Below are 395643 nucleotides of genomic sequence, written 5' to 3' on the forward strand. Positions count from 1 at the left end.
CATATTTTTTACCACTTTGAATACGTGCTACAAGTTCATTTTCATAGGTTACGATGGCATCGCCCACACCTTTGTCGAAGGTTGTCAGGGAATCAGCGCCACTCTTATCTAATACTTTAATATTTTTATAAACTTTAGTGAGCAAATCCTTCGCTTGAGCAGGATCCTTTTTGCCAGCGGCTTCAGAGGCTTTTAACCCAGCGCCATAGATGGCGTTAATGTCCCATTTCGCTCCGCCGGATGTGCTTGGGTTCGGAATCAGCACCTCAATGCCTGGTTTGGTTAAATCAGCAAAGTCTTTAATTCCTTTAGGGTTGCCTTCACGAACCCCAATTGCAGCGATGGAAGAGGTAATATTGCCGCTATGTGGCTTGCTTTTCCAATCATTCGTGATTAAACCTTTTTCTACGATTTTTTGAATATCTCCTTCTAGGGAAAGAGGTGCAATGTCCGCTTCGAATCCTTGAATTATTGCGGTTGCTTGGGAACCTGAGGCTTGATAAGATTCTTGGAATTCAACCGTTTGACCTGTTTTCTTTTTCCACTCTTCTTTGAACTTAGGTAGAATTTGATCGAAGGAATCTTTGAGAATTGAGTATGCGCCGATCGTAATGGTTACCTTACCGCCTGCGGCAGCCTTTGGTGTCGCGGATGCCGCAGTGGTCGCCGCTGTGCTTGCTGCAGGCGCAGGTGAATTAGCTGGTTTACTAGCCGTCCCGCAAGCTGTAAGTGTCATACTTGCTGTGATTAAAGTTGCCGTGAGTATGCCTAACGTTTTTTTGTTTTTCATCATTAACTCCCCTTCATATGTGTATAAAGTGATTATATAAAAACAGGCATAGGATCCTTTTTAGCCTGATTTTCAATGATCTTGTTATCAGCTGCTGTAAATACGGAAATCTGATGGATCAAAATGTTGACTTCATCGCCTGGTTGATACAATCGCTCTTTTACGGATTGATAAGCGAATAGCTTAATTGGACCTGTCTCAATTTCCAAATACCATGAATCTCCTCGAAAATGAACATGTGATACTTTGCCTGATTCGCCTGCAGTTGCAAGATTTGTTGTATCGTGCGGACGAACTTCAATTGACTCAGGACGAATAAGCACATTTACATCAGGCAGCCATTTTCCCTCATTTTGGATTTCTGCAAGGTAAGGGAAGCCGTGAAATGGCACATATTGGGCGATAACATTGGATTCTCCGATAAAAGAGGCGACGAACGACGACGTAGGCTTTGTGTAAATTTCCCAGGGACTGCCTTGCTGCTCGATTCTACCTTGTTGGACGATAATAATCTCATCGGCAACTTCGATAGCTTCATCTTGATCATGGGTAACAAACAGGGTAGTTACTTTAAATTCGTCAATGAGATTACGCAGCCACAGGCGAAGCTCTTTGCGAATCTTTGCATCAATTGCGGCGAAAGGCTCATCAAGCAGCAGCAGCTGGGGCTCTGGAGCAAGTGCTCTGGCAAAGGCGACACGCTGCCTTTGACCACCAGAGAGTTGGTGCGGATATTTACGTTCACTGCCCGCCAAGCCCATTAATCCAAGTAAGTATGTAACTCGTTCTTGGATAAACTCTTTTGACTTCTTCAATACTTTTAATCCGTATGCGACGTTATCATAAACGGTCATATGCTTGAACAACGCATAGTTTTGGAATACAAAGCCAATTCCTCTTTCTTGTACGGAAAGATTAGTAGCTTGCTTGCCATCGAAGTAAATGTCACCAGTAGTGGGACTTTCTAATCCAGATAACATCCGTAGGATGGAGGTTTTGCCGCCTCCGCTAGGCCCGATTAAACCTACAAGATGACCTTTGGTTATGCTGAAATTAACGTCTTTTATGGCGTGAAATTGTCCGAAATGTTTGTTTAAGTTTTTAACTTCAATATGCATCGGTTGTTCCTCCTAAGCGTTTCCTTTGGGAAAACTTTATTCTTAAGTGTCTGCTATGGTTCATCTATAGGAAAACTATTTTCGTTAGCACTGACTTAAGCAAACTAACTGCGCAACCGTTCGCTGCGATGTTTCATCCATTCCAAAATTAATAAAATAGCAATTGACACAACACCAAGCACGAAGGCAAGGCTGTTAGCCGCAACGGAATTGAAGTTTTCTGCATCCTGATAAACAAGCGTTGTAGCTGTTTGTGTTTTGCCAATAATATTACCGGAAACAACGAGGATAGATCCAAACTCTCCAAGCGATCTAGCGATCGTAAGAATCAGCCCGTAGAGAACCCCCCAGCGAATAGAAGGCCAAGTAATTTGCGTGAAGGTCCTCCAAGGACTCGCGCCGAGAGTTGCAGAGGCTTCTTCAGATTGTGTGCCAATCTCTTCCAGAAGAGGAACAACTTCACGAACCATCAAAGGAAAAGTAATAAACATGGTTGCTAGGATCATTCCTGGCAACGCGTAAACAATTTTGATATCATGCGCTTCAAAGAATGTACCAAGCGCTGTATTTGGACCGAATATAAGAATAACCATCAGCCCGACAATGATTGGCGACACGGCAAAAGGAAGGTCGATTAAGGCATTGATGAGCGGCTTGAGCCAACGTGAGATCCAAGACCCGCGAACGATTTCCATAGAAACATAGACACCAACTATTGCATTAAGTAAAGTAACTACGACTACAATAAGGAGCGAAATATACATAGCGTGAATGGCTTCGGGACGAACGAGAGCTTCAAAGAAAGGACCAATCCCTTCTTGAAATGCGCCTACGGATATACCAAGAAAAGGAAGGATGATAAGAAGGAAGATGACGAGAAAGGAAAAACCGATAAGGAGTTTTCTCATGCTAGCCGCCCCTTTCCGCGTGTCAGCACGTTAATGATCCAAAGAATTAAAAGTGATAACGTCAGCAGAACGACCGATATAGCAGCTGCGCCCTCTGGATTGTAATTCTGTGTTTCGCCGTATATATAAACCGATGCAACCATTGTTTTACCAGGCAAATTACCCGAGATGAGGGAAATGGCGCCAAACTCGGCCAGTGATCTTGAGAATGCAAGCATACTTCCTGCTAGGATACCGGGAAATATGGCTGGAAAGATAATTTTCCAGAACGTATAAAATCTACCCGCTCCAAGTGTAAAACTAGCCTGTTCTTCACCAGGATCTAGCTGTTCTAACAGCGGTTGTACCGTCCTGATGACAAACGGAAAAGTAACAAAGACGAGTCCAATAACGATTGCGGTTTGGTTGTAAAGTAAAGTTATGCCCATATGATCGAGCCAGATACCGAGTGGACTCTTCGGTCCCAATAAAGTCAAGAACATCAGCCCTGCTACAGAGGTCGGAAGAGAAAAAGGAAGGTCGACCATGCTGTTTAGAATACTTTTACCGCGGAACGTATACCGCACGAGTACATAAGCGATGATGGTGCCAACCACAGCCTCTATCAAGGTAGATATGATGCTGAGCTTTACAGTCAGTAAAATGGATTTCCAGGCTAAGGGACCCGTTACTTCTTGTAAGAAAGGCTGCCATCCCAAAGAAAACCCTTTGACATAGATGGAACCGATTGGCAGCAGCAGAAGAACGATCAAATAGCCAATAAGCACAGAACGAACCGTAGCCTTAAACACGTTATTGCCCACGTTACACCACCTAATAATATTAATCACAGTGAATTACTCGGAATAATACAATGAATATACCAGTCGCTTGGTTCTTTTGTCAATCATGAATTGCATTTTTTTATACATAATTTTAAAAAATTCATAGAAAAAGGCAGCACCCCTTTACGAAGGCTGCTGCCAATTCGAGTATCGACACTCTTTATCCTTTAAGGCGTTAATTTAGGAAGCGTTGGTATAGTTGCATTGCAATTTCCAGACAACGGCAAGTTACTGCAAACGTATTGCCCAGCGCTATTCTCTGTGGCTGCGCCAGCAGGTGCCGGTTGGTTAACACGCTGTTTCCAAAGCTGCCAGAGCATGAAGCCATCGAATGATTGACCCTTGTTCTTAATGTAATTAACGAGCGTCTCAACGTTGTAGTATTGGGAGGCGTTGTTGTTGAGACCGTTAAGCATTTCGGCATCGTATACTGCACCAGCTACAGCGTTAAGCTTAAGAACCGCGCCTCCAGCGCCTTCAGGAGCGATTTCCATACCTACGTTGATCGGTCCAGCATAAATGGCTCGATACGCTTCATAGCCTTCACGAGGGTCATAGTATTCGCCGCCATCGTAGGACATTAGATTAATGAAGTCGATTTTGCTGCCTTGATCCTTCACAACCCGGTACATGGTTCCGCCAAATGGAGAGCCCCACTGTACTTTTCCTTCTTCAAATGGGGTGTTTTTCACGTAATATGCACCAGTTGACCAACCGGCGATGGAAATTTTCAAATTCGCGTTACGCGAATGAATTTCGTTATACAAGCTGGTAATGATAGAAGAAATTTGGGCGTCTTTGGAGCAACTAAACTGTTCCGAGGTTAATTTGTTACAGCTGCTTCCGCTAGATTCCCAGTCAATATCAACGCCTGAAGCTCCCAAGTCAAGCGCCAAATTAACAACGTGAGGAGCGCTGAATGAAGCCCATTGATTTCCTTGACTGTAAGACCAGCCGCCGATGGAAACCCATGATTCTGTACCACGTGCTTTTAGTGCTGCAATATTGCTGCGCAAATCTTGGGCTTGCTGCGCGGTGAACTTCTTTTGACCATTATTCGTTGCAGCGCCTTCAAAGAATTCGAAGCCTGCTACGGCTTGATCGAACGCATATGAACCTAATTGATAATTAGTATCCGGTTTGGCAAAAGCAAGATTGATACTAGTGATATAATTCGGTATGTTTTCTAATTTCAGATCGTAAATGCTTGTATTCCATGTACTTGCATAGGTCACGTATTTACGGGTTGAAGGTTGTGGGTTGCCAGGTTGAGTTGTAGCACTGATTTGATTGCTCGCGCTGGAAATATTTCCGGCCGCATCCTTGGCTTTTACTGTAAACGTGTAGGCTGTGCTAGGCAGCAATCCGTTTATAGTTGCGGTTGTGCCTGTTACGTTGGAAGCAAGAGCAGCCCCGTTGTAAACGTCGTAACCTGTTACGCCTACATTGTCAGTAGAAGCTCCCCATGTAAGGGTCACACTGTAAGCTGTAGTTCCGGCAGCTGCGAGTGAACTTGGCGCAGAGGGTGCTTGTGTATCGGCAGGTGTCGCCGGATTCGTCGTTATTATTAGCGCATTGCTTGCGCCTGAAATATTGCCAGCCGCATCCTTGGCTTTTACTGTGAACGTATAAGCTGTATTTGCTGCTAAACCGCTTACAATTGCGGATGTGCTAGTTGCCGTAGCGGCGAGTGTCGAGCCGTTATAGATGTTGTATCCAGTAACAGCGATATTATCGGTGGAAATGCTCCACGACAAGGCTACGCTTGTCTGCGTTTTGCTTGTTGAAACGAGGTTGGCAGGTATACTTGGCGCTTGCGTATCCGTATTACCCCCACCGGCAATTTCACTCCATAGTGCAGGGACATTCGAAGGCTCCCAACCTTGCAAAGCTGTATGCGGTTGCATACATTGATACGTTTTGGCCGCATAGGTGACTTGATCCCCCGCTTTGTAAGTGGTGTTAGCTTGCCAATCAGATGTCGCACCCGAGGATGTGGAGGCAAATGACGGGAATAAGGAAAAACATAAGAGGGCGATAATAAGGAAAATGATAGGTTTACGTTTGAATAATGGATGGGTTAACATGAATACACTCCTTTGGTTTGTTAACTATTTAGTGGCTATTGCTTGTGAATCCTGAGGAAAATCCCCCTTTCTATAAGAGGTTGGTAAAGTGAGAGATAGCAAATATCGCTATATTTATTTTTTTACATTTCATGCTTAGGAACAAGGGGAAATATGACAAATTCGGGGTTATAATTAAACTATTCCTTATTAAAAAGAACATGGAAAACAAGAAAAATGTAAAATGAAATAATCGTTGACGCCAAGAAAGCACGGTGCTACGATTAAATCACATATTAATCCCAAGTATTTAAGTGTGAATTAGTGCGAATAAGAGCAAATACATATAAATAAATTAGTCAACCAGATGACTGGAGACTTCCTTTCTCGCTTCTCCCTATGAAGTAGAATAGGAAGTTTTTTTGTAGGGAGAAACGTAGTATTGGGGGGGAATCGTAATGAGCAGTAGTGTTGGAGGGGTTCAGCTTCATGTTCGTAATGTGAACAAAACGTTCGGGGCCGGATCGGTACTTTCTGGAATCGATCTGAACATTAAAGAAGGAGAACTCGTTGACTATTTCGAGACAACGATTTGAGATCGATTGCTGGTGAAGCAAGCGTATGAATTTGAAGATCAGGAGAGGGATACTCCATCTAACCAACGTGAGAAATCCTCAGATACGACTATAAGAACTAAAGGTTGGGTACAATCAGGAGGGAGGCTGTGGCTTGAAGGAATTACCACTTACTTACGTGAAGGCTAATCAAGCTTTAGGTTGGGTTGTTATTGGGTATGTTTTTACTGGATTCTTACTGTTGGCTGCGGGAGCTGCCTTGTTAGGTTATTGCATAGGATGTAAGATATATTATCCGTATAAGATTTTCTTGAATAAACAGCGTTCGCGACGCAGTTGAAAGTAAGGCTCCCCCTTCTAAGGCGGGAGTCTTTTCTACTTAAAATCGGGGGGAGCTAGGTGATGTTTGAAAGAGGTAAGATCAGTTGGATCTTTTTTGATGTGGGAGATACTTTAGTGGATGAGGCTGCCCCTTATGAAAGCATCATTGATCAGTTCGTCCACTATGCGAATGAGCGGGGGTATAGCATCGACAAAGCTTCTGTCTATGCAGGAATTCAAGAAGGTTTCGAAGCACTACATCCATCCCCTATGAAGTTGTTCATGGAGACACAGATTACTTCTGATGAAGATCTGGTATACATTCGTAAAAGCATGAAGTATGAGAAGCATCTAGAACGCCCCTTTGCAGAAGCAGTAGCTGTACTTGCCAAGCTTGCGGAACGTTATCAGATTGGGATTATCGCTAATCAGAGTGCGGGAACAGCAGCACGACTTGAGCAGTATGGGTTGCTGCCGCACATTTCTGTCGTATGCTCATCGGCTGAAGTTGGGGTTTCTAAGCCTGACCTGAAGTTTTTTCAAATGGCTTTGGATGAAGCGGGCTGCTCACCTGAGCAAGCTATTATGGTCGGTGATCGTATCGACAATGATATTTTACCGGCTCATGCTCTGGGTATGGGAACAATTTGGGTCAGACAGGGGCTTGCTCGCAAGCAGCCTGTTCCATGGGCAGGCGTCTCTCCAGATGTAATCGTGGAGCATTTGGCAGAGATAGGGCCTATTTTGCTTGACTAATAAATAATGAGCGTAAGTATTTTTTCTACGTACCCAAGGAGTAGGATTTGATGAGCAACTGTCGAATGAAAGTAGTTAGGAAAGCAACAGCGAAGAGGAGCTTGGCCGAGATAAGTCGGTTACGGCTTCTTTTTTCTATTGGATGAGTCTTGAAAGAGACGTACGCTTTGGATGCAGGCTGTTTTTTACAGAAAACGCATAGGAGGTTGTAAGCAGCGATGAAGAGAGGAGTACAATGGTTTCTTGCTAGTTGCATCTATGTTGCTTTTGCACAAATAGCTAATGCGCAAACAGAAGATTTGGGGATGAAGCTCAAAATATGTCAGGAAACGTATCAGGCAGCAGTCATTGGCGATGAGGTGGATGAATACCCCAAATGGTCGATGGACGAACTCAAGGTCAGTATGGATGCAGCCCAATCTTTACAAAACAACCCGCAGGCAAATTCCCATGAAAATGAGGTTGTAATGGCCCAACTAACTAAAGCAATGAATGATTTAACGGCTTCTAAGATAACTAAAATCGTAAGTATGCCGGAAAAACCGGTTCTTATTCACGATAATACGACCGGGGATACGAGCTACAATATGTGGTGGGGGAATAATGGGACGGAATGGAAGCTATATGAAAAAGTAGATCAGCAGGATTTCCACCCTATAGAGCAAGGTAACGCTCAAGATTTAACGCCTAATCCACAAAAATTCAAGGTAGCTTTAAAAAATAAGGATTATAACACCTACACGTATTATGCCGAACTATCAAATAGCTATGGCGTAACGAAAAGCGCCCCCCTTACAATTACGCTAAAAGAACCTAACAATATAAAACCGGGAAAACTGGATTTACGGTACAGTCCGAATCAAAATGACGGGTACGAAGTGGCCATGAATATGTGGCAAGGAAGCAATGGAACTTCGTGGAAATTATACGAAAAGAAGGGGGAAGGGAAGTTTGAGCTTTTTCAGTCGGGTAATTTGATAGATCGCACGCCAGAAGCGCAAACAATTACGCAGACTTTTCGTGACAAAGCCTATGGGACCTATTTCTATTATGCTGAATTAAGCAATAAATATGGAGTTTCTCAAAGCGACATTATTAAGGTAGAGCACGCTGCTCCTTGGTGGCTGACAGGTTGGGCTAAGACACTTTTCATTCTTATTCTCGCGGCAGTCACCTATATGGTCTTTTCGATGCGATTAAGGGGTCAACGATTGAAATTAGACACGCAAGAGCGAGAATTGCAGTGGCAATATGAGTTTAATCGCCAACTGCAGCAATTAAATGCCCGTAAGGATGAATTTCTGACCAGAACCTCGCACGAACTGAGAACGCCTTTGCACGGTATGATCGGAATAGCTGAATCTATTGTAGATAGAGTTAACGGTGATCCAAAAGCGATTCGTAAAGATCTACAACTCATTATCAGCAGCGGCCAAAGGTTATCTCGTTTAGTTAATGACATCCTTGATTTTCATCAATTAAAACATAATGAATTAGACCTTTCACGTAAATCTGTTGATATGCAAAAGTTAGTTGATGTCGTGTTCCAACAACTTTATGTGCTTACGCGTGGAAAAGATGTCGAACTGGAAAATCGATTAGAAGCTGATTTATCTTTCGCTTATGTGGATGAAGACCGTATGTTTCAAGTGATGCATAATATAATTGGAAACGCTATCAAATTTACACCCTCAGGAAGCATAGTTGTTTCCGGCAAATTTAATCGTCATGAGCTAGAGATTACGATCGAAGATACAGGGATTGGAATACCTGAAGATCAACTGGACGTCATCTTTATGCCGTTTGAACAAGGTGTGCATCCGCAGACGGGACGTTACGAAGGCACAGGGCTTGGTTTATCGATTACAAAGCAGTTGATTGAACTGCATGGAGGTCGATTGACGGTACAATCGCAGAAAGGACAGGGAAGCCGATTTGTATTCAACATGCCAATAGATGAAGTGAATAACGCCGTTGCACCAAGATCTTGTAGGCCAGAAAGAACAGATGAGCAGGTTCAGATAAGGCTTGAAATACCTCTAATCCTAGATGAACCAGGGATAAGCGACGTGGAGGGAGGCTGTTTTTGCGCTAGTGAAAACAAGTCTTTTCGAATCTTAGTTGTCGATGATGATGCAGTGAACCTTCAGATTATTGCCAATCATTTATCTGCTAAATCTTGGGAAGTTAAGCTTGCGCTGGATGGTCGGGAGGCGTTCGAACTTATGGTAGGAACGCAATTTGATTTGATATTACTAGACATTATGATGCCTCATATGAGTGGATACGATGTATGTCAACAAATTCGAGCTCGTAACACATTAAATGAACTGCCCATCCTCTTATTAACGGCGAGGAGCAACCCGGAGGACGTTGCAGAAGGGTTTCGCTGCGGCGCCAATGATTATATGGTCAAGCCTTTCACCAAACAGGAATTGTTAGCTCGCATCGAAACCCATCTGGCCCTTGCAGACGGAAATCGTCAATTAAGGATGGCAAAGATGAGCTTGGAGGGAGAAATTGCGACGCGTCTCAAAATGGATGTTTTACTCGGGGATTTGTCCAAAATTTATAAGGCATCTCACATGCATGATAAAATAGTGCAGGAAATCTATCAGCTTACTCGCATAGAACAAATCGAAATGCTCACTTACGATCTTCAGAATTGCACGATTCTTAAAGGTTTGGATCAAGTTGAGTTGCTTGATAGGCATCGGTTTGATCAATTTTTGGCGTCAAAGTGCCATCATCTTACGGCTGGGGAATGGATGGAGTCGGATACAGGGTGCTTGTTATTGCTTGGGGGTTATGGTCAAGTGCTGCATTTGCTCTGGCTGCCCACAAAGTTGAGTGTGATTTCATTTCAAGATAAATTAACCCTGCAGTTATTGTCCAAATATACAGCAATTTTCTATGAAAATTTGTATCTAATTTCGGATATGGTTCAGCATATTGCAGATCTACAACAACAGGATGCCACTCCCCAGTGGATGAGTAAGTTGTTTATGCAAATATCCGAGCATGAACGTCGACGCCTATCTTCGGATTTACATGACGAGGTGCTGCAAGAAGTTCTTCGTATGGGAAATGAATTGGGTCGTTTTCAACATACGCATACAACCGAGGGGATTGCTGTTAATTGGGAGAAAATGAAGATAGACTTAGAAAATCTAGCCTATCTGATTCGGGAAACTTGTAGTGAACTGCTTCCAACTTTTTTGGCGGATAAAGGGATTGCTCAAGCAATTCGCAAACTTGCTGATAAAGTGCAACTGAATCATAACTTTCAAATTCGTTTGATGATAGATGATATGCCTTTACCTCTTCAAGGTGATGAAGCTCTTACTGTTTATCGGGTTGTTCAGGAGCTTTTCACAAACGCTGGAAAACATGCCGAAGCTACTGAGGTGAGGTTAGCACTATTGTATGAAGGGAGTCAATTACTCATTCGTTACAACGATAATGGCAAAGGAATGAGACTTGTCTCGCTGTCGGATGAGACGCTGCATTATGGACTGAAAGGAATAAGAGAACGTATTCATGCATTAGCAGGGCAGGTTGAAGTGATATCAGAGCCGGGTGCAGGGTTCAGTTTGCTTTGTAGATTTCCATTGCATTATTATAATCCGTTAAAGGGAGATTTTCGCTCAAAGAGCTCAAGCGCTGAAGCCTTTTGAATCGCCTCGTAGCGCGAGGAAACGCCTAGCTTCTGAAAAATTTGAGTCAAATAATGTTCTACATTTCGTTGACCTGTGAACATAATTTCTGCAATTTCTTTGTTCTTTTTCCCGAGGGAGATCCAATTTAAAATTTCAAGTTCTTTTTCGATTAAGGGGCGTTCTAAAGGTAGAGGACTTTGCTCGGTAGGAAATCGGAGCTGTCGAACAAGCGTGCGGGGTAAAACAACTTTGTCATTTAGCGCCAATTGGATGGCAGCGAGCATTTCCGTTTCATTATAAGATTTGCTGATGATGCCGGCAATGCCAGTATGAATAATGAGATTGAAGTGTTGGCTGATCTCATCCCCTGTAATAATGACAACCACGGCATCAGGATTGCGATCCAACGTCAGCTTGCTCAGGCTCATTCCATTCATGATTGGCATATTTAAGTCGTATAAATGGATGTCATAAGTATGCTGCTCCAGCAGTTCGAGTGCAAGCAAGGGCGAAGCGCTCAAGGTCACTTGCATCCCGTGCTTTTCTAAAATCGTTTTGACGCCAGTCAGCACGGAGTGATGATCGTCCACCATAAGTACTCGAATCATAGGTCCTCCTTGGAAGTTTTTTGTTAGAAAGAATTTGTAAGCATCATGTATGGGTTATTCTTCATTTGCACTCGTTTTCCTGCTTCTTCTCGGTGACCGAAAAGAAAGCCGAAATGAACCGTTACGGTGTTGTCCAAATAAATGTCGGTGTATGTGAATGGTAGTGATGGTACATTGAAATTAGAAATGATAGCGCTGTCATTTGTCAGGTTATCCGATGAATTGGAGAAAAGGAGTTGTGAATGATGAATGAAGTTGTTAAAAAAAGTCGCAAATGGCTGATGGTGAGCCTCATGTTTCTGGTGCTATTTGCTATGCTTCCTGTATTGTCTTTTGCATCGAATCCTGCCAATGAACCTAAGGAATGGGCAGCGAATACCTTTTATGAGGTAAAAGCAATCGTGACGTTTCAAGGCAGTTATTATGAGTGCCTGCAATCTCATCAATCCTTAACAGGTTGGGAGCCCGCGAATACCCCGGCAATTTGGAAGAAAACAGATCTATTGACCTACTCACAGGCTGGTGGACGTTTACAGCAAGAGGGCACAGCTGTGGCCTATAGTTGGCCAGGGATTTATTTTACGGCTAATTTCACGGGCACTGGAATCGGCATCCGTTTAAACGATTGGTTTAATCGGTATAACATCCAAATCGATGGCGCCTTCCATACGAAACTCGTCAACCCAGGTAAAACGACGTATTGGATTAATGGATTAAGTAATGGGCAGCACACAATTAAATTATCTAAGGTATCCGAGTCCACATGGAACAGTGGCAGATTTGAAGGTTTAGTGCCAGCAGAAGGAGGTTCATTGCTTGATCCTCCACCTTCGCCTGCAAGACAGATCGAGTTTATCGGTGATTCATGGACGGTAGGCTTCGGCAATTTAGCCAATACACGCGAGTGTACCTATGAACAAACCGTAGCTAATACAGATACAAACCTTTCATTTGGCGTCCTGACGGCAGGTCACTATGGTGCGGATTACCAAATCAACGGATATTCGGGCACAGGCATGGTACGCAATTATTCGGGCGCGAGTCCAGATATTAATTACCGAACTTACTATGATCGAGCGCTACTGGAGACTGAAGGTAACGTCTGGAACAATTTTGGAGATTGGAAGCCGCAAGTTGTTGTCATCGAGCTCGGAGTTAACGACTTCTCAACCTCTCTTCAGCCTAACGAGCCGTATACGCCAGAAACTTTAAAAGCAGCTTATAAATCGGCTTATCATGGTTTCATCGATAAATTAAGAGGCAAATATGGGAATGATACAGATATTATTGTTAGCGCAACTTATCTTTGGCCAGACAATGTGTATAGTCAATATACACAAGAAATTGTAGATGAAGAGCATGCAAGGGGAGACAGCCGGGTTCATTACTTCTACTTCGGTGGAATCGGTTTAAACGCATGTTTGTGGCATCCAGATGTGAATGATCATCAATCTATTTCGAATCAACTCATCGGCTTAATCGACCAACTCCCGCATGGTTGGAACGGGATTCAAGCAGGAGAAACGGTTTGGTCTCCTAATCGAACCTACCAAGTGAATGATCTGGTTACTTACAAAGGAATCTCCTACAAATGTCTTCAAGCACATAGCGCAAAAACGGAATGGGATCCTGTGCATGCCATTTCGTTGTGGAAAATTAAGGTGTAAATAGGATAATAAAGCGTGCGTCGCGGCTTAGGCAGCGGTGTGCGCTTTTGACTGGTTTTAGAATATTAAATATAGAAAAAAAAGGTATAGAAGATTATATATTACTATTGTTATATTATTTGGTGTATGATATATTCAACAAGAGTTATATTACATATTTTAGGAGATGATTTCTTATGAAAAAGTTTGTCACAGCTTCTCTCATTACAGCTCTTTCTTTAACTATGTTGGCGGGCGGGGCATCCGCTGCAGAAAGCAACAGCGCTAAAATTAATATCAGCAGCGAACAAGTCAATCCGCTTTATCTTGGAACAGTATATCTAAACGTTAAGGTGGGTTGGACGGGCCAGTTAGATAATTTTTCAGCTCCTTTAAAATTTTATGTGGGAAATGGTAACGGTGCTGTTAGTGTAACTACTAGCGGCTTTGCTAGAGCAAATTTCCCTGGACAAACAAGTATATACACGATAGATGTTAACGGTAATGTTGCTTATATTTATGAGATCACCGTGACGCAATAATAGATGTTAGTAAAAGCAGGAGAGCTAATCTTCTGCTTTTTTAGTTATCAATAAGCATAGTGACTTTACCACACATGAGCTGCAAGAGTATTATGCTAGTCATTTTCCATCAGTTTCTACCAAATGTGGTTATCGATCAGCCGTCTACTCCTCCTACCCTTGTAACACGATGTATATTGTGATATCATCTTTTTATGTCATCGGAGGTGGAGTCACATGAATAAAGAGTTATTGAAAGGAAGTATTGATTTCTTGTTATTATCACTTATTGCCCAAAAGGATCAATACGGCTACGAACTGGCCAAAATTATTCGGGAAAAAAGTAATGAAGTGTACGAGATCGGCGAGGGGACACTGTATCCAGCGCTTAAACGATTAGAGACAATGAAAGCGGTCGAATCGTATTGGGGAGAAGCGAATGAAGGCGGGCGACGGAAATATTATCGCATCACGAAGGATGGTCAAGCCCAGCTTCAGAATAAAATGAAAGATTGGCAGACGCTGAGCCAACTGGTTGCACTTTGCAATAAAGGAGTTGAGTAAGTTGAACGCTTTCGAAAGCTACATCGAGGAGATTGTGAGTCGCTTACCATGTTCCAAACGGGGAAAGCAAGATATCAGAGATGAGCTCAGGGATCATTTAGAGGCGCTGCGATCAGATATCATAATGGAGGAGGGAGTTGACGAGGAGAATGCTTCTTCCATGGCCATTGCCAGATTCGGAGCTGCGGAACGGATTGCCAAGGAGTTATCAGAATCCCTACCTCTTATTGATTCCTACATACGCAAATGGATTGTTGGAATCCTCTCGTTTTATGTGTTGGTCGCTGGCTATTTAATGCTGCTGTCGAGCGATCGCTGGAGTCGTCGAACGTTCATGATAAACTGGAAAGAAAAGATGATGTCGTACGGGTATACAAAATCTACCGAAGCGTTTCAAAATCTTAAACCCTTTCATACTTTAAGCGATTATCTTATTCATCACGATCATTATAGAGCAACGACAATGATTTATAATTTACTTGGAAATGTGGCTGTATTTATGCCGCTAGGTTTGTTGCTTCCTCTGCTATTCTCATCCATGCAAAATGCTCACCGCCTGGTGTTTATTGTATTTATTAGCAGTATGGGGATTGAATGCGTACAGTATATCTGGTCACTGGGAAGTTTTGATGTGGATGATTTGATGTTAAATACGTTAGGTGGCGTAGTGGGGTATGGGGTGTATCGGGCCTTCATTGCACTTATGCAGCGCTACCGGCTTAAACTTATTCGCTAAGGTGGAAAGAAGTTTAGGAAAGCACCCAAGTTCTCTTTAGGAGGACTTCTTGCTTTATAGTACATCGTTATACGTTGTATATTGAAAATATGAATAGATTCTGGAGGTTGTGATGAGAACTTGGTTAAGATTGATTTGGTGTTTGCTCTGTTTAATCCTAATTTTGGGCGGATGCGAAAGCAGTAATCCAGAGATCCGCCCTGATGCTGCTTCCGATGAAGGTCAAACTCATCCAGCGGCAAGTTCAGCTAATTTTGCATTTGATGTTGATCCTGAGACGTTTGAAATAACGATTGAGAAGGAGGGACATCGCGAGATTGCTTCAGATCCTTTGCCCAAGCGTAAGGTAATTGACCTGCAAAAAGAGAAAGATCGCTTCTCGTGGACTTACCCGGATGATCAGATGAAGGTTAATATTCAGCGCGTGACCGATCACCTGCAAGTGTCCCTGACGTCGACAGGGGCAGAAACATTTACATGGCCGAAAGTAAGCGGAACTAGCTATATGCTCCCCTTGGGAGAGGGAAAGCGAATTCCGAGCAACGATCCGGACTGGATTTCCTTTTTGAAGGATGAGAGCATGTCGTTTAGCGAAGCTTTTTCCATGCGTTTTTTTGCGCTGAATAAAAACAACTATGCAGTGTTATATATTGTCGAAAATAGCTTTCGCAATACGGTTAATTTTGACACGAATCCCCATATTTCATTTGCATTGTCCCACGATTTTTCGACTGTCGATCCTGATAAAACCTATAGCTTCCGCATCTATGTAACGGACAACAATCCCGTCAGTATTGCGTCTCTTTATAAAAGATTCATTCAAGAAAAAGGGGAGTTTAGGACACTCGCTGAGAAGGCAGCGAAAAATCAAAATATTGAGAAGCTGTATGGGGCTCCACACATTTATGTATGGAATCAATCGTTTTTATCAAATAAAGACATCCAATGGAGCCAATTGAAGGCGAAATTAGATAAACCTTTTATGGACTGGGTCGTTTCGCTGCTCTTGAAGGTGGACGAGGATGGGCAAGAGAAAGCGAAGTCGTTCAAGGAAATACGCAAACAGGATTATGTAGACGACTATCAAAAGAAAACGATTATAAGTGGCCTGAATCGTGTACTAAGGGAGAAAGACTTTTATAATCGTGGTATTTTCACCGAACTGGATGAAGTTTCGCGCAAGTATGTGGATCGTGGCTTGGAGCATATAAATGAAGTCGAACTGTACGATTTGAATAAGAGGGTATTGAAAAGCAAACTAGGCGCTGCGGCCGCTCCTGTTGAGGCATGGGGCTCCAAAGATTCGACAGAGCTTCTTGGGAAATTGCAAGATGCGGGAATCAAGCATGCTTGGTTAGGACTTCCGAACTGGACGGCCGCTTACAAGAAGCCTGATTTCGTAAAACAAGCCAATGAGAGCGGCTATCTTATCGCGGCGTATGACTCGTACCATTCCATTCATCAAGAAGAAAACCCAGATTGGAATACGGCTATTTTTAAAGATAAGAGCCTTTATGAGAAAGCGACAATGTCCAAAAAGAATGGAGAGAAGCGAACGGGTTTTCTTGGAAAAGGGAGAATTCTGAACCCGATGTTGTCATTGCCAAGTGTGAAAGAGCGGATGAATACGATTCTAAGCACCGGAATTCCCTTCAATTCTTGGTTCATAGATGTGGACGCGGCAGGGGAATTCCATGACGACTATGCGCCTGACCACACGATGACAGAGAAACAGGATATGGAAGCTAAACTGGCAAGAATGACTTTTATTCGAGATGAGAAAAAGTTGGTTATCGGATCGGAATCCGGCAATGACTATGCAAGCTCGACGATTGCATATGCACACGGCATTGAGACGCCTGTTATTAAATGGGGCGATCCGGATATGAGAACGAATAAAAACAGCCCCTATTATGTAGGAGGATATTGGACCCCGTTAGGGGATGTGCCGGAGAGATATGGGAAGCAGGTGCCCGTTAAAGATGAATATTTAAAAGTGTACATTGACCCTGTCTACTCACTTCCCTTATATAAACTAGTTTACAACAATTCGGTCATCACAACCCATCATTGGGAGTGGGGGAGTTTGAAGATTAAAGATCAGATCGGTACAAGGATGCTGAAAGAGCTCCTTTACAACGTCCCCCCTCTGTATCAGTTGGACGATGCAACATGGGAGAAAAACAAACAGTGGATTGTTCCTTATTTGGCCGTCTGGTCGCCGATGCATGAGAAAGCGATCAAGCAGGAAATGACCGCTTATACGAGTCTCTCCGCAGATAACCTCGTTCAGTCTACATCCTATGGGGCGGATTTAACGATTGTCGTTAATTTTTCGACGAATGATTTCACGGCAAGTAATCATGATATCATTCCGAAACGGACGGCTGTCATTTATGATGGCAAAGAAAAAAGGACATTTACGGCGCCTGCTATTTAACGACAACATAAGAAGAAATAACTCCGATTGAAAGCTCACTGAGGAAAGTGGGCGTATAGAAAACAGGTAGCTTTTGTTATATCAAAGCTTTCGGAGAGACTTCATGGTCTTCCTGAAGACATAAACGAGCCTTAGAAGGAATTCTAATGGCTCGTTTATGTACTTTTTAACTACTTTTTGGCTGTTTGATTTAAAGTAAACAAATAATTATATTTGCTTGCATGCTTTAATTCATCTAAAATAATTCCGAATACGGTATCCCGATAAATACCCACGGGCAGACCAAACCATATTTGTCGGTACTTTTCCACTGCGGACAATTCACCTTGAAGAGCCCGTTGCAATCCTGCGGAGTAAGACTCTACACGCTGATATTGTTCATTGCTGATGCCCGTGATTTCGTGACCTGTCATTTCTTTATACATACCTCGGAACATCAGATTATGACCACGCTCATCGTCGCGTATGGATGTAAGGATGGAGGCTTGCTCAGGGTTCGGGGCAAGCTTGATAAGTTCATCATAGAACAATTCGTCATTTCGTTCGCCTTGGACGGCTTCATTTATCAAAGCTAATGCTTGTGGGTAAGAAACAGACCAGATGGGAGTGAACGTGGAGTTGCCCAATACATAATAACAAACCTCCAATGACCTTCTTTATTGTCAAAACTAGCATATGTGCAAAAGTCTATTTAGGTCACATGAGGCCCCAAAATATGCTAAAATCAGGATTGACACCTTTTCGAGGGGATGCTAATATGGGTTTATGAATAAATCTCACTAATCTTATCGGAATTATTTATTATTATCTACCGGACTACCGGCGACGAACGATAGCACTCATTTCAGACTAATCAGCTCATTCATTCAGTTAGGATGTATTGGACTATGGAGAGGGGTTGTTAATCGGATATCGTTCCCTGTAGCTGGAAACGCTAAATGCTGGCGATGGAGACTAGCTCTGCAACCAGTTCATATAACACAATGAAAGGAAGTCTGTATCATGGAGCATGCAATCACAATACAAAGCGAGACCGCAGATTTGGCCGCAACGCTACACTACCCGACGAATCAATCAGGAGCCACTCAAGCGGATTGTCAGCGCTGGCCGCTCATCATCATCTGTCATGGCTTCATCGGAAGTCGGATTGGGGTGGATCGGCTGTTTGTGAAAGCAGCTCGTGAGTTCAGTTCTCAAGGATATTTGGTCCTTCGTTTCGATTATGGAGGATGCGGTGAAAGCACTGGCGATTATGGAGCTGGCGGACTTGATGTGCTGATCGACCAAACGCGAAGCGTCATTGATTACGCGTTAACGATTGATTGCGTCGATCTTAGTAGAGTCGTCTTGGTCGGTCACAGCTTAGGCGGAGCGGTTGCCGTATTAACTGCTGCCAAGGATCATCGTGTCAAAACGCTATTGTTATGGTCGGCTGTTGCTCATCCCCACAACGACATTGTGCGTATAGTAGGCAAGGGCGAATACGAGAAATTACCACTTGGCGGATCGATTGATCATCATGGATATTTGTTAACGAGCCGTTTCTTCGACTCTCTCTCTCAACATCAGCCTTTCGAGCAGCTTCGTAAATTTAACGGCGATGTCCTTGTGATTCACGGTACAGCTGATGAAATTATACCTGTTGATTATGCACCGCTGTATCAGAAGATGTTCTGGATACGTAAAGAAGGCCAGTGTGATATTGAGCTTGTGTTTCAAGCTGATCATACGTATTCAACCTCAAGATCTACAACAGAGCTGCTGGAGAAATCTGTGAAATGGCTGGCTTTTACACAAAAGAGGAAAAAAGATTGGAATGATTGGACGATTTAATATGAGCGGAGGAATCGGCATGGCGAAACCATTGGAACTAGATGAAGTATGGGTAGATCGGATTAAACAGATGTTAAACGGCTTGGAATACGGTTCGGTACAAATTGTTGTACATGACGGGAAAATCGCTCAAATCGATAAAACAGAGAGAAAAAGGTTCGACTCCGCATCGGCTCAAACTCCGCTAGTGGCAGTAAAAGCTGTTAAACAATCTAATAAAGCCTAGCTGCTTCGCAGGAAAATACAGGATAATGGTTGTCCCTCTTTCTTCGGAAAGGGGGCTGTTTTCTTAACAAAGAAGCAGTATACTTAGGGTATATTGATAGTAGTGGGGGAAACATATGCAAAAACAGCATTTCGTTTGGAAAGATTCACAACATATAGATATTTATGTATATGAATGGCTGCCTGATCCTCAGAAACCTATAAAGGCAATTGTTCAAATCGCTCATGGCATGTCAGAAACCGCTGCTCGCTATGAGCGTTTGGCTGCCGTTTTGACCGCACAAGGGTACGCTGTATATGCAAATGACCATTTAGGTCACGGATTAACAGCTGGCACGCCAGAACAAGTAGGAAAGTTCGGGAAGGACTGTTTTCACCGCATGGTGCAAAATATGGGGGGAATTACCGGGCATTTACGCTCTTTGTACAGCGAAGATGTACCATTATTCCTACTTGGGCACAGCATGGGTTCGTTTTTAACACAGCACTATATGGTATCCTATGTGAATAAATATCCCTTACATGTACAAGGCATCATTTTATCAGGTTCTAATGGGGAAGAGGGCGGTTCGCTCCAAGCGGGAATTGCTGTAGCCTCATTAGAAGCGGCACTTCGCGGGGATCATCATCGGAGCAAGCTAATCACGGCGCTCTCTTTCGGGGCATTTAATAAAAAACATGCGCCTAACCGGACACCTTCAGATTGGCTGAGCAGAGATCCTAAAGAAGTAGATGCGTATGAAGCTGATCCTTTTTGTGGAGTTGTCTTTACTTCGGGATACTTTAGAGACTTTTTTAAAGGATTGAAGGAGATTCATCGTCCTGAGCATGTTAATCAAGTACGGAAGGATTTACCGGTATTTGTGCTTTCGGGGGATGATGATCCCGTGGGTGGCTATGGAAAAGGCGTGCGCAAATTAATCGCCATGTATAAATCTCTTGGCTTGAAAGATGTGAGTAGCAAGATATACGCAGGTGGGCGGCATGAAATGCTCAACGAGGTGAACCGAGATGAAGTGATGCAGGATATACTCGGTTGGCTGGAGAAGCAAGTAAATAAGTAATAGTGGAGAGAAGGCGACTGAGGGTCGTCTTTTCTTTTTATGTATTGACTCTAACGTTGCGTGATCCCTTAGAGTAGCTATCAGGAGGTGATGGAAAGTGGCTTACACCGTAAAAGAAGTCGCTCAGTTAACGGGAGTTAGCGTACGAACGCTTCACTATTACGATGAGATTGGGCTGCTGAAGCCAGATTTTTATGGCGAGAACGGATATAGGTATTATGAACAGCTTCAACTGCTGAGATTGCAGCAGATTTTGTTTTTCCGCGAGTTGGACTTTCAGTTGAACGACATTGTGGAAATGATGCGAAGCGATACCTTTAATCAATTGGAAGCACTGGAAAACCATAAGCAACTTGTCAGGCAAAAGAGAAAGCGGATGGATCAATTACTGTTAACCATTGATAAAACGATTGATCATTTGAAGGGAGAATTGGACATGAAAGACGAGGAGCTCTACAAAGGATTTGATACAGAAAAGCAAGCGAAATACGAGCAAGAAATCATAGAGAAACATGGCAGTAAAACATTGGACGAAAGTAAAAATAAAACAGGAAGCTGGAGTAAAGAGGACTATGAAGCCGTTCAAAGTAGCTTTGAGAAGCTGCATAAGCAATTTGCAGTGCTGATCACCCAAGGAGCGCAAGTGACGGATGAAGAGGTACAACAATTGGTGGGGCTTCATTTTGGCATTGTGAGCAAATTCTACACGCCTACGAAAGAAGTTTACCAGGGACTAGGTCACATGTATGTGGAAAGTCCAGATTTCAAGACGATGTACGATAATCACCATCCTCAGCTAGCTGAATTTTTGCGCGACGCGATGAAGGTGTACGCGGATACTCAATTGCTATAAGGAAGGCTGCTCCAATTGTAGAGAAAATCTACAACGGAGCAGCCTTTTTTGATGGGACTAGGCGTTCCGCTCAAGTTGTATGCGGAAACCTTGGCGATCGATTATTCAATATTCCTCGATTTTACTTTCCTCTTGATACACAGCACTGGTGATCTCGACCTCCGTTTTCCCAGTTGGTGCAAAGCCATCAACTTCTCCCTTGTGAATGCTGGTTTGTTTCCATCGTACATAAACGCGATTTTCCTGCCCATTAAGCTCCTGAACCTCGAGATGAAAAGAACCGTAGGCTTCGATCGATTTTTTCTCGAATGTGATCAGCCTAATTCGCAGGTGTACGATGAATAGTGGTTTCATTTTCTGCGGCCATTTGATGAGCGAGCACTTGAGTAGCCATGTAGTGATGCGCGGCAATACTATTCGATTGGTTGGGAATTAAATAAAAGGCGGAATTATTTAACTTGCAAAAACAAAAAATGTTGGGTATTATTTTACCTATCGGTAAGTAGAAAAAAGGAGCGAAATCTCATAAACACTTATGAACTAATTTTAAGCGAAGCGTATCGACTGTTTGCCAAATACGGTTTTGACAAGACGAGCTTAGCTATGATTGCCAAGGAAGTAGATATTACAAAGCCCGCGCTTTATTATTACTTCTCTTCAAAGGATGCCTTATTTCATGCGCTGCTCCAAAAAGTATGCAAGGAGATTCGGTTTGAAACTTATTTCCCGATTTCAAATTTTTCCGCAGTCAATTTCAAAGATCAATTCATAGCATGCGGCCTGAAAATGATTCAGGAACAACGTGAGCATCCCGAATACTCGTTGTTGATGAAAGAGTTCATGATTCAAAGTACAAGAGACGAACGAGTTATGGAAGCTGTAAAAGAGGTTGTAGACACTTATAAAAATGGTTTTGAAGTTCTGTTGAAGCACGGGGTTAGTCTTGGTGTAATGGGCGATGAGGATATAGCTGTAAAAGCTGAGATGCTAACACTCCTCATTGATCAGATTGACAACTATATGACTTTAGAACTTGTTTTTGATTACGAACGTTTGTGGCGGTATAGTGTGGAACAATTGTGAAAAGAGGTGTCAGTATGAGTGGTGAAAGAATTACGGGACTGGATTTGGCTAGAGCCATCTCCATATTAGGCATGATGATTGTAAACTATAAACTAGCAATGGGCGCTGAGGGCAGCGGCCCACCGTGGTTATCATGGTTCGCTGGTCTATTCGAGGGAAGGGCTGCCGCTGTTTTCGTTGTTCTAGCAGGAATTGGTTTCACGATTATGACACGGAAAGCAAGATCAGGGAATAAGGAACAACTGAGAGAGATGAGGGTTAGGGTCTGGAAAAGATCCGTTTATTTGCTTATTCTCGGGTTTTTATTGATCCTTTTTGGATGGAATGCAGACATTTTACATTACTACGCGTTGTTTTTATTTTTGGCCTCATTTCTTATACGCGCTTCGAATAAAATCCTGCTCGGTACAGCTATTACGATTTGGGTAAGCGCGCAATGGTGTCTGTTTCATTACAATTATTCAGCAGGTTGGGATTCTTCTTTTCATACTTATTTGGATTTCTGGACTGTAAATGGGTTTATGAGAAATACTTGGTTTAATGGTTTTCATCCTGCGATCCCTTGGTTTTGTTTCTTTTTAGTCGGCATGTGGTTCAGTAGATTAAACATGACTGACTTCACGATTCGGAAAAAGTGGCTTCTCATTTCGCTCTTTTCATGGATTGGAAGCGAATTGCTCTCGGCAGCTGCTTTGAAGGTAGGAAGCACATTCTTCGGAACGGAAATTGCTGTGTATTTATTTCAAACTAAGCCGATGCCACCTAATCTTTTTTATATGTTCTCAGCGACAAGCTCAGCTATTCTCGTGATCTTATTATGTCTTTATCTTGCTGAAAGCAAGCATGCTCGCGGCGTCATCAATGCATTGATACAGACGGGGCAGATGGCCCTGACTCACTATGTGACGCATGTCGTTGTTGGTCTTGGTACTCTTAAATTGTTTGGCTATCTTGAAAATGGTTCGTTAATCTTCTCTACGTTGTACGCAGTGGCCTACTTTGTAGCTTTAATTATGTTTTCTCTAGCATGGAAGATTAAGTTTAAGGCCGGGCCATTGGAGTTGATTTTGAGAAAGTTTTGAATTGGATTGGAAAAGCACCTCTGGATCACGCAAAGTGATTCCAGAGGTGCTTTTTGTGTCTATGAACAATCAAAAGGGTGATGTCATGACCATCTACTGGAGTAAACGACGGAATTCCTCAGTTAGGAGTGGAACGACTTCGAACAGATCGCCGACAATGCCATAGTCGGCGACTTTGAAGATCGGCGCCTCGGCGTCCTTGTTGATCGCGATGATGACACGCGAGCTGCTCATCCCCGCCAAATGCTGGATGGCGCCGCTAATGCCGCATGCGATGTAGATTTCCGGCGTCACAACTTTGCCAGTCTGGCCGATTTGCATCGCGTACTCGCAGTAACCCGCATCGCAGGCTCCGCGAGAAGCGCCGACAGCGCCGCCCAAGACGGCAGCCAGCTCTTCAAGCGGCTGGAAGCCATCGGCGCTGCGCACGCCCCTTCCGCCGGAAACAACAATCTTGGCCTCAGCCAAATCGATGGTGCCGGAAGTCTTCTTCACGACCTCCCGGACGATGGAGCGTAGGGAGGAAGCCGGATACCCAACATCGATAACCTGGGCTTGACGTGATGCGTCAGGCTCTAAAGCTGCGATGTTGTTCGGTCTTATCGTTACGACCCAAGGCCCCTCGGGATCGGTAAACGCTTTCTTTTCTAAGGCTTTACCGGCGTAAAGCGGTCGGGTGAACAGCACTTGATCTCCGCTGCGTTCGATAGCCGTTACATCGGAGAGCTGGCCGGCCGCAAGCTTCGCTGCGGTCAAAGGAGCAAGATCTCGGCCTATCGCCGTGTGACCGAAGTAGATGGCACTGGGCGTAACGGATTCAGTGACCGCCAGCAGAGCATTCAAATAAGCTTCCGAGCTATAATGGTCGAGAGCGTTGTCTGCTACGCTATATACCGCGTCGGCGCCATAAGCGGCAAGTTCGCTCGCTAATGTTTGACTCCCAGCGCCTCCAAGCAGCACAGCCGCGATTACGTCTTCGCTATTCGCGGAGAGCTGCGCTGCGCGTAACGCTTCAAAGGATACTTGGCGAAGCTTGCCGCTGCGAGCTTCTGCAACAGCGAGAAATGTTTTTGCCATGGATATCTCCTCCTTTTAAATCACTTTGGATTCATTACGAAGTGCATGCACAAGCTCAATGACTTGCTGCGGGATTTCACCTTTGAGAATACGGCCAGCCTTACGTTCTGGCGGTAATTTTAGCTCCATACGCTTCGTTTTTGCGACTGTAGCCGCAGCGCCAATGTCATCTAGCGATAGCTGCTGGAACGGTTTTTTCTTCGCTTTCATGATGCCAGGTAACGAAGGGTAGCGAGGCTCGTTCAATCCTTGTTGAGCAGTGAAGAGTGCAGGGAGAGGGACCTCAATGATCTCCTCGTCGCCTTCCGCATCTCGGTGGGCAATGGCTTTACCATCAGCTAGTTCCAGCTTCGTTATCGAAGCTGCATGAGGTAAACCAAGCAACGCAGCTAAGCGAATAGCGACTTGGCCTGCTCCATTATCGACGGAGAAGTTACCGCCAAGCAGTAAATCAAAGGATTTCTCGCGCAAATAAGCAGCCAAAATCTCTGCGATTTCGAACTCATCACCTTGAATACGTTCATCAGTGATGAGGACGGCTTCATCTGCGCCCATGGCAAGGGCAGTGCGCAGCGCTTCGGCTGTCCGTTCAGGCCCAATGGACAGCAGGGTTACTTTGCCTCCCACTTCGTCGCGAATTTGAATCGCTTGTTCAACCGCGTACTCGTCATAAGGATTGATGACGAATTTCACGCCATCCTCGCCAATAGCCCCATCTTGAAGCGTGATTTTTTCCTCTGTATCAAACGTTTGCTTCAACAATACAAAAATGTCCATAGTCAAGCTCCTTTCTGAATATACATGTCATACAGGGATTCAAGACTCGATGCCTTTCATAAAAAAGTCAATCGTAGGGATAACTTGAGCGGTTAACGAATATTTTTGTCCAGAGATGAGCCAAGAAGTGACGACTTCATCCATGCCTCCAAATATAAGGAGCCTAACGAGTTTTACATCGAAGTCGGTGCGGAAGCTGCCATCTCGTTTACCTTTTTCAAGTATATTTTCAATGAGTACAATATATCTCTTGAGCGCTAATCCAATCTCTTTGCGCAGATCCAGATCACTCTGTCTTAATTCGATTTGCGTCACATAAGCCAGATGAATATTACCTTCCAATTCGGAGAAGTGGATTTCGCATACTTTCTGTAGAGCTTCTTTAGCAGTCATCTGATTGTTCAGACCCTGAGTAAACTTCTCTACAAGCTCGCCAAGCTTCTCTTGAAATAAGCTCGTTAAGATATCCTCCTTCTTCTTGAAGTAGAGATAAATGGTTCCATCTGCAACACCCGCTTCCTTGGCAATGCGCGACACTTGGGATTTGTGGTAACCATTCTCAGCGAATACTTTCAGAGCGCCTTCGAGAATCGCGTAATACTTGTCTGGTTTTTTGCTACTTGTCAAGCGGATCACCTCGATGTTAGAATACAAATATCGGTGAATGAATACTCATTCATTTTCTAATTTCATCATAAAATACGTGGTACACCTTGTCAACGACTTCTTGCGCGAAACGAAGCCAGGTAGAAGAATTTGCGGGTTACAGCTGTGTGAAGAAGCATTTTTCATTAACGGAGCAACGATCCAATTGAATATGCTTTTTTACGAACATGTAATGAAAGCGCTTTATTATCTTGGGGCGAGTAATCTGAGCGTGAAGTATTTCAACGAAAAGGCTAAGGAGGAGCGATCCTTATGAGTGGTTCACTCATTCAGTTTATTTTGTTTCTTGCGGTTACCGGGTATGCGGTCTATCTATTCGGCAAAGTTGTGTATCACCGCTACTTGTACATTCGACTCGGTAAACCAGTGTATGTAAAGAAAGAAGCGAAAGCGCGTCTGAAAAAGTTCGCCATTGAGGTGTTCGGACAAACAAAGCTGTTGAAAGACAAAAAGAGTGGCATTATGCACATTGTTATTTTCTACGGCTTTATCATTTTGCAGCTCGGAGCGCTTGATCTTATTTTGAAAGGATTAATTGGCCAAGGGTTACCAATTCCCGGGTATGACTACTTTACCCTGATGCAAGAGGTTACGGTTGCCCTTATCTTGTTTGCAATGGGGTATGCAACCTATCGACGCTATATTGAGAAATTAAAACGGTTGAAACGTGGCTGGAAACCAAGTATTGTTGTTTTTTTCATTTGTTTCCTTATGCTTTCCGTTTTGGTAAGTGGTGGTTTTGAAAGAGTGCGTGATGGTGTAGGAGCTTCAGGATTCGCGCCGCTTTCTTCTTTATTTGCAGGGGTTTTCAGCGGGTTGTCGCATACGGGTGCGACAGTTGGCTTTTATACGGGATGGTGGATGCATCTACTCATTTTGTTAGCATTTCTCATCTATGTACCACAGTCAAAGCATTTTCACATCCTTACAGCGCCAATTAATATTTTACTGCGTCGAACGGAACCTGTAGGAAAGTTGGCGTCCCTAGACTTGGAGGATGAAAGTGCAGAATCGTTCGGAGTAGGCAAGATTGAAGAGTTTACCCAAAAGCAAATGATGGATTTCTACAGCTGCGTTGAGTGTGGCCGCTGTACGAGCATGTGTCCAGCTCATTCGACAGGCAAGATGCTTTCGCCCATGCATCTGATTACGAAGCTTCGCGATCATTTGACGGAAAAAGGAGCAGCCATCACATCGAAATCACCGTGGGTACCTGCCTTCGCATTTGCGGGTTACAGTGAAGGTAACCCCTTAAATGTGGAATTAATCGGTGGCGTCATTACTGAGGAGGAGCTTTGGGCCTGTACGACATGCCGCAACTGCGAGGATCAATGTCCGGTAGGCAATGAACACGTGGATAAAATCATTGATTTGCGCAGACATCTTGTACTCACGCAAGGCAGTATGCCGCATGACGGGCAGCGAGCTTTGCAAAACATCGAAAGACAAGGCAATCCGTGGGGCATCAGCCGAAATGACCGCGTGAAGTGGGTGAAGGAGGTAGATCCGGAGGATCAGCTGGGCGTAAAAACAGTGAAAGAGAAACCGGAGTTTGAATATCTCCTTTTCGTAGGCTCAATGGGTTCTTATGACAACCGCAGTCGGAAGATTATTCACGCATTCATTAAACTGATGAATGAAGCGGGCATATCATTTGCTATTCTGGGTAACGAGGAGAAAAATTCGGGAGATACGCCCCGCCGAATGGGGAATGAATTCTTATTCCAACAGCTGTGTGCGGATAACATTGCGACTTTTCAAAAGTATAACATTAAGAAAATCGTAACTACTTGTCCGCATACGTATCATATATTCAAAAAGGAATACCCCGAGTTTGGGTTGGTGGCGGACGTTTACCACCATACTGAGCTGTTGGATCAATGGGTGAAAGCGGGGCTTTTGAAGCCGAGTCACCAAGTTGACGAGCGCATTACGTATCATGATTCCTGCTACCTAGGGCGTTACAACGAAGTGTACGAACAACCACGCAATGTGCTTAAAGCAATTCCAGGTATCGAATTGGTCGAGCAATCACGCTCTCGCGAAAACAGCATGTGCTGCGGGGCAGGCGGCGGCATGATGTGGATGGAGGAAACGGCTGGTACACGTGTGAATGTGGCTCGGACGGAGCAGCTGCTGTCGGTAAATCCAACTATAATTAGCTCTGCATGTCCGTATTGTTTAACGATGGTAGAGGATGGTACGAAGCTAAAGGAGGTTGAAGACCAGGTAAAAGCGCGTGATATCGCTGAAATCCTTGCATTATCTGTCTTTGGAATGCCCGAAAAATCCTTGTAAACCTAACTATAGGAGGTAACCCCCTACATGACAACAATCCGCACTGCTGCCGTTATTGGCTCCGGAGTTATGGGCTCCGGTATTGCCGCCCATTTAGCTAATGTTGGTATTCCTGTCCTATTGCTCGATATCGTGCCTGCTCAATTACTGCCCCAAGAAGAAGCGGCTGGATTAACGCTTCCTAAGGTGCGCAATCGTTTCGCCGTCAACGCGATTGAAAAACTTAAACAAACGAATCCAGCTCCGCTATATAGCGATGCCTTCGCTGAGCGTATTACCCCTGGTAATCTCGAAGATGATTTTGAAAGATTAAGCGGTGTGGATTGGATTATCGAAGTCATCGTGGAAAAGCTGGAGGTGAAACAGCAGTTGTTCCGCCGAATGGAGTCGGTTTGGAAGCCAGGAACAATTGTTTCTTCCAATACTTCAGGAATCTCCATAAACGCGATGGTTGAAAATTTGAGCGCTGCGTTTAAAAAGCATTTTCTAGGCACCCATTTTTTTAATCCGCCCCGGTATATGAAGTTGCTCGAGGTTGTTCCAGGTGAGGGGACAGACCCAGATATCGTAGACTTTATGACCAATTTTTGCGAGAAAACGTTAGGAAAAGGCGTTGTTCGAGCGAAAGATACGCCGAATTTTATAGGCAATCGAATTGGGACGTATGGACTTCTAGTTACATTGCGTGAAATGCTAGCAAATGGCTATTCGGTTGAAGAGGTAGACGCAGTTACAGGGCCAGCCATGGGTCGTCCGAAAAGCGCGACATTTCGCACACTGGATTTGGTTGGACTCGATACCTTCGTGCATGTAGCTAACAATGTGTTTGATCTTGTTGCAGAGGCTGAGGAAAGAGCGGTCTTTCAGACACCTGAAATTCTCCGCCGTATGGTGGAGAAGGGCTGGATTGGGGAGAAGCAGGGCCAAGGGTTCTATAAAAAGGTGAAGACGGAAGCAGGTAAGGAGATTCAAGCGCTTAACCTGCTTACGATGGAATACGTCGCTAGTCGGAAAATAAGTTCCGTCTCGCTGGAAGCAACCAAGCAAGCGAAGGGAACAACAGCGAAGTTGAGAGCGCTCCTTAGCGCCAAGGATCGGTATTCCGATTTAGCGTGGAACATTTTGAAGTCAGTATTGATCTATTCCGCTGAGAAGCTTGGTGAGATTGCTGATTCGATTGTTGAGATCGACAATGCGCTGAAATGGGGCTTTAACTGGGATCTTGGGCCCTTTGAGACTTGGGATGCCATCGGATTGAGACGTTCTGTGGAGCGAATGGAGGCAGAGGGCAACGTTGTCCCTAACTGGGTGAAAGAGTGGATTGCCTCTGGGAACGAAAGCTTTTATCAAAATCGTGAGGGGAACACGTTCTATTATTTGAAAAATGAATATCGTGGGGTGGAGACTAGGCCGGAGCTGATTTCTTTGACCGCGCTGAAGCAGCAAAATAAAGTCATTCGTTCAAACAGCGGTGCAAGCTTAATCGATATCGGAGATGGTATCGCTTGTCTCGAATTTCATTCTCCTAACAACGCGATCGGCGCAGATATTTTAACGATGATTGGACAAAGCGTGGATGAGGTTCGTAGTAACTTTCGTGGCTTGGTTGTGGCGAATGAGGGTAAAAACTTTTGCGTAGGCGCTAATGTGATGCTCCTTCTCATGGAAGCCCAAGACGGTGAATGGGATGAAGTCGATGGCATTATCCGACTGTTTCAAAATGCAATGATGAAGCTCAAAGGATTGGAAAAGCCGGTTGTCGCTGCTCCTCATAAGATGACTTTAGGTGGGGGCGTGGAAGCATGCATGCCTGCGGATCAAATTATATATGCTTCTGAAACTTACTTTGGGCTCGTTGAGGTGGGCGTAGGATTAATTCCAGCAGGAGGAGGCTGTAAAGAATTGATCCTTCGGGCAAGTCAGCACATAAATGATCCTGATGTGGATCTACAGCCATTCGTTCAAGCGATTTTCGAAACGGTTGCCATGGCTAAAGTGTCCACAAGCGGTCATGATACAAAGCGCATTGGTTACATGCGCGCGCAAGATACGGTTGTGGTTAATTCAGATTATCGTATATATGAAGCGAAGCAAGCCGTGCTTCGTTTGGAGGGCGCAGGCTATAAACCCCAGTCCCAAGAAAAAATTCGTGTTGTTGGAGAAAATGGGAAAGCGGTTATGCAGATTGCCGCATACACCATGCGGCAAGGAGGCTACATCAGTGAACACGATCAATTGATTGCTAATAAGCTTGCCCATGTATTAGCTGGCGGCAATGTGCCAGCAGGCACTTATGTCACAGAGCAATATATCCTTGATTTAGAGCGAGAAGCGTTTCTCAGCCTTTGTGGCGAGCCAAAGACGCAGCAGCGCATGCAATATATGCTTTCCAAAGGGAAGGCGCTTCGGAATTGATTCGACCATTATGACGAATGAGGTGAAACCGATGAAGGAAGCAGTTATTGTATCGATTACGCGTACGGCAACCGGTCGTGCTAAAAAAGGAAGCTTCGCCCATACGCGTGCTGAGGATCTTGGTAAAGCAGTCTTGGAGGAAGCTGTGCGACGTGCTCCAGGTCTAGATAAAGGCGATGTCGAGGACATCATTATTGGCTGTGCGATGCCTGAGGGGGAACAGGGGCTTAACTTCGCCCGTACGATGTCCCTGTACGCGGGTTTCCCCGTGACAGTTCCGGCGATCACGGTAAACCGCTTTTGCTCCTCTGGTCTGCAGGCTATCGCTTATGCGGCGGAGCGCATAATGCTCGGTCACGCAGAGGTCATCATTGCCGGAGGCGTTGAGAGTATGAGCCATGTCCCGATGACGGGCTTTAAGCTTTCGCCGCATCCGCAGCTTGTGACGGATATGCCCGAGGTATACATGGGCATGGGTCATACAGCAGAAGCTGTAGCAAATCGCTTCGGGATCTCACGAGAGGATCAGGATAGCTTCGCGACGCGCAGCCATCAAAAGGCGGCGGCTGCGATCGCAGCCGGCAAGTTCGTTGATGAGATCGTGCCAGTGAGCACGAGCGTGAAGGGCGTTGACGAACGCGGCAAAGCGTTCGAGAAGAAGTTCGTGTTCGACACAGACGAGGGCGTTCGCCCAGATACGTCTGTGGAAGGCCTTGCCAAGCTGAAGCCTGCATTCAGCTTGGGCGGTTCTGTGACGGCCGGCAACGCGTCACAGACGTCTGACGGCGCAGCGGCAGCCGTGCTGATGAGTCGCGAGCGGGCAGAGGCGCTTGGCTTGAAGCCGTTAGCGACGTTTAAAGCTTTTGCTCTTTCCGGTGTGGAGCCGGAAATTATGGGGGTTGGTCCTGTGAAAGCGATCCCGAAGGCGTTGAGTCTGGCAGGAATTACCAAGGACCAAGTGAGCCTGTATGAAATCAATGAAGCGTTCGCTTCGCAATGTGTTCACATTATTCGAGAGCTTGACTTAGACGAGGAACGGGTAAATGTGAATGGCGGTGCGATTGCGTTAGGTCATCCACTGGGCTGCACAGGCGCGAAGCTGACCACGAGCTTAGTTCATGAGCTCCAGCGCCGCGGAGGCGGATACGGCATAGTATCGATGTGTATTGGAGGCGGCATGGGTGCTGCAGCTGTATTCGAAGTCCACACGTAAGATAAGGCAAGGTTTATTAGGCCGCTCGTTAAGAGAACCGTTCAGGGAAATATACTTCTTCGCATTCTTCATTCAAACATCATTCATACAAGGAGAGATGGATAATGGATATGGAAAATAAAGTGATCGGTGGGAGTTTTGTTATCTCGGATACGTATTTTCAAAGGATCAGTACACCGGAGGATTTTACGGAAGAACAACGGATGATTGCTGAAACGACACGTGATTTTGTAAATGGCGAAGTGATTCCTAATGACGAGCATTTGGAGAAGCTGGATTATGATTTGACCGTTAAGCTCATGCGCAGTGCTGGAGATCTGGGTTTGCTTGGTGCAGATGTACCTGAGATTTATGGCGGCTTAGGGCTTGATAAGGTAAGTTCAACTGTCATAAGCGAGAATTTGGCCCGTGCATCATCGTTTGCTCTTTCGATTGGTGCGCATGTGGGTATCGGCACTCTCCCGATTGTGTTTTTTGGGACACCAGAGCAGAAGAGAAAATATTTGCCTGATCTCGCTTCAGGAGCGAAAATTGCCGCATACTGCTTAACTGAACCAACTTCCGGCTCGGATGCGCTTGGCGCCAAAACAACGGCGCGGTTATCTGAAGATGGTAAGCATTATATTTTGAATGGTTCCAAGTTATATATTACGAATGCTGGATTTGCGGATATTTTCATCGTGTATGCGAAGATTAATGGCACTGATTTTAGCGCATTTATCGTTGAAAAAGGCGAGCAAGGCTTTACTTTAGGTCCAGAAGAGAAGAAAATGGGAATTAAAGGATCTTCTACCAGACCGCTCTTTTTCGAAGATGTTCAAGTTCCTATTGAGAACTTGCTTGGTGAAATTGGCAAAGGTCATCTAATCGCTTTTAATATATTGAACATTGGTCGATTCAAGCTGGCTACGGGCTGTGTAGGAGCAGCTAAGGAGACCCTTGAATTGTCGGTCCGTTATGCGAATACGCGTCAGCAATTTAATACGCCAATCTCGCATTTCCCGCTTATCGGAAAAAAACTTGCAGACATGAATATTCAGACCTATTTTATGGAAAGTATGGTATACCGCACGAGCGGCTTATTCGATGCGATTTTGAAGGACATTGATCATACGAGTTCGGATGCCGGGAAGCATTCAGTGAAGGGGATTTCGGAATATGCGTTGGAATGTTCCATTAATAAGGTATTTGCTTCAGAGGTGCTCGATTTTGTAGCCGATGAAGGCGTTCAAATCCATGGTGGGTACGGTTTTATTCAAGAATATAAAGTAGAACGCATTTATCGCGATTCGCGTATTAATCGCATTTTTGAAGGCACGAACGAAATTAACCGCTTGCTAATTCCGGGTACGCTTGTTAAGAAAGCGATGAAGGGTGAACTGCCTTTGCTGCAAAAAGCCCAAGCGCTTCAAGCGGAGCTGTTGTCGCTAGTTCCAGGGCAGACGTTCGAAGGTACGCTTGCCGAAGAAACGCACCTAGTGTCAATGGCGAAGAAAATTTTCCTAATGGTGGGCGGATTAGCTGTTCAGAAATATGGCGCAGCGTTAGAGAAGAATCAGGAAGTGCTCAGTCATCTTGCAGATATCATGATTCAAATATTTGCTGCTGAGAGCGGATTGCTTCGTACACAGAAACAGGTTGCAAAAGTGGGGGACGACAAAGCGAAACATGTGGTCCAAATGACGACGGTCTTCGTACATGAAGCGTTTGATAAAGTCGAGGCATATGCGAAAGAAACGCTTAGTACGATGGAAGAAGGAGATGTTTTGCGGACCCAACTATCCATTTTAAAGAAATTAACTCGCCGCAGCAGCGTGAATACAGTTGGGCTGAAGCGTGACATCGCTGCTCGTGTCATTCAAGGTGAGAAGTACATCGTATAGTCCATAACTTCAAGAACCTGGAAGGGTGGTTTTGTATGAGTTCCGCAAAGCCTTGGCTGCGACACTATCCGAATGAAGTAGCCCCGACTTACGAGTACCCGAAGTATAATCTTGCGCGTATACTCATGAATTCGGCAAAAAAATTTCCTGATCGAGCTGCGCTATACTTTATGGGTAAAACGCTGAGATACAAGGAGCTGCTAGAGGCGTCATATCGCTTTGCTAACGGTTTGAAAGCACTTGGCGTAAAACCAGGTGATCGTGTCGCCATCATGCTCCCTAACTGCCCGTCAGCCATCATTGCCTATTTCGGCACTTTAATGATGGGAGGTATTGTCGTTCAGACGAGTCCCCTATATATGGAAAGAGAGCTGGTTCACCAGCTCTCCGATTCGGGGGCAACGGTCATTGTGACGTTGGACTTGCTCTTTGATCGCGTGCAAAAGGCCAGAGGCAAGACGTTGGTTCAGCATGTGATCGTAACGTCGATCAAGGATTATTTACCCTTTCCGAAAAATGTGCTGTATCCTGTTAAAATGAAAAAGGAAGGCTTTAAGCGATCTCTTGCTTATAGCGCTAACGTGCTCAGTTTTAAGAAACTGCTGCGATCATCTTCCGCCTCACCGGTTTGTGTAGAGGTAGATGCCGAGAATGATCTGGCTCTTCTTCAATATACGGGGGGGACGACAGGCATATCTAAAGGTGTTATGCTTACGCATTTCAACATGGTAGCGAACACGTATCAGACGAGTCATTGGTGTTATAAGGTTCGCTTGGGAGAAGAGCGCTTCTTAGGTGCGTTGCCATGTTTTCATGTGTTCGGTCTGACGGTGCTGCTCAATCAATCAATCTTTCGAGCGGGGATGCTCATTCTCATTCCCAAGTTTGATATCGACCTGATTCTGAGCACGATCCATGAGCTTAAGCCGACGATATTTCCAGGGGCGCCAACGATGTATGTTGCTTTAATCAATCATAAACGGATGAAAGAAGTTGATATTTCTTCCATAAATGTTTGTGTAAGCGGTTCATCTCCGTTGCCGCTAGAAGTGCAGGAGCGTTTCGAGGAATTGACAGGTGGAAGATTAATTGAAGGCTATGGCCTCACGGAAACATCCCCGGTTACGCATGCAAATCCGATCTGGGGTTACCGCAAAATCGGTACGATTGGAATTCCTTTTCCAGATACAGATGCAAAAGTAGTAAATTCCGATACTGGCGTGGAGATGCAAGAAGGTGAAATCGGCGAACTCATCATAAGAGGCCCTCAAGTCATGAAGGGCTATTGGAATCGGGAGCACGAAACATCGTTAACGATTCGGGATGGCTGGCTGTACACAGGGGATATGGCACGGATGGATGTAGATGGTTTCTTTGCGATTGTCGATCGGAAAAAGGATCTGATCATTGCCGGGGGCTTTAATATTTATCCTCGCGAAATTGAGGAAATTCTGTATGAGCACCCTGCTATCCAAGAAGCGGTTGTTGCTGGCGTTCCTGATCAATACCGTGGTGAAACGGTAAAAGCTTTTGTCGTTCTGAAGGCTGGGGAGACGCTAACTGAGAACGAGTTAGAGCGTTGGTGTCGTGAGCGTCTGGCTGCCTTTAAGGTGCCACGGAAAATTGAATTTCGAACCTCATTGCCTAAAACGATGGTTGGGAAGGTTCTGCGCCGGCAACTGCTGGAGGAGGAGAAAATGAACGCTTCTTCCTAAAGAAGATTCATCCTTGGCGAACAGAAAGGAGGGGAACCTCGTGGAGGATCCGAAAATGGATTTAGATGAGCGGATTCAGCGCCTTGCTGCTGCCGCAGAACCTACATTTTGGGGCTTTCTTGGTTGTGAATTTGTAAGTATAAAGGATGATGTTATCACAATTGCCTTAGAGGCAAAGCAGCAGCATTTGAACTTGATTGGAATTGTGCATGGCGGGGTGCTATCTTCGCTATTGGATAATGCGATGGGCATTATTGTTATGACAGCCAGACCTGAAGATAAGGTCGTCACGACGAACTTGAATGTTCACTTTGTTGCTCCATTAAAGGAGGGGAGGTTGTTAGTTAGCGCGGAAATCATTCATCAATCGCGTAAAATGATCACAACGCAGGGCCGTGTCACCGATAGCGAGGGGAATCTTGGAACAATGGGTACAGGAACCTTTCGAGTCATTTAGTTGGATTCCATGGAGCGAAATGGGGCGTGTAAGTGCACGTCTCTTTTGGCTATTGCGTAGTAACATTAATTTCTGGCAAGGAAGAATGATCTCATGGTTCCTATATGTCATTGTTATGTTAAAAAATATTACATAAAAACGTGTTATTTTCAGGATTTTGACAATAAATCATTTAATGAGTTAGCTAATGTAACATTAAATGATTGACTGTTCGGGAGAAGTCAGCCTATAATCGTTAAAAAGGGATGAGGGGGATACCATTATGCATCTTACTATCCGCGAGGCTTTAACTATATATCCTTTAACTGAAGCAAAGCTTGTAGCTGGTAAAAAAGGCGAGTCACGCATCGTCAAATCAGTCAATATGATGGACGCTCCCGATATCGCAAATTGGACGCAATCCGGTGAAATGCTGTTTACTACAGCTTTTGCTATGAAGGATAGTCCAGAGGAAACCGTTCATTTGCTCCGTAAATTAAATGAGCGTGGAGCTGCCGGGCTGGGAATTAAGCTTGGGCGATTTCGGACTGAGCTCCCGCAAATTGTGATGGAAGAGGCAGATCGACTTCATTTTCCAATCATTGAAATACCATTTCAGTATACTTTCTCTGATCAGATGAACGCTTTGTTTAACGCGGAGTATCGTAGAAATACACAACTGCTTCAAAACGTACTGGTGAAACAAAAAAAACTCATGCAATTCAGTCTGAAACAGGATGATATGGAAGCCATGTTCCAATTGATTAGCGGAATTATTGGATACCCGATGGCTATATTGGGGGCTAAGGGTCAAATTCTTTTTCATACAAGTAATTGGACGAATGAACAACTACAGATGGACTGGACGTGGAAGCATAAAGCAGGCTGGGTGCATTCAGGTAAAGATCGTGCATACCGTGTATCTCTCATTCAGCAAGATGACGAACAGTTAGGAAGCTTATTAGTAATGCCTGATGCCGTTTTGTTAGCGAATGTGGAGGAGGGGCTGTTTCAACAAGCTGCTGATATCCTTGCCTTTCATATGGGCTTTACATTTCGTTCTCATGTGGAGGCTTCCGCCCAAAGAGATCTGCAAAACAATTTGCTTCGTTATTTAGAAAAAGGGGCTCCGTTGGAAGAGTTTCTTGAACTGGTTCAAATACAAGGGCTGCATCTCTTTACTGGGGCTTATCAATGTGTGATTGGGAAGGTAAAGCGAAGCAACCATTCAGCATCGTTGGAAGAACAATCGACGAATAAGTTAAGCGAGCTGAAGCAACTGAAACAGTATATGGAAACTCATCCAAAGGCGACGAATTTGAAAGCTAATCATTTCGTGCTGAAGGATCAACTCTTTTCTATTTATACGGCCAACCAATCTGAGGGTTTTCCAGAAGAGGATTTATCCCAACTGCTGGCTAAATACGCTGGGGATTCTGTCTGCTTGGAAGAAGCTGAAGTGGGTTTCTTTGTGAGTCCAGTCAAATCAAAACCGATTTTTTTAAGGGAAGCCTATATGGAATGCGTAGAAACACATCGTTTATCCAGTAGACTAGAGCTCCCTGATCGTGTTCTTCATTTCGAAACGATCGAATTTGCTCATTTGTTCCAAAATGTTTCTTCAAATGTGATGGAAGACTATTGTACAAAGATATTAAGGCCTTTGCTGGAGAAAGATGCTGAATATTCGCAAGAGATGATTCGTACTCTAGAAGTATTCATTCGTAATGACGGTCAAGTAAGCGAAGCTGCAAAGCAATTATTTATTCATCGCAATACAGTAACGTATCGTTTGGAGAAAATTAGCGATTTGCTCCAAGTTGATTTTAAGAAGGTCAACGATCTGTTGAAATTCAAAGCTGTATTCTTATTTCGGCAATTTTTACATGTGAGACCATAGAGTTGAACCCTGGGCTAATTGATGCGCTCAGGGTTTTGTTTTTTCTAATGTGATAACCGTGATTTCCGGTCTGCACATAAATCGTAGGGGGAATATCGTAGTGCCGATACCTCTAGTCGTGTATACCTGTAGCTTATAACCGGGTACGGAATGCAAGCCCATGACATATTTATCACCAAGTGGCGGAGTAACGAGAGCGCCTATAACGGGCAGTCGAATTTGTCCACCATGACTGTGCCCGGATAATTGCAAATCGATAGGTCTTTCCGCGGCATAATCTGCGAAATTAGGTGAATGCGACAAGAGCAAGGTGAAAGCGTCGGCATTTGTTCCACGGAGAGCTTCATCTAAATCCGGGGCTCCCGTAAGCATATCTTCGACACCTGCGATTTGGATGGTTTGTCCAGCATGACGAATGGTTCGATAAGAATTGGATAATGTTTGGAACCCGCCATTTTGGAGGATTGCAGCCGTTTTTTCGTTGCTGACGTCATAATCGTGATTACCAAGAACGGACCATTTTCCTAATGGCACTTCTAGAGAAGCGAGAATGTCGCTGGTAAGCTGGGGATCTTCCGTTACTTTGGAATCAAATAAATCGCCTGTGAAGCAAAGGAGATCGGGCTTCTCTTGGCGCACTAGGTTCGTTACAACCTGCAACTGCTTTAAATCAAAATGATGGCCGATATGAAAATCACTTATATGCACGAGCTTCTTTCCGTGAAAGGCTCCTGGAAGACGTTCGAGAAGGATGTTTACTTTCGTTATTTCGTACCAACGAGGTTCCACTAAAGTTGAATAACTACCAACGAGCCCTCCGGAAGCGAGCGCCGAACCAGCGAGTACAACACCTTTTTTAAGAAATGAACGTCTTGATAGAGGTGGAGATTGTTGCATAAATAACTCCTTTGCTTATCTGGATATCTACATAGCATTATAACAGCTTGACCATGATTGAAGCCAATTGTGCGTCTCACGTCCTCTATTTGCATATGTCTAGTAGTTACATTATAATTATTCTTATTTAATTGGGAAGGGAGAGGTTCACATGTCGGCATGGAAAGAATTGACTACACTTGAGCAATGGCAGCAAGTTTTGGATCACTCGGCGGAGAAGCCTGCGGTCGTGCTGAAGCACAGTACAACCTGTCCCGTTAGCGCTAGTGCGCTTGATGAATACGAGGAATACTTAGCAGGTAAACCCAACGGGGATGTTGATTATTATTTAGTTAAAGTTATTGAATCGCGTCCTGTCTCCAATCAAATAGCGGACGATCTTCAAATCAAGCATGCCTCACCGCAAATTCTTTATTTTAAAAATAAAGAATCGATTTGGAATTCGTCGCATTGGTCAGTAACGACTAAGCACATTACAGCTGTGTTAGACTAGTCACACAAAAGCCTTTGAGAAGTTACTCGCAAGTAGAGTAACTCCCAAAGGCTTTTTTCTAATAATGATATTTCTCCAGCAAGGGGATGCACACTTCCGCAGGCACAGGTTTACTGAATAAGTAACCCTGCATTTCATTACAGCCGAGCTGCGGCAATACAGTTCGTTGGAGCTCCGTCTCAACCCCTTCGACAATGACACTTAGGTTGAGATTTTGAGCGAGGCTCACGATCGAAGCGATGATAGCTGATTCAGACTTGTTGGAAATATTCGTAATAAAGGAACGATCAATTTTGAGTCGATGAATCGGAAACTTGCTTAAATAGCTTAGAGATGAAAATCCCGTACCGAAATCATCAATTGAAATCTGGATACCTAAGGCAACTAAGTTATGTAATTGCGTAACGACAAAATCCGCATTATGCATGGCGATGCTTTCTGTAATTTCAAGTTCAAGTGTTGCTGGAGGAAGACCTGTGTCGATAAGAACTCGCTCAACGGTTTCTACGAGATTGTCTTGCCTCAGTTGAATTTGCGAGAGATTTACCGCAATCCGTAGATCTGCGAAACCTTGCTCTTGCCATTGTTTGCATTGTTTACAAGCGATTTCTAGCACTTTGGCTCCGATGGGGACGATCATGCCAGTTTCTTCTGCAATCGCGATGAAATCGCCTGGATATAGAAGGCTGCGCGTCGGATGATTCCAGCGGACTAGGGCTTCCATTCCGAATATTTTGCTCGTCTTTACATCGATTTGCGGTTGATAATGAACGACCAATTCATTGCGTTCAAGGGCCTTGTGGAGCTCACTTTCCAGGAGCTGCCTGCGAACGGCTTCTTCATTCATCGTTGGCGAATAGATTTTCACATGGTTTTTACCATGTTCTTTGACTTTGTATAAAGCTGTATCTGCGTTGTGCATGAGCATTTCGGCATAAGACCCATGATCGGGATAAAAAGAGGCTCCAATGCTAGTGGTCAGATAAAAATCATGACCTTCCAATTGAAAGGGCTGTCGAAGCTCATGTAATATGCGTTCTGCAATAGCAAGCATATCCTGAAAGCTTTGAAGATCAGGAAGGCATACGGTGAACTCGTCGCCACCCATGCGGCCAATCGTATCCTGTTCACGGATACTTCTTTTAAGCCGAATGGCCACTTCTTTCAATACTTGATCGCCAACGCCATGTCCAAGTGAATCATTAATGAATTTAAAACCGTCCAGATCCAAATACAGAATAGCGACTTTGGTCTTTCGTTCGTCAGCTTCGTTAAGATGCATCATGACTTGGCGTTCGAATAGCCGACGATTAGGCAAATCTGTTAAAGCGTCATAGTAAGCCATATATTGGATGAGATCTTCGGCTTGCTTGCGTTCGGTAATGTTTTTGGCGATGCCATAGACGCCATGGATCGTGCCTTCGTAAGATATTGGAATGAGTGTTAAGTGAAGCTCTACTTTTTCACCATTTTTGCGCAGCATAGCCGTTTCGAAGTTTTGCGGTTTACCTCGTAAGGTTCTTTCGAAACGTTGTTTGATACGGTCATGATGTTCAGGCGGGCAAAGCGAAACGAGTGGAAGATATGCAAACTCTTCAATTGAATAGCCGCTTAACTTATTTGCGGCTGGATTCATCTCAGTAAGATTGCCTAATATGTCTAAAGAAATGACGGCATCGGGGTTATTGTCGAATAGCGACTGAAGCTGCTGCCCGCTTTCTGTGAGCTTGCGTTGAACGGAATTCCCGTTTTCTGTTGGATCAAATATCATACTAGCGTATGCTGTGATGCTGCCTTCTTGATTGCGTATGGGGGTAATTGTTTCATTGACGAAGACAATAGAACCGTCTTTACACCTTTTACGAAGCGCAGCGGTATTGAATTCCCATAAATGAGCAGCTAATAATTGATTGAATGATTGCCGATCTTCTTCGAGGATAGTTGGCAATGTATAGCCAAGTAATTCCATAGGGCTCCATCCGTATATGGTTCCAAAGTGCTCGTTACTATATTGAACTCGATGTTGAAGATCGCAAACGACAAGAGCTGCCGTCGCATGGCCCGTTAAAACTTCGACCACTTCTTGCGTATAAAGAAGATCTTGATCAAGTTTATTCATTCGCTCCCTATTGAAAGATGACGTCAACGTTGCAACCTCCAATTACATATCACTTAACTCTTCTTCCATTATATATGAAAACAGATTAGATTTGGAGGGGGAAGTATATATAATTTGACAAAATATATTATTATTCGACAAAATCCCCGTTTAATTGAGCTGTCTTTAAAAAGTGTTGGCAAGTATTTGATCCTCCTATATACTAATACGGCAACGAGAATTTATTTGTACATCAAGGAGTCACACTTATGAATACTATGAATAAAACGAAAGTTCCAATTCCTGTTTATTTAGTTATTGGCATTATTGCAATTTCATTTTCAGCGATTTTCGTTAAATGGTCAGATGCGCCAGCATCAGTCATTGCTATGTATCGGCTGTTCATGACGAATATGCTCATGCTTCCTTTTCTATGGCGTTATGCACAAGAAATCTCGCAAATTAAAAGCAAAGATTGGTTGCGAATCGCAGCTTCTGGGATTGGACTTGGTTTGCATTTTTTATTTTGGATGGATTCACTTCGTTTTACGACGGTAGCTAGTTCAACAGCTATTTTAACGCTAGAGCCGATTTTTGTGCTGCTGGGAGCCTTTCTCTTGTACCGTCAGCGGACGAGCCGTACAGCATTAATCTCGATGTTCATTGCCATAGTGGGAGCGGTATGCATCGGGTGGGGGGATTTTCGGTTTTCTGGCGACGCACTGAAGGGTGACTTGTTGTCTCTGATCGGGACTATCGCCGTTGCTCTTCACATGCTGCTGGGTAAAAGTATACGTGAACACGTGTCCGCATTTACGTATAGTTTTTTTGCGTTTCTATTCGCTGGAAGCGTTCTTGCCATTTATAATGTTGCCGTTGACAATTCTTTCACGGCCTATGCGCCTAAAGAGTGGGGTGTCTTTTTCCTCCTGGCTATCGTTCCAACCGTGTTTGGGCATTATGTATTTAATTGGTTGCTTAAATATATGAAAGCTACCTCGGTTGCGATGACAGTTTTGGGAGAACCGCTCGGCGCAACACTGTTGGCTTATTTATTTTTAGGTGAGACGATCACAACCATACAGCTTTTTGCAGGGGTATTACTGCTGATCGGAGTAGGCATGTTTTTGCGAAGCAATGAAGGGAAATAGTCCATCAACGTAGAAGAGCCGCATTCCTTAAGGGGATACGGCTCTTTCTAAATTAATAAAGCTAAGCTACTTTTTGGATGCAAATTCGGTTTTGATTTTGCTTAAGAGTTCGGGACTGGTAATGACGTCATAAGCCGTGTTAGCCAGAGCCTTTGCGGCGAAAATCATGCTATCCAACGCTTGATCCTGCATGGCCAAATCGCGAAACTCTTTCGTATGCAGCATATGCTTCTCACCGACAACTTTGACGAAAGGGTGAATGGTTGGACATTGAATGGATACGTTGCCCAAATCAAGGGAGCCGTGATCTTTACCGATCTCGATTTCTTCAAGCTCCACACCCATGGCGAGCATATTGTTAGTGAATACAGAGGATAGCGTCTCGTTCGTTCTTAGTTCATCATAGGAGTATTCATAATTGGATGTTTTGAGCGTGCATCCGGTCTGAAGGGCAGCGCCTTCTGCGCAATGGAGCACTTTTTGTACAAGTTCATCCGTATAGGCGCGGGAAGCAGATCGGATATAAAACTGCGCGACCGCATAGTCCGGTATAATGTTAGGCGCTTTGCCACCTTCACTGATGATCCCGTGAATACGAGCATGAGATTTCACTTGCTGACGCAGCGCGTTAATGGCATTAAAGAGCTGAAGGACGGCGTCAAGTGCGTTAACGCCTTCAAATGGTTGTGCGGCAGCGTGCGCCGAACGCCCGAAAAATTCATATTGGATGGCGTCCATCGCTAAGGACTCACCTGACTTTTCGTAGGTGTAGTAGGGATGCGCCATTAGCGCGATGTCCGCATCGTTAAACAAGCCGGCTGCGGCCATGGGTACTTTGGCTCCTTTGGTTTCTTCCGCAGGTGTGCCGTAAACGCGAATGATCCCGCCTGTATTGGCAATGACGGACTTTAGGCCGACGGCAGCGCCTATGCTCATCATGCAAATAAGATGATGGCCGCAGGCATGACCAAGCTCAGGGAGCGCATCGTATTCAGCAAGGAAGGCAACAACTGGGCCTGGTTTTCCAGAGTCATAGGTTGCTAGGAAGGAGGTCGGAATATCCAAGATGCCGCGTTCGACGTGGAATCCGTGGGTTTCTAATTCTTCGGTTAAACGTGCAGCCGCTAGGAATTCTTCGTGGCCTAGCTCAGGATTTGACCCAATAAAGCTAGAAATAGCTTTGAATTTGTCAGCGTGTTGATCAATTGTTTGTGCAATTGTGGATTTCATGAGGAAAGACTCCTTTTTTTTGAACGGTTCTTACTTCCATTGTAGTATAAAGAAGCATGAACTACCACTTTTCGTGTCACTGAGTTACAATGAGTTAAACATTCATGCAAGCTTATAGGAGGGTATTATCATGATGAAATATGGAGCAGAACATGTGGAGCACCGCTTCACTTTATCGTATAAAGAATCAGAACCAAGAGGACAATGGCAGGATATTTATTTAGCTATACAAATGGAAAGCGGTCAATCATTGCCAGAGGATTTGTTGGATCCTTCTGTATTAGTTATCACGAACAAAGCGGGGGAGATCGTGCAAATCGTCTTGCAAGATGAAGGTTGCGATTGTGAATTCCAATTTACTTTATCGGAAAAGGCGCAAGTAGAGAGCTTCGTTGAGCAGCTTTAGAGAGAGAAAAACTTCCTAAAGTGTTACGGATGCACATTCCCAAAATGGGCGGCACGCGCATATATTGGGAATATGTCAGGCTTTGGGGAGAAGATAGCGATGGAGAAGGCAATCAATTATCTGGCATTCGGCGACTCGTTAACCGTTGGGTTTGGTGCTCGGGACGGCCAAGGGTTCGTATCCTTGTTGAAGCAAAGATTAGAGCAATTATTGAATGTACCTGTAAGCTTGAATCAAGCAGGAACCAATGGAGCAACAACAACTCAACTGTTGGAAACGCTTGAATCGGAGCCAGAGCTCCAAAGAAACGTGCAGGAAGCGGATTTGATTACCATCACTGCTGGAGGCAATGATTTACTTCAAGCGGCTATTCCTTTTTTTTATCAAAGCGATACCCAATTTTTAAAAACGGCGCTTCAAGTATATGAAATCAACTATCGAAAACTAATTGCCTATATACAAGAGATACGAAAGTCTGTTCCGACGCCTTATGTCATGGCGTTAATTGGGTTATACAATCCTATCCCGCAGGTCCCGGACGCGGCGTACTGGATACAGCGGTTTAATTTGTTTCTTCGTAAGCTGGAACAGCCTCACATATGTATCGTGCAGGTGTATGATGCTTTTGTTGGGATGGATAGCTGTTATTTAGCTGAGGATTACATTCATCCGAATGAGCAGGGATATGAAGTGCTGGCTAGGCAAGTAGAGAGCACGGTTCCACTTCATCAACTTCAAGAGTTGGTGAGATAATTTGGTCCTCAACAGTTAGACGGGTAAGACATAACAGAAGATAGAAATAAAATGACAAACGCTTCCAGCTAACACGAATATATGCCAGATGGCATGGTGATAGGGAACACGCCGCCAAATATAGAAGATGGTACCGAATGTATAGAGAAGACCGCCTATCACGAGCCACACGATACCTTCAAAGGGCAAGTTCAAGTAAAGTGGTTTAAAAGCGATTACGATTAGCCAGCCCATGAATAGGTAACAAAGCGTAGAAAGAAGCACAAATCGTTTGACGAAGAAGATTTTGAGAATCATTCCTACAAGTGCCAGCCCCCAGATGATACTGAAAAAGGTCCAACCAAAAGGTCCTCTTAGGGTAACAAGCAGGTAAGGCGTGTAGGTTCCGGCAATAAGCAAGTAGATAGCTGAATGATCAAGGATTTCAAATAAATCTTTCAGCTTCGGGTGCTGGATGCTGTGCAGCAGCGTTGAGCAGGAGTACAAGGTAACAAGTGCGACACCGAAAATGCTAAAACTAATAAGGTGCCAAACGTTGCCATGCAAGCTTGCTTGCACAATGAGTAGGATCAAAGCAACGATGCTTAACAGTGCGCCAATGCCATGACTAATGGCATTGGCTCTTTCTTCACGCATGGAATAAGTCATGTCACGCAACCTTCTTTCATTTTAAAGTGCCAAATCGTACGAACATCTGATATAGATAGGACGATGAAATGAAGTATTTACCTTCATTTTCAATTGTATAATCAGGTTGCTCATGTTACTGGATTAGGTTCATCTCATTCGTGTCTCCGATGCCAGAGCGTCCAATTAATGTCGAGCAACTTTTCGGATAATTAAAAAAATAAACAAAAGCACCCTTTATTGCCATTATCAGCAACAAAGGGTGCTTTCATTGTCTAGCATTGAAATAATAATTCAGGTTTAGAAGTGGATGCTCAGGCTTCCACCGATACTATCAGTCCAAGTTAATTGATAAGTACCGCTTGGTAAATTCGAAATAACATAGTTATTTAAGTTATTGCCATAAGGACTGTGATTGGCAGCTTCTGAGTAATGTGATTTAAAAACTGTTCTCCCGGTTGTTACTTCAGTAAGAATCAAATCACCGCCATGCCAAACATAGAAAGTGCCATTGAGATACAGATCGCCTTGTCCTTGTGCAGTGTTAGAAACCGTCGCTGCAGAAGCAGCTAAAGGAACCATTGTAAATACGAGCATGCAGAGCAGGAAAGCCATGAGTAGTTTTTTATTCAATTTCAAATAAATTCATCCTCTCTAGCAATTTTTTAGGGAGCATAACGTTGAAGAGTGTTAGCTGGCCAGCTATTCTATTCAATATTCCCTACGAGAAAACATACCATATACACTACGAATTGGATATATATGTATGTGTATTTGCCCCTGTTCAATAGATTTATCACCTTCTAAACCTAGTTGGATGTTCTTAAATCATTCACACGAGGATTCATCGTGGCCATTAGTTTTAATTTGTGTGATTGAGCTTTCAGTCATCATCCATTATACTAGTCTCAAATCTATGAGCAGTCCCTTTGAATTTGGACAGAAAAGAATGTAGTGACAAGGTGGTTGTAAGGGATGTCTCGGGTTCAAATATTTAGTGATAGTACGAATGACTTAAACGATGCGTTACGAATGGAGTACGGAATTAAAGCGGTACCTCTTTATGTCATTTTTGATGATGAATCGTACAAAGATGGATTGACGATTAAACCAATGCGTCTATTTGAGCGCGTAGCTCAAACGAGAAAGCTTCCTCAAACAGCAGCGCCTTCACCGAACGATTTTGAGCAAGCATTTGCGCCTCATATCGACGCTGGAGAAGATATCGTCTACATAGGCTTATCTTCAGCTTTGTCATCTACCATACAGAATGCTATGATTGCAGCCGCTCAATTTGAGGAAGGTAGAGTAACGGTTATCGATTCTAAGAATCTTTCTACGGGAATCGGGCTGCTTGTATTGAAAGCTGCGCAAGCTGCGTTGGATGGGATGAATGCTAGAGAGATTCAAGCATTCATTGAGCCTCAAATCGCAAAAATCGAGGTTGAGTTTATCATCGATACGCTGGAGTATTTACATAAAGGCGGTCGGTGTTCTAGTGTTCAGGCATTTATTGGCAGCTTGCTAAAGATTCGACCTTTGGTGAAAGTGATGGATGGGTCAATGGTACTGACGGACAAAGTCAGAGGGAAGAGAGAGAAAGCGTTAGATCAGCTTCTCAATAATGCTCTAGCGCAAAAAGAACAAATAGATGAACAATTTCTGTTCATTACACACGCGATGGCGGCGGAGGAAGCCGAATATTTGAAGCAACAAATCGAACTTCACACGAATGTAAAGCAAGTAGTCATCACGGAAACTGGTTGTGTGATATCGAGCCACTGTGGACCTAAGACAGTAGGTATAGTATTCGCCAAAAAATAAGAAACGAGTGAAGCTCACATGACAACAATCCAGATTATCACAGATGGCAGCTGCGACCTACCCAAACTACTTGCAGAGGAGCTAAAACTTTCGATAGTACCTTTGTCTGTACAATTTGGCGAGGAGTGCATGTCTCCGCACATGGAGCTTTGTGATTTTTATGCAAAAATGAAAACAGAGAGCGAACTGCCGAAAACCTCGAGTCCATCTCCGCTTCATTTTCTTGAAAGATACCAACAAGCGGCGAGTTTAGGTCATGATCTTCTTGTCATTTGTCTCTCGTCAGCACTTAGCAGTACCTACTGTCACGCGGTAATGGCGAAAGATATGCTGTTAGAAGAAGGCTTTGGCGGTAAAATTGAAGTGATTGATTCCAAAACAGCCTCGCTCGGACTCGGCGTATTGGTTTACAAAGCGGCCAAAATGGTCGAAGCAAATACTACATTTGAGCATATTGTTCAAACAATAACAGAGGCTGTAGCGACTTCAGGTACGTACTTTTTTTTGGATACGTTAGAAAATGTAATCAAAGGCGGAAGGCTAGATCGGGTACGGGGCGCAGTGGCTTCTGTACTCAATATTAAACTGCTGATGAGGGCTAGCGAAGAAGGTTCTGTTGAAGTCATTGAGAAAATTCGCGGCACACAGCAAGCGCTTAAACGATTAATTGATAAAGTTGGCGAAGTTCGTCATGATTTTGAAAAAGATGTCATTGCAGTGGCCCATTGCAACTGTGAAGAACGAGCTCGCAAAGTGCTAAATCAGTTGCTGGAGAAGTACCCGTTCCGTAATGTTTTATTTTCGAACATGGGGACGGTAATTGGTACTTATGCTGGGGAAGGCGGCGTTCTGGTCGCTTATTGACAGATCGTTTCGTGTATGAAATTGATCGTTCATAGGGTCGGGGGAGATGTCAACGTGAGTCGTCATGAAATCTTTACGAATCTAGTATCATCGGAGGAAGAACTGCGAGAAATGTTGGGTAGCCCTGGCAAGCTTGCAGCTCATAAAACGATTCGGTTTTTGGATGAACATTGTCGCAACTTCATCGCGAAGTCGCCTTTTCTTGTCATAGCAACCGCTGATGCAGGAGGCAGCTGCGATGCTTCTCCTCGGGGAGATGCTCCTGGCTTTGTACACGTAGTGGATGAAAAGCATCTTGTTATTCCTGAACGGCAGGGTAATCGGAAATTCGATTCTTTGCTGAATATTTTGGCTAACCCTAACGTTGGGTTGTTTTTTATGATACCTGGTCTTGGGGAGACGCTGCGCATCAATGGGAGAGGATATGTAATTAAAGATAATGGGATGCTGGAAGGCATGACTGTACAAGGGAAGACTCCCCTAGTTGGCATTGGAATTGAAGTGGAAGAATGTTATATCCATTGTGCCAAAGCAATAAAACGTTCCGAACTTTGGCAGCCAAGCACTTGGCTCACGCAGATGCAGCTTCCATCCATACCACATATGCTTGCAGCCCATATACAGATTCCCGATGAGGTAATCACGCCAGAGGATGTTGAGAAATCTCTGGAAGAGAGCTACACGAAACGGCTGTATTAATCATCATGCCAAAAGACACTTGCAACTGATTTAGGTCAGCAGCAAGTGTCTTTTGTTTGTTTATGAGGGAGATTCGGTTGTAACGAACTCTGCATCTTGCGTATTTACCAGCGGTGAAAGCTCCCCTGGAACGATCAGCCATAGCTCATGCAGTGCGCGCGTGCAGCCGACATAAAGCAGCTTGGCATCAATCAATGTTGCTTCGTAATGCTGAGAGGTTACATCCATTAGGAGGACTGCGTCGAACTCTAACCCTTTTGTCAGATAGACAGGGAGCACGGAAATACCTCCGCGATATACGCGCTGCTTCGAAGTAATTAGATTCGTAGAAATCCCATCTTCCGTCAGTACATCATGCAATTCCTGAGCCTGTTTCTCCGTACGTGCAACAACGGCAATTGTACTTGAGCTTCCTTGCTGCAAAGTCGTAATAGCTTTCTTCAAGACCGATAAGCGGTTTTTGGCATCCGTTTGAAGGACACGTACTTTGTTTCCGCTTCGGAATACGGGCACGGCTAGAAGCGGATTGTCGACACCACGAGTCAGCACTTGATTAGCAAATTGGATGATTTCCATCGTTGAACGGTAACTGCGCTCTAGTTCGAAATAACCAGACTCTTCCGACTGAAATAAGCTGGAAAACTCTTTCCAGTCCATAATTCCTTGATAAGCATGGATACCTTGCGACAAATCGCCTAGAATTGTAAAAGAGTGATTTCGTGTATAATCGTCAAGGACAGCAACCTGAAAAGGTGAGAAATCCTGTGCTTCATCGATGACAACATGGTCAAATTTTAGATCGGATGAAATGCCGTGAAAGCGTGTATGAATATAAAGAAGTGGAGCGAGATCTTCGAGCTGAACTTCTTTTTTCTTGAAAAGTTTAACAGATGCCGCAACGATCGAATCTGGCATTTGTACCAGAAGCTCAGTCGGTAAGCTTGCTGGGCGATCTTTTTCAGCGAAGAGGAGTTTATAGAAAGTGAATGCTGAATATGCTGGCCAACTTGTTAAATAAGTACGCAAGCGTTGGGCTGCTTTCTTCTTCAGCTCTTTTTTCTTGCTTTGTTCCCAAATTTTATCGAGTTGTATTTCCATCCAACGTTTGATGCGCGCGATAACACGTTCACGGCGCTTGGCAAGCGGATAATGCTTATTTTCGACGAAAAACCATTCTTGCATGGTGGCAAGAGGAAGTTTCACACCTTCCCAAGGAATAAAATCCGCGCTTGGCACATAAGACGCTTCAAACCGCTGGAGGCAATCATCTAAATATTGTTGAAACGCAATCGAGCCCTTGAAGCGGCCAGGAGCGTTATCGTCTATGATTGGCCTCTTGCTGCCAATCGCAAACCAAGTTTGCAATGCTAGTGCAGGGTCAGCGAGCTTAACTTCGTGTTCGAGCATGTCAAGTACCCAGTCGGTAAAGGTGCTTTGTTGAATGTTTCCGACGCCTAATTCTGGCAGAACGCCTGATATATAGTCGAGGAACATCGAGTTTGGTGCGAAAATAACCATCCGCTCTGCACGAATTTGTTCGCGGTATTGGTAGAGCAGGAAAGCAAGTCGATGCAGGGCCACGGTTGTTTTACCGCTTCCGGCAACTCCTTGGATGATTAATGCCGTGTTCTTCGCAGCACGGATGATCTGATCTTGTTCCGCTTGTATGGTCGACACGATATCGCGCAGCTTGTTATCCTTGTTCTCGCCGAGTCGATACAAGAGGAACTCGTCGCCGACTGCGAGCGAGTCTTCATTGCGGTCGTAAGTGTCTACGACACGCTGCAAAATTTGTTTGCGGACGACGAGGTTGCGTTTCAAATAAACGAGTCCGTCTATGAGACCGTCAGGCGAATCGTATGAAGCTGCGTCTAATCCCCCGGTGAAGGAATAGAACAGGCTGGCCACAGGTGCCCTCCAATCAATCACAAGCAGGTGTCCAGTGCGTTCGTCTTCTACGCCGGCTTTGCCAATATAAAGCGCAGCCGCGTTCGCGGTGCCCGACTCTTGGAAATCGAGTCGTCCGAAGTAAGGCTCATCCACCGCTTTGGATAAGTTATGACGACCTTGCTCACGCACGGCTTCTAACGCTTGTTCGGTTAGGTCAGGTCCATAATAAACGGGTGTCCCCCGCAGACGAGTCAGTTGTTTGTCAATTTCAGCGCTGGTTTGTTCAAGACGCTGAAGTTCTTCTTGATAGGCACTTTGAGTCTTTGTGTCCAAGATCAGTTACCTCCTAAGGGGGTGATTTTTAGAATCTTCTGGAAATAAAACAGGTAAACAATATAACATATCTGAAAGCAATAAGGAAGCTGAGCGCAGACCTTCGATAAACTTGGGCATATTGGTAAAGAATGCTATAATAGACAAGAATAAATGATATGAATGCAAAGGAGAATATAGCCATGTCTTTATACGATATCGAGGTACAAACGATCTCAGGAGAAGCAAGTTCGCTTTCAACTTACAAAGGTAAGGTTCTGCTAATTGTGAATACGGCGAGCGCTTGTGGACTTACTCCTCATTACAAGGGACTTCAAGGTCTTTATGAGCAGTATCAAGACAAAGGACTCGTGGTGTTGGGCTTCCCTTGTAATCAATTTGCGGGTCAGGAGCCAGGGATGAATGAAGAAATTCAAAGTTTTTGTGAACTGAACTACAGTGTAACTTTCCCCATGTTTGCAAAAGTAGATGTGAAAGGTGAAAACGCCCATCCTTTGTTTACTTATCTTGTAAATCATACGCCAGAGCCATACCGTACGGGGGACATCGAATGGAATTTTGTTAAATTTTTGATCGATGCCAACGGAAATATTGTGAAACAGTATGGTGCTCGTACAGAGCCAGCTGCCCTCGCGCCTGACATTGAGGCTCTATTAGGTTAAAAAGAATATATCTGCCTGTTGCATAAATGAAAGGCACTCGCTATAATCAGTTTAATCATCGATTAAAGGGGACGAATCTTATGTGTAGATCTTGGTTCGTACAATTTCATCATTTTGGATAGCGTTAGCACACACCTGTAACTTTTCAGGGTGAGCTAACGCATTTCGCGTTGGCCTCCCTGCGGGATAGCAATTCGCGCGGGACCAGGGGTCCGGCGCGTTTTTTATTTTATCTTAGGCTCTCTGAGCGAAGGGAATGGGTATTATGCAAAACGTAAAAGGAACAAATGATTATTGGGGCGAGGAACAAGCGCTTCGCCAAAAAGTTGAAGCAATCCTAAAAAATATGTTTGGGGTTTACGATTACGATGCAATGGAAACACCGATATTAAACGAAGCCGATCTGCTTACGTCGAAATATGCAGGCGGAGAAGAGATATTGAAAGAGATGTACCGATTAAACGATCAAGGAAGCCGTAATCTAGGTCTGCGCTATGATTTGACAATACCTTTTGCGAAAGTTGTGGCATCGCTGCCTGCAGTAGAACTTCCGTTCAAGCGATATGAAATCGGCAAAGTGTTTCGAGACGGCCCAGTCAAAAGAGGACGACTCCGGGAGTTCACGCAATGCGACGTCGATTGTGTCGGTATTGCAGGTCCAGAGGGCGAAGCTGAGCTTCTGCAGCTTGCTACTGCTGTATTCGCGAAGCTTGGCATTCCGATCATTATTTATTGGAACAACCGCAAATTTTTGGCTGAGTGGTTGGATAAAATCGGAGTTCCGAATGACGTGCAGCCCACTGTCATGCTGACATTGGACAAAGTAGCCAAGATAGGGCCCGCTGGCGTCAGAGCGGAGCTCAAGGAAAAAGGGCTGAGTGAAGCTGTATTGTCATCCATGGCCGCTTATCTAAACGAGGAAAAGCCAACTTTTGAGCAAATCGTTGCGGAAGTTCAACTTGCGCAAAGCAGCGGAGCTGAGGAAGTTCGAGCCTTACAGCTTCTATTGGACCAAACAGGACTTGGAGCGGTTTGTCGATTCGATCCATTACTCTCACGCGGGCTTTCCTTTTATACAGGTACGGTCTATGAAATCATGGATGTGACCGGTGTCTATTCATCCAGTTTAGGCGGTGGCGGCAGGTACGATGCAATCGTAGGTCAATTGCTTGGTCGAGATGCTGTGAATTTGCCTGCGGTAGGAATATCCTTCGGCCTGGAATCGATAATGGAGATGCTTAAAAGCAGGGAGCAACAAAGAAGTTTGACGCAAGCTATTGTTGTTCCACTCGATAAAGAAGCTGCTGCTGAGGCGTTCGTCATGACGACGGAGCTTCGAACGGCAGGTATACGCGCTCGCTTGGTAAGTGAGAAACGCAAGCTAAAGAAGATTCTCGCTAGCGCTTCTAATCAGGGAATCCGCTTCGTTATTTTAATCGGTTCTGATGAATTAGCCAAGAGCAGTGTAAGGTTAAAGGATATGTTCGAGCAAACGGAAAACGTCATGCCTATGGATCAAGCGATTTTTTGCATGGAGAAGATATATCCGCCCGTAGACTTCACATGAAGTTGTTAAACTTCACCAATCGTTGTGTTACTATGAGAGTAGCCCTGTATCCACCATGTTGCGGTCAACTTGTCAGCAGAAAAGGCTCGCTTATCGCGGTATGATCTTCCTGGCACAAACCCTCAAATTAAAGAAGCAGCAAGTGACAGCAAACTTGTCCAATTAAAACAAATAGAAGTTTGGGAGAAAACCGTAGAGAAATGGGATGGTCATTTGCTGGCAGTTACGGGTGGAGCTTCTCCTTTCATAGATATCAATTCTTTCACAAAAAGTAAACAGAGGGCGGAGTATACATATGGCACATCGATTTGGTTTTATATACGCTCATCCAGATGATGAAACGTTTCTTAGCGCATGTATCATCCGGAAACTGGCTGATCAAGGGCAAAGCCCTGTACTGCTTCTGGCTACTCGCGGCGAAGCGGGGAGGAACGGGACGGAGCGAGCTGAGAATAAGGAAGAGCTAGCCGCGCTACGGGAACAGGAAATGGCGGCAGCTGCAGACGTGTTGGGATTATCACAAGTTGCTTATCTGGGCTGGCCTGATGGTCAGCTCGGATTTATTGATTTTGAGGCACTCGTCCATGGCGTTGTTTCGTTTATTCAACAATATGAACTTGAAGTTGTGTTTTCATTTTCCGAAGATGGCGGTAACGGGCATCCAGACCATATAGCCATATCCCAAGCAACAACAGCCGCTGTTTTGAGTGGGAAATGTCCGACTGTTCGCAAGCTCTATTATGCCGCATCGGGCACACTTCGAAATGCTGGTCACGTGCCAACGATTACCATGGATACAGAAGCTCAGTGGGCAGTAAAAGCAGCAGCCTTGCGGGCCCATGCTTCACAGCATGTCGCCATTGCCAATTATTTCGGTGATCTCGATGTATTCCCATCTGAACGCAGGTACGAGGCCTTTGTGTTAGGCTGGAACGAAGGGGAATTATGGCCCCCAGAAGAAACCTCTTCTCCACTAGAACATTTGCAGCTCTAAGAGATAGAATAGACCTCAAGGAAGGTGAGCAAAAATAGGTATTCTTGCAAAAATTGAAGCCGTTCTTATCGCTGATCAATCAGCTACGTTTGTTTCAAGAGCAATAGATAAAGTGGACTTGCGATTTGGCGGAATTGAAGGAGATCGACACTTTGGTGTCACGGCGAAGGCTAATGTTAGACAGCCGATGTATCCCAAAGGCAGCGAGATCATGAACAGGCGACAATTGAGTATTGTATCCGTAGAGGAGCTTCAACTTATTGCAGAGCGCTTAGGTGTAGATGAGATTAAGCCCGAATGGTTGGGTGCGAATATTCTAATCAGCGGTTATCCTGAATTAACGAAGCTTCCGCTAGGTATTCGTATGCTACTACCTAACGGAGGCGGACTTGTTTGTGAAGGCGAGAACGAACCCTGTACAGGCCCTGGGAAACAAATTGCAAACCACTATGGGAGAAAAGAGCTGACGCATGAGTTCGTTAAGCTGGCCCGCCAATTGCGAGGGATTGTCGCTTACGTAGAGCGACCAGGTGAACTTAAGTCAGGTGATCAGGTAGAAATTCAACTTTAAAGGCACATACCCCCATAAAAAAGAGGACAAGCTCGAAGGCTATTATGTAAATGGATCGCCAGTGGAAGGTGTGAAAACATGTCAATGTGCAACTGCGAACTATGTGGACGAATTATGATTTTGAACTATGAATTACATTGCAAAGCGTGCTCTCAACTTCAATTGATCGATTCGAGAAAAGTAAAAGATTTCGTACGAACTAATCCGAGAGCAACTTTACTTGAGGTATATAATCAAACAGGTGTTTCTTTGAAGATCATCAAATCTATGCTAAGGGCTTGAAGTCGATTCAAGATGGAATGGAACAGACAGATTGAGATATTGCCATATATAAAAAAAGAAGAACTCAGTCCTACAGGATTGAGCTTTTTTTGTTAGCTTGGTGTATTGCGGATACGTTCATTTGCATAAACCTTATTTTAGAGATTCGATGAGCAACTAGAAGGCATGAGTAAATCTCACTAAAGAGGTTTTTTTGCAATGAACAATCTAGATTTCTTTAAACATACGACCTATTATCCTCTAACACATCCCCAAAAAAGAATATGCTATCTGGAAAACATATATTCGAACACATCGCTCTACAAAATTGGCAAACCTGCGAGAATGAAGGGCTTCATAGAGGTTACCGTCCTAATCGTTAGTTTTAGGTAGCTTTTTATTTCGTTAGATCCGTCATTCTTCCCTGCTCCCGCGGAAACACTTATATGAACTGACGTCTTCCTAGAGGCGTCATTTTCTGTTGGAAAAAGATGCGTAACGTTAACAGTCTATGCTAAACTAATGGTTTGACATTACGTCAGAAAGAGGAATTTCAAGATCCAAACGCGAATGTAAGTTAGCTGAAATGAATTAACGACGGCAAAATTCGACAAGAGGTATGTTGTGAAAACTTTAATTATTGCAGAAAAACCAGATATGGGTCGTAATATTGCTTCCGCCATTGAGCCCAAGGCAACGAATAAACGCTCCTATTTAGAAGGCGACACTTATATTATTACTTGGGCGATTGGTCATTTAATTGAATTGGCAGAACCGGACAAATACGATGATAAGTATAAAAAGTGGAGTATCGAGCATTTGCCGATCATCCCTGATACCTTTAAACTTATCCCAAATCCGCGTACTTATGATCAACTGAAGGTTATAGCTGAACTTGCAAAGAAGTGCGACAAGCTCGTAAATGCATGTGATGCCGGGCGGGAAGGCCAACATATATTTTCCTTGATCCAACGCCATCTTGATTTGAGGCATCCCGTGAAACGTCTCTGGATTTCTGATTTAACTTCTGAGACAATACGTTCTGGCTTCGCTGCGATGAAGGATGGTTCAGAATATGAGAATCTAACCCGCGCGGCGCGGTCGCGCAGCGAAGCCGATTGGCTTATCGGGATGAATGGGACGCGAGCGTTTACGACGAAACACAATGTATTACTGTCGGTAGGGCGTGTGCAGACCCCTGTACTTGCGCTCATTTATGATCGCCAGAAGCAAATCGAAGCTTTTTCATCGCTCAAATTTTTCGAGCTTGAAGGTCATTTCACCCAACGCGAGACAACGTATAAAGGGATGTGGCAAGGAGAACGCATGACCGACGAGACGAAGGTCAATGCGCTGGCTGCCAAGGTGAAAGGCAAACCTGCACGGATTGCTTCTTACGAAGTCAAGGATACAAAAGAGTATCCGTTTAAGCTATATGATTTGACTTTACTACAACGTGAAGCGAACGGAAAGTACGCTTTTTCAGCTAAAAAAACGCTAGATACGGCGCAAGCGCTTTACGAAAAGCATAAGGTCATTTCTTATCCAAGAACGAATTCCAATTATGTTACTGAGCAAAATATCCCTGAAATGCATAAGTCGCTTTCCGCGTTACAAGGAACGACGTACAACGATCTGGTGCAAGGTGCTAATCGTAATCTCGTACACAAAAACAATAAATTCATTTGCAATCCGAGCAAGGTCGAAGATCATCATGCGATTCTTCCGACGAATCGGAAAGCGACCGGACTTAATCCGGATGAGCAAAAGTTGTATGACTTGATTGTTCGACGTTTTCTTTCACAATTTTATCCACCAGCCGAGTATAAGGTGCATACCGTGATGACTGAAGTTGAGCATGAAATGTTCAAAACGACAGTGAAAGAGCTGTTGGAATTAGGTTGGAAAGTAATCTATGCCGATCAAAAAAAGGAAAAGCCCAAGTCCGCGAAAGGCAAAGACAAAGAAGATGAAGAGGACGAAGAAGTTGAAGTGAACGAGCCCTTCTCCATAGATCCGCAAACCGCTGTGGTTTGCAACGACGCGATTGTCAAAGAGAAGGATACGCAGCCGCCCAAGCATTTCACAGAGGGTACGCTGCTCAAAGCCATGGAAAGCGCGGGCAAACAAATCGAGGATGAAGAGCTTCGGGATGCGATGAAAGATTCAGGTCTTGGAACACCAGCAACGCGGGCGGCAACCATTGAAAGGCTCAAAAATGTCGGCTACGTGGACATGCAGGGTAAGAAAATTGTACTTACCCAGAAAGGGCGAACGGTCGTCGAATTGATACGCGGCGCTGGTATTGAACTTCTGACTTCTCCTGAAATGACTGGGCAGTGGGAGCGTAGGTTGAATGAAATATCAAGAGGGACAGCGTCAGATGAGCAATTCATGCATAACGTCAAAAAATTTGCGACGTTAATTGTCGATAAAGTTCGTGTTCAGGCGCGAGCGTCAAGGACAGCTTTCGAAGGCGAAACGCCTGTGGCGCAAGGAACGAAGCGAGGAGCGGCCAAAGCGGCGCCGGCGGCCCGCAAAAAACAGGGGGATGAGTCTGGAGAAGCCGCAAAAGCGCCATCCACACGTAAGGCTGTTCCTGTCAAACAACCGGATGGTTCGCCCAGTATACTGGCGCCTTGTCCACGACCTGGTTGTGGGGGCTCCTTGTTTATGGGGCGTAAAGGCTACGGCTGCTCGCATTATAGAGAAGGATGTAAGTTCGTTATTTGGAAAGAAAGCTTCGGCAGAAGCTTGACAGATACGCAAGTTCAGGCTCTTGTACAAAAGGGAAAGACCGCCAAGCTCAAGCTTGTTCTCGCTGACGGAACGGCCGTTGATGGTCGTATCGTGTTGAGAGATTTACAAAGCGGCGAACTTGGCGTGGAGACTGAGTAGGAGGAGAGAAAGCATGGAGATTTTCAAAAATGATTGGCACCTTTTGTTGGAAAAAGAATTTCAGAAACCTTATTATTCCGAGCTTAATGAATTTCTAATGAATGAATTTAACACCCGAACCATTTTTCCGGACAAGAAGGATATTTTTAACGCGCTTCATTTGACTGCTTATGCTGATACGAAGGTGGTTATTCTGGGACAAGATCCTTACCATGGTAAGGGTCAAGCACACGGTCTTAGCTTTTCCGTTAAGCCGGGCATAGCAACGCCACCTTCTTTGCAGAATATGTATAAGGAACTCCATTCCGATTTGGGCTGTTATATTCCGAATAACGGGAATCTTATTAAATGGGCGGAGCAGGGAGTCTTATTGTTGAACACCGTTCTTACGGTTCGCGAAGATGAGGCAAACTCGCATAAAGCCAAAGGCTGGGAAAAAATGACGGATGCAATCATCGGGAAATTAAATGAGAGGCAGACGCCGGTAGTTTTCCTACTATGGGGCAGTCACGCGCAAGCGAAGCAAAAACTCATTGATCCAGCTAAGCATAGAATCTTAAAAGCACCACATCCAAGTCCATTATCTGCCTACCGTGGATTTTTTGGCAGCAAACCATTTTCACAGGTTAACGATTATTTACGAGAACTTGGGAGCAAGGAAATTGAGTGGCAAATTCCGAATATGTAAAGCTGAAAAAAAGAACTCACGAAGGCACTTAACCGCCAAAGTGAGTTTTTTTGTCCATTCCTTTAATTTTCTCATTTTAAACCTTCGCAAGTTATTGTAAAGTAAATATAAACCAATGGTTAAATTTATTTGACCGTTTATATACGAGGAGGAGAAGCATTTGAAATTTCAAGATTTTACTTATATGAGACCTGATTTTACTGCTTTTGAACAACAGTTTAATCTACTGCTAGAGCGGTTTGCTGCGGCAAACTCTTCTGCCGAACAGGATGTGGCGATGGAAGCGATTGTAAGCTTGCGTGGCGAGTTGGAATCGATGGAAGCGATAGCGCGTATTCGGCATTCAATCGATACGACGGATGAATTGTATAAGGCTGAGCAAGAATTTCATGACGAGATTGAGCCGCTCTATCAAGGTCTGATAACAAAGTTTTATCAGGCACTTGTTCATTCTTCGTATCGAAGTGACCTTGAAGCCAAATGGGGAAAGCAACTGTTTACAATTGCAGAATTATCACTAAAAACGTTCACACCAGAGATCGTAGATGATTTAGTTCGGGAAAATAAACTTGCCAGCGAATACTCAAAACTGCTCGCATCAGCGAAGTTAGCTTTTGAAGGAGAAGAGCGTAATTTATCACAGCTGATTCCGTTCCAATTATCTACGGATCGAGCGGTTCGTAAGCGTGCGAATGACATTAAATATAGCTTTTATGAAGAAAATGAAGCTAAACTCGATGAGTTGTATGATCAATTGGTAAAAGTCCGTACAGTAATCGCGAAGAAGCTTGGCTATAAAAGCTTCGTAGAGCTCGCCTATATTCGATTGAATCGTTCTGATTATGATGCCAATGGGGTAGCAGCATTCCGTAAGCAAGTACTAACGCATATTGTGCCTGTTGCAACGAAGCTTAAAGAACGGCAAAAAGCAAGAATCGGTGTAGATTCCTTGCATTATTATGATGATAAATATAGTTTCGCCACCGGTAATGCCAAGCCTAAAGGGGACGCGGCGTGGATTGTCGAGCAAGCTCGACACATGTATGCGGAGCTTTCTCCTGAAACGGATGAGTTCTTTTCGTTCATGACGGAGAATGGGCTAATGGATTTAGTCGCGAAAAAAGGGAAACGAGTAGGTGGGTATTGTTCCTATATTAGCGCCTACAAAGCGCCATTCATTTTCTCGAATTTCAACGGAACCTCAGGAGATATCGATGTCTTGACCCATGAAGTGGGGCATGCCTTCCAAGGGTACAGCAGCCGTGAATTCCAAGTGCCAGAATATATTTTCCCAACCGTAGAAGCATGTGAAATTCATTCAATGAGTATGGAATTTCTTGCTTGGCCATGGATGGAGTTGTTTTTCAAGGAGGATACGGATAAGTACAAATTCAATCATCTAAGCGATTCCCTTCTGTTTATCCCTTATGGCGTTGCTGTCGATGAATTCCAGCATCGTGTATACGAACAACCTGAGCTAACGCCAACAGAGCGGAAGCAAGTATGGCGCGAGATTGAACGTAAATATTTGCCTCATCGCGAATACGAAGATAATGCTTACTTAGAGAATGGGGGCTTTTGGCAGCAGCAGTCGCATATTTTCAAAAGCCCATTCTACTACATTGATTATACGTTAGCGCAAATCTGTGCCTTTCAGTTTTGGAAGCGGTCTAATGAAGCGCCCGAGCAAGCTTGGCAAGATTATTTGAAATTGTGCAAGGAAGGCGGAAGCAAATCCTTCACTGAGCTAGTTGATGTTGCGGGTCTCATCTCACCTTTCGAGGAAGGGTGCGTCTCTTCAGTCATCGGGCATATTGAACAATGGCTCAATGGGGTAGATGACACTAAGCTTTAAAGGATAGGCTGGGTATATAGGATTTCCAGTCCGCTATCGCATGGCTTACCCGTCTCATACGAGCGGTTGCCAAGATTACTCTGAAAGACTTCGAAATCTGCTGCAAGTCCGCTCTGGAGCGCTTTTACAGCAGCCAGTAAAACATTTTTTCCGTCTTCCATGGCAAGATCCCATAAATCCCACACACTGTATGTGTAAGTCTCATCTAGAGAGGTGGGACAATTCCAAACTGTCCTGGCTTCGTTCATATAATCGAGCGGAGCCGGTTTTTTTTTGTAAACAAATGGGGAGATTTGACCGAAGGTTAGAACGCGTTTGATCCCTTTTGGATCATGAAATAAACGTTGTGCACGGAGCATGTCGCGATAGGCAGTATTCCAATCATCTTCTGTAAGCTGTAGGGCTAGATCGGAATAGTGAGCAGCCGCAGCATGGGTGAGCGCACGTGCCACGCCTAATGGCAAAGCATCCCCGACATCGATTTCCTTCCAGACAGGTGTTTTCCATGTGGGGAGCCCTAGTTTACGTTGAACGATTAACGTATCCATTATAATTTCAAAGCGTTGATGATCCCATTTCTTGAAACCGGATTTATAAAAAACATAGGGATGCATATTGCGATCTAGAACATGGTGCGTAATAAATCCGAGTACATAGAGAACGGCGGGATTGTATAAGCCTCTCCCTTGAACCTGTTTAAGCAAATCGAGCAAGAAGGTACCGCAGGCTTCGGTATGCATAAGGCTTCCGAGTTGATTCATCGTAGTATCTTTTTGCCAAGGCAGAAAGTTGTGATAGAACAGAAAATCAGGTCCTTGGCAACCAAGGGAAAAAACACGACGGAGCTGTTTATCGTTCAGCGCATGTCCATGATTAATTTGAGTCATCAATTCTTGGCCAAAAAGTAAATGTGTCCAAACATTAGGCAAAACGGTCACTCCTTTAGAAGTTTGGTTGGAAAAGTGGGCTTTCCCAGCATCATTTTAGGGTTTTTGTTTAAAAGGATATAGGTTAACAAACTTCATTTTAGCATAACCTGTAGGTTCGAGGGCACATTTCGTGCATAATTTAAGTCCCAACTGTTTCTATGGCAGGAATAATATTCTAGTCGGTCGAATTCTAACAGCGGTGATTACACCATCAAATGTTTTTGAGAGATGGGTGATAAATGACGATGATCAATAAGCCGCTGAACTTGAAAAAGGGTGTTCAAACAGCAGCTGCTCAAAAGCTGCTTAGGAATAAGGGGCCAATGTTTGGCGCGGCCTTCGAATTCGCCGCAATCGGTATGGCCATAATATCGATTGATGGTTGCTGGATGGAAGTTAACCACTGCCTCTGTTCCATTACTGGATATTCACGACAAGAATTATTAAATTCCAAGGTTCAAACCATAATTTTTCCTGAAGATAGAGAGAAGCAGCTTGCCTGCATGGAGCAATTAGTAGCAGGTGAAATAAGCTCCTCTCAGATTGAACATAGAATAAAGCTTAAGTTAGGTTGTGTGATTTGGGTAGAATGCGGCATGTCAATAATCAAAGATGAGGGAGGTAAACCGCTATACTATGTGTGGCAGTTTCGAGACATCTCACATGGGTCTGATATGGAGCGTAAGCTTGCAGAAAGCGAACAACGCTATAAGTCACTCATCAAGCATAATCCCGCCGGCATAATCACCTGCGATTTACACGGGTTCATTAAAAACATTAACCCTGCTATGGAACGTATACTGGGCTTCATGGAAGTGGAGATGATAGGACATCCTTTATACCGCTTCTCGGCTAAAAAACAGAAGGATGAGGAAGCTGCGCATAGCCTGATTTTTCTCGAGTCCGATAACTACACGCTCAGCATGAAACACAAAAATGGAGAAATCATTGAACTTGGACTAAAAAATGTGCCTATCATTGTTAATGATATGATGGAAGGCGTGTACCTGATAGCCAGAGATATTACCCAACATAACAAAGATCGTGAATCGTTGCGGGTTGCCCAGCAAGACCTTCATGATACTGTGCGAAGGCAGCAGGGCATGACGATGAAGTTCAGACAGATGAGGGGGAAATTTATACACACCTTATGTGACGGCGAGCTTTTATATAGGCTCGGTTACAAGCCGTCTCATATTATTGGTAACGGTTTATACGAGATATGGCCGTTCTATATGGCAGCGAATATGGAGAAGTATTATCGACGGGCGTGGAAAGGAGAAGAGAATGTAATTTATGAAGCGACATTTCGCGGAATCACGTATTTGACCTCCTTGCGTCCAATTCTTGAGCAAGGGAAGGTCATTGAAGTTATTGGTTCTTGCGTGGATATAACCGAACGTAAACATATGGAGACCGAGCTCCGAGAGACGAAGGAGCTGCTGGAGTCCTTTATCAATAATACAACGGATGCGATCTGCGTATTGGATATTAGAGCGAGGGTTATTTCTGTGAATGCCGCTTATGAGCATGTATTTGGGTGGAAGCAAGATGAACTTAAGGACAGAAAGCTGCCCATCTATCCCGATTTTCTGGAAGAGCAGCGTAAAGAGCTTTACGACAAGCTTAAAGCGGGTAAACAAATCTCAGGCTTAGACACGGTACGTAAGCGCAAGGATGGGGAACTCGTCCACGTGAGTGTAACCAAAACGCCAATCAAGAATGAAAAAGGTGATATCATCGGTTTCGCTGGCATTACGCGGGATATTACCGAACGCAAAAGAACGGAGGAACTCCTGCGTAAATCAGACAAGCTTTCGGTGGCTGGACAGCTTGCTGCAGGACTCGCGCATGAAATTCGTAATCCGCTCACATCTTTACGGGGGTTTCTACAACTGCTGCAGAGTGATATGAAGGGGAAACAGCATTATTTTGACATCATGCTATCCGAACTGGATCGTATTAACTTCATTGTGAGCGAATTTCTTGTCATTGCAAAACCGGAAGCCATTCACTATAAAAAAAGCAGTCTGCAAGCTATTTTACATACGGTCATGGCCCTGCTTGAAACACAAGCTGTCCTCTGCGATGCGGAGCTTTTACTTGAATTTGAATCGGATATTCCAACAATTGTTTGTTCCGAAATGCATTTAAAACAGCTGTTTATTAATTTGGTCAAAAATGCGATAGAAGCGATTCCCAAAGACGGACGAATTCTAATTACGGTAACGATGCATGGGCCTGATCAAGTACGAATCCGTACTCAGGATAATGGATGCGGCATTCCGATAGAACGTGTGAAGCAATTGGGTGAACCTTTCTATACAACAAAAGAGAAGGGGACTGGACTTGGTCTGATGATGTGCTTCAAAATTGTAGAAGCGCACAAAGGCACGATGAATATCCAAAGTAAGATGGGGGAAGGTACGACCATTGATGTGTTTTTGCCAATGCAGTACCACAGCTTTCCCGAGATTGAACCGTCTATGACATGAATATTAAATAAAAACCGCCAAACCTGTGAGCGCAGGTATTGGCGGTTTCTTCATTCGAAACGGATGCTGAATTCATTGGAGTCTCTCGAATACCAGAGGGATTGTTTAGAGCTATCTTCGTAAACGCATTGAATTTGTGCTTGATCAGGCGTATATTTCACGATCAAACCAGTTGCTATTTGATAATAGACGCCTTGTGGGTCTAATGACCATACGTAGACAGGTGTTTGTGTTAAAGCAGCGACAAAAAGCTCAGTGTCAGTCTCAAGTAATTTGGTTCCGTAGATCATCTTTGCACCTCTGTCTTTTTTAATAAGTATAGTGTCATATCTAGTGACAGTATGAGAAATGAAATTATCACGCATTTGCATATATTTTTTTGTAGCGTTTCGCAATTAGACCAAGTAAAATCAAATTTGTGCTTTTTATTTGAATGTTAGGGAGAGACAACATGAAATTCTCAATTCAATATATATCTTTTTTTGTGATCCAAGGGGAGGGTGGCGACGCTTCATCCGCCAAAAATTATAGGCATTATCAGACATTAGACGAGGCGGATTACGAAGAAAGTGACTTACAGCACTTTCTTGACGGCGAGTTCGCACGTATTGCCAAGCGCAAAGTTGAACGAAATCCGAGAGCTGAGCAAGTACCGACCAAGATCGGTCGATTTATTACTGAACCTGGTTTTGAACTGGAAAGCAATCCGAACTACAATCTGTTTGCGCGGCTGCGCTTTGCTGAGAACAAGATGGACTTTTTAAATATGAGCGATGAGCTGCTCAATGCCTACTTAAACACAAGCGCAGTAAGAGGAGGCGCGTTTATCGTAGCGAGTGCGAAGCTTAATCAATATTTTGACGATCCATTTGTTTTCATTATGAAATGTGATTTCGAGCCTAAAATTGCGCGTATAACGGATGAGAAAAGCCTTCTCAATCAAGTTGAAATGGCGATAAATGCGAAAAATATGAAGTCTATCCAGTACCCGTTCATGCCAGAAGAAGGAATGCTGGAGCTTGCGGAGCTCAAAATTCATCAAGCTTCGCATGCTCGTTATTTTGAAGATTTCCTAAAGTATGTAGAATATGAGCAGTCGATGCCCGAAATTCTGCATACGCAAGTGCTGGGTCTCGTTCAGCAGCAGTTGGAAAGGGATTACGAGAACATGCCGGAAGAGCGGGAGCGCGAAGAGAAAGATTTGGAGCTGTGGGCGGCAAGTGAGAAAAGGGAATTACAGGAGAAATGGACACCTGTTCAAGTGATGGAGGCGGCTTCTTACTTAGTTGAGCAAAAGCCGGATCTTGAGATGCGTATTAAGCTTGATCATATTATGGTTAAAGCGCAACTTGCCGATTATGGCCGTAAGGTGCACATTGCCAGACAGGGTGAACGCTATGTCATTCTTATCGAGGGAGACTATCTTCATTTCGAGAAAGGCGTTTCTCCTGTTGAGCTGCTTAAACCCGATGATCTGCATGCTGTAATTGAACGTATCACCCTAGAAGAGGACGGAAGATAACAACGAAGACAGGGTTCCCTGCGCTTTGATTTCCTTGTATAATAGGAAAGCTTTATTTGAATTGACAGTTGGTTAATAAGTATTGGATAGAAGGAGAAAGGGGTCAATGACTGTGATTGTGGTTGGGGGAATGATCGGGCTTGGTAAAACGTCAGTAGCCACGCTGCTTGGACAAGAATTGAATTCGGATGTATTTTTTGAGAGTGTTGATGATAACCCAATATTGCCTTTGTTTTACACATCTTCACCGGAAGAAATTGAAAAGAAGCGGTATCCGTTTTTGCTTCAATTACACTTCTTGAACTCACGCTTTAAGTCGATTAAGCAAGCGTTAGTACATAACCGTAACGTGCTTGATCGCAGCATTTATGAAGATTGGTACTTTGCAAAAGTGAATCGTGAGTTAGGCCGCATTAGTCAGCTGGAATTCGATGTATACGAAGGTTTGGCTGATAACATGATGTCGGAGCTTGCTGAGCTTCCTAAAAAGGCACCTGACTTGATGGTATATTTAAAAGCTTCCTTCGACACGGTGATGTATCGGATTGGTTTAAGAGGGCGTAGCTTCGAGCAGGATCGGTCCCTGGTTGAATACTATCGGGTTTTGTGGTCAGGCTATGATAACTGGGTCATGAACCATTACGATGCTTCTGAGATACTAATTGTGGACATGGATCACGTGGATGTTGTGAATCGTGAGCAAGATGCTGCGGATGTTGTTGAAGACGTTCGTTTGAAACTGAAAGAATTAGGTATTGCTTAGGCGAGATACCTTATCCAAGGAATATGCAGCCCCTTCGACAAAGAAGGGGTATTTTATTATTATTTAGACAAAAAAAAGAAGCCGTGATAAACGATACACGAGGCTTTCGCTTATTAGAGAAGTTTAACAAACCAACAAATAGAGAAAACGCTGATCCATAGGAAAGCGCTGAACATGAGACTATTGATTAATCCTGTTGCAGTGTTTGGATAATCGTTCATATCATCAACACCCTTCACACAGCTTTTCTTCCTACTTCGTTTAATTGTAAGCCTTTTCATTATTTAAATCAAATATATTCAGAAAATTATAATAAATGACTATCGAAAAAACATTTCATCAAACAGGGGTTCAAAAGTCCTGATGTGGGTAAAATAGTTCTATCGTAATATGACGGGAAAACGCTTTTTTTGTTGCTGAAATCTACTAAATAATGTATGATACATATTGTATCGGTTAGTTTTTTTAAGATAGGGGTGGTCGATCTTGTTGTACGTTGTTTGCTACAAAGGGAAACCAATGTGTTCCCCGTTAACTAAGCTTGAGGTATCAGAGAAAATGACTAAATTAAGTCGTTCTTTCTCCAATCTAGAAATCGTGGAAGTGAGGTCGCAGCTAGCGGCTAAATAACGGGTTTTTTATTAAAGGAAATCCATTATACATGTTCTAGATTCTCCCTGACTTAGGTTTGGGAGTTTTTGTCATGCATGCATGCTTTGTGATACATTTAGATGGATACAGATTGTTCATTAGGAGGAAGCATGGAAAACTCCATAGACACCAGGAAAAAGGCAATCATTATTGGTGCAGGTATTGGTGGTTTGAGCACTGCGATCTTCCTACAGCAGCAAGGTTGGAGGGTTGCTTTATTTGAAAAGAAGCATGAGCTATCCGAATTTGGCGCAGGAATCGTATTGGCTGCGAATGCAATGGCTATCTTAACCCAGCTTGGCGTAGATGATTTGGTGCGCAAGTCAGGGGCTCCAATTGGCATAGCAGAGATTCGAACTTGGGATGGCGAGCTTATTACGACACTGCCAACGGAGAAGCAAGCAGCGCGCTACGGGACGCATAGCTATCTTATTCATCGCGCGCAGCTCCAAGCGATTTTGTTTAACAGTCTAAATACATATACAAACATACAGATGAATAAAAAACTTGCTGCTATAGATCAGAACGATGGCCAGGTCAAGGTTTATTTTGAAGATGGTTCGGAAGAGAAGGGCGATCTATTGATTGGCGCCGATGGCATCTATTCGGTAGTAAGAGAAATGCTTCATGGGCCATCAGAGCTTCATTATTCGGGATATACCGCCTATAGAGGGATAACGACATTCAAGGACAAGCGCTATGTTCCTGAGGTCGGAGGTGGGTTTGAGGCATGGGGGCGAGGAAAACGATTCGGGTTTTCACATCTTGGACAGGATCAAATCTTCTGGTTCGGGGCAATTAATTGTTCTGCGCCAAAACAAAGATCTCAAATCTACACCAAGCAAGAGGTGCTTAAACAATTTGAGGATTGGTACGCTCCCGTTTCCGCTGTTATTCAGGCAACAGAGGAAGCAGCGATGTTAACTCACCCGATATATGATCGTCAGCCACTTGCGTGCTGGAGCCTTGGTAGAGCCACCCTGTTAGGAGATGCCGCGCACCCGATGCTTCCCAATTTAGGTCAAGGTGGTGCGCAGGCGTTGGAGGATGCGCGTGTGCTTGCTCAATGTTTGCAAGGAGTAAACACTTCTTCAAAGAAGGAGCTGAACGACGCATTGCGTTCATACGAGCAAAGAAGAATACCGCGAACAAGCAAAGTTGTTCGCCAATCGCGGCGAATGGGGCGCATGGTACAGCTCTCGAATCCGCTGACTATCGGTATCCGAAACAGTTTGCTTCGTATGCTGCCAGCTCAAGTTCAAATTCGCCAACTGGACTGGTTGTTAGGGCATCGTATTTAATCGTTTGTTAAGGAGATCGATGAAAATGCTGTTGGAAGTCATAGCAACGAACGTTGAAGACGCTATTCAAGCGCAAATAGGCGGGGCTGATCGCATTGAGCTTATTGCAGCCTTCGAAGAAGGCGGTTTGACGCCACCTATTGCGATTGTGGAAGCCGTTGTAGAAGCTGTGGAAATCCCGGTTCATGTTATGATAAGACCACATAGCCGCAGCTTCGTCATGGATGATCAAGACATCAGGTTGATGACGGAAGAGGTAAAGCGATTTGGGCAGACGGGAGCTGCTTCGTTCGTATTTGGTGCTCTAACGCCTCAGATGACAGTTGATACGGAAGCCTTAGAACGATTATTGGAAGCAACGTCATTGCCGATTACTTTTCACCGGGCATTCGATGAGGTTCGAGATCAAGAAGAGGCACTTCGAAGGCTTCTTTCATATAAACAAATAGGCTCAATTCTGACCTCAGGCGGCAAGAAGAATGCGCTCGAGGCTGTAGTGCAAATAAGTAAACTTGTTGAGTTGAGCAGAGGATATGATCTGCAAATTATGGCTGGCAGTGGACTGACGCTGGAAGCTGTAAAGATGTTTGTTCTGGAGACCCAAGTTTCTCAAGTCCATTTCGGCTCAGGAGTCCGTTTGAACAATCGTATAGATCAGTCAGTGGATGCGGCTAAAGTGAAGTTAGTAAAAAATGAACTTGATTGGATAGACACAGGAACTACTAATTGATGAAGGGGGAATGAGTATGACGGTAGGTTCTCAAAAAGATATTGATGGTCTAATGGAGATTGGTAAGATTGTGGCGTTGGTAATCAAGGAAATGAAACATCAAGCACAGGTTGGCATGACGACGAGAGAATTAGACGAAATTGGTGGGCGCTTGTTGAAGAGTTTAGGTGCAACTTCAGCGCCGAAAAAAACGTTGAACTTCCCGGGGTATGCTTGCATCAGTCTAAACAGAGATATTGCTCATGGCATACCGAATGAACAGATCATTCAACCAGGGGATTTAATTAATATTGATGTTTGTGCTGAGAAGAATGGGTATATTGCCGATAGTGGGCATTCTTTTCAGATGGCTCCGCATAGCGTGCCGATAGTTCGCCTCTGTCAATACACATACGCTACCATGATGAAGGTGATCTATTCACTAAGTCATGGAGTGAAATTGAATGAAGTTGGTAGAATCATTCAAGCTGAGGCAGAACGAGGTGGATATAAAGTAATTAATAATTTATGCAGCCATGGGGTTGGAAGGGCCATTCACGAACAACCTGAGATATTACCTTTTTATAATAAACATGATAAACGGGTATTGAGAGAAGGCATGGTTATTACCATTGAACCCTTTATGACGACTGGTGCAGAAACTGTTGTAGAACAACCTGACGGCTGGACATTACGGCTACCTGATAACAGTTTTGCAGCACAGCATGAGCATACAATTATTATTACCAGAAATCAGCCTATCATTTTGACGGTCGCATAATTTTATTTACTACACTCGATAACAGACGTGAATGATGTGATATTTAGCTGAAGAATAAGAATAAATAAAAAACTAACAGAATACATGGACGATACCGAATATAATAAAGTAGGAATTTTATGGAAAGGGGGATTTGTCCATGTATGATTCAACAGATATTCAAACGAATAAAGGCATGGCGATTGTTGCTTACATCTTGTTTTTCATACCATTACTCGCTGCCAAAGAGTCCAAATATGCCATGTATCATGCTAATCAAGGGCTCACTTTGTTTCTCGCCACTGTAATCATTAATATTTTACTTGGCTTGATTCCATTTATTGGTTGGCTTTTATTGCCTTTAGCCAACCTGGCGCTATGTATTCTTGCCATTCTAGGCATTGTAGCTGCTGCGCAAGGTCAGGTAAAGCCTCTGCCACTAATTGGTCGCTACACACTTTTGAAGTAGAAATAAAAATACATAAAAAAGAGCAGGTTGCCAGATAGGCAGCCTGCTTTTTTGCATCATGAATAATCTTGGGTCAACATAGGGCTTTCAATCCCAATTCGCCCTTGAAATTTATTCTGCTAGAAAGTAATGAACAGCCTTGCCATAACTTTGTCTATTTTTTGATCAACGTGTGAATAAAATATGAACAAATCACGAAAGATGTGTTATACTAAACGTATAAAGCACTTACCTTACAGTTTGGAGTGATTCTCATGACGACAAAATTGATGACAGCAAGCAATACAGAACGTAGTGAGCGCGATGTGATGCCGTTAGTGAAGATGTTGACAGTGGCAGCTTGGGCTTTACTGGGCATAGGATTAATTCTTAGTTTGTTCAACATAAATCATTTTAGTGATCGTAACACATCCCTGATGGTAGGTATCGGATTCATGGTCGGCAGTGTCCACATATATGTGATTCGTACAGCGATTCACTTGGTGCATTCAGGTGCCAGTTCCAAATCGGACTGAGTTTGGCAGCGATTCAATCCTTGCGCAAAGGTAAAGCTCTTTAAGTGAAAACTTGAAGGGCTTTTTGCTGTTTTCATCTATTTTCGAAATAGTCAACAAACGTTCTGTGACATTTGTTTTACATTAAAGGGGCAATCCATTGACGTATTTGTTAAGTCCTGAATGTGCCAGTGTACTTTTTACGGTAATTTGCTATCTTGGTAGTAGATACGAATTGTTCAATGAGCAATGAATACTTAATTTTCGGAGATGCAAGGATAGGGAGGATCAGTATGGGAAAGAAAAGGAAGTTCGTACAAGCCTTATTACCACTCATGGTTATCGCATTAATCGTGCTGTTAACAGGCTGTGAACAAGCGATGGTGCTGGATCCCAAAGGTCCGGTTGGCCAGACTCAGAAAGATTTAATTATTATTTCATCCGTGTTATGTCTGATTATCTTGATTCCGGTACTAGCGCTGACAGCGTGGATCGTATTTCGTTATCGGGATAAAAAGGGTAATAAAGCGTCCTATCGCCCTAACTGGTCACACAGTACTTCATTAGAAACGATCTGGTGGTCGATTCCAATTGTGATTATCTTTATTATAGGTGCAATTACAGTAAAATACACCTATGCTTTGGAGCCGTCGAAGGTTATTGACACTGGTAAAAAAGCGGTTACGGTTCAAGTAACCTCGCTAGACTGGAAATGGTTATTTACATATCCAGAGCAAGGAATTGCAACTGTAAACTATTTGCAAATTCCTGAGGATACACCGATTAGATTTGAATTGACATCCGATGCGCCGATGAATTCCTTTTGGATTCCTCAGTTGGGTGGTCAAATTTACACAATGTCAGGAATGGCTATGACGCTTTATTTGCAAGCTGACGAGATTGGGCATTACTTTGGGACTGGCGCCAATTTCAGCGGGGAGCACTTTGCAGATATGACGTTTGATGTCAATGCAACTTCACAATCTGATTTTGAGGCATGGGTGGCCAAAACAAAGCAGTCACCGGAAAAGCTGACAAAAGAGAGCTATCAGGCTTTGGCGAAGCCAGGGAAATCTGGCGTTCAATATTTCTCCTCGTTCCCTGAAGGCTTATTTCAAAGCATTGTAACGAAATATACAAGAGGCCAAACGCTTCATAGCGGCCATGGCGGCACGGAGACGAAAGAATCCAAAGACGGGGCCAAGAATGAAACGAAAAAGCCTCAGGAACCAGATAAAAATGCGCAAATGGATCATAACCAAATGGGCAAAATGGACCACACTCAAATGAATACGAACAAATGAATAACGGAGTCATCATGAAAGGAAGATAAGCTCATGTTGGATAAAATTAAACAGTTTGCATCCGAGTTTTTTGTCACGGGCGATCCGATGATTCTCGGTGCGCAGGTCAGTATCGGACTTGCCATGGTTGCTATGGTGTTCGTGCTTACGTATTTCAAAAAATGGGTTTGGCTATGGCGCGAATGGCTAACGAGCGTCGATCATAAACGAATTGGGATCATGTATATCATCTGTTCGATTATGATGCTCTTCCGCGGCGGGGTTGATGCACTGTTAATGCGCGTTCAACTTGCCATGCCGGATAGTGAGTTTTTACAAGCGGAACACTATAATCAGATTTTCACAACGCATGGCGTTATTATGATTTTGTTCATGGCTATGCCGTTGATGTTCGGACTTTTCAACATTGTTGTGCCGCTGCAGATTGGGGCGCGCGATGTGGCGTATCCGTTCTTAAACTCACTTAGTTTCTGGATGTTTTTCTGGGGAGCGATGCTGTTTAATGTATCGTTCGTCATTGGTGGATCGCCAGATGCTGGTTGGTTAGCTTACCCGCCTCTTTCAGAGTTATCGCATAGTCCTGGTCTTGGTCAAAACTTCTATATCTGGGGCATTCAAATTTCAGGTATCGGTAGTTTAGCAACAGGTATTAACTTTATCGTAACGATCATTAAAATGCGGACACCGGGTATGAAAATGATGCAGATGCCGATGTTCACTTGGTCGGTATTCTCTAGTTGTATTATGATCATCTTTGCATTTCCGATTTTAACAGTTACGTTAGCTCTGCTGTTCCTTGATCGTTCCCTAGGTGCGCATTTCTTCACCCTAGATGGTGGGGGCAATCCGATGATGTATATCAATTTAATATGGATGTGGGGACACCCTGAAGTTTACATTGTTGTAGTGCCATCCTTTGGTATCTTCTCGGAAATCGTGGCAACCTTCTCCAAAAAGAAATTATTCGGTTATAAGTCAATGGTTTTTGCAATGTTAATTATTAGTTTACTTTCCTTCTTCACATGGGCGCATCATTTCTTCACCATGGGTTCAGGTGCAGACGTTAACGTATTCTTTGCGATATCGACCATGCTCATTGCGATACCGACGGGGGTCAAAGTGTTTAACTGGTTGTTCACGATGTTCCGCGGCAGAATTAGGTTTACGACGCCAATGATGTGGACGATTGCTTTTATTCCTTGTTTTGTTGTCGGGGGAATGACGGGAGTATTACTTTCCGTGGCACCGGCTGACTTCCAGTTCCACAACAGCTATTTCTTGATTGCGCATTTCCACCAAGTACTTATCGGTGGCGTTGTGTTTGGTTATTTTGCAGGACTTTACTATTGGTGGCCGAAGATGTTCGGTTTCAAGTTGAACGAACATATCGGCAAGTGGGCTTTTTGGCTATGGAACATTGGTTTCTACGTTTGTTTCATGCCGCAGTACTTCTTGGGTTTAGACGGAATGACACGCCGTACGTACACGTACAGTTGGGATATGGGCTGGGGACCACTTAACGTTGTATCCACTGTTGGGGGATTCCTCATGGGAATCGGGTTCCTATTCCAAGTATGGCAAATTGCCCATAGTATTAAATTCAGAGAGCGCGATGTGACAGGAGATCCTTGGGATGGTCGTACGCTGGAGTGGTCAATTCCATCACCTGCACCGCTGTATAACTTTGCTGTTCTTCCAGACGGGAAAGACACCGATGCATGGTGGGAACAAAAGCAACAGCATGGACCAAAAGGCGTGAAACATCCAGCTAGTGCTTATGAACCAATTCATATGCCAAAAAACTCAGCAATTCCATTTATTATGTCTATGCTTTGGTTTTTTGCCGGCTTCGGATTCGTGTGGAACTGGCTGTGGTTGGCGATACCTGCGATGATAGGGGTTGCCATTTGTATGGTGGCTCGCTCGTTCTCTTACGATACCGATTATTACATTCCGGTAGATGAAGTGAAACGAACTGAAGCTGCGTTGAAAGGGGCGAACGTTTAATGGCACAGGCTAGTGCGCATCATGGACACCATGATCATGAACATGATCACGAGTCGCTCAAAACATTCGGATTCTGGATCTTTCTCATAACGGACTGTATTTTGTTCGGATCCTTATTTGCGACTTATATTGTGCTTCACCAGAATACGAACGGGGGACCTACTCCCGAAGAATTATTTAAAATGCCAGGCATCATCGCGGAAACCTTCATCTTGCTTACAAGTAGTTTCACCAGCGGCCTAGCTGTCCTAGGCATGCACAAAGGGAATATGAAACAATTGATTGGTTGGTTAGCGGTTACGGTTCTCCTCGGTGCTTCCTTTATCGGGTTGGAGTTGTCAGAGTTCATCACTATGGTTACGCATGAGAACGCGACAATTAGTACAAGTGCTTTCTTGTCAGCATTCTTCACCTTAGTAGGAACACACGGAATTCACGTTACGGTTGGATTGGTCTGGATGATCGGATTAATTTTCCAATTGAAACGCAGAGGGATCACGGCTGTAACTAAACGTAAAGTGGAAGTCATTTCTTTGTACTGGCATTTCCTTGACGTCGTATGGATCTTTGTATTTACGGTCGTTTATTTAATGGGGGTGATGTAGGATGAGTCAATCAAAAGCGGGTTCGCACGATGCCCATGCATCGCACGGTTCTCTCAAGTCATACATCCTTGGTTTCGGCCTTTCTATCGTGTTGACGATTATTCCATTAATTACCGTGATGAATCATCTGCTTAGCAAGACAGGTACACTGGTGCTAATCCTAGTTATGGCGGTACTGCAATTCGCCGTTCAATTGTTCTTTTTCATGCATTTGAAAGAAGGCGAGAACGCGCGTTGGAACATCATGGCCCTTATCTTTGGTCTCGTTATCTTGTTGACAATAGTAGCGGGCTCGATTTGGATTATGACCTACAACACCGTGGCACATTAAGAGACGGTGTATTATAAAGCTGTTGACACGTTTAGTGTCAGCAGCTTTTTTGCATTCAAACGAGTCGTAGAAAAGCACTTCCAAGTGTTGAAAAATCATGAAACCGATTCACAGAGGAAATAAGCGTGTGCTATTATTAAATGATTCCCATTACAGGAGAACCCGTATATGACTAATGAACATCTCGATGTGCGACAAATTTCACTCGTCTTCTATGAAGAAGAGCACCAAGAGGCGCTTGAGCTTTTTTATTTAACTGATGAGCAGTTGCAATTTACGGCTTCACCCAAGGCTGCTCTTGATGTTGCGAAATCAGATAAGCAACGTTTTCCTGTCGTCATTTTGTCAGAAAACGTACCAGTGGGCTTTTTCGTGCTGCATGTGGGTGAAAATATCCAGCCTTTTACGAGAAATCCAAATGCAATATTACTGAGAGCTCTCTCGGTCAATTATGAACATCAAGGCAATGGATATGGGAAACAAGTTTTACGTTTATTGCCGAGTTTCGTAGCGATGCATTTCGGTGAAATCAATGAGATCGTCTTAGCTGTTAATGAAACGAATCCGATAGCTAAACGACTCTATGAGAAGATGGGCTACGTGGACAAGGGTTTTAGAAAAGAGTTCGATAAAGGGGATCAAATCATTTTACATTATGCGGTACATGCATGATATAGAGTCTAATTTGCCTACCCCTAATAAAAAAGTCTTGTGGAACCTAAGGTTCCCAAGACTTTTTTAGGTTAACAATTGTTTTTTCTATTTTGCCGCTGCTTGGCTTCTTGCTTTTCGTGCTGAACGGCTTTCTCACCAAATTGATCCAAACGGGAAGGACTGCTGGCAGGTCCGTTATTCTTTGGCGTGTTATTTCTTCCACCCATGTTCATCACCTCCACCAATTAAAGCATTTGCGATAACCCTTAACTTCATGCAGAAGGGAACAAAACAGTTGTCAACGTGTCGCTGTCATGATACATTATGTATCAAGGATACTAATTGTATCGTGTATCCGAAGATTTGGACAAGCCATCTAGTATGAATGGAGAGGAGCCCAATGATCCGCAGAAGCCAGCGATTTCGTAACTACCTCGATGAGAACTTGATTCACCTGCATAAGAATCTGTTCATTAGTCCTTCGGATCCACTGTATCACGAGAAAGTGATTCGTTATTTGGATTCCCGTTCTCCGGAAGCGCATTTTAAGCTTGGGCAGAAATTTCAGTTGAGAGGCAATCGGAAGAGGGCGCTTTTTCATTACAAGGAAGTTTTGAAAACGTACCCATCTCCGTTCTACTCAGCGGCGAATCGGGCTATTCATCACATGGATGAGCAGCATGCGACAGCGCTAGCGCAGATGGAATCTGCTGCATATGCGGAACCGCACAAACAGTTACTTCCTCCTTTTATGAAATCATTACTCATCGTGTTATTTGTCTTAAATTTATTATTAATCCTTTTATTTTTTGGTGAAAATCCGATTTATAAAATGATCTCGACGTCGAAGGTATGGGGCGTAGGATCAAATGTCACTTATGAGACGGTGGATGTACCCTATGTATCGTATTTATTACCGGATGTGAAGAATGAAGAGATTGAATCTGAGCTTCACAAGCTAGCCATTGAGTTAGCTAAAGATATGCCCAACCATAACATCATTATTTATGGCATTATTTCTAATGATGTCAGGGATCGCGGCAAAACGATGCTGCTGACGAACGATGAGATGACCAAGAGTGCGATTGTTATCGCGCAATATTATCCTGGGGCAAATCGATCGGTCAACATTCGCTTCTTAAACAGCCAGTTTGACAAGCACCAACCGCTTAATGCGATTGGTGCTAATTTAGTTAGAACAGCTCTAGCAGCATATCGTAACGATTATGGGAAAGAACCTCGTGGCTTGGAATGGCTTGTTCAAGACTATCCCAATAATTATTTGAGTTTTATTCCAGTGGAAACGTCTTCAAGATCGAATACAATTCATACTAGTTATGATGGCAGTGGTGGCTGGGTATACGATTCTGCTGCAGATCAATTGAAAACTATGTTTTACGCGAATGTGCCCAGTGGGGACAGCATCCCTTTCGAGCCTTTGCATATCGAGATAAATAAAGCGCAGCATCGTTTGAAACTGCTTAGCGGTTCAAATCTTTTATGGGATAAAGAAATCGGTTTAGGCGCAAACGACAGCACCCCTCTGGGAAGCTTTCAAGTGAGGGATCGTGTGCTTAACCCAATGGGTAAACGTCAGCAAAGCTACGGGGATGCAGGACTGGGCATGGGAGCTATCGCCCTCCATGGTACCACGGATGAAAGCTCGTTAGGCGCAGATAAATCGCTAGGCTGTGTTCGTTTGTCAAACGAAGATATTCAACAATTGTTTGCGTTCGTTCCTAAAGGCGCTGAGGTTCAGATTGCCACAGCAAGCTGGGTATCTAATAATGAGCTTAAAGCAGTCGATGGTACGAATCTATTGATTCCCAATTCACTTCCTCTTATTAATGAAAAGCCGGTGCATCTTATTTTTCATTGGTTGGGGTGATCTTGTCACAAACAAGAAGGGGACTTCGTCTTAAGAGAGAAGTCAAAAAAAACGAATGACGAAATTGGAGGATTCCCCTATGACACTTAGAATGGAATATCGTAAAGAACATCCCGAAGCGTTTCAAGCCATGATCAAATTGGAGAAACATGTAACGGAGAGCGGCATTGATCGCACGCTGCTAGAGCTTATTAAGATTCGCGCTTCACAGATAAATGGCTGTGCCTTTTGCTTGAATATGCATACGAATGACGCAAGATCTCAAGGCGAAACAGAACAGCGTATTTACTTGCTTAGCGCTTGGCGGGAAGCACCTTACTACACAGATGCGGAAAGAGCTGTATTGGCACTTACGGAGGCCGTTACGCTGATCTCGGAAGCTGGTGTTCCACAAGCTGTTTATGACAACGTTAGGGTGTACTACGAGGCTAAACAATTTGTGGCAATTCTTATGGCGATTAATACCATTAATTGTTGGAATCGACTGGCTATTGCGACGGGCATGATGCCTAGCTAACAGCAAAAAGAAGCAGCTGCGCTTTTGGAAAGATTGACATCCAAAAGATGCAGCTGCTTTTTTTTATTTGAGAAGTTTTTTCATTACATTAAATTTTCTGGGTTTAATTTCTCTAGCTCTGCAATAACGAAACGACCGTCTTTACGAATCAAAACGTCATCAAAGTAAATCTCGCCGCCGCCATACTCAGGGCGCTGAATTAACACCATGTCCCAATGTACAGATGAGCGATTCGTATTATCGGCAGTTTCATAGGCTTGACCCGGCGTAAAATGAATACTGCCATCGATCTTCTCATCGAATAGGATATCTTTCATTGGATGCTTGATGAAAGGATTCACACCGATTGCGAATTCGCCAATAAAGCGTGCGCCATCATCAGTATCGAGAATATCGTTCAGCTTTTTGCTATCATTGCTGGTCGCTTCTATGATCCGGCCATTTTCAAATCGGAGTACGATGTTTTCGAAAGAAGTGCCGCTGTAGATGGTCGGCGTATTATAGCTAATGACACCGTTGACAGATGTTTTCACAGGTGCGGAGTAAACTTCGCCATCTGGGATGTTTCTAAGCCCTGAACAGGGGACTGCTCCAATATTTTTAATAGAGAAGCTAAGGTCGGTTCCTGGGGAAACGAGTCGCACACGATCTGTACGATTCATTAAATCAACCAAAGATTCCATAGCAACAGCCATTTTGCTGTAATCAAGATTACAAACATTGAAGTAGAAATCTTCAAAAGCTTCCGTGCTTTTACCAGCCAATTGCGCCATCGAAGGATTTGGGTAACGCATTACACACCATTTGGTATTATTGATGCGCTCGTCAAATAGAGGACGTTGGAAAAATTTTAAATATAATTTCATTTGCTCATCGGGAACATCGGAAGATTCAGTTATGTTGTCTCCGCTTCGTACGGCAACGTAGGCATCCATCTGTTTCATACGGGCCAGCTCAAAATCCGACCATTCTTTGAACTGCTCCTCCGTGCCTCCTAGCTGCAGACTTCTAAGAATAGCAGGCTCACGAAGCTCTATGAATGGTTTGCCGCCAACCGCATACACTTCTTCAATAAAGCATTTTGCAAGCTCGGGGTCTTTGACACCGATCATTTCAATTAATATGTTCTCGCCGGGTTGTAAGCTTACAGAGTAGCGGATAATGTTACGTGCGAAGGTTTGTAATCTTGGATCTCTCATACGGTAGGACTCCCTCATTTGAAAATAGTTACTTTCAAATTATAGCGTATTCGTCAACTCGATGCGAATTCATTAAGTCATTTCGTGGAAGTGTACGGGTATGCTACAATGTAAATCGATGTAAAGCTGTAGCGATCAGTGAATGAATCAAACACAACTAGAGGAGGACTTCATGGCAAAACAACAAATTAAAGTGCCTTTCGGATACGAACCGCCGGCTCAAACCCGTAAAGGAACGGTCCTCATCTTCGAAACTTTCGAGGATTGGACAGACACAGACATTGGCCGTATAGCCTCATGGGCAGATAAGCGGAAGTTTGTCCGCGCGATTTTTTACCCGCAGCACGAAGAGACTCTGCGTAGAATGGGAATTCCTTGCGATTTACCGTTTCATGCGCGAGTAAAACAGTTGGAAAGTTATTTGCGCCAGACACCTTCGTCTGTCCTGCTGGATATCGATACATGGGAAGGGAAAAGGAAAAAATATACGCCCTTGGATACCTCGTTGAATTTTTTAACAGAAAAAAATCCAGGACCCTATTTTATCATGGTGAGCGATCGTTATGCGAACCTCTTCGTGACCTATCCATCGTTTAAGGAATGGATTAAGAAAGTACGGTTGGTCATTGATGTCCGATTCGACGCTCAGCTGCATGATAAGCTATACGATTACTCGGAGCGATGGGAAGTTGTTGATCTTACAAATGAACATCAATAAACCCCTTACGAACGGTAGATTATTTATTCTTATTTTAGTCGTGACCGTCGCAGGGATGAGTCAGGGGATGCTGATGCCACTGCTGACGATTCTGCTCGATCGCTCCGGCGTATCTGCCGACGCCAACGGTTTTAATGCAGTGGCGCTCTATATTGGAATCTTTTCGACGATGTTTTTTATAGAAAAACCAGTAAGACGGTTCGGGTATAAGCCAGTAATAACGGTGGGAATGATCCTTGTTACGTTAGCAACATGTCTATTCCCAGTTTGGCAGCAGCTAGGCTTCTGGTTTGTGCTTCGATTAATGGTTGGGGTCGGAGACAGCGCCCTTCATTTTGCAACGCAACTCTGGATCGTTTCCTCGAGCCCCAAAGCGCATAGAGGTCGGAATATATCCTTATATGGTATGGCCTATGGCCTCGGATTCAGCTTGGGCCCTATTGGCATTAGCCTGCTGAAGTCGGGAACATGGGTACCTTTTCTCACAACGAGCGGTTTTTTCCTAATCGTTCTAGCGTTCTTGCTGCGATTGCCAAATGAACGACCAGAGCAGAGTGAGAGCGGTGAAGCTGTACATAAACGGGCCTCAAAGGTATTTGCGCTTGCGTGGTTTCCACTCATTCCATCATTGCTTTATGGGTATATGGAAGCCTCGATGAATAGCAACTTTCCGCTCTATGCGCTCCGTATAGGCCTCACTGAGGACAATATTGGATTGCTGTTGCCGATTATCGGCATAGGTGGTCTCATCATGCAACTGCCCCTAGGTATTTGGAGCGATCGTATTGGACGCAAAAACATCTTGATGGTAGCAGGCTTCGTTGGAGCATTTGCTTTTGTATGTCTGCCTTTAGCGGGCAGTAATATGTGGTTAATCGGCGTTCTCTTTGGCATTGCAGGAGGGATGGTAGGCTCGTTCTTCTCGCTAGGACTGGCTTATGCCGCAGACATTTTGCCGAAGCACTTACTGCCAACTGCAAATGTCATTGGTTCTATCCAGTACAGCATGGGAAGCATCGCTGGTCCGCTCATTGGCGGTTTAAGTCTTCGTTATCTTAGTTATGCAAGCATTTTTTACTTCCTTGGCTTCTTTTATTTCATATTTGTGGTAGCTGGCTTTGCTTTTCAACGTTCTGGAGGATGGAAAAAGACACTCAGACCTTAACGGGTACTTGAGTGTCTTTATTAATTAATGGAATTAACCGATTACGTAGCTAGCTGCGCGGTCCGTCATATAGCGTTCGATTAAAATGGTTAGCATGGAAATGCCGATTTCATTTTCTCCGCCTTCGGGAATAATGATGTCGGCATATTTCTTGGAAGGCTCGATAAATGCATCATGTATGGGCTTAACTGTCATTAAGTATTGATCGAATACGGATTGCAGCGTCCGGCCTCGTTCATTGATATCACGAGAAAGACGACGTAATATCCTGACATCAGAATCCGTATCTACGAACACTTTAATATTCAAAGCGCCGCGCAGCTCTTCATCGGTCAGTACATGAATCCCTTCCAGTAACACAATCGGCTTCACTTCAATATGAATGGTTTCTTGCGAGCGAGCATACTTGGAAAAATCATAAACGGGAATATCAACTGAATTTCCGTTTCTTAATTCGCTTAAATGCTGTAAGAGCAAACCGTTCTCAAATGCGTTTGGATGATCGTAATTTATGCGTTCCCGCTCTTCGAAAGTAAGATTACTATGAGGAAGATAATAATTATCTTGCGATATTAATGTCACGTTCGCAGAACCCAGCTTGTTCATGATGGAACGAGCAACTGTTGTTTTTCCTGATCCGGTACCCCCGGCTATACCAATAACAAGCATGAATTGTAGTGCCTCCCCAAGTAACTTGAAACGTATCCCGATTAGTTTAACATAATGTTCGTCAAAAATGAAAAAAGCGATCGTTTTTCGATCGCTTTTTTCATCTTTGAAGCTTATTAACGGATTTGTTTGGGGGTGTGAAACTTTTCCTGATTGGCCTCAAGATCCTGTGAGGCTTGTGTCAATTGCTCCAATGTCTGCTGTACTTGCTGTCCGTATTCCTGTGTATCAAAGGTGTGTAATTGGTCTTGTGCTGCAATTATTTGCTGCTTTGCCTGAACGAGTGCGGCTTGAGCCGATTGAATGGCTTGAGGATCGGCTCGCGTAATTGCCATATGAAGCTTATGTTCAACTTTCTGTGCAATCAGAATGGCTTGTTCGGCTGCTTCCATCGCGTGTTTAACGGGTGCTTGGTGTTGTCTGCTCTCTGTCATCTTATGTAGTTCCTCCTTAGATGAATAAGTGTTCGTTGGTGTTTGAATTCGACTCTACTACATTGCTCTAAATGTAGAGGAATCATTCCTATAGCGGGAAATTGTTTTATTTCCTGGGCAAGCGCAAAATATGAGGGTTGTTTATTAAATTCGACATCTATTATTGGAAAATTCTTAATAAATAAACAAATTTAAAGATTGTTTAGGCGATAACTTATAGAATCAAAATAAAGATGGACAAACGAAAGGATTCTTTTTAAGCTAGAACTAATCGATATTTTTTGACAAGAATAGACATTGAAGGCTTGATAGGGGATGAAGGTATGACAAAATTAAATCGTCTAAGCTTGATTGCGGCAGCTACCGTGCTGCTTTCTGGATGCGGTGCTGCCAAGACGAATCAGGCAAACGTTGCAACATATAAACCCACCTTAGAAGTAAGCGCTGATGTAAAAGACGATACGGCAACCTTACATATATCGACAGATCTCATCTTATCCAAAGAGCATTATGACCATGCACGCAAACAAGGCGAAGGCCATATCCATTTATCCCTGGACCAAGGGGAAAAGGTTAATGTAATGGACAGACAGGAGGTATTGGAGCACTTGAGTAAAGGCGCACATACCGTTAAATTATCTCTACATAATAATGATCATACCCCATACGATGTAAGCAAAACGATTAATTTCGATGTGAAATAGGAGCCCATATCTTGTGCCAAATATAAAAAAGAGATTAAGTTTGCAGCAACGAATCATCTTTCTTGTGACGTGCGCAACGGTACTCATGCTGTCGACGATGATGGCTTTCGATACGATTAGTTTAAATCAATCGATCCGCCAAGCTTATGTAAGTCAGATAAGCGGGATGACCATTGCGATCAACGGACGTTATGAAGAATCACACTCTATAAGCGATATTCAACAAATTTTTGATTATATTCAGTATAAAAATAACCGTGTTCTTGAAATGAAGCTCTATGATAAACAGGGAAAGATTTTGGCGGCTTCCAATCGCTTGGAGGTTGGGAAAATTCTACATCCGTCTAGAGTCATGCTGCCGGCTGAAGATAAAACCATTGTTGACCGCATGCCAATGGAGGAGAGTGATAAGCCCATCGTACGCTTAACTGCTCCTCTACAAGAGGATGGCGCTGTGGTTGGAGCCGTTGAGGTGATTTTCGATTCTTCCGAGGAAACGGCATTACTCAAGGCTCGCACGAAGTTAATCCTAGTAGTTGGCATTAGCATCGCCATCATTTTATCTACGCTATTATGGCTGATTTTGCGCAAGATTGTCATTCGTCCGCTGCACCGATTAAGGGAAGCAGCAACCCTTGCGAAGCAAGGCGTCGAGCTGCCTAAGCTTGAATTCAAAGCATCCCCCGAAATCGAAGACGTATCCGACGCGTTTAATGATATGGTGGATAACTTGGATTTACGTTACCAAGAGCTCCAGCATGCATTGCACACGCTGCAAAGCACGCAGGATAAGCTTGTGCAATCTGAGAAAATGGGAGCACTGGGTGGACTTGTCGCTGGTGTTTCACATGAGATTAATACCCCGATCGGAATCGGCGTGACGGCTGTCTCTTATCTGGATCAGAAGACGAAGGAATTCCAAAGCTTATATGAAACAGGGAAGATGAAGAAGTCCGACCTAGAACTGTTCCTTTCAGTTGTAAAAGAGACGAATGAAATGGTGCAGTCCAATTTAGACCGTGCGTCTTCTTTGATTCGCAGCTTCAAACAAATATCTGTTGATCAAAGCGTTGAGGTTAAGCGTTCCTTTCACCTCCATGAGTATTTGAAGGGCATCATTGTGAGCTTGAAACCAACTTTGAAAAAAACGAGGCTTCGTGTGCATGTATATTGCGAGGATCATTTAGTGCTCTACTCGTATCCAGGCGCTTTATCCCAAATCATCACGAATTTAGTGATGAATTCATTGAATCATGCCTATGCCCCTGAAGAGGAAGGAAACCTTCATTTGTGTGTAGCTGATCATGGAGATCGAATTACCTTGGCCTACACAGATGACGGTAAAGGAATGAACCAGGAGGTTCTAGATCAAATTTTCGATCCTTTCTTTACTACGTGTCGTGGTAAGGGGGGAACAGGACTTGGTATGAATATTGTTTACAATTTAGTCACGCAATCGCTTGGTGGCACCATTCGTTGTTCCAGCTCCTTAGGTAAAGGGAGCCTGTTCCAAATTGAAATTCCAAAAGAGGAGGAATCCGTGTAATGACATATAACGACCAGCCGATTGATCAAGATGAGCTACTTTTTGCAGATGAGGAAGATACGGATTCCGTTGTAGAAGCAGAAGGCGACCAAGAGCCATGGGTTGTGCTAATTGTTGACGATGAAAAACAAATTCATCAAGTAACGAAGATGGTTTTGCAGGATTTTGAATTTGATGGAAAAAAACTTGAGTTTCACAGCGCTTTTTCGGCACATGAAGCCAAACAATTGCTGACGAATCAGCCGAAAGCAGCTTTGGTCTTGTTAGATGTTGTGATGGAGCAGGATGATGCGGGACTCCAAGTTGTGAAATACATTCGCGAGGAACTGAGGAATCGCGCAATTCGTATTATTTTGCGTACGGGTCAGCCGGGTCAAGCTCCTGAGAAAACCGTGATTATGGATTATGACATTAATGACTACAAGGAAAAAACAGAGTTAACTACTCAAAAGTTGTTCACAACGGTTGTTACCGCTCTTCGTTCTTACCGGGATATTAAAACGATCGAGAAGAGTAGGTCGGGATTAGAAGAAATCATTAAATCTTCAGCTACTCTGTTCGAGCTGCAATCGATGAAAAAGTTCGCGTCAGGCGTACTGACGCAAATGACGTCTATCGTGAATTTACATAAGAACGCTCTTCACTGCAGTTTCGCGGTAACGAAAGGTATAGAGGACATCTATATTTTAGCGGCTAGCGGCGACTATGCTTCAGGAAGCGATCAAAGGGCCCGCGATGTAGTCCCGGACGAGGTCCTTGGTGAGATTGAGCAAGCTTTCCATACGAAAAAAAGTTCCTTCGCTCCGGATCGCTTCGTTATTTATTTTCAGAGCAAAATGGGCATGGAAAATGTCATTTATATGAATGGATTCAAGGCACTCACCGAATGGGAGCACTATCTGGTAGATATTTATTGTACGAACGTATCGGTTGCCTTCGAGAACATTTATTTAAACGAGGAATTGGAAAGCACGCAGAATGAAATCATTTATACAATGGGTGAAATTACGGAGACAAGATCGAAGGAAACTGGTCATCATGTAAAGCGGGTAGCGGAGTATTCGCGTCTGCTCGCGATTAAGTACGGTTTATCAGAACAAGAAGCAGAAGTTATCAGACTCGCCTCCCCGATGCATGATGTCGGCAAAGTCGGCATCCCCGACGCGATTTTGAATAAGCCAGCCGCGTTAACCAAAGAAGAGTTTGATATTATGAAAACTCATTCAAATCTAGGTTACGAGATGTTGAAGCACTCAAACAAACAAGTTCTGAATGCTGCAGCCATTATCGCACAGCAGCATCATGAGAAGTATGATGGCATGGGCTACCCGCAAGGTCTCAAGGGCGAAGAGATTCACATCTATGGGCGAATCACCGCGTTAGCGGATGTATTTGACGCTTTGTGCAGCGATCGTGTCTACAAGAAGGCGTGGGAGCTAGAAAGGGTGCTTGAGCTCCTGAGGTCAGAACGTGGGCATCACTTCGATCCTGTTATTGTTGACCTCTTCTTAGCCCATCTTGACGAATTTCTCGTCATTAAAGAAAAATATAAAGAACAACGTTAGCTTAACCAAAAAGGCTGGTCTCCCGTGGATGATTGACGGTAGATCAGCCTTTTTTTATTTGATTATTCAAAAATACGCTCAACTCTGTAATTAGGAAAGTCGCCTCGGAAGATGCCGAAATTGTATTCAAGTGGGGTCTGATCGATTAAATAGGTAAAGGTTTTGACCTGTAAGCAGGGCATGCCTTCTTTAATATTGAGCAATTTACTCGCGGTTTTGTCGGCGAGCACAGGTTTGATATTTTCAACAGAGCGATGAATGCTTAATTTGTACTTTGTCTTCAGATGCGTAAAAAGGGAGCCGTCCCAGTTATCATTGGATAATCCAGGTGCTAAACTCCAAGGGATGAAGGTTCTTTCGTAAATGAGAGGCTCTTCATCTGCATACCGAACACGGATGATTCGGGTGATCGGCGAGTTCGTCGGAATTTGCAGAAATTCGTCAAGCGGCGACTCAGCAGGAATAACGCTTGCCTCGATAATTTTGTTGCCAGGTACTTTACCTTGGGAAAGAATATCTTCAGCAAAGCTCCGAGTGGGCAGGAGCTGAAGTTCTTTGCGTTTAATAAACGTTCCTTTGCCCTGGATGCGTTCGAGAATACCCTCGCTTTCAAGTTCCTGCAAAGCAAACCGGACTGTCGTTCTGCTCACTTGAAATTGCTCGCAAAGCTCGGATTCTGTCGGAATACGATCTCCTACTTTGTACACACCTAGCTGAATATCTTTCATTATTTGTTCCTTTACGACAAAGTAAAGGGAGTTTCGATGTCTCTTTGTCATTACAAATATCCTCCGCTAACATGTGTTGTCATCTTTTTACATTATAAAGCAATAGACAATGAATGTGAATAGGAAGCTATTGGTTTAAAAACTAAAAAAATAGCGTTATTTTTAATATTTTTTGTTAAATTTCTAATTGACATTTGTAGTTACAAATAATAACATTGATTTAAATGTTATTACAAATAAAATATGGCATGGGGGGCTTTTTAATGAAAACGATTACCTTGAGCAAAACTGTTGTATGCGCTTTATTTGTTGGGTCCGTTGTATCAGGTTGCAGCGTTGCTCCATCTTCAAATCCTAGTTCATCTCCAACGGCAGTAAGCTCAGCGGGGGCCACAGGTGAACCGTCCAAGACCGCACTCGATTGGAGCAAATTAGACGATCCCTCTCTGAAAGGTAAGACAATTACGGTTATTCTTGTTGACCCGGACGGTAAACTCACTGACATTACGAAGAAGTTTACTGAACAAACAGGGATTAAAGTGAATGTGATTGGCGTTGATTATAACTCGCTGTATGGTAAAATCACGACGGCCTCACTTTCCAATTCCTCGGATATCGATGTTATTGAAATGGATACCATCTGGGCCGGCCAATTTTTCAAAGGTAACATTGCGGAAGATTTGACAACTGTCATTCCAGCCGATGTGCTTAAGAAATATACGCAATCTTCGCTTGATTCGGTCATTTATGATAAACATGTTGTTGCGATGCCTTACTATTCAAGCACCAAGCATCAGTATTGGAACAAGGAAATGTTGAAGAAAGCCGGTTACGACGCACCTCCGAAGACACTAGATGAATTCCGTGCGATGTCGAAGAAATTAACGCAATCAGGCATATACGCGTCAGGTTGGTCTTGGAAGCAAGCAGAGTCGCTGAATATTGATTTCGGGACGATCGTTTCTGCGATGGGAGGTAAGTTCGTAGACGAGAAAGGTCAAATTAAAGTGAATTCCAAAGAAGCGGTAGCAGCGCTTCAATATATGAGCGATCTCATTAATGTCGATAAAACAGTGGATCCCGGTAGCTTGCAATGGACGGAAGACGATGTGAAGAATGCTTTTGCAGCTGGGAAAATTTCATTGATGAACAACTGGGAAGGCATGTTTACCGATCTGAATGATCCTACTAAGTCTCAGGTAGTCGGGAAGTCGGACATGAGCTTGATTCCTGGGCAAGGTAGTGTAGTCTCAGCGGCTATTTCAGGTTCTGAAGGTATCGCCATTATGAAAAGTAGTAAAAATAAGCAAGCAGCACTTGCTTTTCTGAAGTGGATCGGCTCCAAGGATTTCCAACTGGCTGATTATAAGGAGAAGGGTGTGTATCCTGCTTTGGCAGAACTTTACACAGACCCGCAAGTTATTGCCCTTGACGAATCCAAAACAATTGGGAAAGTATTGGAGCAATTTAATTATGGTTTTAATCGTCCGAACGCACCTGGTTACGTGGAGTGGGCAGATATTTTATCCAACCAAATTTATAGTGCGCTCATTATGAAGCAAACGCCTCAGCAAGCGCTTGACGAAGCGGCAGTTAAAATTGATGAGGCCATTAAGCGAGCAGCGAAGTAAACAAACAGGGGGAAATGCAGTGGCCGTTCGTGCGCGTAAAGATACGACGCTAGCAATCATTTTGCTAGCTCCAACGATTTACATTTTATTTAAAGTGTTCATTGTACCTATTTTTCAATCGACGGTATGGAGCTTTTATAAATACAATTTAATGGATGGATCTGCGATTGAACCTGTTGGTTTGCGCAATTACGCGGAAACGTTCCAGCTGCACGATTTCTGGGTATCTATGGGGAATACGGCTTACTTCACCGTTTTCTCCGTTGGATTTGAACTTATCTTAGGTTTTTTTAGTGCAATGGTCCTGAACCATATGTTTAAGGGGCGAATTTTCTTTCGCGGTATGATTATTGTTCCATGGGCCATGCTAACGCTCGTCAGCGGATTACTTTGGAACTGGATATATCAACCTGGGTATGGCGCTTTATCCGTAGTTTTGCACGATTTACATGTGCTTGCGCCGGATTCCAATCCTCTATGGCTTTCTAGTTCATTAAAGGTTGTTACCTTTGCCGCGATTGCAGATATATGGAAAATGACCCCTTTCATGACACTGCTTTTGCTTGCAGCTATGCAGTCAATTCCTGCCTCGCTGTATGAAGCAGCTGTTATGGATGGAGCTGGTTTCTGGAAAAAGATCACCCATATTACGATCCCGCAGCTTCTTCCTGCGGCGATCGTAGCCGTGGTGCTGCGGATCATAGGAGCGTATCGTGTGTATGACATATTAACTGTTTTTACGGGAGATCCGAAGACTTCGATTTCCTATCTGACCTTCAATTACTCGTTTCGTTATTTCTATCTGGGTAAAGCTTCGGCTATGGCGTGGGTTTCCACATTATTCATCCTCATTCTGATTATTATTTATATCATGTTACTCAAAAAAAATCAGGATATGGAAGCATAGGAGGCAGCAGATGAATCAGATGAAGCAGCAAGTGGAGCACAACACACCCACGGCAGCGTCAACCCAATGGAGATCGCTTTTGTTTAAAGTGAATTCGAATGAATTGATGCCGCCTTTTTATTTATGGTTGACCATTGTCGCATTAACATTATTTACCTTAGCACCATTCGTTTACTTAATTACGACCTCATTCAGTCAGTCTAAGGATCTACTCTCAGGAAATCTCATTCCGCAATCCCTGACACTATCGAATTATGGCAAATTATTTGATGGGAAGGCTGGCAGTGATTTTTTACACGCCATTTATAACAGTATTTCAGTTGGTTTCTGGACAACAGGCATTACCATTTTCGTGGGGATTTTCGCTTCATATGCACTTGCTCGATTACGTTTTCGTTTACGTGTGACGGTGCTATTTACGATTTTGGCTATGCAGCTTTTGCCATCGATTAGTATTATCGTGCCCATGTACATCATGATGCGGGATGGCATATCTATAAACATTCCATTCACCTCGATTGCGCTGCTGCACACGAAGCCGCTATTAGACACGCATTTTGCGCTGACCGTTGCTTACATCTCGTTTTCGTTGCCCTTTGCGATTTGGCTGATGACCGGATATTTTCAATCGATTTCCAAAGAGCTGGAAGAGGCTTCCTACATGGATGGTTGCGGTAAATTAAACACAATGTTTCGGATTATTCTTCCATTGGCCCTTCCAGGCATTGCAGCAACAGCGATTTTCACCTTTTTGAATTCATGGGACGAGTACATGTTCGCAAGTGCTTTTAGTCAAACCTATGCTTCCAAAACATTGCCAATTGCAGTTAGAGAATTTATTGGTAAACATAGTATCGATTGGGGCTTGATGACAGCTGGAGGCGTGATTGCTTCGCTGCCACCAGTGCTGATTTCATTATTCTTATACCGTTATATCGTCAGCGGCCTATCGGCTGGAGCAGTGAAAGAATAAAAAATCTGCAAATATCGGCAAAATCGGAATATTTAAAGCAAAAAAGCCGAATCCTGATTATAATTAGCAAATATTCTGCCCCTCCCTCTTTTTTACGAAGACGGAGGGGCATTTATTTTAGTTTACAATTCCTGTATGCTAGAAAAGGGCTTGAGATAGACAGAAAGAGGGTGTCACCTTGGAAGGAGTCGGACTCGTACTGGAAGGCGGAGGTATGCGTGGGGTATATACCGCAGGAGTCTTGGAGTACTTTATGGAACAAAATTTGTATTTTCCTTATGTGGTTGGCGTTTCGGCCGGCGCTTGCAACGCGGTTTCATATATCTCGAAACAGCAAGGACGCAACAAGAAAGTGACCATTGGGTATATTAGCGATCCCCGCTATTTGAGCTATCGTAATCTAATTCGTCATAAAAGTATATTTGGTATGGATTTTATTTTTAATGTACTGCCAAATGAGCTCGTCCCGTTTGATTATGACACATTTTACAATTCAGATCAGCAATTCGCGATAGGCACAACGGATGCTCATTCTGGGCAACCCATTTATTACACGAAGCATCAACTGATGAAGCAAACGATGCCGATTGTTCAAGCATCCAGCTCGCTGCCTTTTGTAGCTACGCCTATTCATTATGAAGGCCGCACTTTGTTTGATGGAGGGCTGGTGGATCCGATTCCTGTACAAAAGTCAGTCGCTGATGGTAATAAGAAGCATGTTATCGTGTTAACAAAGGAATATGGATACCGTAAACGACCATTTAAGCAAGGTTGGTTAGCTAGAAGTATTTATCCTCAATATAACGGATTAGTCAACGTGCTGGTTAATCGAAGTGAGATCTACAATAATACGTTGGAGACGATTGGGCGTATGGAGCATGAGGGAAGCGCGATAGTTATTCGCCCATCGGCCAAAGTGGTGGTGGGTCGCATGGAAAAAGATCCGAAGAAGTTGGAGGCTTTACATGAACTAGGGTATGAGGATGCGAAGCGAATGGGGCAACAAATGAAAGACTGGCTGTAGGTATAGCCCATTGAAATCTAATGAGTTTCCTGCATAAGCGTTGCAATCAAAGGAAACTTCATGTATGGTAGTAGATACAAACCAATAAGACCCACGGGAGCTTGAGGAGTCAGGCTGAGAATGTGACCATAACTGTCACTAACCGTTAATCTGATCTGGGTAATGCCAGCGTAGAGAATTAGCACAAATGTACGTCCATACGAATTATATCGCATGGGTTTCTCATTTTCTACTCACATGGCGCTCCCGGATTCCGGGGGCTTTTTCTTTTGGTTTAAATCAGAGAGGAGACAGCTACAAATGAAATGGAGTCACATTGCACCACTAATGCTAGTCAGCGCGACTGTAGCCTTATCCGGATGTGGGAATCAAGCGGCAAAACCAGATGCGACATCAACTAAAGCACCAGCTGCTTCGGCGACAGCCACCGCTAGTCAAGCGCCTGTTAAGAAATTAACCGATGTGAAGGTGGTCTTGGATTGGACACCGAATACGAACCACACTGGACTCTACGTGGCCAAAGATCAAGGCTTCTTTGAGCAAGAAGGCTTAAATGTACAAATTATCCAACCTGGTGAAGGTGGAGCCGATACGATGATTGCCTCGGGAGCTGCTGAATTCGGTGTCAGCTATCAGGAAGGCGTCACCCAAGGACGTATTCAAGGCGTACCGTTAGTGTCAATCGCAGCTGTTATTCAGCACAATACGTCTGGTTTTGCATCACCTATAGCTAAAAATATCAAGACGCCTAAGGATTTTGAAGGCAAAACCTATGGCGGTTGGGGCGCTCCAGCTGAAAATGCGATGATTGAATCGCTTATGCAATCTGAAAAAGCAGATGCTTCCAAAGTGAAAATGGTTAATATTGGGGATGCGGATTATTTCACGGCCGTGAAACGTGATATCGATTTTGCCTGGATTTTTTATGCATGGACTGGCGTTGATGCTGAGCTACGCGGTGAACCGCTCAACATGATTTATTTGAACAAATATTCGGATAAACTGGATTATTACACACCAGTTTTGGCGACAAATGAGAAAATGATCAAAGAGAAACCGGAGCTAGTTAAAGCATTCACTGCTGCTGCGGCTAAAGGCTATCAATTTGCAATCGATAAACCGGAGGATGCGGCTAACATTTTAATCAAAGCTGTACCGGATTTGGATAAGAAGCTCGTGATGGCTAGTCAAAAATGGCTCAGTCCACGCTATAAAGACGATGCGCCTCGCTGGGGCGAACAGAAGCGCAGTGTTTGGGAGAATTATGCGAACTGGATGCTGGAGCATAAACTGTTAGAGAAAAACTTAGAAATCGACAAGGCGTTTACGAACGATTTCTTGCCAGCTGGTTCCAAATAATCAAAGGAAAAGGAGTTGAGCTCTATGGCTAATGCTCTTGTTAGTATTCAAATTATTCCTAAAACAAAAAATAACGAAGATGTAATTCCCTATGTAGATCGCGCGATTGAAGTGATTGCCAAGTCTGGCGTTAAATATTTTGTCAGTCCGTTAGAAACAACGATGGAAGGGGAACTGGCTCAGCTTCTTGCTATTATCCAGGATATGAATGAAGCTATGATCGAAATGGGAAGCCCAAATGTGATTTCCCAAGTCAAGATTTATTTCAACCCTTCAGGCGCGTCGATGGACAAGCTGACAGAAAAGTACAGATAATGAAACAGCATCGCTGGTTCAAAGCGGGATGGCCACCATTCGTTGTGGTCATCCTTGTGTTGCTTTCATGGCAGCTTGCCGTTACTTGGGGGAATACGGCTAGTTGGCTATTGCCAAGCCCGCTAAAAATCGTGACAGATGGGACGACAGACATGTCGCGTGTGTGGATGCACACTCTTGCAACGATGCGGATTATGCTCATTGGGTTTGGAGTTGGGGTCAGCATCGGGATCGTCACGGCTAGCTTGCTGCATGCGGTGCCGGGGTTTAAAGCTGGTTTTTATCCGCTCCTTATTTTATCGCAAAATGTTCCTACAATAGCATTAGGGCCCCTACTAATCATATTATTCGGCTTCGGCATTTTACCTAAAATCATATTAATTGCTTTGGTTTGTTTCTTTCCTGTGACCATGGCTACGTTAGATGGATTCATGCAAACAGACCGGAGCATGTACAATTATATGCAGATGATTGGGGCAAGCAAGCGGCATATTTTCTTTAAGCTTGAGCTGCCGCATGCCTTGCCTTTTTTCTTCTCGGGGCTCAAAATATCCGCCACCTATAGCGTGATGGGGGCTGTTATAGCAGAATGGTTGGGCAGCGGAGAAGGTTTAGGATATTATATGATTCTACAAAAATCCTCCTTTCGTGCTGACCGAGAATTCGTTGCCATATTCATTATCGTTAGCTTGAGTCTGCTGTTTTTCTGGCTTATTGCAGGGGTTGAGAAGCTTGTTATCCGCTGGAATGCCAAACGTTCATCGTAAGAGGGAGGTGATGAGTAGATGAGCAAATTAGAGCTTCGAGGCATATATCATTCCTTTCCAGTTAAAAAACAAAGAGTTTCTGTGCTTTCTAATATCACCCTGCATGTTAATGATGGAGAGTTTGTCTCGATTATTGGTCCTTCGGGTAGTGGGAAAAGCACGTTGTTTCATATTATTGGAGGTCTTTTGAAGCCTTCTGCGGGTGAGGTTTGGTTGGATGACGTTAACATTACAGGTAGAAAAGGGTTAATTAGCTACATGCCGCAGCAGCCAGCTTTATTTCCATGGCGATCGATAGAATCAAATGTTGTCATTGCGCAGGAAGTTGCAGGAGAGTCTCGCTCAAGCGCACTTGAAAAGGCTAGAGAGTGGCTGCCTAAGGTAGGATTAGGTGGTTATGAGAGAGAACTGCCACATATTTTGTCTGGAGGCATGCAGCAGCGCGTGTCTTTTTTGCGAGCACTGCTCAGTCCACAGGAGCTGATGTGCTTGGATGAACCGTTTGGCTCATTAGATGCTCTGACACGGCAAGATATGCAGGCTTGGCTGCTCAATATATGGGAACAGAACAAACGTTCCATTCTTTTTGTTACGCACAGTATTGAAGAGGCCTTGTTTTTATCGGATCGTATCTATGTGTTGTCTAACAAGCCGTCTACCGTTCTGGAAGAATTGAAGATTCCATTTTCACGACCTCGACAAGAGTCCGTCATGTTGGAACCAGAGTTTCAAAAATTGCGTCTCCATATACAAGCTCATCTGCGTAAGGAGATCATTTATGATAAAAGGCATTGATGCCCACATCCATCTGGATATGTATGATAGATCTAAAGCTGCAGCACTCCTTTCTGAGTTGGAAGAATATAATGTTCAAGCAGTAGTGGCCGTTTCAAGGCATCTAGAATCATGTATAGTGACGAAGCAACTAAGAGATAGTGCGCCTGACCGCGTATTCGCTGCATACGGATACCATCCTGAGCAAGAACTGCCAAATGAGGCGCAACTTATTGAATTAATGGAATGGGTCAGTAGCCATGCGGATGAAATGGTTGCTATTGGTGAAATTGGCTTGCCCTATTATATGCGGCAGGAAGCTGAGGAGAAAGGTATAACCTTTGATTTGACCCCGTATCTAAAGCTTTTAGATCGTCTGCTGGGACTAGCATCTAGCTTAAAGAAACCCGTAGTCCTACACGCTGTTTATGAAGATGCTGATCAGGTTTGCGACTTACTGGACAAGCATGGGATAGCTAAGGCACACTTTCATTGGTTTAAAGGTTCTGATGCAACGGTCAAGCGAATGATTCGTTCTGGATTTTATATTTCCATTACACCTGACGTCTTATATGAAGAAGAAATTCAAGCTTTGGTTCGGAGTTATCCTCTTGAGCGGTTAATGGTTGAAACGGACGGTCCTTGGCCTTTCGAAGGACCATTTGAAGGTCAAGAAACACATCCAAGGATCATTCATGCTGTTGTACAGCAAATTGCACTTCTCAAAGCTATTAAAGCTGAAGACGCAGCATATCGTCTCCAAATGAATACGAAGCAGTTTTACGGAATCTAAACGGATGGGAAAACGTAACTGGACATCAATTCGAACTGTCATTATAATGTAAAAGAGAACTTGTGTTCGATTTGAGATAAGGCGGGTGCGTTAGATGACAGTCAGATGCGGTTGGGTCAATGAAGACCCATTATATCGCGATTACCATGATCACGAATGGGGTGTTCCTGTCCATAATGATCGCCATCTGTTTGAAATGCTCAATCTAGAAGGTGCACAAGCTGGTTTAAGCTGGTACACGATACTGAAAAAGCGCGAGACCTACCGAGAAGCATTTGATCATTTCGATGCGCAGCAGATTGTGAACTACGACGAGGAAAAAATGTCCTCTTTATTGCAAAATACCGGCATCGTTCGCAATCGCTTGAAGATTGCCGCTGTCGTTCAGAACGCAAAGGCATTTCTTCAAATCCAAGATGAGTTCGGTAGTTTTGACCGTTACATTTGGGGGTTCGTAAATGGCCAAACTATCGTAAATCATTGGGATGATTTAAGCCAAGTGCCTGCTAAAACAGAGCAATCCGACGCGATGAGCAAGGACTTGAAAAAGCGAGGCTTTAAATTTATTGGATCAACAATTTGTTATGCCTATATGCAAGCTACAGGAATGGTAAACGATCATACAAAAGCTTGTTTCCGCTATACGCATCAATAATTAAAAAGGGCGTGCTTGATAAGGACAAATGTCTCAATCAAGCGCGCTTTTTTTATAGGTTAAGCGTATTGAAGTTGTTTTTCTTGCAAATTAACTTTGATTAAATAAATCCGCTTGCGAATATAAAAATCGTAAACGGCTCCAGTCAATTCACGCGGCTTAATCTTATTGTTCGTCTCATTATCAATAATCGTTACAGAACCATCATCATAAAATTTAAATGTGTAATCGCAGTAGTGATTATGTGCTTCATCTAGTAGCTGTTCGATTTGTCCGGGTAGAAGATAATCGGTGTCACACAATGCCTTCTGGTACCAATAGTCTCGCTCAATAAAACGGAAATTGTGACTTGTATTCATCATGTAAACAACCTCCTTCACCTAATAAGAACATTTGTTTGTATTTTTATTATAGCAAACATTTGTTCGTAATGGAAGAGGTGATTATAAAATATGGAAAAATGCCATGATGGAAGATGAACGTTCAGAAAATGAATAAAAAGATTGCAGCCAACGGGTAGAAATCACCGTATTGGAAGCAATCTTTTCTTCGTTCATTAGAGGGAGAGATTTCTTTTTGCGCAAATGTGTTGAGTAATCGCTAAACCGTGCATCCGTCCAGTCTCAATGAAAATTTCATTGGCATCGTATTTCGATGAAGCAACGACTCCTGCAACATATAGGCCTTCAATGTTTGTTTCCATCGTTTCAGTGTTGATAATAGGAGCTCCGGTTTCTTCATGGATGCCTACCCCTAGAGCAGTGAGAAGCTTTCGATCTGGACGAAAACCAGTCAATGCAAGTACGAAATCATTGTCCAGGGAGGCTTGTTTATTTCCCATTCGGAAGATGACAGAGTGTTCTTCAATTCGCTCGACTTGAGAATCGAACCACATTTGAATACGACCTTTGTTTACCATACTTTCGAAAAGGGGCCGAACCCATGGTTTGATATTGGAGGAAAAATGGCTTCCTCGATAAAGAACAGTGACATCAGCACCTACGCGAACTAAATCCATAGCGGCATCAACTGCCGAATTGTTGCCCCCGATGATAGCAACTTTCATACCTGCATAAGGATGGGCTTCTTTGTAGTAATGCGTGACTTTGGGCAGCTCTTCGCCTGGTATACCAAGCAGGTTTGGATGATCGAAGTAACCTGTAGCTATAATGACGTAGCGTGATGTATAAGTAGACTTATTACCGAATTGATCGGAAGTATGAACTGTAAAACCGTTTAACAGTTTTTCAATATCAACGACTTCTTCATAAGAGCGAATGCGCAATTTCTCCCTGCGCGCCACTTCACCGTAATAAACTAAAGCTTCTTGGCGGTATGGCTTTTCATGTGGGGTAATAAACGGATAATCACCAATTTCCAACAGCTCGGGCGTACTGAAAAATTGTAAATACGTAGGATATAAGTAGATAGCGTTCACAATACTGCTTTTTTCTATCAGTAATGGAGATAAACCAGCTCGCTGTAGAGCAACTGCAGCGGATAGCCCGCAAGGACCAGCTCCAATAACGATAACTTGTTCCATAATAACGACCTCCTTAGCAATTTTCCTCATTCCATCGTACAGCATCTATAAGAATTGTGCCAAACAAACGGGTAACTGCAATAAAAAAAGCAGCCAGCTACATCCTAGAAGGAAGTAGTTGACTGCTCGTTGAGCTCTTGGTTGTGCCGGCTTACTTTTGATTCAGCTGTTCTTGCTCATTGTCTTCACTAATATCGTCTTTTGCAATGCTAACAGAACTGATATTAGGTGCGTTTTCCAAGGTGTCATTCACAAATTCCAAATCTTGATTTTTGGCGTTCGTATTTGTTGTACCCCTGTAATCGCCAGCGTGTGTATTGTTTTCAACCATGGTTATCATCCTTTCTTTAAAATCTTTTGTTACCAAGCTTAACATGTGCATGCTAGAACCATTTTATTCGATTATTCTCCCAATTTGAGGGAATTCATGAAACTAGGAAGGTTTGTCAAACGTCTACTTTAATAAAGCTATTCCTAAGAAAGAGGATGGATGGAAGCCAAAAATAGAATGATGTGGACAACTTGCGTTATAATGAAAAATAGGCAGAGAAAAAGGAGCAGAGAAAACCATGCATCAATTACAGATTAAACATGTGGTCATTTTTTGTTTACATACAGGTAAAGGTACACCGGAGACAGATTGTTTTTTGAAAGAGAGCGCAGATGAGCTGTCACGGATTCCAGGCGTTGAGCATTTTGAGGTATTACAGCAAGTTAGTTTTAATAATAATTACGATTATGGTTTCTCTATGGTTTTTGCCAACCAAGCAGCGTATGATGCCTATCAGGTACATCCTTTACTTACCAGGTATGTAGCGGAATATTGGGTAAATCAAGTAAGTCGTTTTCAAGAAATGGATTTCATTGATTTTAATGGAGGGAGCCATCATGATACCTTTGAAATTACCGAAAGATGAGAAAGAAATGATGATTGAAGATTTGCAAAGCCATTTGGAGATGGATCACAATCTAACTTTAGGCCGCCTAGCGATTGAACAAATGATCGATTATATGCTACAGCAGCTGGCTGTTCCAATTTATAATCAAGCATTAGATGAAGTGAGAAAGACTGTCGTGGAAAAAATGGTTTCGCTGGAAGAGGACATTTATGCCTTGCAAAAATCAAAATCATCAAGAAGATGACTCATCATGTTTGGTTGAGGGGAGAAAGCGAACACCATGAACAAGCAGGAAGAAATGTTTGACATCTATGATGAGCAAATGAATTGGATTGGCATAGCTCCGCGTTCAGAAGTGCATGCGAAAGGATTATGGCACTGCACATTCCAATGCTGGATTGTTAGTTATGAACAGACGGAACCCGATCTTTTACTACAGCTCAGATCCCCTGATAAGGACCTGTTTCCGAATTTGCTAGACATTTCTTCGGCCGGGCATTTAGCAGCGGGGGAGACCGTTAGAGACGGCGTTAGAGAATTAGAAGAAGAGCTAGGTCTTCAAGTTGATTTCGAAGAGTTAGTTAGCTGTGGGACATTCATAGAGGAAGACTTCATTTCGGAACAATTGATTGATCGTGAGATTTGCCACGTGTTTGTACATAGATGCGACAAATCATTGGAGTCGTACATCCTGCAACCGGAAGAGGTTAGCGGTATATTTGCCGTGAAGGTGTCTGCGTTGGAACAGCTGGTTCATGGACAAATCAACGTTATAGAGGCCAATGGATTCCAATTGTCGAACGAGGGACAGCTTATCGTGAATCGCAAGCAAATTTCACTGACTGACCTAGTTCCGCACCCGGAAGCATACTTTGAGCTTTTGTTCCGCACCTTGAGAGAGCAATCGTGGACCAAATAAACGAAAAAAGAACCGAAGCGATGATGCGACCGCACGGTTCTTTGGCGTAACAGCTTATACAAAGTACTTGTTAGCTATGTAGGCATACAAGAAGTAGCAAACAACAGACAGGACAATAAATAGAATGCCTGGTGCTGTTTTTCGCTTGAAAAGCAGCAGGAAGCCTGCACTGAAGGCTGATCCCATAATCAGCATGGAAATAAACGTTAAAACACCCATCGAACGGTTTCTCCTTACCCTTTGTTAACGTAATCGCGCACCATGTCCTCCGTTACATACGAACGAAGAGGAGAAATGCCTTGTTTGGCATGGGCGATGATTTCGGCTGTAGCTGCATTGATGGCATCAACCGAGAACGGAAGACCTTGTCTGCAAAGATCGACACAAGCTTCGATCGCTTGCTCCCGCTGCTCTTCAAGTTCAGCGAATCGGACCAAATGCAGATGCTGCCCAGTGGAATGTTTCGTTATCGCTTCATGTACACTCATGTTAATGTTCTCCTTTAGTGACCAGATTCTAATCCAGTATACACGAATGAAGACACTAGGAACAGGCCAAAGAAACAAACCAACGATGAATAGAATGACCATAGAAGTCGCGGAGTGAGTACCTATGAATGAATTCCCAATTGAATCAGTCCTTCCCGAATTAAAAGAAGCACTAAAGACAAATGCCTGCGCTGTTTTGATTGCTCAGCCTGGAGCGGGTAAAACAACGCAAGTACCGCTTGCCCTTCTCCATGAGCCATGGTTGAAGGGACAGAAAATACTCATGTTGGAACCACGGAGATTAGCTGCACGGGCCGCTGCACGTTATATGGCGAGTCGGCAAAATGAACAAGTCGGACAAACAATTGGCTATCGAATGAAGAACGATACCCGTGTCGGCGCGCAAACACGCATTGAAGTTATAACGGAGGGCGTTCTTACTCGGATGCTGCAACATGACCCTGCTTTAGAAGGAGTCGGCGTTGTCATTTTTGATGAGTTTCATGAACGCAGCCTGCATGCGGATGTAGGCTTAGCGTTATGTCGACAATCGCAAACGCTTCTTAGGGAAGACCTACGTATAATTATTATGTCGGCGACGCTGGAAGCTAAGCCAGTTGCTGCTATGCTGGATAACGCTCCAATTATCCAAAGTGAAGGACGCACGTATCCTATTGAAACCTATTATCACGATCGGAAAATTGAAGGCAAGTTGGAGCTAGCTGTTGTCAAAAGCATTCAGCATGCCCTTGTGCAACATGAGGGTAGTTTACTAGTTTTCCTGCCAGGTGCGATAGAAATCCATCGGGTTGCAAGCAGTCTTTTGGCGCATAAGGAAAGTAGAGAAGTCGTTATTGCTCCTCTCTATGGAAATCTTTCACAGGAAGCGCAAGATCGGGCCTTGGCGCCTTGTCTTCCGGGTCATCGGAAAGTCGTGCTAGCGACTTCCATTGCGGAGACTAGCTTGACCGTTGATGGAGTTACGGTCGTTATCGATAGCGGACTCATGCGAGTACCGCGCTTTTCTCCACGTACGGGCATGACACGTCTAGCGACGGTGCCTGTTTCACAGGCTTCTGCGGATCAGCGCAGAGGTAGGGCTGGCCGACTCGGGCCAGGCGTGTGTTACCGCCTATGGACCGAGCAAGAGCACCGGCAGCTGCCGCCGAGCGGTACGCCGGAAATCCTCGAAGCGGAACTAGCGCCGCTTGCGCTGGAACTGGCCGCCTGGGGTGTGCCTGACCCAGCTGCCCTGGTCTGGCTCGACCCGCCGCCTGCAGCTGCCTATGGGCAGGCGCGGGAACTGCTTATGCAGCTCGGAGCTCTGCATGAAGGGGGGAGCCTAACGCCGCATGGCAGGCGCCTCGCGGAGTTAGGCTTACACCCCCGACTTGCGCACATGGTGCTACAAGCTGTACCTCTTGAACTCGGCACGATGGCGTGCGAACTCGCCGTGATGCTGGGCGAGCGTAATTTCATGCGCGCTGCCAAAGATCGCGATGCGGATTTGCGCTCCCGCATCGAAATGCTCTGGAGCGCTGTCAAACAGGAGCAGGTCGCGGATATTGATATTGGCCTTTGTCGACGTATTTCGGCGGAAGCCAAAGGGCTTCAGCAGTCGCTCGGTATCCGAACGAGTGGCAAGGAAAGGTCAGATGCATGTGGATTGCTGCTCGCCTTCGCTTATCCTGATCGCATCGCGCAGCGACGTTCTACAGGGCGTTTTCTGCTCAGCAATGGCCGTGGGGCTCATCTGCCTGAACTGCAAATACTTTCTAATGAGCGGTATTTGGTTGCAGTCGAGTTAGATGATTACGGCGTTGAAAGCAGAATCTATTCAGCCGCTCCGGTTAAGGAAGATGAATTGCTGAATGCGTTTTTCGAACAATTAGTTAAAGAACAAGAGGTTACGTGGAATCAAGAAACCCAATCTGTAAAAGCGAGAGAACGTATTCGGTTAGGCGCTTTAACTTTAAAAGAAGCTCCACTTCAGGAAACGCAACCTGAATCGCTGCTGCAAGCCCTCATTACTGGTATAATGACAGAATCGCTGGAAATATTACCTTGGTCTCGCAGTGCGCGACAGCTGCAGCAACGGGTTACGTTCTTGCATCATTTTGATGGGAATTGGCCTGATATGAGCGATTGTGCTTTACTTACTCGGCTTGAAGACTGGTTAGGACCTCATCTATATGGAATGAAAAGCAAAAGCGATATTCAGCGGTTGAAGCTAAACGAAATCTTAGAAGAAATGCTCAGTTGGGAACAACGCAGAGGGATTGAGGAATGGGCGCCAACACATATTCAGGTGCCAAGTGGTTCTCGGATTCCAGTTGACTATAGTGCCCTTGAATCGCCTACCCTATCTGTTAGACTCCAAGAAATGTTTGGTCTTGAGGATACGCCGCGAATCGCCAAAGGGAGAATACCTGTCACTTTGCATCTGCTTTCACCAGCTCAACGTCCTGTTCAAGTAACCAAAGATTTAGCCAGTTTCTGGCGCGAAGCGTATTTCGAGGTGAAAAAAGACCTCAAGGGTCGTTATCCCAAACACTACTGGCCAGATGATCCCATGGTCGCCATACCGACCAATCGCGCCAAGCCGCGGACGTAAGTCGCAAGGTAGTTAAGGAAACAGAGAAGAAAGGACGAGCCGATGATGTCAGAAAGAATATCCATTTATATATCGGCTGGTTTTGCTACTGCTCCAAATTTCTTACAAGCTTTCGCTGAAGAGCTGGCAACCTCCTTAGAGCAAGCAGGCTGGACTTCCCAGATTATTGTTCATTTTCCTTATGGGGATTGGTCAATAAAACGCAGGGTTCAGCTTCGGGAAATTGGCAGTGACCTTTGGTGCGCCTTACGTCAACGCAGTTCTGTCCATGGAGGGAAAGGCTTGTTCGAGATCATCGAGCAAACCTCACAAGCTGAGGATCGCTTGCTTTTGATCGGTCATAGCGGAGGGGCGGTAGCTTCTGTTCATGCAGCCGAACAGCTTCAAAACTTAAGCAGATTGTTGGTAGGTGTCGTTCAAATCGGCTCGCCTAAAACTGCCATTCCAGCATCACTTAAAGAGAAAGTCCTTTATCTCAAGGCCGTGAGTCCAACAGGAAAACAAATAGATCCCATTCCGCTAGTTGGAACATGGGGCGGTTGGGAGCGAGCAGGTTGGGGCTGGTGGCGGTGGAATCGCTTGAAGACAGCACCCGATCATCGAGAGGTAGTGTCCATTGTAGGTGGACATGCAGATTATTTTAGAAACCATGAACCGTATGTTTTTAATGGTTCAACGAATTTAAGCTCAACAATGAGTGCCCTATGGACTTTTTTACAAAACGCGCTCTCACAAATCAAAATACCAATAGAAAAGGAAGATGAACATGATTGAAATTATTAAAGCTTCAATGGAACACAGTAAAGAGGATGGATATGTCGGACATGTTGAGTTCACGGTGAAAGGACATTCATTTCCGTATGAAATAACGCTTCACAGCAAACGGAACAAAGACTGGAGCTATGCGTTGAATTTTAAGAAGGAATCAGGCAAAGAGGAAGATATTCTTGCCGTTGAGGAAATGCTGGAAGAGGACGAATATTTTGATAAACTGGTAGAAGCTGCTCAGAATACGCTTTAAAAAGAAAGCTGCCCCGAAATTCCTATGGACATTCTGAAGAAGATAAATAGCTTTCCAAATAAGCTCGGAGCGGCAATTACGCTCCGAGTTTGTTTATTAAACGGGTAAACTCAAAATTATCCCGAACAAATGGAAAATTATCCGTTCCAGAAATTGCGTAACCGATGAATAATGAATGTGTAAGACATTTTGCACAGAAGGGAGAGAATTTTGAACGAATTAATCATTTCAGTGTTGTAAGCGGTTACAAAAAACAAAATGAAAAGAGGTTAAATTAATGACGGTCAATCGCAAGCGAACCTTAGCTATCCTGCTCACTTTCTTACTCATTTTCACACTAGTACCTAGTACTGCTTTAGGAGCGGGCGCATGGGCACCAAACACAAGCTATCAAGCGGGTGATATCGTAACGTATGGAGGATCCAACTACAGTTGTTTGCAAGGGCATACATCAGTAAATGGTTGGGAACCGCCTAACGTGCCTGCGTTATGGAAACTGCAAACCGGTGGCAGCATCGATACGCAAGCACCGACAGCTCCAACGAACTTGATTGCAACAGGGTCAACGACCACGTCCATTTCGTTGTCATGGACAGCATCGACAGATAATGTGGGTGTAACAGGCTATGATGTTTACAGGGGCGCAACTTTGGCAGGTACGGCAACTGGAACGACGTTCACAGCTAGTGGCTTAACTGCTGCTACTTCTTATTCGTTCACAGTCAAAGCGAAGGATGCAGCAGGTAACGTATCTACGGCCAGTGCAGTTGTGACAGGAACGACTTCAACGGTGCCAGGTGACACCCAGGCGCCAACAACACCAACGAACCTTAGTGTAACGGCTACCACACCAACTTCAATCTCGTTGTCATGGACAGCATCGACTGATAACGTTGGTGTAACAGGCTATGATGTCTACAATGGCACGACACTAGCAGGAACGGCAACAGCTACAACATTTACGGCTACGGGTTTAACTGCCGGAACCGCTTACACGTTCACGGTCAAAGCAAAGGATGCTGCTGGTAACGCATCGGCAGAAAGCGCAGCTGTGACAGGAACGACTTCAACGGTGCCAGGAGACATTCAAGCGCCAACAGTACCAACGAACCTGAGTGTAACGGCAACTACATCATCTTCGATTTCGTTGTCATGGACCGCATCAACGGATAATGTGGGTGTAACAGGCTATGATGTGTACAAAGGCACAACGTTAGCAGGTACGTCAACAGCTACGACATTTACGGCTGCTGGCCTAACTGCTGGAACAGCGTACACGTTCACGGTCAAAGCCAAGGATGCTGCTGGAAACGTATCGGCAGCAAGCGCAGCTGTGACAGGCACGATTCCAACGGTGCCAGGAGATAGCCAGGCGCCCACTGCGCCAACGAACTTAAGTTCTTCGGCTGTTACAATGACTTCCGTTGCGCTTTCGTGGACTGCATCTACTGACAATGTAGGGGTAACAGGCTATACGATCTATCAAGGGATGACAAGTGTGGGTACAGCTACAGGCACAATTTTTACAGTTACAGGTCTGACCGCGGACACGACGTATTCCTTCACAGTTAAAGCCAAGGATGCGGCAGGCAATATATCAGCGGCTAGCAGCGCGCTTTCTGTTAAAACAGCTGCCAACTCTGGTGGATTAACGGGTACGAAAATCGTTACTTATTATCCGGAATGGGCTGTTTATGGGCGCGGATTCAAAGTACCAAATATGGATCCAACGAAATCCAATGTAATCAACTATGCTTTCGCCGACATTTGTTGGAATGGCAGACACGGTAACCCTGATCCAACAGGTCCTAATCCTTCAACATGGGCATGCGCCGATGAAGTCGGCAATATCAATGTACCAAATGGTACGATCGTACAAGGCGATACATGGGCTGATACAGGCATGTCCTATCCAGGCGATACATGGGAAACGCCGATTAAAGGAAGCTTTAATCAGCTTGTGAAATTAAAACAAGCGAATCCTAATGTGAAAACGATTATCTCCGTCGGTGGTTGGACGTGGTCGAACCGCTTCTCTGATGTCGCAGCTGATCCAACGACACGCTCAAATTTTGCGAAGTCAGCCGTTTCTTTTATTAAGAAATACCAATTTGATGGCGTTGACTTAGATTGGGAATACCCAGTTGGCGGAGGTTTGGCTGGGAATAGCTATCGTGCTGCCGACAAACAGAACTACGTTCTACTTCTTCAAGCGGTCCGTGCCGAGCTCGATACTGCTGGAGCAGCAGATGGCAAGCACTATTATTTGACGATTGCTTCCGGTGCAGGACCGAGCTTTATTGGCAATAATGAGCTTGCTAGCTTAGCTTCCATCCTGGATTGGATCAATCTGATGAGTTACGATTTCCATGGCGGCTGGGATACGAAAGGAGCTCAGAACGCGCCTCTCTATTATGATGCGGCAGATACAACTGCTGATCCTATCAACTTCAACATTGACAAAGCGGTTACGAATTATTTGGCTGCGGGTGTACCAGCTTCCAAGATCGTACTTGGCTTGGCTTACTATGGCCGTGGATGGACAGGTTGTGCGAATGTGAATGGGGGGCAATACCAACCATGTACAGGCGTTTCACAAACAGGTACCTGGGAAAAAGGTTCTTACGATTTCTATGATTTGCAAGCAAATTACATTAATAAAAATGGATACACGCGTTATTGGAACGCAGTAACTAAAACCCCTTATTTATACAATCCAAGCGGTGGCACTTATATTTCATATGATGATGAGCAATCTATTCAAGCAAAAGTGGATTATATTAAATCCAAAGGATTGGGTGGCGCGATGGCATGGGAAGCTTCGGGTGACCGTAACAAAACGCTGCAAAATATCGTAAAACAAGAATTGCTTCCTTAAAGTCAAAGGAGAAGACCGTCACTCAAAAGGGGTGGCGGTCTTCTTCTTTGTTACGATGAAAAGGTCACATTTATCAATATGAGTGCTACTTTCGTCCATTGACTTCCTTTGTCATAATGGATTAAAGTAAACTCACATAAACCAGTACCTGCGTGGGCAGTTGGTAGGGGAGGAGAAACGTAAGCATGACTATAAAAGCCTATGCTGGCACGTATCAAGGGGAATCAGCAATCTGGCTGCAAGCAGGAAGCTATGAAGCTGCAGTTTTACCGGAAATTGGCGCGAACTTAATTGCTTTCAGAGATGTTGTTAAGGCCTATCACTTCTTGCATGAACCTACGTTAGAAGAAATGGAAGCATTTAAAGCAAGACCTGTCATTCATGGAATTCCAGTCTTATTCCCACCAAATCGGTATGAGGACGGCAAATTTCCATGGAAAGATAAAATCTATGAATTGCCCATTAACGAACCAAGGACAGGAAATCACCTGCACGGGTTTGTTCACAATATTCCATGGAGGGTAGAGAAATTCTCTGCGGATGAAACTGAGAGTCAAGTGACGCTTGCTTTGCAGGTGCGAGAAGGGCATTCAGTCTATACATACTTACCGCATGACTTTACAATCCGTCTTACCTATACATTAGACGCTAGCGGTTTGCACCAACGCATTCGTGTACATAATGAAGGCAAAGATTCAATGCCATGCTTATTGGCTTTCCATACATCCATTAACGCACCATTTGCACCAAACAGCCAAGCCTCTGATTATTCTTTCAAAATGACCATTGGGCATCGTTGGGAAATGAATGAGAGAATGCTGCCGACAGGTGAATTTCAGTCTTTGTCAGAAAATGAAGAAAAGATAAAAGTTGGCGGAATATCGCCGTTTTTTGAATCGTTGGACAACCATTACACGGTATCTCCTCAAAATGGACGTAATTATATGGAGTTGACGGATTCACGAGCAGGTGTAAAACTAGTGTATGATGTAGGAACTTCCTATAAACAATGGATGATCTGGAATAACGGGGCAACCGAAGGGTTCTTTTGTCCAGAACCGCAAATGAATCTGGTTAATGCGCCTAACGTTGATTTGCCAGCTGACCAAATTGGCTTGGTGTCTTTGGAGCCAGGAGAGATTTGGGAAGAAACGGGGCGCCTATACTGTATTGGATAAATGAAATGGAAAATGAATATCCCATGTGATGCTTGGGGAGAATTTAATGTGGTTCTCTTTGAAGCTCAGAGGGGTTTCTCAATGGGTGAGATAGGAGAATAGGCAATGAACAATGAGGAACTTAGGAAAGAAATCGAGCGGCTTACGGAAGAAAATGTGAAGTTGAAGCAAGAAATTGCTAAGCTGCGCAGTGTTAAGCGACCTGCTGTCAGCTCCATGGATACGATGTCAACGAAGCTAAAGGAAGCGCTGCGCGAATAACCGTTTAATCGACATTGTAGCGTCCATACGATATAATGTTGAAATGGCAAAAGGAGGGATAGCAATGAACGAAACCTTACCACCAAAAACGTGTTCAATCGATCGTTTGGTCACAAAAGAAGCCGAAGTCGAAAAAGTGCTTGCTGGCGAAAAAACAGCATGTAGACGCAATGGGCGTTACGCGGATATCGGAGAATCGATGGAACTTAAAGGCAAATCTTTTACAGTAACGAAAGTGTATCAACAATCTTTGGGCGACTTGACCGTACTGGATGCGAAAGCAGAAGGACATGAAACGGTTGAGGAATACAAAGATAGTATCCTATCCATTCACCCAGGTATGCCTTGGCTGCCGCAAATGAAAGTATGGGTACACGAATTCGAGCTCGCTGAATAGTTAATGGCAAGTAACAGTGTAGGTCTGCGGATCTGCACTGTTTTATTGATTCCACTACCCTAAAGAATGGATGATGGTGTTGTCTTGGTATGTTGTTCTGTTGTATCTTCACATTTTTAGTGTCGTTCTGAGTATTGGTCCTTATTTTATTTTGTTCCCTTTATTACATCAAATAAAATCGGCGGAATTCGACAGGCTCCCTGCATATTTGGAACCTTTTCGAATAACAGTTCGGATAACGAAGCATGCCGGTCATGTGCTTGTGGCAACGGGCATCATTTTGACTTGGATTACGTCGTGGACGTGGGATACGTCGTGGATCATTATTACCGTGTTAATTATGGTTGCATCCTTGTACTTCATTGCCCGTGCGTTTTCTCCACTACTCAGACAACTGAAAGCCCCGCATGAAAATCGTGCACTACTTGTAAGCAAGCTTCGTAGAGCATTGATCGGGTATGTACTCATTACGTTGTCAATGATGTGGTTCATGGTGGCAAAGCCAACCCTGTGGTAAAGAAAACAATTATGCGGTTTCCGTTGACATAGGGTAGTATCTCCCCTATAATGAGAATGATTATCATTTTAACAATAATTATTCTCACTTTGTTAATGAATAGGGGAATGGACATATGGAAAAAAAGGATCGTTTATTTACACAGCAATTGGATATCGCCTATGATGATCGAATGATCGTTGAGGGCTTGAATGTGTCCATCCCTTCTGGGCAAATTACCGCACTTGTAGGAGCGAATGGTTCAGGTAAATCAACGATTTTGAAAACATTAGCACGGATTCTAAAGCCTAAAAACGGCAGCGTATTGCTTGATGGGGAATCTATACATAAAAAATCGACAAAAGAAGTGGCAAAGCAGCTTGCTATTTTGCCGCAGAATCCAGTTGCTCCTGAGGGGTTGACTGTTACCGAGCTTGTCGGTTACGGCCGTTACCCTCACCAAAAAGGATTCGGTTCTTTGACCGAGGAAGATCGGAACATCATCCGTGACGTGATTGAAGTTACCGGTATGAGCGAGTTCGCAGATCGTCCGGTAGATCAATTGTCCGGGGGGCAACGCCAACGGGCATGGATCGCGATGGCGCTTGCGCAGCAAACCGACATTGTTCTGCTCGATGAGCCAACAACGTTCCTCGACATGGCACATCAACTTGAAGTTCTGAAGCTGCTTGAGAAGCTGAGGGAGCAAGAAGGCCGAACCATTATCATGGTCGTCCATGATTTGAACCATGCGACGCGCTACGCTCAGCATGTGGTGGCGATTAAGAATGGTAAAGTCGTGAGTGAAGGGGCGCCTAACGATGTTGTGACGCCAGACGTGCTGCGCGAAGTATTCGGCATCGAAGCTGACATTGTTGAAGATCCTCGTACGGGTACTCCACTCTGCTTGCCTTACGAATTAGCACTGGTATAATAGATCGGGTGAAGACAGCTGAGCGTAGGCTGTCTTTTTTGTGCTTCGAAACTTCTGAGTGTCAGGCGGGTACAAGATATGGTCGTATTTTCAGCAGGTTTAAGGGCTAGTATGAACAAATTACTTGAAGAACAATAGGAGTAGAGATGACTGACACTTTGATTACATACAATATATGTTTTATGACGCGAGGCAGCCACATCTTGCTGCTCAACAGAGAAAAGCCAAGCTGGATGGGCTGCTGGAATGGTATCGGGGGCAAAGTTGAACAAGGGGAACTTCCCAGAGCTTCGATGATACGTGAAATTGCCGAGGAAACGGGTATAGCAGACTATGTGTTAACATTCAAAGGATTAGTGACCTGGATCGTGGATGGCGCTAGTTTCGGCGGTATGTATTTATATGTGGCTGAGGTGCCTAATGCTGTACACTATGAAACACCCATTCGAAGTGATGAAGGGATTCTGGATTGGAAGCATCTCGATTGGATTACACATGCGCAGAACCTGGGCATTGCCACGAATATCCCAACATGTTTACCTTACGCGTTAGGAGACTCCGCTTGTTATGACCATCATTGCCAGTATGAACAAGGTCAACTGGTGGACATTAATTCGCTTCTTGTTGAAGCAAGAATAGAACTAGACGAAGCTTACCGAAAGCGTTATTTATCCAAGTATATTTAAATTTTTCTGGCGTGCATAACGACAAAGTTGTAGTACTTGTAGACACAATCAACATCGGTGAAACCTGCTTCTTGCAGCCAACGCAGCTGTTGATCAAGCGTCGCCATTTTATCCAATTTGGTTCGTTCATAGGCAGCTTTCAGTGCTTCGGGATCAAGAGCTGTTTTTTTGATTTTCGTTTCCCAATCAGAGCGGTTCAGGCTTTGGAGAAAGGGACTGTCCCCTAGCACTTGATCTGCGTTAACGAATACGCCACCTGGTTTCAATAACGAGAAAATCCGCTTGTAAAGCGCATGTTTCTCATCGTCCTCCAAATGGTGAATGGAGAGAGAAGAGATGATACAATCGTAAGCTTCAGGATACTCATATTGACAGTAGTCCCCGGTAATATAAGTGATATTGGGTGCGAAGGAGTCCAGACGCTGCTTCGCGATATCCAGCATAGCTCCAGAGAGATCAATTAAGGTAAGCTTAGCGCTGGCATAGTTAGCTAGAATGAAGCTGGAGAAGAGCCCTGTGCCCGCTCCTAGATCAAGGATATTTGGTATTTCTGCGGTCGTCTGAACAAGGGAAGATGCGATTTGATACAAATCATCAAAACAAGGGATAAGCATTTTTCGTTGGGTGTCATATTTGCTTGCAATTTCATCAAACTGTGTATTAATTGGATTGCAGTAGTCTTGAGCCATTGCTGCTTCACTCCGTTCAAGTAGGATTAAGGACTTGAAGTGATCTTAGCGGAAATAGTAGGAAAAAACTAATATATAGAACCAATGATTCTTATAGGTAAAAGCTATGAAATAGTGTTTGCTTATAAAATATATTTACTTTGAAGGGTGATCCTACAATGTTTTTACATGAAATCACAAAATTATCGGAGCTCATAACGAATGAGAAACAGTACCCTTTTCACATTCCTTCGATTAAGCATTTGGACCGATTAAGTCTGAAAAAGCGGGTCACTTTTTTCGTAGGTGAGAATGGCTCTGGAAAGTCAACGTTGCTGGAGGCGATTGCATACCAATGTGGCTTTCATACCGGCGGGGGAAGTCGTAATAACAGCTATGAGCTCAACGCATCCGAAGCTCGATTGGGCAATTACTTACGATTATCGTGGAAGCCTAAGGTTAGCGGCGGTTTCTTCTTAAGGGCAGAGTCATTCTACCAATTCGCGTCCCATATTGATGAAATTGCGAAGGAAGACCCAGGTATTTATCAATATTATGGAGGCAAATCGCTTCATGAGCAGTCTCATGGCGAATCGTTTTTTTCCTTGTTCCAGAATCGATTCGGCCGTCCGGGCATCTATTTACTAGATGAGCCGGAGGCCGCATTATCTCCGATGAGGCAGCTTGCTTTCCTGAGCTTGATTCATGAGCTTCAGAAGAGTGCACAGCTGATTATTGCGACGCATTCCCCAATATTACTTGGGTACCCGGATGCGGATATCTATAATTTTGATCGTCATCCAATCGAACCCATCCGTTTCGAAGATACGGATCACTATCAAATTACGCGTAGATTTATGGAAAACCGCCAGCTATTCCTCAAAGAATTAATGGCTGATTGAGCGTCCAGTTACAATCTGGTTTTTCTAATGACATGGTTAATGACCTCGGAGAATACAAGCCCAATCGCGATGGCTCCTGACAGCATAAACGCTTTGGCAGCAAGTTGAACGGCCAAATCATAATGATTTTCGACTACATTTCTCATTGCATCGTAGGCTAAGCCACCTGGGACTAGCGGAATGATGCCAGAGACACTGAATACGATGATGGGCGTTTTATAAACCTTTGCAAATATTTGACTCATGACGGTTACGAAAAAGGAAGCGACCAGAGTCGCCATAATAGGATTGACTGCAAGATTAAGAAAGGAAATATACAAGAACCATCCGAGCATACCAACAAAACCGCATTGGAAGAGTGTCCCTCTCGGAACATTAAAGAGAATGGCAAAAGCGGCGGAAGCAATGAAACTCATGAGAAGTTGTTCAATCATCCTAGGATTCCCTCCCCTGTGTAGAAGGATAGAACGAAAGCAATGCCAGCCCCAATAGCAAAAGCCGTTAAAAATGCTTCGGCCCCTTTGGAAAGTCCGGATACGAAATGACCTGCCATTAAGTCTCTTACCGCATTTGTAATGAGAAGTCCTGGCACGAGAGGCATGACGGAACCAATAATGATTGTATCCAAATCATGGCCTAGCCCGATTTTCAAAAAAAGAAAGGCCATAGTTCCTATTAATAGAGAGGCTAGAAACTCGGCGAAAAACTTAATAGGCACTAAGCGATGGAAGTAAATGAGAAAAGACAGGCCCACACCGCCAGCTAAAAAAGCGGGAATAAAGTCATTCCAGGAGCCGTTAAACATGATTAAAAAGCATCCGCTAGCTAGAGCCGCCGCAAAGATTTTAACCCAAATGGGGTACCCAGGGCTCGCTGCATCAATTTGCCCAAGCAATTGATAAGCTTCCGAGACCGTAAGCTCGCCTTGGCTGATTCGTCTAGATACGGCGTTGACGACAGTCACTTTACGTAAATCTGTTGAACGTTCGGATATTCGAATTAATCGCGTCGTTTGCTCGGGTCCATCAATGGAAAATATGATCCCCGTTGGGGTTACAAAGCTGTGTGCATTGGGAATGCCGAATGCATGAGCTACACGTGTCATCGTATCTTCAACGCGGTAGGTTTCCCCGCCATTTTCCAGCATGATTTTTCCAGCTAATAAACAAACTTGCGCTATTTCATAGGTTGAACTGGATGGATGATCCATTCGCATGATCTCCTAGCTGAGTTGTATTAGCCCAAAGTATAGTACACCCATAGAAGGCTTTCAAGTTGTTTAACATTTTTGGAGGGGTGGATGAACGCCACATTATGGTGTAAACTCACTATATAAAGTTGGCAAAGAGGGATCGTATGGCACAATTTGATCTTATTTCAGATATTCATCTTGATTTTTGGGTTAAGGAAACGAGTAGTTTATGGAGTCTGCAGAGGAGGATTAAGAAATTCATCAGGCAGATTCTGCCGGAAGCTTGCTCGAATACACTGCTCATTGCAGGAGATTTGGGCCATAGCAACAAACAGAATTACATCTTCCTCAAGCTCTTGAAAGAACATTATACGAATATTCTAATTGTTATTGGCAATCACGATTATTATTTGGACAAGGCGACACTCGCAGGTAAAAGCGGTCAAGATTCGATGGATCGCATGAAGGAAATGAAGTTGCTTGCCAGCCAATTGCCTGGTATTACCTACTTGGATGGGGATTGCGTTGAGCTTGATGGTGTAACCTATGGCGGTTGTGGTATGTGGTACGATTTGCAGTACGGTATTCAAGTGCTGAAATCGACAAAGGATCATATTTTTCGACATTGGACGAAGGTTTCGAATGATTTTTCTCGAATTCAAGGCAAGCCTAGATTAACACTGGACATGTTTACGAAGGAAAAGGCGAAGCTTGACAAGATTATTGCCAATTCGCAAGTCATTCTAACCCATGTTTCACCGGATTGGAGCAGGGTGCCTGAGGGAAGGGAGTTGGATCTTGCAACAAGCTTTTATTACTTTGATGGAGCTGAATATGCCAGTCAACTTGCTAATAAAACATGGTGTTTCGGTCACATTCATCAGCGAATGGATTATGTGCATCATCAGTGCCGCTTCATTAACGCATCCCTAGGCTATCCGAAGAAGCCGTTAGTTCCACCAATCGGAATAAGTACGATTACCATTTAAACTGTGTTATGGAGGCTTCTCTAGAATGAGCTTAAATATTCAACTCGTCAGCTACACCAATCCTCTTTTATTGGAATTGATTTCTAAATTAGACGAAGATCTAATGGTGCGCTATCCCATTGAAGAAATCCATTTTGTGGATTTCAATGATCCATCTGTTGAACGGATTACTTTTGCTATTGTTTTCGAAGGCGAGATGCCGGTTGGCTGCGGCGCTTTGCGCCCATTTGATACAGAGACTACTGAATTAAAGCGCTTTTTCGTGGATAAAGATTACCGGAATCGCGGTATTGCTTCAAGCTTGTTGGCATTCTTGGAGAAGCAAGCTCTGAATGCGGGTTATCGCATTATGCGATTAGAGACAGGCGCTGCTCAACCAGAAGCGATTGCACTTTATACGAAGCATGGTTACTATCCAATTGATCCATTTGGTGAATATATTGGAAGTAAGGGCAGCTTATGCTACGAAAAAAGGATCTGAATAAGAAGGCAAAAAGCGACGTTCATCGGAACGTCGCTTTTTTGCCTTCTTATTTATTAACGATCTGTTGCTCCCAGTCGAGAAGGAATTTCATGGTTGCATCGCGTTGTTCTTTAGCGGATATAGCGGCGGGTAGATCCCCTTTTTGAAAGCCATAGCTGCCGAACTGAGCGTAGTTCCCGCCTTGGATGATGTGGTATTCGGTAGAAATAGGCATTTGAGTCAAGCGCGCATACCCTAGGAAAGATCAGGAAATAATGGAAGTAAGACTACATCCAAGAATACGGAGAAGCCCATATGTTCGCTCATTGGTTGAGCTCCAAGAAGAAAAAGCCCTTACCAGAGAAGACGGTGCCTGCTTCTGCATCTATTCCCTTATTTTCAACGATTCAAGAAAATATCGCTTATACGCAGCAAACCCTTGGCTACAGCACGGACCTAATTGTAAGGGAGTTTAACTTCTACGCAATTACGGAACCTATAGCCATTCTTTATACAGATGGGCTTGTTAATGCTACGGTTGTCAATGATTTTATTATGAGATCGATAATGACCGAAACGATGGAAGTCGATCCTGAGAAAGATCCATATGATATGCTGCTATCGCATGCGTTAACCATTGGTGAGATTAAACAAGTAACCGATATGAAAGCGATGCTGCAGCATATTTTGTCAGGCGATACGGTCATTTTGCTCGGTGGTTCTTCCGTAGGACTTGCAGCCGCTACCAAGGGGTGGAAAGACCGAGGCGTTACGGAAACATCTGTCGAAACCGTCGTACGGGGCCCGAGAGAGTCCTTCTCTGAGTCAATGCGAACGAATACGGCGTTAATCCGTAGGAAGATTAAAGATCCTAATTTATGGGTGGAATCCATGGTGGTTGGCTCCGTTACGCAGACGGACGTCGCGATTATGTATGTAAAAGGAATCGCCAATGATGCATTAGTTACTGAAGTGCGTAATCGGTTGAATCAAATTCAAATCGATGGCATTTTTGAGAGCAGTAATATTGAAGAGCTCATACAGGATGAAATATGGACGCCTTTTCCAACGGTATATAACTCGGAACGCCCTGATGTGATAGCTATTGAATTGGTTCAAGGCAAAGTTGCAATTCTCGTAGACGGCACACCCTTCGTGCTTATTGCACCTGCGCTGTTCGGCTCTTTCCTTAAAGCTTCCGAAGATTACTACCATCGGGTAGATATTAGCACGTTAGTGAGGATGCTCAGGTATGCCGGATTTCTGATTGCGTTGCTAGCTCCTTCTCTATACGTAGCTATTACTACATTTCATCAAGAAATGCTGCCTACGCAGCTTCTGATCAGTCTGGCTGCACAAAGAGAAGGTATTCCATTTCCAGCCTTTATAGAAGCTTTATTAATGGAGTTGACCTTTGAAATTTTGCGGGAAGCGGCTCTCCGGATGCCGCGGAGTATTGGTTCTGCGTTATCGTTTGTCGGTACGCTTGTCATTGGGCAGGCCGCGGTCGAAGCGGGCATCGTCTCGGCAGCAATGGTCATCGTCGTTTCAATAACGGCCATTAGCAGCTTTGTTTTTCCCTCCTATGATTTGTCGAATGCGATCCGTATTTTGCGCTTTCCACTAATGGCTCTGGCAGCCTCATTCGGGTTATTTGGAATTTTGGCGGGGTTATTAGGACTCATTCTGCACATGAACAGCTTGCAATCGTTCGGTGTACCCTACTTAAGCCCATTCGCTCCACTTGAGCTGGATAAACAGAAGGACGCTCTATTTCGATTACCTTTTCAAATGTTATTTTCACGAACATCTTCGGTTCGATCGGGCAATGTAGTCAAAAAAGGGAGTAAAAAGTCCTTCAAACCTTAGAAGTGTGAAGTTGAGGGGGGAGGTGAAATCACCATGAGATTAGCCATTTGCTTACTTGCCATCGTCCTGCTTCTAAGTGGATGTTGGAGTCGTAAGGAACTTAATGATATTGCAATCGCGGAAGGTGTAGGCATTGATTTGGCAGGGGATCAATTCGAATTGACGGTCCAGATCGTTAATCCGAGCAATGTATCGAAAGCGAAGGGAGAACGAGAAACACCAGTAATCGTGTATTCGTCTAAAGGGGTCACTTTAAATGAAGCGGTAAGACGAATGACTTCTAATATCTCTCGAAAAATTTATTTTGCACATATACGTATCCTTGTTTTCTCAGAGGATTTGGCCCAAAAGGGCATCGTAAAAGCGATGGACTACTTGCAAAGAGGAAATGAATTTCGTTCGGATTTCAATGTGGTGATTGCGCGTGGCACTTCAGCTAAGGATGTTTTGAGTGTAATGACACCTTTAGAAAAGGTTCCAGCTAACTACATTTTTAATTCTTTAGAGGTTGCGAAAAAAGAATGGACGCCTACTGTTGCTATCAAATTAGATGAACTATCCGATGCACTTGTGACACCCGGAAGAAGCCCGGTCGTATCGGGTATACAGATAGCGGGATATCCTACTGAAGGAGCTAAAGAAAGCAATATCAGTTTCACCACGCCACCTGTGAGATTACAATACTCAGGCAACGCGATCTTTAAAAAAGATAAGCTCATCGGTTGGATGAATGAGAAAGAATCACGGGCTTACTCGATTATTTCGGGGAAATCCAGACGATCTTCTGTGCATGTCCTTTGTCCTAACGGAGGTAATATTGGGGTCGATATTGCACGTGTAACGACCAAAATGCATGCTAAAATCAAAAATAATAAACCTGAAATATTTATTGAAAGTAGGTTTGAAGGGAATGTCTCCGATGTAGAGTGTAAGATCGATTTGGATAAATTAGATACCATCACTCAATTGAACAAAGAAATCATTAATTTGGAGAGTTCTCTGATGGAGCATATCATCAAAAAAGCGCAGAACCTAGATACAGACATATTCGGCTTCGGAGAGGCTGTTCATCGTGCTGACAAGAAGTACTGGAAGAGGGTCAAAGACGATTGGGGGAATTATTTTAAAAAAGTGCAAACGCACATCGATGTGAATGTTCAAATTAGAGGGACAGGGACAATGGGCGAATCTGTTGTTGGCGATGTAAAGGAGTAGTAGCCATGTTAGTTGGTGTATGTGTGCTTCTCATATCGATCGTAATTGCATGGGTGGAAATCCCTCGATTATGGAGGGCTGGGAATAGGAAGGAAGTGTGGGTGTACGGTTCATTGCTGCTGCTTGGTAATGTGTTGGCCACGTTAAAGGGCATGAATAAACCTCTGCCGAATCCAGCGGAGTGGATCAGCATTGTTCTCATGCCATTAAGTAAGGTGCTGGCACAGATCGGATTATTAAAGTGGTAAGTAACCTAACCATCGTGCTGAAGGAGGCCAAGCATGAACAATGCAAACACATTAACGTCTAGACAGCTCATGATCATGATTATTTTGTTTTCAGTTGGAACAACCATTCTTGTTGTGCCGACTTTGTTAGTTGTTGAAGCCAAACAGGATGCGTGGATATCAGGTCTTGCTGGTATAAGCGTGGGGATGATTCTCCTCTGGCTCTATGTGAAGGTTGGAAAGAGGTTTGAAGGCGCTAACTTATTCCAAATCAACGAAATTGTCCTCGGGAAGTGGCTTGGCATGGGGATTAACCTGTTATTTGCTAGCCTATCTACTGTCCTGGGAGCTCAGGTTTTGTTTTATATTGGGATTTTCATGACGACCCAAATCATGCCAACTACGCCTATCCAAGCAATTCACATCTTGATGATTACAATTGTGGTTATTGGGGTGAAATTGGGGATTACCAACTTGGCTCGTACGGCTGAAATATTTTTCCCATGGATTGTATTATTTTTTTTTCTGCTGCTTATTTTTATTATGCCTCAGGTTCATGTGCAAAATATGCTACCTGTTGGTGAAGCGAGCATGAAGTCAATCATCCGAGCGACCTCTTTTATTGTTTCATACTCGTACATACCGTTATTTCTTGTCTATAGCTTGATTTCGCCAGATACCCGATTTCCTATTAATTTTGCAAAATCTTTTTATTTTGGTGGACTTACCAGTGGTATGATTTTGTTAGCTATTGCAGTTCTTAGTGTATTGGTTCTTGGTGTTGATCAATCTGCCAGACAATCCTATTCCACGTATGCGTTGGCTAAAAAAATTAACGTTGGTAATTTTCTGCAGCGAATTGAGGTTACGGTAGCTATCTTATGGTATATCTCAATTTTCTTTAAATTAACGCTCTATTTTCATACGGGCCTTTCAGGGATAGCTTATATGTTTCGTATCCAAAATTATAAAGTTCTTGCCATTCCACTGGGGTTAATCGTCATTGTCTTCTCTTTAATGGTCTACCCAAATAAGGCTTACATTCAGTTATGGGATCAAATGACCTGGATTCCACTGGTAATTGTATTCGGAATCATTCACCCTATCGTAATTTTGGGGATAAGTCGACTGCGAGGAAAGTAGAGAAGGGATTTGAAGGTATGGGCACTGAGCGGTTGACCCCACGGCAATTCATGATTTTAGTTATTCTTTTTTCTATTGGAACAGCGATATTGATCATCCCTTCAGCACTAGCAGCTGAAGCCAAGCAAGACGCATGGATATTGGAAATAGTCGGCGTGGGGATAGGGATTGTGCTTTGTTGGCTCTACATTTATATTTCAAAACTGCATCCTGGTTGTACCATATTTCAAATCAATGAGAAAATTTTCGGTAAATGGTTGGGCAAATGCCTGTCACTAGGGATTGCGTTTACTACTTTAATCTTCAGCAGCCAAGTTTTATTTTATGTAGGCAATTTTTTAATTACACAAATCATGCCAACGACACCGATCGAAGCTACTCATATTCTAGTCATGGTAATCGTTATAATGGGGGCTAAACTAGGAGTTATTGTGCTTGCACGAACAGGAGAAATTTTTTTTCCATGGATTATACTTTTATTTATTTTGTTCATGGTAGTGATTATTCCACAAGTTCAGTTCAATTTCATTTTACCCATTGGAGAGGTCACCGTCATGCCGGTTATTCGGGGTGCATTGAAAATCAGCAGCTACTCTTACATGACAACGTTTTTCGTGTTCAATGTTCTTTTCAATAAGGTTGCCTCGATTCAAAAAGCGACCAAAGGCTATATCGTGGGTGCACTGGTAAGTGGAATCATGATGTTTACGTTTGTTGTTACAAGTATCCTAGTACTTGGACCAGAGAACACGGCCGTGCAAGCTTATCCAAGCTACGCGCTTGCTCAGAGAATTAATATCGGTAATGTTTTGCAACGTATTGAGGTCATCATAGCATTTCTATGGTTAGTGTCCATATTTTTCGAGTTATCCTTGTATTTTTATATTACCTTGCAAGGGATTGCAGAGGTGTTTCAGCTTAAGGACTACAAAAATCTTTGTTATCCAATCGGTGTTATCGTCACCGTTCTCTCTTTCGTCGTTTACCCGAGCACCCCCTACCAAAGTAAATGGGACGAGCAGACATGGATTCCGCAAGCTCTACTCATAGGTGTTATTTATCCCATTCTAATCGTATCGATAGATCAACTTAAAAAATTGAAAGTGTATCGAGCGTAAAACAGTTGAATGTACAGTTGTGAAGATGGGAGCTGCTATTAAAACATAGATGAAATATTGTATACTTAATTCAACAAAGATTGTGATGAAAGAGGGGTTGAAATGCCCGCCTATGCAGCGCTACTGCGCGGAATTAATGTGAATGGCCAAAAAATGATTAAGATGGATCATTTACGGGCCCTTTTTGAGTCTCTGAATTTTCAAAATGTGAGTACCTATATTCAAAGTGGCAATGTCGTTTTTAAGAGTGAGGAGGAAGACGCGGAAGTGTTGAAGGGCGTGATTGAGAAGGAATTGACTCGAATTCTTTCATTTGAGGTTCCAGTTCTCCTTCGCACAAAGGATGCGCTTGAGCAAGTTGTTCAGCGCAATCCTTATAAAGAAGTTATTGATCTAGAATCTAAACAATTATATGTAACATTCTTAACGAGAACGCCTACGGTTGATGCGGTTATCAAGACAGCATCTATTCAGAGTGAAATGGATGAGTTTCGCATTGTAGACAGAGAGGTTTACGTATTGTGCCGTGGCAGCTATGGAAAGACGAAATTCAGTAATGCGTTTTTTGAAAAAAAGCTAGGAGTAACCACGACGACAAGAAATTGGGATACCATCAATAAACTCATCCAGCTAACCGAAGGAGGGGTCTAACATTTCTCTGAAAATCACAAATACATTTATCAAAGTCGCACTCGATTGTCCAGTAGAAATAGGGGTCGCGCCGACCTCTTCAAAAGATAATAAGCCAGCGCATCTGATTCAATATGAGCTTCTCTCCCAAGACCCTTATGTATATACGCTTGAAGATCTCATTTATGAAGTTCATATTAGGCATAAGCAAATTCCTGATAGCGAGGTTCAGGTTCGTGGTGAAGAAATTCGCGCCGCGCTTTTCCAGAAGAAACATCCTTGTTTAAGAGCATCGATGCTTCCTAAGAAGCATGGCTGGGGAGTTCATCACAATCAAGAAGGGAAGATTGCCCTTTACGCGATGGAGTCTGAAGCGTATCAGCAATTCATCGAGACTGGAGATTCAGAGAATGGCCCAAAGCTGTTTTATGCCATGCGGAGTTCGCGTGGATAATGCTAGATAAGATGGATTGCTTAATTGAAGAACCCTCATACAAAACGGTATGAGGGTTCTTAGTATTTAGTTTTGGGTTGACAATAATACAAACAATATAATAAGATATCTATTATATAGTAAACTTTTCGAGGAAGTGTTTGTTTATGGAGGTTACCGAATTATTCTGGCAGGCTAATCTGGATGAATTGAAACAGGGTTATGTACGAGAAGGTCACTATTTTACTTGCCTATTATGTGGGAAGCGGGCGGAGTCTGGAATCATCTATCCAGAAGAGGGTGTGCTTTATGAAGCGGAAAAATATATGCATTATCATATACAGCATACGCATCAATCTGTCTTTCACTACTTAATAGGCTTGGATAAAAAACTGACAGGTTTAACCGAACATCAGAATAGCTTATTGAAGCTATTCTTTGAAGGGAAAAGCGATGGAGAGATTCAAAAAGAAATGGGAATCGGCAGCGCTTCGACGATCCGGAATCATCGTTTTGGCTTGAAGGAAAAAGAGCGACAAGCCAAAGTTTTTCTGGCAATGATGGAGCTTTTGAAAGAAAAGGATCAGTATGCGCCAGCTTTTGTTGACATTCACAAGACGGCCACAATGGTTGATGAGCGTTACAATGTGACGCAAGAGGAATACAATAAAATTGTAAAAAAGTACTTTCCTGAGGGACCGTCAGGTGCGATCACCACGTTTTCACAACAGGAAAAGCATAAGCTTGTCGTTCTGCGTGAAATTGCTAAGCACTTCGAGCCGGAACGACGGTATAAGGAAAAGGAAGTCAACGAGATCTTGGAAGTTGTTTATCATGACTACGTGACTGTGCGTAGGTACCTCATCGAATATGGCTTTCTGGATCGTAAGGAAGACGGCAGCCAATATTGGCTGCTGGGATAATTAACATAAACTTAGAAGGAGACAACACGTATGAATCGCAGACAAGAATTGCAGCAGCAATATAAAGAAACAAAGATAGAGGCTGGAGTCTTTCAAGTCCGAAATACGATGAATGGTAAAGTATGGGTCGTCAGCACAAAGAATTTAAGATCAATGAACGGTAAGCGGCTTGAACTGGAGATGGGGACCCATAAGAACATACCTTTGCAGAAAGAGTGGAATGAGTGCGGAGGCGATCACTTCGTTCTGGAAGTGTTGGAGGTATTGGAAGTAAAAGAAACGGGTTACTTTGACGCTGTGGATGCGCTTAAAAAGTTAGAGGAGAAGTGGTTGGAGCAGTTACAGCCTTTCGATGAACAAGGTTACAATAAACGGAAATTGAACTAGGTCTAGCAGGGGAACGAAATAGGTTACCTTGAGGAGCAATTATAATTGGTGTTTAGTTGTGAAATGATAAAGGGGATTATGCTCGCTGCTTGGCAGCTGGCATAATCTCTTTTTATTTTACATAGTTTTATCCTCTGTTGGATAGGCTGAGGGATAACTAGACACGCACTCACAATCGGAGGTTATAGTATGATGAGAAAGTCACTCCTTCTTGCAGGTATTCTGTCGCTCACGCTTTTAATTTACCCATTAGTCCCAGTAAAGCTGGTGTCTGGTTCGGCCACTGCATCGTCTGATACTATGGTGGCTAGCGAGCATGTGGTCACCATTCCTATTCTCAACTATCACAGCATCGGCGTCGCGCCCGGAAACCGCTATGTGCTTAGCCCGCAGGCCTTTGAACGCCAGATGAAGTACCTCGCCGTTCATCACTTCACCCCCCTTACACTGAATGACTTTACGCTCATCTTACAGAACCAAAAAGCTGCCCCACCCAGGCCAGTCCTACTCACGTTCGATGACGGGTATGCCAACAATGCCGAGCTGGCGATGCCTATTCTGCGGCAATACAACTTTCCAGCCACACTCTTCATCTCGCTCGGCGCCGTTGGGCAGCCAGGATATCTTAGTTGGCCGCAGATCAAAGAAATGCACGCGGCTGGATGGGATATACAGCCGCATACTGTGACTCATCCGCATCTGCCTCTGCTGGACGCAGACAAGCAGCGCGAGGAGATTATGCACTCGCGTCAGCAGCTTGAAGAGCAGCTCGGGGGGAAAGCAGATGTATTTGCTTTCCCTTACGGCGAATATAACGAGGAGACGTTGAAGATTCTTAGAGAGGCTGGATTCCGGTATGCGTTCACAACACAGGAAGGCAGGGTGGATTCATCGCTTCCACCCCTTGAGCTTCCACGTATTGTCGTATATGGGGATGATTATTTTCGCACTTGGAAGAAGAAGCTCCTTCGTCCTGCCTCCTGACTTAATGACGTACCATACAATGTGTGTACGGTTATTTGGAGCTTCAAATTTATTACCGGACAACAGGAATTTCATAAAAATCACTCCATTGTCTTATTGTTGGGCGATTTAATTTAACGAAGTGAGCTTAATCTAATATAATTAGATTAAGCTCTTATGTTATAATGATCAGGTGGGTTGAATATTGATTATTCACTCGCATTCCGACATCATAGAAGGGCGGTATGGAAATGGCAAGAAGGCGAATTCATCCTATACATACAAGCATCCAAACCGATACCGACATAACTTTATATATCCCTTTGGATCGAGAACGAATTGTGTGCAAAGCACTGGGCATGCTGAATGAGGTCGGTTTAAAGGATCTTAGCATGCGTAAAATTGCTGATAGCCTAGGCGTTAAGGCAGCCTCGCTCTATTATCATGTTAAAGATAAGGAAGAGCTCCTGCAGTTGTTAGCTGATCAAATAAGCAATCGAGTGGAATGGCCGCAAGAAACATTAGCGTGGGATCAGCAGATTATTTACTGGGCCCAGAGCTTTCGTAAAGCACTGCACGCCTTTCAGGACGCCGTGGACGTGTTTCATTCATCAACAGCCAGAGGGTACGATCGTTTACGACAAATTGAAGCCTTATATAATGTCTTTGTTCAGGCTGGATTTGACGATGTTCATATTCCATGGATGTCCGGGATGGTGAAAAATTATATCCTCAGCTTCGTTGCCGAAGAGGTGCAATTATCTTCACTAGCCAAACGCAGCGGCATTCCCTTTGAAGAGTTGTGCGAACAGTTCACGCAGACGTTTAAACGTTTGCCGCAAGATCAATTTCCACATCTGATTCGCATGGCTTCGTCGACGACAACTGGCGATTGGGAGACTGAGTTTATGTTTGGACTGCAAGTGCTGTTGGATGGTTTTAAAGCGAAATTAGTTAATCCATACTAAAGCTTTTGGTTTAGTAGTGGATTTACATAAAAATTTTAGTATAATCTTAGATAGAGATGGATTTTTCTCGCCACTATAATACGATTAAGGAGTTTTGAAATGGAAAAAACACTTATTTTCGGACATAAAAATCCGGACACCGATTCAATTTGTTCCGCACTTGCATACGCAGCTTTGAAAACAAAACTAGGTCAAAATGTAGAGGCTGTGCGTCTGGGGAGCGTCAACGGAGAAACACAATTTGCATTGGACACGTTTAAAGTCGCAGCACCTCGTCAAGTCGAAGCTGTAGCGAGCGAAGTGAACAACGTGATCCTGGTTGACCACGTCGAGCGCCAACAAAGCGTTAGTGATATTGATCAAGTACGTGTTGTGGAAGTTATCGACCACCACCGCATTGCTAATTTTGAGACAAGCTATCCGCTTTATTACCGTGCAGAGCCTGTTGGTTGCACAGCGACCATTTTAAATAAATTGTACAAAGAAAACGGCATCGCCATTGATAAAGACATCGCTGGTTTGATGCTTTCCGCCATCATTTCGGATTCTTTGCTGTTCAAATCTCCGACTTGCACCGAGCAAGATGTCGCAGCGGCTCTTGAACTGGCAGCAATTGCTGGTGTGGATGCTAATGCTTACGGGTTGGACATGCTGAAAGCTGGTGCTGATCTAAGCGATAAAACGATTGCGCAACTGATCACTCTGGATGCTAAAGAATTTCAAATGGGCAGTTATAAAGTAGAAATCGCTCAAGTCAATGCGGTTGACGTGAATGATGTGCTTGTTAAACAATCGGAAATCGAGTCTGCACTTACCAGTATTATTGCAGAGAAAAACTTGGATTTATTCCTTTTCGTTGTAACTGATATTTTGAATAATGATTCAGTTGGCTTGGCCCTTGGCCGAACAACAAATGCTGTTGAGAAAGCTTACAATGTTACTCTGGTAGATAACAAAGCTGTTTTGAAAGGCGTAGTATCCCGTAAATCGCAAATCGTTCCTGTATTAACGGATGCTTTTAACGCTTTGTAAAAATTAATGGAATAAGGTTAAAGACGCCGTTCACATCGCTGAGCGGTGTTTTTTGGTTGTTAGTCAATCATTTGGTATCATAGTAAATAGAAACAAGAAAGAGGTGAAGCGGGAGATGGTTGAACAAACCGATCAAGAGAAATATGAGTTAGCAACGTTTGCAGGCGGGTGCTTTTGGTGTATGGTAACGCCTTTCGAGGAGCTGCCGGGTATTATTTCGATGGTATCAGGATATACGGGAGGACACACAATTAATCCAACCTATAAAGAAGTTTGCTCTGAAACGACGGGGCACGCAGAAGCTGTCCAAATTACGTTTGATCCTGATCTGTTCCCTTATGATAAGCTACTTGAAACTTTTTGGCGTCAAATCGATCCAACGGATGCAGGCGGTCAGTTTCACGACCGAGGTTCATCATATCGGTCTGCAATTTTTTATCATAATGAAGCACAGAGGGTAAAAGCTGAAGCTTCCAAGTTGGCATTAGCGCACAGCGGCCGATTCGATCGACCTATCGCGACGGAAGTTGTACCTGCGGAAATATTTTATCCAGCAGAAGAATACCATCAAGATTATCATCACAAAAACCCGCTTCGATACAAAGCCTATCGCAAAGGCTCTGGTCGAGATGCCTATCTAGAGCGACATTGGAACACGGTGAAAGATAAGGAAGCTCGGAAGCAAAAGTTGACGCCGTTACAGTATGAAGTGACACAAAATAATGGCACAGAACGACCATTCACGAATGCGTACTGGGATTCGCATGAAGATGGACTTTATGTTGACATCGTTTCAGGAGAACCGCTATTCAGCTCTTATGACAAATTCGATTCCGGCTGCGGATGGCCGAGCTTTACAAAGCCGTTATTCCAAGGTACTGTCAAAGAGAAAACGGATGTTAGCCATTCTATGGTTCGAACAGAAGTGCGCAGTCAAGAAGCTGACTCTCACTTAGGACATGTTTTTACAGATGGGCCAGGACCGTCAGGTCTTAGGTATTGCATTAACTCCGCTTCGCTACGATTCATTCCAATCTCCGATTTGGAGCAAGAAGGGTATGGAGCTTATCTGCGTTTCTTTAGTGAGAAACAGGATTAGTTGAAGCGGGATCAAGTTCTGAAGTGTAGACGTTAACCAGGGAGAAGTAGTTCCCGGTTAGCGTCTTTTTTGTAGCACAAGGTGCGAATTACAAGGATTGGACCTATTTGTGTGTTAATCATTGTGGGGCCTGCACGGCCATTTGGATACACCTAGGTTACCCGCACAATATATAAGATTAATGCAAGGATGCCAAGCGCGAGGGCAAGGCCGTAAAAAATCGTCAGTCGGGACCAATTACCTTTGGTTTTGTTGTCATATTCCGGATTGCCTTCTCGATTTTGTTTCGAGTTCGCAATCATAATCGTCAGAGCTACGGCAAGTATTAAAAGGATTGAAAAGACGAAATAGTAAATACTAGTTGACATATTCATCACCCCTTTCTATGGGCCTTGTTTCGTTACGAACATTATTTTTATCAAAATGAAGGGTTGACATGGAGGTGGAGTTGTAACTATAATGATTACATCACCAAGTTGTTGTAACTATAGTTGTTACATCTAATGAATATTAGAAGATCATATCAATGGAGGTAATATCAGATGAAAATAGCCGTTATTGGAGCAAGTGGTAAAGCAGGGAATTTGATAGTGAAGGAGTCCTTGGATCGAGGACACACCGTTACTGCAATTGTGAGAAACGCGTCAAAAATTGACAACAACCAAGTCAAGGTTATTGAAAAAGATGTTTTTGACCTAACCACCGAGGAATTAAGCGCGTTTGATGTCGTAGTGAATGCATTCGGAGCGGCTCCAGGTCAAGAGCACCTGCATGTCGAAGCTGGCAAAGCACTTATTAATGCTTTAAAAGGAGTTTCGACCACGAGACTTGTAGTCGTTGGTGGAGCAGGCAGCTTGTATGTGGATCCAGATAAAACGATACGCGTAGTCGATACCCCAGAGTTCCCGAAAGAGTATTTATCAACAGCCCTAAACCAAGGAGAAAATCTTAAAGATTTACAGCATACCGATTCAATCCAATGGACATTCATCAGCCCATCGGCATTCTTCGATTATGATGGTAAACGGACTGGCGCTTATCAGACCGGTAAAGATCATTTATTAACGAATTCGCAAGGGCAAAGCTATATCAGCTATGCGGATTTTGCTATTGCTGCTCTTGATGAAATTGAAAATCCTCAGCATCAAAATCAGCGCTTTACTGTCGTTGCAGAAGCTTAAAATTAAGATATAATGGATTGATGAGCGCTTCCCAATTTCAAACGGGACAGCGTTCTTTTGTTTATTTTGCCAAATAAACTGAAAACGTATTCACTTTTTATTTGATGAAAAAATTGTTAAGAAGGAGGAGAAGTTCCTATTTACAACGAATATATACAAAATATACCAAAAACAGGAAAGGATGAAATAATGAATACGAAGAAGCCTTACTTACAAATCGCAGCTTTGGCCTTATCTCTAACGCTCACACTTAATACAGCACCACCCGCTTTCGCTGATGGAGGGGATTCAGCTACTGTAGGAACGGTTTCTATCTCTAATCAGAGTTACTTTGCATTAAAAAGCATTCATTTGACAACCTCGGAGAACGGCAAGTTGGCTGTTCTCAATTTAAGCATTCACAATGGTGGCAAAAATGCATTAAAAATTATTGATTATTGGGTGCGTTTAAAAAATAAATTAAATAGTGAATTCGTCGCTCGTTCGTTACCTGCGGATAAAGAGAAAAGCCATATTGCCCCAGGTTCCAACGTGGATCTCACATATTATGCGAGCGTGAATGAAAACACACAGCTGCAAGATTTGATAATCGAGTTTATTAAATGGGATTTAAACCAAGTGAATTTTGAAAGATTACTTGGCGAGGTTGTCATTCCTGAAACTTATTCGGATGTAACCCCATTCACCGAAAGCGCGATTCTGCGTATAGGCGAAATGGACGTAAAAGCATCGATTAAAAAGCTTGTCAGCAATAAAAATGAAAAATTTCACTTACCTACCGTATATTTGACACTTGAGAATGTTGGTACACATCCCGTAACAATTCCTGCTTATTTGTTCGCCATCCGCACAGAGGAACTACTCCTTTATCCGCTTGGCTCAAAAGGACTCAAGGATTTAGAGATCAAACCAAAAGCAACGAAAGAACTTCAGTTAACCGGTACGATTCCCGTGGCTGTCTCCACAGAACATTGGGAGTTGGTTGTTACAGAGAATGTCCCCGATTTGAAAATTAACTTTCATGTAGCTGCAAATCAACTCCCTACAGCGTCTTTGAATCAAGGTGGTTCTGTTGGTGAAAATCAATTGGAAACGAATGTTGATGGGCATAAGCTTGTGCTTGTGTTTGAAGATGGCGGGGAGGAGAAGTCATTTGAAAAGTTATTTGAAATGAAGGAATTTGATCCCGTGGATGGGGAAACATCTGAAAAATTTCAGGTATAAAGGGATATTATGGCAGAACAAAGGGGTAGATTGGTTTATTTCGACGAATTAATGGAAAGGTGCTAATATTATAAATGTTAATAAAACCTTTATATGGAAATAACACACAGAAAATGAAGCTTGGTTAAAGTTATCAGTATGCTGCCCATATCTAGGTACATAAGAATGAGGGAGAGAACACTCGTGCTGAAGAAAGTGCTTTGGGGTGCAGGCGGGTACTCTTAGGTTTTCAAATTGCTTGACCAGAAAGCCGTTTTTATCAAAATTAAGCTCGGGGAGGAAATGACGATTATATAGAAATTCTAGAAGGGTTGCAAGCCAATGAGCAGAGTATTGATGGTCAGTCTGCTGGAGTGAAAGAAGGCATGCAGGTCCAAGTAAAATGATTGTACTGGAGGGAATTCATAAAGTCTATCGTAACGGCACATTGGACGGTTACAAAAAATTTAATGAAGTAATGGTGGAAAGAAAATAACTTTTTTATAATATATAAATTATATTGATAAATTGATGTGAGGCGTTGCTAAAGTGAAACTTGATTAGATCAAGTTTTGCTTTAATTCCTCTGATTCGACAGCATTAGATAGGAAAAAGGGTTTTTATTTATTGATATACTTATTTTAACAAAAAAGCATATATGTTATAATTATTATCTATGTTTAATTGGTAAACACTTCTTACTAAGTTAATATAAAGCAAATATTTTGAGGCTGAGTTAAGATTAGGTTAAAAAAGATTAAATGTTTTGTTTGATCGAATAGGGGGGGGGATGTAAATTACATAGACGTAGATCTATATTTCTGTTATAAATAATATTTATAAAAGGTGAAAGAGGTTGATTGATGATGTCCAAACTTCATTCATGGTTCTTAAACGCGAGAGTTAATTCCCAGGCCAAGCTTCGGTTGTTTTGTTTACCCTACGCCGGAGGGGGAGCTTCGGTATTCCGTGAATGGCAGCAGTTTTTTCCAAAAGATATTGAAGTTTGTCCGATTCAGCTTCCTGGGAGAGAGGGTAGGGGATTAGAATCTCCGATGACGTCATTAACAGAAATCGTTCAAACACTTGTAACGGAGATCGAGCCCTTGCTGCATACACCGTTCGTATTTTTTGGGCACAGTATGGGAGCGATGCTTGCCTTTGAAACGGTTCGCCAGATCGGTGAAAAATATGAAAGAATTCCTGAGCACTTGTTCGTATCGGGACGTTCCGCACCGCATCTCTCCAGTATGAATAAACAACTTCACCATCTTGACGACGATCAATTTAAAATTGAACTGCGCCTGTTGAAGGGTACCCCGGAAGCTATTCTGCAGCATGATGAGTTAATGGAGTTGTTAATGCCTAGGCTCAGGGCTGACTTTGAATTATGCGAGACGTATGTGTATAAACAAGCTGAACCCCTAGCTTGTCCCATATCCGCATTTGGCGGGATCGCAGATGAGGATGTGAGCGCTGCCTCTATCGCTGCTTGGAACGAGCACACGCAGCATGAATTTAACATGAAAATGTTTGATGGCGATCATTTTTTTATACATAGCAGACAAGATGAAGTAATGAAGTTTGTTTACGAAATCTTTCATAAAACGCCAGCGATCTTAGCTAGAACTTAATTGAGACTCATGGTTAAGGACAAGAGGGTAGAGAACTTTACATTGTGGAGGGAAGCGAATGTCGAATCAACCGACCTGCACCTCGACACATGCACAGAAGCAAATATGATATACAGAAAGTTTATCCGAATACGAGCATTTCTAAAATCTTGGCGCCACATTTTATCTGATGGACGAACATTTGAATGTCGAACTGCTTCATCAGGCTACCCAGAACTTCGTCCACTGTAATGATAACATAAGACTCCGCGTACTAGACCAACACAGCAGCGTACCACGTCAGTATATTTCCTAATACCAACCTTTCGAAATTCCCTTTATTGATTTCAGTCATCTTGAGGACCCGCAATCTGCCGTAAAGCAATAGGATGAACAAGCGATGAAGCAGCCGTTTCAGCTCAATGCCTTTCTTAGAGCCAAGCTAGTTCATGTAAATGTTCAACGATATTTACTGCTCTTAGATATGCACATGTTATATCTGACGGTGTGTCTATGAGCGTATTCGTGAAAGAGTTCGCCAGCCTCTACTGTTAGGATTGAAACGTGCTCTCAGCCGAAATCCACTTTTCGATACCGTTTTCAGTGTGAAAATCAGGAAATGAGCATCTCGATGTTTACCGATCTCCGGTTTGAGCCTTATCAAAGTGAAAATATAATCGCTTAGTTCGACTTATCCATCAAAGCGATGCAGGATGAAAATGACCCTGTCCTCCATGCGGAAAATAGTACGCATTTGTTCAAAAAAGAAACGATCGAGCGAATGCTGAACGATTTTCGCCTGATTTTGCAGCAGGTTTCCATCGATCCTAGTCTTTTGTTAAGGGATCTTACTTTGTAGCAATATGTGAGATTGGACAATGTATTGGTGGAGGAAATCGAGTTTTTATTTTAGGCTCGAAGACGATCACAGGGGCCGACCATGCGCACAGGTTCATTATGGAGCTGCCAGATGGTTATGACAGCGTGGTTGGCGAGTGGGAAGCATCGCTGTCCGGAGGCCAGCGGCAACGAATTGCCATTGCAAGGGCGCTGCTTAAAAAAGCTTCGATTCTTCTATTAGATGAGGCAACCTCTGCATTAGACACGGAGTCTGAATACTGGGTCCAACAAGCTTTGCAAACTTTAATGAAGGACAAAACAACACGGATGATTACCCATCGACTTTTCTACCGTGGAACAAGCAAATATTTTATATGTCTTGGAGCATGGTGTCGTGAAGGAAATGGGAACCATATACAGCTTTTATCCAAAGAAGGTATTTATGGGCAGTTGCATCAACTAACAGTCACCTCAAGAGCACGAGAAGGTAACCCCTTAACGAAAAGCAGTTCAAAAAATCATTCGAAGATGAAGAGGAGTGGTACTGATGTCTATTTTTGAAAAAATGGAATCCAATGTACGTTCTTACAGTAGGTCTTTCCCGGATGTATTTACGAAAGCTAAAGGCTCGACGTTATACGCGGAATCAGGGAGAACCTTTATTGACTTTTTTGCAGGAGCGGGTGCTTTAAACTACGGTCATAATAATGATTTCATTAAAAGCAAGCTGGTCGACTATTTGGAGTCCGATGGGATATCTCACGGATTAGATATGTTTACTTCAGCCAAAGAAACCTTTCTACGCACTTTCTCGGAGATGATATTGAAGCCGAGAGAATTGGACTATAAAGTCCAATTCTGCGGACCAACAGGAACGAATGCGGTAGAAGCTGCATTAAAGCTAGCTCGGAAAGTCAAAGGCCGTACGGGGATCTTCTCTTTTATGGGCGCATTTCATGGGAATTCGCTTGGCAGTTTGTCGGTTACAAGTAATCTGTATCACCGATTAGCCGCAGGCACCGATTTGCACAATGTAACGTTCATGCCTTTCCCATGCGGTTATATGAACACTTTTGACACGATTGATTATATCGAAGCGATACTGGCTGATGACCATTCCGGTATCGACAAGCCGGCTGCAATTATTATCGAGACTGTACAGGCAGAGGGCGGCTTGAATGAAGCGCCTGTCGAGTGGCTGCAAAGACTCCGCAGCTTATGTAATCACCATGATATCCTGCTCATTTGCGATGAGATTCAGGTGGGTTGCGGTCGAACAGGTCCATTTTTCTCCTTCGAGCGAGCAGATATCGTGCCGGATATCATCGTGTTGTCCAAGTCGATCAGCGGTTACGGGCTCCCTATGTCCCTAGTTCTATTGAAGCCTGAGCTGGACGTGTGGAAACCCGCTGAGCATACGGGGACCTTTCGAGGCAATCAAATGGCATTTGTTTGCGCATCGGCAGCACTAGCGTACAGGGAGCAAGTACAGTTAGAAGCTGAGGTTTACAAAAAGGAGCAATTTGTGAAACGGTTTTTGAATGAGCATATTGCTACGTTAAGCAAGGACATTCATGTAAGAGGTATGGGGCTGTTATGGGGCGTTGATGTATCCGAATGCAAGCATTCGAACATTTCCAAAGAAATAGCCATGAGGTGTTATGAGTTGGGGCTCGTTTTGGAGCGTGTTGGCCGTCAAGATGCTGTCATCAAAATCATGCCACCCCTCACGATATCTATAGAAGAACTTGAACAAGGCTGTAAGATTTTGCAGCAAGCGGTGCAGGATTGCTTGGTGAGGAGGGAGTTGAAGGAGCCAGCATTCATAAATAACTAATTTCAACCAGAGGAGCAGATGCAGGATCAGCGCTACAACGAAATGCAGTTGGCTATAATACCCGGTTGAACCAAAAGGAGGAGAATTTATGTTTAAGAAGGTATCGTCCCTGTTAGTAGCTCTTGTCATTGTTATAAGCGTCCTAACCGTTCCGGTTCAAGCGGGAGTCATTACTAATCCAAATACGGGTGGGGTGCCTGGTTCATGGACGAAGGGCACCAATCCCGCCGTGATCGACCCCAACAAACCAGCGATACTCTTCGTACACGGCTTGAATAGCAACAGCGGGACTTGGTACGATAACAACGATATGTACCAAAACGCTTACAATAATGGTTACCAGACGGCTTTCATTAATCTGTATGACATCACAGGAACATCTCAAAGCATGTGGGATAATGGCAAGCTGCTGGCCGAAAAAATCAAAGAAATCAGCGAAAGCTTCGGCAAAAAATTAGTTATTGTCGCACACAGCAAAGGCGGAGTCGACACCCAAACCGCACTCGTACATGATAACGCGTATCCTTATGTTTCAAATGTTATTACGCTCAGCAGCCCGCATTACGGCTCTCAATTGGCAGACTTAGCCTACAGCAGCTGGGCAAGCTGGCTGGCAAATTTGATTGGTTCGCAAAATCCAGGCACTTACTCGCTGCAAACGTCTTATATGAGCTATTTCCGTTCAATTACAGACACGAATGCGAATATCGGGAAAAACAAGTTTTACACCTTCGCCGGAAATAACTGGTCAACAGGCAGTACCGCTCACTTTTTGGGAGGCTTATATTTGCAGACTTACGGTCCGAACGACGGTGTAGTTACAGTCAAAAATTCCTATGTACCAAACGGAACGATGGTGAAAGTTGGCGAATGGAATCACACAACGGTGAAAACAGGTTCTTACACCTTTGCGTTGCTCAAGCCTTACTTGGTGCTGGGACAAGCGGCCAAGGCTGATCAAAACCCAGAAGAGTTCTCAGCGGCCCAGGAAAAAGCGAACAAAGAGGAGCAAACTAGTCAATTTTTCATACGCGGCGGTCAATTAAACGGAAAGGCGACAGAAAGCTTTACGGTGGAAAATAACGTGTCTGCGATCAAATTAGACTGGTTAGGCAACAAACCGCTGGACAAGCTGGAAATCCTGGCACCTGATGGCTCTGAGCAGCAAGTCAAACTGACATCTGCCCAAGATGATGGCGTGTTTAAAGGAGCTTGGCATCATACAGCTACGATTTCCAAGCCGAAGGTTGGCGAATGGAAGGCATCCGCAGTAAGTTCGCAGCCTGGCGGCTACTTGTTCACCGTCGCCTATGAAACGAGCAGCAAAACGAAAGTGAACCTGCAGCAAGAACAGAATAATAAGAAGTTGAAATTGCAGGTCGAAGGGCTTAAGACGGATAAAACGAAGATCACTTATACGATTGATTTCAATCAAGAAGATAAAACCAAGTCGGCTGGAAAAAATAAACCTAAACGCATAAAAACCCAAGAGTCGCTTGTATCGACGGATGAACTTATCCTGCCGACTTCCGAAGGAAGCGGTGTTTACAATGTGACAGCAGAAATTGAAGGGGAAACAGCGGAGGGCTTTAAATATCGCCGGACGCTTCTAAAATCAGTCTATGTAGATGAGAAGGGAATTACTTACACGCCTTAATTGGACGCATTGGTAAGGAAAACAGGCTTTCAAGTGTTTAAGGTAAACCTCATAAGCTTCTTCTAGCTGTTTGAAAAGCTAGAAGAAGCTTTCTATGACTTCTCAGGATGGAAATTAACGTTTCATTGAACACCACCTTTTTAGTAACGACATGTTTATTTATTATCTGGTTTCTTAGCTCATATGGCCATGTATTATTAGGCGTTTAAATATATAATTTGCATTCTTGCAAATGGATAGAATAAAAAATCATGTATTTACCAAAATTAATAAGGAGTGGAAATTCGTTTTTAGGGGTGCTAAGATGCCACAGCAGAATCAACAAAATGAAAATCAACAAAACCTGGAGCAAATTAAAGCAGCGGCAGAGCTAGCTCAGCAAATCGCGGAGAATTCCCAACAAGTCGCTCAGCAAATTCAGACTCAGGCGATTACAGCTGAATTGGAAGATACAGAGCAGCAAGTACAGCAGCTTCAGCAGCAGGTTAAGGTGGCTCAGAATAAGTCGGAGCAATTAAAACAAGAATTAACGTCTAAGGGACAGTGAGATGGCGTAGTCGCTGGATTTCTAAAAGGATGGATAGAAAAAGGATAGTTTGACTGATCAAGTCAGACTATCCTTTTTTCTATTGTTTCGGGTTTCAGCCAACTAGGTATAGCTATTTTTGGCTCACTCTTTGTACCAGGGATTTAAATGAATAAGCACCTCGTCCACATCGGAATGATGCTTCATGATGGATTTCTTAATTTCGCGAGAGATATCATGCCCCTGCTGAACGGTAAGCTCACCAGGAATGGATACTCTAGCATCTACTAGAATATAGTGACCATGTTCCCTGGCGCGAATACGATCAATGCGTTTTACTAGCGGAATCTCTTGAATAAGTGAGATGTACGCTAGTAATTTTTCTTGGTTAACTGTTTTTTCCATGAGAATATCAAATGATTCTTTCCCCATCTCAATAGCGAGCTTTAAGACTAACAACGAGACGATGATACCAGCGGCCGCATCTCCATAGGAAAAAACATGGATCTGATAGGCTTTACCTACAAAGGCAAGCCCGATCCCAACGACTGCTGCTAGCGAAGCATAAACGTCGGCAAGGTGGTCCTTGGCTGTTGCGATTAGACCTTTGCTGCTGGTCCTTGTACCAATCCTCATCGTATACACATAAAGGATATATTTCCATACTAGCGAAATTGCCGCAACTGCTATGGCAACAAGGCTAGGCTGAGTGGCCTCTTCAAAAAAAGCAGCTACCGAATGGTAGGCGATATAAAGGGCAGCAAGTCCAAGGATGAAGGCAACAAATCCGGAACCAAGAACTTCCGCTTTGCCATGACCATAAGGGTGATCTTCGTCTGCAGGACGTTTGGATATTTGCATCGCGCTAAGCGCTGCGATTGTCGCGATGATGTCTCCAGCGTTGTGAACGCCATCGGCTAATAGGACCTCACTATAAAACAACAGTCCGATGAAGATTTTCATTACGGTAAGAATAATGTTGCTGATCAGGGAAATCCATATCGCCCAAAATGAGGAATTGTTGTCGTTGCTCATCAAAGCTGACCTCCTTCAGAAGTGTTTCCCCAAGGAAAAAAAATCCCTTGACCGATGGTCAAGGGATTAGGTTTAATTTTTTATGGGAATCTAGTAAATAAAAATAGCGCATCATCAACACTTCACTTTACGAAAATATCTTTGTATAATACCACAGATAGCGTTCATATTCAAACTGTTTGGAAAGTGCAGGAGAGAAGGTGTTTTAATAGCAATGAAGCAGATATGGCTCGAAGACATTGAGCAAAAGCTGCTCCCCCAGCTGCAGATTTCAAGCGAGCAACCCTACGATCCTATTGTCGTACATCACGTACCGAAGCCATGGCGTTTAGTAGGTTCAGGCAACTATGCGGCTGTCGTTATGCATCCGAGTTACCCAGAAATTGTGGTGAAAGTGTATGCGCCGGGAAGGCCGGGGTTAAGCGAAGAAAAGGAAGTCTACCAACGACTTGGAAAGCATGAGGCTTTTTCGGAATGCCTGCATGAGGGCGAATCGTACTTGGTGCTGCGTCGGTTGACTGGCGTTACCTTATATATGTGTTTACGACGAGGGATTCCAATCCCTAGGAAAGTCCTCCAGGATATTGATCGGGCGTTAGACTACGCAAGAAGCAGAGGGCTTTCGCCACATGATGTTCACGGGAAAAACGTTATGATGAAAGATGGCAGCGGGCTGGTCGTCGACGTTTCCGACTTTTTGAAAGAAGAGTACTGCCCCATGTGGGATGATCTAAAACGGGCTTATGATCGCTTTTATTACCCATGGATAAGGAGAATTCCATTTCCTGAATTCATGCTCCATCTCGTTCGCAGAGGCTATCGGAAGTGGAAGAAATGGATTCTTTTATTTCATCATCTAAACAAAAAATAGAAGAGTTGTTGAGCTGACTCGAAGAGTTTTGCTCCGTTTCTCAAGTTGCCATAGAGGGGGACAGCATCTTATCCCTTTCGCTTAATCGTGGTACAATTTGGTAGAGGAGATCTTGTTCTAAACCCCCCTTGAAGAAAGGTTGATGACTACCGATGAACGAACGCATGGAGAAACTATATGCTCTTCTGGAAAACGAGGAGCTGGACGTTGCATTTATTACGCTGCCCAAAATGATTTACTATTTCACTGGCTTTTATTCGGACCCTCATGAGCGCTTTATGGCGCTTGTTTGCGTGAAAGGGAAAGATCCATTTCTATTCGTGCCGATACTTGATCATGAGAAAGCGGCGCGCGTTTCCCAAGTGAGCTGCATTTACTCTCACAAGGATGAACAAAATCCGTATGAAGTACTGAAGCCGCTTCTGGGCAGCGGAATTGCTCGAATGGGGATTCAAGAAGAATATTTAAACGTGAAGCGTTACCATGCTTTAATGCAGATAACCGATGCAAGGCAAGCGGTGGACCTAGAACCTCACCTTAATCCAATGCGTGTCGTCAAAAGCGCGGAGGAAATCGTGACGATTAAACGGGCGATCCACTGTATCGAAGAAGTCATCCGCACCACGCTGCCGCTTATAAAGCCAGGAGTAACAGAACTGGATATTGTGGCTGAGATGGAGTTTCGCATGAAGCGCTTGGGTGCCGAAGGGCCATCCTTCGATACGATGGTATTAGCCGGAGAGAAATCAGGGCTCCCACATGGTATTCCTGGGAACAATCCGATTCGAGAAGGTGAGCTGCTGCTTATTGATGCTGGCGTTTTCGTGGATGGATATGCATCGGATATTACGCGGACGTTCGCAGTAGGCGATATTGGAAAGCAGTGTAAGGAGATATACGAAGCTGTACTGCAGGCTAATCTGAGCATGATTGAGGCTGTGCGCCCTGGTGTCACATTTGGCAGCTTAGATCAAGCGGCACGTCAGGCAATTAGCAGCCGAGGGTATGGAGATTATTTCATAACGCGCGCTGGACATGGGTTTGGACTTGAAATTCATGAGTATCCTTCGATCCATGGGGGGAATGAAGATTTGCTTGGCGCTGGCATGGTCTTCACAGCTGAACCCGGTATTTATATGCCTGGCGTTGGCGGCGTTCGCATTGAGGATAATGTTATCGTCACAGCGAATGGAGTGGAAGTTCTGACCACATTCCCTAAAGAATTGACGGTTATCGGCTAAGACAGTTATCGCTACATAATAAGCTTGGCAAAATACTGCAAGGAAGGTGTCGGAATGAGAGTTCATGAATTCGTCATTCAATCGGAGATACAGCGTAGAGATCTTACGGACATCTCCAGCCAATCGGCTCATTTTATTTCGGAGATTTCGATTGACTTTATCCATAATGAAGTTCGTCATGTTGTTGATGTGAAAAGCCTGCTAGGCATGCTGTTAGTACCGATCAAATCGGGAACTCTAATTCGGTTGCTAACCAAAGGCAAGGATGAGGAAGAAGCGATGCATGTCATGTTTGAATTATTTCAAACCTTTCAATAATTACTACTTCATGATTAATCTTGGCGGACATCTTTCGATTCGGCGAGCAACAGTTCAACAAAGCGCTGCGCGGCTTTGGATAAATAATGCTGCTTCAGCCAAATCAGCGCTGAGGAAGCCGTTACCTCTGAGTCTTCGATCTCATAGGCTTGCACCCGATAGCCGCGATGCTTTTTGAGCACGGTCTCAGGAACGATCGTACTTCCAAATCCAGAGGACACAAGTTCCATCAGAATCGAGATGTCGGAGCATTCGCCAATAATGTGAGGAGTCAAATTTCTGATCCGAAATTCTTCCAGGATCAAATGAAAAATACCTAAGCCGTCCGTGCTTGGCAAAATAAGAGGGTACTCCTGAATTTGATTCAACGTAATTTGATTGTTGTCCTGGGCTAGCGGCTCAGAGGATACAAAATAAAACCGCTCCTTCTGCAGCTGCAGCACGGCAAAATCGTCAAGCATAAGCGGCAATCGAATGATAGCCAGCTCGATGACCTTTTCTTTCACCAACTTGGCGAGTTGAGCGGACTCGTTTTGTTGTATTTTATAAGAAATATGGGGGTAAGTTTGTCGAAAAGCTTGCAATAGCTTTGGCAAATGATAATACGAAATCGTATTGACGCCAATCGACAATTTTCCTCTCACACCATGTCCAATTTGTGTAACCTCCGTATGCGCTTCTTCCATATCCTTCGTAATTTTAACTGCATAATGGTACAGCGTAGTGCCAGCTTCGGTTAGCTGCAAAAATCTCCCGCGTTTTTCGAAAAGCTTAGTCCCAAGATCCTGTTCTAACAATTTTAACTGTTGGCTGAGAGGCGGTTGTGCCATATGGAGCTTTTTGGCCGCAGCAGTGATTTGTTTTTCTTCTGCAATGGCGATGAAGTAACGTAATTGTTTAATATCCAAGCGGAAAACTCCCTTTCATATATGAATATCGTATGGATAGGCAACTAAATATATATTTTTCCTATGTAGAATCCCATGTTATCATATTTTTGCACAATGCGTTTGGTCAATTGCTCAAAGGCTGCTTAGAGTGCGAAGGAAGGATGATGGAAGTTGCATCAGGAGAAAATGGTTTGTGATACTTATGTTAACTAAAATGTCGCCAAAAATTTGGCTAGCTGGGGTACAATGGTTGTTTTTTATGTTTACAAACACGATTGTTGTTCCGCTTTCGCTCGGTCACGCGTTTCAATTAGGGCCAGAGGAGATCGCCACTTCTCTGCAGCGTTCATTTATCTTGACGGGAGTGCTTTGTATTTTACAAGCGCTTTGGGGACATCGCTACGCCGTGATGGATGGACCAGCCGGGATATGGTGGGGGCTTGTTCTTAATTTGTGCTCTTCAGCCCAGTCTGTAGGCATGAGCATGACGGAAGTAGGGGGGGGACTCGCAAGCGGTTTTCTATTAGCGAGCTTGACCATGATTGTTTTGGGCAGTCTAGGATTTGCCTCATTCCTGAAAAAAATATTTACCCCGATCGTGATGGGCGTATCTTTATTTTTACTTACCATTCAATTGGTTGTGAACTTTTTTAAAGGAATGCTGGGCATGAACAGCGCGGGTGAGATAGATATCAAGGTCGCAGCGTTATCTATTGTTATCGCTATTTTCGTAGCGATGATTCACTTGAAGGGTTCTCGTCTGATTAGCAGCTATTCGATTCTGATCGGAATTGTTGTCGGTTGGATCGCATACGAACTCTTTTTTCCAACGACGCATACTGCTCAAGCACAGGCAGGGTCAATGTTAGCCGTATTTCCCTGGGGAGCACCGAACTTGCAAATCGGGATCATCTTAACTTCGTTTATCGTCGGTCTAATTAATATGACGAATACCATCACATGCTTATCTACGGTGGAAAAAATGTATCAAACCAAAACAACGGATGCTCAATATAAGCGTTCCTATTTGTTGACAGGCGTTTTTACAGCGTTATCTTCCTGTTTTGGCTTGTTGCCTTTCGGTCTGTTTACCTCTTCGATCGGGCTGCTGGAGAGCACGAAAATTCTTGAACGCCGAGCGCTTATTATCGGTGGTGGCATGTTCGCTTTGTTGGGACTTATTCCAGCGTTAAGCGGGCTATTCTCCTCGCTGCCTTCAAGTGTGGGAAATGCTGTATTGTTCGTTGCTTACCTGCAAATGTTCGGCACAGCGCTTCGAACTATTCAAGGTATTCCATTCAACTCGAAGACGGTTTATAGAATCGCGCTGCCTGTTTTGCTTGGTATCAGCATAATGAACACGCCGCCGCAGGCATTCTCGGTCCTACCTATTTATTTACGCCCACTGGTTGGCAACGGTTTAGCTATGGGAGTTATTTTATCCTTGGTTCTGGAAGTTGTTGTGAATTGGCGAAAATATGAGCTGCCAATTACACCGTTGACCGCCTCGCAAAAGCCAACGTCTTGAAACTTTTTCGCTGATGGTTAGGTTAGACAGTTAGGCGTGTCTGCAAAAAAAAGAAGGAACTCATCCTTTTCGGGTGAGTTCCTTCTTTTCATACATGCTTGGTGACTTGATTGTTTTAATGAATATCTTTTTTCTTAAAACGACCACCCTTAACATCATGAATATTACCAATGGCTAGAAATGCCTTAGAATCCAGTTCATCGATGATTGATTTCAACTTGGCTTCTTCCAGTCGGGTAATGACACTGAAGATAACTTTTTTATCGTCTCCAGTATAAGCGCCCTCGCCATGCAAGTAAGTAACGCCGCGGCCTAAACGGTATGTGATGGCATCCCCAATTTTGGCATACTCATCGCTGATGATCCAGACGGATTTGGATTGGTCCAATCCCTCAATCGTAATATCGATCATTTTGAAAGCAATGTAGTAGGCAATGAGGGAATACATGGCATGATCCCAACCAAACACGAAGCCTGCACTGCCTAAGATGAAGAGATTGAAAAACATCACGATTTCACCGACAGAAAACGGTGTTTTTTTGCTGACAAGAATGGCTACAATTTCTGTTCCGTCTAACGAACCGCCTGAACGGATAACGAGTCCGACCCCAATACCGAGAATGATTCCACCAAACACTGCTGATAGCAATGGATCTATCGTTATCGCTTTGACAGGATGAAGCAGCGAGGTTCCGACAGACATGATGATAACGGAAAATAAGGTGGATAAGGCAAATGTTTTTCCAATTTGTTTATAGCCAAGCAGCAAGAAAGGCAGGTTAAGCACAACTAGGAATACTCCCAGTGGGATATGGGTTAAATGCGAAATAATGATGGATATCCCGACAACGCCGCCATCGATGATATTGTTTGGAACAAGGAAAATTTCAAGTCCCACGGAGAACAAGGCGGAGCCTATTATCATGAAAATGATTCTTCTAAAAAATTTGGACCGTTTTAACTTTTGGTGTTGGGATTGTGCATGTTCGGTTTGCGTACTAGCGTTTGACATTAAAGGTTCCCTCTTTCCACAATTCATTCATTTAATTGAAGCTTGATAGGATGAATGAATGATGCCCACGTATAAGGAGGTGAATTTGAGAAAAGCGAGCAGGGCTCCCTTCAATTGTTCTCGGACCTTCGAAAGAATAAAGAGGATGAACACAACAAATACAGTAATAAAGTACTCACGATGGTAATCGTCATGCCAATGAATCAAGTTCTTGTGCGCGCGTATCATTTCTAGGGATGGTACAGGTTCTTGATGCGTCAACACTTGATTCGTATTGGATTCGACTAATATTTCGACATCAGCAGGGAAGTGCTGAGAGATTGGAGGTGTCAATGGAAAAACGAACAAGCCGATAATGATCCAAACCAAAAGGGTCCAATACTGTCTTCGTTTCACATAAGGCAGGGGTACGCCCTCCATTCACAGTTTGAAACCAAATTTGCTTGAATTGTAGCATTTCAGCCCCAACGAGTCAAACGGGATCTCGTTATTGGCTATTGTTGTCGAATACCAGATAAAATTGTAGCAAATGATATAGACAAAAATGAATAGATATAGTAAAACAGAGACAATTAACTACAGTTCATGCCTTGAGGGGAGTTTGCTTAATGGTGGTCTATTTGCAACAACATAAATGGATTCGTTTTTTGATTCCATGTATGGTTTCATTAAGCTTATTCCTTGGATTGTATCACATGATGACGGTTGAGGGAGCAGATAATAATCCCAACTTTGTCATGATCCGCTTAGAGGATATCGGTCCAGGTGGCACGTATAGTTCAATTGAAAGTCTTGGAAAGCTAAGAGCCGTGTTCGAATACTTGCAGCAGAAGCAGGTCCCATACAGTATGGCTGTTATTCCTAGATGGATCAATTACACAAAAGAAGGAAAGTATGATCGCTCTTTGGCGCAGTTGGATGATGAGTATACACAGTCCTTCGCGAGAGTACTTCAACAGGCTGTTCAGGCTGGGGCTACTTTAGGCATGCATGGATACACGCATCAAGTTGGCGATACGCTTCGTGAAGATGGGCAGCAAGCTTCCGCAATAGGAAATGAGTTTAATGTCCAAGAGGTGAAAGAAACAACAACAGCGTCATTTGCTGAGCAGCGCGTCAAAGAAGGTATACAAGTATTTCATCAAGCTGGACTATTTCCGCATTTCTGGGAAGCGCCGCATTATCGATCGACGCCAGAGCAAGATCAGATCTTTTCATCCTATTTTGGCTTAATTTATCAACCTCATTTGGCGGTTAAACCGAACCTTCTGTCAGCGGATTATTTCAATGAACCCAATCAGGGCTTTGGTGTAAACACACTTGGTACCGTTTTCGTACCAGCACCGCTTTCTTATGTGCCTGCCAACAAAGACGAAAAAGTGATAGTAAACCAAATCGGGAAGAAGGATCGAATCAACTCCTTTTTTTATCATCCATTTCTTGAATTTAGCCAGCTGATACCGGTTGTTGACGCTTCAGGAGTTGCAATCATGCGGGACGGAGTGCCGGTTTATAAGTATCCGGAGGAAAATAAAAGCAATTTGCAAAAGCTTATAGCTCAGATCAAAGCTAAAGAGTATTCATTCTATTCGATTCATGATTATATTCCGTTTACTCCAGCCACGCGTGTCAAGGTCGGAAACGGCAAAGCAGCGAATGTTCAAATCGGCGACGTTACGGGAAGAGGTCAAGCCGATCTCGTAATGTGGGATAGAAAGTCAGGAAATGTATCCGTCATTGAGGGGAATTTCAAGGAACGCTTGCGAAACGAGCCCCAATCTGCGCCGAAAATGTGGACGACAATTCCGGGTGCGGAAGGCACATCTTTTACCCTAAATAGTACGAATGGTGATGGTAGAAATGGACTTTGGGTCGTTTATCCAAGCGGCAAGCTGGAGAGCTACGCGTCGAACGGAAGCCAATTTATCCTCAATCATAAATGGACGATACCAACGAATCGTTGGCTGGATGCCTACGAGTTGAAACAACCTAATGGAGATTGTGTGATTGCCGGACAATCACAGGATCGTAAACAGCTGCTGGCGGTGTATGTACACAACGGAATTGCCAAACCAATTAAACCTTATCAGTTCAAGTCTAACACAGCGAGAGAATTAATCGTCAGAAAACAGAATAAAGAGGGCAAGATGAACTTTTTCCTTTCTAAGCGGGATACCTCACAGGGTGTGGAGCTTGAGTTTGACCGGGCAAACATGCAGTGGAAGCTAAAGCCACTTACTTTCAATATTCCGGCTGAGCTGGGCGAAATTCGTTTCGGTGATTTTAACGGGGACGGTAGAGAAGATATTTTACGATGGGACGCCAAAAATCTTACCAACCGCGTATATCAACAAACAGATGACGATGAATATAAATTGTTGTCCGTTTTTGGGCCTTGGGGGAAAAGCGGTAGCCGCCTGATCCTTGCAGATTTTGATGCGAATGGAAAGAAAGATATCGGGCTGATTCAAAATGGGGATGGGAATATGGACATCGCCCTCTCCTATCAAAGTAAAGAGGATAAGTGAGAAACGATATAGAGGTCAACAAGGTGATAGGAAGGAGCGATTTCAAATGATTCAAGTAAGAATTGTTGAGTTTACTGACCTAGAGGCGTTCTGGCAGCTAAGGTTAGAGGCGCTAAGGACAACACCAGAGGCATTCAGTGCTTCCTATGAAGAAAACATACCATTAACCATGTCTGAAGTTGAGAAAAGGTTTCATTATACCGAGTGCGATACTTATATAATAGGTGCTTTTACGGAAGAAAATCAACTTGTTGGGCTGATGGGCTTTAGGAGAGAGCAGCGGATTAAACTGAAACATAAAGGGACGATTTGGGGTGTATATGTAACACCGACATTCCGTGGTAAAGGGATTGCTAAACAATTACTTGCTGAAATCCTTCGAAGAGGTAAACAACTTGATGGTTTGAAAAAGATTAATTTATCAGTTGTTAGTACCAATCAGAACGCTGTTGAGCTTTATAGAAAGTTAGGTTTTGAAACTTATGGCACTGAGAAAAACGCTTTAGTAGTAAATGGACATGGCTATGACGAGGAGTTTATGACCTATACATATTGAAGATGAGGAGTGGGGCTTTATGGCCCTGCTTTCAATTAATCTTTAACATTGGAAAGAGGCAACCTATTAAACGGGCTTGTCTCTTTTTTCTTTAAAGCTATAGATACAAACGATACGAATATTCTCTTCCAAGCGTAGGTAGCCACCGTGCTGCTATTGAATTAAGAGACATACAGTATCATAGTCGAAAAATAGATGGTGGTGCTTACATGGGTCATACAGTTGGTATTCTATTGGATGGTGACACGTATTTAGGAGTTCCTAGAAATAAGACAGGCAACGAACGAATAGATTACTATAACAAAGCTGCCGAGCAGCTTGGTCTTATGCCTTTTTATATGTCCCTCTCTCATATGAGCAAAGGCACAGCTCTTGGGTATACGTATAAGAACAAGCAGTTCAAACTTGAACGCCGCTCGATCCCGAAAGTTACACATAATCGAGCGATTACTTTATCGCGTTCCTCGAAAAAAAAGCTAAAGCAATTATCCCAGTCCAGCATTGTTTTCAACCGACTGAATCGTTATGATAAGCACCGGATTCACAAGCTGATTCATGCAAAGAGCAGCATGCAAATCTATCTTCCGAATTCGATGAAATATTCTCCTGAGCAGTTGATGAATGCGTTAAAGAAACACAAAGCTTTATTCATTAAGCCAACGAATAGCAGCGTAGGCGACGGTATCGTGAAAATTTCCAAGCAGTCCGATGGAAAGTGGTGCCTATACTGGAAAAAGGGCAATCCTAAGCTAGTATCGAGTAAACAAGTACTTTCATTGATCGATAAGATTGTAGGACACAAAAAGTATATGATTCAGGAAGCTATTTCATTAGCTACTTACCATGGTAGACCCTATGATTTACGTGTATCCGTACAGCGCGGCGGTTCAGGGAAATGGCAGATTACAGGGATGGTAGGGAAGGTCGCCGCGGTTGGCCGACATGTGACGAATGTGGCTAAGGGAGGAACCTGTAAACGCTGTGAGGAATTGTTCAAGCAAAGCGGATTTGATCCTGAGCGGATGAAGTACGCTGTAAGTGAAGCTTCATTAGCTATTGCCCAATATGTAAGCGGAAAACTTCCGCATTTGGCTGATCTTGGACTAGATATTGGCGTTGATCTGGAGGGCAACATTAAGCTGATTGAGATCAATGGGCGAGATCAACGTTATACGTTCAAAAAAGCAAAGATGAATGCTACTTTTTATCAAACGTATGAAACACCTATGCAATATGCTAAGTTTTTGTTGCAGAATAAAACGAATGATTGAAGGAACTCAAACTCCCTCGGTTGAAACGACCAGAAGGAGTTTTTGCTGTTTCAGGGGCGATAAGGTAGGGTATAGATGCCACCTTTTTTCTTTAAACTAAGAGTGGCATGATGGGACAAGTCTTTTTCATCCATTTCTCATCTTATTCATTTATACTTGCATGAAGCACTCAAAGGAGATTGAAATGAAACGGATACTATTGATTGAAGATGAGAAAAACTTGGTTCGGTTTATTCAACTTGAATTGGAGCATGAATCGTTCTTTGTACAAGCAGCGGATAATGGTAAAGCTGGGCTCGATCTTGCTTTGCAAGAAGAATGGGATTTGATTTTATTGGATATCATGCTTCCGATGATTAGTGGTATTGAGGTGTGCCGTAAAGTTCGATCAGCGAAGAAGACACCTATCATTATGCTCACGGCTAGAGACAGTGTGGTAGATCGCGTTTCTGGCTTGGACAGCGGTGCTGATGATTATATTTCAAAACCTTTTGCTATCGAGGAACTATTGGCTCGCATGCGAGCTATTTTTCGCAGAGTAGAGGTGGGTGAGAGTGTCCAGCATGAGTGTTTGAAGTACCGTGGAATTAGCATGGACCTCGATGCTAGAATCGTTCATAAAGATCATCAAACCATAGAGCTAACAAAGCGAGAATTCGATTTGTTAGCTATGTTCATGCGAAATCAGAATTTGGTGTTAACCCGAGATATGCTGTTAGATCAAGTATGGGGGTACGATTCTCTCGTTGAAACCAATGTTGTGGATGTTTATGTCAGGTATTTGCGCAACAAATTTGATGCTTCAGGCGAGGAAAGCTTGATACAGACCGTTCGAGGGATTGGATACGTCATGCGATGAAGAGGAGAGTCATATTGTTGTTAAGGCGGCTTCCGATTAAATGGAAACTCATGCTTGGCGCGACCATGCTTATTTTTCTTTTATTTACTTCCTACAATTTTGCACAGTATATGGTTTTGAAATTTTGGATGTTGAACCAAGAGAAAGATGCCATTCAAGTGACAATGGGACAGATGCAAGACTATTTACAAATAAAAACCAATACGACCGAGTCCTTAAATGCGGCTGAAACGCAGGTTTTTATAGATAAAATTATAGGTAAGAATCAAATGATTCGAATGATTGATCAGCGAGGTGAAACCATTTTAACGGCGACTAATCATTTTGAAACAGATTGGATCGTTTCACAACCTGTTAATCAACCACAATTGTTCGATACCGTTCATGGCGAGGATCATTTGCTTATCTACAGGAGTCCGATATCAACCCAAATATGGTCTGGGACGATTGAGATTGCAAGTAACTTAGAGACGTTTGATCACTTTAACCAAACCTTGTTTTGGGTGATGGTCATCGGAGGCTTATTTGCTATTTTCATTAGCGGACTTAGCGGCTTAGCCATCGCTAAACAATTGATGCGGCCAATTAGAGCTTTGGACACTGCGATACGAAGCGTGAAACAGAAAGGGCTAAAGGAACGGGTTACCACTATTGAGAATGGTGATGAATTATCCAGTCTTACGCAGCTTTTTAATGATCTGATGGATCAATTAGAAAGCTCCTTTCGGCAGCAAAAACAATTCGTAGAAGATGCCTCTCATGAATTGCGGACACCCATAACGATATTGGAAGGACATTTATCTCTTCTGAATCGTTGGGGGAAAACAGAACCTACGGTTCTGGAGGAGTCCTTGGATGCTTCCTTGCAAGAAGTGAGGCGATTAAAAGGGATTGTGCAACAATTACTGACTTTAACGAAAATCGAATCTCAATCATCATTTGCACGCAGTGAGTTAATTCCTATAGAGCCTCTTCTTGTACAGACGGTTAAAAGAGTGGGTGTACTTCATCCTGAATTTGACTTTGAAGTTGAAGCTTCACAGATCGATGGCCAACGTTTAAACATAAATGCCCTTCATATGGAGCAAATCCTACTTATTGTTCTTGATAATGCAATCAAGTTTTCAATTGACCACAAAAAGATTGTAGTGCAGGCTCATTGTAGTAAGAATGAAATACAAATTACCGTCCAAGATCATGGTATAGGTATCCCACTTGAAGATTTGCCAAATGTATTTGACCGGTTTTATCGCGTAGACAAGGCAAGGAATCGAGAGATTGGAGGCACTGGACTTGGCCTATCCATTGCCAAACAATTGGTGCAAAATTATCAGGGCGAAATATTTATTACAAGTATTGAAAATGAAGGGACAGTGGTCACTCTAAAGTTTCCGATATCCCAAGTAATCTAACAGCTGGCATCTCCTGAATGAAATTCATCTGATTCGGATTCTTTGCTTTTCTCGGGAGTTTGGCGTGGAATAAGGCTCTGGTTTATTAGACATAGTTATAAATCAGTAAGCAGTCATGCTCGGTAATCGAGCATGTTTTTTTATTTCATTTCTCATTTGATTTTCATTTTTACGATGTAAAGTAATTGTTAAGCTATATAAGAGAAAAATAAAAGGATGATGAAGATGAATTTTGAGCAACTAGACTATCAACTGTTTCAAATCATTAACCACTTAGGAATGACAGTTTCTTTCTTGAACCCTTTGATGCGTTTCTTGGCACAACAGGCCGAATATGGATTTTACTTGGGTGTTGTCGTGTATTGGTTCACAAGAAGGGAGCTTAATCGCAAAATGGTTGCTCAAGCTCTTATTTCCGCTTGTATGGGTTTGCTTGTTAGTGGTTTGTTAGGTCACTTCTTTTACCGAGATCGCCCATTTGTTGCTCATTCAGTTCTACAATTGATTAATCACCCTGCAAATGCTTCATTCCCTAGCGATCATGCAATTGGCGCATTCGTCATTGCGACTTCGATCTGGTTATTCCGTAGAAGAGACGGAATCCTTTGGCTCGCGTTAGCTCTATGTATCGCTTTCTCGAGAATTTGGACAGGTGTGCATTATCCTTCCGATGTAATGGCCGGAGCTATGATTGGAATGGTCACCGCGGTAGGCATTCATCAATTTTTTAATCATTCAAAAGGGTTGCAGAAAGTGCTCCGGAGTAGTATCGGTGTTTACGAGAAAATAGAAGCAAAATTTTGGCCTCGTACGCAACAGCGTTTCAATGAGTTGTAAAAAGCAATAGCAAATGCTATGACAAAGGAACAGGGAACCGTCAAGCCCGATCATATTGTCATCGTTGTTGAAGAAAATCACTCCTATGAGAACCGTGTCGTATGTGATTCCAAATATGGATCATGATATGCAGTTTGCTCAACAGCCCACTATGATCAGCGGGTATCCATTTTTGTGTACGTTAGAGGATGTATGCAACCTCCCTTCTCTAAGACGAAAGTGGAGGTTTTTTTAAACAGACATTTTGGATTGTTGTTCTAAGGAATTAGGTTTTATAAAAAAGTTGGATGTTTGTTAGCATGTATAAGTCTAGTTCATGCTACCAACTTGCACATATACTAGTAGTGAGAATAGCTTATAAAGGTGGTATTGAAATGAGTGATGATTTGCTAGTCATCAAATATAACCTGCTTCCTTGGTACAATGAACTAGATGATAGAATAGATGTTGAGCAAGTAGATTTTCCAACTGCAATCCGAGAACGGATACAGGCTTTAGGTGAGTACAACTTGAAGACGGTCACGCGTAAGGAGACTCAGTTGGAAAAGATTAAAGAGAGATAGAGCACTAAGAGCATAGTCCCTTTCAAATTGATGAAAGGATCTATGCTTTTTGTTGTTAAAACGAGTTAAGAAATATTAGGAAATGGTTAATTATGGGTTGGTAGTAGTATTGTTATGATGACGACCGGGTTTAGTGCGATGGCACGTACATCATGGTATGGCCTTGGGGAATTTCAAAGTCGGCATTTCTTGCAAAACAGCAAGTGGAATTCTTTTGGACTAAAGGTGCACCACTTGCACAGGTATTGCCGTCGTACTTGTTTTATTAGTTGAAATTCCATTTAATTGCAATTTGTTTGCAGGTACTAGGATTAGTTTTGCCGAAGGAATAAGTATTCTGAAAGCGTGTTTAGCAGCTTTTGTTTCGATGCTCGCTTTCTAGTCAGCGTTAGCGGATTTGCCTGTGTTGGGAAATTGATCGAAGTCATCCATTTTGATTTTATTTATCATCTTAATTGTCATCTTGATTTATCTTAATAGCAGCTAAAAAATGCATTGAAGAGAATGAAAGCAGGCGATCTGGACTTTCAGGTACAGATTATGAATAAAGATGGAAATAGCCCAGTTTAGAAAAAGGGCCGAAATACATTGAAATTAGTAAAGATCATCTCTTTGAACGGATTTGGGGGATTGATTCTGTGGGAGATTCTCAGACAGAAACCTTTTGGGGAGCAGGTTATCGCTTTCGGTTTTAACAAATCATCTGCAAGGAGGGTTCCTTGATTATGAATGTCAAGCCACGCATAGTAATTTTAACGGCAAGCTATGGGAATGGGCATATACAAGCGTCTCAAGCTTTACAGCAGCAGTTTCTAGCTCAAGGGGTGGATCAAGTAAAGGTCGTCGATCTCATGAAAGAAGGACATCCATTTATTAATATGGTTACAACCTCGCTGATTAACAAAAGCACGCAAATATCAAGAATGGGTCTTGATTACTACGGTTGGAGTTATTACTATACGAGGGAAAAGAAAAGAACAGCTCTATTTCAAAGATCGATGACAGCCTTAGGCAAAAAAAAGTTAAAAGAAATTATTCATCAAGAACGTCCAGATGCTGTCATTAATACATTTCCATTTGGGGCATCTCCTGAAATATGCGGTGCATTGGGTATAAGTAATTTTACCGTTTTGACGGATTTCGCTTTGCACGCAACATGGCTGCATCCCCTAGTGGATAAATATTATGTTGCTACGGAAGAGCTGAAGCAGCAGATTATCTTAGAGGGCTTTCATAGAGATCGTGTGGAAGTCAGCGGTATCCCGGTACGCAGTGAATTTACGAAAATACCAATTGAACACGGAGTAAGTAAGAAGAAAATTCTCGTCATGGCTTCAGATCAAGGGGTGTCCAGGTATATCGAGGACCTTCTTACATCATTAGCTACGATTGATAAATGCCAATTAATTGTTGTTTGTGGTCGCAATGAAAGGTTGCAACAGAAATTAGCCGCTCAATTTATTACTTATTCGAATGTGACCGTTTTTGGTTTCGTAAACAATCTGCATGAATGGATGTCTGCTTCTACGTGTATTGTCACGAAAGCAGGTGGTTTAACTCTGACTGAGTCAATTGCGCTACAGCTTCCAATTTATATTTTTAAACCTTATGCAGGGCAAGAAAGAGAAAATGCGATCTATTTATCTAGCCGAGGTGTAGCTTCAATCTCGGATACCATTGAACATTTGACGGATAAAATTAATCATTTGTTAGAGCATCCTACCTTGCGAGAGGAAGTTAGGATTCGTATGATGAACATGCAAAGGAATCAAGCTGCGGCTCATATTGTTGACGATATCATCCTACAAATTAATCAACCAGTCTCACTTTCGATTTAAATCTGTTTACTTTAATTATCCCCATCAGCATAAGAAAAAAATCGTGTCTTGAGTAATGATTAAGGTATGCAAAAACCCCCTGATGGTCAGGGGGTTTTTGCATATATTCCTTTGTTTAATATCAAACTAAAAACGATATAGTTAGTTCAAAACACGACGTGCAGATTGGTAATGTGTGCTCCACCATCCTGAATCGATGTCCGAGATGGTAACACCCGGACTGCCATACGTATGAATAATTTTGCCATCGCCAATATACATACCAACATGATGAATAGGTGAATAGAAGAAAACAAGATCTCCCGGCTGTAATTGATCCTTGGACACATAAGTGCCAACCTGCGATTGTTCCTTTGAGGAACGTGGAAGTGTAATGCCATTTTGTTCAAATATATATTGAGTAAAAGATGAGCAATCAAATGAATCAGTAAGCCCAGTCTTAGAGCCATACTTGTACCTAACGCCGATAAAATCCTCACCCAATGAGATAATGCGATTCGCTGTTAATACTTTTATATCTGCCGCGCTGTTTGCTGCGTGAGCAGATTGAGGTGTTGCTATTAAGCTTCCAGACGCAAGGATAGAGAAACAAAGTGTCATCCCGATTAACGATTTACGTAGGCGGTTCTTTTTCATGTTGTTTAGGTTAGTCATGATTGATTTCCTCCCTTGGAATCGTAGTTGTGTTGGCTGCTGAAATAATCTTAACACAACTCCGATCTCCTGATTATTTCCAAAGATGGAGGAAACCCTGATAGAGACAAGCTTTATCCTTCATTCTGAGAATTTGATGAGAAAATAATGAGCAAAAAATTCTTGACAACGAAAATGCGGTTCAAATTCCCAGTGATAGCTTGCGTGGGCGCTTTAGGCTCACTATTTCTGAGTGCGGTATTCTTTGTACCATTGAAAAATCCACACTGACAGAGTAAACCAAAAGCCACTTGCAAAATAAGCCCCTAACACATCGCTTGGATAATGCACGCCTAAATAGATCCGACTTAGACCAATGAGACCTATCATCCCTATACAAATGACGATAACCAACGTTCTTGCCCGGCGCGTAGATAAATGTCTCCAAAGTAGAAATGCAAGTGAGGCATAAAGAGCGAACGCTTCCATAGAATGTCCACTTGGAAAGCTGAACCCGCTCTCCGCAATAAGTCGGTGAAGGCTTGGCCGTTCACGATGGAAAATGAGCTTGAGGACTTGATTGAATATGGCGGTTCCTGCAATTACAACTAGATAAAATGTAATTTCCAGACGATGATGTAATATTTTATAAAGGAATAGCATGGAAATTAGTGCAACTATGATTACTGTTGCTGTGGATCCAATGAAGGTAATGGATTTCATGATGACCGTAAGCCAGGGTGCTTCCATGCCTTGAACGAACGCAATTAGGGAGGCATCCAACTGCTTAATAAATGGTCCTGAGTAGAGGGAAGCGATAAAAAGGAAAATGAGAAAAGAGAAAATGCTAATGATGAAGACGAATGTAACTTTTAACTTTGGACTCATGTTAGTTGATCACCTAATCTTATATTGTATTAATTGGTTTCACAAAAAAATAACATAACATAATGTTGAGTCAAGTTGCAATTCGTATGAATGTTCTGATTAAATAGAGGCGATAAAAAGGAGCTTCCTCCAAAATGAAAGGTGAGCTCCTATTGCCATTTTACATAGTAATTCCTACTTGGCTTTGACGAACCTACCGTTTGCTCGTGCGTAATGCAGGACTTTATGAAACATGCGTTTATCTTTCAATTGATTAAAAATAAAAGGATCAGGCGCCGTATTTACTTCCAGAATCCAAGGAACGAATTGTTTATCGATGCCAATATCGACTCCGATTTCTTTGAATCCCAATCGATTTTTTTGGTACTGAGTTGCGATTTGAAGTCCTAGCTGTTTCAATTTTAAGATATATGATTTTTTCTTTTCGTCTTTCAGATAAGAGCCTAGTAATAATTCAAGTGGCAAAGGTTTGCCGCTGTTATGAAAGTTCGTCACAATTTTATTTGGATGGGCAACTCGACCGATGTATCCTGTGGATTCCCATTTCTTCAAAGGACCTTGTTGGACCATTATTCGTGTATCAAAAATACGTTTATTATACGTTAACAAATGAATACCCTGCTGGATGAGATAGGATTTTTTAAATTTATTTTTGTTTAGAGATACAAAGAAGTCGTTAAAATTGACGAAAGAGCGGGTAACCGTGCCGGCTTGATAACGGTATTTGTTATGGTTTATTTGATCTACTCGGATAACGCCTAGACCGAATGAGCCATTTACTGGTTTCACATAAACCATTTTGTGCTTTTTTAGCATGGAGAGAAGAGCGTCGCGGGTATAGATTCTTGTCTCCGGTACGAATCTACTAAGCTCCTTATTCATCAGTAAGACCTGCGTTTTTGTCCATTTGCTGCCCAAGGTACGTGAGCTTTTTATTTTCATCGTAGCACCCCTATTCGGATTTGTTTACTTCATAAATTTTTTCTAATTTATTTGCTGTCGCCTTCCAACTGAATCTGCGAATGACATCTTTTCTGGCTTGTTTTGCCAGCTTTTTAGCGATTAGAGGATGTTGGGCAATGGTGATGATTTGTTTAGCAAAAGCTTGGGGACTAAGGTAATTCGTTACTAAGAGACCGTTGCTTCGGTGGTCAATAATCTCAGGAATACCACCGTTTCTAGACGCGACTGTGGGGATTCCGGAGGCCATGGCTTCTACATTGACTAATCCAAAAGCCTCGAGCTTTTGAGAAGGACATACAAAGCAATTTCCAGAAGCGTAGAAGTTCGGCATTTGACTGCGCGAAACGTACCCTTTGAAGGTCACAGGAATATGAAGTGAGGCCGCTAAGCGTTTCAGATACTGCTTGTAGCTCGGATGTCCTGTTCCACCGGCAATAACTAACTTTACATGAGGGACTGATTTTCTAACGATTTGAGTCGCTTTCATCAAAACAGGGATGCCTTTTTGAGGAATTAATCGGCCTGCGAAAAGGATAACAAAGGGTTTGCCAACGGTTTTTCGCTGTTCACGCGGCTTGAATTGATCAAGGTCAACCCCGAGATGAACGAAACGGACTTTGCTGCTATGGGCGGGGAATTTCTTTTTAAGATGATTTTGCAAAGACAGACTATTGCCTACAATCAGGTCAGCACCATGTAGTTCAGAGTTTGCCTTTGCTTGAGAGGTCATAGGAGGCGATATGAAGGTCGCTGAATGTAAGAAAACCGAAATCTGTGTGTTTGGGAATATTTTTTTGACGGCAGGAACAAAGCTTGGTCGGTTGTCAATCTGAATGACATCGTATGGATGTCCTTTAATTGTTGTGAGTACGTTGGCAAGATAGGCTTTTGGGGTTGTTCCAGCAACACGAATGATCGTGACATGACCGTGACTGCTTTTTTCAGGATAATTTGAGCGCCATCGACTAACGATGGTAACGGTGTGTTTTGTCGATATTTTTCGTGCAATCTGATAAATACAATGCTCTACAGAGCCTCCGATTGGAGGAGGAACAGGGATTTGTTCCGGTGCAATGATTAAAATACGCACGATTCAATGCCCACCTCTTTCAGGATGTTTCTTATCATCCACATATCATATTCATGGTGGATAAAGGGACTTGGAGCAATGTCTAGGGTTTGCATTAAAATTTTTTCATTATGGATAGCTTGCGAGAGCAACCCAAAGCATAATAGAAGGCTGTAGAAAGGATATCAAAAATGGGTAAGGGACAGTGGCCCGATGGCTGATAAGATAAGAGGAAATAGCTTACAATTAACGCAGAAAACCCTATACTACTCAGGTCCGTCGGACCCAGCGCTAAGGCGCCTTCGAGCAGTGTAGGGTTGGTTAAACGAAGATATAAGGTTTAATACTAGGCCGTGTAAACAACTTGTAGAGCAGCTTCAATACGTTTGTGGTCAGCAGAAGTAAGTTTTACATCTGCTGCACGTAAATTTCCTCTTACTTGCTCCGCTGTTTTAGCACCGACTAAAGCCACGCTTAGACCAGGTTGTGCCAGCACCCATGCAATGGCTAGATGGCCAGGTGTTGTGTCTTTTTCAGCTGCAATCGCTTTAAGCTCCTGCACGAACTGGAGATTACGAAGAAAAGCATCGCCTTGGAAAAGGGCGTTTTTGGCACGGAAGTCGCCTTCGGGAAATGTCGTACCAGGCGTCATTTTACCTGAGAACAACCCGTGACCAAGAGGTCCGTAAGCAAGTACGCCAACTTGACTATCGACGCAGTAAGGCAAGATTGTTTCTTCGATGTCTCTCCGAAGCAAGTGGTACGGTGGTTGGAGTGTATGCAAAGGGGATATCTTTCTGAAGGCCTCCATGTGTGATACATCGAAATTGGATACACCAATAGCTCTAATTTTACCAGCTTGATAAAGATCGTTCATCGCCTTGGCGGATTGTTCCATGTCTGTCTCAAGATCCGGCCAGTGTATCTGATACACGTCAATATAATCGGTCTGCAAACGTTTCAAACTTAAATCAACTTCTCGCATAATTGAATCGTAAGTACTATTCCGGCTAACTGTTCCAGCTTCATCCCATACAAGACCGCATTTGGTAGCGATTAGAACTTCTTTGCGACGAGAGCCAAGCGCTTTAGCTAGTAAAGCTTCAGAATGGCCTTTTCCATAAACCGGAGCTGTATCGAATAAATTAATTCCACCATCTAATGCGGCCTGAATAGCTTCAATCGATTCTTGATCTTGAACAGGGCCCCAAGCATCCCCGCCGATAGCCCAAGAACCGAAGCCGAGTACGGACGCTTCCAAACCAGATTGACCTAGTTGTCTTTTTTCCATCGGTTTAATCCTCCCATATTGGCATATTTATCCTAGTCAGCCGTGATAACCGCTTGCTTAGAATTATAGGTCAATCGAGGATTTGAGAAAAGTAGGCAAAAAAAAGTGATTTAATCAAGCAACAGTTACCTAGTATCCGAAAGGTAAGTAGGGAGAGGGCTTCACTTAACTGCGATTATACGATTTGGGTAAATTGGAAGGAATTTCATTACTTTTGTCGAAAGCATTGTAGCATACAGTCAGAACAAATAAGAAGCACTTAAGTAGGGGGCTGGCTAATTTGGGTTCAGCTTTCTCTTTATGGAACCTTTCTGCAGATAAGCTATCAAATCGTAACTGCTAGCGTACCTTCCGGAAACATGGGAATTATTCACTTCTAAGGATTCGGAATATTATCATCCCCTTTGGCCGGTTACGATCATTTTTGAAGCCGTCATGAATACGTTAATTATCCTTTACATGCGCGATTTGGATTCCCTATTTTATCGTATCGGAGAGAGTAAGAAACACATTTGTCAGATAAAAGCGAAAGGAGCTCCGCATGAATAATTTCGGAGTTATTATCTGTATCGTACTCGTTTTCGTCGTTACGTTATATCTCGGCCCGCTTGGTGTTTTATTCTTGCTTGCTAGCTCATTTGCCCTAATTTGTAGTAACTATTTAAGAAATAAAGCCATTCATTCCGATTTACAGAAAATTAAAGAGAAATTAGGCATTGTTGAGAAAGATGAGTTTAATTTGACAAATGCGGAAATTGAGCAAGAATTGGAAGCTTATACAGCAGGGCAAGACAGAGATGAGACGAAAAGTAGGCACGAGAAAAACGAATGAGGAGAGGCTAGACACCAGCGACTTGGGAGTAGATTAGGGGATAGTTATACTCGGCAAGGCCTTGAGAACGGTAAGTACAAGTCGAGTGAAGCACCTTAATTTCCTTTATCAAAATATGAACTTCAAAAACCGGAGCAGCGAATATGGCGACTCCAGTTTTCTAATTGGATTTGGAGGGTTCTCGTACATTCACCTATGAAGGCTGAACAAAGAGCTTGAGAGAAGATCACCACAGAGGCGCTTGGCACAATGAATATGATGTTTGGCCCTACTGAACTTGCCCTGGTAACCGTACAATCCGCGGGGACGACACAGTCGTCCAATCCCGAGTATTTTGCTGGAAACGTGTAAATAAAATTTTAGGAATCAGTAAGTTTTATTTAAGTTTCCGAAAAATATTTTTATTGATTGGATGCATGGTAAGAAAGTCTAGCACAAGTAAAGAATCATGAACAAGGTGTTACCATACTTACAACGATAATGGGTAGTTTTTTAGCTTACTTTCAAAGGATTGGGGTAAACTGGACCATTAGAGTTTCCGAATAATACAATTTCAAATCTTCTGCAAGCAGCTTTAGTTGGATCATTAACTCCGCATTCTAAAGCTCCCTCATCAACACAAACAATTTGAGACAATACGCCATTTTTTAGTTCCAACACATAAGGATCTCCAACAGGACAAGTGCCCCATTCATCATATTGATGATTTAGAGTTTTTAATTGTTGAAATCCAGAACCGTCATCAACCCATACTGTTATCGGTCTTCTCGCAGTATTACAATTATTAATCATTACTTTACTATAACCCACTGTTGGTGTAGTCGTATGATTAGTTTGAGGTGGTTGGGATCCTTCAAGATATGTGCCTGTGCTAGGAGTCCAAATTAATGAACCTCCTTCGAACCGTTGGATTGTTCCTCCATTATAACCAGGTCGTCCTTCTTCTTCACTAATGGGAAAACCAAGTGAGCCTAATTCCCCGCCTAATTCTTGCCACTTTGCCCTCATACCTGGATATACCACGTAGGCACGATCATGACCCTTTTTGTAGATTATTAATCGATCTTGATGGCTATCAGGATGTCGGAAATAAATGTACCCTCCACGTCCTCCAATAGTCGGTTTTTCATCGGAAAGAGGGTAGCCAAAGTCTAATATCGTATACTGTTTATAAATCTCCCAAATTGGGCCCCACACCGCAGCAATAGTATTTTGCCCAATCAAATTTATCCATATTATAATCCCATTCTGAAAATACTGATAAACCCCAGAATTATTTTCTATAAGGGAACCATCTGAAATAGGATAACCAAGAGGGCTTCTTTCCCACCCAAGACTTGCCCACTTCTCACGTGGAGGACCCATTATAGAGTGAGCTTTAGTTTTAGGATGAAAATAAATAGACCAATCAAAAAGACCTCGATAATGTCGATAAAATCCAGCTCCGTCTGGTGTAGGAGACACAGGTGTAATAGGAGTACCTTTTACCCCTTTACTAATCATCTCATCATATTTACGATTAATCCAATCAACTTCCGTGAAAATCATCCAAGGAGGATGGCTCGGTACAACGGGTGTATTCGGACCAATCGGTCTATTTGAATTTATGGGATAATAATACCACCAATAGGGGGAAATCCTATATATTTCTCGATTCAAGGAACGTACCTCCTTAACTTCTTTAATGTTTAAAGCGCTTGGCTGGGCTTCCATAAGTTTAAATTATTCGACAGACTATGTTTTGGAAAATTGTCCCTTATGGTTTAATAATTCCACATAATGAGATGTGGAAAGTTCCAAAAGTTTGTTACCAATGTTACCTAATCAAATTTGAATCTGTAAAAAAATGTTTATCAACTCATATTCTTAATTTGACTACAGCTCAAGTAGAGCAAGGGTTTTTGATTGATTTCGCTCTGCGAAAGTTGAGTAAATAACAATCGGCAGAGGAGAAACGATTAAAATGAAAATGAAAAAACATAGTGGTGTGATGCTTACTTGGACAGCAGTGTTACATACGGTAGTCGGAATTATCGTTTACTGGCAGCAGATCACTAATATCGCGAATGACGGTTTTATAAACGCGATTGATCCCCAACTGCATGCCGGTAGAGCTGCTGCTTTTTGGTTTTTGATGTTTGGTATTCTTTTGTTTATGCTTGCCAGCTTGATGAACTGGTTTATTCAGATCAAAGGGACGGAAGTACCGCAATTCGTCGGTGTCCACCTGCTGGCGCTTAGCTTGATTGGCGTATTATTTTTGCCGGTATCTGGCTTTTGGCTCGTCATTCCGCAGGCAATCATTATCATGCGCAAGTAAGCGTCTCAATCTTTGTCGCATAGCGTGCTTGTATCAGACGCGCTCTAAACTTTACCTTAATTGGTTTGAAGTTGTTTCAGATCGAGATCTTAGTACGAGAAATGCAGACAAATATAGGTTTCAAAAAAATCTCCTTATCATGGTAATAAGGGGGAAACTTCATCCTATTAACTGTTTGGAGTCAATGGCTAAGCTGACTGTGAGCTTAACAATGGCTGATCAACAAGATAAAGTGTAGATATCATTTGCAGGGCCATTTCTAATTGAAATGGTTTTTTGCTGTTTTTAAAACCACAATGCTTCCAACCGAATGGAAAGGGGGTGAAATGGTGCATGCTAAATGGTGTATGATGCTCATGTTACAACGATCGTGGAGGTGGATCTCATGATCCCAAATGGAAGAAGGGGAATGAAATTGGTGGGACCTGAAGTGAAGCTTTAACATAAACAAAATGGGAGGTAAGTTGTAGATGAAATTTTTCATTGATACGGCCAATATCGGGGATATTAAAAAAGCATATAGACTCGGAGTACTATCTGGAGTAACAACGAATCCATCCTTAGTGGCCAAAGAAGGTGCGAAATTCGAACATCGCATAGCTGAAATTTTGCAGCTCGTTCCAGAAGTTGAATCGGTGTCGGCCGAAGTAACACCAGAAGCGATTACGGCTGAAGAGATGATTGCGCAAGCGAATGAACTGATTAAGATTAATAACGGAGATAAGCATATCACAATTAAACTGCCCATGACTTTGGATGGCTTGGAAGCATGCCGTTATTTAACCAAAAAAGGCGTAAAAACCAACCTCACCCTTATATTTACGGTAAATCAGGCACTCCTAGCTGCTCGTGCAGGCGCTACCTATGTTTCTCCATTCTTAGGCCGCTTAGACGACATTTCCGAAGATGGCGTTTTGCTGGTAGCCAAAATTGCTGAGTTGTTCCGCATTCATCAGCTAGATGCACAGATTATTGCCGCTTCTGTTCGGCATCCTGATCATGTCACTCGCGTAGCAATGGCTGGCGCGCATATTGCCACCGTCCCTTACAGCGTAATAGAACAGTTGTCAAAGCATCCCTTGACGGATCAAGGCATAGAGAAATTCGCAACAGATTGGGGGAAAGCTCCAAGAACTACTTAGTAACAAATATGACCAGTCTCTTCTTTTAACGCTCTTGCGTAGCCGCGGGAACCCCTCCTAGAAAATAAACTGGGAGGGGTTTAAACGTAGTAGCTTTTCATTAAGCTAAAGACCAAATCGCTCGATTTGATCCCATAGCTGTTCACGCTGCAAAATTTCCTTTTGTTTAGAACCTATGAGATCAAAATGTGGATAGGGAAGCCGGTGGTGGATATAGAGAAGATTCAAACCATTGGCTATACACCAATCTGACAAGCGATCCATGTCAGAGCAGCCTACCTTGGTTACCGTTCGGATACCTTCAAATCGATCATCTAACCAGTAGTGTGTTAAAAAGGCGATGTCCCCTCGGGTAACAGCTTCCTTCCATGTTCTCAGTTCTTCTCTTCGGATGCCAAATGCCATCTAGATTTCACCCTTTAGCTGCAATGTTGATGAATCAAGTATAACATGATTGTTCCGGTTGATCTGAATCTAGATCCTCTTTGAATAGAAAACTTCGATTAGACAATAGAGGTAACTTCAATAATGATGCGTATAATCCAAACGGGATTTACCCCTCATCAATTCATGGTCCATTTGAGAGTGGAGCGACCTAAATTATTGATTCGCTGTGGTTATCTGAGCTTGAAGGAAGTTGCTTACCAAGTAGGGTTTGCAGATCAGGGACATTTTAGCAAAGTTTTCAAGAAATTGGTGGAAATAACTGCTGTGCAATTTCCTTCCTTGCATTAGCTCCAAATGCCAATACACTGAAATGTTGTACAAACATAGGCAGAAGCAGGGTTTATCATGCTTCTTTTTTGGTTACAAAGAAATAATAGGATATTTGTATTGCTTCGTACCCATAGAAACAAGTAGAATAGATAAGAAGTACTAAATGTGCGACTCGTAGGAGTTTTAGGGAATAGGAACCTTTTCTTCACAAACGACCATAAGATCAACCAGTTCACTACCCACACGAAAATAATCGGTTTCATAGAAAAGGGGAAGTAAGAAGTGAGAGTAAATTTGAATTTTACGAACAAAGGAAAAGTGGTCATCGAGAATTTTAACAACGAGGAGTTGCTCGAGATTTTCGGGAGATACATTAACACACTTACGAAGAAGTATGCGGTTGATGTTACCGTTCCTGTTGAAGCCAATCAAGCTATTGTTGCCGATGGCAATTTCAAAGTTATTTTATCGAATGTAAAATGTGATGTTGAGACTTTCTTTAAAGAGCTTGGCCGAGATATTAAGGTTCCTTTGAAGAAAAGAACGGATGGAAAATTAGAGAACGTATTTAAAATAGAGGTAATTGAATAAAGTCTGCGGAGGCGTTTATGCTCAGTTTTGAAGAAAAAATAGCCGTGTTGGAGTCTTTCCCGGAATTACAGCGTAAAGAAGTTTCGCTTGGACGCATTAATTTCCATTATGAAGAAAGCTCCTATGATAAGAAAATTGTCGCTTATCACATTCATCCGAATGGTAACGGCTTTGTGTACGCTGCTTACGTAAAAGGTTATGCTGTGGATGATAAAGGGCTTGTGAATATTCGTGAATATTCCGCAGATGAGCTTCGTACGATCGTAGAGAAATCGATCCAATCCTTGACCCGCAAAAAGGCAGAGAAGCATGCCATTAGCCAGGAACTAGCAGAGGAACGTTGGATCGACGGGGAGAATCAGATTCTTAGGCTTACACATGTGGATGAGCTGTGGTACGTCTATGATGGCGATAACCTCGAATCGGCCTTTGAGACATACGAAGAAGCTGAACAATATATGTTAGAAGAAGGTTTTACTCAAGTGAAATAAAGGAAGGCTGCTGAACAGGCAGTCTTTTTTTATTTGCAAAAAAACAGTCATTCCCTTCATCGGGTATTTGAATGGCAACTGGAGTAAATATTAGAGCCATGCTTCATTTTTTGATATACTATAAGGATTAGAAGATGTAGGGGGCAGCATTACATGACGACAATGAATTCGAATGTTACTCCTGAACAGTGTGACGACACGTGTGAAGGTTCAATGAATGTCTTGGAAGTTAAGCAAAGAATGATCACGGACGATACCGCGGTTAATTTATCTGATGTGTTCAAAGCATTAGGGGATCCTACGCGAATCAAAATCATATATGCACTACTGCAGAGCGAGCTCTGTGTACATGATATTACCTTAGTGCTTGAAATGGGTCAGTCAGCTGTTTCTCATCAGCTGCGTTATTTAAGGAATCTCCGTATTGTAAAGCGAAGAAAAGTGGGCAAAACCGTTTTCTACTCGTTAGATGACAGTCATATTGAACAGATTTTTTCACAAACCTTGCAGCACATCAAGCATACTTAGTAAAGCTATTGGGGGATTATTCATGTGGGGCATTAAATCAAAGGAAAAGTTCTTGGCAAATTGGCAGGTGAAAAGAGCAATGGGGAAGAAGAAATATGTGCTGATTTATGGTTTTTTTGGATTCGGTATTTTGTTAGCCATTCTTTTTAGCGCGATTGAACTCATTACAAGCGCAACCATTGCTACTAATTATTTATTTGCTCGAATCATTGTGTTACCGACATGCGGAATTATTTTGTTAAGTAGCCGGTGGGAGAGTCAAGAAAAGAAATTTGCTAAAGAGATGTATCTAAAAACTCAGCGATAAGACCCGCATGCTAAATACCTATAATTCCAGAAATACCTTCCTAAGTCGTGGCTACGATTTATGTGAAGGTATTTTTCTATGGAAGCAGTTACCAAATATGAGAAAGGAGAATACATTAAATGTATCAGTAAGCCGCGGCGAGATAGGAGGCTTATAAATGATTGAAAGAACGCTTTATTTATTTGACGGGATTCATAAATCCTCGGTAAAATTAATCATTGAAAGTATAATGAAAATTAACCAAGCGGATGATGAAAAAGATAAGAAAGAAAAAGAGTTCAAGCGAGCTCCCATCGATTTGATCATAAATAGTAATGGCGGCAGTGTTTACGATGGGCTTGCATTGATCAATGTTATTGATAATAGCAAGACGCCAGTTCATACTTACGTATATGGTCTTGCGGCTAGTATGAGCTTATTGATCGCTGTGAGTGGTCATAGGAGGTTCTCAGGCAGGTTAAGTACATTTATGTACCACTCGGTTTCCAATCATATCGGAGGCCATCTGAACCGCCTGAAGAATCGCCTTGATGAGACACAGAGACTGCAAAATATTTATGATCAATACCTATTAGCGAAAACAAAATGCCAGATCGAGGATTTATTACAAGTACAGGAGCATCAACGAGATTGGTTCATCGGTCCGGATGAAGCAGTGGGGCTAGGTATTGTTGACGAAATTATTTAGTGATAAAGTTAAGGAAGGTTGTCATCCAACAAATACAGACTATATAAGGTGAAGGCGATGAAAATAGCTTTTTTTGATTCAGGGATTGGCGGAATAACCGTTTTAAATGAAGCCATGAGGCAGCTGCCTCATGAACAGTATTTATATTTTGCAGATACACTTCATGTCCCGTACGGGACCAAATCTAAGGAAGAAGTCCAACAATTTGTTGAAAGAGCAGTTGATACGATAATAAAGTTAGATGTAAAAGCGCTCGTTATTGCCTGTAATACAGCAACGAGTATAGCCGTTACTAAATTAAGAAATACCTACGATATACCAATTATAGGTATGGAGCCGGCAGTTAAACCCGCATTAGAAATGAATCGTTCAACGGGAAAAAGAGTACTGGTGCTGGCGACGCCTTTAACGCTCAAACAGTCCAAGTATGCAGAGTTGATTTCACGTATTGATGACCACAAGCTGGTGGATTCACTTCCTTTACCTGAACTGGTTCAATTTTGTGAAGACCTAAACTTTGAAAGTAAAGAAATCATTGATTATTTTACGAAAAAGTTTAGCGAGTTTGATCTCCGTTTATTTGGCACAGTCGTTCTTGGATGCACGCATTATCCGTTTTATAAGGATATCTTAAGGAGAATATTGCCTAGTGCGATTCAAATTGTAGACGGAAGTGCTGGTACCGTAAAAAGATTAACCCAATTACTAAAAGATAAGAGTCAACTTGAGGAAACTGGAACGACAAGTGTTACATTCATGTGTTCGAATGATGACCAAGCGTACATACGGAAAATGGAAATAGCACTTGAGACGCTTAAAAAATGAGAATGATTTCCTTAATTGTATCCAAATAAGTCCTCACAGATAAGTGGCATGCTGCTGCTGCAGTATGCTTTTTATGTTTGGTAGGTAAAAAAAGAATCGTGTGTGGGAGCCAAGAACAGATGAGGCCTGACACTCGGGGTATTTGTCACAACAACCTGCGATACCGCTTAATGGAGTTGTTGAACAATTGAAAAAGAATTATAATGTGCTTACTCCTATTGCAGAATATTGAAAGATATAGGGTATCATACAAATTCTTTTCACTTTAGTTCGGTGATTATAATAAGGAGTGACAATAAAATGAGCACAATAACGAAAGGAATGGCAATCGGTCCCCCACGTTTTGCGATTGCGATTCACGCGTTGGTGTGGTTAACGCAGAGTGGAGGCGTATTATCCAGTTCAATCATTGCCTCTCAAGTGAACTCGCATGCAACATTTTTGCGGAGAGTTCTGCAATCCTTGGCGCAAGCAGGACTGGTAGAGGCCCGAGAAGGACGGGAAGGCGGTTACATGTTGGGAAAGGCATCCTGTGAAATTTCTTTAGCTGATGTTTATATTGCCGTAAAAGCTGAGTGTACGGGGGCCGTCGTAGAGGTTGATTGCGGTGAAACCGGTAAACAGTTGGACAAGGTACTAGAAAAATTGCTAGCAGACGCAGAGCAGCATACCATCGCCTATCTTCGTCAGTTTTCCATTGCTGACGTAATGGCACGTGTTGATTTTTTTGCAGATAACCGTGTGGATTCCTAGCCATTGCTATCAATGAGATCTAAGCTAATGCTTTGTATCTTTTACTTCCGCCCTTGACAAAGTCAACTGTAAACATTATTATTACAGTATAGCTATCGAGAACATACAGATGATTGTTTTTTATATCATTAGACAGGCGGTGTAGAGACATGACATTAGAGATAAGCGATTGGGTGCAGGGTAAAACCGAAGCTGGAGAATTAATTCATGGTTACATTGAATCTATACATGAGCTACAGGGATATGTAAACGTACAAGTTTTGAAATCAGACAATGAAGCGGCCATAGGAAAGCCTGCTTTTGTGCCTATACAGCGGCTTAAAAAATTGGCTGATATCTCATTAGAAGCTAAAGAGCAGATCAATATGCTCATTGATATTGCATTATTAACGCGAGATGAAGCGTGGTTTATAGAGCTTACGAGCCAATTGAAATTGAAACAAGAAAAAAAGGGGCCAGAAGAAAATTCTGCTGCGTTCCCCGATGCACCGTCAACAAACCGTTTAGGTTTATCTGGTTTAAAGTGAAGAAGGGTTAGAACAAGCCCATGTGATTTGGCCCAAATATAGGAGACACTTGTTTCGTACAAGGTCTCTTTTTTTTGTTTTTTTTAAAAGCAGGAAGGAGGAAAATCACAGCGAATTCCATAAACACGATTGAAAAGCTAGGCAAATGGGTTATTTCATACCCAATGTCCAAAGTGTTATAGGTACAAATTTGGTCTTTTGAGAACTGACCTAACGTTTAATAAGATCTGCACTTTCAAATTAGGAGATGACTTAGATGATTATTAGAGAAATGCAAGTGGATGAAGCTGGGAAAATTAAAGAAATTGACCGTTCAGAAAGAATTGACTTGATCTATGTAAATAATAAAAATGACGGACTGAAAGAAATAAAAGCGGGACACGAATGTCCAACTTGGAGTCTTGAAGAGTTAGATCAGTTGATAAACCGTTTTAAATTTGAGGTTACGAATGGCGGAAAAGCGTATGGCGCATTTGATAAGGACTGTCTTGTTGGATTTGGTGTGCTTGGACATAAATTTAGAGGTACGAATAAAGATCAACTTCAAATAGACCTCATGTATGTGACGAGAGCATTTAGAAGACAAGGTATTGGAAGGCAATTAATGGATGAATTAAGCAGAGAAGCAAGACATAGAGGAGCCCGATCCTTGTATATTTCATCGACTGAAACAGAATCAGCTGTTAATTTTTATAAGAGCAGCGGAAGTGAGTTGACTACTGAGTTAGACGATGAACTTTTTGCCTTAGAGCCTAATGATATTCATATGATTAAGAAATTATGAGCAGCGCTCCCAAGAAATAAAAATGAGAACCAACGTTCAAATAATAAATGCATAAAAGGAGTGGCATTAAAACATGGAAGTCCTAGTCATTATCATCATCATTATTGGTTTGGCTGGAATTATTGGAAATCAATACGCAGGACTAAGAAGAATGGAAGGAATCCAACGATCATAATCCGTCGGATTTAAAGCGATACTTTCCATATCCATATAACAATTCAGATTCTAGTATCAGATACTTAGAAACTTGTGGAATCAAGTTTCTTTTTTTGTATAGTTTTTTTGGATTGAGAGGACTTCTAAATAGAATTCTTCAATATTAAAACCTAGTATTCCTAGTTGACTAGTGTTATTTCTATGCTATCATGAAAATACCATATAAATGGAATGAATCAATTTATTCCCATGCATGTTCGACTGATTAAAAGGAGGTGAAAGTTAGATGTCCGTTTTAAATTGTCTTGTGTGTAAATCAGAGGTTGACATTGAGTCAAACACACTTACAGGTGAAATTGTCGAATGCTCGTCTTGTGGGCAAGAGCATGAAGTTCATTCGATTGAGAATGTATTTACTATCGCGCTGGCTCCTGAAATCGAAGAAACTTGGGGAGAGTAGGGATGCAGAAAATGGCGAATGTTCATACGGACGTTTTACTTTGTGTAACCAAGTTGCGCGAGGAAGAGAAACGAATCTATGATTTTCTTTTGAACTGGGATATTAACGTTCAAATCAATTTAGATTCAATGGAGTTACCGTTGGGTGGAAATCTTTCTGAGCAAGTAGGGATCGCGCTGATTCGTTGCCTCTCACAAAAGAAGGCGCTTAGCAGATCCACGCTGTTGGAATTGTCTGGCGTAGAAACCTTGAATTCCGTTAAGGCAATCACCATTTGTACAAATAAAATCCATCAAGCTATTGTTTTTGATAAATTCAACATTCCGCAACCACAATTTAAGGTGGCTTTTACGACTTCCAACCTTCTTGAGTCGCTAGAAGACTTTGGTAACCTCTTTGTCATTAAACCTCCAAGTTCATCTTGGGGGAGAGGCATTGCAAGAATCGTTGGAAAGGATTGTCTTGACGGATGGCTCGCGGCGAGGGAATCATTAGACCCTACGCAACAGTCGTTTCCTGTGCTTGTTCAAGAATATGTGGAGAAGGGGGACTATGATATTCGGGTTGTCATTGTAGGCAGAAAGCCGATTGTAGCTTTTCGGCGCGTGTCTTTAGATAATTGGAAAACGAATACGCATCTAGGTGCGGAAATCGAACCGATGGACATTAACAATGAAATTGCAACCATAAGCAAACAACTGAGCCATATTTTAGGTGGAGGTATTTATGGTCTGGATCTATTTTATGACTATAAAAATAAGCGATATGTAGTTTGTGAAATTAATCAGAACCCAGAATTCGCGCAATCGTGGAAAATACATGGGGTCGACGTCGCCTATCATATCGCCCAGTATGTGAAGGATAAACTATCCTTGAAAAGTAACAAGAGGGAAACGATCCATTCTTATTCATAGGGAGGCACGATGAAGAATACGTTGATAAACAAAGATCATTTTTTTTCACTTTCATTTGTGTTGTCAAGAGTTCTTAATACAGGTGTCATTATGAGTATTGAGAAGAATGAGAATGAATTGAAAGGGCTAGAAAAGAGTATAAGCAAGATAACGAAAGCTAAGTATGTATCCTTATTTAATAGCTATACAGGAGCCGTTCACGCTGCACTATGGGGGCAAGACATTGGTCATGGTTCCTCTACACGGCTAGATCAAGCGAGTAAGCAGGAGCAGAAATTTATCCATTGGTTAGGTGTAAATGTAACATCTGATTCTGAAGTAAAGCTTGGATTTGAGAAACTATCCGTTAATTGGGACAATCTTGCACATATTGAAGATTGGGCAAAGGGAAAGCTCCAAAGCACTAGCGTTCTCGTTCTCGATTTTACGGAACTGGGCTTTGGTCCTTGTGCGGCCATAGCCCTGAATGAGCATGATGGTTGGAAAAAGGCAGAACGATTGAAGATTTTTGGCGCCTTTGATTTGAAAACGATGTGGACTCAGGAAGAAAGCGAATTGGATATTCAGCCAGCGATTCAATTTAACTATAGACTAAGCCCTCTAGTGGCAGGTTGTGTAAAACTATCACTTCTAAAGAGGAGCAATGAGCATGAAGACTGATTTTATACGAAAGCTGTTAGATCTCCCGACCGATGCTTGGATTAACGATGAGTTAGCGTATAAGGGAGGACCAGCCGTTATACCCGAGGATGTTCGAAAAACGAATTTCCCGATCATCACGAAGGAAGACGTCATGCAGATGCTCATTTCTATTCAGCAAGATGCGGATAGTGTAATTGACGAATTTACAGAAAAATATCGTCAGTATGTGGGTGCCAATTATGCGGTTGCTACAGCAAGCGGCACATCTAGTCTCCATCTTGCTCTCGTTGGGGCCGGAGTTGAGCCTGGTGATGAGGTTATTCTTCCTGCATTTACCTTTATTGCTACAGCTCAAGCTGTTGTCGCTGCTAAGGCTATTCCGATTTTCGTCGATATCGACCCACAGACCTATTGCCTTGACCCCAATCAGGTTGAAAAAGCGATAACGAAGAAAACGAAAGCGATTATGCCTGTCCATGTGCATGGATTGCCTGCAGACTTAACTCGATTAAGACTGCTAAGCAATAAGCATTCATTACGACTTGTGGAGGATGCCTCACATGCCCACTCTGCTTCTCTCCATAACCAGGTATGCGGTTCTATTGGGGATAGTGCGGGACAGAGCTTGATGGCAGACAAAAACTTTCCAGTCGGAGGAGAAGGCGGTATTGCTTTCTTCAAAGAGCAGAAAGATTATTTAAGAGCGTTGGCTTTCCTTGAGGATTCGGGAATTGATTATAGAATGTCATGGATTGCTGCGGCTTTCGGTATTAGTCAATTGGATCGTCTTCCTTACTATGATGCAATTCGTGCAAGAAACGCTGCCTATTTAACGAATGCTCTTTCAGAGACCAGACTGTTCAGCGGGCCTACCGTGCCTGAGGGCTCAAAACATAGCTATAACATGTACCGAATTAAACTTTCGCCAGAAAAGGTGGGGTTAGGAGATTTAGATGACTTTAAAGTAAAGGAGGCTATTCAGGAACTCGTTATGAGTGAAGGTGTTTTTGCAAGAGAATGGCAAAACGTACCGATCCCAGGCCATCTTCCTTTTAAAAATAGGAAAGGATTTGGAAATGGCTACCCATTTTCGCTCTCGGAGCGTGAAGATTTTGGTTATGAGATTGAAAATTTCCCTGAAACTTTGAACATGCTGCGCTCGACATTGACGATTTGCAGAGAGCTAAGATCGCCAATTGAATATGAACGTATACAAGCCTATGCGCTAGTATTTAAAAAAATCGATGCAAATCCGCAAATTATTCGTGAAATTGTAGAGAAAAATAAAAATCTCACCGTTTTATATGAAAGGGATGCGAGATTAGGATGATGACATCTGACAATCGTACGAAGCGGGTAGCCATTTTAGGCGGAAGTGGTTTCACGGGGGCTGAGTTATATCGTTTATTAAATAAACACCCTTTTCTCAAAGTAGACTTTGTGTCATCGGAATCTAAGGCGGGAGTTCCTGTAGAAAAATACTTTACAGCCTTTACCCACACCAAAAAAGTAAGTGCACTTACTTTCAAAAAAATCGCAGACCTCGATGGCCACTATGACCTCATCTTCTCTTGTCTACCCAAGGGAGCCTTACCTCGCATGATTGAACAAGTCGCTGAACATACGGATTATATTTTTAATGTTAGCGGTGATTATCGTTTTTCAGACCCTGTATTATTGCAAAAGCATTATCCCGATACACTGAATCAGCCTATACAAGTGGCTAGTAAATACTATATTCCCGAATTCAGCGAGATCGATTCCAAAGTCAAAGTTGTCAATCTCCCTGGCTGCATGGCTGTTGCAACGATTTATTCCTTATATCCGCTTCTGGCCAATGAGCTGATCGAGAATCGTGTGGTCACCGATGCCAAAACAGGTTCAAGCGGAGGGGGGAAATCGAGTTCGGAGCATCATGCGGAGCGAGCCAATAATTTCAGACCTCATAGCATCCATGGACATCGGCATCGTCCAGAAATTGAGTTTGCTTTCGAGGATTATTTTAACAGCTCGTTAGAGCTTCAATTTACGGTGCATAGCCTTGATCTTCCCAGAGGTATATTGGTTACCTCTTACTCCGTGCTCAAGGAGGGTGTCTCCGAAGTTGATGTGAAGAAAGCATTCTATGGGAGCTATGCTCAGAAGCCATTCATTCATTATTTCAATTCCAAAAATGGGTATCCGATGATTAAAACCGTGGCGGGGACGAATTACGCGGAAGTTGGCGTGTATGTGGATGGAAGCAGTTGTGTGTCCATTGCGAGCATCGATAATTTAATCAAAGGCGCTGCAGGACAAGCGATTCAGGCGGCAAATCTGTATCTTGGCTTCCCCGAGGAGACAGGGCTGCAAGCTGAATTAGGAGGAGTATGGCCTTAATGTACAACCTACACGTAATTAAGCTAGGGAGCAGCACCATTGTTAACCGACCCGCTATTTTTGAGGAGATTTATAAGGTCACCCAGAGAGGAGGCAAGGTTCTCTTGGTTGCTGGCGGCGCGGAAGGGATTAAACAGAAATATAAGCAGATCGATAGAGAAATCCCTTTTCTTACTTTGGAAAGCGGCGACGAAGTGCGCTATTGCTCTCCAGAGGAAATGCCGATTATTCGAGCTGCTTACCACGAATTTATTTTAGCTAAAGTCCAAGAAAACTTGAAGAAATATGATCTTAGCGTTTTTGCTCAATGCGGTGGTGAGAATCAGATCGTCACAGGTCAAAAAGCGAACCCCTTAAAGGTTATAAAAAATAATAAAACCGTTATTGTCAGAGATTCTTTGTTTGGCAATTTCACGGGATGTAAGGTGGATTTCTTGAAATCGGCCCTACAAGCCTTTGATGTGGTATGTATAGCGCCACCCATTCTAGATCCTGAGCTGGGTGAGTTTATTAACATTGATGCGGATATGTTGGCTGCTCACTTGGCGGTGGAGCTTGAAGCGCAGCATCTGCGCTTTGTTACGAGCACGCCGGGCATACTGAAGGATATTGAAGATGCAGGCTCAACCATTCAAGATGTTTATTTGGGCGATGAGGTTCATTCCATTAAAGGCAGGATGAAACAGAAGGTAAGGGCTGCTAACTTCGCGATTCATCAAGGAGTTTGCGACGTTTGTATAACGGGTCCTCATACCTTGGAGGGAACTGGTAAAACGTGGTTTTGGCAGATGGAAAGAGATCTGAATGATATGGATTTATTGAAAAAAGTGGCTCGAATTCCTTCGGTTTCAAAAGATGAGCATGAGCTTGCTTCTTATTTAGTGGATTATGTGCGTTATCCAGGAGTTTCGGGGCATATCGATGAGGTAGGTAACGTTGTTTTCCAAAAAGGAAATGGACCCTATCAGCTTATGCTATTAGGCCATATGGATACGGTTCCGCACAATTGGCAGGCTCAAAGTGACAATGAAGGAATTTCAGGTAGAGGTGTCGTCGATGCAAAAGGGTGCTTCGTTAATTTCATTGAGATGTTAAAAGAGGTTGAGGTTCCTGAGCATGGTTCCTTGCTTGTAATCGGAGCTGTAGAAGAAGAAATTTCGTCTTCCAAAGGCGCGCATTTTATCAGAGATCATTATCGGGCCGATGCCGTTATTATAGGCGAGCCTAGCGGCGAGCATAGTTTAACGCTAGGTTATTACGGATTGTTTAAACTGGAGATAACCATTCGTAAAGAACAGGAGCATACAGCTGCTAAGGACACAATGAGTGTAATTGATCAGTTGTATGTAGTTGTGGAAGAGATACGTACAAGGGTACAGCATATCGACCCGCAGTGTCTGTCATCACTTATTGATGTGAAACATAGTAATCACAAAGGAATCCTAACGGTGACGGGGATACTGAACTTCAGGATATCTCCCTCCGCAGGTAAAGATTACAAGGCTAGCATTCCATTAGATTTTGGCGAAGACATAAGCGTGCAGGTGTTAAGAGCGACGCCTGGATTTGCCAATCCGCGGAATTGTACGCTAGTGAAAGCTTTCGTGCGCAGCTTCGCCAAGGAAGGAAAATCGATCCACTATATCAAAAAACGCGGAACCAGTGATATGAACACTCTAGCAACAACCTGGGATTCTGTCCCTATGGTTGCTTATGGTCCTGGAGATTCAAGTTTAGATCATACGAATCATGAATACTTACATTTCCACGAGGTGGAGACGACAAGAAAGATTCTAAAAGAAGCCGTTGATCAGTGGTTTCGGTTAAAGGTGGGGGAGTGAATGGATACGATAACGAAGCCTGTTCAGGATACAGATTTGATAACCAGCCTGACTACTTTAGCAACTGAATCAAGGAAGTTAATTATTGACATGGCTGCCACGCCCACTGGCTGTCATATTGGAGGAAGTTTGTCTGTCATCGATCTGCTTATAGCCGTGTATGCGAAATTCGTGAAAGATGAGCATACAGCCATCATCCTCAGCAAAGGACACTCAGCGGCTGCGTTGTACGCAGCGCTGTATGTATATGGGCTTATTGAGGAGAATCCTGCCCTGACTTACGGACAGAAGGGTTCCCTTTTTACGGGTCACCCGAATCATAAGCTGCCTCATATCCCATTTGCAACAGGCAGTCTAGGACATGGCGTTGCTTACGCAGCCGGATGGGCGCTAGCTCAGCAAATGAATCAGACGAATGGTTTGGGAATTGTCATTGGTGGTGATGGAGAGCTTCAAGAGGGACTTTGCTGGGAAACTGCGCAGATTGTTCAGGCCAAATCAATTACGAATTTTGTATATATCGTCGATTGTAATGGCGGTCAAAATGATGGTTTAATCCAAGAAATTTCACCACTTCCGAATCTCAGGCAGCGCTTTGAATCTTTCGGTTTTCGAGTTGAGGAAATCGACGGGCACAGCATGGAGGCTATTCTTTCGGCATTAGAGCTCGATAATGAAAGACCGCTTGCATTGTTAGCTAAAACAATAAAAGGAAAGGGCGTTCAAGCTATTGAGGGGAATCCCGACGCTCATTATGCCAAAATTCCGGAGAAAATCGCAAGTAAATGGAAAAGGAGTTTACCATGAGTGTATCTGGAAGAGATGCCTATAGGGACGAACTGACGAAACTAGCTTTTAGCAACGATAAAATCATCTGCATGGAAGCTGATTTGGGTGGGAAAAATCATTCGTTTCAGCAAAATCATCCTGATCGTTTTCTTAATTTAGGCATAGCTGAACTAGCTAGTGTGGATATGGCTGCGGGCTTAGCTGAGGCTGGTAAGATCCCGTTCTTTTCTACGTTTGCTTCTTTTGCTGCACTCAGAGCCGCTGAGAGCGTCAAATTAGCCATGGGGTATATGGAAAAAAATATTAAAATCGTAGCGGCTTACGGCGGTGTTTCCGGTGGTTGGTTTGGTACCACGCATCATTGCTTGGAAGATATCGCGATCATGCAATCGTTTCAGAATATTCGCATTGCCTGCCCGCATGGTGAAGCGGAAACGAGACGAGTCATTCAAGAAGCTGCGCTCTCGGAAGAACCTTATTATATTCGTCTTTCCAGGAATGATGGCTTTGAAAGCCTAGAGAGAGAGGAGGGGAGAAGCTGTCGCGACCTCATAATCGAAAGGAAGGAAGGCATAATTCCGACGCTTTGCTTGATCTCGATTGGTGAGCAGGCAACTGAGCTATGTAATAAGATTTATGCTGAGCAGGCGTCTATTGTTCATGTTCATCTATGCTATGTGGACAGTCGAAGTCTGAAGGATGTCGCTTTTTTTCTAAGGGCCATTTCAGACAAAATTTTGGTCGTTGAAGAGCATAGAGCTACTGGCAGCTCGGCTTCTTATCTTGCTTTACTGCTGCCTAAATGCCGTGTATATTCACATGATTGCGGTGAAAAGTGGCCTATTTACGGAGGAACGCACGCGGATGTTTTGGATTATTTAGGTTTTGGACTAGAGCCGCTTCAACAGCAAATACGGGTTATAGGAGGCTGAAATGGTATTTAGTATTCTAAAACCGAGAAATTTTCGTAATTTCTTCTTCTCTGATATTATTTCTGGATTCGGTGTGGGGATGAGCACGATTGGAGCAAATTGGTTTCTCATGGATCAAACGAATTCCATTGCCTCTATTGGCTTCATGCTTTCTTTAAATGTCATTGCCGGCTTTTTGATTTCACCATTTGTGGGCTCATTCATCGATAAATTCAATAGGAAAGCAATTATTGTATGGACGTATCTTTTTCGTGCCCTGGCTATTCTGGGCATAACCGCGCTATTTTTCATATTTGGCTTCAAAATAGAGTATCTCTATTTGTTTACAATTGTAAATGGCGTTGGATGGACGATCTATATGTCAGCTTCAAGAAGTTTGGTGCAAGAACTGCTTCCAGAGAAGGATCTTATCAATGGAAATTCGCTCGTTGAGATTAGCTTGCAAGTGGGCATGTTCATGGCGGGGGCAGCCTCAGGTATCTTATATAAATATTTTGGATTTGAGATTATCTTGATTGTAAACGCAGCTGCTTTTATTCTTAGTAGCCTGCTCTTATCAAGAGTTATCTATAGTCCAATCCTTGTCGAAAATAAAGAAGAGTCTTTTTATACAAATTTTAAGCATGGCATCAGTTACCTGAAAAATAGACCTTATCTATTCTTTCTAGGTGTTATTGCCATTATTCCTTTGATTTCCACGATGGTTTACAATGTTGTGCTCCCAGGCTATGTCAATCAAAGCGTTCAAGGCGATTCTGTTGTTTTCGGATTATCCGATATGTGCTATGGCATTGGTGGCTTATTATCAGGCTTTATCGCAGCTCCGCTCGCCAAGAAATTTTCGAAAAATGGAACGGTTACGCTCTTTTTTCTCATTGCGGTTAGTGTCTTTCTGGCAATTGCCCTTAATAGCTACATTTGGCTGTTATACCTGGGCAGCATGTTAATCGGCTTAAGTAATTCCTCTTTACGTATCGTAATGAATACAACAATCATGGAAACTGTTTCCAAATCCTTCATGGGCAGAGCTATGTCCGTTTGGATGGCAATTTCGTTACTTTTGCAAACTGTATCTGCTCCGGGATTAGGGCTGTTGATCGATCATTATTCTCCGGGTGTTGGATTTATTGGGATGAGTGCACTTATGCTTGTAGGGTTGGTTTTCCACTATATACTGGGAACTTCCTACAAAAAGAATCAAACTTATGAAATCACTGAGGGAGGAACCCTATGAGTCGTCAAAAGATTGTCGCATTCGTAGAGCCGAGTTTTTACGGCGTGAGTTTTGTAAAAGTCGCATATGATCAGGGAAGCAAAGTGATCGCAATTGTGTCATCTAAAGAGAATCCTCAAAAGTACGGCTATGAGGGTATTTATCATGATCTGATCGTAGCGGATATTCGTGATGAACAGGCGCTTTACGAGGCTATTACAAACTCGGATTACAATGGGCAGCTGGATGCTTTGATCCCGGCAACCGATTATGCATCGCATTTAACGGCTAAAGTAGCAGAGCGGCTTGGCCTCAAAGGGGTCCCCTATGAAGCGGCTTTGAAATCGAGGAATAAGGATTTGGCCAGAGAGGCGTATGAGGAACATGGCGTGCCTGGAGCGAAGTTCAAAAAGGTGAAAACGTACGAGGAAGCAGAAAGTGCGGCAGCGGAGATCGGATATCCAGTCGTTCTAAAGCCAACGAATTGCGCAAGCAGCCAAAATGTGTCTTTCATCAATAATGCTTCTGAACTGAAAAAAGCGATGACAGCTATCGTTGATTTCAAAGTGACTTATATGGATTTTAAAGTACGGGAAGACTACTTAATCGAAGAGTACTTGGAAGGGCAAGAATTTAGTGTTGAACTGTTCTTGAAGGATGGCAAACCTATTTTCTCAGCAGTGACTGAAAAAGTCACTTCGCCTTTGCCCTATTTTGTTGAAATTCTTCATACGCTGCCTACTTCTGTGTACCAAGAGGAGCAGGAAGATATTATTAACACGGCTGTTAGCGCTCTTAAAGCCATAGGCCTTCATAATGGACCTAGTCATGTGGAAGTTAAGCTTTCGCAAAAAGGTGCCCGTATTATTGAAGTGAATGGCAGACCCGGTGGAGATAACATTGCCTCTGATTTATTGGTGCAAGCTTTTGGTTTCGATATCTTTGAAGCTACTGTTAATTATTACTTAGATCTTCCAATTAACAGTCAACCGAGTAAACGCAGAGCTTCGTCTATCGCTTACTTGACGGCGAGTCAAGACGGTATTGTTACAGATATTCAGGGACTTGATCAGCTGCAAATCAGCGCGAATGTCATTCGCTCTCATATTTCCGTCAAACCAGGGGATTTGGTTTCCGTGGCCAGAAGCTCAGACGATCGCTTAGGTTATGTGATTACAGTAGGGGATACACCGCAAGAAGCGAAAACACTAGCCTTAGAACTCATCCAGAAGATTAAACTTAGTTATAAAGAAGGTGCTGGAAATACAGTTGAAGCTCCGTTAGACTTACTGGAAACTAGAATTCACACATAGGAGATGGATCATAATGACGATTGCAGTTCTTTTGGGAAGCTCCAGAAAACAAGGGAATTCAGAAAGATTGGCGACTCGATTGGTTGATGGATTGGAGGCGGATATTATTTATTTGTCCGATTATAATATCCAACCTATTGATGATTACCGTCATGCTGAATTAGGTGCCTACCCAGCTGACGATTACCGAGAGTTAATCGATCGTGTATTAGCACGAGACACGATCGTGTTTGCGACGCCTATCTACTGGTATGGCCTCTCAGGCATACTGAAAACCTTTATTGATCGTTGGTCCCAATCTTTAAATGAAAACAGAGCGGAGTTCAAGGCCAGACTATCTGGCAAAAAAGCTTACGTTATCGCCGTTGGGGACGATGAACCGCAATTGAAAGGGCTGCCGCTCATCCAGCAGTTTCAATATATTTTCGATTACGCGCATTTCAGTTTCGAAGGTTATGTACTCGGCAAGGGGAATAAACCGGATTCGATCCTAGAGGACGTAGCGGCCCTATTTGCTGTAGATGAATTCAGGAGAAAATTAAGCGCTAAGGTTGAATTGACCTGATAGTTCTGCGCAGCCTTATCGGATAAGAATCGTTGTCTGTATTGAAAAACCCATTGGATTAGTATCCAATGGGTTTTTGCGCATTTTCTATTACATTGAGGTTAATAGCAATTTTTTCTCTAATTCTTCGGTATTTAAGAGGACCGCTTCTTTATCGGGATAGTTCATCTCAATATGTCGCTCCCCCCAGGAGCAGAGCGCGTCTAGGGTACCTTTAAGCGAATGTCCATAAGCTGTCAGTGAATACTCGACCTTCGGTGGTACTTGATTATATATTTCTCGGCGAATTACTCCGTCATCCTCTAATTCCCTTAATTGTTGGGTCAGCATTTTTTGCGTAATGCCTGGCATTAATCGTTTGAGCTCTCCTGTACGCCGAGTTCCTTTTAATAAATAGCACAAGATAACGACTTTCCATTTCCCGCCAATAACCTCTAAGGAAGCTTCAACAGGAATATTATATTTAATCATCTGAAACGCCTCCTAGATATAGGTACTTAAAAGTGCCTACAGTACTTCAAAGTACGTACTTTCTTTAAAAATGTTTACAAGTCATAATAACATTAATCATTGATTTTGACCAGATGAGTGTGAGGCCTCAAATGAGTTTGGTCATCAAATGAACAGCATCTCAATAGAAGTTAAATTGGAGGTTTAATCTATGGATGCAGCGAGTAATCGTTCAGATAGGGAGAAGAAAAAGAGTGGCGCACTGGCATTATTGGCATTAGCTATTTCTGCTTTTGGGATCGGAACGACGGAATTTGTTCCAGTTGGTTTATTATCATCTTTGGCGGATCATTTGAATATTTCAATCTCACTAGCCGGCTTGTTGATTTCTGGATATGCGCTGGGTGTTGCCTTCGGAGCCCCTATCTTAACCGCGCTGACGAATAAAATAAGCAGAAAAACTTTGCTTATGCTGCTTATGATTGTTTTTATTGCTGGTAATTCAGCTGCCGCATTATCAACTAGCTTTGGGATGCTGCTCACAGCGCGGATAATAACCGCTTTTTCACATGGTGTTTTCTTCTCTATTGGATCAACAATTGCAGCGGATTTAGTACCAGAGCATAAACGGGCAAGTGCCATAGCAATTATGTTTACAGGCCTTACCGTTGCCACGGTTACGGGAGTTCCTTTAGGCACTTTCATCGGTCAATTTTTTAGCTGGAGAGCCACGTTCTGGAGTGTAGCTATTTTAGGTTTGGTCGCGATAATTGCTAGCGCCTTATTAATTCCTAAGCAATTAAAAGAAGCGCCACCCGCGAAATTTAGCGATCAGCTAAACATTCTTCGCAATGGACCTTTACTGTTAGCCTTTTCGATTACAGCCTTAGGGTACGGGGGAACATTTGTTGCGTTCACCTATTTAGCGCCGATACTTGAAAAGATAACCGGCTATGCTTCAAGCTCAGTCAGTCTTATATTGTTAGTTTATGGGATTGCGATTGCAGTTGGGAACACAATTGGAGGCAAGTTAGCAGACAAAAACCCATTAAAAGCTTTATTTTGGATGTTTATTGTCCAGGCTATTGTCTTAGTTGTCTTTAGCTTTACGGCTCCTTTTAAAGTTTGGGGAACAATGACAATCGTTGTACTGGGTTTATTAGCCTTCATGAACGTCCCCGGTCTTCAAGTATATGTTGTGAAGCTTGCTGAAAAGTATGCACCCTCAGCAGTAAGCGTAGCTTCGGCCTTCAATATTGCCGCTTTTAACCTTGGGATTGCAATCGGCGCCTTTGTGGGGGGACTCATCGTTAATACGATTGGCTTGATTCATACACCTTGGATTGGTGGCGTAATGGTACTTGGCGCTGTTTTGTTAACGGGTTGGAGTCGAGCTTTAGAAGAAAAGAAAAAGAATGCCGATAAGATTCTGAGGGTAAACCAAAACGAATTAACAATCTAGGAGGACTTGAGAATGAATACACATTTACAAGCGACAACTACCTTGCATAATGGGGTTGAAATACCTCGGTTGGGTTTAGGCGTGTTCAAGGTCGAAGAAGGCTCTGAACTCGTACATGCAGTCAAACTGGCGATTGAACATGGATATCGCAGTATAGATACAGCTGTTATTTATGGAAATGAAGCTGGGGTTGGCCAAGGAATACGTGAGGGGATTGAAGCGGCAGGGCTATCCCGAGAAGATATATTTGTAACCTCTAAAGTATGGAACGCTGACCAAGGGTATGAATCTACGTTAGCTTCATTTGAAGAGAGTCTGCAAAGACTAGGTCTTGCCTATCTGGATCTATACCTTATACATTGGCCAGTAGCGGGGAAATATAAACAAACGTGGAGAGCTTTAGAAAAACTATATAAAGAAGGTCGGGTTAGGGCGATTGGGGTAAGTAACTTTCAGATTTCCCACCTAGAAGATTTATTGAAGGATGCCGAAGTTAAACCAATGATCAATCAAGTGGAATATCACCCTCGGTTGACTCAAAAGGAGTTAAAAGCATACTGCGACGAACAAGGGATTCAGTTTGAAGCTTGGTCTCCTCTCATGCAAGGGCAGCTGTTGGATAACCCAACGCTACAAGAAATCGCTACTCAATATGGGAAGTCGATAGCCCAAATTATTTTACGCTGGGACCTGCAGCATGGCGTTGTAACGATACCGAAATCAACGAAAGAACATCGAATTGTTGAAAATGCAGATGTGTTCGGTTTTGAACTTACTAGCGAGGATATGGATAAAATAGATGGGTTAAATCAAGATCAACGCGTAGGTCCTGATCCAGATAACTTTGATTTTTAATTTGAAATGATAGGAAAAAGCAGTCCGAAACTGATCTTAGTTTCAGGCTGCTTTTTATTTTAGCATGAAATTATATAGGGGTGCCTGCTTACAAAAAGATTAAACTAACAGACAGTACCAACATGACAATTGCATGGATAGCCATAGAAGGCTTATGCTTGGCGCGCACAAGATGAGCTTGAATAGCTCCTAGCATTAATAGAGCCAAGAGTGTGCCAGCGAATATGGAAAGCTCCGGCAACCAGAAGGCTGTTATCAGGGTGCAAACTCCGACGAACTCAAGCAGTGCCGTAACGTTCATAAACCAAAATGGATAGCGGTAAGACGTCCAATGTTGAACCATCGATTGGGTACGCAAAAACTTGACGCTAACCGATATTCCAAACATAATAATCAAGATCGATTGAATAATGACAAGTACTGTGTTCATGTATTCCACTCCTTTTTGTATCTGCGAATTCAGTTATCATGCAGCTTAGTATAAAAGTAAATAAATTTGAAAGCTGTATGCCAGACTACAGCGAACACAATTCTGGAGGTAACTTTGGATAAAATTAAGTATTTATCAAGAATTAAGTTATTTCATGAGCTTGAATGGGTAGAGCTGCAGCGGATTGAAAGCATTACACCGATCCATATTTTCAAAAAAAAAGAGATTATCGCTTCTCCGTTAAGTGCTCAGAAGTATTTGTATTTAATCAAATCCGGCAGTGTCCGATTATATAGGCTGTCTGAAGGAGGAAAGGAACTAACTGTAGATTTATTAGGGGTTGGTCATGTATTTGGCGAAATTGGTTCTTTCACAACAGGTTCGGAGAACATGTACGCAGAGGCGCGCGAAGAAGCTATCATTTGTAAAGTAGACAAAACACAGTTTGAAAGCATTTTACGTGAAAGGCCTAGTCTTGCGCTTAATTTCATAGAAATTATATCCACACGCTTGAAGGAAGTAGAAGAGATGTTGGAATACATGGCTTACGGAAGCGTTAGGAAACGGTTGCTTTTTTTATTATACAAGCTTTCTATCAAGTTTGGTGTGGAAGTCCACGTTCCCGAGGCGGAGGTGGAACAGAAGATGTGGATCCAGTTCAATATTCCGCTTACCCACCAAGAGTTGGCAAGTATGATGGGTAGTCTTCGCGAGACAGTCACTACGGGATTACACGAGCTAGCCTTAGAAGGCATCATTAAAAAGCCCGTATTACGTAAACCTCTAATCGTTGAAATCCGACGGTTGAAAGCAGCCTTGGAAGAAGCTAGATAACGTAGAGAGACGGGAGAAAAGCAAGGAAAGATTTCCAAATCATAGATGGGATGAAATCATGGTAGATGAATTACAAAGAGTGAAGGAACTTTTTATCTTATATCGAGGTCATTTTATTCAGATGCATCGCGCCGGTTATTTAGAGGAGTATAAAAAATACGACATCAGTAAGCAAACCGAGATTGACTGGTACAACGAATTGATTGATACATTCTCCAAGCAATTATCCATAAGGGATTGGGAAGCGGTAACCTCGCTTGAAGCTTTAGCTAAATATTATGAGGATGATCGGATGTTGGAACATGTCATTTCATTCGTATCGCGCCATATCATGGGCGCAGATAGCATGGTTAAACTTATGTATGCGGAAAAAATAATAGACTTCGTCAAATCATCAAAAAAACCAATGCCAAAAGAGTTTTTATACAAGGTATGTCGGATCACAGTACAGATCTTAGAGGATATTATTTCAAAACCTTTGATTATTGACCCCGGTCATGAGCTAGATGTCTTCAACTTGAAAGATAAAAAGTCACTAAATAACAGAGCTAAAAAAAGCATCGGAGAAATAGAGAACATTCTGAGTTAATTCAATGAAAGGATTCGAAGTCATCATCGTGACTTTCTAATAGGCACGAGCTTCCTTTTTCATGAGGAAGTTTTTTTGCGTTTGGCATTTGAATTGAATTTTTGTATGCGCTGTGGAATATGATGATTAAAAATAATGATACTTCATTACATGCAGGTGAAAACGGAGGGAGTTTGCGTGAAGCATAAATATGCATTTTTACTTTCTTTGCAATCACTTGCATTTGAAATCAAACAATTAACGGGATTTTCCAGAGAGTGCTCGGATTGCTTTGAACTTCTTCGAATGAAGCTCGATGATCTCTGCCGATTTATGACAAGTGAAGAAAATGAAAGACAATGGGATCGATGGGAACATCCTGGGGAGGATATCAGACTGCATAGCGGGCAGTTGCGTGAAGCGTCGACTGAGGCACTGTGCGAGCTGGAGAAGTATCAGTCCATTCAGATGCTCGAAAATAAAATGAATATCAGTGAGTATATGGCTAAACTCTCGAACGCTATTCAGGAGGAGCTTCAGCATTTTCGGATTGATCCTACGTCTAAAGTGCTTTTTATCGGTTCGGGTGCATTTCCCTTATCCGCGCTTACAATCGCTAAGGATACTGGAGCAGCTGTGCTGTGTGTAGACATGGATGCGGAAGCCGTACATTTGGGCAAAAGAGTGACTGAATTGATAGGCTTACATAACAGGGTTCAATTCTCGGGAAAATCGGTGAATGAACTGTCTTTTGTCAATGAGGCCACGCATATTATGATTGCATCTCTTGTAAGAAACAAAATAGAAATTGTCGAAAATTTGAAGCAGTCCATGCCTATGTATACAAGGATCATTTTAAGATATGGGAATGGACTAAAGTCTGTATTTAACTATCCTTTGGAAAAAGACTTGTCACAGGATTGGCAGTTGACCCCAATCGTTCGACGCAAAAGTATTTACGATACCCTTATTATCGAACAGAAGCAAATCTGGTGAAATGGAGGTGAAACAATGAACGCAATTCATATACCCAACAGATCTTCACAACAGGAGACGAATATGGTAAATTTAATATATAAATGCACACGTGTGCATTGAATTTCTATAGATGATCTAGGGGGCTGCTATGAAATTTACTTTTCGTTGGTTTGGTAGTGATGATCTGGTGCAATTGGAGCATATCCGTCAGATTCCATGCGTTACGGGAATTGTAACTGCGGTTTACGATGTTCCTGTTGGTGAGGAGTGGTCGTTATCCAAAATTATGGAGTTAAAAGAAAGCATCGAGCGCAAAGGGCTGCAATTGGAAGTCATTGAAAGCGTACCCGTGCATGAAGACATTAAGTTAGGACTTCCGACCAGAGATGGCTTCATTGAAAATTATAAAAATACACTGCGTAATTTATCAAAGGCCGGCATTAAGGTTGTTTGCTACAATTTCATGCCCATCTTCGATTGGACGCGAACGAATCTTTACTATGAGCTAGAAGATGGTTCTACTGCACTCCTCTATGAGGAATCGGTTGCAGCGCAAATGAATCCATTGAATGGTGACCTCAGGCTGCCTGGTTGGGACACGAGCTACACTGACCAACATCTAAAACAGTTGTTCGGTCAGTATGAACATGTGAACGAAGAGCAGCTATGGGCTAATTTGACCTACTTTCTTAAAGCCATTATTCCTGTTGCCGAGGAAGAACATATACAGATGGCGATTCATCCGGATGATCCGCCTTGGTCTATCTTTGGGTTGCCGCGAATAATAACGAATAAACAAAATTTAGAACGGTTAATTAATATTATTGATAGCCCAAGCAATGGATTATGCATGTGCAGCGGCTCATTGGGCGCGAATGCGGATAATGATTTCATTGAGATGCTGAGCTATTTTATGCAGCGTGAGCGCGTTCATTTTGTACACGCTCGCAATATTAAGCGTGTCGGTGAGATGAGCTTTTATGAGTCCTCACACCGATCTGAAGATGGGTCATTGGATATGGTTGAGATATTAAAAGTATTACATACTTATAATTATAGCGGGCCTATTCGGCCGGATCATGGAAGAATGATATGGGGAGAAGAGGGAAAACCCGGATATGGCCTCTATGATCGAGCACTGGGAATTACATATTTAAATGGTATTTGGGAAACATTGAGCAAAATATCGAAATAAGTTGAGGGGATTAAGCATACTCATAGGTAAAGCCATGCTGCAAGATCAGCATGGCTTTTTGTTGTTTTGTTATAATTTTTTCTCGTTTGTCACATGTATAGCTCTATGGAGTCATGACAATAAATTTCGGGTTTGATTAAATAAAATGTGTAGATAGTTGAAAAGGGGGATTCTAATGTCAATTTTAAAAAATGCTTTTTTGGTCATTGTTATGTTGATTGTTTTTATTTCAGGAATGTCAGGCATGCATGCAACAGCTCTCGCAGCCCATGAGCACGGCGATTCCGTCATGGCGTCGGAAGGACAGTCATTGGGAGAGAAAATAACAAACCTAACTTCGATCGTGCTCGTTTCGATGGCAACCCTATTTTTTATTGTGCGTATTCGCGGGAGTGCCAAGCACCTGTCTAAGATGACGGGCATGATGGCGGCAATGGCTACGTCGATGATGGCCAGCGTTGTCATAGGGACTATTCTCGGTCTTTTGCTCAAAGGCATGTTCCTCTCAACCGTTGTAGGCGTTGTCATTGGAGTGGTCATAGGCTTTTTTGCTGGGCAAACACTCAGTCAGGTGGCTGCATTGGACGGCATGATGTCAGGTGTAATGGGAGGTATGATGGGGCCCATGCTAGGCGTTATGGTCCTGGGGGATCACCCTGTATTAACGGTATTATTTATGGATTTGGTTTTCGCAGTTATGATGATTGCTTTGTATCAATTTTTAATAACAGAAGTTAGAGCTAGTCTTGTAAAACAACCCAATTAGAATTGTGTAAAAATAAGGGAGCATAGAAATGACAAAGAAAACAGAACGACTTCATCGTACATTTTGGAGGTGGCATTTTTACGCGGGGCTATTTATCGTACCTTTAATCCTTACTCTCTCCTTAAGTGGGATCGCCTATTTATTTAAAGCTGATATTGAAGATGTGGTTTACAAAGATTTGTACTTCGGCAGTAGTCAACAAACGGAATATATAAAGATGAGTCAAGCGATAACCGCCACAGAGGGGAGCTTTCCAGATTATAAGGTGACGAAGATTGCTTATTTCAACGAGGATAAGCGCAATACGCGTCTTTCCTTGTATAATTCACATCTCGCGAACGAAAAGTACATTTATTTAGATTCTAACAATCAAATTGTTGGAAGTCAGAATGCGAATGACAACTTCTCCAATGTTACGCGTAATTTGCACAGTTCACTGCTTGTGGGCGGTACAGTTGTGAATTATCTGGTAGAGCTTGCAGCATGTTGGGCCGTATTCCTCATTGTAACAGGTCTATACATGAGTTGGAGCAGTAGAAAGAAACTTGGAGAAGCAAGAACGCTGAGGCAGGGATATAAGCAGAAGCATACCCTTGTAGGGGTTATTTTTACAATACCGTTATTAGTACTCATTGTTTCTGGACTTCCATGGTCAGCGTTTATGGGCAATCAAATTTATAAAATGTCCACGGCTCACCATGCGCTGGGGTTCCCGGCGTTGTATGTGACACCACCTGAGTCAAAAAATAATCATTTGCCTTGGGCAACACGGAAAGAAAATCCACCTGAATCTGCTAATGAAAAGGGCACAATCACCATGGACAGCTATGAAGGAATCGCCCTTTCACAGGGAATAAACAAACCCTTTGTGATCAATTTACCATCCAGTGAAAAGGATGTTATTACGGTTTCCAGATCCACGGGATCAGGGATTACTGGTATGAACGTGGGCCCAAGTGAAGAAATTACGTCTTATTTCGATCAGTACAGCGGCGAGCTTATTTCAAAAATTGATTATCAAGATTATGGTATTTTAGCGCAGTGGTTTACCTATGGAATTCCACTTCATGAAGGGCACTTATTCGGCAGAGTTAATCAAATTCTTTGCTTGCTCACAACACTTTCCCTTCTGTTTCTTATGTATTGGGGTATTAAAATGTGGTTCGCCAGAAAACCAAAAGGAAAATTCAGCGCTCCCCCCAAACAAAAAATGGGCAAAGACATGATTAGCTTCTTAGTCATTATGGTCATTTTGGGCGTAGCAATGCCATTATTCGGGATGTCATTGCTTGTTATTGCCGTACTTGAGTTTATCTTATATCTCTTTCGTACAAGAAATCATACTATTGGGAATTCTCATTCCGGTTAGTCCCATCTGCTCGTTGGCTGGAATTAACATGTCCTTTCATCTGGTGCAGCGCTTAATTGGAAAAGAAGCCGCACAAATGACGGCGAAACGTATGGAATACGATATTAGGTTTGATGGGGAGGAATAGCATTATAAATCACGCATGAAGAAATCAGAAATTGTAAACAGGGGGGGCAGTGACTCTACAAAGAGGCTGCCTCTTTTCTTATGGGAATCTCTAGTGTGTTGAATAGGGGGGGATTGGGGAGGTTCGTGGAACGTTTGAGGAGAGGATTAACGTTGCAGTTTGACCTCTCCCTAAATTCCGGACAAGTAGTAGTTGCTTCTTGCTTTGTTGTATGATACAATCCTTTTATAAACAAATTTAAAACAAATTTAAACCTAAATTCACATATTGAAAAGGTTATCATTTGTGCAATGCTACCTTTTTCAATGTGTGATTTTTTATTTTCATCAGAAAAAAACATGTTAAATAACTTATTGGAGGTAATTGATTATGGAAACAGGTACAGTGAAATGGTTTAACGCAGAAAAAGGTTTTGGTTTTATTGAAGTAGAAGGTGGAAATGATGTATTCGTTCATTTCTCCGCAATTCAAGGCGACGGATTCAAATCCCTTGACGAAGGTCAACGCGTAGAATTCAACGTAGTTCAAGGCAACCGTGGACCACAAGCTGAGAACGTTGTAAAACTGTAAGCTACAGCAAATGCAAAGTACCCTTAACATATGTTAAGGGTACTTTTTTTAATCATAGGAGGGGTTCGCTATATATTTTCGGAGAAAATTGATAGAAGATTTCCCTCAGGTAGACACGGCGATTTGGTCTTGCATGAAAGAGGACTGCAAGGGTTGGATTCGGGACAATTTCGCGTTTGAGAATGTACCGACCTGCCACCAATGTCTTTCCCCAATGATAAGTAGCGTGAAAATGCTCCCTTTGCTTGCCAATTCCAATAAAAACATGAAGCTGCTCAATAAAGGAAAACAGATTTCAAAATAAATATATCGAAAAACGATGAGGATGAAACAAGGGCACTGTCTAGGTGGCCTTGTTTTGCTATGTCATATCGCTTTCGGGACCATAGGCAAATCCTAATTGGTTCTGTTTATTAACCTATGGTCTAACTGTTTATCATTTTATTTGTAGGGAAATAGATGAAAGTTGTCGAAAAAGGAGGGATACTCTCGAGAAAAGGATACGATTCTAATGCTGAGTGGGATGGGCAAGAAAATGAAAAGAAAAATTACTTTATCCTCACTTTTAACCGGGCTAGTAGCTCTTTCGGTTTCGTTTACACTTATAATTGTGCTTCTGATTTCGTACCATTTGGAAAAACAAGCGCTAATTAATACTTCCCTTTCACTGAATTATTCCAATGCACAAGATTTAAGTCACACCGTAGACACTGTATTCAAAACAATGAGGGAAAGCCTCCAATCAACTACCACTTTTTTGTCCCACCATAATGAATGGTCAGAACAAGAGATTCAAGAATATTTACAACTTGTTAGACATGTCGGCGGTTATTTCAATTCCATCATTTGGGTGGATGAAATGGGAGTACTGCGTGAGGTTTCTCCTCCATTAGCAGCCATAATTGGACAAAAGTTAAATTCTGCCGCGTCGAAAGAAGCGCTTAAATCTAAAAAACCGCTACTTTCCGCGCCCTATATTGGAACAACTGGGCGTTTGATTGTCTTAATGAGTGAACCCTTTTTTGATAAATATGGAAATTATAAAGGGTTTATTGGCGGCACCATGTATTTAGAAGAAAATAATGTATTAAGTTCAATCTTGGGAAGTAGTAAAGTAGACGAAACAGGTTCTTACTTTTATGTGGTTGGACCTTCTGGCAATCTGCTGTATCATCCGGATGCCAAACGTTTAGGTGAAGATACGAGTAGGAATAAAATTATCCAGAAGCTCATGGTGGGAAAGAGCGGCAAAGAACAAGTGATCAATACACTAGGAATTACATTTCTTGCCGGTTATGTGGCTATTCCTGAAAGTGGTTGGGGTGTAGTGGTTCAAACGCCAATAAATACGATTTATGATCAATTATTTCGAAATACCAAAAGACTAGTCGTGTTCATGCTGCTTCCATTCTTTTTGCTGTTGTTAGTTGCGATTTGGCTTGCAAGGAAGCTAGCCAATCCGTTTGTTTCACTTGCTAATCTCGTCAGCCAAATGACAGAGGGGGAGAATGTAACAATTCCTAAAATGAAACAGCATTGGAATAGAGAGGTCTTTTTGTTAACCAATACTGTAATATTTGCTTTATCTTCGGCACAGGAACAGAATGAACGCTTATCGCAAGCAGCCATGACAGATCCATTAACGGGGTTAACGAACCGTAGATCCATCGATGCCATTATGAGTAAATGGCACTCAGAGGGAGTTAAGTATACAATTTTGCTCATGGATATCGACCGATTCAAATTAGTTAATGATAGGTATGGTCATCCAGTAGGCGACGAGGTTATTAAACATGTAACTCAAATGATGATCTCATCTGTTCGCCCGGGTGATGTATGCGGCCGCTATGGAGGTGAGGAATTCGTCGTTCTTTTACCTGAAACCACAGCTTCAGATAGTTTTATTGCCGCAGAGCGGATCCGAACGAACATGGAAAAAACGAATAGCCCAACAGGCAACCCGATCACCGTTTCTCTAGGCTTGGCAGAATATTTTACACCAACTAATACGCCCGAGAATTTATTGCAGCTTGCTGATAAGGCCCTGTACAAGGCTAAGAGCGAGGGCAGAAATAAAACGGTAATCGCCAATCAAATAAATAATGAAAAGACGTAGTGAAGTTTAGGTTTATTCAAGCTTGAGCAGCCCAATCACTTTTGTTTCACAGGATCACGCTCAAGTATCTTTACTTATTCATTGAGGAATATCCTAAATGTATCCTATTGTTATTGTTTGGTAAATGTATTGTGCAAGTATCCCACATTCGATATGATTGGTTTGTATCAGAAATCATACTATTATATGGAGGGATTCCCAATGAAAGGTTTTAAGATTATGGTGTCATCGGCTTTTGTAGTTGTTTCACTTTTGAGTGCCACATTGGCTGCTTCTGCTCATCCTCTCATTAATATTCAAAATTATTCTACGTTTAATTCGTATAAAGTTGTCTTAGATCAGCAATCATCTTATGATTGGAGTCATGCTCATGATCAATGGGAGCTTGATGACATTAATAAACAATATAACGCCGATATCGCCATTGCAAAAGTGTACTTCAGTGGACAAGGAACTGGTTACCCGCGTGTGAAATTAGAGCCATAAAACAGCTATAGCACTTATAAAGCCGCATTGGATAAGCAATTTTCGTATGATTGGGATCATGCCCATGACCAATGGGAGCTTGACAGTCTTAATAGTCAATATAACGCCGATATCGCAGCTGCAAAAATATATTTTTGCGTGTAATCAACGAATAATTGATCAGGACAGTTCCTCCACCTGGGAGGGCTGTCCTTTTTTGTTGTGCGCCCAGCATGGGCGCTATCATTAGGCTTCAAGTCCCGAATGGTGAAGGCAGCAGTAGCCATTAGCTTAAGACAAGGGTGATCGACGGGTTGCTATCCAAAACAGGAGGGCCAAAGCACTGACAGCGGCACCCAGCAAGCAGACTCCGTTCCAACCAGCGTATGCGTAGATTGAGGTCGAAGCGATTGACCCAGTGGCGCTGCCGATGGAATAGAAAATCATGTAGCCGGCTGTGAGCCTACTGCGTGCTTCAGGTCGCACCGTATAGATCATACTCATATTGGTGACATGTACGGCTTGTACCGCCAGATCAAGGAGGATTACGCCAATTATTAGTGCGAACAGGGAGTACCCGGTATAGTTGATTGGCAACCATGATACCAGTAAAAGGGACAAAGCGACCCCTGTGGTCAGCTGTCCTAAACCTCGATCGGCGAGACGTCCGGCACGAGCAGCCGCTAGAGCTCCAGCGGCACCAGCGAGACCAAATGCTCCGATTGCGGTATGTGAAAGAGACAATGGAGGCGAACTCAGAGGAAGCACCAGCGAAGTCCATAATATGCTGAACGCAGTAAAAATCAACAGAGCGAGTACGGCGCGGATCCGTAGGATTCGTTCTTGTACGAACAAAGCGAGTACCGAAAGAAGTAGCTGCGAGTAGGAGAGTGACGCCCTTTCATTTTTAATATTCGGGAGCAGCCGTAACATCACGACAGCCATAATCATCATCAATGCCGAGGAGAAGAGATAGACAGAACGCCAACCGGCTAAATCAGTCAATACGCCAGCGACGGTTCGCGCGAGCAGAATTCCGATTACTACTCCGCTTGTAACTAAGCCAACTACACGTCCGCGTTCAGCTGGAGCTGCCAAAGCAGCCGCGAAAGCCACGAGCACCTGCGTCACGACGGCTAGCAACCCGACCGTAGCCATGCCTATGAGCAGCATCGTACTGGTAGTCGCTGTGCCAACCGCGATCAGAGCTAACACGGAAAAAAGCATCTGTCCGGCGATCAATCGACGCCGATTCAACAGATCGCCCAATGGCACCAAAAGTAACAGCCCCAGCGCATAACAAATTTGAGTAACGGTTATGACAATCCCAACAGATGAACGGGTAATACCGAACTCGCTCGCCAGTGTGTCAAGCAATGGTTGCGCGTAGTAGATGTTGGCAACAGCCAACCCACAAGCGATTGCAAACAACAGTGTGAGATAGCGTGGCATTGTAGTGACCCGTAGCACTTCTTGTGCGGGCTCTTTGTCCTTGTAGCCTTGATCAAGCTCATTAATGGCTATTCTTTCTTCAACGCTTTCCATCCTATCAACCCACTTTTCATCAAATTATCATACAGATAATCATAATATACCGATTGGTATTAAATGATTATTGATAATAATAGCTCACGAGATTGAATTCTGTCAAGAAACGATTGAGGACAATATTTTTCGTTATTATTTAGTTGTATAATAGGCGAATTGAGTAGAAATTTGACAATAATTTTATAAATAATAACATACTGAACGATATATAAATAGGTGTAGAATCGTTTGACAGCGGGAATTTGATGTGGGAAAAGCACTAGACGCAGCAATGGACGTATTTTGGGAGAATGGATTCGAAGCAAGCTTATTAAGCGCTTTAACTTCCAAAATGGGGATACTAAGACCAAGTGAATACGCAACTTTAAAACTGAAATGAACGCAAAAGCACTAGCTCAGACACTAATTGCATCATTAATCGGACTTACTGTGATGATAAAAGCTCGACTGAACGATCATTTGTTCATAATTCTGTAGAGATCCCACTCACATTGCTTAAGTAGTGGTTAGGCTCCGTAAAATCTACACGTGTGAGAGGATAATTCATAGGATAAAGTGGCGTACATAAGGAATTACTAACCTAAAGGTAAGTAAGACACGTTTTTTTTAGTTCTTTTTTTGTAGAGTCGGTTAGCCTATACTAGTACGAGGAAGAAGAAACTTCCAAAGTATGCAATTTACAAATGATGAAGTTACAGCTTACTTTGGCAACTTCTACGAAAACGCTAAGGAGGATGTACCATGGTTTATCAAGCAAGCGCTACACGTTATGCAGAAATGAAATATAACCGTGCAGGCAAATCTGGATTGAAGCTCCCGGCTATTTCCCTAGGGTTGTGGCACAATTTTGGTGGTTTAGATATCCACGAGAATGGCAGAGCCATGGTGCTGCGTTCTTTTGATTTAGGAATTACTCATTTTGACTTAGCAAATAATTATGGACCGCCTCCAGGGTCAGCAGAAGAGCTGCTTGGGAAAGTACTGAAAAGTGATTTGGCTGCCTACAGAGACGAATTGATCATTTCCACAAAAGCGGGTTACCATATGTGGGAAGGGCCTTACGGGGAATGGGGTTCTAAGAAATACATGATTGCTAGCTTAGATCAAAGTTTGAAGCGGATGGGACTCGAGTATGTAGATATTTTCTACTCGCATCGTCCAGATCCGAGCACACCTTTCGAAGAAACGATGGCAGCTCTCGATCAAATCGTGCGCCAAGGTAAAGCGCTTTATGTAGGTTTATCCAACTACACCGCGGAGCAAACGAAAGAAGCAGCATCGATTCTCAAGCAATTGGGGACACCGCTCTTGATTCATCAACCTTCATACAGCATGTTGAATCGCTGGATCGAGGATGGCTTGCAGGATGTGCTGGATGAGTTTGGCACAGGAAGCATCGCATTTACTCCACTTGCGCAAGGGCTCTTGACGAACAAATATGTTAGCGGAATTCCAAGTGATTCCCGTGCTGGCGGTAAGAGCGTGTTCCTGAATACGAAGGATATTACTGAGGAAAAGCTTGCCAAAATCAATCGATTGAACGAAGTGGCTGGCAGCCGCGGACAAAGCTTGGCGCAAATGGCCCTAGCGTGGGTATTGCGCGGTGAGCGAGTGACATCAGCGCTTATCGGCGCAAGCCGAGTTTCCCAAATTGAAGATAACGTAGCTGCTCTTAAAAACTTGGCTTTCTCGCCAGAGGAGCTTGCTAGAATTGAAGAAATCCTGAAGTAGTCTTCAGGATTCCATCCGTTTGTCAATCGCTTCAGACATTGTCTTATCCGTGAGATGCGCGTAAATTTGAGTCGTTTCTGGTGAAGCATGGCCCAGCTGTTCCTGCGTTTTGTACAAGTCATTTTGGAGGTAGTAGTCGGTTGCAAAAGAGTGTCGCAACTTATGAACGGATAAGTAGGGCTTACCAAATCGCTTCGCATATTTATTGACCATTTCTTGTATCGCTCGTTTCGTCATACGCTCGCCTTCTTGTTTGCCATTAGCTATGGCAAGGAAGAGGGCTTTCTCTTTTTTAACTGGTTTGTAGCGGGTATGCCGAATTTCCATATAATCAGTTAATGCCTGAATGGCATCTTGCCGGAAATAAACAGGTGTTTTGAACGTATCGTCATTTTTACCTTTGCGATACACGTACGTAAGTTTTTTCTTGAGGTCAATATCATCGACATTTAAGTTGAACACTTCGGAGACACGTAGGCCTGAGTTCAGGATTAATGTAATGATGCAGCCGTCTCTTATTTTATTTAACTCATAAGAGTATATGGCCTGTTTGTTCGTTGCAACATCATGCTCGTAACCATGCTGCACATAGTCAATGAATTCAATGATTTCCTGTTCCTGCAGGAGCTTGCCTTCAAGCTTAGCGGCAGTATCCTTGGGCTTATGCGAACGTTTAATTTCGATCTTCGCCATCACATTCCGCTTGAGAAGCGGATAGAAATCCTCATCCTCGGCAATTTGGCTCAAATAGTGAAATAACGATCGAAGCGCGGATAGCTTGCGATTGATCGTTGTTTTGACATTCGCGTGCTCTCTGCGCGTAGCCAAAAACATACGGAAATTGTCGACACTCTCCATATGTAATTTCTCCAAATCCACAAGAGGCACCTGCGACATCGAGGCTGCCGAGGATAGTCCTTCTGCCAACAACCATGAGAAAAAAATTTCGTAATCGCGAATGTATTCGAGCAAAGAAGAGGGAGAGAGGTCGGGTAGCTTATAGTTAATGAATTTCTCTACGTACCAGGGCATAGTCGGAATTTTCTTATCTAATTCGTTGCGATCTTTTATTTTAATGATATTCATAGGTGTCGTCACCTCAATGCTAGTTCTTGTTGATAGTATAGCAGTGAGGGAGGCAAAATGGTAGCATCTTGAAAAAAGGATGGATTTTATGGGAGAGTGTCTGGTACAATGTTTAAAAATAAAGGAGATGATCAGATGAATTCGGGGCGAATTTCTTTTCAAACCGTGCAGCGCAGACAAATTGTCGATGACGTTGTGGAGCAGCTGCAGAAGAAAATCTCGCTAGGCGAGCTGCCTATCGGTGCTCAGATTCCAACGGAACCTGAACTCATGGCGCAATTCGGCGTCGGTCGCTCGACGATACGTGAAGCTGTTCGCGTACTGGCACACGCTGGGCTATTAGAGAAACGTCAAGGGCATGGAACATTCGTGATTGGAACGATGAGTACTCAGGAGCCGCTGGATGATCGATTACGACGGGCTGAGGTGCTGGATGTATACGAAGTGCGATTCATGCTGGAGGTTGAAATTGCGAGATTGGCCGCAGAGCGACGCGATGAGAACGATTTAGTACATATCCGTGAAAGTCTGGAGCTGCGTAACAAACATTTAGCTGAGGGGGATAACAAGCTATTTTTAGAGGCAGATATTGCGTTTCATTTCGCGGTTGCAGCAGCAACGAAAAATCCGATCGTCGTCGATTTATATCAGACGTTCTCGGAGGTGCTGCGCGTTGCACTTGTGAGACATACCGCAGATCCAGAGCTTCATCATGATTATACGGAGCAGCATATTAAGCTTTATGAAGCTATTCGTGATCAAGATTCAAAAGCGGCTGTCACCTATACCGTTCAGCATTTAGAGAGAACTAAACGAGAATTGGAACAATTAATTCGCTAATTGTTTCTTTTAGCTTTAAACGTCTGATGATATAACGAATTATGAGAAGGAGAGAAGAATATGAATACGCAATCGATAGGAAAACAGGCGAACACGATGGCTTTTTCCATCCTTTTTGCAGTCAGTTTTGTCCATTTACTTAATGATACAATCCAATCGGTTATCCCTTCTATGTTTCCAATCCTGCACGAGTCGTTACAGCTATCGTTTAGTCAATCGGCATGATCGGTTTTGCTCTCAATGTGACAGCTTCGCTGCTTCAGCCCTTAATTGGTCTGTACACGGATAAAAAACCAACACCCTATTTACTCCCTGTAGGGGTCGTTTTCTCCATGGTTGGCGTAGCAGGATTAGCTTATGCGCATAGCTTTGCCATTCTGCTCCTGTTCGTTATTCTTATTGGCATTGGCTCTGCCGTGCTTCATCCTGAATCCTCGCGCGTTGCTCATTTGGCTTCCGGATCGCGCAAAGGATTAGCACAGTCGATCTTTCAATTGGGTGGCAATACTGGGCAGGCTATTGCGCCTGTTTTGACAGCGTTTGTTTTTGTTCAATATGGGCAGCGCAGCATCATTTGGTTTACTTTGTTTGCAGCTTTGGCCGTCATTGTCCAGCTGCGTGTGGCGAAATGGTACAAAAATGATTTGAAGTTGAGAGCTCAGACAACCAGTGCCCGTATGGTAGTGAAGAAGGAGCAGAAGCTGGATAAGAGGATCGTCGCTCTTTCTATGACCGTACTCATCGTCATGTTGTTTTCCAAGTTTGTTTATATTGCTAGTATGAATGGGTATTATTCATTTTTTCTGATTGAACGGTTTGGCATATCGATTAAACAATCACAATTTTACTTATTTGTCTTGTTGTTCGCTGGAATGGCAGGGACATTTTTCGGGGGGCCGCTTGCGGACCGTTTCGGTAAGCGCAACATCATTTGGTTTTCAATTCTGGGTACGGCGCCATTCTCTATGCTGTTACCTTATGTAAACCCAACTTTAGCTATTGTTCTACTGAGTTGTATTGGGTTGATCTTGATGTCTGGTTTCTCGGTCATTATTGTGTACGCTCAACAATTGCTGCCTGGCCGCGTCGGCATGGTAGCGGGACTGTTCTTCGGACTCGCTTTTGGCCTTGGAGGAATAGGCTCTGCGATTTTAGGCGTTATTGCAGATGCGACTAGTGTCACTTTTGTTATCAAGCTTTGTGCTTACTTGCCATTATTGGGTTTGTTGGCAGTACTTTTGCCATCTGATCGAAAATTAGCCGGAGAAGGGTAGAAAGAGGGAATGTCACGATGGTAGAAATGGTGATTCACATTGAGAGGGCGTCTTACTGCAAAAGCGATAAAACGCTGCTGAAGGATATCCACTGGGAAGTTAAGAAGGGTGAACATTGGGCTATTCTTGGCTTAAACGGCTCAGGAAAAACGACCTTGCTGAACGTCATTAACGGATATATTTGGCCAAATGAAGGGAAGGTTTCTGTTCTTGGGAATGATTTTGGCACGATTGATTTGCGTGAGCTGCGCAAAGAGATCGGCTGGGTAAGTTCTTCCCTACAGGAAAAATTATATATGAATGACAAAGCTGAACATATCGTTGTCAGCGGTAAATTCGCGACCATTGGGCTTTACGATAACCCAAGTGAGGCTCAATGGGTGCAAGCCGAGCTATTCATGCAGCAGCTGGGCTGCGGACATTTGAAAGGGAGGACGTTCCAATCGTGCTCTCAAGGAGAGAAGCAAAAGCTGCTGATCGCAAGAGCGCTTATGGCTTCGCCAAAGCTGCTCATCCTGGATGAGCCATGTAATGGACTCGATCTCTTCTCCCGCGAGCAGCTACTGGAGGCGATTGAACGTTTAGCGCAAGATGAACAGGCGCCTACACTGCTTTATGTGACACATCATACTGAGGAAATCCTTCCAATTTTTCAGCATGCGTTATTGCTGCGAAGAGGTGAAGTATTCCGGCAAGGGCAGCTACGCGATGTTTTAACGAGCGAGCAGCTTAGCCTTTTCTTTGAAACGATAGTTGAAGTCATCGTACGTGATGAACGTCATTGGGTGCTTCCAGCAAAATGCGAAATCATCTGACTACATTAGTCACTCTTTTAGAGTGGCTTTTTTTATTTTCATAGAACTATGATTTAAAATAAAATTTATTAATTCAGATAATTCTGATATATAAATTTATTGTGAAATTTAATAATCTTCAAGAATAAAATAAACGTTTATATTAAATTCGCGAACTTTTAGATTCTATCATAGGTCGTTTTTGCATGTAAAGTAAATTCGGTAATTCACTTATGTTTTGTTATTTACATCATTTTATGCTGATTTAAACGAATATTATGCGTGGTAATTGAGTGAAAGGATCATAATTAATAGTTGTTTGGGACAATTTACAAAATCATCATTTGACTATTTTTTCGTATTGCTTCTATTCTTGAATAGAAATAAGCGGTGTAGGTTTCTATATTTTTCAATTATTTTTGTGAATTTATAGTTATCCATATGTGCGTGTTTATTTCACGATTGTAACACTTGATAAACTGAAAATTCTTTCAATTATTTAGCATTGAAGGGGGCGTATGCAACAAGATGAAGACCTATAACATTGAGCAATTGAAGGTAACTTCGGAAAAAAGCGTCAATTATTGCTACATCCTTGTCGATGAATCGACAAAGTGTACCGCCATTGTCGATCCGGCTTGGGAGATGGACAAAATTGTAAGTGTTCTGGAGGGGTGCCAAGTAAAAGTAGACGCCATTCTGTTGACTCACTCTCATATGGATCATGTTCATCTTGTCCCCCAACTAACTAGGAAATATCGGTCCAAAGTATATATGTCCAGAAGTGAAGCTGAGTTCTATGATTATCAGGTAGAAAATCTATATCTTTTTGAGGATATGGAAACGATTTGGATTGGCAACACGCCAATCATGGCCATGGTTACCCCAGGACATACGGTAGGAAGTACGTGCTTCCTTTTAACGAACGATATATTAACGGGTGATACTCTTTTTGTAGAGGGATGCGGGACGTGCAGTTCAATTGGAGGCAACCCTGAAAGTATGTTTGACAGTATTCAAAGACTAAAAAGCAAGGTCCGTCCTTACGTTCATATTCTTCCTGGGCATTCCTTTGGTGGAGAGTCGATGCAACCCTTCAGCCGATTAATGGATACGAATATTTATTTACATTTTGATACCAAAGCAGAATTCGTTAAATTCCGAATGCGTGAAAACCAACCGTTACTGTATAGCTTCCAATAAGGCAGAGGAGTGTAAGCGTGGATACCTTCAACAAGAAGAGCTTTTTGATTTAACTCACCCAGAGAAACGGATCTGGTATGAAGAAAAAATGAATCCTTCTACGGCCATGCATTTGATTGGCGTACGGTGAGATTTGAAGGTGCGATCCATATAAGCAGCCTGAAACAAAGCATTTACGGCTTTTCAAAAGCACGGTGGCACACGATTGTGCCCCTTCTGCACGTCTTCCATAAAGGATCGTACAGAGCATTGAGGTTGAACTCTCATACGTATGGCATCGTCCCCGTAAACATTCCAAAACGTCTGCTTCTCTTTCCTACCCGCCCGATTCTGATCAACTGACATATGGCATAATCCACAACAAAACCCTTGTGGTTCCCCTCCGAACCATCAGAGGGCTGAGCTGCGTCTCAGGCAAATTCTGAAAACGAGAACACCAGAACTGCTTATCTTTCCAACATCGCTGAGATGCAAGATACGACTTTTCTGTTTCTACAAAATCGATTTGACACTAGAAGTGACTGAAACAGGAAGTCATCTGGAATGCGTCATGGAATACCGTACAGCGTTATTTAAAAGGGAAACCATTGCGCAGTTGGCCAAAGACTGGGGTTCTGTTCTGCAAGCTTTCGCTCATGCTCCCAACCAGTTCATTAAGCAAGTACAATTGGAAACAACTGTGAATCTGGAGAATAAGCCGAATTTGAAGATAGAGTTTACTTTATAAAGTCTAATTCTAGCAAAAGAGAATACGTATTTTAGGCAAACCAGAGGTGTATGATTCGCCTCTGGTTTGTTCTATAATAGCAGGAAGTGAACCGGTCGTTCGCTTCTTAATATTTTCGCTAAACTTCGGCAGAACTTGCGAAAGGGGACGATATTGTTGGCACGCCTGAAAAGAAAATGCCTCGAATACTATTATTCGCTTTCAATCAATAAAAAAATTACACTTTCGTTCATTGTCGCTCTTTCCCTACTGCTCATTTTACTGGCAGTCTTCACGTACCGAGCCTCATCTGCCATGGTGATCGACAAGGCGATTGAGAATACCGAGCAGAACCTGCGATTAGCATCGGAGAAACTGGAAATTATCATGGATAACTCGGAGAATTACTCCAAGATTGCCATCACCAACAATATCGTTCAACGCGTGCTGAACGAGCCCCAGACAGCGGATCCGCTCGATAATTATAATCGGTACGTCGAAGTGTCGAATGCGCTGGCCGACATCGTCGACTCCAAAACATTCGTGGATACAATGCTTATTTACGACCGCAACCACCATATATACGACTCGGGCAACGCTAAGGACGTTCAAAACATCGGGGACGAATATTTCCGGAGGTTTGCCGATTCCTCCTTTGGCCTTGAATGGAAGGATACGGGGGCCAGCAACTATTTCAAGGAAGGGTCTTCCCGCAGCGTTGTGTCCTTGTTCCAGAAATTCAATTCCGCCAAGGACGGAAGCGCCCTTGGTATAATCCAACTATCGATCGATGAACGATTCATCTCCAACCAATACGCCAATATCGACATCGGGAAAAACGGGCAGCTATTCATCGTCAACAAAAAGGGAATGATTGCTTCGCATCCGAACAAAGACCGATTGCATGTCTACATTGGTGACGAACCGTATTTTTCTTGGGTGCTCAGCCACGAAGGCAGCAAAACGTTTCAAATGAACAAGGAAAATTATTTGGTTGTTTCCCGCGAATACCCAAGGCTCGATTGGATTATTTTGGGGATTGTGCCAATCAAGGAAATAACGAAGGGCAATCAAATTTTGACCCAAAAGTTCATTTATTGGAGTGCGCTCTTCGTCATTTTGGCCGTTATCTTGGCAATTCTGATCGCCAAATCGATTACACGGCCGCTCTCCCGTATTAAGGCATTCGTCAAAAATGTGCAGGACGGGAATCTTGATGTCCGCCTCGATTTGAAATCGAGGGATGAGATCGGGGCGCTGGCTAAGGAATTCAATAAAATGGTCGATCGAACCAAGTCATTGATGGAGAACATTATCGACGAGCAGAAGAAGAAGCGAGAATACGAGCTCGCCGTCTTGCAATCGCAGATTAACCCGCATTTTTTGTACAATACGCTAGAAAGCATTTGCGCGCTGGCAGATTTGAAGCGTAATGGGGATATTGTTAACATCGTCAACCAACTTGCCCTGTTTTATCGCGGCGTTTTAAGTAAAGGCAGTCCAATTATTTCTATGGAAGACGAAATGATCATTACACAGACGTACTTGGAAATTATGAAAGTTCGGTACGGAGACCAGTTGGAGTACCGCTTTGACATTGACAAGAGAGCGTACAATTACGCAACGATCAAGCTTCTGCTGCAGCCGCTCGTAGAAAACTCCATTTATCATGGACTGAAGAATAAACGGGGTAAAGGACTTATCGAAATCAATGGGTATGTCAACGACAATAAGCTATTGCTTGAGGTGGTCGATAATGGTATCGGTATGGCGCAAGAGCGACAGCAGCGAATTTTCTGGTCGGAACCTGGCGATTACAAAAACAAAAGCTTTGGCCTGAAAAGCACCGATGAGCGGATCAAGCTTTTCTTCGGGTCCGAGTATGGGCTGGAGATACAGAGTGAGGATGGGAAGGGAACGAGGGTGCGAATTTCGCTGCCGGCAGATAAATGGGGGGATGCGGAATGATCAAGGTAATTATTGTGGATGACGAATATTTGGTACGGGAGCGGCTCAAGATCAGCGTCGATTGGAATGGGCTGGGCTTTGAAGTGGCAGGAGAAGCCGCGGACGGGGAGGAAGCGCTGCTCCTCCTGCAGCATGCCCCGATCCAGTTAGCGATTGTCGATATCAATATGCCGATTGTTGACGGTTTGGCATTTGCCAAGAACGCACAGATGAACTATCCCGACTTGAAAATTGTCATTCTTACTGGATACAGCAGTTTCGATTTTGCTAAAACCGCTATACAGGCAGGGGTTTCTGACTATTTGCTCAAGCCGATCAATATGGACGAGCTCTTAGAAGTGCTGCGAAAAATGCGGCTCAGCATCGATAAGGAAACCACGCGAAAAGAACTGCAGGAGAATTTTCAAAAAAATGTCAGGGAAAGCAATGGCATTTTGCGAAGAAGGTTTATCCAGTTGCTATTGGATGGTAGCGCTACCAAACCTAGCGAGAGCAAGTTGCAGATGCATCTTCCGAAGCTTCGCAATGACCAGGTTGTTATCATCGTATTTTCGATCGATAAAGCGAAGGAAGTCGAAGAGCCGACGCCTAAATGGAAACGATTTGCCGTTTTTAACATTTTCAGTGAAATTTTCAGCCGCATGAAGCATGCGGAAACGACATTCGACGAAGAGGACAGAACCGTTGTTTTAGTCAATCCAGATTGCGATCAAAGCGATAGGACGATTACCAAATCGATCTACGAGACGTGTATGGAAGCGATTGAAGCAGGACGTCTTTATTTGAAATTTACCGTTACGGTGGGTGTAGGCGGCGTGGCCCAAGGTTATGATGGGATTGCACAGTCGTACAAGGAAGCGATAATTGCCTGCAAGTATAAAACCGTGTATGGGTATGATCGGATCATTATGTTCGACAGCTTGCCGAAACAAGCATTGAACGCGGATTTGTCGTATATCAGAGAAGAGATGATAATCAAGCTGCGGCTCGGCAATAAAGATGTGATTGCCGAGTGGTTGAATCGGTTGTTCGCAGCGATTAAGGAACATAAGCATTCGTTGGACAGGCTTTACCTGACCGTTTACGAGCTTGTCGTGACGCTTACTATTTATGCCACCGAAAATAAGCTGGACATTACACAATATGTCGGGGAAGCTTTTAACCCGACAATTCTTGTAGACGAATTGGAACGAATTGAGGATATTGAGGCGTGGTGCCAAGATATTTACCGTAACGTGCTGGAGCAGACTCACCGCCTGAAACAGTCCACACCGGCCAAGCTGGTGGAGAAAGCGAAGGCGCAAATCGACGGGCATTATGCCGATTCGGAGCTGGATTTGAACGCGGTCGCTAGGAGCATTTTTGTCAATCCCAGTTATTTGAGTCGTATTTTTAAAAGCGAGACGGGATATTCCTTTGTTGAATATTTGACGAAATGCCGGATGCTTAAAGCCAAGGAATTGATGGAAAACGGGTGCAAAAACTTATATTTCGTCGCCGAAATGGTTGGCTACAAAGACTCCCACTATTTCAGTAAATGCTTCAAAAAGCATTTCAGTGTCCCGCCTTCCAAATTTATCGACAATGGGTGAAGTTGCCCCAAGGGGTTTTGAGTGATCATGAGGAACATGTTAAAAATATTCCCTGTGACGTAAAGATATTACATTCAATTCGCGCAGAACCGACTTTATAATAAACCTATGTCGCACAGACAAATCCAACAGATATATCGACAAATAGGGAGGTTCAAATCAAATGAAAAAGAAAACGCTTACAACTATTTCGGTGTTGTTGCTAGCTGTTTCCACCGTTCTGGCAGGATGCGGCTCGAATGACAGTAAGCAAGCAGACACAGGCAACAAAACTGATGCGAAAAGCGGGGAAAAAGTCAGCATCCGCATATTTACCCGCATTGCCGGATCGGATCCCAAATCGGTCGCTTTTCAAAATTTGCTGAAACAATTCATGGATAAGAACCCGGGTATTACCGTCGTAGACGAATCGCTGAACGATGAATCTGCTTTTAATAACAAATTCAAAACGTCTGTTGCGACGGGTGGCGTGCCGGAAATCTGGATGAACTACGGCGGTAATTCTTTTAAAGATTATGCGAAGAACATCGCTATGGATCTAGATCCTGTATTGAAGGAAGACAAAGCATGGGCTGACGCCTTCCTACCGCTGTTCGACACTTGGAAATACAAAGACCTTCCGGGCACCTACGGCATACCGAATGAATTTTACAGCGTAGGTATTTACTACAACAAGGAATTGTTCCAAAAAATCGGTGCGGAACCGCCTAAAACATTGGAGGAATTCGAAGGACTCGCAGACAAATTCAAGGCGATCGATGTCCTGCCTATGGCGTTAGCCGATAAGGACAACTTCCGTGGCGGACATTTGCTGACGAATCTGGCAATGAAAAAATACGGTTTTAAGAAAACCGAAGATCTCATGAGTGGCGCAGCGAAGTGGAACGACCCCGATATGGTATCTCTGCTGCAAATGATGAAGGATTGGCAGGATAAAGGCATTTTCGGGAAAAACATGGTAACTACTGATGGCAATGCGATTACCAGCCTGTTTCTGAGTGGAAAAAGCGCGATGATGTTCGAAGGCGTATGGGCGATATCTTCCATTGCTTCATCTCCGATTGCCAACAAAATCGGTGTCATCCCTTTTCCGGGCTTCAAGGATAAGCCTGAAAATAAAGATATTTGGTTCGGTGGCGCCGGTGGGTACTCGGTATCCAAAGAAGTGACAGGTGCGAAGAAAGAAGCAACGATTAAACTGCTCAAATTCTTGACTTCTGTCGATGCATTCAAATATTTCCTGAAGGAAACGAAGGGTGGCGTTTATCCAGTGAAAATGGAAACCGATCCAGCTTCGGTGGACCCAGTAACGACGGAGTACATTAAAGCACAAAGTACGGCAAAAGATTTTAAAGGCGAGATCGAGGAATACAGTCCAATCATGCAGCTGCAGGACAAGGTGAGAAACGAAATTCAAGGCTTGTTTGCTGGTAACAGTCCACAAAAAACAGCGGATACGATACAGAGCTTCGTCCAATCGAATACGAAATAATGAGCCCATTCGCCGTACCTGCCTTTCTGGAAAGCAGGTATGGCGAACTCATATCGCACCTCAGAATTCATAGAGAAGCAACATGAAGTACTCGGAACTATAAGGAGGGGAGAACGTGGTCGGCAGGAAGCCTTATCTTATCGCAACCGCCTTTTTGTTACCGGCGTTTTTGTTATACACGATAGCTTTTATAGTACCGATTTTTCAGACGGGCTACATGTCCTTTTTCAGTTGGAACGGCATCAAGAATGTTGCCCTTGAATATGTCGGTTTCAAGAACTATACGGAAATGTTTCATAAAGAGGAATTTTACCGTTCATTGAAAAATATTGGCGTTTTTATCGTTTCCTCGTTCGTCTTGATCTTGCCGATCGCTATCACCCTGGCACATCTCATAACGAGCAAGATGAAAGGGCGGCGTTTTTTCAAAATCGCCTTTTTTATGCCGTCCGTTCTGCCGTTGACAGCAGTCGGCTTGATGTGGCAATTCTTGCTGAAGGGTGACGGCGGTTTGGTTAATATGGTGCTGTCCTCGCTTGGAGGGAATGCCCTTGTAAGAGACTGGCTCGGTGAACCGGGAATTGCTATTTACGTCGTCGTTATCGTGAACGCGTGGATTTATTGCGGACTCAATATGATCATCTTTGCGAGTGGTATGGTGGCCATTCCAGAGCAGCTATATGAGGCAGCAGCATTGGACGGTGCGGTCGGCTTCAAACGGCTGATCTATATCACTATTCCGCTGATGAAAGAAACGCTCAAGATTTTCACGATATTGGCTGTTACGCAATCGCTGCGCGTATTCGGACAAATCTTCGTCATGACAAATGGTGGCCCGAATGGGGCGACAGACGTCCCGACGACACTTTTGTATTACGAATCGTTCAAGTACAATAATTTCGGCTTGGGGAACGCAATCGGAACATTTATCATCGTGGCGGCTCTCGTATCCACTGTCGTTCTTAACAAACTGATGAATACAAAAGCGAATAAATAATGGCAATCAAAAGGCAGGTGAGACAACAATCATGGCAATAGGCTCGAAGAAAATTCCTATTTATTTATTTTCCTTGATCTGCGCCGTCATTTTCATTTATCCTCTGATCTTCACGCTGATTTCTTCCTTAAAGGATAATAACGAAATTTATAATACCGTGTTTTCACTTCCCGACGTGTGGCGTTGGAGTAACTACAAACTGGCGTTTAAGACTGCCCATATCGACAAGGCCGTGTTGAACTCGTTCATTTACGCGATTGCCGGTACATGTTTGACCTTGTTAATGGGAACGATGGCGTCATTCATCCTGTCAAGACTCTCTTTCAAATTCAACGGCGCTTTATATATTTATTTCATTATGGGTTTGATGATTCCGGTTTATTCCCTCGTCATTCCGATTTCGCGGCTGATCGGATCGTTTAACGGTTTCAATAATTATTTCGTTATGATCGTGCTGTACGCAACGTTCCAGCTTCCGTTGACTATTTTTCTAATTACTGGATTCTTGAAGGGCATCAATAAGGAGATCGACGAGTCTGCCATTATGGACGGCTGCAGTATGCCGACGCTGCTGTTTCGGATTCTTGCACCGCTCTCGATGCCTGCTATTTCGACTGCAGGAATTTTAGCTTTTTTCGATATTTATAACGATCTGATCTGGAATGTCATTATGGTGAACGACAGGAGTATGTTCAATATCTCCATGGCATTGATGTCGTTTGTCGGTGAAAGAGGCGCCTCGCAGATGGGACCGACATTTGCTGGCATTATTTTGACGATTATTCCGACCATCATTATTTATTTGCTGTTCCAAGAAAAGGTGGAGTCGGGATTAAGCGCCGGAGCGGTGAAGGAGTAGAGGTTGTTTCGCGGGGCTGGCACGACAATTTTATTTTGTTCGTCATTTGCAAGTGCAATACCGGGCAATTTAACTTAATCAGAGACGGAGGTTTGTTATTTGATTACTAGAGAGCAAAGAACACGCTGGTTTCAGCAGGATAGATTCGGTATGTTTATCCATTGGGGGTTGTATGCTATTCCCGCTAGAGGAGAATGGATACGTGGTAATGAACGAATGAGCTTCGAGCAATATCAAACTTACTTCGATGAATTCGATGCATCCCGTTATAATCCTAGAGAATGGGCCCGAGCAGCCAAAGCCGCAGGTCAGAAATATGCTGTACTGACGACGAAGCATCATGACGGCTTCTGCCTATTTGACAGCAAGCTCACAGATTTCAAGGCAACTAATTCGCCAGCTGGACGAGACCTTGTCCGTGAATATGTAGACGCCTTTCGAGAGGAGGGAATTGCAGTAGGTTTGTATTATTCCATCATCGATTGGCACCATGATGATTATCCTGGCTACGGGGACAAGGCGCATCCGGATCGGGACAACGAAACGGCAAAGGATAAAGCCATAGATTTTGAGCGTTATTTGACTTATATGCATGGTCAGGTGAAGGAGTTGCTGACGAATTACGGTAAGATTGACATCATGTGGTTCGACTTCTCCTATGACAACATGACAGGCGAGAAATGGAAAGCGACTGAGCTCATCCGCATGATTCGTTCCATTCAACCGAATATTATTATCGATAATCGCTTAGGTGGGAATATCCGAGCGGCTGAGCCTGAAGAATATGCAGGAGATTTCTTCTCACCAGAGCAAATCATTCCCCCTGGGGGCATCGTAGACGTCAAAGGCAACCCGGTTCCTTGGGAAGCCTGCATCACCTTGAATGATAACTGGGGCTATCATTCCTCAGACAAAAACTATAAATCAGCCAAACAGGTTATTCGAACGCTTGTGGAATGTGTCAGTAAGAACGGTAATTTGCTACTTAATGTAGCACCCGATGCCAAAGGTGAAATCAACCGGGAAACGCTCGACGTGATTGCCGAGGTAGGGGAATGGCTGCGGTTAAACGGTGAGAGTATCTACAACTGCGGATCAGCCTCTCTGCCGAAGCCTGAGTGGGGCCGTTATACGTTGAATGGAGACAAGCTGTATGCACACGTATATGATAGAGGAATTGGACCGATTTACTTCGAGGGACTGAAGGGGAAAATCAAGAAAGCCAGACTGCTAAGGGATGGAACCGAGCTGAAGGTCGAGGCGCCCTGGATGGCTGAAGAGTACTCTGACGTTGAAGGTGGAGCTTTTATTACCTTGTTGGGTGCCAAACTGCCAGACGATAAGGATACAGTTATTGAACTTCAACTAATGTAAGAATGAGGTCACGCTAATAAGCGTGGCCTTTTTTTGATTGCGATACTAAAGCTTGATGAAAATTACTAAAGAAATCGCCCTGTATAAATCAATGAAAAGTCACAACTGTACCGTATTTCTGAAAAGAAGAGGAGAGACTCCTACGTATTTTTTGAACAGGCGTGAAAAATAAAAGACGTCCTTATAACCCAAAGCATCAGCGATTTCCTTCACAGTATCATCTGTATTAAGCAAAACGTTTTTCGCATCGGCGATTTTCAAACGATGAATGTATTCATTGAGCGGATAGCCTGTATATTCGCTAACGATTCGTCTAAGCGTCGAAATCGAAATATGATGACGTTTTGCCGTTTCTTGAGCATCAAATGATTGGTACAGCGAATCTCCGATGTCATCCATGATACTGATGATTTGTTGAGTCTTGGTATTCTCAGGCGGAACATGCGCTTTAAGCATGAATTCGAAAAGCAATGTTTCCAAGAGTAATGCCGCTCGATCAATGTTGGATGGAATGCCGCTCTCCATCAGCATAAAAATACGCTCGATCCGGTTGAGCTGTGTGATATCTTCATGTCCAATTTGCTTGATGTGGTCAATTTGCACAAGCCAGTTGTCGACCCACTCGCCAACTCGGCTGCCCTCGAACGTTATGTAATACTCGTCCCAAAAACCATCTGGATGAGGGCCGTAATTATAAGTAGCTCCCGGACGCATCAAGCATAAGCTGCCGCTAGTTACCTTTTGATTAGGACTGTCATTGACTTGAAATGTCCCGCTTCCTCCGACAATATAAAGGAAAGCCCATTTATCAAAAGTCGCATCGTGTCGAAATGAGGTTCTCCCTGGAAGATGTCCTGCATTGATAATAATCAATGATTGGAGCTTTAATTTGCTTGGATCAACCATTAGCGTAATGATGCGAATCGGGCAAGGGCTGATCATATAGTCCATGATTCTTGGCATATCGTACATTCCCTCCATGGATACTCCATGATATGGTTGATAAAGTGTGAAAATAGACAATCAACCCCATCTATTGTATATGAGTAACAGCTCCATGGAAACCCTTACTATGAATACAAAATGAAAGCAGAGAATCCAACATGACGACTTCATTAAAACGATTACTTATGATGAACGTGAGCTCAAGCATTATTTTTAACTACATGGGTATTTTCATCAATTTGTTCATCTGGGAAAAAGGGCAGCAAATCTTCGATGTCGCTTGGTTTAACCTGATTTTATTCGTTGCTTGGGGAGCAGCGTTTATTTACGGAGCTAAACTTTTGTCGAAATTTACGATTAGTTCTGTGATGCGTGTTTCCGCTATTTGTGCAGGGATTACGTTTATTATTCTTTCTTGGGTGCATCTTGAACCTAAGCTGCTGTATTTATCACTAATCGCAATCCCTGTAGGGATCACGAATGGTTGTTATTCTGCGGCGCAAAATATCGGCATCTCGCTTTATGGTAAAGGCAAGGAATTCACGGCTTTTTTCTCGGCATCGAATTTATTCGGTCAAATTATTTCTTTTATTAATCCATTATTGTTCGCAATTATTATTAAATGGATTGGATTCACAGGTTCTTTCTTTGTTATGTTCGTCTTCATTGGATTAATGATTATTGCTTCGTTCTATGTCCCTAACGCCTCTTTAAGAGATGCAGAGGAGCCAATCTTTCAAAAATTCGGAATTCGCCAGGTATTTGCCACAACGAGCTTGAAGTGGATGATTCCCTCGCTTATTGCTGGCGGTTTTTTCATCCAGTTTCAAGGTATTTTCTCGCTTATCTTCACATTTTCAGTGACCAAGGATAAGCTGATTATTGCCCTGTTGCAAATTATGTATACGGCCTTCACGGTTGCTTCGTTACTGATCTATCAAAGATTTAATCGCACGGGTCGAGTTAGCGATTCCTGGTGGCTAACCTTCGGAATGCTTGCAGCCGCTGTAGGTTTTCTGTTTGCTTTATTCCCGAAGGCGCCGATTTTGATCCTTTCTAATGTCTTAACGACTGTCGGACTTTTCTTCTTCTTTACGATCTGGAACTCCAGACAATTCGTTGCTACGAATAAGCTAGAACCGATTGTTCAAGCGCGACTCATGGTTTGGCGAGAACTGATTCTAGTTTTTTCACGAATTATCATGCTATCACTCATTCTTAATATTCAGGATTTCCAAGGTTTTGCGTTTAAAGCCGTCATGATATTTAGTTTTACCAGCGCCTTGCTCATTCCTTATTTCTCCAAAAAAGGCGAAGATCCTGGCACACAATAGGGCTAAAAATCTGTTGCTTCAGCCTCTGCCGGCGAGTAATGGACTTAATCGGCATGAAAGAAACCACAAAGTAAAGGCGAATTCTCATTCGGACTAGAATGAAATTCGCCTTTTTCTATTCTGGTGCATTTCACAAAATTAAAAATACATGTTTTTCGGTGGCCTCGGATTGATTCTTGACGGTTTTTCTTATTGAACCGGAAGATGAGCATTCTAATACCGCTGGAGCGGAAGAGCAGTGGGTCCATCAGGTTCAAAGCTCCATTACTTGGGCAGATGGCTGGAACGGGTAAAACCGGGTGAACTTCAAGGAGTTAATTATGCGGTATTCGGTTGTGGAAACCGTAATTGGTCAAGTACGTATCAGAACGTGATTTATTGATGAGCAGCTCGCTCTAAAAGGAGCTAAGAAGATATAGAAAGAGCCCCATCCTGTTATCAGTCATACGAAGTTTGATTCAATATCAAATGAGCTACCGCATGGTCGTAGACGTATTTACAAATCGTTGTTGACTGCTGCAGCAGACATCCTGCAAGTTGGCGGAAACCACTTCGTATCTGTACATGTACTGCATCGAACGCGTACATGCTTTGGATTCTGAGATGTATACAACTGTTAATATTGGAAAATTATCCTATATATATAAACTTTTCGAGAACTTTTTAGTATGGTATGATTAGGCGGTAAAAGGGAGTAATGACCATATATCCCATAATAAGATAAGGAGTTGAACAAAGCACACAACCAATGATTGATAGTCTATTTGACGAAAGAGGATGGATTAAAAGGAGTGGGATTAAGGAGGATCGCGATATGGCGAATGTGCTTTTTATTAACTGGCCGGCCGAAGGACATATGAACCCAACAATCGGCTTGGTGAAGGAATTGGTAAGGCGTGGGGAAAAAGTAACTTATTATTGTACGGAGAATTTCAGACCGCGGTTAGAGCAAGCTGGAGCGGTAGTGCGAACCTATGAGAATGAAATTGAAACGATATTGTTCCCGCAAAAGGGAAACGTTATGGATCTGTTTTCAGATATGGCTAGGTTGAGGTATCTCATGTTGGAGAATTCATATGGGATGATCCAGACGATTTTGCCTCAAGTGCAAAATGAACAGTACGACTATGTTATCTACGATGAGATCTGTATGGCGGGCTGGGTTGTCGCCGAAAAGCTGAACCTGCCAAAAGTCATTTCGTGTACTACTTTCGCGTTTCATCCGGAATTCGACGCACATATAAAAGACCGTTTTCCTATCGACTTAAGTTCGGAAAACTATCGCAAGTATGTGAGTTTGCTTCAAACGATGGAACAGGAGTACGATGTGGATCTGCATTTTCTAAAAGGGGCAGAGTTTAAATTCCAACCTGTCGATTTAAAGATCGTATTTACGTCGGCTTACTTTCAGAAAGGTGCGGATAAGTTTGGAGACGGTTACCGTTTTGTTGGTCCGTCTATTGCCACGCGCGTAGATGCGCCTGACTTTCCATTTGAAGCGCTTGAAGGGCATAAGGTCATATTTATTTCTATGGGTACAATCATTAACCAGCAGCAAAGTTTTTATCAGGTTTGTTTTGAAGCGTTCAAAGATTTTGATGCCAAAATCGTACTTTCCGTCGGAAAGCAAACAAATATAGAAGAAATCGGTCCGATTCCGGACAATTTTATCGTCAAGCCTTATGTGCCACAACTTGAACTGTTGCAGCACGTGGACGTTTTTTTCACACATGGGGGAATGAACAGCGCAAGCGAGGGACTCTATTACGGCAAACCGCTCGCGGTTCTTCCGATCACGACGGATCAACCGATCGTAGCCGCGCGGGTGGCAGAGTTAGGGGCAGGCATTATTCTCGACTTCAAATCGATCACGCCGACTGGTATGCGCTCAGTAGCCGATGAGCTGCTGAGCGATTCCTCTTACAGGGAACGAGCTGAAGCCGTCGGAGCATCGTTCCGCGAGGCGGGTGGCGCTTGCCGGGCGGCGGAGGAACTGTTGGAATGGCAGCGTTCCTTGTCGCTCAGCCCAAAATGAAACATGATGAAGGAGCTGCCTTTAACCGCTTTGTTCCAGCGTAACACTTGCTTATATTAGGAATGACAAAATAACGAATGGATTGTTGTGTACATGAATCTCTACCTATGAAGACATAAGCTGGTGCTTTTATACAGCTTATGTCCTTTTTGTTTATTTAGCGGCATTAAAGGAATTTGAAACGGAAATAACGAATAAAAGGGGCAGCTAGTTTTATGAAAAATTTTGATAAATGAATGAGAGTAGGCGTATAAAGGTATGTCTGAAATAATAGCGCTTCAAATTCCAGAAGCCATAAGCAAAGAAGAATACGAGTGGTTTTTGTCCAAATGCACCAAGGAGAAGCAAGAAAAGCTAGCTAGATTTCGCTATCCACAAGATGCGTATCGCTCTTTGTTCGGTGAAATGTTGATAAGAGCAATGATCAGTAAACATTTATCTCTTCACCAAGACCAAATCAAATTTGAGTTAAATGCCTATGGAAAGCCGCATTTAGCTGGAGTAGATTCATTTCACTTCAATGTGTCGCATGCAGGGAAATGGGTTGTAGCGGTATGGGCACGCGTTCCTATCGGGATTGACGTAGAAGAAGTGAAATCTATAGATATTCGCTTGGCTCAACGTTTTTTCTCCAAGATTGAAATTGATGATTTGCTTGCCAAGTCGGAGTTAGATCAATATGAGTATTTCTATGATCTCTGGACATTAAAAGAAAGCTACATCAAAGCAGTAGGAAAAGGGTTATCCATTCCATTAGATTCGTTTAGCATGCGTGTCTTAGCCAATGGGGCCATTTCAGTGATCTCAGAAGAAGAAGGATTTCATTGTAAGCAATATCCCTTGGAACAGGGGTATAAGCTTTCCGTATGTGCAATAAAGGATGATTTTGCAGAACATGTATCTGTCATACAAATGAATGATCTAGTCGAATATCTTGATAATTAATCTAAATAACTTGCAAATAACATGATTTTATCCTTTAATGAGATAAATTTAACCCTTTCTAATAAACAGTTTCAATACTACAATAAAGCATATAATCTTCCATTTATTACATAAATCTTATATCGAATGGCGTGCAACTGCGAAGGCACAAGCCAAACAAAATTGACTTCATGAAGAAGGATTTTTTGTTTGGTTTTTTTTTCTTACAAATGAAAGAGGAGGCTCAGCGATGTTGGTTCCATTCACACATCCGCAAAAAAAAGATCTGGTACATGGAGAAGAGGTTCCAAGACAACTCGCAGCACAACATTGGTGGCCCAGTTCGCATTAAAGGGCCCATAGATTTTGATAAACTGGAAGAGGTTATCAAATTGGTCAACCGCAGGCATGAGGGAATACGGCTACGTTTGAAAGAGGTTGATGAAGAGGCTTCCTGGTATATCGCAGACTCTAAAATCCTAAATCTAGAACGATATGATTTCACGAGGGAGACTGATCCAGAGGTTCATTTTCAACAGTGGGTCGATCACTCCGCAGCAACGTATTTCTCCTTAGAGAATTAGCCATTATATCAGTTTGCTTATTTAGAGTCAGAGATAACGACAATGGATACCTAGTTAAAATACATCATTTAAATTCTGATAGTTGGTCGATAAATTTATTGACAGATCATATTCGCCAAGCCTATCTGGCACTCATGAATGGGGAGAGTAGTAACGAAAAAGTCGAGTACACCTACAAAGATTGTGTAAAGTTGGAAAGTGAATATTTGGAACGAGAAGTTCCATACACTACCCGAAGCGCTTCCTATGATCGGATCGAGTGTGTCAGAAGGAAAAAGACGTGTTTTTACTTGGGTACAGAACGTTCCGCAGCAATTAAAGCGGTTACACTTTCTCGGCATTGCTCAGTACATGCGTTTTTTGTTTTATTTACCCGCTCTATGAAGGTAAAATGAATCAACAGCAAGATCAAGTCATCGGACACCAGTGTTGAATCGATCGGGAATGAAAGAGAAAAGTATTTTCGGCATGTTCACAAGTCGATGCCATTTCGCTATGTGTTGGACAAGGCCGTATGATCTGCTTATGCAAGACGTAGCTTTGAAAAAGAAAGGGATCGGCACTATATTTGATGTTTGCGTGAATTATTACAACACGAAGCTTGCAACGGATTGGAATGGATATGCGGTAGATAATGTTGAATTTTATAACGGTCGCCATGCAGTGGATTATTAAGGTTTGGTCTGACTCAGGCGAGCTTTGGCTAGAAATTGACTATAAAACAGCACTTTACTCAAAAGAGCAATGGACGTTGGAAAGAATCGAACATCTGATTGATCAAGTGCTTCAGCAACCGGATTTGCGTTTACAGCAAGTTGAGCTTCTGGCAAAACGGGAAAGAACCAAGCTTCTTGAGAAATTTAACCTCACACATAGCGACACCCCGAAGAGCAAATTGATATATCAATTGTTTGAAGAACAAGCTCCTGAAGCACTTGTGTACCTCATCTACACTTCTGGTTCAACAGGAAAGCCAAAGGGGTCATGACCGAACAGCAAGGGCTCGTCAACTATATATGGTGGGAGAAGCATGTATATGCAAAAGATAAGGCTGAAGTGTTTGCTTTGTATTCTTCCTTGGCTTTTGATTTGACGATTACCTCCATAATCACGCCATTTTTACCGGGATGAGGAGATGCGTATGTGTTGTATCGCATTTTAGCGGATAACGAAGCAACGGTCATTAAGTTGACACTTGCGCATTTAGCCTTATTCAAGGGAAGAGATTATTGATATCTATAATGAGTACGGCCCTACAGAGACGGTTGTGGGTTGTATGATACATCGGTTCGACCCATTAAATGACCAAGGGATTTCCGTTCCGATTGGTGTTCCTGCTGACAACGTAAAGCTTTATTTTTTAGATGCGGATTGTCAGCCTGTTCCTGTTCTGATGGCAGGTGAACTATATATTCATGACATAGCCCGAGGCTACCGCAAGCGGGTGGATTTAACGGATTAAAAATTTATGGATAATCCATTTGTTTCTATATGGTTATCGCATTGAATTGGGAGAGATTGAGAAAAGCCTATTTGAACATCCAGCAGCCAAAGAAGTTATTGTGATAGATCGTGTTGACCAAGAGCATCCACAGGACAATACATATTATGTGCCTTTGTTTTGCTGCATCGTGAAGTTTCAGAGGAAGAGCTTCGACGCTATTTGGCTGAGAGATTGCCTTCCTATATGGTCCCTGCACGAATCGCAACCTTGATTATCAACCAGGTGAGGAATATCTCTATGCGACGGTGGACTATGATGTATTGGGGCTAATTATAGAGCGAGTAACCGGTCAATCGGACGAAGGATCATGAACATCCTTTTGGGCAATAAGGTAACTGAAAGAACCGTGGATACTTATAAAAGCATGGACAATGCAGCTTCTACATATATTCGAAAGGGAAAAGAACATATTCTTCCTTTGTTACTAAGTGAGTTTAGCCTCGAAGTAGATGCCAAATTGCTGGAACCCTACGATTTGATTGTTGGAGTTCAAGCAGATGAATATGGTTCGATAAGCTGGAACTGCAAATTCAACAATTGAAGGTTGTGAAAAGAAGCCATGCACGCGATGTCAACGAACTATATACATTTACTTGGACAGCTTACTCAAAATTTTGTGCTTTCTTCGAAAGGAGCAGCATCCATATGAATCAACTTGCTTTTTTATTCCCTGGACAAGGCTCCCAGTATGTGGGGATGGGACGAGATTTATTAAACCGATATCGAATAGCACAGCTAACATTTGAGGAAGCCGAAGATACACTAGGCTTTGATCTAAGAGCATTATGCTTAGAAGGCAATCCGAATGAGTTGACTAGGACCGAAAATGCGCAACCTGCTTTACTTGCTTTAGGTGTAGCTGCCTACCGCGTATTCATGGAAGAGCTTGCAATTGAACCTACGCTAGCTGCTGGACATAGCCTTGGAGAATTCACAGCGCTGGCTTGTGCTGGCGCGATCGAATTTGGCGATACATTGCGCCTTGTGAGGAAACGCGGGCAATTTATGCAGCAAGCAGCAGCTGAGGGAACAGGTGCAATGTGTGCCATCATCGGACTTGATTGCACAACGATCTTGGAAGCGTGTCAATTGGAAACGGATATCGAACAACAAGTAGTTATATCCAACTTAAACGCTCCCCGACAAACGGTTATCTCTGGTCATCGGGAAGCCGTAACACGTGCAGCGCAGCAATTAGAGCGCAAAGGTGCGCGAATTTCTTATCTGAATGTCAGCGCACCCTTTCATAGTCCTTTAATGAAACCAGCAGCTGATCAATTAGCATCAGAACTAAATAAGGTGAAATACGGAAATTTGAAGTGGCCGGTTTTATCTAATGTGACCGGAATTCCATACATAGGAAGCAACCAGATCATCGCTAGTTTAACCGAGCAGATGACAGCTACCGTGCAGTGGGATGCATCGATGCGTTATTTGGTTGCGCAGGGCATTCACGCTGCCGTTGAGCTTGGGCCAAGGCGCGTTCTAACGGATTTGCTACATGTTAATGTGAAAGGTATAGAATGTTTGCCTTTTGAGGCATTAAGAGACATGAATGAGGCTGTAAGTAAATTAAAAGTCATTTCTGGTTATTGTGAACCAACAGATCCCGTCAACAATGTAGTTACACGGACTTTAGCTGCTGCTGTATGTACGCGTAATCTTAACTGGGATGAAAGAGAATATCGAATAGGTGTCATTGAGCCTTACCGACGTATTCAAGCCATTCAAGATGAGCTTGATGCCGAGGGCAGATTGCCAAGTGAAGAGGAAATGCTATTGTCCTTAACGCTGCTTAAACAAATCATGCAAACCAAAAAAGTGCCAGAAGATGAGCAGCAGGAACGGATCCAAGAGATTGTGTGCAAAACAAGTGCGCATGCTTTGTTTCCAGCTTACGCATAGCTGAACAAGCAGTTAGAATTTTAATGCGCTTAGATTAAAAAATTGGGGCAATCCGAAGATATTGCTATTCCAGGACCTATGTCGAATGAACATGACATTGCCATCTTTGGTATTTCCGTCAAGCTTCCGCTGGCTGAAACGATGGATACGTTTTGCCGTCATTTGCAGGAAGGCGTAGATGGTGTCAGAGAGCTTCCACTTTCTAGGAAGAAGGATACAGACAGTTATTTACGTGCCGTAGGCAACAAGCACCGGAACAGGCATGGGCGCCGTACTTCATTTCGGAGGAAGCAAGTACGGAGGTGATAGGATTATTCGAGGAATCTACGAAGCGCTGGGTGATCTGTGCGAATTTATTTCTCAAGATGGCCTTGACCCAATCACACGCAATCATCGATGATTCGGATCGCAATATGAAGCTCATTCTTGATACGGAGCGAGCGGCAGTACAACACTTGCAAGCCATTCTATCAAACTGGGAACCTAGCTCTGAGCTTGTGCTTTGAGAGAGGTGACATGTCTGGCATCGGTGGAAATGTAGCAACTAGTGGTAAGGTACAGCAGCTTTCGCATTTTACGGTGAAAAGGATCTACAAACAGATGATTCATTAGAGGTTAAGTATGGCAGTAAAATAGCCGAACTTGCTCGTAGAGAGTAGAATACACTGGAGATTTTGTTACAATTGTTACACAGACTTTATGGATGAAAGGTTCAAGAAGAGCCACTTAAGTCACTTTAGAAAAGTGCTAGAGTGGCTCTATTATAGTTAGATGACTATAAGTTATATATCCCTGCAAGGCGTAGTTAGATGGCACCAGTTTGTCAAAGAAAAAAACCGCATCCTGGTATGATCCAGGGATGAGGTTCTATGGTTAACAATAAGGTCTACGAGGAAAGGGTCGAGTATCTAAGAGTGTGATAACTAAAAGATCAAATAAAACCAGAGGTAAGATGAAAGGGAGGAAGGAAACATGTGCTTTTTTCCCACAGCTCTTTGTGTTTAAATATACTTTATTTTGATCCACCTTAACGATAGTTCCTTTGTAGGTACCATGTTTGGTTTTGATTATTACCTCCCGATGGAGATACTTTGTACACCGTACGTATCTTTCAGATTTTTTCATTTCGAATGCCTCCTATCGTAAGTGATAATCTATGATATGAAAATTGTTTCATAGAAGTGTGTGCGAATGGGAGGGGAGATGAGATCATTTAAGTAGCAAGATGAAAATAGCATATTTGTTAACATAACTATAGATATGTAAACTTATTGTATTGAGCGTAAAAATGGTATACTGAATTCACAACACGCATAGAAGGCAGGCGAGGTATTCAGAATGAATGGTCAAGTTCGTAACGATATTAAACCAGGTATTGAAGTAAACATAGTTTTAAAACAAGACCAACGGAGTGGCAAATTAACACGAGGGGTCGTAAAGGATTTATTGACGAATTCTCCAAACCATCCTCATGGCATAAAGGTAAGACTGGTGGATGGACAAGTTGGAAGAGTGAAACAAATTCTGACAAACCACAATTGATTTGGATCTATAAAAAAAGAAAAGAATTACCTTGAGATTGTTTGCTAAGCCTGATTTACAAGTCAGAATGGCATACGATATAAAATGATATTATTTAGGGGGACTACATATGGCTAAGGCAAAAGTAGCAAAGAGACCAACAAGGGATGAATTTGTGTTGGAAGAGATTGGTAATCAGTTGACGGAAGCGAAGCAGGAAGGTTCGGAAATCGTCCTAACCGTATGGGGAGTTGCTGATCCAGTTCGGGGACTAATTGTAGGGATGGATTCGCGAACGGGTAAAGTGCATGTTGAACGAAACGGAGAGACAGTGAAGATTCCATTTATGGATATTATGCAAGTCAATTATCCCAAAGATTAGACGCAGCCCATGTGTCACGATTTTTAGTTATGTTTTGGCCAAATGCCATATCCAACGAAAAAGACCCTCACGAATTGAGGGTCAAACTTATTTAGATGATTGAGTAGTTAACCCAATTCCCTTGAACGCTGCCCATTTCCTCAAAAAAGTGTTGAGCTCGTTTATTTTCGATTGCTGTTATCCATGACATGTAAGCATATCCATGATCCTGAGAGTATGTTTGGCAGGTTAAAAATAGTTGAGTTTCCGCCTCTGTATTTCTGTAGGGTTCAAGGAGAAAAAGGTCGTTCATGATGGTAATTTTATTTGCTTTCATTGTACTAAACGTAAAGTATAAGGTAGCAAAGCCGACTAAGTCTCCATCTTGTTCGACTACAAATTGAATACCAATTTGCTTTTCAAAAAGGGTTTGAATCAAATTATGCAAGTTCTCAGAATTGGGTTTAGGTTTCTTATAAAAACCAACGATATATTCATACATTAATTCAGTCAAACGGTGTAAGTCTTTAAGCTCAGCATTTCTTACGACTAGTGACATAGAAAGCCTCCCATATAAGTGATATGCATAATTATACATACTAAAGTATAATTATGCAATAAACTTCAGTATAAAATAGTATCCTATCCATACAAATGCCAGCATGTATCATGGGAAATTAAAAGAAGTATAGACGTTTGTATCACGTCTATACTTCTTTTAGTTATTTAATTGCTAAAGAAAATACGAATTGACTACGTCAGTCAACAGATAACTTCTCACCACTGCTGACGGAGTGTGAACAAATCGCTAAGCTCCTCATTTGAGAGTTCAGTAATCCAGCCCTCAGAGGTGGAGATAACATTTTCGCTGAGACTCATTTTACTCTCCAACATCTCGTCGATTCGTTCTTCTAGAGTGCCAAGGGATATGTATTTGTGCACATGTACGTTTCGTGTCTGACCCATCCGATAGACTCGATCCGTTGCCTGATTTTCTACGGCAGGGTTCCACCAGCGGTCGAAATGGAACACATGGTTGGCTGCGGTCAAATTAAGTCCGACGCCACCAGCTTTAAGTGAAAGAACAAAGATTCCAGGGCCTGATCCATCTGTGGCTTGAAACGCGTCAATCATCTTATCGCGTTCTGTTTTGGGTGTGCTGCCATTCAGATACAACACAGGTTCTTCTCGCTGCGTTCGTAGAATATCCGTGAGAATACGTCCCATGCCAACGTACTGCGTGAAGATCAGACAAGAGTCTCCCTCGTCCCGAAGCTCGCCGACCATCGCAACCAACCGCTCCAACTTCGCGGATCGGTTGATAAATGCATCTCGGCTCTCTTCAGAAAACAAAGCTTCCTCCGCTTGACTAGATTCCTTGGTCAGCAGCACGGGGTGGTTACATAATTGCTTAAGCTTAGTTAAAGCACGAAGGATTGCTCCTTTGCGCTCCATACCTTCTAATTTTTGCATTTGCTCCAATAAATCTTTAACCGCTTGCTCATAGAGAGCCCCTTGTTCGGCAGTCAGGTGGATATAAACCTTCGTTTCTTGCTTGTCTGGCAAATCAAGCTGGATGGCGGGATCTTTCTTTTTGCGCCGCAGCATGAATGGTTTGACAAGCTTCTGAAGCTGAGCAGTTTTTTCCTCATCGCGCTGCTTCTCAATCGGATTCGCAAAACGATGTTGAAACCCGCGTTGTGTCCCTAAGTACCCAGGATTGAGAAAGTCATAGATTGACCACAATTCTGACAATCGGTTTTCGATAGGTGTCCCTGTTAGGGCAATGCGGTGTCTGGCTTTGAAAGAACGGACAGCAGCCGATTGTTTGTTTTGAGCGTTTTTGATGTTTTGGGCTTCGTCCAGACAGAGAGAACTCCACATAGTTTCTTGCAGCATTTCCTGGTCCATCAGTGCTGTCGTATAGGAGGTAAGAACAATGGCAGTATCATGTAAAGCTGTCGAAAGCGCCTCGCCACTTAACCGTCCCTTTCCGTAATGAAGGAAAACTTTCAAACCGGGAGCAAAGCGGTTTAGCTCCTTTTGCCAGTTGCCAAGCACGGAAGTGGGGCAGATGAGTAGGGCAGGGTACTCCGATTCTGCTCGATGATGCAGCAAGTACGTGATGTATTGTATCGTTTTGCCTAACCCCATATCATCCGCTAAACATGCCCCGAGTCCCAACTTTCTCAGGAAGCTTAGCCATGTAAAACCTTCGAGCTGATAGCCGCGCAGTTCAGCGTGCAGCCCTTCAGGAGCGGTTAGTAAATTTAGCTCCGACGGCTGCGCTAGCTGATGCAGGAGCGCTAATAGATGCGTGTTCAGCTCGACCTCCAGCTTCAGCTTCTCTACATTCTCAGTTTCTTCTTGCTCTGAGCGGCTTCCTTTAAGTGTTTTTGCTTCTTCTACTTCACTTAATAGGTGGAGCTGCAAAACATCCTGCAGGGTTAAGCCATCTTCTGGATCAACACTTGCCATGATCTTCCGAATCTGTTCCAGTAAGGCTGGATCTAAGTACACCCATTGTCCACGGAAGCGGATAATCCGTTCATTGCGACTAAGTAATCCAGCGAATTCAGCTTCACTGAGGTCAGTATCGCCGATTGCAATCCGCCAATCGAAGTCCACCAAGGCATTCAGCCCGAAAAGCGACTCGGCTTTGCCTCCGCCGACTTCAGAGGAAACACGCGCGCGCAGCCGAGGCTTACGTTTTGAGGCGGCTTCCCACCATCCAGGGAGCATGACGTTCCAACCATCTTCCAACAAATGGCGGCTGTCTGTAGTTAGGAATGACCAAGCCGTTTCGTCGTTTAATGGACGGGCAAAGAGTTCGCCGCCATTATTTTCATTTGGCAGGGCGATGGTTAATCTTGTCGCCCAGCCTAGAGCACGTTCATGGATATATGGGCTCCAATCGTTGACCCACGTACCAGAAGCCTTTCCGTCAACAGTAAGTCGAATCGGCGTGAGCACAGAGTTTTCATGCTTATCCTGCAATACAAGGCGCAGACGCCAATAATCCTCGTCTTCGTCTGGCTCTAGAAGCTGCAAAGCAGGGCGAAAGGGAGCTGTGTCCGGTTTCCAGCCCAAAGCTGCTAGCCACTCTTCCTCTGTGTATGCATTAGCCGAGGTGGCTGACAACTTCGGTTCTTGGAACAGTCCCGGGTAGTCCTGTCGAAGATCCGTTAAGGCAGTACTGCTCCCATATCGCTCCTTCGCAACAGCTGCCGAGAAGGCAGCACGCAGCCCAGACATTCCGTCTCCTAAGCCATTTGAATTTTTTAGCAGGTTCCAATCCAACTCTTTTAGCCCTTCGGCCTCGGCATCCCAGGTCCAGAGCAAACTTCCTTGCTGAAAAGCAGCGTAGCTTGGTGCATAAGGACCTGTTTGTGCTTCTTGATAAAGAATGGGAGCCACTTCCAATAAACGCTTAGCTGCTTCGTTTCCACCCTCCCAACGGAGGACGTCCATGAAGTTGGGTTCGGCAAAGAAGGAGAGTACCATCTCTACAGGTAAGACCGTTACTATAAATTCCCCTGCTTGCAGCAGTTCCAAAGCCGTGCCATAGCACGATGGCTCATGCCAAGCGAACAATAGCTTTCTGAAATTCTCTCCAGACAATTCTCGTCCATCTTGAAAACCCCAGAGTAATGCATCTCCGCTGTCAGTTAAAGTCGCATACAGCGTCATATCATGCAATTTTGTGTTCATTCTAGCAGCTTTCCTTTCCGGAGTTCCTCTTGCAGCGCGCGCAATCTGCTATACCGTTCCTTAAAGTCAGAAATAAAGCGATCCCAATGCTCAGCTTGTTTCATTTTTTTGTACACTTTCTCCAACCTTTTAAGCAGCTTGACCGCAGATTTGTAATCATGTCTGTTTTTTAAGCTGACATAGTGATCGATTGCTTGATGATAATACGGTAAAAGGAGTCTAGGTGATTCCTTCTCTATCGGCTGTAGAACGCTGACTCGATGGTGAAAAGGATCATGACCATGAAGAATCTGCATCTCCAACCAAAGCTTCCATTTCTTTTGTTCATATAGCAGTTCTTCGATAACTCGTGACGAATGAGGCAATAATTCTTCCAGTACAGTCCACATTTGTTCCTCAGATTGTGGGAAGTGTTTGATGACTTCCTTCCAAAAAGTCACATAAATCTCGAGGTCTTTGAATGGCTTTCTGTAGAAAAATGATGAAGTTCTTCTTAACCAGTACGTGAGTTCTACCCAATTCAGGGTATCTTGCAGATGATTTAGGAATGGAATAAGAAGATTCGTTGGAGCCTCTTTCAAAAGATGGTTGGCTTCCAAAGCCTCCCAAGCTTCTTTACTTCTGGATTGCTGCAAGTACATGAAAGCCATTGCGGCGGAAAGGGAAGAAGAGAGGCGATCCTCAGCCATCGTTTCAAGAGCTTGTATTTCCTGTTCTAACCAATGATCAAACGCATGCTGCGGGGCGAGCCAATTCTTCCAGAGTGCCGTATAAATGTGATAATACTGATACTTTTGACCGCTTTCTCCAGCCATCTGTTTTCTTAAATAACTTAATGTTTGTTGAAGGCGATCACTTGAGATGATAAGGCTGGCTGCTGGTGATTGTTGTTTCAACCAGGCAAGAATCTCATCAAAAATTCGGTATTCAAAGGAAGAAGTGTAGTAGTTAATGCCGCCTTGTGCATGCTGCTCTTTTAATTTCCGTAGGATAAATAATTGCTGGTGGAATTCAAAAATAACTTGATCGATTTCTGTAAAAGAAATTGAAGCTTTTTTAAAGTTTTGTAATTGATTTCGCAACATTTCTATATAATTTGCTGGATCATAAGCTGGCTTTATTTGGGATGCATACTGATCTAGAAAATCCTGCCACCCGGATACATCATTCTGAGGCAATTGCATGAACTGCGACTCCAAGGAGATAATGGATGTAGCCCGCTTAAGATGATGCTTGGCATTCACAATTTGGGAAGCGGGGTAACCTAAACGATCAGCAAGTTCCATCATCACTGCTGCCAAATGCTTACATGACGAATGGACCGGACATGCACAATAACCGGTTGAGAGCTTGTCTAAGTTCAGAGTTACACGGTAGTCTTCTGAGCCTTGAACCAACGCTTGAACGACTCGATTCTCAGAAATGAGTAGTGTTGCGATCCGCTGTTGTTTAAAATAATTAAACCCTCGATTGAGGGTAACTTCACTGTAAGTTTCAGCTACATGTTCGAGCAGCTTCAACCATTGCGCATCATTTAAAACGGGAGAAGCACTCATTGGTAAACTCCTTACAAAAGTTTATAGGATTGTATCATTCCTATTATAGTGGAGTATGGAAAAAAATACGATATTTTCATGACACTTTACTTGCATGACAAGGAGGGGAAAGGGTTTATACCTTTTCCCTCAGAATTAGCGTTCTACTGCGTGACACACTCTTTAGTAAAAACGGGGTGCGGTTGGTCTATGAATGACCGCCGCGCCCCGTTCTTTTTATTATTACTTTCTGACTAATTGCGTTTATATATTTAATTGTAAGCTTCCATAACACTTTTCCCAACAAAAACATCAACACACCCATCAAAATAGAAATTGGCAAGTACTGCATTGGGCGGCTTGCTATAAATGCTTCAATTTCGATTGTTATTCCGGCAATTTCATATCCCATAAGATACCCGACAAATTTAATAATTCCGCCTATCGGTGCAATAACTCCACTAATCATAAAAGTAATGGAAAATCGGCAAAACAAACTTCGCATTTTCTATGTGCTGTGGTATGATAAATAAATTGCACTAAATCTATATTTAACGCAATTTAGATTCTAGCGAACGGAGATAATTGTTTTGGTACAAGTAGATGACTACGATGATGACTGGTTAGAGTTATTTGACTCTTGGATGAAGGATCAAGGCTTCACGATTCGAACACAAAAAGCATATCTGGGCGATGTGCGTTTATTTCTTGGCGCTATGCAAAAATCAGTGGCTACTATGGAAGCCATCGATGTTATGCGTTTCTTAACAAAAATGCGTCAGGGGGGAGCGGGGGATGCGGCTCGGAATCGGTACCTGTCTGCTATCCGTACTTTTTTCACGGCGATGATTGAGCTTAATCTCGTGCAAACGAATCCATCTCTTAACGTGAAAAAATCCAAAGTAGAAAAAAATCAAATCCCTACTTATCTGGATGAGAAGCTGTTAACCGTATTCCTAGAATCTATTGAGGGGAAATATCAAATCCGAAATGTAGCGATGTTTTTGCTAATGAGTTATGCGGGTTTACGTGTCAGCGAACTACACCGTTTGAATATTGGCGATCTTAACAAATCGAATAACATTTTGCAGGTGTTTGGAAAAGGGAGGAAGTGGCGCGTCATTCCACTCCCCATAGAGTTGGTGAAGGTGTTAAATAAAGCGTTGCAGGAGCGCATAGAAGCGAGGAATGCTACAGAGCAAGCTTTCTTTGTTTCTCAATTCGGCCGAAGGATTAGCGTTCGTATGATTCAGACGATTGCCGAGAAGAACTTCGAGGCGCTCAAAAAAAGCTATTCAGAGCTGCAAGGTAAATCCATTTCAAGTCACAAGCTTCGACATACATTTGCGACGATGCAAGTATTAGCGGGTACGGATATTCGTACCCTCCAGGAGCTGCTCGGGCATGCAAGCATTCAGACGACCCAGATTTACACACATGTTGGCGATAAACAAAAACAAGATGCGATGAATCGTGTGCCGACATACGTCCCTGAAAGCTTAGGAATATAAATTTAACCTGCAATCAACTTTACGGTTAATTATGTACTAATGTTGAGTAACTACATGGAATCTTTAATTTTCAAGCTGTTCCTCTTTGATGAAAGCGTAGTTCTAGATATCCATCTTTGAATCAGGTTGTTCATAACCAAAGCGCTGATCACAATAAGGATACCCGTTAATTGAGCTGCGCCAATTCCGACTCCCTGAATCATGCTGATCGTGACCGTCGTTACAGGAACGATATTCATGAACAGGACACCATTAGTCGGCTTCAAAATTTTGTTACCAACATTCCAAGTAAAGACGGCAAGAACACCTGCGATGAGGATCATATACAACAATTCAGGCGTTGCGGCAAATAACTTGTCTAAGCTAGGTATTGTAAGCAGTCCCAAAGCTGTTCCTAGAGCTACAATCAATATATTGACCAGTGTACCAAAACAAGTGGTCAGGGTAGTGTAACGCAATGGTGACCAACCTACGAATTGACCGCCGCCCATTGTGTAGATTACCCAACATAAAGCACCGAGCAATATCAGTAAATCGGCAAATAAATTAGATTTTGCTTGAAGGAGCACGCTGAAATCGCCATTCGTTATAACCAGTAAGGAACCTGTCAGAGCAATCAAAATGGAGATGAAGTTAAATGAAGTAGGTTTTACTTTTTTAACTCCCCAATTAACGAATACGGTCATCAGGGGCATTAGTGCCATCATAACAGACGCGATAATCGCTCCGGATGGTCCACTAAGCTTCTGACCAGCAAAGACCAAAAAGCCGAATCCCGAAAAACCGGCAGCCCCAAAGAACAAGAGCTTCCAAGTTTTATCTTCAAGCCGAAAGGCTTTTTTACCCTCGAATATCGCTAATAAAATAAGGAATACAAGGCCCGCAGCCAAATACCTTATCGTTGTAAAGTAAAAGGGGTCCATATTCTGTAAAGCGACGCGCATGACAGGAAACATACCTCCCCAAGCTAAGACAGAAATCAGACAATATAACACACCCACTACAACCGTATTCTTTTTCAATTCAAAAACCTCCTTCGGTGGTCACAACAAATTGATAAATTGGAAAGAATGCATTGGACATTCGTTCCTTTTTTGTAAATACAAAAAACCCGCCCCTGTAAAGGGACGAGTTCAATACCCGTGTTACCACCCTAGTTTCACTTTAAATAAGTGACACTCCACTCACGTATCCAATAATACGTGGTCCTTATAACGTAGGAAATCCGGCATCGCTTACTTCATTTCAGCTTGCTTCTCGGAGATGGCTTTCAGCTATCTTCTAACCGTTGGTTTTCATCAATCCCAACTTTCTGTTAGATCAGATGTATAGCTTACTTCTTCTCTTCATTGAATTTTTTTGTTTCTGTATGAAATTATTAGCAATCATAAATCACAAGTTATTTTTCTGTCAACAAAAAGATTCGAATTGATTTATTAAATAAGAAATTAGAAGTGGTTATTAAATCGTAGACAGCAAGGATACAATAGGTAAATTACGAAACTAGAGAGAGAATTGGAGATAGGGAGGTTCACTCTCGATGGGGGGATTATCTCGTAAAGATGCTATTAATATAAGGGTTGATAGCACAGGGGCAACTGTCGAAAACGCGGCAGATGGCATTCGTCTCTGTTTACCCAGGTTTTATCGAGACACCGTTAGCCTCCGACGAAGTTTTCTATGTCACGGGGACAGAATTGATCGTTGACGATGGATACTTGTTAACATAACAAATGATATGTATACAAAATTGAATTCCTTCGTTTACGTTTAAAGTTTTCGTCCAATTGCTCATTGTCGATGTTATCTGAATCTAGTATATTGGATTTACAGCTGTTGGAAAAAGGAGGACATTCATCATGAAAGTGTTATTTATATGTGGTACATGATGATTGGCCAAGCTGCTTCCAAGCATATGATGAAGACGGGCCATGAATTAACCTTAGGTGAACAGTGGTATGAAGCACAACCAGAGACACTGTACACACGATGCTGCTTGGAATGACTACAAGGATTGAATCCTCAAAGGTTATGAAGGAAGCTCATAGAACTTATAATTAATGTTGTTAATAATTAGTTATATTAATTAATATAAAAGGACCTACATACACGAAAGGTAATATTTGAAATAACTTGTTTAGTCAATTTAACAAATTAATTTAAAGGTATTTGCTGCCGCAGCGAGGTACGCAGATTACGCTAGCTATTCTTTTATTTGCATCGATCGGGATGCAGCTCATTAATCCGCAAATAATTGGCTTTTTCATTGATACGGCACAATCCCAAGGGGGGCTATGAAGCCACTTATGGCGAACTGGGAAGAACGCAAATTAAAGGAATAGCCTGGATTATTATGTGAAATATCTTGGCTGTATGAAGAGCATTCATTTTGGGAGGATAAGTCAGCCAATCAATATTTCATGTGGTATTATGTGTTTAAAGATGAAATTAACCACCGCGGACAGATCCGTTGGGTACGGAAAAGATTGCCGTTTTAGGCGCTTAGGAGGAACGTATATGACGAGGGCTAGGCGAGTCGGTCAAACAGCAACGGTTGGCTTTCAGATCGGAGTTAGAAGGACGCTTCCTGTTTCCCCAGAGGAGGTATGGAAGGTGCTAACTTCGCCGGAAGGCAGGCAAGATTGGTTAGGGAATTTAGAAGATGTCCGTTTCACGGAAAGCCACAATTATGAAACGGTAGAAGGGACAACGGGCGAATTTCGCGTCGTGAAGCCACTCCATCAAATCCGTCTAACTTGGCAGCCCAAAAACTGGCCGCAGCCGTCAACGTTACAAATTCGGCTAATCGCTATCCAAGCAGGCCGAACAACGATCAGCTTTCATCAGGAGAAGCTTGCGGGTGAGCAGCAAAGAGAAGCGATGAAGCTGCGCTGGGAAATAGCGATTGCTAACTTACATGATCGGATTAAGGAGTACGATCATGATTAACAGTTTAATTATCGTGTTTATCCTGACAATGATTATTCACACGGCGGAGACGTTGTCCTATTCTGTTCGTTTTGCTGGTGTTCAGTTGAATAAAATTGCTGTTGCGCTGTCTTTGACCGGAATCATTGTACTCGTATCACGTACCGCGAATTTGATTCAAGCGCCTCTAACCGCGAAATTTGTGGATTATGCAAAGATTGAACCTACGTTTGATCTTGAGCGTTATTTACGTATTATTTTATTTGCGTCGTCAATAGGCACGTTAATTGCGATTGCTTTATTTCCTTCGTTTATTAATATAAGCGCCAGAATTATAGCCAAATTGGAAGTGGCTGGTTCGCTACCGAAGCTGATTACAAGCGTGACGATTGATCAAATTAAGAACACCAAAAATTACTTGAAAAAACCAAGCTTTAAGCTAAGTCATTTCCGATATTTAGGCATTCCCAAACGGTTTCTTTTGCTAAATATAGTGGTTACGGCGTTCTATTCGGTCGGGGTGTTATCCTCTTTGTATGCGGCGCACCTATTGCCGCAGTTCAGTACGACAGCTTCCCAAGCCTCAGGCATCATTAACGGGATTGCAACTATTTTACTAACCATATTCATTGATCCCCAATTAGGTCTGATCACAGACAAAGCTTTACATAATGAAGAGCATCGCCATCAGCTTGGTAAAATTTACGCGCTACTCATGACATCCCGATTTTTCGGTACTTTGCTCGCACAGATTGTACTGATTCCTTCGGCTCATTTTATTGGTATCATCGTGAAGTGGATCGTTTAATTGACCTTTGTCCTTTCCCTAATCGAGCTTGCTTTGTTATAATAGCTAGTATCTTAGTAGCGCAGCTAGAAACGGAGCCATGGAAATGAAGAAGTTCAAGAAGTTTTATATCGAAATTACGAGTGTGTGCAATTTGGCCTGCACGTTCTGTCCACAAACGAAACGACAAGCTAATTTCATAAAAATAGATACCTTTACAAACATCTTGGAGCAAATTAAGCCTCACACGGATCATATTTATCTTCATGTCAAAGGAGAACCGCTGCTTCATCCCAAAATTGATGAACTGCTGGATCTGAGCCATGAGAAGGGCTTTAAAGTCAATATCACGACAAATGGCACGCTCATTAATAAAAATAGGCATAAGCTGCTAGACAAACCGGCGCTTCGTCAAATGAATTTCTCGCTGCATAGCTTTGACGGACATGAGGGCTCAGAAGATAAGGAAGGCTATGTATGGAACATTCTTAAGTTTGCCAAGGAAATCGTAGCGAAGTCCAATGTGATTATCTCCTTTCGATTATGGAATTTGGACACGGACAACCAGACGAATTTGGAACGAAATCGGAACCGTGAAGTACTGGAGATGCTGGAACGGGAGTTCGAACTGGATTATAAAATTGATGAGAAATTCATCCGCGGCACAGGCGTAAAGCTGGCCGATCGGGTATATCTGAATCAAGATCATGAATTCCAATGGCCAGATCTAAAAGCCGAGGAGATCGCAGGGCCGGGCTTCTGCCACGCACTGCGAAACCAAGCGGGTATTTTAGTTGATGGAACTGTCATTCCTTGTTGTCTGGATGGTGAAGGGGTTATTAATTTGGGCAATATCAACGATACACCTTTCTCAGATATTGTAGAAGGGGAACGCGCGAATCGTTTATTCGAGGGCTTCTCCAGACGCGAAGTCGTCGAAGAATTATGCCGCAAGTGCGGGTATCGGGAACGTTTTAGCATGTAATTTGCCAAAAGCTTAGTCCAAGCAGTCTTAAACTGTCGGATTAAGCTTTTTCTATGTAAATGTTCATATTTGTCTTTGCTTTTAATGTGAGATCATGGGATAATTATGTTTTGCTCTAATTCTATTTTCTGGAGGCTTTTACATTGGCACGATATCCCTTTGCATATGATCACGCACAACCTTACATGCAGCAGGTCTCGGATTGGATTGCTGATATTTTCTATGAAATCTTGCCTGAAGCTGGCTTCGAAGTGCGAGACGAACAGATTTATATGGCGTTTCAGTTGGAACGCGCCTTTGCAGAGAAACAAACGATATTCGCGGAAGCAGGCGTGGGCACAGGGAAAACGCTCGTTTATTTATTATATGCCATTTGTTATGCACGATTTATGAATAAACCTGCTATTATTGCTTGCGCAGACGAATCTTTGATTGAACAATTAGTAAAACCCGGTGGGGATATTGATAAACTGTCGAAGCATTTGAATCTTGCGATTGACGCGAGACTTGCTAAGTCGCCAGATCAATATGTGTGCTTGGTTAAGTTGGACGAGGCTCGTTTGGGACATGAGGATATAGGAACTTATCGTGAACTTTATGAGAGTCTGCCTGACTTCGTTCATACGAGAGAAGCACTGCAAACCTTCCATGCTTATGGAGATCGCAAGCATTACCCCAATTTGAATGATGAACAATGGAACAGAATCGGTTGGGATGCTTTCCAGGATTGCTTCGTGTGTGACAAAAGGCATCGCTGTGGACAAACCCTTTCACGTGAAGCTTATAGACGGTCTGCCGATCTAATCATCTGTTCACATGATTTCTATATGGAGCACGTATGGACCTATGAAGGGAGAAAGCGCGAAGGACAACTTCCTTTATTACCTGATCATTGTACGGTTGTTTTCGATGAAGGACATTTGATGGAATCAGCGGCTCAGAAGGCATTGACCTACAAGCTAAAGCACATCGTGTTCGAAGAGTTAGTCATTCGTCTGTTAAAAGGCGAGGTACGCGAAACGTTAGCCGTACTTATTGACGAAGCCATCGATCAGAGTGAATTGATGTTCGAAGTGCTTGAAAGCTGTTGTCAGCCGATTGTGGGTTCGGATCGTAAACAGATTGTGATGAAGGACCAATTATTTAAAGAAATTCATCGACTCTGTGATATCCTAACGGCGATAGAAGAGGAGCTCGTATTCGAGAGCGAACTATTCACGTTAAATGATTACCAGTTGCGTATCGTTGAAGAGCACCTTGAGATGATGCAGAAAGCGCTTGGCTTGTTTCAAAAGGACGGGGCCTTCATCTGTTGGGCGTCGGAGAGTATCACAGGTCTCAGCCTAGTGGTTATGCCGCGAACGGTGAAGGAAGTATTGCGAGAACGTGTCTTTTCTGCCAAAATGCCGATTGTGTTCTCCTCGGCGACGTTATCGGTAGAAACCTCATTCGATTATGTTGCAAACAGTTTAGGGCTTGATAAGTATCTTTCATTTTCCGTGAATTCCCCCTACGATTACGCTGAACGCATGGAAGTCATTACGCCCAAATGGACGTTTGGTGGAACATTTGAGGAGAAATTGGAAGCCGCGGTACGCCTGTTGAAACGAACGGAAGGACGAGCGCTAATTTTATTCCCGACGCACGAAGAGCTACAACGGTTTAAGCGAGAAATTATGCTGTCCGGGCAATGCAAAGCGATGCGCTTCTTTTTTGAAGGAGATCAAGAAATTAGTCACCTGATCGCGTCTTTTCAGGAGGACGAGCACAGCGTGTTAGGAGCAGTCAGCTTGTGGGAAGGACTTGACGTTCCGGGTCCCTCACTATCCAATGTGATCGTATGGGCACTGCCTTTTCCACCGCAAGACCCTGTGTTTAATGCAAAGCGTCAAGCATCGCCTTCTCCATACGAAGAGGTGGATATCCCGTATATGCTGCTGCGACTCAGACAAGGTATGGGGCGTTTGATCCGTACGCGTGATGATCGTGGAATCATTGCCATTTTTAGCGAGGAAGTTCACCATAACGAAAACTTACGCGAACATATTGTCCGGGTCCTGCCTGAGGGTGTTCACCTCTCCGATGAGTAATGGGTACCAGCATAGCTGACACCACCCGCAAACGTATGGATTAAATTGGGGATTTATTTATAACCTCGTTATATTCCTAAGTATTTGGCCAAAATCTTGCGGATTCCCCTGTCCGTGTATTTCGCTTCTTAAATGCTGAAACAAACTTTTTAAGTAAGCATAGTCCGGTCGTTCTGCGCGAAGATACTTCGCCAGTTCCCGGGCTTTCTTTTTTGCGGATATACGTTTTTCAATCATGCAAGTTCACATTCCAATGGAAGTCTTTCCTTCATGTCCAATCGGAATGTACCATATGGATTAACGTAGGTATAGATCAAGGGTGTCACCGCACGCAAATCTTCCGGAGTCATTAGATCAACCCATTTCTTCTCCGATAAAATGTTTTTGGAACATGACGGTATTAATGTAGACTAAGTCTGTTTACAAAAAGAAAATCGAAACTTTTTGAAGCCGAATGAAGAGGTAAAAGCGGAAGTATGGAACGGTCACATTTGGGTGAAGCTCTACGACATTAGCTATACCCCATCGGATTTATCTGCCGTTTCGGTACCGCCCACCCGCGATCCAGCGGATCTCCCGATACTGGTTTCCGCGATGATCGCACAACCCGATCTTCTGGTCACCGGCGACTACGCATATTTACAACCTTGTCTTAATATATTTAGAAAGTGTATTTAACAAAATCATTAAATTAATTTTTGAGGGAGGATTAGTTATGGAGAGGCCTATTGGAATTATTGTATCGGAACCAGGTCCTTTAGCAGGTCAAGGCAGTCGCTCAAGCGGTAACTTTTCGACTGAATGGTTTGGAGGTGCTCATCGAATGATCGTTGAAGTAACGGTTGACGGTCAAGCTGATGAAACGATTATCTTTAGTATTGCTGAAGACCGCAGCGGCAGTGATCCTGTAAAAGCTCGTGATGTACGTAACAATACAGAACTGGGCTATATCGAGAGCAATTCGCTTTATATTTGTGAAACAAGATGTCCAACGAACAAAAATTTTACGGTTACGATTAAACCTTATGTCAGTAAATAGAAGACACGACAAGGAGGAATAATGATGAGTAGACCTATTGCAGTTGTAGTATCGAGTTTATCGAGATTAGATGAACAATGGAGCCGCACAAGCGGTAATTTTTCGACGAAATGGTTTGGCTCCTGCAAAGCTATGGACGTTGAAGTGACGGTTGATGGCAAAATTGATAATAATATCACGTTTAGCATGGCGATTGACATTGAGAATGGCAACGATGTTGTTAAATACAATGAGGTCAAAAATGGCTCTCGGTTAGAATATGCTGATTCTAATACGTTTTATATTTGCAATTTGAACCCCCATTTAAGTCAAAGCAAAAATTTTAAGATTACACTCCGACCTGTTGTTTAACCAAATATCAGATTAGTCTTTTCTAGCCAGATTTAATTGATGCGTATGTACTGTGCCACTCAGTTTCCCTGTTGGGAACCGAGCGGCTTTATCACCTAATCGCTTAATAAAATCCACATAGGGACTCTCTCAATAAGCGACTATGAAGAACTGTTAGTTTGCGGTTGGTGTCAGCTACGCTGATACTGGGCCTAATCCTAGGGAGTCGAATGTGGTCCCCCGCGTAATGATGGATGAAAGGTCGTTTGCAATTGATTTAGCTATCGAAAAAGTAAATAAAGGCGCTGCTTGAGCTGTGATTCTAACAGCTCGAGTAGCGCCTTTGTTATAATCGCATAAGCGATTACAAATAAGATCATATTGTACAGCTTGTTATAACCTAAGTAGTTCGAAAATTTTAGGAAAAATTTGTTAAGTAGCTATTCGAATTCGTGTATACTAAAATTGATTTTATTTTTCATAGATTCAGCAAAACCAGTTGTATACGTCATACGATATAACGTGAAAGGGAAAATTACGATGAATTTAAGAAGTCAAATTGGCGTATGGATCGTCATTTTATTTATTGAATTTCTATATTTCTATGCGTTGATACATGAACCTCATGTTTCGGAAGAAGTTATTTTCATGGTGTCGCTAATTGCAGCAACTCTAGTGGTGGGCGGAATGGCCGTTTTAAAATCAAAAGAAGTTTAAGCAAAAGGGGCAATCAGCCCCTTTTACAGTTTTAAACCATTACTCGTTCCATACGTCATCTATATATTGGAAGTTTTTCTTAGATTAATTTGAAAGGATGAACGCGATTATGACGATAAAATCAGTCCTATTCGATTTTGATGGCACGCTTGCAGACACATTACCCTTATCATTTATGGCATTTAGATCCGTATTCTTAACGTATGAGAATAAGTTAATGAGCAATGAAGATATCGTAAATACATTTGGGCCAACCGAAGAAGAGATAATATCAATTCATCTTTCTAACAAGGATTTGGTCAACGAAGCGATCGAGCATTACTATGCCTTTTTTGAACAACAATTTCATGATTGTGTCGTCATGCCAATTGACATTATTGAGCTGCTTAATGACTTGTCGCAGCAACAGATTAAAATGATTATTATTACAGGTAAAAGCAGGAGATGCTTAGACATTTGTTTGAAAAATCTTGGCATTGACCACTATTTCCTAAGTTCAATAGCTGGTGATGAGGTTAATAAATCCAAACCAGATCCTGAAGGCATTTTTAAAGCGATGGAACTCTTTCAGCTAAAACCTGAAGAAGTCATTTTTGTAGGCGATAGCAATGCGGATATCGTTGCCGGAAAGTCTGCAAATCTCTTGACAATCGGAGCGCATTGGTTTGAAACCGTACAGAACCGGACTTTTTCAATAGAACCAGACTTTATATACAAACATACGACTGATCTCAAACTACTTATTAACAATTCTCGAACGAAGGAATTACTCCAAGAAAAATGACGGATGTAGATCCCAAGAAGGAGTCGAATGCTTTGTATACTGCCTTTATTTTTGATATGGATGGTGTCATCATTGATAGTGAGCCGCTCCATTTTGAAGTTGATCTAGATGTAATGAAAAATCTTGGTCTTCTTATTTCGAAAGAAGAGCTAGAAGACTACGTAGGGATGACAAATCCAGAGATGTGGTCTAGGTTAAAGGACAAATACGCGTTTAACCCTTCTGTAGCTGAGATCATCGATGTTCAATTAGCGAAGAAGCTGTCACATCTCAATGAATCTAATGAACGGCCAATTGAAGGCATTATGGCATTAATTCAGTTGCTAAAGTTAACAAATAAGAAGATTGGCTTAGCCTCTTCATCGCCTAGAACTTTTATTGAAGCCGTATTAACCAAATTCAATATACTGACTTTTTTTGACTGTATCCTAAGTGGAGAGGAAGTGTCACGCGGCAAGCCTGCACCAGATATTTATGTGAAAATTGCCGAGATGCTTGAGACTGGAGTCGGGTCATGCATCGTGCTTGAAGACTCTAGGAACGGTATCGCCGCAGCCAAAGCTGCAGGAATGAAATGCATCGGATTCAAAAATTTGAACTCTGGTCTTCAAGATCTTAGTAAAGCGGATTACGTCGTGGAGAGGATCACAGAGATTAATAGTGAACTGCTTGAATCTCTGTAGTAAAAGGAGCGAGACCCTGATTCAAGCTTATGCATCAATTAGTCAATATACGTTAATAATTTTTTACGGATATAGAAAATGCCGAAGTTGCGTGCATGGTCGATCGTATGACTGCCATCCAAGAACGTCCTGGTAATCCCATGGGCATCCAAATTAAATATTTCGGCGGTGCTACTGCCTTTTATAGCAAGGAGATGTCTTGGCCCAATTCAACACGGTAAAGGGACTTAGCCTTAGTGAGCTGGATTGTATTGATGAAATTATAGATTTTTATACAAGCAAGAATAGGAAGCTGCAATTCGAAAGCATTCCCACTAAGGCTGATCATGACCTCATGAGATCTCTTTCATTGAAAGGCTTTTATCAATCCGATTTCCACACTAGCTTTTTCTGTAAACCAAGTGATAGGACTAGCAGTCATAATGAGGCTATCAACATTCGAGAATTAGGAGCAGATGAGTTTGATTTATATGCAGAAATTCATTGTCGAGGCACTGGTTTGCCAATTGCGGGCAAAGATCATGTCGCTGGGAATAACAAAATCTTATACAACCGTAAAGGGTGGAAGTTCTATTTAGCTTTGATCAATAATACTCCGGCAGGCGTAGGTGTCCTGTTTTTGAAGGATGGGATAGCCTCTTTGACCTTTGCGACGACACTTCACGTATGTAGGAACAGTGGGCTTCAGAGAGCTTTAATTGAAAGGAGAATCAGCGATGCAATGAACAATGATTGTCGATTGGTAGTCAGTCAAGCCGCCTATGTGTCGACAAGCCATCGGAACATGGAACGAAGCGGTATGAGAATAGGCTACACGAGGGCGACGTGGGTTCAGTCCTAAGATTAAACGAAGGCAATATGCTCTATGAAGTGCCAAAAAACAACGAACAGAACGTGTGTTCTATTCCTAAAAGAGTGTTTTTTATTTCAATACCTTGTGTTACGATGTAAAATATGATATTCTCTTCCTATAACTTAATCAAATCCTATCTTTAGACGAAAGCACGCTTTCGCTGCTAAAGATTTTTTTTGAATCAATACATCGTATAACGATATAAGTAGTGTTACAAAGTTCTGAATTGAATTTAATGGAGGAAATGGATATGAACAATAAAACGATATTAATCACGGGTGGAACAGGTTCCTGGGGGCAGGCACTAGTTAAAAAGCTATTAACGAAAGAACCGAAGGAAATTCGCATTTTCTCCCGTAATGAAGCTCTTCAAGTAGAGATGAAACAAGCCTTTCAAAATCATCCTTTATTAACTTTTATTATTGGGGATATTCGAGATAAATACGAGATTATACAAGCTTGCCAGCAAGTTGATGTGATTTATCATTTGGCTGCCTTAAAGCATGTGCCAATCTGTGAACAGCAGCCAGATTGTGCTTATAAAACTAATGTGTTGGGAACTCAACATGTCATTCAAGCTGCCATTCAAAACAAGGTCGAGAAAGTAATCTATGTGTCAACGGATAAAGCTTCACATCCATCAAGCACGTATGGAATGACCAAAGCGCTCGGAGAGAAGCTAATTATTCATGCTAACTTAAGGGAGTCAAGCACGCAATTTGTATGTGTAAGAAGCGGGAATGTACTAGGTTCTACAGGCAGTGTAGTTCCTATTTTTAAACAACGAATTGAACAGGGGCTTGATGTTTGCTTAACGGATAACCGAATGACCCGCTTCTTTTTAACCATAAGCGATGCTATTCAATTGCTGCTTAAGGCAACAGAAGACAGCCGAGGCGGAGAAATTTATGTAACTAAAATGCCTGCGTGCAGGATTAAGGACCTGGCCGAAGTATTAATTGAAAATTTCACAACTTCCGCGATTGGAACAAAGGAAATCGGCATGCGCCCAGGCGAACGCTTGAATGAAATTCTTATCTCAGAATTTGAAAGCTACCTCGCCATTAATCTGGATGATGATTATTACGTCATCTTACCACCCTTTCCAATTGAGGGATTACAAGCGTTTTATGCCTCATTTGCACCCGTAGATTTAAAATCCTACGATTCTGAGCATGCTTTAATGAATCAACACGAAATCAGGGACATGCTGCATAAAGGTGGACTTATGGCATGAATAAAACGATTGTATTCACCGGGGGCGGTTCCGCTGGTCACGTTAGCGCCAATTTAGCACTAATTGCTAAGTGCGTAGAAGAAAAGTGGGATATTCATTATATGGGTTCTAAGTATGGGATAGAAAGAAAACTTGTGTCGGAGATAGAACAAGTGACCTACCATACCGTTTCCACTGGCAAGCTAAGGCGTTATTTCTCATGGGACAACCTGAAAGACGTGTTTAAAGTAGTGAAGGGCGTATTTCAGGCTTATCGACTGATTAAAAAGTTGAGACCCGCTGTCGTATTTTCAAAAGGGGGGTTCGTGTCTGTTCCTGTTGTGCTTGGCGCGAGACTTTGTAAAGTACCTGTTATTATTTATGAACCTGATTTGAACATGGGACTGGCAAATAAAATTGCCTTTCCATTTGCTTCAAAAGTGTGTGCGGCTTTTCAAGATACGGTCAAGAAGCATTCATCTCCAAAAACGATTCATGTGGGCCCGATCATTCGACAGACCCTTAAAGAAGGACATGCAGACAGAGGGAAAAAGGCGTGCAATTTTATAGATGATCAGCCTGTACTTCTTATTATGGGAGGAAGCCAGGGGGCCCAGACGATAAATGAAATTGTGAAACGTGTAAGACATGATCTTGGTCAGCGCTACCAAATTATTCATATTTGCGGAAAAGGAAAGATGGATGAAACGGCATGGATGCCTGGGTATGCGTCGTTTGAATATGTAGGTAAGGAGCTCCCAGACTTTTTGGCAATGGCTGATATCGTTGTTTCCCGAGCAGGCTCTAACTCCATAATGGAGCTCCTGGTATTACAAAAACCAATGATATTGATTCCGCATGCAAATGGTGCGAGCCGTAATGGTCAGTTGGCCAATGCGCAATATTTCCAAAACGAAGGGTACGCCGAACAATTGCTTGAGCAGCAAATGACACCTGAAAGCTTCTGTGAAACCATAGATAAAGTCTATAAGAACCGCCAGGTATACAGTGAAAACATGGAAAAACATCAAGAAGGCGGAGGCGCGGAGAGAACAATGGCGTTAATTCGCGAAGCAATCGGCGTGGAATCACAGATGAGGAACATGGATAGGTTGGGAATGAAATGAGGATAGCAACTTACATTTTTTTTAGTTTTGTAGCTCTAATTAGTATTTTGTTTATGTGCGGGAGAGAAGGTGGGTATTAGAGCGTTAGAACTGTTCAATCATCCATTTGAGGTTTATGGAATCTGAGAAAATTACCAAAATAGAGCAGAAGGATAGCTGCTCTAACAGGCAATAAACGATAGAAGTTGTGGTAACGGGCACAGCTTCTTTCGTGCGTAAGGAAGTGATTTTTCAACCTAGGAGAGTCGCCTTAACTTTGTTTGATTTCAAGCGAATATCGATTTTATATTGACAGAGCCGCTGAAAAGAGATATATTTCTCGTTGTAATAAGTAATTTTTACGAATAAGTACCCCAAATTCGTAATAATTACAATTTAGATTCGCATCATTTGCTGTATATTTCTTCCTATTTGAGAGGGTTTGAGAAAATGCTAATTGCTTCATTACGTGAAGTGGAGTTCGGCTACACAGATGTTCCATGTATTCAAGATGCTAATGTAGAGATACAATCAGGCGAATTTGTAGCTGTTACAGGTCCCAATGGCGCTTCAAAATCTACCCTGCTTAAATTACTTTTGGGTTTGCTAAAACCATGGAAAGGGAATGTCTTTTTGTCACCGACCAATAAGGATGGCAAAAAAATGCGAGTGGGCTATGTATCTCAACATATAGCTGCTTTTAACGGCGGTTTTCCTAGCACCATTCTGGAGTTTGTGCGCTCAGGTAGGCATGCAGACGGATCATGGTTTCGAAAGCTTAATAAGGATGACGAAGAACTTACAGAAAAGGCACTGCGTCAAGTAGGCATGTGGGAGCTGCGTCAACGCAAAATTGGGGAGCTTTCTGGCGGGCAGAAGCAGCGAATTTGCATTGCTCGTGCTCTTGCTCAAGATCCTGATATTCTAGTGTTAGATGAGCCGACGACGGGGATGGATCAGGCAAGTCGTTTTGGTTTCTACGAATTGATGCATCATCACGTCAAAGAGCGAGGCAGAACGGTTGTAATGGTAACGCATGGACTATCGGAGGTGGCTGCTTATTTAGACCGTATGATCGAATTAGAGAAGAAGGAGGATGGGGGATGGAGATGCTGCACTACGACTTCATGCAGCGGGCATTTTGTGCCGGTGGGTTAATTGCATTGATCGCTTCCGTACTAGGTGTATATCTCATGCTGCGTAGACAAGCCTTGATGGCGGATATGCTATCCCATGTGTCATTGGCAGGTGTTGCAGGAGGTGCCTATTTACATATAAATCCGACATTGACGGGGTTTGTCGTTGCTGTTTTAGGAGCAATTGCTGTCGAGTACGTGAGGAGGTCTTACAAAACCTACAGCGAGATTTCTATTGCGATTATTATGGTTGGCGGCTTATCAAGCGCCGTTGTGCTAATGAGCCTGAATCAAAGTGTCAATAAAAGCTTTTCCGCTTACTTGTTTGGATCGGTTGTTGCTGTTAATGAAACTGAACTGCTTCTCATGTTCATCGTAGCCATTATCGGTGGCGTTTTCTTCCTCGTGTTTCGTCGCCCGCTTTATCAAATCACTTTTGATGAGGACACAGCAAAAACAAATGGACTCCCTGTTAAATGGATATCCTTATGCTTCAGTGTTTTGACAGGAATGATTGTTTCTGCCGCTATGCCGATTGTAGGCGTTCTTCTTGTTTCTGCCCTCATTATCCTTCCAGCGGCACTTGCTATTCGAATTGCTGCAAGCTTTACTTCAGCTTTATTTCTGGCAATGGGCATAGGGCTGGTAGGCGTGTTTGCTGGACTTACGGCTTCTTATGAGCTTAGTACACCGCCTGGCGGGACGATTGCATTGCTCCTTTTATTCATTCTAATCATAGGGATTTGTTTGAGGAAGCTTTCACTACGATGGGGGATGAGCAAGGCCCGAAATAAACAGGGCATTCAAGTGGAAGCTTCTATACATAATAGCTTTTCACGTACGTCCAAGGATTCAATTCAAATAATTAATGAGGTTAAATATTAATGAAATAAATTACTTTTTTCGAAACGGGAGGAATTACAAACATGAAAACAACATGGGTTCAAAAATCGCTTCTTTTTACGGCCGTTTCCGTCGCACTCTTATCTGGTTGCTCAACAAATACGGCCCAAATAAGCAACAATAGTGTGGCACCAAGCCCCACGGGAGATGGCAGTAAGAAGTTAAAAGTCGTTACAACTTTTTATCCGATGTACGAATTTACCAAGCAGGTTGCAGGTGAGCATGCGGATGTAATCGCACTTGTCCCAGCCGGTGCAGAACCACATGATTGGGAACCAAGCGCCAAAGATATGGCCCAAGTTAAGGATGCTAATCTGTTTGTATATAACGGGGTTGTTGAAAGTTGGGCGAAAAAAGCGCTTGAAAGCGCAGTAAACGACAAGCGTGTCGTTGTGGAAGCGAGCAAAGGGATAGAGCTAATGGAAGGGGGACATGAAGAGGAGGGCGATCACGAAGATCATGAACATGCCCATGATGACAAAATACTAGATCCTCACGTTTGGCTCGATCCTGTTCTCGCTCAAAAGGAAGTGGAAGCCATCCAAGCAGGGCTCACTCAAGCAGATCCATTGCACGCCGAGGATTACAAGAAGAATGCAAGTGCATATATTGCAAAGCTCAAACAGCTAGATGAGGATTTTAAGGCAGGACTAAAAGAGGTTAAACATAGAGACTTCGTAACCCAGCACGCGGCATTCGGTTATTTGGCTAAGAACTACGGCTTGAAGCAAATTCCAATTGCAGGCCTTTCACCTGAACAGGAGCCATCTCCAGAGAAAATGGCGAATATAATCAAGTTCTCCAAAGAAAATCAAGTCAAAACGATTTTCTTCGAAACATTAGTTGATCCGAAAATCGCCAACACGATTGCCAAAGAACTCGGCGCTAAAACCGATGTGTTGAATCCGTTAGAAGGTTTAACTGATGATGATAAAAAGAATAAATTGGAATATATCGCCATTATGAAAAAGAACTTAGAGGCATTGAAAAAAGCATTGAATGAATAAGCAGCCAAGCCGCAATAGTGACTTCGGATGTATAAAGTAAATATGAGTTTTAAATACAAGGAAAAACGGAATGGCTTACTATTTCACATTGTAAATGCGTAATTATTACTATTAAAAGGAGGACGACAATGCTAACTAAAAAAATACCAGTAACCGTTTTAAGTGGATATCTAGGAGCAGGTAAAACGACGCTATTAAATCACGTGTTGAATAACCGGGAGGGGTTGAAAGTAGCTGTCATTGTAAATGATCTGAGCGAAGTGAATATTGACGTGGATTTGATTCGGGAAGGTAGTGGAATCTCCCGTACGAGCGAAAGTTTAGTTGAAATGTCGAATGGCTGCATATGCTGTACGCTGCGGGAAGATTTGCTCAAGGAAGTAGAACGATTAGCCAAGGAAGACAAGTTTGAGTACATACTCATTGAATCGACAGGTGTAGGTGAGCCTCTACCCGTTGCGCAAACATTTTCATATATTGATGAGGAGCAAGGTATTGATCTCTCTCAGTTTTGTCGCTTGGACTGTATGGTAACCGTGGTTGACGCTTATCGCTTCTGGCACGATTACGCCTCTGGTGAAACGCTGCTTGAACGCAACCAGGCCGTTGATGCACAAGATTCACGCGATGTTGTAGACCTGCTGATCGATCAGATTGAGTTTTGCGACGTACTCGTCTTAAATAAATGCGATACGGTTAGCTCAGAAGAGTTAGCCGAGCTCGAAGGTGTGCTTCGATCCCTACAGCCACGGGCAAAATTCATTCGTGCTATACAAGGAAAAGTGGAGGTAGCGGAAATCCTGAATACCCATTTATTTAACTTTGATGAGGCAAGCACCTCTGCAGGCTGGATGCAAGAAATGGAGAAAGAAACACATACACCAGAAACGGATGAGTATGGCATCGCCTCATTCGTGTATGAACGCGTCAAACCGTTTCAGCCTGAACGATTAATGAAATGGATGGAAGATTGGCCAGTCGACATCGTAAGAGCCAAAGGTATTATGTGGTTAGCTTCGAGAAATGAGCACGCACAGAACTTAAGTCAAGCTGGGCCATCGATTCGTTTTGGACCCGCTGGTTATTGGGTTTCGGCACTGCCAGAAGCAGAAAAGCAAGCTATTTTGGAAGAGGATGCTGATCAAATTAAGCACTGGGATGAAAAGTATGGCGATAGAATCAACAAAGTTGTATTTATTGGTATCGATATGAATCCTGTTGAGATTGTGAAGTCATTAGATGCATGTTTGTTGACGGATATTGAGATGCAAGGTAATTGGGGACATTTTAACGATCAATTGCCAAATTTAATTGGAGAAATACAAGATGCTTGCCCCATGTAGGTGGTAGATGACGTGGTTAGCATCAAGCACATTAGGAGGTGAACCGAGATGAGAGTTATCATTACGCTAGCTTGTACCGAAACGGGTGATCGAAATTATACGACGACCAAAAATAAACGCACGCAGACATCGCGTTTGGAACTGCGCAAGTATTGTCCACGTTTGAAGCGTCACACGCTTCATCGCGAGACTCGTTAATTGAGTACTACAATTGAAAATCGCATGATGGAAGATCGGGCTGTTGTGTCTTGCGTTCTGTTATATAGATAGGTCGATGACAGATAATCGGCGAATTTTTGTCATTTAGTTAACATAACGATTAATATGTAAACATATAATTTTTAGCAGCTAAATAAATGAAAACCTAGTAACCAAGTAAAGAGACGCAAGCTCTTACTTGGTTATTTTTGCTTAGTAAGAATATGGTTCTTGAATAAGCTCTTGCTGGAGGAATTGATATAGCTTTGCGCTGGTCAGCTTTAATGGATATTCGGAAGCTTTACTTAACAAGCCGCAGGTCATATCGATGCCCGCACTATTCATCTTCATAACTGTAGTTCCCTCTGGGAAAGGGTTCAAGACAATTTCTGGTACTAAAGCGACGCCTAAACCGCTTTGAACATAGTATTTTAAAGCGGTCATGCTTCCAATCTCCATCGTATCCAATGGCTTCTTTCCTGTTTCCTGTAAGAGGATTTCAAGTTTTCTGCGATAGGGACAGGTTGCTGCGGTTATAAGCAATCGGTGCCCGCGGATATCTTCTGGAACTAAAGATGATTTCTGGGCTAGTGGATGTCGCTCTGGAAGTAAAACCACAAAGGCCTCCTTGAATAACGGTTCAAAATAAAGATCTTTCTCCAGTTCAGGTGCTGAGCAAAGAGCAAAGTCAATTTCTCCGCGAAGAATGCGCTCACTAAGTGATTGTGTGCTCGCGATTTCTATCGCTATTCGAATATGTGGATATTGAGCTTCGAATCTCTTGCAAAGGCCGGGCAAGCGAAAGCTCGCGGCTGGCTCCGTTACTCCAAGTCGAATCGTTCCTACTTCGCCTAGTTGGAAATCCGCTAAGCTAGTCTGAAGATGCTCCAAATCTTTCACAATGCCAACGCTTTGTTCGAAAAAAAATTTCCCGGCTTCGGTTAACTGAAATTTTCTGCCACGTTCGATCAATTGAACGCCAAGATCAGCTTCTAACTTTTGGATTTGCATGGTAACTGTGGACTGCGCATAATTCAATTCTTCCGCTGCACGTTGAAAGCTTCCATGAGCCACTATCCGTTGAAACGTTTTTAATGTCTTGAGATCCATGTTTATCTCATCCTTATGGTTCAATATTTTTGAACAGTGAGTTTATTTAATTCAATTATACAAAATGGTTGGCTATATATAAAATAGCCTTGTAAGGATATTAAATTAACCATTTAAAACCAACTACGTAATAGGAGTGATGAACATGGATATAAAGAACAAAGTGGCCCTCGTAACTGGCGGAGGAACAGGGATCGGGCGGGCAACAAGCATCGCACTTGCAAGTCGTGGAGCTATCGTAGCAGTGAACTATTCACGATCCAAATCAGAAGCGGAAGAAACGGTACAATGGATCAGAAGCGAAGGCGGGCGCGCAGTAGCTGTTCAAGCGAACGTATCTTTGGATAGAGAAGTAAGAGGCATGGTTGCAACGGTTGTTGAACAGCTGGGGACTGTTGATCTACTTGTGAATAATGCGAGTATCACCCAGCACATTCTTCTTGATGATCTTGAGGGGGCAACCGAAGAAATATGGGATGAGCTGTATGGCGTTAACGTCAAAGGGATGTTTTTCTGCGCGCGAGCCGTTGCTCCTTTTATGAAGTCAAATAAGCAGGGATCCATCGTCAATGTCGGCAGCATCGCAGGACTTACGGGAGCAGGTTCCTCATTGCCGTACGCGGTATCCAAAGCGGCAGTACACGGTCTTACCAAATCGTTAGCCCGGGCATTAGCCCCAGAAATAAGTGTCAGCAGTGTGGCGCCAGGAGCGGTTGCTACAAGATGGTGGGAAGGCAGAGAAGAACAAATGAATCACCTAAGCCCTAACCTATTGCTCAAGCGTATCGCTCAACCAGAGGACATTGCTAAAATGATTTGTGCTATGTTGGAGCAAGAATCGATGACGGGGCAAATCCTTACTGTAGACAGCGGTCAAACGTTATAGAAAGGAACCTGACTACTGGGAATATTTGCTTCTATGCTATAATATTCATCTAGCATATATCAGTAGGAAGGAGCATCATCAATGAAACAGCGACCACTTAGAAACGAAGTCCCCGCCCAGCTCACTTGGAATCTTGACGAGCTTTTCACAAGCACGGAGGCTTGGGAAGCGGAAATCGAGGCCCTTCAAGCAGATGCTTCCCTTTTGGACGCATATAAAGGGACCTTACAAACGGGAGCAAGCCAACTAGCCAACTGTCTTGAGGCGCAAGAAACTTTGCTCGCCCGCAGCGCGCTAGCGGCAACCTATGCGAGACTGCGGTTCTCGGAGGATTCCAGCAACCCGCAAAACCAAGCGAACTCGGCTCGTTCAGGTGACTTCACATCGGGAATCGGGGCTTCAATCTCCTTTATTCGCTCAGAAATCCTTGCGCTGCCTGAAGGAACGATTGAAGGGTATCTTAAGGAGGAGTCGCGTCTTGAACCTTTTCGCAAAGGCTTAGTGGATTTACTCGAAACCAAGCAGCACCAGCTTAGTGCGGAAACTGAGGCCGTATTGGCGTCACTCGGTGAAGTGTTGGGAGCTCCATACACGATTTATCAACGCAGTAAGCTTTCTGATCTGTCTTTTGAATCCGTCCAAGATGCGGATGGCGTAACCCATCCCGTTTCCTTTGCTTTGTTTGAAACGGACTATGAGTTTACTTCCAATACATCGCTGCGCCGCGCTTCATACAATTCGTTCAGTAAGACGCTTGAGCAGTATCAGCATACATTTGCGGCAGTCTATGCTACGGAAGTGAAAAGACAAATCGTAACTGCCCGTTTACGTGGTTATGATTCGGCGACCGATATGCTTTTACAGCCACAGAAAGTGACGAGGGAGATGTACAATAACATCCTCGATGTCATTCTCACAGAGCTTGGCCCTCATATGCGGCGGTTGATGCAATTGAAGAAAAAAGTATTGGGTCTAGATCAACTGCTGTTTTGTGACTTGAAAGCTCCCTTCGATCCAGATTTCAATCCGTCTGTTACGACGGAAGAAGCTAGTCAAACAATTCTTGAAGCGCTGCGGATCATGGGTCCAGAATATGCGGAGATTATGGAGCAAGCGTTATCGGAACGTTGGATTGACTACGCAGATAATGTAGGCAAGTCGACAGGTGCGTTCTGTGCGTCGCCTTATGGTGCGCACTCGTACATATTAATCACTTGGGGCGGGAATATGCGTAGCGCCTTCACCTTAGCACATGAACTCGGACACGCAGGTCATTTGATGCTTGCTGCGCGCAATCAGCGTTACACGAACTTCCGGCCGTCCCTTTATTTCATCGAAGCACCTTCCACGATGAACGAATTGCTGCTTGCAGAGCACATCTTGAAGCAGTCGAACGAACCACGGATGAAGCGTTGGGTCATTCTGCAAATGTTAAATACGTATTATCATAATTATGTAACGCATTTGTTGGAAGCAGACATGCAAAGAAGAGTGTACGCTGCTGCCGAACAAGGAGAAGCATTGACTGCTAAGAAACTATCTAGTCTAAAAGGAGACGTGCTTACTGAGTTCTGGGGTGACACTGTGGCACTAGACGCAGGAGCCAACCTTACTTGGATGCGTCAGCCGCATTATTATATGGGCCTATATCCTTACACATACGCCGCTGGATTGACTGCATCTACTGCGGTTGCACAGTTGATCAAAGCGGAAGGGCAGCCTGTTGTCGATCGTTGGCTGGATGTCCTAAAGGCTGGCGGAACGATGGATCCGCTTGACTTAATGAAGCTCGCTGGTGTCGATATGTCAGATGCGAAACCGATCCAGAGCGCAGTCGCCTATGTAGGAACGTTGATCGACGAGCTTGAGCGGTTATTTTAAATGATATAAAAACCTTTAAATAAAGAAGCACTAGGGTATTTGTAGCCCTAGTGCTTTTACTATTACTATCCACCTCATCCCGATCGGACTTTAAAACTATGGGATGTTACATTTAAAAAATTGAAGTATTGGTGGAATTGACAGAGCCCGAGAAATCAGGCTTTTTTATTTTATTTAGGGAAGATTGCTGTTAGTAATGTAGGCACATTTGTGTCAGTTGACAACTGCTTGTTTTATAGTAAAGTCAATTTTCATCTCAAGTTGGTTCGATGATCAACGGTATAGAAATGAATACTATACAACATAAATGTGCGTACTTATATTATTTTTATATATGTACTAGACTATAAACATAGCCGGCCGGCAACTAAGAAATACAAGTTCTTCGAGAAAAGCGCAGCAAATGGAAAGGATGACCAAGATGGTTATTATTCATGCTTATATTCACGTAAAAGAAGATGCGCTTGATGACGTTTTGGAACAAATGAAGCCGTTAATCGCCACCACAACACAGGAACCTGGCAATATCAGCTATTCCTTATATCGAGATATTAACCATGCGAATGTGTTGATTATGGTAGAGGAGTGGAAGGATGAACAAGCGATTGCTATTCATGACGAATCTTCTCATCTTCTTCATTTTTTAACTAACACGAAATCATTTCTGACACAACCCATACAGTTGAATAAATATACCGTTCTAACCTAAATAAACAAAATAAAAAAGGCAGGTAACTCCCATATGCAAAAAGTAAAAGATCAAATTTTTCAAGCTTATCAATTTCGACATGCCTGTAAGGAATTCGATTCCACGAAAAAAGTAAGCAATGCAGATTTTGACTTTATTCTTGAAACAGGACGTTTATCCCCAAGTTCGTTCGGCTTTGAACCTTGGAAGTTTGTTGTCATCCAAAACCCGCTCCTGCGAGAAAAGCTGCTTCCAGTCACATGGGGAGCTCAAAAGCAATTGCCGACGTCAAGCCATTTTGTGATCGTGCTTTCCCGGACTCAAGCGGATTTGGTTGCCGATTCTGCATTTATCCAAAGTATGATGAAGGACATTCAGCTGCTTCCCGAAGAAGTTCAGCAAGGCAAAGGGAAAGTGTTTCATAATTTCCTAGAGAAAGATTTCAAACTGCTTGATAGCGAAAGAATTACCTTTGAATGGGGCTGCCGTCAAACGTATATCGCTTTGGGTAATATGATGACTGCAGCCGCGCAAATCGGAATAGATTCCTGCCCTGTGGAAGGGTTCCACAAAGAAAAAGCTGAACAAATTTTGAAAGAGGAGGGTATACTTAAGGGCAATTTCGGGATTGCTTGCATGGTTGCTTTCGGCTACAGAATAAATGAACCACGTCCAAAAACCAGACAATCAATCGAGCAAATCGTAGAATGGGTACAGTAAGATGGTTTCAAGTTTGACCAGTAAATTAACTAAAAAACCTGGTCTTCGTATCGGAAATATTTCACTTTCTTTCCATTAAGCATTAGCAGCAATTGTACAAAGAATCCTTGAACGATATGGTTACCAGGTTGAAACGAAAGAGGTTCCTCACGAGGAAATGTTTATGTTTCACGAAAAAGGCGATGTAGATTTTCTAGTTTCAGCTTGGCTCCCAAGTAGTTATGCCGTGTACCTCAACCGCTACAAGGAGGAAGTTGGGCAACTCGGGGTCCTTTATGAGCGTTATTACATGTGAGGTGTCCCGACTTACATCCCAAATTTTCGCAAGATTTACTGCTAGATGATTCTGAAACCGCCATCTGGCGGTTTTTTTGTACTCAGATCTTTCATTTTTCTTTACATCTAGAAATTATTCTAATTATTGTAAGAATGAAGAGACGACGCATGGGGTTTGACCGCCGCCATGTTAAAATCTCACTTGACATTGCATATGCACATTGTATATATTATATATATACAATCAACACAATAAATCTCTGGTTGGAGGTGAACCTTGAATATAATAATATCTCATGCATCCGAAGATCCGATCTATATACAAATCGTGAATCAAATCAGAAAGAGCATCTTGAACGGAGAAATAATGGCAGGAGAGAGCCTGCCGTCAATCCGCCAGTTAGCCAAAGACCTGCAAGTTAGCGTTATTACTACGAAACGAGCCTACGAGGAATTAGAGAAGGAGCGATTAATCGATTCCGTAGTCGGGAAAGGGTCGTTTGTTTCTGGGGCAAATAAAGATTTTATACGAGAACAACGCATGAAAAGGCTGGAAGAAAAACTGATAGAAGTCATTAGAGAAAGTCAGGAACTTCACATGAGCTTTGAAGATTTAATTGCTCATTTAAGTTTACTGTCAGAGGAGGATTCAACAGAATGATAAATACGATTGAAGTACGCGATTTGAACAAATCCTACGATCAATTTTCGATGAAAAGCGTGTCATTTGACGTAAAGCAAGGCTACATTACGGGGCTAATTGGCCCCAATGGCGCGGGTAAAAGTACATTAATTAAACTAATTTTAGGAATGGCTCGCCCTGACAAGGGAAGTGTCCGTATTTTCGGTTGCGATATGCCTAAAGATGAAGTGTCAATTAAACAGCGAATTGGTGTTGTATCCGATGAAAGTTACTACTATGAACACTTGTCCATTTTTGAAATGAAGCGCGTCGTTGCACCGTTTTATATGAAATGGAATGAACATAAATTTACAGCTTATCTTGATCAATTTGAGCTTTCGCCGAAAAAGAAAATCAAAGATTTATCAAAAGGAATGAAAGTGAAGCTTTCGCTTGCTCTGGCATTATCCCACGAAGCAGAGTTGCTAATCATGGATGAGCCCACTTCGGGGCTAGATCCCATTTTCCGAAGAGAGCTGCTCGATCTTTTAGCAGATTTGATGCAGGACGAACGTAACTCTATCATTTTCTCAACGCATATTACAACCGACCTCGATCGTATTGCAGACTATATTACCTTCATTAACCGAGGGCAACTTGTGTTCAGTGAAGCGAAAGATGACTTACTTGAGAGATATGCGATCGTTAAAGGCGGTAAAGAATTGCTTGATCGAGATACGCGCAAGAAATTTGTAGGTGTTAGGGAAACGAGTGTCGGTTTTGAGGGATTAGTCTGTAATCGTAAGGAAGCTGAAGATAGGTTCGGGGAATTTTCAGTTATTGAAAAGCCATCATTAGAAGATATTATGTATTTTACTTCAAAAGGGGATAAAACGAATGGTTAATTTACTTAGAAAAGACTTCCTTGTCATGAAAAAATCTCTATGGTTAGTCCTATTTTATATCATCATCTTCTTAATCTTATTAGCTGGGCAACGGGAAAATATGTTTTTAGTAGGCGTTTATGGGGCATTTATCCTGCTTATGTTAAATACGGGGAACGACATTAAAAATAATAATCATAGATTTCTCATCCATTTACCAATAAGTCGTAAAAACCTTATCACCGCTAAGTACATATCAGGTTTGATTTATTTATGCTTTGGTACAGTTGTCAGCTATCTTATTCAACTATCCGTCTCGATGTATGAGGGAAAAGAAATCCAATTGTTAGCGTTCACGCAACCCGTACTTTCATTTGGCCTGATTGTCGTACTCTTTTCTATTTATTTACCTGTTTTTTATTTGTTGAGTGAAAAGGGAGTTCAAATTATTAACATTGTGTTCATGATCCTTCTAATTGCCATACATATACTTACCAATATTGTGAGATTCGCAGCAACTAAATATCAAACATTTCAGAGCATGGAGTCTTTGGTACTCTGTTTGATCGTAGCTGGTTCTGTTGTTATCGCATCCATTTCTTATTTATTAACCGTTCGATTGTTTTCACGAAGAGACCTTTAACCGAATTTCAAAAAAGATAGGAGATCAATCTTACCATGCAATCAACATATTCTAAGCTTATGAAACAAGTCCTTGTGTTTACTTTAACCTTAGTTTACTTGTTTTCAGTAACGTCTAATGCCTTCGCTGAATCTGTATCAACAAATGAAAAACAGGAATTAATTGATTTGTGGGGCCAATCAGTCAAAGCTAATGCCAAGACATTGAAATCCATTGCGTTCAATTCGAATGACAACTATGAGGATCTTCAATTTTTAAAAACGACATTAAAAGATAAAAGAATGGTTATGTTAGGTGAAAGTTCACATGGCTCATCTGAGTTTAATCAAGCAAAAGTTCGTTTAGCTCAGTTTTTGCACAATGAGATGGACTTTAAAGTCATTGCCTTTGAGTCAGGTTTGGGTGAGACGAGTGGCTCTTATCATCAAATCGAAAAACTATCAACGGAGGAGATGTTGAAAAAATCGATTTATGGCGTTTGGCACACAAAAGAGCTGATCCCATTGTTTCAATCCATGAAAGATCAGGTCAAAACGGATAAACCATTCGTACTTTCAGGTTTCGATATGCAGCCAGGTTATGGCTACGGTAATTTTCTTCAAGATTGGTTAGGACCCATTGACACAGTAATGGCCACTGAGGCTAGCACGCTTGAGGAGAAGTTAGCTCAACTGTACACTCTTGATGATTGGAATGAAGGTAATTGGGACCAGGATTATACGTATTTAAACACAGGCTATAATAAAGTTAAACAATTCCTCAAAGATCACGAGCTAAAATTGCAACAACAATTCCCAGAAAATAAAGATATGCTTAAGATTATAAAGCGAGTGATCGATGATCGCATATATTTGATTCGTAATGTCTTGAAACAACAAATTTTGTACAACAGTTCAATAGCACTAGGGAAATATGATCTTTCCACATCGTTACGAGAAAATGTTGTTTATTTGAGGGATGAAATGATGGCCAATACCTTGACATGGATAGCCGAGGATCTTTATCCAAATCAAAAAATAATCGTTTGGGGTCATAATTATCATGTGCGTAAGAATAATTCCATAATGGAACTATCTTTTGACATCCATCCTTACAAGTATGGCGCTGTTCCCAATATGGCTGAACTTCTCCCATCTCGATTAAAAAAACAAAGCTATACGATTGGTGAATTTATGTATAGGGGAGAATCGGCAGGAAATGACGGTTCCAGCATGCCGGTAAAGGAAATAAAGGATCCAAGTAGCCTGGAAGCCATTCTCAATCAGGCAAGTTCTCCTTACTCTTTTCTTGATTTATCGCAGCAAACCATAAAAGAAGAAGCCAACTCGTGGATGTTTACTTCACGTAAAGGACTTTATTGGGGAGTCATTGAGGAGACCTTCGTTCCTATTGAGCAATATGACGGTATTATATTCGTGGACCACTCAACACCCTCTCAATATATAAAATTTCAATAATTGAGCGTGCCAATGGCATACATATTTACAATAAAAGTTATGGGAATCCAGCCCGCTAGGCCGTGTTGCTGATTATGGATAGCATCTGAGAAACTGGTCGCCCAAGCCTGAGTGAAATTTCACTCAGGCTTTTTTTAACAAGGACATAACTTGAATTTTTGCTTTTTAATTTGCTATCGCCTAACAAGTGCATGCATCTTGTGTTAGAATGGGAAAATCGGCTTTTCGCTAATAAAATATGAGGTGAACAAACGTTGCTTTCATTATCATCACAGACACGTCAGACATTCCGCGCCAATATGAGGAGTTCTCTACTAGCGCTAATCAGCGATAAATGGTCGCAGTACACGTTCTACGCTATTTTGGTTAAATCTTTACTGCTGCTGGCGGCGCTGCATGCGCCTGATTCTGCGGGTATCAACATCAGAAACATGTATTTCGCAGTACCTCCCGTTTTTTCACATCTTATGTTCATTCTATTCGTTGTGGTAATCGGGCTTTTCTTCAAGAGCAGAGGCCGTCGCAACTATCTTATTGGACTTAATACGGCCATCAGCTTACTGCTGTTCTGGGATTTGGTTTATTACCGAGCTTATGCCGCGTTTCTGTCGCTTCGGTTTATTCCGCATTCGAACGGTTTTAATCCGTTGGATTTGAATTTATGGACATATATACGTCCATTTGATTTTGGATTTCTGCTTGATTTGATTGTCATCGGCGTTCTGGCGCTTATGCGCTTGAAAGGCCGCACTATTGCCGAGAAGCGCGAGCGTAAAAGGCAGCCTGTACTCGCTGCTATCCTTATGGCTGCGGCCATAAGCGTTGTCGCTTACGACCATTACCGGATTGACGTACAAGACGCGACAAAAGGTCAGATGATCTTTTTCAAAATGTGTTGGGTCCCGTTCCAATCGATGTCGAACATGTCTCCAATTGGCTATCATCTTTTCGATGGGCTGCGTTTGTTAGGCGAAGCCAAGGTAATCGATTTGGCTGAACAAGATCGGGCAGAAGTAAAGGACTGGTTTGCCCAAAATGCAGAAAATCTGCCGGATAACGCGTACAAAGGGAAGTTTCAAGGGAAAAATTTGTTCGTCATTCAGGTTGAATCGCTTGAGGCATTCGTACTTGGTCAGAAAGTAAGCGGTCAAGAAATCACGCCAAACTTGAATCGGATGATGGGCAGCAGCCTGAATTTTACGAACTTTTATGAGCAAGTGAATGACGGTACGAGTTCAGACAGCGACCTACTGACGACGACATCGGTATTTCCGCTGCGGGCGGGCACGAATTTCTATCGCTACCCAACAAACACCTATCATTCATTGCCGAAATTACTTGAGGGCATCGGGTATCAAACGATCTCGTCGCATCCTGAACCAGCAGGGAACTGGAACTGGATAGAGGCTCATCATAATATCGGCTATCAAAAAAGCTGGGATTTGCGGCAATTCACCGTAGATGATCAGGTGGGTTTAGGTTTATCAGACGAATCGTATTTAAGACAGATGGGCGATAAAATCAAGGACGAGCAGCAGCCATTCATGCTGCACTTGGTAACATTATCCAGTCACGGGCCGTTCGACATGGCAGAGAACAAGAAGGAACTTCAGCTCGATCCGGCCTTTGACCAGACTATCATGGGCGCTTACTTCCAAGCTGTACATTATACCGATAAACAAATCGGCTCATTTCTTACCCAATTGGATAAGAAGGGACTACTAGAGCAATCCGTCATCGTTGTTTACGGTGATCATACGGGTGTTCATAAATATTACCAGGACAAAATCAATGCCATTCCATCGTTAGAAAACGAAGCTTGGAGACAGCCTACGCTGAAACTACCGTTTCTCGTTTACAGCAAAGGGATGCAGGGAGAATCTATAGATACCGTCGGTGGGCAAATTGACACATTGCCAACGTTAAGCTACCTTATGGGCGTGGATGCGATGAAATTCGAAAATACTGCTATGGGTAAAATTCTTGTTAATACGAAGCGCAATTACACAATTTTGAATGATGGGTCCATCGTAGGCGTGCAGCCGAGCGGAATGGAACAGCGGCATATCCTCCGCTCATTCCAGATTGCAGACTGGGTGCATGGAAGCAACTATTTCGAGAAGTAAGATTATATTCCCATTTTGATGGAAAATACCAAATAAGCTGCCGAATCAATCGGCAGCTTATTTGCGTCTGTCAGGAGAATGCCGTTGAGATTTTATTAAAGATCCTTTAATTTATGGTAATAGGCTCCTAATTGTTTTTTGGAAAAGCTATAAGGAGAGTTTTTGTTTCGCAACCATAAGTTGCCTTTAACAATTAAAATATAAACGGCGACGATGAAGTAAGTCGCACCCAAAATCCAGTCAGCTGTAGTTGATAAATGATGATCAACGATATTGTTGATATACCAAATTCCAATGGGTACATGAAGGAATATGGCAGCGAATAATCCAGGATTATAAACGCTCTTCGCTTTTATATTTGCGAAAATCCCATGCCAGATAACTTGGAAAAAGCCCATCAAAATGGGGGCAAGGCCCAGCCATACTATGGAAGGGAACAATACGGGAAGCAAATAAAACACGTAAGCGATGATTACGTTGATGATCATTGCGGATTGTTTATTTAACGGATATCTATCGGGTGTTTCACTTTTAAATAAGACCACATTAAACATGCCTGCAAAAGTCCCAGGCCAACGGTATTCTTCAAACTGATGGATGAGTATGGCTACAAAGTTTAACCATAAAATCATCGTTAGTTCCGATAGTATCGTCCGATTCATCATTACATAAATACATACCAATAATCCAACAACAACACCTAAGTCTTGCCAATGTTTTCTTAGAAAGTTCATGTTGATCACCTCAATGATTTATTTGATGAAAATAACGTTCAAAGAGCAAATCAATTTGTTTTTCTATGGGGGCCATTTCCACTGATGCACCCGATTCAAGAATGGGGCTCATGAGTGCGGGGAGAAAGATCGCTCCAAATATTTGGAGCATCATTATCATCAAACGCTCTGGCTGTTGTTCATTGGTTAGTTCTTTTAGAGTGCTTTGAACTTTAGGAAATCCCATCATTTTTAAAAACGAGCCATATTCATACTGTGATGAAAAAGATGAGCTTCCCATAACAATAATTCTGGAGAGCAGTTCTGGATATTGACGAATCACTTGCAAATAATCAAGTGAAAATTGCTTCAGTCTGTCCCGCGCTGGTACAGAGGAATTGTCCAATATAGCAAAGGTATGCTGAAAACTGTTTAATATCACTTTAATAGATTCGCTGACCAGATTTTCTTTAGAACCAAAGTAATAATTAACAAGAGATACATTTGTACCGGAGTGTTCAGCAATTTTTCTAATGGTAATACTCTCAAAGCCATCTTTTTTGATCATTTCCAGTGTTGCATACATGATTTTCTCTTTTGTGTCCTTTTTTTTGTCTAGATCCATACGCATTCCTCCGTTCAAAGTTTAAATTAATAATACTTAAAACAACGTTTAAAACATTGTTTAATTCAATATAGCAATTTTTATTTTTTCTTGCAAGTCCGACGCGTACATTCTTTTCCGAATGTATCTGTTAACTTCTATCGGTATCAAAGAGGATGTTAAGAGAACTCACATACTTTTAGTTTTTAGAGGGCATCGCTTTACGAATAGTTGAGCTATAATTGTAATTAAAGTATGAAAACCAACAAGGAGCCAAATATGAGAAAAATTATCATGTTTAACAGAGTTTCAATCGACGGCTTTTTTGCTGGTTCAAAAGGAGAAATGGATTGGTTCGTAATGGACCACGAAATTGACAAAACGGCGCATGAGATCATGGAGCCTGACACGGAAAATTCCACATTAGTTAAAGGAGATATCACAAAAGAAGTGAGGGATTTAAAACAAGGGGTAGGTGGTGATATCGTTTGGAAGTGGTACGATTGTGCAGCAGCTTGCAAATGAAGGATTAATTGACGAGTATTTGATCGTCGTAACCCCGGTTGTTCTGGGATCAGGAAAACCACTTTTTAAAGATGTCAAAGAAATTAAACTTAATCATTTAGAAATAAAAAGGGATTTTGAATCAGGAAACTTTTTGCTTCATTATAGGATTAAGCAAAGTCGCTAAGTACTTAGTTTCAGATAGTATGAGAGCAAGAAAGCACCAATTGTTTAAAAGTTTGATCAAGTAGTAAAGGAAAAACGAGCCTTAGAAGCGATTCTAAGGCTCGTTTTTCTTTTTGTACAAAAAAATAGTCGTGTTTGTCCATTGCAACGATTAAGCACAGAAGCCTACAATTTAATTCGACGAGTATAGGAAAAGTGTTTTTTGTCCTGAAAAAGGAGCAGAATGTCCATTGTTTCAGTTTGTTAAATAGGCTATGCTTTTTTGAGTGATAATGAGAATTAATATCACTTGAAGAGGAGTCATGTATTCATCTGCATCACGAAAATAGGACAAGTCCGAAATTCAGCGGCAGCCCGTTGGAAGCAGCGCTTATTCTGAATAGCGGGAAGGTTACGTTGGTGTTAGGCATCGTTTTATCCGTCTCTTCCGGCGAGACGATAAACATACATTAGGGAGGAAAGTCATGTTTCGTCGTTTTTTTACTTATTATCGTCCGTATAAGGGCCTGTTTATCCTTGATTTCACTTGTGCAATTTTTGCCGCCTTGCTTGAACTCGTATTTCCTGTAGCCGTTAACAGGGTAGTGGACGATCTGCTGCCAAGCGGCAACTGGAAGTGGATTTTATATGCCTGCCTCGGCTTGCTCGGGATATACGTCGTCAGCGCAGGTTTACATTATGTGGTGACATACTGGGGACACAAGCTGGGCATCAGCATCGAATCGGATATGCGTAAAAAGCTGTTCGACCGGGTGCAGAAGCTGTCGTTTCGTTTTTTTGACAACAACAAGACAGGACATCTCGTGTCCCGGATGACGAACGACTTGATGGATATTGGGGAAATTGCCCACCACGGACCGGAAGATTTATTCATCGCGGTCATGACGCTAGCCGGCGCGTTCGGCATTATGCTCGGCATCAACTGGCAGTTGGCCGTGCTGACCTTCATCATTGTTCCGCTCATGATCTATTTGTCGCTGTATTTCAGCAGCAAGATGTCGGCTGCCTTCAAGCGCATGTTCTCGGACATCGCCGACTACAACGCTAGGGTGGAGAACAACGTCAGTGGAATCCGCGTTGTGCAGGCGTTTGCCAATGAAAAGCATGAGATCGCCAGGTTCGCGGAGAACAACAATCGCTTTCGCATGACCAAGCTGATCACCTACCGGATTATGGCCATGAACTCGTCGCTCAGTTTTATTCTTATGAAATCTGTTTCGTTGTTTGTCCTTGTTTGCGGGACATGGTTTGTCATTCAGAATCGGATGTCCTATGGGGAATTTATCGCTTTTGTCATGTTATCCAATGTGTTTCTTGGCCCAATTAACCAGATCAACTCCGTGATCGAGACGTATCCGAAAGGAATTGCCGGATTTAAAAGGTATTTGGAACTGCTGGAAACCGAGCCGGATGTGGATGATGCCCCGGATGCCAAGTCAGTGAAGCAGTTGAAGGGAGATATTTGCTTCAGTGGCGTCACTTTCGGTTATGAAAACAAGGAGAAAGTGCTCATAAATATTAATCTATCGATTCGTACTGGGGAAACAGCAGCGCTCGTAGGCCCGTCGGGCGCAGGTAAGACGACGCTGTGTTCGTTGCTACCTCGCTTTTATGATGTCGATGAGGGCGCAATTACGATTGACGGCATCGATATTCGGAAAATGACCTTGGAATCGTTGCGTTCGCATATCGGCATTGTGCAGCAGGACGTATTTCTCTTTGACGGCACCATGCGGGAAAACATTGCTTATGGCAAGCTAGACGCATCTGAAGCTGAGATTTGGCAGGCTGCGCGCCGTGCACAGTTAGAGGAATTGATTCTGTCGCAACCGGAGGGACTCGATACGTTAATCGGAGAACGGGGCGTGAAGCTATCCGGCGGACAAAAACAGCGGCTTTCTATTGCTCGCATGTTCTTGAAAAATCCGCCGATTCTTATTTTGGATGAAGCGACATCGGCATTGGACACTGAAACGGAAGCTGCCATTCAGTTGGCGTTGAGCGAGCTTTCGGAGGGACGTACAACACTTGTCATTGCCCATCGTCTGGCGACGATCAAAAATGCGGATCGCATAATCGTCGTAGCGGAGCAGGGAATTGCCGAGCAAGGCAAGCATGAGGAACTGATGGCGGCCCAGGGCATATATAGCCGCTTGCACCGGGCACAGTTTGGAGCATGATTTTATATAGAAACAACAAAAACGAACGTGGAGGCAAACGATGAACGAACAATTGGAGTTATACGATGTCACGATTATTGGCGGAGGTCCCGCCGGTTTATATACGGCTTTTTACAGCGGTATGCGAGAATTGAAGACGAAGCTAATTGAAGCGCAGGATCAACTGGGCGGGCGATTACTCACCTATCCCGAGAAGATCATCTGGGATGTAGGTGGAGTAACGCCAATTCGCTGTGAGAAACTAATTGCCCAATTGATTGATCAGGCTAACACGTTTGATCCGACGATTGTACTTAGTCAACAAATCACAAGCTTTGAACGGCTGGAGGACGGTACTTTCATCCTGACTTCGGCGAGCGGAGAGCGTCATCATACGAAAACTGTAATCCTCACTATCGGCTATGGCATTCGCAAGATGGCTAAGCTGGAGATCGAAGGGGCCGACCGCTACGAAGTGACGAATTTGTACTATACGGTACAGGAACTGGAAGTATTTCGTGGGAAAAGGGTACTGATTTCCGGAGGCGGCGATTCGGCGGTAGACTGGGCGAATGAGCTGGAGTCGATAGCTGCAAGTGTAACAGTTGTCCATCGACGCGATAACTTTGGCGGGCATGAGAGAAACGTGTCTAGGATGAAGCAATCCTCGGTGCGCGTGCTTACCCCTTATAAGGTGAATGCGCTCCATAGCAGCGATGGGAGAAGCATTGAGCTGGTGACAATCTCACATTTGGACACAGAGGAGCAGGAACGGCTGGAAGTCGATGCTGTGATCGTGAATCACGGGATGAAGAGCGATTTCGGTCCTATCCGCGAATGGGGCCTCGAGTTGGGTGAATGGAATGCGATTGTAGGAGAAAGGATGGCAACCAATATCCCTGGCATCTTCGGTGCAGGCGATTTCGTAACCTATGACAGCAAAGTTAGATTGATCGCTGGAACGTTTGCGGACAGCGTGCTGGCGCTCAACAGCGCTAAGCTGTATATGGACCCAGAAGCATCGCAGATGGCGTACGTTTCCTCTCATAATGAGCGGTTTAAAGAGAAGAATAGGGCGTTAGGCATCGTGGAGGAAGTAGAGTAATTTTAGTCCTTTTAATAGACTTTTCCACTACCCCGACGGAAGCCCATTGGATGATACAGCGTATTCGGCAGACCCTGGGAGGCCATCACGTACAGCTTTCCGCCATAGGCGAAGGTAAAAACGGATGCGCTCTCACCAGATTGTATCAGAGGCGAACATAAGTTCCACATATATTCGGCTTGGGCCTCGAAGCGGAGCAGCCACTGCTCCGCTTCCTGCTGCTTTTCAAGCAGCTCACCCAAGATCCTTCCGGTTCTGATCAAGAACGACGGTTGGAGCAATTGCGCTCAGCTTATAGAGAGAGACGTTGCTGTAATTGGCAATGATAATCAGTTCAGGAAACTGGCTTCACAGGCTTTTATTTTCGTGTGCTAAAGGAAGGAAGAGTATCCTTGACTGACCGTCTAATTCAAATCTCCTCTCATCCAAAATCGATTACGGTTGCTTTTGCCAACCAAATTATGCATGTTGAAAAGGAAAGAATTGAGGATGTGAAACGGATACTTGAAGTGGAGGAACTATCGGTGAATTGGAGACAGACCTTTACAAAACGTCTGACGGGAAATGAGCCCGATGCCCATAAGCGATTAACCGGTCAATGAGGTTAACGGATTAAGGACCTAATGGGAAACACAGAGCCCAAGACTGAATAGCACAGAATCCAAAGCGCGCACCGTTCACAAGGAACGGTGCGTGCTTTTATTGATGATAAGCATATGACCGTTCATTACTACAGCATTCATTTATGACTTGGCTGATCCGCCTAGGTAGGTATATGTGGCCAATCTCAGAGAACATGTCAGCAAACCCAAATGTTCAATAAAATTTCCATAATCAAGCAGGAGAAACGATAATTAAATAGAATATTGTAAATATTGCTTATAAACTTATGAAAAGGAGTTAACTATGCAAGAAGATGTGGACGCAGATTTTCTTTTGGAGGACCCTAAAAACTCAACGGTATTATTCGAATTTGCTGAAGCACTATTTGCAGACGGAAAAGTAAAGGAATCAATACCACTTTATAAGAGGCTGTGCGATTTTGAACAGGTTAGTTTATCAGATAATTCTAGCATAGGTCATTATCGTATATTCGAAGCATCATTGGGAAATGGCTCGGAAGAAGATTGGAAAGCTGTTAATCAGTTCGCTCCATTTATCAAACATTTACCGGACAATTACCAACTCGATGCGCTGCTTAAGGTTGCGCGAACTTGCCTTACACTACAAAAGTGGGATGAGGTTGGTCAATATGCAGACGATTTGAGAGCACATACCGTATTTGTTTACAGCATGTTAACGGGCGCAGGCGGGACAAAGGAAAAGTTAATCTTGAAATTCCCTCTTGTCGTTTATTATGGTCAAAGTTACTTGCTGAAAGGAGCTGCACTGAGAAGGCTTGGTAAATATGAAGATGCCAAACTATGTGTACAAGGGTATGCCGATTTGAGCTGGTTCGAAATGTTGGATGACTACGGGTTGAAAGAAGTAGAGAAGTTTCGCGTGTTCGCGAAAGGAAACTTGTACACTCTTAATCTTTATTTGGGCAATGGTCAATTTCTTGATGATTTTTTTAATTTTATTGCCTTGTTAGAGAGTAGAGCTGATTTGCTAGCCGGATTATTAACAGCAGTTGAAGCGGCTAATATGCATCGGTACAATGTTGACTATATTTTGGAGAAATACTCAGGTGAAATCGAGTTTTATAAAACCTCGACTAATCAAATCTGGAGGAGTCAATACTATCATTTTGTCTACCAAAGAGCCATCTACAGATGCAACAATGGGATGATCAAAGAGGGTATTGATGATGCCCTAAATTGTCTTTCGTATGCAACTTTTACGATGCATGATCTGGATTTTAAAAAGTGTTCAATCCTGTATTGGAACTATAGAAATCATGTATCCAAAGAGCAGGAAGAAAGATTTTCAACCATAATAGGAGGTATTAATGATGATGAAAAGATTTTTGTTGGCCCTAGTTGTAACAATGGGATTGTTTAGCAGTGTTGCATATGCCGATGGTGAAGTAAATCCGTTCGCTATAAAAATCTCGCCTACATACCCAGATCATCCAGTGGCTGCCTTAAATTTCGGCGAGGGTGGCTAATTAATGTGTCCAATGACATAAGAGTGCCTACATGACATATCGAAGAAAAGCTTGAGAAATCAAGCTTTTTTTTTGTAGGTTTAAAAATGAATACATCCAGCTGCATTGTACGAAGTTAGGAATTTCAACATGCAGGAAATTGAGAAGTGGGCTGTTGTTATCTTGATTCAACAGTATTTACTGAACGTATTCTCTACATAGACCTTGACAAAAACCAGAGGGATTGCTACCATTTACTTTGTAAGTAATGTTAACTAACTTAATTTATTATTATAATTTATGAGAAGGAGTTGAAACATGAGACTGAAGGGGAAAACCGCTCTCATTACCGGAGGAGCACAAGGTATTGGCAAGGCTATTGCGTTAAAGTTTGCACAAGAAGGAGCTAATATAGCCATTCTCGACTTGGAAGACAACGTAGAATGGATACGGTCATTGGGTGGGAAAGCGATAGGAATTGTTTCAGATGTGCAGGATAAGGAGCAAGTCGATGCGGCTATTATCCAAGCCACAGATACCTTGGGGCCTATTGATATAGCTGTTATCAATGCGGGAATTTGCGAGTTGTCATCCTTCCTCGACATAACCGAAGAAGCCTGGGACAGGCATATCTCGATTAATTTGAAAGGGGCGTTTCTAGTCGGTCAGGCGGTGGCCAAACAGATGATTTCACATGGAGTAACAGGATCGATTATACACATGTCGAGTGTTAACGGAATACGTGCAGAAGCAGATCAGGCGCATTATAATGCCAGCAAAGGAGGCATGAATCTACTGTCGATGTCCATGGCATTAGAACTAGCAGGACATGGTGTTCGGGTTAATGCTTTATGTCCCGGCTTCATCGCAACAAGGTTAACGCAGGCCGAGATCGATCACACAGCAGGTATTACAGAATATCTGAAATCGATTCCGATGAAGCGGGTTGGGGTTCCCGAAGAAATTGCCGATGCAGCTGTGTTTATGGCCTCGGACGAATCTCGCTATATGACAGGACATTGTCTGGTTATAGATGGGGGTCAGGTGATCAAGTTAGTTTAGCTAGCGAATCTTGGAGTGATAGGAGTGATAGGAGTGACAAAAGTATCCATTCAAGATGAAATGGCGATGGATCAATGGGTTGCAGGGCAGCGGGAAGAACTCATTGAGCTTTTAAAAACGTTGGTTCAAATTCCGAGCGAAAACCGTCCTCCCAGCGGGAATGAATTGCCGGTTCAACACTTCTTAGAGAAAAAAATCAGTGAGCTTCACTTCGAAACGGAGCTGTATCATCTGTCAACCGTTTCTGAGCTTAGCAATCACGCTGCGTATTATCCTGGACGCGACTACACGAACCGTCCTAATCTCTTTGCGCAGCTGCGTGGGAGTGGCGGGGGAAGATCGCTGTTGTTTTCCGTTCATGCTGACGTCGTCCCCGGCATTGGTGGAGAATATGAACCGTTTCAACCTATCGAGAAAGACGGGCGACTTTATGGCAGAGGGTCCAACGATATGAAAGGCGGAATCGCTGCGATACTAACTGCATTTCGTTTTTTTGCCCAAAGAGGGGTACCCTTGAAGGGCGATTTATTATTCGAAAGCGTCGTAGATGAAGAGATGGGTGGGGCTAATGGCACGCTAGCAGGACGGATCCGGAAGAATGATGCAGACGCGGTCATCATACCCGAACCGACCAATATGAAGGTGTGTCCCTCGCATTTAGGCGGTGTGACATGGCGCATCAAAGTGAAAGGAAAAGGCGGCATGGGGTTCGGGGGCGAGAATTTACGTAATCCGATTTATGGAATCTCACATATTGTGGTGGAAATTGAGCGTTTTCACGACGAATGTCAGAATAAAGTTGCTTTTCGAACAGAGTCGGGTGACATTCTGACACCTAGTGTCGTGCTTTCTTATATCAAAGGCGGTGATTTCGATCCCGGGATGGCTGACGGGATACCGCAAACGTGTGCAATTGAAGTGTGGGTGGAATGTCTGCCTGGAGAATCCTTACAGGATGTGGAACGGGATTTTAAAACCCGAATACAGAACTTGTGTTCCCACCATTCGATGGAGGGGTACGAAATCTCTTGGGAACAAATCACACGCTTTTTACCTGGAAGCATAGCCCAGACAGAACTCGTTCCTCTGCTTTGTTCTTTGGTGCATCAAGAGTGCGGAGCACCGGATGAAGTGTATATGGCACCTTTTGCATGTGACGCATTTATGTTTAACTTGTATTCGCCTTCACCAGCCGTGATCCTCGGTCCGATTGGCGAAAATGCACATGCGGCAGATGAATTTGTAGATGTTGACAGTTTAATGAAGTTAACCAAAGTCTATATAGCAGCCATAGAAAAATGGTGCAACATGCCAGCTATTGGTCAATAAACGAATGGAGAGGAAGATGGGTATGATACAATGGGATAAAAGTGAAATAATTACGAGGAATGCGCCGCGAGATACGGGACCGTATTCGCAGGGCCTGATTGCCGGGCCGTTCGTTTTCGTGTCGGGCCAAGGGCCGCTCGATCCAGACACAGGAGAAATTGTCGACGGAACCGTCGAGGAGCAAACGATTCTTACATTTAAAAATATCGAAGCGATTTTAGCCGAAGCAGGAGCCACCTTGCAAGATGTGGTAAAAGTAACGGCACACCTGCAGGATATCAACGATTTTGACAAGTTCAGCCAAACCTACGAAACGCTTTTTACGGACTCAATAAAGCCGGTAAGAACAACGGTTGGCAGTCAGTTGGTTGGCATTAAGGTAGAAGCGGATGTTATTGCGATTTTGGCGAGATCACCCGTGTAGTTTAGTCTCAAAAAAGGTTAGAAGCTTGTATGGAAGGTAGTGGATAACGCAATGTCCGAATTATCGGGGAAACCTGAGGTTTTAAAAAAAATTAATACGGTTATGGTGCTGAACTTGATTCGTAGACAAGGGCCTATTTCGCGCGCGGATATTGCCAAAGCGTTGAACATCAGTCGTCCGACGATTTCGAATTTGGTTGCCCAATTATTGGGTGATGGAGAAGTTATAGAGATAGGAGAGGGTGAATCCAAAGGCGGGAAGAAACCGATATTGCTGCAAATCAACAGTGATAATGCCTATGTTGTCGGAATTCACTTGTCTCATCCAGTTACGAAGATCGCCTTGGCCAATAACGTAGGGGACATTTTGGCACGCAAAGATATTAACACAGACACGCTAGATAATATTGCGGCTCACCTAACAGAAATTATTGGGGAATGTTTTCAAACGGCCGGATTATCTATTAAAAAATTATCTTCGATCGGGATCGGAATTTCGGGTATTGTCAACCCGACAACGGGAGAAATCATTCATGCCCGCTTTTTTCCCAGTTTGAAGGGCAAGCAGTTAAAGAAGAAATTGAAGTCGAAATTTAAAGTACCTGTACTCATTGACAATGATGTCTACATGGGCCTGATTGGGCAGGAATCAGTGCTTGAAATGAAACCTTCCAGTATGGCTTTCGTGACGATCGGTGAAGTGGTAGGGCTCGGTATGATCATGGACGGCAAAGTGTTTCGCGGGGCGAGACATGCTGCTGGGGAAATTGGCGATATGCTCATTAACGCTTCTCAACAGCTCTCTGAAGGATTTCATGCGGAGGGGGGTTATTTGGAAAGGCTGCTGGAGCGGAGTAAACAAGAGTCGATTTTGCTTGAAAATGATCAAGTCTCACAATATCCTTTTATCATTGCTTGCTCATTGTTTAATATTACATGCATGTTCGACCCAGAACGCATATTTGTAGGCGGTAAGATTCTGCAAAGTACTTATCTACCAGTGATTCAACAATTGTTGCATCGCATGAACCCGAGAGCCCCTGTGTTGGAGTCGACTTTTCATAAGGATGACACGGAATTAATGGGAAGCCTTTATGTGGCCATTCAAATTCTGCGCGAAAACGTATCCATTAGCGGAAATAGTTGATCTATCATCAATAAGATAGGAGGAGATGGAATGCTTCCAGAAACGCCTTGTTTATTGATTGACGAACTTATTGTTGACCGAAACATACAGCGAATGAGTGATATTGCCAGAAATTATGGTGTCAATTTGAGACCTCACGCTAAAACACATAAATTGCCGTACATGTCCAGAAAACAGTTGGAGGCTGGTGCGGTCGGCATTACTGTAGCTAAAGTCGGTGAGGCAGAGGTTATGGTAGAACATGGGATCAGAGATATCTTCATTGCTTATCCGATCATCGTTCCTTCCAAAATTAAACGCTTAATTGCTCTAGGGCAGTCAGCGAACATCATGGTCGGCGTGGACAGCTTGGTTGGAGCCAGAAGGTTGTCCGATGAAGCCACTCAGCGCGGACATACGATTCAAGTGCGTATGGAAATCGATACAGGTCTTAATCGTACTGGCGTATCGTTAGATGAAGCGGCGAAGCTAGCTTACGATATTCATACGTTACCTAACCTGGAGCTTACCGGTATTTATACATTTAGGGGGGCCATGCTTCATGGCAAACCGGCCTTGAATTTGCGGGAAGCTGGACATGAGGAAGGTAATCTCATGGTGGAGTTAACAAATCGGTTGCAGAAACAAGGGATTGCTATAAGGGATGTTAGCGTCGGTTCAACACCGACATCAGCATATGCGGCTGAAATCCGCGGAGTCACGGAAGTCCGCCCAGGTACTTATATATATAATGACCAGATGCAGGTTCAGATGGGCGTTTGTATGAAGGACGATTGTGCGGCTTGGATTGAGGTAACGGTGGTAAGCAAGCCAACTGTTGACCGGATCGTAATCGATGGAGGAAGCAAAACGTTCGCAACGGATGTACAGCCAGGTGGGTCACTCAACCTCCAAGGATTTGGGCGGATTATCGGACATCCCGATACGATTCTGGAAAGAATGAACGAAGAGCATGGCATGATCACCGGGAAAGGGGTCTCCGATATACAAATTGGCGATAGAATCAGGGTGATCCCCAACCACATTTGCAGCACTATCAATCTGCATAATTCCGTATATATACATAAAAATAGAAGTGTAATTAAGGAAATGCCAGTACTGGGTCGAGGAAAATTGTCTTAATTATTTTGGGGAGGTAACGAATGTAATGACGATGCAAAATGAGACGCAAATCTTTCAATCAATGAGAGAGAATCTTTACACAGCAGTAATTTGCGATATTTTAGATGAACTAGGTTTTCGCCATCAGGTGCTTGATATTGACATACGACCGGTATTTGTGGATTGGAAAATTGCCGGAAGAACAAAAACAATGCTAGCGGTAGATGTATATGAAACCTACGAGAATCCTTATGAGAAAGAAATAGAGGCTATTGACTCCATCCGTCCGAACGAAATTGTTTTAATTGGGACGAATAACTCCAAACGCAGCGGACTTTGGGGCGAATTAATGGCGACTGCCTCCAGAATGAGGGGGGCGACCGGCGTTGTTTTAGACGGACTTATTAGAGATTCGGAGAAATTAATCGAAATGGATTTCCCTGTATTTTGCAATGGATTTAATCCTTTAGATTCAAAAGGTCGCGAGTATGTGATAGCTTATGATTGTCCTGTTGAAGTTGGTGGTGTTTTGGTTCACCCAGGAGATGTCGTTTTTGGAGATCGAGATGGTATCGTGATCATCCCGTCAGCGGTATTCTCGCAAACAGTGGACATGGCATTAGAAAAAATCAATAACGAAAACTTAATCCGAAAAGAGTTATTGGAAGGAAAGCTTCTAAGGGAAGTATATGACCAGTACAAAATGCTCTAAGCATATGGGGTCCGCGTAAATCGCGGATTTTTTTATTTTATCGGATCGTCGTTTGTAGCACATTAAATACTGATCCGTCATAAGGGACTGAAGGCTCGAGACTAATTCGTTTATCGTTGCTTTTTCTTTTGACTCCGTCAGTGCAGATCGAATAAAGAGCTTGCCATCGATGGTAGGATCTTCCTTGGTGAGCCGGGCACTCCAACGCATTTTGGCGGATTCAAGGGTTATATTCGCATTTTCTAGGACCTCAACTGCCGCCCCATAATAATTATTTGACTTAAGTTTATAAGAAGGGTGTCTTCTTTGCTCAATCGCGCAATCATCTTCCCTTTTCCAGCAGAGCGGATCCAGTGAAGGAAAGAACCGTTTCTTGACCAGGGCAAATAATCGGTAGAATGACGTCTTTCGTGGACGCATAGGTTTCCCATAAACTTGTCGTCGATATTTTGGGATTCCAGCCGGCCTTGGATTGGAATATTTAAAGAAAGTTGTAACGTCATTCATAATCGCCTTTTTGTATTGGGCAATAGTTGCTTCATACCGGCATCCGTTATAGCAATTAATGCTTTGGGAGACGATTTTCATGGATAATCCCTTTTCGACAGGAATTGGTATTTGGAGGGTAACTTCATACCGATGGGAGCTTCCTTTGGCAATTCCCATGATAACGGGCATTGTTCTAAGGTTGATGTCATGGCTGTCCCAACAACCACTGATCAGCGATCCGCAGCTTATCCAGACTAGCGCTAGCCATACCCTATAATGTAAAAGCTTTCGCATCAATTCATCTCCCAAGCTTCATTCTTCTTCGCAAATATGCCCCTACTAGGGAAATGGCGGAGATTAAACCAAAACGGAACAGACCTTCAGGTTTCAATAGCTGCTACCAATACACGAGGGTAATCTTTAAAAAAGGGATGATTGGCTTTTTCGACAGATGCATAAAATGACTGAATTCTTCTTTACTTTGTTTTGATCGCCGGAAGAAATGCGTTTCAGTCCCATATTGGTTCCCAGCCTGTACAGGCATAGGATTAACCTTTTTTGTAGGGTAAGCCGATCGATTGTTTCTCTCAAGCCCGCTGTGTTAAATTGGCCAGAAAATTGAATGCGTAAATCAGCTTCCTTTAAAATGTCAAATAAGTTGGTCATAGGCCAGCGGCGAGTGAGTTCTCTTTTTATTTCTTCTGAAAAACCTGCAGTAAGAGACACCGTATTACACATTATGAAAGGATCAGCCTCATGTTCCTCTCCTTAAAAGGTAAGCAAATACAACTGTAATTACCGTACGAACTGTTCAGCTTTGAAGAAAAATATAATTTTCGTTGAAAATATACAGACTTGTACGTATAATTAATCAATGTGAATTACATTTATTTAAGAGAGGGGATAGAATGAAGTAGCAATGGTCAAACATTCGCTTATTTAACTTGATTTTCAGGCGTCCATTGAGAATGCCTTGTATGCCGATGAATGAAGCTAAACATCAAGATGCAATACTTATCGTTTTTGGAGAAAGTTGGTACCCTGGGAATCCGTTTTTACTTTGGTATCATTTCGTTTCACAATTTGTCGTCAACCAAAGAGTGCCGAGCGGATGATCTGGGTTCAAGGTTATGGATAAGGATTAAAGGTCGTTTCGAACAATATCAAATATTTCAAATATATTTCTCAATTCGGCTGGACATTACGCAAGACCTAACGTTATTCAAATTCAAGTTAATCAGACGAAAAGGGATCCGGTCGCTTTCAATCAAAAACGTCCATTAACGGAATCCACGGATACGGAATTAAGCATCAAAATTTAATGAATACGGAGCGTTGCGAAAATGAGACCCGATATAGGTAATTACGACTGGTGCGAGAATCATCAGGCAAAACTTACACCGAAAGAGAAGTTCGCTATGATAAAAATGCTGATTCAATCGCAACTAAAGGATACTTTGGGAAGCGTATTGTTTAGAATGCCGTTGTTTCCGGGCAAAAAAATCGATGTGAGCTTAGACGAAATAAGGTATCCGGAAACACATACAGTTCGCATGGCGGAAGAATATGCAAAGGAATGTTGCTCAGAACCCTTATTGTATCACTGTTACCGCACTTATTTTTGGGGAGCGTTGTTAGGCAAAAGTTACGGATTCAAGGTAGACGAAGAATTGCTGTTTGTCTCCAGCATTTTGCACGATTTAGGTATATCATCAAAACATATTCACAAAACGGGACAATGTTGTTTTGCGACGACAGGGGCAAGAGAAGCTTATCAATTGGTTACGAACATGGGATGGCATCCTGACCGAGCCAAAAAAGTGTACGAATCGATCAGCCTGCACTTAAATCCGGTCATAAATGAACAAGTATATGGCCCCGAAGCGAGACTGGTTGGAGAAGGGGCGACGATGGACGTTTTAGGCGCTAAAAGCCATAGACTTTCAGCCGCAGCGATCCAGGCAGTTCATGCCAAATATGCCAGAAGCGGTTTTACGGAGGACATTCTTCATTCCATTACAGGCGTCGAACATGCTCTAGACACCAGACCGAAGCTGTTGTCCAGTATGGGCTTCGGAATTCTGGCCCGACGAAATCCGTTAGATCGAACTGAATTTAATTCACCGGAGACCTGAATTGACAAAAGGCAGACCGTTCTTTATATTGATGTTATGAGTACTCTTAGAATAAGTAAAGCTCGACAACAAATACTCCAAACAGCCTTAGAATTATTTTATCGCAAAGGAATTAATCGTGTCGGAGTGGATGAAGTTGTTGAGCAATCCGGCGTGGCAAAAATGACTCTTTACAAACACTTTCCTTCTAAAAACGATCTGATCAACGAAGTCGTACTCAAAGGAGGGGAACTTTGGTTACAATGGTTTATGAGCACCGTCGAGCGATTGACTTCTGATCCCGAAGAGCGATTGATTGCTGTTTTTGACGCCATCCATTTATGGTTTGAAGACCCCGATTTTAGAGGCTGCGGGGCCATCAATATCGTAACCGAGCTGGCAGAACCAACGCACGTCGCCCATTTATCTTCCAGAACACGGAAATCGGATGTTTATAACTATATTCGTCAGTTGGCTGATCAGGCAAGCTTACAACAACCCGACGACCTTGCGAGACAATTCATGCTGTTGATTGACGGAGCTACCGTAAATGAGCTTCTTTATAAAAACCAATTATCCGCTAAGGATGCCAAAACAATGGCCTCCCTTCTTTTAGATCATTATAAGAAGAGAAGTTAACTAATCCTGAAATATTCGTAGTATCACAAATATGATAATATCCTGTCATTATGATGAGTCAGAACCGTCAAGCGGCAAGGGATAAGCACGAATCCATTATTGACTTTGCCATTAATTGTAAATCGGAACAAGAAATTGATGATATGCAGAGTCATCTACACAGAATTGAAGGAGAGATTGTAGAAATAAAACAACACTTGTTAGCGATTCAATTGAAACAATAAGTAAAATATTTTGTGTGCTTTAACACCCAAAAAAGTGGGAGGGACTGCCTAAGCAGTTCCTCCTTTTTCATTAGCTCCCAAATCTTTTCCGTAGCATCTTAATTTGCCTTCCACAAAATAATGGTTTTTGTACATTGGTGGATTACTTTTTTTGTTTTTCCTTAGAGTAAGGAAACTCGGTTCTTTAATGGTGATAAATGTAATAGCGTATATTTTGGTTAAAATGTAGGCGGGACCCCAGATACTGCTGATATTAATTTTAGATTCACGTTATTTAACTGCTTCAATTTTCTCTATTAATCTATGTAATTAGCCCTCACATTTATGGATAAAAAGAAGGAGTTGATAGATATGAATCTTTTAGTCCATCACGTATACGGTATTGTCTACAGAAACGCCAATGGAACTTTGACAGTTTTTAATGGACGAATTGAAGCGAAGGGATTAACCACGATAACTCTCAAGTTCATGAACTCTAGAGATGGTACGTATCATAATCGTGAATCCTTATCAGGGATGTCCAAAGTTGCTAACTTTGACACGGATGTTCATGACTTCGTCAAAAGATTGTTCTATTGTCTCTTCGATGGTTGCAGCTTGCCCGATTCAAGCGTAAATGATTCTTCACATAGTGTAAGGGGACAACTGAACCATCCTGTTCCAACAGATCCGAAATTTAATCGAAACTTAATAGACTTATCAGCGTGTATACCCCATAATTATTTTTGATACAAATCGTATCAGATATAATTAAGGAGGTAGTTTATGAAAGGATTCTATTTGAGATGGTTGTTTGCAATGATCTTGCCGATGCTCGTTTTAGCTTTATCGCCTGTCGGTTCTAACGCACAGGATGGCGGAATTAGAATTGAAAAGCAGACACCTGGGGTTGTCGATGCTCCTCCGACAATCGCTATCCAAAAACCGGAAATTTTATCGATAACAACCAAAGATGTAGATGTGAAGATGACATGTATGGATGACGATCCAGCAGGTTGCAAGAATGTCACATTAGAGGCAGATGGAAAACAGATTTTGTCAAGCGTCGACGGGCTCGATACAGTGATTTCACTTGCAGAATATGAGGGGAGAGGAGTTACTTTAAAATTTACGGGATACGATTCTGCTGGGCAGCGGACTGAAGCAGTAAGGTATGTGAACGTAGATAGCGGCAATCGTCGTCTAAGCCTGGTAAATAGTTTTCCGAATGCAAGGTCCCTTGACCTCGATTCAGCCAGAGTACTTCTCCTTCATGAAAATAATTTTGAAATCAGGGATCTGCATTCAGGCCAAGTGATCGCATCCATTCCTAACAGCTTAGACGCAGCAATTAAAGAGGCTTATTTAACACCCAAAGGGGCAATGATTAGAACGAATGCAACAATCTACGAATGGAGAGAGGATAGACTTAGCTTCGTACTGGATACTTATGCGTATGCCACATTTGATAGCCTAATAAAAATAAAAGGCAATTATGCTCTTATTAAGAAAAATTATTGTGGTGTACTAAGGAATCTATTAACAGGGGCAGATACAATAATTGCTCCTTCCTGTTCAATAGAAGGACTTTTAGAAGATGGCACTGCGATTTATAGTTCTGGTAATGAAGACGGCGTTTTTAGGCAGTATAAAGAGGGTATAGGATCCTCAGTTTTCTTTGTTGCTCCACCTGGATATGTAATGATTGGGACAGATGAGGTCAGCACGTTATTAATGAAATTTGGTTCTGAGGATAAGTTCCCCCTAAAATATACACTGCTGCTACATACTTCGTCGGGGAACCGCGAGCTAGGTCCATTTGTAATTGGTTATCTTCCCGAGCATGCTTATAAATTAGATATTATGCAAAATAATGGTTGGATTGCTCATTTTCAATTTGGTCACAGCGAGAAGGAAGAAGAAGGGATACTTGGCCCTCTAGAACTATGGGTTATTTCTCCTGACGGGACGGAGCAACAAGTAGCGGATGAGGACTATTACGATAGACTGGAATCTATCTCAGAAAATGGAGATGTCTTATTTAAGACCGAAGGAAGCTATGATACTTTTTATGTAAGCGACAACGTCGCAGGTCAAAGGGATGGTTTCATACGAATACCTGTTGGTATAACAAATCCCGTTTGGAGGGGTGATCAATTGTACGGCATCATGAGCTTCGACAACCAAATTACTCAGGTATATAGAATCAACACGGATTCTAATCCAGAACAGCCAGACACGACGGCTCCCGTAATTAGTAAAGTGAAACCTGCTGATGGAGTAACGATTACCACGGCAACGCCTACGCTGTCAGCCAAATTAACAGATAAGCATTCTGGCATCAATGCCGATTCCATTCGTCTCAAACTGGATGGAGAAGTCCTGCAAGCTCATTATGAGATCACTACAATGACCGTTACGGCTTCAGCCTATGGCTTGTCGAATGGCATCCATCATCTGGAGATTATCGTTGCGGATCGTGCTGGGAATACAGCGCTATCAACCACTAGCTTCCAAAAGAAAGATCTGGAGCCGACTGGTAAATTACAGTTCACTACCCTCGCAACGATGGTTGACGAGCGCGCGGGTACGGTAACGGCCACTGTATATCGCAGCGGAGGCAGCAGCGGAGGGCTAACAGTCAATTATAGGACATGGAACAGGTCTGCTTCGGCAGGGAGCGACTACATTTTCTCATCGGGTCAACTGACATTCGCGAATGGCGAAATGAAGAAAAGCATTCAAGTTAAGATCGTGAATGATACTTACAAAGAACAATTAGAAGTATTTTATCTGAGCCTGTATGCTCCCTCTGAGGAAGGAGCCCTAGGAGCCAATACGGAAACAACATTCATCATTAGGGATGATGATTAATATCAGGAGGAAATAGGCACCCATAGTATAGCTGTAAAATTATAGTTCCGATATGGTTAGTTTCTAGCTATCTAGGGCTCATGTTCTCGTTATCAGCTGCGTTCACTCCAATGAGTGGACGCAGTTTTTATTTAGCAGAGCCGTTTTTTATCGTCCAATAGCTGTACGACCAATTAACTCGATAATCTTCGAGGTAATAATGTGCATCATTTGAAATACCCTTAATGCTTCCGTTAATATCTGACAAATACTTATATAGTTCTTCTGTGTTTAAGGGAGTGTTCTGTCATTAGTGAGGGGAGTATAGTGTCAATATATGTCGGGTGACAAAAACCTTATCTCATTCCCGATGGAGGTATTCTGTGAGCAGTATAAGAGCAATGGAAGCTCAAAGATGCGGTTCTGACTGTTTAGCAAGGTGTTGCAGAGATCAATAATCCTCCTGGTTTCAACAGTTCATTAATTCTTTGTAGAACGATATGTTCATCTTCCAACAAATGCAGAACATGAAAGACCAGGATGACATCAAATGAGCCTTTTTTATACCTTTCATCAAAAATGGTCGAATGAGCATAGTTTATATTTGCAATGTTCGCTCTTTTGCCTTATCAATCGCATGAATCCCTTTCACATATTGTGCAATTTCATTTGATATCAATCCAATCCCACAACCGTAATCCAAAACAATGTCGCTTATTTTGAGATGCGTTTTCGTTCTTTTTATTATATTGATGCAAGTCTGTTCATCCTTCATTTCTAATTGATCATATTTACTTGCTGTTTTGTCCCAAAAACTTTCTGATTTATTCATTTCAGTTACCCCTTCTTTTCTAGAGCATCTATCTTAATTGGATACAGAATCCTGCTCCGCCCGGTTGAATCCTTTAATGATTAGCCATATAGCCAAAACCAGTTGTTGAAAGGCTATTGGAATGTTCAACATCATGTAGGTTGCATCCAGACCGATGAAGCGAATCATAAATAATAAGCTTGCCAATATGGACAATGCAGACCCAATAAGACCCGAAACTGACAACCAACGTGGAACTAATTTTGTTTGGTAAAATATGCAGTTAAACAAGAACATAGCCAAAACAAATGCCAGTGTCGTTGCCACATGGTTCACCAAATCACGTCCTTCCCGTAACAATCCACCCAGGGTCTGAAAATACGATACATTCAGAGTTCCAACTTTTGTAAATTCGTGGCTTAATGTCAATAGTAGCAGAAGAATGATTACACCAATAATAATGAACACACCCGCAATGATGCCGAAAGCAACAGATCCAAGAGCTAAACCTTTATTATGCTTACTTAAAATCGGATACATCAAAATAGGAATACCAACATATGCAACAACCATTAACAACTGGAAAAACGCTCCTATTAGTACCTGATTTCCATTTGTAGAAGCCTTGACAAGGTAGTCTGCTCCATCTATAACAGGAACAACACTAAATATACCTGTAACCAACCCGGCTATTAATAACACCCCAGTAATTACTGCAGACCTTCTACCTGATTTTGTATTCTTCCTCAACATAATTAACCTCCTTATAATACCTACCCAATGACGGATGTTTGCGGGACGTGCGAATTAAGAGGTCAAAGAAGTAGCGATGATGACATTTCCTCTTTTACGTCCGGTATCGGCATATCGATGTGCTTCAGCCGCTTGGTCCAGTGGGTATTGCCGATTAATCAATCCTGCCTTACAAATTTCACTCCCCAGTTTTATCCACGTTTTATTGCTTATCATCATATAGAAAGACCTCTTCGATGGACTTTCCGAAAACACGCGCGATGCGAAAAGCCAACTCCAATGAAGGTGAATAATTCCCCTTCTCGATAGCTCATCTCGTTATGATTGCTGATCGCATCCTTTCCCATGTTAAACTCCTTTTCTATAAAAGTATAATTGAGCGAACGTCCCAGTAGAACGGATAAAAAACCGAAGAAGATCAACACAAGAAACGTTAAGTAAGTTGGAAGATCCGTAACGAGCGGAACCATGGATAATATAAACCTGAGGAAAAACACATATAGCGAAATCCGGTCTGCCTTCAACTCGATGATCTTATCAAACTCATCTTCAAAAGAAGGCTGATCTTCATTCGTGGCGATCTTATTGAAGATGACAACCACGATATGAATGATAACCTTAGCTACAATCGACACCGGGAGCAGCACCAGATTACGGGCTGGCATTGTGGTCAATAAAGATGTGACGGCGCGCACGCTGCTTTACATAATTGCCGGACATGCGGCGCATCATTTGAATGTCATTAAGAATGCTTCTGGGCAGTTAAACTAACCAACGTGGGAGAGCTTTTCGCTGCAACGAAGCTGTCAGGGGTTCTATCCCCCTATTCTCCACGGGATGAAAACAAGTATGGGGTGACTGGAAGAAGAGTCGGTATGACGGTGTGAAATATGTTTTGGTCTCCGACAATACGAAAATGGAGGTTAGGAATAGGTGCAGTCTGCTTGCTGAATTGATGCTAGCACATGATAGATAATGGATGTTTATTTAGAGCCTTTCCGATTTCCTGTTATAAATTAATAAAGATGGAGTTACGCCCTTTCAAAACAAATAGGGCTTGAATAAGATTGTATAAACACCTTATTAAAAATTGGGGAAGTGGGATTAATTTGACAATTGGCAAAATGATTAAACACAAAGAGCTGCTTCAGCGTCCAGCGTTGCGGAAATATCTGCCTGAAACTCATTGGATTTCACCCGCAAGGACCTTACGGATGATCAGATCGTATTCTTCCATTTTCATCAAGCCCAATAAGGGCAGCGGAGGAACAGGTATCATCCGAGCGAAAAGGATACGAAATGTTTACGAGGTTGGCTGTGGACAAAGACGTAAGATGGTCGGTCCCGCTTCCCTGTACAGAGCGATTCAATCCTTCCAGAAGCCGTCCCAGCGATATCTTGTACAGAGAGGGCTTCAATTGGGCCGATACAAGGGCTCGATCTTTGACGTGAGGATTTATATGCAGAAGCCAAAATCAAGATGGGTCATTTCTGGAATGGCTGCCCGAGTGGCTGCACCCAATCGTTTTGTTACCAATTACCATAAAGGAGGGCATGGCGAGTCGCTAGACAAAGTACTCTTGCATCTTTTTGGGAACGAACGAAGAAAAGTCAATGATCGCCTGAGTAAAATATCTGACTTATCCTATAGCATTGCGACAACCATCAATGAGCACCATTCCATTCGTGAACTGGGGATTGATCTTGGAATAGAGAAAAGCGGACGCATTTGGTTTATTGAAGCCAACTCGAAGCCAGGTCATATGTTGTTCAGTCAATTGCCCAATAAAACTATGCTGAATACTATTATGAAAAACAAGCGTCTGATTCGGAAGCTGTACTCCTAATATTTTATAAATAAAGGAGAAGTTCAATGAAAAAAACAAAAAAGCTAAAACAAATGATCTGCTCGAATAATCTGGAGTTTTTAATGGAAGCCCATAATGGTCTGTCAGCTAAAATCGTCGAAGAGACTGGGTTTAAAGGAATTTGGGCCAGCGGGTTATCGATATCTGCTGCAATGGGCGTGAGAGATAATAATGAGGCTTCCTGGACACAGGTGCTGGATGTTCTGGAATTTATGAGCGATGCCTCTTCCATCCCAATTTTGCTTGACGGGGATACGGGCTATGGAAACTTCAACAATGCCAGGAGGTTGGTTAAAAAGCTGGAGCAGCGCGGGATCGCCGGCGTTTGTATTGAAGATAAGCTATTTCCCAAAACCAACTCATTCATAAATGCAAAATTCCAGCCACTTGCTGATACGGATGAATTTTGTGGAAAAATTAAAGCAATGAAAGATACTCAAGCCGATGAGGACTTTGTGCTTGTGGCAAGAGTGGAAGCGTTTATTACAGGGTGGGGGCTTGAAGAGGCGCTTCGGCGTGCGGAGGCTTATCGCCAGGCAGGGGCCGATGCCGTACTGATTCACAGCAAACGATCGGACAGTTCGGAAATCGAAGCGTTTATGAAAGAATGGGGGGGAAGATTACCGGTTGTGATTGTGCCTACCAAATATTTTTCTACTCCGACCGTCAGGTTCCAGGAGCTCGGAATCAGCCTCGCGATCTGGGCAAACCATAATCTGAGGGCATCGATTGAAGCTATGAAAAAAATATCCGGGCAAATTTTTCAGGATAAAAGCCTGGTTCAAGTGGAAGGCAGGATCGCCACTGTAGAGGAAGTGTTTAGACTTCAAGGGGCTGAGGAACTTAAGACGGCTGAAAAAAAATATCTTCCCTCAAAGAAGAAAGATTAGGTGGATCATGATCAATACAAGAATGTTTGGAGATGAACTGAAAAAATTAGGGTTTACGCTCTTTAGCGGCGTTCCATGCTCCTTTTTGAAAAGCTTAATCAATTATGCGATCAATGAGTGCGAATATATTGCAGCGGCCAATGAAGGGGATGCCGTAGCCATTGCTTCAGGAGCTTATATGGGGGGAAAGAAGCCAGTTGTTCTGATGCAAAATTCGGGACTGACCAATGCCGTTTCACCCTTGACCTCTCTTCTCTACCCCTTTCGGATTCCGCTTCTTGGATTTGTCAGTCTCCGCGGGGAACTTGGTATTCCCGATGAACCCCAACACGAATTGATGGGCCGAATCACAACCCAGATGCTGGATTTGATGCAAGTGGAGTGGCAGTATCTTTCCGGCGATCTGGAGGAGGCCAGGGGTCAATTGCTGCAGGCGGAACAGCATTTGGAACAAAACAAGTCTTTTTTCTTTGTCGTAAGAAAAGGAACTTTCAATGAAGAGGCTCTGCAAAAACAACAAACCGCTATTCATTTGAATCAAATCAAAGTAGCTGGTCATGGGAAGGATCAAATGCCGGCACGGCACGAAGCACTGACCGTCATCAATGCCATGAAGGACGATAACACCGTACAGCTAGCCACAACCGGAAAAACCGGAAGGGAATTATACGAAGTCGAAGATTCCGATCATAACCTGTACATGGTAGGTTCGATGGGATGTATAAGCTCATTTGGGCTTGGTTTGGCTTTGACTCAAACAAATAAGGATATCGTCGTCATTGACGGGGACGGCTCCTTGCTTATGCGCATGGGAAGCCTGGCCACATCCGGTTATTACCAGCCGGCCAATATGATCCATATCCTGCTTGACAACAATGCTCATGATTCGACAGGAGGGCAAAGCACGGTATCCCATAATACCGATTTCGTAACGATTGCCGCTTCTTGTGGCTACGCGAAGTCTATATACGTTCATAGTCTAGAACAATTGAAGGCTTCCTTGAAGGAATGGAAAATGACAAAAGGCTTAACCTTCCTCTATTTGAAAATATCCAAAAGCTCAATGGATCAGCTCGGCCGCCCTGGTATCAAGCCATACGAGGTAAAGGAAAGGCTGCTTCGGTTTGTATCAAACCATCCATCGGCGGATAAGGAAGAGGGAGAGATATGCGGTCCATAAAGAGAATGATTTTGCTTAACCCCGGACCGGCAACCACCACAGACAGCGTGAAATGGTCCCAAGTCGTTCCGGATATTTGCCCCCGTGAAACGGAATTTGGACTTTTGATGGCCTATATATCCGAAGAACTGACCCAGCTCGTTGCCGATCCGGATCATTACACGACGGTTTTGTTCGGCGGCTCCGGTACGGCGGCGGTAGAATCGATACTAAGTTCCGCCTTGGATAACGGGATAACGATCATCATCAATAACGGCGCGTATGGGAAGCGGATGTGTGAAATTGCCAAAGCGTACGGGCTGAATTACTTGGAATTTAAAAGTCCCCCCGACGATGCAGTGGATTTGAACGCGTTGGAACATGTTATCCAATCCTCTCAACAACCTGTCTCCCATCTTGCCGTCGTTCATCATGAGACGACAACAGGCCTATTAAACGATGTTAAGGCGATCGGGGAAATATGTAGGCGGCATCAGATCGAAACGATCGTGGATGCCATGAGCTCGTTTGCAGCCATACCGATTCAAATGAAGGAAATGAATATATCATACCTTGCATCCAGCTCCAACAAAAACCTGCAAGGCATGCCCGGGGTTTCTTTTGTTATAGCGGAAATAAGCAAATTGGAGCTCTTAAAGCACAAGAAACAGAGAAATTATTATTTAAATTTATACGCTCAATATCAATATTTTTTGAAACATCGGCAAATGCGCTTTACCCCGCCTGTACAGACCTTATATGCCCTTAAACAAGCAATAGACGAGTTAAAACAAGAAGGGATGACGGAGAGATACGAGAGGTATGTAAAGTCATGGGAAACACTCATTAACGGACTCTTTCGATTAGGGTTAACCTACCTCGTCCCCGAAACCCACCACTCAAAAATTATTACTGCCATTGTGGAACCGGATTGTGCCGGGTATGCATTTCAAGAAATGCACGATTATTTTTACAAGGAAGACATCATGATTTACCCCGGCAAGCTTGATGGGTTAAACACCTTCAGGATCGCCAATATGGGGGATATTACTTACAAGGATATCGAAACATTTGTAGAGCTTCTTGAACGGTATCTTAAAAGAATTGGTTTTATCGGGGAGGGAAGGTAAATATGTCATTATCTAAAGATAAATGGTTGAAATACAGGTTTTTGAGAAGCTACAAACCGCTCGCGCTCCATGTCCCGGAAACGCAAAGGATGACAAGAAATACCTTTTGGAAGCTGGTCAGAAAGTATACACATGTCATAGTTAAACCGGTATGGGGAAGCAGAGGACGCGGTGTCATTCAAATTTCTTCAATAGGGAACAACAATTATGTGTTACATTATGAGAATATAAGAACTACGATACACGGTAAGGAACAGACTTATCGGTTTATCAAAAGAAAAATCGGTTCAGCCAGCTATATGGTGCAACGCAGAATTCCTCGGCCGACCATCGGTGGCAGTCCTTTCGATCTAAGGGTCATTATACAACGCAAAAGAAACTCCGCAAAATGGGTAGTCACCGGAAAAGTTGCCAAAGTCGCAGGGAGAGGTTATATCGTCTCGAATCATGAGAGGAGCAAAGGAAGCTTGCTACCGGTTCCAATCGCTTTACATCGTTCCACAATCAGACATTATTCCACACAACACTTGCTATCCAAGATTCAGCGCGTTTCGATATTATCGTCAAAACGCTTAGCTTCTTATTTTCCCAGACACCGTATATACGGATTGGATATAGGATTGGATAACAACGGGAAGGTTTGGATCATTGAAGCGAATCTTTTTCCTTCCAGGTCCCATTTTCTTGCTTTGAGGGATAAAACGATGTACCGTCGAATTACGGATTTCAAAAAGAGTTGAAAAAAATAAAGTAGTTATTTTACTTCTATTCGAACAATGATTGAAAACATCGCCCGAAAAAGGTGGTGTTTTTTTCTCTGTTTGGATAACAGAATAAGCGGAAGTCCGAAAAGCCGAGCAGCAAGGCAAGTCGTAAAAGTGAATTTTTCAGAAAATCTTTTATTTCCAGATTACTTCGAGAAGATAGTTATTTTTGAATGGCATGCAGACGAATAATTAAACTTTGCAGTTTGTACCCCAAAATCATAAGTTTACTCCATTGATAAGTGAAGTAATCTTTATTATAATATAAATCGATAATGATTATCATTCTCTTTCAAAATCGAATATTGGGGGAAATACAGCCAGATGAGAAAAGCACGAAGATTTGTCGTCATTTTAGCAATTACAACCTCGATGGTCGCATTGCTTGCGGCTTGTGGTACTAAAATCAAGGAAACAGCAACTTTGCCTAGCCCAGTAGCAACAACTGCTGCAACACCAGAACCAGCTACAAGATCTTTTACAGATTCTAAAGGCCATACGGTTGAAATTCCAACTCACGCCAAAAAAATCGTGTATACGGGAAGCGATTTGGGAGATCTGCTGGCATTGGGAGTTAAACCCGCCGGTGCGGCGCTTGGGGTTATTGCCACACAGGTAGCTTTTCCAGACTTATTGACAGGTATCGAAGACATTGGAGATACATCAGCTAATCTTGAGAAAGTACTCTCGCTTGAACCGGACCTCATCCTTATGGATAGCGGCGGCACTTACTATAAATCAAAAGATTTTGAGGCGCTTAATAAGATTGCTCCAACCGTTACCTACGACAGGCTGCCTACTTATGAACGATTGCTTGTAATAGGAGATATCCTAGGAAAGAAAAAAGAAGCTGAGGACTGGATTAAAGCCTTTAAAGTTAAAGTAGCGGGAATCAAAAAACAGCTAGTTGTTAAAGAGGGTGAAACTGCATCTGTTTACATTCGGTTAGGTAAAGAGTTCTACGTTATGGGAAATAGTGGGTTCGCGACAATTCTATACGATACACTTGGTTACACGCCTGCTCCAATGGTCAAACAGAATTTGATTGATAAGAATGAAAGATTCGGTGATTTAAACAACGAGCTTTTGCCTGGATATGCAGGGGACTATCTTTTTGTGCTCACGGATGAGGATGAAACAGCCAGAGCAGCCGCAAGTTCTTTTACAAATGATGCTGTCTTTAAATCAATTAAAGCTGTTGCGAACAAAAAAGTCTATTATATCCAAACGAAGTGGAATTTTGATGATCCGATTACCAAGGAAAGATTATTGGATGAACTCCCGAATATTATGGAATAAATTTGTATCGAGGTCAAAATAATTCATGTCGTACGTACCATTGTCCAACCTGTAGGAGCCCAAACGTGAAAACGCTAGAGCTCTTTTTTTCTGAAAAACGACTTCGACAAAGTCAGACTGGATAGGTTAATAAATTTTTGATGCCCACATAAAAGCTAATTTAGATATCATTCTCACTTCGTTCCAACATGGCTCCCGTGTAGTCCATCAAGCCGAAGGAATTAATAGAAACGACCCGGCTCATTCAAACAGGGGGGACATCCAATCACACAAGAAATCGCGGAGCAGGTGTTTGAGGAGATGAAGCAGCAACGGCTGCGCCTAATGGAGAGAGGAGAATCCGTAACGCCTAATCCGTACGGATTAACCAGACGCGAGTTGGAAATACTGGAGCATCTTAACCAGGGACTCCGTTACAAAACCATCGCTGCCAACATGACCCTCTCGGAAGGTACGATCCGCAACTATGTATCTATCCTCTATTTGAAGCTTGGAGTCAATAACAGGGATGACGCAGTAAACAAAGTGAAAGAGGAGGGACTGCTTGACTAGGCAAGTGAGTTCGATCTAGGGCATATTCATACCGCATGATGCAGAACTATAACCAATTACTGTTGATTATGGGGAAAAACAAATAAGAAAAATTGTGCATAATGGTGGTTCATCTTATATAAAAATAGATTTTGCCTTTGGTATTGGACTAAGCTTCCAGAATCAAAGAGGGATTTGATACAACAATTGGGTAAGATAGAGAAATAGGTGGAAAGTTGGTGATGATGGAGTGAATAAGATTCGAGGAAAGAGAAGATATTTCAAAAAACTTTGGTCAAAGATAGAAAGTCATCAGCTACATGTTGAGAAAGATGCATGGTACGACTTATGGCATAGACACCTTGATTTTGGCGGTTTAGGCAACAACAGTCTAAAGATAAGAAGGGAACACATTAAAGCACATCTACACCTTTATTCGAGATTTCTAAAACAACTTGAAAATTTTAATAAGCCTTATCAAACGTGGGTGTGTATTCATGAGGAAGATAGTGGAGCTGACGCAATATATGTCCATTCACCAAATCCCAACTCAGAAGTTTTCCCTTTAAATCTTGACTATATAAAGTGGGATTGCAAGCTTCCACAGACGTTTAATGACCTTATAGATGTAACACAATATAATGTTGGGTATTATGAATCTGAAATTGAACGGGTTTATTACATAGAGTCGAAGATTCTCCATTTTCCATTAGATGCAATGAAACATAAGTTTGATTAAACGCGACTCCGATTAGAAGTGGGTTTTGCTTTAGACAGTGATATAAACCATTTGATCGTATATAGCTTTGTGCTTAGGTATACCGAGGCGAAGCATATCACAAGTAGTAGTAAAGCGGAAAGTAGATCGCTTGATGCTAATTTGAGGAACATTTCGTAAATCATTAGCGTCTGTCGTACTTTTTATACGAAAAGACCGGAGTCAGCTCATGCTACGCCTGGTCTCTTTATTAGTTTACTTAAATCTTGACCCTAACAGGCAGTTTGATTCTAACGCAGAGGTTTTAAGTATTGAGAGTAAGCCAATTACAATGGGGTTTCAAGCAGTTGAACTGAGTCGCCATACAGTGCAAATAGTGCTGGTACACAATAGTACGGATGTTTTTATTGATGGGAAGAAGCTAGGTATGACTCATAAAATTGCTGATCTTTTTACTCTTTGCAAATACATTTCCAAGATGTATAATAAAAACAAACCGATCGGTCTTTAAATTTACATAAATCGATTTCGAATGGAGGCAAGTTGACTCATGGGTAATCGCAAAGGAGAACAAACCAAGGCCTTCATCGTTCAAAAAGCGTCTCGGCTCTTTAACTGTCAAGGGTATATGGCATCTTCAATATCCGATATCATGCAAGAGACAGGCCTTAGAAAGGGAGGGATTTACAACCACTTTGGAAATAAAGAAGAACTCGTATTGAGCGCATTTTCCTTTTCGATCGACACGATGATTCATTTCTACTCCGAAGCGCTGGCGGGAAAACAAGGGTGCATGGAACGTCTTCTTTCCATCGTTAGCGTGTTTGAGAAGCTCGCTGAGAACGAACTGCTACCCGGTGGCTGCCCCATTATGAATGCTGCAATTGAGGCAGATGACGCTGACCCCTTGCTTCGTGAAAAAGCCAGTGAAGCAATGGATCGCTTGTTCGGAATGGTTAGGCATGTTCTTCAGAAAGGAATCGAAGAAGGTGAGGTTCAAGCAAACGTCGACATCGAATTTGTGGCGACCGTTTTGATCTCCACGTTAGAAGGAGCAATAATGTTAAGCAAACTTTACGGGAACATGGAGTATATGAGAAGAGCCGTTCTTCATCTCAAATCGTTTCTTACTTTGCAAGATGCCCCGTTGCTTAGAAAAGCCTGAAATGGCTTTTTTTTGCCTGAAAAAAGACCGTTCGGTCTTAAAGTTGGAGTGAGAAGGAGTTGAGAATTGTGCAAAAGACGACAATGACCGATCATCCTACCGTTAAACAATACTTCGAGAATAAGGAAACGGTACAAGGGCCCCCCAACGGAAGCCCTATAGAAACAAAGTGGTTACGGGAGCTATGTCTGCATGCAGGAGCGGACGATGTCGGATTCGTCTCTATTAACCGGAGTGAACTTGATGACCAGCGCAAAGAAATCCTGAGCCTGTTTCCCAAGGCGAAGACGCTTATAAGCTTCGTCTGCAAAATGAACCGAGAGCCTGTGCGTTCAACAGCACGATCCATTGCAAATACGGAGTTTCATCATGTTATCGATACGGTGACGCATGTTGGACATCAAATCGTGAAACAACTCGAGGCTCAGGGCATCAAGGCGCTGAACCCGCCGGCAGGGTTTCCGATGGAGCTGACGCGGGAAGGAAAAGCGTGGGTCATTTCCCATAAACCGATTGCGGTTGCGGCAGGCCTTGGACAGATGGGCATTCATAGACTCGTCATTCATCCCAAGTTCGGCAACTTTATTTTACTGGGTACGATCTTGACGGATGCGATCTTGACTTCAGAAAATCAAACGATCGATTACAATCCGTGTTTGGAGTGCAAATTGTGCGTAGCTGCCTGTCCGGTTGGGGCGATCGGTTCTGACGGACATTTTAATTTCTCCGCGTGTTATACGCACAATTACAGAGAGTTTTCCGGCGGATTCACGGATTGGGTAGAAAGCATTGCCGACAGCAGCAACTCCAAACAATACCGGGCCAAAGTAAATGATGCCGAAACGGCATCCATGTGGCAGAGCCTTTCTTTCGGGGCGAACTATAAAGCAGCCTACTGTATGTCCGTTTGTCCGGCAGGAGAAGATGTGATTGGAGCGTTTCTTAACGATCGTAAGCATTTTTTTCAAGAGGTTGCCAAACCGCTGCAGGATAAGAAGGAAATAGTCTATGTCGTTCCAGGCTCTGACGCAGAGAAGTATGTAAAAAAACGTTTTCCGCATAAACAAGCACGGCTCGTGAGCAACGGATTGCGGTCAAAATCAATTCGTTCGTTCTTGTGGGCGCTTCCTCATATGTTTCAAAGAAATCAAGCGAAAGATTTAAAAGCCACCTATCATTTCACATTTACTGGAGAAGAAGAGGCCAAAGCGACCGTTATCATTCAAAACCGCACACTTTCTGTAACAGCGGGACATGTCAGGGACGCAAACTTCCAGCTTGTTGCGGACAGTCGAACGTGGATTCGACTACTTGCTAAAGAAACTGGAATGTTGCCAGCTGTTTTGTCCGGTAACATTCGTACGAAAGGCCCTTTAAAACTGCTCAAGGCTTTTCGCAGGTGCTTTCCATCCTGAAGCCGGGTATCGTATGAGGTATTAGAAGTGAATTAGGATGAATTAAAACATGGATCGATAAAAAATCCCGCGGGTTTTCAAACAACTTGCGGGTAAAATTACATGTTTTATTATAAATTACGGGATTCGGTTTTCATGAAAAAGGGCCACATATTTAGTTAATCAAAGATGATACAGGATGTCCCCCCATTTTCTAGTTTAGAAGTAGCAGCATAAAAAAGGTATCTTTTTTAGGGTAATACAGAGAAGAGTAAGCATAGACAACGAAGCATAGATGAGTCGGAAGAACACTAACATACGGACGAAGATCCTGTCGGGCAGCATATCCGGCCTCCACCTCATGGACAGGTTGAATGAAGGAATGTGTGAGCGTAAGAGTATTTAAGTGAAAATCTATTCCTCATAGAGGGAGGATAATGTAATAAACTGTGTGGGAAGATGATGAATTCCTGTGGCATAGGCTACAGTTTTTTTACATTAGGGTTTGACATGCAACTAAATAGTTGCATATAATAGAGGCATGGACAAACTCTTTAAAGCACTTGCGGATGGAACACGCAGAGAATTACTCGACCTCTTGTTCGCGAATAACGGACAGTCCTTAGCAGAACTCTGTAAAGAAATGACAATGAGTCGTCAAGCTGTTACGAAGCACCTTCGGCTGCTGGAAGAAGCAAATCTTGTTACTGTTGTTTGGCAAGGCCGTGAAAAGCTTCATTATCTTAACCCGGTACCTATCGGGGAAATTTATCAACGTTGGATCGGTAAATTTGAGCGTCACCGGATTGAGGCATTAATCAAACTAAAGCAAGATTTAGAGGAGGATTCTAATCATGAATAAAACTTCATTCGTTTACACGACTTACATTGCAACTACTCCCGAGAAGCTTTGGGCAGCCCTAACTAACAGTGAATTCACTAAGCAGTATTTTTTCGGTCGTGAAATCGTTTCAGATTGGCAAGTTGGCTCCAGCTTTAAATTGATGAATAAAGATAAGGTTGATCATTATGGTGAAGTTCTTGTATGTGAGCCGTATCGTTTACTCACTGTTACCTGGAGCGTCAAAGACGTTGAAGGAGAGCGAATGTCTAAGGTTAGTTATGAATTAACACCCTTGAACTCTACTGTAAAACTGACACTCCTACACGAGGATTTATTAGAGAAGGATATTCGCAAAGATGAAGGCAAGATTGAAGGATTTAATAATGGCTGGCCTGTCATTCTCAGCAATTTAAAGAGCTTGCTCGAAACAGGCAACATCCTGCCAGCCTTTTAGTTTAACATTGGTTTAGGCTGAACCTCTGGAACCCCCGGCTTGACGAGTGTAATCGTAGTAATAGGTCACGGCTGACAATGTCTGCAATGACGGGGGGGCTTTGGGGTCGCTCTTTGAAGGACAGTTATCACTCTGTTACTGATACAATTAGAATTAAGGAGAGGTCAACAAATTGGAGCCGAATCAAGCGAATTACTCTGTTAACCATGCAGGTGCATTTTCGAATTTTGGGAACGTAACGGAAGGAATGCTAAAAGGAAAAATTTTTCTGAAAGATTTCTTAAAACTTACGAGTATGGAAGTATCACTCAATAATCTGCCCCCAAAGGCGGAAATTACCTTCTATCACAAACACCAAGAAAATGAGGAACTCTACATCTTTCTTAAAGGACAAGGTCAATTTCAAGTGGACGGAAACGAATTTGATGTGTTCGAAGGAACTTCAGTTCGAATCGCTCCTGACGGAGTGAGAGCGTTGCAGAATACGTCCACTTCGGAAGACCTGTATTTTATCGTTATTCAAGCCAAAGAGAACAGCCTTACCCAATGGGTGGAGACAGACGGGATAATCCTGGAACAACCTGTCGAATTGTATTGTCATCGATAACTTTGAGCGCGCTAGTGGCCTCAATCGTACATACGACTTCACATTCTCCTCCATTCTTCAGGTCAGCCTTTTCCTAAGTGCATTCCCTTTAGTTCTCATTTTAAAAAAATTTGCGATGGGTCTTAAAGACCTTATCATTCGGCAAGAGGAGAACTTTCGTCACTTCATACTAACAGGGCAACCGCTGGATGCCGATTCGTTAGATATTAGCTCCTTTAACGGGGCTAGAGATTTCTGGTTTACATCCAATGGATGATACTATGTTTGCTTCCGAATTCAATGCTCAAAATGATGTACTAAAAATTTTCGATAGCGATTGTTTTTTTGATTTAGATGAGGATGAAATTCATGAATTAGAAGCTATGGCTGAAGTGGATTTTTATACGGTTCCCAGTGAAGCATCATATCTGAATTGAACTCCGCCAAAACTGGCTGACCTCATAACGATGGGAAACATGATATTGAAAAGAAGGGAAGCCTGCTAAATATGGCTTCCTTATCTGTTTTTGTCGAAATAAGGAAATACTTAATTCTGCGTTCACACTTCAATAACATTGCGAAAACATAAAAAAATTATAATAATTTATGATTAAACTTTATAAATGGGAGATGATTGGTGTTGGTAATGCCTAAAATGGAAGTACAATTGATCGAATCTATTCAGCCAATCCGCTATTTTACCTTGGCTGTTTGTATCTATCATCTCTTTGATACGGGGCTATTTAATGTTTTCGTCGAAGATGGCCCATCTTCTGTCCACAAGCTCGCTAACAAGCTGGAATTGGATGAAGAAAAATTACAAGGATTTCTAAAATATTTAAAGAACGAACATATATTGATAGAGGAGAACGACGAATTCCAATTAAGCCCAAAAGGGATTGAACTTGGAGATTTCCGGGGCTGGTATATCATGATGATCGGCGGTTATGCGGAAACGTTCCTCCAAATTGGTTCTAAGTTGAAAGAAAACTCTGGATGGGCCACTCGTGATTCGATGAAGGTCGGGGTAGGAAGCTGCGGCATCAGCCATTACGATGCGATTCCTTTGACTCAAAGCCTCATGTCCCACATTCCAGGAGAATGTAATCGACTCTTGGATCTGGGTTGCGGAAACGGTCTATATTTGGTTGAATTTTGCAAGCTTTATCCTGATATCCAAGCTTGGGGAGTAGAACCGAGCGAAGGCGGTTATGCGGAAGCAGTGAAGCTGGTGGAGGCGCATGGCCTTCAGAATCGAATTCAATTGACATGCAGTCCGGCAATCGAATTTTTTCAAAGCGATTTTGACTATAAGCCTGATTTTATTGTACTGGGCTTCGTCCTGCATGAAATTCTCGGACAAGATGGCGAAGAGGGCGTCATTCGATTTTTGACACAGATTACAGATCGCTTCCCGGATATCAATATCATTGTAATTGAGGTAGATAATCAAATCGATGACCAGGAAATTATGAATCACGGATTAGCCAAATCCTATTATAATCCTTACTATCTTCTTCATTATTTTACACGTCAACGTCTGGAAACGGAGAAGTACTGGGATAAGCTTTTTGCAAGTCTTAATCTCACCATAAAGGCGAAAGAAAGAGTTAACCATCATGTCGACTCTACTGATTTGACCATTGGTTATTTATTGCAAAGGGGGCAGTGACAAGATGCAACGTATTACAACTTCTAGTAGCCCGTTTACTTTGCTCCAACAGCGATTGAAATACGTCAGTCTTCAGCCGGAACGGCCATGGAATGTATGGGTAGAAAATGTACCCCAATGGGAGAAACAATCGCCTATCGCACAATTTGAATTTCCTCTCGTAAGTGAATATGCTCCTTGTGAAGGTTATCCTTTTTTGTTAGATGCCATTCGTAACCGGGAAAATGGGAAATATGGGATGCAACTGGAGCAAGAGCAGATCCTTGTCACCAATGGAGCTCTTCACGGGCTTTCGTTGATTTTCCGTTCTTTGTATCGACCTAATGCAATTGCCCTTTGTCAGGCGCCTATTCTAGGAAGCATTGCTACTATTTTGAAAAGTTACGGATATAAAATTAAGTATTTTACCTCTCATCAAGGTGAACTTGATATCGAAAAGCTCAAATCAGAATGTGCAAACTCAGACGTTCGCTTGCTTTATATCAATACGCCCCATAATCCAACGGGAGACATTCTTTCACAGAATGCTTTGTCTCAACTCGTTGAAATGGTTCAACGTCAAGGAATTAACCTGGTTGCAGACATGATTTACGACAGTTTCACCTTTGACGGAGCGCAGTCGTTCACACCGTTGTCCGTAACCCCCTTTTGGAGAAATGTATATACGGTAAATTCGATGTCCAAAAATTATGGATCTCCTGGTTTGCGTATCGGCTGGGTTATATCGGATCCGGAAAATATACGAAGTATGGCCGGTTTTTTCGAGCAAGAATGCGTAGCAATATGCGGGATCGCGCAAAAACAAGCCCAGCTTTTACTCGAACACGGTAATCAGGATTTAGTCGAAACCATTGCCAAACGAAAAAAATATGTGGAATCAAGGCTCTCGTCTTTTAAAGATATTAAGTATGTTATTCCTCGGGGCGGAACGCAGTTTTATGTGGAATTGCCTGTGGACGATATCGATTTATTTGCAGATTATATGTTGGTCAACTATAGTCTTGCGATTACAACCATTAGTAATTATCAAGGCGGAAAAGGCTCCTATGTAAGAATTCCAACCGTTTACCCAATTGAGACGACCCACGCTGCATTGGATCTTCTTGCGGAAGGGATCAAACATTTTTGCTTGAATTACACGATGTCTTCATAAAAAAGTGGGGTAACCATGACGAGATGGCCTTTGACCAATTCACAAAAGAGAATTTGGTATACGGAAAACATCTACCCGAATTCGAATATTCATAATGTATCTATAGGGATGCATTTCAAAGGTAGTATTGATTTTATAACTTTGGAGCAAAGCATTAGCATTATTATTAAAAAACACCCCGGAATACGCACTCAAGTTGGGCAAAGCAACAATGAACCTTATCAATACGTGATTGAGCAACAAATCCCTATAGATTTCATCGATTTCAGCAAGCAGGATCAGGCGGAAGAGGCTTTTGATGCGTGGGTGAAGAAGGAAATGGCAAAGCCATTTCGGTTAGAACATGCGCCGCTTTACAGCATGACTATGTTTCGAATATCAGACGTTAAAACGGGCTTTTTCTATCGATTTCACCATCTGATTGCGGATGGAAAATCATTGACTCAAATCGTAGTTGATCAGATCGTTGAAATTTATATGAAGCTTACGGCAGGGGAGCAAGTAAACGAGGAAGTAGAATTTTCCTATTTGGATTATATTGAAAAAGAGCAGGAGTATCTCGAATCGAAGCGCTTTGTGAAAAGCAAACAATTCTGGTTCGATAAATTCGCGCAATTACCAGAAATATTCCCGATTCGTTCTGATTTCATGATTAGCAATCGGAAAAGATTTAAGATCAGTCTTGAACAAACAGAGCGCATTAAACAATTTACAGACTTGAATAAGGTTTCAATAAACACTTTTTTTGTTGGCACCATGCTGCTTTATTTGAATAAATTAGTTCAGCAAAACGATCTTGTAATTAACACCCCCGTCATAAACCGTTCCGGACATAAAGAAAAAAACATGTTCGGTATGTTTACAAGCACCATGCCCCTTAGAATCTACATCGACGAGAAACAATCCATTTTATTATTATTGCAAAGTGTTCAGAAAGAATTGATGAGCTGCTATGTTCATCAAAAATATCCATACAACTTCCTTCATCAGGATTTACAACTGAAGAAAAAGGGAATCGATTCGTTGTATGAGGTCATTGTCAACTACATGGGAACGCATCCTCCAATGGAGGTGAATGGAGTTCCATTAGAAATCGTAGAATACACCAGTGAAAAACAGTCGCAGTCGCTTCAGTTTATTATCAAGGAATGGGCAACAGAAGACAGCTTTTTATTAGAATACGACTATAAGACGGATCTATTTACAGATGAAGAAATCAATTTCATGCATAATCGTTTGCTGTTTCTGATGGATATTATGATGTTGAACGATTCAAAACCGATTTCTGATCTTAGTCTGGTCGATGAGGAAGAGAAAAGGTCGTTAATTTATGAAATGAATCAAACGGATGCGGATTATCCACTTAATAAATCGATCAGTCAATTGTTTGAAGAACAAGTGACAAAGACGCCTGGACGTATGGCATTATCTTACGATCAACAAACGCTAAGCTACGAAAAGCTGAACGAAAAAGCGAATCAAGTAGCGTGGGAACTTCTTCAACGAGGAATGCAGCCTGAGCAGCGTGTAGGCATCTTATCTGAGCCCTCCCTTGAAATGATGATTGCGATTCTCGGCGTGCTCAAAGCAGGCTGTGCTTATGTGCCCATATCCACTACATATCCAAAAGAGCGCATCGATTATATCGTTCGAGATAGTGCGTTAGAAATGATCATTTCAACAAAAGAAAAGTTTGAAATAGCCGGATATTCCGGCAAGTGGCTAGTTGTGGAAGACGCATTACAAAAAGCGGAGTTCGTTGACAATCCAGCAATTACCGTATGCCCGGAACATCTGTCCTATGTTATTTACACATCAGGCACAACGGGTTATCCCAAAGGGGTCATGATTGAAAATCGGAATGTAGTCAACCTGGTTTGTTCTTTGTTGGAAACTATTTACCAAAATGACAATCAACCCTTACATATTGCGCTGCTCGCTCCATTTGTCTTTGATGCTTCGGTGCAACAAATGTTTGCTGCCCTGCTTGGGGGCTATCACTTACATATCGTACCCGAGGAAGTGCGTGTGGATGGTAGACAATTGTTAGCGTTCTATAACCATAACAAAATTGATGTTTCAGATGGGACGCCTGCTCATATCAAATTGTTAATTAATGATAAATTTACACGTGGTCAGCAAATCAACGTTAAGCATTTTATTATTGGGGGAGAACAACTCTCATCAGACGTAATTCGAACGTTCTATGCGCATTTTCAAATGGAACAAACACAAATCACGAATATATATGGTCCAACTGAGTGCTGCGTCGATGTCACCTCTTACTCTGTATCCAGAGAATCGTTAGATCAGTATACTATCCTGCCGATTGGGACTCCGCTGCAGAATTCTAGTCTGTATATCATGAACAAAAAAATGCAGCTTACGGGTATAGATGAGGTTGGCGAAATCTGTATTAGCGGGGCCAATGTAGGAAGGGGATACCTTAATCAACCTGAATTGACTGAAGCTGCTTTCATCCCAAATCCGTTTATATCGGGTCAACGTATGTACAAGACCGGAGACCTTGGCCGACGCAAAAAAAACGGGATTGTTGAAATCCTCGGACGTAGCGACGATCAGGTGAAAATCCGTGGTTATCGGATTGAGATCGGGGAGATTGAAGCCCAAATCCGCAGATTTCCTAGCGTCAAGGAAGCGGTGGTGATGGCAAGATCCGAGAATCATGGGGATAGGTATCTTTGCGGTTATTATGTGGCTAACAATAGGATCGAAACGAACGAGTTGCGAACTCATTTGTCTCGTATATTGCCTGACTATATGGTTCCTTCCTATTTCGTGCAACTAGAAAGTATTCCTCTCACACAGAACGGAAAATTAAACCGGAATGAATTACCCGAACCTAATCTCAATAGGGTAGCATTTGATGCTTTCGCTCCTCCAGAAACGGAAAAGGAAATCATATTAGCAGGTGTTTGGACAAAAGTATTGGGCTCGGGAACGGTTGGGCGATGTGATAACTTCTATGCTTTAGGTGGAGATTCGATTAAAGCTATCCAAATCGCTTATAAGATCCAAGATAGCGGCTTCTCGATAAAAGTCGCAGAGATGCTGTCTAATCCTATACTGATGGATATGTCAAAAGCGATGAAGGCCAACGAAAGCGGCAACCATCAAGGTTATTTGCAAGGTGACGTTCCTTTAATGTCTTCTACAGCTCAATTTCTATCTTACGCGTTAGCAAAACCGCATATGGCTGTGGAATCCATTGGCTTAGATCTGAAAAACAATGAGGTTACGCATGTAATTGGTCAGATCTTAACGGAATTGGTTCGGCATCATGACTCCTTACGACTCGTCATGGACGTCGAACGAAATAGATTCAGCTATGATAATCGCTATATAAATGATGAGCTAGAGCCGGAAGTCATAGACCTCTCGAATGTGCATGCAGACAATCTGGAAGAACAAATCGAGTTACATACCAAACGTATTCATTCCATGATTCAAATGAACGGCTCCCCCTTATTCATAGGGTGTGTGTTCGACTTGGGCATCCAAGGAAAACGGTTGCTATTAGCGGCACATGGTCTCATTATCGATAAACCTTCGTGGGAAATTATCATCGGAGATTTTGCTAAACGGCTAGAAAGCATCCATCTGGGAATGCCCTTCGCCTTGACGCCGAAGACGCGCTCTTATAAGGAATGGGTACTAAAGCACAGTGAGCTCCCTATGAAAGATGGAGCAATTAACCGCGACCCAGAGCAAGAGCAAGAGTATCCGGAATCTACCACGGGTTTTAGTATAGTCAAAGACTTTTCTACGCTGCATACAGAGTGGTTGTTGTCAAAGGCCAACGAAGGTTATAACACGGAACCGGAAGAATTGCTGGCTATGTCTATCGCTTTCGCTGTTAACGACATGTTCGATGTAAACAAAATGAGCGTAGTGCTCGAGATGGATGGCAGAAAAGATCAGGTAGGGCAGTTGGACGTTTCTAGAACGGTAGGCCACTTTACTAGTTACTACCCAGTACGGATTCATTATCCTAATGAGTCTATATCCAATCGAATTAAAGCAAGCAAGGAGCAATTGCGTTTTGCGTTCTCCTCTTCTTCTTTGACGCTCTCTAAGCAACATGATATTTGTCTCCAACGCATTAGAAACTGGGATAATAAGCTCTCAACACCGTGGGTCACACTAAGTAAGAAGGGGAGACATCGGGAGGTAAGCGAGCTTAATCCAGTGACAGATTCGATCGATATGACGCCAATCGTCGAAGAGCGAGCACTTCGGGTTATCTTCACCTCCAATCATACTCGCTTTACTGAAGATACGGTGACGAAGCTTGCAGAATTGTTTGCCCATTACCTCATCCAGATTATGGAGCATTGCTTAAGCCTGAACCATGTTGAATATACGCCTTCTGATTTTGATTCCGCAGATATTTCGCAGGAAGATATTGAGCATTTATTTTCGTTGTAAAAATGAAGGAGTAGTAGCTGATGAGCTTGGATGATATTGCAATTATCGTAATGAGCCTTACTGGGAGCTTTGGTCTTACAACCTTAGTGTTTATGTCGAGGGTCCTGGCTCAAATCAGCAACAAAAAGAGATCCTATCGGAGCATAGGACGACGAGGTATAGCGAGCTTCCTGCTATCAGTCATTTTTATGACGGGTCTGGGATTCAGTATTTATAGAATCCCTTATTTGCTTGGGCATAATCCATCATGGTCGCAACTGACGGAATGGGGCCCTCCAAGTTTAGTACCTGCCGCTATTACCTTATATGCATCTATGGTTATCTTCTATTTGTACTCGTTATTGATCGCTTATTTTCCTCAGAAAAACGAAAAGTCATGGTTTTACTTAGGCACTCTAAGCATTCTAGGTGGTGCAAGCAATACGTTAATCATTTTCTGTATTAACATCGCTATATCGGGTAGTCGTGCGGAGTTAAGCAAAATGATTCTGTATTTCTTGCTGGCGCTAACTTTTTACATTATTTCTCAAGTTTTAGTCCGAAAAAAATTAATATCGATTGCCAACGAGCTCATTTACGCCAAGCGCATGACGATGATAGACATCTTTCTTCGCTCTCCTTATAACAAGTTGGAGAAGATTGAGAGCGGGCGGATCTATTCGAGCTTAAATAATGAAATGGAGGTAATAAGTGAATTTGCAAATACGCTAATTACGGTGTTGACGAGTTCGATAACGCTTATTGGTTGTTTAGTGTATCTAGGCGTGTTGAACCTCTATGCGCTGTTACTTCTAATTGGTGTACTTGTACTTATTGTGTTGGTGTATCAAAAGCAATCTGGAAAGCTGGACGCCATCTGGGAGAAAGTTAGAGATCTTCAAAATACGTTTCTTGATTATATTCAAGATATGGTCGGGGGCGCTAAGGAGCTTTCTATTAATAAGAAGAAAAGCAAGCAGTTCCGCGGAGATATCGAAGCAAGCTGCAACGATTACATGGAGCAGAGAATTGTCGGAGAAGTTAAATTTGCTTATGTTACCATCTTAAGTGAGATTAGCTTCATTATCATTATCGGTGCGGTTGTCTTTCTATTCCCTTACCTGTTTAAGAGCTTGGATATAACCACCTTGCAAAGCTTTGTGTATTTATTTTTATTCATGATTGGGCCGATTACGGTGTTGTCGAGCGCAGTGCCTAATATGATGCAAATGAAAATTAGTTGGCAGCGGATCAACCAATTTATGAGTGATCTCGGATCTTTGCGAATTTCTCAGACAGATTCTTCGGAATTGATGACAGGCACCAGACCTAATGAAACGAGCTTAGAATTAATAGATGTTCACTTCAATTATATGAGCGAGAACGGCGAATCTTTCACGGTAGGCCCGATTAATCTTCGCTTTAATCCAAGTGAAATTTCATTCATCACAGGCGGGAACGGAAGTGGTAAGTCTACGTTGGCAAAGCTCATCACAGGACTGTATTCGCCAACCAAAGGTGAGATTCGGATTAATGGGAACCTCGTTGAATCGATGCAATTGGGTGAATATTTTTCCACCATATTTAGCGATTTCTACTTGTTTAAGAGAATTTACGGAGTTGACATGGAGCAGAAAAGCTCACTGGTTGCTCATTACTTAAAGCTACTCAGAATCGAAGATAAGGTTGAGGTTAAGGATGATGCCTTCAGTACGGTTAAATTGTCTACTGGACAAAGAAAACGACTTGCTTTTCTCGTTAGCTACTTAGAGGGTAAACCGTTTTGCCTATACGATGAATGGGCAGCGGATCAGGATCCAGAGTTCCGCCAATATTTCTATGAGGTTTTGTTACCGGAATTAAAAAAAGAAGGCAAATGTATTATTGCAATTACCCATGATGATGCCTATTACGACACAGCGGATCAACTCGTCAAAATGGAATTCGGGAAGCTGCAGAAAGTTGAGCGTCGTAAGGTTGGGATATCGCAGGCTAGACAATTCAATTTCTCTACAAATCTCAACGAGTGAGGGTGCCTATCATGAATGTATTCGAACAATTGGAATCTAATGTAAGGTCTTATTGCAGAACGTTTTCTGATGTTTATGTTAGCGCTAAAGATAGTACGATGGTTGCAGAAAACGGGAAACGGTATATTGATTTTTTTGCGGGTGCAGGCGCTCTGAATTATGGGCATAACAACACATATATGAAGAAAAAGATAATAGATTACCTGGAAAATGACGGCGTCATTCATGGATTGGATATGTTTACGACAGCGAAACGCATATTTATTGAAACCTTTCAAAGAGAGGTTCTTGCTCCTAACGACTATCCATACAAAATGCAATTTTGTGGTCCGACGGGTACAAATGCGGTAGAGGCTGGCATAAAGCTAGCTAGAAAGGTAACGGGGCGTACAGGAATATTTTCGTTTATGGGCGGATTTCACGGCATGTCGCTAGGCAGCTTGGCTTTGACTGGCAACCTATACAACAGGGCAGGTGCGGGAATTCCTCTTTCTCATGTTACGTTCATGCCTTACCCCTATGGATTCATGGATACGTTCGATACCATTCAATATATGGAAACGGTTCTGTCGGATGAAAACAGTGGGGTAGATAAACCGGCAGCCATCATATTCGAGTCGGTTCAGGCGGAAGGCGGCGTTATCGTCGCTCCGATTGAATGGATGCGCCAATTGAGCGATTTGTGCAAACGGCACGACATTTTATTGATATGTGACGATATTCAAGCTGGATGCGGGCGAACGGGAACATTTTTTTCATTTGAACGTGCAGGAATTGTCCCTGATCTTGTCATTCTTTCTAAATCGATTAGCGGTTATGGGTTACCGATGTCGATCGTTCTCATGAAGCCTGAGCTCGATATTTGGCATCCTGGGGAGCACAATGGCACATTCCGTGGTAACCAGTTAGCCTTCATTGGCGGCACGGCTGCCTTAGAATATCGGAAGCAAGTGAATTTGGAGCAAGAGGTAAAGAAGAAAGCCGACTTCATGGAAAGCTATTTGAACAAAGAAATTGCATCTCTTGATTCAAATATAAAGATCCGTGGTATTGGGATGATCTGGGGAATTGATGTCTCTTCTCTTACGGATAAAGAGATATCGAAGAAAGTGGTATCGGATTGTTATGAGAAAGGGCTCATTATCGAAAGGGCAGGAAGAGGAGACACGGTTATCAAAATCATGCCGCCTCTGAATATTGAGATCGAGCTTTTGCTGCAAGGCATGACCATCATTAAGGAAATTATGCAAAAACATTGTGCTCAAAATGTCTATGAAGGAGACACAATTGTTCATGCTTAATCACAGGAGTGAGACGATGAGCAGCAATCAAGCGATTACTAAAGAAAACGTAGAAGATATTATTAACTTGAGTCTAATGCAAGCTGGAATGCTGTTTCACTATATCCAAAATCCAGAAACGGATATGTATTTTGAACAATCTAGCTTTCGCATTACCGGTAATATCGATTTAGATAAAATAAAGCAAGCATGGGGTCATGTCGCTGCAAACAATGAAATGCTTAGAACGATTTTCAAGTGGAATACCATTGATCGACCGATTCAGATGGTCCTGAAACAATTCCATCCCCCTATTCTTACGATAGACTTATCCAATTATTCCCCTGAAGATCAGCTTATTCAGTTACAAATAATGAAAGAAACAGATCGGGCACGCAAGCTGGATTTGGAGTTGGAGCCTTATCGTATACTGCTTTGCGTATTATCTGATCATGAAATGGAAATGGTTCTGTCCAATCATCATATTTTGTTTGATGGATGGAGTCTGGGTATTCTGCTCAAAGAATTTCAGGACGTCTATAATGGTTTAGTCGAAGGTCAAGAGCTGTTGAAGCCGAGAAAAGGAAAATACAAGGAGTTTGTCAAATGGTCGCAGATCCAAGACAGAAGTGAACCGTTAGCCTACTGGAATCATTATTTGGCAACATTTGAGCCTACTCGGCTGAAGATAAATCGGAACAATGGATCAGACGATTATAAAGTGGAACGCTTTACTTTCAGCATTCCAGAAACGGTGTATTGCGCTGCTCAAGCATTGGCGAAAACGTCCAATCTTACGTTAGCTCCCCTTCTTTATACGGTATGGGGTGTTTTGTTACAACGCTATACAGGTACCCACGATGTGGTTTTTGGCTCAGTGGAATCAGTTAGACCCCAACATCTGAGAGAGATGGAACAAGTCGCAGGTTTGTTCATTAATACGTTGCCTACAAGGGTGAGTTCAACGGATAACACAAGTGTGTTTGCTCTCATCAATCAAATCTCTGATGCCATTAAGACCCGAGAAAACTATCGCTACACGTCTCTTGCTGAAATAAAAGCAGCATGTGGCTTAATAAATAATGATTGGTTTGATTCGATTGTCGTTCTGGAGAATATCCCTTTTGAGCACATTTTTAATACAGAAGGCAACAAGCTTCAAATTCACTCCTTCACCGCAAACGGAAAGACCAATTACGATATTTGCTTGAAAATTTTCCTCTATGATGGGCTTTCCCTGCACTTTGAATACAATCAAGATTTGTTTGACCGCCCGGAAGTGGAGAAAATGGCAGAGCATTTCAATGTACTCTTGCATGAAATCGTCCAAAACCCCGACGGTCTCGTAACCGATCTAACCATGTTAACGAAAGCTGAGAAGGAGCAGCTAATTGCGTTCAACGATACGAAAGCCGACTATCCAAAGGATAAGACCATTCACCAACTGTTTGAGGAGCAAGCGGATCAAACACCCGAAAAAGTAGCGATCTCCTTTGAACATAAACAGTTGACCTACGGTGAATTAAATGAGAAAGCTAATCAGATGGCCCGGGCATTGCGTAAACGTGGGGTTAGCTCCGGCAGTGTCGTCGCAATTAAGTTGGAACGTTCGCTAGAGATGATTGTAAGCTTTCTGGGAGTGCTGAAAGCTGAGGCTGCTTTTGTGCCGATCGATCCAAAGTATCCAGATGAAAGGGCAAAGCTTATTTTGGAAGAATGTCAGGCTGCTGTTCTGATCACCCAAACTCATCTGATGAATCTAGTCTTGGAAGGGACCCCCTTTCTAAATGTGGAGTCGGCATCGCTAGGAGAAGAAAGCACAGACCCCCTAGACAATGTAAACAAATCGGATGATTTGCTCTACATCATATACACATCGGGTACGACAGGCAGACCAAAGGGCGTGATGCTAGAGCATCGCAACCTGGTTAACCTGCTCTATTTCCAGTTTAGCGAAACTAACATCGACTTTAGCGGCGGCGTATTACAATACACGACCTTGAGCTTCGACGTTTGCTATCAAGAGATATTCTCAACCTTACTATCCGGCGGGAAGCTCCATCTCATTGACAATGATACGCAAACAGATGTTAACAAATTATTGGAGGTCATTTCTAGTAATCAAATCGAGGTGCTGTATTTACCCGTATCCTTTCTAAAATTCGTTTTTCTGGACAAGGAATTTGCTACTCGGTTCCCAACATGCATTAGACATATTATTACGGCTGGAGAGCAGCTAGTCGTAAGCGACGAGCTAAAAAAGGTGCTTCGGACACAAAACATACTGCTTCATAATCATTACGGCCCTTCGGAAACTCACGTAGTGACAACCTATACGATAGACCCGTCGAAGCCGATTGCAGATTTGCCATCGATCGGCAAACCGATATCCAACACATACATCTACATTCTTGATGGAAGTCGTCAATTGGTGCCCCAAGGGGTGGCAGGGGAATTATATATCGCTGGGGATAATGTAGGTAGAGGATACGTGAAGAATCCAACGTTGACAGCACAGAAATTTGTCCCTGACCCTTACCATTCGGGGGAAACGATGTATAACACGGGAGATCTGGCACGTTGGATGCCTGACGGTACCATTGAATATTTGGGCAGAAAAGATGATCAAGTAAAAATCAGGGGACACCGGGTCGAGCTCGGTGAGATTGAATCTCAGCTGCTGCGGCATCCGCTCGTTAACGAAGCTTCGGTGAAAGCGTGGGTAGAGACAAATGATATTCACTTTCTGACAGCTTACATTGTGCTGGAAGAGGAGATTAGTTTTAGAGAGTTGCGTCATGATCTGGCGAATTGCTTGCCGGAATACATGATTCCTTCTCATTTCGTCAGGATGGAGAAGCTCCCGATTACGTTAAACGGCAAGGTAAACAAGAACGCGTTGACCCAACCCGCAGGAATGGTTCCTAACGACACCGCTTATATACCGCCAAACAATCTAACGGAAGAAACGCTATGCCGAATTTGGCGCAATTTGCTTGGCGTTACTAAATTGGGGATCAGGGACAACTTCTTTGAACTTGGAGGTCATTCGTTAAAAGCCATGTCCCTGATGTCACATGTTCATAAGCAAATGAGCGTTAAGATCACACTAAGAGATATTTTTGATCATCCAACGGTTGAGCAATTGGCAAAGGTCATTCAAAAGCAGGACAATCATCAATTCATCCCCATTGTCAAAGCTAAAGAAAGGGACTATTATCCGCTATCGTCTTCGCAGAAACGGCTATTTATTCTTCATCAGTTGGAAGGCGCTGAAAAAGCATATAACATGCCAGCAGCGTTATTACTTGAAGGGGAGTTAGAGCTCGGAAGGCTGGAACTCGCTTTTGCTCGTCTCATTGAAAAGCATGAAGCATTGCGGTCTTCGTTTGAACTGGTCGATGGCGTTCCGGTTCAGCGAATTCATCCATCCAGCGATTTCCGTATCGGTTATCGGGAAGCATCGGAAGCGGCAGCGAAGGCAAGTATGGAAGCTTTTATTCGTGCGTTTGATCTGAGCCGAGCGCCACTCCTGCGTGTGGACGTGATCAACACTGGAGAAAATACTCATCTGCTGTTATTCGATATGCACCATATCATTTCAGACGGAATATCGGTAAACATTCTTTTTCGAGAATTAAGTGAGTTCTATGCGGGGAAATCTTCGCAGCCACTTTATCTTCAATATAAGGACTACAGTCTATGGCAACAGGACTTTTTCCAGACGGACGCATATAAAAAAGATGAGAAATACTGGTTAGAAACGATGGCAGGAGAGCTTCCGGTTCTGGAGCTGCCTATGGACGGCGCCAGACCAGCGCTGCAAAGCTTCAATGGTGATGACATTCAAGTTGCGTTAGATAAGGATTTATCTGAACAACTCTATCATTTAGCTAGTACGACAGGAACAACATTGTATATGGTGCTGCTAGCGGCGTACGCAGGTTTCTTGCACAAGTTAACCGGTAAAGAAGAATTCATAGTAGGTTCTCCCATTGCCGGAAGACCTCAAGCTGAGCTTGAGAACATCATGGGTATGTTCGTTAATACATTAGCGCTAAGAATGTTTCCTTCGGAGAACAAACGTTTTTCTGACTTTTTGCAAGAAGTTAAGCATACGGCATTGTCAGCTTATGAGCATCAACAATATCCTTTCGAGGAATTGATCGAGAAGCTAAACATTCGCAGAGATTTAAGTCGCAATCCGATCTTCGATACGATGTTTGAATTGCTGAATTTGGAAAATACTTTTGAGTTAACCAATATTCAGGTAAAGCCGCACAAATTTGGCTATTGTGCATCTAAATTTGATTTGACTTTTAGTGCGATTGAAGAAAAAGGCAGAATTAAATTAGTTGTTGATTATTGTACTGCATTATTTAATAGGGAAACGATTGAACGGTGGATTCGGTACTATATACACATGTTACAGAAGCTGGTTCATCAGCCGGACGCTGTATTAGGAGACATCGAGCTGCTATCTGAGGCTGAGCGAGAACAAATCCTCGTTGGATTTAACGAACCTTCATCAGTTGAAGAAACGGGGAGCAAGACATTTAACGAAATGTTTGAACAACAGGTCATGAAGACGCCTGAGCAAGTGGCACTTGTCGTTGGGGAAGAGGAATGGACGTATGCGGCTTTGAATGCGCACGCCAATCGATTGGCTCGTTTGTTGCAAGCCAAAGGCGTGCAACGCGAGACGATCGTAGGGATTATGGCGCGTCGCTCCGCAGATACGGTCATTGGGGTACTAGCTGTCATGAAGGCTGGCGGGGCTTATCTTCCAATCGATCCTACCTATCCATTGGGGCGAATCTCTTATCTGTTGCGAGATAGCCATGCGCAATTACTGCTAACACAACGTGAACTGCAAGGACAAATCACAGAGTTGCTCACGGGTGGCCAGGCGGAAGAGCAATTCGAAGCGGCTGGCTTCAGTGGGGACGTGCTTTACTTTGAGGATGCGTGTTTGGAGGCGGGAAATTCCGATAATTTAGGACTTCTGGGCGGGCCAGAGGATTTGGCCTACGTGATCTATACATCTGGGACGACGGGCAATCCCAAAGGCGTCATGATCGAGCATCGAAGCTTCGTTAACGTAGCAACGGCCTACCGAACGGTCTATCAATTAAATCAATTTCCGGTGAGATTGCTGCAGATGGCGAGCTTTTCTTTTGACGTGTTTTCGGGGGATCTGGCGCGTACATTCGTGAGTGGCGGACAATGCGTCCTCTGTCCAGAGGACGTGCGGGCTGATGTCCCGGAACTGGTGAAGCTCCTACAAGAACGGGGCATCACGATCTTTGAGTCGACGCCGGCGCTGATTACGCCGCTATTCGACTATGTGCAGGAGCAAGGAATCAATCTGCATGAATTGCAGGTTGTTATTGTCAGCTCGGATAGCTGCTCGGTTGAAGAATATGACAAGCTTCAAAGGCGGTTTGGTAGGCATACTCGGATTCTGAACGTATATGGCGTGACCGAAGCGAGCATAGACACGAGCTATTATGAGGAACCACTGGACAAGCTGCCAAGTGCGGGGTATGTCCCGATTGGCAAACCGATGCCGAACATGCAAATGTATGTCGTCAACGAGCGCGTGCAACTGCAGCCCATTGGCGTGCCAGGGGAATTGGTTATCGGTGGTGCGGGCGTGGCGCGTGGCTACTACCGGAAGCCGGAGCTAAGCGCAGAGAAATTCATAGCGAATCCATTTGTTTCGGGTGAGAAATTATATCGGACAGGCGACTTGGTAAGGTGGATGCCAGACGGCAATATCGAATATTTGGGTCGGATCGACAACCAGGTACAATTGCGCGGTTATCGCGTTGAGCTGGGGGAAGTGGAATCGAGGCTGCTACAGATCCAAAAAGTGCGGGAAGCGGTAGCCATCATACGGGATGATCAGCAGGGAGAGCGGTATTTATGTGCGTACGTGGTGGCAGGTGAAGAGCTTGCTATTTCAGCTATGCGGGAAACTTTGGCGAAGAGCCTGCCTCACTTCATGATCCCGTCGTACTTTGTACGGATGGACCAAATGCCTTTGACGCCGAACGGCAAAGTAGACAGAAAGGCGCTGCCTGCACCAGATCGAGAAGATGGCAACATGCTCTACGTGGCACCTGTGAGCGAGCTGGAAGCTAAGCTTGCCGTAATCTGGCAGGATGTATTGCGTTTGGAGCGTGTAGGCATCCGCGACAATTTCTTCGAGATTGGCGGTCATTCTCTAAGAGCCACCGCCATGACTTCGCGAATACATAAAGAACTGAATGTCTACATCCCGCTTCGAGAAGTATTCTTATCACCTACGATAGAAAAGTTGGTTAGAGTGATTGAAGAGCTCAAGGGCAACCCATTTGCAACCATCGTAAAGGCCGATTACTGCGATTATTACCCGCTCTCCTCGGCACAAAAGCGCCTTTATGTGCTACAGCAAATGCCAGGGTCAGAGCTAATCTACAATATGCCGCATGCGATGATGCTTGCGGGTAGGTTGGATCGAGAGCGTTTGGAAAGAGCCTTTGTCGCATTAATAGAACGACATGAAACATTGCGTACATCATTCGAAATGATAAACGGAGTGCTGTTACAACGAATTCATCCTACAGTAGATTTCCAAGTCCGTATAAAGCAGGTGACGGAAGAGCAGCTAGAAGCAATGGTTCAAGCGTTTGTTGAACCGTTCGATTTGGGACAAGCCCCTCTTTTTCGAATAGAGCTAATCACTCTATCGGAAGAGCGTCACTTACTGCTACTCGACATGAATCATATTATTTCCGACGGGATTTCTATTGAAATCATTTACCATGAGCTCGGCGAGATCTATACGAAGAAGGATTTGCCCCAACTGGACATTCAATACAAAGACTATGCGGTTTGGGAGCAGAAGTATTTCGACAGCGAGGCCTTCAAGATTCATGAAAAGTATTGGCTGAATGCAATGGCAGGAGAACTAATTACGTTAAATTTACCAACTGATTATCCGCGAACCTCTGTACAAAGCTACTCCGGCGATACGGTTACGTTCAGCATTGGAAAAGATCTCACCGATAGACTCAGACACTTGTCTATTCAAACGGGAACAACGCTATACATGGTGCTAATGTCCGCTTATCAGATCCTACTTCATAAATATACCGGTCAAGAAGATATTCGAGTGGGCTCACTCATTGCAGGAAGATCTCATGCTGACGTAGAGCCCATTGTGGGTATGTTCGTCAATACGTTGGTTATTAGAATGGTACTTTCAGGAGAGAAAACAGCATCCAGTTTTCTTCAAGAAATGAAGCAAACGACGCTCGCGGCGTACGAACATCAAGATTATCCGTTTGATATTTTGGTAGATCAGTTGAGTTTGAAGAGGGATTTAAGCAGAAATCCGATTTTTGACACGTTGTTTGCGCTGCATAATACAGAAAACCAGGCGAAAAAACTTTCAGAGGTTGCCATGAGTTACTATCCGCTTCCTTTTGCTATATCGCTGTTTGATCTCTCTTTGGATGTCGTGGAATTGGAAGATTCCTTGCATTGTACGCTGGATTACGTTACCTCGCTATTCAAGAAGGAAACCGTTCAGCGAATGAGTAACGATTGGATATTCATTCTGCAGTCGATTACCTCAAATGCGGAGGTTCAAATCAAGGATATCCAACTTCAAACATTCAAGGTTTTAAAAAATACAGTGGATCAGCCGATTGAGTTTATGTTTTAACAACTTGGAGGTTATACGATGTCAGATAATCTTTCTCAACATATTTTGCTGGCAAGCGGTCAGTTCGATAAAGAAAAACAATATTGGTTACAGCTGCTTCAACAAACCGATGTTGTATCGGGATTTCCCAAAGAAGAGCTGGCTGGAAAATCCGCTGAGCGAACTGGGACATATTCTCAAGAAATTCCGTTGCAGTTAATAGAGAAGATAGACAAAATAGCTAACAAGTCGAATATTGCGCGCTATATGATTTTATTATCAGGCATCAAGTATTTGTTATCTGCATATACCGGAGAAGCCGCTGTGATCGTGGGTATGCCGATTTTCGCGCAACAAGCTCAGCAAGAAGAGCTGCTGAATCCATTGGTGCTCTTAAAAACAAACTATGATTCCACATTAACGTTCAAGCAGTGGTTGGGCCGCATGAAAGAAACCGTTTTAGCTGCTAACGAGCATCAAAACTTTTCTTTCGCGATAGTAGCGGAACATCTTCAATTGCCAAAGACGGCAGAGGGGCTCCCTACTTGTTCAACGATCGTAAGGTTGGATGCTATTCATGATGTTTCTTACCAAGCTGACGTTGGCTCACTTGCGACCTTTTCCTTTTTGACGAGTGCTGAGAGGTTGACCCTGCAAATCACATACGAAACGAACCATTATAGTGATCGAATCATCCAGCAAATAGCAAATCATTTTGAGGCGTACCTAGAGAAAGTCCTCAATGAACCAGACACTGTAATCGGAGACATCGAGCTGCTATCCGAAGCTGAGCGGGAACAAATCCTCGTTGGATTTAACGAACCCTCAGCAGCTGAGGAAACGGGGAGCAAGACATTTACCGAAATGTTTGAACAACAGGTTATGAAGACGCCCGAGAAAGTGGCACTTGTTGTTGGGGAAGAGGAATGGACGTATGCGGCTTTGAATGCGCACGCCAATCGATTGGCTCGTTTGTTGCAAGCCAAAGGCGTACAACGCGAGACGATCGTAGGGATTATGGCGCGTCGCTCCGCAGATACGGTCATTGGGGTACTAGCTGTCATGAAGGCTGGCGGGGCTTATCTTCCAATCGATCCTACCTATCCATTGGGGCGAATCTCTTATCTGTTGCGAGATAGCCAGGCGCAATTACTGCTAACACAACGTGAACTGCAAGGACAAATCACAGAGTTGCTCACGGGTGGCCAGGCGGAAGAGCAATTCGAAGCGGCTGGCTTCAGTGGGGACGTGCTTTACTTTGAGGATGCGTGTTTGGAGGCGGGAAATTCCGATAATTTAGGACTTCTGGGCGGGCCAGAGGATTTGGCCTACGTGATCTATACATCTGGGACGACGGGCAATCCCAAAGGCGTCATGATCGAGCATCGGAGCTTCGTTAACGTAGCAACGGCCTACCGAACGGTCTATCAATTAAATCAATTTCCGGTGAGATTGCTGCAGATGGCGAGCTTTTCATTTGACGTGTTTTCGGGGGATCTAGCGCGTACATTCGTGAGTGGCGGACAATGCGTCCTCTGTCCAGAGGACGTGCGGGCCGATATCCCGGGATTGGTGAAGCTCCTACAAGAACGGGGCATCACGATCTTTGAGTCAACGCCGGCGCTGATTACTCCGCTATTCGAATATGTGCAGGAGCAAGGAATCAATCTGCATGAATTGCAAGTTGTTATTGTCAGCTCGGATAGCTGCTCGGTTGAAGAATATGACAAGCTTCAAAGGCGGTTCGGTAGGCATACTCGGATTCTGAACGTATATGGCGTGACCGAAGCGAGCATAGACACGAGCTATTATGAGGAACCACTGGACAAGCTGCCAGGCGCGGGGTATGTCCCGATTGGCAAACCGATGCCGAACATGCAAATGTATGTCGTCAACGGCCGTGTGCAATTGCAGCCCATTGGCGTGCCAGGGGAATTGGTCATCGGGGGCGCTGGCGTAGCGCGGGGCTACTACCGGAAGCCGGAGCTAAGCGCAGAGAAATTCATAGCGAATCCATTTGTTTCGGGTGAGAAATTATATCGGACAGGCGACTTGGTAAGGTGGATGCCGGACGGCAATATCGAATATTTGGGTCGGATCGACAACCAGGTACAATTGCGCGGTTATCGCGTTGAGCTGGGCGAAGTGGAATCGAGGCTGCTACAGATCCAAAATGTGCGGGAAGCGGTAGCCATCATACGGGATGATCAGCAGGGAGAGCGGTATTTATGTGCGTACGTGGTGGCAGGTGAAGAGCTTGCTATTTCAGCTATGCGGGAAACTTTGGCGAAGAGCCTGCCTCACTTCATGATCCCGTCGTACTTTGTACGAATGGACCAAATGCCTTTGACGCCGAACGGCAAAGTAGATAGGAAGGCGCTACCTGCACCAGATCGAGCAGATGGCAACATGTTTTACGTCGCACCTGTGAGCGAACTGGAAGATAAGCTTGCCGTAATCTGGCAGGATGTGTTGCGGTTGGAGCGTGTAGGCATCTGCGACAATTTCTTCGAAATTGGCGGTCATTCTCTGAAAGCTACAGCGCTGGTATCCCGCATTCATCAGGAACTGAAGGTGAATGTGCCGCTGCGAGAAGTGTTTCTATCTCCAACGGTAGAGGGCTTGGCCAAGGTGATTGCAACGTTAGGCGGCAACGAATACACTCCGATTCCGCCAACGGAGAAGAGCGAAACCTACCCTGTCTCATCTGCGCAAAAAAGAATATATCTGCTTCATCAGCTTGATACTGCCCATTCCGCCTATAACATGCCGAATGTTTTACTGCTTGAAGGAAGGTTGGATCGGCAACGGTTAGAACATACATTTACTCACTTAGTCGAACGCCATGCCTCTTTGCGAACCTCGTTTGAGCTCAGCAATGGAGAGCTAGTCCAGCGAGTACATTCTCAAGTGCATTTTGACGTGAACTTTGTCGAAGATGAGGAAAATGAGGTTCCGACGCTCATCCGCCAGTTTATTCGTCCTTTCGATTTGGCATCTGCGCCGCTATACCGCGTAAGTGTCATTTGCATCGGGGAGCAACGTCATATTCTACTAACCGATATCCATCATATCGTTAGTGACGGCGTTTCTCTGCAAATACTGGAGCAAGAATTCTATCAGCATTATAAGGGTATTTCGTTGCCAGAGCATCCCTTGACATATGTAGATTATGCGGTGTGGCAGCAAAAACAACAAAGCTCGAAAGAACAGAATGCTCAGGAAGCTTTCTGGTTAGAAGCCTTTTCTGGCGAGCTTGCCGTACTAGAATTGCCGACAGATGAGCCGAGGCCTGCGGTTCGCAACTTGGCAGGCAAGCAAATTATTTGCCATGCGGATGCCAAGCTTACCGAAGCGCTTCGACAGTTGGCGCAGCAAACGGGAACGACACTTTATATGGTATTGCTTTCAGCTTTCAGTGCCTATTTGTCCCGTATAGCGAATCAAGAAGAGATTATCGTTGGTACTGTATCGTCGGGCAGATCGCGCTCCGAGCTAGCCAATATTGTAGGTATGTTCGTCAATACGTTGGCCATCCGCAGCTTTCCAGAAGCGGACAAATCATTTTCATCCTATTTGTATGAAGTGAAACAAACCTTATTGTCGGCTTACGAACATCAAGATTATCCATTTGAAGACTTAGTCAGACAACTCGGTATTCAGCGTGATCCTAGCCGAACAGCGATTTTCGATGCGATGTTCACTATGGAGGAAATGCTTGATTCGGATTCGATGTCTGGTGAATTGAGCGTCAGCGTGTATCCTTCCGATCATCCGATTGCACAGTTTGATTTAACAATGACCGCGATGGAACTGGAGAAAGACATTGCCTTCCGAGTGGAATATTCCAGTGCATTGTTCCATTCGTCAACTGTAGAACGTTGGGTGAAGCAGTTCCTTCTATGGCTGGGATCCATAACACAAGAGGCTGCTATGCCAATTGGACGCATCGAAGTATTATCTGATTGTGACAAGCATCAATTACTGGTCGAATTTAATCAGACGAAATCGGATATTTCGCACAACCTCACCATTCACGGTTTGTTCGAGGAACAAGCTGAATTACAGCCTAACCATCCAGCCGTCATTTGCGGAGAAGTCTCGCTTACTTTTGCACAATTAAACCAAAGGGCAAACCGGTTAGCTCGGATTTTACGAGAAAAAGGCGTGACAGCGGATCGTATCGTTGGAATTATGGTAGAGCGATCCGTGGAGATGAACGTTGGATTGCTTGGCATATTAAAAGCAGGCGGCGCTTATTTGCCAATTGATCCTTCTTATCCGGATGAGCGTATAAAATACTTATTAACCGACAGCGGGGCCGAATTGCTCATTACTCAAACTGGCTTGCAGCATAAGGCGGATTTTTCAATTGATATGTTATTCCTGGACGTGCTTGAACAGGAAACGATTGGTGAAGTAGATCGCATAAACCTGGAACCGACGATGACTCCGAACCATTTGGCTTATGTGATTTACACGTCGGGAACAACCGGCATGCCAAAAGGGGTCATGGTTGAGCATCGCAGCGTAATGAACTACCTAACATGGAGAATTAGAGAGTATGGGTTCAATAGTTCCCATCGGATGGTTCAGCTCTTTTCCTTTGCTTTCGATGGCTTCTTGTCTTCCTTTTTCGCTCCCTTATTGGCAGGCTCAGCTTCCATTCTGCTGGAGGACGCTGGAGCCAAAGATCCGCTCGTTATACGCAAAGCGATTATCGACCATGGTGTTACCCATTTCATGTGCGTTCCAAGTTTATACGCAGCACTTATGGAATGTATGAGTAGTGAAGACAGCCAATCATTAAAGATCATCACGTTAGGTGGGGAAGCTGTCCAGCAGCGCTTAGTTAATCAGCACAATTTGAAATACGGACACATTGAATTGACCAATGAATACGGCCCAACTGAAAATAGCATTGGCGGCAGTATCCTTCGAAATCTTCAGCTCGATAAGCTGATAACAATTGGCCGTCCGATCACTAACAATCAGATGTACATCTTGAATGCCGATTATCGTTTATCACCGATTGGGGTGGTAGGTGAGCTGTGTATTGGCGGGGCCGGTCTGACCAGAGGGTACAGAAATCAGCCCGAGCTAACCGCTGCGAAATTTGTTGCGAACCCCTATGTTCCTGGAACGTTGATCTACAAAACGGGGGACTTGGCGAAATGGTTGCCTGACGGACGGATCGAATACATGGGACGCGCTGATGAACAGGTCAAAATTCGCGGCTACCGGATTGAATTAACCGAAATCCAGTCCGGATTTTTACAAATCGCTGGGGTCAATAAGGCAGTTGTTACCGTACTTACAGATGACTATGATGTAAAACACCTTTGCGCCTATTTTACCGCAGATGAGTTCGTAACAACCGAATATGTAAGAAATTCGCTGACAAGCTTGCTGCCCAACTATATGATTCCTTCTTATTTCGTTAAGATAGACAGCATTCCGCTGACTTCTAACGGGAAGGTAGATCGGAAATTGCTGCCGATTCCTAACCTTACATTGGGGAGCAGGACGGGGACAGTGGCTCCCAGAACTCCACTCGAAGAAGAGCTTGTCCGGATGTGGGAAGAAATATTGGAGATCGAGCCCATCGGTATTCAAGATAACTTTTTCGAATTGGGAGGACATTCGTTAAAAGCAATGATGCTCGTGGCCCGAGTATACAAGCGCCTGCAATTGGAAGTAGCTTTGACTAGCATATTCCAGGCTCCAACGATTGAAGCTTTAGCCCATTTGCTGCAATCCAAGCACAAAAGCGGCTTTACTCCGATCGTTCCTGCTCAACAAAGCGAGGTTTACCCTGTTTCTTCCGCACAGAAGCGGCTCTATATTTTGCGGCAGTTGGAAGGTGCGGAAGAAAGCTACAATATGCCAGCTGCCTTCTTGATCGAAAACGCGCTGGACGCGCAGCGCCTGAATAACGCATTTATCCAATTGATGGACAGACATGAATCGCTGCGAACCTCTTTTGTAATGGTGGATGGGGAACCGTTCCAGCGGATTCATACAGCTGTTGATTTCCAGTTGGCGTATGGCGACGCCATGGAAGAAGAGTTTCATTCCCTGCTCAAGGCGTTTGTTCGCCCCTTCGAGCTGGATCGGGCTCCGTTATGGCGGGGAGCTTTATATAAAGTAGCAGAAGATCGCTGCATGCTCCTTATGGATATGCACCATATCATTTCAGATGGCGTCTCAATGAACCTAATCACGGAAGAACTATTTAGGCTTTACAACGGTGAAATGATTCAACCTTTATCTTTGCAGTACAAGGATTACGCTTGCTGGCAGCAGGAGATGCTGCAATCGGAAGCGATGGACAAGCAAGAAGCCTATTGGCTCAATTCGCTCTTGGGGCAATTGCCTGTGCTAAGCTTGCCAACTGATTATCCTCATTCGGCGGTGCAAAGCTTCATCGGTGGCGAGGTTGAATTCACCATAAACCGTGAAGTAACGGCAGACTTATATCGGATTGGCCAGAAAGCGGGCGCTACCCTGTTCATGGTATTGTTTGCGGCGTACAACGCATTCCTGTCACGTATTGCAGGTCAGGAAGAAATGATCATGGGTACGGTAATTTCGGGCCGTCCGTCGGTCGAATTAGAAGGAATCGTCGGTATGTTCGTCAATACATTGGCGATTCGTACTTTCCCAGAGGGCGATAAATCGTTTACGACCTATTTACAAGAAGTGAAACAGACTTTGCTTTCTGCTTATGAAAATCAGGACTATCCATTTGAAGAGTTGGTTAAGAAACGAGTCGTGCAACGAGATATGAGCCGAAATCCATTATTCGACACGATGTTTACATTGACGAATAAGAGTGAAGATCAGGATCATGGCGTACGGATTCGTCCATTTTCCTTCGAACATTCCGTTACGCAGTTTGAGCTTACTTTATCAGCTGTAGAAGGGGAAGACACCCTATCCTTCAGCTTTGAATATTCCGCAGCACTGTTTAAACGAGAGACAATCGAACGCTGGAAGGATTTGTTCAGCCAATGGTTAACCTCGCTGACAAGTGAAGACGGGCGCCCAATTGCCGCTATAGATCTATTGACGCCGCAAGAAAAGCAACGTCTGTTGATCGAGTTTAACGATACGGCTATCGACTATCCAGTGGATAAAACCGTCCATCAGCTCTTCGAAGATCAGGTAGAACGTACGCCAGATCATATTGCTTTGAAGTATGGCACAACTCATATCAGCTATCGAGCGTTGAACGATAGAGCCAATCGGTTGGCCAGAGCGTTGCGGCACAAAGGCGTCAAACCTGAAACCGTCGTTGCGATAATGGAAGAACGATCTGTGGACATGATTGTTGGCGTGTTGGCGGTACTCAAGGCTGGAGGGGCATATGTCCCGATAGATCCCGACTATCCACAAGATCGTATTGATTACATGCTTGAGGACAGTAAAGCGTCGATTATATTGACGAAAAGCCGATTTTTACAGGACAGAGTATGGGATGCAGTGGTGTTAGATCTTGCTGAGGAAGCTTTATATGCGGAGGATGGCTCTAATCTAGAACGGGTTACGGAAATGCACCATTTGGCCTATTTCATTTATACATCTGGGTCAACAGGCAAACCAAAGGGCGTTATGAATGAACACTGTAATCTAGCCGCTTATTTGTATACCTTTATTCAGCAGTTTCATATTGATCATCGAGATACGGTACTGCATCTACAGTCGGTTTCCTTTGACGGCGCGGTTGACGAAATGTACCTAGCGTTGTTATGTGGCGGCACTGTATGTATCGCCAATAAGACAGAGGGGCTAGATACGGATTTACTCGAAGCCATCATTGAACGAGAAAACATCACGGTACTATTTTGTTCTTCGCTGCTTTTAAGTGAATTGAATCAACGGTTGTCCGTTAGTCATCCCATTAGACTTTTCTATCCTGGCGGGGATGTTGTGAAGCCATCGTATTACTCTAATTTTACAGATCGTCTTGTGTACAACATGTACGGACCGACCGAAGCGACGGTTACGACTACTTATTACAATTGCTTGGAGCCATGCGGACACAATGTTCCGATAGGGAAACCGATGCCTAATAAACAGGTTTATATATTGGGGCCTCAGGGGCAAGTTCAACCGATCGGCGTACCTGGCGAGCTCTACGTTGCGGGTGTTGGACTAGCCAGAGGCTATTTGAATCAACCCGAACTCACAGAGGCCAAATTCGTGGCTAACTCGTTTGTCCCAGGAGAAAGGATGTATCGGACTGGCGATTTCGCGAGATGGCTGCCTGACGGCAATGTTGAATACTTGGGCAGAATGGATCAGCAGGTGAAAATTCGCGGGTATAGGGTTGAATTGGGCGAAATTGAAGCACAGCTCCACTTGCATAAATCAGTTGATGAAGCAATCGTGCTTGCGGATGAAAGCCCAGAAGGCGATAAACTATTAGTCGCGTATATCGTAGCTGAAGATCGGCAAACCAACGCATTCTGGCGGCAATATTTGGCTCGATCGCTGCCATATTTTATGGTTCCGAGCGTTATCATTCAGTTGGATGAGATGCCTTTGACGCCTAATGGAAAAATCGATAGAAAAGCTCTTATTTCCATACGTACTATAGCAGACGAGGAAGCTGCCTATTCAGCGCCTCTGGATACAACCGAAGTGAAGCTTGTCGCGATTTGGGAAGACATACTGGGCAGAGACAGAATTAGCCGAACCGATCATTTCTTTGAACTTGGCGGTCATTCTCTTAAAGCGATGGCGGTAGTCAAGCAGGTCTATCAGCAATTTCAGGTTCACATGCCATTGTCTCAAGTATTCAAGCTGCCGGTTCTACATGATCAAGCGATGTACATTCGGAGCCATGAAGCTTCCGTGTATACGCAAATCGACCTTGTTGAAAAGAGAGACGTTTATCAGTTGTCATCCGCGCAGAAGCGGATGTACATTTTGCATCAGATGCAGCCGACGTCCATCGTCTACAATATGCCCGATGCACTGCTTATCGAAGGTAATTTGGATTTTAACCAAATGGAACAGGCGCTGCGGAAGCTTATTCAAAGGCATGAATCTCTGCGTACTTCATTCATTCGGGTTGAAACGGAGCCTATGCAGCGAATCGATGACGAGGTGAGCTTTGTATTAACCTATCGCCAGCTGGAGAATGTAATCAACTCCACGACAGACATCGAAGCTACTATGGCCGAAATGATGAAAACATTCGTGCAGCCTTTTGATCTCAAAATGGCTCCGTTATTCCGTGCAGAACTGATACAGCTGAATCCGAATCAACACATTCTTCTTCTCGATATGCATCACATTACCAGCGATGGCATGTCCAACGATATTCTGATGGATGAATTGGGAAGTCTGTATTCGGGCGAGCACTTGCCGGAATTGCCGCTTCACTACAAGGATTATTCGGTGTGGCAAAACAAGCTGACTGCGGAGGGTGAGCTAGACAAACAGGAAGCCTACTGGCTGAGCCAATTCGCGGGCAGCTTACCTGTTATCCAGTTACCGACGGATCATCCACGTCCTAAGGTATCGGATAACCAAGGCGATTCCATCCAGTTTAGTATTGATGAGGCCTTAACAATGGGGCTTCGTAGGTTAGCGGCCGAGACGGGTGCGACGCTAAATATGGTTCTTTTGGCAGGATACACCTTATTATTTCATATCTATTCGGGGCAAGAAGACATCGTTGTTGGAACGCCTGTTGCTGGGAGATTACACCCTGACCTCGATAAAATTGTCGGCATGTTCGTCAATACGCTGGCGATTCGCAGTCAGCCGTCTAAAGAGCATACAATCCTAAGCTTTATCTATGAGGTTAAGAGAATTTCGCTCCAAGCCTATGAGAACCAAAGTTATCCCTTTGAAGATCTCGTGAAAAAGGTAGTTACAACCCGCGAAGCCAATCGCAATCCGCTGTTCGACGCGATGTTTACTTTGCAAAGTGCGGATACTGACGTACTCCCGAATATGTCGCTGCCCGTGCAGTCATTGAATATCAACGTGAAAACAGTAAAGGTAGATTTGACATTGACAGCTAAGGAAATAAATTCAGACGGCATGATATTCGACATCGAATATGCCACTGCGTTATTCGAACGACATACCGTTCAGCGGATGGGTCGACATTTGGTGCAAATTATGAACACCATGGTTAATCGGCCAAGTGAAAAGCTCTCAAATATCACAATGATAGACGCAGAAGAGAAGCAGCAGGTTTTGGAGATTTTCAATAATACGAAGACGGATTATCCTAGGCATCAATCACTAATTAGCCTCTTTGAGGAGCAAGTGGAAAAATCCTCTGAACAAGTAGCAGTCGTGTTCGGTGATGATAAGCTTACTTATCGGGAGCTTAACCAAAAGTCCAATCAAGTAGCCGGCGAACTATTGGATAAGGGCATACAGCCAGGAGGCATCATTGCAATTCTGATGGACCGCTCGATCGATATGATCACAGCGATCTTGGCTGTTTTGAAAACAGGAAATGCCTACTTACCGATTGATCCAGAGTATCCGCAGGAACGTATACAATATATGCTTCAAGACAGCGGATCTCGCTGCTTGCTGACAATCGAGGCTCTATTCTCACAAACAACGTCATCTGTGGACTTCTTGACGACCATCATTATGCTGGACGCCATGGAAGTAGGTAAACAAGAAACCTTACCTGTCATCGTACCTCGAAAAGGATCGGATCTTGCCTACGTGATGTATACTTCCGGCACGACTGGAAAACCAAAGGGAATCATGACGACACAAGCGAATATTACCCGAGTCGTGAAGGGAACGAATTACATTGAGATCGGGGAAGATGATGTCGTAGCTTCATTGTCTAATTATGCTTTCGATGGGTTTACCTTCGACTTCTTTGGAGCTTTGCTAAACGGCGCTACGCTTGTAATCGTACAGAAAACCGATATTCTTGATATCAATCAGCTCAGTCGAATCCTCATCGACCAACGAATTACCGTTATGTTTGTCACAACCGCTTTATTCAATCTGCTTGTGGATACCCGGTTGGACAGCTTAACGCATCTGAGGAAAATTTTGTTTGGCGGAGAACGCGTATCCGTGAATCATATGCGCAAAGCTCTTGCAGCTCTAGGCGCTGGTAAACTCCTTCATATGTATGGACCGACGGAGAGTACCGTTTATGCGACGTTCTATCCTGTAGACGAAATTGCTGCCGAGGCAATTACGATTCCAATCGGTAAGCCTCTTAGCAATACGGAAGCCTATATTCTTGGTGCAGGAGGGCAGTTGATGCCAATTGGCATCACAGGGGAACTTTGCCTTGCCGGGGACGGATTGGCATTAGGTTACCTGAACCTACCGGAGATGACAGCGGAGAAATTCGTGGTGCATCCTCTGGAGTCCGGCAGATTAATCTATAAGACCGGAGATTTAGCGAGGTTCTTACCAGATGGGAATATCGAGTTCATAGATCGTATCGATCACCAAGTTAAGATTCGCGGCCACCGCATCGAATTGGGGGAAATTGAGAGTCGGCTGTTGGAGCTTCACTCTTTGAAAGAAGCGACTGTTCTCCTATTTGAGAAAGCAGGAGAAAAATCGCTTTGTGCTTATTACGTAACGGATTCCCTTAGTTCGATAAGTGAAATTCGGGAAGAGCTAACCAAGAGCTTGCCGGAATATATGATTCCTGCTTATTTTGTACCGCTAGCGAAGATGCCCTTAACTCCAAACGGTAAAATCGACCGTCGGGCTCTACCAGAACCTACATTGGCTCATGCTGCTTCCCACGAACAAGCTAAGCCGCAGAACAAAATGGAAGAGCAGCTAGTAGCCATTTGGATGAAGGTACTGGCCAAAGATACGATTGGGATTCACGATAATTTCTTTGAAATTGGCGGACACTCTCTGCTTGCTACCAAGCTTGCTTTCGATATTTTCGATGAATTTAAGGTGAAATTCCCTTTGGTCGAAATCTTTAACCACCCGACAGTTCACAAATTGGCTGAATTCGTAGGCACTTTACTTCCAGCAGAAGAAGAGAGAGAGAGGGACGAACAACTGCTTCTCCTGAAAGAAGGCACTGACAAGAACAAGCATCTCTTCTTCATTCATGCGGGGGATGGCGAAGCGGAGCCTTACGTTCCATTTAGCCGCTATTTGTCCGAAAGCTTCCAATGCTGGGCAATCAAGGTTGCCTCGCTGCAGGATCATGAACCCGTCCCGTTATCAATTGAAGAGCTTGCAAGATCGTATGTTGACAAAATCCGTAAAGTACAACCTGAGGGCAGTTACTATTTGGCAGGATGGAGTATTGGGGGGACGATTGCCTTCGAAATTGCCCGATGCTTGGAAGAACTGGGCTTTACGGTTGGATTTATAGGGATGTTCGACTCTCCGTTTGTGCAGGGAGAAACAGTAGAAGGCAACTCATTTGAACAAGTATCGGAAATGAAGCTTTTAGCGAATATGTTCGCACCATTTATACATTCACCGCTTGTATCGAGATTATTGGAACATACCGTTCGTTCAGAGCAGGTGTGGCATACCTTCCTAACATTGGCAGAGAAAGAGCAAGTAAGCGATGAACTATTGGCGATGCTTCTATCTAATAAGGAGCTAATTGCGAGTATGCCTGAGGTGGAGAACTGCAAAAGCTTGTCTGAGCTTGTAAAGATCTACAACGTATGCCGCTCGTTAACTTACGCTCGTGATCATTATGTTGCTGCCAATCGGATTGAAGCTAGATTGGACTTCTTCCAAGCGTCGACGAGTCCAGTGGAAAATATGGGCGCGAAATGGCGTGATCTGTCTGCTCAGCCAGTCATCATTCATGAAGTCGTGGGAGATCATTACTCCATGTTCCGTATGCCTCTGCTCCATGGACTTGCGTCCACATTTGATCGTGTACTTATGGATACTGTATTTGCTTACAATCGTGAATAAGAAATACCGTCGAATACTTAGTACCCCATACACAACGAGGAGGACGACATGAATCAACCTATCACATGGGACGGATTAAATCCGTTCCCTCTTTACCGGCAAATGCGCGATACGAATCCCGTGTACAAAGACACCAATCATTCTTGGAATGTGTTTCGATATGAGGATGTGAAGCAGGTGTTGAACGATCATAACACCTTTTCTTCCCAGGTTTCTTTTGAGGAGAGAAGCATACTATCTATGGATCCTCCAAGGCATCAGAAATACCGTTCAATGGCAAGTCAACTGTTTACACCCAAGATGTCCATGGGAATTGCTCCGCGCATTTCTACAGTCGTGAAGGAATTAATCAGTGCTTTGAGGGGACAGGAAGAAACAGATCTTGTCCGGAGCCTCTCGATTCCGCTGCCTCTTCATGTCCTGACGGACTGGTTAGGCGTTCCTCCCGAAGACAGACTCCCTTTTCAAAGGTGGTCTGAATTGGAAGTGAAGTATAATTCATTTACCGGCGGCATGGACGCCTATGAGAACGAAAGCGAAACGCTTCAAAATGAGCTTTGCAGCTACTTCCAATGGATGATTGATAACCGACGTAGGGAGCCAAAGGACGATTTGGTTAGTGCACTGCTGTCTGTTAAAGCAGATACAGGCGGATTTACCGACGGAGAATTAGTTGATTTTTGTTTCTTGCTTATTATTGGAGGAATTGAGACGACAGCACACCTTTTGACGAATACGGTGCTTACACTAGATGAACATCCAGAGGTCATACAAAGGATTGGTAATGATCCAGATGCTGTTTCCAAAGTTATTGATGAAGTTCTGCGGTATCGTTCACCCGTTCAATCGACGTTCCGCATCGTTCTTCAAGACATTGAAATAGGTGGCCATTTGATTGGCAGGGGAGAACCGATAAACGTTTGGTTAGGAGCAGCAAATCGGGACGAACGGGTATTCGACAACGCGGAAGCCTTCGATATTGATCGTAAAAACAACACAAACCACTTGGCATTCTCGAGCGGCATCCATCACTGTCTTGGTGTTCATCTGGCAAAATTAGAAGTGAAAATAGCCATTACCGAATTGCTTACCCATTTGAGCCGATTTGAGCGAATACGCGAGAAGGAATTAGTGCCGATTCATAGTACTGTACTGCTTGGGCTGGAAAGCTTACCAATTAACTACAAATTCGTAGAGACAAATTTTCGCTAACCAAACCTCACCGAATTCTTACAAAAAACGTAAGTAACCAGTGAAACAAGTAAAGTAATAATCATCGTATATTGAATTGTACTGTGCCTTTCGAGTCGCCTAGCGATAGCTTGTGCCAAAAGAAAACATATCGAAAGTGAAGCTAGGGTCGGGTGCGAAATGCACTCGACTTTTTTAGTCCGCCTCATAATCGCATAATCTAGGTGGTTCATTTTCAATAATATAGACAACCCGAGATGCCCGAGATGCTGGAAGACCCATCTAGAAAACGGGGAAATCAGTGTGCAAGCTGCAGTTGGATCCTTTTCGGGAGCTAGACGAAGGATGGAGATACATGCATGATATTTTATGGACAACCACTACCTTGTTTGATAAAGTGAAGAAAACAAATACCCATAGAATGTTAGGAAGTGAAGCGATGAAAATTGCACTTTTGATCGTCGATATGCAAAAAAATTCCCTGCAAGACCATCCTGTGGCAAGCGCATGCGAGTATATTAATCATGTTGCTCAAATTCTGCGTTCCAGCGGGCATCAAGTCATTCATATTCAAGATGTAGAAGATGCCGAGGTTGTTAGTCCAGAACTGCTGGAGTTCATTCCTGAGATTCAAATGGAGAATGATGACCTCATTGTGAAGAAGACTTTCTCCAATGCTTTCTGGAAAACAGAATTAGAACAAATTCTGCTCGATCGTCAGATTGGCCTTGTCGTGGTAGCAGGTTTTGACGCCGGGAATTGCGTCTTATTTACATACAATGGAGCGATTGAACGCGGGTTTAAGGCAGCCATTTTACAGCGTGGAATTTTGAGTGCAAAAGAAGATCTTATTGCCCTTACATACCGTGATCGCCATGTTATTTCGTATCCGATCATTGAGTTCATGGTTCAGCAATCATAAATCAACTAAACGGAATAGCCCATCATTAGGCTGCCGAGTGAGCTCTCGGTAGCCTTGACACGTTATATTCAACTTATTTTCACCGATTGTCGACCGTATGCGGCTGTTCCTCACCAACGAGGGAATACCAAAAGGCTCTGGGCGCTTGTTCACACAAACGCCTGCCACCAGGGATGCCGCCGTAACTTTTTTGTTTAATGGGATAATATTGTTCTCAAAAGCAATCGACAAGAACTTTATCTCATTCCCGACGAGTTATAACTAATACCAAGCTTTAGTTACAACTGGCTCGAAAATAGCTATAGTGGAAGCTGATTTGCACGCTATAAGGATTATCCAGTAAGGCTTCTTCGCCGAACTTCTTGTCGTATAGCTTATAACTATCATATAATAGTAAATAAATATAATAGTTAATAAATATTTTAATCTATAGGCTTATAATTGATCCAGAAAAGGTGTGTGACTAGGTCGCGCCCTGTCTTGCTGTAGCGCCTAAGCAGGAGCGCCTACTTCCTTTCTGCAAATTTTAGGGTATAAGGATGGTAAAAATGAGCAACAGAGAAACTAAAACAGACGTCATCTTAATTGGTGCCGGAATCATGAGTGCGACTTTAGGGACACTTCTGAAAGAATTAGTACCGGAATGGGAAATTACAGTGTTTGAGAAGCTCGAAAATGCAGGAGAAGAAAGCTCTAACGAATGGAATAATGCAGGAACAGGGCATGCGGCACTGTGCGAGCTTAACTACACTGTCGAAAAACCAGACGGATCTATAGATATTAGCAAAGCTATCAAAATTAATGAACAGTTTCAGCTTTCAATGCAGTTTTGGTCTTATCTTGTAAACAGCAAGCTGATACGTAATCCGCAGGACTTTATCATGCCAGTGCCTCATATGAGTATGGTACAAGGGGAACAAAATGTAACGTTTTTAAAGAAACGTTTTGAAGCGATGTCAAATAATCCTCTGTTTCAAGGGATGGAATTTTCCGATAACCCTGGAAAACTGATCGAATGGATTCCACTTATTATACAAGATCGTCCATCGAATGAACCTATTGCGGCAACAAAAATCGACTCTGGAACTGATGTCAACTTTGGTGCTTTAACACGCATTTTGTTTGACCACTTAAAGAGTAAAAACGTCGATTTCAAATACAAACATAGCGTTGATAATATGAAACGTACTAGTGACGGCTCGTGGGAATTGAAAGTACGAAACGACAGCGGTAATGTCGAACGCCATACTGCAAAATTCGTCTTTATCGGAGGCGGGGGAGGAAGCCTGCATTTACTGCAAAAATCCGGTATTCCTGAAGGAAAACATATTGGAGGATTCCCGGTAAGCGGAATATTTATGGTGTGTAATAATCCGGATGTTGTAGCGCAGCATCATGCAAAGGTATACGGCAAAGCTAAGGTTGGAGCTCCACCAATGTCTGTTCCGCATCTTGACACAAGATTTATCGACAATAAAAAATCGTTGCTATTTGGACCGTTTGCCGGCTTCTCACCAAAGTTTTTAAAAACCGGTTCAATGTTTGATTTGGTAACTTCCGTAAAACCGGATAATCTCGTAACTATGTTGTCGGCAGGTGCAAAAAACATGTCATTGACAAAATACCTGATCGAGCAAGTCATGTTATCGAAAGAAAAGCGCATGGAAGAGTTACGAGAGTTTATCCCGAGCGCCAAAAACGAGGATTGGGATTTAGTAGTAGCGGGCCAACGTGTGCAAGTTATCAAAGATACTGAAGCTGGCGGCAAAGGTACACTTCAATTTGGTACGGAAGTTATTAGTGCCGCTGATGGCTCGATTGCAGCATTACTAGGTGCTTCTCCAGGTGCTTCTACTGCTGTTCACGTTATGCTTGAGATCATTAAAAAATGCTTCCCGCAACATATGAAAGAGTGGGAACCGAAAGTTAAAGAAATGATTCCTTCTTATGGCGTATCACTAATGGAAAATCCAGAGCTTCTGCACGAAATTCATACTTCAACAGCAGAGACACTTGGTCTAAGCGAAAAAGAGCTAGCCTATAGTTAATTATTTGGATGTAGAAACAAAGGTATTTAATGAAAAAGTTTCAGTTACATTTTTCATCAATGGATAATCGTTTCTATGATGAAGAGATTGAAAAGACAATGATTAAAAAAACAGAAATACAATAAAAAATTACTTAAAGAATCTTTGATCTATCTATAGATTGAAGATTCTTTTTTTTAGAAATTCGCAGTTAAGCGTTATGCAACATGTTTTGCTTCATTGGTTCAACGTACAACTAGCCCGGAATGTGTTGGGTGACAATAACATTACCTCATTAAATACCGCGTAAATCGCGGTTTTTTTGTTTTATGGGATAAAGTTGCTGTCACGACCAATTGACAAGAACTTTATCCTATTCCCGATTTTGACTAGAACATTATCTCATTCCCGACGGAGGTATTCTGGAAGTAAGTTCCTTATCCATCATTAAACTAACCGGAGGATCGTTTAATCCCTTGCGAATACGTCTAAATAGGAATAATTTGCAAACTTCGCAAATATATCTTTAGCCGAAACCCTTGCTTGATATGAAAGAACTAAATTTAAGTTACCATTCATTAAGCCGTCTAGTGTAATACGTTTTTTTCTATATATGGTTGAATCTTTCATTATTCTTTCATTTGGCTATGTTAGTCTTATATTATGAATGTTATCATTCCGCCCACGAATTGAAATCTCCAGTAACTCGGAAAAGTCTGAAATCGCATCCTCAGCCAGTTTGACAGCCTTAGCCTCATCAACATGCAGCAGCAATAGGGTTTCAGCAAATCTCGCGAGATTCCACGTGGCAATATGCGGCTGATTGCCATAGGCATAGCGACCATCAATGTCATTGGAACTAAATACCGTTGCTGGGTCATAGTTATCCATGAAAGCGCAAGGATGCAAACAGCAAAGCGGTAGCCGTTTTTTATATAGCTGGGATACAATTTGGGATTGTGGTAAATATCCCCAAATACCAGGGAGGATAAAATGAGGCTCAATATCGAACCATCGGCATCTAAGAAGGCGAGCTATTATGATGTGCAGAAGCTGTCCTCCGGTTCCCGTACCGATACGCGCGTGCTGCCTTTGATACTGGAACCGCAGCAGCTCAGCAACTGGTGCTGGGCTGCCTTGTCTGCCTCCATAGGCCGATACTATGGCGCTGTGGACATGGGACAGCCGGAAATCGCTGGCAAGCTGCTGGCGATGGACTGTTCCCGCCATATGGAGGAACCGGAGGTTGCTACCGCCTGCAACACGGTTGCGATGCTGGATGACGCTTTGCGGCTTGTCGGCTGCTTCAGCCATTGGAGCCCCGCCAAGCCGGCGTTCGAGCGCATCGCCATGGAGATTGATGCCGGCCGTCCCGTGTGCTTATGCCTCGAATGGAAATTCGGCGGTACGCATTATGCCGTCATAACTGGTTATTCCGCGCGAGCGGGAGACGTGTACATCGAGGACCCGCTTCATGGCTCATCGGTGCAAGCGTATGCTTCATTTCCCGGCGGCTATTTGGGATCGGCTGGCTATTGGCGAGGCACCTATTGGACGCAATCACCCCTGAACATGGAAGGGAGGTGATGTGGAACTTTCTGGTTGAGCAGGGCATACAGGCATGCAGGCTTACAGTTATACTGTCGTAAGCTTTCAGCCATGCAGCCAGCTATCAGCGATACTCACGTATTGAGGAGATGAAGGTATGAGTCAATTTGATGTAGCGATCGGCATTAAAAAAGAGACGCTCGATCAAGGCGCAAGCCAGTTGTATGCGGATCAGCAAGTGAGAAGCCGGATCTTTAAAGGAAGTACCGAGATTAAAGGAGGGACGGCGTCCTGGGACATTCAACAGGCTCCAACCTTCACACTAGAAGCCCCTCCCCAGAACCGTTGGAATCAATCGATCGACAGCTCTGGGGGGAATCCCAAGCCGGAAGACCGACCGGTCGCCAATGCATTTCAACTGGTATTTCCCCAGTTTGCTGCGCAATATGTCAAAGGGAAGTCCACCGTGTCCGGTACGACGGAGGTCGTTGTATTTGCGACGCTTGATGAACAGCAGGACAATTCGAAGCTGACGATAAAGCCGGTAGCGGTCTGGCTGGATGAAAGCAAAATGACGGGCTGGGATAAGTTCGTATTGAACCAGATCATCCTGACCCAAGTGTTTGTAAAGGCTAGCGAACTACTATCCGGTTTATCCATTCCGATCTTGCATTTTTCTAAACAAGGCATTCAACTGGATTTCACCCCGCCCTTAATTACCGTAGCCGATCAGTTGCTGTTAATGGCAGCCAGCTTGAAAAGCAAAGGCAGCGTCGATATCACCGGCGTCAGCTGGCCGGATAAGCCGCTGTTTTTCCTGCTGAGCCGGGATGTGATTCAGTCGGCGGCGCAGCAAAAAGTGGCGACGATGCCGCCTTATTCGGACAGCGGGAAATACGGTGTATTAAGCTACGAGTTCAGCGCTTCGCTGCGAGGCGTGGACGTATCGCTGGATGCAGGCAACGCGCCGCACGCAAGCGCGAAGCTGAACTATGATTTTTCGGGCGCTTTAAAGCCTTTTGGTGCAGGGGGACCCTGCGCCATTAGCGCAGGCGGAAAATCCTTATAAAAGAAGAGAGGGGGTAGAAACACATGAATGTAGATGTGGCGATCGGTTTGAACGAAGATTCGATGAACCGTGTGGCGGTCTCTCTGTTTAACAAACCCGGCCTGCAGAGCAAACTGTTCAGCGGATCGCAGAAGTTGAATGTGTTGGGTGTGAACATGACCGTGGGCTGGCACGTACAGCAACCGCCGATCATCGATTTAAAGGCGCCGTCCGGCCAGCAGTGGCAAGCGGCTGTGAAAATTGACGGCACCACGCCGCAACCTGAGGCGAATGCTTTTGTGGCCCGGTTTAACAACCTGCGAGTCACGCGTACCCGGGTCGATACGGGGGAAGTTTCTGAGGCGGTGACCAGCGTGCAGGCAATCTGCACGGTTGCGATCAGCCCTTCCAACAAGCTGACGCTGACGCCTGTTGCTGCCGTCGTTGACCTGAAGGACAGCAGCCCGCAGGATCAGACGATTTATAAGCTTTTTCTCATTCCCAAAGTGCTTCAGATGGCAGCCACCCTGCTGACTGGCGAGCAAATTCCGAATTTGGATTTTCAAGGGGTCCAATTTGGCCCGGTTGTGCTGGCGGTTGGCAGCGGCAAGCTGGTTGCAGCCGCAAGCTTACCCGGAAGACCAGTTCCGGTGATACCGGATCTTGCTGGCTTTCCTGACGGTGCTTTCACCGTTTTGCTCAGTCCCGACGCTTTACAGCAAATGGCGAGTCGGGGCGTGCAGACTTTGCAGGGCAAATCAACAAGCACATCCGGCAGTGAAAACTACGGTATATTTAAGGCCAATTACGGCGCAAGCGTCACCTTGCGAAATGTGGCGGTTTCCGTAAATCCGGCCAACTTGACGACCGTTCATGCATCGCTGCATGTGGCAGCTGCTGCGGGTGCGGGCGTAGACGTTTTCGGGGCGATTGGCGATACGATCGCTGACGGTGCCAAAAAAGTTGCCGACGGCGTCGTTGATACGGCCAACAAAATTGCGGATGCGTTCAGCAGCTACTAAGTTTATGGCTATGCCATTTTGAAAGGAGAGAACCCGAGATGTCCGAGATTGGACTCAATTATTCGGCTTCTACGCAGCCTTCTGATGTCGGAGCCGACATCGGCTTGAGTTTTCAAGATACGACCTTAGTGGCTACGATCGAACATATTGACAACTTTATCATTAGCCTGACGCCGTCCGGCGGCGTATCGGAACAAATCGTTTCCGGTGTCGCCTGGCCGCTCGCACAGCTGCTTGGCGCAGTCCTGCCGCCGCTGGCAACGTCGCTTTTCGCTGGCTTCCATTTTCCGCTCATCACGATATCGCCCACTACACAGAAGGTAGACGGTGAGGAACTTCAGATAACTCCCGGTCAGCTGCAGCTTGTTAATTTTAACAATATGCTCCTGATTCAAGGCAATGTGGATATCGTCTGACGCAAAAAGAGAGGGTGTTCACAATGAGTTTTCTTAGTTATAACATTCAAATCGCTCCCAATCCGGCCTTCCATCTGTCTTTGAGCGCAGCTCCGGATAGTGTCACCATGAAGGTGGATAAGTACGACAATTTTTCCGTGAATGCCCAGGTTACGAACGTGGACAGCGCTGAGAGCATTTTTGCCAGTGTGATCACGCTTGGGTCGCTTAAAATTGCGGTGCCGATAATCGGACAAATCATCGAGTCCAAAATCGAGAAAAAACTGAAAGAAGCCCTGGACGAACAAGTCGGTCAAACGCACACGCTGCAGCTTGGCGAACCGCTAGGTTATACCATGGAAGTCCAGGGTGTCAAAGTGAAACTGGCGCTGAATACGGTCAATCTCGCAAATTATAACGGCATGCTGATGGCAACAGGGGATGTGCGGATCGGCCAAGGTTAATGAGCTTCTAGTACCTGGGGGAAGGAAAGGGGAACATGTGATGAACGAACAAATGAAGAAATTTCAGGACGCATGGGAGCGCATGATCGAAAAATCGGGAAACGGGCCGGACTCCGTGACGCCAAATGAACTTGCCAAGCTATCCATGCCGGATTCGCCTGCCTATCCACTGGCAAGGACTGTTCAAATGCCGGAAGGTTTTTCTTACCCTACCGGGACTGTAGGATTTCGCTTAAAAGACCTGTTTGTGGAGGCAGCCGGACCGTACGTTACCGGAACGGAACCGGGAGAGGAAAACAGTGCTTCGCTTAAGCTGAGGCTTGTTCTGGATCGTGTCCAGTTGACGGGACGCTACGTGCTGGAGGTGAAACCGGATCCTGTAGTGACTTTGGATACCGCAGGCAATTTGATGGATTTGCCAGAGGTAAGCTGTCGTCCGCTGGCGGCGGGTTCCGGCGGAGACGAGGACCCTGTCGACCCACAGGTTGAGCAATGGCTCGATCAAGCGCGGGAACAGAGAAAGCGGCTAATGGATACCGATAATGGCATCAAATTGATTGATTTGTATAACGAACATAACGAGGTATATGAGCAAGTATTTCGTGAGTCGCAGGCGATGAAAACGACCTGGCAGCAAGGAGGCGTAACACGAGCTATGTCCGCGGACACTTCTGAAGCAATCGATGGCAATTCTGATATAAACGACAAATTGTACAAACGATCCGATACCGGTGAAGCCGTAAGCTACAACGCGCACTCGTTCACCCAGCAGTTGGCTGTAGCGATGAATACGGTCATGACAGACCCGAGCTTTGACCCGTTCGAAGCCGACTCGGTTCCGCAAGGCAAGTATTTGGAAGCTTCGAAAGCCGCATTAGCCTTTGGCAAGGCCGTAAAGACCACAGGGAACGATAAAAAGAACGTAAATCCGCTAAAACCGCAAGACGTCTTGGCAACCGTCGATAATCACCAAGGAAGTTTGCCGACGGTCAAAGACGAGGAGGTCGTCAATTTGCTCCAGCAGGGCGCGGGGCCTGGCGGTAGTGGATCGGACGGCAATTTGGGCTGGACAGTTTTGGATGAGGAGGATCGTTCCATGCTCCGTAATCTGTACGAGGCCAACTTGAAAGAAAGGGCCGAAAAAGGGAAGTTTGCCGGGGTTCCTCTTTTCGAAGGCGTATGCGAGGCGTTCATCGGGTGCGTGGAAGCGGACGTCCATATCTCGGTGGAGCAGACAACCGAGGGGGAAAAGGAGCATTTGCTGATCCCGCGCGTCGTTGTCGATGTGCCGGCGTTTGCGCTCGATTTGGACGACGCCCATTGGTATGGTGCCGTCGGTGAAGTGGCGACCGAGCGGCTGGAGGGCATGCATTTTATCCGCAGTTTGTTGTATAACGCCATCGTGGACCGACTACAGTCTTTCCTGCGAGAGCATGTCGAAACCGTTAACCGGAAAAGTTGGGCTACTTTATGAAAATGACGTTCCCCCAAAATGTGCTGGCTGAACATACCCGAGACCCGCTTGATGCCATAAGGGAGGAACTGCTGGCTGAAGATTTGGAGCGGTTTTCCGAAATGTTGACGGAAGCTCTTGCTCCGCAAAAGCCCTATTTGACCGAAATCGAGTACGAACTGTACCGCAGGGGGAAGAAGGTACGGCCGATCATGATGCTGCTTTGCGCCCGCATGATCCACGGCCCCTTTGCCCCGCTGCCAAAGAAAGTGATACAAGGCGCCGTTTCACTGGAAATGCTGCATGTCGCCACGCTCATTCATGACGATATCGTCGATCATGCGCTGCTGCGACGGGGCATGCGTTCAGTCAATGCCGCAAGAGGGACGGAAACGGCTGTCATCGTCGGCGACATGCAGTTTGTGCAGGCGATTCGCGGTTTCGTTGATGCAATTGATACGCAACAGGATATGGGACTTGTCAAACTCGTACTGGATACGTCATTTAAGATTTGCTGCGGAGAGCTGGATGAATTGCAAACCGATCCGGCTTGGGATACGGAAACCCTTTTAGCGCGCTATATGGAAACGATAGAAAGAAAAACGGCTGTTCTTTTCGGTTTGGCGTGCGAATCGGGCATTTCGCTGGCGGGGGGAAGGACTGGCGATACCCGGAGAGGCGGATTTTACGGACGCCGTGTCGGCAGAGCTTTTCAGATGATGGACGATCTGCTTGACTTTGTGGAGAGCGATGCGTCGGCTGGTAAAACCAAGGGCACGGATCTTGCGCAGCGCCGACTCTCGCTACCCGTTATATATGCGATGGCTGAGCTTGGAGAGGATCATGCCGTCACCCGGATCATGCGGGGAGCCTCTTACACGGTCGAAGAGCTGGGCGAAGGTGTCGATGCGGTTATGCGCACAGCAGGTTTTGCGCGCGCTTACGTGGATGCGAGAAACCAGGCACTCGAAGCCGTCGAGCATTTGCGTCCTTTTCCGCACAATCGGTACCGGAGCGCTTTGGAAGAGATCGCGCTGCATGTGGTGAACCGCGGATTTTAACGAATGATTTGCAAGGCTAAGGAGGGCCAATCATGGGGGCAAAATTGATTACCTTTGTGCTCAATACGATGCGTGAACGCGCGAACGATCCGACCAACGCCAAATACTGGCTGCCGCCTAAGCTGGAAGGATTGGAAAAATCGGACGGCCAAGGCAAGCAGCTGCCTTTTCACGCCGATCAGTGGTCGCTGGGGGAGCTTCAAGACACCGGCGGTCAGACCATTCGGGAAGCGATCGAGAATGCCTGGTGGTCGCTTGTAGGGAAAATGGCGCCAAAAGCGGTGCCGCCGACCGACATGAGCTTGTTTATGCCGATTTCCAATCCGGCGAAGCCATGGCCTGAATTGACAATAAACGGGATCATTGTGAACGGACTCCATAATATTTGGGTACTGCCGGATGCGCCAGTGAACGTAACAGAGAACGGCTACGACGTGCTAGTGACCTTGGAGACGGGGTTCTACGACGGCCTTGATCATCAGGACGGACATGATCATAATCCTGCGCTTCCGCAGATGCAACTGACAGGAAGCTATGAACTGAAAATGAGCGTATGCGCCGCCAGCAAAAGCAATCCCGCCAGCTGCACCGACGTTCGTCTGACTTTGCCCCGCTTGGATTGGCCGGTTCAGGATATTACCGGTACGGGGGATATGACTGTCCATATTCACAACTTTTACATTGATGCAAAGGTTCACATCGCGGTTGATGGAAAAGCGGACGACCAAGCTGGCAGAACGGTGAACGTGAAGGTCAAAAGCCTAAACGTACGGGGCCAGGCGCCTGGCGAGGTGCCGTCCTATGTCCTTGATCCGGACAGTCTAACCATCCATACGATTCTCAATCAAACGATAAAGGACATTTGGAAAGTCCAGGTCATAAATGCTTTTGAAAATCCTCAGACGCATCGTTCGTTTACTGAGCATATCAATACGATGCTGAACGGGGAAGATAACCTGAACCGGATTGGTGAGATGCTGTCGAGCCAATTGCTGAAAGCGTTCGACGATACACTTGGAGTCGTGCCGCAGGGCCAGCTTCCGGACGATGCGGGCCAGCGAGGGACCAACCCGGTTGACCAGTATGCGTTTGATCGGCTGCGTTACGCCCTGAACAGTCCAGCCAGTCCATACTATTTGCCTATAGCGCTAGGCAGAATCAAAGATCCCAAGCTCGATCCGTATCAGGCGGAAGTTATCTCACTTGGCGACCAGTCGTATGAAGGTATTCAGTTTCATGATCTTCGGCTCTCGCAGGTTCAGATAACTGGACTCTCCAATCTGACGGCTCCGGCTGACCGACTGGTTCTGGACTGCTCTTTGATTCATTTGCATCTCCAGCTTGCCCGGCCTCCAATTATTGCAACCGGCCAATTCTCAATGACGCCGCAAGGCGGCACGGATGCCTTAACGGGTAACTTAAGTCTGCGTATCGGATCGGCCACCGCACAAGCGGCCATCTTGTTCGGCGGCGACGTTCTCGAAGCGCTGCGCGCTGATTTCCAAGCGTTATCGTTGTCGGCGAATTCCGCTGACATCACGATCAGTGTGCAAATTGATTCAGCTTTTCAAGATGTGATCAATGCGATTTTGAACCAAGACGACATCAAACTCAAAGCAGTGGAAAGCATCAATGACAACATAGCGCAAAATTTACAGCGGATCAGCGATGAAATCACCACTGATATTCAGAGGCTGATTGCCGAAAATCTCGACTGAGATGGGAGCAGGTGTCATCAATTTATGTTTAACGGGAGGGACCAATGCCTTATACCCATTTTCGAATGATAGCCTATGAAATTCCCACGGTGACCTACATCAATAACGATTGGCCTAGAAGTATAATTTCGGGCTGGGACGCGGGGCAAGAATACCAAACGATAGGGCGGCTGCCTGTGACGGCTCCTACAGCCATTCAAGCGGATGCGCGAATTCGCCTAAAACGGCTTGCAGGCGTAGTGAATTTGGCCTGGAATCGTTTGCAGGCATTGGGGGGAGATAACGTCAACACGCTGAAAATTTTTATTTTGCCTGAATTTTACTTTCGCCCTCCGGCGACTGTTGGTGCTGACTACACGAACAATACGTATCCCCCGCTCGTATTCAGCAGCATTTTCAACGTGTTAAATAGTATGTTTCAGCATGCGGACTTTAGAGATTGGCTGTTCATTTGCGGAACCGCACTCGGGAACACCATATCAGATACGACGGTCCAGCCAATTTATCATAACTCTGCCGCGATAGTCCGGGGAGGTCCAAGAGTTATCGTAGATAGAGGATTGACTAGACTGGCAGGCGTGCATGAAATTATTGAAAAAAGGCTAAACTCCGGCATTGACGGCATTGTAGGATCCGTCCCTGGCATGGATCCTGGAACGAAGCAAATTTTTGAAGATTGGCGGATGCGGCGGAAACGAGTTATGGAAATCGACGGCGTTAGCATGGGTCTTGATATTTGTCTGGATCATGTGAGCTCGGTCCTGAAACAGACCGTGGCCGACTGGTCGTCAAAAGAGAACGGGGCTCGTACTCCGGCTCTGAAATTTCATTTATTGACGGCTGGAGCCATGAGCATTCGCCCTTCTGATGTTGTCGCTAAGGTAGGCGGGTATGTGATACGCAACGACGGGCTTGCTACGGCACCTGCATCTGCGCGTTCGGAATTAAAGCGGGTTACCGGGTATTCGTATACGCTTCCCATTGTCGGAAGGGAAATTTCGGTAAGTCCGACAAATAAATACGGCAAGGCCGCGTTGGTAAACGTGCCTTCGGTGTCCACCTTCGATATACCCGCGGGCCCGATGCAGGTGCCCAGGCCGGGGACAGGCACCCAGTACCACTGGTTTGACCAAAGAATCGTTTTTTACGATTCTATCGTTTTACCCACATAAACTCGCTGTAACGTTACGTTCCAACAGCTCGACCATGAACGATAGGAAGCAAGGGGATGAACCTATTGAATTATGAGCAATTGAAGCAAATTTTGACGATCAAAGAAGGGGTGGCCGTTGTCTCGTCAGCGGGTTTAACGCCCAATATTGCCGATTTGTTGAGCAAAAACAACGCGGGTCAACCGATCACGATTCTCAGTGCCATACCTGGAGACGGCGACGGTATCGCTGAGACGATTGTAATCACAGGCAGATCTCATTTTTTGAATATACCCGATTTGGGTGTAGAACTTAGAGCTCACGCGGATGAGGCAGGCAACGTGCAGCTAACCCTGAAATATAAGCTACTCGGCGACAATCCTGGCCCGAATGACTGGAAATTTTCCAAAAGCTTTCCCACTATGCCGCAAATTGTGGACTATGACCGACCTTCCGGCGATCCGCTGGCGTTTCCGCTGGATGACCTGCCTTTGTACCAGTCGTATTACTATTTGACCAGTCAAAAACAACAGGAGCCGGATTTCAAGATTGAGCTTCAAACGGGCATTAACTTTGTGAGTTTGATGCGGCCGACCGGCATCGTCGGCATTTTGGCCACGATTTTTGGGGAGATCGCCCCGTTTACTTTGCACGGTACGATCCGCCTTCCGGCAAATACAGACATCGCGATCCCGATTCCGCTCCAATCGTATCCTTGGGATGCCGTTCAGCCGGTCCCAGGCATCCTGCTGCAAGCGGATCTTGGCCTTCGGACCACGCTGTCCGCGTTAACGTTCGAAGGAGCCGTCTTTCGCGTGTATGCACCGCATTCAGAGGAGTGGCTTCTCGAGAACGATACATACCAGCCGATATTTGCTTACAGCGGCAAGCTAAGCATCCCCAGCGCAGAGCTGGAGCTGGATTTGACGGCACCTCTGGTGCCCGGAGGCAATGAACTGCTGCTGCTCGGTCAATTTAAGGGCGTCCGTCTCAGCAAATTGGCGCAGCTCGCGGATATCGCCGGTACGGATAGTCTGCTGTCGCAGCTGCCCGAGCAAATCCGCAGCATGGGCGATGCGTTAGGGAAGCTGGAGCTCGTCGGCGCAGGGATCGAGTTGGTGGTCGGCGGCTCTGGTTTCGAGGTAGCGATGACGTCACTGACGATCGGTATGCCGGATCTAAACTGGCACGTGTGGGACGATCATTTTCAGATTGATCGGATCTTAAGCCAATTTACGGTATTAGATCCGTTTAGCCGAAGCGCCAGTCCGTCGTTTGAAGTAAGCGTGTTCGGTACGTTTGAAATCGAAGGCGTCCCGATCGATATCTATGCCGATAGCCGGAATGGCTTTCAGATCAATGCACAGCTCGCCGAAAAGCAGACGATTCCGCTCAAACGGCTGATGGAGACTTACGTGCCGGGCGTGCCTGCACCAAGCGATCTGACGATCAATGCGTTAAGCGTAAGCGTTGCGCCGGCCCGATACTACGCCATGTCGCTCGCCATGGCGATGGAGCCGGATCCATGGGTCATCGATGTCGGTTTCAGCAAGCTGACGATTCAGGATGTCGTGCTGGCGTTCACGTACCCTAAAGGCGGCCCAGTTGCTGGTACGTTCGGCGGCAGCATTACATTCGGCGATGCCTTCAAGCTGAATGTCCGTTACGATATCCCTGGCGACTTTTTGATTGCTGGTTATTTCCCGGAAATCAATCTTACAAGGGTACTGGGCAAGCTCGTGAACCAGCAAGCACCAATTCCGAGCGCGTTCGATCTGACGCTGACCCAGTCATCGGTCATGATTCAGAAGAAAGGCGCGAACTACACTTTTTTATTCGCTACGGAAATGGAGAGCTTGGGCACTTTTGCCATGGAAGTTCGCCGAGTCAGCGGCGACAACAAGTGGGGCTTTGCCGCCGGACTCAGCCTTCGTTCGCCTCGCCTCTCCTCGCTGCCAGGTTTGGGCGCCCTTTCGATGTTCGAGGATATATTTTCTCTGCAAAACTTGTTTCTCATCGTATCCAGCTTTGAAGATATCAAGTTTACGTTCCCGGAAGTCGCGAGCTTCAACCCGCCTGAGGTCGGCAAAGGCACGATTGCGCTGCCGATCCGGACCGGAGGGGTGATTGCAGGACTCAACTTGCATGCCGACTGGGTCATCCACACAGGAAACCGTCAGCAAAATTTGCTGAAAAACTTCCTGGGCCTAGATCCGCAAATCGGGATCACACTGCAAGTCGGATTCAATCCTTCTAAGGACTCGAGGCTTTATGTAAGCTATGTAACGCAGATTCAGTCGCACCCGCTAACCTGCCAATTCGGCGGTCAAATCCAAAACGGCAGCGTTGGCTTGTTCCTGAAAGGCGAAATGACTGTCGATATTCAAAATACGCCGCAAACCTTTACGCTTGAGCTCGTTTTCGTAGCCAACGGCGCGTTGTTTTCCGCTTCCATGCGGGGCAATCAACCGATTGATTTCGGCGTCTTCCAGATAGGCAATCTGGCGTTAGAAATTGGCGTTAATTGGGAAGGGATTCCGAGTTTGGGGGTAGCGGGCAGCATTACGTCCGGACATTTTGACTCGTCCATTGCCGTCTTTTTCGATTCGACCGATGTGAGAAAAAGCATGCTGGCCGGCTCATTAAGCAACCTAACCCTCAAAGACGTGCTCGACACGCTGACGGGGGACACGATTCCTTCGGAAATCAACGGGTTTCTGGATCAAGTCAAGCTTTCAGGCACGTCCGATTTTGAAATACCGCTGGAATTGGCGGATGACCTGGATAATCTGCACATCGATAAAGTGGCGCAGGCTTTTCAGACCTACGGCAAGATTCAAATTCCTTCGGAGCTGTCAAGCCTTTATGTCGTAAAAGCGGAAGCAGGCAAAACCTGGTTTATCACGGATTTGACCAAAAACATGAGACATTACCAGATTCGGACCAATACACGAACAGGGAAAATAGAAGTATCCCTGGAAGCGCAGTTTTATTGTGCGCTGGATGAGGTCAAGATCGCGGGGCTGCAGCCGTTTAAACAAGAGGTGTACGTCAACGGCAAGCTGAGTCTTTTCGGTCTTGAGGCGCAGGCAACGATCGACATTAATTTGAACGAAGGGATCGCGATAGACGCGACAATGAGCCGGATTGAGATCGGAGGCGGCAAGTTGTTTGCGATCGAATCGCATGACGGCAAATCCGGACCGCTGATCTCGGCATCTACCTTCAATCAACCCCAACAGACAGTCGAAGCGTTCCGCTCCCCGCATTTCTGCCTCAGCGGTCGTATGAATTTGCTAGGCCTGACGCGGGATGTTTATGTGAACCTGTCCAAAGACGGACTGGTATTCGAACTGAATGGGCAAATGACGCCGTTTTTGTACATGGATGTCCACGGCCACATTCAGCAGCTCGACAATATGGGCATTGGCGGCAATATCAAGGTGGGGCTTAATGATTTTGATTTGGGGCCGCTTGGCAAAGTGTCTTTGGCCACGGGGGCCGAAGGTGCGCTGGACATCGGCGTGTCCGGGGAAAAGGTGACAGCCGCCTTTAAGGCCGGCTTCCAGTTTGCTGGCCAAGGCTTTAAAATCCCGTTTGAGCTGGATGTGAAAACGGAAGCGCTCGTCCATATAGCCGAAACGGCATGGGAGAAGGCAAAGGAGGCGCTTCTGGACTATTTGAAGGATGGTGCTATTTGGGCTGAGCTGGTGGCCAAGAAGTTTATCCATGGCGTGGAGAACATGGTGAAAGTGCTTCAGGAGTACTTCCATAAAACGTTGGAACAAGCTAAGGCCATTGTGGAAAAAGCGTTGGAGATTGCCGAGGAAGCAGCCAAGTATTGCGCGATGACGACTGCGGCTAAGCATTTGTAAGGAGGGAAGGGCTCCTCCAGTTGTAAATAAAATCTTAAAAAACGGCGACGTAAGAGCAATTCTTACATCTTCGTTTTTTTTGTGTGCTTGAGCTCGGCGCATGTCAAAGCGACAGAAAAAACATGCGCCAGTGCTCCGACGCGAACGTTACCCTCAAACAAACGTCGGTCAAAAGAGCATTACCGGGAATTCCTCCCGTTATTTATATTCATATTACGAAAAGTAACCAAATAGTGGGAAATTAATCCGTCTAGTCGAACCAATTTGCTGCAAAATAGTTAATATTTTTTGAATAGGGGGAGGATGTCCACCTAAATATGCGAATGTCGCGATCTCGGCCGATTTTTAGATGGAGGTTTTCCGGCTAAACGCGCTGGACAAGATCCTAGCAACTCCAATTAGTCGGGATTATCGCGCCAAGGGCAGTTTCCCATTCAAGGTAGAAGCCCCTGATTCGATTGCTCCAATTCTTGCGCGAGTTCTCCCCAGCCGGAGGTTCTGGCTGTTTGCGCTGCGGTTAGCAGATAATCGGATGCGCGTGCCAAAATCCGACCGAGACTGCCAGATTGCTGGATATATGCGGTCAACTCCTGCCACTGAGCCGGGGCGATGTGCCCGCTTTCCACTATGCTTCTCTGGCACAAATCCCAGCGATTCCGACCGGTTTCGTCTAATAGAAACCATACGGAGGTCCGTTTCCCCTCTTCGAGATCGAGATGGATATCCTGCACGTCATCGACCAGCCGCCAGGCCAGACAAAACCGCTCCAGCGTATGAGTTAACGCTGCAGCCTTATCCGGTGCTGCAAAGGCTGCCGCCAGCAAGCGGGGCACGATGAACCAGATGGCCACCTCTTGCAAGAATTGCTCTTCATAGGCTTCAAGTCCGTCCAGCTTAGGACGTGTATGTACGGCTTGCAAGTAGTCCGCAACCGATTGTTCCACGAGCAATTCATCCGTACCGGCATGTCGGCAAAGCAAACGGCAGTGATGTTCGAAACGCTGCCAAGCAAGCGTGCGCATGTGTAAGCGCAGCACATCGGGTTTGAGCTGACCGTCGGACAGGTGATCGTCCCACAAATGGAGGAACAGCGAAAGCGCGTGTGCCGTGACGGCGGAATCCACAAAAGCGGAAGGATGATGGACGTTCAGCGTTGCGGGCACCACATGAAGAAACGACCACACCGGCACATAAAACAACCGGTAAAAATCGCCCGGCTGCCCGGCATACCGGTCGAGCAAGGTCTGCGCTTCCTGAAACAAAGCACCCGGCAAAGCGTGCATTGTCTCCATGAGCGCGTCTTGCATGGAACGTTTGAGTGCAGCCGTCTTCCCGCACAGCGTAACGTTGCCGAATCCTATAGAGGTGAAAGCCGTATGCTGACGGATGCGTAGCGGGCTTTCGAACGTTTGTGATTCCGTCATAAGGGTTCCTCCTTAGCTTGAATATACTTGCCGGGGGCCAGGATGCCGCATGGATCCAGCAGTTGCTTTAATTCTGTCAGCAGTGGGTTGCGGGCCTGCAGGTCGGCTGCCCCCTGTTCCATGTTCAGCAAGTTCAAACGATAGGGGGACAGGCCCTTCGCACGCAGCATGTCATTTACCGTCTCATGGCACCGCAGGGCCCGTGCTTCCATGTCCGCATCTTGCCGGTCGTACAACAGTCCGACGACTGCGTGAATGCGGCGGCCATCGGGGAAACGCAGCGAGATGGTTGGCTCCAGCCCGTAACCAAGGATCGCATTTTCGATCCATGCGACGAAATCGGCTGCCGCCTCTCCGAGCATCGGCAACGTAGGCGTGATCCAAATCACGCCGCAACCGTCGCGGTCCGGATGCAAATCGTCGGTTGTCGGCTGCCGTTTTCGCCAGTAGGCGCTATTGAGCGGGTTGGTCATGTCGACAGGGGCCAGCCGCCCCGGCTGCGGGGCCGTCAGCTCGACCGTGATACCGAGCGGTTCGAGCCAGGCCCGCAGCATGCCGGCCCGCAGGTGAAGCTCGTCGCTGCTGTCCGCCCATAGGGTGGCGTTGCCGACCCAGCCGGGTCCGGGTCCGAGCGCGCCTTGCAGCAGACGAGAGGCTTCCTCCCTTGACAAGGCGCGCTCCTCGCCCAAGAGGTCATAAGGAAATTGGCTTGTTTGAGCCAAGTAACGATAAGGGTTCATCATTTCCGCTTGCAAATGAGAGGGATTACGCAGAAGTGGACTGCGGAGTGAATTAATGGCGGCTGCCAGCTGTCGGCTGTCCGCCAGCAGAAAAACACCCTGCTGACGCAACTGCGGCGCGGGTGCCAGCGCCAAAGACATACGCGTGACGACGCCGAGGTTGCTCTGATGGAGCAAGCCCTGCCATAAGGGACCGAATTCGGATGCATCCGGCCGATCGGCAACAATGTCGCCCGAAGGCAGAACGACCTCGTAACCGAAGCTGCGCGCAGCCATGTTTTCATAGGGCCCCTTGCCGATCCCTTTTTCCAGTACGTTGCCGATTAAGGAAGCGTCAGGGCTCGCACCGCTCAACGGCGGCAGCAGCTCCGAGTTTTGCTCCTGCAGAAACTGGATGATATGCCGGAAAGTCACGCCGGGTTCAACGGTGATAAAAGCGAGCTGCTCGTTGTAGTCAAGAATACGGTTCATCCGTGCCAACGAGAGAAGCACGCTTCCACTTTGCACGGGCACGCGGGAACCGTACCCCCAGTTGTGCCCTGCGCTGACTGGATAGACGGGAATGCGGAAGGAGGTAGCGATCCGCAGGCAAGCGGCGATTTCATCCCTGTCCGCAGGATTCAGGATAGCAACACTGCGCGGAATGGTCCGAAAAGTCGCGGTATTGGCCAAAGCCAGTGCGCGTTCATCCAGGTTGACATGCTCTGGACCCAGCAATAGGCTCCACGCCGTCAGCGCCTCTTTGAGACGTTGGCTTTCCACAAAGTTTTCTATCGAACGGGAATTCATGACATTTCACCTCTTTCTGGCGATGACGGGTAAAGGGCTTTTCCCATATTTAATCAATTTCATAAATCACAAGCCTTGCTATGACTAATAATTTCGAACATAGAAAAAAGACTATCTCCCCAAATCTCGAAAGTGTTAGCAACCACGCAAAACACTGATATCAAATATCTCCAAGTAGAGAATCACGAATAGGTACGGGATATAGCTTTATTATGGTACAAGAGTCGGTACATTTCGCGGGCTGCTCTGGAATTCCGTGAGGTAGTTGTAGAATATTTTGGGGCGATATCCAAACAGACAATTCGATCATGCTGCACAACTTATGCCAAAGAGTCTACTTCCCCGGTACAATATCGGTAATATTTCGAATTACTTGGTATATCATAACCGAGGCGAGTACAAGCAGAGAGATAGTCGCAAATATTCTCTGTGGATTCTGATACCACTTTGGAAATTGGTCAAGTCTTTTGGGAACTTGAAAACCTGAAACAATATCGCCATGTTTGATTACATCGTTAAAGGGATCCTTATCTTCAAGGGAATTCGTTTCGGTTTGATTCACAGGAGGGTGAAACGTCTCGTCATTAAATGGATTATAGGAAGAATCTTTCATTTTAAACCTCCTTAAATTTATCTATCCATATTATAACATTTTTATACTGACACGTTCCGTGTCGAGCAGGATGATATACAGCGTCCCCCTGGCATAAATACTAGGAATTGATCCATAAGCCGCATGTGAAGATCCTCTCTCAATTAAGTATAATATCCCTATACTGGAATTTTGCTAAATGCGAAGATACATCTAGGAGGCTGGGAGCGCATGGTAGATAAGGGTAAAGAACGTACGGCAGAGCCAAATAAAGATCATGCTGTCATCAAAAGCAGCACGTCTTTGAAAATAGTCAATGCCAAGGAAGTCGCAGTGCAGTATGAAATAAAAGATTTCTTGTATGACGATGGACAATATGAGTGGCTGCTTCTGGCTCAGGGCGATGTGCAAATCGATGGCCATTTGCATCTGGATGGGGAGAAAGGTTGGGAGGATACGGTCACTCATGAGGCCTGGCGACAGTTTGCGACCTTGCGGGACGAGCCGACAGGGCACACGATCGCCGGGTTGGTCATCGACGGCCAGCTTACGGTCAACGGTTCTATCATTAACAGCAATCTCGACTGGGGCCCGTATCTGATTGTGAAGGGGAACTGTCACGCACAAAACATCGTTTCAGGCGGAGCCTACATTAGAATTGACGGCGACGCGACAGTTGAGGAGGCTGTCTATGGCTCTTACAATCACGGGGAGCTTACTGTCGGGGGAAAGCTCGAAACAAAGATCTACATTAACGAAGATCATTGCGTAAGCGCCATAAAAGGTCTCAGTTCCTCATTCGCTTTCGTAGAGAGAGAGGAAGCGCGAACTTATGGGGAAGACGATTCGATTCCGAGTAAACTGAAAAAGCTGCTGACACCGACGCTGCTACTGTGGGGCGATCTGTGGAAGACGTTATGCAGCGGCCAGTCTATTGTGAAGAAAAAAGGGGACAAGCAGCAGAAGCCGCAAACGATTGAGGAATGGGTTCCATTGGTATGGAGCAATCGAGCCCATTTGAAAAAGGTGCCTGCGGCTTTAAAAGATGAGGCGTTCTACCTCCAGCTGTTTGCTGAGAATGCGCCTATTGCCGATATGGATGTGAGGGAAATCGTGCTTTCTATCAGCCCGGCCAAGCTGACGGAGAACGTCTGTGCCGCCGCCCTACAGCTATCCCCACTCAGCTTGCTGTTGACGCCAACCACCTTTGATCTGGCCCAATTGTATGAAAAGTGCTTTTTGCAGGTGAAAAATCCGGAGTCGATTTTCTACGAAATACCGGAACGGTACCGCAGCGAAGCGATGCATCTGCATTTGGCCCGCTACCGAAGTCGGGTGAAGGTTTGAGCCCAATCGGAATTTCTTAAGATCATGTGATTAGCAATCCATCAAGTACACTAGAAAGGTTGAACTCCATGCATACTTTATTTATAGACTGGAGAACACAATGGGCGAAAATTGTGGAAACAGCCGAGCGCCTAAATTGTTAGTCTTAAATACTTGGGAACTGTTAGATATGATTGAGTAGATTAATCCATAAAAGAAGAGTATTGATCTATCGGTAAACTATATCTAAATAGCAACCTAAAAGGCAGGTCCACAGTAGCCTGTTGTCAGATATCGATTATAGATTCCTCTCTAACAATGTAGGACATTTCAATGAAAGAAGCCACTTCTTATTCTTAGTAGAAGTGGCTTCTTTACTTTAATCTAAAGTGGCGGACGCATGACAGACGCTGCTCCTTAACAATTCGCTCCTGCATGAATGATGTACCAAGACCAAAGTCTAGCACGAAACTAAACCTCAGACAGTTATCACTACTTTGTTTTTTTGCTAATCTTATTGTTGTAGAAGATGTTCTTGACAATTTACCCGTGCTATAGAACGCGGATGCTATAAAAAACTTTACTGCTATGGGGGTTAACACAATGATCGACAATGCCCAAGACAACAACTCGAGAAGCAGCATTTATGTTTTGTTGACCGATACTGGCACCTTGTTCACAACATTGATCAAGAGCTTTACCGCCGCTCCTTATAATCATGCTTCTCTGGCACTAGACACAGACCTGAACGATTTATTCAGCTTCGGCCGCAAGCACCCAAAAAATCCATGGGCTGCAGGATTTGTCGAAGAGGATGTCTATGAAGGGACTTTCCGTCAGTTCCCTAGTACTCGCTGCGTACTGCTCCGATTACAAGTTTCGAAGCAGCAGCGTGACGATGCGATTCGAATCGTTCAATCTTTTCAAAAGGAGAAAGAAGTCTATCGGTATAATCTGATTGGATTATTAAGAGTGCTGATGAACCTTGATATTGAGCCGAAAAATGCTTTTTTTTGCTCCCAGTTTGTGTCAGAAACGTTGAGCAAAAGCGGACTGTCCCTATGGGATCGACCGTCAACGCTGGTGACGCCTAACGATTTCCTCCGCCATCCTGCGTTTGAAACGTTGTACGAAGGATTTCTCTACGACTATCCGCTGCTTGATAGGGACAGGCTAGTTTACAAACGGAATGTGTCGGATCGTTCTATCCAATGGGGGAGGCAGGCGGTTTTATGAATGAAGTAATGGAGTTCTTGCGCAGCTTCGGATCTGCGGGGTTGTTTATTCACGCAATGCTCGATGCGATTATTTTTCCGATTCCTGCTTTTTTTCTTCAAGTGTCTCTAAGCGTTCTAAACCCTGAGAACGCCATTTGGCTGGCTACACTTGGCTATGTCGGTTGTTTGGCGGGGACGCCAATTGGCTACGCCATCGGCAAAACATCGGGAAACCTCATCCTTAATAGGTTCATGAAAAAGAAATGGCTGGATTCCGCCACGGCGCTGTTCCGTAGACATGGAGAAACCGCCATCCTAATCGGAGCCTTCACTCCGATTCCGTTCAAGCTGTTCACGATTATGTCCGGATGTATGAATTATCCATTATGGAAACTGCTTGGGTATGCCGCTATTGGACGCGCAGCAAAATTCTACATTGTAGGAATTTTGTTCTACATCTATGGTCGTGCGGCTGAACATATGGTTGATAGCGTGCTCGGCGTCACGCTGCTTGTGGTAGGCATTCTCCTCTCAGCAGGGTGGTTGCTGATCCGATGGTTTCAAAAACGAAAGAAGCAAGGGCGGGCGGCAGTCCAGATTGAGGAACAATGAACAGATTGTAAAAGCCTTTTGAATTTAAGAGGAAGAGGAACATGCAATGGTTAAGAAAGGTCGATCACAGCATGTTTGTCTGGTGCAATCAAAGGGTAAATCACTTTGTTCTGGATTGGTTGTTCGGATTGATTACCCACATGGGCGGCGCAACGTTTACGATTCTATGTGCAAGTAAGAGTAGGGAAATTTCCGCTTAAGGATTACTCGTTTCCATCTGGCCATACCACCGCCATTTTTGCATTCGTCACCCCCTTTCTCTTCCTACCGGCAAAGGGAGTTGCTCTGTTATTGATCATCTTTGCGGGATTGGCTGCCTTTTCACGTGTTTATTGGGGATATCACTACCCAACGGATTGCGTAGCAGGAGGTACGATCGGAATGGGCACTGCTTTGCTGGTGGTTTATATGACGAATTCTTTAATTGACATGACACGAATGAGGTACAAGAATGGGGGAGCTTGGAATGCCGCCTATTGAACGCTATGGAACGATTAGAAAATAAGTAAATTATGAGGGTGTAAATATGGAGTGGATTAGCAATCTCTTTGAGCAGTATGGGTATTTTGTTTTAATTTTTGGATTGTTTGCCGAATCATTGGCCTTGCCTTTCCCAGGAGAATTGGCAATGGCGATATCTGGTCACATGTCTACTTTTGGGAGTTTGGATATCTCAATAATAATCTTCTGTTCTTTTTTTGGAGCTATAGCTGGTACAACAGTTACTTATTATTTTGGTTATAAACTAGGTACACCTTTCTTTGAAAAATATGGAAGATTCTTTTTTCTAAACCAAGAACGAATCATTAAGATCACGAAATGGTTTAATAAATATGGTAACAAGCTCATCCTTGTCAGCTACTTTATCCCAGGTTTGCGGCACTTCACTGGCTATGTGTCCGGCATTCTAAGGATTCGGTTAGGCACCTTTTTCTTCTACAACTTCACGGGCGGACTTGTATGGGTATTGGCTTATGTCATGATCGGTAAAATTTTCGGTATAAAAATAGAGCAATTCCTTCACATCATTTCTCAATACTCCATAGCGGCAATTATTGTTTTGGTGGTTGGAGTGGTTATAGGATTTCATATTAAGCATAATAAACAAGCAATTATAGATTGGATACGTACCTTAAGCTGGCTTAAATGACAAAGACGAGTTGTTATCTGGAGATAAACAGCTCGTCTTTTTCTTGTTAACTTTTTAGATTCTGAATTCAGTTTGCTTTGCATCTGAGCTCTCTATTTGAAAAGTTGTGAGCAGGATTTTGGGGAGTTTGCCGCCAATGTGGACAGCAGTGGGACGACAGCGCGAAACATCACGATGAGCACTGGCCAAGCAAACTATTTGAAATTTCGGAGACAATGGGTGCCATGGCTGAGTTAGTAAAGAAGGGTTTAGTAAAGTATGTTGGTGTAAGTAATTTTACTCCTCAGTTAATGCAAGAAGCTCAATATTATTTAGGCAGTATCCCACTTGTTTGCAATCAAGTAGCATATCGTTTGAATGATAGACGAATTGAGAATGATGTCTTGCCTGTTTTTGATAAACGGAAATGTCCATTTTTTGTGAAAGAAAGATGGAGGTGAAGGAGATAGTGGCCTCATATTTTCATGTATTTTGTCCTGAGGGAGTAAACAGTAAATACCGTTGTGACCGAAATGTTGTAATGGTTATATATGTATTTTTTCATGGCGGGGTACCGCCAACAAACCGATTTTGTACGCTAAGCCCCGTTTGATCTAAAAATGGCCGGTTCCCTGTACACTAAGGATACCGACCTCTTATTACCTTTTACCAATCTCGACAAAGACGTGTACATACTCGCTATTTCTGATAAATCAACGGATACATCACCTTGAACGTTGCTTGCATCGATAATCTCAAACGATTTTGTATCTAGAAATGCGCTATCCAGCTTCTCAAGCGATGTTTTGCCAACCTCATGCGCCTTGACTTGTTATTTCTTCGATGGTGTTTCAGTTTTGTGTTCAATAACTTGTAATACTTTTGGTTCAATAGCTTTTAACAGTTGTTCATTTGAAAGATTGCTTTTAGGAACATCGCCATTATTTTCACCTTGAATTTGTGCATCAACCTGAGTTTTTGCAATGACATCAATCACTTGTTGTTTAGAGACATTTTTAGATGCTGCAATCTCCACAACAGATTTACCTTTTGCTAGTTCTTGTTTTAATTCTGTTGGGCTAATTTTTAGTAAAGCAAACAGTTTTGCATCATTTAAATAGGCATCAGCAAAATAATCAGGCTTACCATTTGTAGAGAATAAACCTTCTACTTTAACGTTGGAAGGTGTAGTCTCACCTCCGATCAGAGAAACACTGATTGTATTGCCCTGAACAAATACCTGGTAGAACGGTGTTTTTGATCCCTTTTTGGTGTAATTCAACATAAACGTTTTTTGATCAGGGTTCTCCATTTGTTCCATAGCAAACTCATACTCTTTGATGTTGCCGTACATTTTATTAATTAGATAATCTACCTTCGACTTGATTTCCTGATCGGTTAAAGCAGTGAGTGACTTCTCCTTAGGCTCCCAATTCTCTTGAATCACGTGTTCAATCGCACTCGTAATACCGTTTGTATGAAGGGTAATTTTTTTGCCGATTCCTCCTTTTTCCTGCAGTATGATGCTTGTTTGGACACCTTGAACGTTGCTTGCATCGATAATCTCAAACGATTTTGTTTCGGGAAATGCGCGATACAGCTTCTCAAGTGTTGCTTTGCCAATCTCATCCACTTTGACTTGTTCAGCAGTCATTGGTGTTCTAGTAAGCATTTCAATCAGGGTAGGGGCCGCAAATGCTGCAGTTGGAATCAAAATCGCAGCAGCAACTATTCCACCAATTAATCGTTTTTTCATGGTTATTTCGCTCCTTTTTCGTTGCAAATATTGAGAATAGGATTGTTCTACTCGTTTGGATATGGCCGGAGGGCACTCCATAGTTTCTGCTTCTTTGTGCAGATGTTCACGGATTTTGCGTTCAATAGTCATTGATCTTTTCCATCCTTTCTGAAGGGAGATTCCATAAGTTTTTTCGAAGCGCCTGGAGGCCAGCATGATATCTGGACTTGACTGTACCCAGTGGAATATCGAGCAATGTCGCGATTTCCTCAAGCGTATAGTCGTGAAAAAAGCGGAGGACAATCACCATTCGCTGTTTGTCGGTCAGTTTTTGGATTGCCTGCGATATCATTTGGTTCGTCCCATCCATCAACACAGTAGGTTGATCCCAATGAGACTCTTCCCGAGAGAAGGCACGAATGCGTTCAAAAATTCGGAATCTCCGCCAGCTCTTGACACGAAATCTCTGCACTTGACGGATTACCAAGCCGTGTAGCCAGAAGTGGAAAGGTCGGTTCGTATCGTAGTTAGCAAGTGAGGTCCACATTTGCATATAGATCTCATTCATGACATCTTCCCGATCCTGCTGATGATCCACCAGAAAGGAAACTGTCCGGTAGACGTCCTGATTGGTGGCCTCATACATCGTATGAAACGCCTGTTGATCACCATCTTTCATTGTTGTGAGTAATTGGTACATATATTCACTTTGCATTCAGAGGGCCCTCCTAAGTAAGCAGCTTACACACTATATTGTCTCTCTATCGAAAAAAGGTTCGGTTCTTTTCATATTTTTTTGCAAACGGTTGAGTGCAAGAGGCTATCGGTCCGGAAAACAACTAGGAATACCACGACCCATCATGGGTAAATTAGGATCGTATTCAAGACAAAATAAAGTATGACTGCATTACGAGAGATGGAACGAATTGAAAAAAAGATCTTTGTGTTAGATTATATCTCTGAATGAAGCATTGCGTCGCCGCATACAACGTGGTTTAAATAAAGGAGAGGCAATGAATGGATTGGCCAGAGCTTACACCGAAATACCATCCGAAAGAACAAGGAACTTCACAATCATTTTCTAAAACATAGTACTACAGAGGATTATAAACCATTGAAAAGGTTTCACAATCCCTTAAATGATGATTTGGAGGCATTCAAAGCGTTGTATATGGGTATAGAATATGGTATGTGTCTTCGTCTTATAAAAGGAAGGGTAACTACGGTGGGCTACCAGCATGTTGCGATTTGATCAGATAGCATAAAAGAACTGTTTGGGAGTGAGGCAATGGAATTTGAAATCCACATTACGCTCAATGATTTGAAAAGGAAGTTTTTATAGGTGTTTGTAAATCGAAACGAGTGAAACCTGTTATGATCGTCTTGGATCAAGGAAATTACATCAATCAACCAATGATTACAGGAGTTATCCAACGTACAGATTTTCATGAAGCTAATAAAGAAATTGAAAAGATTGCAGCTAAGTTTCAAAATAACGGATTTATAGTCGTCAGAAAAAAAGTAGAGATTTCTCCTAAGGAAGAAACGTACTTTCACCAGCCAATCATCACAAATTCTAAACCTTATTTTGAATGGCATGGCAAAGTACAGGTTGATGATGTTGCCATATTAAAAAATTTATGTGAGAGTCATGGCGGACATATTTCAAGAAACTCTTTAAATGTGAATGGAAAAGTGAGATTTATAACCGTTAGAGAATATGAAAGTGCGAAACAGTTTTACGATCGAGTAGAAAAGATACATACCATTTTGCACGTAAATAGGATAGAGCTATTGATAGAACAATATGAATTATGTATCTATGACAGCAGGGAAGAATTGGATAGCGGATGGATTTCATAATTTTTTAACGGGGGAGACTCATGAGTGGAATGAAAACTGTAAAAGATTTGAATGATGAGGTGAGAGAACTCGCTGTTTTAGAAGCGCTTTTGAGAAGAGTATCACTTGTGCATATGCCATTTGTATTAAAAGGTAGCTTGCTAACTAGACAATTTTTAGCTAACCGAGAAATTCGGTATGTGGATGATATAGACTTTTTGTATACAGGTAAGATCAAAGACGTTGAACATGCGCATGAAACATTTACAAATTGGATGATTCAAGTGACCGAACTGGACCTGGACGACGGAATAATATTTAGAAGTTTTCGAGACAATGCATTTCTGAAGGTGAACAATGGATTTTTTTTCATGAAGTTACTGAACGATGCAATAAGTCCGATTTATTGCTTGATATTGGTACGGGCGCCCATGCTTTTTTAATCGAGTCAATTAACTGTAGGAGAAATCCGGTTTTAGTAGAGAACGTTTGAATCTCCTTTCCTTCTGGCGTCATCGTACATCCATGCCACATGAATGCTCAATGAGTATATCCATTGAAATAATCCTTTCTACGGCTCTGAATATTGGGGCTGGTGCAAAAATCAAAATAGGATTAAGCTACCATGCGTGCTTTCCGAAAGGAGCGACATTCTGTGATGCACCGTGGTCGCTGGAGTCAGAATAACGGATGGGCTCCAAGGCACCATAGTTGCCTCTGTGGTGCAGCGCTGGTTTTGTGCTGCATGGACGGCTAAGGGGAAACGATAGTTGAAGGAGCTTGCCGCGAGCAGCTCTTTTTTTCATTGAAGTAACGGGCAGAGTAACACTTCCGCTTCACCTACAATATGATGTGTCTAGAAATACAATCTAAAGAGGTGAGCCAATGGCAGTCGTAAAAGCCAGGCAACAGGATATTGACATGTTGGCAAGGTTGCTTCGAGCCGAAGCTGTGGGCGAAGGCGAAATGGGTATGCTCCTTGTTGGAAATGTTGGCATTAACCGAATAAGAGCGAATTGCTCCGATTTTAAAGGACTCCGGACAATTCCCCAAATGATTAACCAGCCGCATGCGTTCGAAGCGTTGCAACATGGTATGTACTATCAAAACGCAAGAGAGAGAGAACGCCGTCTGGCGCGAAAGGCTGTGAATGGGGAGAGTCATTGGCCGGCCAAATTTTCCCTTTGGTATTTTCGTCCGGGAACGGCCATAGCTCCCCTGCCATGTCCGCCAACCTGGTATAATCAGCCGCATGTAGGAAGATACAAGCTTCACTGTTTTTATGAGCCGACCGCAAAAGAATGTGAAAATGTATATAATACGTTTTAATTTTAAGAACGAAAAGTGGTGCATGTTTGTGTCGCCGGTCATGGCTCAAACAAACCATGTCGGGCGACAAGAACATTATTTCATTAATTGCCGCGAAAATCGCAGCTTTTTTTTATGGGATTAAGTTCTTGTCAAATCCTAGTGCAAGCCGCTTACATCGCGGTTTTTTTTATTTGAGCAATTTTTTTGCAGTAACCCAAACCTGTTTGGACCGAGGAGCGCCTTCCATTGCCACGCTGAGCCGTATTTTACGGAACGGACGCAACCATAAAAAACCGAGTACTTCTGCTGTAGTTCGACTCTTCAGGTAGCAGTCATGAAATTACAGCTTCGGTAAGATACGTTTTAGATTCGTAAATCTTAATGAAACATCCGTTATGAGTAAGACGATGAGACCAAAGATCATAGCTGCATAATCTGTCATTTGATGTACACCCAAGAGCAATATACTCCAGCCAAAGATTACCCATTGAATGATATAAATCCCGGTGACATGGCTGCTCCAGAAATAAATTGCATCTAGCAGCTTATGAAATCCGACTTTATTTAATTGTGCAACAAGGAAATTAGATAGCAACAGCCATACAAATATAAAGCTCATCATGAACAAATGAATGCTTAGTCCACTTCGATAATAATCACCGATAGGAAACAACGGAATCGTGACAACACCTATTAAACCTAGGATTAAACTTCCTATGAAAAGATTTTTCTTCACCTTTTTTTCCAAGGTCTGAGTTCGAAAATGTTTACTTACATACATTCCCAAAAGATAATATACACCCCATGGAAATAATGGGAATTCAGTATTCGCACTGGTGCCCCAAAGTGGTTCAAAAATATACAAATCGCTTTTTAATCCCCACAAGTAAGGAGAGATCAGCAATATGCCCAAGATTATTGCAGGCAGGATGAATACATGGTTTGTAAACTTTTTTAGAGCAGAGAAAAAGATCAGTGACAATCCTGCTAATTGAAAAATATCGGTTATAAATAATAGAGACAAGGGATCTTGACCCGAATCATAAGGTTCACTGGTCAAAGATAACGGAAGGGTAAATCTTAATAGATTTAGAACATAACCAAAAGCGAATATTTTACAACCACGTACCACATTTTCTTTTAAGCTCTTCTTGGAACGTGTTGCGAAGACCCCCATAATAAAAATAAACACAGGCGCAGCAGGTGCGGTTCCTAAGAAAATGAACATATTACCCAAAAGAGTGTTGCCTTCGCCTGATGATCTTTCATATAGGATCATGGCATGCTGCATAATCATAAAAAACACAGCTAATCCTCTGACAAAATCGAGATAAAAAACACGTTTTGAATTGGCATGAGGAACAAAGTTATTTTCCATAAAATCCACCTTTGCAAGATAGTGTATTCATTTGTACTGAAGCTTCGGCTTGTTAAGAGAAGTGTACACCTTAGGTCAGACCTAAGGTCAAGTGAGAGTTTGATGGCAACCTCATCGAGCCTGGAATGATGCTAAAGCTTACAGTTTGCATTCCTTGCCTTAGTTCCTGGCTTCTAAAATGGGTAGATTCAATCCCACGTACGAAGTGAATATAAAGCTTGGTTTATGACGATCGTCACTTATCATATGACGGTCCTTTTTCATATATTTACTTAGTAAAATATATTTGTCGAGAAGGAGTGGGAAGGTTGCATAACGAAATAGAAATAAAGCAGTACAGTATTGGCAAAATATTGGGGTTGTGGGCTTTAGTCACGTTGCCGATGTTCTTTATCCGATTCGGACTGATGCCAATTCTGGTACCAATCGTCAGTTTACATCCGGGTATTCTCTATTGGATGCTTATGATTGTCGGCATGATCTGGCAGTTTGTACTATCAGTCATCCTTTTGAAAAGGGAACTTGGCCATTTAAGCTGGGCGAAGCTGAAAAAAAGACTCTGGCTGAATCATCCTGTTCATCCGAAAACGTTTAAGGTATACAAACTAGCTTATTCATTCACGATTCCGATCATTCTGTACGCATTTTTCTTTGAAAGCTCAGGTTTGTTCGCGTTTATCGGAGAAGCGATGAACCGGATTTTCCCTTTCATGGCTCCTGCGGATTATGCAAAGATACAAAATCTGGTGAGCCCTGAATTTGTAGGTGACTGGTATCTGCTCGGAATTGCACTTGTCAGTTGTTTGTTTAACTATTTACTCGGAGAAGAATTATTCTTCAGAGGCATTCTGTTACCTAAGATGAAGGGAGTCTTTGGAAAATGGGATTGGGCCATGAACGGTGTTTTGTTCGCTGCCTATCACCTGCATAAAATATCGGATATCCCTTTGCTTCTCGTCGGATCGTTTTTTTACGGCTTTTTGAACGCAAAATATCGTAGCTTTTGGCCGTCGGTTATCATTCATGGGGTGGAAGCCATTCCCTTGCTTATAGCCGTTACTGCGGTCATTTTAGGATTACTGTGAAGCGATCGATTTCTAAAGGATGTGTTGTCTCACGATCATTTCAACAGTTCATACACTAAGCAATACGAAAGTATCGAGATTATTTTTCTATGGACTGGCATGCGCTTACGTGGTCCTGCTATTGCTTTACTTTGTTTTATCTCAATATAAAGGCTTTATGGTTGTTACGATCCTGATCGTTCTCTATTTCTTAAGACACTCGAAACGAGTGTTAAATCATCCCGAGTATCATCCCATTGCAGCCATATCCCCGTTTGTCGAAATCGTTCTCCTCTTTCTGCTATTCCTGGGAAGCGGAACAGAGATTGAGAATATTGTATTTGTTCTCTTTGTTGCGGATCTTCTTCTGCACTACAAGTCGTGGTACGCTTTTCTGTTTGCCTATGGTGGATATTTAGCCTACATTTTTTTGTGGTCAGCAGGCGGACAAGATTTATGGCGGAATATGTTCCATATTTTGAGCTATTCGTTTTTGGTCATTCCAATCTGGAGCACCAAGCTGCTGCTCAATCAAAGGGATATGAACCTTCGATTAAACGAATCTTTGATCCAGGAAGCTAGAACGAGGGAAGAGATGGTGGCATTAAAGGAGAGAACGCGGATTGCGGAAGAAGTTCATGATACGGTGGGACACACGTTAACAACAGCAATCGTCGCCCTTGAGGGAGCCCAACTGCTCTTCGATAGAAAACCGGAGGAATCTCTTCGGAAGATCCTAGTCGCGCGCGAGCAGCTGAAGCAAGGACTCAGCAACATCCGACAGGTTGTCAAAACATTAAAAGCAAAGGACGGGACTGTTGGCGGCTTGGGGCTTAAGGAAGGAATACAGAAGATCATGACCGATACTGCGAAGCAGACGGGCGTTCAATTAATTTTGCATTATGAGGCGGCCACCCATCTGATCTCTCTTCAGGAGTATGTCATGATCAACTTCATAAAGGAATCGATCACCAATGCGCTAAAACATGGTAAAGCAAGTGCAATTGAGATCTCTGTCCTAGAGCAGCAAGATACGATTCATATTATTGTAAAGGACAATGGAAGCGGCAGCGATTCAGTCATATATGGATTTGGTCTGAAATCCATGGAAGAAAGAATTGAGGCCATCGGAGGTCAATTGAGTATGCAAAGCGAGCCGATGAATGGGTTTACACTCCATGTCCGGGTGCCTGTTGCAAAGGGGGGCGGTTAATGGATAGCGATCGTAAAATCAGCGTCATGCTTGTGGATGATCAGAAAATTATGCTGGAAGGTCTGGAAACTTTGATTTCGATAAGATCGGAGATGGAGATCGTTGGGACGGCTCAAACCGGCGAAGAAGCGCTTGAACAGCTACGCTCGGTTGTTCCGGATGTCATCCTAATGGACATCCGCATGCCGGGTATGGGAGGCGTAAAGGCAACCGAAGCCATTAAGGAGCTCCACCCGCATGTGATCATACTCATCTTAACGACCTTCGACGATGACGCGTATATCATAGAGGCTTTATGCAACGGGGCTTCCGGTTATTTGCTTAAAGACATCGACGGAGAGAAACTTGTTCAATCCATCTATGAAGCGCTTTCCGGCAATTTGCTGCTGACTGGTAAAGTGGCACAAAAGCTTGCTCTCAATATCCGCAATAAGAACAGTGGGTTTGAAAAAGCAGGTAAGGAACTTGAGCTAACGCAAAGAGAGCTTGACCTAGCAAGGTTGCTTGTCGAGGGTTACAACTCAAGGGAAATTGCTGAAAAATTATTTTTGACTCAGGGAACGGTAAAGAACTATTTAAGTGACATTTATACCAAGATCGGTACCAATGACCGGGCAAAAGCGGTCTTGTTATTAACAAGGTATTTCTCAACATGAGAACAGCGATACACCGCATGCAATCCGGGGAACGAAGTGTCTTTGGAATAACCGTAAGCGGTTCAATCCCCCTAGGCACATTTATGTCATTGATGATGCGCAAGGAAAGGGGGGCTCGATCGGTAGAAGTCACCAATTCAGCTCAACCGATCCAGAAAAATATCATCAAATCAATTGAATCACAGGCGAAGCCGCTGAAGACGATTGACCCGACACAACCATTCGATGATCTAAAGCCGCTTAAGAACATGATCGATTATTGGTCTTGGCATGAGCAAAATAGATGCGTAAGAGAGCAACTGAAATCTGATTCGGATAAGTATGCACTGGTATGGCCGTTAATTGAAAAGATAATTAATTGGACAGCAAACACCAAAAAGTTAGTATCATCCCCAAAAAACGTTAACATATTTTGAAAACATCCCGAAAAAGGCGGTGGTTTTTTCTTTGAATTAGCAGCCGGCCAGGGCAATCAATTAAAGTTCTTGTCATTTATGACATCAAGTTCTTTCTTGTCAACCGACATTTGTCTAACGACACAAACATACTGCCCCATATGGATTGATCCTGGATAAGCAGGTAAACTTAAAGACCCTTAATATAAAATGCCCATCTAAAAAGAGCGCCGTGTGTCGAGTGTCAAGAATATAGACCGATAGACATCCGCAGAAACTGCGGCTTTTTTATTTTATCGGAACAAATTCTTGTCATCAATGAATGACAAGAATTTGTTCCGATTGCCGAATGAGGCCAAGAATATGTACCGATTACCGATTCAGTGGAAGAAATTAGGGAAATGCAAGCAACATGTAAAGGTGTTCGATTCACGACATTATCAATAAAAGGAAAATTTACGAAGTTCACGAATACATACATAGAATAATATTTTGTGAATTTCGCAAAAAAGACGTTAGGCGAAACTCTCGAAAAGCTTAAAATAATAAGGAGTAAACTCAAATGATGAGCTTTATTTTAGAACGAACCAAACAAATGCCATTTCATACTGATATGCGTCGAGTATTCAATGTATTTGATGGGAAACAAAAAGATTATAACTGGCTAATTACTGATTTAGTATATTATGTGGGTGCAAGAAGAAGCGCAGCAAACGAGTTATTACCTGATGATTTGGAATTCGAGGATAGTGAGAATTATCCAACTGATTTATTAGATAAATACATAATATTGATTGATGGAGAAGAATTAACAAAAATAATATACGGGAATGATATTCAATTTGTATGGGGTGTGTTTTCAGGAATTCCAAAGAATATAGAGATAGACACTGATGAACTTGAAGTTATGCCTTACGCAGATGGAAACCCTAAGTTTTGGATTGCAGACCCAACAATTCAACACCCTATGGCTGATATTGAAGTTGTGTGTTGGGACAGTACTTTGACGTTGTTATTTTCAAAAGACGAAGTGATAGGAAAAAATTTTCAAGAATATTTTAAAGACTCAATTGACTTGAAAGACTATAATAAGAAATTTTTCAAGTAACTTGAATGTATATTCGAGGAAGCGAGAGCATCGCCTAACACCGTATTCACGCTGCGGGGCTTATGCCCCTTGGTCTGCCTGAAGCTTTTCGAGGAAGTGGAATCAGGCAGACAACCCTGCACTGGCTAAGTCTTCGACCCGCCGCTATGCGGCTTAAGCCAGTGAGGGTTCGTGAATACAAGAACGTTAGATGAAATTCATCCAAAACACATTAAAAAGACGAGGTAAAACCAATGAATAATTGGATTTCATTACGTGATGATGAATATAGAAGAGTATGGGATAAATTCTATAAAGATTTTTCATTTAAACCAAGTGTATATCCTAAGGACTGGCCTACATTTACCATTAATGTGCCTTATTTAACTTTCGAATTAAAGAAGAACTATCAAGATGAAGAAATCGATGAATTAGAAGAAATCTGTAAAATCTCTTTAAGATCCTGTTTAGAACCAAACGAATATATTTATGCTCTAGATTGGCAACATGAATCATTTTATTACTCTCCATTTTTACAAGACACAACCCCAAGAATTTCATTTTATCCTGATGGAGATTATTACTTATTCATAAAGACAGATTTTAGTTTGGGTTTTTTAGGTCATCCATGGGAACATAGCTTTACAATATTTGGTGAAGAACTAATAGGACAATTTAGTAGACATAAACCACAGATTATTGATGGAATAATTCGAAGAAGCGGATGAACTTCATCTAACACCGTATTCACGCGGCGGGCCTGACGGCCCTTGGTCTGCCCGAGGCATTTCGAAGAAGTAGTATCAGGCAGACAACCCTGCGAGGCTAAGTCTACGACCCGGCGCTATCGCGCCTTAAGCCTCTCGGGTTCGTGAATACCAGAACGTTATGTGAAACCTCGGAAAGATTGTAAAAAGCATTTGTATGTGGAGTGAATCGAGGATGAGTATAAATGATAAAGAGCTTTATTTTAAAGATCTGGAAGAAATAATTACAGATATAATTTTTATCGGCAGTTCAGAACACGACATAGATGAAGAGATAGCTAATAATATGTGGCGTATTTCTGCTAATAAAAAACTAATAAAGACATTAACTATAAATGACTATAAAGAATTTTTTAATAAAGTAATCCATAATAGACGAGATCAAGTAATAAATTCTACTCTGAAACATGGAGTGATTTTTTATTTGTGGTTTGATCAGCTGACATGTCAGTTAAGGTTTAATTTAATCTCTGATCTACATAAGAAATTGCCATTTCAATGTGATCTTGAGATATTAGAACAAATGGATGACATAATATTAGCTTTTTTGAATTTTCCATTTCATGATGGGTTACCTATTGAAGGATATAATGACAATATAGAAGAAAAGCCCTTTATATTAAAGATCTATCAAACAAGAATCTAGATTAAGAACTAATGAAGGAATTTTGCAAGCATATCGAAGATATCCGAGGCATCACATAACACCGTGTTCCCGCTGCGGGGCTTACTCCCCTTGGTCTGCCTGAGGCATTTCGAGATGTAGTATCAGGCAGACAACCCTGCACCGACTAACCGCATCGCGGCCGCCCCTACGGTGCTTAAGTCGGTGAGGCGTCTGGAACACAACATCGTTAGATGAAATCACAGCAAAGGACTGAAATAATGAATGCAGGTAAATTCATAGAAGAATATAGTTCTAATCAAGTGAAGTATATATCTTTCCAGTGGAATGGTAAACACGCTAATGAAATGGTTGATGATAATCTAGATTTCAGACGAGAGATTATTAAATACTTAGAATCAATTAATTATCACAACATTAATGGCGAACTACTTAGAGACCTGTTAATTGCTGAATCTCAGTATGCCAAAGAAGCATGGGGTATTTATCGTCACTATAACTTATTAGCTGAGAACTTAATTAGACAAACAGGAAAACTTTATTTAGACGACTTTTTGATATCCGCTTCCTTAAGCTTCGATACATATTGTTCCACATTAGCAGTTGACCTAACTGACATAGACATTGACGAATATATTATTGAGATTTATGAAAGAAGAGCAATGATACAAAAAGAAAACATGATAAAGACTTATGATATGGGAATCGATATATTTCTAAGCTATAAGGCAAAGCAGAGTAAAGCTAATGATTTGGTAAGACAAGAGATAAACACATCAAAACCTAATATTTTGAAGAACATATTAAGATTTATTAAGAAGATTTTTGTAAGTTAAACTGTAAGGCTGTGACATCATCTAACACTGTATTCACGCTTCGGACCTTACGGTCCTTGGTCTGCCCGAGGGATTTCGAGGAAGTGGAATCAAGCAGACAACCCTGCACTGGCTAAGTCCGTTGGACCCAGGCGCAAGCGCCCTTAAGCCAGTGATGCTTCGTGAACACAAGGAGTTATACGACATCCTTTAAATAAATATATTAAAACCCTAAATTATAAAGAATGGGGCACCGCACGATGAATATATCTTTTCATTTAGAATATCAAGGCTGGATAGATATAGGTTTTCGGAATGAAGAGAAAGAATTACTAATTCCAGGATCATTTTTAACAGACTTTATTAATGAATTAATAAATCGAATTTCGACATTAGCTGAAGGCTCAAATGAAGTTATTATAAGAGTACAAACTGAACCAGGAGAGTACAGAATTCAGATTATTCAAGAAAATTTTGACTGTAGACTGAAGGTTTTTGAATATGAGGATAACTTTTCAACTGATGATTTAGAAGAGGGATTATGTGTTTTTGAAGATGTATTAAAGCTCAATAAATTTTTTAACATGATCTATAGAGAAATAACAAAATTAAGAGATTTAGGTAATGAGGAATATTCTAGATTATGGGGGATTGATTTTCCTGAAACAGCTTATCAAAGACTAACAAGAGCTAAAGAATTCATTAAAATGAAAATGAAAGACAATGATTGCTGATCTAAGAAGAAAGGACGTCGTATAACACCTTATTCACGCGGCGGGCCTAACGACCCTTGGTCTGCAAAGGCTTATCGATGAAGCGGAATCAGCAGACAACCCTGCACTGGCTAAGTCCGTCGGACTCGGCGCTACGCGCCTTAAGCCAGTGAGGGTTCGTGAATACAACAAAGTTAGCTGAAAGATCTGAGAATAGATGAAAAAATAATTACAGCGTATTCAAGTTGAAGAAAACAATGCTGCTTTCGAGGGGAGTCTGAAATGAGTATCGGTGACAAGGATATCAAAAAATTGTGGGGTTTGGCTGCTGGTAGATGTTCCTTTCCAAAATGTGGTGTGGATTGTATACCGTTTTTAGATGAAGAAAGTCCCACAATCATTGGAGAGATGGCTCATATTATTGCTAAGAAACCTGATGGACCTAGAGGTGTATCTGGTGGAAGTGAAGATAAATATGAGAATCTAATATTGTTATGTCCTACACATCATACTACTATCGATAAAGCACCAGAGGGAGTATACTCAGTTGATTTAATTAATGAATGGAAACGCCAACATGAAGAGAAAGTTAACAATTACATGCATTCCATTAGGTATTCAACTATAAATGAAGTAGCAAAGGCAATAAAAAGGCTATTATTAAAAAATCATAAGATATGGCAAGAATTTGGTCCAGAGTCATATAGGGCAAAAGAAAATCCGATTAGCAATATTAGTGAATATTGGGATTTAATAAAATTGTCAGTAATTGTTCCAAATAATAAAAAGATCATTTCTATAATTGAGGCACATGAGGATATATTTGACATTGATGAATATTCAATTTGTATTGATTTCATTGTGAATGCAGAATTATTTGAAAAAAGTTGCTACAGTATAATAGAAAATACTAAAAGATTTCCGCCAAAATTTACAGAGGTGATAGATAAATATGTCTACGAAAAATAATTGGAATGTTCCATATAGCTCAATTGTTTGGTTTTTTAATGTAATTAAGAATCATACAAAGGTTCTTAATGTTGTACGAGAGCATGACATTTTGTTTACTGTAACTGATGATGAAGATAAGACTTATAAGATTTTATTACTTGATGAGTATAGAATGGGATCGGCAGCTGTCTTAAAAGTAATTGAGGAGTTTGGTCATATTGACTTTAAAGTTTTTGGTGGGAATTGGAATGCCGCCACCAATGAAGCGTATAAGGTGGCAAAAGAAAACGAAATTGCTCTATTTGATTATTCTGGAATTCTGGGTGCTCTTAACTTGAAGAATCCTAAGGGGTATAAACAAAATGAAAAGAAAAAAAATACAACTAAATCTAGGAATGGAGCCTGAACATATAGATTTTTTTATTTTTGGTTCTTATTTATACTCTGTAAACCCCAATGATGTGGATCTTATAGTAATTTATGATTCACATATTTATAACGGTACGAACATATTTTACGAATGTTTTAAATTAATAAATCTGATTGAAGAAACATTAGGGTTACCTGTAGATGTTACCTATTTATCAATTGATGAAGAAATAGAAACTCAATTTGTCAAAATAGTGGAAGCTAAATCTATAAATGATATTTTCAATATTGGCATAAATCACTGTAAATAATGTAAAGGAGTAACATGAAAATCATAAATTACTTAGAGACTAGACCTTCAAGTCGATATGATGAGTTTTGCCCCAAGCAAGATGGGAATAAAAATACCAAATTTGCTGATCTAATTATTGATGGTAGATCACTACACCAAATGCTCAGAAAGCATGATATGGTTCCATCTCTAGGGTGGGGAAGTCAAGAACATCAAAGAAACATGATTGATTATTTTCTATTAAAGAAACAACACGATTATTTGTACTTTCGATATCCCATACTTGTTTGTCCATGGTGCGGGGATGAGGAGTGTGGATTCATATCTGTTTATATACAGAGGGAAGACGATATAATCATATGGCAAGATTTTAAGTTGGAACCCAGTACTAAAATTATAAATATTGGCCCCTTTTATTTCAAGTGGGATAATTATGAGAGAGCTATAAATGATACTTTTGGAACAGCAGGAATTCAATAATATTTTTTACAGTATTATAAAGGAGACACGGACATCACCTAACACCGTATTCACGCTGCGGACCCTGAAGGGTTCTTGATCTGCCTGAGGTTTTTCGAGGAAGTTAGTCAGGCAGATAGCCCTGCGTTGCTAAGTGGTGGAGCCACCCGGTCGCTACGCGACCTTAAATCTCTCGGGTTCGTGAATACAACAACGTTAGCTGAAACCGTCGAAACCAATAATTAAAGACTTTATTGAAAGAGCTGATTCAATGAAATTAATATTTTTAGACATTGATGGAGTGATGGTTACATCAAGACACTTCGTTCAGAGTAATAGGTACTTTGGGCATGAATTTGATCCTGAATGTATAAAGAACTTAAAGGCTATTTTAGATATAACTAGTGCCAATATTGTTGTAAGTTCGTCATGGAGAGAAGGAAGGACGTTAAAACAATTACAATCAATATTTGAAATCAATGGAATAAATAAGGTAATAGGAATGATACCGATAATTGATGGGGCAATTCGAGGAAGAGAGGTTAAAGAATATTTAAATAACACTAAAGAATTAGGAATGGATATAAGTGCTTTTGTAATTATAGATGACGAGGAAGAAATGGGAGAATTAGAGACATATTTAATAGAAACCGAATTTAATACAGGAATAACAGACGAGATTAAGAACAGAGTAATAGAGTTTTTTAGCAAATTCGAAGAAACCGATGGCATCAGCTAACAACGTATTCACGCTGAGGGGGATAAGCCCCCTAGGTCTGCCCGAGGTAGTTCGGAGAAGCGGTTCAGGCAGACAACTTCTGCGAGGCTAAGTCTTCGACCTTGTCACTACACTCCTTTTAGCCTCTCGGTCTCTTAAATACATGATCGTTACATGGGTGGGTGAGATCTTGGATGATCTAAATCAATTATTAAGTTATTTGAGGTGGGATACTTCTCCCGATCAACTTCAATTTGCTAAAGAGCAATTGAAGCAATTACAAGATAAGGAACTTAAACTCCTTGTTCAACCAATAGATAAGATGCATTGGGATAACGCGGCAGAACTATTGATAGAGATTGGGTATCCGAGAGTTAAGTATATACTATCTGGGCTCTTAGAATGGATAATGGATATGAATTGGCCAGGAGCAAGCAAAATATCCGAACTATTAATTTCAATAAAAGAGCCATTAATACCACTTGTTAAAGAAGCATTTAAAACTAACGATACGATTTGGCAATATTGGATTATAGAATGTATATTAAAAAACTGGTCTGAAGATCTTGTTAAACAAATAGATGAAGAATTAATACTTTTAGCTTCTGGATTTGATTATGAAGAAACACATCTTTCAGCATTAAAGTTACTGGTTCAATTTGAAATTCTAGATCCCGAAGAAATCTTGAAATTAATAGACATAAAACTACAGGATACTCGGAATAATGATATTTTTGCTGAGCTAAATGAATTGAAAATAATAGTTGCAAGATAAATCATAGCAGCGCGCCAACTTACTTCAAATAACAACATGTTCACGCTTCGGGCCATTCGGCCCTCGGTTCGGTAGAAGTTAGATGTGATTCAGGGATGCAATTGCCAGCAGCAGCTGGGAAGTAGATTTAGCCTGATACATTCGATACCAACTAACCGCACCGACTTAAGGCTCCTGACTGAGCCTTAAGTCGGTGCGACGTCGTGAACACAAGTACGTTTGCTTAAGCTAAGAGAAGTGAAAGTGATACGACTGCTGTGAATGAAGCGAAGCAGGATTTGGGATGTCTAATACAACAGTTCGAAAGGAATTGTGAAATCCTAGATAGGCAGCGAGAATGGTGTAAAAACCAAGGATTTAGCCATAAAGTTATGACAGAAAAAGAGATACGCGCATTTCCTATTGGACTCGAAAATAGGATAAAAATGCTATCTGATATTAAGAGCCGACCTAACACTGTTGGAACAGCAAATATACTGAGGGTAGTTAAAGAGTTTCCCCAAACCATTGCGCAGATTTTTAACAACTTAGAAGGCCAGTATTCAATGAGAGACATTTTGACTTGCTGTTACTCACTTTCATATTTTGGCGAAGTCTTTACTAATATCAATGAACAAATTTGGAGTACTAGAACGGAGGTATGGCGTAATGAGTCGTATGAAAATTATAGAAAATGATGAACTTCTTCCTGATCAAATAAACCCAGACCTTTGGCCAACAGTTGATGAGATGACATTAAATAGTAATGACCTGATAACTTACCAGAATCGAAGAACGGCAGTGATGATGTATTTCAAAAGGGAGGAAACGCAGGAAAAGATTCATAAAATAACTGGCGTGAGTCCTCGTAACTTGTACCGCCTTGTTAGTCGCTGCATAGAAATCGATGAGAATGGTGTTCCATGGGGTTTTAGAGCTTTGATTCCATGTAAAACATTAAAGAACTATGCTTTGAATGTTATTGACAAGAAATACAATCCATCACGTCATACCGGTGAATTTAAGTTGCTACTCGAAATGTATCCAGAGATTAAGGATTTAATTGATGACTTATATTTAGGCAGGAACCGAAAGACACTAGAACCAGCAATGAAGCCACGTAATATTCATAAAAAATTTGTAGATGCTTGTAAAGAGAAAAAATTCCACTAACACAATATCCATTTAATACAGATCGATTAGGGATACGATCTCTTTATCGATACCTTAGAAGGCTTGGCGAAGATAACTTTGGTAAAGCGTCATCTAGATATGGGCATGATGCCGAGCAAAAATTGCGAAAAAGTGGTCAAGGAGAACAAAATCATCCAGTAACAAGGACACCATTCCAAAAGGTTCAATTCGATGCCCATAGGATAGATGGTGTATTTGCTGTTGAGCTTATTACTCCTGAAGGAGATTCCGTTGTAAAAGTTTTGGAACGCTTTTGGATTCTAACACTTATCGATGTTTCAACTCGATGTGTTCTTGGTAAGTACACCGTGAAAGAAATATTTGCTGGTTAGACTTATAATTAATAGTATTTTTGTGTCGTTACACAAAACCCGACATTTGTCAGGGAGTTTCTAAATATCTTATCTGAATTACATCTTCATCAAATCCGTATTTTATACATATGTACTTAATATTATCTTTCGCCTTGATATACTTGTATTTCTATGGCTTGTGTCACAATCAATTTTTCGTTTGTTGACGATTATTTTTTTCACTCAAAAAAATAAAGCCCTTTAATTTGGGCTTTTAGGTCAGAGATTATGTTATAGAAAGCACCGACTCCATGACACGGGATATTTCTTTACACAAGTACCACACGAATTAGAATTTTTATTATCAAACTCAAATAGAAAACTTTCAGCTTTATCTCATTTGCATGTATTATTTCTGATTTTTAATAAGTTCTTCCAAAATCGCACGTTCGCTTTCCTGTAACAATCCTTCAACCTTCATATTTTTACAGCTAATCTTAAGCTTAAACTCATTTTTCACTCTAATCTGTGAATATTCACGAATTTCAGCTAAATAAATTACTCCATCAAGACCGCTGATAGCAATCATATCATAATTAACAAATTTCATCTCTCTTATATAACTATTGTTAAAATTGTTTTTGCCGAGTAGTTCTACATCCCATTTTTCTTTTTTATTGCACGCTTCCCATAGTTGTATTGTCCCGTCCTTTTGTCCAATTGCAATTATATAACTCTTTTCATTGACATAAGAAACCGCTATACAAGTAACGTTATTGACTTCAGGAAATTGAACAATATTTTGTAATTTCTGAGTACAACTTACTAATCTTAGCCCGTTTAGCACATCATATATCACAAATGCCTCAAATCCAAGGTGTTCACATACTGCATAGGGTGAAACAGATGTATAAAACACTATTTTTTGCAGTTCTATGTTTATCAATTGTAAATCATTCTCTTGGATATTCTCATTATTTAAAAGAATTAGCATACTATCTTTACCAACTTTTAAAAACTTTATACCTTGTTTTAATTTAAATCTGGCTTGCACTTGAAATCTTTCTTCCTGTTTTGTCTGGAACAACATCTCACTATCTTGGAAAATACTGAAATTATTTTGAGGTAATGCAAAAAGTTTTGTATCTGATTTGCTGGCATGTTGAGCAATAGTAATGACATTTGTTCCATTGACTTTCCAATCTCTTACAACTCCATCGCTATACGCAACAAAAATTCTATCTGCTTCTTCGGGTACGGCTAACGCCTTAATTGGATGAGTTTCTTCTATTCTTACTCCAGTTAAATCGCAAAATCTGAAATCTGCATTACTGAAATCTGCATTATCAAGATTAGCATATCTTAATGAGGTATAAGTAAAATTCTTACCAGATAAATTTGCTCCTGAAAGGTTTGCGTTGTCCAATAAAAGTTCGCTCCAATCATCACCTGGTAGTTCCATTATCACCTGATACAAAATATTCACACAATTAGATCCTAAACGCGCGTATTCATCCCTTTGTACATCCTCACTTTTTCCTTTTGTTTTTTGTATTAGTTTCTTAATATTCTGTATAGACAAATCCATCTGTTCTTTTTTATAGTATTTTTTAATATATTGGCTTGTGAATATTACTATTTCATAACTGATATCACATTTTTTCAAAAAGCTCTCTGATTTATTTATATCATCAAGTAAAAGTCTACAAACACCTCTGGCTACAAAGTACTCCCTCATAGAACGATGGCAAAAAGCCACAGTTTGAATTTTATTTTCATTTATACTAACAGATTTTAATAAGGATCTGAAGGAAATTCTCTCAGAGGCATCTTCTTCAACATGCTCCCTAGTATTACTTATATCCCAGAGATATTTTGCCATATCTTCTTTGCCAGAGAAATCCTTGAACTCATTAATAGAGATTGAATCTAGCCCTATCTCCTGAAGTGTCAGAGCTAAACATTCAAGTATATCTCTTAGATTCTTTAAAATGATTTCTTTTGAAACTATTGCTTCGTCGCACTCTAATTGCTCAAGAAATTTTCTTTCAAAGCTATTAGCTATATACTCTTCATAAATAGATACATTATCTAGTGCAACTATTTTACCATTATGCAATGTGGTTTTGACCATATTTAAGAAGAGTGGCTTAGAGGCTAAGCCAATAATATCGTTTGTTTCTTTTAATATCCTGAGTCTTTGTCTTTCTTCACTTGTTTTTGTACACTTATCTAAATGATTAATTCTATCATATTTACTTATCGACGCTATTTGTATTATTTCAGGTCCTCCAATTCTTTGGAGTAGTAGATCTCGTTTCACTTTATTATTGAAAAATATTTTTCTTGATGTAATCAGTACTTTCATACCTTTAAATGCTTTATAACAATCTGCCAAACGTCTTATATTTTCTTGTACAGACAGATTATTAATGCTTAACGACATTTCATCGAACCCATCTAATATTACAAGAACTCGATAATTCATTTTGATTTCATTCCAACTGTCTAAGCTTACCCCAAAGTTTTTAAGTCTTCTTTCTATGAAATCTTGACTTGTACCTTTTTCACCCAAATCTTGCAAAGCGAATCTGACAGGAATCCAACCAACTTCAGGCGCTACAACATATTCATTTATTAAATTGCGTGAAAATGCATATGTAAAAAATGTTTTACCATCTCCAAAATCACCTAATAGAATTTTTGTAAAAGAATTTTTATCGTCGAGCCATCGTCTTAGATATTCCTCTAAGGTACCTTCAATGAAACTACCACTCTCGTCCTGACAATTCATCTCCACATAGTTTTCAAAGAGTGAGGAATAATCTCGAGAAGTACCCGAATCTGCTTCACTTGCTAAAAGTATTTTATTGGGGTTCCTTAGATAATCTTTCCACTCTTTTGGCAAAGTAATTGTAGGTTGTAACATTTTCCCCCACTTAGTAATGATCCTTAGTTTCTTCTCTTCACTCCAGTCTCTCGGCTGTTCAGCATACCCAATTGGGTAAAATACATCATATACTTCAGGTACAATACCAAAAAATTCATGAACGAAATTATCAGGCGTCCAAACTTGAACATTTTTAATAGTACCCCATCGGCCTTCTTCTTCCCAAATTGGAAGTATGTTATTTAAATAATTGTCTATATTTCTGTTCGGGCTAATAAGTATCCAATGTTCAATTTTTCTTTTAGTAACCCGCAGTTGCTCTAACTTTGGAATAATATCGTCTAGTTTGACATCTCTCTCAAAGTATTTACACTCAATAACACATTCAACTATTTCATAGGCTTTGTTCCTATATGTAAAATCAATATCGAAGCCAAATTGCGTCCCACTTTTTTGTCTCCGAAGTTTAATTTTTTCCATAATTTCTTTTCTAGATTCCTCACATATATCAAAAAATTTTTCTAATAGCTCTAAGACGCTATTTTCTAAAAGTGCTCCCTTTTCCACAGGCTTCAGCTCATGCTTAATTGTTGGTACTTCCTCTACATGCTCAGATTCTTCATGTACATTTTCTATTTGTTCACTATTTTTATTATTATTTTCATTTATATAATCAATACTACTGGTACAGCTTTCAGATAAAATTCTCCATACTCTGCATTTCCATTCTATTTGAGATTTATATTTATTCCAGCTTTCCTCATCTTGTACTAAGCTTCCTTCTAGGTTAAATAAAAACTTAAGTTCTTCAGCTAGTTGTTTTCCCTTTTTACCATCTATAGCAATAATGCGAAAAAGGCATTCCCTTCCCTTTGCATAACTGCCTTCATAGATATACCCATCAAGTTTTGTTAATACATCTTCCAGTTCATTAATTGCAGCTTGTTCAAACGTTGAAGCAGTTTCTTCAGTATTTAAAGTTAGGATTTGCTGCACAGTCCCATTATCTTCGAACAACAAATAATTACTAGCTTCTTCAAGAACATTATTGTCCAAGCCAACATAATCAACTATAGTCCCAAACATCTTACCTTTGAATGTTCTTGTTACTTGAGAAGATATCTGGATAAAAAATCTATTTTTAACTATTTTATCTATATATATGGTGTCCAAATTAGGTGCATCAATTCCAGTAATCCACATTGAGCAAACAAATGCTAATCTCATCGTATCGTCAGGGTCTTTGAATCTATATTCTAGCTTGCCATTATTTTCCTTATTATTGTGCGATGACACAATACACATTTCAGTTTCTTGCATATACAGAAGTTTTACTTTGTTTTCTTCCACTTTTTCCGGATCACTTAAAGCAATTTCATTTTGGAGATTATCTATATATTTGTTCCAGTATCTCTTCACCTTTTCATACACTAAAGAAGATATATTTAAATCATTTGATACTACCATGGCTTTTCCCATAAATTTACGACTCATAAAATGAGATACAATATCTTTAGCAATTATATCCTGCCTATAATCAGACCCTAGCCATCGATTTAAACCTTCTCTTTCACTTTTCTTAATCCCGAGACTTATATCATTCAAACTCGCGTAGCGTATATCATTATTAATATGTATACTTAGTTGTCGCCCCTCATAGTAAATCGGTACAGCCATACCATCTACAACAGATTGACCAAAATTGTAGGTGCTTAGATATCCTCCAAATATTCCTTCTAATTCTTGTTTATTTTCTATATAACCAGTTAATCCCATGAACGCAGCGTTCGGAATAGCCATCCTCATACTCGTTGCGTATTCACCATATTGACTTGTGTTTGCTTCATAAACAAGGACAATAATATTTCTTCTTTCTGATAGTACGGATGAAGTATCATTACTGACACGAAATTTCTGTATAGTTGTAAAAATAACATCATTATTTGCACGAAGTAGTTTCCGGAGATGTGCATAACTTTGGGCTCTAACATTTGCTGCGATACTGGCCATCTCAAACGCTTGAAATAAGTTTTCGTCATGTTCTATTCTGTCTGTAACTATGACAAAGGACCACTTTCCTGGCATTTTTCTAAAAATCTTCTGTATAAAGAATAAAATTGTTTGTGTTCTTCCACTCCCTTGTGTTTGTTGTAGTACACCTAATCGACCTTTATTTTTCTCAACTTCGTTAACGGCATTGTATGCATTATTGACGGCTTGTATATGATGATTCCTTGCAATTTGTTTTTTATACGAGTCATTAACTTTAATATAAGTGATAAAATTCTCTAGTCTATCAAGAAGATTGTCCTTAGCACATACTTTCTTAATTAAAGCTAAAAGAGAAGTCAAACCATTTTTTGATTTATTGTATTCAAATAAATTGCTAGAAGCATCACTTACACAACCAATAAAGCTTTGCACACCATTAAAAAAAATAATGAATGCATTATACCAAAACAGCCTGCTGGGTAATTTTCCAATGAAAAAGTCAATAATTTCTTGACCATCATCGACAGGTCTTCCAATGTAATTCTTTGTCTCAATAAATATCAATGGAATACCATTAACAAAACCAAGTAGATCTACAGAACGATCATTTTGTTTATTTGTTAGATAAAATTTTGTAACAATAGTAAATCGGTTATTGCCTGCATGTTCCCAATCTACAACCTTCACTAATTTATATATTTCTTTTCCTTGTTTATTGCTCTTAACAAGAATGCCATGCTTGATATAGTTATAAAGTACAAGGTTTTTAAAGACAATCCTGGTATCACTTCCGCATTCAATAATTTGGTTTATGGCTTGCTCTATAATGTCTTCATCTTCAGTTGGATTTAACTGCTTAATACTATCGCGTAGATATCTCTTAAGAATAACCTCAGAGCTATTGATCCTACCTAGTCTACTTGCAACTCCAAAATCCTCTTTAACACCATCAAAGACCTCATAACCAAGTCTTATGAATTCGGCTGCTACAGAATCGATAGTTTGCTTTTCATTAAAATCGTTTTTCTCATTATTCCATTCAATTGACATATTGTTTTCTCCTTACCCAGGCATTAGAAGTATAATGTGCAAGCTATTTAACTTTACGGATTAAGCAGTGCCCTTCATCAAGTCGATCATTTTTCTTTTTCAACATATATGGTTTATTGTCTGTATTATAAATTCGAAAGACACCTAGAACCTCACCTTTGTATTCATATTTAAAATAATCAAACTGTATCCCTGGCTCAATGTTATTAAGAATTACTTGATTATAGTTAGACGATCTACAAAATCTTCAGAGTCAATGCCCTTTATTTCTTTCCTTCCGTTCGATCCTTAATTCCTACGATGATGAATTTGTCTCCAGCGTGACGGGAATTCGCCATAGCCATTATATCTGCAATTAAGTCGATGTTTTTTCTTTAGAGTATTGATTCTCTTTGAAATCTAAGTAATCGCACTCATAACCACATTCAATTAGCTCATAGATATTATCCATCTGTCTCTCACCCTAAAATATTGTCGCGTGCAAAATGAATATACGATGCTTATGTAAATTCGACAAATTTCATTAATATCCTACTTTTTCCAATATATTTGTGGGACGCACCTGGAAGCAATTGCTTTAGTGTTGCTCGTCCCCACGTGTTTCTGGACCACAACAGTAGAAATTGAAATGTTCATACACACGCTGCATGAGTTTTGCCATTGGTAGAATAACCGTTCAACAATTTAAAAAAAGACCGGCACGAAGCGCGATTACTCCGTCCGGTCTTACATTCATTTTCATGAGGCCATCGAAACTCAGTTATTTATTAGCCTCAAACTGTGACCTAATCCAAGTCTGGTTCTGCTCAGCTATATACTGTTCTGCATTAATTAATAGCTCGACCAGTTCTCTTTTTGACATTTGCATGTATCTTCCCTTAACTCTCTCCACATCGCGATCAAATTTGATATTTTTGAAATCAATTTCTCCCACTCTGATCTTGTTTGTTCTCGTGGATTTTGTTTTTATTTTTGCATGTTTTAGATAGTATTCGTATAGTTGACTATTGTTTTTAACGCTGTTGGGATGAATACCCACACCCAGCTCATCTAATTCTTTCGACCTTGCTGCGATGTTTCTATACGAAATTGTAGCGGCATCTTTTAACAGAGATTGAATTGCTCTAACACCAAGCTTATAAATTCTGCTTTTAGCGTTATCGTTTTGCTGCTGCAGCCAAGGTTTTTCAATTGTTGATTCGTATTTTCGCTTCGAAGTGCTCATCCTTTTGGTAACGCTCCATTAATTCAATTTCTTTGAGTTCATTCTTAGCTCTATTTTTGGATATCTTCATCTTTTTAGCTTCGAGAAGCATACCATTTTGTGTAAACATTACTTCGCTTTCTTCTGCCCATTTTAAATACGAAAGTATTTCTTGTTTGAACTCAGGTCGAGGCACTTTTGCCGCACATCCTACACATGCTAATCTTGTAGGACAAACTGAATCTGTTGTACAAATGCCACCTACGACCTTTGATAAAGTTCCCACCTTTTCTCTGTAGTCATCATAAATTTCACGCAGCTCCTCTGGTCCTCGTAATACTCCCTTTTGGATGTCAATGTAAGAGGCCCAATTGTCATGGAGAAAGTCAATAGTCTCTGTTATTTGCTGATTGGTAGGTGCAGAGTAGTACTCCGTTACAGAGATGTCCTTCTGATGTAATAATGTTTTAACAATATCAATTGGAATCTTCTCTGTTTGTACGGCATGCGTAGCGAATGCATGACGAAGTAAATGCGTTTTAACTACAACTTGATTACCTTCACTTGTCTGAATGATAAGACCATGTAACAGAAAACGAATAATAGCATTTATTGTGAATTCATTAATATGTCTTCCGTAATATTGAAAAACATATCGCTTGTTACTCATGAGGTGCTTACGTGAAGACACTCTATACTCTACTTCAGGGATTGATTTTGAATTGTACGACTCTTTTAGATATTTTATGATATCGTTCATAAAACGGAAGACTTCTTCAGGCATATAATAATTTTCTTCTTCTTCTCGTCCCTTGGGTATAAGGCGAAAAATATAGTTTTTTCTCGCGGGAACAATACTGTTATCTACTGTAACTACACAGCAATTCTTATCGTAACTTATTTGGAGTAACTCATTCATCCGCGCGCCTGAAGATGTGATGATATCGAGAGCAAAACGAGCAAAGGTGCATGCAGCGTAGATCGGTTCAAGATTGATTAGCAGTTTGTTGAAGTTTCTAGAATTTCGAACGACAAATACTCCTTGCGTTAACAATCCAGGATTTCTATGAGAAAATGGCGCTTGTCCGTTCTCGGCATCATCATAACCCCATTGCTTAAGAAAGTTAACTATTGTATTACGTTCCTTATCACTGAGATAATCGCTCGACCAGCTACCTATGAGTCTATACTTCAGAATATCGAGGAACCAAAGCCCTTCACCTGGACTACTATCATCAATTTTCTCAGCTTTGATAAACTCAAGAAATACTTCGTTTTCAGTTGAGGTTCCAACACTATAGCGATCACCAAAACTGATCTTGTCCCAAAGTATGAAATGCCATCTTTCATTGGTATATTCTGATTCTTCGTAGCTAAACTCAATAGGTAAAGCTCTGCGTGTTTCTTTGGCCTCTTCCAGTAGCTTTTTAACGGCTCTGCGAAGACGTTCAACTTGATTCCATCTAAAGTGAGCTTCTGCCCTAATCTCGGGCAACAAGGGCGTTACAGCAGATGCCTCAGTCTTCCTGACTTCTTTGGCTGCATCGATAGCTTTTGTGCGCACAGAAAAGTCTCGATTATCGAATGGCAACTTTGGGAAAAGAAAATTGGAAATCAATTTTTGTTGTACATTTGTAAACTGCGTCGTAAGCCACTTCGACATGTTAAAAACAAAACTATTGTATGCATTCAAAAACGACTGTCTTTGGCGGTCAGTATGATTTTGAATTAATTCACTAGATAGATATTTCTCAACGATGGAATAGTTGAAATCTGCCATTTCAACCAAGTTCGCGGCATCAAATAGATCCCTAAGTCGGGCATTAACGTTGCTCATTAAATTGTAAATAGACAGAGGTGTTAAGTTTCTATCTGTTAAGCAAAGCAAGCTAAGTCCAAGATGATTTTGCCATGGAGATCCGAGTACCGTTTTTACAAAATATCGCAATGAATTAGGATCTACCTTATCCCAATAGTACTCGTTATCGTAATTCTTCAACGTTAATAATGATGAATCAATTTTTCCAAACATTAGTTGATGCCAATCTTTAAGCTCAAGGTCTTGTGTCATCTAGTCCATTCCCTCATACAGATCATTTAGCCAATCTTCTTCAAAATTTTTATTCTGCTTGGTTACCACATTGGCAACTGCAGTTGGTTTGTTCATTTTCTTATTCTTAAGGTACTCTTTCTCTCTGAAAGAATAAGTTTGAATCATTTGCTCATGAATATCGCGATACTTTTCTTCATCATACATATGCTCATACACATTAATGGTCTCTGAGTCTCTCCATTTCATATAGCCGATTAGCTGTTTCTTTTTTTCTTCAATCTCAGCTTTAGATGAGGAGGATTCATAAATTCCTCGTAGCCTAGATGTAACAAACCAATGTCTTGCTTTATGAGGGTTTAACTTGATACCTGCAAAGCCAATTATCTTAGTCCAGTTATTATAAAATGCAGTGTACTGGTATCGACCACCTCTTTGCGATATGAAAATAAATTCATCATCGGGTAACTTGTCGAACTTTATTGGATTATTTGCATATTTCGGTCTTTCAACGTTAATATATCGAATTAGTAATTTTAAGGTTTCCGGGGATATTCGAATAAACTTTGTTCTCCTTTTAAAGCTTCCTTTGTTATAGGCCGAGAACTCATGTTTATCTAGCCGATTACGATAGTCTCCAATGGTTAAATCCAAAATTTCTGAGATTCTGGCCCCTGTCTCAAACATAAACCTAGTAATTACTTCATCTCTCAACTGCCAATTGGATTTTTCGCCAGCATTGTAAATCTTGTATGGTAAATCCCAATCACTAATAATTTCAGGCACCCATTCATCATTTATTATCTTGAAATATGAATCGGTAACCTTTCTGTAACTGATGGGCTCCTCAGTACCTGCTAGCTGCGGCATTCGTTGTCTGTTCTTCCGGTCCCCTGAAATTTCTATATTTTGACCAAGCAGATCCAAGTTTACAAGCGGATTGGGATGATCATACAAACCCAATTTAATCATCGCTTTATAAAAGGCTTTTATTGCGGAGAGAAAGTGATTCACAGTTTTCTTGCTTTTATTGGTAAGAAACACTTTTTCATGGGAATCTTGATCGCGCACTTTGCATCCTAATTCTTTCTGAAGATACTGCTTTATTGCCGATTTAATAGCTAACGGAGCATTTGTCCAATCTACTCTTGCTCCTTGAAAGAGACTCTTATTTTTTAGCCAACAAAAATAAGGTTCTAAGATATTTAAATATGACAGTGCTGTGCTCTCGCTCACTCTTCCTAATTGATACTGGTAATATTCAGTTAGTGGTACAAAGTGATTATTTTCATCATCGAATACCATGAGAGCATATTTGCTTTCAATATCTGCTGGACAAAAATAATGTATAAATCTCTTTGACACGACGGGAACAACCAACTTTCTAAAAATGAATTCAAACTAAATTATAGTATGTGATTACATCCCGGATCACATGTAAATTTATCCATGCAAAAAAGGACCGTTCAAATGAGTTTGAAGGTCCTCTTTTGGTTTTAGCTAATCATGAGTTCCGTTATTTCGTGCGATAGAGCCCGGGATCCTGTTAAGCCCTTAATAAAACGCAACGGGCCATTTATAGACCAATCGATGTGTTTAAGTTTTTTCACAGCCTTAATTAGGGCTGAATAATCAACTATTTTCTTATTATTGTTGATTTGTTTGCATAATACATTCCCCGCGGCGATAGAAAGTGCATCCATACAAACTATATGGGTAAGTCGATGTCCTGAATAGTCCAGCCATTCTGATGATAAGGTTTCTTTTATTGCCGTGAAGTATATTAAAGCAATAGTTAGTTTCTCCTCTTTAGATAAAGCAGCTAGCTGATTCTCTTTGAAGAGAAGATGTAGGGTACGATATAAATTTTGAAGTGTAATATGTCTGCCTTTCACTCGTTTTCCAATAATACTACCGATAAGTAAAAATGGACTTTCTTTTCGCATCAATAATTCTGTGGCAACCCAACTTAGATCGTCCGTATCTCTTCGAAGATACTTGCTCAATGAAGGGCCTATTCCTTTCGCTTTAGTGTTGATTGTATCGAAAAGCTTTATCTCTTCATCGTCGTCCAAAGCGTGAAATGCCAGGAATGGAATGGTTATATCTGAGTTCGTCTCTTGAACATACTTTTTAATGCCTCCGAGTCGATGTTGGCCATCCATAAGCGAAGCTTTTCCCTTACATATTAATCTCCCATAGTTAGGCCTTATCTTATCGTAATAGGAAAATTCCCAGTTTCCACAAGCATTGAGTAGCACCGGTGTAAATAATGCATCCTCCCCTTTTGATAAATAAACAGCGAAGTCATGGCAGCGTTTCGGATCAACAGGACGTTGGTATCCTTTACCTGCAGGATCATCATATGGTTTGACAAAAGTTATATCTAGGGCAATTGTAGCTGGTAAATGGCTTTGGTAAGCTACTTTACCCCTCATTTTGCACTGTAGGACATTCTCAATTACATAATTAGTTGGTAAATTATTCATTATGTCATCTCCATGAAGTTTCTTAATTATGAATATAATACTTATAAGTTCTTATATCAATGGTATTTATAGTTAGATAATCTGTTTATCAATCGCCGGCATGCCTAATGTATAAATTAGGTGGTGGTCAGTATGGTAAGCTTGGCAAAATTGGTCGGGGAACGTATTCGTCAGCTAAGAAAATTAAAAAAAATGAGCCAAGAGCAGCTAGGAGAGCTGGCGCAGCTCCAGAGTTCATACATAGGTGGCGTTGAACGAGGCGAAAGAAATGTATCGCTGGAAACTTTGGAAAAAATAATAAGAGCATTAGATTTATCCTATTCCCAGTTTTTTAGTTTTGGTGAAATCGGCGTATCAGACAAACTTTCAAAAGAGGAATTAATCGAGGTTTTTAGTGGAGAGCTAATGACAAATGAGTTAACAGAAGTAAGGAGGATATTTGAAGTATATAACATAATAAAAAGAGGTAAATGATCACTGCAATCGTGATTGTTTACCTCTTTTTATTGCTTATGTTTCATTCGACTGACTGCACTTGAAGAAAATAACTCCTTCAGCAATTCTATGATTTCTTAAGCATTATTTTGTTTATTCTTAGTTTTAAACAGAGTAATTAGAAACAATATCTGTATGATTACTGTAAAAGCAATTAATTTGGGTTGGATTAAATAAGCAGTAAATGGACATAAAATTATAATAGTTATGTAAGCCCAAGGCTTGAATCCTAAACCACGCTTCCACTTGTTTTCAATGAGGATATTAATTGTTGTAAGAAAGAACATTAGCGAAAGAACGATAGTTACCCAACTAACCATTACATCCAACTTTCCCCAGAATGTATTTGCTTTTAGAAAAGCCGAGTAATTTCCCCCTAATAAAGCCAGCATTATGAAAACTGTGACTAATGGTGTCAATGGTCTGCAGATTTTCGTAATAAAAGAGGAAATTTGATCAATAAGTAAAGTTTTCTCTCCAAACGTAGAGATACTGTCGCTTCTAGACGAAATCAATTTTTTTAATGTAGCAAGTGCTGAATCTGAACGGTTTTCATAAAACAATCGCACTTTTTGTTTATGTTCCCATGGAAGGTAACAGTAGCATTCACCAAATCTTTCTATTAACTTGTCTTGTGCTGTAAGATCTTTTGCACCTTTTTCATAAATTGATATAAAGGCTTCAAGCTTCCCCAGTAGCTCCCCTTCTTTGATCTTTAATGGTTGAATTTGTTTGTCATCTTCCGAATATAAGTTTAAAAATGTTTTATATAGAAAAGCACTCAAAGCAATAATAAATGTGACTATAAATTTTACGACAGGATCTAAATTAATTATTTGATTATAAACTTCGTGTAGCTTCAATATGAGGAGCATCCTTCCAGTGTTTTGTATTCACAATTCGATTTTGGGGGAGATTATCGATCCCCCAGTCTTACACAACCTCGGCGTCAGCTGAGGTCGTTCATGAGCTTACTCTTTCGAAAAAGGTTTCGATCATGCTGCCGGTAGCTGATTGGGAAATTATTGACGCGCTCCTCAACAACGGCAACGCACGTTCTTTCTCGGAATATTTCCGGCAATTGCATGTAACAAAATGTCTCTTTTATCAGATATCAGTAATACTCTATATCAATTGGGTAAAACAATCTCATTTACCTTTACAACTTTCCAACCATGACTTTTTGCAGCAATAACATCCTCCTGACTCATATTGTCCTCCTTGATCGCTATTCCTGCGAAATGTGTAGGTCTACTCAATGCAACATAAGCTAACTTCAAAGTATCCTTTATATTAGTATTCTGAGAAAGCCGTTCATCATACTGACCTATTAAAAATGGCATTATATCATATAAATCAGAGTACTCCTCTCGATTAACAGTTGACTCCAGTAGCAGTGTAGCTAAATGTGTTTCGCCCTTAACAGCATGGATAGTATTTAAATGAATAAGCACATCATTATAAAGATAATTATTATTGTCTACATGATCAGCATGAGTCTCTGTTGTGAATATTTTCAAGATATACTTATTAACAATCTCAACATCTGACGCCAAATCGTTACTCTCTATTACTATTCCGAAGTTGTCGGTCAGGATTTTTTGATACAACAATTCAAATTGACTGAGCTCAGAGCTACAGTCTTTACGAAGATAAACTTGTCTAATTAACTTAGAAAGAATACTTCTTAAATCACTATTTTCTAATGGAAATTCTTTATTAAGAAAGTCGTCTAATTTACTGGGAGAAAAATCTAATTGACTCCTAGAATTTTCATTTTTCTTCCGTAAAGTTCGTGACATAACCTTATGGACTTCATTTAAGCAATCCGCAAAACTTGATTTTTTCTGGATCTCACTTTTTGACTTTTGATAATCTATGTGGAAATGTGCAACAGCATCATGATGTTGAGCAACTGCATATATTTTTTTTGTGTTGAGCGGGAGATTATATGATGCTAGAAGCTTAGCATATGCTTCTAGTAGCTGTGCTTGATCTTCATAGAGCAATATATGGGGTTCCAAAGATGGAACAAACTCATTGCCAACTAGGTGGTCATATCTCTCGATACAAGTTGTCCTTAGTATCTTAGCTATTTTCTGTCCAAAGCGATTACTAGTTGCTAGTTCTATGCGTTGTTCTACTGGAGGTTTCCACGCATCAGGTTCACCATAATACAAATTATAAAGCGCCTGATATGGATCGCCATAACGCTGTATAATTGTTTCTTCATTGCTTTCTATTATTTTTAAAATAATGTGATACTGTTCTATGCTTGTATCTTGTGTTTCATCAATGAAAAGATATTTGAATCTAGCTTGGAATGCCTTCCTTAATTCGATTGCATTTTTGTCAATATAAAACTTTGATAGTGCAATAGTATCACTATGCCGTAAATACCCTGAATAAAACATATCTTTGAATGTATTTAAAAGTTCATTGCGGTAGGTTTTATCTTCAAATCCTATTAATGAAATCTCCTTTTTATCATTTATAGATAATTGTGTTCTTTCTACCGCAGAAAAAGGAGCTGAAAAAGACCACCAACTGGGTTTATGTTTTTCAAAAAAACGAGAGAAATAACCTTTGTACTCCTCATTTTCTATGAAAAAAAATCTATCACGCGAAGAAACTGTAGTATAAGCTCTGAGCGCAAAAAAAGTATTTAGAAAGTCATGTATAGTTCCAATAAAATGAGGGTAAGCAACATCGTTAATTCCTAAAATTTTCAATTTATTTAAAATCTCTTCAACGCCAACATTTGTATGGGTGATAACACATATTCCGTAATCTAAGTTAGCTTCCTTAATTTTTCGTAGTAATATAGCAAGCCTCGCTATCAACACAGTTGTTTTTCCGCTTCCAGGGCACGCTACAAAATCCCCCGACTGTTCATACTTAATAATGTTTCTTTGTTCATTAGAAAAGCTTTTATACTGTCCCAGGAGTGCTGATTCTACTTTTGTTATATCCTCAGAAGTGATTTCAAACATTTTGCTTCCCTCCTGTTACATGAAAAATAGCCTCCCGTAAGTATTTTAAGTATTCATCAGTGTTCACTTTTTCCTTAAAGTCCCCTTCACATTGAAGCAATAATGCTAGTTGTTGTGCTACAGATGCCTTTGAAACCTTCTTCTCCAATAAAGGCTTATAAACTTCGTATGCAGCCTCTTCCTGATCTGCTAATCCTTCTATCTTCATTTTCATGTTTGTTAGTTTAAATATATTGGCATCACTTGAAGGTTTCTTATATTTAACGTTATGGATCGCATCTAATAAACCATTTCTAAGAGTACTCATTGCTATTTCATATTCTAGAGTCCAGTTTGAAGCAACAAAAACCTTAATGTTTTCAGAACTATTACTATATTCAGCAATTAAAGATCTTGCTTTATTCATTCTTAGAGAGTCAATAGTGGCCTGTGACAACGGTTCTTTTATTAATTCGGCTATTTCATTAATATCATTACTATTCAATCTAGCAGTAGAATACAGATCAATAGTACTTACTAGATCCTTTTTCGTACTAAAAGCTTGATCAACCAGATGAGGAATTTCTTCGACATCGACACTCATTTTGTTTGCGATAAAAGTTAAATGTTCTTTCTTAATAATTAATATATCCCTAACCCCAACTTCTTGGGAATCATTATAAAAAGCCATTGGTTTGATATCAACATCTGTCACGACAGCAACGGGAACTCGTAATGGTGGAAACTTATCTAGCCATGCCTTTGATCTAGAATATATTTTCACATATCTATTAAAAGCGGTGTTTCCTATATTTACAATTGATACTCCAAATTTATGTAATGGTCTCCCGATTAGTTCGGCAATTGCGGGCACTAATAAATTCTCTGCGTCCCCTTCAACAAAAATTACACCTTTAGCAAAAAATAAGTTAGCTTTTGTCGAGTCAAGAAAACGCTCGAGAAACTTATAATCTTCAATTTCCAGTTCCGTATTTTCTGCATTCATTGGATATGCCGTTCCATCGTGTATTAATATAATATGTTCTAGTTTTGTAGACGCTGCTAATGTAGTGCTGTGAGTAGTTAAAATAAATTGTCCGCCAGTTGATCCATTTTCCTTATTTCTTTGCAAATATTTAATTAATCTTAGCTGCGCTTGAGGATGAAGATGAGCTTCAATTTCCTCAATTAATGTAATGTTTGGTCCTATTGAAAGTGCATCGTCATGAAGCAAAAGCTCTGCTGCTATAAATAACAAATTTAAGCTTCCTAATCCAGAAGGAACATCCTCTAGTAATAAGCTTAATTTTTTTAAAATTTCATTTAGCTTAACTGGGGTTATTTTAAAATTTGATTCATATTTATTTTCTCCATTAATTGGCTCATGAAAAAAATTGTCCAAATAACTGGTTAATTCAGATTTTATGGTTTTTAAATCACCATCTTTATATGGTTGATCAAAAAATTCTTCGACTTTCTCATTAGCTTCTTGAAAAGTAATCTCTAAGGGATGCTTTTCAGAAGAATCATTTTTCCTAAAGGCTTGATGATTTTTTAGGATCTGAGCAAGCCTAGATCTTACTCCCGGCTTTAATTCAATTTCAGCATCTCTAAGGGGTTTCAGATATGTAGACTTCAATAACTCCCGTGCAAGTCCTTCTAATCTACTTGAAGCATTTTCTGGGCCAGCTTTGATTGTCCTTTCTATTCGTTCAATTGATAATAAATCATTTTTTTGTTTTTGCGCGGTCATTCTTACTTGCAACTCGTAGTTTCCATTTTCATCAAATGTGAGCCATTCTAAGAATATTCCTGCCTCTTTTTCTGATAATCCAGAGAATATACATTCTATTTTTATTTCCTTTGATGTATTTCCTTCTTGGTCAACAAAAAAATCACTTTCAGATATTCGAAAAGTATCTTCACTTGAAGTTCCTAAAGTAATTTTTATAGCATCAATAATTGCTGTTTTTCCGGAGTCATTTTCGCCTATAAGTAAGTTAAAACTATCATTAAACGTTACAATTAGGCCAGGTAACTTACTATCTAGTTCAGATACTCCATACTTTCTAAAGTTCCAGATATTCAATTTTCTTAAAAACATTTTGTATCCTCCTTTTAATTGTGCAAATTTTTTCTTTGGTCCCTTGATAATTCTAAATATCCAAAGTAGCTCATTAACTACGTAACCCCATAACTCTATTGGTGTCGTCCCTGCAATAATATAGCCAGTCTAGTCAAGCATTGCTAGATTGGCAAAGAACTGCTAATTGCTTCTATTAGGAAATTCTACCATAATCCTCAACTACATTATAGCTTCGAAAACGACAAAAAAGGACAGATCGGCACTGTCCCTTAATACATGCAATATTTATTGTGACACAACCCATAAAAATCTGCGTAAATATTATCGTTTTATGTCTTTTGCGTATGTGTAAGTTACATAGTATTTTATACATATGTCAATAAATCAGATAAACCCCCACGGCGTATCGTCGGGGATCATGTCGGATGACAAGAACATTGTCCTATTAGCGCTCCTCTCAAGCTTTTTGACGAAATCCAGAATAAAGCCGCGTTTCTCAAGTGAGTTGCGCGGCTTTAATATTTCAAGTATTTAGTGAGAGCACAAGCCTAACACATGCTTATCAATATCCCTAGATTCACTTTCAAAATTTTCTGGATAATTTGATCCATAATATCTCATGGAATATGCTAGAGGTGTATGCTTTTTTTCTTTCATTTGATTTATCTTTTTATTTTTCTGGTTCGGACACTCTAAATCGCTCATTGATTCATTCTTTTTGAACTGAAAAAATGTAATCGGTACTCTACTCGCTAGATCTTTTGGATGCCTAATAACAATGAATGGTATTGTGTCATTAACCAAAGACTCGTAGAGTTTGCGAGTTGGAGCAAGCTTTTGTTTAGCTCCACTTTCAGAACACATTCGCAATGCATTTAATGAACTAGTTAAAAAAGCAGCTGCAATTTTCTGTACTAACCATTTCAACTCGAATGGGTTTCTCTATTAGAAAGTTGAATGAATTTTGCAGGAAACTCCCAAGTAGTTCTTTTTGTTCATCGCAGAAATATCTATCGATAAGCGAAAATGAATGAAGATTCTCCCTCCTATATGCACCCATCCTATGTTCGTAGAATTCCTCATAAATAATTGTAGAATAAGAAATATTCGGTGAGAAATGATATCTTGTCCAAAACGATTTACAAAGAGCGATTGCCCTACCCAAGCCCACCAGATCGGAATAAATATTAGGACGAATTTCGTTAAGTATTCTACTGGAATTGAACCATATTCGACATGGTTTAACCAGTAGTGACCTGTAGGTTCCATGCCAACTATAACATCCTGAAACCCTTGGTCCATTGAAATCTTCTGAAACCAGCTCATGAACAACCCAAAGCCTTCTCTATTGTTTTCAAACGTAATAGGCTTCCCGAACTCGACTCCGCGGAAGTCTTGTGCACGAGCCACATGTTTGAATTTTGCGATGTCGACTCCGATAATTAAGGTAGAATAAGTGATTTGATTAATTCGTTCATTTTGAGTAGAATGCATGTTGTAGTCTCCTTGGTTTTGTTTTTGGATCCGACGCTGGCCAGCATCTGGGACCTATAAACATCATACCAAGGAGTCTTTTTATTCTTCAAACCTCGTATTTCCTCATAATAGGAATGCTGCCCATTAACGGAGCGAAGGACTGCCACGCGGCAACCCTTCGGTATTGGACTATCGTTCCCTACGAATCTCTTTTTTATTGTGTGTAACATAACTGTGTAATATCATCCCAAGGATCACTACAAACATACCACTCCAAGCTATTGGAGAAGGAACCTGTATCGATAAAAATATTAATTCTCCTATTAATGCAAATAGCACTTCCATGGATTGCGTTGCTTCAATGGATGCCAGCTTCTGCATGTTTCCTCTTACCATATCTGTTGCTTTAAAGAATAGGACAGTAGCGATTACCCCTGAAAAAACGGCAACCAAAATGGCTTGAACAGTTTGCACTTTACTTGGTGCACCCACGTTAAAAAAACCGTACAGCGATAGCACAAACCAGAGCGGCAAACTAGCTAAAGTCATCCCTAGTACACGTTGATATGCATCTAAGCGCCCGGCACAAATCTCCATCATTTTACGATTGCCTAATGGATAAGCAAATGAAGCTATAATGACAGGTATGATTCCGTATAACAAATCTGTTAAAGAAATGTCTTTTGACTGTTCAATTTGCATCAGAATGATCCCGAGAAGAATGACTAGAGACATCATAAGACCTTTGAGAGGAATTTTTCCGCGTACCTTCAAAGGACCATTCTTTGTTTGTATGATTTCTGAAAAAAACGGAGCAAGTAAAGAACCAGAGATAATTGTGATCTGCCAAGTTCCAGCGATAAGCCAACCCGGTGAATATGCTGAAGCAAAACATAAGGGAGCATAAAATAATCCAAACCCCACAAAGCTCCATAACATCCAAGTTCCTAATTGTTCTCTCATTACTTTCAAAAGAGGTACAAGGTTATTTTTAGCCATTACAATGATTAAAAGAAGTGGAACCATGAAGATATAACGTAACGAAGCACTCCAGATCCAACTCCCACCAGACAATTCCATAGATCGATTAAGAACAAATGTAAAAGCAAAAAAGAAAGCGGCAAAGGCACCTAATAATATAGCTCGCAAATGACTCACCTATCTGTCTGTTTAGTTTGTTCCTTTATTAAATCGCTTTTCAGTTTTATTTTCAACACTTTTTCTTTTCCAAGAAATCTGCCCGTTAGCGGAATACGTGTAATGGATTCACCACACCGTACTTCACTTGCTTTTCTTTTAGGAAATGAGCAAGGTTTAACCAGTAGTGACCTGTAGGTTCCATGCCAACTATAACATCCTGAAACCCTTGGTCCATTGAAATCTTCTGAAACCAGCTCATGAACAACTCAAAGCCTTCTCTATTGTTTTCAAACGTAATAGGCTTCCCGAACTCGACTCCGCGGAAATCTTGTGCACGAGCCACATGTTTGAATTTTGCGATGTCGACTCCGATAATTAAGGTAGAATAAGTGATTTGATTAATTCGTTCATTTTGAGTAGAATGCATGTTGTAGTCTCCTTGGTTTTGTTTTTGGATCCGACGCTGGCCAGCATCTGGGACCCATAAACATCATACCAAGGAGTCTTTTTATTCTTCAAACCTCGTATTTCCTCATAATATGAATGCTGCCCGTTACTTTAATACACAGAAGAGGAGCTGCCGCGAAGCAAGCCCCTCAATAATAGTTCCCTTTAGCTCAATCAATTCTCGTTTACGAAAGGCTTATAATCACGTTCGCACGATAATTTTCTTTCCTCAAACGTTGGAATATTTATGAATTCAACATTTTCTGTATTCAATCCCAAAAATTCTTTTGCAATTATTCTCACACTTTTCTTAATCTCATCACTGTCCCGAAATTCGGATAATTTTGACCACATATCAATATAGACAGGTTTATACCCATATATATTCCTCGGAGCAGAATGAGGAACTTGACGAGAAACATCTTAAAAGGCTCTTGGGTATATGTAATGATAATAAATAAACTTCGTCACCATTTATAAAACTTTCGATTTCATCACAATATTCTTTATCATCACCAATAATATCCATATCGTATAGATTAATTAGACCTGTTACGGTTGTAAGTTCAAAATAACCTAAGAAATTTATTTGATCTTGATCAGAATAAAGCATAATTTCATCATTGCGACTCTTGCAGCAGAAACCATAAGCCCCATACCAAAATAACCAATGTCGAACTCGGACATATATGAATTGAATATTAATCACCTACCTGAAAAAGTCTTTTATCGCAGTACAGCCATATCTTAACACATATTGGAAGTAACCTCCCTTTACTTCAAAAGACAAAGGCAGCCGATCGCCAGCTGCCTTCATTTCTTGATTGAACTATAGTTTCCCAGTTGCCAATCCCCTAAGCTACTTTAAACAATTGTAGCTCTGTACCCTGTATTCTTACCTTTTTCAACTGCCTCGATATAGCCATCGAAATAATATGGTATATCATCTTCTTTTCCATTCCGAATTCTGCCTCTAACTTTATCGAATGCAAATATAGAAATTGAATATTCAGGCTCTCCAGTAACTAACACAGGTTGGTTTCTTTCTTGTACCCAAATGTACTGTCCACCATAATTCCTTCTTGCTTCAAAAATGTAACTTCCAGCCATAGAAGAAACAGAATCTAATGTATCATCATCTATTTGATACTCACTTAACTCTTCTAGAATGTTGTCAAGTTTTCGTAGACTTTGAACACTATAATCAAAATTTCCTTTATCAGAAAAATTATTTACGAAACTTTCTGCCGTAGTAATAATGTCTTGCTCTAATCTACTTTGCATAATGCTTACCCCTTTGAACAGTGTACTTACAGTTAGAAATATTCACCCTTTAACTTTAACTATCCTGCACCATACTTATCAATAAGACAGGGAGCAGCACCGCGGTGGTCTGTTCCCTGGTTTGGTTGAACTCGTTCTCCGTTAGGTTAATCGCGCACTAGTTTCTGTCGACGTAATTGTTCCTTGAATTGTTTTCATATAGTTCTTTTTTTCAAAGTAATAAGGTCCTAGATGAGTTAATCTAAGCGCTTCGCCCTTTTTAAAATCCCGCCAAATAATCAAATCATTTTCTTCCTCAATAATTGCTGAAATAAATCCGCAATCAAGGTCTCCACATTCAGGACAAACAAGAATTGGATAACGATTTCCACCCAATTTACTAAGTCTTTTTAGAGTTAGTTCTTGTACAATTTCCACTTTGTATTTGCTAGCTGCTACTGGAATACAAGGGATAAATTCGTGTTTCTCTAATAGTTTGTATAGCGATCTACCATCAATAAAAAAGTCATAAAATGATTTATCATAATTGGTTTCATTAATTATTTGCTTTGTAGAAAATGTATTCAGTCTCACCACTATCTCCTTTGAGTTCTAAATGCATACTTTTGTATCTTGGTTTGTACTTTAGCACAGCTTGTGTTTAGGCCTCATTGCAAGGAAAGAAGCCGACGTTCTTCTGGTAGATATTGATCATTATTTAAACTTTCGTGTCCCGTTAGCATAGTCACGATCGAGTTTCTTAATGGAAATAGGATTCAATCCTCTTCGTTTCCTATCGTTATTTGACCAGTTCCCTTCACCGAAGATTTGAAAGTGAGCTCTCGGAAAATTTCAGCCACTTCATTCAGACCTTTATCCCGGTATGCGTAATAAATCTCCCTAAACCTTGTATTGCGGTGACCAAAATGAAGGAACAACTTCGTTTTCAACACTACCTGATTATCATCGCTAAATCGATTAACTGTAATTAGATAGTCCCCATGAAAACATGTAGTTCTTAAGCGGCATTTCTCATTCTCAAAGGAAATCTCCTTTTCTAATAGAGCTGGCAACATGCCCTCACCTCCACTTTTCGTAAGGTTGTTTGTTTCCATTATACTACATGAAAGTTGATCTAAACTGCCAGTTACTTGAATGAAGAAAATAAGGAATTGCCGCGAGGCAAGCCCCTCAGATTATGTTTGTGCCGCCGAACAAGAAAAAAACCCGCAGCATAAAGCATACCGCAGGTCTCTAACTCGTATTACTTTAGATCGTTCCATGCCGAAGCTCAACTTAGGAACTGACATCCGCATCAATGATTTCATCCAGTTCTGACATGTTCGTTTACGGCTGCAATAATTTCTTGATCGACCTTATTACTTCCTTGAATTTACTCCGCGGCTTGGGCTTGATTGTTCAGTTGCTTAACAATTTGTTCTGTGCCATGAGCTCCTTGATGTCCTCTACTGAATGTCATAGTATTTATCCTCCAAATTCGAAGGTGATCTTCCTACTATATTATGATGCTATTTTCCACCCTTATTCCACATAGAGCCGCATTGGTTCGTTTTCGTATCATGCAATTGTGTAATCAACACCAACAGATTCAGCTACTGTTAATTGAATAGTTCGCTGAAATGTTTTTAAGCATCACCTGGTTGATCGTGTGTATTATTTTGTGCAGACTGGTCAGGCGATTTTCGAGTTCGAGATTGCAGTTCCTTATCAATGGTTCGCTGAGATTTGGTTATCTTAGTTTTAGTTTTATCGGACATTGAGATTACCTCCTTTCTATCTTGATGAAATAAGTAAAAACATTTAGCCTATTCTTGGGAAAGTATCCTCAGGCTTTTTTAGGGCTTATATGTGAACCATTTTGTTAACTAACCACCTTAATTAATATTTGCCTCATCAATTTTACCCTTTTGATTTGGTTTTGGTTTTTTTTGCTTTTCGGATTTCACGCTTTTCTTTTGATTAGTCATAACTTTAGCACACCCCTTTGAGTAATTTGAAACATATATATTGTACTCACTTAAGAAGCAATATAAGCAGACACATTGTGCCAATCACTTAGCTGGTCGGCGAAATTAAACAATAATCTCTTACTGGGAACTAAAGCTTTTCAAATGAGATTATTCTTGCATAATCCTCCCTTAATCTCCACAAAATAAAGCACATTGAGAAAAGAAGTGATTTTATCCCATGGCAAATAACAGTACTTTACTCGTACCACAGGCTAAAGCGGCAATTAACCAAATAAAGTGAGAAGTAGCTCCCTCTTCAGTTGCAAAAATCAAGGAGCAGCTGCCGATGGCATACTGCTCCTTGATTCGTTGAACTAACGTTCCTCGTTAGCTCAACGGCAAAGCTTTTTTTGTAAAACAATGGCTTGAATATCATTTACAAGTTGATTTGTTTTATGCTATTATTCATTTACGTAATTACGTAAATGAATAATGTGAGGTGATGTTTTTGACTCGTGACTATGGTATAGAACTGGATGCACTCAAGACACAGTTGGCTGAACTTCAAGAGAATGTTAAACAGATCGCGAAAAACTCTTCAAGCAAAGAAACACGAATCAAAGAACATTACGACCAATCGGGCAAACTTCTTGTAGACATTAACACTGGACAGGGAGAATTGGGTGGTATATTTTTTTCAGGTCAATACCTTGGCGTGAATTCGCGTTATAGATGGGAACCACACGGACGGGATGTCAATCAACTGTTAGATCTCGATGGTGATAAAGTTGCGAAAATTTTATCTGCACTTGGCCATAAACAACGTATCGATATCATAAGAGCCGTCTTACAACAACCCTTAACGGGCGCCGAACTCGTAGATCGCTTAAATATGGGTACCACAGGACAATTGTATCACCATATTAAAGCATTGCTAGGAGCTGACCTCCTAACGCAAGAAGAACGCGGCGGTAACTACACATTTCCTGGACATCGAGCACTCCCGTTTTTGCTTTTATTAACTGCAGCATCAGAGTTGCTTGATACAAGTGATTACATGGAGTTATCGGAAGCTAGAAATAACGCAGGTGATTATTTAGGCACCCCACCAGAAGAATACGATCCACACCTTTTGCTTCGATCAGTATTGGAGAATACAATCCTTGAACATCAGGCGGGCTATTGTTCCGATGTTAGCGTGGTTTTTCATAGCGACGGCAGCGTGACTGTTGCCGATAACGGTCGAGGGATTCCTGTTCAGGCTTTTTCAAACTCGGAAAAGCCGCGTGTTCAAGCTGTTCTCACTGAAATAAGCCGTTTTTCTGCTTCAGTCAATGCACCAAACAGCCAAAAGAGTATCACGATTCCAATCGTTAACGCGTTATCACAAAAGCTTACGGTAGAAGTACGAAGAGAAGGCAAGGTGTTCCGTCAGGATTACAAGCACGGTATCCCTCAAACTTCACTACTAACTGTTGGACTTACAAATGAAACAGGAACAAGCCTTACGTTTTTTCCCGACAAAGAAATATTCCATTCAGGTTTCGACCAAAGCCTGTTTGCCAATGCAATCGCCGACATTTCGGAAACATTCCCAAATCTAAAAATACATCTGCTCACTGATTGATTTGCAAGGTGGAGGCTCCTCTTTTTCAGGGAGTCTCATTTTCTGTACGAATTATTTATGACAATAGAAAAAGCGGTTGGGCGTCCTGACGAAAAGTACCCGTTAGCGTAATGAAAAAGGAAATACTGCTCCCCTTAGCTATGTCCCTTACGTCTCTCTTTTCTCTTGTAAAACCTGTCTATGAGAAGGATTAAGATATGTACCATGGTTATAAGCACTGCCATCTGTATAGCCTTAATAAAACTAACCCCTACAAAATAATAAGCCAGAAGCAAAATGGCACAAAAATAAAAAGCAATCCCTAGAATTGATTTCATCATTTTTACCTCCCTTGGCTTACTAATTTTACCACACCCCTCATCCTCCTGTATTGAGCCAAACTGCCCTTTAGCTTAATAAAACAAGGAGCAAGCTGCCGTGGCAAAACTGCTCCTTTTTTTTGTTCAACTATAGTTATCCGATAGTTCAATGAATACAAAATTTATTGCCTCTCTTTTGCTAATCTGGTTATTAGTCTAATGAATTCCGTTTTATTGTCAGTGTAGGCTTCCCTATCATACTTATAAGTTTCCGCTAATTTAAGTTTTAGTTCTTCATACTGTTTGGCAACAGTAGGGTTCTCACATAGATAGTCCCTAAAATACACTCTATCCCATAGAAAGTCCAAATCTTTTGACCCCATGTGAATATGGAAGGATTCCTTTTCTAATCCTGTCGGAGAATAGCCTTTAATAAACATCAAATGATTTTTCTGCTCTTTCATGTGTATATAGTTATTTTCATTCATCTTGCTCATTATTAATTCACAAATTCCACTTTCATTTGGAATCTCCACTAGAATATCAATTGTTGGCTTGGCTGATAAATTTGGTACAGCGGTGCTTCCGATATGTTCTATTTTTAGAGCTGTTTCTGAGCCAAGAAGATTGGTTAAAAATTGTTTTTCATTTTTAAACAATAAAGTCCAATTTCCATCGTAAGGGACAACTGTTATTGGATATAATTTTCCAAGTTCATCTTTGTTCATAACGAACTCACTCCTTATTGGTACGAAATCCTAAGTAAGTAAATTCCATATTGGCGTTTATAGTCCTTCTCCTGAACAAAACTGCCCGTCCCTCGGTTTTAATGGTTTATCTAACGTATACTCACTCATTCGCAGGATTTCATCACCTTGAAAATAACGACAGCTTAGAAAACGAAGTCCTATGGATAAAATTCTTTCATTTGAAGCGTGCGGGAACAGAGGAGCCGTAATATCCATTCCCCTAAATTTCACTCTACTGCACGCATATTCCACGAATACCTGGAAGTTTACCATCCCATGGCTCTACGGGTCTAAGCCCTAACATTCCATCGTCATACTTATCCAAGGTGTGGAGACCGATGATGGTACTCCTGTTCATCTGCCGCAGTTAGCATGGCATTAATAGAGATCCTTGCCAAGATATGCAATATGAAACAGTCGTTAAAAGGCTTGTAAGTACTGTTAATCAGATTCACCGCTGGGTCGTTCTGATCTGTAATCGTTTATCATGTTGTGGTTTATGTCTTTTTAAAGAAAAAAGAGATAATGGCTCTTATAATTCATTGAGCTAACGGAACACGATAGCTATCGTGTCCCGCTAGTTGAACGCCAACCTCGCTTTATTTTCATCGGACAAAATACATATTCAGATCAGACAGGGGGAATAATTTCAACTAAAAAAAGAAAAGTTGGTGAACATGCATGCTGATTACGGAGCTTGAAGCGACTTTGAATGCGGGGATGAGTGGCGAAGAATTTACCTTGCCGGATGTTTCCAGCAATGAACTCAATGCGTTAATACAGACATTCATTCCTGATAGGTTGATGCTGAACGACGCTTCTATACAAATGCAGAATGAAAGCAGCATTCTAATTCGGGGACAGAGTAAAGTAAATATTCTAGGGCTAGCTAAACCTTTGGTGGCACTAGAATTTTTTCTCGTCGCAGATAAGCCGGAGTGTACGATTGGGGTTAAGCTGCCTGATGGGGGGGAGCCAGCAAACATAGCTACTTGGTTACGAAATACGCTTTCCATCTTTCAATCTTCATATAAAATGTATAACTCGGGTCTTGTTTTCGCCTCGGTCGATAACTTAACCTTTCCACCAAATCTTTTTACGGTCCATCCAGACTCCGCAACCAAAGGGACTTCCTTTTTTTCCGCATTGGATATTGAAGGTCAACCCATTACCCTATTGCAAAGTATCTTCGGCACACTTAATCCTCTTGTTTTAAGTACACCTTTTACATCTGAAGTATTTTCAGGGCCTATTGAGGTTAAAGTACCGAGTGACCCTCCAGACATGGGATCTCTTAAACTTTCGAATCCTCGAATCATCATCAAGGCGGATTCACTTCAGCTTCGGACGACACTCAAACTAGATATTCAAAACGACTCTTTATTCTTGGATGGTGGGGGAGCAGTTTTACCGAACGGAACTTTTGAATTCACATGTGCTTTAACTGGGGTTAAAAAACAAGGTCAAGAGATGGCAGAAACAACTGGATGGACTGATCCCTTTGGATTTTCCGGCATTACTATACAAAAGTTTGGCGTAGGTATAGCTTTAGGCACAACGGGAACTGAAATTAGCTTATCTGGTGAGATTGCTATAGGAGAAGAAGGTTCTGCTGATCAGATCATCATGGAGGCAGGGGTCAAGTTTATTAATGGCCAAGTCCCATCCGCACTACTTGCTTCCCTTCGGGCGTCGTCATCCTCTCAAGATGGAATTCCGCTTTCCCGTCTTGTTGAATATTTCACAAAGATGCCAGTGGGGGACTTCGTTCTGCTTAAAGAAGTTAAGATTAAAGATTTAACAATGTATGTTGTCGCTGACCCTGATGGTTTTGAACCCCCATCAGACCCTGGTAAGATCTACCGTGGATTAGCCATGAATGCTGAGGTGTCATTATTCGGATTAGCATGCAGAGCGTTGATTGAATTTCAGCAAAATAGAGGGGTTAAAGCAGAAGGCGAGCTGGGTATCATTGACTTGGGCGGGGTACTGAGAATTACCGACGAAACGGGTACGAAAGGTCCTTTCTTCATCATCGATTCAACTCAAACAAGTGAGTTGACTGAGGAGTTCGGATACATCCATCTCTCTGCAAAGATGTCACTTTTCGGCTTAACGCAAAGTGTGGCCATTAAAGCGGCGCAGGATACCTTCGAGTGTACGCTGGGGTTCAGTGTAAACAGACTTGCTGACTTTCATCTGAGTTGTCGGTTGTCGGGGAAAGAAAGCTTTGTAGGCCAGGCAGCTTTGATGTTTAAATTTATGGACCAATCCATTGAATTGAAGAGAAACGGTATAACCATTGCTACCTATACTTTGGGTACAAAAGTAACAGGAAAACTGTTTGTATCACTCACTCAGGAGACATTTCTTCTAGAGGTCGCTGCAAACCTGGAGCTTCCTGGCCTTCCAGTCCTAAACGTAAATCTAAAGTTTAACGAAGCTATTCAAAACTTAGACGTAATTACAGAGGATATCTTAAGATCCATTATGAGTCAGGCTGAAGAACACTACAAAGCAACCCTATTAGATCCTATCACTCTGGTAAATTTGTTCAAACTAGATGGACTCAAACCTGCACAAATAGCCGAGAAGTTAAAAGAACTTAATTTTCCTGCTTCTAAAATTGCGAAAGGGTTGCATTCACTTGGATTAACACCTCAAGGAAAGTTGGTGAGCTTATTAAAAGCAGTCTTTCCAGACGATGTAGGCGAAGTGGCCGAAGCATTAACCGAAGTATGGGATGATATTACAGCCATAAACATGGCTAAACTTCTTAACTACGCTGACTACTCTTACCCGGAGATCGGCAAAGGCATTCAGGATACCCTCAAGACAAACATTCCTGACTTAGGAAAAGCATTTAAAGCGCTATCTCCCAAGATGGATGTAATCGAGGATGGGATCAGAAGTGTCTTCAACAACGTTTCAAATGAAGAAATAGCCGAGTGTTTTAATAAGATCGGTTTTGAACCGGCGGATATCGCTTCCCATGCAAAAAACAAATGGGAATGGGATACAAATAAGATGGGCGATGTATTTGTAAATCTAGAACTAAAGCGGGAAGAAATTATTCAAGCAATGACTGAAGCGAATTTCCCCCTACCTGAACTCGCTTCACTTAACGCGAAACTTAACCTGTTGCCGAAACCGGGCGGAACGGTCGGAGAGTTTGTCGAGCGATTTCCGTCTCTTAGAGGTTGACCCGATAGATTTTTCATGCTAAAAAGGCAAAACAATTTTCTCGAGTACGCAGAATCCCGGCTTCTACTCCGTGAAGAAGAAGCCGGGATTCTGCGTAACCTTTAGCCGAAATACTGGATAAACTTCTTTATCATGTCTTTTTGTTTACCTACCTTAAAAGTGAACAAATTCTAATTGTTTTGGACCGTGTACGATTTAAACGATAATTTTTAGAATTTGCTTTGCGGTGCTACTTAACTGCCCGTTAGCCAACATGCAGCGCAAGCGCCGTACCACAGATGATGAAAATGGAGTTAATTTTCAGGGGAGCTTAATGATGAATCGTCAGTCTAAGACTTTATTTTCTTAGTCTACTACTTTATTTTTCAGTCTAACACTATATTTTCTGTAGACATCTGCCATTTTGGCAGGTACTGGCCAAGGACTAGGTCAACTCGGTGGCCTTACACTCATTGGCCTCCATGTCCCGGAACATCGCAGAGCCGAAGCGAACGCAATACTCAACATTGGCGGCTATATCCCCGCCGCTGTCTTACCCATTTGCACGGGCTATCTGATCGACGCCAAGGGGCTTGCAGTCGGGGCGACTGCCTTCGCCGATGATAAATTCAATCCTTTTCATAGCAGCACATCCGTTAATCCGTTATCTTCTCTATCACGCCGAATACTGCACATTTGGCAGAGTGGATGGACTGGGCGGGAATAAAAGAAATGGAAGAAGTCGTGCATTATCGAAACAAGACCATACCGATTGTAATGATTTGTTCAACTAATGTCATTGTCATACAGAACCACCTGCTCATAATTGTGGAATTTCCAGCTTGGGTACCTGCAAGATTGTTAGGTGAACATCCCCGAAATGCCTCGCGCTACTATCGTTTATAAAGGCCAGCTTAGTTGTGGAATGTTTGATCAATTTCTTACTTACTCCTATTCTCTAGTAAGTAGGCAATTTTGTGTCACAATACTACAATGTAGGGAGATTTGTGCATTTTTTGCTGACACAAATCTCCCTACATAAAAATAAAAAAAGCCTGATTTTGGTCATACCCCTGTCAAGTAGACAGATGAAAAAAGCTACGCTGCCAGCGCGCACCGATACTCAATCGGTGCGCGCTGTTTCAGTTTGGATTGAAACCGCTGGTAGTTATAAAAGTAAATATAATCT

Annotated in this window: 375 protein-coding genes, 16 pseudogenes and 1 other annotated feature (1 of these 392 running past the window's edge); of the genes and pseudogenes, 296 read left to right on the plus strand and 95 right to left on the minus strand. The window is 42.8% G+C overall.

Annotated elements, in window-relative coordinates; translation table 11 throughout:
* From GK047_RS10885 to GK047_RS10905, 5 genes are all read right to left on the minus strand, one after another.
* Window positions 1–793: the 5' portion of a sulfate ABC transporter substrate-binding protein gene (locus GK047_RS10885; RefSeq protein WP_346010321.1), read on the minus strand. 320 nt of this gene lie to the left of the window's left edge; only the first 793 of its 1113 coding nucleotides appear in the window; the start codon lies at window positions 791–793; its stop codon lies beyond the left edge, outside the window.
* A gap of 29 nt (window positions 794–822) precedes the next feature.
* The gene (locus tag GK047_RS10890) at window positions 823–1908 is read right to left on the minus strand and encodes a sulfate/molybdate ABC transporter ATP-binding protein (protein ID WP_163945694.1); all 1086 of its coding nucleotides are present in this window, start codon (window positions 1906–1908) and stop codon (window positions 823–825) included.
* A gap of 104 nt (window positions 1909–2012) precedes the next feature.
* Window positions 2013–2816, minus strand: a complete 804-nt coding sequence (locus GK047_RS10895) for a sulfate ABC transporter permease subunit (protein ID WP_163945696.1) — start codon at window positions 2814–2816, stop codon at window positions 2013–2015.
* A complete protein-coding gene (gene cysT, locus GK047_RS10900; protein WP_163945699.1) occupies window positions 2813–3619 on the minus strand; it encodes a sulfate ABC transporter permease subunit CysT in 807 nt (268 codons plus the stop codon). Before cysT ends, GK047_RS10895 begins: the two co-directional genes overlap by 4 nt.
* 188 nt (window positions 3620–3807) lie before the next feature.
* Window positions 3808–5727, minus strand: coding sequence for a fibronectin type III domain-containing protein (locus tag GK047_RS10905; protein WP_163945702.1), 1920 nt, complete (start codon window positions 5725–5727; stop codon window positions 3808–3810).
* A 437-nt stretch (window positions 5728–6164) separates the two neighbouring features.
* Between GK047_RS10905 and GK047_RS10910 the strand changes: the two genes are divergently transcribed.
* From GK047_RS10910 to GK047_RS10925, 4 genes are all read left to right on the plus strand, one after another.
* Window positions 6165–6302, plus strand: a complete 138-nt coding sequence (locus GK047_RS10910) for a hypothetical protein (protein WP_163945705.1) — start codon at window positions 6165–6167, stop codon at window positions 6300–6302.
* A gap of 133 nt (window positions 6303–6435) precedes the next feature.
* Window positions 6436–6621, plus strand: coding sequence for a DUF4395 family protein (locus tag GK047_RS10915; RefSeq protein ID WP_163945708.1), 186 nt, complete (start codon window positions 6436–6438; stop codon window positions 6619–6621).
* 62 nt (window positions 6622–6683) lie between these two features.
* Window positions 6684–7358, plus strand: a complete 675-nt coding sequence (locus tag GK047_RS10920; protein WP_163945711.1) for an HAD family hydrolase — start codon at window positions 6684–6686, stop codon at window positions 7356–7358.
* 218 nt (window positions 7359–7576) lie between these two features.
* On the plus strand, window positions 7577–11035 hold the full coding sequence (locus GK047_RS10925; RefSeq protein WP_163945714.1) for an ATP-binding protein: 3459 nt from the start codon (window positions 7577–7579) through the stop codon (window positions 11033–11035).
* On the opposite strand, the gene GK047_RS10930 is transcribed toward GK047_RS10925, so the two are convergent.
* Window positions 10978–11625 (minus strand): response regulator transcription factor, encoded by a 648-nt coding sequence (locus GK047_RS10930; RefSeq protein ID WP_163945718.1) that lies wholly within the window; start codon window positions 11623–11625, stop codon window positions 10978–10980. The genes GK047_RS10925 and GK047_RS10930 overlap by 58 nt on opposite strands.
* 242 nt (window positions 11626–11867) lie before the next feature.
* Here GK047_RS10930 and GK047_RS10935 point away from each other — a divergent pair, with 242 nt between their 5' ends.
* The 5 genes from GK047_RS10935 to GK047_RS10955 all read left to right on the plus strand — a co-directional run bounded on the left by GK047_RS10935 (window position 11868) and on the right by GK047_RS10955 (window position 17532).
* Window positions 11868–13292, plus strand: coding sequence for a carbohydrate-binding protein (locus GK047_RS10935; RefSeq protein WP_163945720.1), 1425 nt, complete (start codon window positions 11868–11870; stop codon window positions 13290–13292).
* Window positions 13293–13468: 176 nt separating this feature from the next.
* Window positions 13469–13813 carry a BLB8/JUQZ-1 family protein gene (locus tag GK047_RS10940; RefSeq protein WP_163945723.1) on the plus strand — a complete coding sequence of 115 codons (345 nt, stop codon included), beginning with the start codon at window positions 13469–13471 and terminating at the stop codon, window positions 13811–13813.
* Between the two features lie 216 nt (window positions 13814–14029).
* Window positions 14030–14356 carry a PadR family transcriptional regulator gene (locus GK047_RS10945; RefSeq protein WP_163945726.1) on the plus strand — a complete coding sequence of 109 codons (327 nt, stop codon included), beginning with the start codon at window positions 14030–14032 and terminating at the stop codon, window positions 14354–14356.
* A 1-nt stretch (window position 14357) separates the two neighbouring features.
* Window positions 14358–15092, plus strand: coding sequence for a VanZ family protein (locus tag GK047_RS10950; protein ID WP_163945729.1), 735 nt, complete (start codon window positions 14358–14360; stop codon window positions 15090–15092).
* A 112-nt stretch (window positions 15093–15204) separates the two neighbouring features.
* Window positions 15205–17532 (plus strand): glycoside hydrolase, encoded by a 2328-nt coding sequence (locus GK047_RS10955; RefSeq protein WP_163945732.1) that lies wholly within the window; start codon window positions 15205–15207, stop codon window positions 17530–17532.
* A 170-nt stretch (window positions 17533–17702) separates the two neighbouring features.
* On the opposite strand, the gene GK047_RS10960 is transcribed toward GK047_RS10955, so the two are convergent.
* A complete protein-coding gene (locus GK047_RS10960) occupies window positions 17703–18158 on the minus strand; it encodes a ferritin-like domain-containing protein (protein ID WP_240343899.1) in 456 nt (151 codons plus the stop codon).
* A gap of 376 nt (window positions 18159–18534) precedes the next feature.
* On the opposite strand from GK047_RS10960, the gene GK047_RS10965 reads away from it, so the two are divergent.
* The 4 genes from GK047_RS10965 to GK047_RS30345 all read left to right on the plus strand — a co-directional run bounded on the left by GK047_RS10965 (window position 18535) and on the right by GK047_RS30345 (window position 21507).
* Entirely contained in the window at window positions 18535–19365 is an 831-nt protein-coding gene (locus GK047_RS10965; RefSeq protein ID WP_163945739.1) for an alpha/beta hydrolase family protein, read from the plus strand.
* A gap of 19 nt (window positions 19366–19384) precedes the next feature.
* Complete coding sequence (locus GK047_RS10970; RefSeq protein ID WP_163945742.1) at window positions 19385–19591, plus strand: YezD family protein; 207 nt, start codon at window positions 19385–19387, stop codon at window positions 19589–19591.
* A 115-nt stretch (window positions 19592–19706) separates the two neighbouring features.
* Window positions 19707–20654, plus strand: a complete 948-nt coding sequence (locus tag GK047_RS10975; protein ID WP_163945745.1) for an alpha/beta hydrolase — start codon at window positions 19707–19709, stop codon at window positions 20652–20654.
* A gap of 97 nt (window positions 20655–20751) precedes the next feature.
* Entirely contained in the window at window positions 20752–21507 is a 756-nt protein-coding gene (locus GK047_RS30345; protein ID WP_163945748.1) for a TipAS antibiotic-recognition domain-containing protein, read from the plus strand.
* A 105-nt stretch (window positions 21508–21612) separates the two neighbouring features.
* On the opposite strand, the gene GK047_RS10985 is transcribed toward GK047_RS30345, so the two are convergent.
* A complete protein-coding gene (locus tag GK047_RS10985; RefSeq protein ID WP_163945751.1) occupies window positions 21613–21861 on the minus strand; it encodes an ester cyclase in 249 nt (82 codons plus the stop codon).
* A 189-nt stretch (window positions 21862–22050) separates the two neighbouring features.
* On the opposite strand from GK047_RS10985, the gene GK047_RS10990 reads away from it, so the two are divergent.
* Both GK047_RS10990 and GK047_RS10995 read left to right on the plus strand, forming a co-directional pair.
* Window positions 22051–22590 (plus strand): TetR/AcrR family transcriptional regulator, encoded by a 540-nt coding sequence (locus tag GK047_RS10990; RefSeq protein ID WP_346010333.1) that lies wholly within the window; start codon window positions 22051–22053, stop codon window positions 22588–22590.
* A 14-nt stretch (window positions 22591–22604) separates the two neighbouring features.
* On the plus strand, window positions 22605–23672 hold the full coding sequence (locus tag GK047_RS10995; protein WP_163945755.1) for a DUF418 domain-containing protein: 1068 nt from the start codon (window positions 22605–22607) through the stop codon (window positions 23670–23672).
* A gap of 93 nt (window positions 23673–23765) precedes the next feature.
* Here GK047_RS10995 and GK047_RS11000 read toward each other — a convergent pair whose 3' ends face one another.
* Genes GK047_RS11000 through GK047_RS11010 form a run of 3 tightly spaced genes read right to left on the minus strand, consistent with a single transcriptional unit; the run spans window position 23766 to window position 26153 of the window.
* A complete protein-coding gene (locus GK047_RS11000) occupies window positions 23766–24749 on the minus strand; it encodes an electron transfer flavoprotein subunit alpha/FixB family protein (protein WP_163945758.1) in 984 nt (327 codons plus the stop codon).
* Between the two features lie 15 nt (window positions 24750–24764).
* Window positions 24765–25526, minus strand: coding sequence for an electron transfer flavoprotein subunit beta/FixA family protein (locus GK047_RS11005; protein ID WP_163945760.1), 762 nt, complete (start codon window positions 25524–25526; stop codon window positions 24765–24767).
* 39 nt (window positions 25527–25565) lie between these two features.
* Window positions 25566–26153, minus strand: a complete 588-nt coding sequence (locus tag GK047_RS11010; RefSeq protein ID WP_163945763.1) for a TetR/AcrR family transcriptional regulator — start codon at window positions 26151–26153, stop codon at window positions 25566–25568.
* Between the two features lie 291 nt (window positions 26154–26444).
* Here GK047_RS11010 and GK047_RS11015 point away from each other — a divergent pair, with 291 nt between their 5' ends.
* The 7 genes from GK047_RS11015 (at window position 26445) to GK047_RS11045 (ending at window position 38052) form a co-directional block, all read left to right on the plus strand.
* Window positions 26445–28490 (plus strand): (Fe-S)-binding protein, encoded by a 2046-nt coding sequence (locus tag GK047_RS11015; RefSeq protein ID WP_163945766.1) that lies wholly within the window; start codon window positions 26445–26447, stop codon window positions 28488–28490.
* A 27-nt stretch (window positions 28491–28517) separates the two neighbouring features.
* Window positions 28518–30905 (plus strand): 3-hydroxyacyl-CoA dehydrogenase/enoyl-CoA hydratase family protein, encoded by a 2388-nt coding sequence (locus tag GK047_RS11020; RefSeq protein ID WP_163945768.1) that lies wholly within the window; start codon window positions 28518–28520, stop codon window positions 30903–30905.
* A 31-nt stretch (window positions 30906–30936) separates the two neighbouring features.
* Window positions 30937–32118, plus strand: coding sequence for an acetyl-CoA C-acyltransferase (locus GK047_RS11025; protein WP_163946721.1), 1182 nt, complete (start codon window positions 30937–30939; stop codon window positions 32116–32118).
* Between the two features lie 110 nt (window positions 32119–32228).
* Window positions 32229–34001 carry an acyl-CoA dehydrogenase family protein gene (locus GK047_RS11030; RefSeq protein ID WP_163946724.1) on the plus strand — a complete coding sequence of 591 codons (1773 nt, stop codon included), beginning with the start codon at window positions 32229–32231 and terminating at the stop codon, window positions 33999–34001.
* A gap of 35 nt (window positions 34002–34036) precedes the next feature.
* Window positions 34037–35716 carry a long-chain-fatty-acid--CoA ligase gene (locus GK047_RS11035; protein WP_163945770.1) on the plus strand — a complete coding sequence of 560 codons (1680 nt, stop codon included), beginning with the start codon at window positions 34037–34039 and terminating at the stop codon, window positions 35714–35716.
* A gap of 40 nt (window positions 35717–35756) precedes the next feature.
* Entirely contained in the window at window positions 35757–36173 is a 417-nt protein-coding gene (locus tag GK047_RS11040) for a PaaI family thioesterase (RefSeq protein WP_346010322.1), read from the plus strand.
* A gap of 262 nt (window positions 36174–36435) precedes the next feature.
* Window positions 36436–38052: a PucR family transcriptional regulator gene (locus tag GK047_RS11045; RefSeq protein WP_163945774.1), complete on the plus strand. Its 1617-nt coding sequence runs from the start codon at window positions 36436–36438 to the stop codon at window positions 38050–38052.
* 27 nt (window positions 38053–38079) lie between these two features.
* Here GK047_RS11045 and GK047_RS11050 read toward each other — a convergent pair whose 3' ends face one another.
* The gene (locus GK047_RS11050; protein WP_163945776.1) at window positions 38080–38949 is read right to left on the minus strand and encodes a metallophosphoesterase; all 870 of its coding nucleotides are present in this window, start codon (window positions 38947–38949) and stop codon (window positions 38080–38082) included.
* 151 nt (window positions 38950–39100) lie between these two features.
* Here GK047_RS11050 and ytxJ point away from each other — a divergent pair, with 151 nt between their 5' ends.
* On the plus strand, window positions 39101–39442 hold the full coding sequence (ytxJ, locus tag GK047_RS11055; protein ID WP_163945779.1) for a bacillithiol system redox-active protein YtxJ: 342 nt from the start codon (window positions 39101–39103) through the stop codon (window positions 39440–39442).
* A 58-nt stretch (window positions 39443–39500) separates the two neighbouring features.
* On the opposite strand, the gene GK047_RS11060 is transcribed toward ytxJ, so the two are convergent.
* Window positions 39501–41588, minus strand: coding sequence for a sensor domain-containing protein (locus GK047_RS11060; protein ID WP_163945782.1), 2088 nt, complete (start codon window positions 41586–41588; stop codon window positions 39501–39503).
* 221 nt (window positions 41589–41809) lie between these two features.
* Here GK047_RS11060 and GK047_RS11065 point away from each other — a divergent pair, with 221 nt between their 5' ends.
* A complete protein-coding gene (locus GK047_RS11065) occupies window positions 41810–42691 on the plus strand; it encodes a DMT family transporter (protein WP_163945785.1) in 882 nt (293 codons plus the stop codon).
* Window positions 42692–42757: 66 nt separating this feature from the next.
* On the opposite strand, the gene GK047_RS11070 is transcribed toward GK047_RS11065, so the two are convergent.
* Window positions 42758–43921 (minus strand): M20 family metallopeptidase, encoded by a 1164-nt coding sequence (locus GK047_RS11070; RefSeq protein WP_163945788.1) that lies wholly within the window; start codon window positions 43919–43921, stop codon window positions 42758–42760.
* Between the two features lie 130 nt (window positions 43922–44051).
* Here GK047_RS11070 and GK047_RS11075 point away from each other — a divergent pair, with 130 nt between their 5' ends.
* Both GK047_RS11075 and GK047_RS11080 read left to right on the plus strand, forming a co-directional pair.
* Window positions 44052–44327: a hypothetical protein gene (locus GK047_RS11075; protein WP_163945791.1), complete on the plus strand. Its 276-nt coding sequence runs from the start codon at window positions 44052–44054 to the stop codon at window positions 44325–44327.
* Between the two features lie 99 nt (window positions 44328–44426).
* Window positions 44427–45080, plus strand: coding sequence for a GDSL-type esterase/lipase family protein (locus GK047_RS11080; RefSeq protein WP_163945794.1), 654 nt, complete (start codon window positions 44427–44429; stop codon window positions 45078–45080).
* A 15-nt stretch (window positions 45081–45095) separates the two neighbouring features.
* Here the strand turns inward: GK047_RS11080 and trhA are convergent, their stop codons facing one another.
* Window positions 45096–45728, minus strand: a complete 633-nt coding sequence (trhA, locus tag GK047_RS11085; protein ID WP_163945797.1) for a PAQR family membrane homeostasis protein TrhA — start codon at window positions 45726–45728, stop codon at window positions 45096–45098.
* A gap of 279 nt (window positions 45729–46007) precedes the next feature.
* Window positions 46008–46346, minus strand: a complete 339-nt coding sequence (locus GK047_RS11090; RefSeq protein ID WP_163945800.1) for a hypothetical protein — start codon at window positions 46344–46346, stop codon at window positions 46008–46010.
* Window positions 46347–46682: 336 nt separating this feature from the next.
* On the opposite strand from GK047_RS11090, the gene GK047_RS11095 reads away from it, so the two are divergent.
* Genes GK047_RS11095 through GK047_RS11105 form a run of 3 tightly spaced genes read left to right on the plus strand, consistent with a single transcriptional unit; the run spans window position 46683 to window position 49094 of the window.
* Window positions 46683–47531: a DegV family protein gene (locus GK047_RS11095; protein WP_163945803.1), complete on the plus strand. Its 849-nt coding sequence runs from the start codon at window positions 46683–46685 to the stop codon at window positions 47529–47531.
* Window positions 47532–47549: 18 nt separating this feature from the next.
* Complete coding sequence (locus GK047_RS11100) at window positions 47550–48395, plus strand: DegV family protein (protein WP_163945805.1); 846 nt, start codon at window positions 47550–47552, stop codon at window positions 48393–48395.
* Window positions 48396–48449: 54 nt separating this feature from the next.
* Window positions 48450–49094: a pyridoxamine 5'-phosphate oxidase family protein gene (locus GK047_RS11105; RefSeq protein ID WP_163945808.1), complete on the plus strand. Its 645-nt coding sequence runs from the start codon at window positions 48450–48452 to the stop codon at window positions 49092–49094.
* A gap of 60 nt (window positions 49095–49154) precedes the next feature.
* Here GK047_RS11105 and GK047_RS11110 read toward each other — a convergent pair whose 3' ends face one another.
* The gene (locus tag GK047_RS11110) at window positions 49155–51317 is read right to left on the minus strand and encodes a HelD family protein (protein ID WP_163945811.1); all 2163 of its coding nucleotides are present in this window, start codon (window positions 51315–51317) and stop codon (window positions 49155–49157) included.
* 182 nt (window positions 51318–51499) lie between these two features.
* Here GK047_RS11110 and GK047_RS11115 point away from each other — a divergent pair, with 182 nt between their 5' ends.
* From GK047_RS11115 to GK047_RS11145, 7 genes are all read left to right on the plus strand, one after another.
* Window positions 51500–51979: a glutathione peroxidase gene (locus tag GK047_RS11115; RefSeq protein WP_163945814.1), complete on the plus strand. Its 480-nt coding sequence runs from the start codon at window positions 51500–51502 to the stop codon at window positions 51977–51979.
* A 265-nt stretch (window positions 51980–52244) separates the two neighbouring features.
* Complete coding sequence (gene hisS / locus GK047_RS11120; RefSeq protein ID WP_163945818.1) at window positions 52245–53546, plus strand: histidine--tRNA ligase; 1302 nt, start codon at window positions 52245–52247, stop codon at window positions 53544–53546.
* A gap of 295 nt (window positions 53547–53841) precedes the next feature.
* Window positions 53842–54540 (plus strand): PIG-L deacetylase family protein, encoded by a 699-nt coding sequence (locus GK047_RS11125; protein WP_163945821.1) that lies wholly within the window; start codon window positions 53842–53844, stop codon window positions 54538–54540.
* A 34-nt stretch (window positions 54541–54574) separates the two neighbouring features.
* Window positions 54575–55111 (plus strand): MOSC domain-containing protein, encoded by a 537-nt coding sequence (locus tag GK047_RS11130; RefSeq protein WP_481856001.1) that lies wholly within the window; start codon window positions 54575–54577, stop codon window positions 55109–55111.
* An 885-nt stretch (window positions 55112–55996) separates the two neighbouring features.
* The gene (locus tag GK047_RS11135) at window positions 55997–58270 is read left to right on the plus strand and encodes a DNA topoisomerase 3 (protein ID WP_163945823.1); all 2274 of its coding nucleotides are present in this window, start codon (window positions 55997–55999) and stop codon (window positions 58268–58270) included.
* A gap of 13 nt (window positions 58271–58283) precedes the next feature.
* On the plus strand, window positions 58284–58958 hold the full coding sequence (locus GK047_RS11140; protein ID WP_163945826.1) for a uracil-DNA glycosylase: 675 nt from the start codon (window positions 58284–58286) through the stop codon (window positions 58956–58958).
* A 160-nt stretch (window positions 58959–59118) separates the two neighbouring features.
* Window positions 59119–60813 (plus strand): M3 family oligoendopeptidase, encoded by a 1695-nt coding sequence (locus GK047_RS11145; RefSeq protein ID WP_205516712.1) that lies wholly within the window; start codon window positions 59119–59121, stop codon window positions 60811–60813.
* On the opposite strand, the gene GK047_RS11150 is transcribed toward GK047_RS11145, so the two are convergent.
* The gene (locus GK047_RS11150; protein ID WP_163945829.1) at window positions 60810–61742 is read right to left on the minus strand and encodes a zinc dependent phospholipase C family protein; all 933 of its coding nucleotides are present in this window, start codon (window positions 61740–61742) and stop codon (window positions 60810–60812) included. The two genes, GK047_RS11145 and GK047_RS11150, sit on opposite strands and share 4 nt — an antisense overlap.
* A gap of 239 nt (window positions 61743–61981) precedes the next feature.
* Between GK047_RS11150 and GK047_RS11155 the strand changes: the two genes are divergently transcribed.
* On the plus strand, window positions 61982–64237 hold the full coding sequence (locus GK047_RS11155; protein WP_163945831.1) for a PAS domain S-box protein: 2256 nt from the start codon (window positions 61982–61984) through the stop codon (window positions 64235–64237).
* Between the two features lie 50 nt (window positions 64238–64287).
* On the opposite strand, the gene GK047_RS11160 is transcribed toward GK047_RS11155, so the two are convergent.
* On the minus strand, window positions 64288–64527 hold the full coding sequence (locus GK047_RS11160) for a hypothetical protein (protein ID WP_163945834.1): 240 nt from the start codon (window positions 64525–64527) through the stop codon (window positions 64288–64290).
* A gap of 161 nt (window positions 64528–64688) precedes the next feature.
* Between GK047_RS11160 and GK047_RS11165 the strand changes: the two genes are divergently transcribed.
* The 12 genes from GK047_RS11165 to GK047_RS11220 all read left to right on the plus strand — a co-directional run bounded on the left by GK047_RS11165 (window position 64689) and on the right by GK047_RS11220 (window position 75825).
* The gene (locus tag GK047_RS11165; RefSeq protein ID WP_163945836.1) at window positions 64689–65759 is read left to right on the plus strand and encodes a DUF3900 domain-containing protein; all 1071 of its coding nucleotides are present in this window, start codon (window positions 64689–64691) and stop codon (window positions 65757–65759) included.
* A gap of 106 nt (window positions 65760–65865) precedes the next feature.
* Window positions 65866–66522, plus strand: a complete 657-nt coding sequence (locus GK047_RS11170; RefSeq protein ID WP_163945838.1) for a deoxynucleoside kinase — start codon at window positions 65866–65868, stop codon at window positions 66520–66522.
* Window positions 66523–67283: 761 nt separating this feature from the next.
* Window positions 67284–68474 (plus strand): FAD-dependent oxidoreductase, encoded by a 1191-nt coding sequence (locus GK047_RS11175; protein ID WP_163945840.1) that lies wholly within the window; start codon window positions 67284–67286, stop codon window positions 68472–68474.
* Between the two features lie 25 nt (window positions 68475–68499).
* Window positions 68500–69204 (plus strand): copper homeostasis protein CutC, encoded by a 705-nt coding sequence (locus GK047_RS11180; protein ID WP_163945842.1) that lies wholly within the window; start codon window positions 68500–68502, stop codon window positions 69202–69204.
* 16 nt (window positions 69205–69220) lie between these two features.
* Window positions 69221–69964, plus strand: a complete 744-nt coding sequence (map, locus tag GK047_RS11185; protein ID WP_163945844.1) for a type I methionyl aminopeptidase — start codon at window positions 69221–69223, stop codon at window positions 69962–69964.
* A 139-nt stretch (window positions 69965–70103) separates the two neighbouring features.
* Window positions 70104–70412: a magnetosome magnetite crystal formation protein family gene (locus GK047_RS11190; RefSeq protein WP_163945847.1), complete on the plus strand. Its 309-nt coding sequence runs from the start codon at window positions 70104–70106 to the stop codon at window positions 70410–70412.
* Between the two features lie 254 nt (window positions 70413–70666).
* Window positions 70667–70927, plus strand: coding sequence for a hypothetical protein (locus GK047_RS11195; RefSeq protein ID WP_163945850.1), 261 nt, complete (start codon window positions 70667–70669; stop codon window positions 70925–70927).
* 272 nt (window positions 70928–71199) lie between these two features.
* Complete coding sequence (cyoA, locus tag GK047_RS11200) at window positions 71200–72210, plus strand: ubiquinol oxidase subunit II (protein ID WP_163945852.1); 1011 nt, start codon at window positions 71200–71202, stop codon at window positions 72208–72210.
* A 33-nt stretch (window positions 72211–72243) separates the two neighbouring features.
* Window positions 72244–74217 (plus strand): cbb3-type cytochrome c oxidase subunit I, encoded by a 1974-nt coding sequence (locus tag GK047_RS11205; protein ID WP_163945855.1) that lies wholly within the window; start codon window positions 72244–72246, stop codon window positions 74215–74217.
* A complete protein-coding gene (gene cyoC, locus GK047_RS11210; RefSeq protein ID WP_163945856.1) occupies window positions 74217–74822 on the plus strand; it encodes a cytochrome o ubiquinol oxidase subunit III in 606 nt (201 codons plus the stop codon). The genes GK047_RS11205 and cyoC overlap by 1 nt, the downstream gene beginning before the upstream one ends.
* 1 nt (window position 74823) lies before the next feature.
* Window positions 74824–75153 (plus strand): cytochrome o ubiquinol oxidase subunit IV, encoded by a 330-nt coding sequence (cyoD, locus tag GK047_RS11215; protein WP_163945859.1) that lies wholly within the window; start codon window positions 74824–74826, stop codon window positions 75151–75153.
* A gap of 168 nt (window positions 75154–75321) precedes the next feature.
* Window positions 75322–75825 carry a GNAT family N-acetyltransferase gene (locus tag GK047_RS11220; protein WP_163945861.1) on the plus strand — a complete coding sequence of 168 codons (504 nt, stop codon included), beginning with the start codon at window positions 75322–75324 and terminating at the stop codon, window positions 75823–75825.
* Between the two features lie 71 nt (window positions 75826–75896).
* Here GK047_RS11220 and GK047_RS29210 read toward each other — a convergent pair whose 3' ends face one another.
* Window positions 75897–76034 (minus strand): hypothetical protein, encoded by a 138-nt coding sequence (locus GK047_RS29210; RefSeq protein ID WP_205516714.1) that lies wholly within the window; start codon window positions 76032–76034, stop codon window positions 75897–75899.
* A 173-nt stretch (window positions 76035–76207) separates the two neighbouring features.
* Here GK047_RS29210 and GK047_RS11225 point away from each other — a divergent pair, with 173 nt between their 5' ends.
* Window positions 76208–77695: a L,D-transpeptidase gene (locus tag GK047_RS11225; RefSeq protein WP_163945864.1), complete on the plus strand. Its 1488-nt coding sequence runs from the start codon at window positions 76208–76210 to the stop codon at window positions 77693–77695.
* Between the two features lie 79 nt (window positions 77696–77774).
* Complete coding sequence (locus tag GK047_RS11230) at window positions 77775–78212, plus strand: carboxymuconolactone decarboxylase family protein (RefSeq protein ID WP_163945867.1); 438 nt, start codon at window positions 77775–77777, stop codon at window positions 78210–78212.
* An 83-nt stretch (window positions 78213–78295) separates the two neighbouring features.
* On the opposite strand, the gene GK047_RS11235 is transcribed toward GK047_RS11230, so the two are convergent.
* Entirely contained in the window at window positions 78296–79411 is a 1116-nt protein-coding gene (locus GK047_RS11235) for an aminopeptidase (protein ID WP_163945869.1), read from the minus strand.
* A 172-nt stretch (window positions 79412–79583) separates the two neighbouring features.
* Here GK047_RS11235 and GK047_RS11240 point away from each other — a divergent pair, with 172 nt between their 5' ends.
* Window positions 79584–80129 carry a hypothetical protein gene (locus tag GK047_RS11240; RefSeq protein WP_163945872.1) on the plus strand — a complete coding sequence of 182 codons (546 nt, stop codon included), beginning with the start codon at window positions 79584–79586 and terminating at the stop codon, window positions 80127–80129.
* Entirely contained in the window at window positions 80116–81294 is a 1179-nt protein-coding gene (locus tag GK047_RS11245; RefSeq protein ID WP_240343902.1) for an MFS transporter, read from the plus strand. The genes GK047_RS11240 and GK047_RS11245 overlap by 14 nt, the downstream gene beginning before the upstream one ends.
* 33 nt (window positions 81295–81327) lie before the next feature.
* On the opposite strand, the gene udk is transcribed toward GK047_RS11245, so the two are convergent.
* Window positions 81328–81963 (minus strand): uridine kinase, encoded by a 636-nt coding sequence (udk, locus tag GK047_RS11250; protein ID WP_163945875.1) that lies wholly within the window; start codon window positions 81961–81963, stop codon window positions 81328–81330.
* A gap of 116 nt (window positions 81964–82079) precedes the next feature.
* A complete protein-coding gene (locus GK047_RS11255) occupies window positions 82080–82397 on the minus strand; it encodes a hypothetical protein (protein WP_163945878.1) in 318 nt (105 codons plus the stop codon).
* 323 nt (window positions 82398–82720) lie between these two features.
* Here GK047_RS11255 and GK047_RS11260 point away from each other — a divergent pair, with 323 nt between their 5' ends.
* Genes GK047_RS11260 through GK047_RS11270 form a run of 3 tightly spaced genes read left to right on the plus strand, consistent with a single transcriptional unit; the run spans window position 82721 to window position 86212 of the window.
* On the plus strand, window positions 82721–83101 hold the full coding sequence (locus GK047_RS11260; protein ID WP_163945880.1) for a hypothetical protein: 381 nt from the start codon (window positions 82721–82723) through the stop codon (window positions 83099–83101).
* 13 nt (window positions 83102–83114) lie between these two features.
* Window positions 83115–84647, plus strand: a complete 1533-nt coding sequence (locus tag GK047_RS30350; RefSeq protein WP_163945883.1) for an ATP-binding protein — start codon at window positions 83115–83117, stop codon at window positions 84645–84647.
* Window positions 84647–86212: a DUF3369 domain-containing protein gene (locus tag GK047_RS11270; RefSeq protein ID WP_163945885.1), complete on the plus strand. Its 1566-nt coding sequence runs from the start codon at window positions 84647–84649 to the stop codon at window positions 86210–86212. Before GK047_RS30350 ends, GK047_RS11270 begins: the two co-directional genes overlap by 1 nt.
* 62 nt (window positions 86213–86274) lie before the next feature.
* Here GK047_RS11270 and GK047_RS11275 read toward each other — a convergent pair whose 3' ends face one another.
* A complete protein-coding gene (locus GK047_RS11275; protein WP_163945888.1) occupies window positions 86275–86991 on the minus strand; it encodes a GntR family transcriptional regulator in 717 nt (238 codons plus the stop codon).
* A 212-nt stretch (window positions 86992–87203) separates the two neighbouring features.
* On the opposite strand from GK047_RS11275, the gene GK047_RS11280 reads away from it, so the two are divergent.
* From GK047_RS11280 to GK047_RS11325, 10 genes are all read left to right on the plus strand, one after another.
* Window positions 87204–88571 carry an ABC transporter substrate-binding protein gene (locus GK047_RS11280; RefSeq protein WP_163945892.1) on the plus strand — a complete coding sequence of 456 codons (1368 nt, stop codon included), beginning with the start codon at window positions 87204–87206 and terminating at the stop codon, window positions 88569–88571.
* Window positions 88572–88590: 19 nt separating this feature from the next.
* Window positions 88591–89478, plus strand: a complete 888-nt coding sequence (locus tag GK047_RS11285) for an ABC transporter permease subunit (protein ID WP_163945894.1) — start codon at window positions 88591–88593, stop codon at window positions 89476–89478.
* Window positions 89479–89488: 10 nt separating this feature from the next.
* Window positions 89489–90451, plus strand: coding sequence for a carbohydrate ABC transporter permease (locus tag GK047_RS11290; protein ID WP_163945897.1), 963 nt, complete (start codon window positions 89489–89491; stop codon window positions 90449–90451).
* Between the two features lie 178 nt (window positions 90452–90629).
* On the plus strand, window positions 90630–91475 hold the full coding sequence (locus GK047_RS11295) for a patatin-like phospholipase family protein (RefSeq protein ID WP_163945899.1): 846 nt from the start codon (window positions 90630–90632) through the stop codon (window positions 91473–91475).
* Window positions 91476–91775: 300 nt separating this feature from the next.
* Complete coding sequence (locus GK047_RS11300) at window positions 91776–92834, plus strand: ABC transporter substrate-binding protein (RefSeq protein WP_240343903.1); 1059 nt, start codon at window positions 91776–91778, stop codon at window positions 92832–92834.
* 24 nt (window positions 92835–92858) lie between these two features.
* Window positions 92859–93149 carry a thiamine-binding protein gene (locus GK047_RS11305; RefSeq protein WP_163945902.1) on the plus strand — a complete coding sequence of 97 codons (291 nt, stop codon included), beginning with the start codon at window positions 92859–92861 and terminating at the stop codon, window positions 93147–93149.
* Complete coding sequence (locus tag GK047_RS11310; protein WP_163945905.1) at window positions 93149–93916, plus strand: ABC transporter permease; 768 nt, start codon at window positions 93149–93151, stop codon at window positions 93914–93916. Before GK047_RS11305 ends, GK047_RS11310 begins: the two co-directional genes overlap by 1 nt.
* An 18-nt stretch (window positions 93917–93934) precedes the next feature.
* Window positions 93935–94711, plus strand: coding sequence for an ABC transporter ATP-binding protein (locus GK047_RS11315; protein WP_163945907.1), 777 nt, complete (start codon window positions 93935–93937; stop codon window positions 94709–94711).
* Window positions 94695–95483, plus strand: coding sequence for a TatD family hydrolase (locus tag GK047_RS11320; RefSeq protein WP_163945910.1), 789 nt, complete (start codon window positions 94695–94697; stop codon window positions 95481–95483). The genes GK047_RS11315 and GK047_RS11320 overlap by 17 nt, the downstream gene beginning before the upstream one ends.
* 94 nt (window positions 95484–95577) lie before the next feature.
* Window positions 95578–96138, plus strand: coding sequence for a DNA-3-methyladenine glycosylase I (locus GK047_RS11325; RefSeq protein WP_163945913.1), 561 nt, complete (start codon window positions 95578–95580; stop codon window positions 96136–96138).
* Between the two features lie 59 nt (window positions 96139–96197).
* Here the strand turns inward: GK047_RS11325 and GK047_RS11330 are convergent, their stop codons facing one another.
* The 3 genes from GK047_RS11330 to GK047_RS11340 form a co-directional block, all read right to left on the minus strand.
* Window positions 96198–96500, minus strand: coding sequence for a hypothetical protein (locus tag GK047_RS11330; RefSeq protein WP_240343904.1), 303 nt, complete (start codon window positions 96498–96500; stop codon window positions 96198–96200).
* A 194-nt stretch (window positions 96501–96694) separates the two neighbouring features.
* Complete coding sequence (locus GK047_RS11335) at window positions 96695–97681, minus strand: YpdA family putative bacillithiol disulfide reductase (RefSeq protein WP_163945916.1); 987 nt, start codon at window positions 97679–97681, stop codon at window positions 96695–96697.
* Between the two features lie 151 nt (window positions 97682–97832).
* On the minus strand, window positions 97833–98057 hold the full coding sequence (locus GK047_RS11340) for a hypothetical protein (RefSeq protein ID WP_346010323.1): 225 nt from the start codon (window positions 98055–98057) through the stop codon (window positions 97833–97835).
* A gap of 193 nt (window positions 98058–98250) precedes the next feature.
* Here GK047_RS11340 and GK047_RS11345 point away from each other — a divergent pair, with 193 nt between their 5' ends.
* Genes GK047_RS11345 through GK047_RS11355 form a run of 3 tightly spaced genes read left to right on the plus strand, consistent with a single transcriptional unit; the run spans window position 98251 to window position 99499 of the window.
* On the plus strand, window positions 98251–98598 hold the full coding sequence (locus GK047_RS11345) for a Dabb family protein (RefSeq protein WP_163945918.1): 348 nt from the start codon (window positions 98251–98253) through the stop codon (window positions 98596–98598).
* Window positions 98570–98824, plus strand: a complete 255-nt coding sequence (locus tag GK047_RS11350; RefSeq protein WP_163945921.1) for a DUF2164 family protein — start codon at window positions 98570–98572, stop codon at window positions 98822–98824. Before GK047_RS11345 ends, GK047_RS11350 begins: the two co-directional genes overlap by 29 nt.
* A gap of 36 nt (window positions 98825–98860) precedes the next feature.
* Window positions 98861–99499 carry an NUDIX hydrolase gene (locus GK047_RS11355; protein WP_163945924.1) on the plus strand — a complete coding sequence of 213 codons (639 nt, stop codon included), beginning with the start codon at window positions 98861–98863 and terminating at the stop codon, window positions 99497–99499.
* 54 nt (window positions 99500–99553) lie between these two features.
* On the opposite strand, the gene GK047_RS11360 is transcribed toward GK047_RS11355, so the two are convergent.
* Both GK047_RS11360 and GK047_RS11365 read right to left on the minus strand, forming a co-directional pair.
* Complete coding sequence (locus tag GK047_RS11360) at window positions 99554–99718, minus strand: hypothetical protein (RefSeq protein ID WP_163945927.1); 165 nt, start codon at window positions 99716–99718, stop codon at window positions 99554–99556.
* Window positions 99719–99732: 14 nt separating this feature from the next.
* Window positions 99733–99987 carry a YpbS family protein gene (locus GK047_RS11365; protein ID WP_163945930.1) on the minus strand — a complete coding sequence of 85 codons (255 nt, stop codon included), beginning with the start codon at window positions 99985–99987 and terminating at the stop codon, window positions 99733–99735.
* Window positions 99988–100111: 124 nt separating this feature from the next.
* Between GK047_RS11365 and hrpB the strand changes: the two genes are divergently transcribed.
* The 10 genes from hrpB (at window position 100112) to GK047_RS11415 (ending at window position 110452) form a co-directional block, all read left to right on the plus strand.
* Window positions 100112–102601: an ATP-dependent helicase HrpB gene (gene hrpB / locus GK047_RS11370; RefSeq protein ID WP_163945934.1), complete on the plus strand. Its 2490-nt coding sequence runs from the start codon at window positions 100112–100114 to the stop codon at window positions 102599–102601.
* A gap of 42 nt (window positions 102602–102643) precedes the next feature.
* On the plus strand, window positions 102644–103375 hold the full coding sequence (locus GK047_RS11375) for an alpha/beta hydrolase family protein (RefSeq protein WP_163945937.1): 732 nt from the start codon (window positions 102644–102646) through the stop codon (window positions 103373–103375).
* Window positions 103368–103622: a hypothetical protein gene (locus GK047_RS11380; protein ID WP_346010324.1), complete on the plus strand. Its 255-nt coding sequence runs from the start codon at window positions 103368–103370 to the stop codon at window positions 103620–103622. Before GK047_RS11375 ends, GK047_RS11380 begins: the two co-directional genes overlap by 8 nt.
* Window positions 103623–103899: 277 nt before the next feature.
* Window positions 103900–106500, plus strand: coding sequence for a glycosyl hydrolase family 18 protein (locus tag GK047_RS11385; RefSeq protein ID WP_163945943.1), 2601 nt, complete (start codon window positions 103900–103902; stop codon window positions 106498–106500).
* A gap of 185 nt (window positions 106501–106685) precedes the next feature.
* Entirely contained in the window at window positions 106686–107678 is a 993-nt protein-coding gene (locus tag GK047_RS11390; RefSeq protein ID WP_163945946.1) for an aldose 1-epimerase, read from the plus strand.
* A 105-nt stretch (window positions 107679–107783) separates the two neighbouring features.
* The gene (locus tag GK047_RS11395; RefSeq protein ID WP_163945949.1) at window positions 107784–107939 is read left to right on the plus strand and encodes a hypothetical protein; all 156 of its coding nucleotides are present in this window, start codon (window positions 107784–107786) and stop codon (window positions 107937–107939) included.
* Window positions 107940–108003: 64 nt separating this feature from the next.
* Window positions 108004–108336: an ASCH domain-containing protein gene (locus GK047_RS11400; protein ID WP_163945952.1), complete on the plus strand. Its 333-nt coding sequence runs from the start codon at window positions 108004–108006 to the stop codon at window positions 108334–108336.
* Window positions 108337–108409: 73 nt separating this feature from the next.
* Entirely contained in the window at window positions 108410–108853 is a 444-nt protein-coding gene (locus GK047_RS11405) for a hypothetical protein (protein WP_205516771.1), read from the plus strand.
* 115 nt (window positions 108854–108968) lie between these two features.
* Window positions 108969–109766 (plus strand): ABC transporter ATP-binding protein, encoded by a 798-nt coding sequence (locus tag GK047_RS11410; protein ID WP_163945954.1) that lies wholly within the window; start codon window positions 108969–108971, stop codon window positions 109764–109766.
* Between the two features lie 146 nt (window positions 109767–109912).
* Entirely contained in the window at window positions 109913–110452 is a 540-nt protein-coding gene (locus GK047_RS11415) for an NUDIX hydrolase (protein ID WP_240343906.1), read from the plus strand.
* Here GK047_RS11415 and GK047_RS11420 read toward each other — a convergent pair.
* Window positions 110449–111141: a class I SAM-dependent methyltransferase gene (locus tag GK047_RS11420; protein WP_163945957.1), complete on the minus strand. Its 693-nt coding sequence runs from the start codon at window positions 111139–111141 to the stop codon at window positions 110449–110451. The two genes, GK047_RS11415 and GK047_RS11420, sit on opposite strands and share 4 nt — an antisense overlap.
* A 158-nt stretch (window positions 111142–111299) precedes the next feature.
* On the opposite strand from GK047_RS11420, the gene GK047_RS11425 reads away from it, so the two are divergent.
* Window positions 111300–112022 (plus strand): AAA family ATPase, encoded by a 723-nt coding sequence (locus GK047_RS11425; protein ID WP_163945960.1) that lies wholly within the window; start codon window positions 111300–111302, stop codon window positions 112020–112022.
* A gap of 8 nt (window positions 112023–112030) precedes the next feature.
* Here the strand turns inward: GK047_RS11425 and GK047_RS11430 are convergent, their stop codons facing one another.
* Together GK047_RS11430 and GK047_RS11435 are read right to left on the minus strand one after the other, a co-directional pair.
* Window positions 112031–112456 carry a threonine/serine exporter family protein gene (locus tag GK047_RS11430; protein WP_163945963.1) on the minus strand — a complete coding sequence of 142 codons (426 nt, stop codon included), beginning with the start codon at window positions 112454–112456 and terminating at the stop codon, window positions 112031–112033.
* Entirely contained in the window at window positions 112453–113232 is a 780-nt protein-coding gene (locus GK047_RS11435) for a threonine/serine exporter family protein (RefSeq protein WP_163945965.1), read from the minus strand. Before GK047_RS11435 ends, GK047_RS11430 begins: the two co-directional genes overlap by 4 nt.
* Window positions 113233–113378: 146 nt before the next feature.
* Between GK047_RS11435 and GK047_RS11440 the strand changes: the two genes are divergently transcribed.
* Both GK047_RS11440 and GK047_RS11445 read left to right on the plus strand, forming a co-directional pair.
* Window positions 113379–114203 (plus strand): metallophosphoesterase family protein, encoded by an 825-nt coding sequence (locus GK047_RS11440; RefSeq protein ID WP_163945968.1) that lies wholly within the window; start codon window positions 113379–113381, stop codon window positions 114201–114203.
* 25 nt (window positions 114204–114228) lie between these two features.
* Window positions 114229–114684 carry a GNAT family N-acetyltransferase gene (locus tag GK047_RS11445; RefSeq protein ID WP_163945971.1) on the plus strand — a complete coding sequence of 152 codons (456 nt, stop codon included), beginning with the start codon at window positions 114229–114231 and terminating at the stop codon, window positions 114682–114684.
* A gap of 49 nt (window positions 114685–114733) precedes the next feature.
* Here the strand turns inward: GK047_RS11445 and GK047_RS11450 are convergent, their stop codons facing one another.
* Window positions 114734–114901 (minus strand): alpha/beta hydrolase, encoded by a 168-nt coding sequence (locus GK047_RS11450; protein ID WP_275901665.1) that lies wholly within the window; start codon window positions 114899–114901, stop codon window positions 114734–114736.
* An 80-nt stretch (window positions 114902–114981) separates the two neighbouring features.
* Between GK047_RS11450 and GK047_RS11455 the strand changes: the two genes are divergently transcribed.
* From GK047_RS11455 to msrB, 13 genes are all read left to right on the plus strand, one after another.
* Window positions 114982–116535 carry a spore germination protein gene (locus GK047_RS11455; RefSeq protein WP_163945976.1) on the plus strand — a complete coding sequence of 518 codons (1554 nt, stop codon included), beginning with the start codon at window positions 114982–114984 and terminating at the stop codon, window positions 116533–116535.
* 33 nt (window positions 116536–116568) lie between these two features.
* Window positions 116569–117750: a Ger(x)C family spore germination protein gene (locus GK047_RS11460; protein WP_163945979.1), complete on the plus strand. Its 1182-nt coding sequence runs from the start codon at window positions 116569–116571 to the stop codon at window positions 117748–117750.
* Between the two features lie 5 nt (window positions 117751–117755).
* A complete protein-coding gene (locus GK047_RS11465; protein WP_163945982.1) occupies window positions 117756–117998 on the plus strand; it encodes a hypothetical protein in 243 nt (80 codons plus the stop codon).
* Between the two features lie 33 nt (window positions 117999–118031).
* Window positions 118032–119120, plus strand: a complete 1089-nt coding sequence (locus GK047_RS11470) for a GerAB/ArcD/ProY family transporter (RefSeq protein WP_163945985.1) — start codon at window positions 118032–118034, stop codon at window positions 119118–119120.
* A 17-nt stretch (window positions 119121–119137) separates the two neighbouring features.
* A complete protein-coding gene (locus tag GK047_RS11475; RefSeq protein ID WP_163945988.1) occupies window positions 119138–120238 on the plus strand; it encodes a GerAB/ArcD/ProY family transporter in 1101 nt (366 codons plus the stop codon).
* A gap of 102 nt (window positions 120239–120340) precedes the next feature.
* Entirely contained in the window at window positions 120341–120889 is a 549-nt protein-coding gene (locus tag GK047_RS11480; RefSeq protein ID WP_163945991.1) for a DUF1697 domain-containing protein, read from the plus strand.
* Between the two features lie 28 nt (window positions 120890–120917).
* Window positions 120918–121322 carry a DUF6157 family protein gene (locus GK047_RS11485; RefSeq protein ID WP_481856002.1) on the plus strand — a complete coding sequence of 135 codons (405 nt, stop codon included), beginning with the start codon at window positions 120918–120920 and terminating at the stop codon, window positions 121320–121322.
* Between the two features lie 146 nt (window positions 121323–121468).
* On the plus strand, window positions 121469–122224 hold the full coding sequence (locus GK047_RS11490; protein WP_163945995.1) for a DUF2087 domain-containing protein: 756 nt from the start codon (window positions 121469–121471) through the stop codon (window positions 122222–122224).
* A gap of 30 nt (window positions 122225–122254) precedes the next feature.
* Window positions 122255–122611 (plus strand): GIY-YIG nuclease family protein, encoded by a 357-nt coding sequence (locus GK047_RS11495; RefSeq protein ID WP_163945998.1) that lies wholly within the window; start codon window positions 122255–122257, stop codon window positions 122609–122611.
* A gap of 408 nt (window positions 122612–123019) precedes the next feature.
* A complete protein-coding gene (locus GK047_RS11500) occupies window positions 123020–123595 on the plus strand; it encodes a polysaccharide deacetylase family protein (protein WP_240343907.1) in 576 nt (191 codons plus the stop codon).
* A gap of 230 nt (window positions 123596–123825) precedes the next feature.
* Entirely contained in the window at window positions 123826–124542 is a 717-nt protein-coding gene (locus GK047_RS11505; RefSeq protein ID WP_163946000.1) for a TetR/AcrR family transcriptional regulator C-terminal domain-containing protein, read from the plus strand.
* A gap of 99 nt (window positions 124543–124641) precedes the next feature.
* Window positions 124642–125574 carry a manganese-dependent inorganic pyrophosphatase gene (locus tag GK047_RS11510; RefSeq protein ID WP_163946003.1) on the plus strand — a complete coding sequence of 311 codons (933 nt, stop codon included), beginning with the start codon at window positions 124642–124644 and terminating at the stop codon, window positions 125572–125574.
* Between the two features lie 115 nt (window positions 125575–125689).
* Window positions 125690–126673: a peptide-methionine (R)-S-oxide reductase MsrB gene (gene msrB, locus GK047_RS11515; RefSeq protein ID WP_163946020.1), complete on the plus strand. Its 984-nt coding sequence runs from the start codon at window positions 125690–125692 to the stop codon at window positions 126671–126673.
* Between the two features lie 152 nt (window positions 126674–126825).
* Here the strand turns inward: msrB and GK047_RS11520 are convergent, their stop codons facing one another.
* Window positions 126826–127041: a hypothetical protein gene (locus GK047_RS11520; protein WP_163946024.1), complete on the minus strand. Its 216-nt coding sequence runs from the start codon at window positions 127039–127041 to the stop codon at window positions 126826–126828.
* Between the two features lie 174 nt (window positions 127042–127215).
* Here GK047_RS11520 and GK047_RS11525 point away from each other — a divergent pair, with 174 nt between their 5' ends.
* The 8 genes from GK047_RS11525 to GK047_RS11560 all read left to right on the plus strand — a co-directional run bounded on the left by GK047_RS11525 (window position 127216) and on the right by GK047_RS11560 (window position 135551).
* Window positions 127216–127854, plus strand: a complete 639-nt coding sequence (locus GK047_RS11525; RefSeq protein WP_163946027.1) for an NAD(P)-dependent oxidoreductase — start codon at window positions 127216–127218, stop codon at window positions 127852–127854.
* Between the two features lie 189 nt (window positions 127855–128043).
* A complete protein-coding gene (locus tag GK047_RS11530; RefSeq protein ID WP_163946030.1) occupies window positions 128044–129078 on the plus strand; it encodes a hypothetical protein in 1035 nt (344 codons plus the stop codon).
* An 842-nt stretch (window positions 129079–129920) separates the two neighbouring features.
* A complete protein-coding gene (locus GK047_RS11535; RefSeq protein WP_163946033.1) occupies window positions 129921–130691 on the plus strand; it encodes a thioesterase II family protein in 771 nt (256 codons plus the stop codon).
* A 685-nt stretch (window positions 130692–131376) separates the two neighbouring features.
* Window positions 131377–131529 carry a hypothetical protein gene (locus tag GK047_RS11540; RefSeq protein ID WP_163946036.1) on the plus strand — a complete coding sequence of 51 codons (153 nt, stop codon included), beginning with the start codon at window positions 131377–131379 and terminating at the stop codon, window positions 131527–131529.
* A gap of 98 nt (window positions 131530–131627) precedes the next feature.
* Window positions 131628–132071 (plus strand): ATP-binding cassette domain-containing protein, encoded by a 444-nt coding sequence (locus GK047_RS30140; protein ID WP_163946039.1) that lies wholly within the window; start codon window positions 131628–131630, stop codon window positions 132069–132071.
* Window positions 132058–133347 (plus strand): diaminobutyrate--2-oxoglutarate transaminase, encoded by a 1290-nt coding sequence (gene ectB / locus GK047_RS11550; RefSeq protein WP_163946049.1) that lies wholly within the window; start codon window positions 132058–132060, stop codon window positions 133345–133347. Before GK047_RS30140 ends, ectB (GK047_RS11550) begins: the two co-directional genes overlap by 14 nt.
* An 88-nt stretch (window positions 133348–133435) precedes the next feature.
* Window positions 133436–135004, plus strand: a complete 1569-nt coding sequence (locus GK047_RS11555) for a PGAP1-like alpha/beta domain-containing protein (RefSeq protein ID WP_163946053.1) — start codon at window positions 133436–133438, stop codon at window positions 135002–135004.
* A gap of 304 nt (window positions 135005–135308) precedes the next feature.
* Window positions 135309–135551 (plus strand): hypothetical protein, encoded by a 243-nt coding sequence (locus GK047_RS11560; RefSeq protein ID WP_163946056.1) that lies wholly within the window; start codon window positions 135309–135311, stop codon window positions 135549–135551.
* A 123-nt stretch (window positions 135552–135674) separates the two neighbouring features.
* On the opposite strand, the gene GK047_RS11565 is transcribed toward GK047_RS11560, so the two are convergent.
* On the minus strand, window positions 135675–136565 hold the full coding sequence (locus tag GK047_RS11565; RefSeq protein ID WP_163946058.1) for a cation diffusion facilitator family transporter: 891 nt from the start codon (window positions 136563–136565) through the stop codon (window positions 135675–135677).
* A 214-nt stretch (window positions 136566–136779) separates the two neighbouring features.
* Here GK047_RS11565 and GK047_RS11570 point away from each other — a divergent pair, with 214 nt between their 5' ends.
* From GK047_RS11570 to GK047_RS11580, 3 genes are all read left to right on the plus strand, one after another.
* Window positions 136780–137436, plus strand: coding sequence for a serine/threonine-protein kinase (locus tag GK047_RS11570; RefSeq protein ID WP_163946061.1), 657 nt, complete (start codon window positions 136780–136782; stop codon window positions 137434–137436).
* Window positions 137437–137588: 152 nt separating this feature from the next.
* Window positions 137589–138677: a M24 family metallopeptidase gene (locus GK047_RS11575; RefSeq protein ID WP_163946064.1), complete on the plus strand. Its 1089-nt coding sequence runs from the start codon at window positions 137589–137591 to the stop codon at window positions 138675–138677.
* 54 nt (window positions 138678–138731) lie between these two features.
* Entirely contained in the window at window positions 138732–138995 is a 264-nt protein-coding gene (locus GK047_RS11580; protein WP_163946067.1) for an HPr family phosphocarrier protein, read from the plus strand.
* Between the two features lie 14 nt (window positions 138996–139009).
* Here GK047_RS11580 and GK047_RS11585 read toward each other — a convergent pair whose 3' ends face one another.
* Complete coding sequence (locus tag GK047_RS11585) at window positions 139010–139903, minus strand: LysR family transcriptional regulator (protein WP_163946070.1); 894 nt, start codon at window positions 139901–139903, stop codon at window positions 139010–139012.
* A 184-nt stretch (window positions 139904–140087) separates the two neighbouring features.
* On the opposite strand from GK047_RS11585, the gene GK047_RS11590 reads away from it, so the two are divergent.
* Complete coding sequence (locus GK047_RS11590) at window positions 140088–141413, plus strand: uracil/xanthine transporter (RefSeq protein WP_163946759.1); 1326 nt, start codon at window positions 140088–140090, stop codon at window positions 141411–141413.
* Window positions 141414–141528: 115 nt separating this feature from the next.
* On the opposite strand, the gene GK047_RS11595 is transcribed toward GK047_RS11590, so the two are convergent.
* Window positions 141529–142338 (minus strand): YitT family protein, encoded by an 810-nt coding sequence (locus GK047_RS11595; protein ID WP_240343908.1) that lies wholly within the window; start codon window positions 142336–142338, stop codon window positions 141529–141531.
* 114 nt (window positions 142339–142452) lie between these two features.
* Complete coding sequence (locus GK047_RS11600) at window positions 142453–142845, minus strand: hypothetical protein (RefSeq protein ID WP_163946076.1); 393 nt, start codon at window positions 142843–142845, stop codon at window positions 142453–142455.
* 188 nt (window positions 142846–143033) lie between these two features.
* Between GK047_RS11600 and GK047_RS11605 the strand changes: the two genes are divergently transcribed.
* From GK047_RS11605 to GK047_RS11640, 8 genes are all read left to right on the plus strand, one after another.
* The gene (locus GK047_RS11605; RefSeq protein ID WP_163946079.1) at window positions 143034–144953 is read left to right on the plus strand and encodes a DUF2334 domain-containing protein; all 1920 of its coding nucleotides are present in this window, start codon (window positions 143034–143036) and stop codon (window positions 144951–144953) included.
* Window positions 144954–144999: 46 nt separating this feature from the next.
* The gene (locus tag GK047_RS11610; RefSeq protein WP_163946083.1) at window positions 145000–145509 is read left to right on the plus strand and encodes a GNAT family N-acetyltransferase; all 510 of its coding nucleotides are present in this window, start codon (window positions 145000–145002) and stop codon (window positions 145507–145509) included.
* 209 nt (window positions 145510–145718) lie between these two features.
* Complete coding sequence (locus GK047_RS11615) at window positions 145719–146780, plus strand: YheC/YheD family endospore coat-associated protein (RefSeq protein WP_163946085.1); 1062 nt, start codon at window positions 145719–145721, stop codon at window positions 146778–146780.
* A gap of 184 nt (window positions 146781–146964) precedes the next feature.
* Window positions 146965–147639, plus strand: coding sequence for a response regulator transcription factor (locus GK047_RS11620; RefSeq protein WP_163946088.1), 675 nt, complete (start codon window positions 146965–146967; stop codon window positions 147637–147639).
* Window positions 147640–147656: 17 nt separating this feature from the next.
* Window positions 147657–149051, plus strand: coding sequence for a HAMP domain-containing sensor histidine kinase (locus GK047_RS11625; RefSeq protein WP_163946092.1), 1395 nt, complete (start codon window positions 147657–147659; stop codon window positions 149049–149051).
* A gap of 225 nt (window positions 149052–149276) precedes the next feature.
* Entirely contained in the window at window positions 149277–149888 is a 612-nt protein-coding gene (locus tag GK047_RS11630) for an undecaprenyl-diphosphatase (RefSeq protein WP_163946095.1), read from the plus strand.
* A gap of 374 nt (window positions 149889–150262) precedes the next feature.
* Window positions 150263–150451 carry a DUF3088 domain-containing protein gene (locus tag GK047_RS11635; protein WP_163946098.1) on the plus strand — a complete coding sequence of 63 codons (189 nt, stop codon included), beginning with the start codon at window positions 150263–150265 and terminating at the stop codon, window positions 150449–150451.
* A 725-nt stretch (window positions 150452–151176) separates the two neighbouring features.
* Window positions 151177–152289 carry an MGDG synthase family glycosyltransferase gene (locus GK047_RS11640; protein WP_163946101.1) on the plus strand — a complete coding sequence of 371 codons (1113 nt, stop codon included), beginning with the start codon at window positions 151177–151179 and terminating at the stop codon, window positions 152287–152289.
* A gap of 141 nt (window positions 152290–152430) precedes the next feature.
* On the opposite strand, the gene GK047_RS11645 is transcribed toward GK047_RS11640, so the two are convergent.
* The 5 genes from GK047_RS11645 to GK047_RS11665 all read right to left on the minus strand — a co-directional run bounded on the left by GK047_RS11645 (window position 152431) and on the right by GK047_RS11665 (window position 157133).
* Entirely contained in the window at window positions 152431–152925 is a 495-nt protein-coding gene (locus GK047_RS11645; protein ID WP_163946104.1) for a C40 family peptidase, read from the minus strand.
* A 240-nt stretch (window positions 152926–153165) separates the two neighbouring features.
* Window positions 153166–153810: a phosphatase PAP2 family protein gene (locus tag GK047_RS11650; RefSeq protein WP_163946108.1), complete on the minus strand. Its 645-nt coding sequence runs from the start codon at window positions 153808–153810 to the stop codon at window positions 153166–153168.
* A gap of 174 nt (window positions 153811–153984) precedes the next feature.
* Complete coding sequence (locus GK047_RS11655) at window positions 153985–154752, minus strand: YheC/YheD family protein (RefSeq protein ID WP_163946111.1); 768 nt, start codon at window positions 154750–154752, stop codon at window positions 153985–153987.
* Window positions 154753–154762: 10 nt separating this feature from the next.
* The gene (locus GK047_RS30145; protein ID WP_163946114.1) at window positions 154763–155863 is read right to left on the minus strand and encodes a glycosyltransferase; all 1101 of its coding nucleotides are present in this window, start codon (window positions 155861–155863) and stop codon (window positions 154763–154765) included.
* A 325-nt stretch (window positions 155864–156188) separates the two neighbouring features.
* Window positions 156189–157133 carry an aldo/keto reductase gene (locus tag GK047_RS11665; RefSeq protein WP_163946118.1) on the minus strand — a complete coding sequence of 315 codons (945 nt, stop codon included), beginning with the start codon at window positions 157131–157133 and terminating at the stop codon, window positions 156189–156191.
* A gap of 457 nt (window positions 157134–157590) precedes the next feature.
* Here GK047_RS11665 and GK047_RS30605 point away from each other — a divergent pair.
* Window positions 157591–157656 (plus strand): annotated as a pseudogene (locus GK047_RS30605) (DUF2569 family protein); the annotation flags it as partial.
* An 18-nt stretch (window positions 157657–157674) separates the two neighbouring features.
* Window positions 157675–157965, plus strand: a complete 291-nt coding sequence (locus GK047_RS11675) for a hypothetical protein (protein WP_163946121.1) — start codon at window positions 157675–157677, stop codon at window positions 157963–157965.
* A gap of 492 nt (window positions 157966–158457) precedes the next feature.
* Here GK047_RS11675 and GK047_RS11680 read toward each other — a convergent pair whose 3' ends face one another.
* Window positions 158458–159513, minus strand: coding sequence for an LGFP repeat-containing protein (locus tag GK047_RS11680; RefSeq protein ID WP_205516715.1), 1056 nt, complete (start codon window positions 159511–159513; stop codon window positions 158458–158460).
* Window positions 159514–159934: 421 nt separating this feature from the next.
* Here GK047_RS11680 and GK047_RS11685 point away from each other — a divergent pair, with 421 nt between their 5' ends.
* Together GK047_RS11685 and fsa are read left to right on the plus strand one after the other, a co-directional pair.
* Window positions 159935–160285, plus strand: a complete 351-nt coding sequence (locus GK047_RS11685) for a DUF6463 family protein (RefSeq protein ID WP_163946127.1) — start codon at window positions 159935–159937, stop codon at window positions 160283–160285.
* Window positions 160286–160755: 470 nt separating this feature from the next.
* On the plus strand, window positions 160756–161427 hold the full coding sequence (gene fsa / locus GK047_RS11690) for a fructose-6-phosphate aldolase (RefSeq protein WP_163946131.1): 672 nt from the start codon (window positions 160756–160758) through the stop codon (window positions 161425–161427).
* Between the two features lie 105 nt (window positions 161428–161532).
* On the opposite strand, the gene GK047_RS11695 is transcribed toward fsa, so the two are convergent.
* A complete protein-coding gene (locus tag GK047_RS11695) occupies window positions 161533–161832 on the minus strand; it encodes a hypothetical protein (protein ID WP_163946135.1) in 300 nt (99 codons plus the stop codon).
* Between the two features lie 123 nt (window positions 161833–161955).
* Between GK047_RS11695 and GK047_RS11700 the strand changes: the two genes are divergently transcribed.
* From GK047_RS11700 to GK047_RS11800, 21 genes are all read left to right on the plus strand, one after another.
* Window positions 161956–162162, plus strand: a complete 207-nt coding sequence (locus GK047_RS11700) for a helix-turn-helix domain-containing protein (protein WP_163946138.1) — start codon at window positions 161956–161958, stop codon at window positions 162160–162162.
* A 264-nt stretch (window positions 162163–162426) separates the two neighbouring features.
* Window positions 162427–162735 (plus strand): hypothetical protein, encoded by a 309-nt coding sequence (locus tag GK047_RS11705; protein ID WP_163946141.1) that lies wholly within the window; start codon window positions 162427–162429, stop codon window positions 162733–162735.
* Between the two features lie 17 nt (window positions 162736–162752).
* Window positions 162753–163226: a hypothetical protein gene (locus GK047_RS11710; protein WP_163946146.1), complete on the plus strand. Its 474-nt coding sequence runs from the start codon at window positions 162753–162755 to the stop codon at window positions 163224–163226.
* Between the two features lie 162 nt (window positions 163227–163388).
* Entirely contained in the window at window positions 163389–163754 is a 366-nt protein-coding gene (locus GK047_RS11715) for an ArsR/SmtB family transcription factor (RefSeq protein WP_163946762.1), read from the plus strand.
* Window positions 163755–163776: 22 nt separating this feature from the next.
* On the plus strand, window positions 163777–164061 hold the full coding sequence (locus GK047_RS11720; protein ID WP_163946149.1) for a hypothetical protein: 285 nt from the start codon (window positions 163777–163779) through the stop codon (window positions 164059–164061).
* Window positions 164062–164218: 157 nt separating this feature from the next.
* On the plus strand, window positions 164219–164749 hold the full coding sequence (locus tag GK047_RS11725) for an ATP-dependent Clp protease proteolytic subunit (RefSeq protein WP_163946152.1): 531 nt from the start codon (window positions 164219–164221) through the stop codon (window positions 164747–164749).
* Window positions 164750–164806: 57 nt separating this feature from the next.
* Window positions 164807–165574 carry a glutamate racemase gene (murI, locus tag GK047_RS11730; RefSeq protein WP_163946155.1) on the plus strand — a complete coding sequence of 256 codons (768 nt, stop codon included), beginning with the start codon at window positions 164807–164809 and terminating at the stop codon, window positions 165572–165574.
* A 300-nt stretch (window positions 165575–165874) separates the two neighbouring features.
* Complete coding sequence (locus GK047_RS11735) at window positions 165875–166327, plus strand: RrF2 family transcriptional regulator (RefSeq protein ID WP_163946158.1); 453 nt, start codon at window positions 165875–165877, stop codon at window positions 166325–166327.
* Between the two features lie 149 nt (window positions 166328–166476).
* The gene (locus GK047_RS11740) at window positions 166477–166854 is read left to right on the plus strand and encodes an IDEAL domain-containing protein (RefSeq protein ID WP_163946160.1); all 378 of its coding nucleotides are present in this window, start codon (window positions 166477–166479) and stop codon (window positions 166852–166854) included.
* A 256-nt stretch (window positions 166855–167110) separates the two neighbouring features.
* The gene (locus GK047_RS11745) at window positions 167111–167638 is read left to right on the plus strand and encodes a GNAT family N-acetyltransferase (RefSeq protein ID WP_163946164.1); all 528 of its coding nucleotides are present in this window, start codon (window positions 167111–167113) and stop codon (window positions 167636–167638) included.
* 442 nt (window positions 167639–168080) lie between these two features.
* Window positions 168081–168254 (plus strand): lysine biosynthesis protein LysW, encoded by a 174-nt coding sequence (locus GK047_RS11750; RefSeq protein ID WP_163946167.1) that lies wholly within the window; start codon window positions 168081–168083, stop codon window positions 168252–168254.
* Between the two features lie 2 nt (window positions 168255–168256).
* Window positions 168257–169168 (plus strand): RimK family alpha-L-glutamate ligase, encoded by a 912-nt coding sequence (locus GK047_RS11755; RefSeq protein WP_240343909.1) that lies wholly within the window; start codon window positions 168257–168259, stop codon window positions 169166–169168.
* Window positions 169169–169177: 9 nt separating this feature from the next.
* Entirely contained in the window at window positions 169178–169828 is a 651-nt protein-coding gene (locus GK047_RS11760; protein WP_163946171.1) for a degT/DnrJ/EryC1/StrS aminotransferase, read from the plus strand.
* Entirely contained in the window at window positions 169818–171140 is a 1323-nt protein-coding gene (locus tag GK047_RS11765) for a DegT/DnrJ/EryC1/StrS aminotransferase family protein (RefSeq protein WP_163946174.1), read from the plus strand. Before GK047_RS11760 ends, GK047_RS11765 begins: the two co-directional genes overlap by 11 nt.
* Entirely contained in the window at window positions 171137–172189 is a 1053-nt protein-coding gene (gene argC / locus GK047_RS11770; RefSeq protein WP_163946177.1) for an N-acetyl-gamma-glutamyl-phosphate reductase, read from the plus strand. Before GK047_RS11765 ends, argC begins: the two co-directional genes overlap by 4 nt.
* Window positions 172189–174030: a M20/M25/M40 family metallo-hydrolase gene (locus GK047_RS11775; RefSeq protein ID WP_163946181.1), complete on the plus strand. Its 1842-nt coding sequence runs from the start codon at window positions 172189–172191 to the stop codon at window positions 174028–174030. The genes argC and GK047_RS11775 overlap by 1 nt, the downstream gene beginning before the upstream one ends.
* Window positions 174031–174837 (plus strand): 1-deoxy-D-xylulose-5-phosphate synthase N-terminal domain-containing protein, encoded by an 807-nt coding sequence (locus GK047_RS11780; RefSeq protein WP_163946184.1) that lies wholly within the window; start codon window positions 174031–174033, stop codon window positions 174835–174837.
* Entirely contained in the window at window positions 174834–175751 is a 918-nt protein-coding gene (locus GK047_RS11785; protein WP_163946186.1) for a transketolase family protein, read from the plus strand. The genes GK047_RS11780 and GK047_RS11785 overlap by 4 nt, the downstream gene beginning before the upstream one ends.
* 1 nt (window position 175752) lies before the next feature.
* Window positions 175753–176985: an MFS transporter gene (locus tag GK047_RS11790; RefSeq protein WP_163946189.1), complete on the plus strand. Its 1233-nt coding sequence runs from the start codon at window positions 175753–175755 to the stop codon at window positions 176983–176985.
* Complete coding sequence (locus GK047_RS11795; RefSeq protein WP_163946192.1) at window positions 176982–178277, plus strand: ATP-grasp domain-containing protein; 1296 nt, start codon at window positions 176982–176984, stop codon at window positions 178275–178277. The genes GK047_RS11790 and GK047_RS11795 overlap by 4 nt, the downstream gene beginning before the upstream one ends.
* A 13-nt stretch (window positions 178278–178290) precedes the next feature.
* A complete protein-coding gene (locus GK047_RS11800; RefSeq protein WP_163946195.1) occupies window positions 178291–178842 on the plus strand; it encodes a flavodoxin family protein in 552 nt (183 codons plus the stop codon).
* Window positions 178843–178932: 90 nt separating this feature from the next.
* Here the strand turns inward: GK047_RS11800 and GK047_RS11805 are convergent, their stop codons facing one another.
* Window positions 178933–179313 carry a winged helix-turn-helix transcriptional regulator gene (locus GK047_RS11805; protein WP_163946198.1) on the minus strand — a complete coding sequence of 127 codons (381 nt, stop codon included), beginning with the start codon at window positions 179311–179313 and terminating at the stop codon, window positions 178933–178935.
* A gap of 190 nt (window positions 179314–179503) precedes the next feature.
* Here GK047_RS11805 and GK047_RS11810 point away from each other — a divergent pair, with 190 nt between their 5' ends.
* Window positions 179504–180754, plus strand: coding sequence for an MFS transporter (locus GK047_RS11810; RefSeq protein WP_163946201.1), 1251 nt, complete (start codon window positions 179504–179506; stop codon window positions 180752–180754).
* Between the two features lie 12 nt (window positions 180755–180766).
* A complete protein-coding gene (locus tag GK047_RS11815; RefSeq protein WP_163946205.1) occupies window positions 180767–181609 on the plus strand; it encodes an aldo/keto reductase in 843 nt (280 codons plus the stop codon).
* An 88-nt stretch (window positions 181610–181697) separates the two neighbouring features.
* On the opposite strand, the gene GK047_RS11820 is transcribed toward GK047_RS11815, so the two are convergent.
* The gene (locus GK047_RS11820; RefSeq protein ID WP_163946208.1) at window positions 181698–182039 is read right to left on the minus strand and encodes a DoxX family protein; all 342 of its coding nucleotides are present in this window, start codon (window positions 182037–182039) and stop codon (window positions 181698–181700) included.
* Window positions 182040–182153: 114 nt separating this feature from the next.
* Here GK047_RS11820 and GK047_RS11825 point away from each other — a divergent pair, with 114 nt between their 5' ends.
* From GK047_RS11825 to GK047_RS11870, 11 genes and pseudogenes are all read left to right on the plus strand, one after another.
* Window positions 182154–182873: a Crp/Fnr family transcriptional regulator gene (locus tag GK047_RS11825; protein WP_163946212.1), complete on the plus strand. Its 720-nt coding sequence runs from the start codon at window positions 182154–182156 to the stop codon at window positions 182871–182873.
* A gap of 58 nt (window positions 182874–182931) precedes the next feature.
* Window positions 182932–183462 (plus strand): hypothetical protein, encoded by a 531-nt coding sequence (locus GK047_RS11830; RefSeq protein ID WP_163946214.1) that lies wholly within the window; start codon window positions 182932–182934, stop codon window positions 183460–183462.
* Window positions 183463–183639: 177 nt separating this feature from the next.
* On the plus strand, window positions 183640–184437 hold the full coding sequence (locus tag GK047_RS11835) for a nicotianamine synthase family protein (protein ID WP_163946218.1): 798 nt from the start codon (window positions 183640–183642) through the stop codon (window positions 184435–184437).
* Between the two features lie 130 nt (window positions 184438–184567).
* Window positions 184568–185614 (plus strand): mannonate dehydratase, encoded by a 1047-nt coding sequence (gene uxuA / locus GK047_RS11840; RefSeq protein WP_163946221.1) that lies wholly within the window; start codon window positions 184568–184570, stop codon window positions 185612–185614.
* Window positions 185615–185789: 175 nt separating this feature from the next.
* Window positions 185790–186380: a hypothetical protein gene (locus GK047_RS11845; RefSeq protein WP_163946225.1), complete on the plus strand. Its 591-nt coding sequence runs from the start codon at window positions 185790–185792 to the stop codon at window positions 186378–186380.
* 28 nt (window positions 186381–186408) lie between these two features.
* The gene (locus tag GK047_RS11850) at window positions 186409–187749 is read left to right on the plus strand and encodes a PepSY-associated TM helix domain-containing protein (protein WP_163946228.1); all 1341 of its coding nucleotides are present in this window, start codon (window positions 186409–186411) and stop codon (window positions 187747–187749) included.
* 16 nt (window positions 187750–187765) lie between these two features.
* A pseudogene (locus tag GK047_RS29595) lies at window positions 187766–187876 on the plus strand (DJ-1/PfpI family protein); the annotation flags it as partial.
* A gap of 369 nt (window positions 187877–188245) precedes the next feature.
* Window positions 188246–188446 carry a cold-shock protein gene (locus GK047_RS11855; RefSeq protein ID WP_078496932.1) on the plus strand — a complete coding sequence of 67 codons (201 nt, stop codon included), beginning with the start codon at window positions 188246–188248 and terminating at the stop codon, window positions 188444–188446.
* 70 nt (window positions 188447–188516) lie between these two features.
* Complete coding sequence (locus tag GK047_RS11860) at window positions 188517–188750, plus strand: cold-inducible protein YdjO-related protein (protein WP_163946768.1); 234 nt, start codon at window positions 188517–188519, stop codon at window positions 188748–188750.
* Between the two features lie 219 nt (window positions 188751–188969).
* Window positions 188970–190562: a sensor domain-containing diguanylate cyclase gene (locus GK047_RS11865; RefSeq protein ID WP_240343910.1), complete on the plus strand. Its 1593-nt coding sequence runs from the start codon at window positions 188970–188972 to the stop codon at window positions 190560–190562.
* A gap of 201 nt (window positions 190563–190763) precedes the next feature.
* A complete protein-coding gene (locus GK047_RS11870; protein ID WP_163946235.1) occupies window positions 190764–191048 on the plus strand; it encodes a hypothetical protein in 285 nt (94 codons plus the stop codon).
* 270 nt (window positions 191049–191318) lie between these two features.
* Here the strand turns inward: GK047_RS11870 and GK047_RS11875 are convergent, their stop codons facing one another.
* The gene (locus GK047_RS11875) at window positions 191319–192479 is read right to left on the minus strand and encodes an MFS transporter (protein WP_240343936.1); all 1161 of its coding nucleotides are present in this window, start codon (window positions 192477–192479) and stop codon (window positions 191319–191321) included.
* A 367-nt stretch (window positions 192480–192846) separates the two neighbouring features.
* On the opposite strand from GK047_RS11875, the pseudogene GK047_RS29225 reads away from it, so the two are divergent.
* A pseudogene (locus tag GK047_RS29225) lies at window positions 192847–193078 on the plus strand (hypothetical protein).
* A 238-nt stretch (window positions 193079–193316) separates the two neighbouring features.
* Complete coding sequence (mgrA, locus tag GK047_RS11880; RefSeq protein ID WP_163946240.1) at window positions 193317–194306, plus strand: L-glyceraldehyde 3-phosphate reductase; 990 nt, start codon at window positions 193317–193319, stop codon at window positions 194304–194306.
* Window positions 194307–194309: 3 nt separating this feature from the next.
* On the opposite strand, the gene xerS is transcribed toward mgrA, so the two are convergent.
* Complete coding sequence (gene xerS, locus GK047_RS11885; RefSeq protein WP_163946243.1) at window positions 194310–195392, minus strand: tyrosine recombinase XerS; 1083 nt, start codon at window positions 195390–195392, stop codon at window positions 194310–194312.
* A gap of 108 nt (window positions 195393–195500) precedes the next feature.
* On the opposite strand from xerS, the gene GK047_RS11890 reads away from it, so the two are divergent.
* The 12 genes from GK047_RS11890 to GK047_RS11940 all read left to right on the plus strand — a co-directional run bounded on the left by GK047_RS11890 (window position 195501) and on the right by GK047_RS11940 (window position 208491).
* Window positions 195501–196232 (plus strand): FadR/GntR family transcriptional regulator, encoded by a 732-nt coding sequence (locus tag GK047_RS11890; protein ID WP_346010325.1) that lies wholly within the window; start codon window positions 195501–195503, stop codon window positions 196230–196232.
* Window positions 196233–196292: 60 nt separating this feature from the next.
* Complete coding sequence (locus GK047_RS30355) at window positions 196293–196457, plus strand: hypothetical protein (protein WP_346010326.1); 165 nt, start codon at window positions 196293–196295, stop codon at window positions 196455–196457.
* Window positions 196454–197506 carry an MFS transporter gene (locus GK047_RS11895; RefSeq protein ID WP_346010327.1) on the plus strand — a complete coding sequence of 351 codons (1053 nt, stop codon included), beginning with the start codon at window positions 196454–196456 and terminating at the stop codon, window positions 197504–197506. The genes GK047_RS30355 and GK047_RS11895 overlap by 4 nt, the downstream gene beginning before the upstream one ends.
* A gap of 17 nt (window positions 197507–197523) precedes the next feature.
* Window positions 197524–198321, plus strand: coding sequence for an ABC transporter ATP-binding protein (locus GK047_RS11900; protein ID WP_163946246.1), 798 nt, complete (start codon window positions 197524–197526; stop codon window positions 198319–198321).
* Window positions 198322–198828: 507 nt separating this feature from the next.
* On the plus strand, window positions 198829–199503 hold the full coding sequence (locus GK047_RS11905) for an MBL fold metallo-hydrolase (protein ID WP_163946248.1): 675 nt from the start codon (window positions 198829–198831) through the stop codon (window positions 199501–199503).
* Between the two features lie 505 nt (window positions 199504–200008).
* A complete protein-coding gene (locus tag GK047_RS11910) occupies window positions 200009–200230 on the plus strand; it encodes a condensation domain-containing protein (protein ID WP_163946251.1) in 222 nt (73 codons plus the stop codon).
* A gap of 156 nt (window positions 200231–200386) precedes the next feature.
* Window positions 200387–202177, plus strand: a complete 1791-nt coding sequence (locus GK047_RS11915; RefSeq protein ID WP_240343911.1) for a sensor histidine kinase — start codon at window positions 200387–200389, stop codon at window positions 202175–202177.
* Window positions 202174–203769 carry a response regulator gene (locus GK047_RS11920; RefSeq protein ID WP_163946253.1) on the plus strand — a complete coding sequence of 532 codons (1596 nt, stop codon included), beginning with the start codon at window positions 202174–202176 and terminating at the stop codon, window positions 203767–203769. Before GK047_RS11915 ends, GK047_RS11920 begins: the two co-directional genes overlap by 4 nt.
* Before the next feature lie 163 nt (window positions 203770–203932).
* A complete protein-coding gene (locus GK047_RS11925) occupies window positions 203933–205261 on the plus strand; it encodes an ABC transporter substrate-binding protein (protein ID WP_163946256.1) in 1329 nt (442 codons plus the stop codon).
* Between the two features lie 115 nt (window positions 205262–205376).
* A complete protein-coding gene (locus GK047_RS11930; protein WP_163946259.1) occupies window positions 205377–206258 on the plus strand; it encodes an ABC transporter permease subunit in 882 nt (293 codons plus the stop codon).
* A gap of 31 nt (window positions 206259–206289) precedes the next feature.
* Entirely contained in the window at window positions 206290–207117 is an 828-nt protein-coding gene (locus tag GK047_RS11935) for a carbohydrate ABC transporter permease (protein ID WP_163946262.1), read from the plus strand.
* Between the two features lie 99 nt (window positions 207118–207216).
* On the plus strand, window positions 207217–208491 hold the full coding sequence (locus GK047_RS11940; RefSeq protein ID WP_163946265.1) for an alpha-L-fucosidase: 1275 nt from the start codon (window positions 207217–207219) through the stop codon (window positions 208489–208491).
* A 99-nt stretch (window positions 208492–208590) separates the two neighbouring features.
* Here GK047_RS11940 and GK047_RS11945 read toward each other — a convergent pair whose 3' ends face one another.
* Window positions 208591–209454, minus strand: a complete 864-nt coding sequence (locus tag GK047_RS11945; RefSeq protein WP_163946268.1) for an AraC family transcriptional regulator — start codon at window positions 209452–209454, stop codon at window positions 208591–208593.
* A 140-nt stretch (window positions 209455–209594) separates the two neighbouring features.
* Between GK047_RS11945 and GK047_RS11950 the strand changes: the two genes are divergently transcribed.
* From GK047_RS11950 to GK047_RS12030, 13 genes and pseudogenes are all read left to right on the plus strand, one after another.
* A complete protein-coding gene (locus tag GK047_RS11950) occupies window positions 209595–210770 on the plus strand; it encodes an MFS transporter (protein WP_163946271.1) in 1176 nt (391 codons plus the stop codon).
* A 274-nt stretch (window positions 210771–211044) separates the two neighbouring features.
* A pseudogene (locus tag GK047_RS30610) lies at window positions 211045–211183 on the plus strand (flavodoxin domain-containing protein); the annotation flags it as partial.
* Window positions 211184–211584: 401 nt separating this feature from the next.
* The gene (locus GK047_RS11955) at window positions 211585–212805 is read left to right on the plus strand and encodes a macrolide family glycosyltransferase (protein WP_163946273.1); all 1221 of its coding nucleotides are present in this window, start codon (window positions 211585–211587) and stop codon (window positions 212803–212805) included.
* A 258-nt stretch (window positions 212806–213063) separates the two neighbouring features.
* Complete coding sequence (locus GK047_RS11960; protein WP_163946276.1) at window positions 213064–213750, plus strand: 4'-phosphopantetheinyl transferase family protein; 687 nt, start codon at window positions 213064–213066, stop codon at window positions 213748–213750.
* Between the two features lie 272 nt (window positions 213751–214022).
* Window positions 214023–214708, plus strand: a pseudogene (locus GK047_RS30615) (condensation domain-containing protein).
* A 31-nt stretch (window positions 214709–214739) separates the two neighbouring features.
* On the plus strand, window positions 214740–214988 hold the full coding sequence (locus GK047_RS11975; protein ID WP_163946285.1) for a hypothetical protein: 249 nt from the start codon (window positions 214740–214742) through the stop codon (window positions 214986–214988).
* A pseudogene (locus tag GK047_RS30620) lies at window positions 214972–215772 on the plus strand (AMP-binding protein); the annotation flags it as partial. The gene GK047_RS11975 and the pseudogene GK047_RS30620, both read left to right, overlap by 17 nt.
* Before the next feature lie 352 nt (window positions 215773–216124).
* On the plus strand, window positions 216125–216358 hold the full coding sequence (locus tag GK047_RS12005; RefSeq protein ID WP_163946301.1) for a hypothetical protein: 234 nt from the start codon (window positions 216125–216127) through the stop codon (window positions 216356–216358).
* Window positions 216359–216462: 104 nt separating this feature from the next.
* Window positions 216463–217722 (plus strand): ACP S-malonyltransferase, encoded by a 1260-nt coding sequence (gene fabD / locus GK047_RS12010; protein ID WP_163946304.1) that lies wholly within the window; start codon window positions 216463–216465, stop codon window positions 217720–217722.
* A gap of 42 nt (window positions 217723–217764) precedes the next feature.
* Window positions 217765–218028 carry a beta-ketoacyl synthase N-terminal-like domain-containing protein gene (locus GK047_RS12015; protein WP_205516720.1) on the plus strand — a complete coding sequence of 88 codons (264 nt, stop codon included), beginning with the start codon at window positions 217765–217767 and terminating at the stop codon, window positions 218026–218028.
* Window positions 218025–218228: a hypothetical protein gene (locus tag GK047_RS12020; protein ID WP_163946309.1), complete on the plus strand. Its 204-nt coding sequence runs from the start codon at window positions 218025–218027 to the stop codon at window positions 218226–218228. Before GK047_RS12015 ends, GK047_RS12020 begins: the two co-directional genes overlap by 4 nt.
* Before the next feature lie 832 nt (window positions 218229–219060).
* On the plus strand, window positions 219061–219264 hold the full coding sequence (locus GK047_RS12025; protein WP_163946311.1) for a YwbE family protein: 204 nt from the start codon (window positions 219061–219063) through the stop codon (window positions 219262–219264).
* 109 nt (window positions 219265–219373) lie between these two features.
* A complete protein-coding gene (locus GK047_RS12030) occupies window positions 219374–219625 on the plus strand; it encodes a YolD-like family protein (RefSeq protein WP_163946314.1) in 252 nt (83 codons plus the stop codon).
* Window positions 219626–219716: 91 nt separating this feature from the next.
* Here GK047_RS12030 and GK047_RS12035 read toward each other — a convergent pair whose 3' ends face one another.
* From GK047_RS12035 to GK047_RS12050, 4 genes are all read right to left on the minus strand, one after another.
* Window positions 219717–220163, minus strand: coding sequence for a GNAT family N-acetyltransferase (locus GK047_RS12035; RefSeq protein ID WP_163946317.1), 447 nt, complete (start codon window positions 220161–220163; stop codon window positions 219717–219719).
* 218 nt (window positions 220164–220381) lie between these two features.
* On the minus strand, window positions 220382–223315 hold the full coding sequence (locus GK047_RS12040; protein ID WP_163946320.1) for a DEAD/DEAH box helicase: 2934 nt from the start codon (window positions 223313–223315) through the stop codon (window positions 220382–220384).
* The gene (locus GK047_RS12045; protein WP_163946323.1) at window positions 223312–224871 is read right to left on the minus strand and encodes an SWIM zinc finger family protein; all 1560 of its coding nucleotides are present in this window, start codon (window positions 224869–224871) and stop codon (window positions 223312–223314) included. Before GK047_RS12045 ends, GK047_RS12040 begins: the two co-directional genes overlap by 4 nt.
* A gap of 187 nt (window positions 224872–225058) precedes the next feature.
* Entirely contained in the window at window positions 225059–225319 is a 261-nt protein-coding gene (locus GK047_RS12050) for a hypothetical protein (RefSeq protein ID WP_240343913.1), read from the minus strand.
* Window positions 225320–225440: 121 nt separating this feature from the next.
* Here GK047_RS12050 and GK047_RS12055 point away from each other — a divergent pair, with 121 nt between their 5' ends.
* Window positions 225441–226361: a tyrosine-type recombinase/integrase gene (locus tag GK047_RS12055; RefSeq protein ID WP_240343914.1), complete on the plus strand. Its 921-nt coding sequence runs from the start codon at window positions 225441–225443 to the stop codon at window positions 226359–226361.
* A gap of 50 nt (window positions 226362–226411) precedes the next feature.
* On the opposite strand, the gene GK047_RS12060 is transcribed toward GK047_RS12055, so the two are convergent.
* Window positions 226412–227383 carry a DMT family transporter gene (locus GK047_RS12060; protein ID WP_163946326.1) on the minus strand — a complete coding sequence of 324 codons (972 nt, stop codon included), beginning with the start codon at window positions 227381–227383 and terminating at the stop codon, window positions 226412–226414.
* Window positions 227384–227481: 98 nt separating this feature from the next.
* Window positions 227482–227720: a binding site (T-box leader), on the minus strand.
* A 1028-nt stretch (window positions 227721–228748) separates the two neighbouring features.
* On the opposite strand from GK047_RS12060, the pseudogene GK047_RS29605 reads away from it, so the two are divergent.
* The 5 genes and pseudogenes from GK047_RS29605 to GK047_RS12080 form a co-directional block, all read left to right on the plus strand.
* Window positions 228749–228859, plus strand: a pseudogene (locus GK047_RS29605) (DinB family protein); the annotation flags it as partial.
* A gap of 19 nt (window positions 228860–228878) precedes the next feature.
* On the plus strand, window positions 228879–229310 hold the full coding sequence (locus GK047_RS12065) for an SRPBCC family protein (RefSeq protein ID WP_163946330.1): 432 nt from the start codon (window positions 228879–228881) through the stop codon (window positions 229308–229310).
* The gene (locus tag GK047_RS12070) at window positions 229303–230097 is read left to right on the plus strand and encodes a lipid II flippase Amj family protein (protein ID WP_163946333.1); all 795 of its coding nucleotides are present in this window, start codon (window positions 229303–229305) and stop codon (window positions 230095–230097) included. The genes GK047_RS12065 and GK047_RS12070 overlap by 8 nt, the downstream gene beginning before the upstream one ends.
* Window positions 230098–230182: 85 nt before the next feature.
* Window positions 230183–231061, plus strand: coding sequence for a radical SAM/SPASM domain-containing protein (locus tag GK047_RS12075; protein ID WP_163946336.1), 879 nt, complete (start codon window positions 230183–230185; stop codon window positions 231059–231061).
* A gap of 143 nt (window positions 231062–231204) precedes the next feature.
* Window positions 231205–233151, plus strand: a complete 1947-nt coding sequence (locus GK047_RS12080) for an ATP-dependent DNA helicase (RefSeq protein ID WP_163946339.1) — start codon at window positions 231205–231207, stop codon at window positions 233149–233151.
* Between the two features lie 233 nt (window positions 233152–233384).
* Here the strand turns inward: GK047_RS12080 and GK047_RS29610 are convergent.
* Window positions 233385–233565, minus strand: a pseudogene (locus GK047_RS29610) (Tn3 family transposase); the annotation flags it as partial.
* A gap of 301 nt (window positions 233566–233866) precedes the next feature.
* On the opposite strand from GK047_RS29610, the gene GK047_RS12085 reads away from it, so the two are divergent.
* From GK047_RS12085 to rpmG, 13 genes are all read left to right on the plus strand, one after another.
* The gene (locus GK047_RS12085) at window positions 233867–234190 is read left to right on the plus strand and encodes a hypothetical protein (RefSeq protein WP_163946343.1); all 324 of its coding nucleotides are present in this window, start codon (window positions 233867–233869) and stop codon (window positions 234188–234190) included.
* Between the two features lie 21 nt (window positions 234191–234211).
* Complete coding sequence (locus GK047_RS12090) at window positions 234212–234541, plus strand: hypothetical protein (protein ID WP_163946346.1); 330 nt, start codon at window positions 234212–234214, stop codon at window positions 234539–234541.
* Window positions 234542–235060: 519 nt separating this feature from the next.
* Entirely contained in the window at window positions 235061–235237 is a 177-nt protein-coding gene (locus GK047_RS12095) for a hypothetical protein (protein WP_163946350.1), read from the plus strand.
* A gap of 109 nt (window positions 235238–235346) precedes the next feature.
* Complete coding sequence (locus GK047_RS12100) at window positions 235347–236021, plus strand: HAD family hydrolase (protein ID WP_163946353.1); 675 nt, start codon at window positions 235347–235349, stop codon at window positions 236019–236021.
* A complete protein-coding gene (locus GK047_RS12105) occupies window positions 236018–236704 on the plus strand; it encodes an HAD family hydrolase (RefSeq protein WP_240343915.1) in 687 nt (228 codons plus the stop codon). Before GK047_RS12100 ends, GK047_RS12105 begins: the two co-directional genes overlap by 4 nt.
* 199 nt (window positions 236705–236903) lie before the next feature.
* Window positions 236904–237545, plus strand: coding sequence for a GNAT family N-acetyltransferase (locus GK047_RS12110; RefSeq protein ID WP_240343916.1), 642 nt, complete (start codon window positions 236904–236906; stop codon window positions 237543–237545).
* A gap of 262 nt (window positions 237546–237807) precedes the next feature.
* Complete coding sequence (locus tag GK047_RS12115; RefSeq protein ID WP_163946357.1) at window positions 237808–238794, plus strand: SDR family NAD(P)-dependent oxidoreductase; 987 nt, start codon at window positions 237808–237810, stop codon at window positions 238792–238794.
* Complete coding sequence (locus GK047_RS12120) at window positions 238791–239900, plus strand: undecaprenyldiphospho-muramoylpentapeptide beta-N-acetylglucosaminyltransferase (RefSeq protein WP_163946361.1); 1110 nt, start codon at window positions 238791–238793, stop codon at window positions 239898–239900. The genes GK047_RS12115 and GK047_RS12120 overlap by 4 nt, the downstream gene beginning before the upstream one ends.
* A gap of 429 nt (window positions 239901–240329) precedes the next feature.
* Complete coding sequence (locus GK047_RS12125; protein WP_163946364.1) at window positions 240330–241037, plus strand: metal ABC transporter ATP-binding protein; 708 nt, start codon at window positions 240330–240332, stop codon at window positions 241035–241037.
* Window positions 240983–241900 carry a metal ABC transporter permease gene (locus tag GK047_RS12130; RefSeq protein WP_163946367.1) on the plus strand — a complete coding sequence of 306 codons (918 nt, stop codon included), beginning with the start codon at window positions 240983–240985 and terminating at the stop codon, window positions 241898–241900. The genes GK047_RS12125 and GK047_RS12130 overlap by 55 nt, the downstream gene beginning before the upstream one ends.
* Window positions 241901–241941: 41 nt before the next feature.
* A complete protein-coding gene (locus tag GK047_RS12135) occupies window positions 241942–242925 on the plus strand; it encodes a metal ABC transporter substrate-binding protein (RefSeq protein WP_163946368.1) in 984 nt (327 codons plus the stop codon).
* A gap of 128 nt (window positions 242926–243053) precedes the next feature.
* A complete protein-coding gene (locus tag GK047_RS12140) occupies window positions 243054–244268 on the plus strand; it encodes a GTP-binding protein (RefSeq protein ID WP_163946371.1) in 1215 nt (404 codons plus the stop codon).
* 48 nt (window positions 244269–244316) lie between these two features.
* Complete coding sequence (rpmG, locus tag GK047_RS12145) at window positions 244317–244466, plus strand: 50S ribosomal protein L33 (protein WP_163946374.1); 150 nt, start codon at window positions 244317–244319, stop codon at window positions 244464–244466.
* A 213-nt stretch (window positions 244467–244679) separates the two neighbouring features.
* Here rpmG and GK047_RS12150 read toward each other — a convergent pair whose 3' ends face one another.
* Window positions 244680–245576: a LysR family transcriptional regulator gene (locus GK047_RS12150; RefSeq protein ID WP_163946377.1), complete on the minus strand. Its 897-nt coding sequence runs from the start codon at window positions 245574–245576 to the stop codon at window positions 244680–244682.
* Window positions 245577–245721: 145 nt separating this feature from the next.
* Here GK047_RS12150 and GK047_RS12155 point away from each other — a divergent pair, with 145 nt between their 5' ends.
* From GK047_RS12155 to GK047_RS12200, 10 genes are all read left to right on the plus strand, one after another.
* Window positions 245722–246462: an SDR family NAD(P)-dependent oxidoreductase gene (locus tag GK047_RS12155; RefSeq protein ID WP_163946381.1), complete on the plus strand. Its 741-nt coding sequence runs from the start codon at window positions 245722–245724 to the stop codon at window positions 246460–246462.
* 81 nt (window positions 246463–246543) lie between these two features.
* Window positions 246544–248343: an oligoendopeptidase F gene (pepF, locus tag GK047_RS12160; RefSeq protein ID WP_163946384.1), complete on the plus strand. Its 1800-nt coding sequence runs from the start codon at window positions 246544–246546 to the stop codon at window positions 248341–248343.
* Between the two features lie 421 nt (window positions 248344–248764).
* Window positions 248765–249052, plus strand: a complete 288-nt coding sequence (locus GK047_RS12165) for a putative quinol monooxygenase (protein ID WP_163946387.1) — start codon at window positions 248765–248767, stop codon at window positions 249050–249052.
* 33 nt (window positions 249053–249085) lie between these two features.
* Window positions 249086–249751 carry an NAD(P)H-dependent oxidoreductase gene (locus GK047_RS12170; RefSeq protein WP_163946391.1) on the plus strand — a complete coding sequence of 222 codons (666 nt, stop codon included), beginning with the start codon at window positions 249086–249088 and terminating at the stop codon, window positions 249749–249751.
* 91 nt (window positions 249752–249842) lie between these two features.
* Window positions 249843–250046 (plus strand): glycine betaine ABC transporter substrate-binding protein, encoded by a 204-nt coding sequence (locus GK047_RS12175; protein ID WP_163946784.1) that lies wholly within the window; start codon window positions 249843–249845, stop codon window positions 250044–250046.
* 258 nt (window positions 250047–250304) lie between these two features.
* Window positions 250305–250688 carry a GntR family transcriptional regulator gene (locus GK047_RS12180; protein ID WP_163946394.1) on the plus strand — a complete coding sequence of 128 codons (384 nt, stop codon included), beginning with the start codon at window positions 250305–250307 and terminating at the stop codon, window positions 250686–250688.
* Entirely contained in the window at window positions 250688–251554 is an 867-nt protein-coding gene (locus GK047_RS12185) for an ATP-binding cassette domain-containing protein (RefSeq protein WP_163946787.1), read from the plus strand. The genes GK047_RS12180 and GK047_RS12185 overlap by 1 nt, the downstream gene beginning before the upstream one ends.
* Window positions 251547–252176 carry an ABC-2 transporter permease gene (locus GK047_RS12190; protein WP_275901660.1) on the plus strand — a complete coding sequence of 210 codons (630 nt, stop codon included), beginning with the start codon at window positions 251547–251549 and terminating at the stop codon, window positions 252174–252176. The genes GK047_RS12185 and GK047_RS12190 overlap by 8 nt, the downstream gene beginning before the upstream one ends.
* A gap of 35 nt (window positions 252177–252211) precedes the next feature.
* On the plus strand, window positions 252212–253633 hold the full coding sequence (locus GK047_RS12195) for an erythromycin esterase family protein (RefSeq protein ID WP_163946401.1): 1422 nt from the start codon (window positions 252212–252214) through the stop codon (window positions 253631–253633).
* A gap of 254 nt (window positions 253634–253887) precedes the next feature.
* On the plus strand, window positions 253888–255759 hold the full coding sequence (locus GK047_RS12200; protein ID WP_163946404.1) for an LTA synthase family protein: 1872 nt from the start codon (window positions 253888–253890) through the stop codon (window positions 255757–255759).
* A 95-nt stretch (window positions 255760–255854) separates the two neighbouring features.
* Here the strand turns inward: GK047_RS12200 and GK047_RS12205 are convergent, their stop codons facing one another.
* Both GK047_RS12205 and GK047_RS12210 read right to left on the minus strand, forming a co-directional pair.
* Entirely contained in the window at window positions 255855–256493 is a 639-nt protein-coding gene (locus tag GK047_RS12205) for an HXXEE domain-containing protein (protein ID WP_163946407.1), read from the minus strand.
* A gap of 10 nt (window positions 256494–256503) precedes the next feature.
* Window positions 256504–257097, minus strand: a complete 594-nt coding sequence (locus GK047_RS12210) for a TetR/AcrR family transcriptional regulator (protein WP_163946410.1) — start codon at window positions 257095–257097, stop codon at window positions 256504–256506.
* Between the two features lie 258 nt (window positions 257098–257355).
* On the opposite strand from GK047_RS12210, the gene GK047_RS29615 reads away from it, so the two are divergent.
* The gene (locus tag GK047_RS29615; protein WP_240343917.1) at window positions 257356–257601 is read left to right on the plus strand and encodes a dihydrofolate reductase family protein; all 246 of its coding nucleotides are present in this window, start codon (window positions 257356–257358) and stop codon (window positions 257599–257601) included.
* Complete coding sequence (locus GK047_RS29620) at window positions 257582–257767, plus strand: dihydrofolate reductase family protein (protein ID WP_346010328.1); 186 nt, start codon at window positions 257582–257584, stop codon at window positions 257765–257767. Before GK047_RS29615 ends, GK047_RS29620 begins: the two co-directional genes overlap by 20 nt.
* A gap of 316 nt (window positions 257768–258083) precedes the next feature.
* Here the strand turns inward: GK047_RS29620 and GK047_RS30150 are convergent, their stop codons facing one another.
* Complete coding sequence (locus GK047_RS30150) at window positions 258084–258212, minus strand: hypothetical protein (protein ID WP_275901661.1); 129 nt, start codon at window positions 258210–258212, stop codon at window positions 258084–258086.
* Window positions 258213–258230: 18 nt separating this feature from the next.
* Between GK047_RS30150 and GK047_RS12220 the strand changes: the two genes are divergently transcribed.
* Both GK047_RS12220 and GK047_RS12225 read left to right on the plus strand, forming a co-directional pair.
* Complete coding sequence (locus tag GK047_RS12220) at window positions 258231–259946, plus strand: ABC transporter ATP-binding protein (protein WP_163946413.1); 1716 nt, start codon at window positions 258231–258233, stop codon at window positions 259944–259946.
* 40 nt (window positions 259947–259986) lie between these two features.
* Window positions 259987–261030 carry an NAD(P)/FAD-dependent oxidoreductase gene (locus GK047_RS12225; protein ID WP_163946416.1) on the plus strand — a complete coding sequence of 348 codons (1044 nt, stop codon included), beginning with the start codon at window positions 259987–259989 and terminating at the stop codon, window positions 261028–261030.
* Between the two features lie 11 nt (window positions 261031–261041).
* Here the strand turns inward: GK047_RS12225 and GK047_RS12230 are convergent, their stop codons facing one another.
* A complete protein-coding gene (locus GK047_RS12230; RefSeq protein ID WP_163946419.1) occupies window positions 261042–261293 on the minus strand; it encodes a substrate-binding domain-containing protein in 252 nt (83 codons plus the stop codon).
* A 69-nt stretch (window positions 261294–261362) separates the two neighbouring features.
* Between GK047_RS12230 and GK047_RS12235 the strand changes: the two are divergent.
* The 8 genes and pseudogenes from GK047_RS12235 to GK047_RS12270 form a co-directional block, all read left to right on the plus strand.
* Window positions 261363–261632: pseudogene (locus GK047_RS12235) on the plus strand (3-alpha domain-containing protein); the annotation flags it as partial.
* A 304-nt stretch (window positions 261633–261936) separates the two neighbouring features.
* A complete protein-coding gene (locus GK047_RS12240) occupies window positions 261937–263034 on the plus strand; it encodes a DNA-binding protein (RefSeq protein WP_163946423.1) in 1098 nt (365 codons plus the stop codon).
* 403 nt (window positions 263035–263437) lie between these two features.
* Entirely contained in the window at window positions 263438–264181 is a 744-nt protein-coding gene (locus tag GK047_RS12245; RefSeq protein WP_163946426.1) for an SDR family NAD(P)-dependent oxidoreductase, read from the plus strand.
* Window positions 264182–264214: 33 nt separating this feature from the next.
* Window positions 264215–265510 (plus strand): M20/M25/M40 family metallo-hydrolase, encoded by a 1296-nt coding sequence (locus GK047_RS12250; RefSeq protein WP_163946428.1) that lies wholly within the window; start codon window positions 264215–264217, stop codon window positions 265508–265510.
* 16 nt (window positions 265511–265526) lie between these two features.
* Window positions 265527–265934 carry a RidA family protein gene (locus GK047_RS12255; protein WP_240343918.1) on the plus strand — a complete coding sequence of 136 codons (408 nt, stop codon included), beginning with the start codon at window positions 265527–265529 and terminating at the stop codon, window positions 265932–265934.
* Window positions 265935–265985: 51 nt separating this feature from the next.
* Complete coding sequence (locus tag GK047_RS12260) at window positions 265986–267080, plus strand: ROK family transcriptional regulator (RefSeq protein ID WP_163946431.1); 1095 nt, start codon at window positions 265986–265988, stop codon at window positions 267078–267080.
* Between the two features lie 30 nt (window positions 267081–267110).
* Entirely contained in the window at window positions 267111–268202 is a 1092-nt protein-coding gene (locus GK047_RS12265; protein WP_163946436.1) for an alanine racemase, read from the plus strand.
* Between the two features lie 25 nt (window positions 268203–268227).
* Entirely contained in the window at window positions 268228–268893 is a 666-nt protein-coding gene (locus GK047_RS12270; protein WP_163946439.1) for an RraA family protein, read from the plus strand.
* On the opposite strand, the gene GK047_RS12275 is transcribed toward GK047_RS12270, so the two are convergent.
* Window positions 268858–269676 carry a hypothetical protein gene (locus GK047_RS12275; RefSeq protein WP_163946441.1) on the minus strand — a complete coding sequence of 273 codons (819 nt, stop codon included), beginning with the start codon at window positions 269674–269676 and terminating at the stop codon, window positions 268858–268860. The genes GK047_RS12270 and GK047_RS12275 overlap by 36 nt on opposite strands.
* A gap of 126 nt (window positions 269677–269802) precedes the next feature.
* Window positions 269803–270078: pseudogene (locus tag GK047_RS29625) on the minus strand (Tn3 family transposase); the annotation flags it as partial.
* 647 nt (window positions 270079–270725) lie between these two features.
* Here GK047_RS29625 and GK047_RS12285 point away from each other — a divergent pair.
* The 5 genes from GK047_RS12285 (at window position 270726) to GK047_RS12305 (ending at window position 275212) form a co-directional block, all read left to right on the plus strand.
* Window positions 270726–271517 (plus strand): HD domain-containing protein, encoded by a 792-nt coding sequence (locus GK047_RS12285; protein WP_163946447.1) that lies wholly within the window; start codon window positions 270726–270728, stop codon window positions 271515–271517.
* A gap of 36 nt (window positions 271518–271553) precedes the next feature.
* Complete coding sequence (locus tag GK047_RS12290; protein ID WP_163946450.1) at window positions 271554–272135, plus strand: TetR/AcrR family transcriptional regulator; 582 nt, start codon at window positions 271554–271556, stop codon at window positions 272133–272135.
* Window positions 272136–272185: 50 nt separating this feature from the next.
* Window positions 272186–272359 carry a DUF1003 domain-containing protein gene (locus tag GK047_RS12295; RefSeq protein WP_240343919.1) on the plus strand — a complete coding sequence of 58 codons (174 nt, stop codon included), beginning with the start codon at window positions 272186–272188 and terminating at the stop codon, window positions 272357–272359.
* 351 nt (window positions 272360–272710) lie between these two features.
* Window positions 272711–273088 (plus strand): hypothetical protein, encoded by a 378-nt coding sequence (locus tag GK047_RS12300; RefSeq protein WP_163946454.1) that lies wholly within the window; start codon window positions 272711–272713, stop codon window positions 273086–273088.
* A gap of 36 nt (window positions 273089–273124) precedes the next feature.
* A complete protein-coding gene (locus tag GK047_RS12305; RefSeq protein ID WP_163946457.1) occupies window positions 273125–275212 on the plus strand; it encodes a Calx-beta domain-containing protein in 2088 nt (695 codons plus the stop codon).
* 410 nt (window positions 275213–275622) lie between these two features.
* Here GK047_RS12305 and GK047_RS30625 read toward each other — a convergent pair whose 3' ends face one another.
* The 5 genes from GK047_RS30625 to GK047_RS30360 are packed head-to-tail and all read right to left on the minus strand — an operon-like array spanning window position 275623 to window position 277035.
* Window positions 275623–275802, minus strand: a complete 180-nt coding sequence (locus GK047_RS30625) for a methyltransferase domain-containing protein (RefSeq protein ID WP_163946792.1) — start codon at window positions 275800–275802, stop codon at window positions 275623–275625.
* Window positions 275790–276023, minus strand: coding sequence for a class I SAM-dependent methyltransferase (locus tag GK047_RS12315; protein ID WP_163946460.1), 234 nt, complete (start codon window positions 276021–276023; stop codon window positions 275790–275792). The genes GK047_RS30625 and GK047_RS12315 overlap by 13 nt, the downstream gene beginning before the upstream one ends.
* Before the next feature lie 33 nt (window positions 276024–276056).
* Window positions 276057–276755 carry a DUF4386 domain-containing protein gene (locus GK047_RS12320; RefSeq protein ID WP_163946463.1) on the minus strand — a complete coding sequence of 233 codons (699 nt, stop codon included), beginning with the start codon at window positions 276753–276755 and terminating at the stop codon, window positions 276057–276059.
* Between the two features lie 54 nt (window positions 276756–276809).
* Window positions 276810–276974 carry a zinc-binding dehydrogenase gene (locus GK047_RS12325; RefSeq protein WP_163946466.1) on the minus strand — a complete coding sequence of 55 codons (165 nt, stop codon included), beginning with the start codon at window positions 276972–276974 and terminating at the stop codon, window positions 276810–276812.
* Entirely contained in the window at window positions 276958–277035 is a 78-nt protein-coding gene (locus GK047_RS30360; RefSeq protein ID WP_205516775.1) for a hypothetical protein, read from the minus strand. Before GK047_RS30360 ends, GK047_RS12325 begins: the two co-directional genes overlap by 17 nt.
* A gap of 829 nt (window positions 277036–277864) precedes the next feature.
* Here GK047_RS30360 and GK047_RS12335 point away from each other — a divergent pair.
* The 25 genes from GK047_RS12335 to GK047_RS12450 all read left to right on the plus strand — a co-directional run bounded on the left by GK047_RS12335 (window position 277865) and on the right by GK047_RS12450 (window position 322847).
* Window positions 277865–278602, plus strand: a complete 738-nt coding sequence (locus GK047_RS12335) for a YheC/YheD family protein (protein WP_163946469.1) — start codon at window positions 277865–277867, stop codon at window positions 278600–278602.
* A 26-nt stretch (window positions 278603–278628) separates the two neighbouring features.
* Window positions 278629–279513: a phosphoenolpyruvate mutase gene (aepX, locus tag GK047_RS12340; RefSeq protein WP_163946472.1), complete on the plus strand. Its 885-nt coding sequence runs from the start codon at window positions 278629–278631 to the stop codon at window positions 279511–279513.
* 7 nt (window positions 279514–279520) lie between these two features.
* Window positions 279521–280693, plus strand: a complete 1173-nt coding sequence (gene aepY / locus GK047_RS12345; RefSeq protein WP_205516728.1) for a phosphonopyruvate decarboxylase — start codon at window positions 279521–279523, stop codon at window positions 280691–280693.
* Entirely contained in the window at window positions 280681–281802 is a 1122-nt protein-coding gene (locus GK047_RS12350) for a 2-aminoethylphosphonate aminotransferase (protein ID WP_163946475.1), read from the plus strand. The genes aepY and GK047_RS12350 overlap by 13 nt, the downstream gene beginning before the upstream one ends.
* A 2-nt stretch (window positions 281803–281804) precedes the next feature.
* Window positions 281805–282542 (plus strand): YheC/YheD family protein, encoded by a 738-nt coding sequence (locus tag GK047_RS12355; RefSeq protein ID WP_163946478.1) that lies wholly within the window; start codon window positions 281805–281807, stop codon window positions 282540–282542.
* Between the two features lie 348 nt (window positions 282543–282890).
* Entirely contained in the window at window positions 282891–283865 is a 975-nt protein-coding gene (locus tag GK047_RS12360) for an ABC transporter substrate-binding protein (protein ID WP_163946480.1), read from the plus strand.
* Between the two features lie 300 nt (window positions 283866–284165).
* Entirely contained in the window at window positions 284166–284417 is a 252-nt protein-coding gene (locus GK047_RS12365) for a response regulator transcription factor (protein WP_240343921.1), read from the plus strand.
* Between the two features lie 229 nt (window positions 284418–284646).
* The gene (locus tag GK047_RS12370) at window positions 284647–285135 is read left to right on the plus strand and encodes a hypothetical protein (RefSeq protein ID WP_163946482.1); all 489 of its coding nucleotides are present in this window, start codon (window positions 284647–284649) and stop codon (window positions 285133–285135) included.
* 208 nt (window positions 285136–285343) lie between these two features.
* The gene (locus GK047_RS12375; protein WP_163946485.1) at window positions 285344–285625 is read left to right on the plus strand and encodes a hypothetical protein; all 282 of its coding nucleotides are present in this window, start codon (window positions 285344–285346) and stop codon (window positions 285623–285625) included.
* Between the two features lie 39 nt (window positions 285626–285664).
* Entirely contained in the window at window positions 285665–286279 is a 615-nt protein-coding gene (locus GK047_RS12380; protein ID WP_163946487.1) for a TetR/AcrR family transcriptional regulator, read from the plus strand.
* 68 nt (window positions 286280–286347) lie between these two features.
* Window positions 286348–287694: an epoxyqueuosine reductase gene (locus GK047_RS12385; RefSeq protein ID WP_346010329.1), complete on the plus strand. Its 1347-nt coding sequence runs from the start codon at window positions 286348–286350 to the stop codon at window positions 287692–287694.
* Between the two features lie 520 nt (window positions 287695–288214).
* Window positions 288215–288535, plus strand: coding sequence for an ArsR/SmtB family transcription factor (locus GK047_RS12390; protein ID WP_163946490.1), 321 nt, complete (start codon window positions 288215–288217; stop codon window positions 288533–288535).
* Window positions 288528–288971 (plus strand): SRPBCC family protein, encoded by a 444-nt coding sequence (locus GK047_RS12395; RefSeq protein ID WP_163946493.1) that lies wholly within the window; start codon window positions 288528–288530, stop codon window positions 288969–288971. Before GK047_RS12390 ends, GK047_RS12395 begins: the two co-directional genes overlap by 8 nt.
* Before the next feature lie 172 nt (window positions 288972–289143).
* Window positions 289144–289578, plus strand: a complete 435-nt coding sequence (locus tag GK047_RS12400) for a cupin domain-containing protein (RefSeq protein WP_205516730.1) — start codon at window positions 289144–289146, stop codon at window positions 289576–289578.
* A gap of 52 nt (window positions 289579–289630) precedes the next feature.
* Window positions 289631–289834, plus strand: coding sequence for a DUF6526 family protein (locus GK047_RS30630; RefSeq protein WP_481856003.1), 204 nt, complete (start codon window positions 289631–289633; stop codon window positions 289832–289834).
* Window positions 289827–289994: a hypothetical protein gene (locus GK047_RS12405; protein ID WP_163946495.1), complete on the plus strand. Its 168-nt coding sequence runs from the start codon at window positions 289827–289829 to the stop codon at window positions 289992–289994. Before GK047_RS30630 ends, GK047_RS12405 begins: the two co-directional genes overlap by 8 nt.
* A 209-nt stretch (window positions 289995–290203) precedes the next feature.
* Window positions 290204–291229: a 2-ketoarginine methyltransferase gene (locus GK047_RS12410; RefSeq protein ID WP_240343939.1), complete on the plus strand. Its 1026-nt coding sequence runs from the start codon at window positions 290204–290206 to the stop codon at window positions 291227–291229.
* A 4-nt stretch (window positions 291230–291233) separates the two neighbouring features.
* A complete protein-coding gene (locus GK047_RS12415) occupies window positions 291234–292382 on the plus strand; it encodes a beta-methylarginine biosynthesis bifunctional aminotransferase (RefSeq protein WP_163946498.1) in 1149 nt (382 codons plus the stop codon).
* 15 nt (window positions 292383–292397) lie between these two features.
* Complete coding sequence (locus GK047_RS12420) at window positions 292398–296831, plus strand: non-ribosomal peptide synthetase (protein WP_163946501.1); 4434 nt, start codon at window positions 292398–292400, stop codon at window positions 296829–296831.
* 20 nt (window positions 296832–296851) lie between these two features.
* On the plus strand, window positions 296852–298840 hold the full coding sequence (locus tag GK047_RS12425) for a cyclic peptide export ABC transporter (RefSeq protein ID WP_163946504.1): 1989 nt from the start codon (window positions 296852–296854) through the stop codon (window positions 298838–298840).
* 11 nt (window positions 298841–298851) lie between these two features.
* Window positions 298852–300141 carry a diaminobutyrate--2-oxoglutarate transaminase gene (gene ectB / locus GK047_RS12430; protein WP_163946507.1) on the plus strand — a complete coding sequence of 430 codons (1290 nt, stop codon included), beginning with the start codon at window positions 298852–298854 and terminating at the stop codon, window positions 300139–300141.
* Between the two features lie 16 nt (window positions 300142–300157).
* Window positions 300158–307834: an amino acid adenylation domain-containing protein gene (locus tag GK047_RS12435; RefSeq protein WP_163946510.1), complete on the plus strand. Its 7677-nt coding sequence runs from the start codon at window positions 300158–300160 to the stop codon at window positions 307832–307834.
* An 18-nt stretch (window positions 307835–307852) separates the two neighbouring features.
* A complete protein-coding gene (locus GK047_RS12440; RefSeq protein ID WP_163946513.1) occupies window positions 307853–320734 on the plus strand; it encodes a non-ribosomal peptide synthetase in 12882 nt (4293 codons plus the stop codon).
* 48 nt (window positions 320735–320782) lie between these two features.
* Window positions 320783–321946 (plus strand): cytochrome P450, encoded by a 1164-nt coding sequence (locus GK047_RS12445; protein ID WP_163946516.1) that lies wholly within the window; start codon window positions 320783–320785, stop codon window positions 321944–321946.
* A gap of 334 nt (window positions 321947–322280) precedes the next feature.
* Window positions 322281–322847 carry a cysteine hydrolase family protein gene (locus tag GK047_RS12450; protein WP_481855999.1) on the plus strand — a complete coding sequence of 189 codons (567 nt, stop codon included), beginning with the start codon at window positions 322281–322283 and terminating at the stop codon, window positions 322845–322847.
* Here GK047_RS12450 and GK047_RS12455 read toward each other — a convergent pair.
* Entirely contained in the window at window positions 322842–323078 is a 237-nt protein-coding gene (locus GK047_RS12455) for a hypothetical protein (protein ID WP_163946519.1), read from the minus strand. The genes GK047_RS12450 and GK047_RS12455 overlap by 6 nt on opposite strands.
* 317 nt (window positions 323079–323395) lie before the next feature.
* Between GK047_RS12455 and GK047_RS12460 the strand changes: the two genes are divergently transcribed.
* A complete protein-coding gene (locus GK047_RS12460; protein WP_163946522.1) occupies window positions 323396–324895 on the plus strand; it encodes a malate:quinone oxidoreductase in 1500 nt (499 codons plus the stop codon).
* A 681-nt stretch (window positions 324896–325576) separates the two neighbouring features.
* Here GK047_RS12460 and GK047_RS12465 read toward each other — a convergent pair.
* A pseudogene (locus tag GK047_RS12465) lies at window positions 325577–325777 on the minus strand (protein adenylyltransferase SelO family protein); the annotation flags it as partial.
* A gap of 90 nt (window positions 325778–325867) precedes the next feature.
* Between GK047_RS12465 and GK047_RS12470 the strand changes: the two are divergent.
* The 10 genes from GK047_RS12470 (at window position 325868) to GK047_RS12515 (ending at window position 338609) form a co-directional block, all read left to right on the plus strand.
* A complete protein-coding gene (locus GK047_RS12470; RefSeq protein WP_163946525.1) occupies window positions 325868–326461 on the plus strand; it encodes a papain-like cysteine protease family protein in 594 nt (197 codons plus the stop codon).
* 118 nt (window positions 326462–326579) lie between these two features.
* Complete coding sequence (locus GK047_RS12475; RefSeq protein WP_163946529.1) at window positions 326580–327491, plus strand: hypothetical protein; 912 nt, start codon at window positions 326580–326582, stop codon at window positions 327489–327491.
* A 353-nt stretch (window positions 327492–327844) separates the two neighbouring features.
* On the plus strand, window positions 327845–328492 hold the full coding sequence (locus GK047_RS12480) for a hypothetical protein (protein ID WP_163946531.1): 648 nt from the start codon (window positions 327845–327847) through the stop codon (window positions 328490–328492).
* 38 nt (window positions 328493–328530) lie between these two features.
* Complete coding sequence (locus GK047_RS12485; RefSeq protein ID WP_163946534.1) at window positions 328531–328908, plus strand: hypothetical protein; 378 nt, start codon at window positions 328531–328533, stop codon at window positions 328906–328908.
* A gap of 14 nt (window positions 328909–328922) precedes the next feature.
* Entirely contained in the window at window positions 328923–329351 is a 429-nt protein-coding gene (locus GK047_RS12490) for a hypothetical protein (RefSeq protein ID WP_163946537.1), read from the plus strand.
* Window positions 329329–330825 carry a hypothetical protein gene (locus GK047_RS12495; protein ID WP_163946540.1) on the plus strand — a complete coding sequence of 499 codons (1497 nt, stop codon included), beginning with the start codon at window positions 329329–329331 and terminating at the stop codon, window positions 330823–330825. The genes GK047_RS12490 and GK047_RS12495 overlap by 23 nt, the downstream gene beginning before the upstream one ends.
* Window positions 330826–330926: 101 nt before the next feature.
* A complete protein-coding gene (locus GK047_RS12500; protein ID WP_275901666.1) occupies window positions 330927–331865 on the plus strand; it encodes a polyprenyl synthetase family protein in 939 nt (312 codons plus the stop codon).
* 32 nt (window positions 331866–331897) lie between these two features.
* The gene (locus GK047_RS12505) at window positions 331898–333583 is read left to right on the plus strand and encodes a hypothetical protein (RefSeq protein ID WP_163946544.1); all 1686 of its coding nucleotides are present in this window, start codon (window positions 331898–331900) and stop codon (window positions 333581–333583) included.
* A gap of 44 nt (window positions 333584–333627) precedes the next feature.
* Window positions 333628–334755 carry a hypothetical protein gene (locus tag GK047_RS12510; protein WP_163946546.1) on the plus strand — a complete coding sequence of 376 codons (1128 nt, stop codon included), beginning with the start codon at window positions 333628–333630 and terminating at the stop codon, window positions 334753–334755.
* A 56-nt stretch (window positions 334756–334811) separates the two neighbouring features.
* The gene (locus GK047_RS12515) at window positions 334812–338609 is read left to right on the plus strand and encodes a hypothetical protein (RefSeq protein ID WP_163946549.1); all 3798 of its coding nucleotides are present in this window, start codon (window positions 334812–334814) and stop codon (window positions 338607–338609) included.
* A 434-nt stretch (window positions 338610–339043) separates the two neighbouring features.
* Here GK047_RS12515 and GK047_RS12520 read toward each other — a convergent pair whose 3' ends face one another.
* A complete protein-coding gene (locus GK047_RS12520; protein ID WP_163946551.1) occupies window positions 339044–340033 on the minus strand; it encodes a hypothetical protein in 990 nt (329 codons plus the stop codon).
* Window positions 340030–341562: an FAD-binding oxidoreductase gene (locus GK047_RS12525; RefSeq protein ID WP_163946554.1), complete on the minus strand. Its 1533-nt coding sequence runs from the start codon at window positions 341560–341562 to the stop codon at window positions 340030–340032. Before GK047_RS12525 ends, GK047_RS12520 begins: the two co-directional genes overlap by 4 nt.
* Before the next feature lie 159 nt (window positions 341563–341721).
* Here GK047_RS12525 and GK047_RS29635 point away from each other — a divergent pair.
* A pseudogene (locus GK047_RS29635) lies at window positions 341722–341922 on the plus strand (hypothetical protein); the annotation flags it as partial.
* On the opposite strand, the gene GK047_RS12535 reads toward GK047_RS29635, so the two are convergent.
* A complete protein-coding gene (locus GK047_RS12535; RefSeq protein WP_163946557.1) occupies window positions 341897–342175 on the minus strand; it encodes a hypothetical protein in 279 nt (92 codons plus the stop codon). The pseudogene GK047_RS29635 and the gene GK047_RS12535 sit on opposite strands and share 26 nt — an antisense overlap.
* Before the next feature lie 210 nt (window positions 342176–342385).
* On the opposite strand from GK047_RS12535, the gene GK047_RS12540 reads away from it, so the two are divergent.
* The 7 genes and pseudogenes from GK047_RS12540 to GK047_RS12565 form a co-directional block, all read left to right on the plus strand.
* A complete protein-coding gene (locus tag GK047_RS12540) occupies window positions 342386–343501 on the plus strand; it encodes a hypothetical protein (protein ID WP_163946559.1) in 1116 nt (371 codons plus the stop codon).
* A 582-nt stretch (window positions 343502–344083) separates the two neighbouring features.
* A complete protein-coding gene (locus GK047_RS12545) occupies window positions 344084–344716 on the plus strand; it encodes a C40 family peptidase (RefSeq protein WP_163946562.1) in 633 nt (210 codons plus the stop codon).
* An 8-nt stretch (window positions 344717–344724) separates the two neighbouring features.
* The gene (locus GK047_RS12550) at window positions 344725–345309 is read left to right on the plus strand and encodes a VTT domain-containing protein (RefSeq protein ID WP_163946824.1); all 585 of its coding nucleotides are present in this window, start codon (window positions 344725–344727) and stop codon (window positions 345307–345309) included.
* Window positions 345310–345350: 41 nt separating this feature from the next.
* Window positions 345351–345509, plus strand: a complete 159-nt coding sequence (locus GK047_RS30365; protein ID WP_346010330.1) for a hypothetical protein — start codon at window positions 345351–345353, stop codon at window positions 345507–345509.
* Entirely contained in the window at window positions 345478–345789 is a 312-nt protein-coding gene (locus GK047_RS12555; protein ID WP_346010331.1) for a phosphatase PAP2 family protein, read from the plus strand. The genes GK047_RS30365 and GK047_RS12555 overlap by 32 nt, the downstream gene beginning before the upstream one ends.
* A gap of 46 nt (window positions 345790–345835) precedes the next feature.
* The gene (locus tag GK047_RS12560) at window positions 345836–346459 is read left to right on the plus strand and encodes a DedA family protein (protein ID WP_163946565.1); all 624 of its coding nucleotides are present in this window, start codon (window positions 345836–345838) and stop codon (window positions 346457–346459) included.
* 191 nt (window positions 346460–346650) lie between these two features.
* Window positions 346651–346899, plus strand: a pseudogene (locus GK047_RS12565) (aldo/keto reductase); the annotation flags it as partial.
* A gap of 371 nt (window positions 346900–347270) precedes the next feature.
* Here the strand turns inward: GK047_RS12565 and GK047_RS12570 are convergent.
* Window positions 347271–348194 (minus strand): hypothetical protein, encoded by a 924-nt coding sequence (locus GK047_RS12570; RefSeq protein WP_163946827.1) that lies wholly within the window; start codon window positions 348192–348194, stop codon window positions 347271–347273.
* Between the two features lie 121 nt (window positions 348195–348315).
* Complete coding sequence (locus GK047_RS12575; protein WP_163946571.1) at window positions 348316–348891, minus strand: sigma-70 family RNA polymerase sigma factor; 576 nt, start codon at window positions 348889–348891, stop codon at window positions 348316–348318.
* A 142-nt stretch (window positions 348892–349033) separates the two neighbouring features.
* On the opposite strand from GK047_RS12575, the pseudogene GK047_RS12580 reads away from it, so the two are divergent.
* The 3 genes and pseudogenes from GK047_RS12580 to GK047_RS12590 all read left to right on the plus strand — a co-directional run.
* Window positions 349034–349210, plus strand: a pseudogene (locus GK047_RS12580) (Tn3 family transposase); the annotation flags it as partial.
* Window positions 349211–349538: 328 nt separating this feature from the next.
* Window positions 349539–350039 carry a hypothetical protein gene (locus GK047_RS12585; RefSeq protein WP_240343924.1) on the plus strand — a complete coding sequence of 167 codons (501 nt, stop codon included), beginning with the start codon at window positions 349539–349541 and terminating at the stop codon, window positions 350037–350039.
* 20 nt (window positions 350040–350059) lie between these two features.
* Entirely contained in the window at window positions 350060–350461 is a 402-nt protein-coding gene (locus GK047_RS12590; RefSeq protein WP_240343925.1) for a hypothetical protein, read from the plus strand.
* A gap of 177 nt (window positions 350462–350638) precedes the next feature.
* Here the strand turns inward: GK047_RS12590 and GK047_RS12595 are convergent, their stop codons facing one another.
* Window positions 350639–350824, minus strand: a complete 186-nt coding sequence (locus GK047_RS12595; protein WP_163946574.1) for a hypothetical protein — start codon at window positions 350822–350824, stop codon at window positions 350639–350641.
* Window positions 350825–350903: 79 nt separating this feature from the next.
* On the opposite strand from GK047_RS12595, the gene GK047_RS12600 reads away from it, so the two are divergent.
* Window positions 350904–351347, plus strand: a complete 444-nt coding sequence (locus GK047_RS12600; protein ID WP_163946577.1) for a cell wall hydrolase — start codon at window positions 350904–350906, stop codon at window positions 351345–351347.
* 322 nt (window positions 351348–351669) lie between these two features.
* On the opposite strand, the gene GK047_RS12605 is transcribed toward GK047_RS12600, so the two are convergent.
* Window positions 351670–352707, minus strand: a complete 1038-nt coding sequence (locus GK047_RS12605) for an acyltransferase family protein (protein WP_163946579.1) — start codon at window positions 352705–352707, stop codon at window positions 351670–351672.
* 308 nt (window positions 352708–353015) lie between these two features.
* Here GK047_RS12605 and GK047_RS12610 point away from each other — a divergent pair, with 308 nt between their 5' ends.
* The 18 genes from GK047_RS12610 (at window position 353016) to GK047_RS29230 (ending at window position 365111) form a co-directional block, all read left to right on the plus strand.
* Complete coding sequence (locus GK047_RS12610; RefSeq protein ID WP_163946582.1) at window positions 353016–353792, plus strand: CPBP family intramembrane glutamic endopeptidase; 777 nt, start codon at window positions 353016–353018, stop codon at window positions 353790–353792.
* A gap of 109 nt (window positions 353793–353901) precedes the next feature.
* Window positions 353902–354984: a histidine kinase gene (locus GK047_RS12615; RefSeq protein WP_163946585.1), complete on the plus strand. Its 1083-nt coding sequence runs from the start codon at window positions 353902–353904 to the stop codon at window positions 354982–354984.
* Window positions 354984–355640 (plus strand): response regulator transcription factor, encoded by a 657-nt coding sequence (locus GK047_RS12620; protein ID WP_163946587.1) that lies wholly within the window; start codon window positions 354984–354986, stop codon window positions 355638–355640. Before GK047_RS12615 ends, GK047_RS12620 begins: the two co-directional genes overlap by 1 nt.
* Window positions 355637–356056: a hypothetical protein gene (locus tag GK047_RS29640; RefSeq protein WP_240343942.1), complete on the plus strand. Its 420-nt coding sequence runs from the start codon at window positions 355637–355639 to the stop codon at window positions 356054–356056. Before GK047_RS12620 ends, GK047_RS29640 begins: the two co-directional genes overlap by 4 nt.
* A gap of 541 nt (window positions 356057–356597) precedes the next feature.
* Window positions 356598–357143: a hypothetical protein gene (locus tag GK047_RS12630; protein ID WP_240343926.1), complete on the plus strand. Its 546-nt coding sequence runs from the start codon at window positions 356598–356600 to the stop codon at window positions 357141–357143.
* Window positions 357144–357376: 233 nt separating this feature from the next.
* A complete protein-coding gene (locus GK047_RS12635; RefSeq protein ID WP_163946590.1) occupies window positions 357377–357850 on the plus strand; it encodes a DUF2716 domain-containing protein in 474 nt (157 codons plus the stop codon).
* A gap of 214 nt (window positions 357851–358064) precedes the next feature.
* Entirely contained in the window at window positions 358065–358535 is a 471-nt protein-coding gene (locus tag GK047_RS12640) for a hypothetical protein (RefSeq protein WP_163946593.1), read from the plus strand.
* 212 nt (window positions 358536–358747) lie between these two features.
* Entirely contained in the window at window positions 358748–359350 is a 603-nt protein-coding gene (locus GK047_RS12645) for a hypothetical protein (protein ID WP_163946597.1), read from the plus strand.
* Window positions 359351–359589: 239 nt separating this feature from the next.
* A complete protein-coding gene (locus tag GK047_RS12650) occupies window positions 359590–360063 on the plus strand; it encodes a hypothetical protein (RefSeq protein ID WP_163946600.1) in 474 nt (157 codons plus the stop codon).
* A gap of 261 nt (window positions 360064–360324) precedes the next feature.
* A complete protein-coding gene (locus tag GK047_RS12655) occupies window positions 360325–361011 on the plus strand; it encodes an HNH endonuclease (RefSeq protein WP_163946603.1) in 687 nt (228 codons plus the stop codon).
* Complete coding sequence (locus GK047_RS12660) at window positions 360995–361399, plus strand: hypothetical protein (RefSeq protein WP_163946606.1); 405 nt, start codon at window positions 360995–360997, stop codon at window positions 361397–361399. Before GK047_RS12655 ends, GK047_RS12660 begins: the two co-directional genes overlap by 17 nt.
* Window positions 361389–361673 carry a nucleotidyltransferase domain-containing protein gene (locus GK047_RS12665; RefSeq protein ID WP_163946609.1) on the plus strand — a complete coding sequence of 95 codons (285 nt, stop codon included), beginning with the start codon at window positions 361389–361391 and terminating at the stop codon, window positions 361671–361673. The genes GK047_RS12660 and GK047_RS12665 overlap by 11 nt, the downstream gene beginning before the upstream one ends.
* A gap of 14 nt (window positions 361674–361687) precedes the next feature.
* Window positions 361688–362134: an oxidoreductase gene (locus GK047_RS12670; RefSeq protein WP_163946611.1), complete on the plus strand. Its 447-nt coding sequence runs from the start codon at window positions 361688–361690 to the stop codon at window positions 362132–362134.
* A 250-nt stretch (window positions 362135–362384) separates the two neighbouring features.
* Window positions 362385–362852: an HAD domain-containing protein gene (locus GK047_RS12675; RefSeq protein WP_163946638.1), complete on the plus strand. Its 468-nt coding sequence runs from the start codon at window positions 362385–362387 to the stop codon at window positions 362850–362852.
* A 169-nt stretch (window positions 362853–363021) separates the two neighbouring features.
* Window positions 363022–363606, plus strand: a complete 585-nt coding sequence (locus GK047_RS12680) for a DUF5071 domain-containing protein (protein ID WP_163946641.1) — start codon at window positions 363022–363024, stop codon at window positions 363604–363606.
* Between the two features lie 257 nt (window positions 363607–363863).
* Window positions 363864–364283: a hypothetical protein gene (locus GK047_RS12685; protein ID WP_163946644.1), complete on the plus strand. Its 420-nt coding sequence runs from the start codon at window positions 363864–363866 to the stop codon at window positions 364281–364283.
* Entirely contained in the window at window positions 364255–364758 is a 504-nt protein-coding gene (locus GK047_RS12690) for a hypothetical protein (protein WP_163946647.1), read from the plus strand. The genes GK047_RS12685 and GK047_RS12690 overlap by 29 nt, the downstream gene beginning before the upstream one ends.
* Before the next feature lie 122 nt (window positions 364759–364880).
* Window positions 364881–365111, plus strand: coding sequence for a hypothetical protein (locus GK047_RS29230; RefSeq protein WP_205516744.1), 231 nt, complete (start codon window positions 364881–364883; stop codon window positions 365109–365111).
* 370 nt (window positions 365112–365481) lie between these two features.
* On the opposite strand, the gene GK047_RS12695 is transcribed toward GK047_RS29230, so the two are convergent.
* The 5 genes from GK047_RS12695 to GK047_RS12720 form a co-directional block, all read right to left on the minus strand.
* A complete protein-coding gene (locus GK047_RS12695) occupies window positions 365482–371004 on the minus strand; it encodes an HsdR family type I site-specific deoxyribonuclease (protein ID WP_163946650.1) in 5523 nt (1840 codons plus the stop codon).
* 760 nt (window positions 371005–371764) lie between these two features.
* The gene (locus GK047_RS12705) at window positions 371765–372229 is read right to left on the minus strand and encodes a hypothetical protein (RefSeq protein WP_163946653.1); all 465 of its coding nucleotides are present in this window, start codon (window positions 372227–372229) and stop codon (window positions 371765–371767) included.
* Window positions 372192–374279 carry a site-specific integrase gene (locus GK047_RS12710; protein WP_163946657.1) on the minus strand — a complete coding sequence of 696 codons (2088 nt, stop codon included), beginning with the start codon at window positions 374277–374279 and terminating at the stop codon, window positions 372192–372194. Before GK047_RS12710 ends, GK047_RS12705 begins: the two co-directional genes overlap by 38 nt.
* A complete protein-coding gene (locus GK047_RS12715) occupies window positions 374280–375623 on the minus strand; it encodes a tyrosine-type recombinase/integrase (RefSeq protein ID WP_163946660.1) in 1344 nt (447 codons plus the stop codon).
* A 131-nt stretch (window positions 375624–375754) separates the two neighbouring features.
* The gene (locus GK047_RS12720; RefSeq protein ID WP_163946663.1) at window positions 375755–376747 is read right to left on the minus strand and encodes a DGQHR domain-containing protein; all 993 of its coding nucleotides are present in this window, start codon (window positions 376745–376747) and stop codon (window positions 375755–375757) included.
* 132 nt (window positions 376748–376879) lie between these two features.
* Here GK047_RS12720 and GK047_RS12725 point away from each other — a divergent pair, with 132 nt between their 5' ends.
* Window positions 376880–377221, plus strand: a complete 342-nt coding sequence (locus GK047_RS12725) for a helix-turn-helix domain-containing protein (RefSeq protein WP_163946666.1) — start codon at window positions 376880–376882, stop codon at window positions 377219–377221.
* A 98-nt stretch (window positions 377222–377319) separates the two neighbouring features.
* On the opposite strand, the gene GK047_RS12730 is transcribed toward GK047_RS12725, so the two are convergent.
* From GK047_RS12730 to GK047_RS30155, 11 genes and pseudogenes are all read right to left on the minus strand, one after another.
* Window positions 377320–378105, minus strand: coding sequence for a hypothetical protein (locus GK047_RS12730; RefSeq protein ID WP_163946669.1), 786 nt, complete (start codon window positions 378103–378105; stop codon window positions 377320–377322).
* Between the two features lie 267 nt (window positions 378106–378372).
* On the minus strand, window positions 378373–380235 hold the full coding sequence (locus GK047_RS12735; protein ID WP_163946672.1) for a UvrD-helicase domain-containing protein: 1863 nt from the start codon (window positions 380233–380235) through the stop codon (window positions 378373–378375).
* Window positions 380228–382318, minus strand: coding sequence for an ATP-dependent nuclease (locus tag GK047_RS12740; RefSeq protein ID WP_163946675.1), 2091 nt, complete (start codon window positions 382316–382318; stop codon window positions 380228–380230). Before GK047_RS12740 ends, GK047_RS12735 begins: the two co-directional genes overlap by 8 nt.
* A gap of 513 nt (window positions 382319–382831) precedes the next feature.
* Window positions 382832–383227, minus strand: a complete 396-nt coding sequence (locus tag GK047_RS12745) for a hypothetical protein (protein ID WP_163946678.1) — start codon at window positions 383225–383227, stop codon at window positions 382832–382834.
* Window positions 383228–383386: 159 nt separating this feature from the next.
* A pseudogene (locus GK047_RS29645) lies at window positions 383387–383794 on the minus strand (IS110 family transposase); the annotation flags it as partial.
* A gap of 171 nt (window positions 383795–383965) precedes the next feature.
* Window positions 383966–384925 (minus strand): DMT family transporter, encoded by a 960-nt coding sequence (locus tag GK047_RS12755; RefSeq protein ID WP_163946832.1) that lies wholly within the window; start codon window positions 384923–384925, stop codon window positions 383966–383968.
* Between the two features lie 103 nt (window positions 384926–385028).
* Window positions 385029–385343, minus strand: a pseudogene (locus GK047_RS12760) (IS110 family transposase); the annotation flags it as partial.
* Between the two features lie 884 nt (window positions 385344–386227).
* Window positions 386228–386647: a hypothetical protein gene (locus tag GK047_RS12765; RefSeq protein WP_163946681.1), complete on the minus strand. Its 420-nt coding sequence runs from the start codon at window positions 386645–386647 to the stop codon at window positions 386228–386230.
* Window positions 386648–386788: 141 nt separating this feature from the next.
* The gene (locus GK047_RS12770) at window positions 386789–387220 is read right to left on the minus strand and encodes an oxidoreductase (protein WP_163946685.1); all 432 of its coding nucleotides are present in this window, start codon (window positions 387218–387220) and stop codon (window positions 386789–386791) included.
* Between the two features lie 182 nt (window positions 387221–387402).
* Window positions 387403–387702 carry a hypothetical protein gene (locus GK047_RS12775; RefSeq protein WP_163946689.1) on the minus strand — a complete coding sequence of 100 codons (300 nt, stop codon included), beginning with the start codon at window positions 387700–387702 and terminating at the stop codon, window positions 387403–387405.
* A gap of 570 nt (window positions 387703–388272) precedes the next feature.
* Complete coding sequence (locus GK047_RS30155; protein ID WP_275901662.1) at window positions 388273–388404, minus strand: hypothetical protein; 132 nt, start codon at window positions 388402–388404, stop codon at window positions 388273–388275.
* 694 nt (window positions 388405–389098) lie between these two features.
* Between GK047_RS30155 and GK047_RS12780 the strand changes: the two genes are divergently transcribed.
* Complete coding sequence (locus tag GK047_RS12780; protein ID WP_163946693.1) at window positions 389099–390223, plus strand: helix-turn-helix domain-containing protein; 1125 nt, start codon at window positions 389099–389101, stop codon at window positions 390221–390223.
* A 481-nt stretch (window positions 390224–390704) separates the two neighbouring features.
* Here the strand turns inward: GK047_RS12780 and GK047_RS12785 are convergent, their stop codons facing one another.
* Window positions 390705–391250, minus strand: coding sequence for a GrpB family protein (locus GK047_RS12785; RefSeq protein ID WP_163946697.1), 546 nt, complete (start codon window positions 391248–391250; stop codon window positions 390705–390707).
* A 702-nt stretch (window positions 391251–391952) separates the two neighbouring features.
* Between GK047_RS12785 and GK047_RS12790 the strand changes: the two genes are divergently transcribed.
* Window positions 391953–394475: a hypothetical protein gene (locus GK047_RS12790; protein WP_163946700.1), complete on the plus strand. Its 2523-nt coding sequence runs from the start codon at window positions 391953–391955 to the stop codon at window positions 394473–394475.
* A 403-nt stretch (window positions 394476–394878) separates the two neighbouring features.
* Window positions 394879–395181, plus strand: a complete 303-nt coding sequence (locus tag GK047_RS29240) for a hypothetical protein (RefSeq protein ID WP_205516746.1) — start codon at window positions 394879–394881, stop codon at window positions 395179–395181.
* Between the two features lie 371 nt (window positions 395182–395552).
* On the opposite strand, the gene GK047_RS30635 is transcribed toward GK047_RS29240, so the two are convergent.
* On the minus strand, window positions 395553–395643 hold a 91-nt coding region (locus GK047_RS30635; protein ID WP_163943857.1), incomplete at its 5' end, for an IS3 family transposase.

Source organism: Paenibacillus sp. SYP-B3998 (assembly GCF_010820665.1).
Lineage (GTDB): Bacteria > Bacillota > Bacilli > Paenibacillales > NBRC-103111 > Paenibacillus_E.

What these genes read in the sequence shown, in the direction of transcription:
- GK047_RS11795 (WP_163946192.1), top strand. Translation starts at nt 176,982, where the DNA reads ATGAGTCGTCAAAAGATTGTCGCATTCGTAGAGCCGAGTTTTTACGGC.
- GK047_RS11555 (WP_163946053.1), top strand. Translation starts at nt 133,436, where the DNA reads ATGTTTAAGAAGGTATCGTCCCTGTTAGTAGCTCTTGTCATTGTTATA.
- GK047_RS11505 (WP_163946000.1), top strand. Translation starts at nt 123,826, where the DNA reads ATGGCAAGAAGGCGAATTCATCCTATACATACAAGCATCCAAACCGAT.
- GK047_RS11760 (WP_163946171.1), top strand. Translation starts at nt 169,178, where the DNA reads ATGAAGAATACGTTGATAAACAAAGATCATTTTTTTTCACTTTCATTT.
- fsa (WP_163946131.1), top strand. Translation starts at nt 160,756, where the DNA reads ATGAAATTTTTCATTGATACGGCCAATATCGGGGATATTAAAAAAGCA.
- GK047_RS12220 (WP_163946413.1), top strand. Translation starts at nt 258,231, where the DNA reads ATGTTTCGTCGTTTTTTTACTTATTATCGTCCGTATAAGGGCCTGTTT.
- GK047_RS12560 (WP_163946565.1), top strand. Translation starts at nt 345,836, where the DNA reads ATGGAGTGGATTAGCAATCTCTTTGAGCAGTATGGGTATTTTGTTTTA.
- GK047_RS11160 (WP_163945834.1), bottom strand. Translation starts at nt 64,527, where the DNA reads ATGATCTACGGAACCAAATTACTTGAGACTGACACTGAGCTTTTTGTC.
- GK047_RS12775 (WP_163946689.1), bottom strand. Translation starts at nt 387,702, where the DNA reads ATGTTGCCAGCTCTATTAGAAAAGGAGATTTCCTTTGAGAATGAGAAA.
- GK047_RS12390 (WP_163946490.1), top strand. Translation starts at nt 288,215, where the DNA reads ATGGACAAACTCTTTAAAGCACTTGCGGATGGAACACGCAGAGAATTA.
- GK047_RS11525 (WP_163946027.1), top strand. Translation starts at nt 127,216, where the DNA reads ATGAAAATAGCCGTTATTGGAGCAAGTGGTAAAGCAGGGAATTTGATA.
- GK047_RS12515 (WP_163946549.1), top strand. Translation starts at nt 334,812, where the DNA reads ATGAACCTATTGAATTATGAGCAATTGAAGCAAATTTTGACGATCAAA.
- GK047_RS12045 (WP_163946323.1), bottom strand. Translation starts at nt 224,871, where the DNA reads ATGAGTGCTTCTCCCGTTTTAAATGATGCGCAATGGTTGAAGCTGCTC.
- GK047_RS12665 (WP_163946609.1), top strand. Translation starts at nt 361,389, where the DNA reads ATGGAGCCTGAACATATAGATTTTTTTATTTTTGGTTCTTATTTATAC.
- GK047_RS12790 (WP_163946700.1), top strand. Translation starts at nt 391,953, where the DNA reads ATGCTGATTACGGAGCTTGAAGCGACTTTGAATGCGGGGATGAGTGGC.
- GK047_RS11755 (WP_240343909.1), top strand. Translation starts at nt 168,257, where the DNA reads ATGCAGAAAATGGCGAATGTTCATACGGACGTTTTACTTTGTGTAACC.
- GK047_RS30150 (WP_275901661.1), bottom strand. Translation starts at nt 258,212, where the DNA reads ATGTTTATCGTCTCGCCGGAAGAGACGGATAAAACGATGCCTAACACC.
- GK047_RS11850 (WP_163946228.1), top strand. Translation starts at nt 186,409, where the DNA reads ATGACAAAGAAAACAGAACGACTTCATCGTACATTTTGGAGGTGGCAT.
- GK047_RS11385 (WP_163945943.1), top strand. Translation starts at nt 103,900, where the DNA reads ATGACGGTCAATCGCAAGCGAACCTTAGCTATCCTGCTCACTTTCTTA.
- ectB (WP_163946049.1), top strand. Translation starts at nt 132,058, where the DNA reads ATGTCTATTTTTGAAAAAATGGAATCCAATGTACGTTCTTACAGTAGG.
- GK047_RS12285 (WP_163946447.1), top strand. Translation starts at nt 270,726, where the DNA reads ATGAGACCCGATATAGGTAATTACGACTGGTGCGAGAATCATCAGGCA.
- GK047_RS12495 (WP_163946540.1), top strand. Translation starts at nt 329,329, where the DNA reads ATGTGCGGATCGGCCAAGGTTAATGAGCTTCTAGTACCTGGGGGAAGG.
- GK047_RS12670 (WP_163946611.1), top strand. Translation starts at nt 361,688, where the DNA reads ATGAAAATCATAAATTACTTAGAGACTAGACCTTCAAGTCGATATGAT.
- GK047_RS11260 (WP_163945880.1), top strand. Translation starts at nt 82,721, where the DNA reads ATGACAAAATTAAATCGTCTAAGCTTGATTGCGGCAGCTACCGTGCTG.
- GK047_RS11035 (WP_163945770.1), top strand. Translation starts at nt 34,037, where the DNA reads ATGAGTTCCGCAAAGCCTTGGCTGCGACACTATCCGAATGAAGTAGCC.
- GK047_RS12265 (WP_163946436.1), top strand. Translation starts at nt 267,111, where the DNA reads ATGCTTCCAGAAACGCCTTGTTTATTGATTGACGAACTTATTGTTGAC.
- GK047_RS11400 (WP_163945952.1), top strand. Translation starts at nt 108,004, where the DNA reads ATGAACGAAACCTTACCACCAAAAACGTGTTCAATCGATCGTTTGGTC.
- GK047_RS12590 (WP_240343925.1), top strand. Translation starts at nt 350,060, where the DNA reads ATGAGTGGAATGAAAACTGTAAAAGATTTGAATGATGAGGTGAGAGAA.
- GK047_RS11000 (WP_163945758.1), bottom strand. Translation starts at nt 24,749, where the DNA reads ATGGCAAAAACATTTCTCGCTGTTGCAGAAGCTCGCAGCGGCAAGCTT.
- GK047_RS11650 (WP_163946108.1), bottom strand. Translation starts at nt 153,810, where the DNA reads ATGAGTCCAAAGTTAAAAGTTACATTCGTCTTCATCATTAGCATTTTC.
- GK047_RS11635 (WP_163946098.1), top strand. Translation starts at nt 150,263, where the DNA reads ATGAGTGATGATTTGCTAGTCATCAAATATAACCTGCTTCCTTGGTAC.
- GK047_RS12065 (WP_163946330.1), top strand. Translation starts at nt 228,879, where the DNA reads ATGACGAGGGCTAGGCGAGTCGGTCAAACAGCAACGGTTGGCTTTCAG.
- GK047_RS11675 (WP_163946121.1), top strand. Translation starts at nt 157,675, where the DNA reads ATGAATAATTTCGGAGTTATTATCTGTATCGTACTCGTTTTCGTCGTT.
- GK047_RS12460 (WP_163946522.1), top strand. Translation starts at nt 323,396, where the DNA reads ATGAGCAACAGAGAAACTAAAACAGACGTCATCTTAATTGGTGCCGGA.
- GK047_RS10895 (WP_163945696.1), bottom strand. Translation starts at nt 2,816, where the DNA reads ATGAGAAAACTCCTTATCGGTTTTTCCTTTCTCGTCATCTTCCTTCTT.
- GK047_RS11725 (WP_163946152.1), top strand. Translation starts at nt 164,219, where the DNA reads ATGATTGAAAGAACGCTTTATTTATTTGACGGGATTCATAAATCCTCG.
- GK047_RS12355 (WP_163946478.1), top strand. Translation starts at nt 281,805, where the DNA reads ATGTCATTATCTAAAGATAAATGGTTGAAATACAGGTTTTTGAGAAGC.
- GK047_RS12575 (WP_163946571.1), bottom strand. Translation starts at nt 348,891, where the DNA reads ATGCAAAGTGAATATATGTACCAATTACTCACAACAATGAAAGATGGT.
- GK047_RS12315 (WP_163946460.1), bottom strand. Translation starts at nt 276,023, where the DNA reads ATGAATAAATCAGAAAGTTTTTGGGACAAAACAGCAAGTAAATATGAT.
- GK047_RS12095 (WP_163946350.1), top strand. Translation starts at nt 235,061, where the DNA reads ATGAATTTAAGAAGTCAAATTGGCGTATGGATCGTCATTTTATTTATT.
- GK047_RS11810 (WP_163946201.1), top strand. Translation starts at nt 179,504, where the DNA reads ATGGATGCAGCGAGTAATCGTTCAGATAGGGAGAAGAAAAAGAGTGGC.
- GK047_RS11435 (WP_163945965.1), bottom strand. Translation starts at nt 113,232, where the DNA reads ATGGATCATCCATCCAGTTCAACCTATGAAATAGCGCAAGTTTGTTTA.
- GK047_RS12540 (WP_163946559.1), top strand. Translation starts at nt 342,386, where the DNA reads ATGGTAGATAAGGGTAAAGAACGTACGGCAGAGCCAAATAAAGATCAT.
- GK047_RS11280 (WP_163945892.1), top strand. Translation starts at nt 87,204, where the DNA reads ATGAAAACGATTACCTTGAGCAAAACTGTTGTATGCGCTTTATTTGTT.
- GK047_RS11140 (WP_163945826.1), top strand. Translation starts at nt 58,284, where the DNA reads ATGGAGATTTTCAAAAATGATTGGCACCTTTTGTTGGAAAAAGAATTT.
- GK047_RS30365 (WP_346010330.1), top strand. Translation starts at nt 345,351, where the DNA reads ATGCAATGGTTAAGAAAGGTCGATCACAGCATGTTTGTCTGGTGCAAT.
- GK047_RS10955 (WP_163945732.1), top strand. Translation starts at nt 15,205, where the DNA reads ATGAGAACTTGGTTAAGATTGATTTGGTGTTTGCTCTGTTTAATCCTA.
- GK047_RS12380 (WP_163946487.1), top strand. Translation starts at nt 285,665, where the DNA reads ATGGGTAATCGCAAAGGAGAACAAACCAAGGCCTTCATCGTTCAAAAA.
- GK047_RS11300 (WP_240343903.1), top strand. Translation starts at nt 91,776, where the DNA reads ATGAAATGGAGTCACATTGCACCACTAATGCTAGTCAGCGCGACTGTA.
- GK047_RS11630 (WP_163946095.1), top strand. Translation starts at nt 149,277, where the DNA reads ATGAATTTTGAGCAACTAGACTATCAACTGTTTCAAATCATTAACCAC.
- GK047_RS12740 (WP_163946675.1), bottom strand. Translation starts at nt 382,318, where the DNA reads ATGTTTTTAAGAAAATTGAATATCTGGAACTTTAGAAAGTATGGAGTA.
- GK047_RS12255 (WP_240343918.1), top strand. Translation starts at nt 265,527, where the DNA reads ATGGGTATGATACAATGGGATAAAAGTGAAATAATTACGAGGAATGCG.
- GK047_RS11580 (WP_163946067.1), top strand. Translation starts at nt 138,732, where the DNA reads ATGAGAGTTCATGAATTCGTCATTCAATCGGAGATACAGCGTAGAGAT.
- GK047_RS11530 (WP_163946030.1), top strand. Translation starts at nt 128,044, where the DNA reads ATGAATACGAAGAAGCCTTACTTACAAATCGCAGCTTTGGCCTTATCT.
- GK047_RS12785 (WP_163946697.1), bottom strand. Translation starts at nt 391,250, where the DNA reads ATGAACAAAGATGAACTTGGAAAATTATATCCAATAACAGTTGTCCCT.
- GK047_RS12325 (WP_163946466.1), bottom strand. Translation starts at nt 276,974, where the DNA reads ATGATGATAAGCAATAAAACGTGGATAAAACTGGGGAGTGAAATTTGT.
- GK047_RS12605 (WP_163946579.1), bottom strand. Translation starts at nt 352,707, where the DNA reads ATGGAAAATAACTTTGTTCCTCATGCCAATTCAAAACGTGTTTTTTAT.
- GK047_RS11740 (WP_163946160.1), top strand. Translation starts at nt 166,477, where the DNA reads ATGACATTAGAGATAAGCGATTGGGTGCAGGGTAAAACCGAAGCTGGA.
- GK047_RS11360 (WP_163945927.1), bottom strand. Translation starts at nt 99,718, where the DNA reads ATGGGTGTTTTAACGTTTATTTCCATGCTGATTATGGGATCAGCCTTC.
- GK047_RS12435 (WP_163946510.1), top strand. Translation starts at nt 300,158, where the DNA reads ATGAGCAGCAATCAAGCGATTACTAAAGAAAACGTAGAAGATATTATT.
- GK047_RS11125 (WP_163945821.1), top strand. Translation starts at nt 53,842, where the DNA reads ATGGCACATCGATTTGGTTTTATATACGCTCATCCAGATGATGAAACG.
- GK047_RS11270 (WP_163945885.1), top strand. Translation starts at nt 84,647, where the DNA reads ATGACATATAACGACCAGCCGATTGATCAAGATGAGCTACTTTTTGCA.
- GK047_RS29210 (WP_205516714.1), bottom strand. Translation starts at nt 76,034, where the DNA reads ATGGGTGGAAGAAATAACACGCCAAAGAATAACGGACCTGCCAGCAGT.
- GK047_RS11950 (WP_163946271.1), top strand. Translation starts at nt 209,595, where the DNA reads ATGACGACTTCATTAAAACGATTACTTATGATGAACGTGAGCTCAAGC.
- GK047_RS12535 (WP_163946557.1), bottom strand. Translation starts at nt 342,175, where the DNA reads ATGAAAGATTCTTCCTATAATCCATTTAATGACGAGACGTTTCACCCT.
- GK047_RS12420 (WP_163946501.1), top strand. Translation starts at nt 292,398, where the DNA reads ATGACGAGATGGCCTTTGACCAATTCACAAAAGAGAATTTGGTATACG.
- aepY (WP_205516728.1), top strand. Translation starts at nt 279,521, where the DNA reads ATGATCAATACAAGAATGTTTGGAGATGAACTGAAAAAATTAGGGTTT.
- GK047_RS12525 (WP_163946554.1), bottom strand. Translation starts at nt 341,562, where the DNA reads ATGAATTCCCGTTCGATAGAAAACTTTGTGGAAAGCCAACGTCTCAAA.
- GK047_RS12350 (WP_163946475.1), top strand. Translation starts at nt 280,681, where the DNA reads ATGCGGTCCATAAAGAGAATGATTTTGCTTAACCCCGGACCGGCAACC.
- GK047_RS12120 (WP_163946361.1), top strand. Translation starts at nt 238,791, where the DNA reads ATGAATAAAACGATTGTATTCACCGGGGGCGGTTCCGCTGGTCACGTT.
- GK047_RS12155 (WP_163946381.1), top strand. Translation starts at nt 245,722, where the DNA reads ATGGATATAAAGAACAAAGTGGCCCTCGTAACTGGCGGAGGAACAGGG.
- GK047_RS11480 (WP_163945991.1), top strand. Translation starts at nt 120,341, where the DNA reads ATGCCCGCCTATGCAGCGCTACTGCGCGGAATTAATGTGAATGGCCAA.
- GK047_RS12090 (WP_163946346.1), top strand. Translation starts at nt 234,212, where the DNA reads ATGATGAGTAGACCTATTGCAGTTGTAGTATCGAGTTTATCGAGATTA.
- ytxJ (WP_163945779.1), top strand. Translation starts at nt 39,101, where the DNA reads ATGTCGGCATGGAAAGAATTGACTACACTTGAGCAATGGCAGCAAGTT.
- GK047_RS11340 (WP_346010323.1), bottom strand. Translation starts at nt 98,057, where the DNA reads ATGTTAAGCTTGGTAACAAAAGATTTTAAAGAAAGGATGATAACCATG.
- GK047_RS12635 (WP_163946590.1), top strand. Translation starts at nt 357,377, where the DNA reads ATGAATAATTGGATTTCATTACGTGATGATGAATATAGAAGAGTATGG.
- GK047_RS11960 (WP_163946276.1), top strand. Translation starts at nt 213,064, where the DNA reads ATGTCTGAAATAATAGCGCTTCAAATTCCAGAAGCCATAAGCAAAGAA.
- GK047_RS11575 (WP_163946064.1), top strand. Translation starts at nt 137,589, where the DNA reads ATGAACGAACGCATGGAGAAACTATATGCTCTTCTGGAAAACGAGGAG.
- GK047_RS12070 (WP_163946333.1), top strand. Translation starts at nt 229,303, where the DNA reads ATGATTAACAGTTTAATTATCGTGTTTATCCTGACAATGATTATTCAC.
- GK047_RS12600 (WP_163946577.1), top strand. Translation starts at nt 350,904, where the DNA reads ATGGCAGTCGTAAAAGCCAGGCAACAGGATATTGACATGTTGGCAAGG.
- GK047_RS10995 (WP_163945755.1), top strand. Translation starts at nt 22,605, where the DNA reads ATGAGTGGTGAAAGAATTACGGGACTGGATTTGGCTAGAGCCATCTCC.
- GK047_RS10975 (WP_163945745.1), top strand. Translation starts at nt 19,707, where the DNA reads ATGCAAAAACAGCATTTCGTTTGGAAAGATTCACAACATATAGATATT.
- GK047_RS11510 (WP_163946003.1), top strand. Translation starts at nt 124,642, where the DNA reads ATGGAAAAAACACTTATTTTCGGACATAAAAATCCGGACACCGATTCA.
- GK047_RS11460 (WP_163945979.1), top strand. Translation starts at nt 116,569, where the DNA reads ATGAGATTAGCCATTTGCTTACTTGCCATCGTCCTGCTTCTAAGTGGA.
- GK047_RS11440 (WP_163945968.1), top strand. Translation starts at nt 113,379, where the DNA reads ATGGCACAATTTGATCTTATTTCAGATATTCATCTTGATTTTTGGGTT.
- GK047_RS12005 (WP_163946301.1), top strand. Translation starts at nt 216,125, where the DNA reads ATGAACATCCTTTTGGGCAATAAGGTAACTGAAAGAACCGTGGATACT.
- GK047_RS12475 (WP_163946529.1), top strand. Translation starts at nt 326,580, where the DNA reads ATGAGTCAATTTGATGTAGCGATCGGCATTAAAAAAGAGACGCTCGAT.
- hrpB (WP_163945934.1), top strand. Translation starts at nt 100,112, where the DNA reads ATGAATGAATTCCCAATTGAATCAGTCCTTCCCGAATTAAAAGAAGCA.
- GK047_RS11395 (WP_163945949.1), top strand. Translation starts at nt 107,784, where the DNA reads ATGAACAATGAGGAACTTAGGAAAGAAATCGAGCGGCTTACGGAAGAA.
- GK047_RS11865 (WP_240343910.1), top strand. Translation starts at nt 188,970, where the DNA reads ATGGGCAAGAAAATGAAAAGAAAAATTACTTTATCCTCACTTTTAACC.
- GK047_RS11895 (WP_346010327.1), top strand. Translation starts at nt 196,454, where the DNA reads ATGATCGGTTTTGCTCTCAATGTGACAGCTTCGCTGCTTCAGCCCTTA.
- GK047_RS12140 (WP_163946371.1), top strand. Translation starts at nt 243,054, where the DNA reads ATGCTAACTAAAAAAATACCAGTAACCGTTTTAAGTGGATATCTAGGA.
- GK047_RS12570 (WP_163946827.1), bottom strand. Translation starts at nt 348,194, where the DNA reads ATGAAAAAACGATTAATTGGTGGAATAGTTGCTGCTGCGATTTTGATT.
- GK047_RS11045 (WP_163945774.1), top strand. Translation starts at nt 36,436, where the DNA reads ATGCATCTTACTATCCGCGAGGCTTTAACTATATATCCTTTAACTGAA.
- GK047_RS11800 (WP_163946195.1), top strand. Translation starts at nt 178,291, where the DNA reads ATGACGATTGCAGTTCTTTTGGGAAGCTCCAGAAAACAAGGGAATTCA.
- GK047_RS11455 (WP_163945976.1), top strand. Translation starts at nt 114,982, where the DNA reads ATGTTCGCTCATTGGTTGAGCTCCAAGAAGAAAAAGCCCTTACCAGAG.
- GK047_RS12320 (WP_163946463.1), bottom strand. Translation starts at nt 276,755, where the DNA reads ATGTTGAGGAAGAATACAAAATCAGGTAGAAGGTCTGCAGTAATTACT.
- GK047_RS12190 (WP_275901660.1), top strand. Translation starts at nt 251,547, where the DNA reads ATGGTTAATTTACTTAGAAAAGACTTCCTTGTCATGAAAAAATCTCTA.
- cyoD (WP_163945859.1), top strand. Translation starts at nt 74,824, where the DNA reads ATGAGTCAATCAAAAGCGGGTTCGCACGATGCCCATGCATCGCACGGT.
- GK047_RS11745 (WP_163946164.1), top strand. Translation starts at nt 167,111, where the DNA reads ATGATTATTAGAGAAATGCAAGTGGATGAAGCTGGGAAAATTAAAGAA.
- GK047_RS12360 (WP_163946480.1), top strand. Translation starts at nt 282,891, where the DNA reads ATGAGAAAAGCACGAAGATTTGTCGTCATTTTAGCAATTACAACCTCG.
- GK047_RS11235 (WP_163945869.1), bottom strand. Translation starts at nt 79,411, where the DNA reads ATGAGAGATCCAAGATTACAAACCTTCGCACGTAACATTATCCGCTAC.
- GK047_RS12450 (WP_481855999.1), top strand. Translation starts at nt 322,281, where the DNA reads ATGCATGATATTTTATGGACAACCACTACCTTGTTTGATAAAGTGAAG.
- GK047_RS12365 (WP_240343921.1), top strand. Translation starts at nt 284,166, where the DNA reads ATGAAGCAGCAACGGCTGCGCCTAATGGAGAGAGGAGAATCCGTAACG.
- GK047_RS11780 (WP_163946184.1), top strand. Translation starts at nt 174,031, where the DNA reads ATGGATACGATAACGAAGCCTGTTCAGGATACAGATTTGATAACCAGC.
- GK047_RS11535 (WP_163946033.1), top strand. Translation starts at nt 129,921, where the DNA reads ATGATGTCCAAACTTCATTCATGGTTCTTAAACGCGAGAGTTAATTCC.
- GK047_RS11095 (WP_163945803.1), top strand. Translation starts at nt 46,683, where the DNA reads ATGTCTCGGGTTCAAATATTTAGTGATAGTACGAATGACTTAAACGAT.
- GK047_RS11220 (WP_163945861.1), top strand. Translation starts at nt 75,322, where the DNA reads ATGACTAATGAACATCTCGATGTGCGACAAATTTCACTCGTCTTCTAT.
- GK047_RS12710 (WP_163946657.1), bottom strand. Translation starts at nt 374,279, where the DNA reads ATGACACAAGACCTTGAGCTTAAAGATTGGCATCAACTAATGTTTGGA.
- GK047_RS11070 (WP_163945788.1), bottom strand. Translation starts at nt 43,921, where the DNA reads ATGAAATCCACAATTGCACAAACAATTGATCAACACGCTGACAAATTC.
- GK047_RS11165 (WP_163945836.1), top strand. Translation starts at nt 64,689, where the DNA reads ATGAAATTCTCAATTCAATATATATCTTTTTTTGTGATCCAAGGGGAG.
- GK047_RS11595 (WP_240343908.1), bottom strand. Translation starts at nt 142,338, where the DNA reads ATGATAATAGGCTCCGCCTTGTTCTCCGTGGGACTTGAAATTTTCCTT.
- GK047_RS11075 (WP_163945791.1), top strand. Translation starts at nt 44,052, where the DNA reads ATGATGAAATATGGAGCAGAACATGTGGAGCACCGCTTCACTTTATCG.
- GK047_RS11100 (WP_163945805.1), top strand. Translation starts at nt 47,550, where the DNA reads ATGACAACAATCCAGATTATCACAGATGGCAGCTGCGACCTACCCAAA.
- GK047_RS11325 (WP_163945913.1), top strand. Translation starts at nt 95,578, where the DNA reads ATGACAGTCAGATGCGGTTGGGTCAATGAAGACCCATTATATCGCGAT.
- GK047_RS11645 (WP_163946104.1), bottom strand. Translation starts at nt 152,925, where the DNA reads ATGAAAAAGAACCGCCTACGTAAATCGTTAATCGGGATGACACTTTGT.
- GK047_RS12650 (WP_163946600.1), top strand. Translation starts at nt 359,590, where the DNA reads ATGAATATATCTTTTCATTTAGAATATCAAGGCTGGATAGATATAGGT.
- GK047_RS12225 (WP_163946416.1), top strand. Translation starts at nt 259,987, where the DNA reads ATGAACGAACAATTGGAGTTATACGATGTCACGATTATTGGCGGAGGT.
- GK047_RS30155 (WP_275901662.1), bottom strand. Translation starts at nt 388,404, where the DNA reads ATGTCCGATAAAACTAAAACTAAGATAACCAAATCTCAGCGAACCATT.
- GK047_RS10925 (WP_163945714.1), top strand. Translation starts at nt 7,577, where the DNA reads ATGAAGAGAGGAGTACAATGGTTTCTTGCTAGTTGCATCTATGTTGCT.
- GK047_RS11350 (WP_163945921.1), top strand. Translation starts at nt 98,570, where the DNA reads ATGATACCTTTGAAATTACCGAAAGATGAGAAAGAAATGATGATTGAA.
- GK047_RS12165 (WP_163946387.1), top strand. Translation starts at nt 248,765, where the DNA reads ATGGTTATTATTCATGCTTATATTCACGTAAAAGAAGATGCGCTTGAT.
- GK047_RS11890 (WP_346010325.1), top strand. Translation starts at nt 195,501, where the DNA reads ATGTTTAAAAATAAAGGAGATGATCAGATGAATTCGGGGCGAATTTCT.
- GK047_RS11905 (WP_163946248.1), top strand. Translation starts at nt 198,829, where the DNA reads ATGAAGACCTATAACATTGAGCAATTGAAGGTAACTTCGGAAAAAAGC.
- GK047_RS10930 (WP_163945718.1), bottom strand. Translation starts at nt 11,625, where the DNA reads ATGATTCGAGTACTTATGGTGGACGATCATCACTCCGTGCTGACTGGC.
- GK047_RS12035 (WP_163946317.1), bottom strand. Translation starts at nt 220,163, where the DNA reads ATGTCACTAGTCGTAAGAAATGCTGAGCTTAAAGACTTACACCGTTTG.
- GK047_RS11015 (WP_163945766.1), top strand. Translation starts at nt 26,445, where the DNA reads ATGAGTGGTTCACTCATTCAGTTTATTTTGTTTCTTGCGGTTACCGGG.
- GK047_RS11245 (WP_240343902.1), top strand. Translation starts at nt 80,116, where the DNA reads ATGAACATCAATAAACCCCTTACGAACGGTAGATTATTTATTCTTATT.
- GK047_RS11605 (WP_163946079.1), top strand. Translation starts at nt 143,034, where the DNA reads ATGGTGGTCTATTTGCAACAACATAAATGGATTCGTTTTTTGATTCCA.
- GK047_RS12780 (WP_163946693.1), top strand. Translation starts at nt 389,099, where the DNA reads ATGTTTTTGACTCGTGACTATGGTATAGAACTGGATGCACTCAAGACA.
- GK047_RS12520 (WP_163946551.1), bottom strand. Translation starts at nt 340,033, where the DNA reads ATGACGGAATCACAAACGTTCGAAAGCCCGCTACGCATCCGTCAGCAT.
- GK047_RS11955 (WP_163946273.1), top strand. Translation starts at nt 211,585, where the DNA reads ATGGCGAATGTGCTTTTTATTAACTGGCCGGCCGAAGGACATATGAAC.
- GK047_RS12040 (WP_163946320.1), bottom strand. Translation starts at nt 223,315, where the DNA reads ATGAACACAAAATTGCATGATATGACGCTGTATGCGACTTTAACTGAC.
- GK047_RS12725 (WP_163946666.1), top strand. Translation starts at nt 376,880, where the DNA reads ATGGTAAGCTTGGCAAAATTGGTCGGGGAACGTATTCGTCAGCTAAGA.
- GK047_RS11195 (WP_163945850.1), top strand. Translation starts at nt 70,667, where the DNA reads ATGACGACAAAATTGATGACAGCAAGCAATACAGAACGTAGTGAGCGC.
- trhA (WP_163945797.1), bottom strand. Translation starts at nt 45,728, where the DNA reads ATGACTTATTCCATGCGTGAAGAAAGAGCCAATGCCATTAGTCATGGC.
- GK047_RS12620 (WP_163946587.1), top strand. Translation starts at nt 354,984, where the DNA reads ATGGATAGCGATCGTAAAATCAGCGTCATGCTTGTGGATGATCAGAAA.
- udk (WP_163945875.1), bottom strand. Translation starts at nt 81,963, where the DNA reads ATGCTTGTTATTGGTATAGCCGGGGGTACCGGATCAGGAAAAACAACA.
- GK047_RS11080 (WP_163945794.1), top strand. Translation starts at nt 44,427, where the DNA reads ATGGAGAAGGCAATCAATTATCTGGCATTCGGCGACTCGTTAACCGTT.
- GK047_RS11870 (WP_163946235.1), top strand. Translation starts at nt 190,764, where the DNA reads ATGAAAGGTTTTAAGATTATGGTGTCATCGGCTTTTGTAGTTGTTTCA.
- GK047_RS11305 (WP_163945902.1), top strand. Translation starts at nt 92,859, where the DNA reads ATGGCTAATGCTCTTGTTAGTATTCAAATTATTCCTAAAACAAAAAAT.
- GK047_RS11275 (WP_163945888.1), bottom strand. Translation starts at nt 86,991, where the DNA reads ATGACAAAGAGACATCGAAACTCCCTTTACTTTGTCGTAAAGGAACAA.
- GK047_RS10890 (WP_163945694.1), bottom strand. Translation starts at nt 1,908, where the DNA reads ATGCATATTGAAGTTAAAAACTTAAACAAACATTTCGGACAATTTCAC.
- GK047_RS12290 (WP_163946450.1), top strand. Translation starts at nt 271,554, where the DNA reads ATGAGTACTCTTAGAATAAGTAAAGCTCGACAACAAATACTCCAAACA.
- GK047_RS11790 (WP_163946189.1), top strand. Translation starts at nt 175,753, where the DNA reads ATGGTATTTAGTATTCTAAAACCGAGAAATTTTCGTAATTTCTTCTTC.
- GK047_RS10985 (WP_163945751.1), bottom strand. Translation starts at nt 21,861, where the DNA reads ATGAAACCACTATTCATCGTACACCTGCGAATTAGGCTGATCACATTC.
- GK047_RS12130 (WP_163946367.1), top strand. Translation starts at nt 240,983, where the DNA reads ATGGAGATGCTGCACTACGACTTCATGCAGCGGGCATTTTGTGCCGGT.
- GK047_RS11050 (WP_163945776.1), bottom strand. Translation starts at nt 38,949, where the DNA reads ATGCAACAATCTCCACCTCTATCAAGACGTTCATTTCTTAAAAAAGGT.
- GK047_RS11180 (WP_163945842.1), top strand. Translation starts at nt 68,500, where the DNA reads ATGCTGTTGGAAGTCATAGCAACGAACGTTGAAGACGCTATTCAAGCG.
- GK047_RS11290 (WP_163945897.1), top strand. Translation starts at nt 89,489, where the DNA reads ATGAATCAGATGAAGCAGCAAGTGGAGCACAACACACCCACGGCAGCG.
- GK047_RS11715 (WP_163946762.1), top strand. Translation starts at nt 163,389, where the DNA reads ATGAATTCGAATGTTACTCCTGAACAGTGTGACGACACGTGTGAAGGT.
- GK047_RS12630 (WP_240343926.1), top strand. Translation starts at nt 356,598, where the DNA reads ATGATGAGCTTTATTTTAGAACGAACCAAACAAATGCCATTTCATACT.
- GK047_RS10970 (WP_163945742.1), top strand. Translation starts at nt 19,385, where the DNA reads ATGGCGAAACCATTGGAACTAGATGAAGTATGGGTAGATCGGATTAAA.
- GK047_RS11680 (WP_205516715.1), bottom strand. Translation starts at nt 159,513, where the DNA reads ATGATTTTCACGGAAGTTGATTGGATTAATCGTAAATATGATGAGATG.
- GK047_RS30140 (WP_163946039.1), top strand. Translation starts at nt 131,628, where the DNA reads ATGGAGCTGCCAGATGGTTATGACAGCGTGGTTGGCGAGTGGGAAGCA.
- GK047_RS12210 (WP_163946410.1), bottom strand. Translation starts at nt 257,097, where the DNA reads ATGGATCTAGACAAAAAAAAGGACACAAAAGAGAAAATCATGTATGCA.
- GK047_RS10935 (WP_163945720.1), top strand. Translation starts at nt 11,868, where the DNA reads ATGATGAATGAAGTTGTTAAAAAAAGTCGCAAATGGCTGATGGTGAGC.
- GK047_RS11425 (WP_163945960.1), top strand. Translation starts at nt 111,300, where the DNA reads ATGTTTTTACATGAAATCACAAAATTATCGGAGCTCATAACGAATGAG.
- GK047_RS12675 (WP_163946638.1), top strand. Translation starts at nt 362,385, where the DNA reads ATGAAATTAATATTTTTAGACATTGATGGAGTGATGGTTACATCAAGA.
- GK047_RS12395 (WP_163946493.1), top strand. Translation starts at nt 288,528, where the DNA reads ATGAATAAAACTTCATTCGTTTACACGACTTACATTGCAACTACTCCC.
- GK047_RS10965 (WP_163945739.1), top strand. Translation starts at nt 18,535, where the DNA reads ATGGAGCATGCAATCACAATACAAAGCGAGACCGCAGATTTGGCCGCA.
- GK047_RS12050 (WP_240343913.1), bottom strand. Translation starts at nt 225,319, where the DNA reads ATGATTAGTGGAGTTATTGCACCGATAGGCGGAATTATTAAATTTGTC.
- GK047_RS12300 (WP_163946454.1), top strand. Translation starts at nt 272,711, where the DNA reads ATGAATCTTTTAGTCCATCACGTATACGGTATTGTCTACAGAAACGCC.
- GK047_RS11420 (WP_163945957.1), bottom strand. Translation starts at nt 111,141, where the DNA reads ATGGCTCAAGACTACTGCAATCCAATTAATACACAGTTTGATGAAATT.
- GK047_RS11920 (WP_163946253.1), top strand. Translation starts at nt 202,174, where the DNA reads ATGATCAAGGTAATTATTGTGGATGACGAATATTTGGTACGGGAGCGG.
- GK047_RS12150 (WP_163946377.1), bottom strand. Translation starts at nt 245,576, where the DNA reads ATGGATCTCAAGACATTAAAAACGTTTCAACGGATAGTGGCTCATGGA.
- GK047_RS12500 (WP_275901666.1), top strand. Translation starts at nt 330,927, where the DNA reads ATGTTGACGGAAGCTCTTGCTCCGCAAAAGCCCTATTTGACCGAAATC.
- GK047_RS11155 (WP_163945831.1), top strand. Translation starts at nt 61,982, where the DNA reads ATGACGATGATCAATAAGCCGCTGAACTTGAAAAAGGGTGTTCAAACA.
- GK047_RS12075 (WP_163946336.1), top strand. Translation starts at nt 230,183, where the DNA reads ATGAAGAAGTTCAAGAAGTTTTATATCGAAATTACGAGTGTGTGCAAT.
- GK047_RS11615 (WP_163946085.1), top strand. Translation starts at nt 145,719, where the DNA reads ATGGGTCATACAGTTGGTATTCTATTGGATGGTGACACGTATTTAGGA.
- GK047_RS12405 (WP_163946495.1), top strand. Translation starts at nt 289,827, where the DNA reads ATGGATGATACTATGTTTGCTTCCGAATTCAATGCTCAAAATGATGTA.
- GK047_RS11750 (WP_163946167.1), top strand. Translation starts at nt 168,081, where the DNA reads ATGTCCGTTTTAAATTGTCTTGTGTGTAAATCAGAGGTTGACATTGAG.
- GK047_RS11410 (WP_163945954.1), top strand. Translation starts at nt 108,969, where the DNA reads ATGGAAAAAAAGGATCGTTTATTTACACAGCAATTGGATATCGCCTAT.
- hisS (WP_163945818.1), top strand. Translation starts at nt 52,245, where the DNA reads ATGCAAAACGTAAAAGGAACAAATGATTATTGGGGCGAGGAACAAGCG.
- GK047_RS12375 (WP_163946485.1), top strand. Translation starts at nt 285,344, where the DNA reads ATGCTACGCCTGGTCTCTTTATTAGTTTACTTAAATCTTGACCCTAAC.
- GK047_RS11375 (WP_163945937.1), top strand. Translation starts at nt 102,644, where the DNA reads ATGATGTCAGAAAGAATATCCATTTATATATCGGCTGGTTTTGCTACT.
- GK047_RS11765 (WP_163946174.1), top strand. Translation starts at nt 169,818, where the DNA reads ATGAAGACTGATTTTATACGAAAGCTGTTAGATCTCCCGACCGATGCT.
- GK047_RS11310 (WP_163945905.1), top strand. Translation starts at nt 93,149, where the DNA reads ATGAAACAGCATCGCTGGTTCAAAGCGGGATGGCCACCATTCGTTGTG.
- GK047_RS11415 (WP_240343906.1), top strand. Translation starts at nt 109,913, where the DNA reads ATGACTGACACTTTGATTACATACAATATATGTTTTATGACGCGAGGC.
- GK047_RS12445 (WP_163946516.1), top strand. Translation starts at nt 320,783, where the DNA reads ATGAATCAACCTATCACATGGGACGGATTAAATCCGTTCCCTCTTTAC.
- GK047_RS12735 (WP_163946672.1), bottom strand. Translation starts at nt 380,235, where the DNA reads ATGTTTGAAATCACTTCTGAGGATATAACAAAAGTAGAATCAGCACTC.
- GK047_RS29615 (WP_240343917.1), top strand. Translation starts at nt 257,356, where the DNA reads ATGAGAAAAATTATCATGTTTAACAGAGTTTCAATCGACGGCTTTTTT.
- GK047_RS12655 (WP_163946603.1), top strand. Translation starts at nt 360,325, where the DNA reads ATGAGTATCGGTGACAAGGATATCAAAAAATTGTGGGGTTTGGCTGCT.
- GK047_RS12595 (WP_163946574.1), bottom strand. Translation starts at nt 350,824, where the DNA reads ATGAAAAAAAGAGCTGCTCGCGGCAAGCTCCTTCAACTATCGTTTCCC.
- GK047_RS11025 (WP_163946721.1), top strand. Translation starts at nt 30,937, where the DNA reads ATGAAGGAAGCAGTTATTGTATCGATTACGCGTACGGCAACCGGTCGT.
- GK047_RS11365 (WP_163945930.1), bottom strand. Translation starts at nt 99,987, where the DNA reads ATGAGTGTACATGAAGCGATAACGAAACATTCCACTGGGCAGCATCTG.
- GK047_RS12295 (WP_240343919.1), top strand. Translation starts at nt 272,186, where the DNA reads ATGATGAGTCAGAACCGTCAAGCGGCAAGGGATAAGCACGAATCCATT.
- GK047_RS11115 (WP_163945814.1), top strand. Translation starts at nt 51,500, where the DNA reads ATGTCTTTATACGATATCGAGGTACAAACGATCTCAGGAGAAGCAAGT.
- GK047_RS10920 (WP_163945711.1), top strand. Translation starts at nt 6,684, where the DNA reads ATGTTTGAAAGAGGTAAGATCAGTTGGATCTTTTTTGATGTGGGAGAT.
- GK047_RS11540 (WP_163946036.1), top strand. Translation starts at nt 131,377, where the DNA reads ATGCAGGATGAAAATGACCCTGTCCTCCATGCGGAAAATAGTACGCAT.
- GK047_RS11170 (WP_163945838.1), top strand. Translation starts at nt 65,866, where the DNA reads ATGACTGTGATTGTGGTTGGGGGAATGATCGGGCTTGGTAAAACGTCA.
- xerS (WP_163946243.1), bottom strand. Translation starts at nt 195,392, where the DNA reads ATGAATATCATTAAAATAAAAGATCGCAACGAATTAGATAAGAAAATT.
- GK047_RS12275 (WP_163946441.1), bottom strand. Translation starts at nt 269,676, where the DNA reads ATGCGAAAGCTTTTACATTATAGGGTATGGCTAGCGCTAGTCTGGATA.
- rpmG (WP_163946374.1), top strand. Translation starts at nt 244,317, where the DNA reads ATGAGAGTTATCATTACGCTAGCTTGTACCGAAACGGGTGATCGAAAT.
- GK047_RS11495 (WP_163945998.1), top strand. Translation starts at nt 122,255, where the DNA reads ATGAATCGCAGACAAGAATTGCAGCAGCAATATAAAGAAACAAAGATA.
- GK047_RS12695 (WP_163946650.1), bottom strand. Translation starts at nt 371,004, where the DNA reads ATGTCAATTGAATGGAATAATGAGAAAAACGATTTTAATGAAAAGCAA.
- GK047_RS12765 (WP_163946681.1), bottom strand. Translation starts at nt 386,647, where the DNA reads ATGCAAAGTAGATTAGAGCAAGACATTATTACTACGGCAGAAAGTTTC.
- murI (WP_163946155.1), top strand. Translation starts at nt 164,807, where the DNA reads ATGAAAATAGCTTTTTTTGATTCAGGGATTGGCGGAATAACCGTTTTA.
- GK047_RS12270 (WP_163946439.1), top strand. Translation starts at nt 268,228, where the DNA reads ATGACGATGCAAAATGAGACGCAAATCTTTCAATCAATGAGAGAGAAT.
- GK047_RS29640 (WP_240343942.1), top strand. Translation starts at nt 355,637, where the DNA reads ATGAGAACAGCGATACACCGCATGCAATCCGGGGAACGAAGTGTCTTT.
- GK047_RS11655 (WP_163946111.1), bottom strand. Translation starts at nt 154,752, where the DNA reads ATGAAAATAAAAAGCTCACGTACCTTGGGCAGCAAATGGACAAAAACG.
- GK047_RS12510 (WP_163946546.1), top strand. Translation starts at nt 333,628, where the DNA reads ATGCCTTATACCCATTTTCGAATGATAGCCTATGAAATTCCCACGGTG.
- GK047_RS11685 (WP_163946127.1), top strand. Translation starts at nt 159,935, where the DNA reads ATGAAAAAACATAGTGGTGTGATGCTTACTTGGACAGCAGTGTTACAT.
- GK047_RS11925 (WP_163946256.1), top strand. Translation starts at nt 203,933, where the DNA reads ATGAAAAAGAAAACGCTTACAACTATTTCGGTGTTGTTGCTAGCTGTT.
- GK047_RS11240 (WP_163945872.1), top strand. Translation starts at nt 79,584, where the DNA reads ATGGCAAAACAACAAATTAAAGTGCCTTTCGGATACGAACCGCCGGCT.
- GK047_RS11230 (WP_163945867.1), top strand. Translation starts at nt 77,775, where the DNA reads ATGACACTTAGAATGGAATATCGTAAAGAACATCCCGAAGCGTTTCAA.
- GK047_RS11190 (WP_163945847.1), top strand. Translation starts at nt 70,104, where the DNA reads ATGTATGATTCAACAGATATTCAAACGAATAAAGGCATGGCGATTGTT.
- uxuA (WP_163946221.1), top strand. Translation starts at nt 184,568, where the DNA reads ATGAAATTTACTTTTCGTTGGTTTGGTAGTGATGATCTGGTGCAATTG.
- GK047_RS12705 (WP_163946653.1), bottom strand. Translation starts at nt 372,229, where the DNA reads ATGAGCACTTCGAAGCGAAAATACGAATCAACAATTGAAAAACCTTGG.
- GK047_RS12135 (WP_163946368.1), top strand. Translation starts at nt 241,942, where the DNA reads ATGAAAACAACATGGGTTCAAAAATCGCTTCTTTTTACGGCCGTTTCC.
- GK047_RS11695 (WP_163946135.1), bottom strand. Translation starts at nt 161,832, where the DNA reads ATGGCATTTGGCATCCGAAGAGAAGAACTGAGAACATGGAAGGAAGCT.
- GK047_RS12245 (WP_163946426.1), top strand. Translation starts at nt 263,438, where the DNA reads ATGAGACTGAAGGGGAAAACCGCTCTCATTACCGGAGGAGCACAAGGT.
- GK047_RS11875 (WP_240343936.1), bottom strand. Translation starts at nt 192,479, where the DNA reads ATGCCACGCTATCTCACACTGTTGTTTGCAATCGCTTGTGGGTTGGCT.
- msrB (WP_163946020.1), top strand. Translation starts at nt 125,690, where the DNA reads ATGGTTGAACAAACCGATCAAGAGAAATATGAGTTAGCAACGTTTGCA.
- GK047_RS11380 (WP_346010324.1), top strand. Translation starts at nt 103,368, where the DNA reads ATGATTGAAATTATTAAAGCTTCAATGGAACACAGTAAAGAGGATGGA.
- aepX (WP_163946472.1), top strand. Translation starts at nt 278,629, where the DNA reads ATGAAAAAAACAAAAAAGCTAAAACAAATGATCTGCTCGAATAATCTG.
- GK047_RS12100 (WP_163946353.1), top strand. Translation starts at nt 235,347, where the DNA reads ATGACGATAAAATCAGTCCTATTCGATTTTGATGGCACGCTTGCAGAC.
- GK047_RS11900 (WP_163946246.1), top strand. Translation starts at nt 197,524, where the DNA reads ATGGTAGAAATGGTGATTCACATTGAGAGGGCGTCTTACTGCAAAAGC.
- GK047_RS12305 (WP_163946457.1), top strand. Translation starts at nt 273,125, where the DNA reads ATGAAAGGATTCTATTTGAGATGGTTGTTTGCAATGATCTTGCCGATG.
- GK047_RS11175 (WP_163945840.1), top strand. Translation starts at nt 67,284, where the DNA reads ATGGAAAACTCCATAGACACCAGGAAAAAGGCAATCATTATTGGTGCA.
- GK047_RS12470 (WP_163946525.1), top strand. Translation starts at nt 325,868, where the DNA reads ATGAGGCTCAATATCGAACCATCGGCATCTAAGAAGGCGAGCTATTAT.
- GK047_RS11445 (WP_163945971.1), top strand. Translation starts at nt 114,229, where the DNA reads ATGAGCTTAAATATTCAACTCGTCAGCTACACCAATCCTCTTTTATTG.
- GK047_RS12645 (WP_163946597.1), top strand. Translation starts at nt 358,748, where the DNA reads ATGAAATCACAGCAAAGGACTGAAATAATGAATGCAGGTAAATTCATA.
- GK047_RS11475 (WP_163945988.1), top strand. Translation starts at nt 119,138, where the DNA reads ATGGGCACTGAGCGGTTGACCCCACGGCAATTCATGATTTTAGTTATT.
- GK047_RS10940 (WP_163945723.1), top strand. Translation starts at nt 13,469, where the DNA reads ATGAAAAAGTTTGTCACAGCTTCTCTCATTACAGCTCTTTCTTTAACT.
- GK047_RS11560 (WP_163946056.1), top strand. Translation starts at nt 135,309, where the DNA reads ATGCCACAGCAGAATCAACAAAATGAAAATCAACAAAACCTGGAGCAA.
- GK047_RS12550 (WP_163946824.1), top strand. Translation starts at nt 344,725, where the DNA reads ATGGAGTTCTTGCGCAGCTTCGGATCTGCGGGGTTGTTTATTCACGCA.
- argC (WP_163946177.1), top strand. Translation starts at nt 171,137, where the DNA reads ATGATGACATCTGACAATCGTACGAAGCGGGTAGCCATTTTAGGCGGA.
- GK047_RS11815 (WP_163946205.1), top strand. Translation starts at nt 180,767, where the DNA reads ATGAATACACATTTACAAGCGACAACTACCTTGCATAATGGGGTTGAA.
- GK047_RS11450 (WP_275901665.1), bottom strand. Translation starts at nt 114,901, where the DNA reads ATGCCTATTTCTACCGAATACCACATCATCCAAGGCGGGAACTACGCT.
- GK047_RS11570 (WP_163946061.1), top strand. Translation starts at nt 136,780, where the DNA reads ATGAAGCAGATATGGCTCGAAGACATTGAGCAAAAGCTGCTCCCCCAG.
- GK047_RS11465 (WP_163945982.1), top strand. Translation starts at nt 117,756, where the DNA reads ATGTTAGTTGGTGTATGTGTGCTTCTCATATCGATCGTAATTGCATGG.
- GK047_RS11225 (WP_163945864.1), top strand. Translation starts at nt 76,208, where the DNA reads ATGATCCGCAGAAGCCAGCGATTTCGTAACTACCTCGATGAGAACTTG.
- GK047_RS11335 (WP_163945916.1), bottom strand. Translation starts at nt 97,681, where the DNA reads ATGGAACAAGTTATCGTTATTGGAGCTGGTCCTTGCGGGCTATCCGCT.
- GK047_RS11590 (WP_163946759.1), top strand. Translation starts at nt 140,088, where the DNA reads ATGTTAACTAAAATGTCGCCAAAAATTTGGCTAGCTGGGGTACAATGG.
- GK047_RS12410 (WP_240343939.1), top strand. Translation starts at nt 290,204, where the DNA reads ATGCCTAAAATGGAAGTACAATTGATCGAATCTATTCAGCCAATCCGC.
- GK047_RS30355 (WP_346010326.1), top strand. Translation starts at nt 196,293, where the DNA reads ATGAATACGCAATCGATAGGAAAACAGGCGAACACGATGGCTTTTTCC.
- GK047_RS11845 (WP_163946225.1), top strand. Translation starts at nt 185,790, where the DNA reads ATGTCAATTTTAAAAAATGCTTTTTTGGTCATTGTTATGTTGATTGTT.
- GK047_RS11775 (WP_163946181.1), top strand. Translation starts at nt 172,189, where the DNA reads ATGTACAACCTACACGTAATTAAGCTAGGGAGCAGCACCATTGTTAAC.
- GK047_RS11315 (WP_163945907.1), top strand. Translation starts at nt 93,935, where the DNA reads ATGAGCAAATTAGAGCTTCGAGGCATATATCATTCCTTTCCAGTTAAA.
- GK047_RS12485 (WP_163946534.1), top strand. Translation starts at nt 328,531, where the DNA reads ATGTCCGAGATTGGACTCAATTATTCGGCTTCTACGCAGCCTTCTGAT.
- GK047_RS12240 (WP_163946423.1), top strand. Translation starts at nt 261,937, where the DNA reads ATGCAAGAAGATGTGGACGCAGATTTTCTTTTGGAGGACCCTAAAAAC.
- GK047_RS11500 (WP_240343907.1), top strand. Translation starts at nt 123,020, where the DNA reads ATGAAGTACCTCGCCGTTCATCACTTCACCCCCCTTACACTGAATGAC.
- GK047_RS12720 (WP_163946663.1), bottom strand. Translation starts at nt 376,747, where the DNA reads ATGAATAATTTACCAACTAATTATGTAATTGAGAATGTCCTACAGTGC.
- mgrA (WP_163946240.1), top strand. Translation starts at nt 193,317, where the DNA reads ATGGTTTATCAAGCAAGCGCTACACGTTATGCAGAAATGAAATATAAC.
- GK047_RS11065 (WP_163945785.1), top strand. Translation starts at nt 41,810, where the DNA reads ATGAATACTATGAATAAAACGAAAGTTCCAATTCCTGTTTATTTAGTT.
- cyoA (WP_163945852.1), top strand. Translation starts at nt 71,200, where the DNA reads ATGGGAAAGAAAAGGAAGTTCGTACAAGCCTTATTACCACTCATGGTT.
- GK047_RS12690 (WP_163946647.1), top strand. Translation starts at nt 364,255, where the DNA reads ATGAGTCGTATGAAAATTATAGAAAATGATGAACTTCTTCCTGATCAA.
- GK047_RS12030 (WP_163946314.1), top strand. Translation starts at nt 219,374, where the DNA reads ATGGCTAAGGCAAAAGTAGCAAAGAGACCAACAAGGGATGAATTTGTG.
- GK047_RS11855 (WP_078496932.1), top strand. Translation starts at nt 188,246, where the DNA reads ATGGAAACAGGTACAGTGAAATGGTTTAACGCAGAAAAAGGTTTTGGT.
- GK047_RS11005 (WP_163945760.1), bottom strand. Translation starts at nt 25,526, where the DNA reads ATGGACATTTTTGTATTGTTGAAGCAAACGTTTGATACAGAGGAAAAA.
- GK047_RS10905 (WP_163945702.1), bottom strand. Translation starts at nt 5,727, where the DNA reads ATGTTAACCCATCCATTATTCAAACGTAAACCTATCATTTTCCTTATT.
- GK047_RS11830 (WP_163946214.1), top strand. Translation starts at nt 182,932, where the DNA reads ATGGTAGATGAATTACAAAGAGTGAAGGAACTTTTTATCTTATATCGA.
- GK047_RS11490 (WP_163945995.1), top strand. Translation starts at nt 121,469, where the DNA reads ATGGAGGTTACCGAATTATTCTGGCAGGCTAATCTGGATGAATTGAAA.
- GK047_RS11820 (WP_163946208.1), bottom strand. Translation starts at nt 182,039, where the DNA reads ATGAACACAGTACTTGTCATTATTCAATCGATCTTGATTATTATGTTT.
- GK047_RS12115 (WP_163946357.1), top strand. Translation starts at nt 237,808, where the DNA reads ATGAACAATAAAACGATATTAATCACGGGTGGAACAGGTTCCTGGGGG.
- GK047_RS11700 (WP_163946138.1), top strand. Translation starts at nt 161,956, where the DNA reads ATGATGCGTATAATCCAAACGGGATTTACCCCTCATCAATTCATGGTC.
- GK047_RS12415 (WP_163946498.1), top strand. Translation starts at nt 291,234, where the DNA reads ATGCAACGTATTACAACTTCTAGTAGCCCGTTTACTTTGCTCCAACAG.
- GK047_RS12505 (WP_163946544.1), top strand. Translation starts at nt 331,898, where the DNA reads ATGGGGGCAAAATTGATTACCTTTGTGCTCAATACGATGCGTGAACGC.
- fabD (WP_163946304.1), top strand. Translation starts at nt 216,463, where the DNA reads ATGAATCAACTTGCTTTTTTATTCCCTGGACAAGGCTCCCAGTATGTG.
- GK047_RS11620 (WP_163946088.1), top strand. Translation starts at nt 146,965, where the DNA reads ATGAAACGGATACTATTGATTGAAGATGAGAAAAACTTGGTTCGGTTT.
- GK047_RS12025 (WP_163946311.1), top strand. Translation starts at nt 219,061, where the DNA reads ATGAATGGTCAAGTTCGTAACGATATTAAACCAGGTATTGAAGTAAAC.
- GK047_RS12545 (WP_163946562.1), top strand. Translation starts at nt 344,084, where the DNA reads ATGATCGACAATGCCCAAGACAACAACTCGAGAAGCAGCATTTATGTT.
- GK047_RS11470 (WP_163945985.1), top strand. Translation starts at nt 118,032, where the DNA reads ATGAACAATGCAAACACATTAACGTCTAGACAGCTCATGATCATGATT.
- GK047_RS11355 (WP_163945924.1), top strand. Translation starts at nt 98,861, where the DNA reads ATGAACAAGCAGGAAGAAATGTTTGACATCTATGATGAGCAAATGAAT.
- GK047_RS11255 (WP_163945878.1), bottom strand. Translation starts at nt 82,397, where the DNA reads ATGACAGAGAGCAGACAACACCAAGCACCCGTTAAACACGCGATGGAA.
- GK047_RS11205 (WP_163945855.1), top strand. Translation starts at nt 72,244, where the DNA reads ATGTTGGATAAAATTAAACAGTTTGCATCCGAGTTTTTTGTCACGGGC.
- GK047_RS12260 (WP_163946431.1), top strand. Translation starts at nt 265,986, where the DNA reads ATGTCCGAATTATCGGGGAAACCTGAGGTTTTAAAAAAAATTAATACG.
- cyoC (WP_163945856.1), top strand. Translation starts at nt 74,217, where the DNA reads ATGGCACAGGCTAGTGCGCATCATGGACACCATGATCATGAACATGAT.
- GK047_RS11405 (WP_205516771.1), top strand. Translation starts at nt 108,410, where the DNA reads ATGGTGTTGTCTTGGTATGTTGTTCTGTTGTATCTTCACATTTTTAGT.
- GK047_RS12205 (WP_163946407.1), bottom strand. Translation starts at nt 256,493, where the DNA reads ATGAACTTTCTAAGAAAACATTGGCAAGACTTAGGTGTTGTTGTTGGA.
- GK047_RS11345 (WP_163945918.1), top strand. Translation starts at nt 98,251, where the DNA reads ATGCATCAATTACAGATTAAACATGTGGTCATTTTTTGTTTACATACA.
- GK047_RS11805 (WP_163946198.1), bottom strand. Translation starts at nt 179,313, where the DNA reads ATGATTAAATATAATATTCCTGTTGAAGCTTCCTTAGAGGTTATTGGC.
- GK047_RS11390 (WP_163945946.1), top strand. Translation starts at nt 106,686, where the DNA reads ATGACTATAAAAGCCTATGCTGGCACGTATCAAGGGGAATCAGCAATC.
- map (WP_163945844.1), top strand. Translation starts at nt 69,221, where the DNA reads ATGACGGTAGGTTCTCAAAAAGATATTGATGGTCTAATGGAGATTGGT.
- GK047_RS11520 (WP_163946024.1), bottom strand. Translation starts at nt 127,041, where the DNA reads ATGTCAACTAGTATTTACTATTTCGTCTTTTCAATCCTTTTAATACTT.
- GK047_RS12660 (WP_163946606.1), top strand. Translation starts at nt 360,995, where the DNA reads ATGTCTACGAAAAATAATTGGAATGTTCCATATAGCTCAATTGTTTGG.
- GK047_RS10910 (WP_163945705.1), top strand. Translation starts at nt 6,165, where the DNA reads ATGAGCAGTAGTGTTGGAGGGGTTCAGCTTCATGTTCGTAATGTGAAC.
- GK047_RS11320 (WP_163945910.1), top strand. Translation starts at nt 94,695, where the DNA reads ATGATAAAAGGCATTGATGCCCACATCCATCTGGATATGTATGATAGA.
- GK047_RS11610 (WP_163946083.1), top strand. Translation starts at nt 145,000, where the DNA reads ATGATTCAAGTAAGAATTGTTGAGTTTACTGACCTAGAGGCGTTCTGG.
- GK047_RS11935 (WP_163946262.1), top strand. Translation starts at nt 206,290, where the DNA reads ATGGCAATAGGCTCGAAGAAAATTCCTATTTATTTATTTTCCTTGATC.
- GK047_RS12195 (WP_163946401.1), top strand. Translation starts at nt 252,212, where the DNA reads ATGCAATCAACATATTCTAAGCTTATGAAACAAGTCCTTGTGTTTACT.
- GK047_RS11720 (WP_163946149.1), top strand. Translation starts at nt 163,777, where the DNA reads ATGTGGGGCATTAAATCAAAGGAAAAGTTCTTGGCAAATTGGCAGGTG.
- GK047_RS12105 (WP_240343915.1), top strand. Translation starts at nt 236,018, where the DNA reads ATGACGGATGTAGATCCCAAGAAGGAGTCGAATGCTTTGTATACTGCC.
- GK047_RS11330 (WP_240343904.1), bottom strand. Translation starts at nt 96,500, where the DNA reads ATGATGAATACAAGTCACAATTTCCGTTTTATTGAGCGAGACTATTGG.
- GK047_RS11785 (WP_163946186.1), top strand. Translation starts at nt 174,834, where the DNA reads ATGAGTGTATCTGGAAGAGATGCCTATAGGGACGAACTGACGAAACTA.
- GK047_RS11430 (WP_163945963.1), bottom strand. Translation starts at nt 112,456, where the DNA reads ATGATTGAACAACTTCTCATGAGTTTCATTGCTTCCGCCGCTTTTGCC.
- GK047_RS11640 (WP_163946101.1), top strand. Translation starts at nt 151,177, where the DNA reads ATGAATGTCAAGCCACGCATAGTAATTTTAACGGCAAGCTATGGGAAT.
- ectB (WP_163946507.1), top strand. Translation starts at nt 298,852, where the DNA reads ATGAATGTATTCGAACAATTGGAATCTAATGTAAGGTCTTATTGCAGA.
- pepF (WP_163946384.1), top strand. Translation starts at nt 246,544, where the DNA reads ATGAAACAGCGACCACTTAGAAACGAAGTCCCCGCCCAGCTCACTTGG.
- GK047_RS12085 (WP_163946343.1), top strand. Translation starts at nt 233,867, where the DNA reads ATGGAGAGGCCTATTGGAATTATTGTATCGGAACCAGGTCCTTTAGCA.
- GK047_RS11945 (WP_163946268.1), bottom strand. Translation starts at nt 209,454, where the DNA reads ATGCCAAGAATCATGGACTATATGATCAGCCCTTGCCCGATTCGCATC.
- GK047_RS11710 (WP_163946146.1), top strand. Translation starts at nt 162,753, where the DNA reads ATGCTCAGTTTTGAAGAAAAAATAGCCGTGTTGGAGTCTTTCCCGGAA.
- GK047_RS11735 (WP_163946158.1), top strand. Translation starts at nt 165,875, where the DNA reads ATGAGCACAATAACGAAAGGAATGGCAATCGGTCCCCCACGTTTTGCG.
- GK047_RS11020 (WP_163945768.1), top strand. Translation starts at nt 28,518, where the DNA reads ATGACAACAATCCGCACTGCTGCCGTTATTGGCTCCGGAGTTATGGGC.
- GK047_RS11565 (WP_163946058.1), bottom strand. Translation starts at nt 136,565, where the DNA reads ATGAGCAACGACAACAATTCCTCATTTTGGGCGATATGGATTTCCCTG.
- GK047_RS12425 (WP_163946504.1), top strand. Translation starts at nt 296,852, where the DNA reads ATGAGCTTGGATGATATTGCAATTATCGTAATGAGCCTTACTGGGAGC.
- GK047_RS11030 (WP_163946724.1), top strand. Translation starts at nt 32,229, where the DNA reads ATGGAAAATAAAGTGATCGGTGGGAGTTTTGTTATCTCGGATACGTAT.
- GK047_RS10945 (WP_163945726.1), top strand. Translation starts at nt 14,030, where the DNA reads ATGAATAAAGAGTTATTGAAAGGAAGTATTGATTTCTTGTTATTATCA.
- GK047_RS12440 (WP_163946513.1), top strand. Translation starts at nt 307,853, where the DNA reads ATGTCAGATAATCTTTCTCAACATATTTTGCTGGCAAGCGGTCAGTTC.
- GK047_RS12170 (WP_163946391.1), top strand. Translation starts at nt 249,086, where the DNA reads ATGCAAAAAGTAAAAGATCAAATTTTTCAAGCTTATCAATTTCGACAT.
- GK047_RS11600 (WP_163946076.1), bottom strand. Translation starts at nt 142,845, where the DNA reads ATGGAGGGCGTACCCCTGCCTTATGTGAAACGAAGACAGTATTGGACC.
- GK047_RS11665 (WP_163946118.1), bottom strand. Translation starts at nt 157,133, where the DNA reads ATGGAAAAAAGACAACTAGGTCAATCTGGTTTGGAAGCGTCCGTACTC.
- GK047_RS12640 (WP_163946593.1), top strand. Translation starts at nt 358,065, where the DNA reads ATGAGTATAAATGATAAAGAGCTTTATTTTAAAGATCTGGAAGAAATA.
- GK047_RS12125 (WP_163946364.1), top strand. Translation starts at nt 240,330, where the DNA reads ATGCTAATTGCTTCATTACGTGAAGTGGAGTTCGGCTACACAGATGTT.